Genomic DNA, 453,939 nt, shown 5'->3' on the forward strand with positions numbered 1-453,939 from the left:
TGCAGCACCCCGGTCGAGAGGTCGGCCTCGGCGTACGTGCAGGTGGCGAAGCGGTCGGTGTCCAGCTCGTGCAGGAAGACGGAGGCCCGGGCCATGACGGTGGCCGGCGAGTGTCCTTCGGCGGCGTAGGCGCGCAGCACGATCCGCAGCTGGCCCATGACCGCCGCGGCGTGCGTGTCGTGGCCCTGGACGTCGCCGATGACCGCGCCGACCCGGCCGCCGGGCAGCGGGATGACGTCGTACCAGTCGCCGCCGATGTCCTGGCCCATCTTGGCCGAGCGGTACCGCACGGCGATCTCGGCGCCCGGCACCGAGGGGATCCGGCGCGGCAGCATGGCCTGCTGGAGCCCTTCCGCCAGATCGTGCTCCTGCTCCAGGAGCATCGCCCGCTGGAGGCTCTGCGCGATGCTGCTGCCGAGCGCGACGAGCAGGTTGCGTTCCTCCTGGGTGAAGCCGTCCTTGTCCTGGTAGAGCAGGCCGATGGCGCCGATCGGGCGGGCCTGGGCGATCAGCGGCAGGTAGGCGGCCGCCGAGATGTGCATGGAGGAGATCTTCGCCCAGAGCCCGGGGTACCCGGCGGCGAACTCGGCGGCGGAGTCCAGGAACCGCGGCTGGAGCGAGCGCACCACCTCGCTCATCGGGTACTGCTCGTCGATGCGGGTGTAGCGGGTGCCGGGGACGAAACTGCCCGCGGGGCCTTCGGCGACGAGGTGGATCCGGCCGGCTTCGACCAGCCCCATCACCATGCCCATGGATCCGAGCCGTTCCAGGCCGTGGGCGTCGCCGAGCGCGTCGATGACGTCCTGGACGGTCCGGGCGTGCGCGAGTGCGGCGGTGGTGCTCTCGACCACGGACGTCTGGCGGCGCCGCTCCTCGTCGAGCCCGAGGCGCTCCGCCGAATGGCTGAGCTCCTCGGTGGCGTCGCGGACGATGCCGATGATCCGGTACGGGCGGCCGTCCGGGCCGCGCATGACGCGGCCCTGGGTGTGCGTCCAGCGCAGCGTGCCGTCGTGGCAGCGGATGCGGAAGTAGGCGCCGTAACTGTCGACCCCGCTCTTGAGGGCCGAGGAGACCAGGGCGTCGAGCCGGGCGCCCTCGGCGGGCGGGACGCGCGGCGAGAGGGAGCCGGGGCGGCCGTCGTACTCCTCGGGGCTCGTGTCGAACACCTCGAGGGCTGCCGAGTCCATGTGCATGAGACCGGTGACCAGGTCCCAGTCGAAACTGCCCATGCGGTTCAGCGAGAGCGACCGGTCCGGATGTGCGGGCCAGTCCTCCGGCAGTGATACGGCGGTCGGCACCGGTCCACCATGACACACGGGCCGGTCAGGCGCTCTCCAGGTACTGGCCGTCGTACGGGGCCGAGGGCTGCTGCTCGGGGACGGAGTAGGGGTCGGCGTACGGGTCCGCGTCGGGGTTCGCGTACGGGTCCGCGTACGGATCGGCGTACGGATCGCTCGGCTGCGGCGAGACCCCGTCGGGGCCCACCAGGGTCCCCGGGTCGCTCGGGGTCTGCCCGGGCAGGTCGGAGGGGATGTCGGTGGGCTGGTCGGTGCCCGGCGGCGGGGCCGTGGGCGGGCCGGAGGGGATGCCGGTCGACGGCCGGCCGGGGGCCGTCTGCGCGTTCGGGTCGCCCGGGGTGCTGGGAGCCGTCTGCGCGGAGCCCGGCGGGCAGTCGGCCGCGTTGGGGGCGGGGCTGCGGCGGGGGCTGGGCGGGCCCGTGGGCGGCTCGGTGCGGGCGAGGCTGTTGCTCTCCGGGGTCCGGCACGGGTCGGCCGGCGCCGTGCCGGGCGGGGTCGCGGGCCCGGTGGGGATCCCGTCGGCCGGGTCGTACGGGGGCGGCGTCCGCGGGGTGCGGTCCTGGGCTCCGTCGTCGCCGGCCGTGCGCTCGATCCAGGTGTTGTCGGCGATGTTGACGATGACCAGGTTGTTGATCACCTGCATGGTCGGCTCGATGACCACGACCTGGGCGGGCTGGTAGCCGCTCCAGGGCTCCCCCTTGAGCACCGGTGCGCCGGGGGCGGCGCGCGGAGCGAGCAGCGGGTTCCCGCAGGCGCAGCGGACGCGGGGCATTCCGTGGTCGTCCACGAGGACGGCGGTGCCGGCCTGGAGGACGGACTGGAAGGCGTTGGGGCCGCCTCCGACGAATCCGTGGTTGGTCACCCGGGTGTCGGCGCGCAGCACGACCGGGGTGAGGCCGCGCAGGAAGTCGGGGATCTTCTCCTGCTCCACCTGGGAGGCCTCGGCGAAGGCGCGCGCCTTGGCGTCGTCAGCGGTCAGCGACTGGACCTGCGCTTCCACGTCGCAGCTGCCGAGCCGCTGGGTTCCGCCGTACAGGCCGGGGGTGGCCGCGTTGACGGTGCGGATGCCCTGTCCGGTCGCGTTGGGCAGCGGCGGCTGGACGGGGGCGGATTCGGCGGTGGCGGAGGAGGAGGTGAAGGGGTCGGGGCCCGCCGAGGCCACGGGCTGGAGGTGGACGTCCTGGCTCTCGGCGGCGGGGCCCTTGGTCCGTCCCTCTTCGCCGGTGGCCCCGCAGGCCGCGGCGAGGAGTCCGAGGACGGTGAAGAGGGCCGCACGGGCCGGTGCGTGACGACGCGGCGCCTGACGGGGTGTCGGTGCGTACACGTTGCATCTCCCTTTTCGCCCCGGTTGCTCCCTCTTGTCTGCCGTATGTACGGGGTGCCCGCAACCGGAGATCACGCACCAGACGCTCTCTTGAACATGTTCAAGAGAGCGTCTAGGCTCACGACCGTGAGTTGAACGCGTTCAAGGCGTTCGTTCCCGGAGGGGGATCCGCGGTGACCGTGCTGGTGAATCTGATCGTCGCCCTGGGCATGCTCTACGTCGTCCCGGCCGGCCTGCGCCTGATCGATCCGGTCCGGTTCGGCCGGACGGCCCGGCTCTGGCCGCTGTTCGCGGCTCCCGGAGCGGTCTGTCTGTGGCTGCCCCGGGGAGCCCCGGCCACGGCGCTCGCCTCGGTCTACGCCGCGGCCACGCTGGCCCTGGCGCTACGGGCCGTGGTCCCGGCGGTACGGGCGGCGCCCCGGCGGATTCCCGGCCCCGCCGAGGTGGCGGTGCTCACCGCCCTGGTGGCGCCCTCGGTCGCCGGGACCGCCCTGGTCGCCGAACGCGCCGGGCACCGGCTCTTCGGCTTCGGCCTCGACATCCTGGCCCTGACCGTGCCGCACTTCCACTTCGCCGGTTTCGCCGCCGCCCTGATCGCCGGGCTGGTGTGCCGGGCCTCCGCCGCCGGAGCCCTCGCGCGCTGGGCGGCGTACAGCGTCCCGGCCGGGACCGCGCTCGTGCTCCTCGGCTACTTCATCGACGACTGGGCCGAGCTGGTCGGTGCGGTGACGCTGACCGGCGGCATGTGGGCGGTGGCCCTGCTGACCTGGCGGGACGTCCGCCCCGGGGCCCGCGGCCGGGACCGGGTCACCGGTGCGCTCCTCGCGGGCTCGGCGGTCGTCCTGGTGGCCACCATGCTGCTCGCCCTGTGGTGGGCGCTCGGCGAGGCCACCGGGATCGTGCACCCCACCCTGACCTGGATGGCCGCGACCCACGGCCTCGGCAACGCCCTCGGCTTCGGCCTGTGCTCACTGCTGGCCTGGCGGCGCCTGACCGCACCGGCCACTCCGCCTGCACCGGCCGCTCCGCCCGCACCCGCCGGCGCCGCACCCGCCGCCCTGCCCGACCGAACGGAGATCCCGGCATGACCCGCCTCATCAGCGAAGGCCGCAGCACCTTCAACTACCCCGACCGCGGCGCCCTCGCCCGGCGGCCGCTGCCCGCCGGGTACAACATCACCCACCACCGCACCCGGATCGGGCACGGGCAGGCAGCCCTGAACGCCGCCGGGGCCGCCCTCACCACCTTCCGCGCCCACCGCGCCTCGGGCATGCTCGTCACGGCCGGAGCGTTCCCCGTCCGGCCCGGCGACCGGGTCGTGGTCGGGATCGGCTTCGGCCCGGTGCGGATCGACGCCCCGTGCGAGGTGATCTGGACCGCGTACGAGCCCCGGCGGACCGGTTTCGCGTACGGGACGCTGACCGGGCACCCCGAGTGCGGCGAGGAGTCCTTCGTGGTGGACATGGAGCCGGACGGCTCGGTGTGGTTCGAGGTGACCGCCTTCAGCCGCCCGGGGAGCTGGTACACCCGGCTGGCGGGCCCGGTCGTCCCCTTCCTCCAGCAGGCCTACGCCCGGCGGCTCGGGCGGTACGTGCGGCGGCTCGCCACGGGCGACCGACCGGCCCGATACTGGAGGGGATGGACTGGTTCACGGCGCCCGGATACTGGCTGGGGCGGCTGATCTTCCAGCGGGCCCTGGCCGGTGTCTACCTCGTCGCCTTCGCCGGGGCCGCCCTGCAGTTCCGGGCACTGATCGGGGCGCACGGCATGCTGCCCGTACCGCGCCACCTGCGGTACGTGCCCTTCCGGCGCGCCCCCAGCCTGTTCCACCTGCACTACTCCGACCGGTTCTTCGCCGTCTGCGCCTGGACCGGGGCGGCCTTGGCGGCGGCGCTCGCCGCGGGGGCCGGGGACGCGGTGCCGCTGGGCGCGGCGATGGCGATGTGGGCGCTGCTGTGGCTGCTGTACCTGTCGATCGTGAACGTGGGGCAGACCTGGTACTCCTTCGGCTGGGAGTCGCTGCTGCTGGAGGTCGGCTTCCTGGCCGTCTTCCTCGGCAACGCGCGGGCCGGACCGCCGGTGCTGGTGCTGTGGCTGCTGCGCTGGGTGGTCTTCCGGGTGGAGTTCGGCGCGGGGCTCATCAAGATGCGGGGCGACCCCTGCTGGCGCCGGCTCACCTGCCTGTACTTCCATCACGAGACGCAGCCGATGCCCGGCCCGCTGAGCTGGTTCTTCCACCATCTGCCGAAGCCGCTGCACCGGGTGGAGTGCGCCGCCAACCACGTGACCCAACTGCTCGTGCCCGTCCTGCTGTTCACCCCGCAGCCGGTGGCCTCGTACGCCGCCGGGACCATCGTGGCGACCCAGCTGTGGCTGGTGCTGTCGGGGAACTTCGCCTGGCTGAACTGGATCACGATCACGGCGGCCCTGCCGGCCATCGACTTCGGCGCGCTCACGGGCGCCCCGCCGCCGGCCGCCTCCCGGCAGGGGCCGCTCTGGTACGTGGTGCTGGTGTGCGCCCTGACCGCGCTGGTGCTCGTGCTGAGCCGGCATCCGGTGGCCAACATGATCTCGCGCGGCCAGGTCATGAACCGGTCCTTCGACCCCCTCCACCTGGTCAACACCTACGGGGCGTTCGGCACGGTGGGCCGGATCCGCGAGGAAGTGGTGGTGGAGGGAACCGCGGACCGGCAACCCCGGGAGGACGGGGCTTGGCGGGAGTACGGCTTCAGGGGCAAGCCGGGCGACGTGCGCCGGATCCCGCGCCAGTTCGCCCCGTACCACCTGCGCCTCGACTGGCTCATGTGGTTCGCGGCGCTCTCCCCCGGCTACGCCCGCGACTGGTTCGGGCCGTTCGTGGAGCGGCTGCTGGCGGGCGACCGGGACACCCTGAAGCTGCTCCGGTACAACCCCTTCCCGGACGAGCCGCCGCGCTACGTGCGGGCGCGGCTGTACCGCTACCGGTTCACCACGTGGCGGGAGCTGCGCGAGACGGGCGCGTGGTGGCACCGCACGCTGGTGCGCGAGTACCTGCCGCCGACCCGGCTGGAGGACGCCTCGTGGAACCGCCGCTAAGAACCGGCGCGCCAGACCTTCACTTCCAACGAGCAGAAGGCGTCGAACGTGGAGCTCGCGCCCTTCGGGACGACGGCCGGAGCGGAGGGCGTGGCGGACGTCTGCGGTGACGTGCTGGGCTCCGCGGCCACGGGGCTCCCGGAGGGGGTGGCCGTCACCGTGACCGTCGCCCGGACGGTCTCCGTCATCCGGGTGGCGGTCGGCGAGTTCACCAGGGTGGGGAGCCCCAGGAATCCCAGCAGCAACCCTGCGAGACCGGTCAGGGCGGTGACCAGAGCCGCCCATTCGCCGAGTCTCAGCAGGGAGTTCGACGTGGTGGGCTGCGGCGGGTCGTCCGGGGATGCGGTGGGTGCGGACGCGGGTGGAACGGGCGCGGACGCGGCGGACCCGGGTGGAGCGGGCGCCGGTGGAGCGGGGCGTGCCCCCGGCTGGTCGCGCGGCGCCGTCGGCGCGGGCCTGGCCTCATCCCCCGGTGGTGTGTCGGTACCCATCTCTTCTCCCCCCCCCCGTTTCCGGGAAGGGCCGTTGCCCGAGCGGCCGTCGGGCCGGCTCGTCCGAGCGAGGTGGGCCGGTCAGAGCCCCAGGAGCGCCGCCTCCTGTTCCGCGGTCATGCCCGGGGAGGGCCGGTCGGGGCGCTGCGGTGCGACCCCGCCGAGCTCCTGGAGCCAGGTCCAGGTGTCGGCGACGGTCTCCTCGACCGGGCGGCACTTCAGGCCCGCCGCGAGCGCCTTGGTCACGTCCCCGCCGTACATGTAGTCGTGCATCTCGCCCTCCGGCATCCAGGCCGGCAGGTCGGTCCAGGGCTGTACGCCCGCCTCTTCTATCCGGGCGGGATCGGTCCAGCGGAGCTCGGCGCCGCCGCCGGTCACCTTCGCGCAGGCTTCCAGGAAGCTGCCCATCGTGGCGTGGCCGGTCGGGGAGACCAGGTTGTAGGGGCCGCCGTGTCCGGCTTCGGCGGCGTCCAGGGTCCAGTGCGCGAGATCGCGTACGTCCACGTACTGGAGCGGGAGGTCACGCGGCCCGGGGGCGGGCAGCGGGCCGCCGCGCGCCGCGCGGTTCAGCCACCAGGGCAGCCGGCCCACGTTCTCGTACGGGCCGAGGATGAGCCCGGCGCGCACCAGCAGGGCACGATCGCCGAAGGCGTCCACGGCGGCGATCTCGGCGCCGCGCTTGTCCTCGGCGTAGGCGACGGAGTCCGCGTCGGGCGAGCCGTCGACGAGCGGGCCGTCCTCACCCATGCCCGCCGGGGCGGGGTACGCGTGCACCGAGCGGCTGGATATGTACGCGTACCGGCCCACCCGGCCGGCCAGCAGGCGGGCACTGTCGCGCACGGCGGTGGGGGCGCCGCCCCAGGTGTCGACGACGAGGTCCCACTCCCCTTCGGCGAGGGCGTCCAGGCCTCCGGGGGCGGTGCGGTCCCCGTGCACGGCGGTGGTGCCGGGCGGGGGCGCGTGGTGCCCGCGGTGGAAGACGGTGACCTCCCAGCCGCGGTCGAGGGCGTCTTCGGTGATCGCGCGCCCGACGAATTCGGTTCCACCCAGCATCAGTAGCTTCATGCAGGTCAGCCTGCCCGGGGGCGGGGGTGCGTGGAACCCTTGATCGCCCACAGCGATGACGCCCACGGCGTACCGGTCGCGGGAACTTCCGGGCCCCCTCGGGCGTGGTCGAGAACCTCACGGGCGGCGACCGGCATCCTCGCCCTGCTGCAGTACCTGATCGAGCGCCGCAAGCACCGACCACCACATGCCGCCGCCCGCCGTCCCGGGGCAATGACCCCGGGACGACGGGCGGACCGGACCGGACCGTACGGGTCTAGTCGATGCCGGGCAGGATGTGCGGCTCCGCGAGGTCGTCCTCGTAGCCGGCGAGACGGATGGGGGCGGACCGGGCCCAGACCTCCAGGTTGCCGAGGGTCTCGGGGCGCTTGCTGCTCCGCGACCCCGTCCGTTCCCTTGGCGCCTGGTCTGTCGTCGTCAGTTCTGGTGTCACCGCGCACTCCTTTGTGTCGCGTAACCCGGCGGGCGAACCGCGCGCCGGTGCGGGAAGAGAAGGTTTCCGGACGCGGTGGCGCCTTGGTGGAGCGAGGGCCCGTGTGGGGCTCTCATGGCGATCAGAGTACACATATGAGCGCACCCCCGCTCGATGGAATAGTAAAATCCACTCCGGACAGCTTGTTTTCGCTACGAGTTCATCACCTCGCACGTCGGCGCGTCGCGTACGCCTGATCTGCTCGACGGCGCCATACGGGTGATACGCGGTCGGGCGACGGAAGGAACGACAGTGGCGAAGTCCGAGGTGCCGGTGGTCGTCGGAAGCGTCGGGGAGCTGATGGACCTGCTGCGGAACGGGCACGGCGACGGCCACGGGCTGCGGGTCGCCGCGCTGCTGCGCCGCTCGCACCCCTTCGACAAGGAACTGCAGGTCGCGGGGTTGCTGATCGGCCACCCCGCGGAGACGATCCGCCCCCTGCTGGGCGAGCGGGTGGCCCGGCTCCTACGGCTCCACCGGCCCGGCGCACCGGCCCCCGGGCCCGATCCCGACGCGGAGACCCTCGGCCACGCGGCCGAGGCGGGCCGGTCCGCGGGCCTGGACGCTGGTGTGCTGGAGGACTGGCGCCCGGTGCTGGAACTGGTCGCGGCGGGGGCCTACGGCCGCACCGCCTGAAACGCCGGGCGCCCCCGGTCCCTCCTGAGAGAGGGACCGGGGGCGCTCGGTTGACGCGGGCGACTCGACGTCGTGCGGCCTACCAGTTGGCGGGTGCGTAGTCCTTGAGGAAGACCCCGTACAGGTCCTCGCCGAGCTCGCCGCGGACGATCGGGTCGTAGACCCGGGCCGCGCCGTCGACCAGGTCGAGGGGGGCGTGGAAGCCCTCCTCGGCGAGGCGCAGCTTGTCGAAGTGCGGGCGCTCGTCCGTGATCCAGCCGGTGTCGACCGAGGTCATCAGGATCCGGTCGGTCTGGAACATCTCCTGGCCGCTGGTCCGGGTCACCATGTTCATCGCGGCCTTGGCGGCGTTGGTGTTCGGGTGCCCCGCACCCTTGTAACCGCGGCTGAAGACGCCCTCCATCGCCGAGACGTTCACGACGTACGCCCGCCCGCCCGAGGCCTTTCGCGCGGCCTCGGCCATGGCCGGCCGGAGCGCGCTGATCAGGATGAACGGCGACGTGTAGTTGCACAGCTGGGTCTCGAGCAGCTCCACCGGGGAGATCTGGTCGATGGTCTGCACCCAGGTGTTGCTGTCGACGACATCGGGCAGCAGGCCGCCCGCGTCGATGGCGGTACCGGCGAGGTGCCGCTCCAGGCTGGCGTTGCCCGCGACCAGGGCGAGGTCGGCGACCTTCTGCGCGTCGAGCCCGCTCACGCCGACGGGCAGCGCCGCCAGGCCGTCGACCGCGCCGGAGTTGAAGGCGCCGATGACGTGGTGGGCGGGGAGCTCGCCGGCCGGCAGCGGGGCGCTCTCCCCCTCGACCAGCGCCGCGTACGCGGACGGCAGGCGGCGCACGGTCTGCGTCGCGTTGTTGATCAGGATGTCGAGCGGACCACCCGCGGCCACCTGCTCGGCGAGCGCCACGGACTGGGCCGGGTCGCGCAGGTCGATGCCCACGACCTCCAGGCGGTGCATCCACTCCGCAGAGTCCTCCATCGCCTTGAAGCGGCGGATGGCGTCCTTGGGGAAGCGGGTGGTGATCGTGGTGTGCGCGCCGTCGCGCAGCAGCCGCAGCGCGATGTACATGCCGATCTTGGCCCGGCCGCCGGTGAGCAGCGCGCGCTTGCCGGTGAGGTCGGCACGGGCTTCCCGCCTGGTCCGGTTCTCGACGGCGCAGCTCGGGCAGAGCTGGTGGTAGAAGTAGTCGACCTCGACGTACCGCGTCTTGCAGACGTAGCAGGAGCGCGGGCGCTCGAGGATCCCGGCGATCCGGCCGGTCTCCGTGACCGAGGAGGGCAGCAGGCCCTCGGTCTCGTCGTCGATGCGTTCGGCGGAGCCGGTCGCGGTCGCCTCGGTGACGGCCTTGTCGTTGGCGGTCTTGGCGGCGCGGCGGTCCTGGCGGCGGCGCTGCTTGACCGTCCGGTACAGACCGGCGGTGGCGCGGCGCACGGTGATCGCGTCCGGGTGGTCGACGTCGATCTTGTCGAGCTCGTCGAGCACGCTCAGGCAGAGGGCCAGGCGGTCGGGGTCGATGCCGGGCCCGAAGGCGTGGCCCTGCTCCTGGCTGTCTTCGGTCACCGTCATACCGCTGTCGTTCCTTGATCAGTCGTCCGCGTCCGCCGGCTGCGGAAGTCCCCAAAAGGGCTAGTGTACGGATCCCCCGGGCGGGAAGACAAACGCGCTCCCGTGCTCCCGGCTACTGCGTTCGGAGTACGCCCCAGGACGTACTGGTCCCCGCCTCTAGGGGGAGGAATAGCTCTCCGGACTCGGGCATTGTGACTTTTATGAGTGCCCTAGCCTTTTCGGTCCTGCTGTGCCTGGTGTCCGCCGTGGCGTATGCGGCCGGAGCGATCGTCCAGGAGCGGGTCGCGTCCGGTGCCACGGGCGGGTCCTACGCCCCGGTGCGCCGTCCCGCCTGGTACGCCGCGATCGCGCTGAACGGCCTCGGGGCCCTGCTGCACGTGGTGGCGCTCGCCTACGGGCCGCTGAGCCTGGTGCAGCCGCTCGGGGCCCTCACCATCGTCTTCGCGCTCCCGATGGCGGCCGTGTTCGTACGGCGTCGGGCGGGAGCCGCGGCCTGGCGCGGGGCCGTGCTGGCCACGGCCGGGCTGGCCGGGCTGCTGGCCCTGACGGGCGGGGGCGGGCGGGCCGAGCAGTCCCTGTCGGGCGGGGAGCAGAGCCTGCTCCTGGCGGCGACCGGGGCCCTGGTGTCCGTGCTGTTCCTGGCCGCGCGCCGGGTGCGGCGGGCCACCGCGCACAGCGTGCTGCTGGCCACGGCGGCAGGGGCCACCTTCGGCATGGCATCGGTGTTCACGAAGTCGGTGGCGGAGAGCTTCGCCCCGGACGCGCTGGTCACCCTGTGGCCGGAGCTGACCGCGATCGCCGCGCTGGCCGCCAGCGGCCTGCTGCTGTCGCAGGCGGCCTACCGCGGCGCCGGGCTGACCGCCCCGCTGGCCACCGTGACGGTGGCCAACCCGGTGGTCGCGGCGGCGGTCGGCATCGCGCTGTTCGACGAGGGCTTCCGCTACGGGGCGGTCGGCGTCGCCGCGGCGCTGGTGAGCGCGACCGCGGCGGCGACCGGGCTCGTCCTGCTCACCCTCGCGCCCCGGGACGGGCGCCTGCCCGCACCGTCGGCGCCCGCGCCGGCACCGGCCGTGGCCGGGACCCCGACCGCGGCCGGGACCCTGGCTTCCGCCGCGGCCCCGGTTTCAGATGGCGACTCCGTGGGCCCGCAGGTACTTCAGCGGGTCGATGTCGGTGCCGTAGCCGGGTCCCGTGCGCATCTCGAAATGCAGGTGCGGACCGGTCACGTTGCCCGTCGAGCCGGAACGGCCGATCCGCTGCCCGCCGGAGACCGCCGCGCCGGCTTTGACCGAGAGCGCCGAGAGGTGCGCGTACTGGGAGTACCGGCCGTCGGAGTGCCGGATGACGACCTGGTACCCGTACGCACCGGCCCAGCCCGCTGAGACGACCTGCCCGCTGCTGACGGCCTTGACGGTGGTGCCGGTGGCCACCGGGAAGTCGATGCCCGTGTGGTAGCCGCTCGACCATGACGAGCCCGCGACGTGGTAGGCGGTGCCCAGGCCCGCGTCGACCGGGGCGCTGAAGGCTCCGGAGGGGGCCTGCGGCTTTTCCGCGGGCTTCTCGGCAGGTTTTTCGGCCGGTTTCTTGCCGGCCTGTTCGGCGGGCTTCGCCGGTGCCACGGGCTTCACGGGTTCGGCCGTGCGCGGCGGCTTCTCCGGACTCGGCGCGGGCGGCGCGGGCGGCGCTGCGGTGACGCGCAGGGTGAGCCGCTGCCCGGGGAAGATCAGGTCGGGATCGCCGCCCACGACGGCCCGGTTGGTCTCGTACAGGGACTGCCAGCCGCCCTCGACGTGCTGTTCCGTGGCGATCGCCGACAGCGAGTCCCCGGGGGCGACGACGTAGGGGTTGGGCAGGACGGAAGTCCCGGCCGGGCTGGGCGTCGTGCCCTGGGGAGCGGCCTTCGGAGTCGTCTTCGGCGCGACCGGCGCCACGACCTTCGGAGCCGTCGCCTTGCCCGGACCCGTCGCCTTGCCCTGGGCGCCGAGAGCGGGCGCGGGGCCGCTGCGGCTGAGTCCGGCCTGCTTCCCGCAGACCGGCCAGGCCTGCGGACCCTGGCCCTTCAGCACCTTCTCGGCCACGGCGATCTGCTGTTCCTTGGTGGCCAGATCGGCGCGAGCCGCGTACGCGGTCCCGCCGAAGGCCCGCCAGGTGCTCTGGCTGAACTGGAGCCCGCCGTAATAGCCGTTGCCGGTGTTGATGTGCCAGTTGCTCGTGGACTCGCAGGCGGCGACCTTGTTCCAGGTGTCCACCGAGGCGGCGTGTGCCGCTCCCGCCCCGATCAGCGGTAGCGCGATCCCGGCTCCGCCCGCGGTGACGACGAGCGAGGCGCGGTTGATGCTGCTCGGCTGATACCGGCGGTGCCGGCCCCGTACACCCATGGGAGCCCCCATCGAAGACATCAGGAACCTCGCAACCTAACGCCACGACCGGTCCATGACAAGGCGCACAACACAACGCGTTCGAGCGGAAGTTGATTTACCGCCGAATGTAAGACGCCGCTAAGGATCTCCGTCGGGGTAGCGTCGGTGTTCCTGCATTCCTCCGCACATCGAATGCACTGCCGACGCACTCAGGAGCGCACGCACATGACCAGCAGCACGGCCCAGATCGGAGTCACCGGACTCGCGGTGATGGGCAGCAACCTCGCCCGCAACTTCGCCCGCAACGGGTTCACCGTCGCCGTCCACAACCGCACCACCGCCAAGACCACGGCGCTCGTGGAGGAGTTCGGACACGAGGGATCCTTCGTGGCCGCCGGGAGCGCGAAGGAGTTCGTGGACGCGCTGGAGCGCCCGCGCCGCCTGATCATCATGGTGAAGGCCGGCGAGCCGACCGACGCGGTGATCCGCGAGTTCGCGCCGCTGCTGGAGCCGGGCGACGTGATCATCGACGGCGGGAACGCCCACTTCGAGGACACCCGCCGCCGCGAGAAGGAACTGCGCGAGCAGGGCCTGCACTTCGTGGGCGTCGGCATCTCGGGCGGCGAGGAGGGCGCGCTGCTCGGCCCCAGCATCATGCCCGGCGGATCCGAGGAGTCGTACGCCTCGCTCGGCCCGCTGCTGGAGAAGATCTCCGCCAAGGCGGCCGACGGCACGCCCTGCACCTCGCACGTGGGCCCCGACGGCGCCGGGCACTTCGTGAAGATGGTGCACAACGGCATCGAGTACGCCGACATGCAGCTGATCGCGGAGGCCTACCACCTGCTGCGCGAGGTGGCCGGCTACTCCCCCGCGAAGATCGCCGAGACCTTCCGCTCCTGGAACAAGGGCCGGCTGGACTCGTACCTGATCGAGATCACCGCCGAGGTGCTCGCGCACACGGACGCCGCGACCGGTCTGCCGTTCGTGGACGTGGTCGCCGACGCCGCCGAGCAGAAGGGCACCGGCCGCTGGACCGTGCAGATCGCCCTCGACCTGGGCGTGCCGGTGTCCGGGATCGCCGAGGCGGTCTTCGCCCGCGCGGTTTCGGGCCACGGCGAGCTGCGTACGGCCGCGCGGGGTCTCGCGGGGCCGCAGGCCGCGCCGCTGTCCGCCGGGGCGGCGGACGCCTTCGCGGCCCAGGTGGAGCAGGCCCTGTACGCCTCGAAGATCGTCTCCTACACGCAGGGCTTCCACCAGATCCAGGCCGGCAGCGAGGAGTACGGCTGGGGCGTGGACCCGGGCGCCGTGGCCTCGCTGTGGCGCGGCGGCTGCATCATCCGCGCCGCGTTCCTGGACCGGATCCGGGCCGCGTACGACGCCCGGCCGGAGCTGCCGAGCCTGCTGGCGGACGCCGGCTTCGCCGACGAGATCGGCGCCGCGCAGGAGGACTGGCGCGAGGTGCTGGTGGCGGCGGTCCGCCAGGGCATCCCGGTACCGGCCTTCGCGGCCTCGCTGGCGTACTACGACGCCCTGCGCTCGGAGCGGCTCCCGGCGGCCCTGACCCAGGGCCAGCGCGACTTCTTCGGGGCGCACACCTACCGGCGCACCGACCGCGCGGGCTCGTACCACACGCTGTGGAGCGCAGACCGCTCCGAAGTCCGTACGGACTGACGCCTACGGCCCGACACGTACGGAGGGGCCGGCGCGGCCGTCGCGTCGGCTCAGCGGGCCCGGCGGCTCCGCGCCGGCCGCTCCCGCGTCAGCTCAGCGGCTCCGGCGCGGGTTGCGGCGCGGGGCCGGGCGGCGGCGGGACCGGGTCGGGTTCGGGCACCGGACCCGGTGTCGGCGGCTCGGGCCGGGGCAGCGGCCCCGGATCGGGGAACGGGTTCGGCACCGGGGCCGGGTCGGGGACGGGAGGCTGTGTCATGCCTCCAGCCTCCCCCGGTCCCGGTCGCGGCGCCCGCCGGACTACTGCCCCAGGGCGGCCGCGAGGCCGGACGCGGGGCTGGACAGGACCGGCACGCCGGTGGTGACCAGGGCCTGCGAGCCCGCCATGGAGACCTGGGCGAGGACGATGACGTCCGTGTCGGCGGCGGAGACCGCGTCCGCCGCCTCGGCCACGAGCCGGTGGCAGCCGGCTTCGTCGCCCGCGGCGAAGCGGTCCCAGGCCCCGTCGACCACCCGGGTACGGACCGACACCGGCCGGCCCGCCCGCACGGCCTCCTCTTCCAGGAGATCCACCGTCGGGGCCAGCGTCGACTCCACGGTGGCCAGTACGAGGATCCGCGCCCCGGTACGGACCGCGGCGGCCGCCAGCGGGCGGTCGACGCGGAGCACCGGGACTCCGAGCTCCCCGGCCAGCGACTCGGCGACGGCCCCGATCGAGGAGCAGGTGCACAGGACGGGCCCCTCGGAGCCCGCCAGCAGCTCCCGCACGGCCGGAGCCTGCGAGGCGGGCCCCAGCGCACGGGCCCGTTCCAGCAGCTCCGGCACCACGAGGTGGTGCAGGACGGCGCCCGGGTGGTGCCGGTCGCGCAGGGCGTCGAAGACCGGCACGTGCACGGGCGAGGTGTGCAGCAGGATCAGGCCCGGCGCGGAGGGCGTCACCACAGGTCGGAGTCCGAGGCGAGCTGCGCCTTGGCCGCGGCCACCACCCCGGCGGGCGCCTCGGGCGCCTCCTCGGGGTGCTTGGCGGCCCAGGCGGCGGCATACGGGCAGAGCGGGACGACGGGCACGCCCTCGTCGGCCGCGATCCCGTAGAAGGTCTTCACCAGGTTCCCGGCGATCCCGTGGCCCTCGTGCCCGGGCTCGACGATGGTGTGGACCGCCACGAGGGCGTGGGGGTCCTCGGCGAGCACGAAGTAGGCGATGTGTCCCACCACCGCCCCGTCCTCGACGGCCAGCAGCCGCCCCGCGGCGCGGTCGTCCACGAGCTTGATCGCTTCACTCGACCCGGTCTGCGACATCGTCCCCACTCCCTCAGACAGCCACCGCGTGGGGGCTGCGCTCCTGGTCCGTTCCCGGAACCGGGGCGGAAGGATCCACACCCAGCTCGATGATGCGATTGTCCGCGTCGACGTGGACGACGCGCGGTTCGAACACGCGCGCCTCGGCGTCTTCCATCTGTCCGTAGCTGATGAGGATGACCAGGTCGCCGGGGTGCACGAGGTGCGCGGCGGCGCCGTTGATCCCGATGACCCCCGAGCCGCGCTCGCCCTTGATGACGTACGTCTCCAGCCGTGCCCCGTTGGTGATGTCCACGATGTGCACGAGCTCGCCGGGCAGCAGGTCCGCCGCGTCGAGGAGATCGGCGTCGATGGTCACGGACCCGACGTAGTGCAGGTCGGCCTGGGTGACGGTGGCCCGGTGGATCTTGGACTTGAACATGGTGCGAAGCATGCAAAACTCCCGATGTGTCTGCTCCCTGCCTGCTTCACGCAGGTCAAGGGCGGTCTGCGGAGCCTACAACGATTCGCATCTCCGGTCAGCTCCCCTTCCGGCCGTCGCGTCACTTGCTCCAGATGTCCAGCAGCTGGTTCGCCGCACGGAAATGATCGGGCGAAGCCACGTTGCACACGACGGAGACGGCGGTGTCGCGGTCCGGGTTGGATGCCATGCCGAAGACGGTCCGCGCGGTGATGGAGCGCCCGGTCGTCAGATCGGCTTTCCCCTTCCCCGCCACCGCTCCCGGCACGCCCCCGATCGGCTGCGTGCCGGACTGGTTCGCCTTCCTGTGGGCCGAGACCATCATCGCCCTCTGCCTGATCACCGTGGTCGTCACCGGTGTCCACACCGCCCTCCGGACAGACGAGGCGCAGCTTCCCTAGCGCGCCTCCCCTAGCGCACCTGCCTCGCCTGCCGTGGACGGACCGGTCGTGGCGTCACTCGACGCCCAGCAGGCGCCGCAGGTCCTCGGGGCGGGAGGCGAGTTCCGCGGTGGGTGCCTGGTGGACGATGACTCCCTTCTGCATGACCGCCACGTTGCGGGCCGCGGAGAGGGCGAGGCCCAGGTTCTGCTCGACGAGGACGACCGACATGCCCTGCGCGCACACTTCGCGGATCACCTCGCCCACTTGGGCGACGATCGCCGGCGCGAGGCCGTCGGACGGCTCGTCGAGGAGCAGCAGGCGCGGATTGCCCAGCAGGGCCCGGGCGATCGCGAGCATCTGCTGCTCCCCTCCGGACAGTTGGTCGCCCCGGTGCCCGAGCCGCTCCCCCAGCCGGGGCAGCAGGTCGAGGACGCGGGCCCTGGTCCAGGGGCCGCGCACCGGGCTCCGCGCGGCGATCGTCAGGTGTTCGTCCACGGTCAGCGGGGCGAACACCCTGCGCCCCTGGGGGACGACGCCGACCCCGGCCCGGGCGATCACGTCGACACGGGCTCCGGCCAGCTCCCGGCCGTCGAGCAGGACGCTGCCTTCGTAGGGGCGGACGAACCCCATGACGGTGGAGATGAGGGTGGTCTTCCCGACCCCGTTCCGCCCGAGGAGGGCGACGGTCCCGCCCTCCTCGAGGTCCAGGTCCACACCGCCGAGGACGACGCCCCCGGCGTAGCCGGAGCGCAGTCCGCGCATGCGCAGCAGCGGGTTCACGAGGCGACCTCCATGGTGCCCAGGTAGGCGGTCTGGACTTCGGCGGAGGCGCGCACCTCGTCCGGGGAGCCGGTCTTCAGGTGTCTGCCGAGGTGCATGACCGTCACCGTGTCGGCGAGTTCGAAGACCATGTCGAGGTCGTGTTCGATGAGCAGGACGGTGACCTCCCGGGGCAGGGCGGCGATCAGTTCGGTGAGCCGCGCCGTCTCCGCCGGCGACATGCCGGCGGCCGGTTCGTCGAGGAGCAGCAGCCTGGGTTCGGTCCCCAGGGCCACGGCGACCTCCAGCTGGCGCCGCTCGCCGTGCGAGAGTTCGGCGGCCGTGAGGTCGTGCCGGGTGGGCAGGCCCACCCGGTCGAGCAGTTCGTGCGCCCGCGCGATCGCCGCGTCCCGGGAGCCGGACCGCGAGCGGAACCGGGAACCGGACCGCGAACCGGACCGCGAACTCGCCCGGCGTACCACGGCGAGCAGCACGTTCTCCAGCACGGTCTCGCGCAGGAAGAGACTGGAGTGCTGGAAGGTGGCCGCGACGCCGAGCCCGACCCGGCGGTGCACGGGCAGCCGGGTCACGTCCCGTCCGTCGACGAGGATGGTTCCGGCGGTGGTCGGCAAGGTTCCCGAGATCAGGCCGAACAGCGTGGACTTGCCCGCGCCGTTCGGGCCGATGATCGCGTGCCGGGCGCCCGCCCGCACCGTCAGGTCGACCTCGTCCAGGGCCCGGAAGGAGCCGAAGTGCCGGGATGCCCGGCGCAGTTCCAGTAGATCGTGATCTGTCACGCCGTCCTCTTCCGGATGAGCCTGTGCGGGATGCGTACGCCGGCCAGTCCTCGGGGCAGCGTGTAGACGGCGATGACGAAGAGCAGTCCGAGCAGCAGCGGTCCGCGGCCGGCGACGGCTTCGAGGTTTCCGAGGTAGTCGCGGGTGAGCCAGACGAGCGCGGCGCCGGCGCAGGCCCCCCACATCGAGCCGGAGCCTCCGATGACGACGGCCAGCAGGGCCAGCGCGGCGATCTCGAAGCCGGCGTCGCCGGGCGAGACGAACCGCTGGACCGAGACCCACAGGGCTCCGGCGACTCCGGCCAGCGCCCCGGCGCCGCAGTAGACGGTCAGGGCGTACCGCTGGGTGGGGTAGCCGATGGCCCGCATGCGGGGCTCGTTGTCGCGGATGCCGCGCAGGGCGAGGGCGAACGTGGTCGAGCCCAGGCGGGAGACCGCCGCGAAGAGCAGCAGGAACACGGCCAGGACGTAGAAGTAGACCAGCCCGTCGAGCTCCAGGGCGGGCATGCCGGGCAGCGGTACGACGGGCGGGATGCCCGACATGCCGTCGGTGCCGTTCGTGACCGGCTTCCAGTTGACGGCGGCGCTGTAGACGATCTCGCCGATGGCCAGCGTGAGCATCAGGAACACCACGCCCCGGGCCCGCACGGCCAGCCATCCGGTCCCCGCCGCCACCAGCGCGGAGACGCCCGCGGCGATGAGGAGTTGGAGGGGGCCGATGTCGGTGATCCGCGTCGCCGTGATCGCCGCCGTGTAGGCGCCGACGCCGAAGTAGGCGGACTGGCCGAGGGTCGGCAGTCCGGTCAGCCCGGTGAGCAGGTTCACGCTCAGCACGAGGAGGGCGAACACCAGGATCCGCGACAGGGTGCCGACGGCGTACGGGCCCAGCACGAAGGGGGCCAGGGCGAGCGCGCCGGCCACGGCGGTCGCGGACAGCCGCCGCCGTGTCGCGGAGCGGGCGGTGGCGGTGGCGGTGGCGGTGGCGGTGGCTTCGGTGGCGACCGCGGTGGCGGTTTCGGTTGCGGACGGGCTCATGCGCGCACCGCCGAGGCGACGAGGCCGTGCGGGCGGACCACGAGGACGAGCAGCATGGTGCCGAAGAGGAGGAAGGGGGCGTACTCCGGGAGCAGCGCCACCCCGAGCGTCTGCACCTGGCCGATCAGGAGCGCTCCGGCGAGTGCGCCGCGCACCGATCCGAGGCCCCCGACGACCACGACGACGAGGGAGAGGACGAGCACGGTCTCGTCGACGCCCGGCCCGGGGCCGAGGATCGGCGCCCCGAGGACTCCGCCGACCGCCGCCAGGGCGGCGCCGGACGCGAAGACTCCGTAGAGCACCTTGCGGACGTCGACACCGAGCGCGCGGACCATGTCCCGGTCGGCGACGGTGGCCCGGACGAGGGCGCCGAGCGAACTGCGTTCGAAGACGAGGTACACGAGGAGGGCGAGGCCGGCCGCGACGGCGATGAACACCAGCCGGTAGACCGGGTAGGAGTGGCCGAGGAGGCCGACCGTCCCGCGCAGGGCCGTGGGCGGGTCCGTGGGCAGGACGTCTCCGCCGAAGGCCGCGGCGAGGAGGTCCGCCACGATGAAGCTGATGCCGAGCGTCAGCACGGCTTGGTCCAGGTGCCCGCGGCGGGCCAGGGGCTGGGTGAGGAAGGTGAGCGCGGCCCCGCCCGTGGTGCCCACCACGACGCCCGCCAGCAGCGCGAGGAGGAGCCCGGGAAGGGTCCCGTCGGACAGTGCGTAGGCGACGTAGGCCCCGGCCAGGTAGAGCGTGCCGTGTGCGAGGTTCAGCACGTCCATCATGCCGAAGACCAGGGAGAGTCCGACCGCGATCGTGAACAGCAGCAGACCGAAGGCAACCCCGTCGACGACGCTGACGAAGTTGCCGTCCAACCATCCGGACATGTCAGCCGCCCAGTCTGCCGAGCTCGGAACTGACGGTGTTGGCGCCCTGCTTGACCTCACGCAGGTACCAGGGCTGGACGGGCGTCCCGCCGCTGTTGAACCGCCAGGTGCCGCGCGGGCTGTCGATGTCCCCCACCCGGGCGATGGCCGCGTTGACCGATTCCGAAGTCACCGTGGAACCGGCCGCCTTGATCGCCTTGTCGAGGACCTGCGCCGCGTCCCACGAGGCCATCGCGTACGTGGTCGGGGCGGAGCCGTGGGCGGCCGTGTACGCCGGTGCGAACTGCTTGTTGGCGGCATTGTCCAGGTCGGCGCTGTAGTTGAGTGCCGTGAGGATGCCGTTGGCCGCGTCTCCCTGCCCCTTGAGGACGCCGCCTTCGGTGAGGAACCCGGGCGCGTAGAGCGGGATCTTGCCGGCCAGTCCGAAGTCCCGGTACTGCTTGACGAAGTCGACGGCCGCGCCGCCGGCGTAGAAGCAGAAGACGGCCTTCGCGCCGGACTTCTCGATCTGCGCGAGGTACGGCTGGAAGTTCTTGGTCCCCGGGAACGGCGTGTAGACCTCCTCGCCCGCGATCTTGCCGCCCGCCGGGAGGAAGGTGGACTTGAAACCCTCCACCTCGTCCTTGCCCGCCTGGTATCCCGCGGCGATCAGGAAGACCGGGCCGCCGGCCCGCTCGGCGACGTGCTTGCCGAGCGCCTTGCCCGGTTCGTCGTTGACGTAGGAGGTGCGCCAGATGTACTTGGTTCCGGTCAGCGTCGTGGGCGAGGCGTTCGAGCCGACGAGCGGGACCTTGCCGGTCTCGAACAGGTCCTTGACCCCGTTGATGGTGGCCGAGCTGACCACCCCGCTCACCGCGAGCACCCGGTCCTGCTTGACCAGCTTCTCGGCCGCGGCCTTGCCCGAGTCGGCGGTCTCCCCCTCGTCCGCGACCACGATCTCCACTTCGCGGCCGCCGAGCTTGCCGCCGTGCTGGGCGACGTAGAGCTCGAAGCCCTGCTTCATGTCGTCGCCCAGCGCTTTGTAGGTCCCGGACTGCGGGACGAGGAGCCCGATCTTCACGGGCCCGCCCTGCTTGTCCTCACCGGCCCCGAGGCTCGCACCACCGCATGCGGTGGTCAGCAAGAGCGCCGTCGATGCGGCGACCAGACCAACGGGACGAAACCGACCTGTCATGGGAACTCCGTACGTAGTCAACCGGCCCTGAAGGGCGGGATGTTGCTGATGAGGCCGCCGTGGGGAGTCCAGGCGCAGAAGATCCGGTGCTCAGGACGCGGCCTGGCCTCCGGTCGAAGTGACACGTGTCTATCGCGCTTTTACGACGCTCGTCAAGACTACGCAAGATAAGCGCCGGCGCCCGCCCTGGACCCCTTGACCCGCGCCCCACGCATGGCGCAATACTGACCCTCGTCAAATTCCCGCTATACGAATTCCGGCGACGGGCCCACGATCAGTCAGGGAGTGAAGCACCATGACCGACGATCCATCACGGCGCAAAGTCCTCAAGAACGGCGGGGTGCTGGCAGGCGCCACACTCCTCTCCGGGGTGGCGGGCGGGCACGCCGCGCAGGCCTCCCCGCGCACGGCGGCCGAGTCCTCACCCCCCGTCGTGACGCTGCCCTCGGGCCGACTGCGGGGGGCCACCGAAGGCGGTCTCGCCGTGTTCAAGGGCGTGCCCTACGCGGCGCCGCCGGTCGGCGCCCTCCGGTGGCGGCCGGCCCAGCCCCACCCGGGCTGGCAGGGCACGCGCGACGCGACCGCCTTCGGCCCGAGTGCCCCGCAGCCCTACCGGGAGGGCGGCGACCAGGTGCTCGGCACCCACGGCTCGCCCCCCTTCGACGAGGACTGCCTCACGCTCAACGTCTGGACGCCCGCAGCGGACGACGCCAAGCGGCCGGTCATGGTGTGGATCCACGGCGGCGGCTTCATCTCCGGGTCCGGCTCGATGCCGGGCTACTCCGGCGAAACCTTCTCGCGCAACGGCGACCTGGTCGTCGTGACCGTCAACTACCGCCTCGGGCCGCTTGGTTATCTCTACTTCGGCGAGGACGGCGCCGGGGGGAACTTCTGGCTCACCGACCAACTCGCCGCGCTGCGCTGGGTACGCGAGAACATCGCCGCGTTCGGCGGCGACCCCGACGACATCACCCTCGCCGGCCAGTCCGGCGGCGCACTGTCGGTCGCGGCGCTGGCCGGCGTCCGGCCCAAGGGCCGCCCGCTGTTCCGGCGCGCCATCCTGCAGAGCCCACCGCTCGGGCTGAAGATCCCCACCCGTACCGAATCCCTTGAGCGCACCGCCGCCTACCTGGACATCCTGGGGGCCAGGAACGTGACGGAACTGCGGGCCGTGCCCTGGCCGCGCCTGATCGCCGCCACCTTCGAGTTGTTCGGGCGCACCGGGCGGTGGGGCTACTGGTCGACCCCGTTCCTGCCGGTGCTCGACGGGGTCACGCTGGACCGCGACCCCGCCGACCTGCTGCTCGGCGGAGCCGGGGCGGACATCGACGTCCTGATCGGCTGGACCAGGGAGGAGGCCAACTTCGCCTTCGGGCTGAGCGAGCCGTACGCCGCCGCCACCAAGGAACAGGTCCTCGCCCGGGCGCGCGACACCTTCGGGAACCGGGCGGAGCAGGCGTACACCGCGTACGAAGAGGCCCGGCCGGGCGCCCGACCCGTGGACGTCCTGATGGACCTGATCACCGACGACCTGTTCCGCATGCCCGCCGTGGCGCTGGCCGAACGGCGAGCGGCCCGCGGGCGTCCGGTCTGGGCCTACCAGTTCAACCTTCCGACGCCCGCGCACGGCGGCCGGCTCGGGGCCGCACACTGCCTGGAGCTGCCGTTCGCGTTCAACAACTTCGACAAGTGGTCGCAGGCCCCCTTCCTCGCGGGGCTGAACCCCAGGGTGCGCGACGGCCTCTCCTCGACGATGCACGCGGCGTGGATCTCCTTCATCCGCACCGGCGACCCCAACCACCACCCCATGCCGCAATGGGGTCGCTACGGCCAGGACACCCGCACGACGATGGCCCTCGACTCGGTCACCACCGCCGTCGGGGACCTCGCGGGCTACTGGCGGCGCCTGCACCATCCGGCAGGGCGGTAACCGGTCATCCCCGGGGGTCACTTCGGTGAGCCGGGTGACCCCCGCGCACCTCGGGTCCGAGCGGCCGGCAGCAGGTCCAGCCGCCGCAAGGGCAGCTCCGCGCTTCGTAGCCCCGGGCAACGGAGCTGTCCAGCAGGTGAGTTACCGGCCGGAAGCCATAGGACGGTGCGCACCGTTCCGGTACCTTTCCGTCACGTCGCCGCCACACCCGGGGCACAGGGCCCCACGGGACTTGCGGCGCGAAGGACCCGACACCTGTTGACGACATTGACCGAAGTCTTCACAGTCCGGCCGTACACCCCGCACTGCCAGGTGATCCACACCGAAGGCGATCACGCTGTGATCGGCATCTCGCCGGGAAACAGCTACTTTTCCGCCCAGCGCGTCATCGACCTCGCTCAGTGGGGCATGCGCAACTTCGCACAGGTCGATCTCATCTACACCGACCTGCACGTGGCCGAGATGTACGAGGCCCTCGGCTACGACCCCGACGAAGCCCGGCGCAAGGCGGTCAAGAACCTGCGGGGCGTACGCGCCAAGGTCAACAACGCCGCAGCCGAGGCCGACCCCACCGGCGCCCGCTTACGCGCACGCCCCATGTCGGCCCTCACCGACATCCCCGCGTACCGCGCGCTCCACACCCACCTGTACGACCTGCTCGACACCGACCCGGAATTCCGCAGCACCTGCAATTCCCTGGTCGACGCGTTCCTCTCCTCCAAGGTGCTGGGCGGGAAGACCGCCACCACCCGCCAGCGCGACGTCTGCCTCCAGTACGTCTGCGCCGAGGCGCCGCTCTTCCTCGACACCCCGGCGATCCTCGGGGTGCCGTCCTCCCTGAACTGCTACCACCAGCTCCTGCCGATGGCGGAACTGCTCTACTCGCGCGGCTCCGGTCTGCGCGCCTCGCGCAACCAGGGCCACGCCGTCATCACCCCCGCCGAAGGAGCACCCGATGTCCACTGAGACCCTTCTCGACTTCCCGTTCTCCGCGCGCGGCGACCAGCTCCCCCACGAGGTCGAGGAGCTGCGTGGCGAGCCGGTCAAGCGGGTCCGCACGATCGCCGGGGACGAAGCCTGGCTCGTCTCCTCCTACGAACTGTGCAAGCAGGTCCTCGAGGATCCCAGATTCAGCCTGAAGGACACCTCGGCCCCCGGGGTGCCGCGCCAGTACGCGCTGACGATCCCTCCCGAGGTCGTCAACAACATGGGCAACATCACCGGGGCCGGTCTGCGCAAGGCCGTCCTCAAGGCGATCAACCCCAAGACCGACGGTCTCACGGACTGGATGCGCGCCGAGGCCTCCACCCTCGTCGACGGCCTCCTCGCCCACGGGGCGCCGGTCGACCTGCGCGGCCAGTTCACGAACCCGTACGCCGAGAACCTGCACTGCCGCATCCTCGGCATCCCGCAGGCCGACGCCCCGCGCCTGGCGTCCAGCCTCGACATCGCGTTCATGAACTCGGCCTGCCCCGTCACCGGTGCCAAGCTCAACTGGGACCGGGACATCGCCTACATGGTCGAGCGCCTCGACGACCCCTCCACCACGGGGCTCGTCTCCGAGCTGGCGGCCCTGCGCCCGGACCCCCAGTACGCCCACCTCACCGACGAGATGCTCGCGACGGTCGGGGTCACCCTGTTCGGCGCCGGCGTCATCTCCACCATGGGCTTCCTGACCATGGCGGTCTTCTCCCTCCTCCAGAACCCGGACGTGTGGGAGCAGTTGCGGAAGTCCCCGGAGAAGATCCCCGGCGCGGTGGACGAACTCCTGCGGGTCAACCTCTCGATCGGTGACGGGCTGCCCCGCCTCGCCCTCGAAGACGTCACCCTCGGGGACGTCGAGGTGAAGAAGGGGGAGCTCCTCCTCGTCCTGGTCGAGGCCGCCAACACCGACCCGGCCGTGTTCAGCGACCCCCACGTCGTCGACATCGACCGGGAGAACGCCGCCACCCACCTCTCCTTCGGCGGCGGCCAGCACTACTGCCCCGCCACCGCCCTCGGCAAGCGGCACACCGAGATCGCCCTCGAGGTGCTCCTGGAGAAGATGCCCCGCCTTCAGCTCGCCGTGCCGGTCGACCAGCTCGTCTGGCGCACCCGGTTCATGAAGCGCCTGCCCGAGCGGCTGCCCGTCCTCTGGTAGCAGCGCGGTGGGACGAGGGGCCACGGCCGGACCTTCCGGGCGGGGCCCCTCGTCCCGGCACACCGGCACACCGGCGGGTCAGTCCTCGGTGCGGCCCAGGTCGGGGCGATCGCGCAGCTCCACCGTGCGGGTGGCCGGGGCGTGCAGTTCGAGGACGGTGATCTCGTTGCTGCCCGCCCGCAGCACCGGGGCGGGAACGTACAGGGTGGACTGAGCGCCGCGGGACCAGTACCGGCCCAGGGCGAAGCCGTTGATCCAGACACTGCCCTTGGTCCAGCCGGGCAGGGCGAGGAAGCCGTCGGCCGGTTCCGCGATGTCGGCGTACCCGCGGTGGAAGGCGGGGCCCACCGGCGGCGCCGCAGGATCGAAGGCGCTGAAGGCGAGACCCGCGAGGCCGGCGGGGTCGTCCAGGGGCAGGGCCCGGCTGGTCCACCGGTCCGGGGCCAGGCCGTTGACCAGGACGCGGCCGAGAAGTCCCTTGCGGTCGTGGATGCCCGGCCCGTAGTTGACCCGGCCCTGGTTCTCCACGAGTACGGACAGCCGGGCTCCGGGGCGGGGGGCGGTGAAGGCGAGGGCGTGCTCGTGGCTTTCGCGTTCCAGTACTCCGACGGGCTGTCCGTCCACGAAGACCTGCGCACGGTCGCGGACCTCCTCGACGTACAGGACGGCCGGGCCGCGGGCCGCCAGCCGGGTTTCGTACAGGACGAAGCCGAAGTCCTGGCCGAGTTGCTCCATCGCGAGCGGCCGATCGCCCTCCATGGGTCGGCCGAGGAGGTCGGTGTACTCCAACAAGGGTGCGGTGTCGGTGAGTTCGACCGGTCCGTGGTCGAGCTTCGCGCCCGGCACGGGCACCGGACCGTCGGGGACGGGACCGTACTTGGCGAGGACCTCCCGGAAGGCCGTGTACTTGGCCGTGGGATCGCCGGCCTCGTCCAGGAGCGCGTCGTAGTCGTACGAGGTGACCGTGGGCCGGTAGGTCCCCTTGTCGTTCGCCCCGTTGGTGAAGCCGAAGTTCGTTCCGCCGTGGAACATGTAGATGTTCACGGAGGCTCCTGCGGCGAGCAGCCGGTCGAGGTCGGCCGCGGCGTCCTCGGCGCCGCGCACGGTATGGGGTCCGCCCCAGCGGTCGAACCAGCCGATCCAGAACTCCGAGCACATCAGGGGGCCTTCGGGGCGGTGCGCGCGCAGCTCCGCCAGCCCCGCCCCTACCTTGCTGCCGAGGTTGACGGTGCTCAGTACTCCGTCGAGGCTGCCGCGCGCCAGGTCGGCGGGCTGGTCGCAGGTGAACAGGGGGACGTCCACGCCGTGCCGGCGCAGCAGTCCGGCCAGTTCGGCGAGGTAGCCCGCGTCCTGGCCGTAGGCCCCGTACTCGTTCTCGAGCTGGACGGCGAGCACCGGGCCGCCCCGGCTGCCCAGCCGGGACAGCAGGGGCGGCAGGAGCGCGCCGAGGTACTCGTCCACGGCCCGCAGGAAGCGCGGGTCACGGCTGCGCAGGGCGATGTCCTCGTCGGCGAGGAGCCACGAGGGCAGGCCGCCCCCCTCCCATTCCGCGCAGATGTACGGGCCCGGGCGCAGCAGGACGTACAGGCCTTCGGCGGCGGCGAGGTCGAGGAACCGGGGCAGGTCGAGACCTCCGTCGAGCCGGAACTCCCCGCGCCGCGGGGCGTGCAGGTTCCACGGGACGTAGGTCTCGACCGTGTTGAGGCCCAGCAGGCGTGCCTTGTGGAGCCGGTCGGCCCACTGCTCCGGATGGACGCGGAAGTAGTGCAGTGCACCGGAGACGATGCGAAACGGCCGGTCGTCGAGACGGAAGCCGTCTGCGGCGATCTCCAGTCGGGGCATGCCGTGTGCTCCTCGGGACGGTACGGGTCGGGACGGGTCGGGAAGGGCGCGGATCAGTGCGGCGGGAGGGTCACTTCAGCGGCCGGCACAGCAGGGCGTCGGGCACCCCGCCGTGGTTCCACTGCCAGGTGTAGGCGACGCCCGCGAGGTACTCGGTGTCGGCGCACTGGCCCTTGTAGTAGCCGGGCGCCCAGTCGCTGGCGTTCGAGCCCCCGGTCGCGGGGCGGTTGTCCCCGTGGTCGAACCACAGCGTGCGGCCGGTGGTGGGCAGGGAGGCGGCGGCGGGAGCGCACAGCAGGGCGGACATGGCGTTGTTGCGGACGCTGTAGCCGACGGCGAAGGTCTGCTCGGGGCACTGGAGCTTGTTGTAGCCGCCCGCCCAGTCGCCCCTGGTGACGTAGCGCTCGTCCGTGACGACGGTCCAGGATCCGCCGGCCTTCGGCGGGCCGCCCGCGTCGGTGCACAGGCCCCTGCTGTCGCTGCGGCCGAGGCCGGTCAGCCGCTGGGAGTCGGGGCAGTTGCCCTTGCGGTTGCCCGGGGACCAGTCGGGCTTGGCGAGCATGGTGGCGGAGACGTCGTAGTCGGCGTGGTCGAGGTCGAGCATGTTCCAGCGGCTGACCCGGGCCACCGGACCGGTGCGGCCGGGGGTGGAGACCAGCCGGTTCCAGTCGTCGGCGCGCCAGTCCCCGCCGTCCCCGATGCTCTGGCGGACCCCGGTGGTCCCGTAGGACAGCAGCGCCCAGGTGTCCATCGGGGCTCCGGCGGCGTCGGTCCAGCCGACGAGCGGCCAGATCGCGAAGTCGGTGTCGTTGGCCACGAGGATGTCGGTGAAGCGGTGCAGCCAGGCCCGCTCCTTGGCGTTCTCGGGGCCGCGGCCGCCGGCGCCGAATTCGCTGATCCACACGGGGGCGGTGAAGTGCTGCCCCTCCTGGGTGACGAACAGTGCCTCGGAGTTCACCACTTGGGCGAGCTGCTCGGGGGTGAAGTCCTGGTAGCGGGGATCGTTGGTGGAGCCGGGGCCACTGCCTGCGCCGGTGTTGGCCGGGCCGGTGTAGGCGTAGAAGTGGGCGGCGTAGACGAGCTTGCCCGACTCGATGAGCGTGTGGGAGAGGTTGGCCACCGGTGTCAGCATGGGCCGTCCGTGCGGGAGTCCGGCGAGCGGGATGCCGTACCAGTTGATGCCCTCCATGACGACGAGCATGTCGGGGGCGGCCCGCAGGATCCGGTTCCCGGCTTCCTCGAAGGCGGCGTAGGCGTCGTGTTCGTCGTACCAGCCCCAGTTGGGATCGTCCCAGGTGTCGCGGCGCACCTCGTTGCGCAGGTCGGCGCCCACCACCCGCTTGTCCGCCTTGTAGCGGTTCACCATGAACACCCAGTCGTCCACCCACTGCTGGGTGCTCTGGCCGCTGTTCCAGCGTTCGTTGCCGTCCAGGCCGCAGCAGAAGCGGGCGGTGGTGGTGTGGTTGTTGAGGATGACGGCGAACCCGTCGGCGGTGAGCGCCGCGATGACCGCGTCGAGGACTTGCAGCGGGGTCTTGCCCTTCAGCTGCGGGTTGGCGGCGACGGCGGCGTCCGGGACGGGCGTCGCGTCGTGGACGAGGGCGTTGGAGAACGGCAGCCGGATGCTGTTGAGGCCCAGGCCGTGGAAGTCCGCCAGGATGGCGGCCATCGGGGCGCGGTCCAGGCCGAGTGGCATGTTGTTCGCCGAGATGCCGTGCATGTGGTTGGCGGGGTCGTTGATGTCCCCGCTTCCCGTCCATGTCCCCTGGGCACCCGCCCAGTTGCCGGCCTTGAGCTTGAAGCGGTTCCCCGCGGCGTCGACGATCCAGCGGCCCCGGGTGCTGAGCGGTGCGGTCCAGGAGGCGGCCAGTTCGGGGCCGGTGAGGACGGTGGGCGCCGCCGGGGCGGAGGCCGCGGCGGGGGCGGGGGCCGTCGTCGCGCCGGCCGCGGTGGTGGTGCCGAGGAGCAGCGCGGACAGCACGGCGAGTGCCGGGGCCGCGCGTCGGAGCAGTGGTGTGCCTGTCACGTTGGATCCTTCGGAGAGGGAGGATGTGCCGTGCCGTGCTGGGCGGTTCTGTGCGGTGCTGTGCTCTTGGTGCTCTTGGTGCTCTTGGTGCTCTTGGTGCTCAGCCCTTGAGGCCGCTGGTGGCGATGCCCGCGACGATGTAGCGCTGGGCGACCAGGAACATGACGACCAGGGGGACGATCGTCACGACGGCCCCGGCGAACAGGCCGGGCAGGTTGATGGTCTGCGAGGTGAGGAACGTCGACAGGGCGATCTGGGCCGTCCAGGCCGACGGGTCCTGTCCGATGACCAGGGGCCACAGGAAGGAGTTCCAGCTGTCGATGAACGCCAGCGCGCCGAGCGAGGCGAGCATCGCCCCCGAGTTGGGCAGGGCGATCCGGCGGTAGAGGCCGAACCAGCCGAGCCCGTCCAGCCGCCCGGCTTCTTCGATCTCGGCCGGGAACTGGAGGTAGAAGTTGCGGAACAGCAGGACGGCGAAGGGGTTGAACAGGCCGGGCGCGATGATGCCCCACAGCGTGTTCACGCCGCCCAGGGAGCCGACCACGACGAAGGTCGGCACGAAGGTCACCGAGCCGGGGATCATCAGGGTGGCGACCACCAGGCCGAGCAGGACGCCGCGTCCCGGTACGGGGATCCGGGCGAAGGCGTAGCCGGCGGCGGAGGCCAGGAGCGTGGAGACGGGCGCCGTGATGAGGGCGATCACGGTGGAGTTCCCCAGCGCCCGGCCCATGGACAGGGTCGGGTCGTCGAAGAGCGCGGAGAAGTTCTCGAAGTGCATCGTCGCCGGCCACCAGGCCCACTGCGGCGACGTGATGCCCCGGGCGTCCATCAGGGACCCCCGCAGCATCAGGTAGAAGGGCGTCAGGAAGGCCGTCGTCAGCAGGCCCACCAGCAGTCCGCGCGTACAGAGGCGCACCCCTGTGGTCAGTTTCGCCGCGGTCCTCATGGGCGGCTCACCCCTCGCTCCTGCCGAATCCGGTGAAGCGCCCCTGGATCAGGGTCACCCCGACGATGAGCGCGGTGAGTACGAAGGCTCCGGCCGATCCGAGTCCGTAGTCCTGACTGCCCATCGCGGTGTTGTACAGGTAGCCCAGCGGGGTCTGGACGGGGGCCGACCCGGTCCCGGAGAGACCGCTGTTGAAGAGGTTGTAGAACTCGTCGAAGGCCTGGAAGGCGGCGATGAAGAGCAGCATCAGCACGGCGACCGAGGTATTGCGCAGCATCGGCAGCGTGATCCGGCGCAGCAGCCGCAGGCCGGTCGCGCCGTCGAGGGCGGCGGCCTCGTAGAGCTCCTTGGGAATGCCCTGGAGTCCGGCCAGGAAGAGCACCATGTAGAAGCCGACCTGGAGCCAGAGCCGGAGGCTGACCAGCACGATCCAGTACAGCGGTGGTGAGGTGGTCTGCAGCCAGGGGACCGGGTCCATGCCGAACCAGCCGCCGAGGGTGTTGGCGATGCCGGAGGGGAGCCCGTTGAACAGGCACATCTTCCACAGGAGCGAGGCGGCGACGTAGGACACGGCCGCCGGGATGAGGAAGACGGTGCGCAGCACCGCCCGCCCGCGCCGGATCCGGTGGACCAGCAGGGCGAGCCCGAGGGAGGCGGCGAAGGTGACCGGCACGATGAAGGCGGTGAACAGCAGGATCTGGGTCAGTGAGCCGCGGAACGCCCCGTCGGAGAGCAGGGCCCGGTAGTTGTCCAGCCCCACCCACCGGCTGGGGACGATGGTGCCGCGCGCGTCGCTCAGGCTGAGCAGGAAGCTCCAGCCGATGGCGACGTACTTGAAGACGCCGAGGCCGATCAGCGTCGGAGCGGTGAGCAGCGCGAAGGCCAGCCAGCCGGAGCGGCCGGGGCGGGGGCGGCCCGTGCGGGGGCCGCCGGGGCGGGCCGCCCGCGCCGGGGACCGTCCGGGCGGTCCCGGCCGCCCGGACCGCCCTGTGGTTTCCGGTGCGGAGAGCATCAGCCGCGCTGCTTGTCGATGGCGCCCTGGGCCTGCCTCACCGCGTCCGCCAGGAGCTCGGCGGAGTTGCCCTGTCCGGCGGCTATCTTGGCGGCGGCCGCGCTGAAGGCGCTGCTCACCGCGGTGTCCCAGGTGCCCGGGTTGGACTTGCCGTACTTGGCGGCCAGTTCCACGGCCTCCTTGGCGGCTCCGTCGGCGAGCTTCGCGGCGCCCGCCGCCACGGACGTGCGGGGCGGGACGTGGAACCCGTAGCTCTCGGCCCAGTCCTTCTGCAGGTCCGTCTGCTGGATCCACAGCCACTGGACGAACTTCTTGGCGGCGTCCACGTTCTTGCCCTTGGCGTTGACGCAGCTGGTCCAGCCGCCGACGCGCACGACGGGGGTGCCCCCGGTCTTGAAGGCGGGCCAGGGCAGGACGCCGAAGTCCTCGCCCAGCGCGGTCTTGACGGCGGGCATGGCCCACAGGCCGCACCACTGCATGGGGACGACGTTCTGGTTGAGGGCGGACGGGTCCCACCAGTCGGTGGTGAAGCCGAGGAGCAGGGACTTGTCCTCGTGCAGCCGCCCCAGCCCGGTCAGGGCCTCCAGCGCCTGCGGGGAGCCGAAGGCCACCTTGCCGTCGGTCACCAGGTCGCCGCCGTTCGAGCGGACGGCGAGGATCGGGCTGTCGCCGAGCCCGTCGTTGCCGAGGAACAGGCCCTTGCCGGACTTGGTGGTGAGGGCCTTGGCCGCCGCGGCCAGCTCGTCGAAGGTGGTGGGCGGGGTGATTCCGGCCTGGGCCAGGACGCTCTTGCGGAAGTACAGCATCATGACGTCGTCGATCATCTTGACGCCGTAGAGCTTGCCGTCGACGCCCACACCGGCGATGGCGTTGTCGTTGAAGTCGGACTTGGCGCTGCCGTAGATCTCGTCGAGGGCGGCGATCTGGCCCCGGCGGGCCAGGCTCTCGCTGAAGTCGCCGATCTCGAAGACGTCGGGGGCGGCGTCGGTGAGCAGGGTCGCGTTGAGCTTGCTCGCGTAGTCGCCGGGGACCCAGGTGACCTTGACGGCGATGTCCGGGTGGGCCTTGGTGAAGGCGGTCGCGTAGCGCAGTGCGGCCTGCTGGGTGCCGGCCTCGCCGTACGCGTGGAACCAGACGTTCAGGGTGGTCTTCGCCTGGGTGGAGGACCCCGCGTTCGGGTCGGTGGTGCAGGCGGTGGTGACCACGGCTCCGGCGACGATCATCAGTGATCCGCCGAGAAAACGCCGTCGGCTAAGCTCGGTTCTGTGCGCGCTCATGTCGCATCCTTCCGTGAGGGTAGGCGGGATGTGGGTGTGTCCGGCCCCGGTCGGTGCCCTCCATCAGTGCTTGCCGGCAGTGAGGGGCACCGGCCGGGTGGGCCGGGTGCGGTACGGGTGCTGCGGTACGAGTGATGCCGTACGGGTGATGTCCGTACGAGTGGTGCTCCGCTACGGGAGTGCCGCGGCGGCCGTGCTCGGCGGGAACAGCGCCTGGACCGCCACCGCGGCGGCTCCGCGGGCCCACTCCTCCCAGGGGAGCGGGCGCAGGGACAGGGGGCACTTGACGGCGGCCCCGAAGGCGTGTGCCGCGTAGGCGTCCTTGATGTGCTGTCCGAACAGGTCGTAGGTACCGGCCCCCTCGCCGCTGACCACGACGCGTTCCGGGCCGACGAGGTTGACCAGGGTGGCGATGCCGACGCCGATCGCGCGGCCCGCCCGGGCGAAGGCCTCGCGGGCCACGGGGTCCCCGTCACGGGCCATGTCCACGGCCCGGTCGAAGCCGAGGTCGGCCACTCCGGTACCGCGGCGGACCGCTTCGAGGATCGCTCCGGTCGAGGCGATGGCCTCGACGCAGCCGACCGCGCCGCAGCGGCAGCGCGGACCGGCCGGGTCGACGGGGATGTGCCCCATCTCCCCGGCCACTCCGTAGGCGCCGGTCACCAGCTCTCCGTTGACGACGAGCGCGGAGCCGATGCCCGCGCCGATCGTGACCAGCGCGAAGTAGCCGGTGCCGACCCCCTCCCCGAACCAGTGCTCGGCGATGGTCAGTGCTTTGACGTCGTTCTCGACGGTGACCGTCAGACCGGTGGTGCCGGCCAGCGTCTCGGCGAGCGGTACGTCGCGCCAGCCGAGGCGGCCGGAGAAGCGGACCCGGCCGCCGCCACGGTCCACGTCCCCCGAGACCGCGATGCCGAGGTGCCGGGTGCGGTCCCGGAACGCGGTGTCGGTGTCGAGCAGTTCGTTGACCAGATCGGTCAACAACCCTGTCACAGCAGCGGGTTCATGGCTGCCGAGAGTCCGTTCGGCCGTGGCCCGGACCCGGGCCCGCAGGTCGCACACCACACCGAACAGCCGGTCGTCGCTGATCTTGACTCCGACGAAGAACTCCCGGTCCGGGGTGACGGCCAGCGGGTTGACCGGACGGCCGGCCCCGGGAGCGGTGCGCTCGGGCGGGAGTTCGTACAGGTACCCGTCGTCGATGAGCGGCCGCGCGGCCTTGGTGATGGCCGTCGAGGAGAGCCCGGTCCGGCGCGCGAGTTCCACCCGGCTGAGGGGGCCCTCGGCCAGGAGCAGGGCGAGGACCGCCGTTTCGGCCGGTGCGGAGACCAGGGGTGGCTGGGAGTGGTTTCGAAACACGGGTGCAACGTAGAGCAAATAAATAACTTCGTCCAGTATTGATTTTGACCCGGGGTCCGCCCTAGCCTCTGGCCAACTCCTTGCCCGTACACGGGCCTTCGACCTCAGGGGATCCCTTCGTGCCTGCCGCGCTCCCGCTCGCCACCTTCGACCCCGCTTCCGGCATCGCCGTGCTCCGCACTCCGAACAGCGCGTACGCCCTGCGCGTCGGCCCCGACGGCAGCCCGCGGCACCTGTATTGGGGCGCGCCGCTCGACACCGCCGCCCTGGCCCTGCTGCCGGAGGCCGCCTCCCCCGCCGCGAGCAGCTTCGAGGCCGGGGCCGCCGCGGACGAGCTGGCTCCGCAGACCGGGGCGCGGTTCGGACCGTCGGGCCTCCAGGTCCGCTTCGGCGACGGAACCACCGGCGCCCAGTGGGAGTTCGCCGGACACCGCATCGACGGCGGGGAACTGCGGCTGTTCCTCACGGACCGCCGCTACCCCCTGCGCACGGAGCTCTGCTATCGCGTCCGGCCGGGCAGTGACGTCGTCGAACGCTGGGTGGAGCTCACGCACACCGGAGCCGGAGCCGGAGCCGGATTCGAAGCCGGAGCCGGGACCGAAGCCGGAGCCGAGGCCGGTCCGATCACCGTCGACCGGCTGGACTCCGCCTCCTGGACGGCCCCGGCGCTCGCCGACTACCGGCTCAGCCACCTCACGGGCGGCTGGAACAGCGAGTTCCAGCTGCACCGCGACCGGCTTCCCGTCGCCGAGACCGTCCTGACCAGCCGGCGCGGGCTCACCGGCCACCACGCCAGCCCCTGGCTCGCCCTCGACGACGGCTCCGCGACCGAGGAGCAGGGCCAGGTGTGGAGCACCGCCCTCGCGTGGAGCGGCAGTTGGCGCATCACCCTGCACCGCGACGCGGTGGGCCGCACCACGTGGACGGGAGGCTTCGGCCACGAGGGACTGCGCTGGACCCTGGCACCGGGCGGGAGCCTGCACACCCCCGTGTTCGCCGGGCTCTACACCGGGCGCGGCTTCGGCGCGGCCAGCCGGGCCTGGCACGGCTACGTCGCGGACCACGTACTGCCGGATCCTGAGCGGGAGCGGCCCGTCCTCTACAACTCCTGGGAGGCCACCGGCTTCGACGTCGACCAGGCCGGCCAGATCAAGCTGGCCCACCTGGCCGCCGGACTCGGCGCCGAGCTGTTCGTCCTGGACGACGGCTGGTTCGGCGCACGGCGCGACGACCGGGCCGGGCTGGGCGACTGGACCCCGCGCCCCGAGGCCTTCCCCGACGGGCTGCGCCCCCTCGCCGACGAGGTCCACCGCCTCGGCATGACCTTCGGCCTGTGGGTGGAGCCCGAAATGGTCAACCGGGACAGCGCGTTGTACCGCACCCATCCGGACTGGGTCCTCCACTCCCCCACCCGGGAAGCGACCGAACTGCGCCATCAGCTGGTCCTGAACTTCGCCCGGCCCGAGGTCGAGGCCTGGGCCCACCGCACCCTGGACCGGCTCGTACGCGACCACGGGGTGGGCTGGCTCAAATGGGATGCCAACCGCCCCTTCACCGAGGCCGGCTGGGAGGGGAACCCCGATCCCGACCGGCTCTGGATCGACCACACCCGGGCCGTCTACCGCATCATGGACCGGCTGCGCGCGGACCACCCCGGCCTGCGCATCGAGGCGTGCGCGGGCGGTGGCGGGCGCGCCGACCTCGGCATCCTGGCCCGCACCGACCAGGCGTGGACCTCCGACAACACCGACCCCGTCGACCGGATCGCGATCCAGGACGGCTTCAGCCAGCTCTTCCCGGCCCGGACCATGGCCGCGTGGGTCACCGACAGCCCCAACCCGGCCACCGGCCGGCGCACTCCGCTCCGCTTCCGCTTCCACGTCGCCATGGCCGGTGCGCTCGGGCTCGGCGGGGACCTGACGGGCTGGTCCGCCGAGGAGCTCGACGAAGCCGCCGCGCTCGTGGCCCGGTACAAGCAGATCCGCCCCCTGGTCCAGTACGGGATCCAGCACCGCCTCCGGGGCGCGGGCGGGGTGACGGCCGTCCACTACGCCGCCGGGGACGGCGCCGAGCACGCCGTGCTCGTCTGGCGGCCGACGACCCGGTTCGGCCACCGGCCCGCCCCCCTCAAACTGCCCGCACTCGACACCGGCGCCCACTACCTGGACCCGGACCGGGACCAGGTGCACGGCGGCGCCGTCCTGGTCCACCGCGGCCTCGACCTCGAACTGCCCGCCGGGGACTACGCGAGCCGGCTGATCCGGCTGATCCGCATCACCCCCTGACCCTGCCGTACCGGCCACCGCGCCCGGACGCAGAGACCCGCACCCACCCACGGACACCTTGGACCGCACCATGCACACGCGACACGTTCTGGTCGTCGGCATCGACGGCGTACGGCTCGACCTGCTGCCGCAGCTCGACACCCCCCACCTCGACGAGATAGCCGAGGCGGGTTTCCTCGCTCCCGTCGAGATCGACGAGGCCACACCGACGATGTCCGGGCCGTGCTGGTCCACCATCGCCACCGGCGTCACCGTCGCCAAACACGGGGTGTGGGGCAACCGGCTCGACGGCAACCGGCTCGACGTCTTCCCCGACTTCACCACGCGGCTGGCACTCGAATGCGGGCGGCGGACCTTCGCGGCCGGCGGCTGGGCCCCCTTGTTCCTAGCCCAGCAGGGCGGCCCGCTCTTCACCGCCCCCAGCCGGCTGAGCTTCATCGCCCCGCGCGAGGACACGCCGGAGGCCTGGGAGGAGGCGGACGAGGCCGTGACCGCCGAAGCGGCGCACGTACTGGGCTCCGGGGAGGAGCTCCACGCCTCCTTCGTCTACCTCGGCGCCGTCGACGAGACCGCCCACTTCCTCGGCTGCGGCGAGGAGTACCGCCGGTCGATCGAGACGGCTGACCAGCGCCTGGGCCGCCTGGTCAAGGCCGTGCGCGACCGCCCGGGCCACCCCGGGGAGCAGTGGACGGTCATCGTGGTGACCGACCACGGGCACCGTGACGAGGGCGGCCACGGGGGACGCAGCGAGCTGGAGCGCACCGCCTGGGTGGCCGCGTGCGGGCCGGGGCTGGCCGCCGGCGTGGCTCCGCCGGCGGTCCGGCACACCGATGTCGCCGCCCACGTGTACGCGGCGCTGGGCATCGGCCCGGACGCCCACTGGACGCTGGACGGCATCCCCTTCACCGCCTGAAGGGGCGGGTGCCGGGCCCGGGGCCCGGGCAACGGACCAGGTCCGCGGCCCGGGCCCCGAGTTCGGCTTCGGGTCGGCTCCGGGCCCTTTCGGGCTCCGACTCCGACTCCGACTCCGGCTACAGCTACAGCTACAGCTCCAGCCGGCGGGCGCCCGCCGCCGGGGTGGCGGTGAGGAGACGCGGGAGCCGGTGGCCGGCCGCCGCGAAGGCGGCCGTGACGGAGCCGCCCACCGCGTCCTCGCGCCCCGCCTCCACCAGCGCGATGACGGAGCCGCCGAAGCCGCCTCCCGTCATCCGGGCACCGAGGGCCCCGGCGCCCAGCGCGGCCGTCACGGCGAGGTCGGTCTCCGGGCAGGAGACCCGGTAGTCGTCGCGGAGCGACGCGTGACCGGCCGTCAGGATCGGGCCGAGGGCGGCCGCGTCGCCCTCCCGGAGCCGGGCGACGGCCTCTTCGACCCGGTCGTTCTCGGTCACCACGTGACGCACCAGCGGTACGAGTTCCGCCGGGAGCTCGTCCAGCGCCCCCGCGAGGTCCCCGGCGGGCAGATCCCGCAGGGCCCGTAGCCCCAGCAGCCCGGCTGCCCGTTCACAGCCCGCGCGCAGGGCCGCGTACGCCCCGTCGCCCAGGTCGTGGGAGACCCGGGTGTCGATCACGAGCAGTCCGAGTCCCTGCCCCGGGAGGTCGAGGGGTACCTGCCGGTGGTGTTCCGGGGTGCGGGCGTCGAGGTGGAGGGCGGCCCCGGTGGTGCAGCACACGGAGGCCATCTGGTCCATGATCCCGCAGGGGACGCCCGCGAAGGCGTTCTCCGCCCGCTGGGCGATCCGGGCCAGTTCGGGCCCGGGCAGCCGCAGTCCGTACAGCCCGTCGTAGGCGACGGCCACCGCGCACTCCAGCGCGGCGGAGGAGGAGAGGCCCGCGCCGGTGGGCACCGTGCTGTCGAAGTGGAGGTCCGCGCCACCGACCGGGTGTCCCGCCTCGGCGAGGGCCCAGACCACTCCGGCCGGGTACGCGGCCCAGCCCGGCACGGCCCCGGGGGCCAGGTCCGCCACGGCCAGTTCGGTGATCCGGCCGTCGCCCTGCGCGCTGTGCAGCAGCAGCCGGCCGTCCGTACGGGCGCGGGCGGCCAGCAGGGTGGTCTGCGGGAGGGCGATGGGGAGGGCGAACCCGTCGTTGTAGTCGGTGTGTTCACCGATCAGGTTGACCCGGCCCGGCGCCGCCCAGACCCCGTCGGGAGAACCGCCGAGGAGCTTCGCGAAGGTGGCCGCGGCCTGCTCGGTCCGGCTCATGCCAGGGCCTCCCGCAGCCGTCGCGCGGCTGTCTCGGGGGCCACGTCGTTGATGAAGGCTTCCGTCCCGGACTCCGTCCCGGCGAGGAACTTGAGCTTGTCGGGAGTCCGCCGGATGGTGAACAGCTCCAGGTGCAGGGCCAGTTCCCCGCCGCGGGTACGGGGCGCCTGGTGCCATGCGGAGATGTACGGGGTGGGTGCAGGCCTTTCCGGCCGGCCCGTCTCCGCCTCCCTCTCCGTCTCCGTCTCCGTCTCCGTCTCCGTCTCCGGTACGGGGAACAGCCGGTCGAAGCGGCGCAGCAGGTCGAGGTAGACGGAGGGGAACTCGGCCCGCTCGGCTTCGGTGAGGCAGGTCAGGTCGCGGACCCGGCGGTGCGGATAGAGGTGGACCTCGTACGGCCAGCGGGCGGCGTACGGCACGAAGGCGGTCCAGTGTTCCCCGGCCGTGACCACCCGCTCGGTGGCGGCGCGGGCCCCGGAGAGGAGGTCCTCGAAGAGGTTGCGGCCGGTGGCGGCGCGGTGCGCCTCCGCGGCGGCCGTCATCTTGGCGGTGCGCGGCGTGACGAAGGGGAAGGCGTAGATCTGGCCGTGCGGGTGGGCGAGGGTCACCCCGATCTCGGCTCCCCGGTTCTCGAAGCAGTACACCTGCTCGACGCCGGGGAGCGCGGAGAGTTCGGCGGTGCGGTCGGTCCACGCGTCGAGGACCAGCCGGGCGGCGGCCGGGGTGAGGTCGGCGAAACCGGCGTCGTGGTCGGGGGTGAAGCAGACGACTTCGCAGCGTCCCGCCTCGCCCGCGAGGGAGGGGAAGCGGTTCTCGAAAACGGCCACCTCGTAGTCGGCGGCGGGGATCTCGCTGAGCCGCCCGTCCCGGGACGGGCAGAGCGGGCATTCGCCGGCGGGCGGGTGGTAGGTCCGGTTCTGGCGGTGGGAGGCGATGGTGATCCAGTCACCGGTGGCCTCGTCCCGGCGCAGTTCCGGCCGGCTGTCCACCGGATCCAGTGGGCGCAGGTCGGGCGCGTCGCGCACGGCACCTTCGTCGGTGTCGAAGTAGATCAGTTCGCGGCCGTCCGCGAGTTTCGCGAGGGTCTTCTTCACCTACCGAGAATAAACACTCTCGAACATTTTCCACCACCCCGTACCGAGGTTTCCCCCAGACTCAAACAACATGACCGTGTTATCTTGCTGCCTTCTGACCGGTTTCGCCGATTCCCGGGAGCGACCCGTGGCCGAGCAGGCTGCCCAACTGGCCCACCAGCGACGCGCTCTCATCCTTGACGCGGTCCGGCGCGAGGGCGCGGTACGGGTGGCGGACCTGGTCGGGCAGCTCGGTGTCTCGGACATGACCGTCCGCCGGGATCTGGACGCCCTCGCCCGGCGCGGCCTCGTCGAGAAGGTGCACGGCGGAGCCGTCGCCCCGGCCGGGGCGAGCGGGCACGAGCCCGGGTTCGAGGCCAAGTCGGACCTGGAGGGTGACGCCAAGGCCGCCATCGCGGACGCGGCCGCGACCCTGGTCGAACCGGGCAGCGTGGTCGCGGTCTCGGGCGGCACCACCGCGCACGCCGTCGCCACCCGGCTCCTCGGGGTCCCGCGGCTCACCATCGTCACCAACTCCCTCCCGGTGGCGGAACTGGTGTGGGCCGACGGCCGGGACCGCGGAGCCGGCGCCCCGGCCCTGCTGCTCACCGGCGGCTCCCCCACCCCCTCGGCCGCCCTGGTGGGGCCGCTCGCCGACCTGGCGATCGGCTCCCTCCACGTGGACCTGCTCTTCCTGGGCGCACACGGGGTGGCGCAGGGCGCCGGCCTGACCACCCCCAACCTCATGGAGGCCCAGACCAACCGCGCCCTGGTCGCCTCGGCGCGCCGGGTCGCCGTCGTGGCGGACCACAGCAAGTGGGGGGTGGTGGGGCTCAGTGGTTTCGCGGCGCTCCACCAGGCCGACTGGTTCATCACCGACGCCGGACTACCCGCTCCCGCCCGCGCCGCCCTCGCGGAGGAGGTGGGCGAACTCCTCGTCGCGGGCGCCGCGCAGGGCGAGGAGCCGCGCCGGGCGGCCGTCCGGGATGAAGCGAAGGAATGAAGGGCCTTCTCAGGACTTGCGCACCAGCAGGCCGATGGTCAGGCCGCTGACGGTTTCCGTGCCGAAGGGGGTGTACTTCGCGCGCAGCGCCGTCGCCTGGTCCTGGCGGACCTTCCCCAGCACGTCGGGGTTGTCGCCGGGCACCACCACCCAGATCCGGCTCTCTCCCCCGAGACACCGGACCGGCCGTGGACAGAGGGCCGGGAAGAGTTCGTTGTTCTCGGCTGCCGACGCGGCGAGGAACACCTCGCGCAGGTGCACCTTGGGCTTGAGGTAGTAGCGGACGCCCTGGTCCAGCATCCAGGGGGCGCCCCGCACGTAGACCACCGCATCCCCCGAGCGGTAGTACTTCTCGATGGTGCGCGCCGCTCCTGCGTAGTCCGCGGCATGCGGCACATCGTGTTCGAACGGGCTTCTGATCCTGCGCTGATCAGGCAGTACGAGCAGCGCGACCACGGTCAGGACCACGGAGACGGGCAGCCATGACCGGGTCGCTCCGGCGAGGCCCGCCCCCGCCAGCAGCGCCCAGGCCGGCACGGTGAACAGGGCGTACTGGTAGCGGAAGTAGGAGACGTCGCCGTGCGACGCCACCCACAGCACCAGCGGGGGCAGCACGGCGACGGTGGCGCAGAGCAGGACGTGGTCGAGCCGCTCCTGCCGAACGAGGGCTGCCAGGGTGACCACGACTCCGGCGCACAGACCGGAAGCGAACAGCTGGGGCCAGATCTCGACCAGGCCCCAGAGGTCCGGCTCCGGCAGCCAGAAGAGCTGGCGGGATGCCTGCGACCTGCCGAGCAGGACCACCGGCAGTACGCACACGGCGGCGGTCAGGACCGCGATGACGAAGGGCCACAGGACGCGGCCCTCACGGCGGGCCCGCAGGACCACCGCGGGAGCGTGACACAGCACGAGCGTGAGGGCGATCAGGTGCAGCAGCCCCAGGACGGCCGTGCACAGTGCGTACGCCGCCCACCGCGCCCATCTGCGGGACCCGTCCAGCGCCCTGAGCAGCAGCAGCGTCGCCAGGGTCGCGACGAGCATCACCAGGGCATAGCTGCGTGCCTCTTGGGCGAACCGGGTCGCCGCCGGAAGCAGCGCGAAGAGGAGGCCCGCGCACAGTCCGGCGCGCTGCCCGAAGAGCCGGCGTCCGATCAGGGTGACGAGGGCCGCCGTCGCGCTCACGGCCAGCACCGTGGGCATGCGCAGAGACACGTGCGAGTCCCCGAACACGGAGGTCCATCCGTGCATCAGGAAGTAGTAGGTGCCGTGTACCGCGTCCACGTTGTGCAGCAGGGCCAGGATCTGCCGTGGACTGCGCTTGCTCACGTCCCAGGTGACCAGCTCGTCGGTGCCCAGTTGCGTGCCGTCGATCCCGATGAGGGCCAGGAGCAACGCGGTCAGCGCGGGCCAGACCCACGCGGTGGCGGCCGTAGCTCCGGCGCCGCTCGGTGTTGTTCCCTCGGGCCGGGCCCCTTGTCGAGGGGGCCGCATAAGAATCGTCACGGACCACACGCATAGTCCCGGCGGCCCCCGCGCCGGCGCCTAGCCACGCCCGCGGTCGCGATCTTCACCCCGTTTGGGCCTGTGGTGAGGAGGCCACGGCTCTGGCGGAGGCGCTGAGCGGCCCCACCGGCACGCGGCCGGGGGCCGCCCCCGGCTCAGGCCCCGGGCTCCGCGGGGGCCGGTCCGGTGGTCGCCCGGATGACCAGCTCGGGGTCGAACAGCAGCTCCCCCGTGGGCACGTCCCGGTTGCTGACCAGCGCCAGTACGCTGCGCCCGACCTCCAGGGCCAGCCGGTCGGCGGGCTGGCGCACCGTGGTCAGGGGCGGGTCGGTGAACTCGGTGATGGACGAGCCGTCGTACCCCACGACCGATACGTCCCCGGGCACGGACCGTCCCTGCCTGCGGATGCCCCGGATCGCCCCGAGGGCCATGTAGTCGCTGGCGGCCACGATCGCGGTGGCGCCCAGGGCGAGGAGCGGGCCGACGGCGGCCTGGCCGCCCTCCACCGTGTAGGACTGCCGGATCACCCAGCGCTCCGGCTCCTCGATGCCCCGCTTGGCCATGGCCTCGAGGAAGCCGCGCACCCGGCGGTCCGCGGGCTGGTTGCCGGCCGGGCCGGAGGCCATCCCGATCCTGCGGTGGCCCAGCCGGTGGAGGTGGTCGACGGCCAGCTCCGCGGCGAGCGCGTCATCCGTCGAGAAGACCGGGGTCGCCACCCCGTCCGCGAACTCGCCGTTGATGCCCACGTACGGGACCCGGCGCTGGCGCAGCAGTTCGTACGTCTCGGTGTCGGCGCCCTCGACGGTGTTCGAGGCGGAGAGGAAGACGACGGCCGCGACGCCCTTGTCGACGAGCGCGGAGATGAAGTCGCGCTCCTGGACCCCGCCCGGGAAGGCCGGGCACAGGATGGTCTTGAGTCCGTGCGGGGCGAGCGCCGACTCGATGCGCTCGGCGACATCGGCGAAGAACGGATTGGACACGAACTCGGTGATCACCGCGACCAGTTGGCCCTGGGTCTGCCGTTCGTAGCCGACCTCCGCCATGGCCTGTTCGACCGCGTCCCGGGTCTTCTTCGACACGCCTTGGCGTCGGTTGATCACCCGGCTGACGGTCGCCTCGCTGACCTGGGCGCGAGCGGCGACCTCGGTGATCCCGACCTTCATCGCGGTCCTTCCGTGATCGTGAGCGATACCAGACCCCCGCGCGGCACCGCGAGCGAGCGTGCTCCCTCCGGCAGGTACGACGGCGGACCGTCCATGATACGGCCGTCCGGCCCGTGGACCACTCCCCGGACCGAGCCCCCGCCGCCCAGCACCTCCACCATCAACCGGTCCCGGTCCGAGCCGTTGACCAGGTCGAAGCGGCTGTACGCGGAGAAGTCCAGCGGGACGACCCGGTCCCCGTGCACGCTCAGCAGGCAGTGGTCCCCGGCGCTCGCCCGCACCAGCGGGTACAGCTCGTCGGGCCGGCCCGGCTCGACGTCCCCGTCCAGCAGCAGCTCCCGGTGCAGCCGCCACCGCCCCAGCCAGAACCCGACCGCCTCCCGGTGCGCCGTCGGCAGCCTGTCCAGGCGGACGGAGATCTGCGGCACCGCGTGCAGGGCCCCGATCAGCTGCCGGGCCACCACCGTCACGGGCGCCTCGGGCGACCACAGGAGCATGTCGGAGTGGACGGCCCCGCCGACGGCGAGCAGTGCGGTGTCCAGGGTGCGGACCCGGTTCGCGGTGGCGTCCGCGGGGCAGTCGAAGGAGCGCAACATGTTGCCGAAGGGGGCCATGCCGGGGCCGGTGTAGGGCTGGCGCAGTTCCAGCAGCACGCCGGGGCGTACGGATTCCAGGGCCGCGCGCAGTTCGGTCAGCAGGGTCACCATGGCGACTCCGACGTCGCCCGCGCCGTCGCCCGCGTACGCCATGGCCTGTTCGAGGAAGTCGAGCTTGAGTCCGTCGAGCCCGTACGCGCGGACCAGCCGGACGCAGAGCCCGACGACGTGCGCGCGCACCTCGGGCAGGCGGGGGTCGAGCACGTGCGCGCCGGGCACGCCGGACGGGGCGGGCGCGCAGGCGGCCCAGCGGTCGTGGCAGGCGGCTCCGGAGCCGAGCAGCAGGGGTGCGACCCAGGCGAGGTAGCTCAGCCCGTGGGCCCGGACCCGGGCCACGTGTCCGGCGAAGTCGGGGAACTTCGCCCGGTCCGGCTCCCAGTCCCCGCAGCCGGCATAGCCGCGTCCGTGGCCCCCTTCCTGCCAGCCGTCGTCGAGGATCAGTGCTCCGCAGCCGAGTCCGGCGGCGAGTTCGGCCTGGGTTTCGACGGCGGGGGCGCTGACGTCCTGGTTGAAGGCGTACCAGGTGGAGTAGACGGGGGTGCGGGCCGCGTCGGGCACCGGCGCCGGGGCGAGCTCGGCGGCGAACCAGGACCGCAGGGCCCGCATGGCCCGGGCCACGGAGGGTGCGCGGGGGGCGAGCAGGATCCGGTGGGCCTGCCGTGCGGCCGGCAGCCGGAGGTGGACGACGTGGGTGTCGTTCTCCTCGGAGACCCCGAAGCGGAGCTCCGCCTCGGGTACCGGGTCGGTCGCGGCGAAGGTGAGCAGGGTGGCGCCGCCGTGGTCGTAGAGGCAGCCGGCGGCGTGGCCGTCGACCAGCGAGACCCGGGAGCGGCCCTCCCAGTCGGCGAGGAGGGTGCGGCGCCAGCCGCCCTGCGGGTGCCAGTACCCGGCGGCGTCGCCGAGGGGCACGGAGAAGCGGATCTCGACGGGGGCGCCGTCGGCCCGTACCTCCAGCATCCGCAGCCCGCCGGGGAGTTCGGTCAGGGTCCAGGCCGGGTGGACGCCGGGGGCGTGGGCGAGGACGGCGAGCGAGACCCCGTCGAGCAGCGGTTCCTCGGGGGCGGGTGCGAGTCCCGCGGTGGTGACGGGATCGGCGGTGGTCACGGCGGCTGTCACGGCGCTGGTCGCGGCGCTGGTCACGGTCACTCCTTCACGGCGCCGGCGAGCAGGCCGGACACGAACTGGCGCTGGAGCGCGAGGAATACGAGGGCCATCGGGATCGCGGCGGCCGCGGTTCCGGCGAGGATCGCTCCGTAGTCGGTCTCGTCGAGGCCCTGGAGGGAGGCGAGGGCCACGGGGACGGTGAAGGTGGCGCTGTCGCGCAGGACGATCAGCGGCCAGACGAAGTCGTTCCACTGGTACAGGAAGAGGAAGATCGCCAGGGCGGCCAGCGCCGGTTTCATGGGCGGGAGCACCACCTTCCAGAACAGCCGCAGTTCGCCGCAGCCGTCCATGCGCCCCGAGTCGAGGAGTTCGTCGGGGAGCGCGGCCATCGACTGGCGCATCAGGAAGATGCCGAAGGGCAGGGCCAGGTTGGGCATGATCACGGCCTGGTACGTGCCCAGCCAGCGCAGTTCGGCCATCAGCTGGAAGAGCGGTACGAGGGTGACCTGGGCGGGGACCACGAGTCCGAGCATGAGCAGTCCGAACAGTGGTTCGCGGCCGCGGAAGCGGTACTTGGCGAAGCCGTAGCCGGCCAGCGTGCAGACGGCGCCCGCGCACAGGGTGTAGATCGCCGCGATGAGCAGGGAGTTGAGGAGCACCCGTCCGAACTGCGCGGTGTCCTGGAGGGTCTGGAGGTTCTCCGCCAGGTGGCCGCCGGGCAGCAGCGGGGGCGGGCTGTCGAAGATCTCCCCGGAGCTGTGCGTGGCGGCGACCACGAGCCAGTAGAAGGGGACCAGCACGGCGGCCAGGGCGATGGCCAGGCCGGAGGTGAGCAGGATGCTCCTGCCGCGGTGGCGGGCGGCGGTCATGACTTCTCCCCCAGGAAGCGGAACTGGATCACGCCGAGGATGCCGATGAGGACGGCGAGGGCGTAGGCGATGGCGGAGGCGTAGCCGAAGTCGAAGTATTTGAAGGCGTTCTGGTAGAGGTACACGCCGATGGTCAGCGTGGCGTTGTCCGGGCCGCCGCCGGTGAGCACGTACGGCTCGTCGAAGATCTGCAGGGTGCCGATGGTGGACAGCACCGTGGTGAGCAGGAGCGCGGGGCGCAGTCCCGGCAGGGTGACGTGGCGGAAGGAGTTCCAGGCGCCGGCCCCGTCCACGGACGCGGCGTCGTAGAGCTCGGCGGGCACGGACTGCAGGCGGGCGAGCAGGATCACCGCGTTGTAGCCGGTGTAGTGCCAGGTCAGCGCCAGGCCGAGGGAGACCTTCGCCCACAGGGGGTCGGTCAGCCACGGCGTCGGGTCCAGGCCGGCGAGCCCGGTGAGCCAGTTGACCAGGCCGTAGTCCTTGTTCAGCAGGACCGAGAAGACGATCCCGTAGGCGACGAGGCCGGTGACCATCGGCAGGAAGAACCCGAGCCGGAAGACGGCGCGGGCGCGCAGCGCGGTGGAGTCGAGGGCCACGGCGAGTCCGGTGGCGAGGGCCAGCATGGCCGGCACCTGGACGGCGAGGATCACCGCGGTGTTCTTCAGCGCGGTCCAGAACAGCGGATCGTGCAGCAGTCGCGTGTAGTTGTCCGCGCCGACGAACCGCTCGGTCCCGCCGACGGTCCGGTGGAGGCTGATCACGAAGGACCGGCCGATGGGGTAGAGCTTGAAGCCGGCGAAGAGGAGCAGCGCGGGCAGGACGAAGAGGTACGGGGCTGCGCGCCGGCGCGCCCGGGGGCGCCGGGCCCTCCCGCGCGCGGGGACGGCCCGGGCCTCGCGGCCGGTGAGCGCGGGGGAGGCGGCGGTCACCGGGAGACCTTGCGTCCGGTCTGCCGGCCGAGCTGGTCGGCGGCCTCCTTGAGGACCTTCGCCGGGTCGGCGCCGCTCAGCAGCACCTTGGACTGGGCGTCGGTGACCAGCTTGAGCGCCCGGGCGTAGTCGGCGGTGTAATTGAAGGCGGACGAGGGGGCCTTGAGTGCCTCCAGGAAGACCTCGCCCTTCTTCTGGCCGCCGAAGAAGGCGGACGGCTCGTGGAAGACGGCGTCCTCGTAGGCCTTCAGCAGGGCGGGGGCGATGCCCTTGCTCCGGTAGATCTTCACCTGGGAGGCCGGGCGGGTGAGGACGAACTCGACGAAGGACCAGGCGGCGGCCTGGTGCTTGCTGCTGCCCGCCACCGCGAGGTGGGTGGAGTTGACGGTGGCGGCGGTGGAGCCGCCGCGGCGCACGGCCGGGGGCAGCCTGACCTTCCACCGGCCCGCTTCCTGCGGCACCTGCTCCTCGATGATGCCGCCGAACCAGGTGGGCATCGGCAGGACGGCCGCGGTCCCCTGTTTCAGCGAGCTCATCAGGGCGTTCCAGCCGCCGGCGAGGTCGCTGACCAGGCCGGCGTCGTTCATCGTCTTGATGAGGGTCATGGCCTTCACGGCCTCCGGGGAGTCGAGCGTGATGTTCCCGGCGAGGTCGAAGTAGAAGGCGCCCTGGAGCTGGAGCAGCATCTGGAAGAAGTTGGCGGCGTCGGCCTGGGAGGCGGGCTTGTCGATGCCCAGCAGGTGGGCGCCGGTCTTCCCCTTGATCTCCTTGCCCGCCTCGATGGTCTCCTCCCAGGTCTGGAGGGCGCCGGCGTCGATCCCGGCCTTCTCGAAGAGGTCGGCCCGGTAGTAGAAGCCCGCCGAATTGGCCTCCCAGGGGAGGGCGTTGACCCGCTTGCCGTCGGGGGACACGGTCTGCCACATGCCCTGGGCGAACTCCTCCCGGTAGGCGTTCGCGCCGAGCGGGCCGAGGTCGGCGAGGCCGCCGGGGAACTTCTCCACGTAGCCGGGCAAGTAGTCGACGCCGATGTGCAGGACGTCGGCGAGCCCCTGCCCGCCGGCCGCGAGCCCGGTGGTGATCTTGTCCCAGATCGCCGGGTTGCCGATGTCCTCGACCGTCACCTCGATCCCGGGGTACTTCTTGTTGAACTCCGGTACGAGAGCCTTCATTTCGGCGGCGGGACCCTGCCAGGACCAGACGCTGATCCGGCCCTTCTCCTTCTCCCCCGTGGCCCCGCCCTGACCGCCGCCGCCTCCGGCGCCTTCCGCGCCCGTGCCCGAACAGGCGGCCAGGCCACCGAGCGATCCGGCCCCCGCGGCGACGGCCCCCATCGTCCGCAGCACTCTCCGACGTTCCAGTTCCATACCTGACCCACCCCTGCTCGCACCGTTGCGGAAGCCGACTGGCCAGGACTGTAGCCACGCCTTCTTCTCACTTGCAAGAGTTAGATGAAATCTTTCAGTTGGATCCCGCAACTGATTCTGGCAGGACCATTGCAAACTCTCAGAGCCGGTTGCTAGCGTGCCGCCCGCCCCGCCCTGCCCGTCCAGCCCGTCCAGCCCACACAAGGGAGACCCCGATGACGCGTTCCCGTGTGCCCCTCCTGTCCGCCCTCGCCCTGCTCCTCCCGCTCGCCCCGCTCACCTTCGGCGGCCCGGCCGCGGCGGCGGAGCCGGCGGCCGGCTCCGCACGCGCGTTCAGCCCCGCACCCGCTCCCGCACCGGCCTTGCTGACCGTCACGAACCCCGGCTTCGAACAGGGGCGTACCGGCTGGCGGTTCACCTCCGGAACCGGTGTCGCCACGAACTATCCGCACGGCGCGGCGCGGCTCGCGTACCTCGACGGCGGGGCGGGGAAGAAGGTGTCCCAGACCGTGACGGCCACGGGCCGGGGGACGTACGACATATCCGCCTGGATCGCGACGGGCGGGCCGAACGGCCGCTACACCGCCCGCGTGAACGGCGCGGTCGCCGCCGCGCTCACCCTGCCGAGCGCCTCGAACTACCGGCGCTACACGCTCAGTCGGATCTCCCTCGCCCCCGGCGACACCCTGGAGATCGCCTTCGAATCCGGGGACGCCTGGGTCAACGCCGACGACGTGATGCTCTCCCCGGCCTCCCCCGCGGACCCGCGGGTCAGCTCGTCCGACCCGAAGATCGTCGAGATGTTCGACTGGTCCAAGCGCAAGGCCAACAGCTGGGTCCACCTGCCGGGGACCCGGGGCCCGCTCAACGTGGACGAGAACCGCACCGCCGGCAGCGGCAACGGCACCTACGCCGCCTCCTACTGGGCCGGCTACGCCAACCGCAGCGGCTACTACTCGCGCGACATGGCCCACCAGCTGTCCGGGGCGGGCGTCCTCGCCCTGCACGCCGAGAACAAGTCGATGCTCCGCTCCTTCGCCGCGTCCGCAACCCCCGAGCACAAGTACTACCCGGCGTGGGCCTTCAACTTCGACACCTCGACCTACCTGTCGATCGACTACAAGAGCCCGACGAACTTCGTCCGCGAGGTGCCCGCCACCTTCGAGCTGGTGCAGAAGTCCGAGGAGGCGTACCGCTGGAGCGGGGACCGCGCCTACCTCGACGATCCGGCCCTGTGGGACTTCTACCGCCGCGCCACCGACGAGTTCGTCACCCTGCACGACGGACTCAAGGACAACGGCGCGGTCGAGGTGGCGGAAGGCACGGGCCAGGGCATCTTCCAGGGCACCGCCAGCTACAACGAGCAGAGCAGCGAGCCCCTCGCCGAGGCCGGCGACGCGATCGGCTCCCAGTACCAGGCGTACCTGGCGATGGCCTCGCTCGCCCGCTCCAAGGGGGACAGCGCCCTCGCCGACCGGTACGAGGCCAAGGCCCGGGACCTGAAGGCGTACTTCAACTCCACCTGGATCGGCTCCGGTTCGGGCTCGGCCATGGTGCGCGGCTACACCACGGACGGGCGCGCCCTGACCGGCTGGGGCAAGGAGAACAGCTGGTTCATGCCGATGAAGCAGATCATCGACCCCGGCCCCCGCCGGGAGGCCTACCTGGACTACATCGACCAGCAGGCCTCGGGTCCGGGCCGCCCCTCCAACATCGAGGCCCTCACCTACCTCCCCGACACGTTCTTCCGGAACAACCGCAACGACACCGGCTGGAAGTGGATGAAGGACGTCTACGACCACAAGGACGTCCAGCACGTGAACACCAAGCAGGGCACCAACGGGGACTATCCCGAGGTCTCCTTCACCCTGCTCGGCCAGACCGTCGAAGGCCTGCTGGGCGTCACCCCCGACGCCCCCTCACACACCCTGAGCACCCGGTCCCGGCTGCCCTCGGGCATGGAATGGCTGCGGATCGACGACCTCCGGATCGGTGACTCGACGTTCTCCCTGCGCCACGACGGGGCGGCGAAGTCCGCCCTCACGCACACGTCGGGCACCTCCCCCTACATCTGGGAGGCCCGCTTCCCCGGCACCTACGCCACCCTCACGGTCGACGGAGTGCCCCAGCCGGCGCGCACCAAGGTCCTGGACGGGGTGACGTACACCTACGCGACCCCGACCGTCACCCCGGGCAGCACGGTCACGGTCACCGTCCAGACCGGCTGACCCCGGACCGGCCTGCCGGCAGCCACCGTACGGCTACCGGCAGGCGGTCCGCGGTCGGCGGTCCGCGGTCGGTCAGCTCTGACGCAGGGGCGGCATCGGCAGCGGGATGGAGTAGGCGGTGGCGCCCGCACCCACCCCGCCCTCGCAGGTGTTCGGCGGCTGGGTGCCCGCACCCCGGGTCGAGGGCCTCTCGGCCGCCCAGAACATGTAGCCGAGCAGGCCGGCCGTGGTTCCCGCGCCGTGGGGAGCCGCGGTCTGGGTGAAGGAGCCGGTCGACTTCTGCAGGGAGTTCGCGAAGGCGGTGCACTCGGGCAGCGACTTCGTCTGGTCGCTGATGTAGAGCCCCGCGGTGAACTTGGCGGGCGCCAGCGGCAGGACGGGCGGCGAGTAGGTGGGCTTCCCGTCGAGGTGCTCCTGCCAGTTGGCGATCGCACTGGAGGCGGAGGGCTGACGGGCGGGGACCATCGCGTTGGCGTAGTCGAGCACCGGGGCGTCCGTACGCAGCCAGTCGGCGGTGGCCTTGCGGTTGATGCCGATCAGCCAGCGGTCACCGGCGGCGGTGTCGATGGTGAGCCGCGCGCGCTGGTCGGCTCCGGAGGCGTCGTACGGGTGGCGGGACCGGTAGGTGTCGATGAAGGTCTGCAGGCCGGCCAGGTCCGGGTCGGTGTTCTGCTCGTAGTCGATCTCGATGCCGACACCGAGCCGGGTCGCGGCGTCGGCGGCGTTCAGCCCGAGCTGCGCGGCGTTCTCGGCCAGCGCCGCGTCCCACTCGTCGGTGTAGGTGATGCCGCCGATCGAGAGCATCACGCGGATGCCGCGCGAGGTGAAGTACTGGACGATCTCCGGGGTGATCCCGCGCGGGAGACCGTCGACGGTGGTGGCGTCGTTCGTCCGGTGCAGCAGCTTGAGCGGTTCGACGAAGCTCAGGACGACCAGGTTGACGGAGGGGCGGCCGTCGCCGCGGTCGATGAGCCAGTGGTTCATCGAGTCGAACTCCGCGATGGTGCGGACGGTGCCCCAGGTGCACGCGTCGTTGCTGCAGTGCCAGGCACCGTAGACCTGCGGGCCGGTCGCCACGACGGCGGACGCCGCGGGGCCGGTCGCCGTCGCGGCGGGGACGGGGAGGAGCAGGGCGATGAGCAGGACGAGAACACCGAGCAGTCTGTGACGCATCAATGCCTCCGAGGAGGGAGCGGCCCGCGTGGGGGGTGGCGGCCGCCGCCAGGGTGTCAGGTACAGACCAACTCGACAAGAGCGGGAGCACCTCGCCGTTCGGGGTTCCTCCGGGGGGCGTTCGAGGTTCGTTCGACTGCGGAAACGCGGACGCGTTCGCCGAACGGTTGTGGCAACCGTTCGGCGAACGCCCTGCCGTGGCCGAGGGGTGTTGCCGGATGTCATCCGTCCCCAGTTCGGATGGCATCCGTCCCCTCTCAGGGGGGCAGCAGCAGGTGACACGTGCGCATGACCGGTTGGGTGGACCGTGTCAGGCGCGGACTACCACCAGACGCCGGCGCGGAGCTTGCTCCAGGTGTTGGTGCCGACCTGACCGTCGACCGAGATGCCGGCGTGGCTCTGCACGCTCTTCACGGCGTTGTAGGTGGCCGAACCGAACTGGCCGTCTTCGTCCAGCCACGTCGGGTAGCTGGTGTTCTGGTTGATCAGGCACTGCACCTGCTTGATGCGCTTCACCGCGTCCGCGCCGGTCTGCCCCGTCTTGGTGAGCGTGGTGCCGCTGTAGTAGTTGCAGGTGTGCGTGGCGCTCTGCTCCGAGGGGACCGGGGCCGCGCTGGCGACGCCGCCGAGGGCGAGTCCGCTTCCGAGGACGACCGTGGCCACCGTCACCGTGATCTGCTTGCGAAGGTTCATCTGCTGTGCCTCCCTTGTCGACCACCGGGCATCCGGCCCGGTGTTGGCAGCGACTCTCCTGCGCCAACATCGACGGCGTCCAGCAAGCCCGCAGACGGGGGTCATCGTGGGATGTCCCACGCTCTGACCTGCTGGGACATGGTGCTCCGGGACACTTTCGTGGGACGCCGGGACGAGAGGGGATCGGGCCAAAGCCTCCAGGGCACTGGCCAATCCGCGGGTGGCGGCCCGATGCTGTGCCCTGGATCGAGGGGGGAAGCCACAGTGGCTCGTTGGAAGGAACTGCCTGCCGGCCTGGACGGCCGGGAGCGTCGACTGTTGGCCGAGTTGCGGCGGCTGAAGGACCACAGCGGTCTGAGCCTGGCCGCCCTCGCCGCGAAGACCGGCTACAGCCGCTCTTCATGGGAGCGGTATCTCAACGGGAAGCAGTCCGTGCCCCGCGAGGCCGTCGAGGAACTGGCCCAGCTCTGCGGGGCGGACCCGACGCGGCTGGTGGTCCTGCACGATGTCGCCGTACAGGCCCGGCAGCATGCCCCGGCAACGGCAACGGCAACGGCCGCGACCGCGACCGCTGCAACGGACGGTGCGGTGCCACGGCCCGGGACCTCGGCCGGGCCGGGGGTGCGCGCCGTCCCGTTGCGCACCTTCCTCGCCGGGATCACGGCCGCCGTGGTCGTGGCTTTCGGCGCCGGGCTCCTGACCGGCGGTGCCTGGGCCGATGATGGGGCGGGTGGCGCGGATGCCGGTACGTCCGGCTACCGGCGCGGTGTCGCCTACGCCTGTGAGATCAGCCGGGAACAAGGTGCGTTGCACGCCGGGCACAGCACCAGCCGCGAGATCCTGCTCGACACGAACAGCACGGGCTTCGACGTCGTCGAGGTCCAGTGCCTGCTGCGTGAGCACGGCTTCGACCCGAAGAGCACGGACGGGCTGTACGGCCGGGACACCAAGGACGCCGCGATCCGGTTCCAGACGGCGCGCGCACTGGTCGCCGACGGGATCGTCGGTCCGAAGACCTGGGCGGAGCTGCGCAAGTGACCCTGCCGCCGGAGTGCGGCCACCTGGCCGCCGAGCTCAGGCGGCTTCGCCACCGGACCGGCCTGAGCCTCGCGGACCTCGGACGGCGCACCCCCTTCAGCAAATCCTCCTGGGAGCGCTATCTCAACGGCAAGCAGCCGCCGCCCCGGCAAGCGGTCGAGGCCATGTGCGCTCTCGCGCGCCAGCATCCCGGCGAATCGCTCGCGCTGTGGGAACTCGCGGACACCGCATGGAGCGGCCGGGCCGTTCTCGCATCCCGGACCGGCTCGACGGGGGTGATCGGGGCGATCGGGGCGACCGCATACCCCGCCGGACCCCTCACTGGACCCCTCACCGGGCCCGGCGGCCGGCTCCGACGGATGGTCCTGGCGGCCTCCGTGCTCGGCGGCGTCACCCTCATCGTGACCGCGAGCCTCCTCCTGCCCCGCGGGACCGGACCGCGGCACTCCGACGGCGCCGGGCCGACGGAGAAGCCGATACGCAATCCCGGCTGCTCGGCAGCGAGTTGCGCGGGCAAGGACCCGGTGCGCATGGGGTGCGGGGGCGCGGGCATGGTCACCAACCTCCGCACGGACACGGGGCCCGGCGCCCGTCAGCTCGAACTGCGGTACGGGGCCTTGTGCCAGGCCGTGTGGGTGCGCACCTCGGGTCTCCAACCCGGGGACCACGTCGAGCTGTTCGTCCCCGGTGTCCCGGAGCCGCAGGAACTGTGGGTGGGCGAGGCGGATCTCGGTCAGTACGCGGCGACTCCGATGGCCCCGCTGACCCAGGGGACCGCCGGCACCCGCTCGTGCCTGACGCCGGGCAACCCGGCCGACGGGGCCCGGGTCTGCTTCGGCTGAGCCACCCGGCACCGCCACCGGGCCCTGCCGGGCACCGACAGGGCCCGGCCGGGCCGGAAGACCGTGAAGGGGCGGTTGTGGATCAGTCCGGGGCGCCCGCCCGTCACCCCAGCAGGGCGTAGACCGTGGAGGCCTTCGCGGCCGGTTCGTCGGCGCCCTCGGGCGTCATGGTGATGTCGGCGAAGGCCATCCGCTTGCCGAGTTTGGTGACACGTACGTCGATCAGCACGTCGGCGCCGACCACCGGCCGCTGGAAGCTGGTGGACTGCTGGACGGTGGTCATCGGACCGTAGGCCCCGCGCGCGGCGGAGATCGCGATCACGGTGGCGGTGTCCGCGGCGGCCATCAGGGCCTGGCCGCTGAGGCCCCCGCCGTCCCGGGCGAGGGTGTCGGACCAGGGCAGCCGCAGTACGGCGTGCCGGTCGCCCGTCTCCTGGACGGTGAGCCCGAGGGCCAGCACCCAGGGGGCGAAGTTGTCGTGGAGGATCTTGTCCGCTTCGGCCGGTGTCAGCATCGTCACCGGGTGATTGTGGCGGCCCGGCCGCTGCCGCCACAACTCCCCGTGCGCCGACCGGTCCTCAGAGGGTGGCGGCCAGTTCCGTGCCCTGGCGGATGGCCCGCTTGGCGTCCAGTTCGGCGGCCACGTCGGCGCCGCCGATCAGGTGCGCCTCGACGCCGGCCGCGCGCAGGGCCTCGTAGAGGTCGCGGCGCGGTTCCTGGCCGGTGCACAGGACCACCGTGTCGGCGGGTACGAGGCGCTGCTCGCCCTCCACCGTGATGTGCAGGCCCTCGCCGTCGATCCGGTCGTACGCGGCCCCCGCGACGGAGACGACGCCGCGGTGCTTGAGCTCCGCCCGGTGGATCCACCCGGTGGTGGTGCCGAGCCCGGAGCCGACCTTGGTGGTCTTGCGCTGGAGCAGGTGGACCTGGCGCGGCGGGGCGGGGCGCTCGGGGGCGGTGAGGCCGCCGGGGCCGGTGTAGGCGGTGTCCACGCCCCAGTGGCGGAAGTAGACCTCGGGGTCCTGGGAGGCGCCTTCGCCGCTGTCGGTGAGGAACTCGGCGACGTCGAAGCCGATTCCGCCGGCGCCGAGGACGGCGACGCGCTGCCCGACGGGGACGCCGTCGCGCAGGACGTCGAGGTAGCTGACGACGTTGGGGCCGTCGACGCCCTCGATGTCGGGGGTGCGGGGGGTGACGCCGGTGGCGACGACGACCTCGTCGTAGCCGCGCAGGGTCTCGACGTCGGCGCGGGTGTTCAGCTTGACCTCGACCGCGTGCTCGGCGAGTTGGGTGCCGTAGTAGCGGATGGTCTCCTCGAACTCCTCCTTGCCGGGGATGCGGCGGGCGATGTCGAGCTGGCCGCCGATGTGGCCGGAGGCTTCGTAGAGGGTGACGGCGTGGCCGCGGCCGGCCGCGGAGACGGCGCAGGCCAGGCCGGCCGGGCCGGCTCCGACGACGGCGACGCGCTTCTTCAACTGCGTGGGAGACAGGATGAGTTCCGTCTCGTTGCAGGCGCGCGGGTTGACCAGGCAGGTGGTGAGCTTGCCGCTGAAGGTGTGGTCCAGGCAGGCCTGGTTGCAGCCGATGCAGGTGTTGATCGTCTCGGAGCGGCCGGCCGCGGCCTTGGCGACGAAGTCGGCGTCGGCGAGGAAGGGGCGGGCCAGGGACACCAGGTCGGCGCGGCCGTCCGCGAGCAACTCCTCGGCGATCTCCGGGGTGTTGATGCGGTTGCTGGTGACGAGGGGGACGGAGACCGCGCCCATCAGCCGCTTGGTGACCCAGGTGTAGGCGCCGCGCGGGACGGAGGTGGCGATGGTGGGGATGCGGGCCTCGTGCCAGCCGATGCCGGTGTTGATGATGGTGGCGCCGGCCGCCTCGACCTCCTTGGCGAGGTGGACGACCTCGTCGAGGGTGGAGCCGCCGGGGATCAGGTCGAGCATCGAGAGGCGGTAGACGAGGATGAACTCCTCGCCGACGGCCGCGCGGGTGCGCCGGACGATCTCCAGCGGGAAGCGCACGCGGTTCTCGTAGGCGCCGCCCCAGCGGTCGGTGCGCTTGTTGGTGGCGGCGGCGATGAACTCGTTGACCAGGTAGCCCTCGGAGCCCATGATCTCGACGCCGTCGTAACCGGCCAGCTTGGCGAGGCGGGCGGCGCGCACGAAGTCCTCGATGGTGCGCTCGACTTCGGCGTCGGTGAGCGCGTTCGGGACGAAGGGGCTGATGGGGGCCTGGAGGGCGCTGGGGGCGACCAGGTCCTTGTGGTAGGCGTAGCGGCCGAAGTGGAGGATCTGCATCGCGATCTTCCCGCCCTCGGCGTGCACCGCGTCGGTGATCACCCGGTGCTCGGCGGCCTCCTCCTCGGTGGTGAGGCGGGCACCCCCCTCGAAGGGGCGGCCGGCGTCGTTCGGGGCTATGCCGCCGGTGACGATCAGGCCGGCGCCGCCGCGGGCGCGCTCGGCGTAGAAGGCGGCGAGGCGTTCGAAGCCCCGCTCGTGCTCTTCGAGGCCGGTGTGCATGGAACCCATGATCACGCGGTTCGGCAGGGTGGTGAAGCCGAGGTCCAGGGGGCTCAGCAGGTGCGGGTACCGGCTCTGGGAACTCATGGAGGCGCCTCCTCGCGCGGGGGTGATGAGCCTGTTCTAGCTGAGCGGGCGCTTATTATGCAACTAGGTGCACAACCGAGTGTGGAACCCGGCGGCCCGGAGATCCGTGGATTCCCGGGACCAAGGGCCCTCACCGGCGGGACCTGTGGCGCAGTTCACGGCCCGGGTGATCGCAAAGGATGGGGGGATGCCCGCATCCCCCGCCCCCGAGGGCCGTGAGACCCGCGTGCGCCGCGGCGCCCCCGCACTCCGTGCCGCCCTGGCCGCCGCCGCGACGACGGTGCTGCTCGCCGGCTGCGGCGTCACCGAGTCCGACAGCGACCGGACCGGCCGCAAGGCCGCGGCGGGCGCCGCCGGCACGGCCGCTTCCCGGCCGCCCGCCGCGCCCGAGCCCGCGCCCTCCGCCGACCCCGACCCGACCCGCTCCCCCGCACCCGAGGCCCGGCTCCTGCGGAACCCGGCCCGCCAGGTGCGCCCGGCGATCGCCCCCGCCCACGGCACGACGGTCGGCATCGGCCAGCCCGTCTCACTGGTCTTCAAGGGCCAGAAGGTGGACCCGGAGCTCCGGGCCGGCATCGAGGGCCGGGTCGCGATCAAGACCTCCACCGGGGTCGTCGGCGCCTGGCACTGGGCGGAGGCCAAGGGGGACACCTACCTCCACTTCCGGCCGCGGGAGTACTGGCCGGCGGGCACCGAGGTGACCCTCGACGCCCGGCTCGCGGGAGTGCGGCTGGACGCCCGCACCGCTGCCGCCGGGGACCGGAAGTTGTCCTTCCGGGTGGGCCCCGCGATGGTCAGCAAGGTGGACCTCGCCGCGCACACGCTCACGCTGGTCAAGGACGGCACACCCCTGCGGACCATCCCGGTCAGCGGCGGCGAGGAGCGCTTCAAGACCCGTGAGGGCGTCAAGACGATCCTCAGCAAAGACGGCACGGTACTGATGGACTCCCGGACGATCGGCATCCCGCGCACCGGTCCGGACGGGTTCTACGGCCGGTACGAGTGGAGCATGCGCGAGACCGTCAGCGGCGAGTACGTCCACGCGGCGCCCGACAACGCGGAATCCTTCGGCAGGGCCAACGTCAGCCACGGCTGCATCGGCATGTCGGTGGCCGACGCGAAGTGGCTGTACGAACGCTCCGGCGTCGGCGACGTCATCGAGGTGACGGGCACGACCGGCAAGCCCATGGACCGCTTCGGCAACGGCTACGGCGACTGGAACCTGAGCTGGGACGAGTGGCTGCGGGGCAGCGCACTGGGCGCCTTCAAAGCCTGACCGTCCTTCCTGGACGCCCTCGGCCTGGACCGAGTGGACCTGGTGGGGCATTCGACGGGGGGCGTCGTCGCGTACCTGGCGGCAGCCGCGCGGCCGCACCGGTTCGGCCGCCTCGTCCCGGAGGACGCGCCCGCACCGCTCCCCCGCGAGGCCGCGGCACCCGTTCGCCCCGGGAGTTCACCGCGGCGGTCTCCGCCTTCCTCGCGGAATGATCCCGGCGGGCCCGTACCGGCGGCCGGGGACTCGCTCAAGCGGCCGACTGCAGGGCCGAGAGGCGGCGCACGAGGACCACGGCGGCCACCGCCGCCGCGGCGTAGACCAGGTCCGAGGCGACGCCGAGCAGGGCGGCCTCGCGCGCGGCGTCATCGCTCAGGACCCTGCCGGCGGACCAGTTCGCGACGCCGGACGCCAGCAGCGCCGCTCCGAACGTTCCGGCCCAGGCGAACACGGGGGCGGGTGAGGCCGGCGCGGCCTTGCCGGGCAGCCTCGACGCGCTGGCCTCCCACACCTTCAGGGCGATCAGGCAGGGCAGAACGGTCCAGCCGACGACCGGGACGAACCAGACTCCGATCGCCCAGCCGGCACCGCCACGGATGGCTCCGCGCGCGTACACGCCGGCGTTCACCCGGACCCGGTGGAACCAGACGATGAAGACCACCGCCGTGGAGATCATCGCCATCAAGACCAGGCTCATCGCGATGGAGAGCAGCGTCCCCGAGTGCCCCGGCCCCACGGGCTCGGTGTACTCGTCCAGCCGGAAGTACCGGTTGATCCCGGCGGCCACGGCGAGCAGGCGGGTCAGGGCGCACAGGCCGAGCAGCACGGTCAGTGCCGTGGCCAGTCCCTTCGGCGAGCGGAGCAGCGAGCGCGCCGGAGGCGCGCCGAGCGGAGACAGCCTTGCCGAACCAGAACCGGCGGACATGACGAGGGACCCCCCCACGGGTGCGTTGACATGCGAAAACCCGCCTGCCGGGGCGGGAAGGCAGAACATACGGCACCGATGGACCCGCGCCGCAGGGCGCCCCGGCACGGGGGCGCCCTGCGGTGGTGGTGTCAGGCCCGGTGGAGGCGGACCGTGACGATCTGGAACGGGCGCAGGGTGAGGGGGATCGTGCCGTCCGGGGTGGGGGCCGAGACCGCCGTGCCCTCCAGGGGGCGTTCCAGGAGGTCGCTCTCGATCGCCGCCGACCAGGGGAAGCCCGCCGCCAGGGTGGCCCGCGCGCGGCCGCCCCGGGATTCGTAGAGGCGGACGATCACGTCGCCGCTGCGGTCCTCGGCGAGTTTCACCGACTCGACGACCACCGCGTCCGTGTCGACCACGACGAGCGGGGCGACCGGGCCCGCACCCCGGAGCACGCGCTCCGGCAGGTTCAGGGCGTGGCCCTCGCGGACCGCGTCGCCGACGGCCGCGCCGGGCGCCAGCGAGAAGCGCAGGGTGTGCTCGCCCTGGTCGGTCTCGGGGTCGGGGTAGCGCGGGGCCCGCAGGAGGGAGAGGCGGACGGTGGTGGTCTGGCCGCCGTCGGGCCGCATGTCGCGGGTCACGTCGTGGCCGTACGTGGAGTCGTTGAGGACCGCGACCCCCCAGCCCGGCTCCTCCGCGTGGATCCAGCGGTGCGCGCAGATCTCGAACTTCGCGGCCTCCCAGGAGGTGTTGGTATGGGTGGCCCGGTAGACGTGCCCGAACTGCGTCTCGGAGGCGGAGCGTTCGGCCTTGACGTCCAGCGGGAAGGCGGCCTTGAGGAACTTCTCCGTCTCGTGCCAGTCCACGTCCGTGACGATGTCCACCGTCTTGGCCCCGGCCCGGAGGGTCACCGACTGGACCACGCGGGACAGGCCGAAGGAGCGGCTCACCCGTACGGTGGCCGAGGACGGTCCGGCCTCCGCGATCTCCAGCGCGTCCACGTCCACCAGGTCGGTGACCTTGTTGCGGTAGAACTCGTCGATGTCCCACGCGTCCCACATGTTCGGGAAGTCGGGGTGGATCTGGAGCAGGTTCGCGGCGGCCCCCGGCGCGACCGATTCCCGCCCGGCCTCCAGGTCGTACGCGGACACGATCAGGCCGCGGCCGTCGATCTCCACGAGGAGCCGTCCGTTGGCGAGGACGTGGCCGCCGCCGTGGCGCTCCTCCACCGTGACGGGCTGCCCGGCGGCCGCCGGCAGGCCCGCCCCGCCGGCCGGGACGCCGCGCCGGGCGTGTGGGGCGCAGTTGAAGACGAGCTCCTCCTCGCCTTCTCCGGCGAGGGCCGTCTGCGCGGCCACGGTGATGGCCGTCAGCTCCTCGCGCACCGTCGCGTAGGTCTCGCGGGCCTCGCGGTGCACCCAGGCGATGGAGGAGCCGGGGAGGATGTCGTGGAACTGGTGGAGCAGCACGGTCTTCCAGATCCGCTCCAGGTCCTCGTACGGGTACGCGTACCCGGGGACCTTCACCGCGGCCGTGGACGCCCACAACTCGGCCTCGCGCAGCAGTGATTCGCTGTGCCGGTTGCCCTGCTTGGTCTTGGCCTGCGAGGTGTAGGTGCCGCGGTGCAGTTCCAGGTAGAGCTCTCCGGCCCAGACGGGCGCGTCCTCGTACTCGGCGTGCGCCTTCTCGAAGAACGCGTCGGGGCGCTCGATCTCCACGCGCGGGGAACCTTCGAGGTCCCGCTGCCGCTTGGCGCGGCCGAGCTGCTCGCGGGTCGGTCCGCCGCCGCCGTCCCCCCAGCCGAAGGGGGCCAGCGAACGCGAACCGCGGCCCTTCTCCTGGTAGTTGCGGGCGGCGTGCGCCAGCTGGGCGCCGCCCAGGTCGGAGTTGTAGGTGTCGACGGGCGGGAAGTGCGTGAAGACGCGGGTGCCGTCGATGCCCTCCCACCAGAAGGTGTGGTGGGGGAACTTGTTGACCTGCGACCAGGAGATCTTCTGCGTGAGGAACCACTTCGAGCCGGAGAGCTTGACGATCTGCGGCATGGCGGCGGTGTAGCCGAAGGAGTCGGGCAGCCAGACGTTGTTCGTCTCGATGCCGAACTCGTCCATGAAGAACTTCTTGCCGTACAGGAACTGGCGGGCCATGGCCTCGCCGCCGACCATGTTGGTGTCGGACTCGACCCACATGCCGCCGACCGGCACGAACTGCCCGTCGGCGATCTTCTTCTTGACCCGCTCGAAGAGCTCGGGCCGGTAGGTCTTGATCCAGTCGAGCTGCTGCGCCTGGGACATGGCGAAGACGAACTCGGGGTGTTCCTCCATCAGGCCCAGCATGTTGGAGGTGGTCCGCGAGACCTTGCGCACGGTCTCGCGCAGCGGCCACAGCCACGCGGAGTCGATGTGGGCGTGCCCGATCGCGCTGATCCGGTGCGCGGAGGCGCTCGCGGGGGCGGCCAGGACGACGACGAGCCGGGCGCGGGCGGCGGCCGCGGTGCCGGGGACGTCGCCGAGGTCCACCGCGTCGAGGGCGGAATCGATGGCGCGCAGGATCTCGTACCGCCGCGCATCGCGCTCGTCGAGCTGCGTCATGAGGTCGTAGAGGACTTCGAGGTCCTGTACGAGTTCCCAGACCTCGGTCTCGAAGACGGCGAGGTCCATCCGGGCGAGGCGGTAGAGGGGCTGGTCGCCGCTGGTCCGCTTGTCGCCCTCGTAGGTGACGGCGTGGTCGACGAGGATCGGGTTGGAGGCGCCTTCGACGTACCACTCGATGCGCTCGCCGCCGTCCGCGCGGTCGGCGACGCGCACCCAGTCGTTGTACGGGTTGAGCGCCTTGACCTCCCCGCCGTCGGCGCGGTGGACCAGGCCCTCGCACTGGAAGCCGGGCATCATCCGGTCGAAGCCGAGGTCGAGTACGGCTTCCACCGTACGGCCGGCCCAGTCGGCGGGGACGGTGCCGGTGACCTTGAACCAGGTGGTGCCCCAGGCCGGGCCCCACAGGTCGCCGATGGCGCAGGGTGCGTAGGAGGCCGCCAGGCCCTCGGCCACGGGGACGGGTTCGCCGGGGGCCTCCCAGCGCTCCACGGTCAGCGGGACCGGGCGGGAGTGGACGGCGGGCTTGATGCGCTCCTTGAGGACACGGCGGAGGCGGTGTTCGGTGATGCTGCGGTCGTCGTGCATGACGGCTGCTCCAGGGTGGGGGTGGACTGCGATCCTGCGGTGGGGGCGGGCCTGCGGCCGGGCCCGGTCAGGTCTTGATGGCTCCCTCGCCGACGCCCTTGAAGAAGAAGCGCTGGAGGGCGAAGAAGAGCAGCATCATCGGGATCAGCGCGGCCATCGCACCGGCGGCGATGATCCGCTGGTCGCTGACGGTGGTGGCGCCGGCCAGGGTCTTCAGGCCGAGCTGGAGGGTGTAGTTGTCGCTGTTGGTCAGCACGAGCAGGGGCCAGAGGAAGTCGTCCCAGGCGCCCATGAAGCTGGTGATGCAGACGACGGCCAGGGCTCCCTTGGCGGCGGGGAGGAAGACCCGGGTGAAGCGGGTCCACTCGTTCGCGCCGTCCAGGACGGCGGCCTCCTCCACCTCCTTGGGGACGGAGAGGAAGGCCGAGCGCATGATCATGATGTTGAGGACGGAGACCGCGCCGGGGAGCCAGACACCGATGAGGGTGTCGACCAGGCCCATCTCGCGGACCGTGAGGAACATCGAGATCATCACGGACTCGAAGGGGAACATCAGCGTCGCCACCAGCACGGTGAAGACGATCTTGCGGCCCTTCCAGGCGGCCCGGGAGAGGGCGTAGCCGCCCATGGCCGCGAACAGCATGTTCGAGGTGATGGCGAGGACCGCCACCGTCAGGGTGTTGCCGACGTACTGGAACAGCGGGAACGACTCGGCGACCCGGAAGTAGTTGTCGAGGGTGGGCTGCGAGGGCAGCACCCCGTCGTACACGTTCTCGGTACGGCCGCGGATCGAGGTCAGGAACTGCCAGACGATCGGTCCGAGCATGATCACGAGCATCAGGAGGAGCGTGGCGTACCGGCCGGCGAGGCCGATCCAGTACCGCCGCGCGTCGGCTCCGACGCGCTTGCCCGCCTTGTTGCCGAGGGAAGCGAGGGTGCTCAACTTTCGTCTCCCTTCGAGAGACGGCGGCCCAGGAGGCTGAAGACCAGCGTCAGGAGGAACAAGAGGATGGAGATGGCGGCCGCGTAGCCGGTCTCGCCGGAGAAGCCGAGGCCGACCTGCCGGATGAGGAAGGGCAGGGTACGGGCGCCGCCGCCGGGACCGCCGCTCTCGCCGCCGAGGATGTAGATCTCGGTGAAGACGCGGAGCGCGGAGATCGCGGAGAGGGTGCCGACCAGCAGCATCATCGGCTTCACCTGGGGGACGGTGATGCTGAAGAAGCGGCGGACGGGGCCCGCGCCGTCGAGCGCGGCGGCCTCGTAGAGCGAGGTGGAGACGTTTCCGAGGGCCGCGAGGTAGAAGACCATGTAGTAGCCGAGGCCCTTCCACACGGTCACGATCATCGCGGAGACCAGCAGCATGGTGCTGTCGGTCAGGAACGGGATCGGTTCGGAGATGATGCTCAGCTTCTGGAACAGCGTGTTGACGAGGCCGTCGCTGCGCAGCACCCACTGCCAGATGAGGCCGACGACCACGGCCGAGGCGATCACCGGGGTGTAGAACGCCGAGCGGAAGAAGCCGATGCCGGGGACCTTCGTCTGTACGAGGACCGCGAGCGCCAGCGGCAGGAACACCAGACACGGGACGACGACCACGAGGTACAGCACGCTGTTGCCGGTGGCGACCCAGAAGTCGGGGTCGGCGAAGGCGCGGGTGTAGTTGTCGAAGCCGACGAACCCGCCGCCGCGCAGGATCTGCGCGTCGGTGAAGGAGAGGATCACGGTGTTGACGAACGGCCAGAGGCTGAACATCGTCACCATGATCAGGCCCGGGGCGAGGAAGAGGTACGGGGTCCACCACGTGCGGTGGCGCAGCCCGGTCTCGGCTTCCATGGCCTTCTTGGCCTGCTTCGCCTTCTTGGCCGTGGCCCTGCTCCGCGGGACCTTGCCACCGGGGTCCGTTGCGGCTTCGCCTTGGGGGTCCGCCGCCGCCGGGCCTCCGGTCTGCGACCGGGCCTGGACCTCGTCGAGGGTGGGGGCGGGGTCGGGCGCGTCCCGCGGCGGGCCTGCCTTTTCCCGCAGTTCCGGGCCTGAGGATGGACTCATGGCGTCTCCCTCTCCTTTCTCCGCTGCCGCCGTCACTGCTGGGCCGACTTGGCGAGCAGCTTGTTCGCCTCCTCCTGTGCCTTCTTCACCGCCGTCTTGGCGTCCTGCTCGCCCTTGATGGCCTTCTGCATCTCGCGCACGACCACGTCGCCGACCTGGTTGGTCCACTGGACGGGGGTGTTGGCGTCGAGTCCGGCGGTCTTCAGCTGTTCGGCGCCGACGGCGCGGGCCAGCGTCTCCGCGTCCTTGCCGTCGCCCTTGTCGGCGAAGAAGGGGTCGGCGAGGCCGGTGGCGTTGGAGGGGTAGATGGTGGCGTGCTTCGAGAACTCCACCTGGTTGGGGCCGTTGGTCAGCCACTTGGCGAACTCGGTCGCCGCGTCCATGTGCTTGGTGTCCTTCTTGATGCCGAGCGACTGGGCGTAGATGCCGATGTGGCCGAGCTGCCCGGTGACGGCGTTCGCGACCTGCGTGTTCGCGTAGATCTGCGGGGCGTTCTGCTTGATGTCCTTGACGAAGCCCGGGGAGCCGGGGCCGAAGACGATCTTGCCGCCGCCGTAGAGCTGGTTGATGTCGTCCTGCTTGAGCAGGGACTCCTTGGGCATGGCGCCCTTGGCGTACAGGTCCTTCATCCGCTCGACCCACGCGACGGCCTTGTCGGTGTCGAAGGTGAACCGGTCCTGCTTCTCGTTCAGGATCGGGACGCCCATCTTCTGCCAGTCCCCGGGCAGCCGGCCCTTGGGGTCGGCCATGAAGGCGGAGTACTTGCCCTCGGACGTGGCGGCGATCTGCTCGGCGTAGTCGAAGAACTGCTCGACGCTGGTCGGCGGCTCGGCCGGGTCGAGACCGGCCTTCTCGAAGAGGTCCTTGTTGTACGTGAGGATCTCCGGGGTCACGTACCAGGGGTACGCGAACACGCTGTCGCCCTTGCCGGGCAGCTTGAACTGCTCCCAGGCGCCGGGGACGTAGTCCTTGGCCACCTCGGGGTCGAGCTTGGCGACGTCCGCCAGCATGCCGCGGTCGCCGAGGAGCTGGAAGGAGTCGGTCGAGAGGTTGACGACGTCGGGGAGGGCCCCGGCCTGGGCGTCGGCGACGATCTTCTCGTTGTAGCCGTCGCCCGGCACGTCCTCCCATTTGACCTTCGCGTCGGGGTACTGCTTCTCGAACGCGTCGATGACCCCCTGGACGTACGACGTGAACATGGGCTTCAGCTGGAGCGTGCGGAACGTGATCTGACCGGCCACCTTGCCGGTCTTCTCCCCCTCCTTCACGTCCCCGGCGCCACCGCTCATTCCACACGCGGAGGTCGCGAAGAAAGTGCCGGCCACGAGCGTGGTGATGGTTATACGGGTCACGTTCTTACGGGTCATCGTCGCCGCCTTCAGGGGGAGTTCCGGCCTCGTCGCCGGATCACTGGGCCCAAACTCACCCGAAATCAAGATTCCGTCAATATGACCAAAGTCCCGAGGGGCAGGTACCCGTACGTCCCGAATTACGACAGCGAGGGGCCGAGCAGTCCGAATTCACTCCCCATACACCACTCTGACCTGCACTGATGCGCTTTAGTCCTGAGACCATTTGGCGCGATATCGATTCGATAACGAAGGTGATCAACCCGGGAAGGTTGACTTCTTATCGCCGGTTAACCAAAACTGGCACTAATGCGGTTTACCCCGCGTACCGCAATACAGCTCTGCCACCCCTGCCAACCCCACCCACACGGATCGTCCGGCACGTACCGCCGGTGAAAGAGGGATTGACAGCCATGGCTGAGATCACGTTCCACCAGACGAGCCTCACCTACCCGGGCTCCGACCGCCCGACGGTCGAATCGCTGGACCTCGACATCGCCGACGGCGAGTTCCTCGTCCTCGTCGGCCCCTCGGGCTGCGGCAAGTCCACCACCCTGCGGATGCTGGCCGGCCTCGAAGAGGTCACCTCCGGCTCGATCTCCATCGGCGGCCGCGATGTCACGCACCTGCCGCCCAAGGACCGGGACATCTCGATGGTGTTCCAGAACTACGCGCTCTACCCCCACATGACGGTCGCTCAGAACATGGGCTTCGCCCTGAAGATCGCCAAGGTGGACAAGGAGACCATCCGCAAGAAGGTCGAGGAGGCGGCGAAGATCCTCGACCTCACCGCGTACCTCGACCGCAAGCCCAAGGCCCTCTCCGGCGGCCAGCGCCAGCGCGTGGCCATGGGCCGCGCGATCGTCCGCGAACCGCAGGCCTTCCTGATGGACGAGCCGCTCTCCAACCTGGACGCCAAGCTCCGCGTCCAGACCCGCGCCGAGATCGCGAACCTCCAGCGCCGCCTGGGCACCACCACCGTCTACGTCACCCACGACCAGGTCGAGGCCATGACGATGGGCGACCGCGTCGCGGTCCTCGCGGACGGCATCCTCCAGCAGTGCGACTCCCCGCGCACGATGTACGACCGGCCGGCCAACAAGTTCGTGGCCGGGTTCATCGGCTCCCCCGCCATGAACCTGCTGACCCTGCCGCTGCGCGAGGACGGCATCCGCTTCGGCGGCTCCACGGTCAAGATCGGCCGCGCGGCCCGCGAGGCCGCCGGCGGCGACACCGTCACCCTGGGCATCCGCCCGGAGCACCTGGACTTCCACGCCGCACACAGCGACAAGGGCCTGCCCGTCACCTTCTACTCGGTGGAGGAACTCGGCTCGGACGGCTTCGCCTACGGCAACCTCGACCTCGGCGACGGCGAGACCCAGCCGCTGACCGTACGGACGTACGGCCGCGAGGAGGGCCTGCGCGGCAAGACCATCCGCGTCATCCCCCGCCAGGAGTCCCTCCACCTCTTCCACCCGGCCACGGGCGAACGCCTCCCCGACTGACCCGTACGCAGGGGTGGTCCGGCCGGTCCGTTCGGCGCAGCACCCCGCGCGCGGTCGCGCCCGCCGCTGAAGGATGCTGCTGAACGTTGCCGGAGCAGCCGGAAGCCCAGGTGGGAGCCGTCCATGTACGCCACGACCAAGACCCGTCAGCACCCGCCGAAGGACCGCCCGCCCCGGGCGCGGGACCGGTCACGTCCCCGGTGGGCCGTCCTGGGCCTCTGCCTGGTGCTGGGCGCCGTCGGGGCGAACGGAGCGGCCGCGGCCGGGCACCCCGGCGCGGCGCCCGCGCGCTGCGACCGGGTGCCGACCGGGGTCACGGCCGAGGACCACTGGCTGGACTTCACCGTGCCGCCCGGCCTGATGCCGGACCCGCAGTTCAACGGCCGCCCCGCCCGCATCCAGGTCCACCGCGTCCGGCCCTCGTACGCCAACGGCAAGTGCCCGGGCGGAGGACCCGTCAGAGCCGCCGTGCTGATCCACGGCCGCACGGTCCCCGGCCCGGCGCAGTTCGACCTGCAGCACCCCGCCCCCGACGGCGGCGCGCTGAGCGTTCAGACGGCCCTGGCACAGGAGGGGATCGACACCTTCGCCCCGAACCTGCTCGGCTACGGGCTCTCGACGCGCTTCGAGGACGGACTGGACGACGTCGGCAACGCGAGCCTGCGGGCGTTCGAGACGGACGGCAACTGCAGCCACCCCGAGGGCTGCGACCGCACCCACAACCCGACCGTGTTCCCCCTCGACCAACAGGGATCGCTGCTCGTGGCCAATCCACTCGGCGGCGAGCGCAGAGCGCACTCCAGCAGCACCCGGTTCGCCCGTACCGACGTGTGGGTCCGCGACATCCGCCAGGTCGTCGACGACGCCGTCGCCCGGGCCAGGCCCACGGGCGGCAGGCTGACCCTGATCGGCCACTCGCTCGGCGGGGTGCACGTCGCACGCGCGCTGTACCCCGGCAACACGGTGGTGCCCGGAGCCGCCGTCACCCTCCGCAAGGTGAACCGTGTGGTGTTCATGTCCTCGCCCTTCGGCTTCCCGACCGAAGAGGTGGCCCCGCCCGGCGGCTTCTCCACCTTCCCGCTCACGCTGAGCACGCGCGCCGGCCTCGGCCAGACTCCGGTGCCGGCGGCCCGTGACCTCGTGTGCACGGGACGCACCGTCCCGGGCGCCGCGGACGCGCTGCGGGACCAGGTGTTCGCCCAGGACCCGATCGGAAGCACGTGGGGAGGGACCGTGCCCGGGAACCCGACGGGCCTCAGCCGCACCCCCACCTTCTCCACGTACGGCTGGAACTCCGAGGTCGCGGGTCAGCTGGCCCCGCCCGCCCTGGTCATCCACGGTCTGGACGACACCCAGTCGGTGCCCGCCGACGCGAGCGCCATCTACGACGCCCTGCCGGCGACGATGACGAACAAGGCCCTGGTCCACGTGGGGTGCGCGAGCAACGGCATGATGCACGAGGCGTGCACCGGCGCGCGGTGCACGCCGCAGAGCGGAACCGTGTACGGCGGTCGCCCCGGGGAGCCCTGGGCCGGCCCGCACGCCACGGTCAAGACCGCCCTGACCGAGTGGATCCAGCGCGGCACCTTCAACGGCGCCGCCACCGGCCGCTTCCTCGTCGACGACAGCGGCGTCGCCAACCCGGCTTAGCCTCGTACGGGAACCACCGCCACCGGGCACAGGGCGTGCAGCAGTACCGCGTTGGAGACCGAACCCATCAGCAGGGAGTCGGCGCGCAGGCGGCGGCGGTGGCGGCCCACCACGATGAGGTCGGCGCGCTGGGAGGCGGTGACCAGGCGGCCGGCCGGGTCGCCCGGGGCGACCACCGCTTCGACGGTGACGTCGGGGTAGTGCCTGGTCAGGTACGGCTGGAGCCGGGTGCGCTGGTCCTCGGCGAGTTCCCGGGCCGTTTCGGTGGCCCCACCGCCGGCCGTGCCCGGCGGGTAGCCGCCGCCGCGCTCCGCGACGAGGGAGCCGACCAGGGTGAGCGAGGACAGCGGTACCAGGTGCGTGGAGACGACCTGGAGCACCGCGTCCCGGCGGCGGGCCTCCGCGAAGGCGAAGTCGACGACGTCCTCGGAGGTCTCGTCGGGTGCCAGGCCCAGGACGACCCGGCGTTCGCCGTCCTGGTCCCGCGCTCCGTGCTCTTGCGTGACGAGCCGCGCGCTGTGCGGGACGACCACGACCGGGCAGGGCGACTGCGCGGCGCACACCCGGCTGTTGGAGCCGAGCAGCAGGCTGGCGAAGCCGCCGAGTCCGCGCGAGCCCATGACCAGGAGCTGCGCTCCCGCCGCGAGTTCGGTCAGGGTGGCGGAGGGGGTTCCGTCACGGGAGACGTAGGTGACGGGCGGCAGGTCCTCCCGCCCGGCCAGCCGCGCCCGTACCGCCCCCAGCACCGGATCGGTGTCCCAGTCGGGCGGCGGTACGAGTGCTTCCCCGGCGGCGTGGACCCGCGGGGCGTCCGGCCGTACGTGGGCCACGTGGAGCGCCGCTCCGCGCGTGCGGGCGGTGTCGAGGGCCCAGTCCAGGGTCCTCAGGCTGTGTTCCGAGCCGTCCACCGCGGCCAGGACGGGCCTGGCGGGGGTGGAACCGGCCGAGTGCGTCTGCATGCCTCCACCCTCCGGCGGGACGGGCCCGGCGGGCAGGGACCGAAGGCCCTACTTCACGCGGTAGTCGGCCTTCTCGGCGAGCTTGCCGTCCTTGTAGCAGAAGCGCAGCACCGTATCGCCGTTCCCGGAGTCGGACAGGTACCAGGAGCACTGGCTGCCGGCGGGCACGGCGGGGCCGCCGTCCTTGAGGGCCGAGGTGACGAAGCTTTCGCCGGACGGCAGCTTGGCGCGGACCTCGGTCTCGGAGTCGCCGACGCTGACCGCCTCGTACACCTTCTGGTCGACGAGGGTCTTGTCGGCCACGTCGATGATCTTGCCCACCCCGAACAGCAGCGCCACGAGCAGTCCGATCCCCAACACCCCGGCCACCGCACAGCCGATCAGACATCCATTGCGTCGCGCCACGTCGAACTCCTCGTCATCCAGCGGACGGCTTCCGTCCGTGCTTACGACTCTCGCAAGCGCGGGCGGCCGCTGCTGTTCTCCAAAGTCTCGGTTCCGCGCAACGATCGTCGTTCGAGGTCGGACGGGGTGCGGCGTGTATACAGGGATGAGAACGATCATTCGGACGAAACGTGAGGAACCATCGTGAGCCAGAACACCGAGCCTCTGATCGTCGTCGGCGTGGACGGTTCGAACCACTCCAAGCAGGCCCTGCGCTGGGCCGTGGCCCAGGCGAAGGCCATCGGCGGCCGCGTGCACGCCGTGATGAGCTGGGAGTGGAACACCAACCCCTTCGGCGTCAGCCCGGCCGAGCAGACCGAGCTGGTCCACGCCGAGGACGCGGCCCGGCAGAAGCTCGCGGACACCGTGGCGGAGGCGGTCGGCACCTCGCCGGGCGTTCCGGTCTTCCGCCGGGTGGAACAGGGCTCGCCCGCGCAGGTGCTGGTGGAGGCCTCGAAGGAGGCGGCGCTGACGGTCGTCGGCACCCGCGGCTACGGCGGCATCAAGGGCGCCCTGCTGGGCTCGGTGAGCCAGCAGGTGGTGCAGTACGCGGCCAGCACGGTCGTCGTGGTCCGCGAGGACGGCACCGCCTGAGGGACGGAGGGACGGGGCGACGGGAGCGACACCGGGCCCCGGCCGCTGAGCCCCGGCGCCGCTCAGGACGGCGCGGCGCCGAGGTCCGCCGGGTCGGTGTTGGCCCCGCAGAGCACCACGGCGACCCGCTCGCCGAGCGGCCCGGGCGCGGTGCGTACGGCCGCCAGGGCGGTGGCCGCGCCCGCTTCGACCACGATGCGGTGCTCGTCCCAGAGCGCGCGCCGGGCGGCGGTGATCGCCGCGTCCGGGACCAGGACCGACGCGGCGTTCGGCTCCCGCACGGCGGCCAGCGCGTCCGCGGAGACCCGGGTGGCTCCGAGCGAGTCGGAGGCCACGGAGTCCACCGGGACGTCCACCAGCCGGCCGGCTTCGAGGGCCGCGTTCAGGGCCCGGCAGTTCTCCGGCTCGGCCGCGACGACCCGTACGCCGTGTTCCCGCGCGGCGGTCGCGATGCCCGCGAACAGCCCGCCTCCGCCGACCGCGACGACGACCGTGTCCAGGCCGGGCAGCGCGGTGCGGATCTCGTCGAGCAGGGTCCCGGCGCCCGCGGCGATCAGCGGGTGGTCGTACGCGTGGCTGCTCAGCGCCCCGCTCCCGGCGGCGAACTCCCGGCAGGCCGCGAGCGCTTGGGCGTACCGGTCACCGACGAGCCGTACGTCGGCCCCGTAGCCGCGCAGCCGCTCCACCTTCACGCGCGGGGCGGTGGCCGGCAGGAACACGGTGGCGGGTACGCCCTCGGCGCGGGCCGCCCAGGCGCAGGCGAGCCCGGCGTTGCCGCCGGAGGCGATGGTGACCCCGGCATCGGGGAGGGTCCCGGCGGCGCGGTGGGCGGCGAGGAAGTTGCGGGCGCCGCGCGCCTTGAAGGAGCCGGTGTGCTGGAGGTACTCCAGGGCGTACGAGATCCCGCCGCCCGCCGGTATCACCGTGACGGGCCGCACGGCCCCGGCGATCCGGCCGGCGGCGGCGCGCACGGCGGCGTAGTCGAGCGGCACCGCGTCGAGCGGCACCGTGTCGAGCGGCACCGTGTCGAGGGGCATAGCGTCGAGTCGCTGTTCCATGAACCCGTACTCCTGTCGTTCGAAACTCGTCTCAGGCTCCGGCGGGCCGGTTCGCCTCGATCAGCTGGCGCAGGGCGCCGTAGTACACCTCGTGGTCGGTCAGGGAGGGCAGTACGTCGGCCAGCCCGGCCGAGAGCACGGGGAACTCGGCGGGGTCCAGGGCGGCCAGCGCCGCGCGCGAGGCGGCGGTGGCGGCGGCCGGGTCCCGGTGGTCGACGAAGGCGGCGCTGCCCAGGGTCAGCAGGTACATCCGCCGGTACGCGGTCATCGCCTCGGCGGGGGTCATCCCGGCGGCCACGCTGTCGGCGAGCGCCGGTTCCACGAGCCGGGCGAGCAGCTGCCGGCCGAGCCAGGGGCGGCCGCCGCGCAGGATCATCAGTCCGGGGTGCGCCGCGAGCAGCCGGTAGAGGGCGCCGAACCGCTGCTCGGCGGCTTCGGCCCAGCCCACCGAGGCCGGGATCTCGGGCAGCTGGGCAGCGAGGTGTTCGGTGCAGAGGTCGAGCAGCCCGGCGAGGTCGGTGCACCGGCGCTGGACGGTGGCGTGCGAGACGTCGAGCTGCTCGGCGAGCGCGCGGAAGCTGAGCGCGGCGGGCCCCTGCTCGTCGAGGATCCGCAGGGCGGCGGCGGCGATGGCCGCGGGTGTGGCGCGGTCCAGGGCGGCTGATCTTCTCGGCATGAGATACACCGTATCAGCCATCGTCACAGACGCCGTCACAGACGCCGTCACAGACGCCGTCACGTACGACGTATCAGCCCTTTCGCACCTCCTCGACTACACCCATATTGCTGGTCATTGATCAATAACCCCCGACTTATGTTGACAGCGGGTAGTCACACCGCTGCACTGAGCCCTCGACAGCCCCCACGTCAAGGAGACTCCGTGCCGCCTCGCCTGCGTGCGTCGCTCCCCTGTCTGACCGCGGCCGCCCTGCTCGCCCTCGCACTCTGCCCCGCCCCGGCGACGGCCGAGCCCACCGCGACGTCGGACACCCCGCTCGCGCTCACCCCGCCCATGGGCTGGAACAACTGGGCTCACTACATGTGCGACATCGACGAGGCCAAGGTCGTGGCGAACGCGGACGCGCTCGTGGCCACCGGCCTGGCCGCCAAGGGCTACGACACCGTCACCATCGACGACTGCTGGATGACCAAGAGCCGCGACGCGGACGGCAATCTGGTCGTCGACACGGAGAAGTTCCCGCACGGCATGGCCTGGCTCGGCGCGTACCTGCACGCCAGGAAGCTGAAGTTCGGCATCTACCAGGACGCCGGCTCCCTCACCTGCGAGCGCTACCCCGGCAGCGGCTCCCCCGAGGGCGGCGGGCCCGACCACTACGCCCGCGACGCCCGGCAGTTCGCCTCCTGGAAGGTGGACTACGTCAAGATGGACGGCTGCAACCTCTGGGTGCCCGAGGGCAAGACCAAGGAGCAGGCCTACCGGGACGCCTACAACTCCGTCGCCCGGGCGCTGCGCGACAGCGGCCGGGACATGGTGCTGTCCGCCTCGGCGCCCGCCTACTTCCAGCAGGGCGAGTGGGGCGGCTCCGACTGGCACAAGGTGATCGACTGGGTCGGCGAGACCGGCCAGCTGTGGCGCGAGGGCCGGGACATCAAGGTCTTCAACCCGGCCGCCCCGGACACCTCGCGCTGGAGCTCGGTCATGGGCAACTACGGCTACAACCGCTGGCTCGGCCGGTTCGCCGGTCCCGGCAACTGGAACGACCCCGACTTCCTGATCGCGGGCGCCCCCGGGCTCACCGCGGCGGAGAACCGCAGCCAGGTCGGCCTGTGGGCCATGATGGCCGCGCCGTTCATCCTGTCCTCACAGGTCTCCGAGCTCACCCCGGACGGACTCGCCGCCCTGGGCAACACCGACCTGATCGCGCTGGACCAGGACCCGATGGGCCGCCAGGGTGCGGTGGTCTCCTCGAACGCCACCTTCGACATCCTGGTGCGGCCGCTGGCCAACGGGGACCGTGCGGTCGCCGTGCTCAACCGGTCCGGCGCCGCCCGCGACATCCGCGTACCGCTCGACGAGCTCGGGCTGGGATCCTGCACCGTCGAGGCGAAGGACCTGTGGAACGGTGAATCCCGCGAGCTGTCCGACACGTTGACCGGCAGGCTGGCCGCCCACGACACGGGCGTCTGGCGGCTCACCCCGCGCCCCGGCTGCGCCGAGGCCGTGCCCACCGGACAGATCGCCGGCCGGGGCTCCGGCACGAGCGCCGCCTGCGCCGACGGGGCGAACACCACCGGCGTCGGCGCCGTCGTGATGGCCGCCTGTACGGGCGCACCCGACCAGCGCTGGACCGTGGGCCGGGACGACAGCCTGCGGCTGGCCGGTGCGTGCCTGTCGGCGGGTGAGGAGGGCCTCGTGGAGCTGGCCGACTGCTCGGACGGCCGGCGGCGCCAGGCGGCGGGTCAGAGCTGGACCCCCCGCCGGGACGGGTCCCTGGTGGAGGCCGCGAGCGGGCTCTGCCTGACGGCGCCCGCCCCCGCGGCGGCCCCCGTCGAACCGGGCACCCCCGCCGAGCGGCTGCGGCTGACGCCCTGCGGCGACCACCAGGTCGACCAGGCGTGGGCCCTGCCGGTCTGACGGCCCGCCCCATGGGGAAGCAGACGAGGCACCAGACGAGGAAGCACCCACCCACCGAGCCGAGCGAGCCGGCCGCAGCGCCGGGGCCGACCGAGCCGACGAAAACGAGGACGACGCGCATGCCGGTCCCCCTCCCACCCCGCGGCCGGGCCGCCCGGCGGGTGCGCCGCCGGGTCACCCTGGCCGCGCTGCCCGCGGCCCTGCTCACCCTGACCGTCGCCGGGGCGGCCCCCGGAGCGGCCTCCCCCGCCGCGGGGGCGACGGCTCCCGCCGCCCAGCCCCCCGCGGCGGCCCACGCCCCGGCCCCCGCACGGGCCGGGGCGGCACACGGCGCGGCGGCGCCCCCGGCCCGGCCGCGGGCCTTCGACGCCGCCCCCGCGAGGGCCTCCCTGCAGCGGCTGCTGCCGCGCCACGCGGGGCAGTTCACGCTGGTGCCCGACGCGGGAGCCGGGCCCGACACCTTCACCGTGTCCGGCACGGCCGGCGCGATCACCGTCCGGGGCTCCACCGGCGCCACCCTGCTCACCGGGGTCGGCTGGTACCTCCAGCACGTCGCCGGGGCCGACATCGGCTGGCCCGGCGACAGCATCGGCCTGCTGCCCGCCGAGCTGCCGGCGGTGCCCGCCCCGGTCACCCGCAGCGCGCAGGTGGCGCACCGGTACGCGCTGAACGACACCGACGACGGGTACTCCGGCCCGTACCGCACCTTCGAGGAGCACCAGCGGCAGATCGACCTGCTCGCCCTGCACGGAATCAACGAGGTGTTCGTGCAGGTCGGTGCCGAGTACCCGTACTACCGGGCGCTCCAGCAGTTCGGCTACTCCGCCGAGGAGCTGCGGGAGTGGATCCCGGGCCCCGGTCACCAGAGCTGGTGGCTGCTGCAGAACCTGAGCGGCTTCGGCGGCCCGGTGTCCGAGGAACTGATGCGCGGGCGCGCCGAGGTGGGCGGAAAGATCGCCGAACAGCTGCGCGGCCTCGGCATGACCCCGGTGCTGCCGGGCTACTTCGGGACGGTGCCGCCGGCCTTCGCCGGGCACAACCCGGGCGCGGTGACGGTTCCGCAGGGCGACTGGGCGGGCTTCGAACGGCCCGACTGGCTGGACCCGATGTCGCCGCCCTTCGCCCGGCTGGCCGCCGCGTACTACGCGGAACAGCGCGCGGTGTTCGGGGACAGCACGATGTACCGGATGAGCCCGCTGCACGAGGGCGGCCAGACCGGTTCGGTGGACGTGAAGGCGGCCGCCGGGGCGGTGCAGCAGGCCCTGTGGGCGGCGCATCCCGGCGCGCTGTGGGCGGTGCTGGGCTGGCAGGACGATCCGACCAAGGAGCTGCTGGCCGGGGTGGACACCTCGAAGCTGCTGATCCTGGACGGGCTCTCCGACCGCTACAACCGGCTGGACCGCGAGACCCGTTGGGGCGGGACCTCGTACGCCATCGGCTCGATCTACAACTTCGGCGGGCACACGACGGTCGGCGCCAACACCTCGGTGTGGATCGACCGGTTCCAGGCCTGGCGCGCGAAGCCCGACAGCGCGCTGACCGGCATCGCCTACCTGCCCGAGGCCACCGGGACCAATCCGGCGGCCTTCGACCTGTTCACCGACCTGGCCTGGGAGCCCGGCCCCGTCGACCAGCGGAAGTGGTTCGCCGACTTCGCGAGCCGGCGCTACGGCGGCCCGGACGCCGAGGCCGCCGCGGCCTGGGAGGAGCTACGCAAGGGCCCGTACAGCACCTCCTCGGGGCTGTGGTCGGAGTCCCAGGACAGCCTGTTCAGCGCCCGGCCGAGCCTGACGGCGGCGGGATCGGCCTACTGGAGCCCCAAGGCGATGCGGTATCCGGCGGGTTCGGTGCGCCGGGCCCTGGACCACCTGCTCAAGGTGGACCCCGGGCTGCGCGGCTCCAGCGCCTACCGCTTCGACCTGGTGGACACCGCCCGGCAGGCCCTCGCCAACCACTCGCGAGTGCTGCTGCCCCGGATCAAGGCGGCGTACGAGGCCCAGGACCTGGCGCTGTTCCGCCAGTTGACCGCCGACTGGGCCCATCGGGAGAAGCAGTTGGACGCGCTCGTCGGCTCCGATCCGAACTTCCTGCTCGGCTCCTGGCTGTCGGCGGCCCGCGCGCACGGTGCGGACGCGGCCGAGCAGGACCGGTACGAGTACGACGCCCGCTCGATCCTCAGCGTGTGGGGGCGGCAGAGCACCAGCGAGGGCGGCTTCCTGCACGACTACGCGAACCGTGAATGGAGCGGCCTCATCAGCGAGTTGTACGCCCGGCGCTGGTCCTCGTACTTCGCCTCGCTGGAGGAGGCGCTGGTGCGGCGGGCCGCACCGAGGGCGATCGACTGGCACGCCTTCGAGGACGACTGGGCGAAGCTCACCACCCGCCACCCCTCACGCCCGAGCGGCGACCCGTACACCCTGGCGACCGGCATCGCCGCCACCCTTCCCGAGGTCAACTGACGTACACCACAAGGGAGGTGGGGATCCCCGGATGAAGCGCCGCTCACCCTCCGGGGGGAGGCTCCCCACCCGCCCGGGGGACAACCGGGCCGAGCGCCCGACGCTCTGGCGACGCACCGGGTTCACTGAAGGACACTGTCGGAAACGGATCAGGGGCGGTCGCCGGAGCCATCCGGCGACCGCCCTTTCCGACGCCGCCATCGCCGGAAGGACGCCCGCCATGTCCGAGACCGACCCGCACCGCACCTCCGCGACGCTGGAACTGCTGACGCTCCTCACCGGCGGGGCCGCGGCGCCCGCCACCCTGCCCGCCGGCCCGCCCGCCCCCGCGCCCGCCACCGGCCGGTTACGGCCGTCCGCGGACCGGGAGCAGCAGCTGAGGCACCGTTCCGATCTGCGGGAGCGGCTCACCGACGGGATCGTGGAACTGCGCAAGCGCCGGCAGATCGCCACCCACCGGGCGGCGGGCCCGGCGGGCCCGGCGAATCCGGCGGATCCGGAGACCCGCCTCGCGGCCATGGCCCGGCGGGCCGCGGAGCGGGCCGGCCACCCGCTCACCTGAGGCGCGGCCCCCCGGTTCGGAGGCACCCTGGTACCTGGGGGAGCCAATCCCACCGAGCGGGGCGGCGGTGACTCCGCATGATCCGTACGAAACCGGGGCCGGCCGGCCCCGACGGACCGGGCAGGCCCGGCCGGTACGCGCTCGGCGCCGTCAGCGGACTGCTCGCCGCCTTCGCCGGGCTCGCCGTGGCCCAGCTCGCCGCGGCGGGCGTCCGGCCCGAGGCCGTCCCGTTCACCGCCGTCGGCGGGGCCGTGGTCGACGCCACCCCGGCCGCCGTCAAGGAGTGGGCGATCCGCCGGTTCGGCACCGCCGACAAGCTGGTCCTGACCCTGGGCACCGGCGCCCTGCTGGCCGCCGTGGCGATCGTGGCCGGGCTGCTCGCCGTACGCCGCCCCCGCCGCTCCACGGCGGGCATCGCCCTCGCGGCCGCCTTCGGCGTGCTCGGCGCGGCGGCCGCGCTCAGCCGACCGGAGGCCTCCTGGCAGGACGCACTGCCTTCACTGGCGGGCGGGTTCACGGCCGCCGGAGTGCTGTACCTGCTGGTCAGAGCCCTCCCGCGGCCCCGTCCGCGGCCCTCCGGGGCCGGTCCGCCCGGAGCCGGTCCGCCCGGCGCCATGGACCGGCGCCGTTTCGGCCGCCTCGCCGTCGCCACCCTGGCCCTGTCGGCCGGAGCCGGGTACGCCGGGCGGCGGCTCGGCGCCTTCGGGGACGCGGGGGCCACGGCCTCGCGGGCCGCGCTCGTCCTTCCCCGGGCCGCAGCGCCCGCCCCGCCCGTACCGGCCGGGTCGGAGCTGCGGATCCCCGGGGTCACCCCGTTCATCACCCCCAACCGGGCGTTCTACCGGGTGGACACCGCGCTGGTCGTCCCGCGCGTGGACGCGGACACCTGGCGGCTGCACGTGCACGGGGACGGGGTCTCCAGGCCCCTCACCCTCGGGCTGCGGGAGCTGCTCGCCCGGCCCCTGGTCGAGCACGACGTCACCCTCACCTGCGTGTCGAACGAGGTCGGCGGCCCGTACGCGGGCACGGCCCGCTGGCTGGGCGTACGCCTCGCCGACCTGCTCCGCGAGGCGGGCGTGCGACCGCCTTCGCAGGGCGGCCGCGCCGACCAGCTCGTGGCGCGCTCGGTGGACGGGATGACGATCGGCACCCCCGTCGAGGCCGTGATGGACGGCCGGGAGGCGCTGCTGGCCGTGGGCATGAATGGCGAGCCGCTCCCCTTCCGGCACGGTTTCCCCGTCCGGATGATCGTGCCGGGCCTGTACGGGTACGTCTCCGCCTGCAAGTGGCTGCGCGAGCTGCGGCTCACCACCTTCGCCGCCTACGACGCGTACTGGGTGCGCCGTTCCTGGGCGCAGCAGGCCCCGGTCAAGACCCAGTCGCGCATCGACGTCCCGCGCCCCTTCGCCGCGGTCGCGGCGGGCCGGGTGGCGGTCGCCGGGGTGGCCTGGGCGCAGCACCGGGGCATCGAACGGGTCGAGGTACGGGTGGACGCGGGCCCGTGGCGGGAGGCCCGGCTCGGGGCGGCGGACGGCGACGACACCTGGCGCCAGTGGGTATGGCTCTGGGAGGCGGCCCCCGGCGGCCACACCCTGGAGGTCCGCGCCACGGACCGCACCGGCGCCGTACAGCCGGCGAAACGCACCGGCACCCTCCCCGACGGAGCCACGGGCCGGCACACGGTAACGGTCCGCGTCCGGGGCTAGCCAGCGCCTCAGCAAGCGGCGGGCGGGCCCTCCGACGGGCAGATCATGGTGGCCGGGCCGGCCAGGGCGCGGGCCTCGTGGAGGAGGCCGGGCGGGGTGGCGGGGCTGAGGGTCCACACGAGGGCGCCGCCGCCACCCGACGGCTCCGGGACGGCCGCGAAGCGGTCCCGCAGGTCGGCCTCGGCGGTCTCCGGGCACGGGAGGTGGAGCGTCTCGTAGCGCACCGGGGCCGTGTCCACCGGGAGGATCCCGATCCGGCGGCGGTCACCGCCGGGGCCCGGTTCGGGGCCCCGGTCAGGGGCGGGGTCCGGGTCGGCGGCGGCGGGGCCTTCGATCAGCAGCTCGGTGAAACCGCGGCCGCCCGCCTCTCCCGGTCCGCGGGCGTGCGTGTTGCCCGGGTAGGCGGCGAAGGCGCCGGCGCCGGGGACCAGGCGGTGGTGGACGTGGCCCAGCGCCCAGTAGTCGTACCCGGCGCGGGCCAGCGTCCGCGGGTCGGCCGGTGCGCAGATCCGGCGGCTCCAGGCCCCGTGCAGGCTGGTGTGCAGCAGCCCTATGTTGACGGCGCCGGGGGTCGCGGACGGGAAGCCGGCCGCGAGGTCGCGGCGCTCGTCGGGCTCCGCCACGGACTGGCCGTGGACGGTGACGCCGAGGTCGGGCCAGGTCACCGACTCGGGGGCGTCCGCGCCGAGCCAGCGCACCGAGGGCGGGAGGTGCAGTTTCTGCGGCAGCGGGGTCTCGGCGTCGTGGTTGCCCGAGACCACCACCGTGCGCAGGCCCGCTTCGTGGAAGGCGCCGAGCGCGTCCTGGCAGGCGGCCAGCGCCCGGGCGTCGCAGTGGCGGCGGTCGAAGACGTCCCCGGCGATGAGCACCGCGTCGTAGCCGCCCTCGACGATGCGGCGCACGGCCGCGCGCAGGGCCTCGTACGGGGCTTCGCGCCCGTCTATCGCGGGCGCCCCGGGGTAGTCCGCCAGCCCGCGCAGGGCGGAGCCTATGTGCAGGTCGGCCAAGTGGGCCACGCGTATCGGCGCGGCCGCGGAGGTGTTCACCGGCCGAGGATGAGGTCGGTCTTGAAGGCGTCCCGCTCCAGCAGCCAGCCCTCGGCGCGGAGCTTGCCCATCAGGTCGGAGCGCAGTTCGACCGCGTCCCGCAGGGTGCGCCCCTTGGCGGTGATCTCGGTGAACCAGGCCAGCTCGCCGGAGGCGGTCCGCAGCCGGCTGACTTGCGTCTCCATCGCGTGATCGAGCATCCGGCCAGGATAGTTGGCCTGTCTTACGGGACCGTGGAGTCGGGATGAAGCGGTGACCGACTCCGCCCAACCGGCAGGTTTCGCGGCCCACTTGGCGAGCTTTCCGGGGAGGCGGTCCAGGACCAGGGCGCGGGAGGCGTCCAGCCCCGGGAGTTCGCCGGGTGCGAGGCCCGGGACCGGCCGGCACTTCTTGTTGGTGAAGTCGAGGGTGGCGCGGGTGTGGCTGAGGTTGACCTGGACGGAGTAATTGCCGTCATCCGCACAGAAGTTGTGCACGGAGGCCTGGTCCATCACGCGCCGCACCGCGGCCGGGTCCGTGCCGTCGCCCTCGATGTCGAAGCGGGCCTTGTAGGCGAGGCGGATCCGGTTCTCGTCGTCGTGGCGCCGGATGCGGACGATCCAGCCCTGCCCGTTCAGGCTGCGCCCGGCGTCGTCCATGTACTGGGCGACCTCGAAGCGGCCGGGCGCGCCGAGGGACAGCGCGGCGGCCGCGGCGGCCGTGGGCAGGCCGTCGGCGCCGAGCACCCGGTCCGGGTCGACCAGCAGTTTGACCTGGTAGCCCGCGCGCGCCGGAGCGACCGGCGACATCCTGGTGCGCACCCCGGGACGAATCCGGCGGCTCGCCGTTTTCTGCGCCTTCTGTACTTTCTGCGGTTTACGCATATCCCCGTCGATCATGCCTCATATGGCACCAGCCCGCCCGAAAGCCCCGGAACCGTGCAGGTGAACAGGCGGTGAATCTACCCCAGGACCAAGGTCCTGACCTGTGAGGTCTCACGACCCCCCGGCTCGGGATCTTCGCCGCACGTTCACGCCGGATAAAGATCGTAGATTGTGAATGCATTCACAAGATCCCGGCAACGGACAAAGGTGCACGTCATGGCCACTCTGCTCACCCCTTCCCGCAAGACCACCACCCCCGGCCCCGCCGCCGGCGCCCCCGGGGGTGAGAGCGGCGGTGAGAGCGGCACCACACTCGCCCTGCCGGCCCGCGTCGCCCTCGCCGCCCTCCGCGTCCTGGTCGCCTGGACCTTCATCTGGCCCTTCCTGGACAAGCTGTTCGGGCTCGGCTTCAGCACCCCGTCGGCCAAGTCCGTCATCAACGGCGGCTCGCCGACCGAAGGGTTCCTGCTGCACGGGACGAAGGGCCCCTTCGCGCACACCTTCGACTCGGTAGCCGGCGCCGGCTGGCTTGACCTGATCTTCATGACGGGCCTGCTCGGCATCGGTCTGGCGTTCCTGCTCGGCATCGGCACGCGGATCGCCGCCGCGTCCTGCGCGATGATGATGGGCTTCATGTGGCTCGTCACGATGCTGCCCGCGACCAACCCCCTCACCGACGACCACTGGATCCTCGCGGTGGCCGGAGCCGTGGTGGCCACGACCGCCGCGGGCAACCACTTCGGGCTCGGCCGGGCCTGGCGCCGGACCGCACTGGTCCGCCGGTACCGCTTCCTCATCTGACACCGAGGCCGACACCGGCCCCCCACCCGGAACCACCGGGTCCGACACGATGCGCGCCGCCCGCTCCCCCGGGCGGTGCGCATCGCAGTATTGGCGTAATGTCCGGAATTCTCCATCATTCCGTCGTACGTCAGGAGCCGGCGCAGTGGAGCTGACCAGTACGTCGTTCCTCGTCACGCTGATCGTCGTCACCGCACTCGCGATGCTCGCCGCGCTGCTCCTGTGGAACCGGATCCCCGGCCCCGGCTGGGTCCGCTGGCCGGCCCGGCTGCTGATGATCGGCCTGTGCCAGCTCACCGCCATCTGCGTGGTGGCCACCTGGATCAACGGGAGCTACGGCCTCTACTCCTCGTGGGACGACCTGCTGGGCACCGAAGCCGGGCAGAACGACTCCGCGATGACCGGGCCGCCGCTCGGGCGGGCCAAGTTCACCCTCGGCGGCGACGGCACCCGCACCACGTACTTCCGCGGCTCCCACTCGAAGCTCGCCGGCCAGGTGATCGTCTGGACTCCCCCGGAGTACGACGCACCGGGCGCGGAGAAGACCCGGTTCCCGGTGCTGATGCTGCTGCACGGCTATCCGGGCTCGCCCCGCTCCTGGCTCGACATCGGCGACATGCCCGGCGCGCTGGAGCAGCTCGTCCAGCTCGGCGCGGCGCACCCCTTCATCCTGGTGATCCCCGACCTGTACCCCGGAGGCGTGAACACCGACTGCACGGACACCCCGCGGCGGAAGGTGGCGAGTTGGCTCGCGCAGGACGTGCCGGACCTGGTCGCCAAGAACTTCCGCACGCTCCCCGAGCCCAAGGGCTGGGGGCTGATGGGCATCTCCACCGGGGCCTTCTGCGCGGCCAAGCTTCCGCTCCAGTACCCGAAGGCGTTCCGGGCCGGCGCGGCCCTGGACCCGGATCCGCTGACCGGCGACCCGGACGTGCTGTCCGATCCGGTGCTGCGCGAGCGCAACAGCCCGATGTGGCTGGTCCAGCAGGCGAAGCACGACAAGAACACGGACGTCGGGCTGTTCCTCGCCACCTCCGCGCAGGACAAGGACAGCCCTCCGCAGCAGCTGACCGACTTCGCCGAGGCCGCTCAGAACTCCGGGGTCCGGGTCAAGACCCTGGTCCGCCCTCAGGGCGGGCACAACTTCCAGACCTGGATCGCCATGTACCCCGACGCGCTGGGGTGGCTGAGTACGGAGATCTCACCGCCGTCGGATGCCCCGTAGCCGGACCGGCAGCGACTCGACGCTGTTGCCTATGAAGCTGCGCTGGTGCGGGAGTTCGGCCTCGGGAACGGCCAGGTCCAGGTCCGGGAAGCGGGTGAAGAGGGCTTCCAGGGCGATGGTGGCTTCCAGCCGGGCGAGCGGGGCTCCGACGCAGTAGTGGGCGCCGTGTCCGAAGGACAGGTTGCGGGCGGCGGTGGCGCGGGTCAGGTCGAAGCGGTCGGCGTCCGGGCCGTGGAAGGCCTCGTCGCGGCCGGCCGCCGTGTAGCCGGCGAGGACCGGGGTGCCCCGCGGGATCACGGTCCCGTCGATGGTCAGATCGCGGGTCGGGTAGCGGAACGGGAACCAGCTGATCGGGCCGTCGAAGCGCAGGGTCTCGTCGACCACGTCCGACCACGTGGCCTTCCCGTCCAGGACCAGCGCGAGCTGGTCGCGGTGGGTGCACAGGGCGCGTACGGCATTGCTGATCAGGTTGAGCGTGGTCTCGTGGCCCGCGACCAGCATCAGCCGCATGGTGCCGGTGAGTTCGGCTTCGCTGAGCCGGTCGCCGTCGCCGTCCCGGGCGGCTATCAGCGCGCTCGTCAGGTCCTCGCCCGGATCGGCCCGGCGGGCGGCGGCGATGGCGGCGATCAGCTCGATGAGCTCGCGGACGGCGGCCATGACCTCGGCCGGGGTGGTGTCGGTGGCGATGACGGCGGTGTGGGTCAGCTCGTGCAGCCGCCCCCGGTGTTCGGGGTCCACGCCGAGGAGTTCGCAGATCACGCTCATCGGGAGCGGGAGCGCGACGTACGTGCGCAGGTCCGCCACCCCGTCCGGGGAGGCCTCCGCGGCGCGTTCCAGGTCGGCCAGCAGCCCGGCCGTCAGTTCCTCGATGCGGGGGCGCAGCCGCTCCACCTGCCGGACGGTGAAGGCGTTGCCCACCAGGGAGCGCAGCCGGCGGTGGTCGGCGTCGTCGGCGGTGTGCATGCCCTGGGCGTTGGCGAAGACGCGCAGCGGCCAGTCCGCGGGGATGCTGCCGTCGTGCAGGGCCGGGAAGTGCCGGGCGGCCTTGGCCACATCGGGGTGGGCGAGGAACTCCTTCAGCGCCTCGTGACCGAGGACGACCGCGCCGGGAACGCCGCCGGGAAGCACCACCTCGGCCACGGCGCCCCGGGCGCGCAGCCGGGCGTTGAGGGCGTGCGGGCAGCCACCCGCGGGGTCGATGACGTGCGGGGACGCGGCCGCGGACGGGAGCGGGGACGGGGGCGGGGGCGGGGGCGGGGGCGGGGGCGGGGGCGGGGACGGGGGCGGGGGCGGGAGCGGGGGCGTCGGATCGGATGCCTGCGCGGGGTCGGTGGACAAGCCTGTCTCCTGACAATACGAACGGATCTCCGCCAACAGTGCGGCCTCGGGGGGCGGTTGTTCAAGGCCGTACCCGCCCCGTCTCACGCTTCCGCAGGCGCGCCGCTCGGCCCCTGCCGCGCGCGGACGTCGTAGGGTCGCAGTCATGGCGCAGGCGGAGCGGACTCTCGAAGGCAAGGTGGCCCTGGTGGCCGGGGCGACCCGCGGCGCGGGCAGGGGCATCGCGGTCGCGCTGGGGGCCGAGGGTGCGACGGTGTACGTGAGCGGGCGCAGTACGCGCGGCAGACGCTCGGAGTACGACCGGCCCGAGACGATCGAGGAGACGGCGGAGCTGGTCACGGCGGCGGGCGGCCGGGGAGTCGCGGTGGTAGCAGACCACTTGGTGCCCGAACAGGTCGAGGCCCTGGTCGGGCGGATCGACGCCGAGCAGGGCCGGCTCGATGTGCTGGTGAACGACATCTGGGGCGGCGAGCGGCTCTTCGAGTGGGAGAGCACGGTCTGGGAACACGACCTGGACAAGGGGCTGCGGCTGCTCCGGCTGGCCGTGGAGACCCATGCGGTGACCAGCCACTACGCGCTCCCGCTGCTGCTGCGCGAGCCGGGCGGGCTGGTGGTGGAGATGACGGACGGCACGGCGGAGTACAACGCGAGCCGCTACCGGGTCTCCTTCTTCTACGACATCGCCAAGTCGGCAGTGCTGCGCATGGCGTTCGCACTCGGACACGAGGTGGGGCCGCGCGGAGCGACGGCGGTGGCCCTGACCCCGGGCTGGCTCCGGTCGGAGATGATGCTGGACAACTTCGGTGTCACCGAGGCGAATTGGCGCGACGCGCTGAAGACGGTCCCGCACTTCGGCATTTCGGAGACCCCGCTCTACGTCGGCCGCGCGGTCGCCGCCCTGGCCGCCGACCCGGAACTGTCCCGCTGGAACGGGCAGTCGCTCTCCAGCGGGCAGCTCGCCCGGGTCTACGGCTTCACGGACGTGGACGGCAGCAGGCCGGACGCCTGGCGGTACATGGTCGAGGTACAGGACCCGGACCTCCCCGCGGACCCCACCGGCTACCGGTAGGGCGCGCGTTTCGCATCAGGCCCGGTCAGCCCCGCTCCAGCAGCCGGGCGATCCCGTCCAGGACGCAGCGCAGACCGAAGTCCCACACGGTCTCGGGGCTGTACCCGCCGACCGTGCTGCCGACCCTCCCGGCGAGGGGGTAGCGCTCGGGATCCATGGCCCGTTCCAGCAGCGGGGCGCTGAGCTCCCACCACTCCTGGTCGCTCTGGCGGGCGTTGTGCGCGGCGGTGTCGGCGGCGGCCAGGGCCTGCGCGTGGACGAAGCCGAGGAGGTGGGTCAGGGCGGCGTCCATCTCCACGTCGGTGAGGCCGATGCCCTCGAAGGCCGCGAGCTCGCACTCGTACTTGCCGATCACCCCGGGGCCCAGCGGGGGCCGGGTGACGGACAGTTCGCCCATCCACGGGTGGCGCAGGTACAGCGCACGGTTGTCCTCGGCGACGCGGGCGACCTTCTCCCGCCAAGCCCCTTCCGGGCCCGGCGCGCCGCGCTCCATGGCCAGGTAGGCGGCGTCCAGCATCAGGTCGAGCAGCTCGGCCTTGCCGGGGACGTAGGTGTAGAGGGTCATGGGGGTGACCCCCAGCCGCTGGGCCAGTGCCCGCATCGTCAGCGCGGCCAGCCCGGACCCGCCCTCGCGCCCCGCCTCGTCGGCGAGCGCGATCGCGCCGTCGACGACGGCATCGACGGTCAGCCCCTGCCGGGGGCCGCGCCGCCCGCTGGGCGCCCCCTGCCCCGGCTCGCGCCACAGCAGCTCCAACGTGCGGACGGGGTCGCCCGCGCCGCTCCGGTCCGTGGTCACTCCCGGCCCCTCACCGCCGCCTTCCGGCGGCCTCGTCATTTAATCTTCTACGCCGTATAGAATACTGTGTATAATGAAACTCCGAGCCAGGATACCAGGAGGACCCATGCGGATCACCGACACCGCCGTCTGCCTCACCGTCGAGGACACCACCACCTCCTCCGACTTCCTGACCAGGCATTTCGGCTTCAAGGAAGCGATGGCCGCCGACGGCTTCGCCTCCCTCTCCCACCCCGACGGCCCGAACGTGATCTTCGTACGGCGCGGCCTGGAGGTGCTCCCCGAGGACCTCCGCGAACAGCACGCCGCCGGAGTGCTCCTCGCGTTCACCGTGGCCGACCTGCCCGCCGAGTACGAGCGTCTGCGCTCCGAGGGCGTCCCGATCGTCATGGAGCCCCGCGTCGAGCCCTGGGGCGAGCGGGTGTTCCTGGTGGCCGACCCCAATGGCGTGATCATCGAACTGGTCGACTGGGTGGAGCCCCCGACCGACCCGACCGCCGACACCACCACCGCCACCGCCTAGGACAGGAGCACGCTCCCGTGACCCTGCCCCGCGGGTGGGTTCACCCCTCGGCGATGCCGGGGTCGTCCCCGGTGAGTGGGGCGAAGAAGCGGGCGACGTCCTGGTCGGTGACCTCGCCGAGGGTGGCCGGGGACCAGCGTGGGCTGCGGTCCTTGTCTACGACCTGCGCCCGGATGCCCTCCACCAGGTCGGGGGAGGTCAGGGCATTGCAGGAGACGCGGAACTCCTGTTCCAGCACCGGCTCCAGCGCGCCGAGCGCGGCGGCGCGGCGTACGGCCTCCAGGGTCACCTTGAGGGCGGTCGGGGACTTGGCGAGGATCGTCTCGGCGGCCTGCTTGGCCTCCGGGTCCCCGTAGCCGAGCAGCCGGTCCACGATCTCCTCGACGGTGCCGGCGGCGTAGCAGTGGTCGATCCAGCCCCGCGCCTCGGCCAGCGCCGCCGGCCCGGGCTCGGCGGCGTACCGGCCCAGCACCTCCCGGGCCGGGGCCGCGGCGAGCTCGGCGGTCAGCGCCGGCAGCCGGTCGGCGGGTACGAAGTGGTCGGCGAGCCCGCACAGCAGCGCGTCGGCGGCGCCCACCGCGGTGCCGGTGAGGGCGAGATGGATACCGAGCAGGCCGGGGGCGCGGGCCAGCAGGTGGGTGCCGCCGACGTCCGGGACGAAGCCGATGCCGGTTTCGGGCATGGCGACGCGGGAACGCTCGGTGACCACGCGGACGCTGCCGTGGGCGGACACGCCGACCCCGCCGCCCATCACGATGCCGTCCATGAGGGCGACGTAGGGCTTGGGATAGCGGGCGATGTGCGCGTTGAGGCGGTACTCGTCGCGCCAGAAGGCGGCCGAAGCCCGCGTCCCTGCCTTCGCGTCGTCGTGGATGGCCCGGATGTCCCCGCCGGCGCACAGCCCCCGGTCTCCCGCGCCGCGGATGAGCACCTGTTCCACGCCCGGATCCCGCTCCCAGCCGGCCAGGGCCCCGGCGATGCGGAGCACCATGGGGTGGGTGAGGGCGTTGAGGGCCCTGGGGCGGTTGAGGGTGATCACCCCGGTGCGGCCTTCGACGGCGCACAGGACGGTGGCGGGCGTGTCGGGGGTGTCGGCCATGGCTGCGGTGTCGGCTTCGCTCTTCACGCCGTCCAGTATGGACGGCGCGTAGTCTGGTCCGTTATGGGAAAGATCATCCTGATGTCGCAGGTCTCCCTCGACGGCTACTACGAGGGTCCGGAGCGGCAGCTCGACTGGGGCCGTGTCGACGAAGAGCTGCACCAGCACATGAACGACGAAGTCCGGTCGGTCGACGGCATGCTGATGGGCCGGGTCACCTACGAGCAGATGGACGCCTACTGGTCCACCGCCGGCGCCGGGCCGGCCGCGACCGCGGTGGAGAGGGACTTCGCGGGCATCTGGCGCTCGGCGCGGAAGTACGTGTACTCGCGCACCCTGGCCGCCGAGCAGGCCGACCCGAAGGCCGCCGTGCTGCGGGAGGTCGTACCGGAGGAGGTCGCGGCCCTCAAGGCCGCCCCGGGCGGTGACCTGACCCTGAGCGGGGCGGACCTCGCCGCCGCGTTCCTGCGCCACGGCCTGGTGGACGAGTACCGGATCTACGTGCACCCCGTACGCATCGGCCGCGGCCACCCCCTCTTCCCGCCCTCCGACGGCCTGGTCCCGCTGCGGCTGGAGGAGACCCGCACGTTCGGCACCGGGGTGGTGCTGCTGCGCTACACCCCCGCCTAGGGCCTGTCGTCAGAACCCGTCGGGGCGGACAGCGAGGCGAGGTAGCCGGACAGGGCCGCCGCCGTGCCGGACAGCGGGAAGCGGGCGCCGAGGTATCCGTCCGGGCGTACGAGGAAGCCGGTCGGGCCGTCGGCGCCGTACAGCCGGGCGAACTCCCCTGCGGCGTCCCGGTATCCGGGGACGGGGAGGCCGGCGGACGCGTCGGGTGCGGCCTCGCGGGCGAGGACGGCCACGGTGCGCGGGCCGGCGGCATCGCGCCCGCCGCCCCCCTCCGCGCCGTCCCCGCCGCCCCCCTCCGCGCCGTCCCCGACGCCCTCCGCCAGCGCCGGGCCCGCGGCCCGGGCCTGCTCGGCGGCCTCGGCCAGGGCCGCGCCGTCGTCCCCGTACAGGAGCACCACATGGCCGGCCCGGCCGCGCAGGACGTCGAGCAGCCGTAACGGGTAGGCGGCGAGGGGCAGGGTCAACCCGCTGCAGTCCGGGGCCCGTTCACCGGACTGCGGTGCGTCCGCCGGGCCGAAGCCACTGCCCGCGAGCGGTCCGCCGGGGTAGCCGACGAGCAGTTGGGCCTCGCGGAGCAGCACGGTCCGCAGATCGTCCGGTTCGCTGTCGATGCCCCGGGTCGCGTGCCGCACGGTCCGGCCGACGACCTCCTCGCCCACGGGGCGGCGCTCGGCGTCGTAGCTCGCGAGCAGGGCGGGGCCGCCCGCTCCCCGGAGGGCGAGTGCCAGCTTCCAGGCCAGGTTGCAGGCGTCCTGGATCCCGGTGTTCATGCCCTGGGCGCCGGTGGGCGGGTGGATGTGGGCGGCGTCGCCCGCGACGAAGACGCGGCCGTCGCCGTAGCGGTCGACGATGCGGTGGTTGATGCGGAACACGGAGGACCAGCGCATGCCCGAGACCTCGGCCGGGGAAGGGGCGAGGCGGTCGACGACGGCCTGGATGTGGGAGAGCTCGGGGACCCGGCCCCCCTCCAGCCCGTGCCGCACGCCGTCGCCCGCTCCGGGGCCCCCTGCCGAGCCCCCCGCCGGTCCGCCGGCCGGCTGTGCGGAGAGTTCGGGCGGGACCAGCATCGACATGCGGTAGCGGCCCCGGCCGGGGAGCGGGATGCACACCAGCACGTCGTCGGTGGCCCCGTCGGCGCCCTGGTGCATGGACCGCAGGCCGTACCCGTCGGGCAGGTCCCAGTCGCTCACGACGTCGGCCAGCATGTACTCCTCGGCGAACGCCCCGCCCTCGTAGGAGAGTCCCAGACCCTTGCGCACGGTGCTGTGGGCTCCGTCGCAGCCGATGAGGTAGCGGGTGCGCAGCTCCTCCTCCCCGCCGGACGCGGTGCGCAGGAAGCTGGTGACGCCACCCGCGGGCCCGCCCCCGTCCCCGTCGTCCTGGGTGAACGACAGCAGCTCGGTGCCGCGTTCGATGGCGGTGCCCAGCGCCGCGAGGTGTTCTTCGAGGATCCGCTCGGTCTCGTACTGCGGCAACGCGGCGAAGCGGTACGGCACTTCAGGCGGCAGCATGAGCTCGATCCGGGCCTGCTCGGTGCCGTTGACGTAGATCAGCTGACCGCGCAGGGGCACGGCGGCCTCCAAGACGGTGCGGGCCAGGCCCACCCGGTCCCAGATCTCCAGCGTGCGCGGCTGGATGCCGACCGCCTTCGCGTACGGCAGACGGGCCGGCAGCCGGTCGACGAGGCGGCAGCTCGCGCCGTGCCGGCGCAGTTCCGCGGCCGCGCTGAGGCCGACCGGACCGGCGCCCACGATCAGTACGTCGGTCGTCGGGGAGTGCGCCATGGGTTCCTCCCGGTCGCCCGGCCCCGAACCGGTCTCTTCCCTCCATGCTGACCCGGTGCGGCGCGCACGGCCAGACGAACCGGTCAGCCTTTGGCGTGCGTGCCCGGGGTGTGCCCGAAGGCACGCCGGAACACGTCGATGAACGCGCTCGCCGAAGACCAGCCGCAGCGGTGCGCGACCGCGGTCACGGGCGTGTCCACCGCCAGCAGCCGCAGCGCGTGGTGCAGGCGCAGCTGGGTCCGCCACTGGGGGAAGGTCATGCCCAGCTCGGCGCGGAAGAGCCGGCTCAGGGTCCGCTCCCCCGCCCCGGCCCCGGCCTGTACGGAGAGTTCCGCCAGTCCGCGCGGATCGGCGGGATCGGCGTGCAGCAGCGCGCACACCGCGGCCAGCCGGGGATCGGAGGGCGCGGGCAGGTGCAGCGGTTGCAGCGGCGAGGCCCGCAGCTGGTCGAGCAGCACCGCCAGCATCCTGCGCCGCTCGGCGCTGCCCTCCTGCGGGGCCCGGGTGTAGGCCAGGATCAGCTCGCGCAGCAGGGGGCCGACGGCGAGCACGGCGGGGGCGGTGAGCGAGAGCGGGTTGAGGTGCGTGGGCAGGCCCACGCAGTGCAGGTCGACGCGGCCGAAGGCCCGGTGCTCGTGCACGGTCCCGGCGGGGATCCACAGGGCGCGGGTGGTCGGCGCCACCCAGGTACCGGCGTCGGTGGTGACGGACAGCACCCCGGAACCGGCGTAGCAGATCTGGTGGTCGTCGTGGCGGTGCGGATCGATGCCGTGGTGGGTGTCGAGCTCGCGGACGCTCGTGGCTGCGCGCGGGGTGTGGCGGATTTTCTGCATCACCCGGCAATTTATCGGAAGCGGGACGCCCCCGGCGCGAGCGATTCTCGACCGGTGACCTCCCTGAGACCGCCCCAGACCTCTGCTCCTGCTTCTGCTTCCGATCCTGCCTCTGCCTCTACTTCTGCCTCTACTTCTGCCTCCGCTTCCGCCCCCGCGCCCGGCCCGGCCCGGCTCCGTACGGCCGCCTTCTCCGCGGGCCACTCCTGCGTGGACGTCTACCAGGGCGCCGTCGCCGCGCTCGTGCCCTTCCTCGTCTCCGAGCGCTCGTACGGCTACGCCGCCGCCTCCGGCATCGTGCTGGCGGCCTCGCTGCTCTCCTCCGCGGTCCAGCCGCTGTTCGGTGCGCTCACCGACCGGTGGCCGATGCCCTGGCTGATCCCGCTGGCCACGGCCGCCGCGGGGCTGGGCGTAGCCCTGGTCGGACTCGACGCGGGGTACGCGGCCACCCTCGCCGCCGTCGCCCTGTCCGGGCTGGGCGTCGCCGCGTACCACCCGGCGGCGGCCCGGCTGGTCCGTACGGCGGGAGGCCCCGGGCACGGCGCGATGAGCTGGTTCGCGCTCGGCGGCAACATCGGCTTCGCGTGCGCCCCGCTGCTGGTGGTCGGCGCGCTGGCGCTGCCGGGCCCGGCGGGGTGGTGGCTGCTGGCCGCCCCGGCAGCGCTGGGCGTGTTCCTCAACAGGCCGCCGTCCGCGAAGCGTTCGGCCGCGGACCGGGCGGCCGCGATCCCGGCTCCGGCCCCGGCCCCGGCCCGGCGCCCCCGCGACGACCGGCGGGCCTTCCTGCGGCTCTCCCTGGTGGTCGTCGTGCGCTCGGTCGTCTTCACCGGCCTGAGCACCTTCATCGCGCTGTACGTCCGCGAGCGCGGCGGCGGCGAAACCGCCGGCGCCGTCGCCCTGTTCGCCCTCTTCGCCGGGAGCGTCGGCGGCACCCTCCTCGGCGGCCGGCTGGCCGCCCGCTGGGGCCGCGTCACCACCGTCCGCCGCGCCTACGCGGCCGTGGTGCCGGCCGTCGCGGGCATCCTCTTCCTGCCGCTGCCGCTGGTGTACGTCTGCTCGGCGCTGGCCGCCACCGCGCTGTACGTGCCGTTCTCCCTCCAGGTCACCCTGGGCCAGGACTACCTGCCGACCCGCATGGGCACGGCGAGCGGGGTCACCCTGGGCCTGACCGTCAGCGTCGGCGGTCTCGCGAGCCCCCTGATCGGCGCGGCGGCCGACGCGGCCTCCCTGCGGACGGCCCTGCTCCCGATGGCCGCGCTCCCCCTGCTGGCCTGGGCGCTGGCCCGGCGGCTGCCGGAGCCCGCGGAGCCGGAGCTCACTGCGGCCCGGGGGTGACGGCCGCCTCCCGGGGGCTGGAGCGGTGAACCCGCCAGGCGGCCAGGGCCTGCGGGCGGGTGCCATCGGGGTGGCGGGCGTGCCAGTCCCTGAGGAACCGGTTCAGTTCGAACTGGGCCCCGATCTCCTGGGGTTGCGCCGCTCGCTCCCGGGTGGCGTGCCAGTGGGCGACCGCCTCGGCGAGGGTGTGTCCCGCGCCCTGGGCGACGTAATCCCGCATGAAGGCGTCGAAGTGGAAGCCGGGCCCGATCTCCCGGAGGAAGTACTCCCGCAGCACCTGGCTGCACCGCTGCCCCGGCGGGATCACGCTGGCACCGCCCACGGGCGCGGCCAGCTGCCGACCCGCACCGCGGGCGGGCCGGCCGGAGGCCGGGGACGGTGCCGGCGCCGGGAGCCCGTCCAGGGCGGCGGCGATCCGGGCTGTGACCGCCGCCTTCCCGCCGGAGGTGGGAAGGCCCATCCGGCGCGCCAGCGCGGTGAGTTCGGCCAGCGTCCAGTACCAGCGGACCAGCTCCGCCCCGCTCAGCCCGGGACCGGGAGCGGGCCGCTCTTCACCTTCATTCGTACGCATGTTCCCATCCTAGACGCCTCGCCGCCCGCGCCCGCCCGCCCACGGTCAACGGGCCCCGGCGCTACGGCGTTCGCGGCCGCGCAGGACGTCGAGGGCGAAGAACCTCGTGACCGCCCCGCCCAGCCCGTCGGGGCCGGTGAACCCGCGGCGGGCCATCTCGACCTCCGGCGAGGTGCCGCGCCCCTGCCAGTGGCGCAGGAAGAGCTTGGCGCACATCGGCGGCGGCGGGACCACCAGCCTGGGCCTGGTCTCCTCCGCGGCCTCGTCGGCCCGGACGACGAGAGCGCACCACTCCTCCCAGTGCTCGGATTCCCGCAGCCGCGCCAGGACCGCCGGCCGCCAGTCCACCGACTGCCATACGGGCCACACCCGCACCATGAGCAGCCGGATCCGGTCGGCGACCGGGAGCCCGTCCCGTTCCCCTTCCGTGAACCAGCGGGCGAGGGAGTCCGGCAGCGGCGACCGGCCGTCGAGCCCGAGCTTGGCCCGTGCGTACGCTTCGAGCGTCATGCCCCGGGCGCCGGCGAGCTCCTCCAGCAGACCGGTCAGCACGTCCTCGTGGAGCACGGGGTAGCCCTCGTCGAACAGCCGGGCGGCGTCCAGTACGTCGAGGTCCGACATCCACCGGCCGGGAACGTGCTCCCTCCTGGTCCGGCGGACCAGCGACTGCGTCCGGCTGATACCTGTGAAGGGCACCTCGGGCGCGATCGGACCGGGGGGCACGGCGCCCCGGCTCGCGATCGCGCGCAGCGCCGCCATCGCGTCGAGCCGTTTGAGGTCCCAGACGCCCGAGGCGATCATCTCCTCCAGCGTTCCCAGGGACTCGTGGTCCTCGTCGTCCAGCGCCCGCTCGATGTCCTTCCAGCCGCGGTGGGTGAAGGGCAGCGCCGCGGCCGCGGCCACGATCCGCCGCCCGGCGTCGGGCGCGATCAGGTCGGTCTCGGCGCCCTCCTTGCAGCCGTAGCGGAGGTTCACCAGGGCCACGGTCTGCGCCGGGTACCCCATCTCGGCCGGGCCGTGCAGGACCCCCACCTCGTCGTCCCCGTCGATCTCGCCGGAGGCGTACATGGTGAAGACGGTGCCGAGTCCCCGCATGCCGCACGGGGCGAGTTCCGCGGCCCGCAGCGCGCCCATGCTCGCGGCGCCGATCACCTCCGCCCCCTCGGTGAGCACCTGGAGGATCTCCTTGTGGCCGACGGAGCGCCGCTCCCGGAAATAGCCGTCGACGACCACGAGCACGTCGCCCGGGTGCCACTGGTCGGCGAGGAGGTCGCCCCGGCCCGCGGGCGGGCGGACCTGCGCCTGCGGGAGCACCGCGTGGACGTCGGCGGCGGAGAGGGTCGGCCCCGCGTAGACGATCACCCTGGGCCCGCTCGCGCCGGACCCACTCGTGCCGGACCCGTTCACGCTAGCCCCATTCACGCCGGCCCCATTCACGCTGGCCCCACTCACTACAGCACCTCCGGGCATACGCGGCTCCCCGGAGCCACGACCTTGACGACCGGGACCCCGATCTCCTCGCGCGTCAGGTCGACGAGGAGGGGCGGATGGGAGAAGGCGGCGGCCGCCCGGCGCACCACGTGGGCGAGGGCGCCGGCCAGACTGTCGTGCGGGACGGGAGCCTCCACGAGGCCCTTGATGTCGGCGGCCGCCGGGCCGGACCGCGCGCTCCGCAGCCGGCCGGCGTCCACCTGCCCGAAGTCGTCCCGGAGGTCGTCCCGGGCCCCCGAGATGTAGGCGAGCCGGGCCTGGGCCGCTTCGGAGACGGCGCGGGTGAGCGCGATCTCCGGGCTGAGGTGGCAGCCGAAGCCGAACATCGGCGCCGGGTACTCCTCGCTCGCCACCCAGGACAGGAAGCACGGCAGCCCGGTGGGCGACGGGACGAGGCGGACCTCCAGGGTGACGTCGGCCCGTTCGATCAGCGTGCACAGTTCGTCGGCCACCGGCGACCCGAGGGAGCGCGGGTCGACCCGTACGCCCATCTCCCCGCCCCCGGTGACCGCGGCGGTCATCGCGTCGCGCTCGATGACCTCGCAGAGCGCGTGCAGAGCGGCTTCGATCCGGGTGTTTCCGCTGGCCAGGCCGTTCGTCGATTCGAAGAACACCGGCGGGTTCCAGTCGGTGTGCTCCTCCAGCGTCAGCCGGACGACGTTCACGGGGACGAGGGTGCGCGCTCCGTCGACCAGGGATCTGGCGGCCACCCAGTCCAGCGGCAGCCCGTCGTGCAGCAGACTCGGCACGGACGGCGCCAACGCGCCGACCTCGTAGCCCAGTTGCGTACGGAGCTTGCGGGGGGTGGCGGTCAGCGCGGGCAGGGCCGGCTGTTCCACGTGCCAGGTCTCGACCGATTCCATCACCGCCGAGAGCCTGGCCAGTTCGGGTGTCATCCCCTTGCCCTGGGAGACGGCGAGCGTTCGGGAGAGCGGCCGGATCGCCTGGAAGGTCGGGATGCCGATGGAGTCCAGCCGGGTGATGTCGGCGACCCGGGTGACGCCCACCTTGGCGGCCGCCCGGGTCGCCATCTCCCAGGTGGCCTTGGGCGGTTGGGCCCGGTCCGTGCCCGGGAGGCGGTGCACGGAGCGGTCGTGCGGCGTGGCCAGCCAGGCCAGGGGCGCATCGCCGGCCTGATCGGTGCCGCCGGCCTGCACGGTGTCGTCGGTCTGCACGGTGGCGAGCTCCTGCGGGTCAGAGGTTCCGGGTGCGCCGCAACAGCGCCCGGCCGGCGACGTAGTTGGCGACGATCGCGACGACGGCGAGCACCACCAGGGAGGGCCAGGCCCTGCCCAGGCCGAAGATCGCGGCGTCGCGCATCCCAGTGACGGCGTACGACACCGGGTTCACCGTCGAGATCCACCGCAGCACGGTGGGGAGCTGCTGCGAGGTGGACAGCGACGGCGCGGCGAAGACGAGGACGGGCACCGACACGCTGGTGAGGACCATGAAGGTGCGGTAGTCGCTGATCAGGACGGCCGCGGCGAGGTACAGCCCGTTGAACGCCACCGACGAGAGCACCAGCGCCAGCAGCAGCCAGATCCAGTGGGAGGCGTGGAACGGGTAGTCGAAGATGATCGCGGCGACGGCCAGGGCCAGCAGGCTCTGGGCCAGTACGAGCGAGACCCCTGCCAGCAGCTTGCCGGCCAGGAAGCGCGACCGGCGCAGCGGCCAGCTCCAGAGCTGGGTCGACACCCCGCTCATCTCCTCCTGGAACATCGCCATGCCCGTCGTCCCGGAGGCGCTGACCACCGACATGGCGAGCACCATGGGGAGGAGGAAGACGGCGAAGGGGAGGGTTTCGCCGCGGTAGGTGATGTTCCCGACGACGTTGCCCAGCGAGGTGTTCACCAGGAGCAGGTACACGAGCATGGGGGTCAGGCCGAGGATGAGGTTGACCCTGTTGCGGGCGAGGAGCGCGTACTCGCGGTAGAACACGGCGGTGAAGTCCGCCGGCTTGCCCGACGCGACCGGTGCGGTGGTCTTGAATCCCAGGTCGGCCACGGTGTCAGTCCTCGTTCCCGGTCATGCGCAGGAAGACCTGCTCCAGCGAGTCGGTGACGGTGGAGATTCCGGAGATGGCGACTCCGGAGTCGTGGCAGTGCCGGGACAGTTGTGGCAGCACGTCCCGGACCTGCGCGTTCTCGATGCGCACCTCGGCGTCCTGGGCCGTCGCGGCCAGTCCGGCCGCGGCCGCCCACTCCTTGACGACCTTGGCGCCGACCGCGTCGTCGACGCTGACCAGCAGGTGCGCCCCGCCGAACTCCCTGACCAGCTCGCTCGGTTGGGCGAAGCGGACCACCTTGCCCTGGTTGATGACCAGGACCCGCTGGGCGTTGCGCTCCAGCTCCTGGATGATGTGGCTGGTCCAGATCACGGTCATGCCGTACTCCTCGCGGAGCCACCGGACGAACCGCTCGATCTGGTGCCGGCCGGCCACGTCCAGCCCGGCCGAGGGCTCGTCGAGGATGAGGAGTTCGGGGATGCTCAGCAGGGCCCGTACGAGCTGCAGCCGCTGACGCTGTCCGCCGGACAGCTGGAAGACGAGCCGGGACAGGTGGTCCGCCAGGCCGAGGTACTCGGCCACCTCCATCGCCCAGGGGCGGGTGGTGCGCCAGGACAGGCCCTTGAAGCGGGTGGCGATCAGCAGGTTGTCCAGGGCCGAGAGCATCTCGTCGTAGGGGGCGGACTGGTGCATCGCGCCGATGCCGGTCTTGGCGGCGACCGGATCGCGGGCCGGGTCCACGCCGAACACCCGGATCCGCCCGGTGGTGGGAGGGGTGACGCCGCAGATCATCTTCATCAGGGTGGTCTTTCCGGCACCGTTGGGTCCCAGCAGCCCGATGGTCTCGCCTTTGGCGATGTCGAATGAAATACGGTCGACTGCCGGCGTCTCTTTCCCGCGATAACGCTTGGTCAGTTCCTCGGCGTTCACCACACCATTCGCCACGGTCCGCCCTCCACAATGTGATCGATGTTCCTCTTGGCGTTTCTCCGGTCGGCGTCTATTCGGCATGGCCGATCGACTTGCTGCGGCTGGACGTTACGCCCGCGGGACGACACGGGAGCGGCCCCCGCCCAAGCTGCCGGGGAACTGCCTCCGTTCTGCCGCCTCCCGCACGGCGCCGTTGGCTAGCATTCGCAGCATGAGCCGTTCAGGACAGACGGAAGACCGTGACGGCCAATCCGTTGTGGTTCTGGTGAATTGCGCGGGCGGCCGTGAATTGGAGGTCGTTCGCGATGCTTTGACGGGGCCTCTGGAAACTCCGGCGATACTGATCCGGCAGGACGAGCTCATGTCGACGCCCCTGGCTCTGGACGTGGACACCGGTCTGCTGGACGTCTCCGGGCGCCGGGTCCGACCGGCCGTGGTGTGGGTGCGGCACGGTTCGTCCTGCGCGCTGATGGCGCAGGCGAGGCCCGCCGGTTCGATGAATCCGCTCCGGGCCGAGTCCTGGTCCGGGTTCCTCCGGCAGGTGGCGGCCACGGCGGACGCCGCACTGCCCGGCGGCACCGTCGTCGGGCCGGGCCAGCTGGCACGGGCGCGCGGGCTGGGCGTGCGGACGCCCCGTACGGTCGTCACCAATGACGTGCCGGCGGGGGCGCGCGCGGTGGGGGCGCCGACCCTCCTGGTCAAGACTCCGGACTTCCGGCTGTTCGAACCGGACCGGGGCAACTGGAAGGCCTGCCTGCCCTCGGTCATGGGCCGGGAGGCGGTGGAACAGGGGCCCGGACCGGCGGCCCCGGGCGTCGCGGGAGAGCGCCCGGTCGTGGTCCAGGAGTACGTGGAGCACGCGCGCGAGCTGCGCGTCTATCACCTCGACGGCGGGATCTGCGCCTTCGAGGTCCGCAAGCCCGATCCGTCGAGCCCGATGACGGATCCCGACAGCGTCACCGTGACGCGCGTCGACTGCCCGCCCCGCGCGGCCGAGGCGGTACGCACCCTGTGCACCGCCTGGAACCTGCGCTACGGGGCGTTCGACCTGCTCGTGACCGACACCGGGGAGGCGGTGTTCCTGGAGGCCAACCCGGACGGGGACTGGCTCTGGTTCGAACGCAAGGCGCGCTGGCACGGCGTCTCGTTCATGGCCGCCGTCATGGTCCGCGAGTTGTTCGTCCGCAGTACGTCGTGAGGAGAGCGTCGTGAGGAGAGCGTCGTGAGGGGTGCGTCGTGAGGAGCTCTCGCCGGTGACGGCGATACGGGGTGCCGAGATCTCCAGCCGGGGCCTGGTGCTCGTGGCCCTGGTGGCGCGGGGCCATACGACCGACCGCGTGGCCCGCGCGCTGCGCCTGAGCAGGCACACGGTGGGCGAGGAGATCAGTGTCCTGCTCGACCGGTTCAACTGCAGGAACAGGGCCGAGCTGGTGGCCTACTGCTATGTCCACCGGCTCCTGCCGATCGATGTCTGGCCGCCGCCGTGCGGCCCCGTGAAAGGGGTGGGTGACGTGTTCGACCCTCTGATCGCTCTGCGCGAGGCCGGGCTTCCGGTCGACCAGTTGAGCACCGCACAGCGCGAGGTGCTGGCGAGCCTGACCGAGGAGGAGGCGTCCGTCCTCGTAGCGGTGCAACTGCGGCTGGCCGAGGCGGATGCCGATGCCGAGGTGTGGGCGCACGACCTGAAGCTGCTCTGAGCCCTCATGAGCCGGAGACTGGTGGTCGTCCTCTTCCTCGATCTGGTCGGGTGGACCCGGCTCGCCGAGCGCGTGGACCCGGAGCCGCTCCAGCAGCTGCTCGACGAGTACTACGAGATCTGCTCGGCCGCGGTGGAGGAACACGGCGGGGTCGTCGAGAAGTTCATCGGCGACGCCGTCATGGCGGTCTTCGGAGCCGACACCTCCCAGGAGGACGACGCCCCGCGGGCGCTGCGCGCGGCCCTGCGGATCCGCGCGGAGGTCCGTGACCTGCGCACGCCCGCCACCGATGCCGCTCCGGTCGAGGTCCATTGCGGGATCGCGGCCGGCGAGGCACTGGTGACGCGCTCGGCCCGGGCCGGCATCCGGGTCGTCGGCGACGTGGTCAACCTCGCCGCACGCCTCCAGTCCCTGGCGGTCGCCGGGGAGATCATCGTGAACGAGACCGTGGCGCACCTGGCCCGTCCGCACTACACGATGGTCCCGGTGCCCCCGGTGGCCCTGAAGGGCAAGGCCGAGCCGGTGCCCGTGCTGCTGGTCACCGGTGAGGCGGCCGCCGACGGGGCCGGCGAGGACTCCCTGATGGTGGACCGCGGCGCCGAACGCCACCGGCTGCGCCGGGCCTACCACCGGGTGGCCCGGGAGCGGCGCGCGGAACTGGTGACGGTGCTCGGGCCACCCGGCATCGGCAAGACCCGCCTGGTCCGGGAGGCCGTGGACGACCTCGTCGCGGCCGGGGCGAGGCCCGTCGCGGTGTTCGGCAACTGCCAGTCCTACGGAACGACCGGGAACTACGGGGCGCTCGTCGAAATGCTGGACGCGCTGGCCCGGCGGGCACCGTCCTGCGCGGAGCTGCTGCGGACGGACGCGCGGATCGCCGGAGTGCTCGCGGCGCTGCGCGACGCCTCCCTCCCCCGGCGGGCCGGTGCGGTCCCGGGCCCGGGCGTGGAGGAGGTGTCGTGGGCGACCCGCGAGCTGCTCGCCGCCGCGGCCCGCGGCCCGCTCGTCGTGGTGTGGGACAACCTCGCGTGTGCCGGGCAGTCGCTCCTGCGGCTCATCGATGAGCTGATGGACGGTCTGCGGGACCTCCCGCTCCTCATGGTCTGCGTGTCCAGAGCCGAGCTCGCGGGAGGCGAGGGGCCCTGGTCGCGGGAGGCGGACCTGATCGAGGTCGGGGCGCTGGTCCCGGCCGACAGTGCGCGGCTGGCGGTCTCGCTGGCCGCGCGCGGGAGCGGCGACGAGGTGGAACTGCACGGGCTCGACCTGGCCGGACAGGTGGACCGGGTCGCCCTGTACAGCGCGGGCAACCCGCTGTACATCCGGCTGATGATGGACTGGCTGCGGAACGGCCGGACCGTCGACGAGGTGCCGCCGAGCATCACGGCCATGGTGGGGGCGATGATCGACCGGCTGCCCGCGCCGGGCCGGCGGCTGCTGGGCGCGGCTTCGGTGATCGGCCCCTCGTTCACGTTGGAACAGCTCGCGCTGCTGGGCGAGCCGGCTCCGGAGGCGGCGGTGGCGGAGCTGGCCGGCCTGCGGCTGTTCCGGGCCACGGAGGAAGCGGGGGGCTACCGCTTCGTCCAGCAGCCGGTGCACGAAGTGGCGTACGGCAGGCTGGAGAAGGAGCAGCGCGTCTCCTGGCACCGGCGGCTGGCCGAGCACGGTTTCAGTCCCGGCTTCCACCTCGAAGCCGCCACCCGGCTCCTGGGAGGGCTGCGCCCGGACGACGCGGAGCTGCCGGAACTGGCGCGGCAGGCGGCCGGGGCCCTGCTCGGCGAGGGCACCGTGGCGCTGCGGCAGCGGGACGTGCCGACGGCGATCGGACTGCTCGGACGGGCGGTCGTACTGGCGCGGGGCGGGCCGGACCGGTGCCGGTCGGTCGCCGCCGTCCGGCTGAGCGACGCCCTGATGCTGTCCGGGGACACCCGGGGTGCGCTGGAGGTGGTGGAGGAGGGTGAGTGGCCGGCCGCCGCGTCCGGTCCGGCCCCCGGCCTGGTGCGGGTGCAGCGGCACCTGCTGGCGGCCCGGCTCGGGAAGGTCGCGGCGGCCGACGTGGAGGGGCTGCGGGCCGCGCTCGACGGCGAGGAGCCCGACCTGCCCGCCCGGTGCCGGTTCGAGCAGCTGCTGATGCTGATCCACCTGGACCACGGCCGGTTCGGGGCGGCCGAGGAGGCGGCCTGCGCCGCGCTCGACCACGCCCGGGCCGGCGGCGACGCGTACGAGGAGGACCGCCTGCTGGTGGCCCTGTGCGAGATCCGGCAGTGGTCGCCGAGCCCGATGGCGCAGAAGCTCGCGGGCTGCGCGGAGCTCCTGGAGCGGTTCGCCGCCGACCGGTTCCTGGCCCTGCCCGCGCTGGCCGCCCGCGCGCGCTGCCTGGCGCTGACCGGGGACCGGAGCGGTGCGCGCTCGGCGCTGACCGAGGCCGAGTCCGTCGTCCTGCAGCTCCGGCTGACCATGGGGCGGGTCCTGGTCGATCAGGTGGCCGCGCTGGCCGCCTCGCTGGACGGGGAGCACGCGGAGGCCGAGCGGCGCTACTGCCGCGCGGCGGACGCTCTCGAGCGGGCCGGCTACGTACCGGTGGCGCTGACCATGCGGGTGCAGGCGGCCCGCGAGTGCGCCCGCCGGGACCGGACGCAGGAGGCGGCCCGGCGGATCGCGGAGCTGCTCGGGCGGCGCGAGGAGATGGACGTCCGGGGGCGGATCCTGTGCCTGTCGGCCGCCGTACTGGGCGCTGCGGCCGAGGGCCGCGCGGAGCCGGTGCGTGCCGAGGTGCTGCGGCTGCTCCGGAACCTCGACGACCCGTGCCTGCGGGGCGAGGTCTGCTTCGACCTGGCCCGGGCCCACCGGTACCTGGGCGAGGGGGCCGAGGCGCGGGCGATGGGCGGGCTGGCCGCCGACAGCTACGCGGCCGTCGGCGCGGTGAAACCGCTGGGGGCGGTACGCGCATGGATGTGAACGGCGCGCCCTGGCGGCGCGAGCGGCGGCCGCACGCGTCGGGGATGCCCGCGTGGAGCATGCCGGCCGGCGGGGATCCCGGCGAGCCCCTGCCGACGGCCCTGTTCGAGGGGATCGGCCCCCGCTGGGCGTGGGAGGGCGCCAGCGGCGAGGGCGTACGGGTCTGCGTGCTCGACAGCGGTGTCCAGGCGGCGCATCCGCTGGTCGGCACGGTCGAGCGGGCCTGGCAGGTGGTGAGCGCCGAGGGCCGGGCTCCGCGCGTGGAGGAGTGCGAGCCGTTCGACAGCGCCGGGCACGGGACCGCCTGCGCGGGGATCATCCGCTCCATCGCGCCCCGGGTGTCGCTCAGTTCGCTCAAGGTGCTCGGCGACGGCAGGGCCGGCAGCGCCTCCGCGCTGATCGCCGGGCTCGCCTTCGCGATCGAGGAGGGGTTCGACGTCGTCAGCATGAGCCTGTCGACGACCCGGGTCGAATTCCGCGACCGGCTGGGCGAGTTGTGCGACCGCGCCTACTTCCGCCGGACCGCGGTGGTGGCGGCCGCGCACAACCTGCCCATCGAGAGCTTCCCCTGGAACTTCGCCTCGGTGATCTCCGTCGCCAGCCATGCCGAGCCCGACGGCATGCGCTTCTACTACAACGCCGCTCCCCCGGTCGAGTTCCGCGCCCGGGGGGTGCGCGTCCCGGTGGCGAGCCTGGGCGGCGGCACGGTCCGCAACACCGGCAACAGCTTCGCGGCGCCGCACATGGCCGGGATCGCGGCGCTCGTCCTGAGCAAGCACCCGTGGCTCACGCCGTTCCAGCTCAAGAGCGTCCTGTACCACTGCGCCGCGAACGTATCGGCCGACAACGCGGCGATCCACGAGACATCGGTCCAAGGAGAAGGAGGCGGAGAAGAATGAAACCCTGGCCACACGATCTGATGGCCACCGAACGTCAGCTCCTGCAGTCTGTCGTCACGGTGGCCCGGTACATCTACGGGGCCGCCGCGTCCTCGGTGTTCATGGTGAGCCCCGACACCGGTGAGCTGATCTTCGCGGCGGTGGCGGGCGAGGGCGAACAGGGCCTGGTGGGCAGGCGGTTCGAGCCCGGTACCGGCATCGCCGGCTGGGTGGCGGCCAGCGGGCAGCCGCTGATCACGGACGACGTGGACGCGACCGACCGGTTCGCCCGGGACGCCGCGGCCTCCACCGGGTACGTTCCCGCGAGCATCATGGCCGCCCCGCTCATCGCGGACGGGGAGTGCATCGGCGTGATCGAGGTGCTGGACCGCCACGCCCACGACGCGAACGCCCCGGGCCGGGAGCTCGACGACATCGAGCTGCTGGGTCTGCTCGCCACACAGGCCGCCCTGAGCCTCGCGCTGCTGCGGCGCAGCGAACAGGCCGCGGACGCGTCGCCGCGCATGGGAGAGCTGGTGGCCCGGCTGTCCCAGCACGCGGTCATGGACGCGTCCGACCCCTTGGCCGTCTCGCTGCTCACCCTCTCGCTGGACCTGCTGGACCGCGGTTCGCACCCCGGTTCGAAGGTGGTCTGACGGCCGACGGAGACGGAGCGCAGACGTGCCGGGGACGCCGCGGAGACGCGTACGGAACGGGCCCCTCCTACCCTCCTGGCCTATGGTCCACCGTGCCGAGGCCCAGGCTCCGTCGTTTCCCGAACTGCTCCGCTTCAAGCGGGTGCAGGCCGGGCTCACCCAGCGCACGCTGGCCGATCTGTCGACGATCAGCCCGCGGACGATCCGGGCCCTGGAGTCGGGCCGGGTGAACGCGCGGATGCAGACCGTCCGGCTGCTCGCCGAGGCCTTGGGGCTGGAGGGTCTGGCCCGGGAGCTGTTCGTCACCGCGGGCCTGGGCAGCGGGGGGCCGGCCCCGGTCGGAGCCGATCCGTGCCTGGCGGTCCCCCGGTCCGTCAACGCCCTCCTCGGGCGGGACGTCGAGGTCCGGGCGATGGTGGGCGCCCTGGAGTCGGATCACCGCCGGATGATCTCCCTCTCGGGGCTCGCGGGCGTGGGGAAGTCGCGGGTGGCCGCGGAGACGGCGGCGCGGCTGAGCTCCCGGCGCGGCTGGCCCGTGCTGTGGATCGGGGCCGGAACGGTGGCCCCCGACGGTCACGGCACGGCCTTCGGGCCCTTGCTGCGGTCCTTGCGCCTGCTCGTCGAATCGGGTGCGCAGGACGTGTCCGCGGTCTGCCGCCTCATCGGCCGGCACGAGGTGCTCGTCGTGCTCGACGGGGTCGCCGACGCCCGGGAGCCTTTCGGCGTGGAGGAGTTGCTGGCGTACTGTCCGGGCATCCGGGTGATCAGTACGTCACGGGCGCCGTGGAACGTGGCCGGCATCCAGGGGACGGTGCTCGCGCCGCTGGCCGTCCCCGGGCCGGACTGGGAGGCGGCCGGGGCCCCGGACGTCCTGACCGCCGCGGCGTCGGTGCGGCTGCTCGTGGACCGGCTCTCGGAGATCCGGCCGGGATTCGTGCTCGGCCGGGCGGACGCGGGGGCCGCGGTGCGGCTGTGCCGGACCCTGGACGGCCTGCCGGCCGCGCTGGAAGCGGCGGCCGCGGGGTGCGGGGTACTGAGCCTGCACCGGCTCGCGGACATGCCCGCGGCCCGGTTGCTCGAACTCCCGGCGGCCACCCGGCCCGCCGGTGTTCCCGGCACGATCGGCTGCCCGATCCGGTCCGGGATCGAGCGGCTCGACCTCGGATCCCGCACGCTCCTGGACGAACTGGCCTCGTTCGACAAGGCGTTGACCGTCTGCGAGGCGGCCGAGGCCCTGGGCCGGCCGTTGAGCCGGGTGGTGGACGGGCTGAGCGCGCTGACGGGCGGAGGGCTCGTCCGCGCCGCGCACGAGGAGGACGAGACCCGCCTGTACCTGCCGAACCTGGTGCGGGCGGCCCTGGCCTGACGCCGATTCAGCGCAGGTGTTCCGCGAGGAACCGCTCGACCGCCGCGTAATAGGCCTGCCGGTTGGCGGGCCTGGCCAGACCGTGGCCCTCGTCGGGGAACAGCAGGTATTCGTGCGGAAGTCCCTTGGCCGCCAGTGCCGCGACGATCTGCTCGGCCTCCGCCCGGGGCACGCGGACGTCGTTGGCGCCCTGGACGACCAGGACGGGGATGCGGATCGCGTCGACCCGTGACAGCGGAGAGCGTTCCCACAGCATGGCGCGGTCCGCTTCCGGGTCCCCCACGTGGGCGTGCATGAACGAGCGCAGCGCGGTGCGGTAGGGCGCCCCGGCCGCCAGCAGGGTCAGCAGGTTCGACGGACCGCAGAGGTCTATCGCGCACCTGAACACCTCCGGGGTGAACGCCGCGCCGACCAGCGCCGCGTACCCCCCGTACGAGCAGCCCATGATCGCGATGCGCGCGGGGTCGATGCCGCCGCCGTCGACGAGGTGGGCGACCGCGTCGAGCAGGTCGGTCTGCATCGCGGCGCCCCACTGTTTGGCGCCCAGGTTGCGGAACCGCTTGCCGTAGCCCGTCGAGCCGCGGAAGTTGACCTGGACGCAGGCGTAGCCGCGATTGGCCAGGAGCTGCGCCTCCTCGTCGAAGGCGAAGGTGTGACGGGCCCAGGGCCCGCCGTGGACGTTCACCACCGCGGGCAGGCCCACCCGTTCGGCGCCGGGCGGCCAGGTGACGTAGCCGTGCACGGTGACCCCGTCGCGCGCGGCGAACGCGAAGGGCTCCATCCTGGCCAGCGTGTACGCCTCCAGCTCCCGCTGGTGGCTGAAGAGGTGGCGCAGCGCCCCGGCCGGCCGGTCGTAGACGTAGTAGAGGACGGGGCCGGCTCCGGTCACCACCGAGACCGTCCACAGCCGGTCGGCGCGGTCGGTGCGGTCGACGTAGACCTCGCCGTCGACCGACAGGAGCGCGAGCTCGCCGTGGATCCGTCCGAGGTCCTTGGCGAACTCCTCGTCGAGGAAGACCCGTTCGTCGCGGTCCTTCGCGAACAGCACCGCTTGCGGCCGACGGCTCACCGGGTCGAACTCGACCTGTTTGACGTCGTACACCGGGTCCTCCGCGAGCAGCGTCCGACGGCCGCTCGCGAGGTCGACGGCGAACAGGCGAGTGGCGTTGGCCTCGATGGAGGACAGGAGGTGGCAGGTGGCGCCGTCGCGCGAGAAGCCGACGACGCGCGTCCCCATGGCGTCCTCGTAGGGCACGTCGAGCCAGGGCGGGGCGCCGTCCGGGGCTCCCGGGGCGCCCGGCCCCTGCGGCGGGTCGAGGAACACGGACAGGCCGCCGTCGGGCTTCATCACCGTGCCGCCGCGCACCCGCAGGTCGGTGTCGACGATCCAGCTCATGTACCCGGGATTCTCGGCGACCTTGGTGAGCCGGTCCGTCGTCAGATCGAGGGCGTAGACGTCGTGCAGTCCCGGCCGGTCCTTGTTCAGCCCGATCAGCAGGGTCGTCGGGTGCCACCGGTTGTGCGCCAGCACCCGTGCCTGGACCCCGTCGAAGGGCGTGGCGCAGCGCTCCCGGCCGGTGGCCAGGTCGACGAGGTGGATCCGCCAGCTCTCGTCTCCGTCCCGGTCGCGCAGGTAGAAGAGGGTCCGGTCGTCGTGGCACAGGCCGTACGTCCGGATGCCGCGGCCCCGGTCGTGCGTGACGGGCCTCGCCTCCTCGGGCCGGTCCACGGGCGCCGACCATACGTTCAGCACGCCCTCGTCCGGGGCCAGGTAGACGAGGCGGGTCCCGTCCGGGGAGATCTCGGGCACGAGGTGGGACGGGTTGCCGAACAGGACGGAGTGCGGGATCAGCGGTACGGCTTCGGTGGTCACGGTTCCCTTCCCGGGGTGGGTTGCTGGACGCCGCCGCGCTCCGAGAACCACCAGTCGCGGAGCCCGGGGAACTGCGCGACCGCCTCGTCGGTGTCGAGCGGCGGGGCCGCGGGGCGGCCGGCGGAGGGGCTCGGGTGAGCCGCCCGGGTGGGGACCAGCGTCTGCGCATTGAACAGCCGGGTCATCAACACCGGGTTGCCGAGCACCGCTTGGGACATCCGGGCCCGCATGCGCTGCCCGGCTGCGGACACCGAGCCCTCGGCGGATCGGGAGCCTTCGGCCGAGCCCGAGCCCTCGGCGGATCGGGAGCCCTCGGCGGAGCCGGAGCCCGCGGCGGGTGCGGAACCCTCCGCGAAGGCCCGTACCCGGTCCTGTTCGGTCGCCATCCTCCAGGACTCGGCGGCCACGTCCGCCAGCGCGGCCTGGACCGCGGGCAGCGCGGAGGGCCGGGCGCCGCGTTCCGCCAGCTCCCGGTCCAGCCGCACGGCGCCGAGCAGCGCGACGGACATCCCGTGCGAGTACACGGGGTTCACCGCCGCCAGCGCGTCACCGACGACCAGGAACCCGTCGGGCAGGGGCAGCCGCTCGAAGTACCTCCGGCGGTTGGCGGTGGCACGGAACGGCCGTACCCCGCCCAGGGGTTCGGCCGCCGCCAGCAGTTCCGCCACGATCGGCGAGCGCAGCGAGCGCGCGCCGTCCGTGAATCCCGGCTCGTCCACCGGCGGTCTGGCGGCGCGCGTGCCGGTCAGCGTGAAGATCCACCGGCCGTCCTCGATGGGGAACAGCGTGGCTCCGTACCCGGGACGGCCACTGGAAGGCCGCGGGTGCAGCATGATCGCCGGGAGGCCGGCGGCGAGGCCGGGGGGCGCCCGGTAGATCCTGGTGGAGTACGCCAGCCCCGGGTCGACCACCTCCTCCTCGACACCGGGTCCGCCGATCGCGGTCAGCCAGTGACCGGCCCGCGAGCGCCGGCCCGTCGCGTCCACCACGAGGTCGGCGCGGAGCGTCTCGGCGGAGCCGTCCTCGCCCGCGACCCGGACACCGGTCACGCGCGAGGCGTCCCCGACGAGTCCCAGGACCCGGGTGCTCTCCCGTACGGTGACCGCCCCGTCGGCCAGGGCTCGCTGCCGGATGACGTGGTCCATCAGCCAGCGGCTGCACGAGACCATGAAGGCCCCGGTCTCGTGGCGGCGGAACCAGCCGTCCGCGCTCAGGATCAGCGCGTCGTCCGGCAGGCCCCGGCGGTGCGCCCCCCGGGCGAGGAGCGCCTCCAGCGTTCCCGGGAGCAGCGCGTCCAGTGCCTCGGCGCCGGCGGTCACCAGCACGTGGCTGTGGAACGCCTGCGGGAGCCCCGTCCGGACGCCCGGGCCGGCCGGGTACCGGCCGCCCTCGACGACGGTGACCTCGTCGGTGTGCCGGGAGAGCACCTTGGCCACCAGCACCCCCGCGAAGCCCCCGCCGAGGACGACGGCCTGGGTCATGACCGCGCGGCCCGCTCGCTCCCTGCGGAGGCTTCCGGCCCGGCCTGTGTTCCGGCTTCCGTCTCCAGGATGAGTTCCGCTTCGACCATGGAGCTGATGAAGGCGTCCACTTCGGCGCGGATGCGGGCCGTCATCACGGGGTTGTGCCCGGCGAAGAGCAGGGACAGGTTCCTGATGACCGTCTCGCGGTCCCCGTCGCTCTCCACGAGCGCCCAGATCTGGGAGGCCGTCGCGTTCAGGGTGCGGAAGTCGCCGGACTCGCTGTGGTACAGCGAGATGCCGTCGCCGCTCTCCTGCCAGATCACCGCGTCACTGATGTGCAGGGACATCTCCCAGCCTCCTGTTCACCGGCATGATCGGAATCAGTTCGCCCACCTTGATCGCGGGCACGGGCGCCGGCGGGCGGACGTAGGTCTTCCACTGCTCGTGGGCCTCGTGCACCTCACCGGTGGCGACCAGCCGCGGAACGGTCATCTCGGCGCCGTCCAAGGCGAGTTCGGCGCGGGTCACGCCGGTCTCCTGCCACAGCTGTGTGGTGACTCCGTGCCGCAGGATCCGGCACAGGTGGCGGCTGTTGCGCCGCAGGTCCCCGGACTCCGACATGTGCGCGGCCCGGCAGCCGCCGCCGCAGTTCGCCTTGATGTAGCACTTCTCGCAGTCGGCGTGGAACTCCCCGCCGTACACGGTGCTCTTGCGCATCGAGGTCAGGACCGGGCTGGCGAAGATCTCCGACAGCCGCTGCTTCCTGATGTTCCCGGCGAACTCCCCCTTGCCCGTGACGAGTTTGCACGGGTACACGTCCCCGAGGGAGTTGACGTAGATCTCGTGCCCGCCCATGCCGCAGTTGCCCTTGACCGAGCACGCGGTGACCGGCCGCGGGCCGTCCGGCTTGAGCTTGCCGGCGACCGGTGAGGTCCAGACGAGCTGTTGCACGTCCAGGTGGTCCTGCCATCCGAAGTCGTAGGCGTCGTCCGCGCCCCGGCCCAGGTCGTTGTGGTTCATCAGGCGGACGCTGTGGATCTCGATCCCGTCGAGGAAGGAGGCGAAGTCCTCCAGCTCGTGGATGTTGTCCGAGGTGACGATGTGGTTGATGGCCGGCGCCACCCCGGCCTCGTTGAGGAGCTGGATCGCCCGGTGGGTCTTGGCGAACGCGCCCTTGCCTCGGGTGCGGTCGTGGGTCTCGGCCGTACCTCCGTCGAGGCTCACCGTGACCGCGTCGAAGAGCTCGGCGAACCGCCGGGCCTTCGCCTCGGTCCGGATCATCGTCGCGTTGGTGATGACGTTGGCCTTCAGGCCGCTGTTCTTGGCGTGCTCGACGATCTGGAACAGGTCCTTGCGGAGCATCGGCTCGCCGCCGGTGAAGATGATGGTCCCGGCGCCGAAGTCGGCGATCTGCGAGACCAGGTCCAGGGACTCGGCGGTGTCGAGCTCGCCCGGAAGGCATTTCTCGGAGGAGGCGTAGCAGTAGGGACAGCGGAGGTTGCAGCCGTCGGTGATGGCGTAGTACGCGACGCCCAGGGGCGGTTCGCCCAGCCTGACCTTGGGCTTGTTGCCGTTGAAGTACACGATCCAGTTCAGGATGAGCTTGGCGAGGACGCGTTCCGTCGCGTCGTCCTGCTCCAGCCCCGGCTGCTCTCCGCGGGCCCGGGCGGCCGCCAGGGCTTCGAGGATCCGGAACTCACGTCCGGACAGGACGCACCGGGCGGCCACCTCCGGGTTGACCACGAGGTGGTCCTCGCCGTGCACGAAGTACGTCAGGTCGTCGGGCACCTCGAACAACGACAGGTTTCGAACCAGATTTCCGCGCATCCCGCCTCCTCTCTGGACTGGCACAGGCGCGGCCCGACGCGAGTGGCCGCCGGACCCCGCCTGTGAAACGGTCAGTTCTCGGCCTGGCCCGATCCCGACCAGAGGCCGCAAGCACAGAGCATCGCGGCGTCGAAGCCCTCCTTCGTGGCCTCCGGGGAGGTCCAGTCCTGGGAGTGCGCCACCACGTCGGGCAGGATCGCCGCGAGGCGGGTCTTCGTCGAGATGAGGACCTTGGTCTCCTCGGGGGTCAGACTGGCGTAGAACTCTTCGAGAGCGGGCGCCATCGTGCCGCCGATGACGCCGGCCGCACGCAGGGACTCCAGGGCGTTGAAGGTCATGCTTCCACCTTTCGCTGTCGCGTTCGATCGGGGACGCAACCGAGACTGCGCGCGGCGGACCCGTGAAACAACCCCACGAATGTGGGTTGTGCGGGAGCGGCGAAGGGGACATACGCAGCGCGGGCGGGGCGTCTTCCGGCAGTGGACCGGAGCGGCCGGAACGCGCCGCGCACGGGTGTTGACGATCTCCAGACCTTGCCTCACGCTCATACCACAGCCGTTGTGAAGCTCATGTGAAGCGAACGTGGAAATCGGGATCAATGGAGCGCCCACCCGGCGGCCGGCGGCCCGTCGGACGACCCGAGAGGTGCGATGAATCCCACCGGCTTAGGCATCGTGCACATATCGCTGTTGCCAGGCTTCGTCTGCCGCACCGACCAGCGGGTCACCGACCTCAGCGACATCCAGCAACGGCTCGTCTCCGCCCTGGTGCTCGCCGACCGCCCGCTCCGGCGCGGCGAGCTGGCCGCCCGGCTGTGGCCCGATGCCCCGCCCGACCGGGCGGGTGCCCGGTTGCGCCAGACCTTGTGGCGGCTGAATCAGGCCACGGCCGGGGGCCTGTTGCGGGCCTCGCACACTACCGTCGCGCTCGCCGATCACGTCGAGGTGGACTACCGGGCGGCGGCCAGGCTGATCGCGGCGGTGTCCGGTGCGGGCGGGGCGGCGGTGGCGGGCGAGGACCGGCTGCCGCAGGCGTGGAGCGTACTGCGCCACCCGCTGCTGACCGACTGGGACGACGACTGGCTCGTACCGTTCCAGGAGAAGTGGAAGGTCCAGCGCGTCCAGACGCTGGAGCGCCTGGCCGAGAGGTTCCTCCAGCGCCGGCAGCACGCCGCGGTGCTCGAACTGGCCGACGCCGCCACCCAGGCCGACCCGCTGCGGGAAGGGCCCCGCCGGATCGCCGTGCAGTCGTGCCTGTTCGTCGGCGAGGTGGCCGACGCGCACCGCCGCTACCGCGGCTATCAGGAGCTGCTCTCCGCGGAACTGGGCGTGGCGCCGAGCGGCGCCATCCCGCAACTGCTCAGACAGGACCGCGAGCGGCAGCTCGCCCTGGCGGCGGAGTTCTGACCGGGCGCCGTCGTACCACCGCCGGTACGACGACACCCTCCCGACCCCGCGCCCTCCCGTTCCCACACCCTCTCGTTCCCACGCCCTCCCGTCCCTTCCTCAGCGCAGGTCGGCCCGTGCGGCGGTGTCGTCTATGAAGCCGCCCGACTGGTGCTGCCACAGCTTCGCGTAGGCGCCGTCCGTGGCGAGCAGTTGGTGGTGCGTGCCCTGTTCGACGATCCGCCCGCGGTCCAGGACGACGAGCTGGTCCATGGTGGCGACCGTGCTCAGCCGGTGCGCGACCACCAGCGCCGTCCGCCCGTCCATCAGCCGCCACAGCGCGTCCTGGACCAGGATCTCGCTCTCGGAGTCCAGGGCGCTGGTCGCCTCGTCGAGGAGCAGGATCGGCGCGTCGCGCAGGATCGCCCGGGCGAGGGCGACCCGCTGGCGCTGCCCGCCGGACAGCTTCACCCCGCGCTCGCCCACCATGGTGTCGAAGCCGTCCGCCAGGCCGTCGGCGAACTCCGTGACGTGCGCCGCCTCGGCCGCGCGGCGGATCTCCGCTTCGGTGGCGTCCGGGCGGGCGAAGGCGATGTTGTCGCGCAGCGTGCGGTGGAACATCGCCGGGTCCTGGGGGACGTAGGCGATCAGGCTGCGCAGGTCGGCCTGGCTCAGCCGACTGATGTCCTGCCCGCCGATCAGGATCCGGCCCGCGTCGATGTCCGTCATCCGCAGCAGCAGCCGGGTGAGCGTGGTCTTGCCCCCGCCGGACCGGCCGACGAGACCGAGCTTGGACCCTCCGGGCACCACCAGGTCCAGGCCGTCGAAGAGCTGCTTCCCGCCCTCGTGGCCGAAGGACACCCGGTCGAACCGGACGTCGGCGACAGCGGGACGCCGCAGCGGCTCGGGCTCCACCGGGTCGAGCACGGTCGGCGGGGTCAGCAGCAGTTCGGTGAACTGCGCGGCCTCCGTCATCGAGCTCTCCAGGCGGCGGTAGATCTGGTTGAACTCGAACATGATCCGCGTGGCGCTGGCGTAGTAGGTGAAGGCGACGATGACCGCCTCCACCCCGTGCGCTCCCCCGCCGAGCACGATCGCGAGCATCAGCCCCAGCACGTTGGTCGCCACGGACAGCGGTGCGACCAGCGTGTCGATGCGCAGGTTGCCGTAGTCCCACGAGCGCAGGGTGAGCTTCCTCGACTCCGCGACGCGGCTGCGGTGTTCGGCGGCCTCGCGCGATTCGGCGGCGAACGCCCGGACCGTGTCCATGTTCATCAGGCTGTCCGCCACGTGGCCGGACACCCGGGCGATCGCCTCCTCCCGCCGGGCGACGAGCACTTGGCGTCGGCGGATCAGGGGCGCCACGCAGAGCCCCGTGATCGTGATCATCACCAGAAGCCCGACGACGAGCAGCGGGTCGTACTGCCACAGCACCACCGAGGCGAACAGCAGCGGCACGAAGCTGCCCATGACCGAGAACGTCAGCGTGTCGACGAACTCCTCGAAGCGGGAGGCGAAGCTCAGGACCCGCTTCGTGAGGGATCCGGCGAAGTTGTCGTGGAAGAACGCGGTGTCCTTGGCGAACAGTTCGTCCATACCGGTGACGTAGAGCTGCTCGATCCCGCGGGCGTCGAGGCGGTTCAGGCAGTGCAGCCCGATGCGCCAGAACGCTTCCGAGAGCAGCAGGACCCCGGCGAAGCCGAGGACGTAGGGCATCGCCCAGCCGAGGGCGCCGCCGGCGGCTCCCGTCCCGCCCTCTCCTCCCGCGATCCGGCCGACGAGCTTCGCGACGACCAGCGGCGCGATGTAGTGGATGCCGATGTTGCCCAGCGCCGGGAACAGCATCGCGGGCGCCGTCAGCCATCGCAGGCGGACCAGCTCCCGCCCGTAGTAGCGAACTGCGAGGAGTACCGGACTCCTGCGCGGTGGACTCTCGTTCTCTGAACTTTCGTGCGATTCGGGCGATCCCATCCCAACCCTGCCTTCTCGGCCCGTCTGGCCAGAAAGCGGAGTGTCCCGCACGGGCGCCCACAGGGTCCAAGGCTTTTCTGTCGATAGGCCGAAACCGGCCGACCTGCGGGCCGAACCCGACCGCCGTTCGCCTGGTGTACGCACCGGCGTCACGCCAGGCTCCCTTACCGGAACCCCGGACGCGCTGTGCTGGGGTACTCAGTCACCCCTCAATGTGGAGGTCGTTCCCGCCATGGCAGAACTCAATCGTCGGCGTTTCCTGCAGCTCGCGGGCGGCACCACGGCCCTGACGATGCTGGGCGAGAGCATCGCCCGCGCCGCCGCCATCCCCGCGCAGGGGACCACCGGCTCCATCGCGGACGTCGAACACATCGTGGTGCTCATGCAGGAGAACCGCTCGTTCGACCACTACTTCGGCGCGCTGCGCGGTGTCCGCGGCTTCGGCGACCCGCGCCCGGTGACCCTGCCCAGCGGCAAGTCCGTCTGGCACCAGTCCGACGGCACCAAGGAGACGCTGCCCTTCCGGCCGCCGTCCGAGGACCTCGGGATGGAGTTCCTCCAGGGACTCAACCACGACTGGGCGGGCGGCCAGAGCGCTTTCAACAAGGGCAAGTACGACAACTGGGTGCCCGCCAAGACGGCCACCACGATGGCCCACCTGACCCGCCAGGACATCCCCTTCCACTACGCCCTGGCGGACGCGTTCACCATCTGCGACGCCTACCACTGCTCGTTCATCGGCTCCACCGACCCCAACCGCTACTACCTCTGGTCGGGCCACACCGGCAACGACGGCCAGGGCGGCGGCCCGGTCCTCAACAACGCCGAGGCCGGCTACGGCTGGACCACCTACCCGGAGCGCCTGGAGGCGGCCGGAGTCTCCTGGAAGGTCTACCAGGACATCGGCGACGGCCTCGACGCCGCCGGATCCTGGGGCTGGATCAACGACGCCTACCGGGGCAACTACGGCGACAACTCGCTGCTGTACTTCAACACTTACCGCAACTCCGAGCCCGGCAGCGCCCTCTACGAGAAGGCCCGTACGGGCACCAACGCCGCTGCGGGCGAAGGCTACTTCGAGAAGCTGCGCGCGGACGTCGTGGGCGGCACCCTTCCCCAGATCTCCTGGATAGCCGCCCCCGAAGCCTTCAGCGAGCACTCCAACTGGCCCTCCAACTACGGCGCCTGGTACATCTCGCAGGTCCTGGACGCGCTCACCGCCAACCCCGACGTGTGGGCCCGTACCGCACTGTTCATCACCTACGACGAGAACGACGGCTTCTTCGACCACGTCGTCCCGCCGTACGCCCCCGCCAGTGCCGCGCAGGGCCTGTCCACCACGCCCACCGCCCTGGACGTGTTCCCCGGCAAGGCCGGGTACGTGGCCGGACCCTACGGCCTGGGCCCGCGCGTGCCGATGCTCGTGGTCTCCCCCTGGAGCACCGGCGGTTACGCCTGCTCCGAAACCTTCGACCACACCTCGGTCATCCGCTTCATGGAGCAGCGCTTCGGCGTCCACGAGCCCAACATCTCGCCCTGGCGCCGCGCCGTCTGCGGCGACCTGACCTCCGCCTTCGACTTCGCCCGCAAGGACACCGCCCCGGCCCCGCTGCCGGACACCGACGGCTGGTACCCGCCGGACCGCGAGCGCCACCCCGACTTCCGGGCCACCCCGCCGGCACAGGGGGCCATGCCGCGCCAGGAGCGGGGCCTGCGCCCCACGCGCGCGCTCAAGTACGCCCCGTACGTGGACGGCGCCGCGCTCGTCTCCGAGGGCAGGTTCCGGCTGACGTTCAGCGGGGGCCCGGATCTGGGCGCGCAGTTCTACGTCACCTCCGGCAACCGCACGGACGCGCCCTGGACCTACACCACCGAGGCCGGCAAGTCGATCGCGGACACCTGGAACACCGCCTACTCGGCCGGGTCCACCGACCTGACCGTGCACGGCCCGAACGGCTTCCTGCGCGGCTTCCGCAACCCCGGCACCACCCCCGGCCCCGAGGTCACCGCCCGCCACAACGCCGCCACCGGGAACCTGGACCTCACCCTCACCAACGCCGGGGGCACCACCGCCACGGTGACGCTCACCAACGCCTACGGCGGCGGCCCCAAGCGCCTCACGGTCGCCAAGGGCGCCACCGTGAAGCACACCGTCTCCCTGAAGAACACCCGCCGCTGGTACGACGTCACGGTCACCGCGTCCGGCTCCCCGGCCTTCCTGCGCCGCTTCGCCGGCAAGGTGGAAACCGGCGCGGCGGGCCTCTCGGACCCGGCGACCCTGACGGAGCAGTCCTCCTGACGGAAGGCGCGGCGACCACGACATGAAGCGGCGCCGCCGGGTCCACCGGCGGCGCCGCATGTGCTGCTCAGGGCAGTTGGGATCAGAAGAGGTTGGTGACGCTGGTCGCCCAGCCGCTCGCGCCGACCGACTGGGGCTGCTTGAGGCCGGTGGGACCACCCGGACAGAAGAGCAGGCAGCCGGTGGGGCAGGTGGTGGAGGCCGCCTTGCCCGCGTTGTCGACGTAGTTCACCACACGCTCGGGGTCGGCCGACCGGACGGTCGGCGGACTGCCGGCCCCCGGTGGCGTAGGTGGTGCGGGGGGCCAGGCCGAACTTGCCGTCCGTACCGGTCTTTCCGGCGTAGAAGTACAGGTTCCCGTCGATCTTGTTGCGGGCCGGGTACATGCGCAGGACGGACTCGGCGGTCTGCGTGCTGTTGCCTGCCTTGCCAAAGGCCTTGACTTCCACGTTGTGCGTCGGCCAGAGCGCCAGGCTTCCACTTGTAGGCGCCGGTGGGCAGGTTCTCGGCGAGGACCAATCCGGTCGCCGTGCCGCCGCTGGACACGGCGGAAACGTTGGTAACCGGCACAGCCGCGCCCGCTGCGGTGGTGACCACGAATCCACCAGAGCAGGGCTTCACAAGGGGACGGACCGGGATCAGCCGCCGGTGGCGGCGGGGTGCAGCAGCAGGACGTTGCCCAGGTAGCGCGGGCCCGTCGCGTCCGAGGGGCGGTTGACGATGCCCGACCCGGCGGTGACCATCACGCTCGATCCGCCGCCGTCGAGGTTCAGCGCCTCCCGGGCGTGCAGGGCCTTCATCAGCTTCGCGGCGCCGGCCACGCCCAGGCCCGAACTCCACCCGGCCCTACGCCCGTCCACGACGACCAGCAGCAGCCTCCCCTGCTCATCGACGCCGAGCATGGTGCGCGGGTTCCCGCGGACAACCCAGTTGTAGGTGAAGGTCTGGTCGGCCCCCTGGCGGATGATGCCGTCGGCGGCGGCGTTCACCGCGATCTGTCCGTCGCGGATCAGCGTCGGGCCGACCTGGACGATCGTGGTGTCCGCGGTGAGCGGGACGGAGTGTCCGGCGCCGTCCAGAACGCGCTGGATGATGCGCAGCCGGGCTCCGGGGCGCGCGTGCGCGACCAGCCATTCGGCGCTCTCGCCGATGGCCTGGAGGGTGGAGCCGCCCGCCGGAGGCTTGGCCCCGCGCGTGCGGTGCACCGCCGTCACCCGGTCGTTGCGGTCCAGGACCACCTCGGCGCCCGCTCCGGCCGGCGGGGTGCTCCACTCGGGGGTGAAGCGGACGATCTCGCTCTCGTCGGTGCACTTGAGGTCGTGCTGCGGGTGCTGCGTGGGCCGGTCGCCGCCGACGCCCCCGCAGTTCCAGATCTCGCCGGGTATCCGGTTGATGCCGTCGACCTCCCGGATGGAGCCGCCCGCGCCGACCGTGATCCGCGTGGTGTACGTGCCCACGTCCACCTGTCGCCCGCCGTCCGTGATGCGGACCCCGCTGCGCCCCTGCGTGGCGGCACTCAGCAGCCGGCCGTCCTTCACGTACAGACCGAGCGACGCCTTGTCCGCGAACCACTGGGCGTTGACGCCCGCCAGTGCCCCGGCGGCGGCCGCCAGGTCGGGCAGTTTCTCGTGGACGTCGATGGTCGGCCCGAAGTCGCTGGCCAGGCGGCCGGTGAACCGCTTGAAGTCCACCCGCAGGACGAACACCCGCTGGAGGGCGCCGGCGTCCGTGCCGTCCTGCGCCGTGTACCGGGTGTCCCCCGCGAACCCGGCCGCCCGGACCTGGGCGAGCGCGGCCGTGGCCGCGCTCTGGTCGGCGTACCGCCCGATCCGCACGGTCCAGCCCAGCGTGCCGGCCGGGCGGTCGGCGAAGGCGGGGATGAGGACCCTTTCCACCCGGGGTTCGAACCCCTTGGCCCGCAGGGCCCCGGCCACCTGCTCGGCCCGCGCCTCGGGGCCGAGGGCCGCGGTCGCCCGGTTGTACGGGACGTCGTCGGTCAGGGACTGGTTCACGTGGACGGTCCATACGTCGTCGGCGTCGGTCCGGCCGAAGACGAAGGAGCTCTGGGTGACCCCGGGAGCGAGGACGACGGACTGCGCCGACGTGGCGTCCGGGAGCGTGAGCGGCTCGGGGGCGGCGGCCTCCGGAGCGTGCGGTGACGCGGACGGCCGTTCGGCGGCTCCGGTTGTCGGCGCCGTACCGAGAGCGGCGACCAGGCAGAAGGCGAGAACGGCGGCGGACGACGCGGCGACCTGCGGTGTCTTGCGCATACGACGCTCCCTGGAGGTGAGGTGGTACGTCCTCTCAGTGCAGGGGCGACATGTGGCGTGTGGCGCAACTCCGCTTGCTGCGCACGTGAATTCCTCGCAAGTGGTACGCGAAAACGACCGAGGGGCCGTTTCAGATTTCTCTGAAACGGCCCCTCGGTCTACGACTCTTTCGAGTCGGGACGACAGGATTTGAACCTGCGACCCCTTGACCCCCAGTCAAGTGCGCTACCAAGCTGCGCCACGTCCCGATGTGCTTCTGATCTGGGGTTTCCCCCGTCTCGGCGGCACATGCAGAACATTACCCCACACCGAGGGGTGTCCATGCACCGGTTATCGGCGGGAGGGGGGATGCGGGGAGGATGGAGGGGTGAACGCACGGGATCGGGACGGTGAGGGACGGGCGCGGAACGCCCGGCCCAGGGACGGGCTGGGACGGCCGCTGCCCTACGGGGCCCAAGGGGTGGAGCGGCAGCCCGAGGGAGTGGTGCGGTCGCCCGGGGAGACGGTGGCGCAGGCGCAGCGGCTGCTGGACGCCGGGATGCCCTTCCACGCGCACGAGGTGTTCGAGGACGCCTGGAAATCGGGGCCCGGGGCCGAGGCGCCGCTGTGGCGGGCGCTGGCGCAGCTGGCGGTCGGGCTGACGCACGCCGCGCGCGGGAACGCGGTGGGCGGGGCGCGGCTGCTGCGCCGCGGGGCGGATGCCCTGGCCCTGGCCGGGCGGGGCGCGGCCGGGAGCCCGGTCGTCCCCGAGGCCGCGGCCGGAGCCGGGGCGGCGCCCGGGACCCCGTACGGGATGGACCTGGCCGGGCTGGTCCGCTGGGCCCGGGAGCTGGCGGGGCGGGTGGAGGCCGGCGCGGTCGTGGACGCGGCGGCCGAGGCCCCGCACCTCACGGGCGGACCCGGCCGGGCCTGAGCCCGGGGCGGTGCCGGTGGCCGGGGCGGTGCCGGTGGCCGGGGCGGTGCCGGTGGCCGGGCGCCCCGGGCCGGCCCGGCCCGGGTGCTCCCCGGCCTGAGCCCGGCCGGGCCTACGCCGGCTGGAGGAGGTCCCAGCGGTTGCCGTAGAGGTCCTGGAAGACGGCGACCGAGCCGTACGCCTCGTGGCGCGGCTCCTCCAGGAAGCGGACGCCCTCGGCGGTCATCCGGGCGTGGTCGGCGGCGAAGTCGTCGGTGTAGAGGAAGAAGCCGACCCGGCCGCCCGTCTGGTCGCCGACGCGGGAACGCTGGGCGTCGTCCTTGGCGCGGGCCAGCAGGAGGGCGGATTCCGTGGCGCCCGGCGGGCGCACCACGACCCAGCGGGAGCCGTCCGGGCGCGCCGTGTCCTCGGCGAGGTCGAAGCCGAGGGCGCGGGTGTAGAAGTCGATGGCCTCGTCGTAGTCGTGGACCACGAGGGCGGTGAGGGCGAGGTGGGAGGACATGTCCTCATTGTGCGCCGAGGAGGACCACCTCCAGGGTGCGGGGGCCGTGCACGCCCTCCACCCGGTCCAGTTCGATGTCGCTGGTGGCGGAGGGTCCGGAGATCCAGGTCAGGGGCCTGGTGGGGTCCAGCAGGGGCAGGGCCCGCGGCACCGAGTCCACCACCTGGCCGGGGACCCGGACCACGCAGACGTGGTGGTCCGGGACGAGCGTGATCCGGCGCCGTCCCTGCCCGGGACCGCCGTCGAGGACGATCGTGCCGGTCTCGGCGATCGCCAGGGCGCAGCCCGTCACCACGCTGTCTACGGCGTCCAGTTGGTACGGGGTGGAGTCCGCCCGGTCGTCGATCCGGGCCGGGCCGGCCGCCGCGAGCCAGTGCGGCGGCAGCCCGGGCGGTACGAGCACCGAGGACGCCCCCCGTTCGGCGAGGAGGCGGGCCAGCAGCGCGGGGAGGCCGTCCTCGTCGACCCGGTGGACCTTGGCGCGGTACTCCGCGAGGTTCGCGGCGAGCAGGTCGACGGTCTCGGCCGGGGTGCGGGCGCCGTGGACCGCGAGGTAGTCCCGGGGGATCCCGGTGTCCGGGCGCGGCTCGGGCAGGGCCCGGCGGATGCGGGCCAGGATGACCTCTCTGGCGCTCACGGGCGTGCCTCCTTCTCGCGCGCCGCCCACCAGTCGCGGAACGAGCGCTCCGGGAGCTCCGGCAGCTCCCGGCTGTCGGTCCAGGCCCGCCCGGGCCCCGGCAGCCGGCGCGGGCGCAGCCGCCGGGCGCGCGCGAGCAGCCGCTCCCCCGCGCGCAGCGCGCCCGGGCGGTCGAGCAGGAGCCGGGCGGCCCGCATGGCGGCCCGTTCGGCGGTGTGGCCGTCGGCGGGGCGGATGCGCACGCGGATGCCGTCGCGGGTCACCGGGCCGCCCTGGACCACGCGTTCGCGCAGGTGGACCAGTACCTCCGGGATGTCGATGGCGACCGGGCAGACCTCGTAGCAGGCTCCGCACAGGGTGGAGGCGTAGGGCAGGGTGGCGTCGATCTCGCTCCCGGTGCCCCGGAGCTGGGGGCTGAGGATGGCGCCGATCGGGCCGGGGTAGACGGAGCCGTAGGCGTGGCCGCCGGCGCGCTCGTACACCGGGCAGACGTTGAGGCAGGCGGAGCAGCGGATGCAGCGCAGGGCCTGGCGGCCCACCTCGTCGGCGAGGGTGTCGGTGCGGCCGTTGTCGAGGAGGACGAGGTGGAAGACGGAGGGACCGTCGCCGTCGGTGACCCCGGTCCACATGGTCGTGTACGGGTTCATCCGCTCGGCCGTGGAGGAGCGGGGAAGCGTTTGCAGGAAGATCTCCAGGTCCCGGAAGGTGGGGACCAGCTTCTCGATCCCGACCACGGAGATCAGCGTCTCGGGCAGGGTCAGGCACATCCTGCCGTTGCCCTCGGACTCCAGGACGACCATCGTGCCGGTCTCGGCGACCATGAAGTTGGCGCCGGAGACAGCGACTTTGGCGCGCAGGAACTTCTCGCGCAGGTGCAGTCGGGCGGCTTCGGCGAGCTCGCGCGGGTCGTCGCCGAGTGGCTCGGGGGCCGGACGGCCCCAGCCGCCCATCTCCGCGGCGAAGATGTCGCGGATCTCGCCGCGGTTGCGGTGGATGGCCGGGACCAGGATGTGGGAGGGCCGGTCGTGGCCCAGCTGGACGATGAGCTCGGCGAGGTCGGTTTCGTACGCGGCGATCCCGGCCGCCTCCAGGGCCTCGTTCAGGCCGATCTCCTGGGTGGCCATGGACTTGACCTTGACGACTTCCCTTTCGCCGGTGGCCCGGACCAGTTCCGTCACGATGCGGTTGGCCTCGTCGGCGTCGGCCGCCCAGTGGACGGTGCCGCCCGCGGCGGTGACGGCGGCCTCCAGCTGGAGCAGGTACCGGTCGAGGTGCGCCAGCGTGTGGTCCTTGACCGCCTTGCCGGCCGCGCGCAGCAGGTCCCAGTCCTCCAGTTCGGCGACGGCCCGCGCCCGCTTGTCGCGGATCGTGTGCGTGGCGTGGCGGAGGTTGGCCCGCAGCACCTCGTCCCGTACGGCCTCGCGGGCCGCGTCGGGGAAGGCGGGCATGCCGAGGTACGTGCCCGTCATCGGAGCCTTCGAGTCAATCGGAGCCTTCGAGTCATACGAGTGGTTCCTCTTCCGTCGCGGCCAGGATCTCGGCGAGGTGCAGGGCCCGCAGCGGCGCGCCCCGGCGCCTCAGGATGCCGTCCAGGTGGGCGAGGCAGGAGTTGTCGGCCCCGCAGAGCACCTCGGCACCCGTGGACAGCGCGTGGTCGGTCTTGTCGGTGCCCATCGCGGCCGAGACGTCCGGGTTCTTGACGGCGAAGGTCCCGCCGAAGCCGCAGCACTCCTCGGCGCCGGGCAGCTCGCGCAGCTCCAGACCGCGTACGGCGGCCAGCAGCCGCCGGGGCCGGTCGCCGAGCCCGAGGCCCCGCAGGCCGTGGCAGGACGGGTGGTAGGTGACGGTGTGCGGGAAGTACGCGCCGACGTCCGTCACCCCGAGGACGTCGACGAGGAACTCGGTGAGCTCGTACACGCGCGGTACGAGGTCTTCGGCCAGCGCCGCCAGGGCGGGGCCCCGGCCCTCGGCCTCGGCCGCGCGCCCGATCCTGGGGTAGTGGGCGCGGATCATGGCCGCGCAGGAACCGGACGGGGTGACCACGTACGCGTACCCGGCGAAGGCCTCGGCGGTACGCCGGACCAGTGGCTCGGACTCGCGCCGGTAGCCGGTGTTGTACTGCGGCTGCCCGCAGCAGCTCTGCGCGGCGGGGAAGTCCACGGTGACCCCGAGCCGCTCCAGGAGGCGGACGACAGCGATACCCGTGCGCGGGTAGAGCGCATCGTTGACGCAGGTGACGAACAAGGCGACGCGCATGACGGGCAGAATAGCCCGGTGAAGAAGTTCTCAGTGATCGGCATAGGCGCGGGCGACCCGGACCACCTGACCCTCCAGGCGGTCAGGGCGATCGGCGCGGCGGACGCATTCCTCATCCTGGAGAAGGGCGAGGAGAAGGCGGATCTGACCGGGCTGCGGCGCGCGATGCTCGACGCGCACGCCCGCCCCGGACACCGGCTGGTGGAGGGCCGCGATCCCGACCGCGACCGGACGCCCTCCGACTACACCCCGACGGTGGACGGCTGGCGCAGTGCGCGGGCCGAGCTCTTCGAGCGGTTCATCGCCGAGGACCTCGCGGAGGGCGAGACGGGCGCGTTCCTGGTGTGGGGCGATCCCTCGCTCTACGACTCCACGCTCGCGATCCTCGACGAGGTGCTGGAGAAGGGCCGGGTCGCCTTCGAGCACGAGGTGGTGCCGGGCATCAGCAGCATCTCCTCGCTCCTGGCCCGCCACCGCACCACCCTCAACCGGGTGGGCCGCCCGGTCCAGATCACCACCGGGCGCCGGCTCGCGGAGGGCTGGCCGGACGGTGTGGACGACGTGGTGGTGATGCTGGACGCCCGGCACGCCTTCACCGCCCACCTCGACCAGGACCTGTACATCTACTGGGGTGCGTACATCGGCACCCCCGACGAGATCCTGGTCTCGGGAAAGCTGGCGGAGGTCGCCGGCCGCATCGAGGAGCTGCGCACCGAGGCCCGCGCCCGCAAGGGCTGGATCATGGACACGTACCTGCTCCGGCGCGACTAGGCCGTACCGCCCAGTGCGGCGGTGATGAAGCGTCCGGCGCGGTCCAGGGCCGCGCCGGCCTCGTCCAGCAGGCCTTCGAAGGCCTGGAAGACGTGGGGGACGCCCTCGGTGACGTCGAGCCGGACGTCGACCCCGGCCGCGGCCGCCCGGGCGGCGAACCGGGTGGAGTCGTCCACCAGGACCTCGTTGGCACCGGCCTGGAGCAGCAGCGGGGGCAGCCCGGTCGGGTCGGCGTACAGGGCCGGGCTCAGCAGCGGCTGGGCGGGATCCTGTCCGGCCAGGTGGTGGGCGAAGACCTTGGCCAGCTCGGCGCGGGTGAAGAGCGGGTCGGCGCCGTGCTTCGTGGTCATGCTCTCGCCCGAGAGGGTGGCGTCCAGGCCCGGGGAGAAGGCGACCGCGGCGGCCGGCATCGGCAGTCCGGCCTCGCGGGCGGCGAGCAGGGTGGTGATGCCGAGCCCGCCGCCGGCCGATTCCCCGGCCAGGACGATCCGCCCGGCCGGAACGCCCTGGCCCAGTAGCTCGCGGTAGGCGGCGAGGCCGTCCTCGACCGCGGCGGGGAAGGGGTGCTCGGGGGCGAGCCGGTAGTCGACCGAGACGGCGCGCACTCCGGTGCGGCGCACGAGTGCGGCGGTCAGGTTCAGGGCCGTGGCCGGTGAGCCGAAGACCCAGGCTCCGCCGTGGAAGTAGAGGATCGTCCCGGCGGCCGTCCCCGCCGTCGTCCCCGCGGCGGGTCCGCCCTCGGGTTCGACGGTCAGGGCAGGGCGCCCGCCGAGGACGGAGGGGGTGACGCTCACCCCGGCCGGGGCCGGGCCCGAGGCCATCTGGGCCTCGAAATCCTTGCGCATCCGCTCCGGCGGGAGGCTGCCGTCGAACGGGGCCTGCCGCATCAGGGCGTCGACGGTCGCGCGCTGCGCCTTGCTCATGGGATCCTCCTGATGGCGTGTTGTTCTTCACCAGGAACTACATTCCCAGGAATATCATTCCCGCGAATCTGGAGCAGTGTGTGACCGACCTCGCGCAGGTGTTCATGGACCTCGTCCGCTGCGAGATCAGGCTCTACAACGGGTTGGGCGAACGGCTGCGCGCCGAGCACGGCCTGACGATGGGCCAGTACGAGTTCCTGCGCATCATCGACGGCCGGGAGGGCTGCCGGGTCAACGACCTCGCCGAGGAGGCCGCGATCACCGTCGGGGCGACCAGCAAGGGCGTGGACCGCCTGGAGGCCGCCGGCTGGGTGGTCCGGCGGCCCAACCCCGGCAACCGCCGCTCGTCCCTCCTGGAACTGACCCCCGAGGGAGCCGAGCTGCTGGCCGCGTCGACACCCACCTTCGAGAACGGCCTGCGCTCCCTGCTCGCCGAACCCCTGACGGCCGCCTCACTGGAACAACTGGCCTCCACCGTCGCCCTGCTGCGCAGGACACTGGAGGGCTAGGGCGTCCAGGCCGTTTCCGGCGCCTCTTGCCGTCTTCTTTCTCCGAGCCGGTGCGGCGAGAGCCCCCGGGGGCTGTAATGGCACTGTTTGGCCCATCGGTTCACGGGAGAGTGAACCGGTGATCCGGGCTCGGGGAACACCCGGGCGCCGAGGAGGGGGAGGACGATGTCCGGTACGTACGGTGCGGATGGGCAGTGGATGGACCTCGCGGATGCGGTCACGCTGCTGAGGGAGCAGATCGCCGAGGCCCAGGGCCGGCTGGTGGACCCTGCGGAGGGCGGTGACAAGGGGGTGCTGTTCACGCTGGGGGAGATCACGGTGGAGCTCGGGCTGGAGCTGACCGGAACCAAGGGCGTCAACGGCGGGTTGAGGTGGAGCGTGATCAGCCTCGGCGGGAAGAAGGAAAGCGGCACGAGGGACACGCACAAGCTGACGGTGAAGCTGACTCCGCACCAGCCGGGCGGCGGAGACGTGGACATCAGCGACGAGGAGTAGCCCCTCCGGGCGCGGGAGGGACCGAGGGGAAGCGGGGGGAGCGGGGAAGCAGGGAAGCGGGGAAGCGGGGAAGCGGGGGGATTCTGGTGGAGTTCGACCGTCGGGTGCAGATCCGGGTGGACCGGCTGAAGGACGGGAAGAGGACCAGGGGGTTCGGGTCGGGGTATCTGGTCGCACCGCGTCTGGTGCTGACGGCCGCCCACGTCCTGGACCATCTGGATCCGGCCGCCGGGGAACCGGTGACAGTGAGCCTGCCCGACGCCGGAGAGCAGCGGTTCTCGGCGTTCACGTGCTGGCAGCGCATGGACGACACCGTCGACGCGGCGCTGCTCGAGATCACCGCCGGCCAGGACGGCTGGCAGGTGCCGCACTCCCTGCGTGACGTGCTCACCCGGCCTCCCCAGCGGTACGGCCTGGTCATCGGGAACCGCCCGCACCCGGTCACGGCGACCGGATTTCCGCGTATGCAGAAGGACTCGGACGACGGCCGGCGCCTGGACGAGCAGGTGACCGGCCGCATCGCCCCGGGCACCGGCGCCTTGGCCGACCGCTACGAGATCTCCGGCACGGAGCCCACTCCCGGTACCGGAGCGACCGGCGGAAGCCGCTGGTCGGGCATGTCGGGAGCCGGCGTGCTCACCGACGACGGCTTCGGCGGCGACCTGCTGTGCGGCGTCGTACGCCGCGACCGCCTCGCCGACGGCGGCACCCGCCTGACCGCCACCCCGGCCGCCGCCCTGCTCGCCGATGACGCGTTCCGCGCCCTCGTCACCCGGCACACCGGCTGGGAACCCGTTCTGGAGCCCATCGAGCCGGCAGCCCTGCTCACCCCCGCCGCGGTCGACCGCAACGTCCGCTCCCCCGCCGCACTGCTCCGCGCCGACACCGAGGCCGTCGCCTTCCACGGCCGCGAGAGCGAACTCGCCGCCCTGCGAGCGTGGTGCGAGAGCGGCCCACCCTCTCTTTCGGTACGGGTCATGACCGGGCCCGGCGGCCAGGGCAAGACCCGACTCGCCCGCCGCCTGACCGACACCCTCGGCTGGCACGGCTGGGTCACCGGGCACCTGCGCTCCGACCTCACCGACGACCCGGCCCTGGACCACACCCCGCCCGACTTCACCGCCCTGAACACAGCCCTGCCTCTGCTCCTGGTCATCGACTACGCCGAAACCCGGCCCCGCCTCCTGCGCCGCCTGATCACCCACCTGCACCGCTCCCGCCACCGGGTGAGACTGCTGCTGCTCGCGCGCTCCGACGGCGAATGGCGCACCGGCTCCCTCCAAGCGATTCCCGCCGTACGGGACCTCCTCGAAGATGCCCCCCGCTTCCCCCTCACCCCGCTCATTCCCACCAGCCGTCCCGCCCGGGACCGGCACGACGCCTTTCACCGCGCCGTCGGCGGCCTCGCCCGCCTCCTGCCGCTCGTCCCCACTCTGCCCGCACACGACTGGCTGTCCCTCGCCTCCGGGACCAGGCCCCCCACCGACCTCCACGACCAGCGCTACGACAACGTCCTCACCCTGCAGATGACAGCCCTGGTCACCCTCCTGCAGCACGGACCGCTACCCGTCGACACGACGCCCGGCACGCCGCCGGAGCGCACCCTCCTCAAACACGAGGACCGCTTCTGGGAGGCCAGCGCGAGAACGCCCGCCCACCGGCTCGACCTGGATGCCGCCACCCTGAGCGCCGGCGTCGCGATCGCCGCGTTGTGCGGGGCCGACACCCGGGACGAAGCGATCCGGGTGATCACCGCCCTTCCCGGTCTTCCAGGCCACCAGGTGGCATCCGCCACGGACTGGCTGGCTTCGCTGTATCCCGCCGACGGCAACCGCTACTGGGGCTCCCTCCAGCCCGATCGCGTCGCCGAGTACCACACCTCCCAGGTCCTCGAAACCGGTGCCATCGCGCTGCCCGCCCTCCTCGCAGCGGCCTCCCCCACGCAGCAGGCCCAGACCCTGACCGTCCTGGCCCGCGCCGCCATCGCCCACTACAACAGCGGCCGCACCACCCACAGCGACCGCGTCCTCCACACCCTCGACACGGCCTTGGACGCCGTCCCCCTCGCCTACGGGGCCGTCCAGAGCGCCGCCGTCGCGCTCCCGTACTTTTCCCGCGTGACGGCTCCCATCGCCCTGAAACTCACCGCCGCGCTCGCCGAGGCCGACCGGCACCAAGCCGGCCTCACCCCCGCCTCTTACGAGCCCTACCTCGCCCGCTCGCTGTCCAACCTCGGCGTCCGGCTGTCGGCTGCCGGGCACCGCGCGCAAGCCCTGGCCGCCACCGAGGAAGCGGTGGAGATCCAGCGCAGGCTGACCGCCGACAACCCCGCCGCCTACGAACCCGCCCTCGCCCGCTCGCTGTCCAACCTCGGCAGCCACCTGGCGGAGACGGGACGCCGGGACGAAGGCCTGGATGCCGAACGGGAGGCGGTACGGATCCGGCGCCGGCTGGCCGCCGACAACCCCGCCGCCCACGAACCCGACCTCGCCATGTCACTGTCCAGCCTCGGCGTCCGGCTGTCGGCTGCCGGGCACCGCGCGCAAGCCCTGGCCGCCACCGAGGAAGCGGTGGAGATCCAGCGCCGGCTGACCGCCGACTACCTGCCCTACTTCGCCACTTCGCTGTCCAACCTCGGCGTCCGGCTGTCGGATGCGGGACGCCACGCCGAGGCCCTGGCCGCCACTGAGGAAGGGCTCGAAATCCGGCGCCGGCTGGCCACCGAGAACCCCGCCACCCACGAACCCGACCTCGCCGCCTCGCTGTCCAACCTCGGCGTCCACCTGTCGGATGCGGGACGCAACGCCGAGGCCCTGACCGCCGCCGGGGAAGCGCTGGAGATCCGGCGCCGGCTGACCGCCGACAACCCCGCCGCCTACGAACCCGACCTCGCCGCCTCGCTGTCCAACCTCGGCAACTGGCTGCTGGATGCGGGACGCCACGCCGAGGCCTTGGCCGTCGGCGAGGAGGCGGTGGAGATCCGGCGCCGACTGGCCGCCGAGAATCCCGAGCACCCCGTCGTCTACCTACCGGATCTCGCCGCCGCGCTGTCCAACCTCGGCAGGTACTCGTCGGATGCGGGACGCAGCGCGGAGGCCGAGCAGCAGGCGGTGGAGATCCGGCGCCGGCTGGCCACCGAGAACCCCGCCGCCCACGAACCCGACCTCGCCACCTCGCTGTCCAACCTCGGCGTCCACCTGTCGGATGCGGGACGCAACGCCGAGGCCCTGACCGCCGCCGGGGAAGCGGTGGAGATCCGGCGCCGGCTGACCGCCGACAACCCCGCCACGTACGAACCCGCCCTCGCCCGCTCCCTGACCAACCTCGGCAACCGCCTGTCGGACGAGGGACGCGGCGCGGAAGCCCTGACCGTCGCCGGGGAAGCGGTGGAGATCCGGCGCCGGCTGACCGCCGGCAACCCCGCCGCCTACGAACCCGACCTCGCCACCTCGCTGGCGGTCCTGGCGCTGGCCACCGAGAGGGAGGGTGACCTTCCCGGGGCCTTGCGGACGGCGGCGGAGGCCGCGGAGCTCTACCAGCGCCGTATCGCCACGACGCCCACCCTGCTTCCGAGACTTCGTGCCGTATGGGAGTTGCAGGCATCGGTGCTGGACGCGCTCGGCCGTCCGGAGGAGGCAGAGACGGCGCGCCTCCGGCTCAGGGAACATCCGCTCCCGCCCGGGTAACTCCGCTCCGCGGCCTAGCGGAGGTAGGCGGGCAGGGCCTCGGCCAGGCGGTCGTATTCCTCGGACCGGTTGTAGATCTGACCGCTCACCCGGATCCCGCCGCCGCCCGGCCAGGGCCAGATCAGGACCCGGATCCGCTGCTCGGCCGCGATCCGCTCGCGCAGCTCGCGGGAGGCGTCCGGGGTCTCCGCCACGCCGGGCGGCAGCCGCAGCGTGCGCAGGGCGAGGCCCTCGGTGTACGGGAGCGGGGCGATTCCGGGGATCTCGGCGAGCCGGGCCGCGCCGTAGGCGGCCATCGCGCTGTTGTGGGCCCGTACCTTGGCCGCGTCGAGTTCCTCCAGCAGGTCGAGCCCGTCCGGGGCGGCGAGCCAGCCGGTGTAGTCGTAGGTGGCGCGGTTCTCCACGGAGCGCGGGTAGCCGTAGTGGTCCTCCCAGGAGGGCACCGGCGGGCGGACCCGGCCGCGGTGCTGCGGGGCGACGGACAGGATCGCGGTGCCGGACGGGGCGTAGGCCCATTTGTGGAGGTTGCCGAACCAGAAGTCGGCGCCCCCGCCCAGCGGGTCGGGGATCATCCCGGGGGCGTGGGCGCCGTCCACGATGGTGGTGACGCCCCGTTCGGCGAGTTCGGCGAGCAGCCGGGGCGAGGCGATGAGCCGGGCGGTGGGCGAGCTGATGTGGTCCAGTACGGCGACCCGGGTCCGCGGGGTGACCCCGGCCAGCACGGTTTCCCGTACGGCGTCCTCGTCGGGGAGGTCGGGCGCCAGGGCCACGGTGGTGAGCGGGGCGCGCCGTGCGGCGGCCGCGACGACCGTGCCGTAGCCGTGGTCGGTGACCAGGATCTCGTCGCCCGCGGCGAACTCCACGGCGTCGAGGGCCACGTTGGCGGCCTCGGTGGCGTTGGACACGAAGGCGAGCCCGTCCGGATCGGCGCCGAGCCGGGCGGCGATCCGGGACCGGGCCTCGACGAGCCGGTCGGGGGCGCCGATGAAGAAGGCGTCGGGGTCGGCGTGCGCCTGTGCCCGGAGGGCGGCCTGCGCCTCCTGGACGGGGACGGGCACCGCGCCGAACGACCCGTGGTTCAGGTGGCTGACCTCGGGAGAGAGCCGGAACAGCTCCCGCCCGCCCGGGAATTCGGCGGGACGGCGTATCGACCCGTTGCGTGAGGCGGCCCCGGCCCGCCCGGCGGCATCGGCGGGATCGACGCGGTCGGTGCGGTCGGTCGGCTCGGCGGGCTGGGTCACGTGGGACCTCCGTGGGTGCGGCGCGGCTGTCGGGCCGATCATGCCCCGCCGCCCGGCGGAGCGACAGCCCCTCCTCCGGCCATCGCGGGGGCGAAGGCGCGGCGGCACCGCAGGAGCAGCTCCCGTACGGCGGGACCGCGGGTATCGCGCCAGACGAGGGAGAGCAGGGCCGGGATCTCCACGTCCTCGATGGTCCGGGCGGTGAGCCGGTCGCCGTACGACGCGGCCATCGAGGCGCTCAGGACGGCGACCCCGAGGCCACGCGCGGCGAGGTCAGCCACGGCGTCGGAGGCGCCGGCCTCCAGGGCGATCGAGGGCTCCAGGCCCTGTCCGGCGCAGGCCCGGTCGAACACCGTGCGCAGGCCGGTGCCCGGCGGCATGCAGATGACCGGATGTCCGCGGAGGTCGCGGAGGGTCACCCGGTCAGCTCCGGCCAGCGGATGCCCGGGCGGGACCGCGACGACCAGGCGCTCGCTGACGAGGGTGAGGGCCTCCAGTCCGTCGGGGGTGGTGGCGGCGGTTCCCACGAGGGCCAGGTCGACGGCGCCGGTGCGCACGGCTTGCACCAGCCGGTCGGAGTTGTCCTCCAGCAGGGCGATCTCCACGCCGGGGTGGGCCCGGTGGAAGGCGGCGAGGGCGTCGAAGAGGGGGGTGAGGGTGCAGCCGACGACCATGCCTACGGTGAGGCGGCCGCGGATCAGGCCGGTCACCTCGCCCACCGCCTGGGCGAGGGCCGCGGTCGCGGCCAGGGCCGTGCGGGCGTGTTCGAGGGCGGCCCGGCCCGCGGCGGTGAGGGTGGCGGTGCGGCCGGACCGGTCGAAGAGCTCGGCCCCCAGCTCCTGTTCGAGGCGGCGGATCTGGGCGCTGACCCCGGACTGGCTGATGTGGACGCGCTCGGCCGCGCGGGTGAAGTTCTGCTCCTCGGCGACCGCGACGAAGTATTCGAGCTGCCTCAGTTCCATGACCAGGAATTCTAGCTTCCAGCAGAACCAGCTGTTGGACTTCTGATCATCGGGCGGTGAGGCTTGAACCAGACCCCGAGCACACCCCGGGAGACCCCTCGACCGCAGGAGGAAGCCGTGCCGGAGACCACTGACCACGCATCTGACCACGCATCGCAGCACGCATCGCACGACCCGTCGCCGTACGCGTCGTACGAGAAGGCCCTGCGCCCCGAGGACATCACCCGCCTGTTCGTCGAGCGGTCCAACGCCGGCGACGCGGCCGGGGTCGCCGCCCTCTACGAGGAGGACGCCGTGATGGCCTTCCCGCCCGGGGAGCTGACGGTGGGGCGGGAGGCCATCCGGGCCCTGTGGCAGCGGGTCCTGGAGCGGCGGCCCCGGTTCGAGCCCGAGCCGCCGCTGCCGACGCTGGTCAGCGACGGGATCGCGCTGACCTCGACTCCGCCGAGCGACGGCACGGGCGCCCGCGCCCAGGTGGTCCGCCGCCAGAGCGACGGCAGCTGGCTCCGGCTCCTGGACCAGCCGGAGTTCGCCCCCGCGCGGGCGGCCGGGCCGGAGCCGGCCGAGACCGCCTAGGCCGCCCGAGGGCGTACGGTCTGGCGGTGCGTCGGGGTTCCGCCCAGTTCGGCGAGCCAGGCGTCCAGGTCGGCCATGGCGGGCGGGTCCAGGAGGGCCGGGTCCACCGTGGTGCGGAGCTGGTGGGGCACCCCCGAGGCGAGCAGGAGGCGCAGGCTGCGCTCCGCCGAGGCGGCCGCGTGGCCGATGCCGGTGACCCGTTCGTAGCGGCCGGGCGGGGCCTTGACGTCGAAGCCGACCCAGTCCAGCAGGCCCGCGTCCAGCAGCCGGGCCAGGCGCCGGGGGAAGGCTCCCCCGGTGTGGAGGCCGACCTCCATGCCCAGCGCGCGGGCCTCCCGTACGGCTTGGGGCAGACCGCGCTGGAGCAGCGGTTCACCGCCCGAGAAGACGATCCCGTCGAGCAGCCCCGTCCGGCGGGCGAGGTGGCCGAGCACCTCGTCCCAGGAGACGGCGGCGGGGGCCCGGGCGGGCAGCAGGCCGGGGTTGTGGCAGTAACCGCACCGCCAGGGGCAGCCCTGGCAGAAGACGGTGGTGACCAGCCGGCCGGGCCAGTCGCAGGTGGACAGCCGGGACCAGCCGCCGATGCGGATGACCTCGCCGGGGGTGACCTCTCCGGGGGTGGCCGCGCCCGGCGCCGCGGTCGTCACACCGCCGCCTTGAAGTGGACGCGCTCGGCGTGTTCGCCCTTCTTGCCGATGTTGAAGGAGGACACCGGGCGGTGGTAGCCCATGACCCGGGTCCAGATCTCGCACGGCGCCCCGCACGTGGGGCAGTGGGGCCGCTCCCCCTCCAGGTAGCCGTGGTCCGCGCAGATGGAGAAGGTGGGGGTCACCGTCAGGTACGGGATCCGGAAGGTCTCCAGCGAGCGCCGGACCAGTTCGCGGCAGGCCTCCGCCGTCGGGATCCGCTCGGGGGTGTACAGGTGCAGGACGGTGCCGCCCGTGTACTTGCCCTGCAGTTCGTCCTGGCGCTCCAGCGCCTCGAAGGGGTCGTCGGTCCAGCCGACGGGCAGCTGGGAGGAGTTGGTGTAGTACGGGTTGGCGTCGGTGCCGGCCTGGAGGATGCCGGGGAAGCGGGCCCGGTCCTCCTTCGCGAAGCGGTACGTCGTGCCCTCGGCGGGGGTGGCCTCCAGGTTGTACAGGTGGCCGGTGCTCTCCTGGAAGTCCACCATCCGGGCCCGGACCCGGTCCAGGAGGCGGACCGCGAGGGCGTGGCCCTCGGGGGTGGTGATGTCGTGGGCGTCCGCGCTGAAGTTGCGGATCATCTCGTTGACGCCGTTGACCCCGATGGTGGAGAAGTGGTTGCGCAGGGTGCCCAAGTACCGCTTGGTGTACGGGAAGAGACCGCCGTCGATCAGGTCCTGGACGGTGATCCGCTTGAGTTCGAGGCTGTCCCGGGCGAGCTCGCACAGCCGGTCCATCCCGGCCAGCAGACCCGGCTCGTCGCCCGCGTAAAGGTGCCCGAGCCGGGCGCAGTTGAGGGTGACCACACCGAGGGAGCCGGTCTGCTCGGCGCTGCCGAAGAGGCCGTTGCCGCGCGCCCGCAGCTCGGTCAGATCGAGCTGGAGCCGGCAGCACATGGAGCGGATCATGTGGGGTTCGAGCTCGGAGTTGATGAAGTTCTGGAAGTACGGGAGCCCGTACTTGGCGGTCATCGCGAAGAGCCGCTCGGCGTTCTCGCTCTCCCAGGGGAAGTCGCGGGTGATGTTGTAGGTCGGGATGGGGAAGGTGAACACCCGCCCGGTGGCGTCGCCTTCCGTCATGACCTCGATGTACGCCCGGTTGATCATGTCCATCTCGGCCTGGAGCTCGCCGTAGGTGAAACCGGTCTCCTCCCCCGCGACCACGGGGATCTGTTCGCGCAGGTCCTCGGGGCAGGTCCAGTCGAAGGTGAGGTTGGTGAAGGGGGTCTGCGTGCCCCAGCGCGAGGGCACGTTGAGGTTGTGCACGAGCTCCTGGACGCACTGCCTGACCTGGTCGTACGTGAGCCTGTCGAGGCGGACGTACGGGGCGAGACAGGTGTCGAAGGAGGAGAAGGCCTGGGCGCCCGCCCATTCGTTCTGCAGGGTGCCGAGGAAGTTCACGATCTGGCCGACGGCCGAGGACAGGTGTTTGGGCGGGGCGGAGTCGATCTGGCCGGGGACCCCGTTGAAGCCCTCGGTGAGCAGGGTGCGCAGGGACCAGCCGGCGCAGTAGCCGGAGAGCATGTCCAGGTCGTGGATGTGGAGGTCGCCCTCGCGGTGGGCACGGGCCACGGCGGCGGGATAGACCTGTTCCAGCCAGTAGTTCGCGGTGACCTTGCCCGCGGCGTTGAGGATGAGTCCGCCGAGCGAATAGCCCTGGTTGGCGTTGGCGTTCACCCGCCAGTCCCGGCGGTCCAGGTATTCGGTCACGGTCTCTACGGCATTGATGACAGCAGTCACGGCAGCCCTCCCACGAGGCTCGGCACGGAAGAATGGCGGGCGCTCTTGAGGGCCCGTGCCGGCAGGTGTCGGACTCGTCCGCCGTGGCGGACTCACCGTTGCGGGGCAGTCCCGGATTCCCACCGGGTTCCCTGTTGCCTCGGTCGGGGGAAGGGAGCCCCGCCGAACCGGCAGAGCCAACACTACATATAGATGTGACAGCGGCATGCCACCACTACATATGGGGTGACAAAGGTCCCGGGGCAAGGGACTTCGGCCCCTGCGGACCCGCGCCGGCGCCCTGCGGACCTACGCCGGAGCCCTGCGGGCTCAGCTCCGGCCGCTGGTGGCGGCGTAGTACTGGAGGTCCTGCACCTCCACCGTGCGGTCCACCCGGTAGGGCAGTTCCACCCGGGCTCCGGCCTTGCCGCCCCGCACCACGGACGCCGAGCCGGCGCCCGGAGCCAGGGGCAGCAGCTCGGAGTGGACCCCGGCCGGGGCCGCGTGCGCGTCCTCGGCCGCCCCCACGGCCGTACGGATGCTCGCGGGCGCGGTCAGGAAGCTCAGCACCTCCACCGCGTCCCGGGCCGCGGCGCTGCCGCCCCGCAGCGACATCACGAGGGACTGGCCGCCGCTCGGGTCCGCGGCGGCGAACTGGGTGCGCGAGCTCAGGTACAGCGTGTCGCGGACGATCTTCGGCCAGCCGCCCGTCTTGAACCGGGTGAGGTAGTACGAGGAAAGGTCCAGGTAGGCATGGCCGTTGTGCAGCGAGGGCGCGAACTGGCTGCCCTCGCTGTAGTCGTTCCACGTGGTGAGCTGGACCCAGTCGGCCCCGTCCTCGATCGCGCGGTTCCATGTGGCGCGCAGGGTCGCGGTGTTGCCCGCCTCGTCGTAGATGCCCTGGTTGGGGCGGGCGTCCTGGACCGATACGGGCTGCATCCAGATCTTGCCCGCGGCGTGGGCGCGCCGGACGTCGCGCGTGGAGCTCTCCTGGCCGACGTAGCTGCGGCTGCCCCACTCGGAGAATCCGTGGCTGATGGGCTCGAACTCGGCGCTGTGCGCGCCGAAGTCGAGGAAGAGCGGGACGAAGGCGGTGCGGATGCCGTGCCGGTTCTTCAGGACGTCCATGACCCCGGTCCACCAGGCGACGCTCTTCTCCTCGGCCTTGAACGGCGAGACGACCAGCCGGCCGTCGGGGAGCCGGTGGGCGGCCGGGGCCTTGCCGAGCTCCGCGAGGAGGTCGGCGAGCACGGCCGGGTCGTCGGTGCCCAGGGAGGTCATGTCCGGCATCAGCATGACCTTGAAGCCCGGATCCACCGAACGGGCGGCCTCCATCAGGAGGTGGGAGCGTTCGCGGTTCTTCCCGGTCAGGGAGAGCAGGTCGAGGGTGAATCCGTCGATGCCCGCGGCGCGGGCCGTGCGGACCTCCTGCTGGAGGTTGGCGAGCTCCCAGTCCCCGGCTTTGGGCGGGACGGGCAGCGGGCGGTCGCGGAGCAGTCCGCCGTAGCGCTCGTGCTTGCCGTTCTCGCCGTCCGGCTTCAGGTAGTTGCGGGTGTAGTAGTCGGCGTCGGCGCCGACGTTGTCCAGGGAGAGCGGGTACGGGGTGAAGTAGTGGGCGAAGACCAGCTTCTTGCCGGCGGCGCCGGAGCGCAGCACGGCCGGCTGCGGCAGGTCGAAGGGCAGGGCTCCGGCGGGGCGGGGCGCGCCGTCCGCGGCGGACCCCTGGGCCTTCGGGTCCGGGGGCTGCCCGCCGGGGCTCTGCGGGGCGGTCGTGACCGGTCCGGTGGCGGCGGGGCCGGAGGCGGCGGGCGCGGGGCCGTCGCCGCCGGGAGCGGGCAGGAGGCCGCCCGGGCCCGGCGCCGGGCCGGCCTGCGCGTCGGCGACGGTGCGGGGGTCCCAGACGATGCCCGTCGCGGCGCAGACGCCCGCGAGGAGGAAGGCGGACAGGAGGAGGCTCAGCAGGGGTCTTCGGCGCCGGAATCCCGCACGGCGCCGGTGCGACGCGGGCCTCGCGCCCCGCCCTGACCGACCCCGGTCCGCACTCATCCTGGCCCCTCCCCCGAATATGCCCGCGCCATGCCCGAACACCGGGCCGCACAGCAGCAGTACAGCGGATTCCCGGCCCCCGGACAACCGTTCCCCCGGGTTGGACAAAGGTGTGTGACCTGTACAACTGCTGTGATCATCGGACGGCAGGGGCGTTTCACCGGAATAGGGAATTCCCCTGGCCTTTCGCGAAAAGTGGCGCATAATCGTCTTCATGCGGCTTGAAACAACCCTCTTGCCGCAGGTCACGCATGCAGGGGGGCATCGTGTCGATGAGGGATTCCAGAGGCGCCGGTACATTCCCGGCGACCTCCGCGGAGCTGTCCCGTCTTTTCACCGCCGTGCGGCGGGGCAAAGTGCTGACCGTCACCGGACGGTTCCGCGAGCCCCGGAGCCAATTGGTGCGGGAGATCGGGCAACGGCTCTCGTCCAATTTCTACGACGGCGTGGCCGTGGTGTCCATGGACCGCCGCTTCGGGGTCCGCGACCTGACGGCCGCGCTGGGCTGCGTACCGGGCATGCCGTTCCTGCCGTGCGGGACGTCCAACGCGGCGTCGTGGCTGGCGGAGCGCGACATGCTGCTCGTCCTCGACGGCTGCGAGCACCTCGCGGCCGAGGCCGTGGACTGGCTGCGCGAGCTGCTCGCCGTGGCTCCCGGGCTGCGGGTCCTGGCCGCCGGGAGCGACCCGCTGGCCTTCGCGCCGGATCGGGTGCACCGGCTCTGACCGGGCGCACGAACGGGTCCGCCCCGGCCGGCGATTGCCGGCCGGGGCGGACCCGTGGAAGCGGTGGAACCCGGCTCTGATCAGCCGAGGAGCGCGAGCGCCGCGTTCAGCGTCGCGGACGGCCGCATGATCGCCGAGGCCTTGGCGGCGTCGGGCTGGTAGTAGCCGCCGATGTCCGCCGGAGCGCCCTGCACGGCGATGAGCTCGCCGACGATCTTCTCCTCGGACTCGGCCAGCGTCTTGGCCAGCGGGTCGAAGGCCGCGGCCAGCTTCGGGTCCTCGGTCTGGCGCGACAGCTCCTGCGCCCAGTACAGGGCCAGGTAGAAGTGGCTGCCACGGTTGTCGATGCCGCCCAGCTTGCGGCTCGGCGACTTGTCCTCGTTGAGGAAGGTGCCGGTCGCCCGGTCCAGCGTGTCGGCCAGCACCTGGGCGCGGGCGTTGCCGGTGGTGGTGGCGAGGTGCTCGAAGGAGACGGCCAGCGCGAGGAACTCACCGAGGGAGTCCCAGCGCAGGTAGTTCTCCTTGACGAGCTGCTGGACGTGCTTCGGGGCGGAGCCGCCGGCGCCGGTCTCGAAGAGGCCGCCGCCGTTCATCAGCGGGACGACCGACAGCATCTTGGCGCTGGTGCCCAGTTCCAGGATCGGGAACAGGTCGGTCAGGTAGTCGCGCAGCACGTTGCCGGTCACCGAGATGGTGTCCTCGCCGCGGCGGATGCGCTCCAGGGAGTACGCGGTGGCCTCGACCGGCGACAGGATCTCGATGGTCAGACCGTCGGTGTCGTGGTCGGCGAGGTACGTCTTGACCTTGGCGATCAGCTGCGCGTCGTGCGCGCGGCCCTCGTCGAGCCAGAAGACGGCCGGGACGCCGGTGGCGCGGGCGCGGGTGACGGCGAGCTTGACCCAGTCCTGGATCGGCGCGTCCTTGGTCTGGCAGGCGCGGAAGATGTCGCCGGCGGCGACCTCCTGCTCCAGGACCGTGGCGCCCGAGGCGTCGACGACGCGGACGGTGCCGGCGGCCGTCAGCTCGAAGGTCTTGTCGTGGCTGCCGTACTCCTCGGCCTTCTGGGCCATGAGGCCGACGTTCGGCACCGAGCCCATCGTGGACGGGTTGTACGCGCCGTGCGTGCGGCAGTCGTCGATGACGACCTGGTAGACACCGGCGTAGCTGCTGTCCGGGAGGACGGCGAGCGTGTCGGCCTCGGCGCCGTCCGGGCCCCACATGTGGCCGGAGGTGCGGATCATGGCCGGCATCGAGGCGTCGACGATGACGTCGGACGGGACGTGCAGGTTGGTGATGCCCTTGTCGGAGTCGACCATCGCGAGGGCCGGGCCCTCGGCGATCTCGGCGTCGAAGGAGGCCTTGATCGCGTCGGCGTCGGGCAGCGCGCCCAGGCCGTTCAGGATGGTGCCGAGGCCGTCGTTCGGGGACAGGCCGGCGGCCGCCAGGGTCTCGCCGTAGCGGGCGAAGGTCTTCGGGAAGAAGGCGCGGACCACGTGGCCGAAGATGATCGGGTCGGAGACCTTCATCATCGTGGCCTTGAGGTGCACGGAGAACAGGACGTCCTCGGCCTTGGCGCGCTCGATCTGGTCGTTCAGGAAGGTGCGCAGCGCGTCGACGTGCAGGACGGACGCGTCCACGACCTCGCCCGCGAGGACCGGTACCGAGTCGCGCAGCACCGTGACGGCGCCGTCGGCGTCGGCGTGCTCGATGCGCAGCGTGCCGGCCTCGGCGATCACGGCGGACTTCTCGGTGGAGCAGAAGTCGTCGGCGCCCATGGTGGCGACGTTCGTCTTCGACTCGGAGACCCAGGCGCCCATGCGGTGCGGGTGCGCCTTGGCGTAGTTCTTGACCGAGGCGGGGGCGCGGCGGTCGGAGTTGCCCTCGCGCAGGACCGGGTTGACGGCGCTGCCCTTGATCTTGTCGTAGCGGGCGCGGTTCTCGCGCTCCTCGTCGCTCTTCGGGTCGTCCGGGTAGTCCGGAAGCGCGTAGCCCTGGCCCTGGAGCTCGGCGACCGCGGCCTTGAGCTGCGGGATCGACGCCGAGACGTTGGGCAGCTTGATGATGTTGGCGCCCGGGGTCTTCGCCAGTTCGCCGAGCTCGGCGAGGGCGTCCGCGATCCGCTGGCCCTCTTCCAGGTACTCGGGGAAGCTGGCGATGATCCGACCGGCCAGGGAGATGTCACGGGTCTCGACATTCACACCGGCCGTCGACGCGTACGCCTGGATGACAGGCAGGAACGAATACGTCGCGAGGGCCGGGGCCTCGTCAGTGTGCGTGTAGATGATGGTCGAGTCAGTCACCGGATGCTCCGCTCCACAGTCTGCGTCTCTCGTCTGCAACATTGCTCGACATCAAGATATCTCGTGATCGGGCCGGTCTGGACAGCCCCCCGGCGCAAGCCCGTGCGAGACGCGCGTCACTCTCGGTGGCCGGGAGGGCCCGGCGCTCCCGGAAACGGCGGAGCGCCGCCACCGGCTGTTTCCAGCCAGGGGCGGCGCTCCGGTACTACGACTGCCCGCCTGCTCAGGCGTGGACGGCCTTGGGGCTCGGGCCGTACTGGTTCGGGTTCGGCTGACCCTCGGTGGCGGTCAGGACCAGCAGCCAGATGCCGCCGACGAGCGGGACCAGAGCGATGAGGAGCCACCAGCCGGACTTGCCGAGGTCGTGCAGCCGGCGGATGGAGAGGCCGAGACCCGGAAGGAAGGTGGCCACCGCGTAGAGCAGGTAGATCCACGGGGAGGTGCCGAGGACACCGTCGATGACGGCGGCGATGATCAGAGCGGCGATGTCGAAGAGGACGAACATCCAGTACTCCTGGCGGCGCGCGCGGCCGGAGAAGACGGCGTACTTCTTCAGGACGTCGGTGTAGTAGTGCATGGGTCCCCCCAAGAGACGGTGTGCCGGCCGGTCCCCGATGGAGCGAGCCGGGGCAGAACTTATGCCCCGCTTACGTCGCGGTCAAGCCAGTTGGCAAGGCACCAAAAGGGTTACTTTTCGCCGCTCGGCCGCGCAAACACACCGGTACCGGACGCAACTTGGGACCCCCTGCCCCCATCTCCTCACCGCCCGTGACGAAATGAGCTGACGGAAGTCTTACGGCAAGGCGTGGTACACCCCACCGACCCCCGGAATTCCGTAGCGTCCCCGCCATGCGCGTACTCGTCACCGGCGGATCCGGGTTCATCGGCTCCCACATCGTTACCACTCTGCGTCTTCGCGGCCACGATCCCCTCGTCCTGGACCTCGTCCCCCCGGCGGACGGCGTCGCGTTCGTACGGGCCGACGTCCGGGACCCGGAGGCCGTACGGGCCGCCCTGCGCGGCGTGGACTCCGTCTGCCACCAGGCCGCGATGGTCGGCCTCGGCAAGGACTTCGCGGACGCCCCGGCGTACGTCTCCCACAACGACCTCGGCACGGCGGTGCTGCTGGCCGCGATGGCGGACGGCGGGGTCCGGGACCTGGTCCTCGCCGGCTCGATGGTGGTCTACGGGGAGGGCCGGTACGAGTGCCCGCGCCACGGGGTCGTGCGGCCAGGTCCGCGCCGCACCGCGGACCTGGCCGCCGGCCGCTTCGAACCGCACTGCCCCGTGTGCGGCTCGGAGCTGGCGCCCGGGCTGGTGGCCGAGGACGCCCCGACGGATCCGCGCAACGTGTACGCGACCACGAAGCTGGCCCAGGAGCACCTGGCGGCCTCCTGGGCTCGGTGCGTGGACGGCCGGGCGGTGTCGCTGCGCTACCACAACGTGTACGGGCCGGGGATGCCGCGCGACACCCCGTACGCGGGCGTGGCCTCCTTCTTCCGCTCCTCGCTGGCGCGGGGCGAGGCCCCGCAGGTGTACGAGGACGGCGGCCAGCGGCGGGACTTCGTCCACGTGACGGACGTCGCGGAGGCCAACGCCCTGGCCCTGGAGGCCGCGACCCCGCTCGGCGTGTGCACCGCCTACAACACCGGCAGCGGAACCCCGCACACGGTCGGCGAGATGGCCACCGCCCTGGCCACGGCCCACGGCGGCCCCGCCCCCGTCGTCACCGGCGAATTCCGCCTCGGCGACGTCCGCCACATCACGGCCGACTCCCACCGGCTGCGCGCGGACCTGGGCTGGCGCCCCGAAGTCGACTTCACGAAGGGAATGACGGACTTCGCGCACGCGTAAATCAGCCCCGTCGGCGTTTGAGGCGCGGGGGTCCGGGGGCTGGTCCCCGGCAACGGCGCCGCGCCCGCCCACGACGGGGAGCACCATCAAGCCGCTCCGCCCGGCCAGGGCTCAGGCCGGCACCGGCAGGGTCACCTCGAACCGGCACCCTCCGGGAACGTTCCGCACCGCCGCCCGCCCCGCGTGCGCCTCCACGATGCCCCGTACGATCGCCAGCCCCAGCCCCGCCCCCGCCGGAGGCGCCGGGACCGATGTCACCCCCGCGGGAGGCGTCCGCGCGGGAGTGCCCCGCCAGCCCGTGTCGAAGACCCGCGGCAGGTCCTCCGCGGGGATCCCGCCGCAGCCGTCGGTCACGGAGACGACCACCGCTCCGCCGTCCTCCCGTACCGAGGCCGCGATCGCCACCGTCCCGTCGGCCGGCGTGTGCCGGATCGCGTTGATCAGCAGGTTGGCCAGGACCCGGGTCATCTCCTTGCCGTCCACCTCCACGGGCACCCGGTCCACCGCTCCGCCGTCGAGCAGCACCCCGCGCTCCCGCGCCAGCGGATGCACCCCGGACAGCGCGTCGCCGACCAGGTCGTACACCGACATCCGGCTCGGGCTCAGCGCCAGCGCCCCCGCGTGGATGCGGGACAGTTCGAAGAGGTCCCCGACCATGGAGTTCAGCCGGTCCACCTCGGTGCGGATCTGCCGGTGGTACCGCGCCGGATCCTCCGCCATGCCGTCCTCCAGCGCCTCGGACATCGCCCGCAGACCCGCCAGCGGGGTCCGCAGATCGTGCGAGATCCAGGCCACCAGCTCCCGCCGGGAGGTCTCGAGCGCGCGCTCCCGTTCCCGGGACACCGCCAGCTTCTCGCTGGTCGCCGCCAACTCCCTTGACAGTGAAGCCAGCTCCGCCGTCGCCAGCCCCGGCGGCGCCGCGAAACTGCCGCCGTCGCCGAAGTCCCGTGCGGCTAGCGACAGTTCCCGACTGCGGGCCACCACCCACCGGCCCAGCAGCAGTGCCACGGCCAGCGAGACCACCGCCGCCATCGCCACCACCAGGGTGACCACCCCGAGGTCGTGCCGGGAGAGGAACATCGCCTGGGCCACGGCGAGCGTCCCGGCCAGCATCGCGGTGACCGTCACGGCGGCGATCACCGTCAGGGACACCGCGACCGACCGGTGCCGCACCAGCCTCAGCACGAGCGCGCCGAGCGCCCCCGCGCACACGGCCCCGCCGAACGCGAACAGCGCGATGAGCAGTATGTCCCTCATGCCGCGGCCACCCCGCCCGGTTCGAAGCGGTAGCCGACGCCCCACACCGTCTGGATCAGTTTCGGCCGCCCCGGGTCCTCCTCGACCTTGGCGCGCAGGCGGCGTACGTGCACCGTCACCGTCGACAGGTCGCCGAAGTCCCAGCCCCACACCTCGCGCATCAGCTCCTCCCGCCCGTGCGCCTGCCCGGGATGCCGGAGGAAGTGCGCGAGCAGGTCGAACTCCCGGACGGTGAGCGCCAGTTCGTGCCCGTCCTTCGCGGCCCGGTGGGTGGTCGGATCGAGGGTGATCCCGGCGGCCGTGAGCCGGACCCCTCCCCCGCCGGGCTCCGAGGCCGTCGCGGCTCCGGCCGCCGCCGCGCGCCGCAGCACCGAAGAGACCCGCAGGACCAGCTCCCGCGGGCTGAAGGGTTTCGTGACGTAGTCGTCGGCGCCCAGTTCCAGTCCCGCGATCCGGTCGTCCTCGTCGCCCCGCGCGGTCAGCATGATCACCGGCAAGGGGCCGGCCGCACGGAGCCTGCGGCACACCTCCAGCCCGTCCAGACCCGGCAGCATGAGGTCCAGTACGACCAGGTCCGGCCGGAACAGGCCGGCGCGGGCGAGCGCCGCCGGGCCGTCCGCGACGCTCTCCACCGTGTAGCCGGCGCGCCTCAGGTAGCCGGTGACGACCTCCGCCACCGTCGGGTCGTCGTCGACGACCAGGATCCGCGCGGGCGCGGGCACGGGCGCCGGCTCCGCACCGCCCCCGCCGCCGCCGCCACTGCTGCTGCTGCTGCTCCCGCCGTCACCGCTCATACCGTCCAGCCTCCCACCCGCGGGCGCCGGCCCGGACCCCGGAGCGCCTCCACGGGGGCGACGTCCGCGTTTCGTAAGGAGTCCACGGCCCTTTTGCGGGGCCGCGGTTCCTACGGTGAATCCGTGAGCGAAACCGTGACGGTAGACGTCGTACTTCCCTGTCTCAACGAGGCCGGGGCCCTGCCCTGGGTCCTCGCGCGCATCCCGGACGGCTGGCGGGCCCTGGTCGTGGACAACGGTTCCACCGACGGCTCCGCCGAGCTCGCGCGGTCCCTCGGCGCGACCGTGGTCACCGAGTCCCGGCGCGGTTTCGGCGCCGCCTGCCACGCCGGGCTGCTCGCCGCCGAGGCGGACGTCGTCTGCTTCTGCGACTGCGACGCCTCGCTGGACCCCGGGCTGCTGACCGGCTTCGTGGCGGCCGTCGCCGCGGGCGAGGCCGATCTGGTGCTCGGCCGCCGCCGTCCCCAGGGACGCGGCGCCTGGCCGGCGCACGCCCGGGCCGGGAACCTGGCGCTGGCCCGCCTGCTGCGGCGGCGGACCGGGCTGCGGCTGCGCGATCTGGGCCCGATGCGGGCCGCGCGCCGGGAGGGCCTGCTCGGGCTGGACCTCTCGGACCGGCGCTCCGGCTACCCGTTGCAGATGGTGGTCCGGGCCGCGGACGCGGGCTGGCGGATCCGGGAGGTGGACGTGCCGTACCTGCCGCGCTCGGGGAAGTCGAAGGTGACGGGCACCTGGCGGGGCACCTGGCAGGCGGTGCGCGACATGAGCCGGGTCCTGGCGCAGCCGGCCGACGGCCGCGCTACCGGCCGGGCCGGTGCGGGCGCGGGCGCGGCCTCCGGCGGTGCACCCTCCGGCCGCACGCCCTCCGGCGGTGCGCGATGAGCGTGACCACCCTGCTGGTGATCGCGAAGGAGCCGGTCCCGGGCCGGGTCAAGACGCGGCTCACCCCGCCGTTCACCCCGGCCGAGGCGGCCGCGCTGGCCGAGGCCGCGCTCGCCGACACCCTCGCCGCCGTGGCCGCGGCCCCCGCCCGGCGCCGGGTCCTGGTCCTGGAGGGGCGCCCCGGCCCGTGGCTGCCGCCGGGCTTCGAGGTGGTCCCGCAGTGCGCCGGGAGCCTGGATCTGCGGCTCGCCGCCGCGTTCGGGGCCTGTGACGGCCCGGCGCTGCTGATCGGCATGGACACCCCGCAGGTCACCCCGGAGCTGCTGGACGTCGACTGGTCGGCGTACGGGGCCTGGTTCGGGCCCGCCGCCGACGGCGGGTTCTGGGCGCTCGGACTGGCCGTCCCGGACCCCGCGCTGCTGCGCGGAGTACCGATGTCGGTCCCCGAGACGGGCGCGGTCCAGTACGAACGGCTGCGCGCGGCCGGGCTGCGCACCGGCCGGCTGCGCGTCCTGCGGGACGTCGACACCGCCGGGGACGCCCGCCTGGTCGCCGCCGAGGCCCCGGCGGGCGCCTTCGCCGCGCGGCTGGCGGACCTCACCCCGCGCCTCACCCGGCCGGTGCCGCGATGACCACGCTCACCTCGGGCGGGGCCCGGGCCGGCGGCCCGGTCACGGCCTGGTCGGCCGATCCGTACACGGTGGCCCTGCGCCGCGGCCGGGGGCCGCTCTACCTGCGGCGGGGCGACGGGTGGCTGCTCCCACTGGACGTGGAGCGCTGGTGCGAGGCTCCGGACGGCGCCGACCGGACGGTGCTGGGCCGCTGCCGGGGCGCCGTCCTCGACATCGGCTGCGGCCCCGGCCGGCTGGTCTCCGCGCTCGCCGCCCGCGGCCACCGGGCCCTGGGCATCGACGTCAGCCCGGAGGCGGTGGCCCGGACCGCCCGCTCGGGCGCCGCCGCCTTGCACCGGTCGGTCTTCGACACCCTTCCCGGCGAAGGCCGTTGGGACACGGCGCTGCTCATCGACGGGAACATCGGCATCGGCGGCGACCCCGCCGCGCTGCTGCGCCGGACGGCCGAGGTGCTCGCGGTGACCGGCTCACTGATCGTGGAGTGCGCGCAGACGGAGACCGGGGCCGACGTGGACGAACGCTGCGAGGTCCGGGTGGCCGACGGCCGCGGCGGCCTCGGGGCGCCGTTCCCCTGGGCCCGCGTCGGCCCGGCGGCCCTGGCCCGGCACGCGGCGGCCGCGGACTGGGTGCCGGCCGGCCGGTGGACGGCGTCGGGCCGGGCCTTCACCGTGCTGACGCGCGGGGCCGTGGCCCCGTAGCGGATCAGGGGGCGGTGGCCGGGCCCGGGCCGCCCCGCCGTCAGCGGAGTCCGCCGTACGCGGCCATGACGATCTCCATGCCGCGGTCGTCCGGCTGCCGCTCCCGGTCGAGCATCTGGTTCATGACGTAGGCCACCGTCATCCGTGCGTCGGGATCGCTCACGACGAGCGAGCCGCCCCAGCCGCCCCAGCCGAAGGTGTTGCCGAACTTCCCGAAGCCCGCCGTCCAGGACATCGGCGTCCCCAGCACGCGGTCCGGACCGCTGAACACCTCCTGCCACGCGGGCTCGCACCCCCGGGGGGACAGCAGCCGCACCCCGCCGGCCGTTCCCCGGTTCGCCAGGACCGACTGGACCAGGGCGACGGAGCGGGCGTTGCCGTAGCCGTTCACCGCGGGGATCTGCGCGCGGCGCCAGGCCGCGGCGTTGACGTCCCTGACCCGGACGGCGACGCCGGCGCTCTCCCGGGGTGCGCCGTCCGGTCCGGGCGGCGCGGCGGCGGCGTACGCGTCGGTCAGTGACGGCGGCGGGATCAGCGGTGCGACGCGGTGGTCGTGCTCCGCGGAGAGTCCGATGTGGAAATCCGCGCCCAGCGGCCCGGCCACCTCCTCCGCGAAGAACTCGCCGATACCGCGGCCGGTGACGCGGCGGACGATCTCGCCGATGAGGAAGCCGAAGGTGAGCGCGTGATAGCCGGCGGCCGTTCCCGGCTCCCATGCGGGCGCCTGCGCGGCGAGCCGCGCCGTCACGGCCTCCCAGTCGTAGAGCTCTCCGACCGCCCTCACCCCGGGCAGGTCCGCCAGCCCCGCCGTGTGCGACAGCACGTGCCGTACGAGCACGCCCTCCTTGCCCGCCGCGGCGAACTCGGGCCAGTAGGCGGCGACCGGAGCGGACAGGTCGAGGAGGCCCCGGTCGGCGAGGATCAGCGCGCACAGGGCCGTCATGTTCTTGGTCGTCGAGTTCACGCAGGTGAGGGTGGGGCTCTCCCAGCCGACGCGGCGGTCCGCGTCGGCGTACCCGCCCCAGAGGTCGGCCACGGGCTCGCCGTCGAGGTAGACGGCCGCCGAGGCGCCCACGTCCTCCTTGGCCAGCAGCCCCGCGAGTGCCTCGCGGACGGCGCCGAACCGCGGCTCGCAATATCCCTTAATGTCGTTCATGGACGTAAGCCTCGGGCAGCGCCACGTGGTGCCGCCCGACAATTCCCGCACGGGATGTGTCGGGTGGGAACGGAAGGACGGACAGCGTGCTGGAGCGGCTGAACCAGGCGTTGGAGCACCTGGAGTCCCGCCTCGACCAGGACATCGACATGGCCGAGGTGGCCCGGATCGCCGCGGTGTCGGAGTACCACTTCCGCCGGTTGTTCTCCGCGCTCGCCGGGATGCCGCTCCCGGTCTACGTACGGCGCCGGCGGATGACCCTCGCCGGGGCCGAGGTGCTGGCCGGGGAGCTGACGCTGCTCGACGTGGCGGTGCGGTACGGGTACGGCTCGGGCGAGGCGTTCGCCCGGGCGTTCCGCTCGGTGCACGGCATCGGACCGGGCGAGGCCCGGCGCACGGGCGCGGTGCTCACGGCGCAGCCGCGCATGTCCTTCCGGGTCGTCGTCGAGGGAAGCACGACGATGCGGTACCGGATCGTGGAGAAGGAGGCGTTCCGGGTCCTCGGCAGGAAGGCCCGGGTCCCCCTCGTGCACGACGGGACCAACGCGGCCGCCACGGCCCATGTGGAGAGCCTGGACGAGCGGGCGGTCGTACGGATGAAGGAACTGGCCGGCCTGGAGCCGGAGGGGGTCCTGTCTGCGGTGGTGCACCTGACCGACAGCCGGGAGGAGGGAGCCGAGGTGGACTACTGGGTCGGCGTGGTGACCGGACCCGGGACGACCGCCGAGGAGCTCGACGCCCTGGAGGTGCCGGCCGGGACCTGGGCGGTCTTCGACAACCACGGGCCCTATCCGAGCGCCCTCCAGGACCTGTGGCGCGACGTGTTCACCCAGTGGTTCCCGTCGAACCCGTACACGAGCCGGCCGGGTCCGGAGCTGCTGCGGACGCGGCCGGTGGAGGTCGGCGCGGAGACCGGCTCCCAGCTGTGGATCCCGGTCGAGCGGGGCGGCGGCTGACACCACGCCGGTTCGCCCGTCACCGCGCCGCCTCGTCACCTCGCGCGCCGGCTCCGGGGGAACGCGGCCGGGAGCGCCGCCACCGGCCGGTGGCCGCCGCGGCTCCGGCGGCCACCGCCACCGCGGCGAGCACCAGGAGCAGGTTCCGCCCGTACGGCAGCGGCAGGGCCGACGGGTTCGGCGGCGTCCCCGGTCGCAGCAGCAGGGGCAGGGTGACCAGGACGAGCACCCCCGCCGTGAGCAGGGCTCCCCGTACGAGGCCCCGTGCGGGCACCGCGGCGACCGCGAGGCCGGCCGCCAGGACGAGGGGCGCGATGATCCCGTCGTGCAGGACGACCGCCCCGCCCATCCACACGAGTACGTCGAAGGGGTCGGGCAGGTCCGCCAGCAGCCGGCCGCCGATGGCGATCAGCAGCAGCCCGGCCCCGCCCAGGAACAGGCGCACGCCCTTCACAGGACCTCCAGCAGGGTGACCCACTTGGTCTGCAGGACCCCGGGCCGGTTCGGCGCGATGACGCGCGCCGGGTAGCCGTGGTCGGCGGTCAGGGTCTGGCCGTTCAGTTCCAGCGCGAGCAGGGTCAGCGGGTCCTCGGCGTAGTCCCGGCCCATGTCCATCACCCGGTACGCGCCGCCCGTTTCCATCGAGGTGACCCTCAGCCCGGCCCCGGGCGGGGCGCCCGCCCGCGCCATCAGGTCGCGGATCCGCACTCCGCTCCAGCGCGCTTCCACGCTCCAGCCCTCCACGCACGCGATCGGCAGCCGCGCCTGCGCCCTTGGCAGGGACCGGAGTTGATCCAGCGTCAGGGTGTAGGGGGTGGGGCCCCGCACCTCCAGCCGCCAGTCCCGTACGGCCCGTTCGGTGACGCCGGCCGCCGCGGCCGTGCGGTTGACCGGGAGCCCCTGCGGTCCGTGGTCGGGGTGGCGGGGTGCGAGCAGGTCGAGGCGCTTCAGCGGGGTGAAGGACTGCCCGACGGTGGTGAGGGTGACGGCTCCGACGGCCGCGCCGACACCGAGCATCAGGGAGCGCCGGTCCGGGCCGTCCTGCGCGGGGAGTTGGAGCGTCCCTGGTGAACGGCGGCTCCAATGGGCTTTGATTTCCGGGGCCTTGACGGCCAGGTGGAGGAGCAGTGAGCCGGTCACCACCCAGGCGAGGGCGAAGTGCGTCTGGATGAAGCCGAACGGCCACGGGTACCACTCGGCGATGTTGAGGAGTCCGGTGAAGACCTGGAGGACGGCGGAGGCCACGAGCACCGCCACCGACAGGCGCTCCAGCCCGTGCCGGACACCGCGCACCGGGGGCCACACGAACAGCCTCGGGTACACCGCCCAGAGCTTGGCCAGCAGGAGCACGATCGCCGCGAGCCCGGTGGCGATGTGCAGGCCCTGGCTGAGCCGGTAGCCCCAGACCGGGCGGCTGGGCAGCGAGTCCGCGGCCCAGCCGGGCGGGTGCTGGAGGTAGTGGCTGATCAGGCCGGTCAGGAAGCAGACGGCGAAGGCCGCGCCGAGCCAGCGGCCCAGCGAGGTGGCGGTACGGGCGTCATGCAGGCGGCCGCCGAAGGAGGGCGGCCGGAACGGGAAGCGCGAGGCCGGTTCCGGCGGCGCAGGGGGCGGCGGCGGTGGCGACACCGGTGGAATCGGAGGTACGGGCGGAGTCATGCCCTCCATGAGAGCGCCGCCGGACCCCGCGCGGGCGGCCCGACACCTTACGAAACGCGGACGCCGGGCCCGGTCGCCCGCCCGGCGGCGTCCCGCGCTGCCAGGCTGGCCCGTATGGACCACCCCCGCGCCCGGACCCTCCTGACCGTGCTGCTGCTCGCCGCGCTGACCGCCGTCCTCGTCCCCGCCGTCCGCGAGGAGGGCTACTTCGCCGACCCGGCGCGGCTCACCTGGTGGTACGCGGCCGCCTGGACGCTGTTCGGCGCAGCCGCCTGGTCGCTGCGCCGGGTGCCGGAGCGGTACGTGGTCCCGCTCGTGCTGGCCGGCGCCCTGGCCGTCTGCGCGGCCGGGCTCGCCGGGCCGCCGCTGACCAGCACCGATTCCTTCCGCTACGCCTGGGACGGGCGGGTGCAGGCCGCCGGGATCTCCCCGTACGACCACGCCCCCGCCGATCCGGCGCTGCGCGCCCTGCGCGACGACTGGCTGTTCCCGCGCGGCGCGGCCGCCTGCGCCGGGCCCGACCGGGTGGGCATCGAGCCCGGGGTGTGTACCCGCATCAACCGGCCGTCCGTCCACACCGTCTACCCGCCCGCCGCGGAGGGGTACTTCGGGCTGGTCCACGCCCTGTCTCCGGCGGGCGTGCGGCACAAGGCCCTGCAGACCGGAGGGGCCCTGCTGGCGCTCGCCGTCACCGGGGCGCTGCTGCTGGTCCAGCGCCGCCGGGGCGCGCGGCTGCGTACCGCCGCGTACTGGGCCTGGTGTCCGGCGGTGGCGGTGGAGGCGGTGAACAACGCGCACGTCGATGTGCTCGCCGTCCTGCTGTCGGTGGCGGCGCTGGGGGTGGTGGTGCGCCGACGCGCCCTCGGCGGAGCCCTGTTCGGGCTGGCGATCGCGGCGAAGCTGCTGCCCGCGGTGCTGCTTCCGGGTGCGCTGGCCGGCGTACGGCGGTGGCGGGACGCGGCGGCGCTGCTGCTGCCCGCGGCCGCGGTGGTGGGCCTGGCGTACCTGCCGTACGTGCTGGTCTCCCGCGCATCGGTCTTCGGCTACCTGGGCGGCTACGCCGAGGAGGAGGGGTACGAGGACCCGGGCGCGGGCGGCCGCTACGCGCTGCTGCGCCTCGTGCTCCCGGACTCCTGGTCGGTGCCCGCGGTCGCGGTCGGGATGCTGGCGGTGACGGCGTACGTCTGGCGGCGCGGCGATCCCGAACAGCCTTGGAGCGCGGCGCTGTTGGTGACGGGTACGGCGTTCCTGCTGATGACGCCGGGGTACTCCTGGTACGCGCTGCTGCTGATCGCGCTGGTGGCGCTGGACGGCCGCGCCGAGTGGCTGGGGGTGGCGGTCGCCGGGGCGGCGGCGTACGTCTCGGTGCGCGCGCTGGGCGGGGCGACGATCCCGGTGGCGTACGGGCTGGCGGGCGCGGCCGTGCTCGTGGGGTGGTGGGTGCGGCGGCGGGCGGCGGCCCGGGGAGGGAGGGGAGTGCGCCCCGGACCGCCGCCTCGCGCTCCTCGGAGCGGTCAGCCGATGTGGAACGGGTCCCCGTAAACCTTCCAGTCCAGGGGGGTGTTGAGGTTCAGGTTGCCCTTCTTGACCCACACTCGCTGGGCGGTGTCGACGCGGCTGGTGTCGCTGTGCGCCTCCTCCTGCTTCATCGCCCAGACCCGGGCGTCGAGGAAGGCGTTGAGCCAGGTCTTCTCGTTGCCGCCCTGGGCCGGGGGCTTGGCCTTGGAGAGGGCGCGCTTGCGGATGTTGCGGAAGCTGGTGGAGTCGTCGCCGTCGCCGTGCATGACGATGGCGTCGTAGTAGATGAACTGGCCGAGCACGCCGACCCCGTCGGACTTGCCGCGGCTCACGGCCGGGTTGAAGTAGACCCGGTCGCGCTCGTGGTTCTGGGCCTTCTTGAAGTCGGAGTCGGAGGCCGCCTTCACCCAGTCCTTGGTGAAGTTGGGGTCGAGTCCGGCGTGCGAGTCGCTGCCGTCGACCTTCCGCAGGGCGGGGAGGTACTTGGCGAGCACGTTGCCCGGCTTGATCTGCGTGTAGTACTCGACGAGTTCGAGCATGTCGTGGGTGCCGGAACAGAAGCCGATGATGCCCGCCGTGTAGCCGCGGCCGTCGTCTATGTCCTCGATGTACTTGTACTGCGCCTTCCAGTTCAGCGAGGAGTTCTCGGCACTGGAGACGATCTGCATGGCGATGTCCTTCTTCACCGGATCGTCGAGTCCGACGGCGGCGGCCGACACCTGCGCGGAGGCCGGTGCCGCGGTGGGGGCGGCGGCGGTCGCGTGGGCGGTGACGGGCACGGCGAGAAGGGCGGCGCCGAGCAGGGTACTTACGGCCAGTCGCTTGCGGTGGGGGGTGAACACAGTGCCTCCATGAGGGAGTTGATGCTCGGGCGACTTCGTTAGGAAACTTTACTACCAGAAGTCGCACCACCTCAAGGCCCCGGTACGCCCCGCTCCGGGTGGACCTCCAGGCCTCCGCGTGGCGCCGCTGCGCTGCCGGGACGCGGCCAGGAAGGTCCAGCCGATCTCCACGGCCGGGTGCGGTCACGGCCGGGTGCGCGGTCAGAGCCGGGTGCGGTCAGAGCCAGCCGTTGCGCCGGAAGCCCCGGTGGATGACGAAGCACGCGACGGCCATCACGCCGAGCACGAAGGGATATCCGTAGGTCCACTTCAGTTCGGGCATGTGCTCGAAGTTCATGCCGTAGACCCCGCAGACCATCGTGGGGACGGCGATGATGGCCGCCCACGCGGTGATCTTGCGCATGTCCTCGTTCTGGGCGACGGTCACCTGCGCGAGATGGGCCTGCAGTATCGAGTCCAGGAGGGCGTCGTACGCGCCGATCTGGTCGGTGGCACGGGTCAGATGGTCGGCGACGTCCCGGAAGTAGGTGCGCATCTCCGGCGGGATGACGGGAATGGGCAGGGTGCTCAGCTGCTGGAGCGGCCGGCCCAGCGGGGCCACCGCCCTGCGCAGTTCCAGCAGTTCGCGCTTGAGCTGGTAGATCCGGCCGGCGTCCCCGCGGCCGCCGTGCTCGCTGAAGACCATGGTCTCGACGTCGTCTATGTCGTTCTGCACCGCGTCCGTGACGGCCACGTACTCGTCGACCACGTGGTCGGCCAGTGCGTGCAGGACCGCGACCGGCCCCTTGGCCAGGTGCTCGGGGAAGGCCTCCAGCTCCTCGCGGACCGACCCGAGGGTGCCGCGGCCGCCGTGCCGGATGGTGATGACGAAGTCGGCGCCCGCGAAGGCCATCAGTTCGCCGGTCTCCACCACCTCGCTGGTCGAGGTCAGCTCCTCGTGCTCCACGTACCGCACCGTCTTGAACACGGCGAAGAGGGTCTCGTCGTAGCGCTCGATCTTGGGCCGCTGGTGGGCCTGGACCGCGTCCCCGACGGCGAGCGGGTGCAGGCCGAGCAGCTCGGCGAGCCCGGCGAACTCCTCCTGCGAGGGCTCGTGCAGCCCGATCCAGACGAAGCCCTCGCCCGTCTTGCGGACGCGGCGCAGCGCCTCGCCCACGTCGGCGTGGCCGTGGCCGTCCTGGCGCACGCCGCCCCGGTAGACGATGCAGTTGACGACGGCGCTGCCGAGCGGGGAGCGGGCCGGGTGGCTGAGGTCGACGGCCCGCTTGTAGCTGCGGCGCACGGCCCGGCGCAGGTTGCTGAACATGGACAACGGACGTACTCCCCTTCGGCGGATCAGCGGCCAGTGTGCCACCGGCACGCGGACCGCATGAACGCCCCGCCCTCAGGCCCGGCGCTCAGGCAGCCCGGCCCTCAGGACCGGTCGATGAAGACGCTCGTGGACTTCACCCGCGCCGTCGCCCTCGCTCCGACCTCCAGGCCGAGTTCCTCCACGGCCTCCCGGGTCAGCAGCGACACGACGCGGTGCGGTCCGGCCTGGATCTCCACCTGCGCGTCGACCGTGCCCAGCTTCACGCCCGTCACGATGCCGGCGAAGGCGTTGCGCGCCGAGGTGTACGGGGCTTCCCCCTCGCCGTCCTCCTGCGCGACCTCCACGCAGAACGCGGCGAGGTCCGGCCCGTCGACCATCCGCCGGGTACCGTCCCGACGCGTCGGGAACCTTTCCGCGTCGGCCCACCGCCGGGCCGTGTCTACGCTGACGCCGAGCAGCCGCGCCGCCTGGCCGATCGTGTAGGACTCCATGCCCGCAGCCTAAGCCCTCCCCCGGCCGGTCCTCGCAGGCCAAGGGGTCCGGCCCCGCCGGGACACCCCCCAGCCAGGCCCCCTAGCCGAGCGCCCCCGCGGCCGCCCGCGCGACCGCCTCCGCCACCGTCGACAGCGCGGGCGAGTCCAGCTTCCACTGCTGCCAGTAGAGCGCGATGTCCAGGCTCCGCCCGGGTGCGATCACCACGAGCTCCCCCGCCTCCAGCAACGGGTCGGCCTGCACCATCGGCAGCATCGCCCAGCCCAGCCCGGCGACCGCCGCGTCGCAGAACCCCTCCGACGTCGGCACGTAGTGCCGTACCGCGGACGCCGTGGCCGCCGCGTCCCCCGTCAGCACCCGTACGAACTCGTCCTGGAGCAGGTCCAGCCGGTCGAACACGACGACCGGCGCCTCCCGGAGGTCCCGCTCCACCGCGTCCCGCAGATGCCGCGCCGCGAAGTCCGGGCTCGCGACGGGCAGGTACCGCACGAGCCCGAGCCTGCGCACCGTGCACCCCGCCACGGGCACCGGCTGCGAGGTGACCGCCGCCATCACGCGCCCGTCCCGCAGCAGTTCGGTCGCGTGCGCCTCGTCCTCCCGGTGCAGTTCGAAGCAGACCGGCGGGTCCTGCGGCACCCTCGTCAGCGCGGGCAGGAACCACGTGGCCAGCGAGTCCGCGTTGACCGCGATCGGCAGCCGCACCGGGCCCAGGCCCTCGGCCATGCCCAGCTCGGCCCGCGCGTCGCGCTCCAGCCGGACGAGCTGCCGGGCGAAGCGGACGAGGACCTCACCCGATTCGGTCGCCCGCACGGGCTTGGTCCGCATCAGCAGCACCCGTCCGGTCCGCTGCTCCAGCGCCTTGACGCGCTGGCTGACGGCGGAGGGGGTCACGTGCAGGGCGGCGGCCGCCGCGTCGAAGGTGCCCTCGTCGATCACCGCGAGCAGGGTCCGCACCTGGTCCACAGGCAGCTCATCCATCACAGCGGCTAATGGTAGGTAAGAATCTTTAGCTGTACTCCTCGCCGCGCCGCCACCTACGGTCGAAGACATGAACCACGGCATCATCCCGGCCGCCCTCGCGGGCTTCGGCACCGGACTTTCGCTCATCGTCGCCATCGGCGCCCAGAACGCCTTCGTCCTGCGCCAGGGCGTGCGCCGCCAGTCGGTCCTCGCCGTGGTCGCCATCTGTGCCCTCTCGGACGCGGCCCTGATCGCCCTCGGCGTGGCCGGCGTCGGCGCGTTCGTCACCGCCTGGCCGCCCGCCCTCACCCTCGTCGGACTCGTCGGCGGCGCCTTCCTGATCGGCTACGGAGCCCTGGCCGCCCGCCGGGTGCTGCGCCCCGACCCGGGCGCCGCCCTCACCGCGGACGCCACCGGCAGGGCCGCCGGCTCCGCCACCACCCGACGCGTGGTGCTGACCTGCCTGGCCATGACCTGGCTCAACCCGCACGTGTACCTCGACACCGTGCTGCTGCTCGGGTCCATCGCCGCCGGCCGCGGCGACCTGCGCTGGGCCTTCGGCGCCGGGGCCGTCCTGGCGAGCCTCGCCTGGTTCGGCGCGCTCGGCTACGGCGCCCGGCTGCTCAGCGGCCCGCTCGGCAAGCCCGCGGCCTGGCGCGCCCTGGACGGGCTCGTCGCGGCGACCATGGTCACGATGGGCGGCCTGCTCCTCGCCCGGGCCTGACCCCGCGCCGGCGTACGACGGGCACTCCCGCCGAGGTCCACCCCATGGACGCGCCCCGAGTGGGTACGGATCACCGTGCCCGCCGCCTCGTACCCCACCTCGTACGGCCCCCCGCATCACCAGGAGCCCCCGTGCCGGACCAGCCCCCGACTCCGACGCCAACCCCGCCCCCTACCCCTACCCCGCCGCCCTCCGCGTCCCCGTACACCGACTCGGTCCGCGCCCACTACGCCGCCCAGCCCTCGCCCCTCGTCGCCGCCACCGGGGTCGTGCTGGATCCGCGCGGTCGGGTCCTCGTCCTCACCACCTCGTACAAGGCGGAGCTCGAGCTCCCGGGCGGGGGCGTGAAGGACACCGAGACACCGGAAGAGGGGCTGGCCCGCGAGCTGAAGGAGGAGCTGGACCTGAGCGTGCCGGTCGGGCGGCTGCTCGCCGTGGACTCCCGCCCGCCGGGGCCGCTCGGCCGCTCCCTCGTCGTCCACGTCCACCTCGTCGGCCCGCTCACGCCCGAGGAGGCCTCCACCCTCTCCTTCCCGGACGGGGAGGTCACCGAGGCGCGCTGGCTCACCCCGGAGGAGGCCTACGAGGCCCTGGACACCCGGAAACGGTCCCGTCTGCGCGCCGCCCTGGCCGCCCTGCACTCCGGCTCCCTCGCGCACCTGATCGACGGGGTGCCGCAGCCCGGCTCCCCGGCCGGCCTCGACCCCGCGCGCCGGGCGGAGCTGGAACACGCGGGCGCCTACGACACCGCCGGCCACCGCGCCGCCCGCCCCAAGGCCCTGACGGCGGCGAGCGTGCTGTTCACCGACTCCGCGGGCGGGGTCCTGCTGGTGCGGCCCGCGTACGGTGATCCGGACCACTGGAACCTGCCCGGCGGCGGCATCGACAGCGACCTCGGCGAGATCCCGCGCGCCGCGGCCCGCCGGGAGGTCCTCGAAGAGCTCGGCCTCGACCTGCCCCCGGGCCCGCTGCTCGCCGTCAACTGGTCCCACCGGTCCGGCTATCCGGCCCGCGTCCGCTTCCTCTACGACGGCGGCACCCTGGACGCCACCACCCTGGCCCGGATCCGCCTGCCGAAGACGGAGCTCCTGGAATGGCGCACGGTCCCCCCGCCCGACCTGCGCCGCTTCACCAAACCGGCCCTCCGCCGCCAAATCGAAGCCTGCCTCACGTCCCGCACCACACCGGGCGGCCCCGTGGAACTCCACGCCGGCCGACTGGTGGACCAGGCCTAGGGGCCCCGGTCGCGCCGTCGGCGGGCGGCGCGACCGGGACGCGGCTCAGCTGATCGGGCCGAAGATCTCGGTGCGGTCGAAGTCGGCGTCCATGCCGTCCAGCACCGCTCCCAGTTGTTTCTCCTCGTACGTGAAGTGCGTCTCCATGACCGCCTCGATCCCGTCCAGATGGCGGTGCGCCACCTCCGGGTCGGTCGAGTCGGCCACCGCCTTCCGCAAGCCGCCGATGAGGTGCTCGATCATGTTGTGGTCCTGAGTCAGCTTCGCGATGACCGGGGCCAGGTCGGGTCGCGCCCGTACCAGTTCCGGGAACAGCGAACCGTCCTCGGCGCGATGGTGACCGGACAGGGCAGCGCAGAACCCGTGGCAGAACAACAGCAGGTCGGTGGCGGCGCCAGCGGGATCGCCGCCGTCCAGTCCCGCCCGCGCCAGCGCCAACGCAGTGCGCAGCTTGCCGTGCACCCGCTGCAGTTCCCCGCCCCAGGCGGTGACGCGGTCAGTCGACAAGGACGCCCTCCCGTCGCAGCCAGGCCGCGCACGCGGTCGTCCAGGACGCGGTGTGCGGCTCGCGCGCAATGAACTTGTGCGGCTCGCCGCCGTACTCCACGCCGTCGGCCAGGCCGATGCCGTGGCTGCCGCCCGGGTAGACGTGCAGCTCCACCGGTACCGCGGCCGCCGCCAGCGCCCGGGTCCACTCCAGGGCGTTGGGCAGGCCCGGCGGGTCCTGAGCGGTGGCCCATACGAAGGTCGGGCACACCGACGCGTCCACGTGCCTGGCCGGGGACAGCTCGTCCTTGATGGGCAGCAGTTCGCCGAGCAGGTTCTCGACCACCGCCGGCGGCAGCAGGTCGAGGTCGGCCAGCGCATAGGCCAGGATCGCGAAGTCCGGTCGGGGCGGGTCGGCGACGCCCTCCTCGATGGACAGGATCCGGCCGGTCATGAGCAGGCCGGCGAGTTGGCCGCCCGCGCTTGATCCGATGACACCGACCCGGCCGACGTCGAGGCCGTGGTCGCCGTTGCGGATGTGGTCCAACCCGGCCCGGGCGTCTTCGAGCGGGGCCGGGAACCGGTCCGGCAGCAGCCGGTAGGACAGGACGAAGGCGTGGATGCCGAGGCCGGACAGCCAGCGCGCGTAGCCTTCGCCCTCGTGCGGCGGAAGTTCCCGGAAGCCGCCGCCGGGCAGGACGAGGACGGCGGGTCGGGGGCCGAAGAACCGGTCCTCGGCGGGGTAAAGCGTGATCTTCTGTGAAATTGGGGTGGGAATGGCCGGAGCCACCTTTCGAGACGACGCCTCCATGCCTGACGATCGATCCGCCACCGGCACGCGACGCTGCCTGAAACTATAACCACCAAGGCCAGCTGGGCGGTTGCGTCGCACTGCCGCAACGGCGTCGCCCTCCCGCTCCGAGGCCCCGGGGCCGCCGGGGCCGCCGCCCGGAAGTAGCGGGGCGCCGGTCGGCTACTTCGGTTCGGTCGCGAGCTGGATCAGGTTGCCGCAGGTGTCGTCGAAGACGGCGGTGGTGACGGGGCCCATCTCCAGCGGTTCCTGGGTGAAGCGGACGCCGAGGGCGCGCAGGCGCTCGTACTCCGCAGTGACGTCGTCCACGGCGAACTGGGCGAGCGGGATGCCGTCCTCGACGAGCGCGTCCCGGTAGGTCTTGGCGGCCGGGTGGCCGGCGGGCTCCAGGAGGAGCTCGGTGCCTCCGGGCTCCTCGGGCGAGACCACGGTCAGCCACCGGTCCGGCCCGCCCAGCGGGACGTCGTGCTTCTTCACGAACCCGAGGATCTCGGTGTAGAAGTGCAGGGCCTTGGCCTGGTCGTCGACGAAGACGCTGGTCAGGTGGATCTTCACGGGGTGCTCTCTTCCGGTCCGGACGGGTCGGGCATGCGCCATCGCTCGGCGATCTGCCGCAGCGGGGCCGTGTTCAGGTCGTGGAACTTGTACCGGCCCTCCCGCCTGGTCTCGACGAGGCCGGCGGCCTCCAGCACGGCGAGGTGCTGGGAGACGCCCTGGCGCGAGATGCCGAGCCGGTGCTTCATCGTCAGCCGCGAGCAGATCTCGAACAGCGTCTGCCCGGACTTCTCCGCGAGCTCGTCGAGGATGGTGCGGCGGGTCGGGTCGGCCAAAGCTCTGAAGAGTTCGTCGGCCACCCCCACAGGATAGGCAAGCATTCACTTGCCTATCAACTCGGGACGCCCGGGACCGGGTGCGGACAGCCGTGCGCGCCCCCGCCGGTCAGTCCGGAATGGGCTCGAAGTCCCAGTAGGGGCGGACCCGCTCTCTCGCCGCGATGGTGCGGACGTGCTGGGCGCCGAGGGTGCTCGTGAGGCCCCGGATCCCCGCCTCCTCGTACGTGGCCGCCTCCTCGCGCACGCGTAGGGCGCGGAGGTCCGCGGCGAGGGCGATCTGCACGGTGAGCGTCATCGGGTGCTGCGACCCGAGCACCTGTTCCACGCCCCGCAGGGTCTCCCGGCCCAGCGAGAGCGCGTCCTCCTCACGTCCCATGAGGTGGAGGTGCCCCATGACGTTCAGCGCGCAGCCCAGTGTCCACGGATGCCGCTCCCCGACCGCGCCCCGCATTCCGGCCAGCGCCTGATCCGCCAGCGACAGCGCTACCTCGCGCTCGCCCCGTTCCCGCAGGATCAGGGCGAGGTTGCCCCTCGCGCCGCTGCTGTACGGGTGGGCGCTGCCCAGCTGCCCCTCGTACGCGCGGAGCACGTCCTCGGAGAGCCTGCGGGCCTCGACGAGGTCCCCGTACTCCCGGAGGTACGCGGCGTAGTCGCAGGCCACCGCGAGCGCCCCCGGGGAGTCGGCTCCGAAGAGGGCCGTGGCCCGCTCCCACACGGTCCGCAGCAGCCGCCCCGCGCCGGGGAGGTCTCCGGAGCCGCGCAGGCACAGTGCGAGGTTGTGCTCGGCGCGCAGGGTCATGGGGTGGGAGGGTCCCAGCACCTCCCCGACGAGCCTGACGCCTTGTTCCTGCCGGGTCTGCGCCTCCCGGTACTGACCCATCAGCCGCAGGTCCACTGCGTGGGAGATGCCGGAGGCGAGGGTGGCGGCATGCCGGTGCGGCAGGACGCGCTCAAGGCGGCGCAGGGTGTCCAGGTTGAGTGCGTAGGCTGCCGGGTAGCGGCCCAGCAACCGGTAGGCGGTGGCCAGGTCGTACTGGAAGTTCAAGGTGGCGGGGTCGTCCTCACCGAACAGATCCAGTGTGCCGTGCACTGCCGACACGATCCGCTCACAGGCTTCCTCGTACCGGCCGAGGGCCAGCAGGACGCGAGCGTGAGCGCCCTCCTCCCGCAGGGCTTGCGGATGCTCGCCCCCTCCCCGCCGCCCGCCGATCGCGAGGAGCTCGCGGGACAGCTCCTCGGCCCGGCGCAGCCGGCCGAGGTGGCACAGCACCGTGATGTGCTCGTACGCGAGCTCGCGCAGCGCGGGGTGGTCCGCGTGGAACATGGCCCGCCAGGACCGGTCGGTGTCCTCGCAGAGACTCAGGCAGGCCTGGTACTCGCCGGCGGCGACGAGGTAGCGCAGGCACTGCAGCAGGAACGCCTGGATGCGCGGGTCGCTGCTGCCGAGGACCCCCGAGGGTCCCAGGTGCGGGACGATTTCGGCGTACCGGGGCCAGAGCCGGGAGTCGGTGGGCCGGCCGGGGTCGGCCCAGACGAGTACCTGCTGAACGGCGCGGGCGAGCGGTTCGGCCTCGTCCTCGGAGAGGCTCTCGCGGACGAGGCGGTGCACCGTGCCGTGGATCTGTGCGGTGTCCGGCCCGCCGCCTTCTCCCGCGGGCCGGCCCGAGTGCTCCAGGCGCACGACGGAGAACTGGACCAGCTTGTCGAGGGCCTCGGTCCACCGGACGAGGTCGCCCGTCATCCCGGCGACCCGTTCCGGCACCTCGTCGGCGGGGACACCGCGCAGCAGCCGCAGCGGTACCGGGCCGGGGGCGAAGAAGACCAGCCGCCGGAGCAGGGCGAAGGCTTCGGGGAAGTTCGCCCGCAGGTTGTTGAGGAGGATGGCCAGCGCGGTGGGGAAGGCCATCGGGTAGTCGTCCGAGAGGGTGACGGCCTCGCGGGAGTCCGGGCCCTGCTCCAGCAGGGCGAGGTAGTCGCCCACTCCGAGCGAGGAGTCGGCGAGCCGGCCGGCGGCCTGTTCGAGCGCGAGCGGGTGGTCCTCCAGGGCCTCGGCGAGCCGGTCGGCCTCGGCAGCGGTGAGGTGCACCGCCCGGCGGCGGACGAAGGCGACGGACTCGGAGCGGTCGTAGAGCGGGACTTCGACGAGGCTGGTGTGCCGGGAGGGCCACGCACGGTTGTGGGAGGTGATGATGACGTCGCCGGGACCGGAGGGCAGCAGGTCCGTGAGATCGTCCGGGGTGTCGCAGCCGTCGAAGACGATCAGCCACCGGGCGTACGGAGTTCCCCGCCGCAGTGCTTCGTGCACGGCCCGGATCCGCTCGCCGTATTCCCTCGAGACGTGCGTCAGCCCGAGGGCGCCGGCCAGGGCGGCAAGGTGTTCGCGCAGGGTGGCCCGGTCCCCGGCGGGGACCCACCACACCACGTCGTACTCGGAGGCGAAGCGGTAGGCGTACTCGGTGGCGATCTGGGTCTTGCCGATGCCCGGGAGACCGACGAGGGTGACGGCGGAGACCTCGCGCGGGGCTTCGACCAGGGTCGTGCGCAGGTGGGTGATGAGCTCCTCGCGGCCGGTGAAGCGGGGGTTGCGGCGCGGGACGGGGCCCCAGACCTCGGGCGGGTCGTTCGGGAAGCGCGGGCCGCTCCGGTCGCGCCCGGTGCCGATCCGGTCGGTGGGCAGGTCCAGACGGCGCAGCACCCGGTACTCCGCCTCGTTCGCGTCCACGCCCCACAGGGTCACGGGCTCCAGCAGCGTCGCGGGCAGCGTCTCCTCGGTCAAGGCGGCAGCGGCGAACCGCTCCAGCTCCGACGGGTCGAGGCCCTGCCACGCGGTGTTCCACTCCCGGTCGGTGCGATCGCCCGTGGCGAAGAGGCGTTGGCTGAGCACCATCAGCACCGAGCCCCGGCGCGGCAACAGCCCGCGCAGTTCGTCCTCCAGCGGCTGCCCGGCGGCCGGCTCCCAGCGGCGCAGCTGGGTGCCCAGTCCGTGGGCACCCAGCCGGTGGGCCAGCCAGACCGCCCAGGGCCTGTTGAAACCGTTGTAGACCACGACGATGTTCCGGGGGCGGCTGCTCTCGTCGGTGTGCGTCGGAGCCTCGGCCCGCGCTCGGTCCCGCGCCAGGTCCCGCTCCCGCGCCTGCTCCGCGGCCCGCTCGCGTTCCTCCGCCCGAGCTCGATCGTCGGCCCGTACCTGCTCCTCGATCCGCAGGCGTTCCTCGGCCCGCGCCCGCTCCCGCAGGCGTTCCTCAGCGCGCGCCCGCTCCTCGGCCAAGGCGCGCTCCTCGGTCCGTACCCGCTCCTCGGCGATCCGCACCTGCTCCGCGGCCCGCACCCGCTCCTCGGCGCGTACCCGTTCCTCGATCCGCACGCGTTCCTCGGCCCGGTCGTCCAGCGCGGCCCGCACCTGCTCCGCGGCCCGCATCCGCTCCTCGGCCCGTACCTCCTCCACCGCCCGAGCCCGCTCCTGGGCCCGGGTCCGCTCCTCCGCTTGCGCCGCCCGCACCGCTTCCCGGCCGGTCGCGGCCTGGGCGTAGCGACGGGCCACCAGCGCGGAGACTTCGGCGAAGGCCTGCGGGGCGAGCAGTTCGCCCTCGTCGTCGGGCCGCTCCTCGCCGGTGAGGTACGCACGGGCGAGGGCGGGGAAGTTGTGGGCGCGCCGCCCGAAGTGGCGCTCCACGTACTCCCCGCAGTACCTGAGTACGAGGAGGGCTTCGCCCAGGGGCAGCGCCCGCAGCAGCGCCTCGCGCACTCCGGGCACGAACTCGTACCACCCGTCGGGCTCGGCCCGCCGCAGGAGTCCGCTGAGCAGGACCTCCGCGAGGACGGACGGTCCCGTACCGGGGGCCGTACTGCGCTGCACCAGCTGCATCACGGGGAGGCTGAGGGGGACGGCCGAGAGGGCCACGGCCAGTTGCAGGGCGGGGCGCGAGGCGGTCCGGCGGAACGACCCGATCAGTTCGGCGGGGGGCGGCGTACGGTCCACGGCGACGGGGAGGGCCGGTGCGTGGTCGGGGCCCACCCAGCCCGCCGCCGCCGGCAGCGCGATGCCCGTCGACGTCGACAGGAGGCGTGCCCACGCTCCCAGCCCCGCGCCGGTCGGCGCGAGCACGGGCACGGGGACCCGCCCCGCCGCGGTACCGCCTTCGAGCGGGAGGAACGCGAGCCGGCTCGCCAGCCCCTCGGGGCGCCGCAGCGTTCCCGGCAGCGCCGGCAGATGGGTGCGCCGCCACATGCGCTGGGGCAGCGGCTGGACCAGGGCTACGGGTGCCACCGCGCTCCAGCGGTGGAGCAGCCGCTGCATCCGTCCCGCGCGCCACAGCGGTCCGGCGCAGTCGCTGAGCACCAGCGTCAGCTGCCGGCCGGAGGGATCCCGCAGCTGCTCCGCTCCCCAGAACGGGCGGCTCCCGTCCCGGGCGGGGCCGATCAGCAGCCGTCCGTCCCCGGCCTCGCGCACGTGGTGGACCAGGATCTCGCGGAACGCTCCGGTCCCGGCGAGGATCTCGCTCAGTTCCCCCAGGGTCCGCTGCCACACCGGGGTCGAGGTCGACACGTCCATGACGAGACGGATCCGGGCCTCGCGCCGGGCGGAGGAACGGCTGACGGGCAGCAACAGGCCCGTCTGCGCCGCCCGCTCCGCGGTGGCCTGTTCGTCGAGCTGGTCCCGCACCGGGCGCGTGGGTGCCCGGTAGCGCTGGAGCGGGCGCAGGGCTCGCACGAGGGTCAGGGACTGCGGCAGGGTGGTGGCCATGGGGACCCGGACCCGTTCGAGGCCGTCGGCGGGGCCTTCGCCCCGGGCGCGGCGGTGGGGGTGGTCGGCGTACAGCCGGGTGCGCTCCGGCGGTCCGGCCGGGCCTCCGGCGGCTGCGGGGCCCCCTTCGGCGGCGCCGGCCGGGCCCGGTACGTCCCCGGCCGGGTCGCGGGCGTCCCCGGCAGGGCCCTGCGCGTCCCCGGCCGGAGCACGGGCGAAGGGCGGTTCGGCCGGTGCCGGGAGCGAGGGCGCGGCCGGGTCCACGTGCCGGGCCAGCCAGAGCGCCTCGGCGAGCTCGCGGGCCGTCGGCTCCGCGCCCGCGGACAGCAGCCTGCGCACCAGCTCCGCGAGCGGAGCGGGTCCGGCGGGCACACCGGCCGGCGCACCCGTCGGCACACCGCCCGGCGCGGAAGGCAGCGGGGGTCCGGGCGGCGACGGGGGCGCGGGCGGCTGCGGCGTGGCGGGCTCGGGGGGCGTGGCGGGCTCGGGGGCCATCAGTTCGGCCCGGGCTCACCGTGGTCGAGGGGTCGCATCAGCAGTTCGGCCAGCCGCTGCCGGTCGGACTCGTCGCCGGGCACCGTCTCCCGTGTCAGGTAGATGGCGTTGAGGAGCTGGTCCGCCGTGCGCAGGGCGCCGGGCCGGCTCTGGAGGAACTGCTGGATCAGGGCGTCGTTGGCCTCGGCGTCGGCTTCACCGAAGTGGGCGCGGACCATGGACCGGAGGCGGCCGGTGCCCCATTCGTCGTCCTTGGGCGACGACAGTTCCAGACGCAGGCAGCGGCGCAGCAGCGGGACGGGGAAGTCCCGTTCGCCGTTGCTGGTCATCACGACCACGGGAAAGGCCCGGCAGCGGATCTTGCCCTTGGTGACCTCGGCCTGGGTGTCGTCGTCGGTATCGACCTCGACGGCCTCCTGGACCGCCTGGAGGCGCTGGAGTTCGGGGATGGTGAACTCCCCTTCCTCCAGTGCGTTCAGCAGGTCGTTGGGCAGGTCGATGTCGCTCTTGTCGAGCTCGTCGACGAGCAGCACGCGCGGTTTGTCGTACGGCAGCAGCGCGGTGCCGAGCGGGCCGAGGCGGAGGTAGCGGCCGATGTCCCGGGTGTGGTCCTCGCCTCCCTCGCGGGCCAGCTGCATGTCCTGGAGCCGGGCGATGGCGTCGTACGAGTACAGCCCCTCGCGCAGCGTCGTACGGCTGACGACCGGCCAGTGCAGTACGCGGCCCAGGCCCAGTTCGTGGGCGAGGGCGTGCGCGAGCGTCGACTTCCCCGAGCCCGGCTCCCCGGTCACGAGCAGGGGGCGCCGCAGGTACAGGGCGGCGTTGATCATCTCCAGTTCGGCCGGGCGCCAGGCGAGGCCCGCGGATCCCATGGCCGCGTCGGAGCCCAGCCGCCGGGTGGTCTCCGCGCCCAGGGGCGGGGGCCCCGCGACCACCGGGGAGCCGTCGAAGTCGCGCCAGGGGGGCGGCTGCGGCAGCCGGTCGACACCGTCGTGCGGTTCGCCGGCGCCCCGGAAGACGAACCAGTCGGGGGTGGTCATGACGTGCTCCTCGGATAGCGGTCGCGGTGGGGCCGACGGCCGGCGGGGTCAGGGCGAGTTCAGCAGGCCCGCCGGCTCGGGGAGCGGACGGTCCGGGTCGTCGTAGAGCAGGGCCAGCGGTTCGGCCCAGTCCGCATCGGCGTCCGCCCTGCTGATGCGCTCGCGCAGCATCCGCAGTTCCTCGGGCAGGGCCACGGCCTGCCGGGCCCGGCGCAGCAGCCGTGCCACCCGGTCCTCCAGGTCCCCGCAGGGCGTGCCGCAGCCAGCCCGGTGCGGGTCGCCGCGGCGCCACAGGGCGACGGCGTATCCCGCTCTGATCACCTCGCGCAGCGGCTCGGCGCCGTCCCCCGCCGTTCTGCACACCAGCGGTACGGCGCCGGCCGGCGCCGCCTCCAGTACCTCGCTCCCCGCTTCGGGCCATCTGAGGGGCAGTGTTTCCAGGTCCCCCTCGGCCACGCCCAGCCAGCGCTCCCTGTGGAGCTCCCCGGGGGTCGCGGCCCTTTCCAGCGGGCGCAGCACCACCTGCCGGTGGACGCCGAAGGGCCGGTCGGCGGGGTCCGGCCGGATGCTCCGCGCGACGAGGCGGGAGCGCCACAGGTGCACGTCCTCGTCGAAGCACTCGACGGGCAGAGCGAATTCGAGCCGTGCGGGCCTGTCCTCGGTGTCGGTCCGGCCGAAGATCTCGTGCAGCGGCTCGCTCAGGAGGTACGGCAGTTCGGCGAGCGAGGCACCCTCCGCCCCGTCCCCCTCGGCCCAGGCGTGGAAGCAGCCCGCCTCCTCGGCCCAGGTCCAGATCCGCCAGTGGAAGCGGTCCTGCGGCCGGTAGGCGTCGGGGCGGAGTTCGACCGCGATCACCGGGCCGCCCGCCTCCGTGCCCGCGGCTCGCGCGGCGACCCAGGCGGCGATCCTGGGCGTCTTCAGCAGTGCCCGGTAGTGGACGGGCAGTTGTCCGGCGCGTTCCTGTACCCAGCGCTCCAGTTCGGCGGCCGGCCCGGGCCGTTCCGCGGCGCAGGTCCGGGCCACGAGGAGGAGGTAGTGCAGGAAGGCGATGTCGTCGCCGTCGGCCGTCTCGTAGAGCCAGCCGTGTCCGTCGCGCCAGTCGCGGGCCGCCACCACCCCCGGCCACAGGGGCTCCTCGCCCACCGCCACCTCGATGAGCGCTTCGAGTTCCCGCGTGGAGACGGGCGGGGGCAGTTCGGCCAGCAGGGCGGACGCCGCCGCACTGTCCCTCGGGGTCCAGACCCGCTCGCCCGAGGGGACGACCCCTTCCTGCGCGGCCACCCAGGACTTCGCGGCCGAGCCGGGCTCCTCCCGCATGCGGTGGTGCCACTGGTCGTGGGCGCGGATGAGCTCCCGGTACGGTTCGCTCCCCAGCCCGTGCTCACCGCCGACGGGCACGGCCCGTGCGAACCCGCGCAGTGCCGTGGCGGCGATGGCCAGCCCGCCGTCCTTGCCGCGCCTGCGCGCCTTGACCACACCGAGGACGACGCCGCGGTCCCGGTCCAGCACCGGGCCGCCCGAGGCCCCGTGGGGGATCTCGGTCTCGGGACCGAGGGTGAGTCCGCTCGGTCCGTCGCTGCCGTTGATGACGCAGTGCCCGCTCCACCTCTGGGGCGCGGAGCCCTCGGCCGCGCGCCACCCGTAGACCGTCACCCGCGAGGGTGCGTCGCTCCGGTCGCCGAGCCGTACGCACGCGTGCCGGACCGAGTCGTCCGCCAGCCGGATCAGCACGAGGTCCTGTTCGGGGTCGAACCCCCCGCCCAGCCAGTACCCGAGCCGTGCCGGAGCGGTGCCGTGCAGTCCGTGCACCAGGAAGGTGCCCACCGCCTCCGGCCGCTCCACTCCGGGGATCACGTGGGCGCAGCTGAGCACCCAGCCGGGAGCGACGAAGAACCCGGTGCCCCAGAGCCTGTCCGGGTCTCCTTCGGGCCCGATCCGCACCGTGGCGCGGCGTGTGAGCTCTTCGAGTTTCGCCGCCGTCATCCGCTTGCGTCGTCCGGGCCCGGGCCCACCCTGCCTTCGGCTTCTCGGCGGCTCCAGGTGAGGGTGACCGAGATCGCGGCCTTGGCCTCGCCGTCCGCCAGCATGGCGACGGCCTTGCCCGGTTTCACGGCCAGCTCGATCCCGAAGGTGGCGCTGACCTCATCGGGGCGGGCGGCCCGCGCGGATTCGAGTACGGCTGATCCGATGCCGCTGACCAGCTCGTTCAACTGGTCCACCCGGGCGGTCAGGTGGTCGAGCGCGCCCACGTCGTCGTACGCGAACTCGTCCGATCCGCGGGGAGCGTCCTCGGGGCGCATCACGCTGACGCGCGCCAGTACGGTCTCCCCGTTGGGCAGTTCGATCTCCTGGATCTGCCGTTCCATAGCCTCTCCCCCAGCCACCGGACAACTGGGCTTCATGTGAGCCACGTTGACCTTGCCGGAGGCCATTGTGCAGGGTCGTGTCCGGATCGTGCAGGGAGATGACCCGACTCGGAACGTTCGGCTGAATCCTTTTCGGATCTCCGCGCCTCTTGTCCTCGTACCGGCCGAACGGGCCGGCGGAACTCAGGAGGAACCACCCATGATGATCACCGGACTCGTAGTGATCGGAGCCCCCATGTACGCAGGTTCGCCCTCTCGCTCTGCGCCTCGCCCCAGGACGCGGAGGACGCGGCGCAGGAGGCGCTGATCATCCTCTACCGGAAGATCGGCACCTTGCGGGCCACCGGCGCCCTCGCCTCGTGGATGTTCCGGATCGTGCGCAACGAGTGCCTGCGGCAGGTACGGCTGCTCCTGGCGCGGAGCGACGAGGCGCCGGCCCGGCCGGAGCCGGCGGACCCGTCCGCCGAGGACGCGGTGCTGCGCCGGCTGGAGGCGGAGCGGATCGCGGCCGCGGTCAGCACCCTTCCCCGTGACCAGCGCCAGGTCCTGATCCTGCGGGACGTCCAGGGCCTGCCCGGCAAGGCCGTCGCCGATGCGCTCGGCCTGAGCACTGCGGCGATGAAATCGCGGCTGCACCGCGGACGCGCGGCGCTGCGCGACCAATTGACGGCGATCGACCCACCAGTAGTCGAAGGAGAACCACGACGGTGAACACCACGAACACCGTGAAGCCCGCACGATCCACGCCGCCCGCGACACCCGGGGCGCCCGCGACGCCCGCGACGCCCACGCCGAACTTCGCCAGCAGCTCCATCCCGCGCCATCTGGCGCGCGGCGCCCTCGGTTTCGGGCTGGTCATCGGCTCGATCGCCCTGGTGCCGACCGCCGGCCCGGTCGCCCTGCTGGCGGCCCCCTTGGCCCTCGTCGCCTTCCGCGGCTGCCCCACGTGCTGGATGGTCGGCCTGGCGCAGACCATCTCGCGCGGCCGCCTGGAGCGCCGGTGCACGGACGGCGTCTGCGCCCTCACCAGGACACACCCTGCGGCGAAGCCCTACGATGCGCCTGCCCGGGCGGGAGTCCGGGCCACAACTGAACCGCGGCGTGACGGGGGGAAGCCGGTGGGAATCCGGCGCTGACCTGCAACCGTGTGCGGCGCCCGGCGCCGCGAGTCGGAGTGCCAGCCGCGCCGCACGTACCGCTCGCCCGATGTACGGCTCGTACGCTTCGTCTTCGCCCCCCACCGTGGCGCCCGCCGCTGCGCTAGGGCTTGATGTTCTGGTTCAGGTGGAAGAGGTTGTCCGGGTCGTACGCGCCCTTGACCTGGACCAGGCGGTCGTAATTGCCCTTGTAGTTGGCGCGGATGCGGTCCTGGTCGTCGTCCGCCATGAAGTTGACGTAGCCGCCCTCCTCCGAGTGCGGGGCGGTGGCCTCGTAGTAGTCGCGGACCCAGGCGGTGTTGGCCTCGTTGTCGGCGGGGTCCGGCCACATGCCCGCGATGACGGTGGCGAAGGAGGCGTCCCGGTAGGCGAAGGCCGTCGCGTCCGGGGCCACGCGGTGGCAGGCGCCGTTGATCGGGTAGATGTGGACCGTCGAGTTCACGGCGGGTACGCGGGGGCCGTGCACCAGGTGCGCCTCGATCGCTTCGTCGCTGAGCTCCGTCACGAAGTTGGCCTTCCAGTAGTGCTGGAGACCGGGCGGCACCAGCGCGTCGAAGGCGCTGTTCAGCGCGGGATACGGCATCACGCCGACGTGCTCCGCGACCACCGGGGCGAAGTCGTGGAAGGGCTGGAGGGCCCGCTCGCCCTCCTCCGTCGGGCCCGCCCAGCAGGACACGATCAGGATGAAGGTGTCGCCGTGCCGGTCCTGCGGGATGAACGGCAGTGGCGGGGCGATCTGGAAGGCCGGGAACCCGCCCAGCTGCTCCGGCGCGTCGGCGATGAAGTCCCGGAAGGCGCGCAGCACGGCGCCGGCGCTGTCCAGTTCGTAGAGGATCGGCCCGCCGTAGATGTTCTCGACCGGGCTGAGCCGGAATTCGAGGGAGGTCACCGCGCCGAAATTGCCGCCACCGCCGCGCAGCGCCCAGAAGAGGTCCTCGTGCTCCTGCTCGCTCGCCACGACGAGCTGTCCGTCGGCCGTCACCACATCGGCCGAGACCAGGTTGTCGCAGCTCAGGCCCAGTCCTCGGTCGAGGTAGCCGATGCCTCCGCCGAGGGTGAGGCCGCCGACGCCGGTGGTGGAGATGATCCCGCCGGTCGTCGCCAGACCGAAGGCGTGGGTGGCCGCGTTGAAGTCGCCCCAGGTCGCGCCGCCCTCGGCGCGCGCCGTCCGCCGTACGGGGTCGACGCGGACGCCGTGCATCGCGGACAGGTCGGCGACCACGCCGTCGTCGCAGGTGCCGAAGCCGGGCACGCTGTGCCCGCCGCCCCGGACCGCCAGGTCGAGCCCGTTCTCCCGGGCGAAGTCGACGGCCGCCATGACGTCGCCGGCGTTGACGCAGCGCACGACGACGGCCGGCCGTCTGTCGATCATGGCGTTGTAGACCGTGCGGGCTTCGTCGTAGGCCTCGTCCCCCGGAGTGACGACGGTGCCGCGCACCCTTTCGCTCAGCTGGTCCAGAGTGAGGTTGCCCATGGCCGTCGCTCCTCTTGCCCCGGCTCGGGACGGTGTGACCTCCGGCGAGCTCCGGGCTGTCCGCCAGTGGATGGCCCCTCGATTCACGCTACGCCGAATGGGTGGAGCGGCAATCCGAACCGCTCAGCCCTCGGCCGGGGCGCTCCAGCTCGCCCGCCGAAGGACCTCGGCCAGCTCCCGGGGGTCGGGGGCGGCGTCCGCGGGATCGTCGGGCCACTGCTCGACGATGGCGGTCGCCCACTCCGCCCAGGTGGCGACGAGCCGGTAGTAGTCCGTGAGGAAGCGGCCCACGAGCAGGGTCTGGGCGGCACGTTCCGGGAACGGCGCCTCGCCGGCGAGATGGGCGCGCGCGGTCGCGGCGTTGCCCTCGTTGCGCTCTTCGGCCCAGGCCCGGGCGTCACGGAGGGTGGCCAGGGTGTCGGCGCTGGTGCCGGAGTCCGCGAAGAACACCTTCAGGAGCTGTTCGGACTCCAGGACCGGCCCGGCGCTCGGCTCGGGCAGCCAGTCGGCCAGCGCGCGCCGTCCCTCGGCGGTGATGCTGTAGACGGTGCGCGGCCGCCGTCCGACCGCTTCTCGCGCCGCCTCGGCCAGGCCGCGGCGGACGAGCTTCTTCGGCTCCTCGTACAGCTTGCTCTGGGCCCGGGGCCAGATGCGGCCCAGGCTCCGGTCCATCTGCCGGGCGAGCTCGTACGTACTCCAGGGCCGGACGGAGAGCAGGCCGAGGATCGCGTACGACGTGGTGGTGAGCGCCGGGTCCATTGACATCGCCAGCCTCGAGGCGTATTCCGGAAATAGTCCCTTTGGGACTATTTGCCAGCATAGGCGGTGATGGTCATGATCAGCACGCTCCGGGTCGATCCCGCCAACGCCGAGCAGGCCCGTGCCTGGGACGGCCAGGAGGGCGCCTACTGGGCGGAACACGCCGATCGGTACGACCGGGCGATCCGCGCCCACCACCCGCACCTCCTCGCCGCGGCCGGCCTGGCCGCCGCCGACCGGGTGCTGGACATCGGCTGCGGCACCGGCGAGACCACCCGCGACGCCGCGCGACGGGCGAGCGGCGGCCGGGCCCTGGGCGTGGACCTGTCGGCGGCGATGCTGCGGGTGGCACGGCAGCGTACGGCCGCCGGAGGACCGCACAACGCCGACTTCGTCCAGGCCGATGCCCAGGTCCACCCCTTCCCCGCCGCGGCGTTCGACGTGGCCGTCAGCCGCACCGGGACGATGTTCTTCGCCGACCCGGTCGCCGCCTTCCGCAACATCGCCGGCGCGCTGCGACCCGGCGGACGCCTCGTACAACTGGTCTGGCAGGCGGCGGTGGAGAACGAGTGGTTCCTCTCGTTCACCCGGGCCCTGGCCGCCGGACGCCCGCTGCCCACGCCCGCGTCCGGCGCTCCCGGACCGTTCGGGCTCGCGGACCCGGAGCGGGTCCGGACCGTGCTCGGGGCCGCCGGCTTCACCGGGATCCGGCTGGAACCCCACAGCGAGGCGATGTGGTTCGGCGAGGACTCCGCCGACGCGGAGCGGTTCATCCTCGGCATGCTCGGCTGGATGCTCGACGGACTCGACGACGCGGGCCGGCGGCGCGCGGTCGACGACCTGAGAGCCACCCTCACCGCCCACGAGACCGCCGACGGCGTCCTCTACGCCTCGGCGACCTGGACCATCCACGCGACGCGCCCGGCCTGACGGCCACCGGCCACCGGCTACCGGCTGAGCGACTTGAGGGCGGCCGCGTCGTACGGCTTCAGCTCGTCGAAGCGGTTGCCGAGGACCTTCGCCGCCCACTGCGGGTCCTGGAGCAGCGCCCGGCCGACGGCGACCATGTCGAACTCCTCGCGTTCCATGCGGTCCAGGAGGTTGTCGATGTCGCCGAGCGCCGCGCCTTCGCCGGCGAAGGCGCGCAGGAAGTCGCCGTCGAGGCCGACCGAGCCGACGGTGATGGTGGGCCGGCCGGTGAGCCGCTTGGTCCAGCCCGCCAGGTTCAGGTCCGAGCCCTCGAACTCCGGGATCCAGTAGCGCCGGGTGGAGGCGTGGAACGCGTCGACGCCGGCCGCCGCCAGCGGGGCCAGGACGGCCTCCAGTTCCGCGGGGGTCTGCGCGAGCCGCCCGTCGTAGGCCTCCTGCTTCCACTGGGAGTAGCGGAAGATCACCGGGAAGTCGGCCGGGACGCGCTCGCGGACCGCGGCCACGATCTCCGCGGCGAACTTCGTACGGGCCACCGCGTCGCCGCCGTAGGCGTCGGTGCGGCGGTTGGTCCGCTCCCACAGGAACTGGTCGATCAGGTAGCCGTGCGCGCCGTGCAGTTCGACACCGTCGAAGCCGATCCGCGCGGCCTGCGCCGCGGCGTCGGCGAACGCGCCGATGACCTCGTCGAGGTCGGCGCGGGTCATCGCCTTGCCGGTCCCCTCGGTGCCGTCGACGCGGATGCCGGAGGGGCCCACGGCGGGGGCATCGGGGTACGGCGCCTCGCCCTGCTTGCGCACCATGCCTATGTGCCACAGCTGGGGCACGATCGTGCCGCCCGACTCGTGCACGGCCGCGGCGACCTTCGCCCACCCCGCCAGCTGCTCCTCACCGTGGAACCGCGGCACCCGGTCGCTCTGCCCGGCGGACTCGTGACCGACGTAGGTGCCCTCGGTGACGATCAGACCCACACCCGCGGCGGCCCGGCTGGCGTAGTACGCCCGCACGTCCTCGCCGGGCACGCCGTCGGGGGAGAACATCCGGGTCATCGGCGCCATCGCGATGCGGTTGGGGACGGTCAGGCCGTTCAGCCGGACGGGCCGGGAGAGGATCTCGGCCGCGCGGGAGGCGGTGGACGTGGTGACGGTCATGCGGGTCCTCCGGGTTGAGCTGTGGCTCGCCGGGTGACGACGAGAAGTGCATAGTACACACGCTATGTATCATGCATATTGCAGAGGTCCGCAACAATGGGGCGGTCCGAAGGAACGGAGAGGCGCAGTGCTGGAGAAACTGGAGCGGGAGCTGATGCTCCTCGCGCGACACCAGGTGCTGGCCCGGCGCGAGCGCGACCCCGAACGCCTGGAGCGGTCGGCCTACCTACTGCTCTGCCGGATCGACACCCAAGGCCCCATGTCCATCGGGCAGTTGTCGGAGGCCTTCGCACTCGACACCTCGACCGTGAACCGCCAGACGGCCGCGCTGCTGCGCTGCGGACTGGCCGAGCGCGTCCCCGACCCGGACGGCGGCATGGCCCGCAAGCTGCGCATCACGGACGAAGGCGGACGCCGCCTCACCGAAGACCGCGAGGTCAACCGGTCCTGCCTGGCCCGGGTGGTCGCCGACTGGTCCCCCGAGGAAGTCCGGCAGCTCGAGGAGGCCCTGATCCGCCTCAACCGCAGCGCCGAGTCCCTCGAAGGACGACACTGGCCGCGCACGGAGGAAGACGGCACCCCGCAGCCGTAGCAGCGACCGCACACCGGTCCGCGCCCGCCACTACGCCGCTACGCCGCTAGCCGGACCTGGCCTCAAGCGGCCGGCCGAACGCATCCCGGCGCGTACCGGCCCGCCTCAGCCGGCGCCGTCCCGCAGCGGATAGTGAATGATGACCGCGCCGCCGGTGGCGTAGTGGGCGACATCGGCGGCCAGTCGCCGGCCGTGCGGCGACGCCAGCGCCGCGTCCATGGCGGCGGCGTCGGCGAACTCGGCTTCGAAGACCGCGAAATACGGCGCTTCCCCCTCGAGCCCCGCCACGTCGAAGCTGTAGCGCCGCGCAAGCGGGCCGGGCCAATTCATGACCAGCGGAAGGTGCTTGGTCACGTAGTAGTCGCGGAAGTGGTCAGGGTCGGCGGGCTCGGGATACAGGACGACGAGTTTATGCATGACGACCTCCGTCCAGAGACGTCAGCCGGCTGCCCCACTCGCCGTACGACGGTTCCCGCAGGGCGGCCGTCGGTGGGCACTGCGCATCCTCTGGGAACTGCGCGCGGGGCCGCTCGGCGCCCGCGCGCTGCTGGCACGGTGCGAAGGGCTGTCATCCAGCGTCCTCCACCAGCGGCTCCGCGAGCTCACATCGAACAGACTTAATTGGGGTGCGAGTTGTGCACAGGAGGCTCGATCGTGCGCCATCGCGCACACCGTGTGGTCCCCAACTGGTCCCCAGACAGCAGACTCTGCCCTGCCATCAGGCACCCGGCAGCGAGGCCTGCAGTACGCCCCAACCGGACTGCGGCCGAGCGATCGCCTCATGGGCGGTGCGCAATCTCCGCCCGGCCGCGACTGCCCTCCCCGGAGGCGCTCAATGCAAGGCAGGCGGCCACAACAGAGAGCGAGGCGAGGGCCGCGAAGAAGTGGGGGTAGCCGCCGAGTGGGCCCGCGAGGGCCGCGCCGGCCCAGGGGGCCAGGGCTCCCGCGATGTGGGCCGGGGCGCCGAGGAGTCCTGAGAGGCGGCCGTAGTGGGTGGTGCCCCAGCGGTCGGTGACCGCGGTGGCCTGGAGCAGGGTCAGGTTGCCGCGTACGACACCTGCCAGGACCGCGAGGGCGATCAGCAGGGGCATCGGGCCAGGGACGAGGGCGAAGGCCGCGGTCGTCGCGCCGCCCAGGGCGATCAGGACGACGGTGCGGGTGGTGACCGAGGTGCGGGCGGACAGGCCGGTGTACAAGGTGCGGCCGAGGGTCTGGCCGACGCCGCCGAGTCCCAGTGCCCAGGCGGCGGTTGTCGCGCTGGCGCCGCGTTCGGTGAGGAGCGGGATGATGCCCATGACGACGGCGTACATCGCGAAGCCGGAGAGGGTGAAGGCGACGGCCAAGAGCAGGAAGGGGCGGCTACGGGCGACCGGGGTGTGGTCGGTTGACGCCCTGGCGGGCAGGGCCGGGGGCCAGGGAGCGCGTAGGGCGAGGGCGTGGGCGGGGATGGTGATGGCGGCAAGGATCACGGCAAGGACGACGTAGGTGGCTCGCCAGCTGAGGTGTTCCGCCAGGGCCGCGGTCAGCGGAGCGAAGACCGTGGAGGCCAGCCCGCCTGCGAGGGTGACGATCGTCAGGGCCCGGACCCGGTCGGCCCCCCACCAGCGGGTGAGGGCGGCGAAGGCCGGTGGGTAGAAGGTGGCGGCCATGGCCATGCCCGCGAGGATCCAACCGCAGGTGAAGACGGGCAGGTTCGGGGCGGCTGCGATGAGGAGGATGGCCAGGGTGCCGATCACGGATCCGGTGGTCATCACGGCGCGAGGTCCGCAGCGGTCGAGTATCCGGCCGATGGGGATGCCGGCGACGGCCGAGACGACGAGGGCGAGGGAGAACGCGGCGGTCGCGGCGTTGGTGGACCACCCGGTGTCGGCCGTCACGCGTGGGAGCAGGACGGGGAAGGCGTAGTAGACGACGCCCCAGCTCGTGATCTGGGTGGCGCAGAGGGCTGGGAGGACGCCGCGTGGCCGCGACTGGACCCCCGTCCCGGTCGCGGCCACGTCGGCCTGAGTGTTGGTCACCTCGGTCAGCAGCCGCCGGAGACGGTGGCGGGGGCGCCGATGGTGAGGGTGGCCGGGGCGGCGCAGCAGCCTCCGCCGCTGGTCTCCTCGGCTGCCGCGGGCTGGTCGAAGAGGCCGGCGCCGCCGCAGACTCCGGTCTCGGGGAGGGTCAGTTCGACTCGCTCTGCGGCTTCGTGGTCGCCCGCGAGGGCGGCGGCGATGGAGCGGACCTGCTCGTAGCCGGTCATGGCCAGGAAGGTGGGGGCGCGGCCGTAGGACTTCATGCCGGCGAGGTAGACGTCCTGCTCCGGGTGGGAGAGCTCGGCGGCGCCGTGCGGGTAGACGGTGCCGCAGGAGTGCTGGTTGGGGTCGATCAGCGGGGCCAGCTCGGTCGGGGCCTGGAGGCGTTCGTCCAGGCCGAGGCGGAGTTCGCCGAGGAAGGTGAGGTCGGGGCGGAAGCCCGTGAGGACGATGAGCTCGTCGACGGGGTCGAGGCGGCGTCCGTCCTCGCCGACGAGGACCAGGCGGCCGTCGGAGTCGCGCTCGATGGTCTCGGTGCGGAAGCCGGTGACCGCGTCGGCGTATCCGCCGTCGATGGCGGCCTTCGCGGCGAGGCCGAGGGCGCCGCGGGCGGGCAGCTGGTCGGCTTCGCCGCCGCCGAAGGTCGACCCGGAGATGCCGCGGCGCAGGATCCACACCCCGTGCGTCCCGGCGCCGCCGTCCGCCTGGGCGAGGCCGGCGAGGTAGGCCAGGGCGGTGAAGGCGGAGGCGCCGGAGCCGATGACGGCGGTGCGCTTCCCGGCGTAACGGGCGCGGACAGCGGGGTCCTTCAGGTCCGGGACGCGGTACGCGATGCGGTCGGCCGCGACCTTCTCGCCGAGGGCGGGCAGGCCGCTGCCGCCGGCCGGGCTGGGGGTGGACCACGTACCGGAGGCGTCGATGACGGCGCGGGCGAAGACGCGGGCCTCGGTGCCGTCGGCGGCGGTGTAGTGGATGACGAAGGGCTGGTCCGCGCGGTCGGCGTCGACGATGCGGTCGCGGCCGGTGCGGGAGACGCCGGTGACGGTCGCGTCGTAGCGGACGCGCGCGCCGAGGACGTCGGCGAGGGGCTGGAGGTAGAGGTTGGCCCAGTCGCCGCCGGAGGGGTAGGTGTCGGCGTCGGGCTTGGTCCAGCCGGTGGGGGCGAGGAGCTTCTCGGCGGCCGGGTCGACGACCTCGCCCCAGGTGGAGAAGAGGCGTACGTGGGCCCATGCGCGGACCGCGGAGGCCGCGGCGGGGCCCGCCTCCAGTACGAGGGGCTCGATGTCCCGCTCGACGAGCCGGGCCGCGGCCGCGAGGCCGATCGGACCGGCTCCGATCACGACGACGGGCAGGGCTTCGGTGGATGCGTTCACGACGGGCTCCCCTGACTACTTCACTGCTTCGACGTTTGTCGATGTCCTGACGGCTCCAGACTGACACCTCACATCGACGTTCGTCAACATAGACATCCATCTAATTTCTCGGGATGATGGAGGCATGTCGACCACGAAGGTGTTGCCCCTGCTGGAGCCGGACGCCGTCGCGGCGTGCTGCCCGCCGCTGACGGAGCGCCCGCTGACGGCCGAGGAGGCCGAGCGGACTGCGCTGATGTTCAAGGCCCTGGGCGATCCCGTGCGCCTGCGGCTCTTCTCCGCCGTCGCCTCGCACGAGGGCGGCGAGGCGTGCGTGTGCGACATCTCGGATGTGGGCGTCTCCCAGCCGACCGTTTCCCACCACCTGAAGAAGCTGAAGGACGCCGGCCTGCTCTCTTCCGAGCGGCGCGGCACCTGGGTCTACTACCGCGTGGAGCCCGCAGTGCTCACCGCCATGGGCGCCATCCTCACCCGGGCCGGAACCGTATGAGCCTGCGCATCGAGCCGCTGACCTGGGCACACGCGGACCCGGCCCTGGCGATCTACCAATCCGGGATCGACGAGGGCAACGCCACCTTCGAGACCGAGGCCCCCACCTGGGCAGCTTTCGACACGGCAAAGCTGTCGGAGCATCGCTTCGCCGCAGTCGACCCGGGCGGGAAGCTGCTCGGCTGGGTGGCGGCGTCGAGGGTCTCCGACCGCTGCGCGTACGCGGGCGTGGTCGAGCACTCCGTCTACGTCCACCCCGGCGCCCGGGGCCGCGGCGTCGCCCGCGCCCTGCTGGACACGCTGATCGCCTCGACCGAGGCGGCGGGCATCTGGACGATCCAGTCCGGGATCTTCCCCGAGAACACCCCGAGCCTGGCCCTGCACCAGCGGGCCGGCTTCCGCGTCATCGGCACCCGCGAGCGCATCGGCCTCCATCACGGGGTGTGGCGCGACGTCGTCCTGCTGGAGCGCCGCAGCCCGGCGATCAGCTGACCGTGCTCCCGCCGTCGAGGGTGAGCTGGCGGTGGTGGAAGTCGAAGTGCCGGGTCGGGTAGCGGTAGATGTCCGCGAGGGTCATGCAGTCCTTGAAGAACGGGTCCCACCGGACGGGGTAGTGCATACCGCGTGCCAGGCCCGCTTCCGGCTCCGCGTCGAGATGACGTAGCAGCGAGTCGGTGACCCGGTCGAATGCGGCGCCCATGCGACGCGGCCCGTACACCTTCACCGCCCCGCACGGACCCAGGTAGTTGACCAGGTCGAAGGGCGCGGTGCCCGCGTTCAGTGCCCGCGCGAACCCCCTGCCGAGTTTGCGGGGGAGCCGCCCGAGGACGCGCACCAGGACGAGCAGTGCCCGGACGACCATGAAGCCGAAGAGCATGTGCCACAGCAGCTGTTCGTTGGTCCACTTGGTGCCGCTGGAGGGCCTGGCGAGCTCGTCCCGCGACGCGGTGTCGAGGAGGCGGTGGAAGGTCTGGCGGGCGCGCTCGTAGTCGTCGTACACGGCCTGCCGGTCCATCGGGGTCGGATTCGCCATGACCTGCCGGCTCTCGGTCGGGGTCCGGGGCTCCGCCCCGGGCTTTGATGATGCCCGCTCCAGGGCTGCCTCTCACCGGCGCCGGGTGCGTCAATCGTCCTGGAGGAGCGGGCCGAAGGTCTGCTCTGCGATCTCGACGGCCCGGTCCTGGCCGACGGCCTGGCCGTGGACCTCGGGGTGCTCTTGCCGCCACTGCTCGGCCGAGGCGCGTCCGGTGAAGAAGTTCAGCGCGTCGCAGCACACCGTGGCGGCAGGGCCACCGCCCGCGCGGCGGCCGACGAACACGACGGCGTCCGCCGGCTCCCATCGGGCGGTGCCGCCGGTGAAGGCGACGGTGACCGGCTCGCCGTTGACGGGGTCCGAGGAGGAGATCCGTACGTCCTGGCCGCCGAGCATGGCGGAGATGCCGAGCGCGTCGACGGCGCACATCGACCACACCTCCACTCCTCCGGGCAGCCGCACGCGATGCCGGGTCCGGACCGCGGAGAACGGGTATGCCGCCCGGATCCGCCCCGCCTCGTCGAGGGCCAGGAAGTCCTCCCGGTCCAGTTCGGCCAGCACGCCGGCGGCGGTCCGGCCGGCGAGGGCGGCGACGGCCTCCAGCACGGACGCCTCCGGCGCCGCGCCCTCGGTGGTGAAGTGCCGCAGCACCGCCTGGTGGACGACGCGCAGACCACGCTCGTCCGGGGCTCGCCGGCCCCGGCCGGCCCGCCCGATCGGATCGAGCAAGTCCGCCTCGCAGCACTCCTGGCCCCCGGCGGGCTCCCGGGCGAGAGCCGCACCGGACAACACCTGGCGCAGGTCCTCCACGCTCGGCGCCCCGTCCACCCGGCCGTCCGCGTCCCGGTAGAGGCGGCAGGACACGCTCGGCGGAGCACCGGCCACCGCGAACGGGTCGGCCCCGTCGAGCAGCACGGTAGGCGAGCCGGTCATGCCCCAGCGGGCGGCCTCTTCCTGCTCGCGTACTTCGACGACCTCCACCTCGGCGCTCCGGGCGCCGAGCGCGGCGGTGATCCGCTCCCGGACCACGGGAGCGTTCGGGCAGTCCGGCACCGTCAGGATCGTGATCCGCATTTCCGCTGCGCTCCCCATTCGTGGCTTGTCGCCCGACCGTAGACCTTCCAGTGCGCTGGAAGGTCAAGGCGTAGCGTGGAGGGATGCGCATCGGTGACCTCGCGGCGGCCGGCCATGTGACGGCCAAGACCATCCGCTTCTACGAGCAGGCCGGACTCCTGTCCGCCCCGCCCCGCACGGCGGCCGGGTACCGCGACTACGCGCCGGAGGCCGTGAACCGGCTGGCGTTCATCCGCGACGCACAGGGCGCCGGCCTCACCCTCGCCGAGATCCGCTCGGTCCTCGAACTCCGCGACAGCGGCGAGGCCCCGTGCGGCCACGTCGCCCGCCTCATCAGTTCGCACCTCGACCAGATCGAGCAGCGCATGGCGGACCTCCGCAAGACCCGCGCCCTGCTGACCGGCCTGGGCCGCCGAGCAGCCGCGACGGATCCGGAGTCCTGCCCGGAAGGCGACATCTGCACCATCCTCCGGCAGCCCTGACATCCGGATGGCGAAGCGCGGCGGCGAGGCGAGCGGGGAATACCCCACTGGGCCATTCAGGGCTGATGTCAGGCTCCAATGGCATCAGGTTCAACTGATGTGAGAGCATCAGCGTGAGCTGACATCAGTTGATGCTGATGTGATCGGTTCCATCCGATCGACTTCGCAGGGCGCCCCCTGCCGACTGCGGCTCCTCGACGACGCGGCGCATCGCGCCGCGCGTTCGCCTCTCACCGCACAGAACCGAAAGCGAGTCCCCTCCATGACCGCGACCGAACCCGGCCCGACCGTGCAGCCGCCGGGCGCCGAGAACTCCTCGATCGTGCGCAAGCTGTCCACACTGGACCGCTTCCTGGCGGTGTGGATCCTGCTGGCGATGGGTGTCGGCCTGGGACTCGGGCGGCTCGTCCCCGGCCTGAATGACGCGCTCGCCAAGGTCGAGGTCGGCGGGATCTCGCTGCCCATCGGCATCGGGCTGCTGGTCATGATGTATCCGGTGCTGGCCAAGGTCCGGTACGACAAGCTCGACGCGGTGACCGGCGACCGGAAGCTGATGGTGTCCTCGCTGGTCATCAACTGGATCGTCGGCCCGGCGCTGATGTTCGCGCTGGCATGGACCTTCCTGCCGGACCTGCCCGAGTACCGCACCGGCCTGATCATCGTCGGCTTGGCCCGCTGCATCGCCATGGTCGTCATCTGGAACGACCTCGCCTGCGGCGACCGCGAGGCCGCCGCTGTCCTGGTCGCCCTCAACTCCGTCTTCCAGGTCATCACCTTCGGTGCGCTGGGCTGGTTCTACCTCGATCTGCTGCCCCGCCGGCTCGGACTCGGAGACGGCCAGGGCCTGGACGTGCCGGTCTGGCACATCGCCCTGAACGTGATCGTGTTCCTCGGCATCCCGCTCCTCGCGGGCTTCCTCACCCGCCGCATCGGCGAGAAGAAGCTCGGGCGCGACGCGTACGAGGCGAAGTTCCTGCCGAAGATCGGCCCCTGGGCCCTGTACGGCCTGCTCTTCACGATCGTCATCCTCTTCGCCCTCCAGGGGAGGACCATCACCTCGCAGCCCCTGGACGTCGCCCGCATCGCGCTCCCGCTCCTCGTCTACTTCGCGGTGATGTGGTGCGGCACCTTCGCCCTCGGCAAGGCCATCGGCCTCGCGTACGACCGCACCGCCACCCTCGCGTTCACGGCCGCCGGCAACAACTTCGAGCTGGCCATCGCCGTCGCCATCGCCACCTTCGGCGTCACCAGCGGCCAGGCCCTCTCCGGAGTCGTCGGCCCCCTCATCGAGGTCCCCGTCCTGATCGGCCTGGTCTACGTATCCCTGGCCTGGCGCAAGAGGTTCACGACGGAGCGGGCAGCGACCCCCAACGAGGGCGCGCGCTGATGCACTGCCTCGACTGCCACACCCAAGGGACCGCAACCCCGGCCGTCGGCATCTGCCGAGGCTGCGGCGCCGCCGTCTGCACCAACCACGCACGCGTGGTCGCGTACGAGGTCCGCAGGCGGCCCCTCCTGGCGCCGCCCAGCGAGACCCCGGCCCGGAGCGTGCGCTGCTTCCCCTGCGCACAGGCCGACAACCGCTGACCAGCCCGAACGCACGGACCGACTCGGCCCCGCCTCCTGGCCCCCAAGCTCCGCGCCCTGGGAGACGAGACCCGCCTGACCCTGATGCTCCTGATCGCCGAGCGCCCGCGCACGGTCAAGGAGCTCCAGAAGGCCACCGGGCTGAGTCAGACCCTGGTCAGCCACCACCTGGCCCCCCTGCGCGAGCAGGAGCTGCTTCCTCGTCACCCTGCTGATGCGCAGAACCGGACCCGAGAAGCTCGCCCAATGGCTCGGCGGAAGCCACCTCAAGGGCATGGTCAAAGGCACCGCCTTCGGCGCACTGACCCCCTTCTGCTCGTGCTCGACGATCCCGGTCCTCGCCGGCATCCTCCGTGCCGGAGTGCCGTTCTCCACCGCCGTGGCCTTCCTGATCGCCTCGCCGATCCTGGACCCGTTCGTGTTCGTCGCCGTCGGCGCCCTGTTCGGCTGGAAGATGGCCGTCAGCTTCACTGCCGTCGCCGCCGTCGGGACCCTGCTCATCGCGCACGGCATGCACCGCTTCGGTTTCTCCTCGCAGGTCAAGCGCGTACGGGTCACCGGTGGCCAGGAGAAGGAGTACGCGCCCTGGCGCGGCCTGCGCGCCGAACTCCCCGGCGCCCGGCGCGAGGCCGTGATCGAGCTGAAGCCCATGGTCAAGCCGATGCTGATCGGCGTATCGATCGGCGCGCTCATCTACGGGGCCGTGCCCACCGACCTCATGGCCGCCGTGGCCGGAGACGGCAAGTGGTACGCCATCCCGCTCGCCGCGCTGATCGCGATCCCCCTCTACATGCGGGCCGAGACCGCGCTGCCCATTGGCTTCGCCCTGATGGAACGCGGCATGAACCTCGGCGCCGTCTTCGCCTTCGTCATTGCGGCGGCCACCATCAGCCCGCCCGAACTGACCCTCCTGACGAAGCTGTTCAAGCCCAGGTTGCTGACCACCTTCGCCACCTCGGTCTTCGCCCTCGCACTGGCCGGCGGATTCCTCGTCCCCCTGCTCGCCTGACCATCCCGCTTCCTCAAGCCACCCAGGAGATGCAGCTCATGAGCACCAAGACCGGCCTCTTCGCCAAGCTCTTCGGCAAGAACGACAATGCGCCCGCCTCCGACTGCTGCGACGTCCAGATCATCGAAGAGGACGAGACCGACCCTCAGCAGCAGGCCGATGCCCGCGGCGGCTCTGACAGCTGAACCGCACGCGGACCACCCGTACGGCAAGGGCGCCCCGTCGCAGCGGTGATCGAGCGTTCGCACCCGAGGCCGGCGCATCCTCATCCCGGTCCTGGTCGTTCCCCCGTCATGAAGAAGATCATGCTCGCGGTACTGCCCGCGCTCGCTCTGTCCCTCGCAGCTCCCGTGGCCCACGCCGACAACGACTCCAACTTCGGGGGTGGCGTGAACGCGGCGAACAACTGGAACTTCACGGCCGCCGCCGTCTGCATGCAGGAGGTCGCCGTCGTACCGGTCCTAGGCGACTGGGTCGGCGACCACGCAAACAACTGCTCCAACGGCAACGTGATCGACCACTCCGGCACGTGACGGGCCTACACGAAGGCAGGACGCCCCGACCCGCGCACCGGTCGGGGCGTCCTGCCCTCTGCCGTGCCACGCGTCAGCGGCGGCCCAGCAGCTGTGCGATCTCGCGGGCCGCGTCGCGGGCGGGGCGGCCGACGCCGATGAGGGTGGCCGAGGCCGGGCCGGTCCAGTCGCCGTAGCCGAGCAGGTGCAGCCGCGGCTCGTCGACGGCCCGGGTGCCGACGGTGGTGATGTGACCGTGGGCGCCACGCAGCCGCATCGACGCGAAGTGGGCGAGTGCGGGGCGGAAGCCGGTGCACCAGATGACCGCGTCCGCTTCGGCGAAGGTGCCCTCGGCCCACTCGGCGCCGGTGGCGGTGAGCCGGGTGAACATCGGCTTCGCGTGCAGGAGTCCGGCATCGCGAGCAGCGCGTACGGGCGGTACGGCCACGATGTCGCCGAGGGTGGCGACCCCGCCGGTGTCGGTGCTGCCCGCGTCCAGCGCCTTGCGACGGGCGGTGGCGGCATCGAAGAGTGCCCGGCCGTCGATGTCGTCGGCGAGGTAACGGGGCGGGCGCTGCGTGACCCAGGTCAACTGCGTGCTGGGCGCGAGGTCGGCGGCGATCTGGGCTCCGGAGTTGCCTCCGCCCACCACGATGACGCGCTGCCCGGCGAACTCGGCCGGGCTGCGGTACTGCACGGTGTGGAGCTGGCGGCCTCGGAACTCCCGCCGGCCCGCAACGGCAGGCAGGAAGGGGCGGGTCCAGGTCCCGGTGGCGCTGACGACCGCGCGGGCTCCCCAGTCGCCGGAGTCGGTCTCCACGCGCAGGCGGTCGCCGTCCCGGTGGACGGCCGAGACCCACGCGCCCCGCTGGACGGGGAGCTCGTACCGCTTCTCGTAGTCGGCGAGGTACGAGACCACGTGCGCCGCGTCGGGATAGACCTCGCCGTCCTGGCCGGGCATGAAGCGGCCCGGCAGCGAGGAGTACGCGGCCGGCGAGAACAGCCGCAGCGAGTCCCAGGTGTGCTGCCAGGCCCCGCCCGGTGCCGCCTGGGCGTCGAGGATGACGTGCTCGATGCCTAGGCGGCGCAGGTGGTAGCCGGCGGCGAGCCCGGACTGGCCGCCACCGATCACCACCACATCCGTGTGCTGCGTCATGCCGCGGGCGACCCGCCCTCGGTCTTCCCGCGCATGAAGATGACCGCGACCAAGGCCAGACCCACAACCGCGCCCACGAGCTGCACACCCACGAACGCAGGCACAGAGGCGGGGGCGATGCCCGCGAAGGTGTCGGTGAAGGCGCGGCCGATCGTGACGGCCGGGTTCGCGAAGGAGGTGGAGGAAGTGAACCAGTACGCGGCGCCGATGTACGAGGCGACGGCCACGGGCGCGAAGCGCAGGCGGTCGGTCCGCGCCAGGCCGAAGATCAGCATGATCAGGCCGGCGGTGGCCACGACCTCGCTGAGCAGCAAGTTCCCGGCGGAGCGGTCGTGGGTGGCCCACTTGACCAGGGGCTCGCCGAACATCGCGTCGGCCAGGATCGCGCCCGCGATGGCGCCGGCGATCTGCGCGGGCACGTAGACGGCCAGCTCGCGGGCGGTGACGCCCGCTCCGCTGCGTCGGCCGGTCCACCACTCGGCGAGGCTGACGACCGGGTTGAAGTGGGCTCCGGAGACCGGGCCGAGGAGGGCGATCAGGACGCCGAGGCCGAAGACCGTGGCGGTGGAGTTGGCCAGCAGCTGGAGGGCCACGTCCTGGGTGAGCTTCGTGGCCTGGATGCCGGACCCGACGACGACCGCGACGAGCGCGGCCGTCCCGACGAGTTCGGCGGCGGCGCGAGCTACCAGCGGGATGGCGGGCGCGCTCGCGCCGGCTACGGGCTGGGGCACGTCGACGGGTATCGCGGCATCCACTGCGGGGGCGGCGGCGACGGGCTCGGTGACGGACAAGGCAGGTTCTCCTCGGGCAGGTGAGGGGGAAACCAAGCGGGCTATGGGCAGGACCGCTTGATGTTCGCCTCGGAAGTGGCACGCGCGGCCTGCGCGAGGCCGGCGAACTGACCGGCGATGGCCTCGATGACTTCCGGGCGGAGTCTGTAGTAGATGAAGCGGCCGCACGGTTCCGTCTCCACGACCCCGGCCTCTCTGAGCACCTTCAGGTGGTTGGAGAGGTTGGTCTGCTTGGCACCGGTCTCCTCCACGAGGTGCGTGGTGCACAGCGTCTCGCGGGAGAGCAGGGTCACGATCTGAAGCCTGAGGGGGTCTGCCAGGACTCGGATCAGTTCAGTGTCGACTGACGTCATCATGGGCTGATACTGTCACATCAGTTGGGGCTGACACCAGCCCGAGCTGACCCTATTGGCTCCTTTGAACGGGATCGCCATGCCCACGCCCTCCTCGCCCCTCCTGCCGGACGAACGCCTGGCCACAGGGGCGGCCCGTCTCGCCACCCGGTACGCCGGCCACTTCGCGCCGGAAACCGTCCTCGGCCTGCTCGCCGACTCCTACATCCGGCTCGCCGAGCACGCCCGGATCCGTACGCACCTGGTCGTGCTGGCGGAGCGGCTGACCGCCGAGCGCCTGGACGCCCTCGCCCACACCCAGGGACTGACGAGCGGCGGCCGGACGCGGGTCCTGTTCGTGTGCAGCCAGAACGCGGGCCGCTCCCAGATGGCCGCAGCCCTCCTCGCCCACCGGGCGGGCGAGCGCGTCGCCGTCTCCTCGGCAGGCACCCACCCCGCCGACGAGGTCGAGCCGCACATCGCCCAGGCCCTCACCGAGGCGGGCGCGGACCTCACCGACGCCTACCCCAAGCCGCTGACCTCGGAAGTCGTCGAGGCGGCCGACATCGTGATCACGATGGGCTGCGGCGACGCCTGCCCCGTCGTGCCCGGCCGCCGCTACCTCGACTGGCCCGTCGCCGACCCCGACGGAGCGCCGATCGCCATCGTCCGCGACATCCGCGACGCCATCGACGCCCAGATCAGCGAGCTCCTCACCCAGCTCGCACCGTAAAGCTCGTCCCGCATCCCCACCGCAGTCGCCTCACCCCAAGGAAGAACAGATGTCCTCCGCTCCTGCCGCCTCCGTCCTGTTCGTCTGCATCCACAACGCGGGCCGTTCCCAGATGGCCGCCGGGTTCCTCCGCCACCTGGCCGGCGACCGCGTCGAGGTCCGCTCCGCCGGATCCGTGCCCGGCGAGCAGATCAACCCTTCCGCCGTCGCCGCCATGGCCGAGCTGGGCATCGACATCTCCGACCAGAAGCCGAAGGTCCTCACCCCCGAGGCCGCGCAGGCATCGGACTACATCATCACCATGGGCTGCGGCGACGCCTGCCCGTACTTCCCCGGCAAGACCTACCTCGACTGGCAGCTCGAAGACCCGGCCGGCCAGGGCGTCGAGGCCGTACGCCCCATCCGCGACGAGATCAAGGGCCTCATCGAGGGTCTCATCGCCGAGATCGACGCCAAGAAGCAGGCCTGACCCCGTGACCGACGCGACCACCACCGGCGCTGACGACGGCATACGCGACGTCATCATCATCGGCTCCGGCCCCGCCGGATACACCGCAGCCCTCTACACGGCCCGCGCCCAGCTGAAGCCCCTGCTGTTCGGCAGCTCGATCTTCGTCGGTGGCTCCCTCACCACGACCACCGAGGTCGAGAACTTCCCCGGCTTCCCGGACGGCGTCGACGGCCCGGACCTCATGACCAACATGCGGGCCCAGGCCGAGAAGTTCGGCGCCGAGATGATCGACGACGACATCGTCTCCGTCGACCTGACCGGCACCATCAAGGAAGTCACCGACTCCGAGGGCGCCGTCCACCGCGCGAAGGCGGTGATCATCGCGACGGGCTCCGGCTACCGCAAGCTCAGCCTCCCGAAGGAGGAAGAACTGTCCGGCCGCGGGGTGTCCTGGTGCGCCACCTGTGACGGGTTCTTCTTCCGCGACCGCGACATCGTCGTGGTCGGCGGCGGCGACACCGCCATGGAAGAAGCCACCTTCCTCACCCGCTTCGCCCGCTCCGTCACCATCGTCCACCGCCGCTCCACCCTGCGCGCCTCCCAGGTGATGCAGAACCGAGCCTTCTCGGACGACAAGATCTCCTTCCTCTTCGACAGCGAGATCACCGAACTGGACGACAAGGACGGCATGCTCTCCGGCCTCACCGTCCGCAACGTGATCACCGAAGAGACCCAACACCTCGACGTGACGGGCCTCTTCATCGCCATCGGTCACGACCCGCGCACCGAGCTCTTCACCGAACAGCTCGACCTGGACGCCGAGGGCTACCTCAAGGTCCACTCCCCGTCCACGCGCACCAGCCTTCCCGGCGTCTTCGCCGCGGGCGACGTCGTCGACCACACCTACCGCCAGGCCATCACCGCCGCCGGCACCGGCTGCGCCGCCGCCCTCGACGCAGAGCGGTACCTCGCCGCCCTCGCCGACGCACGCTAACCACCACACAAGAGAGGAGGCCGCACCATGGCCCTCAAGAGCGTGACCGACGCATCCTTCATCGAGGACGTCCTCCAGAGCGACAAGCCCGTACTCGTCGACTTCTGGGCAGCCTGGTGCGGCCCCTGCCGCCAGCTCACCCCGTCACTCGAAGCCATCGCCGCCGAACACGGCAACCGGATCAAAATCGTCAAGCTGAACATCGACGAGAACCCGGAAACGGCCGCCGCGTACGGAGTCATGTCCATCCCCACGATGAACGTCTTCATCGGAGGCCGGGTCACCAAAACCATCGTCGGCGCCAAGCCCAAGACTGCCATCGAGCGCGAATTGCGCGACCTGCTCAAGGCCTGATCCGGCACCGTTGGCCGAACGGGCAATTGGTGCCCAGCACACGATGGTCACCACTTGCCCGTTCGGGCGTGCTGAGACCTGCGTCGTCCTTGCGGGCGGGCCAGGGGGTCGATACGGGCGCAGAGACACGACCTGCGGCTCGGTCCCGGCAACCTCTGGGAAGCAGCGCGGCACACCGCCCGGCGTAGCGCGCACCGCCACCGCCGTCGGCGGATCAGTGGGCAGCTCAACCGGCACAGTGACGGGGTGGTCGTCATGCGTCGTGGCATGCCCGGTCTCCTTGCCGTCGACGAGAACCTCCACCACGACCGTGTGACCCGTCTGGACGGTGGCGCTGACCGAGTGCCCGGCATGATCACTGGGACGACGTCCACCTGCCCGAACAGGTTCTGTACGTCCGCTGCACCCTCTCCGCAATCGACAACAACCGCCTCGTCATCACCACGCCCAAGACACGTTCCAGCCGGAACTGGGTCGCCGTCTCACCCCGCGTCGCCACCGCACTCGAGCACCGGGCCCGGTCAAGGGCCCGCCGCCACAGCGACCCCAGCGATCCATTCACCGGACTCGTCTTCTGCACACCCGACGGCCAACCCCTGCGACCCCACACCGTCCTCGACCGGTTCCGGCAACTCTCCAAAGCGGCTGGCGTACCGCGGGTGACCGTTCACGACCTGCGGCACCTGGCCGCCACGATCACCATCACCGCCGGAGTCCCGCTCACCGTGGTCTCCAAGACGCTGCGGCACTCCACCCCCTCGACCACCGCGAACCTCTACAGCACCTCACCCAACAGGCCGCCCGCGAAGCCGTCGACACCATCGACCACACACTCACCGAAGCCGAGAGGACCGGCCGCCGGACGGACCGGCCAGCGTGGCTGCGACCACCAGGCGACCACGTCCAGCGCCTCCGCGAAGCCTTCCACCGGTTCCGCTCCCCCGCCCCGCCCATGTTCAGCACCATGGCGGACCAGCCCCGAAGCTGGCGTGCGACCACACTGCGACCACCAGCATTCCGGGCATGGAAAAGGCCGTCCTCTCGTGGATGAGAGAACGGCCTCCGACCTGCGTTTCCGCAATGGTCGGGACGACAGGATTTGAACCTGCGACCCCTTGACCCCCAGTGGGCCGGAGGAAAAATCAGGACATACAGCACAATCTCAAGGCGCGCAGCGTGCGCATACGTACATGCTGTGCGCCCATCGACGTGGGCGCTGGTCCCCAACTGGCCCCCAGGGGGCGCCACCTGGCCCTCGGGCCCGCTTCCGTTCGGCTCGACGCCCCAGGTCGCTGTCGTTCTCACGCCAACGCCAGGAGTCGCCCCAGGCGCTCTATGGTCGCCAGGCCCTCCGCCTCGACTGACGGGAGTGCCCTCCGCCGACCCGGCCGTTCGCTCGGGAACCGGACTGGGCCAGGGCGTTGACCGCCAAGTCGGCCTCTTTGTCGTTGCCGGTCTTCTGCGCGGCGAGGCTCTGGGTTCGCCAGCCCGGTGCTGCTGATCCATGGGGGGTGGCAGGATGCCCGGTCATGGCAACGAGAGATGGCAGCGATGAGGCGTACGTCGTTGGGTTGTGCGAGCGGATCCTCAGGGAGAACGCCCTGACGCAGCACAGGTTCGAGTGGCTGCTCGGAGATCCGGGATCAGGCGGCCGTCGAGTCCAACTGCCGGTCGACGCCTTCTGGCCGGGCCATCAGCTGGTGGTCGAGTACCGCGAACTGCAGCACGACCAGCCGATGCCTCACTTTGACAAGCCGAACCGCCTCACCGTCAGCGGTGTCCACCGCGGCGAGCAGCGCGCCCTGTACGACGCCCGGCGCGATGAGCAGATCCCCGCGCACGGGCTGCGCCTGGTCCTCATCCGCCCCGCCGACCTGGATGCGGACGGCCGCGGACGACTGCGCCGCAACGAAGCGGCCGACCTGGCGGCACTGAAGAAGATCCTGGCCCGCGCCAGTGACGAGGACCGGGTCACCGACACCTTCCGCACCTGGCTGCTGGCCAAAGGCTGGACACCCATCGATCCCACGGACCGGTGGACCGACCTGGAAGCCGTACGCGGCCGGGAACGGCTGATCTGCGAGGCCAAGGGCCGCACCAGTGAGAAAGGCATCGACGCCGACATCGCCTATGGCCAACTGCTGCGCCGCATGACGAGCCAGGACCCGCACACGCGCTACGCCCTCGTCGTGCCGTCCTCCTCCCTCAAGGCCGCCGCACGCGTGCCGGCCCACACCCGACAACTCCTGCACATCGACGTCTACGAGGTGACGGACGACGACCGGGTGTGCCGGCTGACCGACTGACGGGTGCCGGGGTACCGCGTCGGTTTCGGCTTCACCACCAAGGTGTCCTCCGAAGCCCACGCGCCATACGCTGCCACCTCGCTGCACGAACCGGACACCAGGCGTTGCGGCGCGGAATTGCCGTCCAGGCCAGTGAAGTCGACATCCGCCGGCGTGCTGGAGATCGCACCCCGCCTGCCCTGCCTGAATGCGGCTCTTAGACCGTGTCCTATGTGGTGAGGCGGGCGAGCCGCTTGAAGCAGCAGATGGCGGCGGCAAGTCCGAGAAAGGCCAGGTAGTTGCGGGGATCGCGTTCGTAGCGGTGGTTGAGCCGGCGGTAGCCGGTCAGCCAGGACATCGTCCGCTCGATCACCCATCTGCGGCGGCCAAGCCGTTCCGATGACTCGATGCCCTTGCGTGCGATACGGACTCCGATCCGTTTGCCGCGTAACCATTTTCGCGGGTGGGGGACGTCGTACGCCTTGTCGGCGTGGAGGCGTTGGGGTTTGAAGTGGCGGCCGCGGTAGGGGTCGTGTCTCGTTTGGTGGCCCATGACCATGGGCTTCAGGGCAAGGCTGTCGTGGGTGTTGGCCGCGGTGACGCCGACGATGAGGGGCAGTCCGTTCGCGTCCGAGATGATCGCCGCGAACAGCGTCTCATCAGGGGTGTCCTGCGTCCCGCCGCCCTGCGGGCGCACCTTCGACGGTGGGATCAGCGGCTCCGCGATCTCCCACAGCCCGTCCGGAACAATCCAACTCCAAGTACCCCGCCCCATACCGACATCAACGACGCCTCACCACATAGGACACGGTCTTATTGATCCGGAAGAATTGGGGTTCTGAGTCGTTGCTCCCTGCGTGAGTGAACTGGTGGGGACGCGGCAGTTGTCGCCTTTGGCGCAGGAGGCCCTTGGAAACCTGTTATGACTCACGGGAGTTCCTGGCATCCCCGTGGCCCGGCAGTTCATGGCCACGCCGGTCCGACGGGGCTGCTGGGCCGTTGGCGGTGACCGGCTGATTACCTCGGAGGTCATTGATGCCCTTCCGTGGGCCCGCCTACCTTCGGCACCGATCAGCGGCCCCACCGAGAGGCCGCTTCCGATCAGGGCAACGCCCTGATGTACGAGAGGAAGACGACAGTGGCTTCGACGCAGTACGACCGGGTTGCCTCATCCGCAAGGGCGACAGGATCCGACGGTTTCGCGAGGCTGGCGCTCAGGCTGGACGCCGTGGTCACCGGTCTCAACGGCATCGCCTACCTGGCGCTCGCCACGGTCCTCGAATCCTTCTTCGGCGTCCCGACGGCGGTCCAATACCCGGTCGGGGTGTTCCTGCTCCTCTACTCGCTGGGAGTGCTGGCCCTCGGGACGCGGAAGGAGATCAACCGCACGGGACTGACGGCGGTCATCGTGGCGAACCTGTTGTGGGTCGTGCTCAGCCTGGTGGCGGTGGGCTCCGGCCTGCTGTCCCCGACCGGCGTCGGCGCGGTCTGGACCGTGCTGCAGAGCCTGGTGGTCGGTGGCTTCGCCGCCCTCCAGTACGTCGGACTCAAGCGGCTGTGACCTCGTCCGGGCCCGGCCCGGGAGGGCCGCGGCGAGCAGCACGGCGCTCGGCGCCGGGAACACCCGCGAAGCAGCGCCACGTCATCGAGACGTCAGGGGTGCCCGGCAGGCGTTCGAGCAGGCGGACCCGTGCGTGGACGGGTGGACGGTAGGAGGCCCGGCCGCCGGGCGGCCGGGCCTCCTACTGGTTTTCTGCTCAGACCGCTGTGGCGCTCATCGCTGCGACGAGGCTCTTGGGGCGCATGTCCGTCCAGTGCTCGTTGATGTGGCCGAGGCAGACGTCCCTGTCCGCAGGGCCGCGGACGACTGTCCAGCCTGCGGGCACCTCGGCGAATGCGGGCCACAGGGAGAACTGGCCTTCGTCGTTGACCAGTGCCAGGTAGGAGTAGTTCTCGTTCTCGAACGGGTTCGTCATGACGTCCTCAATTCCTTTGGTGTGTGGAGTGGGGGGGTGTGGAGTGTGGGGTGGGGTTCGGCTCTTGGGTGGCGGAGCGGGCGTCTCACTCGTCCCAGGTCGCCTCGAACTCCTCCAGCTCCTCGGCGCTGAGTGAGATCAGCGGAGCGGTTGCCGGTACCGGCGTCGGCGTTCCCGCCGCCGGAATCTCGATCACGGTGGCGATGCGGGCGATGCCAGCCACCGTCTTCGCTTCGAAGACGTCGCGCGGGGCCAGCCCGAGGCCGACCTTGCGTGCCCGTGCCACCAGTTGGATCGAAGCGATGGAGTCCCCGCCCAGCGTGAAGAAGTCGTCGTCGATGCCGGCCCTCGCGATGCCGAGCACGTCGGCGAACAGGTCGCACAGCAGTTCCTCGTGCGGGGTGCGGGGCGCCCTGCTGTCCGGTGCACCGGCGAACTCCGGCTCCGGCAGGGCCCGGTGGTCGAGCTTTCCGGTCACGGTCACCGGCAGCGTGTCCAGGGCGACGAAGGCGGACGGCACCATGTAGGCGGGCAGGCTCGACTCGACCCGTCGGCGCAGTGCGTCGAGGTCCAGCCGGTCCACCGGGCCCGCCGCCGGGACCACGTACGCGATCAGGCGCTTGGTACCGGGCTGGTCCTCGCGGGCGACCACTGCCGCCCCTGCGACCTCGGGGTGGGACCGCAGGGCCGACTCGACCTCGCCGAGCTCGATCCGGAAGCCGCGGATCTTGACCTGGTCGTCGGCGCGTCCGACGAACTCCAGTTCACCGTCCGCCGTCCAGCGCACGACGTCACCCGTGCGGTACATCCGGGCACCCGGTGCGCCGAACGGGCAGGCCACGAACCGCTCGGCGGTCAGAGCGGATTGGCCGACGTACCCCCGGGCCAGTCCGGCGCCCGCCACGTACAGCTCACCCGCGGTGCCGGGAGCAACCGGCCGCAGCATCGCGTCGAGGACGTACACCTCGGTGTTGACGAGCGGGCGGCCGATCGGCGGCGTTTTCCCCGCGAGCAGCGGCCGGGAGATCGTCGCGCAGATGGTCGACTCGGTCGGACCGTAGGCGTTGTGCATCTGCCGCCCCGGGGCCCATCGGTCCACCATTTCCTGCGGCAGTGCCTCACCGGCGACGACCAGGGAGGAGATCGACGGTACGGACTCCGCGTCGATCGCCGCCAGCACCGAGGGGACGACGACGGCGTGCGTGACGCCCTGGGCGGCGATCAGGTCGACCAGCTGGTCGCCTGGCAGACGTGACTCGCCGGGGGCGAGCACCAGCCGGGCCCCTGTGAGGAGCGACATGCACAGCTCGAACACGATGGCATCGAAGCCGGGCGAGGAGAACTGGAGCACCACGCTCCGGGGGGTCAGCCCGGTGGCGGCCACCTGGGCCCGTACCAGGCTCGCGATGCCCTGATGGGTGACCTCGACGCCCTTCGGCACGCCGGTCGAGCCGGAGGTGTAGATCACGTACGCCGCGTTCTGCGGACGGGCGGCGGCCGGTCGTTCGGCCGGGCCGAGTCCGGCGGCCGACCGCCTGGCCACGGAGTCGCGGAAGGCCGCGTCGTCGGCGAGGATCCGGTGTCCGGCGAAGGGTTCCCCGGCCCAGACCGACCCTGCCGAGGTGATCAGGCAGAACGGTGCGGCGTCGGCCAGGACGTGCCGTACCCGCTCCGGCGGGTACGCCAGGTCCACCGGCGCGAACACACCGCCGGCCTTGAGCACCGCCAGTACCGCGGTCACCCAGTCCATGCCGCGGGGCAGGGCGACGACCACCCGGGTCTCGGGGCCGACCCCGGCGGCGAGCAGCTCGCGGGCCCACTGGTTGGCGCGGCCGTCGAGCTCGGCGTACGACCACCGGGTGCCCTCGCACACCACGGCCACCGCGCCACCGTCGCGTGCCACGTGCCCCTCGAACAGTTCCGCCATCGTCGCGGCCTCGACCGGGCTGTGGGTGTCGTTCCACTCCTTCACCACCAGCGACCGTTCCCGCTCGGACAGCGCGTCCAGCCGTCCGACGAGCCGCCCGGGGGCCTTCGCCGCCGTCACGAGGAAGCTCTTCAGCCGCTCCAGCAGCTGCCGCCCCTGCGCCGCGCCGTAGAGGTCGGGCCGGTAGTTCACCTCCAGCCGGAGCCGCGCGCCCGGGTAGACCGTCAGGCTCAACGGGTAGTGGATGACCGGGGTGTCCTCCTCGGTGAGGGGGCCGACCTCCAGGCCAGGGGCGCGCAGGGTGTCGGCGTCCCACGGGACGTTCTGGAACGCCGTGGAGGTGTCGAAGAGTTCGCCGAGTCCCAGGTGGCGCTGGATGTCGGTCAGTCCGAGGTGGTGGTACGGGGTGAGGTCGGCCTGCTGCCGCTGGATCTCGGACAGGAGCCCTTCCAGGGGCTGGGCGGGGTCGATGCGGACGCGCACCGGGACGGTGTTGATGAGCAGGCCGACGATGTCGTCCATGCCGGGGATCTCGGGCGGGCGGCCGGAGACGGTGGCGCCGAAGACCACGTCCTGCTGCCCGGTGAGGCCCGCCAGCAGGAGCGCCCAGACGCCCTGCACGACCGTGTTCATGGTCAGTCCGCGGCTACGGGCGACGGCGGTCAGCCGCCGGGTGGTCTCCTCGTCGAGGTGGTCGAGGGTACGCACGGGGAGCACGGTCAGCGACGTCTCGGCCCCGGGGGCGACGAGCGTAGGTTCCTCCAGCCCGTCGAGGGCCTGGCTCCACGCGCCGCGGGCCTTCTCACCGTCCTGGGCCGAGAGCCAGGCCAGGTAGTCCCGGAAGGAGACCGCCGCGGGCAGTGCGCCGTCGTCGCCCCGGGTCTCGTAGAGGTCGAAGACGTCGGCCAGCGCCCGGGTCATCGACCAGCCGTCCCAGATGAGGTGGTGGCTGGTGAGGACCAGCGCGTGCCGCTCGGCGCCGAGACGGACGAGCAGGACCCGCAGCAGTGGCGGTACGGCCGGGTCGAACCGGTCGAGCCGGTCCTCGCGCAGCAGTTGCTCGATATGCGTCCGCTGCTCGGCCTCCGGCAGGTCGCTGAGGTCGAGTTCCCGCCAGGGCACCGTCAGTGCTTCCGGTACGACCTGGACGGCGTCACCGGAGCGGCGCACCAGGAAACCGGCGCGCAGGCTCGCGTGGCGTCGTACCAGTCCCTGGAAGGCCGCCCGGAGCGCGGTGACGTCCAGTGCACCGGTCAGGACCATCGGCGCCTGCATCACATAGGGGTCGGCCTTCTGGTCGTCGTAGTGGGCGTGGAAGAGGAGGCCTTCCTGGAGGGGGGTGAGCGGCCAGATGTCGTGGAGCGGACCCGAGGGCGCGAACGCTGTCTCGATCTCGGCGCGTTCGTCGGTGCTCAGCGTCACCAGCGGCCCGTCCACGGGGGCGAATCCGGTGGTGGGCGCCGCCTCGTCGGAGATCTCCGCCAGGGCTGCGACGGTCCTCGCGGTGAACAGGTCGCGAGGGGTGAGGTGGAGTCCGGTGTTGCGGGCGCGGGCGGCGAACTGGATGGAGGCGATGGAGTCGCCGCCGAGTTCGAAGAAGCTGTCGTCGATGCCGACGCCGCTCACGCCGAGGATTTCGGCGAACAGCTCGCACAGGATCGCTTCGCGCGGGGTGCGCGGGGCGCGGCTGTCGGCTGCTCCGGTGAACTCCGGCTCGGGCAGGGCCCGGCGGTCCAGCTTGCCGATGGGCGTCAGCGGCAGCGCGTCCAGGGCCATCACCGCGGCGGGCACCATGTAGTCGGGAAGGCGCGCGGCGACCGCCTCGCGCAGTGCGTCGGTGTCGAGGCCCTCGGGAGTGCCGGTCGCGGGCACCACGTAGGCGACCAGACGCTTCACCCCTGGCTGGCCCTCACGTGCGAGCACCACCACCTGGCCCACCGGTGCCTGGGCTCCCAGCACCGCTTCGATCTCCCCGAGTTCGATGCGGAAGCCGCGGATCTTGACCTGGTGGTCGGTGCGTCCGACGAACTCCAGCTCACCGTCCGCCGTCCAGCGCACCACGTCCCCGGTGCGGTACATCCGGGTGCCGCTCTCACCGAACGGGCAGGCCACGAACCGTTCCGCCGTCAGGCCCGCTCTGCCGAAGTAGCCACGGGCCAGTCCCGCGCCGGCGATGTACAGCTCGCCCGGGACCCCCGGCGGCACCAGGCGCAGCGCCGCGTCGAGGACGTACACCCGGGTGTTCTCCAGGGGGCGGCCGATGCGGGCCCGGGTACCGCCGATCACGCGGCCGTACGTCGAGTCCACGGCGCATTCGCTCGGTCCGTAGAGGTTGTAGGTGGCCACGCCGCTCGCGCCGAGCTCGCTCCACAGCGACTCGTCGACCGCCTCGCCGCCGAGCGAGATCAGCCGCGGCCGGTATCCGGGGGTGCGCAGCAGGCCGGCGGACAGCAGTTGCCTGGCATGCAGCGGAGTGAGGTTGAGCGAGTCCACCCCGTGCCGTGCGCAGTAGTCGACCAGGCCCTGCGCGTCCCGGCGCAGTTCGTCCCCGATCAGGTGCAGTTCGTGGCCCGAGACCATCCGCAGCAGGTCGGCCCATGCCGCGTCGAAGCCCAGGGCGGCCACCAGCGCGACCTTGAGCCTGCGGGACCCGGTGCCGGATTCGGCGGGCAGGGAGGCGCTGATCTGGGCGTGGTGCAGGTTGACGAGGTTGCGGTGGGTGATGGCGACCCCCTTGGGGCGGCCCGTCGACCCCGAGGTGTGGATCACGTAGGCGAGGTGCGAGGGCAGCAGCGGCCGGACGCGTTCCGTGTCCCGCGGGTCGTGGGACGGGGAGCCGGTGCCCGGTGTGTCGACGAGCAGGAACGGTGAGCCGTTGTCCGCGGGAACCTTGTGGGCGGCGTCGGTCACGGTCAGCACCGCGGCCGGGCGCACCTCGGCGAGGAGCGAGGCGATGCGATCGGCCGGCCAGGACAGCTCGACCGGCAGGTGGACGCAGCCGGCCTTCATCGTTCCCAGCACCGCGACGACCGCGTCGACGGAGCGGGGCACCATGACTGCCACCGGCTCGTCCGGTCCTGCGGCCAGGGCGATCAGCCGGTGGGCGAGTCGGTTGGCACGACGGTTGAGTTCGCGGTACGTCACCTGCTCGTCGCCGAACACCACGGCGACGTCGTCGGGGGTCGCGGCGGCCTGGGCCTCGAACAGCTCCGGCACGGTCAGTTCCGGCACGGGAACCTGCGTACCGCTGCCCGCGTCGAGCAGCGGGAGGCGCTCCTGCGGGGTGAGGGTGTCGACCCTTCCGACGAGGCGTGCGGGGTCGTTCGCGAAGACGGTGAGGAGTCCCTCGACCCGCTCCGCGACCCGCTCGGCCTCCGGGGCGGTGAACACGTCGGGCCGGTAGCTGACTTCGATGCGCAGCTCGTTCCCGGGGAAGACGTCGATGCTGAGCGGGAAGTGCGTGAACCCCTGGGTCTCGTCGTCGAACGGGCTGACCTCCAGGCCCGCGGTGCACAGCACGTCGTCGTCCCACGGGATGTTCTGGAACACGGTCGAGGTGTCGAAGAGTTCGCCGAGTCCCAGGTGGCGCTGGATGTCGGTCAGTCCGAGGTGGTGGTACGGGGTGAGGTCGGCCTGCTGCCGCTGGATCCCGGACAGGAGCCCTTCCAGGGGCTGGGCGGGATCGATGCGGACGCGAACGGGGACCGTGTTGATGAGCAGGCCGACGATGTCGTCCATGCCGGGGATCTCGGGCGGGCGGCCGGAGACGGTCGAGCCGAAGACCACGTCCTGCTGACCGGTGAGCCCCGCCAGCAGGAGCGCCCAGACGCCCTGCACGACCGTGTTCATCGTCAGTCCGCGACTGCGGGCGACGGCGGTCAGCCGCCGGGTGGTCTCCTCGTCGAGGTGACCGAGGCAACGGGTGGGCAGGGCCGCCGCGGTGCTGTCGGCACCGGGGGCGGCCAGGGTGGGTTCCGCCAGGCCCTCCAGGGCCGAGGCCCACGCGGTGAGTGCTTCGTCCTGGTCCTGGACCGACAGCCAGGCCAGGTAGTCCCGGAACGGCACCACGTCGGGCAGCTCCGCGCACCCGTCCTGGGCCTCGTACAGGCCGAAGACGTCACCCATCGCACGCGACATCGACCAGCCGTCCCAGAGGATGTGATGCCCCGTCAGTACGAGGACGTGGCGCTCGGGTGCGAGCCGGACGAGCAGGGCGCGCAGCAACGGCGGGGCGGTCAGGTCGAACCGGACGTGGCGGTCCTTCCGGAGGAGGTCGCGCAGGCGTGCCTCGCGCTCCGGTTCCGGGACGACGGTCAGGTCGATCTCCCGCCAGGGGATCGTCGCCCCCGCGGGGATCACCTGCACGGGCCGGCCGGCCCGGCGCACCAGGAAACCGGCACGCAGATTCGCGTGGCGCTCCACCAGCCCCTGGAGCGCACCGCGCAGCGCACTCGGGTTCACCCTTCCCGACAGGACCAACGGCATCTGGGTGAGGTAGGCGTCCGGCGGCCCGGCGGAATCCCGGTCCGTCCCGACGCCGTGTCCTGCGCCCTGCCCGTCGTACAGGGCGTGGAAGAGAAGGCCTTCCTGGAGGGGGGTGAGCGGCCAGATGTCCTGGACCGGGCCCGCCGCCGCGAACGCGGCCTCGATCTCGGTGCGCTCCTCGTCCTCCAGGGCCACCAGGGGGCCCTGGACCGGTACGAAGGCGGGGGCGTGCGTCGTGAGGGCGGCAGCGGTCTCGGCGAGCGCGGCCACGGTCAGGCGGGCGAAGACGTCGCGTGGTGTGAGGTTCAGTCCGGCGCTGTGGGCGCGGGCGGCGAGCTGGATGGAGGTGATGGAGTCACCGCCCAGCTCGAAGAAGCTGTCGTCGATGCCGACCGTCGCCACGCCGAGGACCTCGCAGAACAGCTCGCACAGCAGCACCTCGCGCGGGGTGCGCGGGGTGCGGCTGTCGGCGGCTGCGGTGAACTCGGGTTCCGGCAGGGCCCGGCGGTCCAGCTTGCCCGTCGCGGCGACCGGGAAGCTCTCCAGCACGACGAAGACCGCGGGCACCATGTAGTCGGGGAGGCGCGCGGCGACCGCCTCGCGGAGGGCGTCGGTGTCCAGTGCGGCGGGAGTGCCGGTCGCGGGTACCACGTAGGCGACCAGACGCTTGGTGCCCCGTTCGTCCTCACGGGCCATCACCACCACCTGCCCGACCTCGGGCACAGTGCTGAGCACGGCCTCGACCTCACCCGGTTCGATGCGGAAGCCGCGGATCTTGACCTGGTGGTCTGTGCGTCCGACGAACTCCAGCTGGCCGTCCGCCGTCCAGCGGACCACGTCCCCGGTGCGGTACATCCGGGTGCCGCTCTCGCCGAACGGGCAGGCCACGAAGCGTTCCGCGGTCAGGTCCGGACGGTTCAGATAGCCCCTGGCCAGCCCCGCACCTGCGATGTACAGCTCGCCCGAGACGCCCGGGGCCACCGGCCGCAGGGCGGGGTCGAGGACGTAGGTCCGCATTCCGTCCAGCGGGCGCCCGATGGGCATCGACGCGGGCAGGCCGTCCGAGGGGGCCAGGGCGAAGGCGGTGGCGAAGGCGGTCGTCTCCGTCGGCCCGTACACGTCCACGACCACGAGGCCGGGGCAGGCCTCGCGCACCCGTCGCACCGCTTCCGCGCGCACGGCCTCGCCGCCGGTCCACAGTTCGCGCAGTCCGGCCAGGCAGCCGGGGTCGTCCTGGGCGAACGAGTGGAACAGCGCCGTCGTCAGGAACATCCCGGTGACGCGGTGCCGCTCGGTCAGTTCCCGTACGAGCAGGGCGGTCAGGGGTTCGGCGGGCGCGAGCACGACCCGGCCGCCGGAGAGCAGGGGCACCCACAGCTCGTAGGTGGAGCCGTCGAAGGTGAGTGCCGAGTGGGCCAGTACGACCTCGTGCCCCTCGGAGAACCGGCTGTCCCGTGCCAGCGCCACCACGTCGGCATGGGTCGCCTCGACGCCCTTGGGCACACCGGTCGACCCCGACGTGAACATCACGTACGCGGCACTGCTGGGGAACAGTCCGCCCGCGCGCTCCGCCTCGGTGAGGTCGGCCGGGGAGCGGCCGGCGACGGCGGTCCTGGTCGCCTCCTCGTCGAGGAGCACGTGGGTTCCCGCGAAGGGCTCCCGGGACCACGGGGAGTCACCCGAGGTGACCAGCAGTGCGGGGGCGGCGTCCGTGAGGACGGCCCGGGACCGCTCGTTCGGGGAGGCGGGGCCCACCGGTACGAACGAGCCGCCCGCCTTGAGCACCGCCAGCACGGCGGTCATCCAGTCCATGCCGCGGGGCACCGCCACGGCGACGCGCGCTTCGGGGCCCATGCCCGCGGCGATGAGTTCGCGGGCCAGCCGGTTCGCCCGGTCGTTCAGCTGCCGGTAGGACCACTGGTCGTCACCGTGGGCCAGGGCGATCGTGTCGGGGTCGCGGGCGACCTGTGCCTCGAACGCGGCGACGATCGTCGAGGTGGCGCCCTCGCGCACGGCTCCGGCACCGCTCCACTCCTTCAGTACCAGCGACCGCTCCTGTCCGGAGAGCAGGTCGATCCGGCCGACGGGGAGGCCGGGGTTGGCGGCGAGGAAGGTGAGCAGCCTGCACAGCCGCTCCACCAGGGCTTCGGCGAACGCGGTGTCGAACAGGTCGCCGCGGTAACTGACCTCGAAGTTCAGGCCCTTGCCCGGGAACACCGCGAGGCTCAGCGGGTAGTGGGCGAATCCCGGCGAGTGGCTCTCCTCGGACGACAGCAGGTCCATGTCCTGGCCGCGGAGGAATCCGGCGTCCCAGGAGTCGTCGTGGGCCGTTTCCCTGGAGAAGTTCTCGAACGCGGTGGAGGTGTCGAAGAGTTCGCCGATTCCCTGGTGGCGCTGGATGCTCTGGAGGCCGAGGTAGTGGTACGCCGTGAGCGCCGACTGCTGCTCCTGGATGCGGGCCAGCAGCGCGTCCACCGGCTCCTGCGGTTCCAGACGGACCCGGACGGGGACGGTGTTGATGAGCAGGCCCACGATCTCCTCGACGCCAGGTACCTGCGGCGGGCGGCCCGAGACGGTGGAACCGAAGACCACGTCCTGCTGTCCGGTCAGACCGGACAGCAGGAGCGCCCAGGCGCCCTGCACCACCGTGTTCATGGTCAGCCCGCGGGTCCGTGCGACCGATTCCAGCCGGGCGAAGGCTGCCTCGTCCAGGCGGCCGACGGTCCTGGCGGGCAGCGAGGGCAGCGAACCGTCGACGCCGGGGGCGACCAGGGTGGGCTCTTCGAGTCCCTCCAGGGCCGCGGCCCACGCGGTGAGCGCCTCGTCCTGGTCCTGGACCGACAGCCAGGCCAGGTAGTCGCGGAACGGCACGACCTCCGGAAGTCCGGCGCTCCCCTCCCCCAGCCCGCGGCCGAAGACCTCGCCCAGCGCCCGCGACATCGACCAGCCGTCCCACAGGATGTGATGGCTCGTCAGTACCAGGACGTGCCGCTCCGCCGACAGGCGGACCAGCTTCGCGCGCATCAAGGGCGGTGCCACCGGGTCGAACCTGTCCAGCCGGTCCTGTGCCAGCAGTCGGCCGAGCCGTGCCGGGTGCTCCGCTTCGTCGACGCCGCTGAGGTCGACCTCGCACCACGGGAGCTCGACCCCGGCCGGCACCACCTGCACCGGCGTACCGGTACGACGTACCAGGAAGCCCGCGCGCAGGCTCGCATGCCGGTCCAGCAACTCCGCGAACGCCGCCCGCAGCCGCCCGGTGTCCACCTCTCCCGACAGCACCAGCGGTGCCTGGACCAGATAGGGGTCGGCCTTGTCCTGGTCGTACAGGGCGTGGAAGAGCAGGCCCTCCTGGAGCGGGGTGAGCGGCCACACCTCCTGCACCGGGCCCGACGAGGCGAACGCGGCCTCCACGTCCGCCTGCTCGTCGGCGTCGAGCGGCACCAGCGGCCCCTGGGCAGGTACGAAGTCCGACCCCGCCACGACCTCCGTGGCGGCCTCGGCCAGCGCCGCGACCGTCTCGCCCTCGAAGATGTCGCGGTACTCCAGGGCGAGGCCCGCCGCGCGGGCCCGGGTGACCAGTTCGATCGAGGCGATGGAGTCGCCGCCCAGTTCGAAGAAGCTGTCGTCGATGCCGACGTCCGTCGCCCCGAGGATCTCTTCGAACAGGGTGCTCAGCAGATCCTGGCGGTGCGTTCGGTGTGTTCGCGGCGTGCGGGAGTCCGCCGTGCTGATGGCCTCCGGCGCCTGCGCGGTCTGCACGGCGGGCTGGTTCATGTCTCTTCTTTCCCTTTGCTGATCGGCGAATGGGCGGGGCGGCGTGTGCCGGTGTGGCGGGGCGGCGTGTCCCGGTGTGGCGGGCGAACGCCGGTGTGGCGTGCGTCCGGGAGGGCTACAGGGGCTACGGGGGCTACAGCAGGACCCGGCTCAGGGGCCGGACGCCGTCGGTGGACAGGTCGCGGCTGACGACGATCTTGCGGAGCCAGCGGTCGGTGCCGTCGTAGCGCGCCTGGAAGGACTCGCGGGCGTGCACGACACTGCGGTTGTCGAGGATCAGGAGCGTTCCGCGGGCCGCGACCAGTGGCCGTCGCACCCGTTCCAGCTCGTCGAGCAGGGCGCGCAGCGCCCGTTCGGCCGCCGGGTCGTCATCGACGCAGCGCATGAACGGCACGTCCAGCCGGACGTGGGGGTTGCGCGGATCGTCGAAGAGAACGGAGACCGGCTCCGGGCGGTCGCGCATCTCGACGGCACGCCGGAGCGCGGGATCGCCGGGCGCCCTCAGCGCCAGCTGCCGTATGTGCTCGTCGTCGGGAAGGATGTGGAAGCGCTTCTCGGACAGCAGGGCACGGTCCTCGTCACGGAGGACGACGTCCTGCACGGCCGCCACGTACGTCGGGACGACGTCGGGGTTGCGCACGCCGAAGAGCAGCAGGTAGTCGCAGGAGTCGGGGCGGAACGCGTCGTCGGTGTGGAAGTTCAGATACGCGTCGCTGCCGTGCCCGCTCTCGCGCCGCTCGTCGCCCCTGATCGGGAAGACGTCCTGCACCATGCGTCCGTACTGGAGCGTCGCCCAGGCGAACGGGTCGCCCAGCGCCGAGCCGCACATGGCCAGGTAGATGTCCGACTCGACGGTGGACCCGTACCCCTCGGGCCGCTCCCAGTGTTCCGGGGTCGGCCCCGCGGCGGCGTCGTCGACGGGGAATCCGTGAACCTGGCAGACGGCCGATGCCGGGTCGTCACGGAATTTCTCCAGGAATCTCCGCAGGCCGACCGGAAGGATTTCCTGAAAGTCCTGGTACTTGTCGTAGAACTCCGGTTCGACCGGCGAGAGGCCGCCTTCTCTCAATTCGCTCACGGATTTCATGAGGCCATCGACCTCGTCGCCGCTCAGTGTGTAGTCAATTGAATTTCTCATGACGTCTCCCCTCGGATGGTGCGTTACCGGGAACGGATTTCGATTCGGTCCGTCTCGGCCGTCGCGCAATGCGCCGTACCGAAGTCGGAAGTCGTGGAACCGGTGATCTCCCCGCCGTCGATGACGAGTTCCTGGCCGGTCATGAAGCCGGCCTCGGGCGAAGCGAGGTAGTGGAAGGCCGCCGCGATCTCCGCAGGATCTGCGTGCCGGCCCGCGGGAATCCGGGCGTTCACCTCCGCCAGCATCCGCGGTGTGTACTCCGCCAGCTGCATGGGCGTCAGCACCGCGCCGGGCGAGACGCAGGCCACCCGGACCACGGGGCTCAGCTCCATCGCGAAGGTCCTGCACAGTGCCGCCACACCGGCTTTGGTGGCGTTGTAGTCCGCGTAGTGGGGGAACCCTCTATGACCGTTCACCGAGGCGGTGGCCAGCAGGATTCCCTCGCCCCTGGCCACCATCCGGCGCGCTGCCGCCCGCCAGGTGCCCAGCACGCCGAGCAGGTTGACGTCGACGACCCGGCGCGCCTGCTCCTCGGTGATGTCCAGTACGCCGTGCCGGATGCTGATGCCCGCGTTCGCGATCACCACGTCGAGGCGGCCGTGCTCGTCGTGAATGCGGCCGAGCGTGCTGTCGACGGCGTCCCAGCCGGCGACGTCCGTCTCGCACCACGTCACGCCCTCGTGCCGGGCCAGGGGCCGCTGCGTGTCCAGGTTGTAGACCCGGTCGCCGCCCTCGGCGAAACGTGCCGCCGTCGCAAGCCCTATTCCACTTGAGGCACCGGTTATCGCGATGATCCGCACGGCCGAGCTCCTTGCTGCTGAGGTTCGTTGCTTTTTTATGGTGGCAAAGTGCGGATTCCCGGAACAGGCAGCGGCCCGGCAATTCTCATGAGGTGTGGCGCACTCCGGAAATACCGGTTCCCTGCCGTGCCAGTACTGCCGCCATTCCGGCAGGTGTGCGGCCGCGGAATACGACAGAGACATCGACAGGAGCGCCGAACACCTCGCGCATACGTCCGGCCAGTCGCAATGCCCGCAAGGAATCGCCGCCGAGCGCAAAGAAGTCGGCGTCCGCGGAGAGCTCCTGCCTGCCCAGTACCGCCCCGGCCAGGGCGCACAGTTCCGCCACCGCGCGGGGTGCCCCCCGCGTGACGGGGGCGGGCGCGGCGGGGCCCGTGGTCACGGGAGCGACGGGCTCAGACGCGGGCCGCAGCAGGCCGTCGACCCGCACGGACGGGTCGGCGGCGAATTCCGTCAGCAGCGTCCGCAGGCGCCCGAGGGCCTCCTCGGCCTGTGCGGCGGTGACGAGTTCGGGACGGTGGCTGACCTCCAGGTACAGCCGGTCACCGGGAACGGCCATGAGCTTGAGCGGGTAGTGGTACGCGTCGCGGCCCGAGAATCCGGCGATCCGCAGGCCCGTACCCGGCAGCTCGGGATGATCGGCGGTACGCGGGAAGTTCTCGAACACCATGGAGGTGTCGTACAGCGGCCCCAGCCCGGCCACGCGTTGTACCGCCGCCGGGCCCAGGTGCGCGTGCGGGGCCAGCGCGACCTGCTCCGTCTGCACCCGGTCGAGGAGAGCCGCCAGTGTCTCGGCGGGGTCCAGCCGGACCCGTACGGGCACCGTGCTGATCAGCAGCCCGACCATTTCCTCGACGCCGGGCAGCTCCGGCGGGCGCACCGACACCGTCGCCCCGTACACCACGTCCCGTTGGCCGGTGAGGTGGTGGAGCACCAGCGCCCACGCCCCCTGCACCACGGTGTTGAGCGTCAGCCCGCAGGAGCGTGCCCGGGCGGCCACTTCGGCCGTGAGGTCCTCGGGGAGTTCGACGCCGGAGCTCAGCGGCAGCGACGGCAGGGAACCGGTGTCCGCGGCCACCGCGAGCAGGGTGGGGCCACTCAGGCCGTCCAGCGCCGCCCGCCAGGCGCACTCCGCGGCGGCCGTGTCCTGCGCGGCCAGCCACTCGTAGTAGCGGCGTACCGGAACCGGGGGTGTCCGGCCGACGTCCTGGGCGTCCGGCGACCAGAGCGCGAAGAGGTCCCGCAGCATCAGGGAGACCGACCAGCCGTCGGCGAGCAGGTGGTGGCTGGTGAAGACCAGCGCGTGGCGCTCCTCGCCCAGCCGCAGCAGGGTGAAGCGAAGCAACGGGGCACGGGACGGGTCGAACCTGCGGATCCGGTCCTCGGTGAGGAACGCGTCCAGCCGTTCTCGTGCACGGCCGTCCTCGGTCGGCCCGTCGCCCTGCGGTCCGTCGCCCCTCCGTCCGTCGTCCGCCGGTCCGTTGCCCGTCCGTCCGTCGCCCCGCAGGTCGTCCTCGTGCCACGGCACCGGCACGCTGCCGGGGATCAGCTGCACCGGGGTGCCGGAAGCCGTCTGGGTGAAGGCCGCGCGCAGCGCGGGGTGCCGGTCGGTCAAGGCCTGGCACACGGCACGCAGTCCCTCCGCGTCGAGTGCGCCCTCCAGCTCGACGACCAGCTGTACGTGGTACACGTCCGGTGCCTGCCTGTCGTAGCAGGCGTGAAAGAGCAGCCCCTCCTGTACGGGGGTCAGCGGCAGGACGTCCTGAAGTCCGCGGTCCGCCCACGCCGACTCCAGAAGTTCCAGCTCCCGCTGTCCCACCACGGCCGGCAGCACGTCCGTGGGGGTGAGCCCGCCGGAACCCTGCCGGGAGGTGTGCGCGACCAGCGCACGGAGCGCGGCCAGCCAGGCCTCCCCCAGCCGTCGCACATCGTCCTCGGCCAGCAGCGCGCCGGGCCAGGTGAACGAGGCGACCAGCTGCGGGCCGGTCGGCAGGTCCTCGGTCACCGCGTTGATGTCGAGCACGTGCGGCAGGGACAGCCCGGCGTCCGCCGCCGGACCCGTGGCGTCCGACTCGGCCGCGGGCTGCCAGTGTCCGCCGTCGGAACCCGCGAAACGGCCCAGGTAGTTGAAGCCCAGCTGCGGGACGGGCAGCGCGCCGAGCACGGCGGCCGTCTGCGGATTGAGGTGGCGCAGCATTCCGTAGCCGATGCCGTGGTCGGGAATCGCGCGCAGCTGCTCCTTGACCCGCTTGAGGGCCGTGCCCAGCAGGGGTCCTACCCCGTCCGCCTCCTCCCAGTCCCGCACGCCGGGATCGAGGCGTACGGGATAGAGACTGGTGAACCAGCCCACGGTGCGCGACAGGTCGAGCTCCGCCGCGATCTCCTCGCGGCCGTGCCCCTCCAGGTTCACCAGCACCCCGGTGCCCTCGCCCAGGCCGCGCTCCCGCCGCCACGATGCGACCGCCAGTGCGAGCGCCGTCAGCAGGACGTCGTCGATTCCCGCGCGGTAGGCGGCAGGCACCGTGGTGAGCAGGGGCTCGGTGTGTTCGGCGGTCAGTCGCAGGGTCAGCGACCGGGCGGTGCCGTGCACGTCACGTGTGTGGTCCAACGGGCTCGCCGCCAGCGCGGGATCGTCTCCGGCACGCAACATGCCCTCCCACAGCGGGAGTTCGGCGGTCCTGGCCGGATCGGCGGCCGCTTCGGACAGCCGGTGCGCCCAGGTACGCAGCGAGGTCGGGACGGGGGCGAGGTCGGGTGTTCCGCCGCCCTCGACCGCCTCCCACGCCGCCCGCAGATCAGGCAGCAGGATCCGCCAGGAAACGCCGTCCACGACGAGGTGGTGGGCCACCACGAGCAGCCGTCCCGCGTCCCGGGGACCGGCGTCGAACCAGACGAAGCGCACCATCCGCCGCTCGTCGGGGGCGAGTTCGGCGACCGCGCGGGCCGACTCCGTGGTGATACGGGCCCGCAGAGCGGCGGCGTCCAGCCCCTCGACTCCGACGCGGCGCACGCAGTCCTCGGCCCGTACGGCCGCGGCCGGTGCGATGTCCAGCTCCCACGTGGGGCCCGCGTCCCGCGCCGTGCACCGCATCCGCAGGGCGTCGTGTCTGTCCAGCACCGCCTGTACGGAGGCGGTGAGCAGGTCCGTGCGGGCGAGCGGGGGCACCTGGAGCAGGGTCGCCTGGTGGAAGCCGTCGCTCGGCCCCTTGCGCTCGCTCAGCCAGTGCGTGATCGGGGTCGCGGGCATCTCTCCGACGCCGGCCCCGGGCGCCTCCTGCACGGCGTCCCGCGCCGGGCGCGCCACCAGGGCGAGCGCGGCGACGGTGCGGTGGGTGAACACGTCCTTGGGGGTGAGCGCCAGTCCGGCCCGGCGGGCCCGCGCGACGAGCTGGATCGAGACGATCGAGTCGCCGCCCAGGTCGAAGAAGCTGTCCTCCGCTCCCACCTCCGGCACGGCGAGCACCGCCGCGAACAGCTCCGCGAGCTGCTTCTCGACGGCGCCGTGCGCCGCTCTGCCGCCGACGGCGCGAACGAGCGCGGGAGCCGGCAGCGCCTTGCGGTCGAGCTTGCCGTTGGGCGTCAGGGGCAGCTCGGCCACCTGTACGAGCGCCGCGGGCACCATGTAGTCGGGCAGCGCGGCCGCCGCCAGGTCCAGCAGCTCCTGCGGGTCAGCGGCAGGTCCGGCCGGCACGGTGTAGGCGACCAGGCGCTGCACGCCCGGCTGGTCCTCCCGCACCACGACCGCGACCTGGGCGACGGCTTCGTGCCGGGCCAGTACCGCCTCGATCTCGCCGAGCTCCACGCGCAGGCCGCGGATCTTCACCTGGTCGTCCGACCGCCCGAGGTATTCGAGGTCACCGTCGGGGGTGCGGCGCACCACGTCCCCCGTGCGGTACATCCGCTTTCCCTCGGGGGCGAACGGGTTGGCGACGAACCGTTCGGCTGTCAGCCCCGGCCGGTCCACGTATCCCGAGGCGAGCTGCCGCCCTGCCAGGTACAGCTCGCCGGGTACGCCCGGGGCGACCGGACGCAGGGCCGGATCCAGCACGTACACCTGGGTGTTCCACACCGGCCTGCCGATCGGGACGGACGTACTGGCCGTGTGCTCCTCGTCGGGGCGGCAGTCCCAGTGGGTGACGTCGACGGCCGCCTCCGTGGGTCCGTAGAGGTTGTGCAGGCTCGCGCCGAGGCGCTCGAAGAAACGGTTCTGGGTTTCCGAGGACAGCGCCTCCCCGCTGGAGAAGACCTGCCGCAGGCTGGTGCAGCCGTCGGCGGTCGGCTCCTGGAGGAAGACCTGGAGCATCGAAGGGACGAAGTGGGCGACGGTCACCGACTCGCGCCGGATCAGGGCGGCCAGATAGGCGGCGTCCTTGTGTCCGCCCGGTGCGGCGACCACCAGCGCCGCACCGGTCTGCAGCGGCCAGAAGAACTCCCACACCGATACGTCGAACCCCGACGGGGTCTTCTGCAGTACCCGGTCGCCCGGCTCCAGCGGGTAGCGGTCCTGCATCCACAGAAGCCGGTTGACGATCGCGGAGTGCGGCACCACGACGCCCTTGGGGCGCCCCGTGGAGCCGGAGGTGAAGATCACGTAGGCCGGGTCGGCGCCGACCGGCCGCCGGGCCGGGGCGGCCGGGGCGGCCGGGGCGGCCGACGGCAGCGGCTGGTCGAGGAGGAGCCGGGGCACCGGGCACGGCGGCAGGAGCGCCGCGACCGCGGCGGTGGTCAGCAGCAGCCGGGGGGCCGAGTCCTCAAGGATCCAGCCGATCCGCTGCGCCGGGTAGTCGGGGTCCACAGGGACGTAGGCGGCCCCGGCGGCCAGTACCGCGTGCAGCGCCACCACCAGTTCCACCGAGCGGGGCACCGCCACCGCCACGAAGTCCCCGCCGCCCACTCCGCGCGCCCGCAGCACATCCGCGAGCTCCGCCACCCGGCGGGCGAAGGCCCCGTAGGACAGCGAGCGGTCCTCGAACACCAGGGCCGTGGCCTCGGGCGTGCGGGCGGTCTGTGCCGCGAACAGGGCGGGCAGAGTCGTGTCCGGCACCGGCTGCCGGGTGTCGTTCCCCTGGTGCACGGCCCGCGCCCGCTCCTCCTGCGTGAACAGCTCGATGCGGCCGACCAAGGTGCGGGGGGCATCCAGATACGTGCTGAGCAGCATGCGCAGCCGGGTCATGAGCCGGTCGGCGGCAGGTCCTTCGAAGAGGTCGCCGTCGTAGCTGAGTGCCAGTCGCAGGGTCCGGCCCGGCTGGGCGGACAGGTTGAGCGGATAGTGGGTCCAGCCCTCGGGCTGCTCCTGGGCCGCGTCCTCCGCAAGAGTGACCCGCAGGTCGCGGTAGGTCGGTACGGCATCCCAGTCCAGCGGTGCGCTGGCGAACGCGACGGCGGTGTCGTACAGGTCGCCCAGACCGGCGCCGCGCTGTATCTCGGCCAGACCCAGGTGGTGGAACGGCTCCAGATCGGCCTGCTCGCGCTGTACGCGGGCGAGGAGCGCCGCCAGCGGCTCGGCCGGGTCGAGCCTTACCCGTACGGGAGCGGCATTGATGAACAGGCCGACCATGCCCTCGACGCCGTCCAGCTCGGCGGGCCGTCCCGACACCGTCTGGCCGAACACCACGTCCTGGCGTCCCGTCAGACCGCTGAGCGTCAGCGCCCAGATGCCCTGGAGCACGGTGTTGAGGGTCAGCCCTGCGGCGCGTACGGCTTCCGTCAGGTCGGCGGTCAGCTCCGGGGAGAGCTCGGTGGAGGCCAGCCTCGGCAGCGTCGCCGGTCCCCGTGCGGGGCGGCCGGCGGCGATGAGGGTCCCTTCCTCCAGCCCGTCCAGGGCGGCGGCCCAGGCGTCCTGCGCGGCCTGCCGGTCCTGGGCGGCCAGCCAGGCCAGGTACCCCTCGAAGGGCACGACGCGGACGAGACCGGCCGGGTCGGCGTCCTGGGCGTACAGCGTGAACAGGTCGTCCAGCACGATCTGGAAGGACCATGCGTCGAGGAGGATGTGGTGGTACGTCATCACCAGGACGTGACGCCGGTCGGCCAGGCGCACCAGTGTCAGCCGGATCAGTGGCGGACGTGCCATGTCGAAGCCCTCGGCCCGGTCCGCGGCCCGGTAGCGGTTCAGCCGCCGTTGCTGCTCGTCCGGCAGCAGGCCGCGGAGGTCCAGCTCGGACCATGGGACGCGGACGTCGCGGCGGACGAGCTGGACCGGCAGGCCGGACTTGCGGAGCTGGAAGCCGGCGCGCAGTGCCGCGTGCCTGCCGAGCACCTCGTCCGCGGCCGCCCGCAGCGCGTCCGCCGACAGCGGCCCGTCCAGCGCGAGCGCGACCTGGATCGCGTAGACGTCGATCGCCTCGTCGTCGTACAGCGCGTGGAAGAGCATTCCCTCCTGGAGCGGAGTCAGCGGCAGTGCCGCCTCCAGGGACGACCGCGCGGGAGGCGGGCTCTCCTGCGTCCTTGTGCTGGTGGGCATCGCGGCTCCTTCGTCCGGCTCACGGGCTTACCCTCGGATCTTGCCGACCGGCCGCCCGCCGACTCCAGGCAGCGGAAGGGCAGTTGCGCGGTGAAGCGCGGCGGCCCGCCCCTGCCGGTTGTCTGCCTGCTTGCCGGTGCGCGCACGCGGAAGCGGTGAAGGGTCCCCACGGATGCCTGGTGCGTTCCGTGGAAGCCCTCCACCACCTGGGGGCCGCGCGTGGTCTCAGACCGGCAGCGGCTCGGACACGGCGTGGACGAGACCGGCAATCGCGTCGAGCACCGCCTGGCTGGTGTCGGTGTCGAGGAGGAAGAAGTGCCCGCCGGGGAAGACCTCGACCGTGCATCCGCCGGTGGTCAGCTCCGCCCACTCGCCCAGTTCGCTCACGTCGATGTCCGGGTCCTCGCTGCCGCCCAGGACCAGGAGCCGCTCCCGCAGGACGCCTCCGGCGATGACCTCCGCGGTCCGCAGGTCGAGTGCGGCGTCGCTCCGGAACAGCTGGAGCAGCCGATCGCGCCAGAACGCGTCGCGGACCAGCTCGGGACGGGTGTTGCCGACCCTGGCGAGGAAGGAGACGATCTCCTCGTCGCTGAACCCCTGCAGGGCGGAGCGCCCGGCGGAGCGCGGCGGACGCCCGCTGAGGACCAGCCCCTCGCAGGATCCGGGATGTGCCAGGGCGAAGGCCACGGCCAGTCCGGCACCCATGCTGTGGCCGAAGAGATACGTGGGCAGTTCCTCCCGTGCCGCCAGTCCTTCGGCGACGCCGCTCACGATCTCGGCGACCGTGGTGGCCGGTGGTTCCCCGAAGCGGCGCTCGCGCCCCGGCAGGGCGGCGCCCAGCACCTCCACCGTCTCGGGCAGCCGGTTGAGCAGGGGGCGCAGGGACGTCGGGCCCGAGGCCCCGTAGGGGAAGACGACCAGCCGCGAGGTGGGGCTCCCGGTCGGTTTGCGCAGGGGGAATATCCAGTCCGGTGCCTTGGTCATGGGAATCTGGACCCTTCTATGGAGGAGGTCCGCAGCGCGACGAGCACCGGCACGACGGATCCGGTGCCTCGTGCGGCCAGGGCGGACAGCAGTTGCTGTGCGTGGGCGGTTCCGGACGAGAGCAGGCTCTGCCTGTCCAGCCGTCGGTCCTGGAGCTGGCGTTCGGTGACCCGGAGGTACGGGGAGTCGACCTCTTGGACCGTCACATCGGCGGCGTGGGTGCCGGTCAGCCAGCCCTCGACGACCTCGCGGGCCGACCCGGCCGACCGGGGCACCTCGACGACGGTCAGTACGTGCGCGGTGCCGCCGGGGCGCAGGACGTACGGGGCGACGGCCGCGGTCCGCCGGAGCACCTGCCGTGCCGTGCTCTGGCCGAACTCGCCGGCATCGCTCTCGATCCGCGGCATGGTCGGACTGTTGAAGACGAGGCTGCCGAACCTGCCGGTGTCGCCCAGCTCTGCGCGGCCGAGCGCGGTCGGGTCGGTGAAGTCCGCGACCGTGAAGCGGACGTCGCGTCCGTTGAGGAGGGCGTTGGCCCTGGAGAAGCGGACGCTGCGCGGGTTGAGGTCGAATCCCGCGACCCGGCCGCATCCCGGGCCGGCGTTCAGCGCCAGGAATCCGCTGCCGCACCCCACATCGAGGAACGACCCGTCGATCCGGTCGACCGCGTCGAGTGCCAGCAGGCTGGACGCGTGCGGCGGCATGGCGAGTTCGGCCGCGTCCCTCGTCACCACCTGCTGCGGAGCCGGGTTGTCGAAGAGCCGGTCGGACAGGAAGAACCGGGAGCGGTAGGGGGTCAGGGAGGCGGTGCCCAGGTAGTGGTCGCCGGACCTGGTAAGGAGGGCGAGTTCCTGGAGCAGGTCGGTCAGTTCGGGCTTGAGCGCGGCGTGCACCCACAGGTCGGGCACCGCGCGGTTGAGGAGGAACAGGGACGTCAGGACGCTCGGCGGCGCGTCCGCCGGGGCGGGGCGCGTGTGGTCACTGAAGAAGGCGTACCGGGCGGGATTGCTCAGCAGATGCCCGGAGCTTGGCGCCCGGAGCAGCCCGGCTGCCCGTTCTTCGCCGTACTCCGCCTCCCGGAGGAGGGCGGCGACCGAGCGCAGGGCTTCCCCCGCCTCCCGCGAGGTGAACACCGGGCCGTCGGCGAGGCTCGTCGCAGCGGTCATCGGCGATCACCCCGCCTGCGGGGTCGCGAGCTGGTTCTCGGCGATGAGCCCGGCGATCTCCCGCAGCACGGGGTGGTCGTAGAAGGCGTCCAGGGGCAGGACTCCTTCGCCGAAGGCGTCCTCGACCGAGGCGATCAGCCGCATGGCCGCCAGCGAGGTGCCGCCGCACGAGAAGAAGTCGACGTCCGCGTCGTCCACCCGCAGGCCCAGGCCGCGGCAGGTGGCGACGACCCATCGTTCGATGTCATCGGCGGTGTGCGTGTCACGTGTATCCATGTCCGGTCTCTTCTCAGGTCGAAAGGGCGTGGTCGTCGGCGCGGAGCAGCGCGGCCAGTTCGTTGATGGTGGAGAAGGCGTAGAGATCGGCGACCGTGAGGCGCCGGTCCGGCAGCGCGTTGTCGAGGATCGTGTGCACGCGCACCAGGCTGAGCGAATCGCCGCCCACGTCGAGGAACCAGTCGTCGGGTCCGAAGTCCCGGTGCCCGAGCACCTCGTGCCAGGCCTGGGCGATGATGTCCTCCATCGAGGCGACACCCGTGCAGGGCAGCTCCTGCGCCTGCGCCTGCTGCTGGTCCTTCTCTTCCAGTACGCGGCCGGGGTGCGCCGCCTGTTCCGGCGGGGTGGCGGCGGTGCCGACGGGGGCGGCTCCCGCCGTCAGCGCGGCGATGTCGATCTTGCCGTTCTTCGTCATGGGGAGCTCGTCGACCACCGTCCACAGATGCGGGACCGAATAGGCGGGCAGCGTGCGGGAGACGAAGGCCCTCAGCGCGGCGGCCTGCGGGGGCACGCCCTGCGGGGTCACGGCGGCGAGGATCTGCTTGTCGCCGTTGCCCACGGAGACCACGACGACGGTGGCGTCGTGCACCTCCGGGTGTTGACGCAGGAGCCGGGCCACACTGTCGGGTTCGATCCGGAAGCCGCGGACCTTCACCTGGCTGTCGCGGCGTCCGTGGAAGCGCAGGTTACCGTCGGCGTCCCAGCGCGCGAGGTCGCCGGTGCGGTAGAAGAGACGTCCGTCGTCGTCGGTGCCGAACGCGCGAGCGGTCTCGTCCGGCATGCCCACGTACCCGAGGGCCACTCCTTCGCCGAACGCGACCAGTTCGCCGATTCCGCCCGGTGGCACGGGGCGCCCCGTACCGTCGAGGATCTTGATGCCGGTACCCAGGATCGGCCGCCCGATCGGCAGGGCGCCGCCGGTGACGCCGGTGAGGTCGTCGATGTGGTGGGCGGCGGTGATGGTGGTGTTCTCGGTGGGCCCGTAGCCGTTCGTCACCCGGATTCCCGGACAGGCGCGCACGATGGCCGCCACGTGCGGAGGAGAGATGACGTCGCCGCCGGTCATCAGCTGGACGAGACCGCGGAAGGCGTCCGGACGGAAGTCCGCCACCAGCCGGAAGAGACCGGACGTGAGGAACATCCCGGTGACCTCGCGCCGCTCCAGGAAGGTCGCCAGTGCGTTGGGGGTCACATGGGCGTCGGGGTGGACCTCGATCGTTCCGCCCGCCAGCAGCGGGTAGAAGATCTCGATGGTGGAGGCGTCGAACGCCAACGGGGCCAGGCGGACGTAGCGTTCGTACGCCCTCGCAGGGAACAGCTCCGTGTCCAGGGCGAGTCTGACGACGCCGCGGCAGGGAACCATCGCGCCCTTCGGGACCCCGGTCGTACCGGAGGTGAAGGCCACGTACGCGGCGCGTTCGGGGTCCGCCGGTGCGGCGGCGGGCGCCAGTCCCGTCCGCGGCGGGTCCGCGGGATCGACGACCGCCATCGCGATACGGCCTTCCGTGGCCGGACCCAGCGCCGCGAGCCCGTCGGCTGTGCCGAGGATCACCCGTACCCCGGCCCGTTCCAGGATCGACGAGGTCGTCCTGGCGGGGCTGCCGGAGTCGATGCCGACATAGGCCGCACCCGTCCGGAGAATCGCCAGGACGGCGATGATCTCCTCGATGGAACGGGGGGCGACGAGGGCCACCCGGTCGCCCTCACGGACGCCCGCCTCGCTCAGCAGGGCCGACTGGGCGGTGACGGCGGCCATCAGCCGACGGTAGGTCACCCTGCGGTCCGGGTCGCCGTCCCGGACGGCGACGGTGTCCGGACGGCGCTCCGCCGCTGCCTCGATCAGCTGCCACAGTCCCTCGGTGGGCTCGGTACCTGTGCCCTGCTCCCACTGGTCCAGCAGTCGGCGCTGGGCGCCGGTCACGGTGGTGATCGCGGCCAGCGGGCCTTCCGGGTCGGCGGCCATGTCGACGAGCGCGCGGTCGAAGCCACCGGCCAGCGAGGTGGCCTCGCCCGGCGTCAGTACGGTGGTCGCGTATTCGAGTTCGAGCGCGGCAACCGGATCCCAGGACATCACGTGCAGCATCGCGTCGTACATCGTGCCGCCGGTGTGGCCGATGCGGATGCTGAAGCGCACGTCGCCCGCGGTCAGCGTCGCGGGCAGTACGTCGTTCTGCGCGGCGAAGACGATCTGCGCCAGGGGGTTGCGGGCCGGGTCCGCGCCCGTCGAGAGTGCCGTGGCGATGTCCTCGAAGGGGACGTCACCGTGCCGGAAGGTGTCCCGCAGCGCCCGGGCCGTCAGCCGTACGTAGTCCGCGACGCTCGCCTCCGCCGGTGTTTCGCAGGCGATCGGGGTGAGACCGGTGGCACCGCCGATGACCTGCATGGTGGTGCGGGAAGTCCGGCCGTTCGTCGGCACGCCGACCACCAGCCGGTTCTGTCCGGCGCGGCGGGCGACCGTCAGGGCCCAGGCCGCCAGGAGGACGACATTGCGGCTCACCTTCAGGGTGCTCGCCAGCTCGACGCATCCCGTCCGGGCCGCCTCGGTGAGCAGGAAGGGAACCCTGGCCCCCGTGAAGGCACGGGTCTGCGGACGCTCCAGATCACCCGGCAGTTCGACGACGGTCGGCCAGCCTTCGAGCAGGGCCGCGCGGGCGGCGACGGCTTCGGGAGCAACCCCGGTCCGCTCCGCCGCGACGAACACCTCCATGCCCGGCGCCTCGGCGTCTGCGGGGTCCCCGTCGGCGTATCCCTCGGCGATCTGCTCCCACAGCAGGCCGTAGCTCCAGCCGTCCAGCAGCACGTGGTGGGCGAGGACGGACAGCACCGTGCGCTCCGGTCCGGCGGCGGTGAGTACGAAGACCAGGGGCGGTTCGGCGTACGGTCGCAGCAGCTGCGGCGCCAGCGGGGAGATCAGCCTTTCGGCCAGGCCGACCACGTCCGTGCCCGGCGGCTGCGGCGGCAGTTCCTGCTCGATGACCTTCGGGCCCCGGGAGCGGGCCACCCGGCGGCCGACCATGCCCGTGTCGGCGTCGCGTGTGAAGACGGTGCGCAGCGCGGAGTTGCGCCGCACGACCCGGGCCAGCGCGACGGTGAGCCGTCCGGTGTCGAGCGGACCGGTGATCTCGGCGCTGGTGAGCACGTGGAAGGGGGAGGGTCTGCCGGTCAGGGTGCCCTCGACGGAGAGCATTCCCTCCTGCACACGGGTCGCCCTGGTGTGTACGTCGTGTGACTCATCGGGAAGCACGGTGGCTGGCCTCAACTCTCTCGTGGGCCGACGGAACGGACAGGGTGTCGAGTCCCCTCTCGTCCGGCGTGAAGTGGACGGGCAGGGAACTGAGCCCGGTCAGGAAGTTCGAGTGGAAGTGCTGGACCTCTCCGGTGACCTCGATCTCCGCGACACAGGTCCGCAGCGCGTCGAGCAACGCGGTCACCTCCACCCGCGCCAGATGGGCGCCGAGGCAGAAGTGGGGTCCGTAACCGAAGGTGAGGTGCTTGTTCGGGGTACGCCCCAGGTCGAAGGTGTCGGGGGCGGCGAAGACGCTCTCGTCGCGGTTGGCCGAGGAGTGCCACACGGTGACGATGTCGCCTGCCTGGATCTCCTGGCCTGCCAGCACGACGCGGTTCAGTGCGGTTCGGCCGAAGTGCATGGTGGGTGAGGCCCAGCGCAGGGCCTCTTCGGCGGCCGAGTCGAGGGTGACACTGCCCTCCCGCAGGCGCCGCCACTGCCCGGCGTCACCGGCCAGCATGTGGACCACGTCGTTCATGGTGAGCCGGCTGGTCTCCTCGCCGCCGAGGATCAGGCTGTAGCAGTTGAGCACCACCTCGTCCCGGGTCAGCGGCTTGCCGTCCACGAGGCTGTTGGTGAGGACGGTGATCACGTCGTCGGTCGCGTGGCCCCTCCGCTGTTCCATGAGGTCGGCGAAGTACAGCAGGATGTCGCTGCGTGCGGCCCAGGCCTCCGGTACGGACTGGCCGGCCGTGTCGGAGCTGAGGGCGGCCCGGGTCCGCGACAGCAGGAACTCCCTGTCGCTGTGCGGGACTCCGAGCAGGTCGGAGATGGTGGAGATCGGGATGTTCTCCGAGATCTCGGTGGCGAAGTCGCACTCGCCCCGGCGTACCGCGTCGGCGACCAGCCGCCGGGTGTTGGCCCGCACGCGGCGGGTCACGCCTTCCATGGCCCGTGGCGAGAACGCCTTGAGCAGCGCGTTGCGCATCTGGCGGTGCCGGGCGCCGTCGGTGACCGCGCACATGCGGCCTGCCGCCGAATCGCCTCCGGCCAACAGCGTGACGAGTACGTTGCCCTTCTCCGACGTGTAGTTCCGGGTGTCGCGGTACACCGTCATCACGTCCTGGTACCGGCTGACGACCCAGAAGCCCGGGCGGCCCTCGGCCCCGGGGTGCCGGTGGACGGGGCGCTCCCGGCGCAGCGTTCTCCAGTAGCCGCTCAGATCGGTTCCCGCGAACGTCTCGGGGTCCGTCAGGTCGACGGCGTCGAGGGACTCGTCGGGCCAGGTGGTTCCAGAAGCCTCGGCATGCACGAAGCGACCTCCGGTGCGTGGCATGCAGGGCGCATGCGGAAGGGAATCGCCGCCGGAATTCCGGTGGCTCGAAAGGGATGCGTCGATTGGAGTCCAGGGCCTGCCACCGCCGCCAGGCAGCGGACCGGCAGATTCGCGGCCGGTGAATTGCCCACGACCTTGCCCGCGCCGTGCCTGGCCGTGAACCGGTGCACTGCACAAGGCTCCTGGCGGAGCATCGTCAGCAGAAGGAGACCCCTCGATGGACCGGCCCGATGACAGAGCGCCCGATGACAAAGAAGTCGATGGCAGAGGAGCCGACGGCAAGGCCCCCGTCGTTTCGCTGTGGCGGAACACGGACTACCTCGGATGGTGGACGGGCAATACGCTCTCCGCGGTGGGGACGAGCGTCTCGTCCATCGCCTATCCGCTGCTGGCCCTGTCCCTCACCGGGTCGGTGACGAAAGCCGGGTTCATCGGTTCGGCGAATCTCATCGGGGTGCTCGTCACCACGCTGTGGGGCGGCGCGCTGGCGGACCGGGTGTCGCGCCGCGCCATCCTGGTGGCCGGGCCGCTCGTACAGGCGGCGGTCCTGACCGCGGTCGGCCTGTCCGTGCACAACGGTCGCATCAGCATCCCGCTGCTGGCCGTCACCGCGCTGGTGAGCGGACTGTGCTCAGGGGTCATCCTCGGTGCCAGTACGCCGTCGCTCCGGCGGATCGTTTCCAAGGAGCAGTTGGCCACCGCCAACGGGCAGGCGATGAGCCGCGACATGGCCGCGCAGCTGGTGGGACCGCCCCTGGGCGGTGTCCTGTTCGGGCTCGGCCGCAGCATTCCCTTCTTCGCCGACGCGCTCTCCTTCGTCTTCGCCGCGCTGGGGGCGCTCAACATCCGGCGTCCGCTCGGGCCCGACCGGGCGCCGGACGGGCCGCGCACCACGATGCTCCAGGACGTCGGCCAGGGGATCGGGTTCGTCCGGCGGCATCCTTTCCTGCGGTTCGTCGTGGTCATGGCGTCCCTGCTCAACATGATCGACCAGGCGTTCCTTCTGCTGCTCATCGCCGTGGTCGCGCACCGAGGCGGCGGCCCGACCGAGATCGGCCTGGTCAGCGGTGCCGCGGTGGCCGGGGCGCTGGTCGGCGCGGTCTTCGCCTCCTCCGTCATGAAGCGGGTGTCCGCACGCCCTCTGCTGTGCGTGTCGGTCTGGCTGCTGACGGGTTCCTTCGCGCTCACGGCAGTGGTGCCCGAGGTGTGGCAGATCGGCGTGGTCGTCTGCCTGGCGGGGCTGACCGCGGTCCCCGTCAACGTCATCCTGCAGACGTACGTCATGCAGCTCGTCCCCGACGAACTGCTGGGCCGGGTGGCGGCGGTGAACCGGTTCGGGGCGTACTCGCTGGAGTGGGCCGGCCCGATGCTGGCCGGCGGTCTGGTCTTCGTGTTCGGAGTGGCGGGAGGCGTCCTGGCGCTTCTCGTCCTGCTGGTTCCGCTCGGTGTCACGGTCACGGCTTCCCGGTCGCTCGACATCCTCGCCACCCCGGTCAACGAGGTGAACGAGGCGACCGCAGAGCGGCCGTCCCTCCAGCCCGCGGCCTGACCGCGTGGCTCGTACCACCCGGTGGCCCGGTCGGGACAGGACGCTCGGGCGGTGGCCCGGTCGGGGCAGGAGCCTCGGGGCGGGCGCGAACAACCCCGTGGAGGTGCCTCCCTGTCGGGAGGCACCTCCACGGGGCCATGGTGCTGCGGGGGCTCACCCGCTCAGCGCCAGGGCCTGTTCCTCCGCGACGGATCTGAGGGGCTCCGCGGCCGGCGCTGCCGCCAGGAAGGCGTGGACGTGCCGCAGCATGCGGTACTCGTACCGGCTCCCCCGGTCCACCTGAAGGAGGGAGGAGTCGACCAGCTCGGAGAGCATGTCGATCGCTGCCGTGTCCCAGGCCTCCTTGCCTGCGGCCCCCCGGCCGTCCGCGGCGAGGACCTGGGCCGCGGGGAGCCGGGCCAGACCGGCCAGGAAGTCCCGCTGACGTTCGTCCAGCAGGTTCAGGCTCCAGCGGACGCTGGCCTCGACCGACTGCTGGTGGGGCAGCATCGAGTGGTCCGCCGAGCCGAGCAGCCTCCGCGCACGGCTGTCGGAGCGCAGCGTGGGCAGCGACACCATCCGCAGCCGCTGGGCCGCGAACTCGACCAGCCGGGGCAGCAGATCCAGGTCCTGGCACAGCTCGCCGAGCTGTGCGCGTTCACCGGACAGGTCCAGCGTCGGGCAGACCCTCTTCAGTCTTTCCAGCAGCAGTTCCACCGCCGCCTCCACCGTCAGCGACGGGATCTCCCAGAGGGTGACCCCGCTCCACCGCGGAGGGCGGCGGGAGGTGATGAGTATGCGCAGCTGTGGATGGCCGGCGGTCAACCGGTCCACCAGCCGGTCCGTGGTTCTCGGCAGGTGCTCGGTGTTGTCGAGTACCAGCAGCAGGCGCCGTCCGGTGTCCGGCGTCCCGTCGTCGAGCAGCCCCTCGACGGCTCCCCACGCCAGCTCCATGACCGAGTCGAGGTCCAGGTCCTGTTCCGAGGGGATTCGGCCCATCTCGGCGACGGCCACGCCGTCGGCGAACAGGCGGCAGACCTTTTCGGCGACCGCCTGGGCCACCCGCGACTTGCCGACTCCGCCGGGTCCGGTCAGCACGGTCACCTGATTTCCAGTCACCAGTTCCGCTATCTGCCGCACTTCGCTCTCCCGCCCGATCATCGGTGTGCGCGGCGGTTTCGGCCCTCGCCAGACGTCCTTGCCGGGGCTGACCATGTGCATCCATTCGGCGACGGCGGAGGAGGAGGACGAGTCCGCGCCGTCGGCGGGCAACGCATGCAATTCCTGGCGCAGGCCGGGGTCGAGAACGGCGAGGAGCATGTCGACGGAGCTGCGGCGCGGCTTGACGATCTGCCCGCGTTCCAGATTCCTGATGGTCCGGACACTGATTCCCGACAGCTCGGAGAGTTCCTCCTGCGTGTATCCGCGCATCAGACGCAAACGGACCAGTGCGTTGTTGGACATGTCAGTTCCCCCAGTTCCCTTCGTGCGGCGTTGCCGCAGGCTTCCGGCAGCGGGACGCACCAGCGGGTGCGTCGGCAAGGGGAGTATCCGTCCGACCGTTCCCGTTCGCCTCCCGCGGGGATACCGAAAGGGGCCATTCGGGGAATGGCCCCTCGCCGCGCCGCGGGGAACACCCTGCGACGCGGCGTGCGACTGCTTCGTCCGGCCGCTTCAGCTGTGTGCTCAGCTGTGTGCGGGCTGCTCCCTCCCGGGCCGGACTGCCGCCGGGCCGGTGGGAAGCAGTCGGCCGATCGCGGCCATCATCGCCCCGGGATCGGCGTACGGATATCCGTGGTCGCCCGGAAGCGTCGTGACGGTGAACTCCCCGGCGGCGCAACGCTCCCAGTGCGGCAGGGCATCGGGCGGCGTGACCAGGTCGTCGGCCCCGCCGAAGGCGTACAGCGGAGTGTCGATCCGCGTCGGTTGCGGCACGAGGTAGGACTCCGCGTAGCCGAGGTCCATCCGTACGGCCCGGGTGACCTCCGTCAGGAACGCAGGGTAGTCCAGCAACTCGGCCGGCAGCCCTCCGTTGTCGGACAGCCAGGTGAGCAGGGTCCGTTCGTCGCTGTGGGCGAGCCTGCGACGCGGCGGCACCTGGGGAGCCCGGGTGCCGGAGATCAGGGCGGCCAGTGGGGCGCGCACGTGGTCCCGTTCGGCCCGTACGGCAACCTCGTAGGCGAGCATTCCGCCGAAGCTGTGCCCGAACAGCAGGTACGGCATGTCGAGTTCGGGGCGCAGCCCCTCGTAGAGCGCGTCGGCCAGGGCGCCCATGCCCACCGGCATTCGTTCGCGGGCCCGGGTGCCCCGCTCCGGGAGTTCGACCGGAGCCAGTTCGACACCGTCCGGGAGGTGCGCGCGCCAGCTGGAGAACGCACCGGCTCCACCACCGGACTGCGGTATGCAGATCAGCCGTACCCGCGGCGTTCCGGCGCGGCACCTGCCGGTGATCCAGCGACTCTGGGGCTCAGGTCTCATGCTTTCGGCTCCCTGTTCCTTCTCCTGCTCGGGACGACCGCACCGTCGGTCCGGGACAGGAGCCTCCCAGTGCGGGACGGCGGGCCGCCAGGACAGAGAGAGGCAACTCAACGGCAAATGGCGGCTGTTGTCGGCGAGGTAACGCCGAGGGAGAGGAACGGTATGGCGTGCGGAGATCCTTCCACCCGGAAAAACGTTCACGGAGGAGTACCACATGACACATCCCACGCCCCCTCGCGATGACGGGCTGGTGGAGATCGAACTGAGCGATGTCCTAAGGGAATTCGCGGCGACGGAGCGATGCTCCCGGAGCTCCGCGGCCTTTCGTAGGGCCGAAGGCGCCGAGCCTGGAAGGAGATTCACCATCGAGACCATGACCACGGACGGCATGCACCGCGTTGTCGCACTCCGGTCCGAGGACTGTGTGCCTGTGACCGGGGAGGACCGGGCCGTGCTGCGGTCCACGGTCACGGCTCTGCTCGATCTCACCGACCATCAGGAAGGAGCGGCACGGACCGAGGTGACCCTGTCGGCGCACGGCCCCCGCATCGCGGCGTGCTTCCTCGAAGGCGGTCACAAGACCCCCTGAATCTCCGGGGGAACGGGGGCGGGAACCGCACAGGAACCGTTCGGGAAGCCCTTCGGCGAATGTCTGTCTCGTCAGCAGGACACCAAGCGGGGGGAAGCGGAATCATGGGACGCAATCTGACGGGACTCATCGCGGTGGCCATGATGGTACTGGTTCTCGGCACGGCGGCCGCGGTGGAGTCCGGTGCGTCGGACGGACCGGGGAAGGGATACCACGTCATCGCCGAGGACAAGGGACCCACCGCTGTCAGGGTGTGAACTCCGCCCGAGGTCCGCACTCCGCCGCACCCTGCTCCGGTGCGGTCAGCTCCTGCGGCAGGACCCGGGAATCCCTAGTTCCGCGAACAACTCCTCGGCGGACCCGCGATGTTCGTCGGCGGTGCGTCCGTCGCCCAGTGCCCCGGCCGCCTCGGCCATGCCCGCCAGCGCGTACGCCTCCTCGGCCCGGTAGCCGACCGAGGAGGCGAGTTCGTACGCGCGGCGGTGCACGGTCAGCGCCTCGTCGTACTGGTGGTTCCTGCGGAGCAGGCGCGCGACCAGGTTCTCCACCTTGGCCCTGCGGAGCGGGGAAAGGCTCTGCCGGACAAGGGCCCGGGCCTGCTCCGTGAACTCGGACTCCTGCCGGGAGCGGCCGAGCCGGTGGGCACTCTCGGCCGACAGGGCCAGGACCAGGGCCACCTGCCCCGGCTCCCGCGTGGCGTCGCACAGCTCCCGCGCACGCGCCAGCCGTACCTCGGCCTCGGCGTACTCTTCGAGGCCGAAGTGGGCGAAGGCCAGATCGGTGAGCGCCACCAGTTCGTTCTCGTGCTGCTCCAGCCGCCCCGTGAGTTCGACGGCCCGCAGGGCCGCTTCGAGGGCCTCGCGGTAACGGCCCCACTGCTCGTACAACGCGCTCAGAATGGTGAGGCTCTCGGCCTCGGCCCGGACGGAGCCCAGCTCCCTTTCCGTCGCGATCGCCTCCTGGAGGTCGGCGAGCGCCTCGGGGAAGCGTCCGAGGAGACTCTTGTACAGACCCAGTGTGCTTCCGCAGTGGGCTTCCGTGTGCCGGTCTCCGAGAAGCTGGGCCACCTTGCGCCCCTCCTCGGCCACCTCGATGCCCTCCACGAAGCGGCCGAGCTTCCAGCAGGCGACGCCCAGGTTGGACAGGGCCACACCCAAGAGAGCCAGGTCGTTGAGGCGACGGGCCGCGGCGACCGCGGTCCGGCTCAGATCCGCGAACTCCTCAAGATAGCCACTTGCGTTGAGCTGGAACGACAGATTGCGTGCCAGGCAGGCCGCATGCCGGTCGTACCCGCGTGCCTCGGCCAGGTCGACGGTGGCGAGCAAAGTGGTGTGCTCCCGCACGAACCACGCCCCGGCCTGGGCGGCACTGTGGATGTCGGGCAGTTCGGTGGGAGCCTCGGACACCCCGGTGGGCCGCCGCCGACGGCCGGGGAAGAGGAACTCGCACGACACCTCGGTCGCCGCGAGGTAGTAGTCAAGGAGCCGCCCGACCGATGTGGCGTCCTCCTCCGCGGTCGTCCCGCAGAGCAGGCCCCGGGCGAAGGCGCGCACCAGATCGTGCAGGCTGTAGAGGCCCATCTCCGGTTGCTGCAGCAGGTGGACGTCCAACAGGAACTCCAGGACGTCCTCGGCCTCCCGGGTGGCCAGACCCAGCAGCGCCGCTGCCGAGCAGAGGTCGATGTCGCCCCCCGGGTGCAGCGCGAGGACCCGGAAGGCGGTACGGCACTCCTCGTTCAGCGCCTGGTAGGAGAGTCGCAGGGTGGCGGCGACGCTGCGCTCGCCGAGACTCAGCTCGTCCAGCCTGCGGGTCTCGTCACGAAGCCGGTCGGTCAGGTACTGCACGGTCCAACGGGGCCGGTTGTGCAGCCGGGCGGCCGCGATGCGCAGGGCCAGCGGCAGGTGCCCGCAGAGCTGGGCGAGTTCCCTGGCGGCCTCGGGTTCCGCGGCGACCCGGTGTGCGCCCACCGTCTCGGCGACCAGGGCGGCGCTCTCGTCCGGGGCCAGCACGTCGACGGATATCCACTTCGCTCCGTCCAGGTCGACCAGCCGCGCACGGCTGGTCACGATGGCCAGGCAGCCGGGCGACGTGGGCAGCAGGGGGACGACGCCGGCGGCGTCCGGTGCGTTGTCGAGCAGGAGCAGCACCCGCTTTCCCGCAAGAGTGGACCGCCACAGCGCTGTGCGGCCCGGCACGTCCTCCGGGATGCTCCCTCCCGGCACATCCAGTGACCGCAGCAGGATGTCGAGTGCGGTGCCCACGGTGACGGGCAGCTCTCCGGGGGTGTGGCCGCGCAGGTCGATGTGCAGCTGTCCGTCCGGGTGGGCGGCTGCGAGCCGGTAGGCGGCTCGTACGGCCAAGGAGGTCTTGCCGCTGCCGCCCATGCCGTCGATCGCCACGATCCGGCTGCGGTCGTCCGCCTCGTGCGCGCACGCCAGCAGTTCTCTCAGCTCCCGCTCGCGCCCGGTGAAGTCCGCCAGGTCGTACGGCAGGTCGCAGGGCACCCGGTGCGCGGTGGGAGGGGTGACGGCCGGAGTCACTGCCGGAGGGGAGACGGGAGCGGCAAGTTCCGGGCTCTCCCGGAGGATGCCCTCATGGAGCCGGGTCAGTTCCGGTCCGGGGTCGATGCCGAGCTCCTCGGCCAGTAACTCGCGGACGGCGCCGTACTCCCCCAGCGCCTCGGCCTGCCTGCCCGACCGGTACAGCGCGAGCATGAGCTGTCCCCGGAAGGCTTCCCGCAGCGGATGGCTGGTGACCAGCTCCCGCAGTTCGACCACCAGCATCGATGCCTCGCCCAGGCGCAGCCGGAGATCGAAGTACCTCTCCGCCGCGGCCAGCCGCCCCTCTTCGAGTGCTACCGCCGAGGCGTCGACAACAGGGCCGCCCTGCCCGGAGAGCACCGGGCCCCTCCACAGCGCGAGGGCCGCGTTCAGTGCCTCGACCGCGTCGGCGGGCGCTCCCGCCGCCGACGCCAGCCTGGCGTCGTGGACCCGCGCCTCGAACTCGCACAGGTCCAGTTGGGGCACCGACACCACGGCGCGGTAGCCCGGCCCGTCGGTGACCAGCACACTGCTGCCTTGAGGAATCCGCCGGCGCAGGTCGGCGACGGCCTTACGCACCTGATGCGCGGCGGTCGCCGGAGGCTCCTCGTCCCAGACACCGGCCACCAGACGGGAGACGGGCAGTACTTTGCCGTGCTCCAGGAGCAGCATGACGAGCACGCGCTCCTGAATCGCTCCGCCGAGCCGCAGCCGGTTCCCGTCCGTCCACACCTCCAACGGCCCGCAGATGTTGAAGCGCAACTGTCTCTCGTCCGGTTCGGTCCCTGTGGATTCCGATTCCGTCATCCGTAGCCCCCCACGTACCCCCTGGTTAGCTGGATGATAGACGCCGCGATCACGCTTGGATACGCAACGTGAGATCGGAGTCGCGCAGGCCTCTGGCAGGACTACCTCCCCTCGTCGAGTGCACGGCCCGGAGGAGATGTCACCGGCTCCAAAGGCGCTGACAGACCGCTGTTTGATGCCTCTGTACGCACCGGGGCCGCGGCCTTACGAGGGGTCTGGCGGGGAGCTGTCCGGCTGCCCCGGGGGGGGGCCGGCGCACGCGACCTCATCGCGTGGGCCCCTGAGTCCCGCTCCCCCGTCCTCACCTGCAAGCGAGGCTCGATGTGTCGCGCCCCAAGGAGTTCGCAGGGGAAACTCAGTCGGCGTCAGTCGGCGTCACCAGGGTGTACATCACCGACCGCTGCTGCTTGTGGCGCTGGATGCGGCCCTTGGACACCAGGAACTCAAGGGCGTTCCTCACCACTTGCGGGGTCGGATAGCGGCTCGGGTGCTTCTCCAGGAGTTCATCCCTTAGACCGTGTCCTATGTGGTGAGGCGTCGTTGATGTCGGTATGGGGCGGGGTACTTGGAGTTGGATTGTTCCGGACGGGCTGTGGGAGATCGCGGAGCCGCTGATCCCACCGTCGAAGGTGCGGCCGCAGGGCGGCGGGACGCAGGACACCCCTGATGAGACGCTGTTCGCAGCGATCATCTACGTCCTGGTCAGCGGATGCGCCTGGCGGTCACTGCCTCCCTGTTTCGGGATATCGAAGTCCACGGCCCACCGCAGGTTTCTAATCTGGTCCCGGGCCGGAGTGTGGGGCCGGCTACACGAAGAGATTTTGCACCGCCTCGACGACGCCGGCCTGCTCGACCTGTCGCGCGCCGTCCTGGACTCCGCCCACGTTCGAGCTAAAAAGGGGGCGAACTCACAGGTCCGAGCCCCGTGGGCCGAGGCAAGTCGGGCTCCAAGATGCACGTCCTGTCGGACGCGAACGGACTGCCCCTCATCGTCGGCGTCACCGCGGCCAACACCCACGACAGCCTTGCCCTGAAGCCCATGGTCATGGGCCACCAAACGAGACACGACCCCTACCGCGGCCGCCACTTCAAACCCCAACGCCTCCACGCCGACAAGGCGTACGACGTCCCCCACCCGCGAAAATGGTTACGCGGCAAACGGATCGGAGTCCGTATCGCACGCAAGGGCATCGAGTCATCGGAACGGCTTGGCCGCCGCAGATGGGTGATCGAGCGGACGATGTCCTGGCTGACCGGCTACCGCCGGCTCAACCACCGCTACGAACGCGATCCCCGCAACTACCTGGCCTTTCTCGGACTTGCCGCCGCCATCTGCTGCTTCAAGCGGCTCGCCGCTCGCTTCCAGGACCTGCAGCAGCCCGACGGGCCCCGCGTTGCGGTTCGCGTGAATGGCGTTCGCTGGGCCGCCAGGACGTCGGCTCTCCCATACGAAGGGCACCTCGCCATCCAAGGGCGGTGTGTTGGGGCCCAGTTGCGCAGCATAGGCGAAGAGGTCGTCGCTGAGGTGCTCAACGGTTTCCCAGCAGTCCCATTCCAGCGAACCGGCCTTGCCTTCCCACGCGGCTGGGGGCGCCTCGCGAAGAACTGCCACAGCGAGTTGCACGGCAAGGTCGAGGTCGTCCGCGGTGACGGGGGGCTGGGAGAGGCCAATATCGGCTGATCGGGACATGGCAGGACCGTACCGCGACCGGAGGGATCCACCCCTCCTCTTTTGATCACCGGCCCAGCAACCCGGCGAAGGTTCGCGGTCACAGCACTTAGCCGCCGCCCTTGGCGCACAAACAACGGGAAAGCACAGGTCACAGGGGCGCATGGACCGTGGTGGTCGCGGGTGGTCGCACGAGACTGGAGGTGTCGACCCTTCCTCCGCCTCCTGGAGGCGATCCTCATGCGTACCATCGGCGACCGCGGCCGCATCTACCGTAGGTGTGGCTGCCGGGACACCCACCGTCACCAGCTCGGAGCGCACTGCCCACACCTGCTCACCGACGGTGACCACGGGACGTGGACCTTCGCCGTCGACGTCCCGGCACCGCGCCGCCGCCGGACGACCGTCCGCCGTGGCGGATTCGTCAGCCACGACGCCGCCGAGGGGGCGCTGCGTAGGTTCCTGGAGGGCGAGGCCGGCGGGTTCAACGCCGACCCGAACCAGAGCGTCGCCGACTACCTGACCTCCTGGCTCGCCGCCAAGGCCCTCGTGCTCAAGCCGACCACCATGGCGCGATACCGGGACTACGTCCACAACGACCTCGTCCCCGCCTTCGGCACCCTCAAGCTGGACGAGCTCGGACACCGTCACATCGCCGCATTCGTCACCAGCGAGCTCGCCGCCGGTCGCGGCCAGACAACCCTCTACCGATGCCTGGCCACCCTCTCCAGCGCCCTCGGCGACGCCTTCCGCCAACACCGCCTCCCCCACAACCCCGCCAGTCCCCCGGCTCTTCACCGTCCACCGTCGCCGGAACGGAGGATCTGGACCGCGGACGAGGCCGTCCGCTTCCTCCAGCACTGCCATCAGGCCGACCCCGAGATGGCCGACCTGTTCGAGTTCCTCATCGGCACCGGCATGCGCAAGGGCGAAGCCCTCGGCCTGCACTGGGACGACGTCCACCTCGCCGAAGGCGTCCTCTACGTGCGCTGCACTCTCTCCGCCATCGACAACAACCATCTCGTCCTCACCACGCCGAAAACCCAATCCAGCCGCGGCTGGGTGGCGATCTCTCCCCGCGTCGCCACCGCCCTCCGACACCGGGAACGATCAGCACCCCGAACCCGCGGAGACCCCAACAACCCATTCGCCGGGCTCGTCTTCTGCCGGGCCGACGGCCTCCCCCTCGAGCCACACGTGGTGCTCGACCGACTCCACCAGCTCTCTGAGGAGGCCGGCGTCCCCCGGATCACGGTTCACGACCTGCGACACCTGGCCGCCACGATCACGATCACCGCGGGCGTGCCGCTGACCGTGGTCTCCAAGACGCTGCGGCACTCCACCCTGTCGACCACCGCGAACATCTACAGCCACCTCACCCAGCAGGCCGCCCGCGAAGCCGTCGACACCATCGACCACACACTCACCGAAGCCGAGAGGACCGGCCGCCGGACGGACCGGCCAGCGTGGCTGCGACCACCAGGCGACCACGTCCAGCGCCTCCGCGAAGCCTTCCACCGGTTCCGCTCCCCCGCCCCGCCCATGTTCAGCACCATGGCGGACCAGCCCCGAAGCTCGCGTGCGACCACACTGCGACCACCAGCATTCCGGGCATGGAAAAGGCCGTCCTCTCGTGGATGAGAGAACGGCCTCCGACCTGCGTTTCCGCATGGTCGGGACGACAGGATTTGAACCTGCGACCCCTTGACCCCCAGTCAAGTGCGCTACCAAGCTGCGCCACGTCCCGATGCCCGTTGACCTGGGGTTTCCCCTGGTTGAACGCGCAGGAGAACGATACCGCACTTCGGGAGGTGCTCGCGCGCACCTTTGGCGCGAGGGCGGGGCGAAGGGCCGCCGGGTGGCTGTTTGACCTCAAGCGGACTTGAGGTTGCACGATCGGTCCATGACACGGACAGCAGCCGCGGATGCCACGTTCCGCTACGAAGACCTGGGCGCGCTCATGGCGCTCATGACCGGGGCCGAGAAGCACGGCCCCGCCGCCACCTCCACGCTCGACGCGCTGTGGGTGCTCTACGACCGGGTCCTGCGGGTCGGGCCCGACAGCGCCGGGGATCCGGAGCGGGACAGGTTCCTGCTGTCGAAGGGGCACGGGCCGATGGCGTACTACGCCGTCCTCGCCGCCAAGGGGTTCTTCCCGGTCGGCTGGCTCGACGGGTTCGGCGCGTACGACTCGCCCCTCGGGCACCACCCGGACCGCACCTTGATCCCCGGAGTGGAGATCGGCAGCGGTTCGCTCGGGCACGGGCTGCCGCTCGCCGTCGGCAGCGCCCTCGGGCTGCGGGCCCAGGGGCTCGCCGACCCGGCCGTGTGGGTGCTGATCGGGGACGCCGAGCTGGACGAGGGGAGCAACCACGAGGCGATCGCGTACGCCGGCTCGGCCGGTCTGGAGCGGTTGCACACGATCGTGATCGACAACGACTCCGCGACCCACGGCTGGCGGGGCGGCATCGCCTCCCGCTTCGAGGCCGCCGGCTGGTCGGCGGTCACCGTGGACGGCCGGGACCACGCGGCGCTGCACACGGCGTACACCACACCTCATCCGGGCCGACCGCACGCCGTGGTCGCCCGGGTCGAGAAGAAGCATTGAACAGGCACTGCACCAGCAGTGCCCACGCACTAGCCGCCTCCGAGGGGGAGACATGGACACCATGCGCGAACGGTTCATCTCGGTCACATCGCGTGCACTCGACGAGGATCCCCGGCTGGCCGTCGTGCTGGCCGAGATCACCATGGACGGCTTCCGGCCCGCCCAGGACCGCCATCCGGACCGGGTGATCAACGTGGGCATCCGCGAGCAGCTGCTGGTCAGCGTGGGCGGCGGCCTGGCCCTCACGGGGCTGCGCCCGGTGGTGCACACCTTCGCCAGCTTCCTCGTGGAGCGGCCCTTCGAACAGGTCAAGCTCGACTTCGGACACCAGGGCACGGGCGGGGTGCTCGTCAGCGCGAGCGCGAGCTACGACTGGCCGGCCGGCGGGTTCACCCACATGGCGCCGGGCGACGTGGCCCTGCTGGACACCCTGGACGGCTGGACCGTGCACGTCCCGGGCCACCCGGACGAGGCCGAGGAGCTGCTGCGCCACGCCTACGCCGCCGGGGACGACAAGGTCTACGTCCGGCTCTCCGCGCAGTCGAACGCGGCGGCCCGCCCCGTGGCGGGCCTGGGCTTCCAGACCGTACGGGAGGGGCGCGCGGGCGTCGTCGTCGCCGTCGGGCCCCTGCTGGACAACGTGCTCGCCGCGACCGAGGGCATGGACGTGAGCGTGCTGTACGCGCCGACCGTACGGCCCTTCGACGACGCGGCGCTGCGCTCCGCCGTCGGGCACGGCGCGGCCGACGTGGTGCTGGTCGAGCCCTACCTCGCCGGGACCTCCACGGCTGCCGCGAGCCGGGCGCTCGAAGCGGTCCCGCACCGGGTGCTCGGCCTCGGGGTCGGCCGGGCCGAGCTGCGCCGCTACGGCACGATGGACGAGCACACGGCGGCCCACGGACTCGACCCGGCCGCGCTGCGCGCGCGGATCACGGCCTTCACCCGGCGGTGACGGGCCCCTTCGGCCCGGGGCGGTCCAGTTCCGGATGGGCCGCCGCCAGGCGCTTGGGGGCCGCCTGGCGCCAGGAGTCGGTCAGGATCGAGCGCAGCTCAGCCGCGTCCTCCACCGCCGCCAGCCGGACCCGGAGCCACGCGTAGTTGTCGTCGTGGCCGGGCCGTATGAAGAACTTCTCCGGCTCCGCCGCGATGAGCTCCTCGCGGTCCTCCCGGGGGCACTTCACCCCGATCGAGGTGTCGTCGTCGGCGAGTGCGGCGAAGATCTTCCCGCTCTTCCCGTTCGCTCCGCCACCCACCCTGAAGGTGGGCATGCCCCAGGCGAGCTTCTCGCTGCTGTCCGGGAGCGACAGTGCGATCTTCCGGGCGTCCTCCGCCGTCGTGGCCATCCCCCGACTCCTCTCCGGTCCGTTACGGTGCCGACCCTCGTCTCCGACCGTAGACCCGGGCACTGACATTCACCCCCGGGCCGCGAGGTCCTCCCGGTCGTGGACCAGCTCCACCAGCTCCGCCGCCAGCGCCTTCACCTTCGCGAGCCCCGCCAGTCCCCACCGCCTCGGCACCACGTCCACCGCGCACACCGTCCCCAGGACGATCCCGCGCCGGTCGGTGAGCGGCGCGCCCGCGTAGGACCGCACCCCGCTCTCGTCCACGACGGCGTTGCCCGCGAAGCGCGCGAAGTCCCGTACGTCCTCCAGCACCAGCGCGCGCCTCCGGACCACCACGTGGGGGCAGTACCCGTGGTCCCGGGGGAGCGCCCGCGCCGGATAGCCGCTCGCCGCCGCGTCGGGCGCGTGGTGCAGGCCGGCGAAGAACTGCCGTTCCTCGCTGATGAAGTTGACGCCGGCGTACGGTGCGTCGAGTTCGTCCGCGACCCGCCGCGCGAAGGCGTCCAGTTCTCCGTCCACCCGCTCCCCCAGCCCCAGTTCACGCAGCCTCAGCACGCGCGCGGGCGCCTCCCGGTCCACCGGTGTCAGCAGCAGGTGTCCGGTCGATTCGTAGTACGTCATGGTGTCTCCCCCACATCACGTCACTCCGCGCGCCGCGCGGACCTCGTGGACTGTATGGATTGCACGGAGTGCATGGACTGCACGGATTGCACGGACTGCGTGGCCCTCATGGGCATGGCCTGCTCCGGGTACGTCGCGCGGTTCGGATGGAGCAAGTGGTGGACCAGGGTGGCCAGCACCCCCGTTCCGGAGCTCGGCAGGCGTGCGTCGCAGCGCACGACGGGCACGTCCGGGCCGAGCCCCATGGCGTCCCGGACCTCGTCGGGGGCGTAGCGGTGCCCGCCGGCGAACTCGTTGACGGCGACGACGAAGCGGATCCCGCGCCGCTCGAAGAAGTCCACGGCGGGGAAGCAGTCGGCGAGGCGCCGCGTGTCGGCGAGCACCACCGCGCCCAGCGCGCCCGCGCACAGCTCCTCCCAGAGGAACCAGAAGCGCTGCTGGCCGGGGGTGCCGAAGAGGTAGAGCACGTGCCGCTCGTCCAGGGTGATCCGGCCGAAGTCCAGCGCCACGGTCGTGGTCGTCTTCGCCTCGACCCCGTCGAGCGGGTCGGCGGCCTCGCTCAGCCCGCTCAGCAGCTCCTCCGTGCTCAGCGGCTCGATCTCGCTCACCGCGCCCACGAAGGTGGTCTTGCCCGCCCCGAACCCGCCCGCGACCAGGACCTTCAAGGTCGCGGAGGATCCGCGGGCGGCCGGCTCAGAGCCGTTTGCGCAGGCCATCGAGCACCGCCCGGAGCAGGGACTGGTCGTCGTCGGCGAAGGAGCCGCCGGTGGGGAAGCACGGCGCGCGCACCGTCACGGCCCCGTGTTCCATCAGGTCGCCGAGGACGACCTTGACCACCACCGCCGGCAGCCGCAGGTGTCCCGCCACCTCGGCTACGGTGACCGCGGCGGAGCCGGCGCACAGCCGGAGCGCGAGGGCGTGTTCGGCGCCGAGCGGGGCGCGCGGGCGCACTCCGGTCGCCGTCACCAGCGACAGCAGGTCGAGGGCGACGGACGGACGTGTCCGCCCGCCGCTCGCGGTGTACGGGCGGATGACCCGGCCCGCCGAATCGTCCAGCCACGGCGCATCGCGCGGTCCCCCCGGTGCCGTTGCCCCCCTCGCTCGGGCCCTCATCGCTCCGCGTCGGCGGCGGGCCGCCTCGGCGGGGCCGCCAGGTACGGGCGGACGCTCTTGACCAGCATGGCCATCTCGTAGCCGAGCACGCCCGCGTCGGCCTCCCGGTCGGCCAGTACGGCCAGGCAGGTGCCGGATCCGGCCGCCGAGACGAAGACCAGGGCGCTGTCGAGCTCGACCACCACCTGCCGGACCTCGGCGCCCTCCGCGAACCGGGACCCGGCGCTGCGGCCCAGCGCGTACAGCCCGGAGGCGAGGGCCGCCAGGTGGTCGGCGCTGTCGGCGTCGAGTCCGTGCACGCAGGTGACGAGCCCGTCGGCGGTCAGCAGGACCGCGCTGCGCGTGTACGGCACGCGCTGGACCAGACCGCTGAGCAGCCAGTCGAGGTCCGAGAGCCGACTGGTCGTGGTCGCCACTTCGCCGCCCATGGGGGTGCGCTCCTTAGCTGTCGGGTGAGAGGCCGGGGTCACGTCTGGTGCTCCGACTGGGCGAGGCCGAAGCCCCGTTGGAAGGCGGCCATCAGGCCGGGGTCGTGCACGGGCCGCTCCGCGCCTTCGGCGCCGCCCGGGCGGGGTACGGGGGCCTCGCGCAGCTGGGGCGCGAGGTGCTCCTGGGCCCGCCGTCGGGGCAGCGGCGGCCGCTCCGCGCCGTCCCGGGCGGCCGGTACGGCGGAGAGCGGCGGCGCGACCGGCGCCGCGACGGTCGTCACCGGTACCGCGACGGCGGGTACCACGACCGTGACCGCGGGCGCCGCCACCGCGGGCGCCGCCACCGTGACCGCAGGCGCCGCCACCCTGACCGGCGACGCCGTCACCACCGGCGGGGCGCCGGAGGGATCCGGCCCGGGCAGGGGCATCCGTACCGGCTCCAGCCGTGGCGCGCCCGCGCCCTCGCCGGTCCCCCACGAGGTGGCCCGGGAGCCGCCCAGGACGTCGGCCGCGCTCGGCGCCTCGGCCCCCAACAGCTCCTGGGGCAGGACCAGTACGGCGAGCACGCCGCCGTAGATGTTCGACTTGAGCTCGACGGCGATCCCGTGCCTGCGGGCCAGCGCCGAGACGACGAACAGGCCGATCCGCCCGTCGGCGAGCAGGTGCCGGACGCTGATCTGGTCGGGGTCGCCGAGCAGGGCGTTCATCCGGTGCGCTTCCTCGGGCGGCATGCCGAGGCCGCGGTCCTCCACCTCGACCGCGATCCCGGCCGTGACCCGCTCCGCGCGCACCACGACATCGGTGTCGGGCGCGGAGAACACGGTGGCGTTCTCGACGAGTTCGGCCAGCAGGTGCACGACGTCGGCGACGGCGTGGCCGCGTACGGAACCACCCGCGGGGGGCACCACCTTGACCCGAGTGTACTGCTCGACCTCCGCGACCGAGGAGCGCAGTACCTCGCTCAGGTCGACGGGCCGGGTCCACTGGCGGCGCGAGGCGGCTCCGCCGAGCACCGCGAGGTTCTCCGCGTGGCGCCGGATCCGGGTGGCGAGGTGGTCGACGTGGAAGAGCTCCTTGAGCAGGTCCGGGTCCTCGACCGTGTCTTCCAGATCGTCCAGCAGCGAGATCTCGCGGTGCACGAGGGACTGGAGGCGGCGCGCGAGGTTGACGAAGACCTCGACCTTGCGGTCGCTGTCGGAGGGCGTGACGGGCCCGCCGAGGCGGACCAGGGTCGCGTGGGCCTGTTCGCGGGCGCCGCGCAGCTCCTGTGCGAGCAGCCAGAACTCGTCGATTCCCGCCGTCTCGGGGCCGAAGGACGGCGCGGCCGGGCCGGCGCGCACCGGGCGGGCGGGCAGCTCGCCGCGCTCCAGCCGGTCGGCGGCGGTGTGCAGCTCCTGGCGTCCGCGGACGCTGGAGCGGCGCAGCGCCTCGCAGCGGTCGCGCACGGTCTTGGCCGCGCGCTGGGCCCCGAGCAGGGCGGCCGCGAGCGCTCCCGCGAAGAGCAGGGCGCAGCCGCTGAGCACCGGCCACAGTCGGGGGTCGCGGGCGCCCGCGCCGCCGCCGAGCTGCAGCGCGAAGATCACCGCGGCGGCGCCGCTGAGCCCGGCGGCGAGCGTGGGCAGCAGGGCGGCGCGGATCAACTGGGGCCGTATCTGCCGACCGGGACCGGTGACGGCATGTCTCGACGGGGAGTGGCGGGCGGCGCGGAGTCCGGACATCGTCGTCCTCGGTATGTGGGGCCCGGCCCCCGGGCTTCCCGGGATCCGGTGTTGATCACCGGATACCCACGCTAGACCGCACGCTCGGCCCCAGGACGGCGAGTTGGGGAACTTCGCCCGGGTGCTTCCCGCTCCCGATGGAGCGCTCGCACGACAGCCCGAATGCGCCGGGAGCGCGCACTCCCCGGCGTCCTGCGGGCACGCGCCGCCTCCCGGAGCCCCGCCCGCACCTCGCTCCCCTCCCGCCGACTCCCGCCGCACTGGCCCCGGCCGTCACGGCGACCTGCCCGGCCAACACCCACGTGCTCGGCGGCGGCGCCCGCACCACCCCGGCCGGCGTCGGCAGCCTCAAGCCGATCGCGAGCTTCCCCAGCGACGCCGCCGGAACCCCGGTCGGCGACGGGAGCTCGGACCCGTCGTACCGGACGGCCGCCACCCACAGCGGCGGTTCGCCCTCCCCGGGCAGCTACTCCGACGTCTGGGCGCTGTGCCTGGACGTGCGGCACGGGCACAAGCCGTAGCTTCCCTCCGGGGCAGCACCGCGACACCCGCGGCACACCGGAGCGGGCCCTCCCGCGTCAGGAGGGCCCGCTCCGGCTCCGCTCCGGCTCCGTTCCGGGCCGACGGGTCTACGACCCCACCGCCTCCGGCTCCTCACGGGTCACCGCTGCCGGTCTCCCGGCCACCGCGGGCCGGGCCGCCGCGACCGGCGGGGGCGAGCCCGCGGCCACGAAGGGACGCCACCACGGCGCGCTCGGCGCGTCCGGCGCACCGGGCTCGAAGGGCTGCCCGGGCACCGGCAGGGCGATCGCCGCCCCGGCCCGCTCGGCGGCGGTCACCGTGCCCTCGCCCGGCTCGTCCCACGGGTGGGGCGCCAGGTTGAAGGTGCCCCAGTGGATCGGCAGCATCGTGCCGCGCGCGGCGCCGCCCTGGAGGTCGAGGTGGGCGCGGATGCCCTCCTCGGGCGTCATGTGGATGTCGGTCCAGAACTCCGAGTACGCCCCGATCTGGATCATCGTCGCGTCGAAGGGCCCGTGCGCCGCGCCGATCTCCTTGAAGCCGGGGAAGTAGCCGGTGTCCCCGCTGTGGTAGATCCGGTGCTCGTCGCCCGCGACGACCCAGGAGGCCCACAGGGTGAACTGCTGGTTGCGCAGGCCGCGGCCGCAGAAGTGCTGGGCCGGGGTGGCGGTGAGCGAAAGCCCGGCGACCTTGGTGGTCTCGTTCCAGTCGAGCTCGCGCAGCCGGTCGGCCGGGACGCCCCAGCGCTCCAGGTGCGCACCGACGCCCAGCGGGACGGCGAAGACCGTGTCCGTGCCGGCCAGGGCCTTGATCGTCGGCAGGTCGAGGTGGTCGTAGTGGTCGTGCGAGATCACCACCACGTCCACCTCGCCCAGCGAGGCCAGCGGTACGGGTACCGGGTGCAGGCGCTTGGGCCCGGCGAAGGGGAAGGGGGAGCAGCGCTCGCCCCAGACCGGGTCGAAGAGGACCCGGCGCCCGTCGATCTCGGCGAGCACGCTCGAGTGCCCCATCCAGGTCAGCCGCAGGCCGCTGACCGGGGGCTTCGAGAGCTCCGCGAGGGTCGTCGGGTAGACCGGGATGGGGGCGCCGGGGCTACGCCGGAGCCGCTGCTCCTTGTGGAAGTAGATCTTGGCGAACTCCGCCATGGACCCGGAGGGCCTGGTCCGGGTCCCGGCCGGGTTCTGGAAGATTCCGTCGGCGAAGTTCGGCGAACGCCGGATCCGCTCCAGCCGGGCACCGGACGGGTCCGCGCCGAAGGCTTCGGGCCGCAGTGCGCGCAGCCGTGGACGCAAGGGACGGGAGCCGGTCAAGGCGCCTCCAGTGTGGGGGGTGTGGGCAGGGCGTTCTCATGGTTACCACCATCCCAACGCGTGATACCCCCCAAGGATTCCGTTACGCGCCCGCGAACGCGCCCCGGCCTCGCTCCCGCCCGCCCCCGCACCACCTCTACAGCGGCAGCAGGTCCGGCCGCTTCGCTTCCACGTGGTCCCCGGAGGACTCCCCGCGCAGCCTGCGGCCGATCCACGGCACGAGGTGCTCGCGCGCCCAGTGGATGTTGTCGCGGGTGGTGTCCACCGACCCGCGCGGCCGCATCGGGGGCCAGGGCTGGTCGGGATCGGCCGGCGTGTCGAGGCCCAGCACCTGGGCGGCGCGCAGGGCGACCCTGGTGTGCCCCTCGGGCGAGAGGTGGAGCCGGTCGTCGTCCCAGGCCCGCCGGTCCTGTACGGATTTCAGCGACCAGAGGTCGAGCACGGGGCACTCGTACCGGTCGGCGATCGAGCGGACGTGCGCGCTGAACGTCGCGATCTTGCCCCGCATGTGCTTGAGGACGGGCACGTCGCGCGTGTCGAAGCCGGTGGTGATCACGACCAGGCCGACGGATCCGGTGAGGTCGCGCACGGCCGCCTCGTACCGTTCGGCCACGTCGTCCGGATCGCTGCCGGGCCGGATGATGTCGTTGCCGCCCGCGCAGAAGGTCACCAGGTCCGGCGCGAGCTCCTTGGCCCGGGGGACCTGCTCGGCCACGATCTGGTCCAGCAGCCGGCCCCGTACGGCCAGGTTCGCGTAGCGGAACCCCGCGTCGTCACCGGAGTGCTCGTGCTGCTCCTCGCGCCGGTCGGCCAGCAGGACGGCCAGCCGGTCCGCCCAGCCGAGGAAGGTGTCCCCCGGTCCCGGGTCCCCCACGCCCTCGGTGAAACTGTCCCCGAGCGCCGCGTACGAGCCAATGGTCTTGGTCTTGGATGTCGTCGTCGCTGCCACGGGAGCCCATACTTCACCGCGGATCATGACCTACGCGACCGTAGCCAGGGCCTTACGGACCGTGATCTTCGCCACCCCGTGCCCGGGGAATAACACGGGTCGCTTCGCGCACATCAGCCCCACGCGCCTCCACTGGTACGCACCTCGTCCGCCGCGCACCCGCCGGTAGGGCCCGCATAATGGATGGAACGGCGCGCGGAAGGGGACGTCTCGTGCCATCGGCTCCGCCGGGGGGCGAGGAGGCTCACGGCCCGTTCTGGTCCGAGCCGGGGGCGATGCTGGAGCACGTGCCGGTGGCCGTCTTCGGTCTCGATGACGGCGACCTCGTCTGTTACTGGGGGCCCGGTGCGCGGGACCTCTTCGGGTACGACTCCACCGCCGTCCTGTCCGGGCCCGGCGCCGCTCTCTTCGCCGACGGGCCCCGGAGCGCCGCCGACGCGTGCGCCCGGCTCGCGGAGCGGGGCCGGACCCTCGGGTACTGGAGGGGCCGGCTGACGGCACGGCACCGTGACGCCACGCTCTTCGAGTGCGGGTTCCGGGCCTTCTCCATGAGGGGAGCCGCAGGACGTTCGCTGGTGATGGTCCTGGCGAGCCGCAGCGACGAGCTCGATCGGGTCAAGACCAACCTCGCCTTCCTCGACGCCCTCTTCGAGACCTGCCCCATCGGTCTGGTCATGCTCGACCCGGACCTCCGGTACGTCCACCTCAACCAGGCGCTCGCCGACATGGACGGCCTCCCGATCGCGTCGCACCTCGGGCGGCCCATGGACGAGATCATGATCATGTCCGACGGTGGCGAGTACGGGCGCATGCTCCGGGCCGTCGCCCTGGGCGGGCCGCCGGTCGTGGGGATGCTGGTGGGCACGCGCCCGCGCGGCCATCCGGACCGCGACCAGGTGCGGTCGGTGAGCTTCTTCCCCCTGACCCAGGCCGTCGGCTCGCGCCCCGGAGTGGGCGGGCTGATGGTGGACGTGACCGACCGGGAACGGGCCATCCTGGAAGCCACCGCCGGCCGTCGAAGGCTGGCCCTGCTCGACGGGGCCTCCACGCGCATCGGGACCACCCTGGACGTGAACCTCACGGCCCAGGAGCTGGTCGACGCGTCGATGCCGGACTTCTGCGACGGCGCCGTGGTCGAAGTCGTGGAGTGGATGGACGAGGCGGCGGAGTTTGATCCGGCGCGGCCGCTGATCACGCGCCGGATCGCATCCGGGACGATCCTGCCCCCTCCGGCCACCGAGCTCGTGAGCGGGCTGGAGACGGTGCGGTATCCGCCCGGCTCCGTCATCCACGACATGCTGCGGACCGGCCGGGCCATCTCCGCCGTGGTGAACGAGGAGTTCCTCACCCGGACCGTCCTCATCGAGTCACGCGCACGGCTCCTGGCCGAGAGCGGGTTGGCCTGCATCCTGGTCGCCCCGCTCATCGCCAGGGGCACCGTCCAGGGGATCGCCATGTTCGGCCGGTCCGCCGACCGGCCGGCCTTCACCAAGGACGACGTCAGCCTCGCCGGTGAACTCGCCTCACGCGCCGCGATCTGCCTGGACAACGCCCGCCTGTACGGCCGCGTCCAGAACATCGCGCTCACCCTGCAACGGGCCCTGCTGCCCAGCGCGTTGGCGACCAGCCCCTACGTGGACGTGGCCCACCGGTACATACCCGGCAGCCGGATCACCGAGGTCGGCGGCGACTGGTACGACGTGATCGGCCTGCCCGACGGCCGGGTCGCCCTCGTGGTGGGCGACGTGATGGGGCACGGCGTGTCGGCCGCGGCCTCCATGGGCCGCCTCCGCATCACCACGAAAGCCCTGGCCAGGCACGGCAGCAACCCCGCCGACCTGCTCACCGAACTCGACGCGTGCGCCCAGGAGGCGGGCATCGAGCTGGCGACGTGCCTGTACCTCGTCTACGACCCGAAGAGCGGTCGCGCCCGCATCGCCAGCGCCGGCCATCCCCCACCGCTGATGCTCCGGCCGGACGGCACGGTGGAGACGATCGGCGAGGTCCTGGGAGTTCCCCTGGGCGTCGGTGGCCACCCTTTCCGGACGACCGAAGTCGAACTCCCCGGGAACACGACCCTCGCCCTGTACACCGACGGCCTCATCGAGGCGCGCGGCCGGGACATCGACGCCGGCCTGGAAGCCCTGCGCACCGAACTGCAAAGGTCCCCGAGCCCGTTGGAACCCATGGCGGACCACATCCTCACACGCCTGCTGCCCACCCCACCGACCGACGACACGGTTCTCGTCCTCGCCCGCGTCCACCGGGGAGTGCCCCCGGTCAGGGTGTGATCGGGTGACGGGTCAGGAACCCGGCCAGGGCTTCGGCGACCGGTCGGGACCGTTCGATGTGGAGCAGATGGCCCACGCCGTCGACGACGCACTCCTCGACGTCAGGCACGTACGCGCGGAGGAATTCGGCGACCTCGACCCACAGCGGTTGGGTGTTGCCGCCCAGCACGGACAGCACCGGTTGGCGGATCGCCGCGGCGTCGTCGGGGCCGAACCGCCACTCGGCCAGGGCGGGGAGTTCGATCCCGAAGAGCGTGTCGGCGTCCTTGACTCCTTGTGCGACGCTGCCGGGCACGCGCTCCTCGAGCAGGGTTCGGCAGCGTTCCCAGTCCATCCCGCCGGCGAGGGACAGGAACAGCTGGAAGGCGCGTTCGGGATCGCCGTCGGCGTACGCCTCGAAGGCCGGCGCGGCCTGCGCGAAGAACGCCTCGCCCGCGGGTACCGACAAGAGGGAGAGCTCCAGCAGGGCGACCGTGGCGATCCGGCCGGGGTGGTCCTGGGCGAGCTGGGCGGCGACCGCCCCGCCCGTCGAGTGCCCTGCCACGTGGACCCGGTCGATGCCGAGGTGGTCGAGCAGTCCGATGGCATCCGCGACGTGATCGGCTACGCCGACCGGCCCGGGGGTATGGGTGCTGCCGCTCCAGCCCCGCTTGTGATAGGTGATGAGCTGGTAACGCTCAGTGAGCGCCGGTTCGGTGACCAGCGGGAGGAACCCGTCGGGGAGGACCGGTCCGATCAGCAGGACCGGCTCCCCGGTTCCCCGGATCTCGTGTTCCAGCCGGATGTCGTTGAGCGTGACGGTGTCCATTTCGTCCTCCACTGGGGTTGTGGCTCACCATGGAGGCGTAAGCACGGCTCTTACCGCTGTAACCCACTCGCCCCGGGACGGAAGGAAGACGTCCGTGGCCCACACCTCCGGCGCAGCGATCGCCCTGGGGCGGGCGCGGAACGCCGCGGCCCGGGGAGCATGGGCGGACGCCTACGCCGGCTACCAGGAGGCCCGGGAGGCGGGCGGGCTCGGCCCGGCGGAGCTCACGGAGTTCGCCGCCGTCGCGTATGCCGCTGGACACCTCGACGTCGCGATCGAGACCTGGGAGCGGCTCCACGAGGAGCTGTCCCGGCTCGGCGAGGACAACGGCGCGGCCGGAGCCGCCGTTCGGGTCGCCATGCACCTGCTGTTCGACACCGCGCTCATGGCTCCGGTACGCGGGTGGCTGCATCGCGCGGAACGCCTCCTCGACCCTGCGACGGCGACACCCGTTCACGCGTGGTTCGCCGCGGTGCGCGCCTTCGAGCGGCTCCTCAGCGGTGACCTGGGCGCGGCACGGGTCTGGGCGGACCGTGCGATCGAGACCGGCTCGCACACCGACCCGGCGGCAGCGGCGATCGGGCGCGTGGCCCAGGCCCGGCTGGCGATTCTCGACGGCGACGTCGAAAGGGGCCTGGAGCTCCTCGACGAAGCCGGCACGGCGGTGATGGCCGGAGATCTCGACGCGCTGTCGACCGGAGTCGTGTACTGCGAACTGGTCTGCGCGCTACAGGGCCTGGCCCAGTACGACCTGGCCGAGCAGTGGACCGAAGCGATGGAGCGGTGGGCGCGCACGAACGCGATCGGCAGCCTGCACGGCCGGTGCCGGGTGCACCGGGCGGAGATCCTCCGCCTGCGGGGCCAGTGCGCGAACGCCGAGCGGCAGGTGCTGCTGGCGTGCGACGAGCTCCGTCCCTACGTGCGGCGCGAGCTGGGCTGGCCGCTGACGGAACTGGGCCGGATCCGGCTGCACCGCGGCGACCTTCCCGGCGCCGAGGAGGCGCTGATCGCCGCCCGTCGCCTCGGGTGGGATCCCGAACCCGGTCTCTCGCTCGTCCGGCTCGCCGGCGGCGACGCCGACACGGCGGCCACCGCGATCGGTGAGGCGCTGGCCCGTCCCCTGCCGGTGCCGTCGAAGGAGCTGCCCCCCACCTCCGAGCTGCGCCGGGCACCGCTGCTGGACGCGCAGGTCAGGATCGCCGTCGCCCGCGGCGACCTGGAGACGGCGCGGGCCGCCGTCCGCGAGCTCGAAGAGGTCGCCGTCCGCTTCGGAAGCACCGCGCTCGCCGCATCGGCAGGGCGAGCTCGGGGCGAGCTCCTGCTCGCCGAGGGTGATGCGGCCCGGGCGTCGGCGCTGTTCGCCGATGCCGTTCGTGCCTGGAGCGAGGTCGGCGCCCCCTACGAGACGGCCGAGTGCCGGCTTCGGCTCGCGGACGCTCAGCGCGCCCTGGGCAACCTCCGGGCCGAGACCGTCGAACGGGCGGCGGCGGGTACCGAGCTCGAACGGATCGCCCGGGCGCCCGCGACCGACGAGCCCCGGGCGGAAGCGGCGGAGCCGGACACGTTCGTCCGGGAGGGCGACTACTGGAGGGTCGTCTTCGACGGTCGGCGCATGTCCGTCCGCGACAGCAAGGGCATGCACCACCTCGCCCGGCTCTTCGCCGCGCCGGGCCGGGAGTTCCACGTTCTCGACCTGGCCGCCGCCGACAGCGATGATCCCAGCGCTGCCGGCAGGCTTTCCCGCGCCGGCGACGCCGGTCCCCTCCTGGACGACCGCGCCAAGCGGATGTACCGGCGGCGGCTGGCCGACATCGAGGAGGACATCGAAGACGCCCGCGCCGACAACGACATCGCCAGGCAGGAACAAGCCGGCCTCGAACGTGAATTCCTGGTCGCCGAGCTCACCCGGGCCGTCGGACTCGGCGGGCGGGACCGGCATGCCGGCGCGGCCTCCGAACGGGCCCGGGCCGCCGTCACCCAGGCCGTGCGCAAGGCCATCGGCCGCCTCCGCGACGGCAGTCCGGCGCTCGGTGACCACCTCGACCACACGGTCAGCACCGGGACCTACTGCGCCTACGCCCCGGACCCGCGCCTTCCTTCCGGCTGGTCCACTTGACGGGTGGACCCGGACGGCCTTGCCCGTGGTCCCGCGAGCGGCAAGATCACGATGCGGCCGGGCGGCTTCGGAGAGTGCGTAGCCCGTGGGACCGGGACCCCCCTCCGGTCCCGGCCCCACGGCTCAGACGAGCAACCGGGTTTCGGCGCTCGGCAGCTTGTTCCACCAGTGGCCGTACCGCCGGTAGACCTCCGGTTCGCGGTCGGCCAGGAAGGCCGTCAGCGCCCGGGCCTCGCCGGCGAGCTCCTCCCAGACCTCCTCCGGCAGCGGGTGGAAGGCGGTCGCCTCGATCCCGGAGCCGGCCGGACGCCACACCCCGGCGACACGGCCGTCGACCAGCAGGGTCGCCAGGGTGTCGCCGTTCATCCGGGCGACGAGCTTGCGGTACTGCGGCGGGACGACGCGGCTCCGGTCGGCGTAGGCCAGCAGCACGCTGTCCCACATGGCCATCAGCCGGGGCGGCGCGGGCGTGTCCTCCTCGGGACGCGGTGCGCCCGGGACGTCGAAGAGCTCCTCGCCCTCCGGCCCCACCAGCCGGTCGAGCCGTCCGGAGAGTTCCAGCGCGCGCAGCGCCTGGCGGACCCTGGCCCGCTGGACCAGGGAGAACTGCGCCACGTCCGCCGCCGACGCCGGCCCGAAACCCTCCAGGTAGCGCAGGACGAGCGTCCGCAGGGACTCCTCCGAGGCCTCCGGGTCCGCCGGCACCGTGCGCGGCCGGCTCGGGGGCGCGACGTACGACGGCCGCTCCCCGAAGGACCACGGCGCGGCGGTGGGCGCGTGCAGCAGCGGAGCGTACTGCCGCAGCCCCCACCAGGCTCCGGGCCGGGGCGCCGCTCCCAGCCGCTGTCCGAGCCAGGCCTCGCACTCGGCCGTCGTACGGGGCCGGTCGGCGAAGTCCAGCAGCTGCGGCACGAGGACGTCGGCGTCCTCGGCCGTCAGCCCCGAGTCCGTGAAGCGGGTCCCGAGCCGGGCGGCCCGTACGGACGGCTGCACGGCCTCCCGGAAGGCCGGGTAGTCCTGCGCGTGCACGGCGTGCAGGGTCAGCCGCATGAGCGTCGACTTGACGACCTCGCGCCCCGTGAAGGCGGCGTCGAGGCCGGCCGGGTCGAAACCGGCGAGCCGGTTCCACAGCGCGAGGTAGGGCGAGGCCGCGTGCTGCGCCTGGAGGGCGACCACCCGGCGGACCCCGTCACCGACGCTCATCTCCTCGCGCCGCAGCAGCAACTGCCGTGCGAGGGTGGAGCGGTTGAGCTCCCTTGCGCTGACCTTCATGCCACGACCGTCCCGTCCCCTGTCGAAACGTGCAGCCTAACCGGCACCTCCGACAGCGCCCCGGATTCAGATGCTGACGCCCTTCGAGCGGAGGTAGGCCAGCGGGTCGATGTCCGAGCCGTACGAGGGCCCGGTGCGGATCTCGAAGTGCAGGTGCGGGCCGGTCGAGTTGCCCGTGGAACCGGAGAGGCCGATGCTCTGGCCGCCGGTGACGCTCTGACCGGACGAGACGGACAGCTGGGAGAGGTGCGCGTACTGGCTGTACTTGCCGTCGGCGTGCCGGATGACCACCTCGTTGCCGTACGAGCCGCTCCACCCGGCGGAGACGACGGTGCCGGCGCCGACCGCCCTGACGGTGGTTCCGGAGCTCGCGCTGAAGTCGACACCGGTGTGGTAGCCGCTGGACCACATGGCGCCGGAGACCCTGTACGCGGTCGACATGCCGCCGCCGACCGGGGCGACCCAGCCGGTCGAGGCCGAGCCGCTCTGCTGCTTGGCGGGCGCCTTCGGGGCGGGCGCGGCGACCGCGTCGGAGGAATCCGACGAATCACCAGAAGTGGAAGAACCGGAAGGATCGGAAGAATCCGAGGAACCGGAGGAAGCGGACTTCTTGGCCGGCTTCGGCGTTTCGGCCGGCGCGGACTTCGACGGCGCGGACTTCGCCGCCGCGGCCGGAGCCGCGCCCTTGGCGCCGAGCGTGAGCTTGAGGCCCGGGTGGATCAGCGACGGGTCGGCGCCGACGGCCTCGCGGTTGTCCGCGTAGAGCTGCTCCCAGCCACCGGTGAGGTGCCGGCTTTCGGCGATCTTGGAGAGGTGGTCGCCCGGCACCACGGTGTAGACGGTGGGGGCGCCCTGCGCGGCGGCCGGCGCGGCCTGGAGCGCGGCGGCGGCCTGCGGGGCCACGGCCTGCGGGGCCTGGACCGGAGCGGCGGCGGGCGCCGCGGCCGGGACGCCCGCGGCGTGGGCGCCGGTGGCGCCGAGCAGCGGAAGCGCGAGGGCCGCGCCACCGGTGCCCGCGACGGCGAACCCGCGGGATATCGAGCGGGACTTGGGACGGCGGTGCTTACCCGTTCCGGACATGTCGAATTCCTCTCCGACGCCTGCGAGGTGAGCTGTCGGGTTCGGACTGGAGATGTCCGGCCGCCCCCGTGCCGGTGAACGGCACATGTACGGCTTCACCCCGAGCTGTCCCGTTGTAAAGATCTCAACCGGAGATCCGGAACAGCGGCTTACCTGGTTCCCCCGCTCCTGCCACGCGCGTGAATAGTCGGGTGCGGTTTCCGGTCGGCGGCAGGATTAGGCGGTCCGTCCGGATCGATCGCGAACGTAATCGAGTCCGGCCGTGCGGAACAAGTCATGAATTCCCCAACGGAATCTTGAAGATGACGGGCCGCCGGAATTCCGGTCACCCTCCGTCCATTCCTCCCCTTCAACAACCGCCCCAGCAAGGCAATTCGCCATTCGTGATCAGCCACTCACGGTCACCGTATGATCTGGCTCACGGGGGTGTGTCCGATCTCGCCTCTCGCTATGGCAAGTTGCCCAGAAGTAGCGTAATTCGGACACCATCAACGACGACGACACGGAGGAGCCCGGTGACCCAGCCGATACCCCAGAGCCCCCACACCGATCTGGCGCCGCAGGAGCCGGCGCTGACCGGAGTGCGCAACTTCCGCGACGTGGGCGGATTGCCGACCACGGACGGTCGACGGGTCAAGTCGGGACGACTGTTCCGAAGCGGACATCTGGCGCATGCCACCGAAAGCGACGCGGAATTCCTCGCGTCGCTCGGACTGCACACCGTCTTCGACTTCCGCAACGGAGCCGACCACGCGCTGGAGGGTCCGGACGTGGAGCTGCCCGGTGTGCGCAACGTCGGCATTCCGCTGTCGGATCCGGCCGACGGCCGGGAGTTCTGGAAGATGGTCCGCGACGGGGACCTGGCGCAGCTCCGCGAGCTCCTGGGCGAGGGCAAGGCCGCCGCTCGGATGTCCCGTTCGTACCGGACGATGATCCGGACCCGTACCGCCGAGCACAGCCGGGTGGTGCACGCGCTCGCCGAGGACAGCGTCCCGGCCCTCATGCACTGCGCCGCCGGGAAGGACCGGGCCGGCCTGTCGATCGCCGTCACCCTGCTCGCGCTGGGCGTCGAACGGGAGGCGATCGTCGCGGACTACCTGGAGTCGAACGCCCCGCACAACCGCTACCGGGTCCGCCGGGGCAGCGATGCGCCCGAGGCCCGCGCCCCCGAGGTGATGGAGCTGCTCGCCCCGCTCTTCGACGCCCGCGCCCCGTATCTGACCACGGCCTTCGACGCCATCGACGAAGAGTGGGGCGGCGTGCAGCGTTACCTCGCCGAGGGCCTCGGGCTCGCGCCCGAGACCCTCGGCAGGCTCCGCGACCGGCTGCTGGACTGACGCCCCACGAGGTGGGCCGTCGCCCGCCGAGCCGCCGGCCCGGCGATTGACTCAGCGGTTGGCGACGGCCTGCCTCACCAGCGTCCTGCCGAAGTCCCACATCAGCGCGCCGCCGCCGTGGGCCTCGTCCATGACCGCGCGGAAGGCGCCGACGAACCGGTCGACGTCCGCCTCGTCCACGATCAGCGGCGGGATCAGCTTGATCACTTCCAGATGGTCCCCGGAGACCTGCGTGAGGATCCGGTGCTTCTGCAGCAGCGGCACCACGACCATCTGCGCGAACAGCCCCTTGCGCGCCGCCTGCAGCATGCTCCAGCGGCTCCGCAGGCCCAGCGAGGACGGCCGGCCGAACTCGATGCCGATCATCAGCCCGCGTCCCCGTACCTCGTGGAGCAGCTCGTACTCGTCCACGAGCGCGGCGAGCCGCCCGCGCAGCAGGTCTCCCATCACGCGGGCATGGGCCACCACCTGCTCGTCCTCCATGACGGAGAGGACGGCGAGCCCGGCCGCCATCGCCTGCGCGTTGGAGCCGAAGCTGGCGGAGTGGACGAGCACCCGGTCCATGGAGGAGTAGACCTTCTTGAAGATCCAGTCCTTGCCCAGGGTCGCGCCGACGGGCACGTAGCCGCCGGAGAGGGCCTTGGCCACACAGACCAGGTCCGGTTCGACCCCGGCCTCGTGCTGGTAGGCGTAGAAGTCGCCGGTCCGTCCGAGGCCGGTCTGCACCTCGTCCGCGATCAGCAGCGCCCCGTGCCGGTGCAGCAGCTCCTGTGCGGCGAGCAGGAACCCGGGCGGGGCGGCGAGCACCCCCTTGCCCTGGATCGGCTCGACGACGAAGGCCGCCACGTCCCCCTTCTTCAGCTCCCGCTCCAGCGCGGCCAGGTCCCCGAGCACGATCCGGGTGTCCGGCAGCAGCGGCGCGAACCCGTCGCGGAAGCCGGCCTCGCCGTTGACCGACAGCGAGCCCGTCGTGAGCCCGTGGAAGGCGTGGTCGCAGTAGAGGACCCTGGGCCGCCCGGTGGCGTACCGGGCGAACTTCAGGGCGGTCTCCACCGCCTCGGTGCCGCTGTTGCCGAAGAAGACCCGGTCCAGGTGCGGACTGTGGGAGAGCAGCTTCTCGGCCAGCAGCCCGGGCAGCGGCTGGCAGTCGAAGCGGGTGAGGTCGGCGAGCTGGGCGTCCAGCACGTCGTGCAGGGCCTGCCTGACCACCGGGTGGTGGCGGCCCAGGCCCATCACCCCGAAGCCGGCCAGCATGTCGAGGTGGTCGTTGCCCTCGGCATCCCAGAAGTGGGCTCCCTCGGCCCGCACGTAGACCTTGTCGAACCCGATGGTGTGCAGCATCCGCGGCAGCTGGTGGTTGAGGTGGCGGGCGTGCAGCTCGTACCGCTCGCCACCCCGCTCGGCCAGCAGGGCGCCGAGGTCGAAGCCGGTCATGCCGACTTGTCCCTGCTCCCGCCCCCCACGGTCTCGCGGACCGCCCGCAGCGACTCCTTCAGCGAACCCATCGTGGCCAGGACGGCCGTGGGCTCGTACCCGCAGTGGGCCATGCAGTTCGCGCAGCGCGGGTCCTTCCCGCGGCCGTACTTGCTCCAGTCGGTTTCCTCGATCAGTTCCCGGTACGAGGGCACGTACCCGTCGCTCATCAGATAGCAGGGGCGCTGCCAGCCGAAGAGCGAGTAATTCGGAATGGCCCAGGCGGTGCAGGGGAAATCGGCTTTGCCTTCCAGGAAGTCCAGGAAGAGCGGGGAGTGGTTGAGCCGCCAGCGCCGCCGGTTGCCTCCGGCGAAAGCCTTCTTGAAGAGTTCGCGTGTCTGTTCGACGCCGAGGAAGTGCTCCTGGTCGGGAGCCTTTTCGTAGGCGTAGGCCGGCGAGATCATCATCTCGTCCACCTGGAGATCGTCATTGAGGTAGTTGAGGACCTCGATGATGGTCTGCGGGGTGTCGGTGTTGAAGAACGTGGAGTTCGTCGTCACCCGGAATCCGCGGCGCTTCGCCTCCTTGATGGCCGCGACCGCCTCGTCGAAGACCCCTTCCTTGGCCACCGACTCGTCGTGGCGCTCGCGCAGTCCGTCGATGTGCACGGCGAAGGCGAAGTACGGGGAGGGCGTGAACTTCTCGATCTTCTTGCGGAGCAGCATCGCGTTGGTGCAGAGGAAGACGTACTTCCGCTTGGCCACCAACTGGCGCACGATCTCGTCGATCTGCGGGTGCATCAAGGGCTCGCCGCCCGCGATGGACACCATCGGCGCGCCCGATTCCAGCACGGCGCCCACCGCCTGGGCCACGGGCATGCGCTGCTTGAGCACCCCGGCCGGGTGCTGGATCTTCCCGCACCCCTCGCAGGCCAGGTTGCAGGCGTAGAGCGGTTCCAGCTCGACGATCAGCGGGAACTTCTCACGCTTGCGGAGCTTCTGTTCGAGCAGGTACGTCCCGACCCTGATGGTCTGTCGCAGTGGCATGGCCATCTGGCTCACCTCCTGGGGAGCAGCAAAGAACGGTGCCATTCATAAAACGCGGGCAGTACGGCACGCAGTACGCGAAAGGCCGATATTCCCCCGCGAACGGTGCCGATGCGGACGAGCTCATGCTCCGGAGCGTCCACGATCACCCGGACGGCCGCAACCGGACGCTCCGCGCCCCCCGGGACGCTCCCGCCCCGGGTCGCGGCCCACAGGGTGGCGGCCGATTCCATGTCGACCCCGATGGAGCCGGTGGCGCGCAGCTGGGCGCGTTCCTGGCCCCGGACGACGTGGTCGGATCCGGTCAGTGCGCCGAGGTGTACGGTCCGGCCGGGTACCGCCCGGGCCAGCGCCTCGGCGAGCAGGGCGGTACCGGCGCAGGCGACCGTGCCGCGCGGGTCCCGGGTCTCCTCGGCGACGATCAGGTCGCCGGGGCTCATGCCGGGCAGCAGCCCGGCGCAGAAGCCGGTGGCGAGCACGGCGGCGCCGTGCAGCTCCGGCTCGGCCAGCTTGCGGCCGACGGCGCGCTCGGCCGCGCGCGGGCCCATGCCGGTGCGCAGGACCTCGTACCGCTCGGGCGCGCCCCGCTCGCGGCCGCCCCGGTACGAGGTGCTGCGCAGGGCGGTCCGCTCGATGCGCAGGGCGCAGGCGATCAGCAGCGGCGGCGGGGCGGCCACCGCGGGGCCGGCGGCCATCAGGACTCCCCGGGCAGCGGGGCGGCGTGCGGGAGGGCGGCCGGATCCGCGTACCGGCCGCCCGGGCCGAACGGTTCTCCGTAGAGGTAGCGGCCGAGGGCGGTGAGCGGGAAGACCTGGCGGTACAGGTGGTAGTTGATGGAGAAGTCCCAGGGGAACCCGGTGCCGGTGAAGTACGGCTCGTCCCAGGTGCCGTCGGGGCGCTGGGTGGAGACGAGGTAGCCGATCCCCCGCCGCACGGACGGCGCGTCGCGCTCCCCCGCCGACAGCAGGGCCATCAGCGCCCACGCCGTCTGCGAGGCGGTCGAGGCGCCCTTCCCGGCCCAGGACGGGTCCCGGTAGGAGCGCTGGTCCTCGCCCCATCCCCCGTCCTCGTTCTGTACGGACTCCAGCCAGTCCACGGCCCGCCGGATCGCGGGGTGCGAGGGGGCGAAGCCCGCTGCGGTCAGCGCCGGTACCACCGAGCCGGTGCCGTAGACGTAGTTGGTGCCCCAGCGGCCGAACCAGCCGCCGTTCGGGTCCTGTTCGGCGAGGAGCCAGGCGATGCCGCGCCGGGTGCGCGCATCGCCCGCCCGGCCCTCGACGGCGAGCATCTCCACGACGTGGGCGGTGACGTCGGCCGAGGGCGGGTCGATGACCTCGCCGAAGTCGCAGAAGGGCAGCTTGTTGGGGTAGGGGCTGGTGTTGTCGGCGTCGAAGGCGCCCCAGGCGCCGTTCTTCGACTGCATGCCGAGGTTCCAGGAGACTCCCCGGGCGATGGCCCCCTCCACCCGCTCCGGTTCGGGGTGCTTGACGCGGCGCAGCGCCAGGACGACCTCGGCGGTGTCGTCGATGTCGGGGTAGTTGTCGTTGTGGAACTCGAACGCCCAGCCGCCCGGGGCCAGTCCGGGCCTGCGCACGGCCCAGTCCCCGCTGCGCACGATCTCCTCGCCGAGCATCCAGTCGGCGGCCTTGACCAGGGCGGGGTGGTCCGGACGCAAGCCCGCGTCGGCCAGGGCGATGGCCGCCAGGCAGGTGTCCCACACCGGGGACTGGCAGGCCTCGATCATGCGGCCGCCGTCCGCGCGCCAGACGGCGAAGCGGTCCAGGGACTCCAGTCCGGCGCGCATGACCGGGTGCCGCAGGTCGTAGCCGAGCAGGTGCAGGGCGATGACGGAGTACACGGCGGGCGGCTGGATGCCGCCCCAGCAGCCGTCGTTCTCCTGCCGCTCCACGATCCAGCGGCCGGCGCTCGCCATGGCGGCCCCGCGCAGCCGGCGCGGGGCGAACCGGCGGTAGACGTGCAGGGCCTTGTCCATCCGCTGGAAGGCGCCGTCCCAACTGGCGAGCGGCGCGAGCTTCTTGACGGGGTACGGGGTCCGCGCGTCGGTGTGCAGCTCGTCCAGGGCGAAGGGGGCCGGGCGGACCGGGCGCAGGGCGGAGACCACGGTGAGGGGGACGATCGTCTGCCGGGCCCAGCAGCCGAAGTCGTAGATGTTCAGCGGCACCCAGGGCGGCAGGAACAGCAGTTCGGGCGGGAGTTCGGGCAAGTGGTCCCAGCTCCACCAGCCGAACAGCGCCAGCCAGATGCGGGTGAAGACGCGGGCGCCCGCGATGCCCCCGTGGGCCCGGATCCAGGCCGAGGCGCGGGCCATGTGCGGGGCGTCGGGTGCGTCTCCGGCGAGGCGCAGGGCCACGTAGGCCTCGATGGTCGCGGAGAGGTCGCAGGGGCCGCCGTGGAAGGTGGCCCAGGTGCCGTCGTCCTGCTGCTCTCCGCGGATGAACAGGGCCGCGGCCCGGGTGGTGGCCTCGTCCCGGATCCCCAGGAACTGGCGCAGCAGCAGGTCCTCGGCGTCCATGGTGACGTTGGTCTCCAGGTCGCCCTTCCACCAGCCGGCCTCGTCCTGCCGCTCCAGCAGGTCCCGGACCGCCCGCTCGGTGGCCTCGCGGACCCCGTGCAGCCCTGCGGGGCCGGGGTCCGGTCCGGGGCCCGGTACCGGGCCCGGCGGCCCGGCGGACCCGGTGTCGTTCGGGTCGGCGCCGCAGGCATGGGCGCCGCCGTTGGTCGTCGCAGTCATGGCTTCCCCTTTGCGCGCAGTGTCCTCTGCTGTCATCCGCTGTACTGGGGGCCGCCGTCGGACGGTACTACCGGCAGGCAGTACCGTCCGGCGACTGACGATTCATATGCGCGTACGGGTGGCGATCACCTCTTGCGCACGACGACGAAGTCGGCGAGCGCCACGAGCTGGTCGCGCACGCGCTGGTCCATGTCCACGTCGTCGAGGGCCTTGATGGCGATCTCGTACTGGCGGCGCGCCTCGTCGGCGGTCCACCGGCGGCCGCCGGCGGCCTCGATGAGCGCGGCGCGGGCCGCGAACTCCTCCTCGGAGAAGTTCTCGAAGTCGTTGCTCTTGGCGTCGGCGGCGAGCAGCTCGGTGAGCTCCTCACTGGCCGGTCCGCCGGCGGCGAGGGCGGCGACGACGGGGAGCGACTTCTTGCGCTGGCGCAGGTCGCTCCAGGTCTGCTTGCCGGTGGACTCCGGGTCGCCCCAGATGCCGAGGAGGTCGTCGACGGCCTGGAAGGCGAGGCCGAGGTGGTAGCCGTACTCCTCCAGCTTGTCGGCCGTACGGTCGTCCGCGCCGCCGAGCACGGCGCCGATGGAGACCGCGCAGGCGAGCAGGGCGCCGGTCTTGTTGCCCTCCATCTCCAGGCACTCTTCGACGGTGACGCTCTCGCGGTGCTCGTAGGAGATGTCCTGGGCCTGGCCGTCGATGAGCTTGCGGCTCGCGGTGGTCAGGCGGCGGGCCGCGCGGCCGGCCTCGACCGTGCCGAGCTCCAGCAGCACCTCGTTGGCCAGGGCGAACAGGGCGTCGCCGACCAGGATCGCGAGGGCGGGTCCGTGGACCTTCCACACCGTGTCGCGGTGGCGGCGCTGCTCGTCGCCGTCCATCAGGTCGTCGTGCAGCAGCGAGAAGTTGTGGACGAGTTCGACCGCGACGGCGCCGGGGATGCCGACCTCGGCGGCGGCGCCGGCGGCCTCCGCCGAGAGCAGGGCGAGGGCGGGGCGGACGGCTTTGCCGCCGTCGCCGTCCGCCGGGTTGCCGTAGGCGTCGATCCAGCCGAAGTGGTAGGCGGCGACGGTGTCCATGGGCGCGGCGAGCCGGTCCACGGCGGCGCGGAGCACGGGCGTCGAGAGCGTACGGCCTCGTTCGAGGAGGGCGAGCGTGTCCGCCTTCTCCCCGCCGGCCGGGCCCGCACTGGCGTCCGTGTTCTCGACGGCCGGATTCCCCGGGTTCACTGGCTCTCCTCTGGTTCCTGTACGTACTGCGGTGCTTGGTGCTGCGGTGGTGCCGGTGGTGCCGGTACCGATGGCGCCGACGGTGCCGGTGGTGGTCATACCGCCTCCTGCAAGGGGTGTTCGCGGTGGCGGCCCAGCGGGACCAGCGCGGCATGGGCCGCGTTCAGTCCGCTGCGGACGGCGCTCTCCATGGTCGCGGGCCAACCCGTCGCGGTCCACGCACCGGCGAGGAACAGCCCCGGCGTGTCGGTCCGGGTTCCCGGCCGCAGCCGTCCGACACCGGGGGTGGGGGCGAAGGTCGCGGTGCGTTCCCGGGTGACGAAGAAGTCGCGCACCTTGGCTCCGCGCGCGGCGGGCAGCAGCCGTTCCAGCTCGGGCAGGTACTTCGCGCGCAGGACCGAGACGGGCTCGTCGATGTCCTCGTGGGCCACCGACTGGGACAGCGCCAGGTACTGGCCGCCGTCGGGGAGTCCCGAGGAGTCGGTGCGGTCGAAGACCCACTGCACCGGGGAGCCGAGGGCCGCGAAGAAGGGCTGCTTGAGGACCTTGCGGTCGTACACGACGTGCACGTTGAGGATCGGCGCGGTGCCGATGTCGAGCAGCTTGTCGGGGTCGGCGAGCGCTCCGGCGGGCAGCAGTCCGTGCGCCTCGCGCTGCGGGACGGCGAGGACGACGGTGCCGGCGTCGAACGAGCCGCTTTCGGTGGCCACCCGCCAGCCGTCCTCCGGGGTGCGGGAGATGTCCGTGACCCGGGTGCGCAGCTCGGTGCGCACCCCGGCGGCGTCCAGGGCCTTGCGGGCGAGGGTGTCGTGCAGGTCGCCGAGCGGTACGCGGGCCCAGCCGATGTCGGCCGCGCCGTTCTCGGAGAGCAGGCCGGTCTTGAAGACCATGGCGGCCAGGCCCAGCGAGGACTGCCCGGCGGTCGCGTTGAGCGTGGCGATGCCGACGAGGTCCCACAGGGCCTCGATGGTGCGCGGGGACTGGCCGTACCGGCCGAGCCAGGTGGCGAAGTCCACGCCGTCGAGCGCCGGGTCGGCCGGGTCGAGGCGGCGCAGCGCGAGGGCGGCGCGCCCGACGGAGGCCCGCTCGGCCAGCGAGAGGTGCGGGTAGCGGGCCAGCGAGGCGGCCAGGTGCAGCGGTACGGGCAGGGCGCTGCGGCGCAGCCGTCCGAGCCGGGGGCCGCCGGGGTGGGCGACGTCGAGGACGGGTACGTCGAGCCGGTCCTGCAGGGGTGCCAGGTCCGCGCCGTCGATGCGGTCGAGGAACCACCGGTAGGCGGTGCAGCAGCGCAGGTAGACGTGTTGGCCGTTGTCCACGGTCAGTTCGCCGCGCTTGAAGGAGAACGCCAGGCCGCCGAGGCGGGGCCGGCCCTCCAGCAGGGTCACCCGCAGGCCCGCGTCGGCGAGTTCCAGCGCGGTGGTGACGCCGGCGAGCCCGCCGCCGACGACCACGGCGTGCTGCGCGCTCATGCGTCCTCCTCCGTCGCTCCCACAGACGCCGCCGGGCGCCGCGGGGTTGCTCCCGTCCGCCCCGCCGGCACGGCTCGCCGGCCCGCCGTCATCAGAGCCGCCTCCTGGCGCTCTGGCGCGCGATGGTCCGCGCGTCCAGGCCGGAGAGGCCGCGGACGGCCACGTACGCCTTCTCGTGCGGCGGCAGCGAGACCCGGCCGCGGAGCACGGCTTCCGGCTCGCGCTCGATGCGGTCGAGCAGGCGCCGGTAGATGCCGGCCATGGCCGCTACGCAGGCGCCGCTGCGCCGGTCGAGCAGGGGCAGCAGCCGGTAGCCCTCCACGAACAGGGCGCGGGCGCGCCGGACTTCGTGGTGGACGAGGCCGGCGAAGTCGGCGTCGCGGGGCATCCGCTCGCTGCGGAAGCCGTCGGAGCAGCCGAACTTGGCGAGGTCCTCGGCGGGGAGGTAGGTGCGTCCGTTGTGGGCGTCCTCGCGAACGTCCCGCAGGATGTTGGTGAGTTGCAGGGCGAGGCCGAGGGTGTCGGCGTACTCGCCGGCCCGTGCCGCGTCGTGCGCGCCGGTCGCACCGGAGCTCGCGGTGCCGAACACGCCGAGCGAGAGCCGGCCGATGGCTCCGGCCACGCAGCGGCAGTAGACCTTGAGGTCGTCCCAGGTCTCGTACGTCTCGCCGCGGACGTCCATGAGGACGCCGTCGATGAGTTCGTCGAGCCCTTCGAGCGGGATCGGGAAGCGGCGCGAGGCGTGCGCGAGGGCGACCGCGACCGGGTCGGTGTCGTCCTCGTCGATCTCCTCGGCGCGGATCCGGCCGAGCAGGGTGCGGGTCTCCTCCAGCCGGGTCAGCTTGACCTCGGGCGGCAGCGTGCCGTCGCCGATGTCGTCGACCCGCCGGGAGAAGGCGTACAGCGCGGACATGGCTTGGCGCTTGTCCGCGGGCAGCAGCCGGATGCCGTAGGCGAAGTTGCGCGCCTGCGAGCCGGTGACGGCCTCGCAGTAGCTGTAGGCAGCCGAAATCGGTGCGGACATCGCTGTCGGCACGGACGGCGCGCCCGGTGCGGAAGCGTGTGTGGGGCCCTCCACGGTCGGGCTCACCCCTTTCTCGGCGCTGTGCGCAGGACGGCGGCCACCTCGCGGAGCAGGCCGCTCTTGGTGGCCTTGGGCGGGCCGGGAAGGACGTCGAACCCGGCGGCGGTGACGGCTCGCAGGGCGGCGCGTCCTCCTCCCACGAAGCCCGCGAGCAGCAGCCGGAGCCTTCCGTGGACGCTGCCCACGAGCGGCGTGCCTTCGTCGAGGAGCTCCCGCGCCCGTTCGGTTTCGAAGGCGACGAGGGCGCGTACGGACGCGCCCGCGGACGGGGCCTTCAGGTCGGTCTCGGTCACGTGGAAGCGGCGCATGTCCTCGCCCGGGAGGTAGACCCGGTCCCGGGCGAGGTCCTCGGCGACGTCCTGGAGGTGTTCGGCGATCTGCAGGGCGGTGCAGACGGCGTCGGAGCGGCGGATCCGCTCGGGGGTGCTGGTGCCGGTGAGGTCGAGCACGAGCCGGCCCACCGGGTTCGCGGAGAGCTCGCAGTAGCCGACGAGGTCGCCGTACGTCGCGTAGCGCGCGACCCGCTGGTCCTGGCGGTTGGCTTCGATGAGCCCGAGAAACGATTCGGGGGTGAGCCCGTGGGCGCGCACGACGGGCTGCAGGGCCAGCATCAGGGGGTGGCGCGGGGGCCCGTCGGTGCCGCCGAAGACCCGGCCCAGGTCGGCTTCGAGGGCGTCGAGCATGGCGGTCCGGTCGTCCACGGCGGCGGGGTCGAGGCCCAGCAGCACGGCGTCGCGGCCGCCCGGGGCGAGGTCGCCGTCACCGATGTCGTCGACCAGGCGGGCGTACCCGTAGACCGCCATCAGGCCCTCGCGCCAGGCGCGGGGCAGGAAGGCGGGGGCGACGGGGAAGTTCTCGGAGCGCGCCTTGTCGAGGGTGGCGGCGCCGGGGCGGGCGGGGAAGGAGCCGGAGGCATCGGGCAGCTCGTGCGGCCGGGGGCTGGTGCCGTGCCCCGGGGTCACCGCCAGCCGCCCGCGGCGGGGACGGCCGTCGTGCCTGGGGGCCGGAGAATTCCCGTAGCCATTGCCGTCACATCTCCCGTTCTACACTGCCAACCCAAAACATCCTATTTCGGACACGCCGCCGCGTTTTCCCCGGGGCGTCCTGGGCTATTCACCTATGGGGGGAATCGCCCCCTCTTGCCCTCGATTGAGCCTGGCCCAGCTTACGCTGTACAACGCCGCCGGGCCTCGACGGGTATTCGCTCCGCACACAATGTCGCCCGCACGCCACCCGCCAATGTCCGCACGTCACCCGCGGGAAAAGCGGCCCGTCCCGTGCGTCCGGCGCCCTTACGGCATGCGACGGCCCCCGCCGCCGGACGCGGTGGGGGCCGTCGGTGGCGGCCGTGGACGGGGAACCGTCAGCCGGTCGCCTTCTCGTATGCCGAGACGACTTCCTCGGTGGGGCCGTCCATCAGGAGTTCGCCCCGCTCCAGCCACAGCACCCGGTCACAGGTATCGCGGATGGAGTTGTTGTTGTGGCTCACCAGGAAAACGGTGCCGGCCTTCTTGCGCAGTTCGCGGATGCGCGCCTCGGAACGCACCTGGAACTTCCGGTCACCGGTGGCCAGCGCCTCGTCGATCATCAGGACGTCGTGGTCCTTCGCCGCGGCGATGGAGAAACGCAGGCGCGCCGCCATGCCCGAGGAGTACGTGCGCATCGGAAGGGAGATGAAGTCGCCCTTCTCGTTGATCCCCGAGAAGTCGACGATGTCCTGGTAGCGCTCCCGGATCTGCTCGCGGGTCATGCCCATCGCGAGACCGCCGAGGACCACGTTGCGCTCGCCGGTGAGGTCGTTCATCAGCGCCGCGTTGACACCCAGCAGCGAGGGCTGGCCGTCGGTGTAGACCTTGCCGGACTCGCAGGGCAGCAGACCCGCGATGGCACGCAGCAGGGTGGACTTGCCGGAGCCGTTGGAGCCGATGACACCGATGGCCTCGCCCCGGTACGCCGTGAAGGTGACCCCGCGCACGGCGTGGACCCGGCGGACACCCGGTGCGTCGCCGCCCCGGCGGACTATCTTGCTGAGCGCCGCCGTGGCGCTGCCCTTGCCGGAGCTGCCGGTGTTGACCCGGTAGACGATGTGCACGTCGTCGGCGATGACGGTGGGGACGTGCCCCTGGTTGTTCTCAGCCACGGCCGTAACGCTCCTCAGCCTTCCAGAAGTACACGAATCCGCCGACGCCGATCAGGACGGCCCAGCCGACCGCGAATGCCCAGACGTGCGGCGGCAGGTTCTCCCGGCCGTACCCGTCGATGAGCGCGAAGCGGATCAGGTCCATGTAGATGGCGGCCGGATTCCACTGCAGGGCGTCCGCGATCCACGCGGGCTTGCCCTTGAGCATCTCGCTGATCGAGAACATGACGCCCGAGGCGTACATCCACGTACGCGTGACGAACGGCATGAGCTGCGCGAGGTCGGGGGTCTTGGAACCCATCCGCGCGAAGATCAGGGCGAGACCGGTGTTGAAGGCGAACTGGAGGACCAGCGCCGGAAGCACCAGCAGCCAGGACAGGCTCGGGTAGTTGCCGAAGCCGATCGTGACCACGAACACGACGATCATCGAGAACATCAGCTGCTGGAGCTGCTGCAGCGAGAACGAGATCGGCAGCGAGGCGCGCGGGAAGTGCAGGGCGCGGACCAGCCCGATGTTGGACGGGATGGCTCTGACACCCGCCATCAGCGAGCTCTGCGTGAAGGTGAAGACGAAGACGCCGATCACCAGGAAGGGAATGTAGTCGTTCTTCTCGATGCCCCGGCCGGCATTGAGGATCAGGCCGAAGATCAAGTAGTAGACCAGCGCGTTCAGCAGCGGGGTCGCCACCTGCCAGATCTGGCCGAGCTTCGCCTGGCTGTACTGGGCCATGAGCTTGGCCCGGGAGAACGCGATGATGAAGTGGCGGCGGTCCCAGAGCTGGCGCACGTAGGCAACCAGGCCCGGCCGGGCTCCGCTGACGGACAGGCCGTACTTCCTGGCGAGCTCCGAGGGGCTCAGCCCGGCGTCATCGGACGGCCGCTTGCTCGTGGCAAGGGCTCCGTCCTGGGTTGTGTCACTCACAAGATGAAACTTTCCGTCTTCATGATGCGGCAGAAGGTGGCATCGGGCCTGAGTCGATCGGTTCGTGATCGCGCCATGGTCTCAGACCCGGACGTGTCAGATGACAGGCGGTCGGCCCAGCCGGGTCAGCCGCCAGACCGTACGCCATTTCATGGGGCGCCGTGGACCACAGGAGGTCGTCCAGCCCTCCTTGAACCCGCCGAACCAGGCCTTGAGCGCGGGACCCGAAGGCTTGCGCAGGAGCGTCAGCAGGAGCCAGACGCCCACGTAGACCGGGACCAGCGGGGCGGGCAGGTTGCGGCGTGCGAGCCACACCCGGTTGCGAGCCACCATACGGTGGTAGACCGCGTGCCGGGAGGGGGCCGTGGCGGGGTGCAGGAGCACCATGTCCGCCCGGTAGTCGATCAGCCACCCGGCGTCGAGCGCCCGCCAGGCCAGATCGGTCTCCTCGTGCGCGTAGAAGAACTGCCCGGGGAGGTCTCCGACCTGTTCGAACACCTTCGTGCGGACGGCGTTGGCGCCGCCCAGGAAGGTGGTGACGCGCGAGGAGCGCATCGGGTCGGAGGCCCGCAGCCGGGGGACGTGCCGCCGCTGGGTCTCGCCGGTTTCCGGATCGGCGATCCGGAAGGTGACGATGCCCAGCTCGGGGTCCTCGGTGAAGGCCTGCCGGCACAGCTCGGCGGTGTCGGTGCGCTCCAGCAGACCGTCGTCGTCCAGGAAGAGCAGGACGTCCGCGTCGAACCCGTCCGAGCCGGTGCCGCCCGCGGTGCGGAAGGCCTCGATGCCGACGTTGCGGCCGCCCGGGATGCCCAGGTTCTCGGGCAGCTCGACGGTGCGCACACCGGCCGCCGGGTCCGCCAGGCCGGTGAGCCGTACGCCCTGGCCCACGACGACCACCTCGACCGGGGCCCCGTCCTGCCGGGCCACCGAGTCGAGGAGCGCCTTGAGCTCGTCCGGGCGGTTGCCCATGGTGATGATGACGGCGCCCAGCCGCAGGGGGGCCGTCACTTGAGCCTGCTGGAGGCCAGGACCGACACCAGGTGCAGCACCGTCTGGAGCATGGCGATGCCGGCGAGCACCGCGACGCCGAGGCGGGAGAAGTACAGGTCGCCGCGGACCTGGTCCAGGACGGCCAGCAGCAGGATGAGCAGCGAGGCCTCGATGCCGAGGACCAGGCGGTGGAACTTGAGCGCGGCGGCGGCCCGGCGGGCGAGCGCCATGCCGGACGAGCGCGGCGTGGCCGCCGCGTCCTGGACCACGGGCTTGCCGGCCTGGTGGCGGGCTACGCCGACCAGGTCGGTCTCGGCCTTGATCAGGATCGCGCCGAGCGCCGCGAGGGTGCCCAGGAAGGCCCACAGCCAGTCGATGCGCCCGGTGCCCCACAGGTCGGAGGCGCGCAGGCCGAAGCCGACGAGCACCGCCGCGTCGCACAGGTAGGCGCCGACCCGGTCCAGGTAGACGCCGGACAGCGAGAACTGCTTCTTCCAGCGGGCGACCTCGCCGTCGACGCAGTCGAGCAGCAGGTACATCTGGACCGCCACCACGCCGAGGACGGCGCCCCAGACGCCCGGCACGAGCAGGGCCGGGGCGGCGAGGACTCCGGCGAGGGTCATCACGTAGGTCAGCTGGTTCGGCGTGACCTTGGTGGTGACCAGGAGGCGGGTGATGCGCAGGGAGATCTCGCGCATGTAGAGGCGCCCGCCCCAGTGCTCGCCGCTGACCCTGTCCTTGACGCCCGCCGGGTGAACGACGGGGCGGAGTTCAGCTACGGATGGTCTTGGCATAGTCGGCGTAAGCGTCCCTGATCTCGGCTGCGGACAGGTTGAGGTGTTCCAGGATCGTGAAGCGTCCCGGACGGGTCTGGGGGGCGTACTCGACGGCCGCGACGAACTCGTCCACGCTGAACCCGATCTCCTCGGGCAGCACGGGCAGGCCGTGACCGCGCAGCACCCGGACGAAGAGCTCGGACTGCTCCTTGGCGCCCCGCAGGTGCATGGCGAAGGCGGCACCGATGCCGACCTGCTCGCCGTGGAGCGCGGAGCGTCCCGGGTAGAGCAGGTCGAAGGCGTGGCTGATCTCGTGGCAGGCGCCGGACGCCGGGCGGGTGTCCCCGCTGATCGACATGGCGATGCCGGTGAGGACCAGCGCCTCGGAGAGCACCGTGAGGAACTCGTCGTCGCCGCAGCCGCCGGGGTGGCGCAGTACGGACTCTCCCGCGGTACGGGCCATGGCCGCGGCCAGACCGTCCACCGGCTCGCCCGTGATCTTGTGCGAGAGCTCCCAGTCGGCGATCGCCGAGATGTTGGAGAGGCAGTCGCCGATCCCGGAGCGGACGAACCGCACCGGGGCGTCGCGGATCACGTCGAGGTCGATCACCATGGCGATCGGCGTCGGGACTCCGTAGGAGCCCCGGCCGTTGTCGTTGTCCAGGGTGGCGACCGGCGAGCAGATCCCGTCGTGCGCCAGGTTGGTGGCGACGGCCACCATGGGCAGGCCGACCCGCGCCGCGGCGTACTTCGCCACGTCGAGGATCTTGCCGCCGCCCAGGCCCACGACCGCGTCGTAGCGGTTCCCCTTTATGTCGTCGGCGAGCTTGACCGCGGAGTCGATGGTCCCGTCGACGACGGAGTACCAGTCGGCGTGCGGCAGCACGGGCTCCAGCTTGGCGCGCAGCACCGCGCCGGAGCCACCGCTGATGGCGATCGCGAGCTTGCCGGACGACGAGATCCGCTGGTCGGCCAGGAGGCCGGCCAGGTCGTCCATCGCGCCGCGGCTGATGTCGACGACGAGGGGCGAGGGGATGAGCCTCGTCAGTACTGGCATGCGATCGTCCGGCCCTTGGCGAGGTCGTCGTGGTTGTCGATCTCGACCCACTTGACGTCGCCGATGGGGGCCACGTCGATGGTGAAGCCGTCGTTGACGAGCTGCTGGTAGCCGTCCTCGTAGTAGAGGTCGGGGTCGCGCTCGAAGGTGGTCTTCAGGGCCTCGGCCAGGGCCTCGGCGGCCTCCGGCTCGATGAGGGTGACGCCGATGTACTCGCCGGTCGCGGTGGACGGGTCCATCAGCTTGGTGATCCGCTGAACGCCCTTCTCACCGTCGGTGATGACCTTCATCTCCTCGTCGGCCAGGCTCTTGACCGTGTCGAGGGCGAGGATGATCTTCTGGCCCTTGCCGCGGGCGGCGAGCAGGGTCTTCTCGACGGAGACCGGGTGGACGGTGTCGCCGTTGGCGAGGATCACGCCCTGCTTGAGGACGTCACGGGCGCACCACAGGGAGTAGGCGTTGTTCCACTCCTCGGCCTTGTCGTTGTCGATCAGCGTGATCTTGACCCCGTACTTGGCCTCCAGGGCCTCCCGGCGCTCGTACACGGCTTCCTTGCGGTAGCCGACGACGATGGCGACCTCGGTCAGGCCGACCTCGGCGAAGTTGCCGAGGGTCAGGTCGAGGACCGTGATGCTCTCCTCGGCGCCTTCGGGTCCGACGGGCACGAGGGCCTTGGGCAGGGTGTCGGTGTAGGGACGCAGGCGGCGTCCGGCTCCGGCAGCGAGGACGAGGCCGATCATGCTGGTTCTCCTTCGTCATGTACGGCGGGTGCCCCGGAGGAAACCCAGAAGCGGATGCTCTCCACGAGCACCACGAGTGCCACGAACACGGCGAGGGCCGTGAGCGCGACGGGGAAGTCCACGGCGCGCGACGCCAGGACGGAGGCCAGGACCGTGATCAACAGAACCCGGCCTTCGTGCCCGCCGATCGTCCGCACCAGCCAGTGCGGGGGCGCGCCGGTGCCACCGCGGATGCGGTAGACCGTGTCGTAGTGATGGTAGGCGACCGCCGCGACCAGTCCGAATGCCGCGGGAAGGGCCCCGGGAACGTCCGCCTTGGCGGCGAGGATCAGGACGGTGGTGTATTCGGCGGCCCGGAAGACGGGCGGCAGCAGCCAGTCCAGCGGGGCCTTGAGCGGCTGCGCGACGGCGGCTCCGGCGGTGAACACGTACAGCCCGGCGAAGAGGATCGGCAGGGAGCTGCCGAAGGACGACTCCCGTGCGGCGATCAGCAGCATGACCGCCGATCCCACCCCGCTCACCATGAAGGCGGGCGCGGTGTAGTGCGGCAGCCTGCTCAGGCCGCGGGCGATCAGCTCGCCCAGCGGGCCGGTGTCCGTCAGGTCGCCCAGCGCCCGGGCGGCGCGGTCGGTCCGCTGCGCCTTGCGGGTCAGCGAGCGCAGGACCCGGCCGGCGGTGGTGTAGAGCGCGCCGAAGGCGCAGCCGACCAGCAGGGCGTAGAAGACGATCCGCGGGGTGGTGAAGGCGATGAGGACCGCGATCATGGCCCAGCGCTCGCCGATCGGCAGGATGATCATGCGCCGGACCCAGACCGTCCAGCCGACGCTGTCGAGCTTGTCGGACAGGGCCGCGGTGGGGCTCGTATTGGCGGTGGCGTCGTGGTTGGCCTCGTTGAAGGCGAAGTCCACGACGTGCCGACAGGTCATGAGGATCATGGCGCCCAGGGCCAGGGCCCAGACGTCGTCGCCGTTCCTGGCCGCGCCGAGCGCGAGGCCCGCGTAGAAGGAGTACTCCTTCGCGCGGTCGAAGGTGGCGTCGAGCCAGGCGCCCATCGTCGAGTACTGGAGCGAGTAGCGGGCGAGCTGCCCGTCCGTGCAGTCCAGGACGAAGGAGACGAGCAGCAGCACGCCGGAGGCCACGTAGCCCCAGCGGTCGCCGGTGGCGGCGCAGCCGGCCGCGATCAGCGCGGTGATCAGCGAGGCGGTCGTGACCTGGTTGGGGGTCAGTCCGCGGCGCGCGCACCAGCGGGCGATGTAGCGCGAGTACGGGCTGATGAAGAAGGTGGTGAAGAACCCGTCGCGGGACTTCACGGCGGTGCGCAGCCGGACGGCCTCGTCGTCGACGGCGGCCACGGCGGCGGTCGCCGTCGCGCGCTCGGCGGTGGTGGCGGGCACGGCGGCGACGAGGGTGCCCAGCTCGGGGCGGTGCACGGGGGTGCCGGCGGCCTCGACGGCGGCGGCGAGCCGGTCGGGGTACGGGCCGTCGCCCACCGGGGCGTACGCATCGAGCGCGGCGGCCCGGTCCAGGGCCGCGCGGGCGCCGGGCTGGACGGCGAGGGCCCCGGTGACGGCGCAGGCGTCGAACCGCGGGTCGGTCAGCGCGAGCCGCAGTGCGTGCACGTGGCCGACGAACTCCCCGTCCACGACGGCCACCCGCTGGTCGGCGGGTACGAGCGCCAGCGCGGCGGCGGTGTCGGACGGGGTGGCCGCGGGGTGGACCTCGAAGCCGAGTGAGCGCAGCTCGCCGGCGAGCGCTGATCCGGGCACCGGCAGGCCGGTAAGGATGACGGTCGGCAGACGAACTCACTCCTTGCACGCACACGGGTTAACGGGCGCCGGGTGGGCCGGCGGCACGTCGGCAGAGGCTATCGGATGAACGGAAGCGGGGGTTCACCGCCTGTTTACGCTCCGATAAGCCGAAAATCACGGGCTTGTCGGCCCTGTGGCGATCATCATTGACGATCGGAAGCGGCGATCACAAACCGCCGCCGGCACCTCGGCTGTTAAGCTGGCCGCAGACGCGTACGAGTTTCGCAAATGCGTCGCAATCGCCCGAATGTCACATGAGACGTGAGAAAAGAAAGAGGTGGGGTTGATGACCGTCGCAGGCGTCGCCGCCCAGCGCAGCGCACTCCGGTACATCCCCCTCTCCTTCCGGGCGTCCGGCCGGGTCTGATCACACCGATCACCCCCGTCGGCCGGAGCCCCCTTTCAAGGGTTCACGTTGACCGACAACACCGGTAACACCAACAACTCCCACACCACCGATTTCAGCACGCAGGGCGACCTCTTCTTCGAGGCCTTCTTCGCGCTGCACCGCGGGCTGCCCCGGCAGTCCCCCGGCTCCGAGGCGACCACCCGCCACCTGCTGTCCCTGTGCGGACCGCTGCCCGAGCGGCCGCGCGCCCTGGACCTGGGCTGCGGTCCCGGCCCCAGCGCCCTGCTGCTCGCCGCCGAGGCGGGCGGCCTCGGGGCCGACGTCACCGCCGTCGACCTCCACGACGGCTTCCTCGACGAGCTCCGCGCCGCCGCCGCGGCCCGCGGGCTCACCGACCGCGTCCGCGCCGTCAAGGCGGACATCGGCGACCTCGCGTCTTACCCGGACGGAACCTTCGACCTCGTCTGGGCCGAAGGCTCCGCCTACAACATCGGCTTCGCCACCGCGCTCGCCCGGTGGAAGCGACTGCTCGCCCCCGGCGGCACCCTGGTGCTGAGCGAGTGCGAATGGACCGTCGGGGAACCCTCCGCCGGGGTCCGCGCCTTCTGGGACCCGCACTACGCGCTGCGCTCCACCGCCCGCAACCTGGCCGCGATCCAGGCCGCCGGCTACCAGGTGCTCGGAGTCCACCGGCAGCCCGACTCCGACTGGGCCGCCTACTACGGTCCGCTCGGCGAGCGGACCGCCGCGGCCGCGGAACCCTCGGGTCCCGAAGCCGCCGCCGCGCTGGGCTTCGTACGCGAGGAGATCGACGTACGGGAGCGGTACGGGCACGAGTACGGGTACACCGCCTACGTCCTGCGGCCGGTGACGGCCGGGGACGGCGGCGGCTGGCCCGTCCGCCCCGAAGCGGCCGGGGACGCGGCCGCCGTGCACGCGGTGAACTCGGCCGCCTTCGAGACCCCGGCCGAGGCCGACCTCGTGGACGCGCTGCGCGCCGACGGCTCCTGGCTGCCCGGCCTCTCCTACGTGGCCGGGGCCCCGGACGGGTCGGTCGCGGCGCACGCCCTGCTGACCCGGTGCACGGTCGACGGGGTGGCCGCGCTCGCGCTCGCCCCGGTGGCCGCGGCTCCCGCGCTCCAGCGCTCGGGCGCCGGCAGCGCGGTCGTACGGGCACTGCTCGCGGCGGCCGCGGAGCGCGGGGAGAACCTCGTCCTCGTCCTCGGGCATCCCGAGTACTACGGGCGCTTCGGGTTCGTGCCGGCTTCGCGCTTCGGGATCAAGGCGCCCTTCGAGGTGCCCGACGAGGCCATGATGGCGCTGGTGCTCGACGATTCGGTGCCGGTTCCCACGGGCACGATCAAGTACCCGGCCCCGTTCGGAGTTTGATGCCGGGTCCGGCCCCCGGCCGGATGAACTGACCGATCCGCACGCTCCGCCCCCCGCCGCATATCACGCGGCGGGGGGCGGACATGCGCGGATCACCGAAGTGGGGGCAATCCCCATTTGTACGGCAGACTGAAAGCCGAAGTCCGAAGCGAAGGATGGGTATGCCGACCACACCAGCCACCGCCGCGAACAGTGCGACCACCGGCACCGGCGCTCAAGAACCGATCATGCTCGAACTGGTCGACGAGTCCGGCAACACCATCGGTACGGCGGAGAAGCTCGCCGCTCACCAGGCGCCCGGTCAGCTGCACCGGGCGTTCTCGGTGTTCCTCTTCGACGAGCAGGGCCGGATGCTGCTCCAGCAGCGCGCCCTCGGGAAGTACCACTCCCCCGGCGTCTGGTCGAACACGTGCTGCGGTCACCCCTACCCCGGGGAGTCGCCGTTCGCGGCCGCGGCCCGGCGGACCCACGAGGAGCTGGGGCTGTCGCCCTCGCTGCTCGCGGAGGCGGGGACGGTCCGCTACAACCATCCGGACCCGGCGTCGGGGCTGGTGGAGCAGGAGTACAACCACCTGTTCGTGGGACTCGCGCAGCGGTCGGTGCGGCCGGATCCGGAGGAGATCGCGGACACCGCCTTCGTGACCGCGGAGGAACTCGCGAAGCGGCACGCCGAGGTCCCGTTCTCGGCCTGGTTCATGACCGTGCTGGACGCGGCCCGGCCCGCGATCCGCGAGCTGACGGGCGACGCGGCGGGCTGGTAGCAGCCGGCCCCGGGGTTCAGACCGCCGAGGTCGGAGTGGCCGCGGGTGAGGCGAGGGCCGTGGTGAGCGGCAGCGCCGCCCAGATCACCTTGCCGCCCGTGGAGGTGTGCTCCACGTCGCAGACCCCGCCGGCCTCCAGCGTGATCTCCCGGACCAGGAGGAGGCCCCGGCCGCCGGTCTGGCCGAAATCGGCCTCCAGCGCCTTGGGGCGGTACGGGTGGTTGTCCTCGACGGCCACCCGTACCCACTCCCGGCCGATGGCGACCTCCACCGCTACCTCCGGCGAGAGCACGGCCGCGTGCCGGACCGAGTTCGTCACCAGTTCGGAGACGATCAGCAGCAGGGAGTAGACCAGGTCCCGGTCGGCCGGCACCTCCTGCCGGCCGAGCAGGTCACGGACCGCGCGGCGGGCCTGCGGAACGGATTCTTCTACTGCGGGCGCCGTGAATCGCCACACCCCTTCGTACGCGAGGGGGCTGGCCGCGACCTCCGGCTCCTCCCCCTTGACTGGCGGGACGCTCCCGCTCACATCCATCTCCCGGCCCCCGTCTTCACGCTCGATCGTCTGCACACGTCAAGAGTGGGGACCGGACCGCTCCGCGCCGGACCACTGACCAGAAGTCAGCATCAATCGGACACTTTCTGACCACTGGCGTATGACAGAGTCAGTTGTTCGACCGTTCCTGATCTTCTGGGGGCCGCATCTCGGCCGCCTCGTGCGCCTCGGGCGCTGCCACTCCCGCCCCTCCAGGCGTCACCGGAACCTCGTCGTCCCTGACCAAGCCCAGGATGCGGCGGGCTCCCATGCCCACGGCGATCAGACTCAGGCCGTCGAACAGCAGCGCGAGGGAGAAGAACGCTCCGATCACGTACAGGCTGCTGCCCGGCCAGTTGGCGAGGATCAGGAGGCCCAGCAGGATGCCGAAGGCGCCCTGGACCAGGGTCAGCCCCAGGTGCGCGCCGCGCACCACGACGGCCCCGGCCAGCCGGAACACCCCGCCGGTGAGGAACAGCAGCGCGGCGAACATGGTGAGCGCCTCCGCGCTCGCTTCCGGGCGGCGCAGGATCACGAAACCCGCCGCGATGTTGATCGCGGCGACGATGACGGCGAGCCAGAAGTAGTTGCTCTTGCGGGACTGGATCGCCTGGAGCAGGCCCACCACACCGCCGGCCAGCAGCAGCCAGCCGAAGAGGAACATCGTGGTCAGGGTGGCGACGCCGGTGTAGACGAGGCCCACCAGACCGGCCACCACCAGGAGCGCCCCGAGCAGGGCCATCCACGCGAAGCTGCGGCTGACCTTCTTCTTGTCGGCCTTGCCGTCCTGTGGACCCGTACGGTCCGTACCCTCGGCACGGTCTGCGCCCATGGACGCCACCTCCTCGCTGCCCCCGACGGACCCTCGGACCCCGTGACTGCCTGCCGGTCCACCGAGCTGCCGGTGACCGGTCTCTTGATCATAGGATCGACCGTCCGGGATAGCATCCGGCGCATGGACGCCGCCCTGCTCTCCTCCGTCGCCGACGGGGTCGCCACCGTCGTGATCTCGCACCCCGCCAAGCGCAACGCCATGACGGCCGCGATGTGGCGCGGGCTGCCCGAGCTGCTGGCCGGGCTCGCGGCGGATCCCGCCGTACGGGTCCTGGTCCTGACGGGGGCCGGCGAGACCTTCTGCGCGGGCGCCGACATCTCCTCGCTGACCGGGGACGAGGACCCGCAGGCCCTGGCCGTGGCGGCGGAGGAGGCGCTCGCCGCCTTCCCCAAGCCCACGCTGGCCGCGATCCGCGGGTTCTGCGTGGGAGGCGGCAGCCAGCTGGCCGCCGCCTGCGATCTGCGCTTCGCCGAGGAGGGGGCCTCCTTCGGGGTGACGCCGGCGAGGCTGGGCATCGTGTACCCGGCCTCGTCCACCCGGCGCCTCGCGTCCCTGGTGGGCCCGTCGGTCGCCAAGTACCTCCTCTTCTCCGCCGAGTTGATCGACGCGGAGCGGGCGCTGCGCACCGGGCTGCTGGACGAACTGCTGCCGGCGGGTCAACTGGCCAAGCGTGTAGCGGAGTTCGCCCGGATCCTGGCCACGCGTTCGCAGCTCACGCAGAGTTCGGCGAAGGAGTTCGCGGACGGCCGCACGGACCGGGACGCCTACTGGGCGGCGCAGGCCGCCGCGAGCGGCGACATCGCGGAGGGGGTCGCCGCGTTCCTGGAACGGCGCGCGCCCGCCTTCACCTGGACTCCGCCGGCGCAGTGAGCCCGCGCAGCCGCGCGACGATGTCGGCGGGCGCCCTCTCGGGGGAGCCCGCGTCGTAGGGCGGCCGCGGATCGTACTCGGTCATGAGCTGCACGGTCTGCGCGTACGCGTCCCCCGCGATGCGGCCGAGGAGCGCGAGCCCCATGTCGATGCCCGCGGACACCCCGGCCGCCGTCACGTACTTCCCGTCGAAGACGACCCGCTCCCCGGTGGGCTGCGCCCCGAACGGGGGCAGCCGGTCCAGGTACAGCCAGTGGCTGGTGGCCCTGCGCCCGTCGAGGAGGCCCGCGGCGGCGAGCAGGGTCGAGCCGGTGCAGACCGAGGTGGTCCAGGTGGTGGTGGCGTCGACGGTCCGCAGCCAGTCGAGGACGGCGGGGTTCTTCATCTCCCCGTCGGTGGCCGGCCCGCCGGGCACCAGGACGATGTCCGGCCGCGTCACCTCGTCGAGGCCCTTCGCGGCGACGAGGGCCAGCGAGCTCTGGTCGGCCCGTACGGGCCCGGGCCGCTCGGCCACGAACACGGTCTCGGCGCCCGGGAGGCGGCCGAGGGTGTCGAAGGGACCGATGGCGTCGAGGGCGGTGAACCCGTCGAAGAGCAGGACGGCGATCTGCATGGCTCCTCCGGAGCGGTGGTCGGGGTGGGGCGGTTGCACGGCCCGGGGTGCGGCCGGGGCGTGGTCGGGGCGTGTCGGGCTCGGTTCCTGGGGTCAGGGGTCAGGGGTCAGGGTGGGCAGGGGTCAGGCGTCAGGGCCCGGCTGCGGTGGGGTGCCGAAGCGGCGGCGGTATTCGGCCGGGGGCTGGCCCAGGGTCTTCACGAAGGCGCGGCGCAGCGCTTCCGGATTGCCGTATCCGCAGGCCCGGGAGATCTGGGCGACGCCCTCGCCGCCCTCCTCCAGCAGCCGCCGCGCGTGCTCGACCCGGACCCGCTCCACGTACCGCCCCGGCGTCACCCCCGTCTCCGCCTGGAAGGACCGCGCGAAGTGCCGGGGCGACAGCGCGGCCCGCGCGGCGAGGGCTTCCACGCTCAGGTCCTCCCCCGGGTGCTCCGTGATCCAGTGCTGCACCTCCCGCAGCGGTTCCCGCTGCGCCGTCTGCGCCGCGAGCTGCGCGCTGAACTGCGCCTGGTTGCCGGGCCGGCGCAGGAAGACGACCAGGTGCCGCGCGATGGACAGCGCCAGTTCCCGCCCGTGGTCCTCCTCCACCAGGGCCAGGGCCAGGTCGATGCCCGCCGTGACCCCGGCCGAGGTGGACACCGGCCCGTCGCGGACGTAGATCGGGTCGGGTTCCACGGTGACGGCCGGGTAGTCCCGGGCCATCCGCTCGCACGCGTACCAGTGGGTCGTCGCGCGCCGTCCGTCCAGCAGCCCGGCCTCGGCCAGCAGCAGGCCGCCGGTGCACACCGACACCAGCCGCTCCGCGGAGCGGCCGTACGCGCGGAGCCAGTGCGTGATCCCCGGCGCGAAGTCCCCCGTGTACCGGCCTCCCGGCACCAGCAGGGTGGTGCCGGCGCCCGGGCGCTCGCTCTCCAGCTCCCCGTCCGGGACCAGCCGCAGTCCGCTGCTCGTGCGGACCGGGGCGCCGCCCGGTGAGACGGTGCGGAGCGCGTACCGCGCCGGTCCGGGGTGGTGGTCGGCGCCGGAGAACACCTCCATCGGCCCCGTGACATCCAGGCTCTGCACGCCGTCGTAGAGGACGACGAGCACGTTTCGCGACGACATGACTCCATCATGTGGCACCCCGCGCGAGGGCCGCAATGACGTGGACCCCACCTATCCGGCCATACGGGTGCCGATGCGATCCTGTCCTGTCCCCGCCGCCCCCCCTTCTCCCCCTCGCTCCGGAGCCCGTCCTGTACCCCGTCGCCGCCGCGTGCCTGTCCGCCGCCCTCCTGCTCGGGGTGCTGGCCTTCGCCGTCCTGCGCCCGCGCGGGCTGCCGGAGGCCGCGGCCGCCGTGCCCGCCGCCGGGCTGCTCGTCGTCCTGGGCGTCGTACCGCCGGCCGACGCGTGGGCGCAGACCCGTGAGCTGCTGCCGGTGGTCGGGTTCCTCGCGGTGATCCTGGCGCTGGCCCGGCTGTGCGCCGACGAGGGGCTGTTCAAGGCCGCCGGCGCCGCGGTGGCCCGGCGGGCGGCCGGGCGGGGGCCGGTGGCGCTGCTCGGCGGAGTGTTCGCCGTCGCCTCGGTGGTCACCGCCGCGCTGAGCCTGGACGCGACCGTGGTGCTGCTGACCCCGGTGGTGCTCGCGACCGCCTCCCGGCTGGGGGCCCGGCCGCGCCCGCACGTCTACGCGACCGCGCACCTGGCGAACTCCGCCTCGCTCCTCCTGCCGGTCTCCAACCTCACCAATCTGCTCGCCTTCGCCGCCAGCGGGCTCTCCTTCACCCGGTTCGCCGCGCTCATGACCCTGCCCTGGCTGGCGGCGATCGGCGTGGAGTACGCGGTGTTCCGGCGCTTCTTCCGCAGCGACCTGGCGGCGCCCCCGGAGCACGTACCGCAGGCCGGGGAGCGGGCGCCGCTGCCCCGGTTCGCGGCCGGGGTGCTCGCGCTGACCCTGGCCGGCTTCGCGCTCGCCTCCTTCGCGGGGGCGAGCCCCGCCTGGGCGGCGCTGGCGGGCACGCTCGCCCTGGCCGTACGGGCGCTGCGGCGCCGGGAGACCACCCCGGCGGCGATCCTGGGCTCCACGGCACCGGCCTTCTGCCTGTTCGTGCTGGCACTGGGGGTGGTGGTGCGGGCGGTCGTGGACCACGGGCTCGGGGACGCGCTGGAGTGGGTGGCCCCGGCCGGGGATTCGCTGCCGGCGCTGCTCGGAGTGGCGGCGGTGGCCGCCGTACTGGCCAACCTGATCAACAACCTGCCCGCGGTACTGGCCCTGCTCCCGGTGGCCTCGGCGGGCGGCGCGGGGCCGGTGCTGGCGGTGCTGATCGGGGTGAACATCGGGCCGAACCTGACCTACGCGGGCTCCCTGGCCACGCTGCTGTGGCGGCGGATCCTGCACGCGGACGGGTACGACGGCGTCACCCTCGGGGCCTTCACCCGGCTCGGCCTGCTGACCACCGTGCCGGCCCTCGCCGCCGCGGTGACGGCCCTGTGGGCGGGCCTTCGGCTCCTCGGCACGTGACCCGCCGGCGGGCCGCGGCCACGTCCCGGCCCCGGGATCCGGACGCGCGGGGCGCGGATAGGATCGGGGCATCATGACTGCAACCCTCGTCGCCAAGAAGCTCACCGCCGCGCACGGTGAGCGCACGCTCTTCGCCGATCTCGACCTCGTCGTCGCACCCGGCGACGTCATCGGCCTCGTCGGCGTCAACGGCGCCGGGAAGTCCACCCTGCTGCGGATGCTCGCCGGGATGGACGCCCCCGAGACCGGTGAGCTGCGCCTCTCCCCGCCCAGCGCGGCCGTCGGCCACCTGCCGCAGGAGCCCGAGCGGCGCCCCGGCGAGTCGATCCGCGAGTTCCTGGCCCGCCGTACCGGTGTGGCCGCGGCGCAGGCCGAGCTCGACGCGGCGACGCAGGGCCTCGTGGACGGCACCCCGGGCTCGGACGACGCGTACGCGGACGCCCTCGACCGGTGGCTGAACCTCGGCGGGGCCGACCTCGACGAGCGGGCCCTGCAGGTCGCCGACGACCTCGGGCTGTCGGTCGGTCTCGACCTGCCGATGACCGCGCTGTCCGGCGGCCAGGCGGCCCGCGCCGGACTGGCCTCGCTGCTGCTGTCCCGCTACGACGTCTTCCTGCTCGACGAGCCCACCAACGACCTCGACCTCGACGGTCTGGAGCGCCTGGAGCAGTTCGTGAAGGGGCTGCGCGCCGGCACGGTCGTGATCAGCCACGACCGCGAGTTCCTCACGCGCACCGTCACCAAGGTCCTCGAACTCGACCTGGCCCAGCAGCAGATCAACCTCTACGGCGGCGGCTACGACGCCTACCTGGAGGAGCGCGAGCGGGCCCGCAACCACGCCCGCGAGCAGTACGACGAGTACTCCGACAAGCGCTCCGCGCTGGAGGACCGGGCCGCGATGCAGCGCGGCTGGAGCGACAAGGGCGTCAAGAACTCCAAGCGCAAGGCCACCGACAACGACAAGTCCGCCAGGAAGGCCGCCGCCGACGCGAGCGAGAAGCAGGCCTCGAAGGCCCGCCAGACGCAGCGCGCGATCGAGCGGCTCGATGTGGTCGACGAGCCGCGCAAGGAGTGGGAGCTGCGCATGGAGATCGCGGCGGCCCCGCGCTCCGGCTCGGTGGTCGCCACCCTGCGCGAAGTCGCGGTCCGGCGCGGGGACTTCGCCTTCGGACCGGCGAGCCTGCAGATCGACTGGGCGGACCGGGTCGCCATCACCGGCGCCAACGGCGCCGGAAAGTCGACGCTGCTCGCCGTGCTCCTGGGCCGGCTGGCGCCGGACTCCGGCTCCGCGAACCTCGGCTCGGGCGTCCTGGTCGGCGAAGTGGACCAGGCCCGCGGCCTGTTCCTCGGGGACGAGCCGCTCATCGAGGCCTTCTGCGCCGCCGTGCCCGACACCGAACCGGCCGAAGTGCGCACCCTGCTGGCCAAGTTCGGCCTGAAGGCGGCGCACGTGACCCGCCCGGCGGCCACCCTCTCCCCCGGCGAGCGCACCCGTGCGGCCCTGGCGCTGCTCCAGGGGCGCGGGGTGAACCTGCTGGTGCTGGACGAGCCGACGAACCACCTCGACCTGCCGGCGATCGAGCAGCTGGAATCTGCGCTCGAGGCCTACGAGGGCACCCTGCTGCTGGTCACCCACGACCGCAGGATGCTCGACGCGGTCCAGGTGACCCGCCGGCTGCACGTCGCGGACGGCAAGGTCACCGAGCTCTAGACCGGAGCCCGCCCAAGATGCCGGGCGGCGTGAGCGCGACTAGCCTTTGTGGGTGAGAGCCGCAACCGCGGAGCACGTCCCCATGGCCGGCCGTTCCACGGCGCCAGGGTCGGCGGACCTGTGCTTCCGCATCTTCGGCGGCCCTGCATCCGATCCCGGACCGCGCCCACGCGTACGCGGCCCGCGGTTCCGTCCTCCACGCCTCGCAGAGGTTCGAGGAGGGCGGAAGGAAAGGGAAAATTCTCATGTTTGCAACGAGAGCGAAGCGCCTCTTCGTGGTCTCCACCGCCGGTCTCCTGATGGCCGGCGGGGCCGCGCTCGGCACGGCGGGTACCGCTTCGGCGGCGACCCCGGCCCAGCACGTCAGTTACGTCGCCGGTGGCTGGGACCACGACGACGACAACGGCTGGCACCACGGCGGCTGGTGGGACGACGATGACGACTACGGCTACGGCGGCTACGGAGGCTACAACCACGGCGACTGCTGACTGCTGACCCGTCCGCCAACCCAGACGTGCGCGGCCCTGCCACAGGGCCGCGCACCGGGCTGCCGCGACGCCCGCGTCAGCTCCCGTCCGGCCGGTCCGCCGGGGCCCGCCGGGTGCGGGCCATCTTCCGGGCCACGAAGGCCCGCGGGAGGTGGCGGACGGCCAGGGCGTACGCCCGGTAGTGCCGGCCGGTGATGCTCACCGGGCGGCGCAGGGCCAGGTCCTTCAGGGCCTGGTCCACCACCTCGTGCGGCTCCAGCCACACCGCGTCGCGCAGGGCGGTGACGTCCATCCCGGCGCGCTCCTGGAACTCGGTGCGGGTGAATCCCGGCACCACCGCCAGCACCCGGACCCCGTACGGCTCCATGTCCACGCGCAGCGACTCGCTGAAGGCCGTGATCCAGGCCTTCGCGGCGCCGTAGGTCCCGGTCGGCAGCAGTCCGGCCACCGAGGAGACGTTGAGCACCGCGCCGCGGCGGCGCTCGCGCAGGCCCGGCAGCACCGCGTGGGTGAGCCGGAGCGGCACCTTGACCAGCAGGTCGAGCATCCGCTCCTCGTCCTCGACCGGGTTGTACGGGAACGGCGCGGGGAGTCCGAAGCCGGCGTTGTTGACCAGGATGTCGACGGGCCGGGCCCGGTCGGCGAGCCGCGCGGTGACGGCTGCGAGAGCGCCCGCGTCGAGCAGGTCGGCGGGGAGCACCTCGCAGACGGAGCCGAACTCCCGGGCGAGGTCCGCGGCGACCTCTTCGAGGCGGTCCTTGTCGCGGGCGACGAGGACGAGGTCGCAGCCCTTCGCGGCGAAGCCGCGGGCGAAGGCCGCGCCCAGTCCGGCGCTGGCCCCTGTGATCAGTACGGTGGTGGTCAAGAGACGTTCGCTTCCTGGCAGTCGGGCGTCTTGCGTGTCACGCGGTGAAACCGGCCGTGGCCGGCGAGGCGTAGGCCTGGGCCACGTCCACGAGGAAGCGGGCCTCGCCTTCCAGGTCCCCTCCCTCGGCCGAGGTCTGGAGGGCCGCGGGCAGCTCCAAGGCGTTCTCGTCGGACCGCTGTTGCGGGATCCCGGCCAGCTTCGCCTGCCGTGCTTCCTTCAGTACGCAGGCCAGCGCGGCCGCGCTGGCCCGCTGTTCGGGCACTCCGCTGCCGGCCACGTGGCTGCGCGCGAGCTCGGGCACGCCGGGGGCGACGTACTCCCCCAGGATCAGGATGGCGTCGCGGGTCTCGATGACCTTGCGGTAGACGAGCAGGTTGCGCGGGACCGGCGGCCACAGCAGTTCCAGCACCCGGCCGGCGCGCGGCTCGTTGAGGGCGACGTGCGGGACGGCGTGTACCAGGTCGCGCCAGAGCGGCCACAGCCGCCAGGCGGTGGCGGTGTCGGCGGCCGTGCGGCGGAAGGTGAACAGCGTCGGGACCAGGATCGCGGCGGCGCGGAGCAGTCCGTGCACGTTCATCAGCAGCGGGTTGGCGGGGATCGCCCAGGTGAAGCCGAACAGTGCCTTGAGCAGGTACACGAACCAGAACACCCCGGCGAGCGCGGTGCCGAGGCCGAACAGCAGCAGTCCGGCGGCGAGGCCCCGGCTCTCGGCACGGCGGCTGTAGCGCCAGCAGACGGATACGCAGACGGTGTTGGCGATCAGGTGGGCGGAGATCAGCACCAGCCAGTACGCGAGGGAGGGCACCGGGTCGCCGACGGGCGGGATGGTGTGCGTGCCGTGCTCGGGCGCGGCCGCGTCCAGGACGACGAGGACGGTCAGCCAGAGGACCGTACCGGCGCCGGAGGCGATCTGGAGCCGGCGGCCCCGGGTGGCGGCGGCCACGAAGTAGAGGACGGCGCCGGCCGAGAGGACGCCGATGAGGTTGCGCACGAGCCCGATGGTGTGCGCGTAGGCCGGGTCGCGGCCCATGGCGTAGGCGACGACGTCGGGGAGGTTCAGGGTCATCGCGGCCGCGGCGGTGGCGACGGCGAGCCACAGGCCCCGCTGGTGCGGGGCGCGCAGGGCGCCGGGCGCGCGGAGCAGGACGGCGATCCAGAGGCACACGACGCCGGGGACGGCGAGCGCGTCGCCGAAGGCGATCAGATCAGAAGCCACGGTGGACGGGCCCCCGTCCGCGCCGCTCGTAGCCCATCGCCGACTCCAGCCGGGCGAGCGTGTCACGGCCCGCGGCGCCCTGGCCGAGGTGCGGGCCGCGGGTTCCGGTGCGGATGCGGATCATGCTGGCGAGCATCTCCGCCTCCCGCTCCTGGCGGGTGGTGTAGTTGGTGCGCCCGAGCACGGTGGGGACGTATCCGTCCGGCCCGCCGGCGCCCGGGGAGTCCTCGGCCGGGGCTTCCAGCGAGTGGTGCCCGAAGAGGATGTGGCCGATCTCGTGGAGCACGATGTGCTCCCGGTGCAGCGGGGTGGTCTGGGCCTCGTAGAAGACGTAGTCCACGTCGGCGGTGCCGACCCACAGGCCGCACACACCGGACTCCGCCGCCTCCTTGGGCAGCGGGTGGAGCCGGATGGGGCGGCCCCGTTGCTCGGCTATCCGCTCGCACAGTCCGTCGAGCGAGAAGGGGTGTCTCAGGTCAAGACGGCCGAGAATCGCCTCGCACCGTTTGCGCAGACTGGGTTGAGGGTGGCGCATGTGTTCCCTCTTCGGACCCTTTCTCGGGCAACGATGATAGGCGTGCGTGGGCTGGGGCATGACGTCCTTAGCCTTCAAGGCGACCTCGGGAGTGCGGTCCTGAGGGGAAAAAACGGAAGCCCGCTCGCCGAAAGACGAACGGGCGTTCCGTCATCCCTACAGATCATCCGGATGAGTTGGCAAGGTATGTCCCCATGTCGGGTGCCTATTCAGCCAATCCGGCACGCACTGCCACGAACGGCTAGCGCTTGCGGCCGCCCCGCTCGTCGGGGCCGCTGAGCCCCGCGCGGCGCAGGGCGTCGGCCATCGCGCTGTTGGCGGGGGCCGGAGCGCCGCCGCCCTGACGCTGGCCGCCGCCGCCCTGACCGCTCTGGCCGCCCTGACCGCCTTGGCGGCGGCCCTTGCCGCCGTCGCGGGAGCCTCCCTGGCCGCCCTGACCGCCCTGACCGCGCTCGCCGCCGCCCTGACCGCCCGGGACGCGCTGCTGCGGGGGCCGGCCGCCGCCGCGCCGCTCGCCCCGCTCCTCGCGCTGCCGCGGAGCACCGCCGTCGGCGCCGCCGCCGCGCTCCGTCTCGTCCTCCAGCCGCAGCGTCAGCGAGATCCGCTTGCGCGGGATGTCCACGTCCATGACCTTGACCCGGACGATGTCGCCCGGCTTCACCACGTCGCGCGGGTCCTTGACGAAGTTCTTCGACAGCGCCGAAACGTGCGCCAGCCCGTCCTGGTGGACGCCGATGTCGATGAAGGCGCCGAAGGCGGCCACATTGGTGACCACACCCTCCAGGATCATCCCGGGGGCCAGGTCGCCGATCTTCTCGACGCCCTCCTTGAAGGTCGCCGTCTTGAACGCGGGCCGCGGGTCCCGGCCCGGCTTCTCCAGCTCGCGCAGGATGTCCGTGACCGTCGGCAGGCCGAAGGCCTCGGTGACGAACTGCTCCGGCCGCAGCGAGCGCAGCACACCGGTGTTGCCGATCAGGGCCGCCACCTCGCTGCCCGCCGTCTTGCCCATGGTGCGGACCACCGGATAGGCCTCGGGGTGCACGCTGGAGGAGTCCAGCGGGTCGTCCCCGTCGCGGATCCGCAGGAAGCCCGCGCACTGCTCGTATGCCTTCGGGCCCAGCCGGGCCACGTCCTTGAGCCCCTTGCGGTTGCGGAAGGGGCCGTTGGCGTCGCGGTGCGCCACGATGTTCTCGGCGAGTCCGCCGCTGATGCCCGACACGCGCGAAAGCAGCGGCGCGGAGGCGGTGTTGACGTCGACGCCGACACCGTTCACACAGTCCTCGACCACGGCGTCGAGCGAACGCGAGAGCTTCACCTCGGACAGGTCGTGCTGGTACTGGCCGACGCCGATCGACTTCGGGTCGATCTTCACCAGTTCGGCGAGCGGGTCCTGCAGGCGCCGGGCGATGGAGACGGCGCCTCGCAACGACACGTCCATGTCCGGGAGTTCGGCCGAGGCGAAGGCCGACGCCGAGTACACGGAGGCGCCGGCCTCCGAGACCATCACCTTGGTGAGCTTCAGCTCGGGGTTGCGGGTGATGAGGTCCGCGGCGAGCTTGTCGGTCTCCCGGGAGGCGGTGCCGTTGCCGATGGCGACGAGCTCGACCGCGTGCTCCTTGGCCAGCCGGGCCAGCTTGGCGAGCGCGTCGTCCCACTTGTTGGCGGGCACGTGCGGGTAGATCACCTCGGTGGCGACCACCTTGCCGGTGGCGTCCACCACGGCCACCTTCACGCCGGTGCGGAAGCCCGGGTCCAGCCCGAGCGTGGCCCGGGTGCCGGCGGGTGCGGCGAGCAGCAGGTCGCGCAGGTTCGACGCGAAGACCCGTACCGCCTCGTCCTCGGCGGCGGCGCGCAGCCGGGAGCGCAGGTCGATGCCGAGGTGCACCTGGATCTTCGTACGCCAGGCCCAGCGGACGGTGTCGGCGAGCCACTTGTCGCCGGGGCGGCCGCGATCGTTGATGCCGAAGCGCCGCGCGACCATGCCCTCGTATGTGGAGGGCCCGGGCGTCTCGCTCGGCTCCTCCGGCTCCAGGGTGAGGTCGAGCACGTCCTCCTTCTCCCCGCGGAGCATGGCGAGCACGCGGTGCGAGGGGAGGGCGGTGAAGGGCTCGGTGAAGTCGAAGTAGTCGGCGAACTTGGCGCCCGCCTCCTCCTTGCCCTCGCGGACCTTCGCGGCGAGCCGGCCGCGGCCCCACATGCGCTCGCGCAGTTCGCCGATGAGGTCGGCGTCCTCGCCGAACTTCTCGGTGAGGATGGAGCGGGCGCCCTCCAGGGCGGCGGCCGCGTCGGCCACGCCCTTGTCGGCGTCCACGAACGCGGCGGCCGCCACGGCCGGTTCCACGGACGGGTCGGCCAGCAGCCCTTCGGCGAGCGGCGCGAGGCCGGCCTCGCGGGCGATCTGCGCCTTGGTGCGGCGCTTGGTCTTGAAGGGGAGGTAGATGTCCTCCAGCCGTGCCTTGGTGTCGGCCGCGTTGATCCGGGCCTCCAGCTCGGCGTCGAGCTTGCCCTGCTCCCGGACGGAGTCGAGGATCGCCGCGCGCCGGTCCTCCAGCTCGCGCAGGTAGCGCAGCCGTTCCTCCAGGGTGCGCAGCTGGGCGTCGTCGAGCATCTCGGTCGCTTCCTTGCGGTAGCGCGCGATGAACGGCACGGTCGAGCCGCCGTCGAGCAGCTCGACGGCGGACTTGACCTGCCGCTCCCGTACGCCGAGCTCCTCGGCGATCCTGCCTTCGATGGACATCGTCACTGTGCGGTCCCGCCTGCCTTCGTACGTGTTCGTGCTGCTGGTCCGTGCTGCGTACTGCGTGCAGCGTGCTGCGTCGGAAGGCTGCCAATTGTGGCAGGTGGCGGCGGCGGACGTCGGGAGCCGGGCCCGGTCCGGTCTCAGGCCTTGCCCATGAGGTCCCCGGGGAAGGCTCCGGCGACGAAGGCCTGCACGGTGAGACCACCGCCGATCTCCGCGAGCCGGGCGACTCCGGCCGCGCCGAGGTGCTCGTACGGAGCCTCGTCCAGGCGGTCGGTCTCCGTCTCCAGCGCTTCGCGCAACGCCGCGCCCTCGGGCGTGAGCTCACCGTCGGAGTCGAGCAGTCCGCGCTCGCGCAGCCGGTCCGCGGCCGCGTCCAGGTCGGACTGCTCCCAGCCGCGGATGTACTTGAGGTACTTCGGCGTCATGCCGTGGCCGCTGGCCGTGTGGCTGACCAGGGCCTCGACCGGGTCCAGACCGACGGTGAGCAGGGCGACCAGGTGTCCGTCGCCGCGGTGCTCGCGCAGCAGGGTGGTGGCGTGCCACAGCTTGAGGTGCGGTTCCTCGGGTACGGGCAGGTCCGCGTGGGCCGAGTAGAGCGTACGGGCGTGCCGGGTGCAGGCTTCGGACGCGCGCATCGCCAGCCCGGCGGCCTCGGCGATCTCGGGGGACGCGATGGTCTCGTCGCCGAGGAGCCGGCGCAGCGTGGTGTCCACGGCCCGCAGCCGGGCGGCGAGGACCTGCGCGGGGGTGGCGGTGTCCCAGACGGCGGGCAGGTGCCGGGCGACGAGGTCGTGGCGGTAGTTGTAGAAGGTGGCCGTCACCGTGCCCGCGCCGACCGCGCCCATGGCCGCGGAGCGGGAGGAGAGGTTGACGGCGTTGCGGTCGGTGATCCCGAGGGCGGCGAACTCCTTGCCGAGGTCGGGCGAGAAGTAGACCGTGGAGTGGAGCGGGTTGATCGCCCCGTGCCAGCAGCTGCGTGCGGCGTGCGCCGGAAGAGTCATGCGGGCAGGCTAACGACTGCTTGGTATGGAGAGAAGTGCGGTGCCCCCTCTCCTGCAGGGCTCTGCCGGAGAGGGGGCGGTGCGGCGCTACTTCAGTTCGGCTCCGGTGGCGACGACCACGCCGTAGAGCTCGGTGACCGTGGCGAGGGCCGCCTGGTGGATCTGCTGCGCCGTCAGGGCGCCCGCCGGGCTTTCCAGCGCGCGCGTCGCCGAGGCGTCGGCGACGACCGTGGGAGCGTAGCCGTGCAGGAAGGCGCCCTCGGTGGTGAACAGGGTGCACATGTTGGTCATGAACCCGGCGATGATCAGGTTCTTCCGGCCGGTGGCTTCGATGATCTCGTGGAGGTCGGTCCGGTGGAAGCCGTTCGGGACGGACTTGGTGACGACGGCCTCGCCCGCCCGGGGGGCCACGGACGCGTGGAGGCCGCCCTGCTCGGTGTCGATGCCGTAGCCGCCGTCACGGATGTGGACGACGGGGGTGCCGGCCTCGCGGGCCCGGGTGAGGAGCCGGGAGGCGGAGGCCAGCGCGGGCTCCCAGCCGTCGAGTTCCATGACGCCGCCGGTGTAGGTGTTCTGGTAGTCGACCAGGACCAGGACCGCGTTCTCGAAGGTCGCGGGGGTCTCGTCGAAGCCGTTGAGCTGACGCAGCGTGGTGGTAGCCATAAGGGTGCCGTTCTCACGAGGGTGGGGTGGCGGCCGTCGCGGGGCCACAACGGCAACGCTAGGAGGCCGCGCACGTCCGGGCAATGACGGCTGAACCGCAGATCCGGACATCGATCCGCGCAGGCCGGGGGCGGTGCGCGGGGTCTCGCCGCCGCCCGGACGGACGTGTTCCGCACGGGCGTTTTTCAGACGCGTGGCGATCGTGTGACAGGAGGGGCCATGGACATGACGTGGGGTCCCGCGCGTGAATACGGTCGAACGGAAGCCACTCCCCTACCACTTGGAGTTCAAGGTGCACCGCAAAGTCATCGCCCCGAGCGTGCTCGCAGCCTCCCTTCTGCTGGTGATCCCGGCGTCGGCGGCGAGTTCCGTTCCGGGCGCACCGGGTATCGGCGATCCCTACTACCCGGCCAGCGGCAACGGCGGGTACGAGGTGTCCCATTACGACCTTCGCCTCCAGTACCAGCCGAAGACCGACCTGCTGGAGGGCACCGCCACCCTGCTCACCACCGCCAAGCAGGACCTGTCCCGCTTCAACCTCGACTTCGGTCTGGACGTCAGCGAGATCCGGGTCAACGGGGTCAAGGCGAAGTTCGCCAAGTCGGGCGTCTCGGAGCTGGAGGTCACCCCGGCCTCCCCGCTCCAGCGGGGCCGGCAGTCGAGCGTGGTCGTCAAGTACGCGGGCAAGCCCTCGGAGTTCAAGGTCGACGGTTGGTCGGCCTGGCAGCGCACCCCGGACGGCGGCGTCGCCGCACAGGAACCCGATTCGGCCGTCTGGTGGTTCCCGAGCAACGACCACCCGCTCGACAAGGCCACCTTCGACGTGTCGGTGAACGTGCCCGACGGCACCCAGGCCATCAGCAACGGCGTCCTCCAGTCGCAGAGTTCGCGCCTGGGCTGGACCCGGTACAACTGGCGCTCGAACAAGCCGCAGGCCACGTACCTCGCCACCCTGGCCATCGGCAAGTTCGACATCACCACGGACAAGACGGCGAGCGGGCTGCCGATCCTGAACGCCTACAGCCAGGACCTCGGCGACAACGCGGGCGCGGCGCGCGCCAGCGTGGAGCGGACGGGCGAGGTCGCCGAGTGGCTGGAGGGGGTCTTCGGGCCGTACCCCTTCAACGCGCTCGGCGGGTACGTGCCGAACGTGCCCAGCGGGTTCGCGCTGGAGACGCAGACCCGGCCGTTCTACAGCCCCCGGCAGTTCGCGAACGGCGCGAACGTGTCCGTGGTCGTGCACGAGATCGCCCACCAGTGGTACGGGGACAGCGTGTCCGTCGACGGCTGGAAGGACATCTGGGTCAACGAGGGCTTCGCCCGCTACAGCCAGTGGCTGTGGTCGGAGAAGGAGGGCGAGGGCACCGCGCAGGAGCTCGCCGACTGGGCGTACGGGCTGCGGGCGGCCGAGGACCCGTTCTGGCAGGTCAAGCCGGGTGACCCGGGTCCGGAGAACCAGTTCCACGGTGCCGTCTACGACCGCGGGGCGATCGCCCTCCAGGCGCTGCGCAACCAGATCGGCGACGAGAAGTTCTTCCGGATCCTGAAGGGGTGGCCGACCGAGCGGGCCTACGGCAACGCCAAGGTCGGGGACTTCGTCCGCTACGCGGAGAAGGTCTCGAACCAGCCGCTCGCGCAGCTCTTCGAGACCTGGCTGTACACCCCGGGCAAGCCGGCCGCCTCGGCGCTGAACACGACGAGGACGCTGCCGGCGGCGGCTCCGGGCACCGGCACCCTGCGGTCCCCGGCCGCGAAGCCGGCGGCCGAGCCGAAGTCCTGGAAGAAGATCGCCGAGACCAACACGGTCCACGAGGGCCACTGATCCACGGCCGACCGGCCCACGACCGACCGGTCCCCGGCCGTACGCGGCTCCGCGCGCCGCCGCCCCTCAGGAGGCGGCGGCGCGTTGCCGCGCGCGGGCGGCGCGGGCGATCGGGAGGTAGCGCAGGCGCTCCGGCAGCAGGGGTACCAGCAGCCGCAGGGCCGTGCTGAAACGGCGCAGGCGGCGCTCCTGGGCCGGGCTCCATTCCAGGCCGATGGCGGCGCGTGCCTCGGGCGGCATGTAGCCGGCGGTGACGAAGGCCCGGAAGCGCAGGAAGGCGGCCCGCAGGACGGGCCAGGTCAGGCGCAGCAGGAGCCGGACCGGCAGCGGGCCTCCGGCGGGGCGGGGCAGGGGCGCGTCGGTGGCGAGGAGTTCGCGGGCGACCTTGGTGGGCTCGATCTCCTCGGCCAGCATCCGGTGGTAGTACGGCCAGTACTCCTCGATGCTCTGCGGCATGTCCCGGTCGTGCAGACCGAGGATGCGGCCGACCTGGAGCCACTCGCGGTAGAGCTGGCGTTCCTGGGCCGGGGTGAAGCGGCGCAGCAGGTAGCGCCCGGCGTAGAGGTAGACCGGGAAGCCGGTGGCGTGCACCCAGGCGTAGCAGGCCGGGTCGAGGGAGTGGTAGGGGCGCCCCCGGGTGTCGGTGCCCTGGATCTCCTTGTGCAGGCGGCGCACCCGGCGCCCTTCGGCCGCGGCGTCGGCTCCGCCGTACACCCAGAGCTGGACGGAGCGCAGGGAGCGCTCGCCGCGGCCCCAGGGGTCGGTGCGGAAGACGGAGTGCTCGTCGACCCCGGCGCCGATGGCGGGGTGGGCGACCTGCATGGTGAAGGCGGCGGGCAGCATGAGCAGCGCGCGGACGTCTCCGGCGATGGTCCAGAGCACGCCTCCGGGCGGCGGGGGCTCGGGGTCGTTCCGCTTCGTGTCCATTCGTGTGCCCCCAGGGTGTCGACCAGCCGTTCTCCCAGTATGCAGGGGGTCCGGCGGCTTCCGCCGAAGCCTGTGGACAGTGCATGCTGCGGCCATGAACCTGTCCCCCTGGGCCTTGCTGCAGGACCTGGCCCCCTGGATGCTCGCCGGTGCGGCCGTGACGCTGGCCCTGGTCCTCGCGGTGCTCGTCGCACTGTTCGGGGTGCCGTACTTCCTCCTGCGGCTGCGCCGTCACGGGGAGAACGCCTCCGAGCCGGACGGTATCGGCGGCTTCACCTGGACCTCCGCGCACGACTCCGCGCCGGACGACGACCGGCGGGCCGGCTGAGGCCGGCCGCGGAAACACCGAAGAAGTAGCACTGCGTCCAGAAACCCGTGTCACAGGTGTTACCGCGAAGTAACCCTGGCTGCTTGGATGGCGGAGCCGATCTTCCCCCACAGGAACGAGGGAGACCTCCATGCCCCAGATCCAGCCCCGCAGGGTCCGTGCCGCCGCCGCGGCCGTCGCCGCCGTCGCCGTCGGATCGCTCGTGGCGACCACGGCTCCGGCCGCCACCGCCGCGGAGAGCGCCACGCCGCGGCTCAGCGTCCTGTCGTACAACGCGTTCCTGATGAGCAAGAGCCTGTACCCCAACTGGGGCCAGGACCACCGGGCCGCGGAGATCCCCAAGACCTCCTGGTACCAGGGGCACGACGTGGTCGTGCTCCAGGAGGCCTTCGACAACGCCGCCTCCGACGCGCTGAAGGCCAACTCGGCCGCGCAGTACCCGTACCAGACCCCCGTCGTGGGCCGCAGCAAGAGCGGCTGGGACGCCACGGGCGGCGCCTACTCCTCCACCACCCCGGAGGACGGCGGCGTCACGATCCTCAGCAAGTGGCCGATCGTGCGCAAGGAGCAGGTGGTCTACAAGGACGCCTGCGGCGCCGACTGGTGGTCCAACAAGGGCTTCGCCTACGTCGTGCTGAACGTGAACGGCACCAAGGTGCACGTGGTCGGCACGCACGCCCAGTCCACCGACCCCGGCTGCGGCGCGGGCGAGGCGGCGGAGATGCGCGCCCGCCAGTTCCGGAACATCGACGCGTTCCTGGACGGCAAGAACATCCCGGCGAGCGAGCAGGTCATCGTGGCGGGCGACCTGAACGTCGACTCGCGCACCCCGGAGCTCGCCACCATGCTGGCCAACGCCGACCTGGTGGACTCCGACACCCGCACGGGGCACACGTACTCCTTCGACACCGCGCTGAACTCGATAGCGAAGTACCGCTACCCGACCGACCCGCGCGAGGACCTGGACTACGTGCTCTACCGCAAGGGCAACGCCCGCCCGGCGAACTGGGAGAACAACGTGGTCCTGGAGCAGTCGGCGCCCTGGACGGTCTCCAGCTGGGGCACCTCCTACACCTACACCAACCTCTCCGACCACTACCCGCTGATCGGCCGCTGACCCGCCGCTGATCCGCCACGGCGAAGGGGGGCGCCCGCCGCGATCCGGCGGGCGCCCCCCTTCCCCGTTCTCGTCGTTCCCGGGCCGCGGCCGTCAGCCGTTGGCCTTCGCCCGCTCCCACTCGCTCGCGTAGTCGTTGAAGATCGCCCGCAGGTGGTGGCCGATCTTCAGGTAGTCCAGGTCGTCGAGGTTGGCCAGCGAGACGCGCACCGACCACTGGGGGCCGTCGAAGCCGCCGCCGTTGAGGAGGACCACCGAGGTCTGCTCGGCGAGCCGGAACAGCGGGTCGACGGGCTCGTAGTTCTTCTCCAGGAAGTCCGCGAAGTCCTTGCCGTGGACCCGTTCCGCCTCGGCGAGCAGGTCGAGCTCGATGTAGTACCCGGCCCGCTTGTCGTCCTCGGAGATCTTCATCTGGGCACCCTCCAGCAGCAGGTCGAGCCTGCGGTGGACGATCTGCCGGATGCGCTCCTTGTACGCCTGGCCCTCGTCCAGCATGTCGAAGAGCGAGAAGAGCACCATCATCGTCTGCTGCGGCAGCGAGAGGCCGGCCGTGTGGTTGAGGGCCACCGACCGGGAGTCCGCGACGAGCCGGTCGATGAAGCGGATCTTCTCCGGCTCCAGGCTGAGGGTGCCGTACCGCTTGGCCAGCCGGTCCTTCTGGTCCTGGGGGAAGCCCGCGACCATCTCGTCGATGACGTTGTCGTCGTGCAGGCCGATGACGCCGAGGCGCCAGCCGGTGCAGCCGTAGTGCTTCGAGTACGAGTACACGAGCAGGGTGTTGCGGGGCAGGTCGGCGGCGATCGAGCGGAAGCCGGGCACGAAGGTGCCGTACACGTCGTCCGTCACGATCAGCAGGTTCGGGTTGCTGGTGGCGACGATGTCCTTGATCTGGTTCGCCACGCGGTCGCTCAGCGCGAGCGAGGGCGGGTTGGACGGGTTGACCAGGCAGACGAGCTTCACGGAGGGGTCGGCCAGCTTGGCGACCTCCTCCTCCGGGTAGCGCCACTGGCGCACGCCGGTCTCGGCGAAGAGGCTCGCGGAGACGTTGACCACCTCGAACTCGAAGGTGTCGAGCTCGGGGATCTCGATGTAAGGGGTGAACACCGGGGTCATCAGGGCGATCTTGTCGCCCTTCTTCAGGATCCCGTTCTTCATCAGCGAGTCGAAGATGTAGCACATGGCGGCGGTGCCGCCCTCGGTCGCGAACAGCGACAGGTTGTTGCCCGCCGGCGGCTTCTTGCCGAACATCTCGTCGGCGACGTAGCCGCGCACGATGTGCTCCGCGTGGGTCAGCATCCGGTCCGGGACCGGGTAGTTGTCGCCCGTGATGGAGTCGGTCAGCTCGTGCACGAAGGCGTCCTTGTCGAACGGCCAGCGCTTCAGGGCGTACTGGACGCAGGCGGACAGCATCTCCACGCCCGGCAGGTCCGGGTGGCGCCGGGCCCAGGAGTCGAACCGCTCCCCGATGCCCTTCTTCTCCGGCATCCCGCCGAGGTTGTCGGCGGTCCACACCCGGCGGGACTCCTCCAGTGCGAAGTAGCCCAGTGCGTAGAAGGCCTCGCGCGGCCCGGTGGCGATCCAGTTCGGGTTGCCGCGGCCCGCGTTGAGCATGGCGCGGGCGGTGGTGTCCTTCTGGCCCGGCTTGTCGGCCTGGGCGGCCGTGGCGAGCTGGATGAACTTGTCCTTCAGCTCGAACGGGCTGAGCTGCGCGAAGGACTGGATCTCCTCGCGGCTGAAGGTGGTCTTCGGCACGGTGACTTCCTTTGGTTCGAGGGGGCTCTGTGGCGAGGGGCTCTGTGGCGAGGGTCGTTCAGTGGTTGAGGATGACGATGACGGCGCCCCAGATGGTCAGCAGCACGTTGCTGATCGCGTAGGGGATCGTGTAACCGAGCGTCGGCACCTGCGATTTGGACTGTTCGTTGACCGCGCCGATCGCCGCCGTGGTGGTCTGGCCGCCCGCGAGGACGCCCATCAGGATCGGGAAGCGGATCTTCTGGACGTGGTGTCCGACGAGGAAGCCGACCAGGAGCGGGATCAGCGTGGCGATGGCGCCGAAGAGCAGCAGTCCCCAGCCGGCGGTGGCCAGCCCGCTGGTGAAGCTGGGCCCGGCGTTGATGCCGACGACCGCGACGAACAGGCAGAGCCCGAGGGTGTCCATGAACCACTGCGCGCCGGGCGGGACGTTGCCGTACGTCGGGTACTTGCCGCGGATCCAGCCGAAGACCAGGCCCATGATCAGCGCGCCGCCCGAGGTGGACAGCGAGATCGGGACCCCGCCCGCGGTGAGCGCCGGGATGCCCAGGCAGCCGCCGAGGAAGATGCCCAGGCCCACCCAGATCATGTCGGTGGCGAAGCTGGTGGGCACCGGCTTGCCGATGGCCTTGCCGGCCGGGTCGACCAGCCGCTTCGGGCCGGACAGGATCAGGGTGTCGCCGCGCTCCAGCTGGGTGGCGAGCCGATAGGGGAACTCGGTGCCGGAGCGGTAGAGCTTGTCGATGTAGACCCCGACCATGAAGGGCTCGGCGCGCAGTTCCGCGATGGTCTTGCCGAGCTGTTCCTTCTCCGAGGCGACCACGTGCAGCGTCTCGGTCTGGTAGCCGAGGAGTTCGACGTCGTCGGTCTCGGGGCCGATGTGGGTGCGGGCGTCGAAGTCGACCAGGGACCCGCGCAGGGCGCTCACGGCGACGATGTCGCCTTCGAGCAGCGTGGTCTGCTGGGTGTGGTCGATGATCGTCCCGTCCCGGCGGACCCGGGTGAGGTAGATGCGGTGGCCCAGTGCCTTCTGCTGGTTCTCGAAGTCGTCGATGGTCCGTCCGACGAGATCGGGCCGCTGGATGGTGTAGGCCCGCAGGACGATCTCGTAGTACCCCTCGTGCAGGTCGGGGTTGTCGCTGGGAGCGTCCATCTCCTGGGCGATCTGGGCGCTCTCGGCCGCCAGGTTGCGCCGGTAGAGCCGGGGCAGCACGTTGGCCAGGAGCATCGCGCAGAGGATGGTGCCGAGCGGGTAGGTGACCGCGTAGCCGACGGCGACGAAGTCCTGCTGCTCCTTGATCTGGTCGGCCGAGAGGCCCGGCAGGTTTCCGATGGCGTCCTGGGCCACGCCGATGACGGCGGACTGGGTGAGCGCGCCGCCCAGCAGACCGGCGCTGAGCCCCGGTCCGTAGCCGAGCATGACGGCGAACCCCCAGGAGACCAGCAGGCCCGTGACGCAGACGATGACCGCGTTGACGACCTGCGGGAGGCCGTCCTTCTTCAGGCCGCGGAAGAACTGCGGCCCGACCTTGTAGCCGAGGGCGAAGAGGAACATCGTGAAGAAGAGGTTCTTCACGGTCCCGTCGATGGTGATCTTGAACTGGGCACCGAAGACGAGTCCGACGATGAGGCAGCCGGTGACGGCGCCCAGCCCGATGGCCTTCCAGCGCAGCTTCCCGACGAGGAAGCCGAGTGCGACGGTGATGAAGACCAGGAGTTCCGGGTGTGGCTGGAAGATGTTCCGGTTCAGGAAGTCGATCATGTGGGCGCCGTCCGGGTGGGGTGGGTGACGTGGAGGGGCGTCGTCAGGCGCCCAGGATCCCGACGAGGATCGGTCCGGTGAGTGGGAGCAGGAAGTTGGACAGCGCGTAGGTGATCGTGTAGCCGAGCATCGGCACCGAGCTCTGCGCCACCTGCGTGACCGAGGTGATGGCCGGGGTGGAGCACTGCTGTCCGGCGATGGCGCCGATCAGCAGCGGCTTCTCGATCTTCAGCAGCTTGCGCCCGACGACCAGCGAGATCGTGGCCGGTACGAGGACCATGGCGATCCCGGCGAACGGCAGCAGGGCCCCGTACTCCTTGAGCAGCGGCCAGGCCTGCGGGCCCGAGGTCAGACCGGTGCAGGCGATGAAGACCGCGAGCCCCATGTCCTTGATGGTGGTGGCGGCTTGCGGCGGGAAGGCGCCGAAGGTCTGCCGGCGGGAGCGGAACCAGCCGAAGAGCAGACCCGAGATCAGGCAGCCGCCGCCGGTGCCGAGCGAGAGCGGGACCCCGCCGAGGCGGACCACGAGCTGGCCGATGAGCGAGCCGAGCGCGATGCCGAGACCGAGGTAGATGAAGTCGGTGGAGTCGTTCTTGGCCACCGTGCCGATCTTCTCCACGATCCGGTTCAGGCCCGAGCGGGCGCCGACGAGGGTGACGACGTCACCGCGCTCGACGACGGTGTCCGGGTTGGCGGGCAGGTGCTGCTCGCCGCGGAGCACGTCGGTGACGTACACGCCGCTGCGGCCGAACTCCTTGTGAGTGGTCCGGATCTCTTCCAGGGACTTGCCGGCGACCGACTTGTCGGTCATGGCGACCTGCCGGGTGGCCAGCGGGGTGTCCACCCCCGGGATGCCGGGGGTCTCCGGGCCGATGGCCCGGCCCGCCGCGATGGCCTCGGAGCGCCGTCCGACGACGAGGACGAGGTCGGAGAGCACGAGTTCGAGCTCCGGGGTGGGGGCGAGGTCCTTGGAGCCGCGCCGGACGGCCTCCACGGTGACCCCGCCGCCGAAGGCCTCTTCGAGGTTCCCGACGGTGCGGCCGTCGGCGAGGGTGACCAGGTGGGTACGCCCGACCAGGCCGGGCATGGCCTCCTGCTCGTCGCTCTCCAGGCCGCCGGAGCCGCCGCCGCGCATCTTCTCCCACAGCTCGCGCGAGGCGTCCGCCAGGTTGACCCGGAGCAGCATCGGCATGATCTGGCTGGTGTAGATGACGATGGTGACCAGGCCGAAGAGGTAGCAGACCGTGTACGCGGTGGCCACGTGACCCTGGTACGTGGAGATCTGCTCCGCGGTCAGGTCGGGCAGTTTGCCGATCGCCTCGGTGGCGGTGCCGACCACGGCGGATTCGGTGGCCGCGCCGGCGAGGATGCCGGAGGCGGTGCCGACGTCGAGGTCGAAGGCCTTGGCCAGCAGGTAGGCGAGGCCGAGCACGCTGACGAGCTCGATGAAGCAGAGCGCGAAGAAGCGCATGCTCTTGCGGTTGAGGTTGGCGAAGAACTGCGGTCCGGCCATGTAGCCGAGGGCGAAGATGAAGAGCGCGAAGAAGATCGTCTTCACGTCGGCGTCGATCTCGATCTTGGCCCAGGCGCCGAGCAGCAGCGACACGATCAGCGTGCCGCAGATGCCGCCGAGGGTGATCGGGCCGACGCGCACCTTGCCGAGGAGGTATCCGGCCGCAAGGCAGAGGAACAGGGCGAGTTCGGGGTGGTCTTGCAGCACACCCATGGGCGATCAGCCGCCCTTGCCGGGCGGCGTGGCGAATTCAGGGCATATGCACATTCCCTCACCCTTGCCCGGTGAGCTTCCATCCGCTCACCGGGCAGGGCCGTTCGTGTGACGGACCTTGCTACGAAGCCTCGTGCGGGCCCTCGGACGGCGCTGCGGACGCCTCCTCATACGGCTCCGCGTACAGCCCCTCGATCAGCTCCGCGTACTTCTCCCGGACCACCCGGCGGCGCAGTTTCAGGGACGGGGTCAGCTCCCCCGACTCCGGACCCCACTCCCCGGTCAGCACCCGGTAGCGCTTGATCTGCTCGGTGCGGTTCAGCCGGGCGTTGGCGGCGGCCACGGCCCGGGCGATCTCCTCCCGTACGGCCGGATGCGCGGCGAGCTCCGCGGGCGTGGCGGCCTCGATGCCGCGGGCCTGTGCCCAGGCCGGGCCGAGTTCGGGGTCCAGGACCAGGAGGGCGACGAGGTAGGAGCGGCCGTCGCCGTGCACCAGGGCCTGCCCGATCAGCGGGTGCTCCTTGACGGTGTTCTCCACGAGGGCGGGCGAGACGTTCTTCCCGTTCGAGGTGATGATCAGTTCCTTCTTGCGGTCGGTCAGCCAGAGGAACCCCGCCTCGTCGAGCCGCCCGATGTCCCCCGTCGGGAACCAGCCCGCCTCGTCGCAGGCGCTCTCCACCGAGCCGTCCGGGAGGAGGTATCCGCCGAAGACCGTCTCCCCGCGCGTGAAGATCTCCCCGTCCTCCGCGATCCGCAGCTCCAGCCCCTGGATCGGGCGGCCCACGGAGCCCAGCCGGAAGCCGTCCGGGCTGTTGACCGTGCAGACGCCGGAGGTCTCGGTGAGCCCCCACGCGTCCATGATGGTGATCCCCCAGCCCGCCCAGAAGCGGACCACGTCGATCGGCATCGGCGCGGTGGCGCTGGCCGTCCAGACCAGGCGGTCCAGCCCGGCCAGCGTCAGCAGCGGGTCCAGCACCCGCTCCTTGGCCGCGGCGTACGAGGCTTCGAGCCCGGCCGGGACCTCCTCGCCGCGCTCCCGGTGGCCCGCCCGCTCCCGCGCCAGGTCGTTGGCGGCTTCGATGGCGCGGCGCTGCTCCTCGGGCAGCCGCCCGAGCACCGCCCGTACGGAGGCGGCCAGCTTCTCCCACACCCGGGGCACGCCGAAGAACTGCACCGGGTGCAGCTCGCGCACCGCGACCGATACGGCGGCCGGGTCGGCGCACAGCCGGACGTGGGCGGCCCGCAGGAGCGGGAGGTAGATGCCGAGGATCCGCTCGGCTATGTGCGCGAAGGGCAGGTAGCAGAGGTGCTCGGCGTGCTCGGGCAGCTCGATGTGCCCGTCGAGGCGGACGGACTGGAGCACGATGTTGCGGTGGGTCAGGCGCACCCCCTTGGGGTCGCCGGTGGTGCCCGAGGTGTAGACCACGGTCAGCGGGTCCTCGGAGCGGGACTCCCGCCAGGCCTTCTCGAAGGCCTCGGAGCGGTGCAGCCGGGCGCCCCCGGCGTACACCGACCCGTAGGTCGAGTGCGGGCCGGCTTCGGCGGCCTCGGCCACGACGAGCCGTTCCAGCGGGGTCCCGGGGTCGCTCAGCAGCGGCTCCCACCGGGCCAGCTCCCGGGCGCCCTCGACGACGGCGAGCCGGGCCCGGCTGTGGCGGGCTATGTGGGCGATCTGCTCGGGCGCGGAGGTCCCGTACACGGTGACGGGGACGGCACCGAGGTGGACCAGGGCGAGGTCGGTGAGCCAGTGCTCGGGGCGGTTCCCCATCATCAGCAGGACGTGCTCGCCGCGTTCGACGCCCAGGGAGGCGTAGCCGGCGGCGAGGACGGCCACCTTGCGGCGGACGTCCGACCAGCTGAGGGTGGTCCAGGCCGTGCCGTCGGGGCCTTCGCGCCACGAGAGGGCGGGCAGGTCGCCGTGCTCGGCGGCGTTGCGCGCCAGCAGGGCGGGCAGGGTGAGCTCGTCGGGAGGTGCGGGCAGTCGCAGTTTCGTGGGCATGGGCAGCTCCTGGCCGTTTCACATCGTTGGTGCGACAGCAATACTGTTGAACACGAACCGTGTCGATCGAAGCCGTGCCGAATAGAACCGTGCCGAACAGAGACGCGCTGATCAGAGAGCAAGGCGGAGAGCCCATGACCACCCAGGCACCGGAGCCGGCGTCGCTGACCGTCGACGAACTGGCGGCCAGGGCGGGTGTGACCGTCCGCACCGTACGGTTCTACAGCACCCGCGGGCTTTTGCCCCCTCCCGTGATCGGACCCCGTCGGGTGGGCCACTACGGGCCGGAGCACCTGTCCCGCCTCGCGCTCATCGAGGAGTTGCAGCACCAGGGCATGACCCTCTCCGCCATCGAGCGCTACCTCGACGCCTTGCCCGACGACCTGAGCGCGCACGATCTGGCCATCCACCGCGCGCTGGTGGCGACCTGGGCCCCGGACGCGGCGCTGGACTCCTCGCGCGCGGAGCTGGAGAAGCGGGCGGGGCGGACGCTGACGGAGACCGACATCCGGCGGCTGACGGCCATGAACGTGCTGACGCGGACCCCGGAGGGCTTCCGGGTCGACGTGGGACTGCTGCGGCTCGGGGTGGCGCTGCTCGACGTACCGATCGCCCACGAGACGATCCTGGTCGCGCGCGAGGTGCTGCTCGGGCACGCGCGGACGGCGGCGCACCAGCTGACCGCGCTGTTCCGGGACGAGGTGTGGGGGCCGTTCACGGAGGGCGAGAGCGACCCGGAGCGGGTGGAGTCGATGAAGGCGCTCTCCGCCCATATGCAGCCCATGGTGGTGCAGGCCCTGGTGACCGCGTTCCAGCGCTCGCTGAAGGAGGAATTGCGGGCTGCCTTCGTGTCCGAGCCGGTAGGTTCAGGCCATGGCGATGATCTACAAGACCACCATGAAGCCCGGTAAGACGGAGCTTCTCACTGCCTGGCTTCCGACGCGGCCGTGGTACGCGTCCACGGGACACGCCCCCGAGCTCGACCGCTCGGGCGGGTTCCGGCTCGACGACCCGGAGGGTGAGGTCGGCATCGAGTTCATGGTGCTCACCGACCACTCGGGCGGCCGGGAAACCTCCTACCTCGTGCCGCTGACCTACCGCGGCGCCCCGCTCGACGGTGCCGGAGCCGCCCTGGTGGGCACCTCCGAGCACGGGGTGCTCGGCACCCGCTGGATCTACGACGGCGCCCACGACCCGGTGCTCGTGGGCCAGTTGCTCGCACTGATCCAGGGCCGGGCCGTGGCGCAGGACCAGTGCGACAGCGGGGTGAGCGACCCCTCGGTCACCGCCTGGTACGAGGGATCCGGGCTCCCGGCGGCCCTGCGGGGGCGGCCGGAAGTCACCGACACCGCGCGGGGCACGGACATCGGCCTGCCGGGCGCCCCGGAATCCGGCGCGGCGCCCGCCCTGACGCTCGGCCTGACGCGCGTCCTGCGGCCCGGGGAGCACGGGCCGCAGGACGGATCGGGGGCCGTCGGCCGGCTCACCGCCGGCTGGACCACGCTGGACGGGGCGGCGTACCGGGGCCCGTTCGCGGAACTGCGCACCGCCGGCCACGCCGCCTCCTGATCCCGCCCCTCGGTCCCCTCAGCCGGCTCAGTCGGCGTACGTCTCTCCCCGCTCGGCCTTCTCCACCAGGGAGGCGGGCGGGGTGAAGCGCTCGCCGTACTTCTCGGCCAGCTCGCGGGCACGGGCCACGAACCCGGCCGGTCCGCCCTCGTAGCCGTTGATGTACTGGATCACCCCACCGGTCCAGGCCGGGAAGCCGATGCCCATGATGGAGCCGATGTTGGCGTCGGCGTACGAGGTCAGGACCCCCTCGTCGAAGCAGCGGACGGTGTCCAGCGCCTCGGAGAAGAGCATCCGCTCCTTCATGTCTTCGAAGGGGATCTCGACGCCTCCGCCCCCGGGGGCCTTGGCGAAGTGCTCGCGCAGCCCCGGCCAGATCCCGGCGCGCTTGCCCGCCTCGTCGTACACGTAGAACCCGCCGCCGCCGCTGCGCCCGGGGCGCCCGAACTCGTCGACCATCCGGTCGATGACGGTGTCGGCCGGGTGCTCCGCCCAGTCCCGGCCCTCGGCCTCGAAGGCCTTGCGGGTCTCGTTGCGGATCTTGCGGGGCAGCGTGAGGGTCAGCTCGTCCATCAGGGAGAGCACCTTGGCCGGGTACCCGGCCTGGGCCGCGGCCTGTTCGACGGAGGCGGGCTCGATGCCCTCGCCGACCATGGCGACGCCCTCGTTGATGAACTGGCCGATGACCCGCGAGGTGAAGAACCCGCGCGAGTCGTTGACCACGATCGGGGTCTTGTTGATCTGCCGTACGAGGTCGAAGGCGCGGGCGATGGCCTCGTCGCCGGTGCGCTCGCCCTTGATGATCTCGACCAGCGGCATCTTGTCCACGGGCGAGAAGAAGTGCAGTCCGATGAAGTCGGCGGGCCGCGAAACCCCTTCCGCGAGGCCCGTGATGGGCAGCGTGGAGGTGTTGGAGCAGAGCAGCGCGTCGGGGGTCAGGTACTCCTGGATCTCCTGGAACACCTTGTGCTTCAGGGCGGTGTCCTCGAAGACGGCCTCGATGACGGCGTCGCAGCCCGCCACGTCGGCGGGGTCCGCGGTCGGGGTGATCCGGGCGAGCAGCTCGGCGCGCTTGGCCTCGGTGGTGCGGCCCCGGGAGAGGGCCTTGTCGAGCAGCTTCTCGGAGTACGCCTTGCCCTTGGCGGCGGCCTCGGGGGTGACGTCCTTCAGCACCACCTCGATGCCCGCGCGGGCACAGGAGTAGGCGATGCCGGCGCCCATCATGCCGGCGCCGAGCACGGCCACCTTGGCGACCTTGCGGGGCGCCACGCCCTGCGGACGGCTGCGGCCGGCGTTGACGGCCTGGAGGTCGAAGAAGAACGCCTGGATCATGTTCTTGGCGGTCTGCCCGGTGACCAGCTCGGTGAAGTAGCGGGCCTCGATGGTCAGCGCGGTCTCGAAGTCCACCTGGGCGCCTTCGACGGCGCAGGCCAGGATGTTGCGCGGGGCCGGGTACGGGGCTCCGTTGAGCTGCTTCTTCAAGTTGGCCGGGAAGGCCGGGAGGTTGGCGGCGAACCGCGGGTTGGACGGCGTACCGCCCGGGATCTTGTAGCCGGGGACGTCCCACGGCTGCTTGGACTCCGGGTTCGCGTCGATGAAGGCGTGCGCCTTGGCGAGCATCTCCTCGGGCGTGGCGGCCAGTTCGTGCACCAGGCCGTTGTCCAGGGCGCGCTGGGGGCTGTACTGGGTCCCCTGGAGCAGCACCTTGAGGAGCGCGTCGGCGATGCCCATCAGGCGGACGGTCCGGGTGACACCGCCGCCGGCCGGGAGCAGGCCGAGGGTGACCTCGGGCAGGCCGATCTTGGAGCCGGGCGCGTCGAGGGCCACCCGGTGGTGGGAGGCCAGGCAGATCTCGTAACCGCCGCCGAGGGCCGCGCCGTTGATGGCGGCGACGACGGGCTTGCCGAGGGTCTCGATGCGGCGCAGCGAGGCCTTGATGGCGGTGCCGGTGTCGAAGGCCAGCTGCGCGTGCTCGGGGCCGAGCCGGACCATGTCCTTGAGGTCGCCACCCGCGAAGAAGGTCTTCTTGGCGGAGGTGAAGATGATGCCGCGGATGGAGTCCTTCTCGGTCTCGGCGCGGTCGGCGATCGCCGCGATGGAGTCCTTGAAGGCCTGGTTCATCGTGTTGGCGGACTGGTCGGGGTCGTCGAGGACCAGGGTGACGACGCCGGTCTCGTCCTGTTCCCAGCGGATCGTGGTGGACTCGCTCATGTTCGCAACTTCCGTGTCAGGGGTGGGATCAGGGATCAGGGGGATCAGGACGGGTCAGAGGCGTTCGACGATGGTGGCGACGCCCATGCCGCCGCCGACGCAGAGGGTGACGAGGCCGTAGCGCTTGTCCTGGCGCTCCAGTTCGTCGACGACGGTGCCGAGGATCATCGCGCCGGTGGCGCCGAGCGGGTGGCCGAGCGCGATGGCGCCGCCGTTGACGTTGACCTTGTCCAGGGAGACGCCCATGTCCTTGACGAAGCGCAGCACGACGCCGGCGAAGGCCTCGTTGATCTCGATCAGGTCGATGTCGTCGATGGTCAGGCCGGCCTTTGCAAGGGCCTTGCGGGTGGCCGGGGCGGGGCCGGTGAGCATGATGGTGGGCTCGGAGCCGGAGACGGCGGCCGAGACGATCCGGGCGCGAGGCGTCAGGCCGTTGCGCTCCCCCGCCTCGCGGGAGCCGATCGCGACGAGGGAGGCGCCGTCGACGATGCCGGAGGAGTTGCCCGCGTGGTGGACGTGGTCGATCTTCTCGACCCAGTGGTACTTCTGCAGGGCGACGGCGTCGAAGCCGCCGAGTTCGCCGATGTCCGCGAAGGAGGGCTTCAGCCGGGCGAGGGTGTCGGCGGTGGTGCCGGGGCGGACGAACTCGTCGTGGTCCAGGACCACCAGGCCGTTGCGGTCGGTGACCGGGACGATCGACTTGGCGAAGCGGCCGTCCTTGATGGCGGCGGCGGCCCGCTCCTGGGACAGGGAGGCGTACTCGTCCACGTCGCGCCGGGAGAATCCCTCGATCGTGGCGATCAGGTCGGCGCCGATGCCCTGCGGGACGAAGTCGGTGTCCCAGCCCGTCATCGGGTCGTTGAACCAGGCTCCGCCGTCCGAGGCCATCGGGACGCGGGACATCGACTCCACGCCGCCCGCGAGGACCAGGTCCTCCCAGCCGGAACGGACCTTCGCGGCGGCCATGTTGACGGCTTCGAGGCCCGAGGCGCAGAAGCGGTTCTCCTGTACGCCCGCCACGGTGTCCGGCAGCCCGGCGGCGATCGCCGCGATCCGGGCGATGTCGGAGCCCTGGTCGCCGACCGGGCTGACGACGCCGAGCACGATGTCGTCGATGGTGCCGGGGTCCAGGCCGGGGTTGCGCTCGCGCAGGGCGTGGATGAGGCCGACGACCAGGTCGATCGGCTTGGTGCCGTGCAGGGAGCCATTGGCCTTGCCCCGTCCGCGCGGCGTGCGGATCGCGTCGTATACGTACGCTTCGGTGCTCACTGGTCAAGCCTTTCGGGGGTGCGGAGGCGTGGGGAGGGTCAGGAGGGGCAGGGGGAGGTCAGGCCAGCAGGGAACGGCCGATGATCTCCTTCATGATCTCGGTCGTACCGCCGTAGATGGTCTGGATGCGGCCGTCGGTGAAGGCCCGGGCGACCCGGTATTCGGTCATGTATCCGTATCCGCCGTGCAGTTGCAGACAGCGGTCGGCGACCCGCTTCTGGAGTTCGGTGGCCCACCACTTCGCCATCGAGGCGTGGACGTGGTCCAGTTCCCCGTTGGAGTGGTCGGTGATGCAGCGGTCGAGGAAGGTGCGGGTGACCGCGCACTCGGTGGCCATCTCCGCGATCTCGAAGCGGACGTGCTGGAGCTTGGAGAGCGGCCGCCCGAAGGCCTCGCGCTCCTTCACGTACTGCGTGGTGATCTCCAGCAGGTACTCGGCGGCGGCGATGCCGGCCATCGCGATGCCCATCCGCTCCTGCGCGAGGTTGGTCATCAGGTGGACGAAGGCGCCGTTCAGCTCGCCGAGCAGGTTCTCCTTGGGGACGCGCACGTCGTTGAAGAACAGCTCGGCGGTGTCCTGCGCCTTCTGGCCGATCTTGTCGAGGTTGCGGCCGCGCTCGAAGCCCTCCGTACCGCGTTCCACGACCAGCAGCGACATCCCGTGCGCCCCGCCCTCGGGGGTGGTCTTCGCGACCACGATCACCAGGTCGGCGAGGATGCCGTTGGAGATGAAGGTCTTGGAGCCGTTGAGCACCCAGTGGTCGCCCGCGTCCTCGGCGGTGGTCCGGATGCCCTGGAGGTCGGATCCCGCGCCCGGCTCGGTCATCGCGATGGCGGTGATGATCTCGCCGGAGCAGAATCCGGGCAGCCAGCGGCGCTTCTGCTCCTCGGTGGCCAGCGAGGTCAGGTACGGCCCGATGATGTCGTTGTGCAGGCCGATGGCGAGCCCGGCGGCGCCCGCCCGGGTGAACTCCTCGGCGATCACCGCCGCGTACCGGAAGTCGGTGTTCCCGCCGCCCCCGTACTCCTCGGGGACGGCCAGGCCGAGCAGCCCCTGCCGGCCGGCGGCCCGCCAGGCCTCGCGGCTGACGATCCCGTCCTTCTCCCACTGCTCGTAGTGCGGCAGCACCTCCTTGGTGAGGAAGGTGCGGACGGTCTCGCGGAACGCCTCGTGGTCGGCGTCGAAGAGCTGGCGCTTCATCAGACGGCTCCTTACAGCCAGTTCTTCACGGTTTCGATGAGCCGGGCCGGCTCGGTGCCCACGGGCGTGACGTTGAGCATGGTCACCCCGGCGGCCCGGAAGGCCTCGACGCGCTCGCGCACGTAACCCTCGGGTCCGCACAGCGTGGTGAGCTCGCACAGTTCGTCCGGTACGGCGGCAGCCGCATCGCGCTTGCGCCCGGAGAGGTAGAGCTCCTGGATCTTCCGGGCTTCCTCCCCGTACCCGTAGGCGACGGCCAGGTCGTTGTAGAAGTTCTTGCCGACCGCGCCCATGCCGCCGACGTACAGGGCGATCTGCGGGCGTGCGAGGTCCCGCAGCGCCGCGGCGTCCTCGCCGATGGCGAGCAGTCCGCCCGCCGCGACCCGGAGCGGGCCGAGCTCGGGCGCACGCCGGGCCGCGCCTTCGGCGAGGGCTCTCCCCCACACCGCATCGGCCTTCTCCGGCACGAAGAGGGTGGGCAGCCAGCCGTCGGCGATCTCGGCGGTCATCCGCACGTTGGCCGGTCCCAGCGAGGCCACGTAGACGGGGATGTCCGCGCGGACCGGGCGGGTCAGCATCTTCAGCGGCTTGCCGTGCCGGCCGCCCTTCTCCGGCGGCAGCGGCATGTCGGTGATGCCGTGGTGGTCGATGGTCTCGCGGCGCCAGATGCGCCGGCACAGCTCGACCGTCTCGCGGGTCCGGCCGATCGGCTTGTCGTACGGCTTTCCGTGCCAGCCCTCGACCACCTGCGGGCCCGAGGCCCCCAGGCCGAGCATCGCCCGGCCGCCGGACATCGCGTCCAGGCCCGCCGCGGTCTGGGCGATGAGGGCGGGGGTCCGCGAGTAGACGTTGAGGATGGCCGAGCCTATCTTCATCCGCTCGGTCCGGGCTGCCAGGTAGCCCATGATCGTCGGGGCGTCGAAGCCCCAGGCCTCGGCCACCCAGACGGCGTCGAGCCCGGCCGTCTCCAGCTCGGCGGCCGCGTCGGCGGCGCGGCGCGGGTCCGCGGCGTAGTCGAGCATCATCGAGAGTTCCATCAGGCGTCGGGCTCCTTCCCCAGCAGCCCCGGTACGCCCCAGTCGGCCGCCACGGACTCCGTGTGCGCGCCCGGCAGCGCGGGGCCGCCCACGACGGCGGCCGGGGTCGCGGAGAAGCGGGGCGCGGGGGCGGGCTGGGTGATCCCGGCGGCCTCGACGAAGGTGCCGCGGGCGGCCAGGTGCGGATGGTGCGGGGCCTCGCGCAGCGAGAGCACGGGCGCCACGCAGGCGTCGGTGCCCGCGAAGACGGCCGTCCACTCCTCGCGGGTACGGGTCTTGAAGCGCGCGGCGACGGCCTCGCGGAGCTCGCCCCAGCGGGCCAGGTCCTTGCGGGCGGGGGCCTCGTCCTTGATGCCGAGGAGCTCCACGAAGCTGTCGTAGAACTGCTGCTCCAGCGCGCCGACGGCCATGTAGCCGCCGTCGGAGGTCTCGTAGCTGCCGTAGAAGGGGCAGCCGCCGTCGAGGAGGTTGGCCCCGCGCCGGTCCTGCCAGCCGCCGGCCGCCATCATCCCGTGGATCATCGCGGTGAGGTGCGCGGTGCCGTCGACGATGGCCGCGTCGACGACCTGGCCGGTGCCGCCGGGGGTGCGGGCGTGCTGGAGGGCGGCGAGGACGCCGATGACGAGGTAGAGCGAGCCGCCCGCGTAGTCGCCGACCAGGTTGGCGGGGACGGCCGGGGGTTCGCCCGGGTTGCCGATCATGCCGAGGGCGCCGGTGACGGCGATGTACGCGATGTCGTGCCCGGCGGTGTGGGCGAGCGGGCCGTCCTGGCCCCAGCCGGTCATCCGGCCGTAGACGAGCCGGGGATTGCGGGCATGGCAGTCGGCCGGGCCCACGCCGAGCCGTTCGGCGACCCCGGGGCGGAAGCCCTCGATGAGCACGTCGGCGCGCTCGACCAGGTCCAGCACGCGGGCCGGGCCGTCGGCGGACTTCAGGTCGACGAGGACGGAGCGCTTGTTGCGGTTGGTGATGTCGTAGGCCGGGTTCACGGCCAGCCCGCCGCCGCCGGGCCGGTCCACCCGCACCACGTCGGCTCCCAGGTCGGCGAGGAGCATCGCGGCGAACGGGCCGGGCCCGATGCCCGCCAGCTCGACGACGCGCACGCCCGCGAGCGGGCCCCCGCCGCTCCCGGGCACGCTCCCCGTCACGTTCCCTGTCACTGCCATCGAGCCCCCAGCATCCGGTGGCACCACTGCCGCCACTGTGTGACACAACTGATGTAACACCAGTGATGCTAGGAACCTGTTCCACGGAGCACAAGAGCAAGCGCTTAGCCGGTTGGCCCGTTTCCCGCGGCGGCGGACCCCGCTCCCCGCGCGTCGAGCTCCTTGAGGTCTCGCTTGAGCGCGACGGTCCGGTAGCTCTCCTCCACCCACTCGCACAGCACCTCGGCCGAGGGCGCCCCCTTCTCCCCCAGCGGCACGGAGACCCAGCCGGCCTTCCCCAGTCCGTATCCGGTCGGCTCCGCGCCGGGCGCGGTCATGGCGTGACCGTGCAGCGCCTCGTCCTTGAGCTTCACGGAGATCCCGGGCGAGGGCCCGTCGGCGTTCCCGAGGAAGACGAAGATCTTCTTGTTGACCTTCACCACGCAGTCCTCAGGACCCCAGGGGAACTCCTCCCGCGCCTGCGGCAACCCCAGGGCGAACTCCCGGACCGCTTCCCACTTGCGCACCCCAGCCTTCACTCGAACCTCCACTCACCGCGGGCCTCACCCGCTCGCACGGACCGTCCCCTCCTCACGCTAGACCGGCCGGTCGCGACGAGCCCGGAGGAATCGGACCACAGTCCCCAATCAGTGCAAACGCAAACAGATAAACCCGCGTGATCCGCGGGCCGGGGATTATGTAGTCTGAGCGGGCTTTCGGCCCTGTTCCAGGGCTCACAGACATTTGGGGGGGCTCGGTGTCTCATCGCCGACTCGTAGCATCCGCGACCATCCTCGCGGCGGGTATTTCGCTCATACCGGGGCTGGCGAACGCCGCCGACTCCGCGCCGGGCAAGGTGCAGGGGGTATCCACGCCCGATCTGGACTCGGCCATCGAGGCCAAGACCACCACGTTCGACAGCCCGGCCGACCGCTCGGTCAAGGTCCCGGCCGCCGGCAAGGGCAAGGCGGCCGGCACGCTGGCGGCCTCCGAAGGGAACCCGGACCTCGCGGTGGCCCTGCACGGCACCACGTTCAACGCGCACTCGCTCGAACTGAGCATGGGCGTCACGAGCGCGGACGTCGACGTCGAGCTCACCATCGACTGGGGCGACGGCACCACCGGCACGGCGAGCGCCCACGGCACCGAAGCGGCGCACGTGGAGCACGTGTACCGCGAGGTCGGCACGTACACGGTCAAGGTCAAGGTGACCGACGCCGTCAACAACGTCTCCGCCGAGAACTCCGTCAGCGTCACCACCGAGGGCTCGGACTTCACCCCGTACACCCCGACCCGTCTGCTGGACACCCGTGTCGCCAAGGACCCGGTCCTCGGTTACAAGTCCGCGCGGGTCAAGGTCGCCGGCTACGGCACCATCCCGGCCGGTGTGACCGCGGTGGCCCTGAACGTCACCGTCACCAACACCTTCAGCCCCGGCCACATCACCGCCTTCGCCTCGGGCACCGAGCGTCCGACCACCTCGAACCTCAACTTCGAGCCCGGCCAGACGGTCCCCAACCAGGTCATCGTCCCGGTCGGCGCCGACGGCTACGTCGAGCTCTACAACGGCACCTGGTTGGGAGTCGACCTGATCGCCGACATCACCGGCTACTTCACCCAGTCCGCCGCCAGCGGCTACACCGCGCTCGCCCCGGAGCGCCACGTCGACACCCGGGAGGGTCTCGGCACCCGCAAGGGCCAGATCCCCGGCTACGGGACCATCACCACCAAGATCGCGGGCAACCGCGGCGTCCCCGCCGGGGCCAAGGCCGTGGCGCTCAACGTCACGGTCACCAACCCGCGGAGCGACGGCCACCTGACCGTCTTCCCCGCCGGGAAGGCCGCGCCGAACGCGTCCAACCTGAACTTCACCACGGGCCAGACCATCGCCAACTCGGTGATCGTCCCGGTCGGCACCGACGGCAAGATCAGCATCCGCAACGGCGGCTGGAACCCGGCCGACGTGATCGTCGACGTCGTCGGCTACTACAGCCCCGACAGCGTCAGCGCGTACCTCCCCTTCAACCCGGAGCGCGTGAAGGACACCCGCGAGAACAACAAGCCGCTGCCCGGCCGCCACTACAGCGCGCTCGGACTCGGCGACGGGTACCCGAACACCACGGCCTTCGTGCTGAACACCACGGTGACCAACACCAAGGGTGCCGGCTTCCTCGCGGTCGCTCCGGACCCGAACACCATCGCGGACTACAAGAACGGGACCAACGTCGAGGTGCCGATCCCGACCTCGTCGAACCTGAACTTCACCGCGAACAAGACCGTCCCGAACCTGGTGCAGGCGGGCCGCGGCAACACCGGCGTCATCGACTTCTTCAACTGGAGCGACGCCAACATCGACCTCATCGTCGACATCTTCGGCATCTACATGGACAACTGATCCACCCGTGGTGCACGGGGTGCGGCCCGACACGGCCGCACCCCGTGCACCACGGTGGATCACGGTGCCCCGCGGGCACGGCCGTCCAGGCCGCCCCCGGGGCACCATCGCCGTACGCCTGGCCAGGGAGGGCCCGCGTACGGCCACCCGCGGGCCAGGGAGGCCCTGCGGGTTCTCCGGCCCCGTTCGCGGACCGGCAGACACACGACATTGGGGGGGCTCGGTGTCTCATCGCCGACTCGTAGCATCCGCGACCATCCTCGCGGCAGGCATGTCACTCATTCCGGGTCTGGCCCACGCGGCCGACCCGGCACCGGCACCGGGCAAGGCCCACGGGGTCGCGCTGCCCGACCAGGACCTGAGCGAGGTGCGGCCCACCAAGACCTTCACCAGCCCGGCCGAGCGCAGCACCAAGTCCGTGGCCCCGGCCGCCGGCACGCCCAAGGCCGCCGGCACTCCGCAGGCACAGACCGCGGCCGACCCGACCTACAAGGTCGGGCTGACGGCCGCGCACACCAGCGCCCACGGGATCGAGCTGGCGGCCAAGCTCACGGCCGAGGCCGACCAGTCCCTCTACGTCGCCATCAACTGGGGCGACGGCGGGGCGCCGGACTACTACTACACCACCGGTTCCGGGCTGGAGAAGCGACAGCACACCTACGCCGAGGTCGGCAACTACGTCATCACCGTCACGGTCGAGGAGGTCGGGACCAGCACCTCGGTCACGAACACGGTCGCGGTCACGACGATGGGCTCCGAGTTCACCCCGCACGCCCCGACCCGGCTGCTCGACACCCGTGACGGCACGGGCGCCCCGAAGGGCAAGGTCGGCGGGAACAGCTCCACGCGCGTGAAGGTCGCGGGCGTCGGCAAGATCCCCGCCGGTGCGACCACGGCGGTCCTCAACGTCACCCTCACCAACGCCACCGCGGCCGGCCACATCACCGCCTTCGCCTCGGGCACCGCCCGCCCGACGACCTCGAACATCAACTTCGAGCCCGGCCAGACGGTCCCGAACCTGGTCGTCGTGCCGATCGGCGCCGACGGCTACGTGGAGCTCTACAACAGCGGCCTGGGGACGGTCGACCTGATCGCCGACGTCACCGGCTACTTCACCCAGTCCGCCGCCAGCGGCTACACCGCGATCACCCCGGAGCGCTTCGTCGACACCCGTATCGGGCTCGGCACCCGCAAGGGACAGGTCGAGGGCTTCAAGGGCTTCGGCACCGCGATCTCGGGTGTCCGCAGCGTCCCCGCCGGGGCCACCGCCGTCGCCCTCAACGTGACCGTCACCAACCCGAAGGACGACGGCCACCTGACCGTCTACCCGGGTGGCACGAAGGCTCCGACCGCCTCCAACCTGAACTTCCGCGGCGGCCAGACCGTCGCCAACTCGGTGATCGTCCCCATCGGCGCCGACGGCAAGATCAGCATCCGCAACGGCGGCTGGAAGGGCACCGACGTCATCGTCGACGTCGTCGGCTACTACAGCCCCGACAGCCAGGCCGCGTACGTGGCGTACCAGCCGTTCCGCTGGCTCGACACCCGCGAATGGAAGTGGGGCCCGCTGCCGGGCCGCTACTACATCCCCATGAGGCTCAGCACGAAGTACCCGGGCACCAAGGCCTTCGTCATGAACACCACGGTGACCAACCCCAAGGGCGTGGGCTTCCTCGCCGTCGCACCGGACCCGAACTCGAAGGAGGCGTACGACGGCAACTACGACAGCCCGCCGGACACGCCCAGCTCCTCGACCCTGAACTTCACGCCGGGCAAGACCGTCCCGAACCTGGTCCAGGCGAGCACCGGCTACCACGGCATCATCGACGTCTTCAACCAGAGCGACGCCGACATCGACGTCGTCGTGGACATCTTCGGCGACTACGAGGTCGACTGATCCACCGGTGAGCGGTGAATGCGGCTGAACCCAGCCACCGCACACAGCGCCCCGGGAACGGCCGTCCAGGCCGCTCCCGGGGCGCTTTCCGGCGCCCTCCCGGCAACGAACGTCCAGGTGAAGGCAACAGGACGGCAACGGGACGGCAACGGAAAGACCCCCGTCTCGGGCCGGCCCGCGGGCTCTGTAGCCTGAGCGCCCTTTCAGCCCTGATCAGGGCTCACTGACATTTCGGAGGCTCGGTGTCATATCGCCGACTCGCTGCATCCGCAGCCGTTTTCGCAGCGGGCATTTCCCTCGTACCGGGCATGGCTCAGGCAGCCGGGCCGGCCAACGGCAGCGTCCAGGGCATCAGCACTCCGGACCTGGTCCAGGACGTCCTGGAGGACGCGCCCAAGTCCACCAGCCCCGCCGGACAGTCGAGCCTGCGGACCGCCCCGGCCACCAAGAGCGCGCCGACGGCCACGACGCTGTCCGCGACCGCCGAGGGCAACCCGGACCTCAAGGTGGGACTGACCGCGACCCCCCTCAGCGCGCACGCGATCGAGCTCCAGAGCGAGATCACCAGCGCGGCCACGCCGCTCACCGTCGTCATCGACTACGGCGACACGCACTCGACGGTCACCCACGCCTCTGGCAGCCAGACCCTGACCGAGCAGCACACCTACACCGAGCTCGGCACGTACACGGTCAAGGTGACCGTGACGGACAGCACCAACAACGTGGTGGCCTCCAACCAGCTGTCCGTCACGACCCATGGCTCGGACTACACCCCGTACGGCCCGAAGCGACTGCTGGACACCCGTAACGGCACCGGTGCGGTCGCGGGCAAGGTCGCCCGGTACACCTCCGCACGGGTGAAGATCGGCGGCAACGGCACCATTCCCACCGGCGTGACCGCCGTGGTCCTCAACGTCACCGTCACGAACACCACGAGCGGCGGCCACGTCACGGCCTTCGCCGGCGGCACCACGCGTCCGACCACGTCGAACGTCAACTTCGCACCCGGCCAGACCGTCCCGAACCTGGTCATCGTGCCCGTCGGCGCCGACGGCTACGTCGACCTCTACAACGGCGGCTGGGAATCGGTCGACCTGATCGCCGACGTCACCGGCTACTTCACCCGGTCCGCCTCCAGCGGCTACACCCCGCTGGACCCGGCCCGCTTCGTCGACACCCGCACAGCCCTCGGCGCCCCCAAGGGCCAGGTCCCCGGCTACGGGATCTTCAGCACCCAGATCACCGGCCTCCGCCAGGTGCCCGCCTCCGGGGTCACCGCCGTGGCCCTCAACGTCACGGTCACCAACCCGAGGAGCGACGGCCACCTGACCGTCTTCCCGAGCGGGCAGCAGGTGCCGACCGCGTCCAACGTGAACTTCACGACGGGCCAGACCATAGCCAACTCGGTGATCGTCCCGGTCGGCCCCGACGGCAGGATCAGCATCCGCAACGGCGGCTGGAACCCGGCCGACGTCATCGTCGACGTCGTCGGCTACTACAGCCCGCAGAGCAAGGGCTCCTACCTGCCCTTCGAACAGCCTGCGCGTTTCGTCGACACCCGTGACCCCAATGACGACGTGTACGGCCCTCTGCCCGGCCGCGACTACATCCACGCGCCGCTGTCCGCACCGGGTTACGGCATCACGGGCTTCGTGCTGAACGCCACGGTGACCAACCCCAAGGACAGCGGCTTCCTCGCGGTCGGCCCCGAGCCGAGCACGGGTGAGCCCGTGGCGCCCACCTCCTCGACCCTGAACTGGACGCCCGGCAAGACCGTCCCGAACCTGGTCCAGACGAGCACCGGCGAGACCGGCATCGTCAACTTCTGGAACCAGAGCGACGGAGACATCGACCTCGTCCTCGACGTCTTCGGCATGTACCAGGAGGACTGATCCACGAGGCCGAGCACCCGCCCGGCCGCCCGTACGGCGCCCCGGGGAACGGCCGTCGCAGGCCGCACCCGGGGCGCCGTCCGCCGTACTGCGGCCACGCGCTAGCCTCAGCCACCACCGACACCGTCTGGGAGGCTCCCGATGAACGCAGCTGGCCGGCACGAACCGCGCACCGCGGAACGGGAGTACGACCTCGTGCTCTTCGGAGCGACCGGGTTCGTGGGGGCGCTGACCGCCGAGTACCTCGCGGCGCACGCCCCCGCGGACTGCCGCTGGGCCCTCGCGGGGCGCGACCTCGCGAAGCTGGAGCGGCTGCGCGAGCGGCTGACCGCCCTCGACCCGCGCTGTGCGGACCTGCCGCTGCTGCGCGCGGACGCCCGGGACGCCGCCGCGACGCGCGAACTGGCCGCCTCCACCCGGGTGCTGGCCACGACCGTGGGGCCGTACGTCTGGTACGGGGCCCCGCTGGTGGCCGCCTGCGCGGCGGCGGGCACCGACTACCTGGACCTGACCGGCGAGCCGGAGTTCGTGGACCGGATGTACGTCGAGCACGACGCGCGGGCGCGCGAGACCGGCGCCCGGATCGTGCACGCCTGCGGCTTCGACTCCATCCCGGCCGACCTCGGGGCGTACTTCACGGTCGGACAGCTGCCGGCCGGGGTGCCGCTGACCGTGGACGCCTTCCTGCGCTCCAACGCCCTGTTCTCGGGCGGCACCTTCACCACGGTGCTCACCGCGCTGGGCCGCGGACCACAGAACCTGGCCGCCGCCCGTGCCCGCCGGATGCACGAGCCCCGGCTGCTGGGCCGGCGGGTACGGGTGCCCCTGGGCGCACCGCGCTTCAGCCGGGAGACCGGCACCTGGGCCGTGCCGCTGCCCGTCCTGGACGTCCAGGTCGTGGCCCGGTCGGCGGCCGCGCTGGAGCGGTACGGCCCGGACTTCCGCTACCGCCACTACGCTTCCGTACGGCACCTGCCCGTCGCCGTGGGCGGTACGGCGGCGGTCGGCGGGGTGGCCGCCCTCGCGCAGATCCCGCCGGTGCGCCAGTGGCTGGCGGACCGCTGGGAGCCGGGCCAGGGCCCGGACGCGGAGCGGCGGGCGCGGAGCTGGTTCAGCGTGCGGTTCGTGGGCGAGGGCGGCGGCCGCCGGGTCTTCACCGAGGTCTCGGGCGGCGACCCGGGGTACGGGGAGACCGCGAAGATGTTCGCGGAGTCCGCGCTCTGCCTCGCCTACGACGCCCTGCCCGAGCTGTCCGGCCAGTTGACCACCGCCGTCGCGATGGGCGACGCCCTGCTGGACCGGCTCCGACACGCGGGCATCCGCTTCCGGGTGGCGGCCTCCGACTGAGGCGCGGCGCGGGCGGGCGGGCTCGGGCGGCCTTACGCGGTGGCTTCGCGCAGGGCCCGCCGGCACAGCGAGTCGGCGTGCCGGGTGGTCTCCGGGATCCGGAAGCGGGGGCTCAGCGCCAGGGCGTGCGCGCAGGCGTTGTCCAGGGACATCCGGTGGCCCACCGAGACGTACACGGGCTTGATCCCGTCCTGGGTGCGCAGCGCCCGCCCGACGACCTCGCCGTCGGGTGCGCGGAGCGGGGAGAGGTCCCCGCGCCGGGCGCCCGGTTCCTCGTAGGTGAAGGTGAACGGGTTCTTCGCGACGCCGATGGCGGGCAGTCCGGTGACCACCCCGAGGTGGCAGGCGAGCCCGAAGCGGCGCGGGTGGGCCAGCCCGTAGCCGTCGCAGACGACCAGACCGGGCGTGACGGTCAGCGCCTCCAGTGCGGCGAGCACGGTCGGCAGTTCGCGGAAGGCGAGCAGTCCGGGTACGTAGGGGAAGCTGACGCGGCCGACGGAGGTGGCCTCCTCGACGACCCGCAGGGTGGCGGCGTCCAGGACGACGGCCGCGGCGGCCACCAGGTCGCGCTCGTCGTCGTAGGCCACGTCCACCCCCGCGATCAGCCCTTCGCCGGGCGGGGGTCCCGTCTCGTCCAGGACGACCCGGTCGCGCAGTTCGTCCTGTATCGCCTTGGCCCCGGCCTCGTCGGCGGGGGTATTCGCACGTGTCATAGTGGTGCGAGAGTAGCCTGGCGATCATGTTCGTCATGGAGCTCACCTACACCGCGCCCGTCGAAGCCGTCGAAGAGGAGATGGACGCGCACATCGCCTGGCTGGACGGCTACTACGCCGCCGGCATCTTCCTCGCCTCGGGCCGCAAGGTCCCGCGCGACGGCGGCATGATCCTGGCCGGCGGGGTGTCCCGCGCGGAGATCGAGAAGATCGCGGCCGGGGACCCCTTCACGGTGGCGGGCGTCTGCGCCTACCGCATCACCGAGTTCATCGCGACGAAGACCTCGGCGGACCTGGCGACGGTGCGGGAGAGCCCGGTGGTCTAGCGGGGAGGCTCCGGACGGTCCGCTCAAGGCGGTCCGGAGCCTGCCTTGGGCCTGTGGAGTGAGCGGGAACCAGCCGTACTGCGGCCGGTTCGGGGCCTGCCGACGGACCCCGGATGCCCGCGCCACCCGTCACCCTGTGCGATCACACAGGCATGTTCCGGCCATTCGGTGACACAGCTCACTCCAGGTCGCGTGCACGGATTCGCCACTTCACGCGTCTATCCCGTTGCCGGACCCCCACCCCGGGGCCCGGCACGAGATCCGCCGCAAGGGAGCGAGCCTTGATCACTGTCATCGAGCAGGCCGTGCAGGCCCGACTGGTCGCCACCGCACCGAAGGTCGACACCGTACCCGTCACGCTCTGCTACGACCGGTCGGATCCCTTCGCCGTCCGGATGGCCTTCCCCGCGCCCGCGACCCTGGAGGGCGTCGAGGTCTCGTGGACGTTCTCGCGGGAGCTGCTGGAGTACGGGCTGAACCGCCCGTCCGGCTGCGGGGACGTGCGCGTGCGCCCGTACGACGCCGACCGGACCACCGTGGAGTTCCACGCCCCCGAGGGGGTCGCGATCGTGCTGATGGTGACCGCGGAGCTGCACCGCTTCCTGGAGCGGGCCTCGACGATCGTGCCGCCCGGCCTGGAGCACCTGTACCTCGACATGGACCAGAGCCTCGCCGAGCTGATGCGCGACTCCTGCTGACGCTCCGCCCGCCGCGTTTAATTCGCTTGCCCGCCGCTCCGGCCGCCCCGTAGCTTCGTAGACGCCCCATCGCCGTCGAAACGGAGCAGGACGTTGCTTCTCTGAGGTCCGAGACACCGACCACCGCCCTCATCCGCGGTCTCCTGTGTCTCCCCCGCGTTGCACTCACCACTCACGCAACCTGGAGGCCTCCATGAGTCCTGCTCCCACGTTCATCACCTGCTCCGACCTGTCCTTCGACTGGCCCGACGGAACCCCCGTCTTCGACGGGTTCCAGCTGGCCGTCGGCCCCGGCCGTACCGGCCTGATCGGTCGCAACGGCTGCGGGAAGTCCACCCTGCTGAAGCTCATCGCCGGGGAACTGACCCCGACCGACGGCCAGTTGACCGTGGCCGGCACCGTCGGCCAGCTGCCGCAGACCGTCACCTTCGACACCTCCCTACGGGTGGACGAGGCGCTCGGCGTCCACACCACCCGGGCCGCCCTGCACGCCATCGAGGCGGGCGAGGCGACCGAGGCCAACTTCGCGGCCGTCGGCGACGACTGGGACGTGGAGGAACGGGCCCTCGCCACGCTCGACCAGCTCGGGCTGGGCCGGATCGGACTGGACCGCACCACCGGCGAACTGTCCGGCGGGGAATGCGTACTGCTCCGGCTGGCCGCCCTGCTGCTGGGCCGTCCGGACGTCCTGCTGCTGGACGAGCCCACCAACAACCTCGACCTGCGGGCCCGGCGCCGGCTGTACTCGGCCGTCGAATCCTGGTCCGGGGTGATGCTCCTGGTCAGCCACGACCGGGAACTGCTGGACCGGGTCGACCAGATCGCGGACCTGCGCGACGGCGAACTCCGCTGGTACGGCGGCAACTTCACGGACTACGAGGAGATGCTCGCGGCCGAGCAGGAGGCGGCCGAGCGGATGGTCCGGGTCGCGGAGGGCGACGTACAGCGCCAGAAGCGCGAACTGGCGCAGGCGCACGCCAAACTGGCCCGGCGCAAGCGGTACGGCCAGAAGATGTTCGAGAACAAGCGCGAGCCGAAGATCGTCATGGGTGCCCGCAAGCGCGCGGCGCAGGAATCGGCGGGCAAGCACCGCATCATGCACACCGAGAAGCTGGCCGAGGCCGAGGAACGCCTCGACCAGGCGGAGCTGGCGGTGCGCGACGACGCCGAGATCCGGATCAAACTGCCCGCCACCCAGGTCCCGCCGGGCCGCCGCGTGCTCACCCTGAGCGCGCTGCACCCGGTCCACGGCTCCGCGATCGCGGGCGAGTGGGAGCTGCGCGGTCCGGAGCGGATCGCACTGGTGGGGGCCAACGGCTCGGGCAAGACCACACTGCTGCGCACGATCGCGGGGGAAATGGCCCCGCTGTCGGGCGAGTCGGTGACCCACGTCCCGGCCCGGTTCCTGCCGCAGCGGCTGGACGTACTGGACGACGAGCGCTCGGTCGTGGAGAACGTGGCGCGGTTCGCCCCGCACGCGACGAACAACCTGATCCGGGCGCGGCTCGCGCACTTCCTGTTCCGGGGTGCGCGGGCGGACCGGCCGGCCGGCACCCTGTCGGGCGGCGAGCGGTTCCGGGCGACGCTGGCGGCGCTGCTGCTCGCGGAGCCGGCCCCTCAGCTGCTCATGCTGGACGAGCCGACGAACAACCTGGACCTGGCGAGCGTAAGGCAGTTGACCGATGCGCTGGATTCCTACGAAGGGGCGCTCGTGGTGGCGAGCCACGACGTGCCGTTCCTGAAGTCGATCGGCATCACGCGGTGGCTGCTGCTCGACGACGGGCTGCGGCCGACGACGGCCGAGGAGGTCCACCGCTCGCTGTGGCACGGCTAACGCGGCAAGGGCAGTAAGGCCCAGGACTTGGTGCCGCCCATCGGGGTGAGCACCGGGGTCAGACCCCAGTCCCCGCCGCAGGCCTCGACCACCGCCGACAGCAGCCACATCCCGCGGCTGCGCCGGCGCCGGCACTCCTCGCTCGCCTCGGGCGAGGAGTGGGCCGGGTGTTGGTCGAAGACGACGATCCGCAGCGCGTCGAACTGCCAGCGGACCTTGAGCACCATCTCCTTGTCGGGCGTGAACCGGTAGGCGCAGGCCACGAGTTCGGAGGCGGCCAGGGCCGCGTTGTCGCACAGGTCGGGCAGTCCGTGCCGGTCGAGCAGGGACCGCAGGGCGCCCCGGGCGCTGCCCGCACAGTGGGCGCCGCCCGGCAGGCCTATGGAGTAGCTCAGTTTCTCCGCCCCTGGCGGTGCCTGCCGGAACTCGTGGACCGAGCGCAGGCCACGGAGAGTGCCCGTCATCGTGCTGCTCCAAGGTTCTGAGGTGCTGAATGCGCTGATGGCCGTGTGGTCGTACAAGAGCTGGAGGTCGCCCCGTGTGAGACTTGCGCTACCGACCGTAGCGCAACGTGGTGCACAGTGCTACTACTTGTACGACGACTTGATGTTTTCTCATGGCATTTCCGGACTCGTGAGGGCACTCCTGCATGCCCCGGCCGGAGGAGAGGGGACCCGTGCCACCGAGGAGTACGCCGACCGCGCGCCAGCAGCGCCTGGGCTCCGAGCTGCGCAAACTCCGCGAGCAGTCGGGCATGTCGGTACAGCAGGCGGCCGCGCTCATGGGGGTGGACCGCACCAGGATCCCCAACATCGAATCCGGCCGGATCGCGATCGGCGCCGAGCGTGTCCGCACCCTCGCCTTCAACTACGACTGCCCCGACACGGGGCTGGTCGACCTGCTCGCCTCCATGGCCCAGGAGCGCGAGAAGGGATGGTGGGAGCAGCACCGGGGGATGCTGCCGCCCGCACTCCTGGACATCTGCGAACTGGAGCACCACTCCGTCGCATTGCACACCGCCGTGACCACGCACATACCCGGGCTGTTGCAGACCGAGGCGCACGCGCGGGCCGTGTTCGACACCGCAGACCCGCCGCTGCCCGAGCCCGACCTGCAGGCGCGGCTCGCCCTGCGGATGCACCGCCAGCAAGTGTTCGCGCGCGAGGCACCGCCGTTGTACGAGGCGGTCGTGCACGAGGCCGCGCTGCGCATGCAGTTCGGCGGTCCGAAGGTGGCCAGGGCGCAGCTCGAACACATACTGGAACAGTCGGAGCGGGCGCGTACGACCGTCCGCGTGATTCCGTTCACCGCCGGCGGGTTCCCCGGCGCAGGCCAGTCCTTCACGTATGCGGCCGCCACGATCAGCGAGCTGGACACCGTGCAGCTGGACAGTTCGCACGGCTCGATGTTGCTGGATTCGCAGATGAAGCTGCTCCGCTACCGGGGCCTGCTGGAGCGGCTGCGCTCCCTGGCACTGCCGGCCCGCGACTCCCGCGATTTCATCCGCGCCATCGCGCAAACCCTCTGACCGGGCCGACCGGCCGACCGGCTGACTGACCACCGAGCCGGATCCGACGAGGAGACGAGAGAACGACATGGGCACGACGACCACGACCGCGACCACCCCAGCGACCCCGTCCGCGACGGCCGGCATCGCCTGGGACGAGGCTTTCTGCAGCGAGGGGGCGAACTGTTTCCGCTTCGGGCGGGACGCCGAGGGGAAGGCGTACATCGGAACCACCGACTCCGCCGCCTACGTCACCGACTCGATCGATGCGCTCCGTGCGCTGATCTCGGCCGTCAAGGCGGGAGCAGCGGACCACCTTCTGGCATGACTTTGGTCCCTTCAGGCCACTGCACACCCCCCTCAAACTGCACAGATAACGGGACGTAACCAGACAGAGGTCCCCTTGGGGCTTGGCTGGTCTTGATGTCGCGCTTAACCTACGACTCCGTAGGCTACGGAACCGTAGGTAAGTCTCTTTGCACTCAGGAGTACCCGTGACGATCACCTCTCCCCACCTCGGCAGCTCGGAGGCGTGGACGGACGCCAAGCTGCTGTTCGCGCTGGAAGAGGTGGTCGAGAAGGAACTCAACCGCCATCTGAAGGTCACCAAGGACTGGATGCCCCACGAGTACGTCCCGTGGAGCGACGGCCGGAACTTCCCCGGCTTCTTCGAGGACGGCGAAGCCTGGGACCCGCAGCAGTCCAAGGTCACCGAGATCGGCAAGATCGCGCTCGTCGTGAACCTGCTGACGGAGGACAACCTCCCCAGCTACCACCACGAGATCGCCTCGCTTTTCGGCCGCAACGGCGCCTGGGGCACCTGGGTGCACCGCTGGACCGCCGAGGAAGGCCGTCACGGCATCGTCATGCGCGACTACCTGCTGGCCTCGCGCGCCGTGGACCCGGACAAGCTCGAAGCATTCCGGATGCAGCACATGTCGGAGGGGTTCGAGTCGGACAACCGCCACTCGATGCTCCACTCCGTGGCGTACGTGGCCTTCCAGGAGCTCGCGACCCGCATCTCGCACCGCAACACCGGCCACCAGTCCGGTGACCCGGTCTGCGACCGCATGCTGGCCCGCATCGCGCAGGACGAGAACCTGCACATGGTCTTCTACCGCAACCTGCTGGGCGCGGCCTTCGAGCTCGCCCCGGACCTGACGATGCAGGCCGTACGGGACGTCGTGGTCGACTTCCGGATGCCCGGACACGGGATGCCCGGCTTCGAGCGGATGGCCGCGCAGATGGCGATCGGCGGGGTCTACAACCTGCGGATCCACCACGACGACGTGCTGAGCCCCGTGATCCGCTTCCTGAAGATCATGGACATCGACGGCCTCGGCCCCGACGGGCAGAAGGCCCAGGAGGAGCTGGGTCTGTTCATGGACGGCCTGGACTCCGAGGCCCGCAAGTTCGACGAGCGGCTGGCCGCCCGCGCGGCGCGCATCGCGGCCCGCAAGGCCTGATCGCACCGCTCGATCGCACCGCCTGGTCGCACCCTCTGATCGCACCGCGTGATCGCACCGAGGCCGCCGACCTGACCGGTTTCCGCTCGCTCGGGCGGGTGACGACGATTGCCCTGGCAGAGCCCCGCTCTGCCAGGGTTTCGCGTCATGACCGCCATGACGCCGCTCCACGTCGAGATCGACCAGCTGGCCCGCCTCGCCAACGCCCTGGACACCTCGCTGGCCGCGCTCCGCGAGGCCCGGCGGGAGCTGGACCACGTACGGGCCGACCAGCTGGGCACGGCGGACCTCGACGCGGCGTGCGACGGCTTCCAGGAGAGATGGGGCCACGGCACCAAGGAGCTCGCCGGGCGGATCAAGACCGTGCGCGAGGGCGTGCGTCGCAGCGCCGCCGATTACGCGGAGCTCGACGAGGCCATCCGCGCGGCCTTCCGGCAGGCGGCGTCCGCCCGTGACTGACTCCTCCGCGGCCGGCTCCCGCTCGGCCGGCGCCTCCTCGGCCGGTCTCTCCGCGCTCGGCTTCGATCCGGCTCCGGGGAGCCCCGACGCGGTACGGGCCCTGGCGAAGAAGCTCGGCTCCTCCGCGGACCGCCTCGCGGAGACCTCCCGCGTCGTCGACGCCCTGGTCTCCCACAGCTCGGCCTGGCAGGGCGAGGCCGCCACCGCCTTCCGCGCCTCGCTGTCGCAGGAGCTCCCCCGCCACCTCCACGCGGCCCACACCTCCCTGGCGGAGGCGTCGCGCAAGCTGGCCGGCTGGCACGACACCCTGGCCGCCCACCGCACCCTGGCCGCCCGCTACGCCTCCCTGGCCGCCGCGGCCACCACCGTGGAGGCCCTCACCGACGCCCGCCGGCTGGCCCGCGAACTGGCCTCGGAGCACGCGGCGGCGGCCCGCAGGGTGGCGGACACGCTGACCGCGACGGCGGAGCGGCTGGCGCCGAAGGAACCCGGGGTGCTGGAGTCGGTCTGGAACAAGATCGTCGACGATCCGGCCGACGCCCTCTCGAACGCCGCGGCCATCCTGGGAGCCGCCGGAGCGGGCATCGCCCTCTTCTTCCCGCCGGCCGGGATGGCGGTCATGCTGGTCGCGGGCGGGCTCTCGCTGGCCGCCCTGACCGCGCACCTGGCGGACCCCGGCTTCCGCAAGCCGCTCGCCGAGGGTTTCACCCGGGGCAAGTTCGACGCAGCGTTCTGGAAGAACGGCGTGACCCTGCTCGGCGACGGCCTCGGCGCCGTACCGGGCGTGGCCGCCGTCGCCTCGGGCGCGAGGGCCGGTACGGTCGCGGCCCGCGCGGCCATGGCCGTCCCCGAGGCCGGCGCCCTGGCGGGTGTCTCGCCGGGCGCGGGTGCCTTCGCCCGCACGACGTGGAACACCGCGGACGAGCTGCGCAAGGTGGAGAGCCCGCTCGCCGCGTGGGCGCTGCGGTCGTCGACGCCCGAGGTCCGGGAGCGGGTGGGGGTGGCCGTGGCCACCACCGGAGCGGCCACGGCCGCCGCCGACTACACCGGCGACGACGCCGCCGTGGACCGCGGCTCCACAGCCGTGGACGGCACCCGGCTCGCGGTGGAGGACGGTCCGTCCACGGTCGCGAAATCGGCCCGCCTCTGGACGCTGGTGCAGCCGTGACGAGCCGGTACGTCCCACCCGTCTGGTTCCGGCTGCCTCCCGGGTTCCACGACATCGGCCCCGAGGACCGGGGCGCCCTGGAGGAGGTCGCCGGGGTTCTGGGGGCCCTGGGCGGCTTCGGTGACTCCGGCGGCTTCGGCGGCTCCGGCGGCTTCGGCGGCTCGGGCGGCTCCGGCGACGGCACGGGTGCCGCTCCCGGAACCGGTGCGGGGGCCCAGCTCGGCCGGCTGATGGACCGCCTCGACGAACTCGCCGGTCAGCCCGGCCTGCACCTGGTCCACACTGCGGTCGGCCTCCACCCCGAGGGCCCGGAGGCCGTCTCCACCTCGCTGTTCTCCCTCTCCGTCCGGCCCGCCGACGAGTTCGGGCCAGGGGCCGGGTCCGGGGCCGGTGTGGCGCGTACGGCCCTGGCCCTCGCCCGGTCCGCCTCCGGGAGCGACTCGACGCGCAGGTTCGTCGACCTGGCATCGGGCCTCCCGTGCGCCCTGGTCTGCGGGACCGTCCCCGCCTCCGGCACCGCCCGGGAGCTGTTCCAGGCCAGGGCCGTCACGGCGCATCCGGAGGGCCGCCACCTGTTCCTGCTCGACCTCACCAGCGCGGCCACCGAGCACGCAGGTGCGTACACCGCCATCCTGGAGGCGGTCGCGCACACGATCGCCTTCGCCGATCCGGCGCCCCGGACGCCCGGGGCGCCGGGCGGCGCCGGGACCTCGCGGATCCTGGAACTGCTGGGGTGACGCCGCCGCCCGTCGGGGGCCTTGCGGCCGGGGCCCGTCGTTCGGGTCAGGGCCGGCGGCGCAGGGCCTGGCGCTCGGATTCGGACAGGCCGCCCCAGACGCCGAAGCGTTCGTCGTTGGTCAGGGCGTAGTCCAGGCAGGCCTTGCGGCCCTCGCAGGCCCCGCACAGCCGCTTCGCGTCGCGCAGCGAGGAGCCGGGTTCCGGGAAGAAGAAGCCCGGGCCCGTCTGGGCGCAGAGGGCGAGCTCGTACCAGGCCGGGGCGGCGGTGGCGGTATCGGTGGCGGTGGTGTTCATCGACATGCCGCAGAGCCTGTCCGCCGGTGATGGACGTCCGATCAACGCCTGATCAACAGCACAGAGTGAACGACCGTGCGTGCGATGACTTCGGTACCATGGCGGTATGACAGACGGACGCGTGGAGCGCGGGAACCAGACGCGGCGGACCGTCCTGGAGCGGACGATGGGCATCGCCTCGGTGGACGGCCTGGAAGGACTGTCCCTGGGGAAGATCGCCACGGATCTGGGGCTGAGCAAGAGCGGCGTGTTCGCCCTCTTCGGCTCCAAGGAGGAGCTGCAGCTCGCCACCGTGCAGGCCGCCCGGGCCGTCTTCGTCGAGCAGGTCGTACGGCCCGTACGGGACGAGCCCGCCGGACTCGCCAAGGTGTGGCGGCTGTGCGAGAGCTGGCTCGGCTACTCCGGCCGCCGCGTCTTCCCCGGCGGCTGCTTCTTCTACTCCGCCTCCGCCGAGTTCGATTCGCGTCCCGGGCCCGTCCACGACGAGATCGCCAAGATCCGCGGCGACTGGACCCGGTACATCGAGCGGCTGCTCGACGAGGCCCGGCTGGCGGGCGGGTTCCGCGGGGCCGCCGCGGACGTGGACGTGGAGCAGCTCGCCTTCGAGATCATGGCGATGATGGAGCTGGCCAACGCGCATTCCGTGCTGCACGAGGACACCACGGCCTACGACCGGGCCGCGCGCGGCATCCTCTCCCGGCTGCGCGCGGCGACGGCCGCCCCGGAGGAACTCCCGGAGCGGCCGCCCGTGCTCGCGTTCCCGGTCGCCGGCTTCTCCGCCGTCGACGCACCGGCCGTCAGCCTCCCGGCCGCGACCGCTCCGGGCGCGACCGGCCGCTGAGCCGCATCGCGGCGCCCGCGACCGCCGCGGCGAGCGCGGAGAGCGCGATCAGCAGGAAGATCCCGCGCCAGTGTTCGCCGGCCCCGCCCCCGGTGAGGAGGGCAGCCGTACCGGCGACTCCGAGCGCCCCGCCGAGCTGGCGGGCCGTCATCAGCAGGCCGGTACCGGCCGCGAAGCGCTGCGGCGGGAGTCCGGCCGAGGCCGTGGTCGAGAGAGCGGTCAGCACGGCTCCGATGCCGAGACCGCCGAGGAGTGCGGCGGGCAGGAAGATCTGGGCGTACGAGGTGGACTCCCCGACCCAGCCCCACAGCAGCAGGGCGTTGGCGGCGAAGAGCAGCGAGCCGACGGTGACGGCGGCCCATTGGAGGCCGGCGGGGACCCGGCGGCCGACGAAGAGCGAGCCGGCCATGGCGAGGACGGCGCCCGGTGTGACGCCGACGCCTGCTTGCAGGACCGAATAGTCCCAGCGCTCGACGAGGTAGGACGGGCCCATCAGCAGCCACGCGTACATGGCGATGCCGAAGAGCAGGGCGCCGATGTTGGCGCGGGCGAACAGCGGGTCGCGCCACAGGTCCCGGTCGACGGCCGGCGCGGGATGACTGCGCGAGCGGCGCAGCGCGAGGGTGCCCGCCAGGGCCCCGCCGATGACCAGGACGAGCACCTTGGGGTCGGTCCAGCCCCACTCCGCGCCCTGGGACAGCCCGGCCACCACTCCCCCGATGCCGAGGGCGAGGGCCGTCGTACCGACGGGGTCGGGGAGGCGGCGTGCGGTGCGCGGCTCCCCGGGGATCGCGCGGGCGGCCGCCCAGGCGACGGCCAGTCCGAGCGGGACGTTGACGAGGAAGATCGCGCGCCAGTCCCACCACTCGACGAGCAGTCCGCCGATGCTCGGGCCGACGGCGGCGGCCAGTCCGCCCGCGGCCGACCAGGCGCCGAGGGCGGCGGCCCGGCGGGCGGGCGGCGTGTGGGCGAGTACGAGGCCCAGCGCGGCGGGGATCATCCCGGCGGCGGCCGCTCCCTGGAGGGCGCGGGCCACGATGAGCAGGTCGGCGGTGGGGGCCGCGCTGGCGGCGAGCGAGGTCAGGGTGAAGGCGAGGGTCGAGCCGAGGAAGAGGGCCCGGCGGCCCAGGGTGTCCGCGAGCCGGCCGGCCGCGGCGAGCAGCGCGGCGAACAGGACGGCGTAGGCGCTGACGACCCAGGTCAGGCGGGCGGGCGACACCTCGGGGAAGGCCCTGCGCAGGTCGGGGAAGGCGACGTTGACGACGGTGGCGTCGAGGAAGGCGAGGAAGGTGACGGCGCTGGCCAGCGCGAGCACCCGCCCGCCGCCGGGGCCGCCTTCGACCCCGTGCCACCCGGAATCGGGCGTGGCGGCGGAGCCGGCGGCGGACGCGGGCGCGTCGGGTTCGGGGCGGGTGGAGGTCATCGGGTGGCTCCCGCGGTCTCGGCCGGGCTCGCCGCACGGGTCTGCGACGGGGGTGCGGTCAGGAACTCGACGGCGGCGGCAATGACGCCCTTGTCGAGGAGGACGCGGCGGTGGCCGAGGCCGCTGGTCTCGATCAGGCGGGCCCGCTCCCCGTAGGCCGTGGCGATGGCGCGGGACTGGGCGGGGGCCGCGGTGTCATCGTCCGCGTCGTGCACGAGCAGGATCTCCGAGGGGACCTCCTCGGGGTGGTGACAGGCGCCGAGGCGGGGCCAGATGTCGGGCTCGGTCGGGAAGAGCCGGCGCTGTACGTGGCGCCGCATGGCGTCCTCGACGGCCTGGTTCACGCCCAGCATCGCGCGGAACCGCGCGGCGAGGAAGTCGAAGTCGGCGATGGCGCCGATGCCGACGATCCGGTCGGCACGGATCCCGTCGCGCAGCGCGAAGAAGGTGGAGACCACCCCGAAGGAGTGGGCCAGGACGGCGGAGAACTCCCCGTGCCGCGCCCGCAGTCGGCGGATGATCTCGCGCTGCCGGAGGATGGTGGTGGCCCGGCCTCCGGACGCTCCGTGACCGGGTGCGTCGAAGGAGACCACGGTCCGGCCCTCGGCCAGCAGCGCCTCGACGAACCCGGCGAAGCGCGAGGCACGCGAGGTCCAGCCGTGCACGATGAGGACCGGCCGGTCGCCGTCGCCCCAGCGGTACGTGGTCACGGGTATCCCGTCCACGACGAGCCGCCCGGTCACGGCCCGGGCCATGACCCCGGCTTCGCCCGGCTTCACCTTCGGCCGGCCGAGCGGCCGCACGAACAGCGCGAACGCCACCCGCCCGACCGGGCCCGGGGCGACCCGGGCGGTGATGTTGAGGGTGGTGCTCAGGAGTGAAGCCATGGGGTGCATGCCCGGTTCTCCGGATCTCCTCAGAGTGGCCGGCGGTGCCGGCGGGTCAGGATGATGGCAAAATATTAGCACGATCGTTCGTGTTGTTATAAATGGATGGCACGAGCAGGCTTCCTCGCAGGACCGCCCCCGCCAACGAAGGTAGACGACGCCGATCCGCAAACCAGGACGAACTGCCTTCCGTATCAAGGAATGTGATGACCACCCCCGCCGGACCCCCGGGCGCGCCCGGGGGGGGTACCCCCACCTGGGCCGGGTGGGCCGCCGGATGTCCTCGGCCCCCGTCCGCCCCGGATCCTGGTCCGAGTCAAGGGAGACGTCGGCGAACGGGGACAGCACGATGACCGGTACGGGCACAAGCACGGGCACAAGCACGGGCACTCGCTCACGCAAAGGCATGCGGCACCGGCGGGCGGCCGCGGCCGCGGTGCTCCTCGCCCTCGCGGTCACCACCGCGGGTCCCGCCGCGGCCGCCACCGCCACCTCGGGCCACCCACCCACCGGCCCGGTCGGACCGGTCGGACCGGTCGGGATCTGGCGGCTCGACGGCTACGGCACCGTGCTCCGCGTGGAGGCCGGACGGCTCCAGGAGTACCAGGTCACCGGGATCAGCTGCCTGCCCGGCGCGAGCGCACGGCGGGTACCGGGCAGCGGCGGCTCGGCAGCCTTCCGCTACGCCACCGAGGACGACGAGGTGCTCACCGTGCGCCCCGGATCGGTGCACGTCGAAGGCTCGGTCGGCGACCGCGCGACCCGGCGCCTCACCTCCCTGCCCGAGCGCTGCCGCGAGGCCCAGGAGCCCGGCCCCGCCTCGGACCCGGTCGCCACCTTCGACGTGTTCTGGCAGACCTTCGCCGAGAACTACCCCTTCTTCGCCGCCAAGGGCGTCGACTGGAACGCCGTACGCGAGAGCCACCGCCCCCGGGTGCACGCCGGCACCACCGAGGACGAACTCTTCGCCGTCTTCGAGGAGATGCTCGCCCCGCTGCACGACGCGCACGTCCACCTCTCGGACGGCGGCGACCGGTTCTTCGGCAAGGTACGCCCGGGCACCGTGATGCCGACCCTCGAACTCGAGACCCGCGTCAAGGCGTACATCCAGGAGGTGGACCTCGACGGCCGGGCCCCGCAGGAGTTCGCCCAGGGACGCATCTCCTACGCCGACCTGCCCGACGGCCGCGGCTACCTACGCCTCTCCGGCTTCGGCGGATACACCGCGAGCGGTGACTTCGCCTCCGAGAGCGCCGAGCTCGACCGCGCCCTGGAGAGCGTCTTCACCACCGAGCGCACCGCCCGCCTGCGCGGACTGGTCATCGATCTGCGCATCAACGGCGGCGGCTCCGACGAGCTCGGCCTGCGCCTGGCGGCCCGGCTCACGGACCGCCCGTACTTCGCCTACGCCAAGCGCGTACGCGACGACCCCGCCGACGCGAGCCGGTTCACCCGCCCGCAACCCCTGTACGTCCAGCCCGCGCGGGGCCCCCGCTACACCGGACCGGTCGCCGTGCTCACCGGCGGCTCCACCCTGAGTGCGGGCGAGACCTTCACCCAGGCCCTGCTGGAGCGCCCCGGCCGGACGGAGCGCATCGGCGAGCCGACCCAGGGCGTCTTCTCCGACGTCCTCGGCCGCACCCTCCCCAACGGCTGGGAACTCGGCCTGCCCAACGAGCAGTTCCTGACCCGTACCGGGAAGACCTTCGACGGTCCGGGCATCCCGGTCGACGTCACCACCCCGGTCTTCACCGAGGCGGAGTTCGACGCCCGCCGCGACTCCGCCTTCACCACCGCCCTGCGCCGCCTCCCCCGGGCCTAGGGCGCGCCTTGCCGATCAGTCCTCGTGCTTCGCGCGGCTCGGCTGGACGCGCTTGGGCTCGCCCGGCATCTTCGGATAGTCCGGGGGGTACGGCATGTCTCCCAGGCCGTGGTCGTGTTCGTGGCGGTCGGCCAGTTCCAGCGCGGCGTCCAGGGCGAAGGCGTGCTCGTCCATGTCCGCGTGCAGGTCGCCCAGTTCCGCGAAGCGGGCCGGCATCGTCACGATGTCGAAGTCGCGCGGCTCCGCCTCGTCCAGCTCGTCCCAGCGCAGCGGCGCGGAGACGGGGGCGTGCGGGCGCGGGCGGATGGAGTACGCGGAGGCGATGGTGCGGTCGCGCGCCGTCTGGTTGTAGTCGACGAAGATCCGCTCGCCGCGCTCCTCCTTCCACCAGGCGGTGGTGACCTTGCCCGGCATCCGGCGCTCCAGGTCCCGGCCGATCGCGATGGCGCACCTGCGGACCTCCGTGAAGGTCCAGCGCGGTGCGATCGGCACGAACACGTGCAGCCCGCGGCCGCCCGAGGTCTTGGGCCAGCCGCGCAGGCCCAACTCCTCCAGCAGTACGCGCAGTTCGTGGGCGACCGCGACCGCGTGGTGGTAGTCGGTGCCCGGCTGCGGGTCCAGGTCGATGCGCAGTTCGTCGGGACGGTCCGTATCGTCCCGACGGACCGGCCAGGGGTGGAAGGTGAGGCAGCCCAGGTTGGCGGCCCACAGGACGGCGGCCGGCTCGGTCGGGCAGATCTCGTCGGCGGTGCGTCCGCTCGGGAAGGCGATGTGGGCGGTGGGGATCCAGTCGGGCAGGTTCTTCGGGGCCCGCTTCTGGAAGAAGGACTCTCCCTCCACCCCGTCCGGGAACCGCTCCAGGGTCGTGGGCCGGTTGCGCAGGGCGCGGGTGATCCCGTCCGCGACCGCGAGGTAGTAGGCGGCCACGTCCCCCTTGGTGAGGCCGCGCTCGGGGAAGTACACCTTGTCCGGACTGGACAGCCGGACGGCCCGGCCGCCCGCCTCCAGCTCGATCGCTTTGCCCGCTGCACCCATGTGCGCCACGGTAGGCGGACCCGCGCGGACCCGCACACCGAGCGGGCGCGGGCGTACCACCCCAGAATCGGAGACATGGATCTGCCGGTCATGCCACCCGTGAAGCCGATGCTCGCCAAATCCGTGTCCGCGATCCCCCCGGGCATGCAGTACGAGGCCAAGTGGGACGGCTTCCGTGCGATCGTCCACCGGGACGGGGACGAGATCGAGATCGGCAGCCGCACGGGCAAGAGCCTGACCAGATACTTTCCCGAACTGGCGGCGGCGCTGAAGGAGAATCTGCCCGACCGCTGCGTCGTCGACGGCGAGATCGTCGTCATCCAGGGCGCCCGGCTCGATTTCGACCGGCTCAGCGAGCGGATCCATCCCGCCGCCTCCCGGGTGAAACTGCTCGCCGAGACGACCCCGGCCTCGTTCGTGGCCTTCGATCTGCTCGCGCTGGGCGACGAGGCCCTCCTCGACGCACCGCTCGCCGTCCGTCGTGCCGCCCTGACCAGCATGCTCTCCACCGCCCGGCCCCCCGTCCACCTCGCGCCCGCGACCACCGACCCCGCGCTCGCACGGGAGTGGTTCGAACGATTCGAAGGCGCCGGGCTCGACGGGGTCGTCGCCAAACCCCTCGATCTCCCCTACCGGCCCGATGCCCGCCTCATGTTCAAGATCAAGCACGAGCGTACGGCCGACACCGTGATCGCGGGTTTCCGTTTCCACAAGAGCGGTCCGATTGTCGGATCGCTGCTCCTGGGGCTGTACGACGCCCACGGCACCCTCCAGCACGTGGGCGTCTGCGCCGCCTTCCCGATGAAGCGCCGCGCCGAGCTGATCGACGAGCTCGACCCGCTCCGGATGCCCGACCCGGCGGGGCACCCCTGGGCCGCCTGGGCCGAGGAGACCGCCCACGAGAGCGCCCGGCTGCCCGGCGCGCAGAGCCGCTGGACCGGAAAGAAGGACCTGTCCTGGGTACCGCTGCGCCCCGAGTGGGTCTGCGAGGTGGCCTACGACCACATGGAGGGCGACCGGTTCCGGCACACCGCGCAGTTCCGCCGGATGCGGCCGGACCGGGAGCCGCGGAGCTGTACGTACGCCCAGTTGGAGGAGGTCGTCGGCTACGACCTCGCCGAGGTCCTGAGCACGAAGGCGACCTGAGGCCCGCTGCACGGCCGGGCGGCACGGGAGCCGCGCGGCCCTGCTCACCGAGGGCCGCGGACCCCGGCCCTCAGCGCGCCGTCAGTTTCTCCCACTCCGCCCGGCTCGGGCCGGCGGTGTTCGGTGCGTAGTCGGGCCGCGCCGCCAGCCAGCGCGCCACCCGCGCCCGGATCTCCGGGTCGGCGTACGTCCGCTCCGGCGGATCGGCCAGGTGGCGGACCCGGGCGCGGGCCCGCATCACCTCCGGGTCCTCCAGCGCACAGTCGAACAGCGCGGCCATCTCGCGGGCCGTCCCCGCGCGCCCGGCGCGGGCCCGGAACCGCTCCCCGATGGCCCCGTCCGCGACCACCTGGAAGTCGAACCAGGGCTTGAGGGTGCGCACCGCCCACGCGTGGTACTCGGCGGCGAACCGCACCGATCCCGGGTCCTGGTGGGCCGTACGGGCCACCCTGCGCGCGGCCCACAAGGTGAGCGAAGCGCCCTGCCCGAGCGTCGGGTTGGTATGGGTGACGGCGTCTCCGACCGGCACGAAGCCGCTGACCACCGGGCCCCGCTCGTCGGCCAGGGCGCTCCAGCGGTTGTCCAGCCCGCCCGAGGCCAGTACCCCGGACAGCGGTTCGGCGCCCAGCCCCAGCCAGGCCGCGCCGGGCGGGAAGGCCCGCGCGGCGGCCTCGAACACGGCCGGATCGCGCAGCGCGGACCGCGTGGCGTCCCCGGTGTGCACGAACAGCGTCACGGCGAACAGCCGGTTGTCGGCCGGGAAGACCGCGCATCCGGCGAAGCTGCCGCCCGCCACCGCCCAGGGGCGCCGCGGCCCCTCCTCGCGGCCCTCGGGCGGCCGGTACCAGCGGCAGAAGTAGGCGAGGCCCGTGCGGTGCCGCTCGCTCCACGACGCCGGGCCGGCAGCCGATCGCCGCCAGCCACCGATCGGAGCCGCCGCGCCGGCCGCCCGCGTCCACGACGAGGTCTCCCTCGTAGACCCCCGCCTCCGTGGTCACTCCCGTCACCCTCACCCTGGAAGCAACAGCCCCGGCCGCGCTCCCTGCCACTCCCCCGTCCGCACCCCCACCCGCCTCCGCGATCAGCCCGCTCACCGGCTCCCCGTACCGCGCGACCACCCCCGGCTCGGCCCGTACCGCCGTGGCGAGCGGTCGACCGGTGAGTCGATGAACCGACGCGCCGTACGACGATCGGACCGCGGGAAGCCTGCGCGGGCCGCGCCCGGCCGAAACCCGCACGGCCGGCTTGGACGTAGGGTCACAGCCGGGCCGCTCCGCGCACCGCCCCGGCACACCGATCCACCGAACCACCGAAGGACGGCCCATGAGCACAGCACCCGGCGAACCCACCGCACGCGCGGTCCCCCGACCCCACGCCGTCGTCGGAGTCGGCGTGGTCGTGGTCGGCGACGACGGCCGGGTGCTGCTCGGCCGGGCGCACGACGGGCGCTGGGAACTGCCCGGCGGCAAGGTCGACCCCGGGGAGGGCTTCGAGCAGGCGGCCGCCCGCGAACTGGCCGAGGAGACCGCGCTGCGGGCCGCCCCCGAGCAGATCCGGATCGTCTCCATCCTGCTCGACGCCGGCTCCGGCCTGACCCGGCTGACGGCTGCGGCCGTCACCTCGGCGGCCGAGGGCACTGCCACGGTCACCGAGCCCCACAAGATCGCCCGCTGGTCCTGGTTCGCCCCGGCCGAACTCCCGGCGGCCCTCTACGCCCCGTCCGCGGCCGTCCTGCGCGCCTGGCGGCCCGAACTCACCCGGACCCTCCCGCACGTGGCCTCGTACGACTACCCCACGCAGACGCCTTAGCGCCCGGCGGCCCTGGGCCGGGTCCTAGCCCGCCGCCGTCGCCGCGGTGGCCGCCGTCGTGGCCACCGTGATCGCGGCCATCGCCAGCTGCATGTCGCGGATCGCGGTGCGGATGCTCTCGGCGGCCCACTCGCCGTCGGCCATCGCCGCCGTGCGTGCGGTGATCTCCTTGCGCGGGATTCCCGGGAAGGCCAGGCCGTGCAGGCCGGCGGCGTGGATCACCGCGATGAGGCTCGCGGTGCGCTCGTCCGGTTCCGCGCCCTTGGAGACCGCGGCGGCGAGCCGCTCGCGCAGTTCGCGCTCGACCGCCCCGTCGGCCTCCGGATAGCGGCGTACCGGGAACAGCCCGAGGGCCTTGCGCCGCTCCTCCACGACCACCCCGCGCCCGCACAGCCGCTCCACGACCGGGCCGACGGCCTTGGCCTGGTCCTTCGTCAGCCATTCGGTCACCCGGCGCCTGGCGCGGCCGCGCATCCAGGCCCGTATCGACTCGATCCGGCCGTCGAGGAGTTCCTCCCCCGTGGGCGGGGCGTCCACGAGCTCCATGTACTTGCCCGAGACCCGTACCCGCTCCGCGAGGACCAGGTCGAGCAGGAGCGCACCCGCCACGGCCCAGCCCACCGACTGCCGCTGTTTGACCGACCCGGACTCGTCGTCCAGCGACAGCAGCATGATCTCTTCTGCCAGTGTGATCCGCATCCCGGCACCCCCGTACCCGTAGAACCTGTAGAGCCTGTAGAACCCGTTTCCCCACCAGACGTCCGGACCCGCCGGGAAGTTCCCCGGATCCGGGCTACGGCCGCCCCGCCATCGAGCGCGGGGCGAAGTTCCCGTCCCCGAGGTCCTCCGCGAGCAGGCGCTTGGCGATCGCGTCCGCCGCGGCCCGCAGCTCCGCGCTGCGCGGTCGGCCCCGGTCCTTCTCCAGCTGGTCGCCGAGCCACTTGGCCCACGCGTCCGAGATGACGCCCGCTTCCCGCTCCCCCGCCGGGGTCTGCGTGTAGAAGCCGTTCTGCCGCGTCATGTAGCCCTCGTCCACCATCCGTTCGAAGACCGGCAGCAGGACCTCCGGGGGCAGGTGCCGGCGCGACGCGATGAGTCCCAGGCTCGCGTAGCCGACGGTGCGGGTCAGCAGGTCCACCTGCATCACCGCCCACGCGCCCGCCATGTCCAGCCGGGTGTCGGAGGAGTTCACGATCCCGCGCGCCGTCTCCGGCCCCATGCTCCGCACCAGCTTGCCGACCGCCAGTTCCAGCAGCTTCGCCGAGTCCCCGGAGGCCGTGGCCGGCGAGCCGAAGCCGTCGCCCATGTCCGTGGAACCGGCCCGTGCGCTGTCGCGCAGTTTGACCTGCTTGAGGAACAGCGCGACGACGAATCCGACCACCGCCACCGGCACGGTCCACAGGAACACCGTGTGCAGGGTCTCCGCGTACGCGTTGATGACCGGCCCGGCCGCCGCCGGATCCATGCCTTGCACGCCCTGCGGGCTCTGCGCCGCGGCGCCCAGCTGCTGCGGGTCCTGTCCGGTGGCGCGCGCGGCCTCCTCCACGCCCTTCGCCAGCGCGGGCTTCAGGGTGTTGGCGTAGATCGTGCCGAAGACGGCGGTCCCGAAGGCGCTGCCGAGCGTACGGAAGAAGGTGACGCCCGAGGTCGCGGTGCCGAGGTCGGCGTAGTCCACGGTGTTCTGCACGGCGATGGTCAGCACCTGCATGCACAGGCCGATGCCGGTTCCGAGGACGAACATGTACAGGGATTCCAGCCAGGCGCCGGACTGCGGTCCCATCCGGGAGAGGAGGTAGAGCCCGAGGCCCATCACGGCGCAGCCGACGATCGGGAAGATCCGGTAGTGACCGGTCTTGCTCGTGACGTTGCCGCTGAAGACCGACGCGATCAGCAGGCCGATGACCAGCGGCAGCGTCCGTACGCCCGAGACGGTGGCCGAGTCCCCGTCCACGTACTGCAGGTACGTGGGCAGGAAGGTCATCGCGCCGAGCATCGCGAAGCCGACGACGAAGCTGAGGACGGAGCAGACCGAGAAGACCGGGTTGCGGAACAGCCGCATCGGCAGCATCGGCTGCGCGGCGCGCACCTCCACCAGGCAGAACAGCGCCAGCGCCACGACACCGCCGACGAAGAGCCCGACGATGAGCGGCGAGCTCCAGGCGTACTCGTTCCCGCCCAGGCTCGTGGCCAGGATCAGCGCGCTCGCGCCGATCGCGACCATGGCGATGCCCAGGTAGTCGATGACCGGCTTGCCGACGGCGCGTACGGACGGGATCGTCTTCGCGGCCGCCACCACGACCAGGATCGCGATCGGCACGTTGACGTAGAACGCCCAGCGCCAGGTCAGGTGGTCGGTGAAGAGTCCGCCGAGCAGCGGCCCGATCACCGTCGCGACGCCGAAGACGGCGCCGATCGCGCCCTGGTACTTTCCGCGTTCGCGCAGGGGGACCACATCGGCGATGAGCGCCATCGCGGTGACCATCAGCCCGCCGGCGCCGATGCCCTGGATGCCGCGCCACACGATGAGCAGGGTCATGTTGCTCGCGAGGCCGCACAGGAACGAACCGGTGATGAAGACGATGGCGGAGACCTGGAAGACCAGTTTCCGGCCGAAGAGGTCGCCGAACTTGCCGACGAGCACGGTCGCGACCGTCTCGGTGAGCAGGTAGGCGGTCACCACCCAGGACATGTGGTCGCCGCCGCCGAGGTCCGCCACGATCGTGGGCAGCGCCGTGCCCACGATCGTCTGGTCGAGGGCCGCCAGCAGCACGCCGAGCATGATCGTGCCGAACACGATGTTGCGCGAGCGCCGGTCGAGGACCGGGGGTGCCGCGGCGGATATGGCAGGAGCTGCACCTTCGGCTGTGGTCACACCTCGCACTCTCACAGCGCCCCCGCCCGGCCGCATGCGGCGTTAGCCCATCCGGGGTGGGGCGCGAGGGCCGTCCGCGCAGGTGGACGGGGTGCTCGGCGCAGGCATACGGAGTGTCAGGCGCACCTGGCCGGAGTGTCCGGCACACCTGGCCGGAGCGTCCGGTACACCTGGCCGGAGCGTCCGGCACACCCGGACGCCCCGTCAGCGCAGGTAGCCCAGCCCCGGGTGCTCCGCCGCGTACCCGGACACCAGCCGCCGGGCCACCCCGACCGAGTCCACCAGCGGATGCAGCGCGAAGGCCTTGACCGCGTCCGCCCGCGATCCGCTCGCGGCCGCGGCGAGGACCTCCCGTTCGGCGGCCTTGACCGAGGTCACCAGGCCCACCGCGTGCAGCGGCAGCGGATCGACGGCGACCGGGTGGGCCCCGTTGGCGTCGACCAGGCAGGGCACCTCGATGACGGCCTCGGCGTCGAGCACCGACAGGGTCCCGCGATTGCGGACGTTCAGGATCAGGGTGGCGCGCTCGTCCCGGGCGATGGCGCGCATCAGGGCGAGGGCCACCTTCTCGTACCCGCCCGACTCCAGGTCGCTCTCCTCGCGCTCGCCGACCCCCGCGACCTCGCGGTTCTCGGCCATGTACGTGGCTTCGCGCTCGGCCCTGGTCCGGTCCCAGGCGGCCAGCGCCGCCCCGGGCGCGGGATCCGGCCGCCCCGCCTCGGCGTAGAACCCCCGCTGCTGGTCGCGCAGGAACGCCCCGCGCGTCTGCTTGGCCTCCTGGTAGGCCCGTACCGTGTCACGGTTGAAGTAGTAGTAGTGCAGGTACTCGTTCGGGATCGCGCCTAGCGAGCGCAGCCACTCGGCCCCGAACAGCCGGCCCTCCTCGAAGGATTCCAGCGCCCGCGCGTCGGCCAGCAGCCGCGGCAGTTCGTCGCGCCCGCCGATCCGCAGTCCGCGCACCCAGCCCAGGTGGTTGAGGCCGACGTAGTCGATCCAGGCGTCCTCGGGCCGGGCCCCGAGCAGCCGGGCGATCCGCCGCCCGAGCCCGACCGGCGAATCGCAGATGCCGATGACCCGGTCCCCGAGCTCCTCGGCCATGGCCTCGGTGACCACCCCGGCGGGATTGGTGAAGTTGATCACCCATGCGTCGGGGGCGGTACGGGCCACCCTGCGCGCGATCTCGCGGGCCACCGGCACCGTCCGCAGGCCGTAGGCGATACCGCCCGCGCCCACCGTCTCCTGGCCCAGCACTCCCTCGGCCAGGGCGATCCGCTCGTCGGCGGCCCGCCCCTCCAGCCCTCCGACGCGAATGGCCGAAAACACGAAGTCGGCGCCGCGCAGGGCCTCGTCGAGATCGGTGGTGGCCGTGACGGCCGGGGCGTCCGCGATCCCGGCGGCCTGGTCCGCGAGCACCCGTGCCATGGCACGGAGCCGGCCGGAGTCCTCGTCGTACAGGGTCACGTGCGACACCCTGCCCTCGGCGTGGTCGCCGAGCAGGGCTCCGTAGACGAGCGGTACCCGGAATCCGCCTCCGCCGAGGATCGTCAGCCGCACGCCCTTACCGCCTTTCGCAGTGCTCCGGTGCCAGGGTGTCGTGGCACCAGTCTCCCCCGCCGGATCAGTCCACCGGCGACGGCACGGCCCGCAACCGCGGCTGCTGGTGCTGCTGCGCGCCCGGACCGCCCGGCAGCGGGCCCGTCGCCGCGCCCTGCGGCGTGGAGAGGACCAGCGTCATCCGGGTCAGCCCCATGCCGTCGAGCATCGGGCCGGATTCCGCCACCATCCGGCAGCGCACCAGGCCCCAGCCCGGGTCCGGGTGGCGCACGGTGCGTACGGCGCCGTCCTGTTCGGCGGCCTCGGTCCCGTGGGTCGTCAGCCAGTGCGGCACTCCGTACCGGTAGGCGGCCTCCATGAACGGGTCGCGGGCCACCTCCTGGCGGATGCTGCGCAGCCCCTCGTCGTCGGGGGCGGCGGCCAGCGCGGTCGCGAACCGGGCCAGCAGTGGTACGCACCAGGCCGGTTCGTGGTCCTCCAGCACGGCCGCGGCGTCCGGGTGGAACAGCACGAAGCGCAGGAAGTTGTCGTCCGGCAGGGCGGTCGGATGCGGGCGCACCGACTGGAAGAGCCGGTCGAACGCCGAGTTGGTCAGGGCCACGTCCCAGCGGTGGTCCACGAGGAAACTCGGGTAGGGCACGGCCTCCATGAGGGCCGCGTAGTCGCACAGGTAGTCGCGCTGCGCCGGATCGTCCGGCAGCCGGTTGTCCTCGGCCGCACGCCAGGTGGGCGGCGGGTCACGGTCGACCATGATGCGGAAGAGCCAGAAGCACTGCCGCTCGCTCATTTCCAGGGCCTCGGCCAGGGCGAGCAGCTTGCGGTCCGTCCACTCCTTGACCAGGCCGCGCTCCCAGTTTCCGTACGCGCGCACGCTGATGCGCAACCGCGCCGCCAGGTCTTCCTGGCTCAGCCCCAGTTCCTCCCGGCGCTGGCGCAAAATCTCCTTGCGTCGCTCCGACCGCACGGCGCCGCGTGCGGACTCCTCGCCCGCGAGGCGCTCCCCACCGATGTGGGCGAGGCCATCGGACGGGCCCACCGCTGCGAGATGTGGCACCGAGAGCTCCCCCCTCTTCCTTACGGTCTGGATCTTCATTTCCGTGTGGCGATCCTGCTACCGACTTCATTCGAGTGTCAACTATTGTGGCAATTCCAGCCTCTGGGGAGCTCGTTCCCGCCACAGATGTGGCACGTTCTAGCCGTACGGACCGAGACCGGATAGATTCCAGAAGCCGACCACGTGCCCGTACCCCGACCTCGCGCGATCTAGGAGAACCACTGGTGACAGACGGCTTCCCGGCTCCCGTCGCGGTGGCCAACACGCTCCTGGCAGCCACCGTCACGCGAGTCGCAGAACTCGCGGGCAAGCTGGGCCGCGACCGGAACCAGGTCTTCGACCTGCGCCGCCTCTCCGAGGCCTCGGGCGTCCCGGCCGACGTGGTGCGGAGCCTGCTGGACGGCCGGCCCGCCGGCGAGCCCGATCTCCAGACCCGGTTCCTCCAGCGCCTCGACCTCCTGCGCCGCACCCGCGTCAAGCCCAACGGCCGCCGCTACACGCAGCAGGAGATCGCCGACGGCGCCGCCATGTCGCGCCAGCAGGCCGGGGCCCTGATCAACGGCGACCGGCGGCCGACCATGGAACACTGTGACGCGATCCAGCGCTTCTTCGGGGTGCACGCCGGATTCCTCACCGCCCATGACGCGGACGCCCTCACGGACGCCCTCCAGCGCACCGAGCAACAGCTGCTCCAGGACTTCGCGGGCCGCGCCAGAGAAACCGCACCCGCTCCGGCCGCTTCGGCGGGCGATCCGCTGGCAAGACTTCTCCAGAACCACGGCGTACGGGGCATCGCCTGGAGAGCCGCCCAACTGCCCAGCGACAAGCACCGGGACAAGGTGACCGAATGGCTGGACATGCTCCTCGAAAGCGTAAAACCGAACGAATCCTGACCCAGTCGAAAGTCTGGGTCTGATCCTTGAGTCCTGATCCGGATCCGCGCCGACGGGGAGAACGGTGAGCATAGGCAGAGAGCAGCGGCGGTTGTGCGGGGAGCTGGTGGCAGGCATCAACCTGACCGCGCCCGTGGAGCCCGTGGACCTCTACGCCGCCCTCTGCGAGGGCATGAGCAAGCACCGCGGCCGCCGGGTGGACTTCCGGATGGCCTCGTTCCCGCCGGGAACGGCCAGCGGTCTGTGGCTCGACATGGCGGACCGCGATCTGGTGGTCATCGAGGAACGCACCGCACCCGACCACCAACTGGTGATCCTCGGGCACGAGCTGTGGCACATGAAGGCCGGCCACTGCAGCCACCACGTCGACGGCGCCGCCGTCGCCGCCCGGCTGCTGACGGACGAGGCAGACATCGGCGAGACCGTGCGGCGCGTCGCCGCGCGCACCCGCGCCGACGTCCAGGAGGAGACCGAAGCGGAAACCTTCGGTTTACTTCTGGGCAGCCGGTGCAGGACCTGGCTCGCCGGATCGGCGAGCCACCGGGCACCGGCGCAACGAGACCAACTGGCGGGCCGCATCGAGGCCGCGCTCGGATACCGGGGGCACAGGAACGACCATTGAAAGGCCAGGACTACTACACGCCGGCAGCCGCGATGGCGATCGCACTCGCCTTCAAACTGCCGACGCTACGCAAAAACTGGCGCGATCCGCTCCTCCGGTCCGTCTGCTCCCTGCTCACCCTGGCCGGCGCCGTCTTCACCTTCGCCGCCCCGCCCACGATCGCGGCGGTCAACCGCTGGACCGGCATACCCAACTTCTCCGCCCCGTTCGTCTACTGCCTGATCACCGCCTTCAGCGCCGCCTGCCTCGTGCTCATCGTCAACTGGCGCGGCGGCCCCCCGGAGGAGACCCGGCGCGTCTCGCGCGCCTGGATCCTCGGCTACTCCGTCGTGATCGTGGCACTGATGGTGCTGTTCGTCCTCGGTGACAGCCCGGTCGAGCGGCTGCGGGACTTCGACACCTACTACGCCAACACCCCCTTCACCCGGGAGATGATCGCCCTCTACCTGGTGGCCCACAACGTGGCCGCCATCGTGATGGTCGCGATGTGCTGGCGCTGGTCCCTGCAGGTGCGCGGCTGGCTCCGCGTCGGCCTCGTGATCATCGTCATCGGGTACGTCTTCAACCTCTGCTACGACGCCACCAAGATGACCGCCGTCGTCGCCCGCTGGACCGGCCACGACCTGGACTGGCTGAGCACCTCGGTGGCACCGCCCGTCGCCTCCATCGGAGCCAACGTCAGCGCCATCGGCTTCGTCCTCCCCCTGGTGTTCCAGCGGCTGTCCGACAGCTGGCAGTACTGGTCCACGTACCGGCGGCTGGGCACGCTCTGGCGCGAGCTGCGCATCTGCGGCCCCAAGGGCGCCCCCAGCGTACGGATGGCCTGGTGGTCCGCCGTGGAGCTGCGCATGATCCAGCGCGAGTCGGACATCCACGACGGCTTCCTGCACCTCGGCCCGTACTTCGACCAGTCCCACCGGGACGACGCCCTCGCGCGGGCCTTCGCCGCCGGCGCCGACGAGGAGACCGCGCGGGCCGTCGCCGACGCCGCCATGGTCGCGGCCGCGGTGCGCGCCCGGGCGGCCGACCCCGAGGGGCGGGTCATCGGGGCCAGTGACGAGGGGGCCCCGCCGCCCGCCGACGGTCCCCGCGACCTCGTGCGGATCTCGCACGCGCTGCGCAACTCCCGCGTGGTGGCCGAATGCCGCCGGCAGTCGTCCCTGTCGGGGAGCTGAGCCGAACCCCGGGGGGCTGCTCCCCGGGGCCGGCTCCCGGTGATCAGCTCCCGGCGGCCAGGGTCAGCGACGGGAACAGGTCCTGGAACGGCGCCGCCGAGTCGATCCCGTCCCGGCCGAAGGGCGCGTCGAAGCTCCACACCATGAACAGCAGGAACACGATCAGCGCGCTGAACAGCCCCGCGAGCAGCAGCTCCCGCCCCGAACGCCGGATCTGCAGGGTGAAGATCAGCCCGACGGTGACCAGCCCGCCCGCGACCAGCCCCAGCCAGACCACCCCCGGCAGGGTGGACTCGTCGCTCTGCGTCCGCTCGTGGCGGGCGTCGTCGGCGGCCGCGATGTGGTCCAGCAGCGGCTGGTAGGCCTGGGCCTGCAGCTCGTTGCCCGGGCTCTGGTGGGTGACGTCGCTGCGCAGTTTGCCGAGCAGTTCGCCGCCCTCCGCGGACACCGGGGCCCCGGAGGTCAGCCGCGGCCAGTCCACGCTGACGGTGTGGGACACGTACGCGTTGACCTCGCCGCGGATCCGGTCGCGCACGGCGGCCGGGTAGACGTCGGCCCGCTGGGTGACCTCGTACAGGGACTGGGCCTCGCGGCGCACGCTGTCCTCGGCGGCGCCGCGCGCCTCCCAGACGCCCGCGATGGCCAGGCCGAGGACGATCGCGTAGACCACGCCGACCATCATCACCATGTACTCGAGGACGTCGGGGGTTTCGCTGGTGTCCTCGTCGTCGGCGACCCGGCGGTGCCGGATCGCGGTGAAGGCGAGGACGAGGGCGCAGACGAGCGCCATGGCGATGGCCAGGACCAGCCATTCGGACACGAGGGTTCTCCGTAGGTCGAAACGAGCGGACTGAGCGGACTGGGGGTGGGGGCGTGGCTAGCCGCGGCTCCTGGAACGGGGCCGCAGCGCGACGGCCGCGAGCACCGCCGGGGTCGTGACGACGACCATGAGCATCAGGGTGGACATACCGTCCGGGCCGCGCCGCGCCAGGGCCGCCGAGTGGTACGGGCGCACGTGGAAGCGCCCCGCCGCCCCGGCCCCCGCTGCGACCCGGTGCGGAGCCACCGCTCCGCCCGGAGCGGCCTCCAGGACCCCGGCCTGCTCCGCCGCGGCCGCCCGCGGCTGCGCCACCGGAGGCCTTGCCTGCGCCGTCGACCCCGGCCCCGGCCGCGCCCCCGCGCCGGCCGGAGCGGGGGCGAGCGGCCCCAGCCCCGGGTGGCGCACCGTCGGCGCGGCCGGGCCGGGCAGCGGCAAGCGGACGGTCGGCCGGACGGCCGGAGCCGACGCCGAGGGCGGCAGTGGCGGCACGGGCGGCCTCGGCCGCGCCCCGGCGGGAACACACAGGTCGACCCGGGCTCCACGATCGTGGCCGTCTCCGGCGACCGCCACGTGACCGTGCAGCGGGCAGAGCGCCGCCACCAGGCCGGCCCCGGCGAAGTACTGCCAAGCGGTCACCGCGCGTTCTCCCGATTCCGCAGCAGGGATGAGGACTACGCCTGAAGAAACGATCACGGCGGTGCTTCGATACGCGGCAGACAGGTCAAGATCGGCCCTCGGCAGCCCACTTCAGGCCACCGCGGGTCCGGCCGGCGCCCGGCCCGTCCCGTCCCCGCACCGAAAGGCGTGCCCGTGTTCACCACCCCGGTGCGCCCTCGCGCGCCCCCGACCCGCGGCCGGTGTTCACCCGTCCGGACCACTCCGTCACGGCGCGGCCCGCTCCTCCCGCCGATGATCGGAGAACCCGATCCCGCAGCTCAGCGGGGTCGCCCCGGGGAGCACAGGGACGGTGGCAGGTGGACGCGGACGGCTCGCAGACCCTCGAAGCACAGGTCGACGCCCTGATGGACGGCCTCCGGGCCGACCTGGAACGGCTCGCGTCGATCCCCTCGGTCGCCTTCCCCGGATACCCGCCGGAGCCGGTCCTGGAGGCGCACGACCTGATCGTCTCCCTGCTGCGCGAGGCGGGCGTCCCCACCATCGAGCGGATCGACCTCCCCGACACCGCCCCGGTCGTCTATGGCGAGATCCCGCCCCCGCACCCGGACGCCCCGACCGTCCTGCTGTACGGGCACTACGACGTCCAGCCCGCCGGCAACCCGACCCTGTGGCTCTCCCCGCCCTTCGAGCCGACCCCCGTCCCCGGCGTCCCCGGCGCCCTGCGGGCGCGCGGGATCGCCGACGACAAGTCGAACGTGATCGCGCACCTGGGCATGCTCCGGGTCTACGGCGGCCGGCCGCCCGTCGGGATCAAGCTGGTGATCGAGGGTCAGGAGGAGTACGGCAGCCCCTTCGACGACTACCCGCCCACCGATCCGGAGCGGTTCGCCTGCGACGCGATGGTCATCGCCGACCTCGGCAACCTGCGGCCCGGCACCCCGACCCTGACCACCGGTCTGCGCGGGGCCTGCGAGGTCGTGGTGGAGGTGCGCACCCTCGCGGAGGCCCGGCACAGCGGGGAGTTCGGCGGAGCCGCCCCCGACGCGCTGCTGGTCCTGCTCCGGGCGCTGGCCTCTCTGCACGACGAGCACGGGGACGTGGCGGTGCCCGGGCTGCGCCGCGATCCCTGGGAGGGAACGACCTACACCGAGAAGGAGTTCCGCGAGCTGGCCTCCGTCCGGGACGGGCTGCCGCTGATCGGCACCGGATCGCTCGGCGAACGGCTCTGGAGCGGTCCCGCCGTCACCGTCATCGGGCTGGACGCCCCGGACGTGGCGGGCGCCGCCTCCGCCGTGGTGCCGTACGCGCGGGCCAAGCTGAACCTGCGCTTCCATCCGCTCCAGGACGCGAAGGAGGCCCGGTCCGCGCTCGTGAAGCACCTGCGCGCGCAGCGCCCCTTCGGCATCCCGCTCACCGTCACCCCGGGCGACACCGGCCCCGGCTTCGAGGCGCGGACGGGCGGGCCGGCGTACCGGGCGGCGCTGACCGCGCTGAAGGAGGCCTGGGGCACGGAGGCCTCGTACGTGGCCACGGGCGGCTCCATCCCGCTGGTGAACGGCCTCGCGAGGGCGGCTCCGGGCGCGGAGGTGCTGCTGTTCGGCGCGCAGGACAGCATGTGCAATCTGCACGCGCCGAACGAGCGGGTGCTGCTGTCGGAGGTGCGCAACACGGTGGTGGCGATGGCCGCCTTCGTCCGGGAGTACGCGGCGGACTTCGGCGCGGCCGGTCCGGGCGCCTCCGCCCAGGACCCGTCCGGAGGCGCCCGGTGACCACCGCGACCCCGCCGCCCTCGCCCCCGGCCCCGCCTCCGCCGCCCGCCGCGCCGGCTCCGCCCGAGGGGCCGGCGCCCGCACGGAAGTTCTCCTTCCCCAGCGCGCTGACCATCCTGGCCATCGTGACCGTCGGGATCTGGCTGCTGGCCTTCCTCGTCCCGGCCGGCGAGTACGACCGCAACGACAGCGGTGCGCCCGTCTCCGGCACCTACCACCGGGTCGACGGCACCCAGAGCTTCACCGATCGCCTGAACGACCTGTTCCTCTCCCCCGTCAACGGGCTCTACGGCCTCCAGGACCCCAAGACCGGCCAGGTCGGGCCCACCTTCAGCGGTGATCTGTACGGCAGCGCGGGCGTGTTCCTCTTCGTGCTGGCGATCGGCGCCTTCATCACCGTCGTGTTCGCCACCGGGGCCCTCGACCGCGGCATCGCCCGCCTCGCCCACCGGCTGCGCGACCGCGGGGCGCTGCTGATCGCCGCCGTGATGGTGGTCTTCTCGATCCTGGGCACCGTGGAGGGCTTCGCCGAGGAGACCCTCGGGTTCTACGGCCTGCTGGTTCCGATGATGCTGGCCCTCGGCTACGACCGGCTGGTCGCCGTCGGCGCCGCCATCCTCGGGGCGGGCGTCGGCGTGCTCTGCTCCACGGTGAACCCGTTCGCGACCGGTGTGGCCTCCTCGGCGGCCGGCATCTCGCTCGGCGACGGGATCGGGCTGCGCTTCCTCATGTGGATCGTGCTGACCACCGTGACCGTGCTCTATGTGATCCGGTACGCGCGGCGGGTCCAGAAGGACCCCTCCAAGTCGATCTGCGGGTTCCTGCCCGGGGACCGGGAGCAGAAGGCCACCGGCGCCGAGGAGGAGGAACCGGAGCTGACCCGGCTGCACAAGACCGTGCTGGTCCTGCTGGTCCTCGTCTTCGCCTTCATGATCTTCTCGGTGGTGCCCTGGTCGAGCGCGCTCACCGGCGACGCGGACGCCACCCCGTACGCCTGGGAACTGGACTGGTCCTTCGCCCAGTTGGCGGCGCTGTTCATCTGTGCGGCCGTACTGATCGGCCTGGTCGCCCGGATGGGCGAGGCCAAGCTCAGCTCCACGGTCATCCAGGGGGCCGCCGACTTCATCTCGCCGGCCCTGGTCATCATGCTGGCGCGCGGGGTCACGGTCATCATGAACAACTCGCAGATCACGGACACCGTGCTGCACTCCATCGAGGGCGTGGTGAAGGGGACTTCGTCCGGGGTCTTCGCGATCATCGTCTTCCTCGTGAACCTCCCGCTCGCCTTCCTGATCCCCTCCACCTCCGGGCACGCCACGCTCACCATGCCGATCCTGGCCCCGCTCGCCGACTTCGCGGGCGTCTCCCGCGCGCTGATGGTGACGGCCTGGCAGTCGGCGAGCGGCTGGATGAACCTCTGGGTCCCCACCACCGCCGTCACCATCGGCGGTGTCGCGCTGGCCAAGGTCGGCTACGACAAGTACCTGCGCTTCGTCTGGCCGTTGCTCGGCATCCTCTTCGTGCTGATCTGCGGGTTCCTGGCGCTGGGCGCCGCGATGTGACGCGTCAGTGCCGCCGGACGACGACGAAGTCGGCGAGGGCGGTGAGCTGTGCGGCCGTGAGGAAAGCGCGCAGGGGCGCGACTCCGAAGAGTCGCGCCCCTGCGTGAGTTGCCGCCTGGAAGGCCGGTGGGCCTAGGCCTCCGGGTTGCCGCCGAAGCGCTCGCGGTACGACTCAAGGTCCTCTTCGGTGACCCGCGGGAAGAGCACCGCCGGAACCGTGAACGGCGTGCCCGCCGGCACCGCGTCGAGCGAGGCGGCCTGCTCCGGGGTGACCCAGGTGGCCGTGTCGTCGGCGAGGTCGAACGCGGAGCGCATGGCGCGCGCCGAGGCCGGGATGAACGGCTCGGAGACCACCGAGTAGAGGTGGATGAGGTTCATCGCCGTGCGCAGGGTGAGCGCCGCGCCCTCCAGATCGGTCTTGACCTCGGTCCAGGGGGCCTTCTCGTCGAGGTAGGCGTTTCCGGCGGACCACAGGGCGCGCAGCGCGGCCGCGGCCTTGCGGTACTGGAGGGCGTCCATGTGGCCCTCGTACTCGGCCAGCAGTTCGGCGATCTGCGCGCCCAGCTTGGCCTCGACCTCGCCCGCGGGGCTGCCGGCGGGGACCTCGTCGCCGAACTTCTTGCGGGAGAAGGTCAGTACGCGGTTGACGAAGTTGCCCAGCGTGCCGCCGAGGTCCTTGTTCACCGTGGCGGCGAAGTGCTCCCACGTGAAGGAGGAGTCGTCGGACTCGGGCGCGTTGGCGATGAGGAAGTAGCGCCAGAAGTCGGCCGGGAGGATCTCCAGCGCCTGGTCGGTGAAGACGCCGCGCTTCTGCGAGGTGGAGAACTTGCCGCCATAGTACGTCAGCCAGTTGAAGGCCTTGACGTAGTCGACCATCTTCCAGGGCTCGCGGACGCCGAGCTCGGTGGCGGGGAACATCACCGTGTGGAACGGGACGTTGTCCTTGGCCATGAACTGGGTGTAGCGGACGTCCTCGGCCTCGTACCACCAGGACTTGTAGTCGCGGTTCGCCGGGTCGGCGTCCGCCCACTCCTTGGTCGAGGCGATGTACTCGATCGGGGCGTCGAACCAGACGTAGAACACCTTGCCGTCGGCGGCCAGTTCGGGCCACGTGTCGGCGGGGACCGGGACGCCCCAGTCGAGGTCGCGCGTGATGGCGCGGTCGTGCAGGCCCTCGGTCAGCCACTTGCGGGCGATGGAGGAAGCGAGCTGCGGCCACTCCTCCTCGTGCTCCGCGACCCAGGCCTCGACCTCGACCTGGAGCTTGGACTGGAGGAGGAAGAGGTGCTTGGTCTCGCGGACCTCCAGCTCGGTGGAGCCGGAGATGGCCGAGCGGGGCTCGATCAGGTCCGTGGGGTCCAGGACGCGGGTGCAGTTCTCGCACTGGTCACCGCGGGCCTTGTCGTAGCCGCAGTGCGGGCAGGTGCCCTCGACGTAGCGGTCCGGCAGGAAGCGGCCGTCGACCGGCGAGTAGACCTGCCGGATCGCACGCTCCTCGATGAAGCCGTTCTTCTCGAGCTGGCGCGCGAAGTGCTGGGTGATCTCGCGGTTCTGCTCCGAGGAGCTGCGGCCGAAGTAGTCGAAGGACAGCTCGAAGCCGTCGTAGACCGCCTTCTGGGCGTCGTGGGCCTGCGCGCAGAACTCGGCGACCGAGAGGCCGGCCGCCTTCGCGGCGAGCTCGGCGGGGGTGCCGTGCTCGTCGGTGGCGCAGATGTAGAGGACGTCGTGGCCGCGCTGGCGGAGGTACCGGGAGTACACATCCGCCGGAAGCATCGACCCGACCATGTTGCCCAGGTGCTTGATCCCGTTGATATAGGGAAGCGCGCTGGTGATCAGGTGTCGAGCCATCCTCGGATGCTCCATTTCATATATGCCGGTACGACGTGACGTGCGGTTCATCGTATCGAACCGCCGAAACGCCACGCGCCCGCATTTCTTCGGGGTGGACTGGGGGGTACAGCGCAAAACTGACGGGTGCAACGCAAAAGCGAGGACTGTGACCTCTCCGTCACGGCCCTCGCGCTGCGGCCATGGTACAGCGGGCCGGGCAGCCGCCGAACCGCCGTCCGCCCCGGTGGGACACCGTCCGCGGCGGCCGCGGACGGTGCCGCCGCGGACGGTGCCGCGGACCGCGGACCGCGCCGCGGAGGGTGGCCCCGGCGGCGGGCGGTCAGTCGCGGCCGCCCCGGGCGCCGTCGATCGCGGTGATCCGGACTCCGCTCGCGAGTCTGGCCGTCAGGGTGGCCGCGGGGCCCTGCGGACCAGCGACGGGGACGGTCAGGGTCCGGCCCGCTGCCTCCGCGCGGACGGCGCCGGCCGCCGTGATGCCCGCGACCTCGCGGCTGCCCGCCGCCAGCAGGTACCAGCGGCCGGCCGGCGACCTCCACCGGGTGCCCGCGAGCAGGTGCTGTCCGAACCGTCCGCACGCGGCGGTCGCGCGGGACCGCGCCACGTCCTGCGGAGCTCCGGCGGGCAGGCGGAGCTGGACCAGGACGTCGCCCGGGCCGGCCCAGCCGGAGGCCCGGGTGCAGGTCCAGACGGCCCGGCCCGCGCCGTCGGGGAGTGCGGAGTCGGCGAAGTCCCAGATGTTGACGGCCCGTACCCCGCCGGCGCCGTACTCCCGCAGCCGGCAGGCGACCGGAGCCCAGGCCGCCCGCGCGGCCGGGCCGGTGGCCTCGCGCGGCTGGCGGGCCGCCACCGCGCCCGGACCGTCGGGCAGCGGCGTGTAGGTCAGGTGTACGGGGGTCAGCGCGCCCAGGTCGGCGAGGACGAAGGCGTGCTTCTCCACGATGCGGGCGGAGGAGGTCAGCTCCAGTACGGGCCAGGCCGCGCAGGCGCCGCCTTCCGTACGGGGCACCGCGGCCTCCTCGGTGACCCCGTCGGCGGAGACCGCCAACGGCTTGGCCCCCTCCTCCGTCCGGAGCAGGTCGCGGGTGCCGGCCCGGGCGATCCACGGCGCGAGCAGGTACCTGGCCCGGCCCCCGTCCGTGTTGTCGTTCCCGGTGCCGGTGCCGGTGCCGGGATCTGGACCGGTCCCGGTCCCCTTCCCCGGGGAGCGGCTCAGGGTCAGCGCGGCCGCGGTGGTCACGTTCGCCTCGTCGGTACGGGCGAAGGCGAGCTCCCGGCCGCGCGGCCCGTCGGCTGCTTCGCCGTAACGCACGACCCGGTCCCCGTCGAGCAGCAGCACGACCGCCCGCCCGTCGACGTCCCCCGCGTACAGCAGCTGCGGCGCGTGCAGCGGTGCGTCGGTGGCCGTCCCCGGCGCGGCCGTCACCGCCACCTCCCGGGGCCGGGCGGCCCAGGCCGCCAGGGCGCGGGCGAGCAGGCCCCGGTCGGCGGTGCGGGCGCCGCGCGCGGGCCAGGCGGTGAAGTCGACGCGGGCGGTGTCCGCCCAGGCCTCGGCGGGAACACGGACCAGCCGGGCGGGGTCCAGCGCCCCGGCGACGGCCGGTCCGGCGAGGGGCGAGGCCTCGGGGCGGGGCGGCGACCCGTCGGCCGCGAGGATCCCGGCGGCCAGGGCCAGGGCGGCCGCGGCGGTCCAGCCGGCCCGGGTACGGCGCCGCCGGCGCAGCAGGTCGGTCGGGCGGGCACTGACCACGGCGGCATCGAACTCGACGCCGCCCGGCCCCCGCAGGAGCGTTTCCCCAGCGGTGTTCCCGCCTGCGCCCCCACCGCCGTGACCACCGGCATGCCCGGCAGCGCCGTGGAAGCCGCCACGGCCCGTCGCCCCCGCCACGGGCCCGGCCCACGCTCCGCGGCCCGGCGACAGGGCACCTCCGCGCACCGTTCCCGGATCCGTCGCGGACCGCGCCTCCCACGCCCACGGCCCGGCGCCCGGGCCCACTTCCGAGCGCCCGGGAGCGCCGCCCGCCCACTCCCCCCAAGCGGCCAGCGCCTCCCGCACGGCGTCCGCCGGGTCGGCGACCCCGGCCGCGCCGAGGAGCCGGGCCACCGCCTCCTCGGGCAGGCCGTCCATGCCGTGCAGGACGAACGCCGCCCGGACCGGCCCCGGCGCCGCGCCCAGCACCCGGGCCGGCTCGTCGATCCCGCCCGCCGGGGGCCACAGCCGCAGCCCCCAGACGAAGGGCGGCACCGGCGGCCACCCGAGCCCGGCCGCGGCGAGGCGGGCCCGGCCGGTCGGAGCGAGGCTCGCGCGCAGGACCCGTACGCGCACCTGGGTCAGGGGGCCGCCCGGCCCGTCGGGACCGGCCGGGGCCTCCTGTGCGCTGCCGAGCCCGCCGCGCGGGAGTGCCCGCTGGACCGCCTTGTGCGCGAGGAGGACCCGGGTATGGCGGCCGAGGGTGACCGGGAGCGTCACGTAGGCGAGCCGTACCAGTTGGGGGTAGTGCTCGACGAGGACGGCCTCGGCCTGCTCCACGGCGGTGGAGCCGAATCGCTGTGTTGTGCCCACTCTCCGACAAACGAGTGAATCTTGGGATGGTCACACGCCGTGCTCCCCGACGGGGCACGAAACGGGCGCACAGGAGAACGGCATATGCGTTTGCGCTGGTTGAGCGCGCGTGCGATCGACATCGATCAGCACGTGATCATCACCTAACGTAATTCTTCCAGCTTTCGTCTCTGCGCCCTCCGAGTGCGCCCGCGCTGATTTCCTTGCCCCGCACACGGGATGGGGTGGAGCGGTGAGCGATGGCAGCGGTCTTCCGGAGGAGTCCGGTGGCGGGGCCGTGGGTCTGCCGAGCCGGCGACGGCGGCCGGCGCCCATGAGCCAGTGGAACGCGACGGCACGCCTGTCGTACTGGGCCTTCCACGCCGACCGGCGCCCGGCCTACATGCGGTTCGCGTACCTGCAACTGGGCTCGGACGCGGCGGCCGAGGAAGCGGTGGACGCCGCCTTCGACTCGATCATGTGCGAATGGCTGCGGATGCTGCACATGGACCGGCTCGACGCCTACGCGTGGACCGTCCTCAAACAGCGGCTCATCGACCGCCAGTTCCGCCGCAGCCCCTGGCCGGAACCGATGGACACCAGTGCCTTCGAGGCGGCGCTCAAGGAGGCCCACGCGGAAGCCGACCAGTACGAGGTGCTCACCGACACCATCCGCTTCTACTCCGCCGTCTCCCGGCTCGCCGAACGGCAGCGCGACGCCGTGCTGTTGCGGTACGGGCTCCAGTGCACCCCCGGCGAAGCCGCCGCGATCATGGGTGTGGACGAGGCCACGGTCCGCTCGCAGCTCGGCCAGGCCCAGCGGCGGCTCGCCCGGCTGCTCGACACGTCCGCCGAGTCATGAACCGCAACACGAGCCGCGGAACCCGTCGCGAGGACGGCGGACTCCCGCGTTCCCTGGAGCAGTTCCTGGCCCGGGCGAGCGTGCGCGACCGCTATCCGCACTACGACCTGGGCGCGGCGGAGGCCCGGCTGCTGCGCGGCGCCGACTCCACCGCCGCGGGACCGAAGCCGCTGCCCGCTCCGGCTCCCCGGCGCGGCGGAACCCACGCCCGGCGCCGCACGCTGGGCTGGAGCGACCCCCTGCGCGACCTGCCGCTGGACTCCGAACGGGCCGGACGCGACCTCAAGGCCGCCTGCCTGGCCTCCGTGTGCGCCACGGGGGCCCCGGAGCGGCTCGACGCCTTCGAGAGCGGCGGCCACGCCGACCTGCCCGGAGCCGTGGTCTTCGGCTGTCTGCTGCACCTGGCCGGGCTGCGCGAAGGGGCCCGGTTCTGGTGGCAGTTCGCCGCCGGCTCCGGGCGCAGCCGCACCACGCACGCCGCGTACTGCCTCTTCCTCGACCACTCCCGGCGCGGCGAGCACCACGACGCCCGGGTCTGGGCCCGGGAGCTGGGCCGGCGCCGCTTCCGGCCGAGCGGGCGCCGGGATCTCCGCGAGGTACGGCTCTGCGCGCAGGCCGCCGTCCTGCGCTACGTCGACCAGCTCGACGACCCCGACCTGGGCCCGGTACCGCTGCCCAGGCCCGGGGTGTCCCGGGCACTGGACGCGTTCCGGCCGCCGGCCGCTCCGGCGCGGCCGCCCCGGACGGGGGCGGGCCGGCTGGGTTCGGGCCCGCTGCGCCACCCCGCGCTGACGGCGGCGGCCCGCGGGACCGTGGTCCAGCCCGGCGGGGGCGAGGCCCTGACGGCCGCCCGGCGCGCCCTGGCCGTCGTACGGGTCCTGCAGCGGCGGCCGCTCGGCGTACGGGCCGGGCGGCTCGGGCGGGAGGCCGGTCTGACCGAGGCGGAGCTCGGGCCGCTGCTGTCGATGCTCTGCGAGGAGGGGTACGCGTACCGCTCCGGCGTCGGGGTCTACGCGCCCGGGCCGGCCCTCGACCGGCTCGCGGCCCCCGGCGGCCGGGGCCTGGCGGCCCAGTTGCAGCGCACGCTGGCCCTGGCGCGGGACAGCGCGGGTGCGGCCGTGTACCTGAGCCGGTACGCGGAGGGGGAGGTCCGGATCACCCAGATGGCGGACGGGCCCGGCGCCCCGCCGGTACAGGAGTGGGTGGACTTCCGGGACGCCGCGCACGCCAGTGCGGTGGGCAAGTGCCTGCTGAGCCAGCTCGACCACGACGGCCGCGCCGACCACGTGGCCCGGCACCGGCCCGCCCGGCTCACCGAGCGGACCATCACCGACAGCCGGGCCCTGTTCAGCGCGCTCGACGCGGTGGCCCCGGGGGCCCCCGTCTTCGACCTGCGCGAGTACGCCCCCGGCGTGGTGTGCGCGGCGGTCCCCCTGGCGCTCGGCGACGCGGCGGGCAGCCTCGCCCTGTCGCTGCCCGGCGGGCACGCGCACCGGCTGGGCCGGGCCACCGAGGCGCTCCGGCTGAAGGCGGTTCCGGTGCTCCTGGCGCTGCTGCTGGCGGGGGCGATCCCGCCGGACGCCGCGGACTCCCCGGAGGAGGAGGCGGCAGCGGAGGGGGCGTCGGGCGCGGCCGGGGCGGCCGGGCCGGAGCTCCGGGCGCAGCCGGAACCGCGGCCGATGCCGCTACCGGTCACGGCGGAGACCCTGCGCCAGCTGCGCCGGGTCTTCCGGACCCCGCTGACCCGGGCCACCGGCGGGGCGGACGGGCCGCACCTGGTCAGCGACAGCGCCTCGGAGGCGGCGTACCTCTTCGACGCCCCTCAGGGCGACGGAGCCCCCGGGCTGGCGCTCCCGCGCACCTTCGCCCCGCTGGTCCCGGGCAGCCTGCGGACGGCCGACGGGCAGGACGGGCTGGTGGTGCTGCGCACCTGACGGGGACCCGAGGCCCGGAACACGGGGCGTGGCGGGTTCAGGGGGCGACGGAGCCGGGTGCGCCGGGGACGAAGGTGGCCACGGCGGTGTCGAAGTGCCGCTTGGCGGCGGCGAGTTCGTCTACCGGTGCGGAGACCCAAATGTCGTACATCCGGCCGTTCTGGTCCCAGCAGAGGTCGTAGGTGTGCCGGGGGCCCTCGGCCGGATCGAAGCCGTTCCAGGTGAACTCCCAGAGCGCCGCCGGAAGTTCGTGGTGGGTCGTGGAGACGACGGTGCCGCCGCGGTAGCCGGGGTTGGTGTCCGGGCCCTTGGCGTGGGCCTGCCGCATCACGCCGAGCGGACCGCCGGGCACCGGCATCTTCACCCGGATCCCGACGCGGAAGGCCCCGTCCGGGGAGACGTAGAAGACCCGTTGGTCGTCGGTGGCCCGCTGGTACCCCTCGGGCACGGCGATGGCGAAGCCCTGCGGGTCGGCGAAGGTCCGGTACCCGGAGGGCGGCGGCCCGCCCGGGGCCACCCCCACCGGACTCGGGCTGGAACCGGCCCCGCTCGGGCCCGCGGGCGGGCTCGCGGAGCCTCCGGGAGCCGCCGGCGCGCTCCGTGATGCCTGCGCCTCGTCCCCCTCCCCCTCCCCCGCTCCGAACAGCGAGCGCAGCGGGTCGACGCCCACCACCACCCCGCCCGCCACCAGGACGACGACGGCCGCGGCCGCCGCGAAGCCCAGGCCCCGCCGGGTGGCGACGCGCTGCCTGGCCGTCGGGCGCGGAGCCACGGCCGGGGCCGTCAGCCCCTCGGACTGCGACACCGACGCCGGCGCGGGTCCGGCGGCGGGGGCGGAGCCGTCGGCGGGCACGGGCACCCGGGCGGCCGGTACGGACATGTGCTCGGCGGGTACGGGCACCCGGTCCGCGGCTACGGTCATCCGCTCGGCCGGACCGGCCGGGCCGCCTCCGGCCGGGCCGCCGCCCGCCAGGTACGCCGACAACAGCCGGTCCGCCTCGGCCGCCGCCATCCTGCGCTCCGGGTCGCGTTCCAGCAGGCCCCGGATGACCGGCAGGAGCGGCCCGGCCTGGGCGGGCGGCCGGATCTCCGCGGAGACGACGGCGTGCAGGACGCCGCCCAGCGAATCGCGGCGGAAGGGAGATTCCCCGGTCAGCGCGGTGCACATGAGCGTGCCGAGCGACCACAGGTCGGCGGCCGGACCGGCTTCGGCTCCCCGCATCCGCTCGGGAGCGGTGTACTCGGGGGAGCCGACGAAGGCACCCGTCTCGCTGATGGTGGTGGCTCCGGAGAACCGGGCGATGCCGAAGTCGGTGAGCACCACGCGGCCGGTCCCCGACTCCATGAGGACGTTGGCCGGCTTCACGTCCCGGTGGAGGACGCCGCGGCCGTGCGCCGCGGTCAGGGCGCCGAGCAGGGCGAGTGCGGTCCTGGCCGTCTCGACCGGGGTGAGGGTCTTCCCGCGGGAAATCAGGTCGGCGAGGGACCCGCCGTCGACGAGTTCCATCACGATGCAGGGGCGCCCGTCGTGTTCGACGACGTCGTGGACCACGACGACATGGGGGTGGCGCACGTGCGCCACGGCCCGCGCCTCGCGCAGCGCCCCCGCGGCCACGCCGTCCCCGTCGCCCTCGCCGACGTGCAGTTCCTTGACGGCGACCGGACGCCCGAGCAGTTCGTCGGTGGCCCGCCAGACGGTGCCCATCCCGCCCCGGCCCAACCGGTCTTCCAGGCGGTACCGCCCGGCCACCACGACACTGCCGCGCACCTCGTCCTGTGCCACCGCGCTCCCCCTCAACCGGTCCCGGAGCCATGATGCCGTAGCCCGCTCCACCAGCGGCCTGAGCACGGCGCACTCTAGAATCGCGTCGCGCGGCACCGGCACAGCTCTACGGGGGGGGCACACGTGGAACCCACAGCCATCGGGCTCAAGTTGGCGACGGCCGTGATCGGCCCGCTCGTCAGGAAGTTCTTCGTCGCCGACGCCCCCGGGGCGGGGCTGGTCGACAAGCCGGTCCGGCTCTCCGGGTACGTCTCGTTCAGGGGCGAGAAGCGCACGCTCACCGAGTCCGACGTGCGCACCCTGGCCGCCACCCTCGTCCAGCAGGCCCTGAGCACGGGCGAACGCCGGATCCCGGCGGACGAGGAGAACGCCGTCACCGACGCCCTCGCCACGACCCTGTACGCACTGGGCGACCTCACGATCACGGACGTCGACGCCGTCCGCCTCGGCCCGGAGGCCTTCGCCCGCGAACTGCGCCGCGCCGCCGACCGCCCGGAGCGCCACCTCTCCGCCGACGCCACGTACTTCTACGAGGCCCTGCTCGGCGCCGCCTCCCTGCACATCCTGGAGTTCTTCACCCAGCGCAAGACCTTCACGGCCCGCGCACTGGTCGGCCAGACCCGGGCGGTCGCCGAACTGACGTCGAAGACGGATGAGTTGATCCGACGCACCCCGCTCCCCGACGCGGCGGACGCCGCGTTCGAGGCGATGTACCTGCCGTACGTCGCGAAGAAGCACTCCAAGCTCACCATCTACGGCATCGACCTCAGCAACTCGCCGGCGCGCTGGCCTCTGGACGTGGCCTACCTCAGCCTGGAGGCGGCGCCGCTGGGGCGCACGGAGATCTCCTGGGACGCCTACGAGACCGCGGAGGATTTCCTCGCGGTGCAGCGGACCCTGGAACCCCAGCCCGCGGACCAGGCACTGGCCCGCACCCCCCGCGTCCTCCTGCGGGGCGAGGCCGGCTCGGGCAAGACCACCCTCGTCCAGTGGCTGGCGGTCACCGCCGCACAGCAGGACCGCCCGGACTGGCCGGAATACCTCCGCGACCGGATCCCCTTCGTACTCCCGCTCCGTACCCTCACCCGCCACGGCGAACGGCTCCCCGCCCCCAAGGACTTCCTCGCCTCGATCGGCTGCCCCCTCGCCGGCTCCCAGCCCGCCGGATGGGAACACCGGGTGCTCACCGCCGGGCGGGGACTGGTCCTGATCGACGGCATCGACGAGATTCCGGAACCCGAACGCGAGCGGACCCGCCGCTGGCTGCGGGACCTCATCGACACGTACGCCGGCAACAACAACCGCTGGCTGGTCACCTCGCGCCCGTCGGCCGTGGGCCAGGACTGGCTGACCGAGGAAGGGTTCGGCGAACTGGCGCTGTCCGCCATGGGCCGCGCCGACACCGCCACCTTCATCAAGCGCTGGCACACAGCCGCCCGCGGCGGGTCCGAGTCCGCGGCAGAACTCAACGGGTACGAGGCCCAGCTCCTCACCGCAATCCGCACGAAGTCCGACCTCGGCAGGCTGGCCACCAACCCCCTGATGTGCGGCCTGATCTGCGCACTCCACCGTGACCGGCGGGGCTATCTCCCGCACGGCCGCAAGGACTTGTACGAAGCCGCGCTGTCGATGCTGATCAGTCGCCGCGATCGCGAACGGGACGTCAACGTCCCCGACCTTCGGGAAGAGCCACAGCTCGAACTCCTCCAACGGCTCGCGTACTGGCTCATCAAGAACGGCCGCACGGAGATGGACCGCTCCCAGGCCGAGGACATCATCGGCCGCGCCCTCCCCGCCGTCCCGGAGGCGGCGGCGCTGGGCAGGGCATCAGCCGTCTTCGACCACTTCCTCCAGCGCAGCGGCCTGCTCCGCGAACCGACCCCGGGGACGGTGGACTTCATCCACCGCACCTTCCAGGACTTCCTGGGCGCACGGGCCGCGGTGGAGGAGGGCGATTTCGGCCTGCTCGCCGCGCACGCGGCCGACGACCAGTGGGAGGACGTCATCCGCATGGCGGTCGCCCTGGCCCGACCCCGCGAGCGGGTGACCCTCTTCGAGGACATGCTGAGCCTCGGAGACGGCACCGAGGACCAGCGCGTCCGCTTCCGCGTCTACCTCCTCGCCGCGGCCTGCCTGGAGCACGCCACGACGCTGGAACCGGCCGTCCGCGCGGCGGTGGAGGAACGCACCGCCAGACTGATCCCGCCGAGCGACGACGACGAGGCCCGCGCACTCGCACGAGTGGGTCCCCTGATCCTGGACCTGCTCCCCGGCCCGGACGCCGTCGATTCCCCGGACGCGCGCCACGTGGTCGTCGCGGCCTCCCACGTCGTGTCCGACGCCGCCGTTCCCTTCCTCGCCCGGTACGCCGCCGAATGGGACTCGCCCCTCGAGATCCGCCGTCAGCTCGTGTGGGCCTGGTCGCGCTTCGACACCGTGCGGTACGCGGAAGAGATCATCGCGCAGCTGAACCCGGAGGGGCTGGACTACACCGTCACTTCCGATGAACAGATACACCTCCTGGAGCGACTGGGGGTGTCCCCGGAATCCCTGGACGTCAGGAGCGATCCATCCGTGGAGGTGCTCACCTCATACCTCTCCCGGCATGCACTGACGGGCTTGCAGTTCTTGAACTCCACCCTGCCGGACCTGTCCTTCCTGGCCGGCCAGACGCGGCTCGAGTCGTTCACGGCTCGCGAGGGCGACCCGATCGCCGACCTCTCCCCGTTCGTCGGGCTTCCCGTCCGGCACCTGAACATCGACCTCGATGCGAACGTGGACCTCCGTCCCCTGGGGCAGCTGCCGGACCTCTGCAGCCTCTCCGTCTCCAGCGCGGAACTCCGGGGATGGGCGCCCGCCGACTTCCATCCGGATGCCCCCCTCCAACACCTCGACATGTTCAGCCACTTTCCTCACGAGGCGGAAATCAGGGGAATCAGCCGCTTCCCCCTGCTCGAATCCCTCGGATTCTCCGGCGCCGCGACGGCCGCAGACTGGCAGGAACTCTCCTCCCTTCGGTCGCTCTCCCGGCTCTTCCTGGACGCGGTCTCGTTCGACGTCCTTCCGTCCGACACCGTCCTGGCGGAACTCACCCATCTCGACGTGAGCGGCCTCGACGACACCGTCACCGGACAGAAGATCATCGGCAGCCTGCCACGCGCCTTCCCTCGCCTCATTCAGTGCAGGCTCTGGGGCAAGGTGGCTCTGACCGGCATCGTCGACGTCTCCCCCCTGGCAGGTGCGCACGCCTTGGAGGAGCTCCGCATCAGCTTGTCTGCGACCCAGCTGTACGGCCTCTCCACGCTGCCCTCCCGGATCCTCGTCCACAACGACTTCTGACTGGACATTCCGTCACCTTGCCCGGGCGATCGACGGGAGCCTGCGGGTAAGGTGTCGAACCGTGGCTGATCGTCGAACGGCAATCATGGAAGGCGCCGCGCGGGTCATCGCCCGGCGCGGCGTCCGCGGCCTGCGCGTGGAGGAGCTCGCCGCCGAGGCGGGCGTGTCCACGGCCTTGATCTACTACCACTTCAAGGACCGCGCGGGGATCCTCCGCGCCACCCTGGAGTTCATCAACGACCGCGCCGGCCGGTACACCACGGAGCGCGACCCCGCCGATCCGCCGCTCGACGCCCTGGGCGAGCTGGAGCAGACGCTCCTGCTGGAGTTCCAGGACGACCCCGCGGTACGGGAGAACAGCACGGCCTGGGGAGAGCTGCGCGCCAGCGCGGTGTTCGACCCCGACCTGCGGGAAGACCTCGCCGGCGCCACCCGCGTGTGGATCCAGGAGGTGGGCGACCTGCTCGGGCAGGTCCATCCCATGGCCCCCGCCGCCACCCTCTCCGGCGCCGCCGAGCGGCTGACCGCCCTGGTGGAGGGGCTGAGCTCGCGCTGGCTCAGCGGCAGCCTGCCCCTGGCGCACGCCCGCGAGCTGATGGTGTCCTCCATCGCCGCCGAGCTGGACCGCCTCTCCCGCACCGCCTGAGCCGCGGGCGCAGGTCTCGTAAGACACCCCTCCCTCCATGGGGATCACGCACGTCCCGCGCCTTGACTGAATTTTCAGTCAGTGACAGAGTTCTGGCCATGGCCGCTCTCGGCCCGCACCCCCACGTGATCCGGAGGCTCCTCGATGCACGACTCCCCCGACGACAGCCGCTCCCTCTTCGGCCGGTTCTTCGGCTCCGCCCCCTCCCGCAGGCGCGTCCTCGGGGCCGCCGGACTCGGAGCGGCGGGGGTCGCGCTCGGTACCGCGGCCGCCGCGGCGCCGGGGGCGCTCCGGGCGCCGAGCGCGGCGGTGCAGCGCTGGCGGGTGGACCTCGACGACGTTCCCCACGCCCGCACCTGGATGTCCTGGCCCTCGCGCTCCTCGATCTGGGGCGGCCGCGCGCTGACCGGGGTCCAGGAGGACATCGCGCTGATCGCGAAGACGATCGCGCGCTACGAGCCCGTCGTGATGTGCGCACCGGACTCCTCGACGGCCGCCACCGCCCGTTCCTGGTGCGGCCCGGGCGTGACCGTGACCACCGCCATCGGCACCGACGACCTCTGGATGCGCGATATCGCACCGGTCTTCCGCCGGGACGGCCGCGGCGGGCTCGACGCGATCGGCCTGAACTTCAACGGCTGGGGCAACAAGCAGGCCCACTCCTACGACGCCCACGTCGCGGAGAGCATCGCCTACGAGTCCCATCTCCCCTTCAGCAAGACGGACTTCGTCGGCGAGGGCGGGGCGATCGAGACCGACGGCGACGGGACCGTGATGGCCACGGAGAGCAGCCTCGTCAACAAGAACCGCAACCGGGGCTGGAGCCGGGCCGAGGTCGAGGACGCCGTTCTGCACGCGTACGGCGCCGACAAGATGATCTGGGTGCCCGGCATCAAGGGCAAGGACATCACCGACGACCACATCGACGTGACCTCGCGCTTCATCCGACCCGGTGTGGTCATGGTCCAGGTGCCGCCGGCGGGCCGCGACGACGTGTGGGCGCGCGATGCCCGCGAGCAGTTCTCCATCCTCTCCGCGGCCACGGACGCCCGGGGCCGGCGACTGACCGTCATCAAGGTCGACGGTCCCGACACCACGCGCTCGAAGAACCCCGAGTTCGTCGACTCGTACATGAACTTCCACGTGGTCAACGGGGCCGTCATCACGGCCCAGTTCGGGGACTCCGCGAAGGATGCGGCGGCGAAGCGGGCCCTGGCGGCCGCCTTCCCCGGCCGGACCGTGGTGCAGCTCGACGTCGACCGGCTGATGGCCGGGGGCGGCGGCATCCACTGCTCCACGATGGCCGAACCGCGCCCGTAGAACCCGCCGGTGCCGGTACCGCGAGTACCGGCACCGGCCGTACACCGGGGCGGCCCGCCCTTCCCTTCACAGATGAGGCCGTATGCGACTGACACCGACCGAGCGGGACCGGCTGCTGATCTTCACGGCGGCGGAGCTGGCCCGCGCCCGCCGCGCGCGCGGCGTGAAGCTCAACGTCCCCGAGGCCACCGCCCTGATCACCGACACGGTGTGCGAGGCGGCGCGGGACGGCCGCAGGCTGGCCGAGGCCATCGAGGCGGGCCGCCTCGTGCTCCGTGCCGACGAGGTGCTGCCCGGGGTCCCCGACGTGGTCACCTCGATCCAGGTCGAGGCCGTCTTCGACGACGGTACGAGGCTCTGCGTCATCGACGACCCCTTCCGGCAGGAGGGTTCGCTGGGGGCCGACGCCCCGGGCGCCGGCCTGCCCGGGGACGGTGCGGGCTACGGCCGCGCCGCGCCGACGGTGCGGCTGGCCGTGCGGAACACGTCGAGCGTGCCCATCAGCGTCACCTCGCACTTCCACTTCTTCGAGTCGAACCCGCGGCTCGCCTTCGACCGCGCCGCCGCCTACGGCACCCGGCTCGCCGTACCAGCGGGCTCCTCGGTCCGCTTCGACGTCGGAGCCACCGTGATGGTGGAGCTGCTTCCCATCGGCGGGGCGCGCGTGGCCATCGGTTTCGCCGGTCTCGTCGACGGCCCCCTGGACGCGCCCGGTGCGCGCGAGGCCGCCCTGGCCAAGGCCCGGGCCACGGGCTACCTCACCTCGTACGAGGGCAGCGCGACTTCGCACAAGGACCAGGCACAAGGACAGGAGCAGGCATGAGCGGCAGCGTCTTCGACTCCGCGGGCTGCCACGGCCGCCCGGGCGCGGCCCCGGCGGACGGCACCGACCCGCACGACTACATGACCGTCCACGGCCCCCGGGCGGGCGACCGCATCCGGCTCGGCGACTCCGGGCTCATCGTCCGCGTGGAGTCCGATTCGCAGAAGCCCGGGGACGAGTTCCTGGCCGGTTTCGGCAAGACGGCCCGCGACGGGCTGCACCTGAAGGCCGCCGCCGTCCGCGACACCTGCGACATCGTCATCAGCAACGCCCTGGTCATCGACGCCGTCCTCGGCATCCGCAAGACCAGCATCGGCATCCGCGAAGGACGCATCCACGCCATAGGCCGGGCCGGCAACCCCGACACCCTCGACGGGGTCGACGTCGTGGTCGGCACGGGGACGACCATCGTCTCCGGCGAGGGCATGATCGTCACGGCCGGAGCCATCGACACCCATGTCCACCTGCTCTCCCCGCGGATCATGGAGGCTTCCCTGGCGTCCGGGGTCACCACGATCATCGGGCAGGAGTTCGGCCCCGTCTGGGCGGTCGGCGTCAACTCGCCGTGGGCGCTGAAGCACGCCTTCAACGCCTTCGACGCCTGGCCCGTCAACATCGGCTTCCTGGCCCGGGGTTCCTCCTCGGACGCGGCCCCGCTGATCGAGGCCCTCGCCGAAGGCGGCGCGTCCGGCTTCAAGGTCCACGAGGACATGGGCGCGCACACCCGCGCCCTGGACACCGCCCTGCGCGTGGCCGAGGAGCACGACGTACAAGTCGCGCTGCACACGGACGGGTTGAACGAGTGCCTGTCCGTCGAGGACACCCTGCGGGTACTGGACGGCCGGACCATCCACGCCTTCCACATCGAGGGCTGCGGCGGCGGCCACGTCCCCAACGTCCTGAAGATGGCGGGCGTCGAGAACGTCATCGGCTCCTCGACGAACCCCACCCTGCCCTTCGGCCGCGACGCCCTGGGCGAGCACTTCGGCATGATCGTCTCGGCGCACGACCTGAAGGTCGACCTGCCCGGCGACGCAGCCATGGCCCGCGACCGGATCCGCGCCGGGACGATGGGCGCCGAGGACCTCCTGCACGACCTCGGGGTCATCGGCATCACCTCCTCCGACGCCCAGGGCATGGGCCGCGCGGGCGAGACCGTACGCCGCACCTTCGCCATGGCCGGGAAGATGAAGGCCGAGCTCGGCCCGCTGGACGGCGAGGGCTCCTACGGCACGGCGGAGAGCGGCGACGACAACGAACGCGTACTGCGCTACATGGCGAAGCTGACCATCAACCCGGCGATCGCCCACGGCCTGGCGCACGAGGTCGGCTCCATCGAGGTCGGCAAGCTCGCGGACCTGGTGATGTGGTGGCCCGAGTACTTCGGCGCCAAGCCCCAACTGGTCCTGAAGGGCGGCTTCCCGGCGTACGGAGTCACCGGCGACCCGAACGCGTCGACCGACCGGTGCGAACCGCTGGTCCTCGGCCCGCAGTTCGGTGCGTACGGGGCCACCGCGGCCGACATCTCCGTGGCGTTCGTCGCGGAAGCGGCCGTCCAGAACGGGGACATGATGCCCACCCGGCGCCGCCGCGTGGCGGTCCGCGGGACCCGGGGCATCGGGCCGAAGCACATGCTCCGCAACAGCCGTACCGGCAGCGTCGACGTCCATCCCGGCACGGGCCTGGTGTCGCTCGACGGGGAGCCGCTGGTCTCCGAGCCGGCCGACTCCATCTCCCTCGGGCGGCTCTACTTCCTCTAGGCCGCGTCCCCCGCGGCGTCCGGGCGGAGGTCCAGCATGCAGAACACCTTGTCGTAGCGGCGTTCGCCGACGGCGACGAAGCGTGGCAGCCGCCCGTACTCGGTGAAGCCGAGGGAGGCGTAGAGCCGCAGGGCCCGGGTGTTGTCGTCCCGCGCATCCAGCGTGAGGACCTCGATCCCGGCCCTGCGGGCGTCTTCGACGAGCGCGGCTGTCAGCGCCCGGCCGAGCCCGAGTCCATGGGCCCCGGCGGCGACGGCGAGCTTCTCCAGGTCCGCGTGCGGCCGGTGGGTGGGGCGGGCGTAGCGCTGCCAGTACCCGAGCCCGACGAGCCGGTCTCCGAGGTGGGCCGCGCGCAGGGCCGCGTCCCCGGTCCGTACGGCGGCCACGACGCCGTCGAGGAGCCGCGCCACTTCCTCCGGCCCGGGCGGGTCGACCCAGCCCAGCGCGGCGCCCCCGGCGACCAGCTCGGCCAGGATCCGGTGCGCCGCCCCGGCGAACCGGGCCGCCCGTTCCGGGTCGGACACCAGCTCCAGGGCATCGACGATCACCGCTCCCGCGGCCGCGCCGCCCGTCTCCCGATCCATGACCGGCAGCCTATGCGGCCAGTTCCCCGTCGATCGCGTCGGCGAGGAGCCGGCGGGCGTGCTCCAGGGGCAGCGAGCCGCTCAGCCACCGGACGCTGAGGCCTTCGAGGAGGGCCGTGAGGCGCTCGGCGGCGGCCGCGTGCTCGGGGGCCGTGCCGGCGGGGCGGGCCTGGGCGAGGAGGTAGGAGATCTCGTGGACCCAGCTGTGCGTGGCCTTGGCCACGTCCTCGCGCAGGTCGGGATCGAATACGGCGCTGGCCCTCAGCTCGCCCCAGGCGGTGCTGTTCTCCCGCACCTCCGGGGTCTCCTGGAGTTCGAGGAGCAGGGTCCGCTTGAGCTCGTCGCGGGGACTTTCCGGGTCGTCCGAGCCGTCCTCGCGTTCGGCCGTGTAGCGGTCGGCGCGGTCGCTGATGAACTCCAGCGTGCGGCGCAGGATCCCGGCGCGGTCGGTGAAGTGGTAGTAGATCAGCGAGGTGGACACGCCCGCTTCGGCGGCGAGCTCCCCCACCCGGAGCCCGCGCACGCCGCGTCGCGCGATCACTCGCGTGGCGGCTCTGAGTATTTCCGTTCGACGGTCTGACACGAAGGGTCACTCTACCCGTCGACTCCGTCACCTGGGGCTTTTCCTGACCGTAACATCAGGCACCCGTTTCCACGGGTAAAGCCGTGATCATGCCGGTTCGGGGGCCCTTCCCCACCCCGCCCCCTACGCGGTGTGACCGATTCCGCATCAGCTTGGCCAGAACCATTGACTGAATTTTCAGTTTGGTGGACGATGCGGGCACCCCTTACAAACACTGACTGAATTTTCAAACAGGAGTGGATCATGACGAGTTTCCGCATGCCGGCCGAGTGGACGGACCACGAGGGCTGTCTCATGGCGTGGCCGACCCGGCAGGAGCTGTGGGGCGACGTCTTCGACGAGGTCAAGGCCGAGTACGCCCAGGTCGCCACCGCGATCGCCGCCTTCGAGCCGGTCACCATGGTCGCGCTGCCCGGCAGCGGCGACGAGGCCCGCGCGCTGTGCGGTGAGGGCGTCGAGGTGATCGAGCTCCCGCTCGACGACTCCTGGTTCCGGGACTCCGGACCGATCTTCGTGCTCGGGCAGGACGGCCGGCGGGCGGGCGTGGACTTCCGCTTCAACGCCTGGGGCGGCAAGCACTTCCCCTACGACACCGACGACAAGATCGCCGCGGCCCTGCTGGCGCACCTGGGCGTGGACCGCGTCGACTCCCGGATGATCCTCGAAGGCGGCGCGATCACGGTCGACGGCGAGGGCACGCTGATCACCACCGAGCAGTGCCTGCTGCACCCGAACCGCAACCCGGACATGACCAAGGAGCAGATCGAGGCCGAGCTGATCGCCCGCCTCGGCGTCACCAAGGTGATCTGGCTGCCGTACGGCGGTCTGCTGGACACCGAGACCGACGGACACGTGGACGGCGTCTGCGCCTTCGTCGCCCCCGCCACCGTCGTCGTCCAGCTCCCGAGCGACCCCGCGCACCCCGACTACGAGCGCATGCGCGTCAACCGCGCCGTCCTGGAGGGGTCCACCGACGCCGCCGGCCGCCCCTTCACGATCATCGACCTGCCGCAGAGCAACCTCGTCGAGGTCGACGGCAAGGAGACCGAGGTCGGCTACCTGAACTTCTACATCGCCAACGGCGGGGTCGTCGTCCCGGTCGCCGGCACCGACGAGGACGAGGGCGCCCTCGCCGTCATCGCGTCCGCCCTGCCCGGCCGCAAGGTCGTCGGAGTCCGCTCGCGCGTGATCGCGTACGGCGGTGGCGGCGTGCACTGCATCACCCAGCAGATCCCCTCCGCCGGCCGCACCGCCTGACCGGCTCGCCCCCTTCGCCGTGCCCGGGCCGGCGGCCCGCCCCCGAGCCTCCCCTCCTCGACCCGCTCGCCGCCTGCCCGTACCTCCCCGCCCCGCATGGAAGAGAGAGCACCGATGCCCAGATCCCTTCCCTGGTCCAGAGCCGCCAGGTCCGCCGGCACCGCCGTCCCCGGCACCGCCGCCACCGGTGGCGCCTCCACCGCCCGCGGGTACGTCACCCGCCGCTCCGCCGCCCGCCGCTCCGCGCTGCCCGTCGCCGCGCTGACCGCCCTCGGCCTGGTCGCCGCCTGCTCCGGCCCGCCCAAGGGCGACGGAAGCGCGAAGGACGCGGCCTTCAAGCTGTCCGCCGGCACCCCCGCCGCCGCGGGCGAGCTCGACTCCTTCACCTGGGCCGTGTACGCGGAACCGCCGACGCTGGACTACATCTCGGCCTTCGACTACCCGGCGAACACGATCCTGTCGAACGTCTGCGAGAGCCTGATGCGGTGGACCCCGGAGCTCACCATGGCTCCGGGCCTGGCCGAGAAGGCCACCAACCCCAATGACCTGACCTGGGTCTACGACCTGCGCCCGGGCGTGCGCTTCCACGACGGCGGCACGATGAGCGCCGACGACGTGGTCTACAGCCTGGGCCGTCAGATGGACCCGGCGAACGGGGCCGCCTGGAACAGCAACTTCTCCAACGTCGAGGCCGTCACCAAGACCGGCCCGCTCCAGGTGACCGTCAAGCTGAAGCAGCCCGACTCGCAGTTCCCCCAGTACATGGCGACCGCCGCCGGTGTCGTGGCCTCCAGGGCCGGGGTGGAGAAGGCGGGCGAGGACTACGGCACCACCGGCAGCCTGGACTGCACCGGCCCCTTCAAGCTGGGCACCTGGAACAAGGGCCAGTCGATCGAGCTCCAGCGCTTCGACGGCTACTGGGGCACCAAGGCCAAGTCGGCGAAGGCCGTCTTCACCTTCCTCACCGACCCCAACGCCCGTACGAACGCCCTGCTCAGCGGCGAGGCCGACGGCGGCTACCTGATCCCGACCGAGAGCTACGACCGGCTGCGCGCGAGCGGCGCCGGCACCCTCTACTTCGGCGAGGGCCTCAGCACCGTCAACGTCAACGTGACGAGCATGAAGGGCGCGCTCGGCGACGTCCGCGTCCGCCGGGCCCTGTCCCTGGCCCTGGACCGCCGCGGCTTCGTCAAGGCGGGCCTGGGCGGCGCGGGCACCGTCACCAGCTCGCTCACCACCAAGGCGATCTGGGCCGGCGCGCCCGCCGCCATCCGCGCCTCCGCCTTCGACACCCTGCCCTCCCCCGACCAGAACGTCGAGGCGGCCAAGCGGATGATCGAGGAGGCCGGCGCCACCGGCAAGACGCTGACCATAGCGACCAGTTCGATCGGCCAGGACGTCTCGGTGCTGGCCACCGCGGTGCAGGACGCCGGTACCCGGATCGGTCTGAAGATCGAGCTGAAGACCATCGCCCCCAACGCCTTCACCTCGCTGTTCACCGACCCCGCCGCGCGCGAGGGCATCGACATGTTCCCGGAGACGTACTACGACTCCATCACCGACCCGATGGACATGCTCAGCAACTTCCAGACCGGGGCCTACCAGAACTACGCCGGCTACAGCGACGAGTCCTACGACGCGCTGACCGACAAGGCCCGGGCCGAGTCCGACCCGGCCAAGCGCTTCTCGGCGGCCGCCGAACTCCAGAAGAAGGCCTCCGACCAGGTGCTGTGGATCCCGGTCGCCGAATGGCCGACCGCGGTCTTCCTGAACAAGCGCATCACCGGCGCCCCGACCACCATCTCCTACCTCTACTCCCCGTGGGCCGCCGGCGTCGGGGCGGCCGCGCGATGAGTTTCCTGCGCTTCGCCGCACGGCGGCTGGCCGAAATGGCCGCCACCCTGCTCGGCGCCTCCTTCGTGATCTTCGGCGCGCTGTACCTGGCTCCGGGCAATCCGGCGAGCTTCCTCCTGGGCGGCCGCTCGGCCTCCCCGGAGGCACTGCAGGCGATCAACGAGCACTACCACTTGGACGACCCCTTCGCCGTGCGGTACCTGAACTGGCTCGGCCAGGTGGTACAGGGCGACTTCGGCCGCTCGATCACGTACCGCACGGACGTGTCGCGGCTCCTCGCGGACCGGCTGCCCAACACCCTGATGCTGATCTCGATGGCCCTCGTACTGGTCCTCGTGTTCGGGCTGCTCCTGGGCTGGATCGGCGCCGTCCGCGGCGGGGCCGCCGACTCCGCGATCCTGGTGACGACCACCGTCGCCATCGGCACCCCTTCGTTCGTCGCGGCGGTCCTGCTCCAGGGCCTGTTCGCGGTGAAGCTGGGCTGGTTCCCCACCGGCGGGGCCGGCGACGGGTTCGGGCAGATGCTGTGGCACCTGACCCTGCCCGCCATCGCCCTGGCGCTCTACCTGATCGGCATGCTCGCCCGGGTCACCCGGGCCGCGATGCTCGAGGTCCTCGGCCAGGAGCACGTCACCGTCGCCCGCAGCCGGGGCGTGTCCGCGAGCCAGGTCGTCCGCCGGCACGTGTTCCGCAACGCGCTGGGCACCGTGCTCACCACCGGCGGGCTCATCGTCTCCACCCTGCTGGTCTGCACCGTCCTGGTGGAGACCGCCTTCAGCGTGGGCGGCATCGGCCAGCTCCTCGAACTCTCCACCACCACCAAGGACTTCCCCACCGTGCAGGCCATCTCCCTCATCATGGTCGCGCTGTTCATGACGGTGAACCTCGTCGTCGACCTGCTCCATCCGCTGGTCGATCCCCGGGTCACCCTCGGCCCCGCGAAGAAGGCCTCGTGAGCTCCGTCCTGGTGCGCCGGCCGGGCCTCGCCCGGCTCCGGACCTCCCGCGCCCCCCTCTCCCTGTTCTGTACGGGCTTCGTCGCCCTCGTCGTCCTCGTCGCGGTGCTCGCCCCCTGGATAGCGCCCTACGATCCCAACTCCGTCGACCTCGCGAACGCCCTGGCGGGCCCCTCCGCCGATCACCTCCTCGGCGTCGACGCCTCCGGGCGCGACACCTTCTCCCGGCTGGTCCTCGGCGCCCGTACCTCGCTCCTCGGCCCGCTCGGCGTGGTCGCCTTCTCCACCGCGGCCGGCGTGGCGATCGGCACCGCCGCCGCCTGGCGCGGCGGCTGGCTGGACTCGGTGCTCTCCCGCAGCACCGAGCTGGTCTTCGCCTTCCCCGGCATGCTGCTGGCCATCCTGATCGTCTCGGTCTACGGCGAGGGCCTGCTCGCCCCCGTCCTCGCCCTGGCCATCGCCTACCTGCCCTACGTCAGCCGGCTGACCCGCTCCCTCGTGCTCGCCGAGCGGGCCCGCCCGTACGTGGAGGCGTATCGCGTGCAAGGACACTCGGGGGCGCAGATCTGCCTGCGCCACGTGGTCCCCGCCGTCATGCCCGTCGTCCTCGCGCAGTCCGCGATCAACTTCGGCTACGCCCTGATCGACCTGGCCGGCCTCGCCTTCCTCGGGCTGGGCGTACCGGCCCTGACCCCCGACTGGGGCCGCATGGTCTTCGACGGCAACGCCGCCATCCAGGCCGGCTATCCGCTCTCCGCGATCGTGCCGTGCGTGGCCATCGTGCTGACCGTGGTCGCCTTCAACGTCGTCGGCGAGGCCTGGGCCGACAAGGTAGCCAGGAGGGCCCGATGAACGCGCCGACACCGCGTGCCGCACTGAACACCCTGGAGATCGAGGGCCTGCGGCTGCACCTGCCGGGGGCCGTCCGGCCCGTCCTGGACGGCGTCGGGCTCACCGTCGGCCCCCGGGAGACCGTGGCCCTGGTCGGCGAGTCCGGCTCGGGCAAGAGCCTGACCTCGCGCAGCGTGCTGCGGCTGCTGCCCGAAGGGGCCCGCACGGAGGGCGAGGTGCGGGTGGCCGGGGACGACGTGCTGACCATGTCACCGGGCCGGTTGCGGGTGCTGCGCACCAGCACGGCGGCGATGATCTTCCAGGACCCGCGGGCCGCGGTCAATCCGATGCGCCGTGTCGGGGACTTCCTCACCGAGAGCCTGCGGCTGAACGCCAAGGCGACCAAGGCGGTCGCCGAGCACCGGGCGGTGGCCATGCTGGAGGCCGTCGGCCTCACGGCGGACGCGCTGCGCAAGTACCCCGGACAGCTGTCCGGCGGCATGCTGCAACGGGTCGTGATCGCGGCCGCGCTGATGGGCGATCCGGCCCTGATCCTCGCCGACGAACCGACCACGGCACTGGACGTCACCACCCAGGCCGAGGTGATCGGCCTCCTCGGCGAGCTGCGCGACCGCTTCGGAACGGGGCTGCTGTTCGTCACGCACGACCTCGGCCTCGCCGCCGCGATCAGCGACCGGGTGTACGTGATGTACGCGGGCCGGATCGTGGAAACGGGCCCGGCCGCCGAGCTGTTCGCCCGCCCCCGCCACCCGTACACGGCGGCCCTGCTGAACTCCACCCCCCGGCTGGACGCGCCCCGCGGACGGCTCGCCGCGATCGAGGGACGGCCGCCGAGCCTGCGGGAGGAGCTGACCGGTTGCCCCTTCGCCGCACGCTGCGTGCTCGCGACCGACGTGTGCACCCGGGAGGCCCCGGCCCTGCTCCCGGTCGCCGGGGATCCCGGCCGGCTCGCCTCCTGCCACCACGGCGAGCTGATCGCCGAGCAGGAACGCGAACGGGAACGGGCCGGGACCCAACGGACGGGGACACAGCGGAAGGAACTCCACCCATGACGACCGCTACTGGCACGAGCGCCGCCACCACGGCGGGCACGACGAAGACCGTCCTGGAGGTCCTGGGCCTGCACCGGACCTACGGGAGCGTCCGGGCCGTGGACGACGTGTCGTTCCGGCTGGCCGAGGGCGGCTCGCTGGGCATCGTCGGCGAGTCCGGTTCGGGCAAGACGACCACGGCCCGCATCGTGGTGGGCCTGGAACGCGCGGACGAGGGCCGGGTGCTGATCCAGGGCCGCGACCGGGGCGAGCTCGGGCGCGGCAAGGCGCGCCGGCTCGCCCGGGCCCGCGAGGTCCAGATGGTCTTCCAGGACCCCTTCTTGTCCCTGGACCCGCGCACCACGGTGGGCGCGGCCCTGCGGGAGACGCTCGCCCTGCACTTCCCCGGCGCCGACCACACGCGCCGGATCACCGAACTGCTCGACCAGGTCGGCCTCGGCTCCCGCGAGGCGGACGCGCTGCCCCGGCAGCTGTCGGGAGGACAGCGCCAGCGCGTGGCGGTAGCCCGTGCGCTGGCGGTCGAGCCGGCCGTCCTCGTCCTCGACGAGGCGGTGGCCGCCCTGGACGTCTCGGTGCAGGCGCAGATCCTGAACCTGCTCTTCGACATCCGCGAACAGACCGGCATCGGCTACCTGTTCATCACCCATGACCTCGGCGTCGTGCGCTGTGTGACGGACGACGTGATCGTCATGCGGAACGGCCGGATCGTCGAGTCGGGTCCGACGCAGCAGGTGCTCGCCGACCCCCAGCACCCTTATACGCGCCTGCTCCTGGAGTCCGTACCCCGCCCGGGGTGGGATCCGCGGAGCATCGCCGCCGCGCGCCGCGCGCTGTAAGGGGGCCGTGGGTGCGGCGGCTCCCACGGCCCGGCGGTTCATCACCCATCCAGGTAAGAACTGATCGGAGATCAGAGATGAACGAGCACGTCGCACGGAGGCTGGACAGACGAGGGTTCCTGACGGCAGCGGGCGCGACCGCGGCCGGCGCCGCGCTGGCGGCGGTCGGCGGGCAGGCCTTCGCGGCCGCCCGTCCCGCGGCGGCGAACGCCGCCGCGGGCTTCGCCGTACCGATCGACACCGTCCGCCACACCCGGACCTGGATGGCGTGGCCCGACAGCTCCGCGATCTGGGGCCGCCGGCTGGCCGGCGTGCAGGCGAACATCGCGCTCATCGCGAAGACCATCGCGAGGTACGAGCCGGTGGTCATGTGCGCCAACTCGGCGAGCGTCTCGAAGGCCAAGAGCGCCTGCGGTTCGGCGGTCACGGTGATCGGCTCGATCCCGGTGGACGACTGCTGGATGCGCGACAGCGGCCCGGTGTTCCGTACCAACGGGGCGGGCGGTCTGGACGCGGTCGGCCTGAACTTCAACGGCTGGGGCAACCAGCAGACCCACGCCAGGGACTCCCTGGTCGCCGGCCGGGTCGCCGCCTACGCCGGAGTGCCGTTCAGCACCGCGGCGTTCACCGGCGAGGGCGGCGCGGTGGAGGCGGACGGCGCCGGCACCCTGATGGCCACCCGCAGCTCCCTCATCAACCCGGACCGCAATCCCAACAAGACCCAGGCCCAGCTGGAGGCCGCCATGTGCGCCGCCTACGGCGCCTCCAAGGTCATCTGGTTCAAGGGCGTCCTCGGCCGGGACATCACCGACGACCACGTCGACGCCACGTCCCGGTTCCTCGCGGAGGGGCAGGGGATGGTGCAGATGCCGCTCGCGAGCGACACCGACGCCTGGTCGAACGACGCGCGCCAGCAGTACCAGATCCTGTCCACCAGCACGAACGCCCTGGGCCACCCGATATCGGTCACCAAGCTCCAGGGCCCCGACTACGACCGGATCCGCTCCACCAGCCCCGACTTCGTCGCCTCGTACGTCAACTTCTACGTGTGCAACGGCGCCGTCATCTCCTCGCAGTTCGGGCACGCCACCGCGGACGCCGCGGCCAAGGCCACCCTCCAGCGGGCCTTCCCGGGCCGGGTGATCGAGCAGCTCAACACCGACAGCCTCGGCGCGGGCGGCGGCGGCATCCACTGCGTGACCCAGCAGCAGCCGGTCGCGTAACCGCTCCCCCGCACGTCCGGCCCCCCGCTGTCGGCGGGGGGCCGGATCGCTCTACGGGCCTACGGGGCTGCGTCCCCACGGCTCCACCGCCCTACGGGGCGACGTCGTCCCAGGCCATCGCGCTCATCCGCCAGCCGTCGGGCGTCCGGACGTACTGGGTGGTCTTGTGCCCGGAGCCCTCGAACCACGTTCCGTCGAGGTATCCGGACTTGCGGTACTCGCTGAAGCGGTGCGCGATCGAGCCGAAGACCTCGGTCCGCTCGGCGACCTCCCATTCGCGGAACTCGGTCAGCGTCCCGTCGGTGAGGATCTTCTCCCGCGGCTCGATGAAACCGTCGAGGTCGTAGATCACGGGGTCGGCCCCGATGTTCTTGATGATCATCCCCTGGGGGATGAACACCTCGCGGACGGCGCCCAGATCCGGCCGCCCGCCGTCGGCGTTGGTGAAGGCGCCGAGGAAGACGCTCATCAACCGGTCCAGCTCGGCCTTGACTTCGGACACGCATACCCTCCCGAGGGCGAAGATTCCCGGCCGATCTTCGCCTACCCCCGGCAGGAGGGCAATGGCCCGGGCACGCCCGCCACCGGCCCGGTCCGCACACCCCTCCGCGTGCCGGACCGGTCCCGGACACGAGGGCGCGTTCTACTGGCAGGCGCGGACACCCCGCCCCTCACCAGGAGGCCCCATGAGCAGCGCCCCCGACCATCCGCCGCCCGCCCCCACCGGGTCCTACGCGCCGACCGAGCGGACGATCCCCGGCAGGATGCGGCAGTGGGCGTCCTACGACCGGAACCTGGTCCACTCGATCCTCGACGAGGCCTTCGTGTGCCACCTGGGCTTCGTCAGGGACGGCAGGCCCGTGGTCCTGCCCACCCTCTACGCCCGGGTCGGCGAGCACCTCTACCTGCACGGCTCGGTGGACTCCCGCCCCGTGCGCCTGGCCGGGGCCGGCGCGGACCGGCCGGAGGGGGACGGCGGCGGGGGCCTGGACGTCTGCGTGACCGTCACCCACCTGGACGGGCTGATCCTGGGCCGGTCCGCCTTCCGGCACTCCGTGAACTACCGCTCCGTCGTGGCCCACGGCGTCGCGCACCGGGTCGACGGTCCCGAGGAGCGGGGCAGGGCGCTGAGGGCGATCGTGGAGCACGTGGTCCCCGGCCGGTCGTCGGACACCCGCCCGCCGAACGCGGAGGAACTCGCCGACGTCGCCGTGCTGCGCCTCGACCTGAACGAGGTCTCCGCAAAGTCCCGCGTCGGCGGCCCCAACGACGAACCCCGGGACGACGGCCTCCCCCACTGGTCGGGACAGGTCCCGCTGCTGCGCACCTACGGCGCGCCCGTCCCCGCCGAGGACATCACCCCCGGCGTGGAGCTGCCCGAGTACCTGAGGCTCCTGGTCCACCCCGCGGGCCCCACCACCGGCTGAGCGGTCCCGGGTACGACGAAAGAGCCGGCCAAAGCGACGTGTTGTCACTTTGACCGGCTCTGTCTGGTCTTTCGACCTCTTGTGTCCGAGGGGGGACTTGAACCCCCACGCCCGATAAAGGGCACTAGCACCTCAAGCTAGCGCGTCTGCCATTCCGCCACCCGGACTAGGTGGTCGGCCCCGGTTTCCCGCGGCGACATGGACAACAATAGCAAAGGTTCGGCGGGGTTCCGACCAGGTATTTCGTCCGGGCCGAGTCCGACGCGCCGCGCTGACCTGCGGGCATGTCCGGGGGGTGGGTCCGCCGGTCGAGCGAGACGCCGTGTCTCGCCGCACTAGGACTCCCGGTTCGCGCGCTCTCCCGCCACCAGGTCCTCATGGTGCTGCCAGGCGTAGAGGGTGTCCCCGTCCATGTAGCCGAAGTACGTGGCGCAGCGCAGGCCCGCCTTGCCCCGGGAGTCCTCCGGGAACCAGTCCGCCCGGAGCTGGATCTCCTTGGCCTCGGACGCGGGGACCGGAGTGCACCGGGCCGGCGGCTTGCCGCCCGGGAGGGACGCCTTCAGGAGGCGTTCCCCGCCCGTGGTCTTCATCGAGTACCGGACCGACCGCGCCTCGTCGGGCAGCCAGCGCGGGACGGAGGGACGCTTCGACTTCGCCTCGGCCCCGGTCGCGTACGCGCTGGCCTCCTGGTGCCGGTTCGAGAGCCAGTCGTTCGCCGCCGACACGGCTATCGCGGCGGCGACCCCGAGGGTGACGACGACTCCGGCGGTGATCAGGGCGACCTTTTTGTGGATCATGGTGCGTTTGCTCCCGTTGCTGTCCGTTTGCGTGGTTCCATCCTCCGGCGGTCCACCCGCGGATCCCTCAGCCCGCCGGGCGGGATCGGCGTACCCCTCAGGTCGCACGGCGGGCGCCGTGCGGGCTCCCGGATGCTGATACCGGCTGGACACGGCCGGGCCGAGACGATCGGATGGGCGCCGCACGTTCGAGTCCAGGGGGGAATCACATATGGAATCCGAGCATCGCGTCAGCACGCTGGAGCTCTTCTTCGACCTCGTCTTCGTCTTCACCATCACCCAGCTGACGGTGCTGCTCGCGGACGACCTCACCCTGCGCGGCGCCGGCCGGGTGCTGCTGATCTTCACGGTGCTGTTCTGGATGTACGGCGGCTACGCGTACCTGACCAATCAGGTACCGCCCGACCGGCCCGTGCGCCGCTTGCTGATCCTGCTCGCCATGGGGGCGTTCCTGGTGTGCGCCCTGGCCGTGCCGACGGCCTTCGGTGACGGCGGGGTCGCCTTCGGGCTCGGCTACCTGGTCGTCGTGATCATGCACAGCGCGCTGTACAGCCAGGCCCACGGGCGCGGGGTGCTGTGGTTCGCGCTGCCGAACGCACTGTCCGCGCTGTCGGTGACGGCCGCCGGGCTGTTCGACGGGGTGGCGGCCCTGGGCCTGTGGGCCCTGGCGCTGCTGTTCCAGTTCGTCACGCCCGCCATCTCGCGGCGGGCGGCGGCCACCGGGGCGGACGCCGTCGAAGGCAAGACCATCGAGGATCAGCTCGGCGGGATCGGAGCCGCGCACTTCGTGGAACGGCACGGGCTGCTGCTGATCATCGTCTTCGGCGAGTCGATCATCGCGGTCGGCATCGGCGTCGGCTCCATGCCGCTGACCTCGGGAATCATCGTCGGCGCGTTCCTGACGCTGGCCGTCGGGGCCGCACTGTGGTGGATGTACTTCGTGCGCGACGAGGGGCGTGCCGAGCACGTCTTCGCGGGCTGCCCGCCGGACCGGCGCTTCAAGCTGGCGCTGCGCGCCTACTACTACTGCTTCATCCCGATGCTGCTGGGCATCGCCGCCTTCTCGGCGGGCGTCAAGAAGAGCATCGGGCACCTGGGCGAGCAGCTTCCGGCCGGGCCCGCCCTCGCGCTCGCGGGCGGGGTCGCCTGCTATCTGGCCGGGGACGTCGCCTTCCGGATGGTGCTGGGGATCCGGCCGGTACGGTTCCGGGCGCTCGCGGTGGTGCCCGTACTGGCGACCGCCGCGGCGGGCATGCGGATCGGCGCGGTCTGGCAGCTGACCGCGCTGGTCCTGGTGCTCGTGGCCGCGCTGGCGGCGGAGTCCCGCGGCCCGGGCCCCGACCCCGCAGTCGACCCGCAGGCGGCCGAGCCCGCGACGGGCACGGCCGCGGGCCCCGGGCCGGGTGTCACGGGCAGCTGATGACCTGGCCGGCGTAGGAGAGGTTGCCGCCGAAGCCGAAGAGGAGGACGGGCGACCCGGAGGGGATCTCGCCGCGCTCGACCAGCTTGGACAGGGCCATCGGGATGGAGGCGGCCGAGGTGTTGCCGGAGTCGACGACATCGCGGGCGACGACGGCGTTGACGGCGCCGATCTTCGCGGCGAGCGGCTCGATGATCCGCAGGTTCGCCTGGTGGAGGACGACCGCGGCCAGGTCCTCCGGGGTGATCCCGGCCTTCTCGCAGACCTTGCGGGCGAGCGGGGGGAGCTGGCTGGTGGTCCAGCGGTAGACGGACTGGCCCTCCTGGGCGAAGACCGGCGGCGAGCCCTCGATGCGGACCGCGTTGCCCATCGAGGGCACCGAGCCCCACAGGACCGGGCCGATGCCGGGCTCCTCGCAGGCCTCGACCACGGCCGCGCCGGCGCCGTCGCCGGTCAGGACGCAGGTGGTGCGGTCGCTCCAGTCGGTGATCTCGGTCATCTTGTCCGCCCCGATGACCAGGGCCCGGGTGGCGGCGCCGGCCCGGATCGCGTGGTCGGCGGTGGCCAGGGCGTGGGTGAAGCCCGAGCAGACGACGTTGATGTCCATCACGGCGGGGCTGGAGCCCATCCCGAGCTTGGCCGCGACGCGGGCGGCCATGTTCGGGGAACGGTCGATCGCGGTGGAGGTGGCGACGAGGACGAGGTCGATGTCGTCCGGGGTCAGACCGGCGCTCGCGAGCGCCTTGCCCGCGGCCTGGTAGGCCAGCTCGTCCACCGGCTCGTCGGGTCCGGCCATGTGCCGGGTCTTGATCCCGACGCGGGACCGAATCCACTCGTCGTTGGTGTCCACCATGGCGGCGAGGTCCTCGTTGGTGATCACCTTCGAGGGTTGGTAGTGCCCTAGCGCCACCACGCGTGAACCGGTCATGGGTGGGGTCCCCCCTTGTAAGGCAGTCAGGATGTACCAGCTTCGCCTGCTACTGGTGGGTACAAGGGCGCGTGACCCGACAGGATTCAGTGCCCGGAATTTGGAGCTTCCCGAGGGGCTTCCAGCCGGGGAAGGTGCCCGGAGCGGATCCGGGAGAATGGGTGCTTCCAGGCGTGGGACAAGCCGGTCAACGACAGAACAGGTGGACTGATCACATGGGACGGGTCACCGAACGCCGTCGCGTCGTCCGGATCCGGAACGGCGTGGCGGGGGCCCGGGCGGACACCCTGGTGGCCGAAGAGCCGCTGGAGATACGGCTGAACGGCAAGCCGCTGGCCATCACGATGCGCACCCCGGGCGACGATTTCGCGCTGGCCGTGGGCTTCCTCGCCAGCGAGGGCGTGCTCGCCTCGGCGTCGGACGTCCGGGCCGTGACCTACTGCGAGGGCGCCGCCGAGGACGGAACGAACACCTACAACGTGGTGAACGTGCAGCTCGCCGCCGGAGTTCCGGTGCCCGACATCACGCTGGAGCGGAACGTCTACACCACCTCCTCGTGCGGCCTGTGCGGGAAGGCCAGCCTGGACGCGGTGCGCACCGCGACCCGGTTCCCGGGGCTCGCGGACGATCCCGTACGGGTGGGCGCGCGGCTCCTCGGGGAGCTGCCGGACCGGCTGCGCGCGGAGCAGAAGGTCTTCGAGCGCACCGGGGCCCTGCACGGCGCCGGGCTGTTCTCGGCGGGGGGCGAGCTGATCGACGTACGGGAGGACGTGGGCCGGCACAACGCGGTGGACAAGATCGTCGGGCGGGCGCTGCAGGCCGGGCGGCTGCCGCTGGCGGGCTCGGTCCTGCTGGTGTCGGGGCGGGCTTCCTTCGAACTGGCGCAGAAGGCCGTGATGGCGGGCATCCCCGTACTGGCGGCCGTATCCGCTCCGTCCTCGCTCGCGGTGGACCTGGCGCTGGAGTCGGGGCTGACGCTGGTCGGGTTCCTGCGGGGCGGGGACATGAACATCTACGCGGGCGAGGAGCGGATCGACCTGACGGCGTGAACCGCGGCCCGGCGTGCGACCCGCGGTCGGCGTGACCCGTGCCCCGTGACCCGTGACCCGTGACCCGTGGCCAGGCGCCGCGCCGACGGGCGGCGGGGCGGCGGGGGCCGTCGTGCGGCCCCCGCGCCCGCTCCGCACGGGCTACTTGTCGGCCAGGTGCCCCGCGCCGGTGTGCTCGGTGCCCGCCGGGGCCTCGATGGTCCGGCTGTACGGGTTGTCCTTGGACGCGGGCTCGATCTTCTTCGCGGCCACGTGCGGGGTGCCGGCCGGTGCCTCGACCGTGCGGCTGTGGGAGGCACCGTCCTTGGCGGTGCCTCCGCCGTTGTCCGCGGCGTTGGCGGCTCCGCCGAGGGCGAGCGTGGCGAGCAGGGCGGCGGCGGAGACGGCGACGATGCGCTTGCTGAGCTTCATGAGGGGCTCCCTGGTGGTTCGGGGTTTCTTGCTGACACCCAGAACCTAGAAGAACCGGACATTTCCTTGCTCTAACGCTTTCCGGCCCTGCACCCCCTGCCTCCTTACGGCGCCCCGATCAGCGCTTGCGGCGGCCGCGGCGGGAAGCGGGCTCGGCCGGCTTCGGCTCCGGGGGGTCGATGCGGTGGAGGTCGAGGGTCGCCGGGAGCGGGGTGGCGCCGGGGCCGCCCGCTTCGGCCCAGGCGATGATCTCGTCGGTGGCGGTGTCGTCCAGGGCCCAGCCGAACCAGACCGCACGGGCGCCCCGGCGGCGGGCCTCGGTGGTGGGCTGGACCACGATGACGTTGGCCTGCGCGCAGGGGCCGAGGCAGTCGGTCGTACGGACGGCCAGGCGCCCGCCGGAGGCGTCGGCAGCCTCGCGCAGCCGGGCCAACTGCCCCTCGTGGTCGGTGCCGGGGTTCTTGCGGGGGTCGCCACAGCAGCAGCCCCTGCAGACCACCAGGGTGCAGGGGCGCGGGGCATGGGCGGAGAGCGGGCGTATCCAGGTCACCGCCGCACGTTACCGGGCCTGCGGGACCGGGTGTTGAGGGCTGTGCGAGACCTCCGCCACATGCCCGGCGGCGCGTTCGGGCCGCTCAGTGGCCTGCGGGGCCCGGGCGGCCTGCGTGCCCTGCGGGGCGGGATCGCCCTGTGGGGCCTGCGGGTCCCGTGCGCGACGGCGGGCCAGTACCGCGCAGACCATCAGCTGCATCTGGTGGAAGAGCATCAGCGGCAGCACGGCGAGGCTCGCCTGCGCTCCGAACAGCACGCTGGCCATGGGGAGTCCGGCGGCCAGGCTCTTCTTCGACCCCGCGAACTGGATGGCGATCCGGTCCTCGCGGGTGAATCCGAGGCGCTTGGCGCCGTACCAGGTGGCCGCCAGCATGACGGCGAGGATGACCGCCTCCACCGCCATCAGCCCGCCCAGGCGCGGGAGGCTGACCTGGTGCCAGATCCCCGCGACCATGCCCGCGCTGAAGGCGGTGTAGACGACGAGCAGGATCGAGCCGCGGTCGACGTAGCCGAGGACCTTCTTGTTGCGGACGAGGAAGCCGCCGACCCAGGGGCGCAGGGCCTGGCCGAGGAGGAAGGGCAGGAGCAGCTGGAGGACGATCTTCACCAGCGAGTCGAGGGAGAAGCCGCCCGCGCTGTTGCCGAGGAGGCCGGCGGCGAGGAGCGGGGTCAGGAAGATCCCGATGAGGCTGGAGAAGGAGCCCGCGCAGATCGCGGCGGGGACGTTGCCCCGGGCGATCGAGGTGAAGGCGATGGAGGACTGGATGGTGGAGGGGACCAGGCAGAGGAAGAGCAGGCCGCTGTAGAGGGGCGGCGTGAGCACGGTGGGGACCAGGGCGTGCGCGGCGAGGCCCAGGAGGGGGAAGAGGAGGAAGGTGGAGGCGAGCACGGTGAGGTGGAGCCGCCAGTGGCGCATGCCGTCGAGGGCCTCGCGGGTGGAGAGCCGGGCGCCGTAGAGGAAGAAGAGCAGGGCCACCGCCGCGGTGGAGGCGGCCTCGGCCACGGAGGCGGCCGCGCCGCGGGCGGGCAGCAGGGCGGCGAGGCCGACGGTGGCGAGCAGACCCATGATGAACGGGTCCACGGGGAGCCAGGCGGGGAGGTGCGGGCGGCGCATGGGGATGCTCACTTGCTGAGGTCGGCGGGGGGCGGGGAAAGGCGGAACGGGACTCGACGGCTTCCCTTTCCTTCACTTTCATTCTCGGGGGCGGGGTGGTGATCGGGAAACCCGTACACCGCTCTCACTGTCATCACGGAACATGATGAGCGGGCGTAGGGTGGGTGGTGTGTACGACCCCGTTCAGCTGCGCACCTTCCTGACCGTCGCCCAGACCCTGAGCTTCACGCAGGCCGCCGCCCGGCTCGGCGTCCGCCAGTCCACGGTCAGCCAGCACGTGCGCCGGCTGGAGGAGGCCACGGGCCGGCCCCTCTTCCTGCGCGACACGCACAGCGTGGAACTCACGGAGGACGGCGAGGCCCTGCTCGGTTTCGCCCGCTCGATCCTGGAGGCGCACGAGCGCGCGGCGGCCTTCTTCGCGGGGACCCGGATCCGGGGCCGGCTGCGCTTCGGCGCCTCGGAGGACTTCGTGCTGACCCGGCTGCCGGAGATCCTGGAGGCCTTCCGGCACGAGCACCCCGAGGTGGAGCTGGAGCTGTCCGTGGAGCTTTCGGGGACCCTGCACGAGCGGTTGGACGCGGGGCGGCTGGACCTCGTACTCGCCAAGCGGCGCGGGGACGGCGACGAGCGGGGCCGGCTGGTGTGGCGGGACCGGATGGTGTGGATCGGCGCGGAGGGGCTGCGGGTGGACCCGGACCGGCCCGTTCCGCTGATCGTCTTCCCGCCGCCGGGCATCACGCGGGCGCGGGCGCTGGACGTGTTGCAGGCGGACGGGCGGCCGTGGCGGATCGCCTGTACGAGCGGCAGCCTGAGCGGTCTGATCGCGGCGGCCCGGGCGGGGCTGGGCGTGATGGCCCACACCCGGGGGCTGATCCCGCCGGGGCTGGTCCGGGTGAGCGGCCTGCCGGACCTCGGAACGGTGGAGTTCGCCCTGCTGCGGGGCCCCCGAAGCTCCGCCGCCGCGGAGGCCCTGGCCGCGGCAATCCTGTCGGGAGCCGACCGCCTGACGCGGGCGGCCTGACCCGCGCCGCGTAGGCCGCGGCTCCCCTGACCTGGGAGTCAGGGCGGGCCGGATGTGCTGCCGTTCGCGGAGCCGTGCGTTTAGGGTCTGCGTACGCCAACCGGTCGCGGTGCGGCGGGAATTCGTAGGCGACGGACAGAACGAGCAGGGGGACGCACGTGAAGATCGCGGTGCTGGGAACGGGTGAGGTCGGGCAGCGGCTGGCGGGGAAGCTCGTGGAGGTCGGGCACGAGGTCACGATGGGGTCCCGTACGGCGGACAACACCGATGCCGCGCGGTGGGCGGCCGGGACGGGCGGTGGGCACGGGACCTTCGCCGATGCCGCCGCCTCGGCCGAGCTCGTCGTCAACGCGACCGGCGGGCTGGTCTCGCTCGCCGTACTGGAGGCCGCCGGGGCCGGCAACCTCCGGGGCAAGACCGTCGTGGACGTCTCCAACGCGCTGGACTTCTCGGAGGGGTTCCCGCCCAAGGTGGTCACCCCCGACGGCCACAGTGTCGCCGAGCAGCTCCAGAAGGCGTTTCCCGAGGCGCGGATCGTCAAGACGCTCAACACCATGAACAATGCCGTCATGGTCGAGCCGGGCCGGGTGCCGGGCCACCACACCGTGTTCGTGAGCGGCGACGACGCCGACGCCAAGGCCGAGACCAGCGCGCTCCTGCGCTCCTTCGGCTGGGCGCCCGAGCAGATCACCGATCTCGGCGACCTGTCGAGCGCCCGCGCCACCGAGGCCCTGATGGCGCTCTGGCTGCGCCTCTACGGGGTGCTCGGCCCGGTGGACTTCAACCTCTCCGTGGTCACGGCCCCCGGCACGTCCTGAACGCACCGCCTGGACGCACTGGCTGGACGCACCGCCTGAACGCACCGCTGAGGAGGTCTTGTGGAGGTCTTCCTTCCGTGATCACTGGCGGGTAGGCGTGGGATAGCGTCGCCGCGCCGTACGGAGAGGAGCGGGCCTTGCACGAGATCACCGTCCCACCGGTCGTCACGGGCTCACCCGTCGGCGGCCTCGCCGACGCCGTCTTCCTGCACGCCCGCGAGGACCCCGGCCGGGTCGTGCTCGGCCGCAAGTCGGACGGGGTCTGGGGGGACGTGACCTCGGGCGAGCTGGCCGCCGAGGTGCTCGGGCTCGCCAAGGGGTTGCTGGCGCAGGGCATCCGCTTCGGGGACCGGGTCGCGATCATGTCCCGTACCCGGTACGAGTGGACGCTCTTCGACTTCGCCCTGTGGGCGATCGGCGCCCAGCCGGTCCCCGTCTATCCCTCGTCCTCCGCCGAGCAGGTGCACTGGATCCTGTACGACTCCGAGTGCACGGCCTGCGTGGTGGAGGACGAGGACCAGGCCATGACCGTCGGGTCGGTGATCGAGCGGCTGCCGCGGCTGCTGCGGCTGTGGCAGCTGGACGCGGGCGCCGTGGACGGGCTCGTCCAGGACGGGCTCCAGGTCGCCGAGGACGTGGTGCACCGCCACCGGAGCGCGGTGACGCCCGACGCGACGGCCACCGTCATCTACACCTCGGGGACCACCGGCCGCCCCAAGGGCTGTGTGCTGACCCACGGCAACTTCATGTTCGAGGCCGACACGATGGTGACCCGCTGGGAGTCCGTCTTCCAGGCCCGGCCCGGAGAGCAGCCGTCCACCCTGCTGTTCCTGCCGCTCGCCCACGTCTTCGGGCGGATGGTGGAGGTGGCGGCCGTCCGCGCCCGGGTCAAGCTCGGGCACCAGCCGGTGCTGGCGGCGGCCGAACTGCTGCCGGACCTGGCCGCGTTCCGGCCCACCTTCGTGCTCGGGGTGCCGTACGTCTTCGAGAAGGTCTTCGCCGCCGCCCGCCGCAAGGCCGAGACGGAGGGCCGGACGGGGCCCTTCGACCGGGCGGTGGACACGGCCGTACGGTACGCGGAGGCGCGCGAGCAGAAGGCGTTCGGCATCGGGCCCGGGCCCTCGGCGAAACTGCGCGTGGAGCACCAGCTCTTCGAGAAGCTGGTGTACGGGAAGGTCCGCGAGGCGCTGGGCGGCAGGGTGCGGTACGCCATGTCGGGCGGCTCGGCGATGTCGCGCCGGCTGGGGCTGTTCTTCGACGGCGCCGGGGTCACGGTCTTCGAGGGCTACGGGCTGACGGAGTCCTGCGCGGCGGCCACGGCGAACCCGCCCGGGGCCATCAAGTACGGCACCGTCGGGCGGCCGATCCCCGGCGGCACGGTGCACATCGCCGAGGACGGGGAGATCTGGCTGTACGGAGCCCATGTCTTCTCCGGGTATCTCAACGACCCGCACGCCACGGAGGCCGTCCTGCGGGACGGCTGGCTGGCGACGGGGGACCTGGGGCGTCTCGACGCGGACGGGTACCTCACGATCACGGGGCGCAAGAAGGAGATCCTGGTGACCTCCAACGGCAAGAGCGTCGCGCCGGCCGCCCTGGAGGAGCGGGTCCGCTCGCATCCGCTCGTCTCCCAGTGCGTCCTGGTGGGCAACGACCGTCCGTACATCGCGGCCCTGCTCACCCTGGACATGGAGGGGGTCGCGCACTGGATGGCGATGCGCGGCCGCCCCCGGCTGCCGGCGGCGGAGCTGGTGCTCGACCCCGACCTGACGGCGGAGGTCCGCCGGTCGGTGGTGGCGGCCAACACCCTGGTCTCCCAGGCCGAGTCGATCCGCACGTTCCGCGTGCTGGCCGAGCAGTTCACCGAGGAGCGGGGGCTGCTGACGCCCTCGCTGAAGCTGAAGCGGCGAGCCATAGAGAAGGCCTATGCCATGGAGGTGGCGGCCCTCTACCCGTCCTGACGGGCGCCACCGGCACGGCGCAGCGCGATCACGCCATCGGTCCGAACCGTTACCTGACGGGCCGTCACTTTACTTGTCGTTGATATTGACGATGCGTCAGGTCGCACACAGAATGCGGGGATTCCGACCGGAGGGGATCCACACATGTTGCGACCGATCCGCACCCTGGCCGCCGCGGCAGCGGCGCTCGCGCTCGTCTCCGCCTGCAACTCCGCCTCCAACAGCGCTTCTCCGGACAAGCCGGGAGCCGCCGGCAACTCCCGCGGGGTGACCGCCGACTCGATCAAGGTCGGCGGCCTCGTGTCGATGACCAGCGCCAGCGGCTACAGCAAGAAGGCCACCGACCTCGGGGCGAAGGCCCGCTACGCGAGAGCCAACACCGAGGGCGGGATCAACGGCCGCAAGATCGACTACATCGGGGCCGAGGACGACGGACAGGACCCCGCCAAGAACCTGGCGGCGGCCCGCAAACTCGTCCAGCAGGACAAGGTCTTCGCCGTCTCCCCCATGAGCTCGGTCACCTTCTCCGGCGCCGACTTCCTGGAGCAGGAGAAGGTACCCACCTTCGGCTGGGGCACGCTGCCCTCCTTCTGCGGCCCCAAGTACATCTACGGGTTCAACGGCTGCCTCGTCCCCACCCCCGGCGGCACCATCAACCAGACCTGGCCCGAGGGCATCGGCCAGGTCCTCGGCGGCGCCGCGGGCAAGTCGGTCGCGATCATCGCCAACGACAGCGACGCCGGGAAGTTCGGTGTGCGCACCTTCCAGCAGGGCTTCACCAGCGCCGGGTTCAAGGTCTCCTACGCCAAGGCCTCGGTGCCCGGCACCGCCGTGCCGAGCGACTGGTCGGCGTACGTCAAGGAGATCCTCGAGAGCAACGACGGCAAGGCTCCGGACGCGGTGGTCTCCGTCATGCAGACCCCCAACAACATCGGGCTGTTCACCTCGCTCAAGCGCAGCGGGTACAAGGGGCTGCTCTCCGACCCGACCGACTACGACCCGGGTCTGCTCGCCCAGGACGCCACCAAGCAGGCCCTCGACGGCGTGCACGTGCTGCTGCAGTTCGAGCCGTTCGAGTCGACGAACCCGAAGATGGCCCAGTTCAAGGCCGACATCAAGGCCGCGTCGGGCGGGCTGGAGGTGCCGCTCAACATGCACATGCTGACCGGGTACATGTCGGCCGACCTGTTCGTGTCGATCGCGCAGAAGGCCGGCAAGAACCTGACCGTCGAGTCCTTCCAGGCCGCCGCGCAGGGCTTCTCCGACACCGACACCCTCGTCGGCAACCGCGCGGAGCCCAAGGGCCAGAAGGACAGCTTCGGCTGCGGGGCGCTCGTCCAGCTGAAGAACGGCGCGTACGAGGTCTCCGTACCGTTCAAGTGCTACGAGCCCATCCCCTTCAAGTAGGGGTACGGGAAACGGAATGGGAGATCTGCTCGCCTTCGTACTGAGCGGTCTGGTGTCCGGCGCCCTGTACGCACTGCTGGCCACCGGGCTGGTGCTGTCGTACTCGGCGTCCGGGCTGTTCAACTTCGCGCACGGGGCCACCGCCTACCTGTGCGCGCTCGCCTTCTACGAACTGCACTCCGGGCTCGGCTGGCCGGCCGTCCCGGCGGCGCTGCTGGTGGTCCTCGTCCTGGCACCCGGGCTCGGGTGGGCGCTGGACCGGCTGATGTTCCGGCGGCTCGCGCAAGTCGGCGAGACGGCCCAGATCGTGGCCACCATCGGACTGCTGGTGGCCCTGCCGGCGGCCGGGCTGTGGACGGTGGAACTCCTGACCGCCGCGGGAGCGCCGCTCAAGCCGGCGGAGAACCAGTTCGGGCTGCCGGGGGTGGGGCCGAGCCCCGCCACGTCCTGGCAGCTCACCACGGACGTGGGCATCGACTCCGACCAGCTGATCACCTGGGTGGCCACCGCCCTGGTGGCGGTCGCCCTGTGGGTGCTGATGCGGCACACCCGGCTCGGGCTGCGGCTGCGGGCCGCCGTCGACAACCGCTCGCTCACCGAGCTGCGCGGGATCGACGCCGACCGGCTGTCCTCGGTGGCGTGGATGATCGCCTCGGGGCTGGCCGGGCTGGCGGGGGTCCTGGCGACTCCGCTGCTGGGGCTGTCCGCGCACGATTTCACGCTGTTCCTGTTCGTGTCGGCCACGGCGGCCGTCATCGGACGGTTCGCCTCCGTCCCGCTCGCCTTCGCGGGCGGGCTGGGGCTCGGCGTCCTGCAGAACCTGGTCGTCGGCTACGCGTCCTTCGCCGACTCCATCACCGGCTTCAGGACGGCCGTGCCCTTCCTGATCCTGTTCGGGGGGCTGCTGGTCCTCACCCGGCGGGCCCGGGCCGCCGGGACCGCCGCCGTGGACGTGGCCTCGCCCGACCATCTGGCCGGGGCCCCGTGGGTGCGGCGGTGGGAGGTGTGGGCCGCGGGCGCCGTCCTGCTGGCCACGGCCTTCTACACCGTGACCACCCCGTTCTGGAGCGGGCTCCTCGCCCAGGGGCTCGCGCTGGCCCTGGTGTTCATGTCCTTCACCGTGGTCACCGGGCTCGGGGCGATGGTGTCCCTGGCCCAGGGCACCTTCGTGACCGGGGCCGCGCTGGTGGCCGGGCTGCTGATGAGCCGCGGGTGGCCCTTCATCGCGGCCCTGGCCGTCGGCACGTGCGTGGCCGCCGTCCTGGGCGCGCTGGTCGCGCTGCCCGCGCTGAGGCTCGGCGGGCGCTCCCTGGCACTGGCGACGCTGGCCCTGGCCTTCCTGGCGGACCAGGTGCTCTTCCAGATGCGGTGGCTGCGCAACGGGGACTCCGGGTGGTCGATCCCGCGCCCCGTCATCGGGCCCGTGGACCTGTCCGACGACCGGGCACTGGGCGTGGCCCTGCTCGTCCTGGTCGCGGCGGTCGCCGCCGGGCTGAGCGCGCTGCGGGGCTCCCCCTCGGGCCGGGCCATGCTCGCCGTACGGTCGGCCCCCGCGGCCGCGATGGCCTCCGGGGTGTCCGTGCTGCGGACGAAGCTGCTGCTGTTCACGCTGTCGGCGGGGCTGGCCGGGTTCGGAGGCGTCATGTACGCCTCGTACAACACCCGCATCACCGCTACGGACTTCACGGCGATGACCGGGCTGGTGTGGCTGGCGGTGGTCGTCGCGGCGGGTGTGCGCAGGCCGCAGTACGCGGTGGTGGCGGGGCTGGTCTTCGCCGTCGCGCCGCGGATCATGGCGGACTACGTGACGGAGTCGGCGCATCTGCCGGTGATCCTGTTCGGACTGGCGGGGTTGGCCCTGGCCAACGATCCCGACGGCTACTGCGCGGCGCTCCCGGTCCGCCTGGCCCGCCGCCGGGCAGCTTCCGCGACCGGTCCCGCCGCCTTGGCCTCCGCCGGGGCCGGGGCCCTGACCTCTGCCGGAGCCGGAGCCGGAGCCGAGGCCTTGGCCGGAGCCGGAGCCGAGGCCTTGGCCGGAGCCGGGGCCGGGGCCCAGGCCGGAGCCGGAGCCGTTCCCGCGGCTCGGGTCGGTGGCGGAGCCGGGGTGGGCCCTGCGGGGCTTTCCCCCACCCCGCCCCTTCCCGAAACCGGGCTCCGCCCGGACCCTTCGGGGGCTCCGCCCCCGGACCCCCGCTCCTCAAACGCCGGAGGGGCTGAGATTCGCTCTGCGAATCCAGCCCGCGCGGCGTTTGAGCGCACCGGGGAACTGCCGCACGCAGGGCAAGCACCCGCAGTCGGGCTCACCTCCGCACGACCGGCGGAGCCACCCGCCGAACCGCCGTCGCTGGAGCTGCGCGGCGTCACCGCCGGGTACGACGGGGGGCTCGTGCTGCACGGGGTGGACCTCGTCGTGCGGCGCGGCGAGATCCTCGCCGTGCTCGGGCCCAACGGGGCCGGGAAGAGCACCGCCTGCCGGGTGGCGGCCGGAGCGCTGGCCGTCGTCGGCGGGACCGTGCTCGTCGACGGGCGGGACGCCACCCGTGACGGCGCCGTGGGCCGCTCCCGGGCCGGGGTGCTGCTGGCCCCCGAGGGGCGGGGGATCTTCCCCTCGCTCAGCATCGAGGAGAACCTCTCCCTCTACCTGAGGGACCCTGCCGAACGCGCCGCCGTCTACGACCGGTTCCCCCGGCTCCGCGAGCGCCGCACGGTCACCGCCGGGTCGTTGTCCGGCGGGGAACAGCAAATGCTGGCCCTGGCACCGCTGTTGCAGCGGCCGCCCGGGGTGCTGATCGCGGACGAGCCGTCCCTCGGGCTCGCCCCGCGCGTGGTGGACGAGGTGTACGGGCTGCTCATGGAGCTCCGCGCCGCCGGCACCGCGCTGCTGCTGGTGGAGGAGAAGGCGGCCGAGATCCTCGGGATCGCCGACACCGTCGCCTACCTCGCGCAGGGCCGGGTCTCCTGGTGCGGCCCGCGCTCCGAGGTGGAGGCGGACCGGCTGACCGAGGCCTACCTGGGGATGGCGACATGAGAGAGGACCCCTATGTGCTGGAGGCCCGCGGCGTCAGTGTCCGGTTCGGCGGGGTCAGGGCGCTGACGGGCGTGGACCTCGGGATCCGGGCCGGCGAGGTGTGCGGGCTGATCGGGCCGAACGGGGCCGGGAAGACCACCCTGTTCGACGTCCTGTCCGGGATCCGGCGGCCCGACCAGGGCCGGATGCTGCTCGACGGGGTGGACGTCACCCGGCGCTCCCCCGTCTGGCGGGCCCGGCACGGAATGCGCCGGACCTTCCAGCGCCAGCAGCTGTTCGGGCAGCTCAGCGTCGCCGACAACGTCCTGGTCGCCCAGGAGTGGCGGGGCGGGGGCGGCGGCCTCGCCGCCGATCTGGTCGCCTCGCCCACCCGGCGGCGCCGGGAGCGGGAGCGGCGGGAGCGGGCCGCGCGGGTGCTGGCCGACTGCGGCATCGGCGCGCTCGGGGACGCGTACGCCGGCGGTCTGCCGGTGGGGCGGGCCCGGATGGTCGAGCTGGCCCGCGCCGTGGCCGATCCGCCCCGGGTGCTGCTCCTGGACGAGCCCGCGTCGGGCATGTCCGCGCCCGAACGCGAGCAGCTGGCGGCGGTCGTGCGCCGGCTCGCCGAGGAGGAGGGCTGCGCGGTGCTGCTGGTCGAGCACAACGTCGCCTTCGTGATGGACCTCTGCACCCGGGTGGTCGTCCTGGACCTGGGCACCGTCCTCGCCGAGGGCACGGCCGCCGAAGTACGGGCCAACGCGCTGGTCCGCGAGGCGTACCTGGGGGCGTAGGGCGTGACCTGTCCTGTTCCCGCCGTACGAATTCACCCGTACGGCGGGAATAGGCCACGCCGGGGCCCGGTTGTCGCCGGTCGTACGGGCCTGCGCGCCAGCGTCCGTACCGACCGTCAGCACCCGCACCAGCGACGACCAGAGGGAACGACCCACGTGAACCAGGTCCCCGGCATCAAGCTCAACAACGGCACGCTCATGCCCCAGCTCGGCTACGGCGTCTGGCAGGTTCCGGACGCCGAGGCGGAGCAGGCCGTCCGTACCGCGCTGGAGGCGGGCTACCGCAGCATCGACACGGCCGCCATCTACGGCAACGAGGAGGGCACCGGCAAGGCCATCGCCTCCGCCGGGGTGCCGCGCGAGGAGCTCTTCGTCACCACCAAGCTGTGGAACGGGAAGTCCGAGACCTGGGGCCGGGACAACGTGCTGCGCGAGTTCGACGCCTCGCTCGCCAAGCTGGGCCTCGACGAGATCGACCTGTACCTGATCCACTGGCCGCGCCCGATGCGCGACGACTTCCTCGCCATCTGGAAGACCTTCGAGGAGATCGCGCGGAGCGGCCGCGCCAAGGCCGTCGGCGTGTCCAACTTCCGCCCCGCCGACCTGGAACGGCTCGGCGCCGAGAGCTCCCTGGTCCCGGCCGTGAACCAGATCGAGCTGCATCCGCTGCTCCCCCAGACCGAGCTGCGCGCCCTGCACGCACGTCTGGGCATCGCCACCGAGGCCTGGTCCCCGCTCGGCCAGGGCAAGGACCTGCTGACCCTGCCCGCCGTCACGGCGATCGCCGCCAAGCACGGCCGCTCGGCCGCCCAGGTGGTCCTGCGCTGGCACCTCCAGCTGGGCAACGTCGTGATCCCGAAGTCCGTGACCCCGGCGCGGATCCGGGAGAACCTCGACGTCTTCGGCTTCGAGCTGGACGCCGAGGACGTGGCCGCGCTGGACGCGCTCGGTGCGGGTGGGGCGGGCCGCCGGATCGGTCCCGACCCGGCCGAGTTCGACTACTGAGCCGCCGGTGAGCGAGCCGACGAGAGGGACCAAGGCGCCCGACGGCGTCTACCGGATCCGCAATGCCGCGAGCGGGCTGCTGCTCCAGGTGGAGAGCGGCAACCGGGTCTGGGTCGGGCCGGACGGCGAGCCGGCCGAGGCCCGGCAGTGGGAGATCACTCCGGTGCACAGCGGCGGCGGGATCTTCCACCTGGTCAGCGTCCACAACGGCAAGCGGCTCGACGTCGCGAACGCCTCGACCGAGAGCGGCACCCGGGTCCAGGTGTGGAAGGCGAACGCCTTCGGGGCGCAGGAGTGGGTCGTGGAGGAGCACCTCGACGACCCCGGCGTGGTCTCACTGATCGCCGCCATCAGCGGCCTGCCGCTGGAGGCCGACGAGGAGGGACGGGCCCGGCAGTGCGAGGACACCGACTCCCCGGCGCAGTGGTGGCGCCTGGAGCCCGCCTGACGGCGGCGGGGCGGGGGCCGGGGCAAGGCGGCCGGGGCAAGGCGGCCGGGCAAGAGCCGCCCGGTCGCTCCTGCCCGCGCCCTCGTGTCCGTGCCCTCGCCCCCGCGCCCTCGTCCCCGCCGGTCAGGCCCGTACGAAGCCGTGCAGCCGGTACGTCGGCTCCGCGCGCGGGGTGTCCGGGCCGGGCAGGAGTTCCAGCCGGTCCGCGAGCTCGCGCGGGGTGATCCCGCGCGGGTGGACCCGGGAGGCGTACCGCCCGGCGAGCAGCGCTTCCGCGGCCCCGCGCGGGGTGCGGCCCTGGCCGTGGCCGGTGAAGAGGGTTTCGCCGGCGGGGTGCAGGCCCACCGCGGCCGCGTGGCCGGTGACGGCCTGGGCGGAGTCGGCGGGGGTCGCGGTGAGGTGCTCGGCGAGCACCGCGTCGATGTCGCTGCCCACGTCGTGGGCGGCGTCCTTGTCGACGGTGGTGACGAACACCCCGCCGGGCCGCAGCACCCGCCCGGCCTCCGCGATCACGGCGGCCACCAGGCCCGGTGAGCGCAGCAGGTGCAGCAGCCAGACCGCGCTGACCGCGTCGAGCGAGCCCGTGCGGAACGGGAGCCGGGTCCCGGAGGCGAGGACCACCGGGATCCCCCGGGAGCGCGCCATGGCGGCCATCCCGTACGAGGTGTCCGCGCCGAGGGCGCGCAGGCCCGGGCGGGCGGCGGCGATGCGGGTGCTGACGATGCCCGTGCCGCAGCCGAGGTCGAGCAGGGTGACGGTGTCCGGCGGGAGCAGGCCGAGGACCGCCGCGGCGGCGGCCTCGGCGCGCGGGACCCCGCCGCGGGTGGCGTCGTAGGCCCCGGCCTCGGCGTCGTAGTCGAGGAGCGGTCTCAGCGAGGGCATGGGCATGGGCATGGGTGGTGCTTCCGGCATCAGGCGGCGCCGTGGGCGGGGGCCAGGGATTCGACGCGCTCGGCGAGGGCGAAGTCGGCGTCGGTGACGGAGTCCCCGGCGTCGTGCGTGTTCACGGAGAGGCGGACCGTGTTGTAGCCGAGGGTGAGGTCGGAGTGGTGGTTCAACTCCTGCTGCACGCTGGCGATATGGCTGACCAGCGCGCTCGCCGCGAAGTGGCTGCCCAGGCGGTAGGTCCGGACGATCCGGTCGTCCTCGAAGGCCCAGCCGGGGAGTTCCCTCAGCCGGTCCTCGATCTCCTTCTGCGAAAGCGGCTCTCTCGACATCCGCAGGCTCCTTCCCCGTACACGACATCCACGACGTACCCGACGTACGCGTCTGCCCGATTGACCTGACGTGGAGTCAAGGTTCCCACAGCCCGGACCGGAGGGAAGGTTTCGCGCCATAGTGCGTGCGGGTACTTCCGCGCCTTCCGTGACCAGCGCGCCGCCCCTATGCTCCTGCGCCGGACGTGACTGTTACCGCCGGTAATACTGCCCGCCGGTCAGAGCGCCCGCCGGCATGGCGCCGGACGTCGACGGCATCGAGGGAGCATCAACGTGACGCGCACAGGAAACTCCAGGCGCACCTTCATCGCGGGGGCCGCCGCCACCGCGGGCGCGTTATCGGCCGCCGGGAGCCTCCCGGCCACGGCCGAGGCCGCCACCGGGACCACCGCCGGAGCCGCCGCCGCGGGACCCGCCGCGGCCGGGCAGGGACACCGCGTGGCCGTCCTCGGCGGCGGGGTCGCCGGCCTCACCGCCGCGCACGAACTGGCCGAACGCGGCTACGCCGTCACCGTGTACGAGCGCCGGGCGCTCGGCGGCAAGGCCCGCAGCATGGACGTCCCCGGCAGTGCCCGGGGCGGGCGCCGCCCGCTCCCCGCCGAGCACGGATTCCGTTTCATCCCGGGGATCTACCACAACCTGCCGGACACGATGCGGCGCATCCCCTTCCCCGGCAACGCCAACGGGGTCTGGGACAATCTGGTCGCCCCGCGCGAGATGATGTTCGCCCGGGCGGCCGGCCGCGAGGACCTGCGCGCGCCCATCCCCTGGCCGGACCACTCCCCCGCCGAGCTGACCCCCGACGAGCTGCGCCGGGCCCTCACCGGCATCCTCCAGTCGCTGGTCCGCCTCCCGCTCCACGAGACGGCGTACTTCGTCGACCGTGCGCTGGTCTTCCTCACCAGCTGCGACGAACGGCGCAACGAGCAGTGGGAGCGCACCCCGTGGTGGGAGTTCACCCGGGCCGCGCGGATGTCGAGCGAGTACCAGCGGATCCTCGCCATCGGCGTCACCCGCAACATCGTGGCCACCAAGGCCGAGGAGGCCTCGACCCGTACCGTCGGCACGCTCGGCGAGGCCTTCGTCTTCAACCTGCTGGGCCGCGGCGCCGACGGCCCGCCGGACCGGATCCTGAACCTGCCCACCAACGAGGCGTGGATCGACCCGTGGGAGGCCCATCTGCGCGCGCTGGGCGTGGAGTTCAACATCGGCTGGACGGTGCGCGAGGTCCGGTACGCGAACGGCCGCGCGAGCGGGGTCATCGTCGAGGATCCGGCCGGAGCCGTCCGGACCGTCACCGCGGACCACTACGTCAGCGCGCTGCCCGTCGAACACGCCCGCCGCACCTGGAGCGCGGCGCTGCGCGCGGCCGACCCGATGCTCGGGCGGTGCGACCTGCTGCGGACCGACTGGATGACGGGCATCCAGTTCTACCTCACCGAGCGCGCACCCCTCGTCCACGGTCACCTCAACTGCATCGACTCGCCCTGGTCGTTGACGGCGATCCAGCAGGCCGAGCACTGGCCGGCGCGGAACTTCCCCGCCGACTACGGGGACGGTACGGCCGTGGACTGCCTGTCGGTGGACATCTCGGAGTGGGACAAGCCCGGGATCCTCTACGGGAAGACGGCCAAGCAGTGCACCCGCGAGGAGGTCGCCCGCGAGGTGTGGGCGCAGCTGAAGGCCTCGCTCAACGACACCGGGAAGACCCTGTTGTCGGACGGAAAGCTGCACTCGTGGTTCCTGGACCCGGGGGTGGACGGGATCGGCACCCCCCACCCGACCAACCAGGACGAGCTGCTGATCCACCCGGCCGGGACCTTCCACAACCGGCCGAGCGCGGGCACCCGGATCCCGAACTTCTTCCTCAGCGGGGACTACGTGTCCGTCGACATCGACCTGGCGACGATGGAAGGGGCCAACGCCTCGGCCCGGGCGGCGGTCAACTCCCTTCTGGACAGGGATGGTTCAGCGGCTCCCCGGTGCACGGTCCGGCCGCTGTACCGGGCCCCCGAGGTGGAGTCCGCCAAGCGGCACGACCTGTGGCGCTACCGTCTCGGTCTGCGGAACGTCTTCGACGTGGGGTGAACGGGCCGCGGTCGCGCGGCTGGGCTACCGTCGCGGTATGACGACTGCTGCGCCCCTGACGGTCGGCGCCCTGCTGCGCACCTGGCGGGAGCGGCGCGGGCTCAGCCAGCTGGAGCTGGCGGGCCGCGCCGACTCCTCCTCCCGGCACATCAGCTTCGTGGAGACGGGCCGGTCCCGGCCGAGCGAGGAGATGGTGCTGCGGCTCGCCGACCGGCTGGACGTCCCGGTGCGGGACCGCAACGCCCTTCTGGTGGCGGCGGGTTACGCGCCCCGGTACGCGCACACCCCGCTGGACGACCCCTCGATGGAGGTGCTGCGCGAGGGGCTGGAGCGGCTGCTGACCGGCTACGAGCCGTATCCGGCGCTGGTGGTGAACGCCACGTACGACGTGGTGGCCGCCAACCGGGGCATCCTGATGCTGATGGAGGGGATGCCGGAGCACCTGCTGGCCGGCCCCCTCAACGCGATGCGGCTGACCCTGCACCCGGAGGGCCTCGCCTCCCGGATCCGCAACCTGCGCGAGTGGCGGGGGCATCTGCTGGCCCAGATGGAGCGGCAGATCGCACTGGCCCGTTCGGCGCCGCTGCGCGCGCTGTACGAGGAGGTGTCGGCCTATCCGCCGCCCGCCTCTGCGGTGGGGCCCGGCGAGGACGGGCCGCACGAGGACGGGCCGCACCAGGACTGGCCGCACCAGGACGGCCCGGTGGAGGCCGTCGCGTACCTCGCGCTCCCCCTGCGGATCGAGCACGACGGGCACCTGCTCTCCTTCGTGTCCTCCATCTCCACCTTCAACACCCCGATGGACGTGACGGTCGCCGAGCTGGCCATCGAGACCCTCCTGCCGGCCGACCCGGCGACGGTGAAGTACCTGCGATCACTGTCGCCCTGAGCCCGCGCGCAGCGCGAGCTGCTGGAGGAGGGCGAAGGAGGCGACGATGAGCGCCTGCGCCGGGATCCACACCGCCCCGGCGGTGGTGGGCGTGAACCAGACGACGAGGGCGACGAGGCTGAGCGCGGCCCAGGCCCAGTTGCCTTCGATGACGAGCTTGACGGGGAAGGCCGGGGGCTGCCGGCGCGAGGCCAGCAGGCCGACGCCCGCCCCGTAGAACAGCATGAACACCCCGAGTCCCAGCAGCAGCCCCTGGTCGAGGCCGAGCAGTCGGCCGAGGGGCGCGGAGAAGGCGACGTAGGCGAGCCCGTTGCCGCCGCTGACGACGGCGTCGAGGGCGAGGAACCGGCGCAGCGCGGTCTGCGGGACGGTGGTGCGGGCTACGGCGGTGAACAGGGTTGCGGACATGGCGGATCAGCCTCCGTCGAGGGTCGATTGCGCTGGTGGAGTACGGACGACCCGGGCCCCGGAGCCGAGTGCGCGGCCCCGGAACCCGATGCCTCCACTGTGGCGCCGCGGCCCCCGCCGGGTCGATTACCTCCGGAGTAATGGGCGCCCTCCGATGCGTGGGGGCCCCACCTTTTTTGAGGCGGACGGAAAGAAAGGTGGGGGGTACTCCTGTTCGGCCACGAAGTGGGGGGATAGGCTTCACGCAGAGCAACCACATCGAACCCCCTCTCTGCTGACGGAGAAACGCCTGGTGCGAGCCGCCGACCGGCCTGACCTCACCGCGGCCTGGGCCCGTGTCGTGGCGTCGGCGGAGCGACACGGCCAGGACCCGGCACGGGTGCTCGCCGCGGAGCGGCTCAGCCACCTGTCCGGGGTCGCCCCGGACCGCGTTCCCGCGGTGCTGGCGGGCACCGCCCCCGAGCTGCCGCTCTGCGACCGGGTGCACCAGCGCTTCCTGCGGCTGCGCGCCACCCGGCGCGACAAACACGGCAGGGAGTGGTCGCTCGCCGCGATCGCCGAGGACTTCGACGCCCCCGGCGCCTCCCTCGGCCCGCTCAACGCGGGCACCGGACTTCCCCGGCTCGGCCACGCGGCGGGCGTACAGCGGTTCTTCGGGGTCTACCCCGGATTCCTGCTCGCCGACAGCAAGAGCGCGGTGGAGCGCGCCCTGGCCACGGCCGGGCCCGGGGGCCGGGCGGAGGGCGCCACGGGCGACCTCGAACACCTCTCCTACCTCACCGGCATCACCCCGCAGGACATCCGGCTCACTCTCGACGGCAGACCGCCCCGGCTCCCGCTCAAGGAGCAGGTGCGCAGCCGCTTCGAGCACCTGCGCCGCACCCGCCCCCGGGACGACGGACAGGCCCACTCCCTCTCCGCCATCGCCGGCTCCTTCTGCGCCTCGGGCCAGTCGCTGACCCGCCTCACCCAGGGCGAGGGGCTCCCGAACCTCGCGGCGGCCGCCGGAATCCAGCGCTTCTACGGGGTCGAGAGCGGCTTCCTGATGGCCGGGGACGCCGAGGCGCTGGCCGCCTGCCTCGCCGGGATCGAGCGCGAACTGGAATCCGCGCAACGGCCCGCCGAGAACCCGATGCTCGCCGTGATGCGGGCGCACGACGTGCGCAGCATCGTGACCCGGGCGGGCCGGCTCTCACCGGACGGCTGGAAGTCGCTGGCGGACCACCTGGACGATCTGCTCGCCCGGGAAGGGCAGTTGGGCCGCCCGGCCGTACCGCCCGCACCGGCCGCACCGCCCGCGCCGGGCGGCGCCGACGACATCGACCGCAGTTCCGAAGAGGGAGCGCGATGAAGACCACACGGGCCATGCGGAAGCTCGGCGACGACCTGCTGGCGACGGCCTGCCTGACCCCTCCCGCCGGGGCGGCCGAGATCATCGGGAGCCTCTGCACCGCCTACGGGCGCGTCCGCGACGGGCGCCGGGTCGAGTTCCGGTTCGCCCCCTTCCCGCCCGACACCGCCAGCGGGCTGTGGCTCGGGATGGAGGACCGCGACCTCCTCGTCATCGAGGAGCGCACCCGGCCCGAGCACCAGCTCGTCATCGCCTGCCACGAGCTGTGGCACGTGGACGAGGGCACCTGCGGCCGCCACGGCCCCGGCATGGCGGTGGCCGCCCGGCTGACGGGCCCCCACGGCAGCCTCTCCGACATGCTGGGCTCCGACCGCGGGCTGGGCTCGGTCGTCCGGCAGACGGCCGCCCGTGCCGACCAGGAGGATCCGGCGGAGATCCGCGCGGAGACCTTCGGGCTGCACCTCGGCAAGATCCTCCAGGCATTCCTCCCGCCACCGCGGGAAGAGCAGGTCCCCGAAGCCGTCGAACGGATCAAGAGCTCGTTCGGCTGGGGGCGTTGAGCGCGGCCCCGACGACCACACCCGGCGGCCGCCACCGCCTCCCCGCCGACGTTCTTCCTCCGCCGCTGCGCCTTCGCACGGCCCTGACAGAGAGCACCACACGATGACTCACTCCTCCCCGCCTTCCGCCCCGCCGCGACACGCCGTCATCATCGGCGGCAGCCTGGCCGGCATGCTCGCCGCCGCCGTCCTCGCCGAGCACGCGACGGTCACGATCATCGAGGCGGACACCCTGCCGGACGGTCCCGAGCCCCGCCGCGGACTCCCGCAGGCCCGCCACACCCATCTGCTGTGGTCGGGCGGTGCACGCGCCATCGAGGAGATCCTGCCGGGCATCACCGACGACTGGACGGCAGCCGGCGCCTTCCGCCGCAGCCTCCCCACCGACCTGGTCTCCAAGACCGCCCAGGGCTGGCTGCCGCGCCACGAAGAGATGCAGTTCAACATCTCCTGCAGCCGTGACCTCCTCGACTCGGTGGTCCGCTCCCGCGTCATCGGGCTGCCCGGGGTCACCACCCTGCAGCAGAGCCGGGTCCGCGGCCTGGAGGGCACCGCGGCCCGGATCACCGGGGTCCGGGCGGACACCCCCGACGAGGAGAACCGCCTGATCGCCGCCGATCTCGTGGTCGACGCGAGCGGCCGCGGCTCCCGGGCCCGCAGCTGGCTGGAGGCGCTCGGCGTCAGCGGCCTGAAGGAAGCCGAGGTCGATTCCGGACTCGTCTACGCGACCCGCATCTTCGAAGCCCCCGAGGGAGCCCACGCCCTGGGCTTCCCCATCATCAACGTCCAGTCCGACCCCCGGGTGCCCGTACCCGGCCAGACCGCGACGATCGTCCCCATCGAGAACGGCCGCTGGCAAGCCACCCTGTCCGGCACCCGCGGCGGCCAGCCCACCGCCGACCCGGAGTCCTTCATCCCGTTCGCCAAGGGGGTCCGCGACCCCATCGTCGGTGAACTCCTCGAAGGCAAGAAGCCGCTCACCGACGTCTCCGTCACCCAGGGCACCGCCAACCGCCGGATCTTCTTCGAGAAGGCCGACCTCCCCGACGGCTTCTTCGCCGTCGGGGACTCGGTCGCCACCTTCAACCCGCTCTACGGCCAGGGCATGACGGTCGCGGCCCAGGGCATCCTGGCCGTCCGTACGCTGCTGCGCGCGAAGGGCCTCTCCCACGCGGGCATCGGCCGCGCGGCGCAGCGGGCCATCGCCCCGCAGGTGGCCGTCGCCTGGGACCTCGCCACCTCGCAGGACATCCTGTACCCGGGCGCCACGGGCATGAATCCGCGCCCCGGTGCCGGGCTGCTCAACGGGTACGTCGAGCGGCTGATGACCGGCGCCACCACCAGGGCCTCCCTCACCGCCGCCCTGCTCCAGGTCATCACCATGAACCGGGCGCCCACCTACTGGATCCGCCCCGGGGTGGTCTGGGAGGTGCTGCGCACATCGGACCGGGGCGCGCTGAAGGCCGCTCCGCTGACCTCCGCCGAGCGGACCGTGGCGGGTCTGGACCAGGACGGGCCGGCCGGCACCGGCGGCCCCCTCGGACCGGTCGACCCCGCCGGCCAGGCACGATGACCGAAAGCCTCGTCCTCTACGTCCCGGGTGCGGTGATCGCCACGGCGCTGATCGTCAAGGCGCCGACGTTGAGACGGGGTTGGGAGCAGCCCCTGCTGCGGGCCGTGTGCACCCTCCTCGTCGGGGGTTCGCTCGCGGTCTTCCTCTCGGCGCCGCCGACCATCGTGGCCGTCAACCGGCTGACCGGCGTCGTCAACTTCTCGGCTCCCCTGGTGTACAGCCTGCTCACGGCCTTCTCGGGCGCCTGTGTCGTGGTGATCCTGCACTGGAGCGGGACCCCGGCCACCGTCGTGCGCCGGGCCACCCGGCTGACGGTGGCCGCGTACGGCGCGGTGGTGGTGGCGATCGTGACCCTGTTCGCCCTGGGCGAGGCTCCCGTCGAGCGGCTGCGGGACATGGACACGTACTACGCCGACACGCCCTTCCTGCGCGAGATGATCATCTGCTATCTGACGGCGCACACCGTGGGCAGCACCGCGCTCACGGTGCTGTGCCGCAAGTGGCTGCGGCGCCTGTCCCCCTCGATGCTGCCGCTGCGCCCGCTCCGTACGGGACTTGCCCTGCTGATGCTGGGAGGCGCTTTCGACCTGGTCTTCCTCGCGGCGAAGTGGACGGCGATGGCAGCGCGCTGGAGCGGCCGGGACCTGGACTTCCTGTCCACCACCGTGGCCCCGCCGCTGGCCGCGGCGGCGGCCCTGCTGGTGGGCGCCGGTTTCCTGGTGCCGCTGGTCGGGGGTTCGGCGCCCTGGAAGGACTACTGCCGCTACCGGCGGCTGCGGCCGCTCTGGGCGGCGTTGCGCGGGTTCTCCCCGGGCGGGCTGCGGCCCGTACCGCTGACCTGGTGGTCACCGGTCGGAATCCGGCTGGTCCACCGCGAATCGGTGATCGACGACGGCATCCTGGCACTCGCCGGCTGGTTCGACCCCGCCGTGCGCGAGGAGGCGTACGGGGCCGCGCGCGCTCAGGGCCGGTCCGAGGAGGAGGCCGCCCTGGTGTCGGACGCGGCCATGCTGGCGGCGGCCTGCTGCCGCCGTGCGGAGGCAGACCGGGCGGGGGCGGAACGGGCGGGTGCGGAACGGGCAGCGGCAGAACGCGCGGAGGCCGGCCCGGAGACCGCCCCCGCGGCCGGGCCCCACCCCGGTTTCCCGGTCCCGTACCGCCTGGACTCCCGCCCGCTGACCGAGCTGGCCCACGCGTTCCAGACCTCCCCGATCGTGGCCGGGGCCCGCGACCGGGCCGCGCGCTCCTGACTGCGGGCCGCCTGCGCCGGCCCGGTCAGGTCGTGGCCGCCAGCGCTTCGCGGGCCGCGGCCGCCTCGCCCGTCAGGACCTTGAGCCGCTTGGTGAAGAAGACCATCACCGCGCCGGCCGCGATCACCATGGCGCCCTGCCACAGGAAGTTCCAGCTCTGTCCGATGACCGCGTCGAGCCGGGGCAGCTGGGCGCCGATCGCGTCTCCGGTGGCGGCGGCGAGGAACCAGACGCCCATCATCTGGTTGGTGAAGGCCCGCGGGGCGAGCTTCGTGGTGACCGAGAGGCCCACCGGGCTCAGGCACATCTCGCCCATCACCTGGATCACGTACACGCCCACCAGCCACATCAGCGAGACCTTGACCCCGCTGGAGGCGATGGCCGCGGCGCCCGACATGACCACGAAGGAGGCGCCGGTCAGCAGCAGGGCCAGGCCGAACTTGAACGGGGTGCTCATGTGCTTGCCCCGGCGCACCCAGAAGGCGGCGAAGACGGGCGCCAGGATGATCACGAACAGCGAGGGCAGCGCCTGGGTCCAGCTGGCCGGGATGTGCCAGCCGAGGAGGGACAGGTCGGTCTTCTGGGCGGCGAACAGGTTCAGCTCGTTGCCCATCTGGTCGTAGACCAGCCAGAACAGCGTGGCGGCCAGGAAGAGCCACACGTAGGCCCGCAGCCGGGTCTTCTCGACCCGGTCGATCTTGGGGCTGCGGTACATCGAGAGCAGCACGCCCGCCGGGACCACCACGGCGACGACCGTCAGCACGAAGGTGATGTTGTCGATGCTCAGCGCGTGCGAGGCGGCCAGCAGGGTGACCAGCACGGCCGTGAAGACCAGGCCGTACGAGGAGGACTTGCGCACCTTGGCCCGCTCGGCGGGGGTGAGCCGGACCACGGGCTCCGGGCGCAGCTGCTGCGAGAGCTTGCGGCCGCCGATGACGTACTGCACCAGGCCCAGCGCCATGCCGACGGCGGCGGCGCCGAAGCCGAGGTGCCAGTTGACCTCCTCGCCGAGGTAGCCGACGACGAGCGGGGCGATGACGGCGCCGAGGTTGATGCCCATGTAGAAGATCGAGTAGCCGGCGTCGCGCCGCTGGTCGTCGTCGGCGGCGTACAGCCGGCCGACCAGTGCGGAGATGTTCGGCTTGAGCAGGCCGGTGCCGATGACGATGAGGACCAGGCCGGGCCAGACGAAGACCGGGTTCGGGACGGCCATCAGGACGTGACCGGCCATGATGACCACGCCGCCCCACAGGACGGCCCGCCGGGCGCCGAGGAAGCGGTCGGCGATCCAGCCGCCGGGCAGCGCCAGCAGCGAGATCATGGCCATGTAGACGCCTTCCACGGCCTCCGCGGTGCCCTCGTGGAGGCCCATGCCCCCGTGGCCGCGGGAGGCCGCCAGGAAGTGCACGAGGATGGCGACCATGCCGTAGAGGCTGAAACGCTCCCACAGCTCGGCGAGGACGAGGGTGGCGAGCCCGCGCGGGTGGCGCTTCCCGCCCACCGCCGCCGCGTCCGGTGCTGCGTCCGACGCCGGGTGCTTCTGCATATCCATCGAAGGCTTCACATATTCAGTGGAGCCCTCCCGCGCCGGACCGGGATCCTCCTTTCGGCCCGTTACCGGGGGAAACGCAACGCCCCGGACCGAAGGGCCCGGGGCGTTCGCCGTACGGCGGGGGGTGCGGGACGGGTCAGAGGTCCGCGAGGGCCAGGCCGGCCTGCGCGGCGGCGGCCTGGACGGTCTGCTCCAGCAGCACCGCGATGGTCATCGGGCCGACGCCGCCCGGAACCGGGGTGATCAGCGAGGCGCGGGCGGCGGCCGACTCGAAGTGGACGTCGCCGACGTTGCCCTCGTTGTAGCCGGCGTCCAGCACCACGGCGCCCGGCTTGATGTCCTCGCCGCGGATGAACTCGGCCTTGCCGACGGCGGCGACCAGCACGTCCGCCTGGCGGACGATGGACGGCAGGTCCACGGTGCGGGAGTGGCAGTAGGTGACGGTGGCGTTCTGCTCCAGCAGCAGCATCCCGGCGGGCTTGCCCAGGATCGCGCTGCGGCCGACGACCACGGCGTGCTTGCCGGTCAGGTCCACGTCGTAGGCCTCCAGCAGCCGCATGATGCCGCCGGGGGTGCAGGAGACGAAGCCCGGCAGTCCGAAGCCCATGGCGGCGAAGGAGTGCATGGTGACCCCGTCGACGTCCTTGCCCGGGGCGATGGCCTCGAAGGCGGCGCGCTCGTCGATGTGGTGCGGGACCGGGTGCTGGAGCAGGATGCCGCTGATCTCCGGGTCCTCGGAGAGCGCGGTCAGGGTGGCGACGAGTTCCTCGGTGGTCGTCGCGGCCGGCAGCTCCACGTGGCGGGAGGTGATCCCGGCCTTGGCGCAGCGGTTCTGCTTCATGCGGACGTAGGTGACGGAGGCGGGGTCCTCGCCGACCAGCACGGTCGCAAGACAGGGCGCGGTACCGGTGCGCTCGGTGATCTTCGCCGCGTACTCGGCGGTCTGCTCCGAGATGCGGCGGGCGAGGGCGGTGCCGTCCATCAGGGTGGCGGTCCGGGCCTGCTGGGCGGTCGTCTGAGGTGTCATCGGGGCTCCTGGGCGTCGCTGCGGGATCGCGGTTCGCCCAGGCGCGCGGCAGTCGGCGTACGGGATGCGGGTGTACGCCGGGCCGCTCCCCGGTGGTGATCCACCCGAACGCCAGTCACGGCCCGCCGCCCAGTGTAGGCGACCGCCTCCCGACAAGTCCGCGGGGTCCGGCGTGGGCACCGGCCCGGCAATCCGGTGGATGGACGGCGCCGGACCTGGGACGATCGAGACATGACGCGCACTTTCGACCATCTCGTCGCGGAAGCGGAATCCGTCTCCGTGGACGGCTGGGACTTCTCCTGGCTCGACGGCCGCGCCACCGAGCAGCGCCCCTCCTGGGGCTACCAGCGCCTCCTGGCCCGGCACCTGGCGCAGGTCGGCTCCGCCCTGGACATCCAGACCGGCGGCGGAGAGGTACTCGCCGGAGCCGGGCCCCTGCCCGGCCTGACGGTGGCCACCGAATCGTGGCCGCCGAACGTCCACAAGGCGACACAGCTGCTGCACCCGCTCGGCGCGGTGGTGGTCGCGGACACCGACGAGCCGCCGCTGCCGTTCGGCGACGGGGCCTTCGAGTTCGTCGCCAGCCGGCATCCGGTGACGATCTGGTGGGAGGAGATCGCGCGGGTGCTGAAGCCCGGCGGCACGTACCTCTCCCAGCAGGTCGGCCCGGCGAGCGTCTTCGAGCTCGTGGAGTACTTCCTGGGGCCGCAGCCGGAGCAGGTCCGGCGGGCCCGGCACCCCGACGGCGCGGTCGCCGGGGCCACCGAAGCGGGACTGGAGGTGGTCGATCTGCGCTCCGAACGACTGCGGACGGAGTTCCACGACATCGGAGCCGTGATCTACTTTCTGAGGAAGGTGATCTGGATGGTGCCCGGCTTCACGGTCGGACAGCATCGGGACCGGTTGCGCGAGCTGCACGAACAGATCGAGCACGAAGGCCCGTTCGTCGCACACACCGCCCGTTTTCTCATCGAGGCCCGCAAAACGGGCTGACAAAACGGGCGGACGCGACCACCCGCGACCGGCTCCCCGGTCACGGCGTGGCGCAGGTCACTCAATTCAGCGCGTAACGAATCTACTCGGGCATGCGATGAACCGACAGGTGTCCTCGTGCGGCCCGGAATACAGACCCCCCTCGGGTCTGTTTCCCGAGTTCGCGCGATGATGTCCCGCCACCCCTTTATTTGTTCGCAACGAGAGGCTCCTTGTGTCGCTCAGCCCGTCCCGTACGTTCCCCACGGAGATCGCCGAATCCGAGGCCCTGGTCGCGCTTGTCGAGCGTGGCCGCGAGCAGGGTCACATCAACGGTGATGACGTGCGCCAGGCCTTCGAGGCCGGCCGCATCCCGGTGGACCAGTGGAAGCGGGTCCTGCGCAGCCTGAACCAGGTCCTGGACGAGGAGGGCGTCGCGCTGCACGTCAGCGCCGCCCCCGCCACGAAGGCTCCCGCCAAGAAGGCGCGCAAGGCGGCCGCCGCCCCGGCGCGCACCGTCGCCAAGAAGGCTGCCGCCCCGCCGCGCCTCATCGGTGCGCGCAAGACGGCCGCCACCACCCCCGCCGCGGCGATATCCGACCCGTCGGCCTCCGGGACCGAGGAGGAGGTGGCGGCAGATGCCGCCGCCGCGCCGAAGAAGCGTGCGGTCAAGAAGACCGCCGTGAAGAAGACCGCCGTGAAGAAGACGGCCGCCACGAAGAAGACCGCCAAGGACGGCGACGAGGGCGACGCCCCCGTGGCCGAGGGCGAGGACTGGGCCGCCGAGGACCTGGACGAGGGCGACGAGAAGGAGACGCCCAAGACGGGCGGCAGCGCCGGCTTCGTCCTGTCCGACGACGACGAGGACGACGCCCCGGCCCAGACCGTCATGGTCGCCGGTGCCACCGCCGACCCCGTCAAGGACTACCTCAAGCTCATCGGCAAGGTGCCGCTGCTCAACGCCGAGCAGGAGGTGGAGCTGGCCAAGCGCATCGAGGCCGGTCTCTTCTCCGAGTACAAGCTCGAAGAGGAGGAGGACCACAAGCCCGCGTTCAAGCGCGAGCTGGAGATCCTCGTCGAGGACGGCCGCCGGGCCAAGAACCACCTGCTGGAGGCCAACCTCCGCCTCGTGGTCTCCCTCGCCAAGCGCTACACCGGCCGCGGCATGCTCTTCCTGGACCTGATCCAGGAGGGCAACGTCGGTCTGATCCGCGCCGTGGAGAAGTTCGACTACACCAAGGGCTTCAAGTTCTCCACGTACGCCACCTGGTGGATCCGGCAGGCGATCACCCGCGCCATGGCCGACCAGTCGCGCACCATCCGCATCCCCGTCCACATGGTCGAGATCATCAACAAGCTGGCCCGTGTCCAGCGCCAGATGCTCCAGGACCTCGGCCGGGAGCCCACTCCGGAGGAGCTGGGCAAGGAACTCGACATGACCCCCGAGAAGGTCATCGAGGTCCAGAAGTACGGCCGCGAGCCGATCTCCCTGCACACCCCGCTGGGTGAGGAGGGCGACAGCGAGTTCGGTGACCTCATCGAGGACTCCGAGGCGGTCGTGCCGGCCGACGCGGTCTCCTTCACCTTCCTCCAGGAGCAGCTCCAGTCCATCCTGGGCACGCTCTCGGAGCGCGAGGCCGGCGTGGTCTCCATGCGCTACGGCCTCAACGACGGCCAGCCGAAGACCCTCGACGAGATCGGTCGCGTGTACGGGGTCACCCGTGAGCGCATCCGCCAGATCGAGTCGAAGACCATGTCGAAGCTCCGCCACCCGTCGCGCTCGCAGGTGCTGCGCGACTACCTCGACTAAAAAGTCGGGTCACGCCCCTCAGGCCAGTCGGAAGACCGGCCCGCGGGGCGTGAACGGCAGGGAGGCACCCTGCGGGATCAGATAGGCGTGCTCGCGCCGGATCCGCAGGGTGTCGCACTCGCCGTCCGTGATCACGAGGACCGGGGCGCCGGGCGGGAAGTCCTCCGCCCGGTGCAGCAGGTCGATGCCCGGTTGCAGGACCGTTCCGCCCCGGCCGCGGACCCGGACCCGCCCGGCGATCTCGGTCGGTGGCAGATAGCCCGCGTCGTACGGCGCCGCGTCGCAGAACACGACGCGTGCCGCCGGTACGTCGCGGGCTTCCGCGTACGAGGCGATCGCGCCCAGCGCCTTGCCGAGCAGGGCGGCGTTCATCGACCCCGAGGTGTCGAGGACCACGCCGAAGGTGCAGCGGGCGGTCTCCTCGACCGGGAAGTACCGGCCCGCGCGCGGGATGTCCGGCGTGGCGGCCTGCCGGCGGGCCGGGCGGGCGTAGGACCGTACGGCCACGGGCCGCGGCACGTACGCGTCGAACCAGCGGGCGAGCGCCGCGTCCCACGGCACCGGCGGGTGGGCCAGCGCCCGGATCTCCTGGATCAGCCCGGCGGGCAGCAGTCCGCGCTCCCCGTAAGCGTGCAGGTCGAAGCCCTGGACCAGGCCGCGCCGGTAGAAGTCGTCCAGGTCCGTGTACGGACAGCTGGCCGGGTGCGGCAGCGGCTCGCCCAGGATGTCCCCGCGGCCCTTGCCGCGCAGGGTGGCGAGGCGGCGCATGCGGCGCAGGTCGGACGTGATCCGGTCGTAGACCTCCTCGACGGAGAGGTCTTTGAGCGCCGGGTCGTGGAGCAGCCCTTCGGGCATCTCGCCGACGTCCATCTCCACGAGCCAGCCGTTGACCACGTAGTCGGCGGCCACGTTGTGCAGGTACGGGTCGCGGGCGCCGCGGCGCTCCCCGTGGCGCAGGGCGGCGTGCAGCATCTCGTGGGCCAGGATGAACCGCCATTCCCCGTCGGTGAAACTGCGCAGCGGGTTGACGTAGATCTCCCCGGCGCTCGCGCTGACGGCGGCGATGTCGATGCCCTGGGCGCGGGCCAGCTCGGCGTCGGCGACGATCTTCAGTCCGGCGGCGAGGCCCCCGAGCAGCGGGTACGAGGAGACGAACCAGTTCAGGGCCCGGTCCCACGGGTGGAGGCGGACCCGCTCACCGGTGACCCGGTCGCGGCGGCCGCCGGCCACGTCCATGGCGGCCGAGACGCTGCGGGTCAGGGCGTGCGCGAAAGCGGCCTCCCAGTCGGGGACGGCTGAGTTCCACGCCCGCCACGCCACCAGGACCTGGTCGGGGTGGTCCCCGGCGGTGCCGCAGTTCTCGTGGGCGGCGGGGATTCCGTCGCGGCGCCAGCGGGCGGCGAGCAGGTCCTCGTCGCCGCCGGGGTGCTCGGCGGGCAGGCGGTCCGGGGTCCAGCCGGGTGCGAAGCTCGCCAGGAAGCGGTTGACGACGGCGCAGCGGGCGGCCAGGTCGAAGCGGTCGGGCTGGGGGCGGTCCTCGTCCTTGGCGGCGGGCACGTGTCCGAAGCCGAGGTGGAGCAGCGCGTGGGAGAGCGTCCAGGCCCATGCCTCGGGTGTGGCGCGCCGGGTGGGGTGGACGTGGACGGTGCCGTTGGAGTCGACGGCCGCCAGTCCCCCGGCGGGGGTGGCCGCGCACTTGGCCTGGCGGCAGACGGTGGCGGAGACGGCGGCGAGGGCCGGGTTCCGCTTGACCAGGGCGAGGCCCTCGGCGAAGGCCTGGGCGGCCGGGTCGGGCTTGGCGTCGGCGGAGTTCTTGCGGGTGGTGCGGCTCACCGGCGGGCCTCGACCAGGCGCGGCATGTCGCGGGCCGCTTCGACGAGGAACCAGGCGGGCAGCACGGGCAGGCCGTCGGCATCGTCGGCGATGACGGTCTGGGCGACCTCGACGGAGATCTCGGCGAGCTGGACGAGGAGGGACTTGGCCCGGTGGGCGGCCTGCCGGACGGCGGGCGAGACGTGTTCGCGCCGTGCGGGCAGCTCCTTGACCAGTCGGCCGCGGAAGGCGTCGGCCAGGTAGTAGAGCAGGTCGCGGTCGGCGGGGCGGGTGGGCCAGTTCGCGTCGCCCTTCATGATCGCCTCGATGCCGAAGGAGTGGCGGACGATCTTCGCGTAGCCGCAGAAGGAGACGGCGTGTGCCGGGGTGAGGGTGCCGTGGGCGATCACCTTCAGGGTCGTCTCGTCCAGGTCCGGGCCGAAGGAGTGCAGGGCGTCCGAGAGCATGTGCCAGGAACGCGGCGTGGAGAACGGCTCCTCCGTCTTCGGCGGCTGCGACCACAGGTGGTCGGGCCGGTCGGTGAGGTAGTCGGTGACCCACGGGTGGATGCCGTGCTCGCCGGCCCAGACCAGCCAGTCCCCGGCGGAGGAGTTCAGGTGGACGTGGGTGAGGCGGTTGACCAGCGCGGAGGCGATGGGGCGGGCCAGGGCGTTGTCGGTGGCCCGGTTGCCCGCGCCGATGACGATGGAGCCCGCGGGCAGCTCGTAGGAGCCGATCCGCCGGTCGAGGATGAGGGAGTAGAAGGCCTTCTGCACGTCGGGGCCCGCGGCGTTGAGCTCGTCGAGGAACAGGCAGTACGGCTCCTCGCGGGCGATGGCCTCGGGCGGGCAGAACACGGAACGCCCGTCACGGATCTGCGGTACGCCGATCAGGTCCTCGGGCGCGAGCTGGGTACCGAGCAGGCTCACGCACTCCAGCCCCAGCGAGTCGGCGAACTTCCGCACGAGCGAGGACTTGCCGATGCCGGGCGCTCCCCAGAGGAACACGGGCCGCACGGTGGCGAGGCCGAGGAGCAGTTCGGGGAGCTGGGCGGGGGTGACGGTGACGGCAGCCTGCACGGGCGGGGATGTCCTTAGGGGTACGGGGTACCCGGACCGGGTCCGGGTGCGCGGTGCGCGGTGCGCCCAGTGTGGGCGCACCGCGTGTCCCGGAGCATCCGGTTTTTCCCGGGGCGTCCCCGCGGAGCTCAGGCCGCGGAGTGCTCCAGCAGGTGCTTGAGCTTCTCCTCGCTGCGCGGCATCTCCTTGCGGACCATGGGCCTGACCGCGAGCGGGACGAACGCCCTGCCCATGCCGTGGGCCTCGAAGTCGACGGCGAGGGTCACGCGCGAGCGGGTGCCGCCGTCGAGGGGTTCTATGTGGCCCCGCACGTCCGGCCGGACCGGCCCGTCGAGGCCGTGGAAGTGCCAGCTCCTCGGCGGGTCGAGTTCCATGACCTGCATGGTCGTGGGGATCCTCCGCTTGCCGATCTGCCGGGTGATGACGACCTTCGAACCTACGTGGACGGGGAGGTCCCCCATCGGCACGGCCGACACGGCACTGTCCTGCCACTCCGGCAGGTGCGTGGGGTCCGTGATGTACGAGTAGACGTCCTCGGGACTGCGGTCAATGTCGATGCTGTTGCTGATCGCGGACATGGCGACCCCTTGGAGCCCCCCTGATGGACTCTGCTTCCACCGTACGCCCCGGGCGGGCCGGCGCGCGATGCCTTCAGCCGGAGGCCTGGGTCGTGTCCGCAATGTCATTGCGGGAGCCAGAGCCGTAGGCAGGCGAGGGTGAGGAGGGCTGTGTAGTGGCGGGCTCCTTTGTCGGGTGCGGCTCCTGGCGGGTGCGCAACCGGTCGGCCGGCAACGTGCCCGCCATCGCGATCAGACCGCCGCCGAGCGTGGCGACCGGCGTTCCCCACTCCATGCCCTGTCCACCAGGCGGTGTTCCGGAAGGGGTCCGCCCTCCGTCGTCGTGTCCCGCAGATCGTGCCCGTCGGCATCGCGGGCGTGCGGCGGGCGGTGGAGGTGAAGGCGCCCGCCTCGGGCACGGGTCCGAGGCGGGCGCATTCTGGGCTATCTACGTGGGTCCGCTCCGGATGGCCCCAGGAGGGAGCCGGGAGCCGCTCGGGTCGTCGGGCCGGGGCAGGCTGGCCGGCCTCAGAGGAGGGATACCTTGTACTTGGCGAGGGCCTCGGGCACCGGCTGGTAGAACGTCGTGCCGCCGACCGAGCAGTTGCCGCTGCCGCCGGAGGTGATGCCGAGCGCCTTCGTGCCGTCGTACAGCGCGCCGCCCGAATCGCCCGGCTCCGCGCACACGTTGGTCTGGATCATGCCGCGGACCGTGCCGCCGCCGCTGTAGTGGACGGTGGCGTTCAGAGCGGTGACCGTTCCGCTCTTCGTGCCGGTGGTGGAGCCGCTCCGCTTGACGGACTCACCCACGTAGGCGTTGGCGGCGGTGAAGCCGCCGGGGTGGCTGAGCGAGGTGTTGGCGTAGCGGACCAGCGCGTAGTCGTTGCCGGGGAAGCTCGAACCGACGGTGGGGCCGATCAGCGTGCTCTGGGCGGAGTTGGTGTACCAGGTACCGACCACGTTGCCGCAGTGACCGGCGGTGAGGAAGGAGTACGTGCTGCCGCTGACGACGTTGAAGGCGACCGAACAGCGGTAACCGCCGCCGTAGATGGCATCGCCCGGGCCCAGCAAGCGGGTGAACGCCCCGGCGGTGCGCTCGATTCGTAGCGCACCCGCCTCGGCCCCCGCCGCCTTTCTGATCTTCGTGAGGTCGGCGGCGGACACCGTGCTGTCGGCCGTCACGACGACCCGGCCGCTCGCCTGGTCCACGTACCACGCGGTGCCCGCGACATCGGCCCCCAGAACAGCCTGGTCGACCTTGGCCAGCTGCGTTGCGCCGAAGGACTGCGGGGTGGCTGCCCGGGCGGTGGGGATGGCGAGTGCGGTGGCCGTCAGCAGGCCTGCGGCGACGACGGCGAGAGCGGCTCGCCTCGCGGTGCCGGCGGGGGAACTGGTGCGCGTGATCCTCACTGATCTCCTCCTCGGAGCGTCGGGGCCCATGGGGTCGGGGCCCTGTGAGGCGCATTTCAGGGCATGGCGTGTCCCTGACAAGCGCTCGGGCGAGTATGCGGAAGGCATGGCGCCGCGCACAAGACCGCGGACCCCGGCCCGCTCCGTCAAACGCTCACGGGTGGCCCCCGTGGTCGCGCGCAGGGTTGCGGCAGCCCGTCACGGCCCTTCCGTACCCCGTCGCCCACCCCGGTTGTCGCCGGTGCCACCCGGGGCCGGCGAGGGCCCCAAAAGTCGGTGAGGTCCGAGGGGTTCTCAGTGCAATTTCACATTGCTATGTTACGCGTCACTGCCGCATCCACCCCTGCCCACCTGTCAGGAGACCTCCTTGCCCGCTTCGAGATCCGTGCGCGCTTCCCTGCTCACCGCCGCGATAGCCGCGGCGCTCGCACTGTCCGCGTTCCCCTCCGCCCAGGCCGCCGCGTCCGCCCCGGGTTCCGGGGCCGCGTCCGCGTCCGTATCCGCGTCCGGGTCCGCGGCGAAGGCGGGGCCCGCGCACACCAACAACGGTCGCGACAAGGGCGACCGCGTGGAGCGGGCCGCCACTTCCGCGTCCGCCACCCAGGCCGCCGGCGGGGGCAGCTGTCACTCGCCGAAGTGCAAGGCCGAGCTGGAAGCCCGGCTCTTCCCGTACACGTACACCTACGACAAGGGCGCGATCAAGGTCCGCACCGCGCTCGACCGGGCCACCGTCGACCAGCTCTACTACGCGAGCAAGCAGGTCAAGACGCAGTTCCACCGCGTGCTCGGCACCGATCAGCCACTCGCGGGCGACACCAACGCCACCCTCACCGTCGTGCTCTACGCCTCGCGCGCCGACTACGTGGCGTACCAACCGGTCCTCACCGGTCTGAGCACCGAGAACGGCGGTATGTACATCGAGTCCACGGCTACCTTCTACACGTACCAGCGGCGTGTTCCCCAGGACTCCTCGCTGACCCTGGAGGAGCTGTTCCGGCACGAGTACACCCACTACCTCAACGGCCGCTTCGCCGTTCCGGGCACCTTCGGTTCCGGATCCTGGTACAGCGGTGACCGGACCACGGCGATGGACGAGGGGACGGCGGAGTTCTTCGACGGAGCCACCCGCGACGACGGGGTCGCGGTGCGCAAGTCCCTGATCCAGGGGGTCATCGACGACACGGCGGCCGGCGACCCGCGGATGACCGTCGACCAGCTCCTGCACGCGACCTACGCCGGGGACGGCTTCCGGTTCTACGACTACGCGGGCACCTTCTACGAGTACCTGTGGCGCGACAAGCCCTCCGAACTCCAGGCCATGTACCGGCTCCTGCGGCCCAATGACGTCACCGGATTCGACGCCTGGCGCAACCGTCTCGGTGCCGACGCGGCCGTCCAGCGCGGCTACGACACCTTCCTCGACGTACAGATCGCCAAGGTCGGCGACCTGTACGTTCCGAACACGGCGTTCCAGCCCACCGGGACCCTGACCCACGACACCGCGGCCCAGGTACAGTCGGCCCTCGCCGCTGTCAGCGGGACCACGCCGCAGTGCGCGGACACGGGCGCCACCGGCACCAACCGGCGCTTCGTGTGCACGGGGCAGCTCACGGCCACGCTGAGCAGCGCGACCAACCCTGACCTGGTCTTCAAGGACATGTCGGCTGCCACCGACAGCCGGCTGATCGAGCGCGCGCTCGGCAGCGGCACCAACTTCCAGGACACCAACTGCTGGTTCGGCCCGGCCGCGATCGCGGGAAGCGCCGGAACCTCGTCGTACACCTGCGAGGGTCCGCTGCGGGGCTGACGTCCGCGTCGCGGCCCGATGGGCGCCCACAATCGGTTGCGGAAGTGGGCCACCTGGCCGCCGACAACCGCTGCCGGCCCCTGGCCTTCGTCATCACACCCGGCCTAGGCCGGGTCCGCGCCCGGGGCGACGGAGGCCTCCGGGGGGACCGGAACCTGGGGGCCGTCCGCCTCGGTGAGCCAGCGGCGCAGGACCTGGTGGACCGCCTCCGCGCCCACCAGCTCGCCGTCCGGCCGGTACACCGGCTCGGACAGCTCCACCGGCCACATCAGGAACGGGTGGCCCTGCTCCCCGCCCAGGCCGCCGTGCGAGCCGATCTGCTCCTCGAAGGCGTGCACCGAGCCCGTCTCCGGGTCGTAGGCCGAGTTCACCATCACGTCGGCCACGTGCGGGAAGGTGTCGGTCCGCCGGACCGCCGCCGCCGCGCCCGGGCCGAAGGGGGCCAGCAGTTCCTCCGCCGCGCCCGGCTCGTCCAGCCTGGCTTCGGCCCCGCCGGCCGCCAGGACGGTCCCGTCGACGAGCAGGAACCCGACGCCGGGATGGTTCGCCAGGGTGGAGAGCAGCGCCGGGTGGGCGCGCTCGATGCGTTCCCTGGACGCCCGCCCGGGCAGGTCCGGGAAGGAGATCAGCCCGAGGTTGCCGGAGGCCAGTACCACCGGGTCCGGGCCCGCCCCGGGACGCACCTCCTCGTCCGTCTCCTCCACGGGCCGGTGCAGGGCGGCCCGTACGGCGGCCCGTGCCTCGGCCCCGCTGTGCGTACGGCCGGCCTTCCGGGACACCGGGAGCCCGCAGCCCGCGCGGACCAGGTCCTTCAGGGTGAGCCCGTACCGGGCCAGGAAGGTCTCCCCCGGGCTCTGGCCGTGGTCCGAGAGCAGCACGATCCGGTACTCCCGGGGTGCGTGCTCGGCGACCCGGGCGATGAGCGCGAGGCTGCGGTCGAGCCGGGCGAGCACCTGCTCGGTGTCCCGGGAGCGCGGGCCCGAGTGGTGGGCGACCTCGTCGTAGGCGACCAGGTCGGCGTAGACCGCGGCGCGCCCGGCCAGCATGTCGCCGATCACCGCGGCGACCACCACGTCGCGCTCCACCACCGTCGCGAAGGCGCGGATCAGCGGGTACAGCCCGCCGCGCGCGACCCGTGGCCGCTCCCCGCGCAGGCGGCCGCGTACCGACTGGGTGATCTCGCGGGCCACCTCGGCGACGAAGGAGAGCGCCGTGCGGACCGCGTTGGCCGGGTCGGAGAAGTACGCGAAGTACCCCGCGCGGGACCGGTTCTGCGGGCCCCGCCGGGCGGAGACGGACAGGACGAGCGCCAGTTGGCCGGCGCCGCCGCTGAAGAGGTTGCCGCGGCTGGCCCCGTCGAGGGTGAGCAGGCCCCCGTCCCCGGTGCGTTCGACGGCCCGCCGCTGGAGCTCGGCGGCGCTGGTGGGCCGGTTGCAGACGACGACCTCGCCGGTGTCCTTCTCGTACCAGCGGAAGGCCGGGACGTCGAAGTTGGAGCCGTGCAGGATGCCGAGCTGGCTGGCGCCGGTCTGGCTGGACCAGTCGGTGCGCCAGGAGGTGATGCGGTGGCTGCGGTCGAGCCAGTCGGCCACCGTCGGCATCAGCCCGCTGCCGGCCGCGCGGCGCAGCACCTCGTACCCGACCCCGTCGAGCTGCAGGAACACCAGGGCGGGGGCCCGTTCGTCGGCCCCGGGCACGCCCTCGCGGTGCTGGCGGCGCCGGCGGCGGTCGGCGAGCCGGTAGAGCCGGCGCCGGTAGGCCTCGTCGTCCCGGACGGCGAGGGCGGTGGAGGTCGCGGACGCGACCGCGGACATCACGGCGGCGACCACCACGGCCGTCTCGGGATCCGCCGCGCCGCGGCCGGCCGGGATCAGGCTGAGCGCCAGGAGCAGCAGCGAGCCGTTGAGGAAGAAGACGAGCAGCCCGAGCACCAGGGCCGGCACGAGCAGCAGGGCGCGTACGAGAACCGGCCACACCAGGGCGCTCAGCAGACCGAACGCGCCGGCTCCGATGGCGGCCGTCAGACCTATCTGCGTGATGCTGTCCTCGTCGCCGCCCGCACCCGCCTGGAGCCGGAAGTCGGGGAGGATTCCGGCCAGGGCGAGCATGGTGAGGGTGGACACCGCCCAGACGATGACCACCCGCATCAGGGCGCCGCCCGTACTCCGCCACCGGCCTCGCAACACGCCGAACCCGCCTCACCACCGTGGCCCGCACCGCGCCGACGGGCCCCCGTCCCCACGGTGTCCAGGCTCGCACAACGGCGCCCGACCGGCCGGGTGACACGGGCGGCGGATGTGCGTACGGGGGCGGCCGCTCGCTCGGCGCCCGAGGCCGCGCGGTTCCGCCCGCGCCTACGTGCCGTCGTATCCGGCGGTCGGCATCGAGAGCCGGCGGTGCACCTCGGCCTTCATCGCGGAGGTGTAGCGCGGTTCGTCCAGACCGGCGGTTTCCAGCCGTACGCCGCGCCGTGCGCACTCGGCGGTGAACTCCCCCACGGAACGCAGCGCACGGGTCAGCACCCGGTGGTTGGCGGTCACGAACAGGTCGACGCGGCCGGCGTCGATGTCGTTCCACAGGCCGCAGTGGTCGGCGCGCAGCCCGTAGACGAACAGTTGGCGGGTCACGACGTAGCCCCGGTCGGCCGCCCAGCGGGCGCACATGGCGTGCTGGCTCCGGGTGTCGACGGCGAAGGGATCCGTGTCCAGATCCTCCAGCGGGGCCAGGCTGGCGATCGCGGCCACGCGCAGCTCATCCATGCCGCCCGACCCTACTCCGATCCGCCGCCGGGGAGGAGGGGGCGGGGAGGCCCGGTTCCACGGTTCCGGTGCCCCGGTTCCGGGCGGTTCGGGCGGGCAGCCTTTAGGCTCGGACGGGACCCGGTGGCAAACGGGACGAGGGGAGGGGATCAGGGGCCTGTGGAGATCACCTGGTGGGGCCACGCCACGTGCACGGTCGAGGACTCAGGTGTCCGGCTGCTCACGGACCCGCTCTTCGCACGCCGTCTGGCGCACCTGCGGCGCCGCCGCGGGGCGGTGCCCCCGCCGGAGGCGGCGGTAGCCGACGCGGTACTCGTCTCGCACCTGCACGCCGACCACCTGCACCTGCCCTCGCTGGCGCGCCTCGCGCGCGGGACCCGGCTGCTGGTGCCGCGCGGGGCGCCCGGCGCGGTGCCGGGGCTGGCGCGGATGGCCGGGGTGCGGGGGCTGGCGCTCACGGAACTGGAGCCGGGCGACACGGTGGCGGTGGGGGACGGCGTACGGGGCGGCGGCGTACGGGTCCGGGCGGTCAGCGCGCGGCACGACGGGCGGCGGCTGCCGTTCGGCCCGCGGCTCGCTCCCGCGCTCGGGTACGTGATCGAAGGCTCCGCGCGGACCTACTTCGCCGGGGACACCGGCCTGTTCGACTCGATGGCCGACGAGGTCGGACCGGTGGACGTGGCCCTGCTGCCGGTCGGCGGCTGGGGGCCCAACCTGGGCCCCGGCCACCTGGACGCGGCGGGTGCGGCGCGGGCGCTGGCCCTGCTGGCGCCCGCGGCTGCGGTCCCGGTGCACTGGGGTACGTACTGGCCGATCGGGATGGACGCGGTGCGGCCCCACGAGTTCCACGCGCCGGGCGAGGAGTTCGCGCGGTGTGCGCGCAGGGAGGCACCGAAGGTGACGGTCCGGCTGCCCGCGCACGGCGAACGGGTGCGGCTGCCGTGAGGGGTCTGTGGCAGCTCGCGGAGTCGGCCGCGCAGGTCCCGCCGGAATCCACCCAGCAGGCGATCGGCTATCCGACCCTCTTCGTCCTGGTGGCGCTGGGCGCGCTGGTCCCGGTGATTCCGACGGGCGCGCTGGTCAGCACGGCGGCGGTGGTGGCGTTCCACCAGGACTCCCTGCCCTTCGGGCTGTTGCTGGTGTTCGGAGTGTCCTCGCTGGCCGCGTTCACGGGGGACATGGCGCTGTACTGGCTGGGCCGGCGCGGGGTGCGGTCGAAGAACGGATCGCGCTGGCTGGAAGCGCTGCGCCGGCGGGCCACCCCCGAACGCCTCGCCCAGGCGCAGCGCAAGCTCGACGAGAACGGCGTCCTGGTCCTGGTGGTCTCGCGCCTCCTGCCGGGCGGCCGCATCCCGGTGATGCTGGCCTGTCTCCTCGCGGAGCTCCCCCTGCGCCGGTTCGCCCGCGGGGACGGCCCCGCCTGCCTGGCCTGGGCGGCGACCTACGGCCTGATCGGCATCGTGGGCGGCTCCCTCTTCGCGGAACCCTGGAAGGGCGTGGCCCTGGCGGTGGCCCTCACGATCCTCATCAGCACGGCCCCGGCCTTGTGGCGCCGTATCCGTCCGCACGGCTGACCTCGCCGGTCCAGGAACCCGCCCTACGCGCGGCACCGCTCCCGGGGGCCAGCCCCCGGACCCCCGCTCCTCAAACGCCGGAGGGGCTGGATTTTCGCCGGCGTCAGCCGAAATCCAGCCCCTCCGGCGTTTGAGGAGCGGGGGTCCGGGGCGGAAGCCCCAGGGGGTCCGGGGCACAGCCCCGGGGAACGGGCGAAGGGCGGGTAGGGGAAATCCGCCCCGCGCAGCGGGGGCTGCGCCCCGCAACCGCACGCCCGCAGCCGGCCGCGGCTAGAACGCCCGAGACGCCCCGACCGGGAGGTCCCAGAGATGCTCCCGGGGCAGCCCGGTACGGGCCCACGCGGCCCGCACCCGCTCCAGCGGCTCCATCACCGGCTCCGACGAGAGCACGAAGGTCCCCCAGTGCATGGGAGCCATCCGCCGCGCCCCCACGTCCAGACAGGCCTGCACGGCCTCCTCCGGGTCCGCGTGGACGTCCCGCAGCCACCACCGCGGGGCGTACGCCCCGATCGGGAGCAGCGCGAGGTCGATGCCGGGGTGCCGCCGCCCGATCTCGCCGAACCAGTGCCCGTAGCCCGTGTCACCGGCGAAGTAGACCTTCTTCACCGACCCGGTTGCCCCTGCCCGCCCGTCGGAGGAACTGAGCATCCAGCCGCCCCACAACGTCCGGCACGCGTCCATCAGCGACCGCTTCGACCAGTGGTGCGCCGGCACGAACTCGAACCGTACGCCGCCCAGTTCGGCCGACTCCCACCAGTCGAGTTCGGTGACCCTGGTGAACCCGCGCCGCCGGCACCAGCGCGCGAGACCTGCCGGGACGAAGAGCGGCGTCGTGCGCGGGAGGCGCTTGAGGGTGGGGGCGTCGAGGTGGTCGTAGTGGTTGTGGCTGATCACCACGGCGTCGACCGGCGGCAGTTCCTCCCAGCGCACCCCGACGGGGGTCATCCGGGCCGGGGTGCCGAGGATCCGCCGGGACCAGACGGGGTCGGTCAGCACGGTCAGTCCGCCGATCCGCAGGACCCAGCTGGCGTGCCCGGCCCAGGTGGCGGACACCGCCCCGGCGGCCACGGCGGGCAGCGGGGCGGGCGCGTACGGCAGGTCCGGGATGCCGCGCAGCCCCTCGGGGCCGGGCCGGAAGGCGCCCTCGCGGGCGAGCCGGGCGAACGCGCGCATCCCCGGCAGCGGGGTGGTCAGCCGGTCCGCGAACGAGCGCGGCCACAGCCGGTGTTCGCCCGGCTGACGCGGCCGCGCGTGCCGGACGCCGGCACCCGGACCGGGACCGGCACCGGGACCGGCACCGGCACCGGGGTTGGCACCCGCGCCGCCCCCGGCGCCGCCCCGGGTCGCCGCCGGGGGGACGTCCGGGCTCGCCCCGGCCAGGGAAGCCGAGGGGGCGTCCGTCTGATCCCTCATCGAGAAGTCTCCGTTCACCGGCGGCAGTCGGGGGTTCCAGGGCGGGGGTTCCAGGGCGGCGGGGGCCAGGGCGGGGTCAGTCGGACAGCCCGGCCAGGACCGACCGGAGCCGGGCCAGGGAGTCCCGTACGTGGGGCAGGGCGAGCGGGTCGGTCGCGGTGAGCGCCGCGAGCCGCTCCTCCGGGGTGGCGCCGAGCAGCGGTCCGGTCGACAGCCGGACCCGCGGGGCGACGGGCTCGTCCGCGAACCGCTGCCCGCCGGGCGTGGCCGCGCCGAGCCGTCCGCCCAGCCAGTCCTCCAGTTCCATCGCGTCGCCGACCCCCTGGCGGGCGAGCCCCGAGCGCAGCGGCGTCAGATCGGCGTAGAGGTGGCGGCCGGCCTGCGGGGGCCGGGCCAGCGCGCCGGCGGCGAGCAGTTCCCGGTGCGCCGCCCGGGCCACCGCGCCGTGCAGGGCGGCGGCTGCGGCGGCCCGGCCCGCGACGGCGGGGGGCTCGTCGAGGGCGTGCGCGGCCGCCCCGGCGACGGGGCCCGCGACGAACCCGCCGGTGGCGGTGAGCACGTCCAGGGTCCGGGCCCGGAGCCAGGTGCCGCGCGGTGTGCCGGGGAACCGGATGACGGCGGCGGGCCAGCCCGCGGGCAGCAGGGCGCCGGAGAGGTCCAGGAGCACCGCGGTGTCGTCCGGCAGCATCTCGGCGGGGCTGAGCACGACGAGCCTGTCGTGGGAGCCCGGTTGCCCGCCGGGGCCGTCCGCGCCCGGCCCGCCGAGGCGTCCGTGGGCCGGCCGGTGGACGGTGTCGCGCCAGGTCTCGTCGCTGACGACGAACAGCCCGGCGGCCTCGGCGGCCTCGCACGCCTCGCGGAGCAGCTCGGGCGGCGGGACGGTCGCGGTCGGGTCGTCGGCGACGGACAGCAGCAGCACCCGCGGGTCGCCGCCCTCGGCGCGCACCCGGCGCACCGTCTCCAGCAGGGCGTACGGATCGGGTACGCCGCCGCACTCGGCCGGGGTCGGCACGTGGTAGGCCCGCCGTCCCAGCAGCCGGACCTGCGGCGTCCACCAGGCGGGACAGGGCCGGGGCAGCATGACGTCGCCCCCGTACGCGCCGAGCAGCGCCAGCAGCAGGGCGGGCGCGCCGGGTCCGGCGGCCACGTGGTCGGGGTCGGTGGGGAGCCCGCGCCGCCCCCAGTGCCGGGCGGCGGCGGCCCGTACGGGCACTCCCCCGCCGGGCGGCTCGGGGGCCGAACGCCAGGCGGCCGCCGCGAGGACGGCCGTGAGCTCGGGCAGCACCGGCAGGCCGGGCTGGGGTGCGGGCGGACCGTAGCGGACCTGGCCCCGGCCCTCGGCCGTCGTGCGCTGGATCCCCGACACCGCGCGCCACCTCTCCCTGCCGTCCCCGCGCTCCCGACCATGCCTTTATACGGTTATTCAGCCGGTATCGCCCGTTGTGGCCATCAGGAGCAGCGCTCCGCGTCAGCCGCTCCGACCCACCATGGCGAGCAGCCGGGTCTGGGCGTTCGCCCCGGCCGGCACCTCCGGCGGAGCGTCGTACATGCCGCTCGCGGCCAGCCCGTCGGCGTAGGGCATGACCTCCTTGATGGAGAACTCGACGAGGCCGTCCGGCAGCCGGTCGTCGGCGCCGATGCCCCGCGCGAGGTCCCAGGTGTGGACCACGCAGTCGGCGGTCAGCTCCGAGCAGTACGCCGACCCGAGCGCGGGCCCGTACGAGAGCCGGACGGTGCGCTCCAGGGCCCCGGGGATCTCGAAGGCGGCGTGCGCGGCGGCCGAGGCCTCGTCCCAGGCGGCGGCCGGGTCGGTGCCGAGGACATCGCCGTTGAAGGTGCTGCCGATGTCCTCGACGGTGCGGCCGTCGGTGACCAGGGGCGGTATCCACAGCTGTTCGGCGGTGACGTGGTTGACCAGGTCGCGCACGCTCCATTCGCTGCAGGGCGTCGGCGCGTCCCACTGCGCGTCCGAGACCGCGTGGACGTACTGGCCGAAGAGCCGCAGCGCCTCGGCGTGCCGCTCGAGCAGCGGGTCCGGCATGGATCTCACCGTCCTTCGTTCCCCCGGATTCACTGTCCTCGCCCCCACCACACTCTGCCACCCGCTCACCCAATCCCCTTGATACACAGGGATGCTGTCCACATGTCAAAACGCATATCTCAGATGTCGAACTGATCCCTTACCGTGAATCCAACGCCTCGACAGCACTTCGACGACGAAGGAGCCATGTCCCATGAACGCCATGGATGCCACGGATGCCACGGATGCCACTCACACGGCGACGGCCACGGAGCCCCCGCACGAGACCGCGGTCTACACCCACGGACACCACGAGTCGGTGCTGCGCTCGCACCGCTGGCGCACCGCCGAGAACTCGGCCGGCTACCTGATCGGCGCGCTGCGCCCGGGGATGGCCGTCCTGGACGTGGGCTGCGGCCCGGGCACGATCACGGCGGACCTGGCGGAGCTGGTGGGGCCCGAGGGCCGGGTCACGGCGGTGGACGCGGCGCGGGACGTGGTCGACCAGGCCGCCGCGTACGCGAAGGAGCGGGGCCTGACCGGCATCGAGTTCGCCACCGCCGACGTCCACGCGCTGGACTTCCCCGACGACTCCTTCGACGTGGTCCACGCCCACCAGGTGCTGCAGCACGTGGGCGATCCCGTCCAGGCGCTGCGCGAGATGCGCCGGGTGTGCCGGCCGGGCGGGATCGTCGCGGCGCGGGACGCGGACTACGCGGCGATGACCTGGTACCCCGCGACTCCCGGGCTGGAGGAGTGGCTGGACCTGTACCGGCGGGTGGCGCGCGCCAACGGTGGCGAACCGGACGCCGGACGCCGCCTGCGCGCGTGGGCGCGGGCGGCGGGCTTCACGGACGTGACCTGCACGGCGACCTCGTGGTGCTACGCGACCGGGGAGGAGGCGGCCTGGTGGTCCTCGCTGTGGGCGGACCGCACGACGGCCTCGGCCTACGCCGGGATCGCGACCGGCGGCGGACACGCGACGCAGCAGGAGCTGTCGGCCGTCGCCGAGGCCTGGCACACCTGGGGCGCGGACCCGGACGCCTGGTTCTCGGTCCTGAACGGCGAGATCATCTGCCGCGCCTGACCCCGGCGGCGCGACCACGGCGGTCACGACCCCGGCGGGCCCGATCCCGGCGGGCCTGTCGTTCAGGCCGCCAGGCGTACGGGGAGCAGCTCGGGCCGCTTGGCCGTGCGGCCGTCTCCGGAGGAACGCCCGCGCAGCCGCCGCCCGATCCAGGGCCCGGCGAAGCCCACGGCCCACCGCAGCTCCCCGGCGACGCCCCGCAGGCCCGCCGGGGCGGCGGGCGGCGGGCCGGGCAGCGGGCGGGTCCAGCCCTCGTCGCTGCCGGGCAGCCCCAGGGCGTGCGCGACACCGGCGGCGATCATCGCGTGGCCGGACGGCGCGGCGTGCAGCCGGTCCGCGCTCCACATCCGCGGGTCGGTGGAGGCCTCGTGGCGGGCGAAGTCCGCGACGGCCACCCCGTGCCGCTCCGCCGCCCGCCGTATCCGCTCGTTCAGCGCGGTGACGCGCGGGGCCGCCCCCTTGGCGAGCGGGACGAGCTTGGCGATGTCGGGGAAGGTGACGGTGGCGACGCGGGCGCCCTGCGCGGTGAGCGCGGCGAACATCGCCTCCAGGTGCCCGGCGACCTCGTCGGCGTCGAACCGGGGCCGCAGCACGTCGTTGACCCCGGCGACCACGGTGGCCAGGTCGGGGCGGAGCGCGAGGGCCGGCCCGAGCTGCCCCTCGCGAACCCCTGCCGCCAGGCGGCCCCGGACGGCCAGGTTGGCGTAGAGGACGTCGGGCTCGTGCACCGCGATCATCTCGGCCAGCCGGTCGGCGCACCCGCGCAGCCCCGTACGGTCGTCCCCGTCGCCCACCCCCTCGCTCTGGCTGTCGCCGAGAGCCACGTACCGGGTCGGCCGTCGCTGTTCACTGCTCTCCACGGGATGCCCGCCTCTCGCTCAGAATGATCGTGGTGCGCTCGTACCAGGCCCGGTTGGCCCGCTCGAACTCCAAGCCGCGCAGACAGGTGAGGTAGGGGCCGATCCGTGCGCCGTGGCGCAGGAACTCCTCCTCCGTGCGCTCGCCGCGCATCGAGCTCAGCAGCTTCTCGAACAGCTCCGCCTTGGCCGTCGCGAAGGCGGTCCGCTCCGCGAGCTGCGCGATGAGCCCCTCCGTGTCGACGTGCTCGGCCGCCTGGACCTTCACGAGCAGGTCGTCGCGGATGACGCACGGCTTGGTCTCGGCAGCGGTGAAGCGCTCCAGCTCGGCCAGTCCGGCGTCGGTGACCCGGAACAGCCGCTTGTTCGGCCGGGTGTCCTGGACCACCTCGCGGCCCGCGATGAAGCCTTCCCGCTCCAGCCTGGCCAGCTCGGTGTAGAGCTGCTGGGGCAGGGCGTGCCAGAAGTTGGCCACGCCCGTGCCGAACGCCTTGGCCAGCTGGTAGCCGCTCAGCTCCTCGTCGAGCAGCGCCGCCAGTACGGCGTGGCGCAAAGCCATCGGTCGGTCTCCTCGGGATCGTGCGCGGCAGCGTCTTCTCAGGGACGCCCGGATCATGATAGTCAAGAAAGTGAGTAATCACATCGGTGACTATCAAGGAGTCCTCATGAGCACCGTCACCAGCACGGCCGACCGCTTCCGCGCCGCCGTCGCCGGCCATGACCTCGCCGCGCTGGACGCGCTGTTCACCGACGACGTCCGGCTCAACAGCCCGGTGAAGTCGAAGCCGTTCGAGGGCAAGCCGGCGGTACTGGCCCTCTTCCGCGTCCTGCTGCGCACGTTCGAGGGCTTCCACTACGTCGGCCACTTCGACGGCAGCGTCCAGTCCGCGGGCGTCCCGTTCGGGGCGGAGGGGGCCGAGGGGCCGGCGACCGTGCTGCCGTTCCGGACCACCGTGAGCGACCGGCAGGTGCACGGCATCGACATGCTGCACCTCACGCCCGAGGGCCTGATCGACGAGATCACCGTGATGATCCGCCCGCAGACGGCGGTCGTGGCGGTCGGCGAGGCGGTTCTCGCCGGCCTGATCGCCGAAGGCGCGGTTTCCGGCTGACCTGCTGGCCCGCCGACCCTCCGACCCGCTGACCGGCCGGCCCGCTGACCGCCTGACCGGACCTCGGACGGCGGCCCAGTAGACTCGGTGCCCGTGGCGGATACCCAGTACGAAGACCTGTTGAAGCTGGTGCTCACCTCCGGGACGGCCAAGGCCGACCGGACGGGCACCGGCACCCGGAGTGTCTTCGGGCACCAACTGCGTTACGACCTCTCGCAGGGGTTCCCCCTGGTCACCACCAAAAAGGTGCACCTCAAGTCGATCGTGTACGAGCTGCTGTGGTTCCTGCGCGGCGAGTCCAACGTCGGCTGGCTGCGGGAGCACGGCGTGACGATCTGGGACGAGTGGGCCGACGAGAACGGCGACCTCGGGCCGGTCTACGGCGCCCAGTGGCGCTCCTGGCCCGCCCCGGACGGCCGGCACATCGACCAGATCACCGAGGTCCTGGACACGCTGCGCCGCGACCCGGACTCCCGCCGGATGATCGTCTCCGCCTGGAACGTCTCCGAGCTGTCCAAGATGGCGCTCGCGCCGTGCCACGCCTTCTTCCAGTTCTACGTGGCCGACGGCAAGCTCTCCTGCCAGCTGTACCAGCGCAGCGCGGACCTGTTCCTCGGCGTGCCGTTCAACATCGCCAGCTACGCCCTGCTCACCCACATGGTGGCGCAGCAGGCAGGCCTGGAGCCGGGTGACTTCATCTGGACCGGCGGCGACTGCCACATCTACGACAACCACGTCGAGCAGGTCACCGAGCAGATCGCGCGGACCCCGTTCGAGTTCCCCGAGCTGAAGCTGCACCGGGCCGACTCCCTCTTCGACTACGCCTACGGCGACGTGAAGATGGCCGGCTACCAGCACCACCCGGCCATCAAGGCCCCGGTCGCGGTATGAACCTCGACACCAACACCAACACCGACCCCGACACCGGCATGAACGTCGGGCTGATCTGGGCGCAGAGCTCCGACGGCGTGATCGGCGCGGACAACGGGATTCCCTGGCGGCTGCCCGAGGACATGGCCCACTTCAAGGCCACCACCCTCGGGCATCCGGTGGTCATGGGCCGCAAGACCTGGGATTCGCTGCCGGCGCGGTTCCGTCCGCTGTCGGGGCGGCGCAACATCGTGGTGACGCGCGATCCCGCATGGGCCGCGGAGGGTGCGGAGCGTGCCGGGTCCATCGACGAGGCCCTGGAGATCGCGGCCGGGCAGACCGGACAGTCCGGGCAGCCGCAGGCGGCCGTCCCCGCCGCCGCGTGCTGGGTGATCGGCGGCGGAGAGGTCTACCGTGCCGCGCTGGCCCGCGCCGTCATGCTCTCGGTGACCGAGGTCGACACGCAGGTGGTCGGCGACACCCACGCCCCGGAGCTGGACCCGGCGTGGACCGTCGCCGAGGACGGCGGCTGGCAGTCCTCGGTGACCGGCCTGCGCTACCGCATCCGCACCTACGACCGCTAAGGACCGGCCGGCCGGCAGGCGAGATCCGAACGAGCCGGCCTAGTCGGTGGCGACCGCGCGCAGGATGTCCAGACGCGCCGCCCGCCGCGCCGGGCGCCAGCCCGCGAGGACACCCGCCGCCACGCCGACCAGGGCGACCAGGGTGAGCTGCAGCGGCGGGACGGAGAAGGCGAACGCACTGTCGCTCGCCCCTTCCGAGGCCTTCACCAGGACCCATCCGAGGACGCCGCCCAGCGCCAGACCGCCTGCCGTGCCGAACGCGGCGACCAGGACCGACTCCCAGCGGACCATCGCCCGCAGCTGGCCCCGGGTCTGGCCGACGGCCCGGAGCAGTCCCAGTTCGCGGGTGCGCTCGTGGACCGCGCGGGTCAGCGTGTTGGCGATGCCCAGCAGGGCGATCAGCACGGCGAGGGCGAGCAGCGCGTAGACGAGGGTGAGCATCATGTCGATGCCGCCCGCCGACGACTGCGCGTACGCTTCGCGCGTCTGTACCTCGGGGCCGCCGTACAGCGCGGCCGTCCGCTCGACCGCCGCCGCGCCGGCCTCGGCCGACACTCCGTCCTCGAAGGTGACGCTCACCAGCGAGTCCGTGTCCTGCGCCCGGTGCGGCGCCCAAGCCGCCCTCGTGATGACGTAGTCGCCGGCCAGCTCGGAGCACTCGTACACCGCGCGGATCGTGAAGGGCTGCTTCTGCCCGTCGGTGAAGGCGAGTTCGGCCGTGCTGCCGAGCCGCCAGCCGTGCCGCGCGGCCTCCTTCGCGGACACCGCGATGCCGTCCGTTCCCAGTGCGTCGAACCTTCCCGACACCGCGCCCAGGTCGAGGCCGGATGCGAGCGCGACGGGGTCGGTGACGGTCACCGCCCGCCCGGAGCCGTCGACCTCCGCGACCCCCTTGCCCAGGCCCACCGCGCCCGCCACCTCGGGCAGCGCCGCGACGGCCGGTGCCAGCTTCGGGCGCAGTCCGCTGCCGCCCGCGCCGAAGGACGGGGCGCTGATGGCCACGTCATCGGCGAAGGAACGCGACACGGTCCGGTCCATGGTGGCCTTCAGGGACGCGCCGAAGACGGTGAACAGGGAGGCGACGGCGACGCCGATCATCAGCGCGGTCGCCGTGGACGCCGTCCGCCGGGGACTGCGCCGCGCGTTGCGCGTCGCGAGGGCGCCGGTCACCCCGCGCAGCCGCTCCAGCGGCCGGCCGAGCATCCGGACGGCGGACAAGAAGGCCACCGGACCCAGGACGACGAACGCGGCCGTCGCCAGCGCCGCGCCCGCCCCGGACAGCCACAGCGACGGTACGGCGAGCACCCCGGTCAGGAGCAGGCCGACGGCGGCCGCGCCCAGCGCCGCGCCGGTGACCGTACGGGACCGGGAGGCCTCCGAGCGGTCCACCGCGCTGTCGAGCAGCGCGGCCAGCGGCGCCGTGCGTCCGGCCCGTACGGCCGGCAGCACGGCCGAGCCGAGGCAGACCAGGACCCCTACGAGGAGGGGAAGGGCCATCGACAGGCCGCTGATCACCAAGTTCCCTTCGGGGAAGGGGAATCCGATGGCCGGGAAGAGGGCCTGGAGCCCTGCGGCGAAGCCGATGCCGGCGAGCAGCCCGGGCGCCGAGGCGACGAACGCGACGACGGCGGCCCCGGCCGGCGTGCCGCCGACGACCTGGCGCCGGGAGGCACCGAGCGCCCGCAGCAGGGCGTTCTCGCGGGTGCGCTGGGCGACGACGATCGCGAAGGTGTTGTGGATGCTGAAGGTGGCCACGAGCAGCGCGATGCCCGAGAAGACGAGCAGCATGAGGGTGAAGAGGTCCAGGAACCGACCGGAGATCATGTCGGTGTTCTCCTGGGCCGATTCCTCTCCGGTGATCACCTCGACGCCCTGCGGCAGCATCGCGGTGAGCGTCTCCACCAGCTCGCCCTGGCTGGTTCCCGGACCGGCTCGCACCTGCCCGGCCCTCCGCGAGCCGGTACGGGTTGAGCTCCGGGTCCGCGATCCAGTTCCCGGCGAGCGTGGGCGGCCCCTGGCCACCGATCGGTTCGCCGTCGGAGCCGACGAGCTGTCCCGCGCCCTGGACGGCGGGGCCGCGGCGGCCACGCCCGGGGTGCGCCGGATCTCCTCCACGAGTGCGGTCGGTACGGGCTGCCGGGCGCCCTGGGCCTCGCCCGGGACGGTCACCACGCGGGAACTGCGGACCACGGCGTCGGTACCGCTGGTCGCACCGGCGAACATGCTGTCGAAGCTCGCGCGGAGGGTGTCTCCCATGACGAGCGTCGCGGCGAGGAAGGCGACGCCGAGCAGCACGGCCGTGAAGGTCCCGGCGAACCGCCGCTTGTGGGCGCGCAGCGAGGCCGTGCTCAGCCGCAGCACGGTGCGGGCACCGTTCGTGCTCATGACGCCTCCCCCGGGGCGGCCGCCGCCGACGGGCGGGTGTCGGTCGGCGGGCGGGTGTCGGCGGGCGGGTGTCGAACGACTTCAGCCGGTCCAGGACGCGGTCCGCGGTGGGACCCGCCATCCGGTCGACCAGCCGCCCGTCGGCGAGGAAGACCACCTCGTCGGCGTGGGCGGCGGCCACCGGGTCGTGGGTGACCATGACGACCGTACGGCCCATGTCGCACACCGCCCGGCCCAGCAGCCCGAGCACTTCCTCGCCCGAACGGGAGTCGAGGTTGCCGGTGGGCTCGTCGGCGAAGACGACATCGGGGCTGCCGGCGAGCGCGCGGGCCACAGCGACGCCTCCCCTCCCTTCGCTGGGGATACCCCATGCTGCTGGCCGCCGGAGAGTTCGGCGGGCCGGTGGTGCAGCCGGTCGCGCAGTCCGACGACGTCGATGAGGCTGTCGAGCCAGGCACCGTCCGCGCGGCTGCCCGCGAGGTCCTGCGGGAGGGTGATGTTCTCGGCGACGGTGAGGGTGGGAATCAGGTTGAAGGCCTGGAAGACGAAGCCGACGCGCTCGCGGCGCAGCAGGGTGAGCCCGCGGTCGTCGAGTGCGCCGAGCTGCGTACCGCCGATGGAGGCGGATCCGGAGGTGAGGGTGTCGAGACCGGCGGCGCAGTGCATCAGGGTGGACTTGCCGGAACCGGACGGTGACGGCGCCGAGCACCACGGCCGCCCAGATCAGCGGGAAGAACAGGATCCACGGGCCGGGCCCGTCGTACGCGAGGGTGGTGAGGGTGTTCATCTCGGTTCGGCTCCTCGGAAGTGTGGGCGTGTGCGTCACACTCCGAGACTGGCTCCGGGAGGGGGTCCGGGTCGTCGTACGGCCGGCTGCACCGCGCGTACCACCAGGGGAGTACGGGGCCTGGCGGGCGGGAATCAGCCGAGCCGGCCGGGCCGGACCAGCCCCGACTCGTAGGCCAGGACGACCAGTTGGGCGCGGTCGCGGGCGCCGAGCTTCACCATCGTCCGGCTGACGTGGGTCTTCGCGGTGAGCGGGCTGACGACCAGCCGGCGGGCGATCTCCTCGTTGGGCAGGCCGAGGCCCACCAGGGCCATCACCTCGCGCTCCCGCTCGGTGAGCCGGTCCAGGCCCAGGCCCGCGTCGTCGGCGGCGGGCTGCTTGGAGCGGGCCGCGAACTCCTCGATCAGGCGGCGCGTGACGCCCGGGGACAGCAGTGCGTCGCCGTCCACCACCGCCCGGACCGCCCGCAGCGGTTCCTCCGGTTCGGTGTCCTTGACCAGAAAGCCCGAGGCTCCGGACCGGAGCGCCTCGAAGACGTACTCGTCGAGCTCGAAGGTGGTGAGCATGACCACCCTGACGTCGGCCGGTGCCGCGTCCCCGGTGATCCGCCGGGTGGCGGCGAGCCCGTCGCACACCGGCATCCGGATGTCCATGAGGACGACGGCCGGGCGCAGCTCGCGCACCAGGCGGACGGCCTCGTCGCCGTCGGCGGCCTCGCCCACCACCTCGACGTCCGGCTGCGCGTCGAGCAGGGCCCGGAACCCCGCCCGGACGAGGAGCTGGTCGTCGGCGAGCAGAACACGGATCACGGATCCTCCTGGAACGGGACGGCCTTCGGTGCGGCCGCCGGGTCGGCCTTCAGCGGGAGCCGGGCGATCACGCGGAAGCCGCCGTCGGGGCGCGGGCCGGCCTCGATGGTGCCGCCGAGGGCCGCGGCCCGCTCGCGCATGCCCACCAGGCCGTTGCCGCTGCCGCCCGCCGGACCGCCCGTGGCCGGGCCGTCGTCGTCCACCCGCAGCTCCAGGACGCGGGGCTGCCAGGAGAGGCGGACCCGGGCGGTGCGCGAACCGGAATGCCGCACCACGTTGGTCAGCGCCTCCTGGAGGATGCGGAAGGCGGCGAGGTCCGCCCCGGGCGCCAGCGCCCGGGCGTCCCCGTCCGTCGCGATGTCCACGCTCAGCCCGGCCGCGGCGGCCTGCTCGGCGAGCTCGGGGAGCCGGTCGAGACCGGGGGCGGGCGCGCGCGGTGCGTCGCCGGGCGTGCGCAGGGTGTCGAGGACCTGGCGGACCTCGCCCAATGCCTCCTTGCTGGCCGCCTTGATGGTGGTCAGCGCCGAACGGGCCTGCTCGGGATCGGCGTCGAGCAGGGCCAGCCCCACTCCCGCCTGGACGTTGATCACCGAGATGCTGTGGGCGAGGACGTCGTGCAGCTCGCGGGCGATGCGCAGCCGCTCCTCGTTCACCCGGCGCTTCTCGGCCGCCGCCCGCTCGGCGCGGGCGAGGGCCCACTGTTCCCGGCGTATGAGGACGAGCTCGGAGACGGTGAGGATGGCGAGCACCCACGCGGTGACGCCCAGTTCCTGCGTCCAGGGCGCCGGGCCGTCCCCGGCGGGCGGGAGCAGGCGGTAGAGCCAGTGGCCGATGAGCAGGTGGCCGGCCCAGAGCAGCCCGACGGCCCCCCAGGCGGCTCTGCGGTGTCCGGCGACGACGGCTGCGAAGCAGGCCAGGGCCAGGCTGACGAACACCGGGCCGTAGGGGAACCCGGCGCCGATGTACACCAGGGTGACGGCGCTGACCCCGTACGCCACGGCCACCGGGTACCGGTGGCGCCACACGAGCAGCAGCGGTCCGAGCAGCAGCAGGAGCCGGGCGAAGCCGTCCAGGGCCACGCGCCCGCTCTGCTGCTGCGCGGCCCATCCCGAGCCGACCTGCGCGAAGACGGCCACGAGCAGCGAGGAGCGCCAGGCCGGGCCCCGCCCGGTCCGCTCCACCCATCGCTGCCACGGAGGAACCCCCGGGCGCTCGCGCTGCTCGTCCATACCGCCCACGCTAGGCCGTGCCCGGCCGGGCAGGCGTCACTCCGGCGTAGCGTTTCCGGCGTACTCCCCAGGTAGTACAGGGAGGAGACGGCGCAGCCGGCCGGGCCCGGCCTGATCGGCAAGACCCCGGTCCAGGGCATGTCGTCACACTCCCGCCTGCCGCCCGGCCGACCTTCGGACGACGGCGGGAGTTTGCCAACAGGTCCTAGTCCCCCGGCGGGCGCATCCGGAAGTTGTACGCGGCCGGCAGCGGGCGGTCCGTGAGGGTGGACCAGACCTCCGAGAGGGTCTCCTCGCCCTCGCGGAGGTCGGGCAGTTCGAAGCCCTCCTCGAAGACCCGGCGGGCCGCGCCCACATGGCCCTCCGCCGCGAGCAGCCGGGCCGCCGCCAGCCGGAAGCGGCCCTCCTCCCGCAGGGCGGGGCGCAGCCGGTCCCACACCGAGCGGGCCTGCGGCAGCAGGCCCGCCGCCAGCAGGGACGCCAGGGCCTCCCGGCCCAGCGCCGATTCGGCGGCCTGCCAGCTCGCGCCGCCCCGGCTCTCCTGGGCCAGGTCCTCGAAGGCCTCGGCGTACCAGCGGGCCGCCCGGGCCGGGTCGCCGGCCAGGTCGTCGGCGACCGCCAGGCACCGCAGCAGCGGCCACCGCGAGGGGGCCAGCGCCAGCCCGCGCTCCCAGCTCCGTACCGCCTGGGCGATGTCCCCGGCGTGCCACTGGGCGACCCCGAGGTGGTACTCGGTCAGCGGGTCCGCCGGGGCCGTCTCCAGCATGTCCCGCCAGTGCGGGGCGACCAGGCTCGGGCCGGGCGGGGTCACGCGGCGCGGGGCGGGGAAGACCCCGGTGCGCCACAGCTCCAGCCAGGGGGCCTGGTCCTCGTCGAGGGTGTCCTCGCCGAAGGGGGTGCCGGGCAGTTTGTGGCCCCCGCACAGCACCTCGAGGGCGCCCCAGCCGGAGCCGGCCGACAGCCGCTCCCCCGGTTCGGTGTCGGCGCACCCGCGCCACGCCTCGTACGCCGCGTCCACGGCCGGAGCGGGCAGCGCGGACTCCAGCGCCGTGCCCGCCGCGGCGCGGGCCGCCGCCCAGTCGTCCCCGTGCACGGCGACGGGGTCCGCGGACAGGGCTCCGTAGGCCTCCAGCCAGCTGAACTCCGCCCCCGCCTCCAGCCGCACGTGCTCCAGCTGGGTCCGGGCGAGCCCGGCCTGGATCTCCGCGTACCCGCCCGTGCCGGGCTCGGTCAGCCACTCCTGCCAGCGCCGGCCGCCCTCGCCCGCGCCCCAGACGAAGAGCTTGCGGCCGCGCAGCCGGGCCGTCGAGGTCTGGACGAGTCCCCGCCCCTCCGCGTCGAGGGAGGCGATCCAGGGCCGGGTCCCGGCTTCGACCTCGTAGAAGAAGTCGGCGGGGTACGTGCTGCGCAGCGGGTACGTGCGGTCCGTGCCCTCCCATCCGGGTACGGGGACGCGGCGCAGGGAGCGTTCGTACCCGAAGTGCCAGGCCTCGTCGGCCGGGGCCAGGACGCGGGTGGCGGCCTCCTCGGGCACGGCGATGTTGGACCACCAGTAGACGGGTGCGGGCCGCTCGTGCGGGTTGCGCACGCGGACGCCGACGTAGAGGAACTCCGAGTCCTCGGGCAGCCACAGGTCCACTTGGAACGGCAGGTCGCGCAGCCGCTCCCACTCCCAGAGCCGCACCATGACTCCCCCGTCGGGCGCCGGGACGAGCGCGGCGTGCAACGGGGCGCAGGACAGGGTGGTGTGGCCGGTGGCGCCGAGGTTCCACTCGATGCCGCCGGAGAACCAGGCGCCGTTCAGCGCGAAGTTGGCGGGCTGGAACACCGGATTGCGGTAGAGCAGTTCGCGTCCGGTGGGGAGATGGACGAGCGAATGGATCCGGCCGCCGAGACCGGGCAGGACGGTGGCGCGCAGGTGCGCGTTCTCGATGACGATCGTCTCGAAGTCCCGCTCGGTGCGCTGCCGTTGATAGCCGTCCCGGATCCGTGCGGGGAGCAGCGAGCGCAGTGGTTCGTACCCGATCTGGCGTGCCATGTCGCGTGGGAGGCCCTCGCGCGAGCGCTCGTCCAGCGTGTGCACCCCGCCGGAGTCGCGGAGGGCGGGCAGGGGGTTCTCGGGACCCAACGGGGCCGCGGGGAGGGTCAGTACGGAGCGGCGGACGGTGGTGGCCATGAGGGAAATGGAACACGCCACGGCCGCCGGTGCACAGGGATTCGGCGCATCACCACCGGTCAGGATTACGCAAAGCCTTCTCTCGCGCGGGCCGGTGTCCGATCCTGAAGGGCATGAGCGACGTGATCAGAAGAGGTCAGCTCTTCGACGGGGAAGAGTCCGAGAGCCGGTTCACGGGACCGACGACGGGCGACGAACGACGGATGCTCGTGGACATGCTGGGGGCTCAGCGCGCCACGCTCAGGCTCAAGTGCGCGGATCTGGGGCCGGAGTTGGCCGAGCGGTCGGTGGAGCCCTCCACGCTCTCACTGCTGGGCCTGGTCCGCCACCTCGCGGACGTGGAGCGGCGCTGGTTCCGGCAGGTGCTGGCCGGGCAGGAGGTTCCGCTCCTGTTCTGGTCCGCGGCGGCCCCCGACGGGGACTTCGACGGCGCGACACCGACGCCCGAGGTGATCCGGGAAGCCTGGCAGGCGTGGCGGGCGGAGGTGGGGTTCGCGCAGGCGTTCACGGAGCGGGCGCCGGACCTGGAGGTGTCCGGGAAGGACGCGTGGCGGGGCGAGGTCTCGCTGCGGTGGGTGCTGATCCACATGATCGAGGAGTACGCGCGGCACAACGGCCACGCGGACCTGCTGCGCGAGCGCATCGACGGCGCGATCGGGGTCTGAGCACGGCAGACCGGCACCCGACGGCGGGCCGGGCGGGGGCGGGCCGGGCTGCACCGGCCCGGCCCGGCCGGTCTGCGCGATCTACGCGATCTACGCGATCTACGCGAAGGCTCCCGCCACCAGGTCCGCGAGCAGGGCTCCGGCCCGCCCGTCCGGGTCCAGGTCCGGGTCGTAGATGGTGACGTTGAGCCCGACGCAGCGCGGGGAGCTGATCAACACCCCGAGCAGTTCGGCGAGTTCGTCGGGGATCAGGCCGCCGGGGTCCGGGCTGTCGACGGCCGGCATCACGGACGGGTCCAGGACGTCGGCGTCCAGGTGGACCCAGAACCCGGCGGTGGCCGGGGGCTGCAGTCCCGTCAGCGCGGTACGGGCCACCGGACCGGCGCCGCGGTCGCGGATCGCCCCGACCGTGGCGGCGAAGATCCCGGCGGCGCGCAGCTCGGGGAGGTCCGGGTCCCCGTCGCGCAGCCCGAACAGCCGGACGTCCTCGTCGCGCACATAGGGCCCGAGGCCCTCCAGGTCGGCGAGGTCCGCCTGGCCGCGCCCGGTGGCGAGCGCCAGTTCCTCGCCGCCGGCCGCTCCGACGGGCCCGTTGACGTCCTCGTTGCCGGGGTGACGGAAGTCGGCGGAGCCGTCGATCGCGGCGATGCCGTACCGCCCGAGGCGCCGCATGGCCAGGGAGGCGCCGAGCTGGATGGAGCAGTCGCCGCCGAGGACGACGGGGAACTCCCCGGAGCGCAGGTGGTCCTCGATCCGGTCGGCGAGGGCGACGGTGTACTCGGCGAGGGGGCCGGCGTGGAACACCCCGTCCCCCTCCTTCCAGTCGCCCCGGTCGTAGCGCGGCGGGACGACGACCCCGCCCTCGCGTGCGCCGAGGCGGGCCAGCAGGCCCTGTTCCCGCAGGGCCCCGGCCAGTTTGTACACGCCGGGAACGGCCCCCGGGGCCGGGGGGCGGAGCCCGAGATTGGACGGTGCGTCGAGGAGCACGAGGGTTCGCATGCACTCATCCTGTGCGATGCCGTACCCCGGGAGGAGGCATTTCGGCCGTGATCGCCCGGGCGTTCGCGGTCAGGACGGGTCGAGCGACCGTTCCGGGGCCCTGTAGACGCCGAGGCGCTGGCCCGCGGTGCCCTCCAGGTCCACCGACTGGGCGGTGAGGGTGATCCTGCCGACGCGGGGGTGCTGGAAGACCTTGTCCGCCGCCTTGCGGCCGGTCACGTCGTAGCGTTCCCAGAGTTTGGCGAAGTCGGGGCTCTTCAGGAGGAGTTCGCCGACGAGCCGGGTCAGGTCCGGGGCGTCGGGGGCGATGCCCGCGACGGCGCGCAGCCGGGCGACGCAGCCGGTGATCTGGCGGTCCCGGTCCGGGAACAGCTCGCGGGCGGCGGGGTGGAGGAAGAGGCAGCGGGCGAGGTTGCGGTGCTTGGCGGGCCAGTCGTCCAGCCCGGCGTACAGGGCGAGACCACCGGGGTTCCAGGCCAGCATGTCCATGCTGCGGCCGACGATGTAGGCGGGGTTCGGGCGCAGGGAGTCCAGCAGCGGTTCCGAGGTGGGGGCGCACGGTGCGGCCGTGCACCGGCGGGGGCTGGGGCGGGTCTCCTTGCCGCGTTCCATGCGCACGTAGTAGTCGATGCCGATCCCGGCGGGGGTGGCCAGTTCCTCGCGGCGCAGCCCCGGGGTGCGGCGCGGCCCGGTGCCGACGGTGAGGCCGGCCTGCTGGGGGCTGGTCCGCGTGCGGCGGGCGCGCAGGAAGGTGCCGAGCTCCGCGCCCTCGCTGTTCGTCCGGTGGGTCGGGGTGACCTCGGATGCCATGACTTCAGTGTCACACCGCGCCGCCCTGGCCGGCGGTGCGGTGGGGGGCCCTGGCGTTACCCCTGAACGGCCCGCCCTGCCTGCGGGCGCGGAAAGGCGCGAGGGTGGGTACACGAGAACCGTCCACCGTCCGTCCGCCGCCCGTCCGCCGGTGACCGCGCGTCGCGCGCAGCGGGCAGGGGCCGGGCGGGTGAGGGTGGACACCGCCGGAGAAGACGACGGAGCGGAGAGTGCCGATGCGGTACGTCAAGCTGCGTGATCTGGAGGCCGGACACGCCCGTCGAGGAGACGGCCGGTGCGGTCGCCGGGCTGGTGGCCGCGGGCAAGGTTCGCGCGTTCGGCCCGCCCGAGGCGGGACCGGACACCGTCCGGCGCGCCCACGCCGTCCACCCGGTCACCGCGGTGCAGTCGGAGTACTCGCCGTGGACCCGGGGCGTGGAGGAGCGGGTGCTGCCGGTGCCGCGCGAGCCGAACATCGGCCTGGTTCCCTTCTCCCCGCTCGGACGCGGCTTCCTGACCGGCACGATCCGCTCCACCGGCCGTGGCCGCCGATGACCGTGCGGCCGCCCCGATGACCCCGTACGTCCGAGCGACAAGGAAGACCCCCATGCAGCGCGTCACCCTGAACAACGGCGTCGAGATGCCGATCCTCGGCTTCGGCGTCTACCAGATCCCGGCGGAGCGGACCGAGCGGGCCGTCTCCGACGCCCTCGCCGCCGGCTACCGGCTGCTCGACACCGCGGCCGCCTACGGCAACGAGGAGGCGGTCGGCCGTGCCGTCAGGGCCTCCGGCATCCCGCGCGGGGACCTGTTCGTCACCACCAAGCTGTGGGTGCAGGACGCCCCCGCCCAGGACAACGCCCGGCGTGCCTTCGAGACCTCGCTGAAGAAGCTGGGCCTGGACCACGTCGACCTGTACCTGATGCACCAGCCCTTCGGCGACGTGTACGGCCAGTGGCGCGCCATGGAGGCCGTCAACCGCGAGGGCCTGGCCAAGGCCATCGGCGTCGCCAACTTCTACCCGGACCGGCTGCTGGACCTGACCTTGAACAACGAGGTCACCCCGGCGGTCAACCAGATCGAGACCCACCCCTTCTTCCAGCGCGGCGCCGACCACGAGCTCATGCGCGAGCACGGCGTGCAGCACCAGTCCTGGGGCGGATTCGCCGAAGGCAAGAACGACCTGTTCACCCACCCCGTCCTCACCGGGATCGGCGCGGCGCACGAGAAGTCCGCGGCGCAGATCGTGCTCCGCTGGCTCGTCCAGCGCGGCATCGTCACGATCCCGAAGTCGGTCGACCCCGGGCGGATGGCGCAGAACTTCGACGTCTTCGACTTCGAGCTCACCGACGACCAGATGGCCCGGATCGCCGCCCTCGACACCGGCTCCACCCTGTTCTTCGACCACCGCGACCCGGAGATGGTCGCCTGGCTCGGCAAGCGCCGCCTGGACAACTGACGCTGTGGCAGGATCCCGATGTGATCATCACCCCGAACACCGAACAGCTCCTCCTCGCGGCCGCGTACAACAACGCCGCGTGGTGCGCCGCCGTCTGCCGCGGCGGCGGCTTCACCGCCCAGGCCTGGAGCAGCCCGCGTCCGACCCCGCTCTACTACCCGGACGCCGTGACCCTGACCCGGGACACCGATACGGCCGCCCTGCTCGCCGGGATCGACACCGTCGCGCCGCGCGCCTCGGTCAAGGACAGCTTCGCCGTCCTCGACCTGGCTCCGGCCGGCTTCGAGGTCCTCTTCGGCGCCGAGTGGATCCACCGCCCGGCGTCCGCTCCATCCGCCGCCCCGGCCTTGGAGTGGAGCCGGATCTCCGGCCCCGTGGAGCTGGAGGCGTGGGAGACGGCCTGGGACGGCGAGGAGAGCTCCGGCCTGTTCCACCCGGGGCTGCTCATGGAGGAGGCCGGGGAGATCGCCTTCCTCGCGGGGCGGGACGCCGAGGGCCGGATCCTCGCCGGGGCCGCCGCCAACCGCACCGGCGAGGTGGTCGGCATCTCCAACGTGTTCACCGCCGACGGCACCCCGGACGACGAGGCCTGGGCGGGCGCGCTCGCCCTGACGGCCTCGCTCTGGCCCGGCCTGGCGCTCGTCGGCTACGAGTCGGGGGACGACCTCGACACGGCGCTGCGCCACGGTTTCACGGCCATCGGCCCGCTCCGGGTGTGGGTCCACTCGGGCTGACCGCCCGTCCCGGTCCCCTGAGTCGGAGCGGCTACGGACCGGCTGCGGGAGCTACGAGGCCTGCGGGGACCGCTACTTGCGCCGCCGGGCGAAGTAGGCCCCGCACAGTCCGCCCAGCACCGCCGCGATCAGCAGGGCGACGTAGAGCGGCATCGTCACCTGGGGGATCAGCAGCCGGATCTTGGTGGGGCGGGTGTTCTCGAAGATGAACACCAGGGTGAGCACCGCGAGCGCTGCGATGCCCGCGCGGCCCGGGGTGATCTGCCCGCGGCCCTTGCCGCGGCTCTTGGACGTGTGGGAGCTCATGGTCCCATCGTCCGGCCGCGGCGTCCCGGGGGCTCAGTCGGACAGGGCCAAACGGGGGATGTCCGCCCGCTCGAACCCGAACACCTGCGCGTACAGCGACAGCTCCGCCTCCAGCGCCCGGACCATCGTGTCCGCGCGCCGGAAGCCGTGCCCCTCGCCCTCGAAGGCCACGTACGCGTGGGGCACCGCACGCCCGCGCATCGCGGCCAGCAGCCGCTCCGCCTGCGCGGGCGGGCAGACCGGGTCGTCCAGGCCCTGGAGCAGGACGAACGGCGCGGTGATCCGGTCGGCGCGGGCCACCGGGGAGCGCTCGCGGCTGCGCAGGGCCAGGGTCTGCGGGGGTCCGGCGAGGCCGTCGATGTAGCGGGACTCCAGGTCGTGGGTCTCGGCGGCGAAGCCGGTCAGGTCCAGGACCGGGTAGATGATCGCCGCGCACGCGTACAGGTCGGTGGACGCCAGCGAGGCCGCGGCCGTCCAGCCGCCCGCGCTGCCGCCCCGGATCGCGAGCCGGTCCGGATCGGCGGTGCCCTCGGCGGCCAGGGACCGCGCCACGGCGGCGCAGTCCTCGACGTCGACGACGCCCCACTGTTCGCGCAGCCGTTCCCGGTAGGCGCGGCCGTAGCCCGTGGAGCCCCCGTAGTTGACCTCGACGACGCCGATGCCCCGCGAGGTGAAGTAGGCGATGTGCAGGTCGAGTACGGGTGGCACGTGGTCGGTGGGGCCGCCGTGCGCCCACACCACGTACGGGGGCAGCTCGTCGGCCCGCGCCCGCAGTACGGGATGGTGCGGCGGGTAGACGTGGGCGTGGATCTCCCGTCCGCCCCGGCCGAAGAAGGTCCTGCTCTGCGGCTCCGGGTAGTACGCGGGGTCCGCCCGGTCAGCGGGTCCCGGTCCGCCGGAGCCGACGGAGCCGACGGAGCCGATGGCCCCAACGGCCGTGCCCGCCGCGCCTGTCGGGGCCTTCGGGACCGTCCCGCCCGTCGGGCTTGTCGGGTCCGTCCCGTCCGCCCCCGGGAAGCCGCGGCCGCCCACCGCCCGGGCGTGCCCGGTGGCCGTGTCCAGCTCCACCACCTCGTACGCGCTGCGCGGGCTGGCCGCGACCCCGTAGACCCGGCTGCCGCTGACGGCGAGCGTGGGCTGCCAGGCCGTCCACGGCCCGGCCGCGTCGACCAGGTCCCCGCTCTCCGGGTCGAGCACGCCGAGCACCGAGGAGCCCCGGCCGTGCAGGACGGCGACGAGCCCGTCGGGGAGCGCGGCGATCCAGCGCAGCCCGGACTTCCACAGCGGCCCGCCGAACTCCTCTTCCCGGGGGCACAGGTTGACGGCCCCGCCCGTCTCCGGGTCCACCCGGTACGGGTTCCACCAGCCGCCCCGGTCGCTCACCGCGAGGAGCCTTCCGCCGGTGGTCCACTCGACCTGGGCGACGGCCTCCTCGGGTCCGCCCAGCACCGTACGGGCCTTCGCGAGCCGGCCGTCCGGGGTGACCTCGGCGAGCCTGAGCTCGGTACCGTCCCAGGGCATCCGCGGGTGGTCCCACACCAGCCAGGCCGCCTGCCGCCCATCGGGGGAGAGCCGGGGCCCGGTGCTGAACCGGTACCGGTCGTCGGTCAACTCCCGCACCAGGGAGCGGTCTTCCGCGGCGGACCCGTCCAGCGGTACGGCCGCCAGTACGCGGCGCACATCGGTCGGCGCGGTTCCGGTGAACTCCTCCAGCACGCACCAGACTTCGCCGTCGCGCAGCACCGGGTCGGCCCAGCGCAGCCCGCCGCCGACCGCCGAGACGGGGGTCAGGGCCCGCGGCGCGGGGCTGCCGGGCGCATCGGGCTCGTACGCGTACAGCCGCTGATCGGCGAAGTGGACGAAGACCACCAGCGGTCCGCCCAGGGGGCGTTCGGCGCCCGCCCAGGGCAGGCCGCCGTACTCGGTGACCCGGCTGCGCACGTTCCACGGCGCGGGCAGCGCGCAGACCGCGGGCCCGCCGTCCGCGGGGCGGCGGACCAGGGCGCGACGGCCGCCTTCGGTCGGCCGGGGCGCCGTCCACCACACCTCGGCGCCGACCGCGGCGACGTACTCCGGCCTCCCGTCGAGGGAGGCGGCGAGCGCGGCGCCGATCGGCGAGGGCCAGCTGCCGTAGGGGGCGGTGCCGTCGCCGCGCGCGGTCATCACAGGGTGCGCAGGGCGCGGTCGAGGACACGGACCCCGAAGTGCAGGGCGTCGACGGGCACCCGCTCGTCGACTCCGTGGAAGAGGGACCAGTAGTCGAAGCCGGGCGGCAGCTTGAGCGGGGAGAAGCCGTAGCCGGTGATGCCGAGCCGGGAGAACTGCTTGGCGTCGGTGCCACCCGCCATGCAGAAGGGCACCACGTGGCCCTCGGGGTCGAAGGTCTCCACGGACTCGCGCAGGATCCCGTACGTCCGCCCGTCCACGGGGGCTTCGAGGGCCACCTCCCGGTGGTGGAACTCCCAGCGCACGTCGGGGCCGGTGAGCTCGTCGAGGGTGGCGGCGAACTCGGCCTCGCCGCCGGGCAGCATCCGGCCGTCCACGTACGCGGTGGCGGTGCCGGGGATGACGTTGAGCTTGTAACCGGCGCTGAGCATGGTCGGGTTGGCGCTGTTGCGGACGGTCGCTTCGACGAGCGCGCCGGCCGGGCCGAGCTTGTTGAGGATCTGGTCGAGCTGGAATCCGGGGGCCCTCGGGTCCACCGACATCCCTTGCAGGGCGGCGAGTTCGGTGAGGCAGGCGGTGACGGTGTCGGTGAGGCGGACCGGCCACTCGTGCTCGCCGATGCGGGCGACGGCGGCGGCGAGCCTGCTGACCGCGTTGGCCCGGTTGGGCTTGGAGCCGTGTCCGGCGGTGCCGGTCGCGGTCAGCTTCAGCCAGGCGGTGCCGCGTTCGCCGGCGGCGATCGGGTAGAGGGCCTGTCCGGGCGCGGTGTGCACGGTGAAGGCACCGGATTCGCTGATGCCCTCGGTGCAGCCTTCGAAGAGCTCGGGGTGGTGGTCGGCGAGGAAGCCCGAGCCGTCGATCGCACTGTCCTCCTCGTCGGCGGTGTAGGCGATCACGATGTCCCGCCGGGGTCTCACGCCGGCCCGCGCCCAGGCCCGTACGACGGCCAGCACCATCGCGTCCATGTTCTTCATGTCGACGGCGCCGCGGCCCCAGACCACCCCGTCGCGGACCTCGCCCGAGAAGGGGTCCACGCTCCAGTCGTCGGCCTCGGCCGGGACCACGTCGAGGTGGCCGTGGACCAGGAGGGCGGGGGCGGTGGGGTCGGTGCCGGCGATCCGGGCCACCACGTTGGTGCGGCCCGCGGTGCGCTCCAGCAGTGCGGGCTCCAGACCGATGTCCGCCAGCCGCTCGGCGACGTACTCGGCGGCCGGGCGCTCCCGGCAGTCACCGCCGCCGCGGTTGGTGGTGTCGATGCGGATCAGGCCGGAGGTGAACTCGACGGCCTCGTCGAGCGCCACCCGGTCGACGGGGGTGTTCCCGGGCACCACGGTCTCCGGACCGGACATGTCAGCCATACTGCTCCTCCACCGCTGCCGAGACGATCGTGGTGACCGCCTTGAAGGTCCGGATCCCCTCGTACATCGTCCCGCTGGTGTACCCGACCCTACGCTCACCCGATCGCTCGACTCCGGGCACCACCGTGGCGGCCATCGCCAGGTGCTCGGCGTCGAACTCGACCTCCACCGCGAACGGCCCGCCCCGCACCGGTTCGTACCGGACGGCGAGGGCGGCGGCCTCCTTGGCGGCGGCCCGGATGTCGGCGGCCGTACGGGCCGGGGTGCGGCAGACGGCGGCGTAGCGCGAGACGTGGTCCTTGACGGCGACCGTCACCGCGTCCGGGGCGTAGCCGGCGGCGTCGGCGCAGGTCAGGTCGTCTCCGGTGACGAGGATGACCGGGACGCCGTACTCGGCGACCACGTGGGCGTTGAGCAGGCCCTCGCTGGCGCGGGTCCCGTTGACCCAGACTCCGGTGATGGAGTTGGCGAGGTAGGTGTGGGCGAGCACGCCCTCCTCGCCGGCGCCCGTGTGGTAGCCGACGAAGGCGATGCCGTCGACGTCCCCGTGCTGGACGCCCTCGACCATGGAGAGGGATTTGTGGCGGCCGGTCAGCATCTCGACGCGGGCGTCGAGCCGCTCCAGCAGCAGGTTGCGCATGGTCCAGTGGGCCTCGTTGACGAGGACCCGCTCCGCCCCGGCGTCGTAGAACCCGAGGACGGCGGCGTTCACGTCGGAGGTGAACAGGGTCCGGCAGCGTTCCCACTGCGGGGTCCCGGGCAGCACGTCGGCGGGCCAGGTGACGCCGGTGGCGCCTTCCATGTCGGCGGAGATGAGGATCTTCATCGGGCCCCCGGGCGGTCGGTAGCGCTCAGGGCCCCACCCTAGCCTTCCGACCCCCGCCGGACCCCGGGGCCACGCCCATGCCGCGCCCGGTCGCGGGCGGCTTCATTTCACCCGATCCGGTGAGGCCGTGTTCCGGGCCCCACCGGCAACGGCCTTGCTCAGCCCTCGACTTCGGTGGCCAGGTTGGCGAGGAGGGTGTCGTAGATGCGGGCCAGTCCCTTGGGCGCGAAGGTGCGCTCGAAGAAGCCGCCGATGCCGCCGGCGCCGTTCCACACGGTGATGACGACGGCCTTGGACTTGCCCTCGCCCGCCGGGGTGACCGTCCAGGTGGTGACCATGGAGGAGTTGCGGTCCTTCTCCACGAGCTGGCCGTCGGTGGGCTCGGTGACCTCCAGCAGGCAGTCGCGGACCCGCTTGCTCGTGGCCTGGAGCTTCCAGTGGACGAGGGTGCCCTCGCCGTCGCCGCCCTCGCGCACCTCGTACTCGCTGAAGTGCTCGGGCAGCACCTTGCCCCGGGTCCCGGTGTAGTCGGCCAGCGCGTCGAACACGGTCTCCGCGTCCGCCCCGATGATGCGTTCCGTGGTGGCCTCGACCTGCGCCATGGCGTTCCTCCAGCAGTTGTGTTCGCTCGTCACCGCGAAGCCAACCACCTCCGGGGCGGGCGCCCAAATCCGGGTCAGAGGTGGCAGCGCACACGGACGAGGAGGGTGTCTCCGGGCAGGGCCTCCAGGTAGCGCGCGGCGCCGTACCGGTGCGGCTCCACTATCGGCGCGGGGTGCGGGCAGGACGCCGGACCGCCGCAGGCCCCGTGGACCGGTCCCTCCTCTCCGCACCACCAGCCGTCGAGGGTGAGTACGTAGGGGAAGTAGGGCAGGCACGCGGTCTCCTCGTCCACGAACTCCTGCTTCCCGAGGCGCGAGACGGAGTGCGCGGAGCCTCCGTGGAGGATGCCGGTGAGGTCGTGGCCGCGGTGCGCGGCCTGTAGGGCCGCCATGCCCTCGCGGTAGGCGAGGACCAGCGGCTGGGCGTCGAAGGCGACCCGGGCTTCCGACTGCGCTCGCATCTCGATCCGGAACTCCTCGGGGTTCGACCAGTTCCGCTGCGAGACCTCGCGCTCCGGCACGAACGGCGGGTGGAGCGGGACCAGCTCCTGCCACAGGTCCCAGGCCGCAGCGGCCTGGGCGGCCCCCTCCGCCCGGATCTCGGCGAGAGCCAGCGCCTCCCGCGGGCCGCCGGCGCACCGGCCGGGCAGGCTGGGCCCCGGGTCCTCGTGCACGAGCCGCGGGTCGTCCTCGCAGCCCGGCAGCAGCTCGAAGCCGCCTCCGCGGACGCCGCCCGAGATCCACCACCCGTCCCAGATGTCGAACGCCTCGTCCCCGCTGTAATCCAGCTCGAACGGGGCCATCGCCTCTGCCACTGCCTCTTCGAGCCTGCCCCGGGCCTCACCCGGAAGGCAGACCACGATCCCCATGCGCGCCATCAGGCGAACCTCTCACGCGGCCCTGCCGCGATCAAGCGGGTATGGACCCCGCACGATCATGGGAACGTTTGTTCTATTCTCGGACCGAGAGCCGAGAGCCGAACCACCGAGGGAGGCGCACCATGCGCTGGGACAACCTGACCGCGGGCGCCACGGGCCCGGCTGCGCTCTTCGGCGCCGACTCCGTCGTGACCCGCACCTTCGACACCCCCGAGTTCCGCGGGATCACCTTCCACGAGGTCCGGGCCCGGTCGATCGTCAACCGGGTCCCCGGCGCCTCCCGGATGCCGTTCGAATGGACCGTGAACCCGTACCGGGGATGCAGTCACGCCTGCGTGTACTGCTTCGCCCGCAAGACGCACGGCTATCTCGACCTCGACACGGGCATCGGCTTCGACTCCCAGATCGTCGTCAAGACCAACGCCCCCGAGCTGGTGCGCCGCGAGCTCGCCTCGCCCCGCTGGACCGGCGCGCACATCGCGATGGGCACCAACGTGGACTGCTACCAGCGCGCCGAGGGCCGCTACCGCCTGATGCCCGGGATCATCGAGGCGCTGCGGGAGCGGGCCAATCCGTTCTCGATCCTCACCAAGGGCACGCTGATCCTGCGCGACCTCCCCCTCATCCAGGAGGCCGCGGCCGTCGCCGACGTCGGGATCTCCGTCTCCGTCGGCTTCACCGACACCGCCCTGTGGCGCACGGTCGAGCCCGGCACCCCCTCCCCCACCGCCCGGCTGCAGGCCGTCCGCACCCTCACCGACGCCGGCATCGAGTGCGGGGTGCTGATGGCCCCGGTGATCCCCTTCCTCGGCGACTCCCCGGAGCAGCTGCGGGCCACCGTCCGGGCCGTCGCGGAGTCGGGCGCGTCCTCCGTGACACCCCTGGTACTCCATCTGCGCCCCGGGGCGCGCGAGTGGTTCACGGCCTGGCTGGGCGAGCACCACCCCCACCTGGTCGGGCGGTACGAGCGGATGTACGCGGGCGGCTCGTACGCGCCCACCTGGTACCAGCGGATGATCACCCGTCAAGTCCACGAGCTCGCCGCCGAATTCGGCATCGGCCCCGGCGGCCCGCGACCGGCCCGGCGGATCGTCCTACCGGAGCGGCCGGACGGGCCCGCACCCGCGCCCGGGCCGACCCAGCTCAGCCTGCTCTGAGCACCCGTACGACCGTACGACCGACTGAAGGGTCATCACATCGGGCCAATCGGGGCCCCAATCCCCCCTTCCGGGCGCAGGTTCCGGGACGATTCCGCCCAGAACCCTCGGCTGGGAGGCCCCATGCTGCACCCGATGCTGCACCCCGTGAAGAACAAGCCCGGTCCCGCTCTGAGGCGCGCCGCCGTCCTGCTGGCCGTGTCCACCCTCGCCGCCGCCCTGGCGAGCCCGGTCACGGCCGCGGCCACGGCTCCGGCGGCCCCGGCCCCGGCCGCCGAGGCCCTGAAGTGGTCCAACTGCGCGACCTCCCGCTACCCGACGCTCCAGTGCGCCTCCCTCAAGGTTCCCCTCGACCACGACAGCCCGGCCGGCCGGCAGATCTCCCTCGCGCTGACCCGGGTCCCCCACACGGCCGCCCGCTCCCAGGGCCCGCTGCTGGTCAACCCCGGCGGTCCCGGCGGCAGCGGCCGCACCCTGGCCGGGTTCATCGCCTCCGCACTACCCAAGGACGTGGCGGCCCAGTACGACGTGATCGGCTTCGACCCCCGTGGCGTCGGCAAGAGCGAGCCCGCCCTGGACTGCGGCGCGGGCCACTTCACCCCCGTACGGCCCGACTCGGTGCCGCTGGACGAGGAGACCGAGCGGGCCAACCTGGAGCGGGTGAAGTCCTTCGCCGAGTCCTGCCAGACCAAGCACGCCGACGTCCTCCCGTACATCGGCACCGTGTCGGCGGCCCGTGACCTCGAAGTGCTCCGTACCGCCCTGCGCGCGGACAAGCTGAGCTACTTCGGCTACTCCTACGGCACCTACCTGGGCGCGGTGTACGCCAAGCTCCACCCCGACCGCGTGCACCGCCTGGTCCTGGACTCGGTCGTCGACCCGGCCGGGGTCTGGTACGAGGACAACCTCGCCCAGGACCAGGCCTTCGACTCCCGCCACAAGGCCTTCATGGCCTGGGTGGCCCGGTACGACTCCACGTACCACCTGGGCACCGACCCGGCCGAGGTCGAGGCCCGCTGGTACGCGATGCGGAGCGCGCTGCGCACGGCCCCGGCGGGCGCCAAGGTGGGTCCGGCGGAGCTGGAGGACACCTTCATGCCGGGCGGTTACTTCAACGGCTACTGGCCCCACCTCGCGACGGCCTTCGCCGCGTTCGCGGTGGAGGGCGACCCGAAGCCGCTGGTCTCCGCCTACGAGAAGTTCGGCGCGGTGGAGCCCTCGGCGGGCAACAGCTACAGCGTGTACACGGCCGTGCAGTGCCGGGACTCGGCCTGGCCCCGGAACTGGAACCAGTGGCGGGCCGACATGTGGCGCACGCACGCCAAGGCGCCCTTCATGACCTGGAACAACGCCTGGTACAACGCCCCCTGCGCGTTCTGGCCGGGCGAGCCGCTGGAGGCCCCGGACGTCACCAACTCGGCGCTCCCGCAGGCGCTCCTCTTCCAGGCGACCGAGGACGCGGCGACCCCGTACGAGGGCGCGGTGAGCATGCGGCGCAAGCTCGCGGGCTCGGCGCTGGTGGTCGAGGAGGGCGGCGGCAACCACGGCATCGCCCTGAGCGGCAACAAGTGCCTCGACGAGAAGCTGGCCGCGTACCTGCGGACGGGCAAGGCCGCGGACGCCGTCTGCCCCGCCCAGGCGGCCCCCACCCCGACCCCGGCGACCCGCGCGGTCCCGCCGTCCGCGGGCGGCGCGGCGCTGCACGGACTGCTGGGCTTCCGGGGCTAGACCACCTCTTTCGGATCTTGCCGTTCAGGCCCGCCCCACAGAGGGCAAGATCGTGTCCATGACCACCTCACAGGACAACCACCTCACCCGCATCGCCGCGCCCGAGGGCGTGGCCCCCGGCACCGGCTACAGCCACGTCGTCTGGGGTACCGGCCGCTTCGTCGCCGTGTCCGGGCAGTGCGCCTTCGACGAGAAGGGCGAGCTGGTCGGAGAGGGCGACGCCGCCGCCCAGGCCCGGCAGGTGTTCGAGAACCTGAGCCGGTGCCTGGCGGCCGCCGGGGCCACCTTCGACGACGTGGTGAAGCTGACGTACTTCGTCACGGACGTCGCCCACCTCCCGGCGGTACGGGAGGCCCGTGACGAGGTGATCGCCCCGGACCGCCTCCCGGCCTCCTCGGCGGTCCAGGTGTCGGCGCTGTTCCGGCCCGAACTGCTGCTGGAGGTCGAGGCCTTCGCGGTCGTCCCGGAGCCGGCCGGGACCGGGTCGCGCTCCGGGACCGAGACCGAGACCGGGTTCCGGACCGGTCCCGGGGCCGGTTTCGGGACCGGGTTCAAGACCGGCTTCGCTCGCTGAGGTCCAGCCCCCGCAGGGCCGCCGTCGCCGCCACGGCCAGCCGGGGGTGGGACTGGGCCCGGGTCAGGACCTCCCGGGCCCGCTGGTCGGCCAGCGCGCCCAGCCCCTCCACACAGGCCAGGGCCACCCGCCAGTACGGGTCGTGCGGCGCGAGCAGCCGCGACAGGGTGCGGATCAGCGCCGGGGCGGACTCCGGGGCGCGCAGCGCCGCCAGCAGCCGGACCGGGTGCAGGGCGTAGGCCGTGCGCAGTTCGTTGGTGGCCAGCGCCGCCGCCGCGCGGGCGGTGCGCGGGTCCCCGAGGACGGCCAGCGCCTGCGCGGCGGCCTCGCAGCGCGGCGGGTCCCGGTGGTTCAGCAGCAGCACCAGGGATTCGAAGGCGCGCCGGTCGCCGGCCAGCCCCAGCCGGTACGCCGCCAGTTCGCGGGCCCACAGCGGCAGCCCGGCGGAGGTCAGGGAGACCGCCAGGGCGTCGGCGTCCGCCGCGAGCAGCGCCTCGTACTCCGGTGCCTGCGCGGCTTCCGCCCGCAGGCGCTCCAACACGTCGTTCACCCGCCCACCCTAGGGGGCCGCGACGGTCGCCGTGCCGGGTTCCGGGACTTGTGCGGGCCCTGCGGGCGACCGTTTGATCGATGATCGATGATCGGTACATTTGGGCGGTACAGGTCACATCTCCCCGCTCTGGCGGAGCAGTTGCCGGCGGGTTACTGTCCCTACAACACGTACGAGGACGGCCTGGTGACGCAGCCACCTCGTACCAGTCGGTTCTGCACGACCCGTACGGCTTCCGTACGACCTCACGGTGTGACCCCGGGACAGGGCTCCGCCGCTTCCGCCCCTCCGAGCCGCTTCCCTCCGGGCACCCTCCTTCCGGGATCCCGCGGCCTGGGCTTCTCCGCACGGCTCTTCCGTACGGCATCCGCGCGCGCCGTGCGCCGCGCGCCCCCTCAGTCGTCACCCTCTTCCACTGGAGTCCCGCGATGGACCTTCCGTCCACGTCCAGTCAGTCCTCCTCCTCCTCTTCCCGCCCCGCCCTGCAGACCATCGCCGTCGTCGGTCTCGGCACGATGGGCTCCGGCATCGCCGAGGTCCTCGCCCGGGCCGGCCGCGAGGTCATCGGCATCGACGTGAGCGAGGCCGCCGCCCGCCGGGCCACCGCGGCCCTCGCGGCGGCCACCGCCCGCTCCGTCGTCAAGGAGCAGCTCACCGAGCAGGAGCGCGAGGCGGTGCTCGCCCGCTTCCGCACCTTCTCCGAGCTGGGCGCCGCCGCCGAGGCCGACCTCGTCATCGAGGTGGTCCCCGAGTCCTACGAGCTCAAGCAGCGCATCTTCCGCGAGCTCGACGCGATCGTCCGGCCCACCGCGATCCTGGCCACCGGCACCAACGCCCTGTCGGTGACGCGGATGGCCGCCGAGTCCCAGCGCCCGGAGCGCGTGGTCGGCCTGCACTTCTTCAACCCGGTCCCGGCGATGAAGCTGGTCGAGGTCGTCTCCAGCGTCCTGACGGCCCCGCCGGCCGTCGAGGCGGTCACCACGCTGGCCCGCGAGCTCGGCAAGGAGCCCGTCGCGGTCGGCGACCGCCCGGGCTTCGTCGCCGACGGCCTGCTGTTCGGCTACCTCAACCAGGCCGCCGCCATGTACGAGGCGAAGTACGCCTCCCGCGAGGACATCGACGCGGCGATGAAGCTGGGCTGCGGCCTGCCGATGGGCCCGCTCGCGCTGCTCGACCTGATCGGCGTGGACACCGCCCGCACCGTCCTGGAGGCCATGTACACCTCCTCGGGCGACCGGCTGCACGCCCCGGCCCCGATCCTGGGCCACCTCGCCGAGGCGGGCCTGACCGGGCAGAAGTCCGGGCGCGGCTTCTACACGTACGAGGCCCCGGGCAGCCAGGTCGTCGTCCGTGACCTGCAGACCCCGCCGGACGGGGAGCTGGTCCGGGCGAGCCGTCCGGTGAACTCGGTGGGCGTGGCCGGTTCGGGCACGATGGCGAGCGGGATCGCGCAGGTCTTCGCGCAGGCCGGCTTCCCCGTGGTGCTGGCGGCCCGCAGCCAGGAGAAGGCGGACGCCGCGAAGGCGGCGATCGGCAAGTCGCTGGCCCGCGCCGTGGACCGCGGCCGGCTGACGGCGGAGGCCGCCGCCGCCACCGTGGGCCGGATCACGGCGGCGGGCTCGCTGGACGCCTTCGCCGACGTGGACCTGGCCGTGGAGGCCGTCGCCGAGGACCTGGAGGTGAAGCAGGAGCTGTTCCGGGCGCTGGACAAGGCCTGCAAGCCCGGTGCGGTGCTCGCCACCACCACCTCCTCGCTCCCGGTGATCGCGATCGCCCGTGCGACCTCGCGGCCCGAGGACGTGATCGGGATGCACTTCTTCAACCCGGCTCCGGCGATGAAGCTGGTCGAGGTGGTCCGGACCGTCCTGACCGCCGACGACGTGCACGCGACGGTCCGCGGGATCTGCGGTCAGGTGCGCAAGCACGCGGTGGACTGCGGGGACCGGGCCGGCTTCATCGTGAACGCGCTGCTGTTCCCGTACCTCAACAACGCGATCAAGATGGTCGAGCAGCACTACGCCGGCATCGACGACATCGACGCGGCCATGAAGCTGGGCGGCGGCTACCCGATGGGGCCCTTCGAGCTCCTCGACGTGGTCGGCCTGGACGTCTCGCTGGCCATCGAGCAGGTCCTGCACAAGGAGTTCCGCGACCCGGGCCTGGCCCCGTCCCCGCTCCTGGAGCACCTGGTCGCCGCGGGCTGCCTGGGCCGGAAGACCGGCCGCGGATTCCGTGAGTACGCCCCCCGCCGGTAACCCGCGGCAGGCCCAGGGGGCCCAAGAGCAGGATGCGTGGGGAGGGCTGCTCGGGTCCGCCGGACCCTCACGGCGGACACACCCTCCCGAGGAGCACTGTGTGCCCAGTGCCGGCCCTCCCCCGCATCCCATCCCGTCCCACCCCCCTCGGGAGCGCTCTCCCGCACGAATGAAGTACTTTCGCTCTATGTCCCAGCCCGCCAAGACCTCACCCCGCGCCTCCGCGGTCTCCGACGCTCCGGAGACCCCGGCCGGCACCAAGGCGGCCGCACAGCGGCTCAAGATGCGCCGCGAGCTCGCGGCGGCCGCCATGGAGCTCTTCGCGAACAAGGGGTACGAGGCCACGACGGTCGACGAGATCGCCTCGGTGGCCGGGGTCGCGCGCCGGACCTTCTTCCGGCACTTCCGGTCCAAGGAAGAGGCGATCTTCCCGGACCACGACGACACCCTGACCCGCGCCGAGGCCGTCCTCGACGTGGCCCCGGCGCACGAGCACCCGCTCGACACGGTGTGCCGCGGGATCAAGGAAGTCATGAAGATGTACGCCGCCTCGCCCGCGGTGTCGGTGGAGCGCTACCGGCTCACCCGCGAGGTGCCGGCGCTGCGGGAGCGGGAGATCGCCTCGGTGGCCCGGTACGAGCGGCTGTTCACCCGGTACCTGCTGGCCCATTTCGACGAGACCGACCACCACGACGGCAACGACGACCCGCTGCTGGCGGAGGTCGCCGCCTCGGCGGTGGTCACGGCCCACAACCACGTGCTGCGGCGCTGGCTGCGGGCGGGCGGGCAGGGCGACGTGGAGGCACAGCTGGACCACGCCTTCTCGATCGTGCGCAAGACCTTCGGTTCCGGGATCGGCGCGGGGCGCACGCTCAGCGCGGCGCCCGCGCCGGAGCCCGCCGCCGCACCGGCCACGGTGCGCACGCAGGGCGAGGTCCTGGTGGCGGTGGCCCGTACGGACGCCCCGCTGGACGAGGTCATGCGGACCATCGAAGAGGCGCTCAGAAACAAGTAGGCGACACGCCTGCGCGACACACGTCACAGCGGCCGCTCCCGTTTTGGGGGCGGCCGCTTTCGTTTGTCCGAGTTGCCCCTACTCGCGGGTAACTCTGATCGATCATCGCTCATCCGTGCAGGTCAATCGGCAAATGAGAGAAAGTTTTGGCACGCGGTGCCTTGCTGAGTGACACGGGGTGCCATACGTTGAATCTCGTCCGGATGTCCCCGCGGTCCAGCCCACTCGGCACGGAACGCGCCCCGGATGCCTGCGTCACCAGGCCCCCGCACCGCCCCACCACAGGCAACGCGCAGCTCCACCCCAGCCGAATCGACGGCGCCCACACACATCGCTATGCCGCTCAACGCACCCCGTTTCCCTCAGCGCACCCTCATCAGCGCACGGCCGGAGGCAACACCGTGAAGGACATCCTGGACGCGATCCAGTCGCAGGCCGCGACGGCCGCCGACTTCGCTGCACTGCCGCTCCCCGACTCGTACCGCGCGATCACCGTGCACAAGGACGAGGCGGAGATGTTCGCCGGGCTCACCACCCGCGAGAAGGACCCCCGCAAGTCCCTGCACCTCGACGAGGTCCCGCTCCCCGAGCTGGGCCCGGGCGAGGCCCTGGTCGCCGTCATGGCCTCCTCGGTCAACTACAACTCCGTGTGGACCTCGATCTTCGAGCCGGTCTCCACCTTCAGCTTCCTGGAGCGCTACGGGCGCCTCTCGGAGCTCACCAAGCGCCACGACCTGCCGTACCACATCATCGGCTCCGACCTCGCGGGCGTCGTCCTGCGCACCGGTCCCGGCGTGAACGCCTGGAAGCCGGGCGACGAGGTCGTCGCGCACTGCCTCTCGGTCGAGCTGGAGTCCTCCGACGGCCACAACGACACGATGCTCGACCCCGAGCAGCGCATCTGGGGCTTCGAGACCAACTTCGGCGGCCTGGCGGAGATCGCGCTGGTCAAGTCGAACCAGCTGATGCCCAAGCCCGACCACCTCAGCTGGGAGGAGGCCGCCTCCCCCGGCCTGGTCAACTCCACCGCGTACCGCCAGCTGGTCTCCCGCAACGGCGCCGGCATGAAGCAGGGCGACAACGTCCTGATCTGGGGCGCCAGCGGCGGGCTCGGCTCGTACGCCACCCAGTTCGCGCTGGCCGGCGGCGCCAACCCGATCTGCGTGGTCTCCTCCCCGGAGAAGGCCGACATCTGCCGGGCGATGGGCGCCACCGCGGTCATCGACCGCAACGCCGAGGGCTACAAGTTCTGGAAGGACGAGCACACCCAGGACCCGAAGGAGTGGAAGCGCTTCGGCAAGCGCATCCGCGAGCTCACCGGCGGCGAGGACATCGACATCGTCTTCGAGCACCCGGGCCGCGAGACCTTCGGCGCGAGCGTCTACGTCACCCGCAAGGGCGGCACCATCACCACCTGCGCCTCGACCTCGGGCTACATGCACGAGTACGACAACCGCTACCTGTGGATGTCCCTGAAGAAGATCATCGGCTCGCACTTCGCGAACTACCGCGAGGCCTGGGAGGCCAACCGCCTGATCTCGAAGGGCAAGATCCACCCCACCCTGTCGCGGGTCTACTCCCTGGAGGAGACCGGCCAGGCCGCCTACGACGTCCACCGCAACCTCCACCAGGGCAAGGTCGGCGTGCTCTGCCTGGCCCCCGAAGAGGGCCTGGGCGTGCGGGACCACGAGATGCGCGCCACGCACCTCGACTCCATCAACCGCTTCCGCAACATCTGAGACCCCTCAAAGGCCAAAGGGACAGCCTGAGATGACAGAGCGCCAGAAGGACCGTCCGTGGCTCATGCGGACGTACGCCGGCCACTCCACGGCCGAGGCGTCCAACGAGCTGTACCGCCGCAACCTCGCCAAGGGCCAGACCGGCCTGTCGGTCGCGTTCGACCTGCCGACGCAGACCGGATACGACCCCGACCACATCCTCGCCCGCGGCGAGGTCGGCCGGGTCGGGGTCCCGGTCTCCCACCTGGGCGACATGCGGCGGCTGTTCCAGGACATCCCCCTGGAACAGATGAACACCTCGATGACGATCAACGCCACCGCCATGTGGCTGCTGGCGCTCTACCAGGTGGCCGCCGAGGAGCAGGGCGCGGACATCGCCCAGCTCCAGGGCACCACCCAGAACGACATCGTCAAGGAGTACCTCTCGCGCGGGACGCACGTCTTCCCGCCCGGGCCCTCGCTCCGCCTGACGACGGACATGATCGCGTACACGGTCAACCACATCCCCAAGTGGAACCCGATCAACATCTGCAGCTACCACCTGCAGGAGGCCGGGGCCACCCCGGTCCAGGAGATCTCGTACGCGATGTCCACGGCCATCGCGGTCCTGGACTCCGTGCGCGACTCGGGCCAGGTCCCGCCGGAGCGGTTCGGCGAGGTCGTCGCCCGGATCTCCTTCTTCGTGAACGCGGGCGTCCGCTTCATCGAGGAGATGTGCAAGATGCGCGCCTTCGGCCGCATCTGGGACAAGGTCACCCGCGAGCGCTACGGCATCGAGAACGACAAGCAGCGCCGCTTCCGCTACGGGGTCCAGGTCAACTCCCTGGGCCTGACCGAGGCGCAGCCGGAGAACAACGTCCAGCGCATCGTGCTGGAGATGCTCGCGGTCACCCTCTCCAAGGACGCCCGCGCCCGCGCCGTGCAGCTGCCGGCCTGGAACGAGGCGCTGGGCCTGCCCCGGCCCTGGGACCAGCAGTGGTCGCTGCGCATCCAGCAGGTCCTGGCCCACGAGAGCGACCTGCTGGAGTACGAGGACATCTTCGCCGGCTCGCACGTGATCGAGGCCAAGGTCGAGTCCCTGGTGACCGAGTGCCTGGCCGAGATCGACCGGATCCAGGAGATGGGCGGCGCGATGGCGGCCGTCGAGTCCGGCTACCTCAAGGGCGAGCTGGTCTCCTCGCACGCCGCGCGGCGGGCCCGGATCGAGGACGGCCAGGACAAGATCGTCGGCGTCAACTGCTTCCAGCAGACCGAGGAGAACCCCCTCACCGCCGACCTGGACGGCGCCATCATGACGGTGGACGGGGCCCTGGAGGCCCAGACCGTCGAGCGCATCGGCCGCTGGAAGGCCGAGCGCCAGGAGTCCTCGGACCGGCAGGGCGGCGGCGACCCGTTCGTCTTCCCCACGGTGATGCAGGCCCTGGACCGGCTGAAGGAGGCCGCCGCCGGGGACGAGAACCTGATGGAGGCCACCCTGGAGTGCGCCCGCGCCGGTGTCACCACCGGCGAGTGGTCGAGCGCGCTGCGCGAGGTGTTCGGGGAGTTCCGGGCGCCGACCGGGGTCTCCTCGGCCCCGGTGGCCGTGACCGCCGAGGAGGGAACCCCCATGGCCCTCGTCCGCGCGAAGGTCTCCCGTACGGCCGACGAGCTGGGCTCCGGCCGGCTGCGCCTGCTGGTCGGCAAGCCCGGCCTGGACGGGCACTCCAACGGCGCCGAGCAGATCGCCGTACGGGCCCGCGACGCCGGCTTCGAGGTGGTCTACCAGGGCATCCGGCTGACTCCCGAGGAGATTTCCTCGGCGGCCCTGGCCGAGGACGTGCACTGCGTGGGACTGTCCATCCTGTCGGGCTCGCACAGCGCGCTCGTCCCGGACGTACTGGAACGCCTGCGCGCGGCGGGGGCGGGTGACATCCCCGTCGTGCTCGGCGGCATCATTCCGAATGCCGACGCCGTGGCGCTCAAGGAGGCCGGGGTGGCGGCGGTCTTCACCCCGAAGGACTTCGGCATCACGGAGATCATCGGCAAAATCGTCGATGAGATCCGCAGGGCCAACAAGCTCCACCCGCTCGGCGACGCCGACGAGATCATCGACACTGACACCCTTGCAAGCACGGAGGTCCCCGCATGACCACGCCCTCTTCCCCGGTCAACCGGCTGCGGCCGCGCCGCTCCTGCCTCGCGGTGCCGGGTTCCAACCCCCGGTTCCTGGAGAAGGCCCAGGGCCTGCCCGCCGACCAGGTCTTCCTGGACCTGGAGGACGCCTGCGCCCCGCTCGCCAAGGAAGGCGCCCGCCACACGATCGTGGACGCGCTGAACCAGGGCGACTGGACCGGCAAGACCCGCGTGGTGCGCGTCAACGACTGGACCACGCACTGGACGTACCGCGATGTGATCACGGTCGTCGAGGGCGCCGGCCAGAACCTCGACTGCATCATGCTGCCGAAGGTCCAGGACGCCCAGCAGGTCGTGGCGCTCGACCTCCTGCTGACGCAGATCGAGAAGACGATGGGCTTCGAGGTCGGCAAGATCGGCATCGAGGCACAGATCGAGAACGCCAAGGGCCTGGTGAACGTCGACGCGATCGCCGCCGCCTCGCCGCGGCTGGAGACGATCATCTTCGGGCCGGCCGACTTCATGGCCTCGATCAACATGAAGTCCCTGGTCGTGGGCATGCAGCCGCCCGGCTACGGCGCGGACGCCTACCACTACATCCTGATGCGGATCCTGATGGCGGCCCGCATGCACGACCTCCAGGCGATCGACGGCCCCTTCCTCCAGATCAAGAACGTCGACGGCTACCGCGAGGTCGCCGGGCGCGCGGCGGCCCTGGGCTTCGACGGCAAGTGGGTGCTGCACCCCGGCCAGGTCGACGCGGCCAACGAGGTCTTCTCCCCCTCCCAGGAGGACTACGACCACGCCGAGCTGATCCTCGACGCGTACGACTGGTGCACCTCCGAGGCGGGCGGCAAGAAGGGCTCGGCGATGCTCGGCGACGAGATGATCGACGAGGCCAGCCGCAAGATGGCGCTGGTCATCTCGGGCAAGGGCCGCGCCGCCGGCATGCAGCGCACCACCAAGTTCGAGATCCCGGAGGGCTAGGCACCATGCAGTTCGGACGCACCTACGAAGAGTTCGAGATCGGCGCGGTCTACAAGCACTGGCCCGGAAAGACGGTCACCGAGTACGACGACCACCTCTTCTGCCTGCTGACCATGAACCACCACCCGCTCCACATGGACAGCAACTACGCGGAGAACACGACCGACTTCGGCAAGAACGTCGTCGTGGGCAACTACATCTACTCGCTGCTGCTGGGCATGTCGGTGCCGGACGTCTCCGGCAAGGCGATCGCCAACCTGGAGATCGAATCGCTGCGGCACGTGGCGCCGACCTTCCACGGCGACACGATCTACGGCGAGACCACGGTCCTCGACAAGACCCCGTCGAAGTCGAAGAACGACCGCGGCATCGTCTACGTGGAGACCAAGGGCTACAAGCAGGACGGCACCCTCGTCTGCGTCTTCCGGCGCAAGGTGATGGTCCCGACCGAGACGTACATCAAGGAGCGCGGCGGCGAGCAGCCCGGCCGCCCCACGCTGAAGGAACAGGGGAAGTAGAACCATGAGCCGACTTGCCCAGACCGCCGGCCTGACGGACGACCAGAGGGACATCCTCAAGACCGTCCGGGAGTTCGTCGACAAGGAGATCATCCCGGTCGCGACCGAGCTGGAGCACCGGGACGAGTACCCGCAGCAGATCGTCGACGGCCTCAAGGAACTCGGCCTCTTCGGCCTGATGATCCCGGAGGAGTACGGCGGCCTGGGTGAGTCGCTCCTCACCTACGCGCTGTGCGTCGAGGAGATCGCGCGCGGCTGGATGTCCGTCTCGGGCATCATCAACACGCACTTCATCGTGGCGTACATGCTCAAGCAGCACGGCACCCAGGAGCAGAAGGAGTACTTCCTTCCGCGGATGGCGCTGGGCGAGGTGCGCGGCGCGTTCTCGATGTCCGAGCCGGGGCTCGGCTCCGATGTGTCGGCCATCACCTCCAAGGCGGTGAAGGACGGCGACGAGTACGTCCTGAACGGCCAGAAGATGTGGCTGACGAACGGCGGCACGTCCACGCTGGTGGCCGTTCTGGTGCGCAGTGACGAAGGACACCCGGAGGGCACCGCGCCCCACAAGTCGATGACGACCTTCCTCGTGGAGAAGGAGGCCGGCTTCGGTGAGGTGCGTCCCGGCCTGACCATCCCCGGCAAGATCGACAAGATGGGCTACAAGGGCGTCGACACGACCGAGCTCATCATGGACGGACTGCGCATTCCGGCCAATCGGGTCCTCGGCGGCCAGACCGGCCGAGGGTTTTACCAAATGATGGACGGGGTCGAGGTCGGCCGCGTCAACGTGGCGGCCCGTGGTTGCGGCGTCGCGCAGCGTGCGTTCGAGCTGGGTGTCTCGTATGCCCAGCAACGTCACACTTTCGGCAAGGCCATCGCCGAGCACCAGGCGATCCAGTTCAAGCTGGCCGAGATGGCTACCAAGGTCGAAGCCGCCCATGCGATGATGGTCAATGCAGCACGCAAAAAGGACTCCGGGGAACGAAACGACCTCGAAGCAGGGATGGCGAAGTACCTCGCCTCCGAGTACTGCAAGGAGGTGGTGGAGGACGCGTTCCGTATCCACGGTGGCTACGGCTTCTCGAAGGAGTACGAGATCGAGCGCCTCTACCGAGAGGCACCCATGCTGCTCATCGGTGAAGGTACCGCCGAGATCCAGAAAATGATCATCGGGCGACGCCTGCTCGAGGAGTACCGGCTCCAGGGCTGAAAGTCCCTTTTGCGGTAAATCATCCAGTGGTTTTCCGTAAAAGGGTCACTAGCAGTCACTGGCTCACGGCCATCGACTCGGCTTCTGGCTTGCCCAGTTGTTGCGCGCAACCGATAGCATTCCAGTAAAGCCGCCGTCCCGTCCCCCCGTTTGCGGCGCGGCATCACCCGCTACGAAGGTCATCCATGCCCCACAGCCAAACCTCTGCACCTCGCGTCGGCCTCCTCGGTGGACGCCTCGCGCGCGGAGCATCGCCGTGGCTTCTGCCGACCGTCGCCACCGCCGCCGTCAGCCTCGTCCGGGCCCGCAAGTCCGGGCGCTGGGCGGCAGTGGCCGTGCCCACCACCGCGCTCGCGGCGGGCATGCTGTGGTTCTTCCGCGACCCCGAGCGTGAGATCACGCAGGGCCGGGTCATCTCCCCCGCCGACGGTGTGGTGCAGAGCATCATGCCGTGGAAGGACGGACGGACCCGCGTCGCGATCTTCATGAGCCCCCTGAACGTCCACGTCAACCGGGCGCCCCTCGCGGGCACGGTGACGTCCGTGGAGCACATCCCCGGTGGATTCGTTCCGGCGTTCAACAAGGAGAGCGAGAACAACGAGCGCGTCGTCTGGCACTTCGACACCGAACTCGGCGACATCGAGATGGTGCAGATCGCCGGCGCCGTCGCCCGTCGCATCGTCCCGTACCTGCCGGCCGGCACCAAGGTGGAGCAGGGCGAACGCATCGGTCTGATCCGCTTCGGCTCCCGCGTCGACATCTACCTCCCCGAGGGCGTCGAGGTCGCGGTCGAGGTCGGACAGGCCACCACCGCGGGGGTGACCCGAATTGACCGTGACTGAACCTGAAACTCCGGCGAACCTGTCGACGCCGGCGACCGGCTGGGTTCCCGAGGCCTCCGAGGAGGAGTCCACCGAGGACGACATGCCGCTGTCACTGCGGCTGTCGATAGCGGACACCCTGACCCTCGGCAACGCGACCTGCGGATTCATGGCGGTGTACTTCACCACCACCGGGATCCTCATCCCGCACCTCACCGGCAGCGGTGAGTCGGGCATGGCCCGCAGCAGCGCGGCCACGGCCGTGATACTGATGCTGCTCGCCGCGGTCTTCGACCTCTTCGACGGCATCGTGGCCCGCAAGCTGCGCAGCTCGCCGATGGGCGCGGAGCTGGACAACCTGTCCGACCTGATCAGCTTCGGGCTGGCTCCGGCGTACTTCGTGCTCGTCTACGGCATGGTCGCCGACGACGCGGTGCAGAAGATGTCGGCGCTGGCGGCGATCGTCGTCCTGCTGGCCGTCGTCCTGCGCCTCGCGAGATTCAGCTGCGTGGCGATGAAGGACGGCATGTTCCAGGGCATGCCGAGCCCCTTCGGCGCGCTCACGGTCGTCTCGATCGTGCTGCTGGAGCTGCCGTTCATCCCGACCCTGCTGGCGATCGTCGGCGTGGCCTGGCTGATGGTGAGCCGGGTCGAGTACCCCAAGCCGCGGGGTGTCCTCGCGGTGGCGATGCTGAGCTGGATCGTCGCGGCGATGGGCCTGCTGGCCGCGTGGGCGTTCGACGCGCCGGGCGGCGGGCTGCTGCTCCAGACCGGCTGCGCGCTGCAGATCGCTCTGGCGGCGACCATCCCGCTGTTCGCGACGACCCGTCGCGCGAACACGTTCCGCCACAACCGCCGCGAGGCGAGGGCCACCCAGGCCCCGTAGCCACGGCTGTACGCGTACGAGAGGGCCCCCGACCGCCACCAGGCAGCCGGGGGCCCTTCCGCATGCCCGGGGCGGTTAGGGGGCGCGGTGACGCGGCTGCGGGGATGACCGCGTGCAGCGGCGATCCGGTGCCGGACCGGAGGCAAGGCGCGGATCGCGCATAGCCTTGGTGTCGGAAAACCGCCAGCCCGGGGGGCGGACGGCCGGGAGGATGGGAGCCATGTACACCGATACGGAGCGTTGCGTTCGGGCCGTCCAGTCGAAGGACGCGCGGTTCGACGGCTGGTTCTTCACCGCCGTGCGGACCACCGGCATCTACTGCCGCCCCAGCTGCCCCGCCGTACCGCCCAAGGTCGAGAACATGACCTTCCTGCCCAGCGCCGCCGCCTGCCAGCAGAGCGGGTACCGGGCCTGCAAGCGGTGCCGGCCCGACACCTCGCCCGGCTCCCCCGAGTGGAACGCCCGCGCCGACACCGTCGCCCGGGCCATGCGCCTCATCCAGGACGGCGTGGTCGACCGTGAGGGCGTCCCGGGGCTGGCCACCCGGCTGGGGTACTCCGCCCGCCAGGTGGAGCGCCAGCTGGGCGCCGAGCTCGGCGCCGGGCCGCTCGCCCTGGCCAGGGCCCAGCGCGCGCAGACCGCCCGGCTGCTGATCGAGACCTCCGGGCTCCCGATGGGCGACATCGCCTTCGCCGCCGGGTTCTCCTCGATCCGGACCTTCAACGACACCGTCCGCGAGGTCTTCGCCCTGGCCCCGAGCGAGCTGCGGTCCAAGGCGGCCGGCCGGGGCGCCGTCCCGGGTGCCGGACCCGGCCGGGTGCCCGGGACCATCAGCCTGCGGCTCCCCTTCCGGGCCCCGCTCACCCCCGACAACCTCTTCGGCCACCTCGCCGCGACCGCCGTCCCCGGGATCGAGGAGTGGCGGGCGGGCGCCTACCGCCGCACGCTCCGGCTCCCGTACGGCACCGGCGTCGTCGCCCTCACCCCGCGACCCGACCACATCGGCTGCCGGCTCGCCCTGACCGACCTGCGCGACCTCACCATCGCCATCAGCCGCTGCCGCCGGCTCCTGGACCTCGACGCGGACCCCGAGGCCGTGGACGAGCAGCTGCGCGCCGACCCGCTGCTGGCCCCGCTCGTGGCCAAGGCTCCCGGCCGCCGGGTGCCGCGTACCGTCGACGCGGAGGAGTTCGCCGTACGGGCCGTGCTCGGCCAGCAGGTGTCCACCGCCGCGGCCCGTACGCACGCGGCCCGCCTGGTACGCGCCCTCGGCGAGCCGGTGTCCGATCCCGACCCCGAGGGCGGGCTGACCCACCTGTTCCCCACCTCGCAGGCGCTGGCCGGGCTGGACCCGGAGTCGCTGGCCCTGCCGCGCAGCCGGCGGACCACCTTCACCACGCTCGTCTCGGCCCTCGCCGACGGCTCGCTCCCGCTCGGCATCGACAGCGACTGGGAGGCGGCCCGTGCCCGGCTGGGCGCGCTGCCCGGCTTCGGGCCGTGGACCACCGAGATCATCGCGATGCGGGCCCTGGGCGACCCGGACGCCTTCATTCCGGCCGACCTGGGGATCCGGCGGGCCGCGAAGGGGCTCGGGCTGCCCTCCACGCCCGCGGCGCTGACGGCCCGCGCGGCGCACTGGCGGCCCTGGCGCGCGTACGCCGTGCAGTACCTGTGGGCCACCGAGGACCACGCGATCAACGTCCTGCCGGCCTGACCGTCCGGCCGCCGACCCCACCGACTTCCGAGGAGTACGAACCGTCATGAGCAGCAGCACGAGCAGCACCAAGCAGCACACCGTCGTGGACAGCCCCTACGGGCCGCTCACCCTCGTCGCCGCCGACGGGGTCCTCTGCGGCCTCTACATGACCGGGCAGCGCCACCGCCCGGCCGAGGAGGCCTTCGGGGAGCGCGTCGCGGCCGGTGAGGCCCCCTTCCCGGAGGTGGTGCGGCAGCTGACCGCGTACTTCGCCGGGGAACGCACCTCGTTCGACCTGCCGGTCCGGCTGGAGGGCACCGAGTTCCAGCGCAGCGTGTGGGAGCAGCTCGTACGGATCCCCTACGGGCAGACCTGGTCCTACGGGGAGCTGGCCGCCAAGCTCGGCAAGCCGAACGCCTCGCGCGCGGTGGGCCTGGCCAACGGGAAGAACCCGGTCGGCATCATCGTGCCGTGCCACCGCGTGATCGGGGCGTCCGGCTCCATGACCGGCTACGGCGGCGGCATCGACCGCAAGGTGCGCCTGCTGGCCTTCGAGTCCGGAGCCGAGCAGCTCTAGACGATCATTTCCAACCGGTACTCCTGAGGGGGACACGGCATGCCCAGCAACCGTCTCATGCGCATCCAGAGCACCGAGTTCCAGGACATGGCCGAGCGGGTCCTGCGCGTCACCGGGCTCACCTCCCGCCTGAACGTCCTGCCCTTCGAGGACGAAGCGGGCAAGGCGGAGCTGTTCGAGCAGATCCTCGGCAAGCCGCTGCCGCCGCGGGTCACGATCTACCCGCCCTTCTACACGGACCACGGCCTGCGCCTCGAACTCGCCGAGCGTGTGTTCATCAACCAGAACTGCACGTTCCTGGACTACGCCGGCATCCGGCTCGGCGAGCGCGTGATGGTCGGGCCGAAGGTCACCTTCATCACCAGCGGCCACCCGGTCGACCCCGGGGAGCGGCGGCTGTACCTCACGGGCGCGCCCATCGACGTGGCGGAGAACGTGTGGATCGGTGCCGGTGCCACGATTCTGCCCGGCGTCAGCATCGGCCGTGACGCCGTGATCGCCGCCGGCACCGTCGTGGCCGACGACGTTCCGCCGGCGAGCCTGGTAACCGGCGCCAAGGGCACCGTGCACCGCCAGTGGTGACGGCCGCTCCGGGGCCGCGCCCGGGCCGCGGTCCGGCTCAGGCCGGCGGTGCGACCGCTTCGAGGCCGGCGACGGTGCCGGACATGACGGCACGGACGTGCCGGGTGAGGTGCTCCACGGGCCAGTCCCACCAGGCCAGGGCGAGCAGGCGGGCGATCTCCCCGTCGGTGTGGCGGGTGCGGATGAGGGCGGCCGGGTTGCCGCCGACGATCCCGTAGTCGGGGACGTCGTCCACGACCACGGCGCCGGCGGCGATGATCGCGCCGTGCCCGATGCGCACCCCGGGCATGACCATCGCGCCGTAGCCGAACCAGACGTCGTTGCCGACGACGGTGTCGCCCCGGCCGGGCAGGCCGGCGAGCAGGTCGAAGTGGTCGGCCCAGGACCCGCCCATGATCGGGAAGGGGAAGGTGGAGGGGCCGTCCATGCGGTGGTTGGCGCCGTTCATGAGGAACCGGACCCCGGTGCCCAGCGCGCAGAACTTCCCGATGACCAGCTTCTCCGGCCCGTAGTGGTAGAGCACGTTGCGGGTCTCGAAGGCGGTGGGGTCGTCCGGGTCGTCGTAGTAGGAGTACTCCCCCACCTCGATCAGCGGCGAGGTCACCAGCGGCTTCAGCAGGACCACGCGCGGCTGGTCCGGAAACGGGTGGAGCACCGTCGGGTCCGCGGGCAGGGAGGTCACGGCTAGATGACCACCAAGGGGACCAGCAGCGCGAAGGCGGCGCCGGCCTCGACCGCGTAGGCGTACAGGGACGGGTGCTGGACGGGGGCCGCGAGCAGGACCACGCTCTGCTGGACGGCGGCCGCGCCGACCCATTCGGCGTCGGCTCCGAGGCCGCCCTGGTACCAGCCCTCGCAGGCGCCGGGGCCGGTGACGGCGAGGACGTCGTCCTCGCGGCGGTAGAAGGCCTGCCAGCCCTCGGCCGGCACGGACCAGGCTTCGAAGTCGGTGAACTGGGCCCAGCCGCCGTCACGGATCGCGGTGTCGAACATCCAGACGGGCACCCCGTCGGGGGTGACCTCGCCGCTCTCCTGCTGGTCGGTGGTGAAGTGGACCATGGGCAGGGCGTCGGGCCCGTCGGCGGTGCTGGGCCAGGCGTACATCGTGATCATTTGCTGAATTCTGTCCTGCTCGGTGTAGGCACGGAATAACG

388 protein-coding genes, 3 tRNA genes, 11 pseudogenes and 3 riboswitches (1 of these 405 running past the window's edge) are annotated in these 453,939 nt (G+C 72.4%); of the genes and pseudogenes, 177 read left to right on the plus strand and 225 right to left on the minus strand.

Annotated elements, in window-relative coordinates; genetic code table 11:
- Positions 1-1,316 carry the 5' portion of a SpoIIE family protein phosphatase gene (locus AC3IX6_RS03690; protein ID WP_489368769.1) on the minus strand. It extends 748 nt beyond the left edge of the window, so the window shows 1,316 of its 2,064 coding nt (coding positions 1-1,316); its start codon is at positions 1,314-1,316; the stop codon falls past the left edge of the window.
- Positions 1,317-1,323: 7 nt separating this feature from the next.
- Positions 1,324-2,622, minus strand: coding sequence for a DUF6777 domain-containing protein (locus AC3IX6_RS03695; RefSeq protein WP_489368770.1), 1,299 nt, complete (start codon positions 2,620-2,622; stop codon positions 1,324-1,326).
- A 173-nt stretch (positions 2,623-2,795) separates the two neighbouring features.
- Between AC3IX6_RS03695 and AC3IX6_RS03700 the strand changes: the two genes are divergently transcribed.
- From AC3IX6_RS03700 to AC3IX6_RS03710, 3 genes are read left to right on the plus strand one after another with little or no spacing between them, the layout of a single operon-like run.
- Positions 2,796-3,710, plus strand: a complete 915-nt coding sequence (locus tag AC3IX6_RS03700; RefSeq protein WP_489368771.1) for a YndJ family protein — start codon at positions 2,796-2,798, stop codon at positions 3,708-3,710.
- A complete protein-coding gene (locus tag AC3IX6_RS03705) occupies positions 3,707-4,303 on the plus strand; it encodes a DUF1990 domain-containing protein (RefSeq protein ID WP_489368772.1) in 597 nt (198 codons plus the stop codon). The genes AC3IX6_RS03700 and AC3IX6_RS03705 overlap by 4 nt, the downstream gene beginning before the upstream one ends.
- Positions 4,261-5,697, plus strand: coding sequence for a lipase maturation factor family protein (locus tag AC3IX6_RS03710; RefSeq protein WP_489368774.1), 1,437 nt, complete (start codon positions 4,261-4,263; stop codon positions 5,695-5,697). The genes AC3IX6_RS03705 and AC3IX6_RS03710 overlap by 43 nt, the downstream gene beginning before the upstream one ends.
- On the opposite strand, the gene AC3IX6_RS03715 is transcribed toward AC3IX6_RS03710, so the two are convergent.
- The 3 genes from AC3IX6_RS03715 to AC3IX6_RS03725 form a co-directional block, all read right to left on the minus strand.
- Positions 5,694-6,188 carry a hypothetical protein gene (locus AC3IX6_RS03715; RefSeq protein ID WP_489368775.1) on the minus strand — a complete coding sequence of 165 codons (495 nt, stop codon included), beginning with the start codon at positions 6,186-6,188 and terminating at the stop codon, positions 5,694-5,696. The genes AC3IX6_RS03710 and AC3IX6_RS03715 overlap by 4 nt on opposite strands.
- 81 nt (positions 6,189-6,269) lie before the next feature.
- Entirely contained in the window at positions 6,270-7,253 is a 984-nt protein-coding gene (locus tag AC3IX6_RS03720; RefSeq protein WP_489368777.1) for an NAD-dependent epimerase/dehydratase family protein, read from the minus strand.
- A gap of 256 nt (positions 7,254-7,509) precedes the next feature.
- Positions 7,510-7,686 (minus strand): hypothetical protein, encoded by a 177-nt coding sequence (locus tag AC3IX6_RS03725; protein ID WP_250741880.1) that lies wholly within the window; start codon positions 7,684-7,686, stop codon positions 7,510-7,512.
- 312 nt (positions 7,687-7,998) lie between these two features.
- Here AC3IX6_RS03725 and AC3IX6_RS03730 point away from each other — a divergent pair, with 312 nt between their 5' ends.
- On the plus strand, positions 7,999-8,361 hold the full coding sequence (locus AC3IX6_RS03730) for a hypothetical protein (RefSeq protein WP_489371721.1): 363 nt from the start codon (positions 7,999-8,001) through the stop codon (positions 8,359-8,361).
- Between the two features lie 79 nt (positions 8,362-8,440).
- Here AC3IX6_RS03730 and AC3IX6_RS03735 read toward each other — a convergent pair whose 3' ends face one another.
- Positions 8,441-9,928 (minus strand): SDR family NAD(P)-dependent oxidoreductase, encoded by a 1,488-nt coding sequence (locus AC3IX6_RS03735; protein ID WP_489368778.1) that lies wholly within the window; start codon positions 9,926-9,928, stop codon positions 8,441-8,443.
- 200 nt (positions 9,929-10,128) lie between these two features.
- On the opposite strand from AC3IX6_RS03735, the pseudogene AC3IX6_RS03740 reads away from it, so the two are divergent.
- Positions 10,129-10,899: pseudogene (locus tag AC3IX6_RS03740) on the plus strand (DMT family transporter); the annotation flags it as partial.
- Between the two features lie 153 nt (positions 10,900-11,052).
- Here AC3IX6_RS03740 and AC3IX6_RS03745 read toward each other — a convergent pair.
- On the minus strand, positions 11,053-12,306 hold the full coding sequence (locus tag AC3IX6_RS03745; RefSeq protein WP_489368779.1) for a transglycosylase family protein: 1,254 nt from the start codon (positions 12,304-12,306) through the stop codon (positions 11,053-11,055).
- Between the two features lie 207 nt (positions 12,307-12,513).
- Here AC3IX6_RS03745 and gndA point away from each other — a divergent pair, with 207 nt between their 5' ends.
- On the plus strand, positions 12,514-13,959 hold the full coding sequence (gndA, locus tag AC3IX6_RS03750) for an NADP-dependent phosphogluconate dehydrogenase (protein WP_489368780.1): 1,446 nt from the start codon (positions 12,514-12,516) through the stop codon (positions 13,957-13,959).
- An 88-nt stretch (positions 13,960-14,047) separates the two neighbouring features.
- Here the strand turns inward: gndA and AC3IX6_RS03755 are convergent, their stop codons facing one another.
- The 4 genes from AC3IX6_RS03755 to panD are packed head-to-tail and all read right to left on the minus strand — an operon-like array spanning position 14,048 to position 15,687.
- Positions 14,048-14,215 carry a hypothetical protein gene (locus AC3IX6_RS03755; protein ID WP_489368781.1) on the minus strand — a complete coding sequence of 56 codons (168 nt, stop codon included), beginning with the start codon at positions 14,213-14,215 and terminating at the stop codon, positions 14,048-14,050.
- Between the two features lie 41 nt (positions 14,216-14,256).
- Positions 14,257-14,898 (minus strand): aspartate/glutamate racemase family protein, encoded by a 642-nt coding sequence (locus AC3IX6_RS03760; protein WP_489368782.1) that lies wholly within the window; start codon positions 14,896-14,898, stop codon positions 14,257-14,259.
- A complete protein-coding gene (locus AC3IX6_RS03765) occupies positions 14,892-15,254 on the minus strand; it encodes a GNAT family N-acetyltransferase (RefSeq protein ID WP_489368783.1) in 363 nt (120 codons plus the stop codon). The genes AC3IX6_RS03760 and AC3IX6_RS03765 overlap by 7 nt, the downstream gene beginning before the upstream one ends.
- A gap of 13 nt (positions 15,255-15,267) precedes the next feature.
- Positions 15,268-15,687, minus strand: a complete 420-nt coding sequence (gene panD, locus AC3IX6_RS03770; RefSeq protein WP_489368784.1) for an aspartate 1-decarboxylase — start codon at positions 15,685-15,687, stop codon at positions 15,268-15,270.
- 215 nt (positions 15,688-15,902) lie between these two features.
- Here panD and AC3IX6_RS03775 point away from each other — a divergent pair, with 215 nt between their 5' ends.
- Positions 15,903-16,115, plus strand: a complete 213-nt coding sequence (locus tag AC3IX6_RS03775; RefSeq protein WP_489368785.1) for a DUF8686 domain-containing protein — start codon at positions 15,903-15,905, stop codon at positions 16,113-16,115.
- Between the two features lie 54 nt (positions 16,116-16,169).
- Here AC3IX6_RS03775 and AC3IX6_RS03780 read toward each other — a convergent pair whose 3' ends face one another.
- Genes AC3IX6_RS03780 through AC3IX6_RS03800 form a run of 5 tightly spaced genes read right to left on the minus strand, consistent with a single transcriptional unit; the run spans position 16,170 to position 20,736 of the window.
- Entirely contained in the window at positions 16,170-16,877 is a 708-nt protein-coding gene (locus tag AC3IX6_RS03780; RefSeq protein ID WP_489368786.1) for an ABC transporter ATP-binding protein, read from the minus strand.
- Entirely contained in the window at positions 16,874-17,653 is a 780-nt protein-coding gene (locus tag AC3IX6_RS03785; RefSeq protein WP_489368787.1) for an ABC transporter ATP-binding protein, read from the minus strand. Before AC3IX6_RS03785 ends, AC3IX6_RS03780 begins: the two co-directional genes overlap by 4 nt.
- Positions 17,650-18,687, minus strand: coding sequence for a branched-chain amino acid ABC transporter permease (locus AC3IX6_RS03790; protein WP_489368788.1), 1,038 nt, complete (start codon positions 18,685-18,687; stop codon positions 17,650-17,652). Before AC3IX6_RS03790 ends, AC3IX6_RS03785 begins: the two co-directional genes overlap by 4 nt.
- Positions 18,684-19,562, minus strand: coding sequence for a branched-chain amino acid ABC transporter permease (locus AC3IX6_RS03795; RefSeq protein WP_489368790.1), 879 nt, complete (start codon positions 19,560-19,562; stop codon positions 18,684-18,686). The genes AC3IX6_RS03790 and AC3IX6_RS03795 overlap by 4 nt, the downstream gene beginning before the upstream one ends.
- 1 nt (position 19,563) lies before the next feature.
- On the minus strand, positions 19,564-20,736 hold the full coding sequence (locus AC3IX6_RS03800) for an ABC transporter substrate-binding protein (RefSeq protein ID WP_489368791.1): 1,173 nt from the start codon (positions 20,734-20,736) through the stop codon (positions 19,564-19,566).
- A 295-nt stretch (positions 20,737-21,031) separates the two neighbouring features.
- Between AC3IX6_RS03800 and AC3IX6_RS03805 the strand changes: the two genes are divergently transcribed.
- From AC3IX6_RS03805 to AC3IX6_RS03815, 3 genes are all read left to right on the plus strand, one after another.
- Positions 21,032-22,666, plus strand: a complete 1,635-nt coding sequence (locus AC3IX6_RS03805; protein WP_489368792.1) for a carboxylesterase/lipase family protein — start codon at positions 21,032-21,034, stop codon at positions 22,664-22,666.
- A 258-nt stretch (positions 22,667-22,924) separates the two neighbouring features.
- Positions 22,925-23,632 (plus strand): cyclodityrosine synthase, encoded by a 708-nt coding sequence (locus tag AC3IX6_RS03810; RefSeq protein ID WP_489368793.1) that lies wholly within the window; start codon positions 22,925-22,927, stop codon positions 23,630-23,632.
- Positions 23,622-24,806, plus strand: a complete 1,185-nt coding sequence (locus AC3IX6_RS03815) for a cytochrome P450 (protein WP_489368794.1) — start codon at positions 23,622-23,624, stop codon at positions 24,804-24,806. The genes AC3IX6_RS03810 and AC3IX6_RS03815 overlap by 11 nt, the downstream gene beginning before the upstream one ends.
- 78 nt (positions 24,807-24,884) lie before the next feature.
- On the opposite strand, the gene AC3IX6_RS03820 is transcribed toward AC3IX6_RS03815, so the two are convergent.
- From AC3IX6_RS03820 to AC3IX6_RS03845, 6 genes are all read right to left on the minus strand, one after another.
- Positions 24,885-26,648: a glycoside hydrolase family 35 protein gene (locus AC3IX6_RS03820; RefSeq protein ID WP_489368795.1), complete on the minus strand. Its 1,764-nt coding sequence runs from the start codon at positions 26,646-26,648 to the stop codon at positions 24,885-24,887.
- A gap of 70 nt (positions 26,649-26,718) precedes the next feature.
- The gene (locus tag AC3IX6_RS03825) at positions 26,719-28,674 is read right to left on the minus strand and encodes a glycoside hydrolase family 5 protein (RefSeq protein ID WP_489368796.1); all 1,956 of its coding nucleotides are present in this window, start codon (positions 28,672-28,674) and stop codon (positions 26,719-26,721) included.
- 100 nt (positions 28,675-28,774) lie between these two features.
- Positions 28,775-29,620: a carbohydrate ABC transporter permease gene (locus tag AC3IX6_RS03830; RefSeq protein WP_489368797.1), complete on the minus strand. Its 846-nt coding sequence runs from the start codon at positions 29,618-29,620 to the stop codon at positions 28,775-28,777.
- A gap of 7 nt (positions 29,621-29,627) precedes the next feature.
- Positions 29,628-30,632: a carbohydrate ABC transporter permease gene (locus AC3IX6_RS03835; protein ID WP_489368798.1), complete on the minus strand. Its 1,005-nt coding sequence runs from the start codon at positions 30,630-30,632 to the stop codon at positions 29,628-29,630.
- Positions 30,632-31,909: an ABC transporter substrate-binding protein gene (locus AC3IX6_RS03840; protein WP_489368799.1), complete on the minus strand. Its 1,278-nt coding sequence runs from the start codon at positions 31,907-31,909 to the stop codon at positions 30,632-30,634. Before AC3IX6_RS03840 ends, AC3IX6_RS03835 begins: the two co-directional genes overlap by 1 nt.
- Before the next feature lie 171 nt (positions 31,910-32,080).
- Positions 32,081-33,268: an ROK family protein gene (locus AC3IX6_RS03845; protein WP_489368800.1), complete on the minus strand. Its 1,188-nt coding sequence runs from the start codon at positions 33,266-33,268 to the stop codon at positions 32,081-32,083.
- Between the two features lie 119 nt (positions 33,269-33,387).
- On the opposite strand from AC3IX6_RS03845, the gene AC3IX6_RS03850 reads away from it, so the two are divergent.
- Both AC3IX6_RS03850 and AC3IX6_RS03855 read left to right on the plus strand, forming a co-directional pair.
- Positions 33,388-35,553 (plus strand): alpha-galactosidase, encoded by a 2,166-nt coding sequence (locus AC3IX6_RS03850; RefSeq protein ID WP_489368802.1) that lies wholly within the window; start codon positions 33,388-33,390, stop codon positions 35,551-35,553.
- 70 nt (positions 35,554-35,623) lie between these two features.
- Complete coding sequence (locus AC3IX6_RS03855) at positions 35,624-36,466, plus strand: alkaline phosphatase family protein (RefSeq protein WP_489368803.1); 843 nt, start codon at positions 35,624-35,626, stop codon at positions 36,464-36,466.
- Positions 36,467-36,596: 130 nt separating this feature from the next.
- Here AC3IX6_RS03855 and galK read toward each other — a convergent pair whose 3' ends face one another.
- Complete coding sequence (gene galK / locus AC3IX6_RS03860; protein WP_489368804.1) at positions 36,597-37,754, minus strand: galactokinase; 1,158 nt, start codon at positions 37,752-37,754, stop codon at positions 36,597-36,599.
- A complete protein-coding gene (gene galT / locus AC3IX6_RS03865) occupies positions 37,751-38,848 on the minus strand; it encodes a galactose-1-phosphate uridylyltransferase (protein ID WP_489368805.1) in 1,098 nt (365 codons plus the stop codon). Before galT ends, galK begins: the two co-directional genes overlap by 4 nt.
- Before the next feature lie 127 nt (positions 38,849-38,975).
- On the opposite strand from galT, the gene AC3IX6_RS03870 reads away from it, so the two are divergent.
- The gene (locus AC3IX6_RS03870) at positions 38,976-39,830 is read left to right on the plus strand and encodes a DeoR/GlpR family DNA-binding transcription regulator (RefSeq protein WP_489368806.1); all 855 of its coding nucleotides are present in this window, start codon (positions 38,976-38,978) and stop codon (positions 39,828-39,830) included.
- Between the two features lie 9 nt (positions 39,831-39,839).
- On the opposite strand, the gene AC3IX6_RS03875 is transcribed toward AC3IX6_RS03870, so the two are convergent.
- The 6 genes from AC3IX6_RS03875 to AC3IX6_RS03900 all read right to left on the minus strand — a co-directional run bounded on the left by AC3IX6_RS03875 (position 39,840) and on the right by AC3IX6_RS03900 (position 47,418).
- The gene (locus AC3IX6_RS03875; RefSeq protein WP_489368807.1) at positions 39,840-41,222 is read right to left on the minus strand and encodes a glycosyltransferase family 39 protein; all 1,383 of its coding nucleotides are present in this window, start codon (positions 41,220-41,222) and stop codon (positions 39,840-39,842) included.
- Between the two features lie 266 nt (positions 41,223-41,488).
- Entirely contained in the window at positions 41,489-42,496 is a 1,008-nt protein-coding gene (locus AC3IX6_RS03880; protein WP_489368808.1) for a LacI family DNA-binding transcriptional regulator, read from the minus strand.
- Positions 42,493-44,292, minus strand: coding sequence for a glycoside hydrolase family 36 protein (locus AC3IX6_RS03885; protein ID WP_489368809.1), 1,800 nt, complete (start codon positions 44,290-44,292; stop codon positions 42,493-42,495). Before AC3IX6_RS03885 ends, AC3IX6_RS03880 begins: the two co-directional genes overlap by 4 nt.
- 2 nt (positions 44,293-44,294) lie before the next feature.
- Positions 44,295-45,125, minus strand: a complete 831-nt coding sequence (locus AC3IX6_RS03890) for a carbohydrate ABC transporter permease (protein ID WP_489368810.1) — start codon at positions 45,123-45,125, stop codon at positions 44,295-44,297.
- Complete coding sequence (locus tag AC3IX6_RS03895) at positions 45,122-46,054, minus strand: carbohydrate ABC transporter permease (protein WP_489368811.1); 933 nt, start codon at positions 46,052-46,054, stop codon at positions 45,122-45,124. Before AC3IX6_RS03895 ends, AC3IX6_RS03890 begins: the two co-directional genes overlap by 4 nt.
- On the minus strand, positions 46,051-47,418 hold the full coding sequence (locus tag AC3IX6_RS03900) for an ABC transporter substrate-binding protein (RefSeq protein ID WP_489368812.1): 1,368 nt from the start codon (positions 47,416-47,418) through the stop codon (positions 46,051-46,053). The genes AC3IX6_RS03895 and AC3IX6_RS03900 overlap by 4 nt, the downstream gene beginning before the upstream one ends.
- A 215-nt stretch (positions 47,419-47,633) precedes the next feature.
- Here AC3IX6_RS03900 and AC3IX6_RS03905 point away from each other — a divergent pair, with 215 nt between their 5' ends.
- Positions 47,634-49,646, plus strand: coding sequence for a carbohydrate-binding protein (locus AC3IX6_RS03905; RefSeq protein ID WP_489368813.1), 2,013 nt, complete (start codon positions 47,634-47,636; stop codon positions 49,644-49,646).
- A 72-nt stretch (positions 49,647-49,718) separates the two neighbouring features.
- Here AC3IX6_RS03905 and AC3IX6_RS03910 read toward each other — a convergent pair whose 3' ends face one another.
- On the minus strand, positions 49,719-50,819 hold the full coding sequence (locus AC3IX6_RS03910) for a glycoside hydrolase family 18 protein (RefSeq protein WP_489368815.1): 1,101 nt from the start codon (positions 50,817-50,819) through the stop codon (positions 49,719-49,721).
- A 321-nt stretch (positions 50,820-51,140) separates the two neighbouring features.
- The gene (locus tag AC3IX6_RS03915; protein WP_489368816.1) at positions 51,141-51,512 is read right to left on the minus strand and encodes a peptidoglycan-binding domain-containing protein; all 372 of its coding nucleotides are present in this window, start codon (positions 51,510-51,512) and stop codon (positions 51,141-51,143) included.
- Between the two features lie 264 nt (positions 51,513-51,776).
- On the opposite strand from AC3IX6_RS03915, the gene AC3IX6_RS03920 reads away from it, so the two are divergent.
- On the plus strand, positions 51,777-52,550 hold the full coding sequence (locus tag AC3IX6_RS03920) for a helix-turn-helix domain-containing protein (protein ID WP_489368817.1): 774 nt from the start codon (positions 51,777-51,779) through the stop codon (positions 52,548-52,550).
- Positions 52,547-53,392, plus strand: a complete 846-nt coding sequence (locus tag AC3IX6_RS03925) for a helix-turn-helix domain-containing protein (protein ID WP_489368818.1) — start codon at positions 52,547-52,549, stop codon at positions 53,390-53,392. The genes AC3IX6_RS03920 and AC3IX6_RS03925 overlap by 4 nt, the downstream gene beginning before the upstream one ends.
- A 103-nt stretch (positions 53,393-53,495) precedes the next feature.
- Here the strand turns inward: AC3IX6_RS03925 and AC3IX6_RS03930 are convergent, their stop codons facing one another.
- Both AC3IX6_RS03930 and AC3IX6_RS03935 read right to left on the minus strand, forming a co-directional pair.
- A complete protein-coding gene (locus AC3IX6_RS03930; RefSeq protein ID WP_489371722.1) occupies positions 53,496-53,906 on the minus strand; it encodes a PaaI family thioesterase in 411 nt (136 codons plus the stop codon).
- 64 nt (positions 53,907-53,970) lie between these two features.
- A complete protein-coding gene (locus tag AC3IX6_RS03935; protein WP_489368819.1) occupies positions 53,971-55,995 on the minus strand; it encodes an NADPH-dependent 2,4-dienoyl-CoA reductase in 2,025 nt (674 codons plus the stop codon).
- A gap of 187 nt (positions 55,996-56,182) precedes the next feature.
- Between AC3IX6_RS03935 and AC3IX6_RS03940 the strand changes: the two genes are divergently transcribed.
- Positions 56,183-57,271 carry a L,D-transpeptidase gene (locus tag AC3IX6_RS03940; RefSeq protein WP_489368820.1) on the plus strand — a complete coding sequence of 363 codons (1,089 nt, stop codon included), beginning with the start codon at positions 56,183-56,185 and terminating at the stop codon, positions 57,269-57,271.
- Between the two features lie 247 nt (positions 57,272-57,518).
- On the opposite strand, the gene AC3IX6_RS03945 is transcribed toward AC3IX6_RS03940, so the two are convergent.
- The 5 genes from AC3IX6_RS03945 to AC3IX6_RS03965 form a co-directional block, all read right to left on the minus strand.
- Positions 57,519-58,193 carry a DUF4328 domain-containing protein gene (locus AC3IX6_RS03945; RefSeq protein WP_489368821.1) on the minus strand — a complete coding sequence of 225 codons (675 nt, stop codon included), beginning with the start codon at positions 58,191-58,193 and terminating at the stop codon, positions 57,519-57,521.
- A gap of 131 nt (positions 58,194-58,324) precedes the next feature.
- Positions 58,325-61,348: an alpha-mannosidase gene (locus AC3IX6_RS03950; RefSeq protein WP_489368822.1), complete on the minus strand. Its 3,024-nt coding sequence runs from the start codon at positions 61,346-61,348 to the stop codon at positions 58,325-58,327.
- 67 nt (positions 61,349-61,415) lie between these two features.
- Positions 61,416-62,291, minus strand: coding sequence for a carbohydrate ABC transporter permease (locus AC3IX6_RS03955; protein WP_489368823.1), 876 nt, complete (start codon positions 62,289-62,291; stop codon positions 61,416-61,418).
- Positions 62,288-63,394, minus strand: a complete 1,107-nt coding sequence (locus tag AC3IX6_RS03960; RefSeq protein WP_489368825.1) for a carbohydrate ABC transporter permease — start codon at positions 63,392-63,394, stop codon at positions 62,288-62,290. The genes AC3IX6_RS03955 and AC3IX6_RS03960 overlap by 4 nt, the downstream gene beginning before the upstream one ends.
- Before the next feature lie 32 nt (positions 63,395-63,426).
- The gene (locus tag AC3IX6_RS03965) at positions 63,427-64,761 is read right to left on the minus strand and encodes an ABC transporter substrate-binding protein (protein WP_489368827.1); all 1,335 of its coding nucleotides are present in this window, start codon (positions 64,759-64,761) and stop codon (positions 63,427-63,429) included.
- 395 nt (positions 64,762-65,156) lie between these two features.
- On the opposite strand from AC3IX6_RS03965, the gene AC3IX6_RS03970 reads away from it, so the two are divergent.
- Together AC3IX6_RS03970 and AC3IX6_RS03975 are read left to right on the plus strand one after the other, a co-directional pair.
- The gene (locus AC3IX6_RS03970) at positions 65,157-66,248 is read left to right on the plus strand and encodes an ABC transporter ATP-binding protein (protein WP_489368828.1); all 1,092 of its coding nucleotides are present in this window, start codon (positions 65,157-65,159) and stop codon (positions 66,246-66,248) included.
- A gap of 123 nt (positions 66,249-66,371) precedes the next feature.
- Positions 66,372-67,898, plus strand: a complete 1,527-nt coding sequence (locus AC3IX6_RS03975; protein ID WP_489368829.1) for an alpha/beta fold hydrolase — start codon at positions 66,372-66,374, stop codon at positions 67,896-67,898.
- Here AC3IX6_RS03975 and AC3IX6_RS03980 read toward each other — a convergent pair.
- Together AC3IX6_RS03980 and AC3IX6_RS03985 are read right to left on the minus strand one after the other, a co-directional pair.
- Entirely contained in the window at positions 67,895-68,857 is a 963-nt protein-coding gene (locus tag AC3IX6_RS03980; protein WP_489368830.1) for a universal stress protein, read from the minus strand. The genes AC3IX6_RS03975 and AC3IX6_RS03980 overlap by 4 nt on opposite strands.
- 48 nt (positions 68,858-68,905) lie before the next feature.
- Positions 68,906-69,262: a hypothetical protein gene (locus tag AC3IX6_RS03985; protein WP_489368832.1), complete on the minus strand. Its 357-nt coding sequence runs from the start codon at positions 69,260-69,262 to the stop codon at positions 68,906-68,908.
- Positions 69,263-69,445: 183 nt separating this feature from the next.
- Here AC3IX6_RS03985 and AC3IX6_RS03990 point away from each other — a divergent pair, with 183 nt between their 5' ends.
- On the plus strand, positions 69,446-69,895 hold the full coding sequence (locus AC3IX6_RS03990) for a universal stress protein (protein WP_489368833.1): 450 nt from the start codon (positions 69,446-69,448) through the stop codon (positions 69,893-69,895).
- Between the two features lie 62 nt (positions 69,896-69,957).
- Here AC3IX6_RS03990 and AC3IX6_RS03995 read toward each other — a convergent pair whose 3' ends face one another.
- Both AC3IX6_RS03995 and AC3IX6_RS04000 read right to left on the minus strand, forming a co-directional pair.
- A complete protein-coding gene (locus AC3IX6_RS03995; RefSeq protein ID WP_489371723.1) occupies positions 69,958-70,932 on the minus strand; it encodes a serine/threonine dehydratase in 975 nt (324 codons plus the stop codon).
- A gap of 52 nt (positions 70,933-70,984) precedes the next feature.
- Entirely contained in the window at positions 70,985-71,629 is a 645-nt protein-coding gene (locus AC3IX6_RS04000) for a TetR/AcrR family transcriptional regulator C-terminal domain-containing protein (RefSeq protein WP_489368834.1), read from the minus strand.
- Positions 71,630-71,833: 204 nt separating this feature from the next.
- Here AC3IX6_RS04000 and AC3IX6_RS04005 point away from each other — a divergent pair, with 204 nt between their 5' ends.
- The 4 genes from AC3IX6_RS04005 (at position 71,834) to AC3IX6_RS04020 (ending at position 78,276) form a co-directional block, all read left to right on the plus strand.
- Entirely contained in the window at positions 71,834-73,549 is a 1,716-nt protein-coding gene (locus AC3IX6_RS04005; protein WP_489368835.1) for a ricin-type beta-trefoil lectin domain protein, read from the plus strand.
- Positions 73,550-73,668: 119 nt separating this feature from the next.
- On the plus strand, positions 73,669-76,008 hold the full coding sequence (locus AC3IX6_RS04010) for an alpha-N-acetylglucosaminidase (RefSeq protein WP_489368836.1): 2,340 nt from the start codon (positions 73,669-73,671) through the stop codon (positions 76,006-76,008).
- A 220-nt stretch (positions 76,009-76,228) separates the two neighbouring features.
- Entirely contained in the window at positions 76,229-76,570 is a 342-nt protein-coding gene (locus AC3IX6_RS04015) for a hypothetical protein (protein WP_489368837.1), read from the plus strand.
- A 77-nt stretch (positions 76,571-76,647) separates the two neighbouring features.
- Entirely contained in the window at positions 76,648-78,276 is a 1,629-nt protein-coding gene (locus tag AC3IX6_RS04020) for a molybdopterin-dependent oxidoreductase (protein ID WP_489368838.1), read from the plus strand.
- Between the two features lie 8 nt (positions 78,277-78,284).
- On the opposite strand, the gene AC3IX6_RS04025 is transcribed toward AC3IX6_RS04020, so the two are convergent.
- Positions 78,285-79,322 carry a metallophosphoesterase family protein gene (locus AC3IX6_RS04025; protein ID WP_489368839.1) on the minus strand — a complete coding sequence of 346 codons (1,038 nt, stop codon included), beginning with the start codon at positions 79,320-79,322 and terminating at the stop codon, positions 78,285-78,287.
- The gene (locus tag AC3IX6_RS04030; protein ID WP_489368841.1) at positions 79,319-80,122 is read right to left on the minus strand and encodes a hypothetical protein; all 804 of its coding nucleotides are present in this window, start codon (positions 80,120-80,122) and stop codon (positions 79,319-79,321) included. The genes AC3IX6_RS04025 and AC3IX6_RS04030 overlap by 4 nt, the downstream gene beginning before the upstream one ends.
- 279 nt (positions 80,123-80,401) lie before the next feature.
- Between AC3IX6_RS04030 and AC3IX6_RS04035 the strand changes: the two genes are divergently transcribed.
- Both AC3IX6_RS04035 and AC3IX6_RS04040 read left to right on the plus strand, forming a co-directional pair.
- On the plus strand, positions 80,402-80,986 hold the full coding sequence (locus AC3IX6_RS04035) for a DoxX family membrane protein (RefSeq protein WP_489368842.1): 585 nt from the start codon (positions 80,402-80,404) through the stop codon (positions 80,984-80,986).
- A gap of 145 nt (positions 80,987-81,131) precedes the next feature.
- Positions 81,132-82,211: an alpha/beta hydrolase gene (locus tag AC3IX6_RS04040; RefSeq protein WP_489368843.1), complete on the plus strand. Its 1,080-nt coding sequence runs from the start codon at positions 81,132-81,134 to the stop codon at positions 82,209-82,211.
- Here the strand turns inward: AC3IX6_RS04040 and AC3IX6_RS04045 are convergent.
- On the minus strand, positions 82,188-83,411 hold the full coding sequence (locus AC3IX6_RS04045) for a cytochrome P450 family protein (protein WP_489371724.1): 1,224 nt from the start codon (positions 83,409-83,411) through the stop codon (positions 82,188-82,190). The genes AC3IX6_RS04040 and AC3IX6_RS04045 overlap by 24 nt on opposite strands.
- Before the next feature lie 283 nt (positions 83,412-83,694).
- Here AC3IX6_RS04045 and AC3IX6_RS04050 point away from each other — a divergent pair, with 283 nt between their 5' ends.
- On the plus strand, positions 83,695-84,618 hold the full coding sequence (locus AC3IX6_RS04050) for an SDR family oxidoreductase (RefSeq protein WP_489368844.1): 924 nt from the start codon (positions 83,695-83,697) through the stop codon (positions 84,616-84,618).
- 25 nt (positions 84,619-84,643) lie between these two features.
- Here AC3IX6_RS04050 and AC3IX6_RS04055 read toward each other — a convergent pair whose 3' ends face one another.
- The gene (locus tag AC3IX6_RS04055) at positions 84,644-85,414 is read right to left on the minus strand and encodes a TetR/AcrR family transcriptional regulator (protein WP_489368845.1); all 771 of its coding nucleotides are present in this window, start codon (positions 85,412-85,414) and stop codon (positions 84,644-84,646) included.
- Between the two features lie 106 nt (positions 85,415-85,520).
- Between AC3IX6_RS04055 and AC3IX6_RS04060 the strand changes: the two genes are divergently transcribed.
- A complete protein-coding gene (locus tag AC3IX6_RS04060; RefSeq protein WP_489368846.1) occupies positions 85,521-85,937 on the plus strand; it encodes a VOC family protein in 417 nt (138 codons plus the stop codon).
- 40 nt (positions 85,938-85,977) lie between these two features.
- Here the strand turns inward: AC3IX6_RS04060 and AC3IX6_RS04065 are convergent, their stop codons facing one another.
- Positions 85,978-87,036, minus strand: coding sequence for an enoyl-CoA hydratase/isomerase family protein (locus tag AC3IX6_RS04065; RefSeq protein ID WP_489371725.1), 1,059 nt, complete (start codon positions 87,034-87,036; stop codon positions 85,978-85,980).
- A 63-nt stretch (positions 87,037-87,099) separates the two neighbouring features.
- Between AC3IX6_RS04065 and AC3IX6_RS04070 the strand changes: the two genes are divergently transcribed.
- The gene (locus tag AC3IX6_RS04070; RefSeq protein WP_489368847.1) at positions 87,100-87,666 is read left to right on the plus strand and encodes a dihydrofolate reductase family protein; all 567 of its coding nucleotides are present in this window, start codon (positions 87,100-87,102) and stop codon (positions 87,664-87,666) included.
- Here AC3IX6_RS04070 and AC3IX6_RS04075 read toward each other — a convergent pair.
- Positions 87,663-89,450, minus strand: coding sequence for an FAD-dependent monooxygenase (locus AC3IX6_RS04075; RefSeq protein ID WP_489368848.1), 1,788 nt, complete (start codon positions 89,448-89,450; stop codon positions 87,663-87,665). The two genes, AC3IX6_RS04070 and AC3IX6_RS04075, sit on opposite strands and share 4 nt — an antisense overlap.
- A gap of 83 nt (positions 89,451-89,533) precedes the next feature.
- Positions 89,534-90,283, minus strand: a complete 750-nt coding sequence (locus AC3IX6_RS04080; protein ID WP_489368849.1) for an AraC family transcriptional regulator — start codon at positions 90,281-90,283, stop codon at positions 89,534-89,536.
- A gap of 210 nt (positions 90,284-90,493) precedes the next feature.
- On the opposite strand from AC3IX6_RS04080, the gene AC3IX6_RS04085 reads away from it, so the two are divergent.
- Positions 90,494-91,618, plus strand: coding sequence for an MFS transporter (locus AC3IX6_RS04085; RefSeq protein ID WP_489368851.1), 1,125 nt, complete (start codon positions 90,494-90,496; stop codon positions 91,616-91,618).
- Here AC3IX6_RS04085 and AC3IX6_RS04090 read toward each other — a convergent pair.
- The 5 genes from AC3IX6_RS04090 to AC3IX6_RS04110 are packed head-to-tail and all read right to left on the minus strand — an operon-like array spanning position 91,599 to position 96,630.
- Positions 91,599-92,189, minus strand: a complete 591-nt coding sequence (locus AC3IX6_RS04090; protein ID WP_489368852.1) for a DUF6434 domain-containing protein — start codon at positions 92,187-92,189, stop codon at positions 91,599-91,601. The two genes, AC3IX6_RS04085 and AC3IX6_RS04090, sit on opposite strands and share 20 nt — an antisense overlap.
- A 45-nt stretch (positions 92,190-92,234) precedes the next feature.
- Entirely contained in the window at positions 92,235-93,596 is a 1,362-nt protein-coding gene (locus AC3IX6_RS04095; RefSeq protein WP_489368853.1) for a TfuA-like protein, read from the minus strand.
- 44 nt (positions 93,597-93,640) lie between these two features.
- A complete protein-coding gene (locus AC3IX6_RS04100) occupies positions 93,641-94,855 on the minus strand; it encodes a YcaO-like family protein (protein WP_489368854.1) in 1,215 nt (404 codons plus the stop codon).
- A gap of 19 nt (positions 94,856-94,874) precedes the next feature.
- Positions 94,875-95,684, minus strand: a complete 810-nt coding sequence (locus AC3IX6_RS04105) for an ABC transporter permease (RefSeq protein ID WP_489368855.1) — start codon at positions 95,682-95,684, stop codon at positions 94,875-94,877.
- 4 nt (positions 95,685-95,688) lie between these two features.
- A complete protein-coding gene (locus AC3IX6_RS04110; protein WP_489368856.1) occupies positions 95,689-96,630 on the minus strand; it encodes an ABC transporter ATP-binding protein in 942 nt (313 codons plus the stop codon).
- 346 nt (positions 96,631-96,976) lie between these two features.
- On the opposite strand from AC3IX6_RS04110, the gene AC3IX6_RS04115 reads away from it, so the two are divergent.
- From AC3IX6_RS04115 to AC3IX6_RS04140, 6 genes are all read left to right on the plus strand, one after another.
- Positions 96,977-97,813 (plus strand): MvdC/MvdD family ATP grasp protein, encoded by an 837-nt coding sequence (locus AC3IX6_RS04115; protein WP_489368857.1) that lies wholly within the window; start codon positions 96,977-96,979, stop codon positions 97,811-97,813.
- A gap of 55 nt (positions 97,814-97,868) precedes the next feature.
- Positions 97,869-98,312, plus strand: a complete 444-nt coding sequence (locus AC3IX6_RS04120; protein WP_489368859.1) for an aroma-sacti cluster domain-containing protein — start codon at positions 97,869-97,871, stop codon at positions 98,310-98,312.
- 6 nt (positions 98,313-98,318) lie between these two features.
- On the plus strand, positions 98,319-101,267 hold the full coding sequence (locus AC3IX6_RS04125; RefSeq protein WP_489368860.1) for an adenylate/guanylate cyclase domain-containing protein: 2,949 nt from the start codon (positions 98,319-98,321) through the stop codon (positions 101,265-101,267).
- Complete coding sequence (locus AC3IX6_RS04130) at positions 101,258-102,166, plus strand: S8 family serine peptidase (RefSeq protein ID WP_489368861.1); 909 nt, start codon at positions 101,258-101,260, stop codon at positions 102,164-102,166. Before AC3IX6_RS04125 ends, AC3IX6_RS04130 begins: the two co-directional genes overlap by 10 nt.
- Positions 102,163-102,801, plus strand: a complete 639-nt coding sequence (locus tag AC3IX6_RS04135; protein ID WP_489368862.1) for a GAF domain-containing protein — start codon at positions 102,163-102,165, stop codon at positions 102,799-102,801. The genes AC3IX6_RS04130 and AC3IX6_RS04135 overlap by 4 nt, the downstream gene beginning before the upstream one ends.
- 82 nt (positions 102,802-102,883) lie before the next feature.
- Positions 102,884-104,167: a helix-turn-helix domain-containing protein gene (locus AC3IX6_RS04140; RefSeq protein ID WP_489368863.1), complete on the plus strand. Its 1,284-nt coding sequence runs from the start codon at positions 102,884-102,886 to the stop codon at positions 104,165-104,167.
- Between the two features lie 7 nt (positions 104,168-104,174).
- Here AC3IX6_RS04140 and AC3IX6_RS04145 read toward each other — a convergent pair whose 3' ends face one another.
- The 5 genes from AC3IX6_RS04145 to AC3IX6_RS04165 form a co-directional block, all read right to left on the minus strand.
- Positions 104,175-106,040, minus strand: a complete 1,866-nt coding sequence (locus tag AC3IX6_RS04145; RefSeq protein ID WP_489368864.1) for a S9 family peptidase — start codon at positions 106,038-106,040, stop codon at positions 104,175-104,177.
- On the minus strand, positions 106,037-107,521 hold the full coding sequence (locus AC3IX6_RS04150; RefSeq protein WP_489368865.1) for an NAD(P)/FAD-dependent oxidoreductase: 1,485 nt from the start codon (positions 107,519-107,521) through the stop codon (positions 106,037-106,039). The genes AC3IX6_RS04145 and AC3IX6_RS04150 overlap by 4 nt, the downstream gene beginning before the upstream one ends.
- On the minus strand, positions 107,518-107,850 hold the full coding sequence (locus AC3IX6_RS04155) for a PqqD family protein (protein WP_489368866.1): 333 nt from the start codon (positions 107,848-107,850) through the stop codon (positions 107,518-107,520). Before AC3IX6_RS04155 ends, AC3IX6_RS04150 begins: the two co-directional genes overlap by 4 nt.
- Complete coding sequence (gene stsB, locus AC3IX6_RS04160) at positions 107,831-109,330, minus strand: StsB family radical SAM/SPASM domain sactipeptide maturase (protein ID WP_489368868.1); 1,500 nt, start codon at positions 109,328-109,330, stop codon at positions 107,831-107,833. The genes AC3IX6_RS04155 and stsB overlap by 20 nt, the downstream gene beginning before the upstream one ends.
- Before the next feature lie 71 nt (positions 109,331-109,401).
- Positions 109,402-109,668: a StsA-related sactipeptide RiPP gene (locus tag AC3IX6_RS04165; RefSeq protein WP_250741964.1), complete on the minus strand. Its 267-nt coding sequence runs from the start codon at positions 109,666-109,668 to the stop codon at positions 109,402-109,404.
- 312 nt (positions 109,669-109,980) lie between these two features.
- Between AC3IX6_RS04165 and AC3IX6_RS04170 the strand changes: the two genes are divergently transcribed.
- A complete protein-coding gene (locus tag AC3IX6_RS04170; protein WP_489368870.1) occupies positions 109,981-110,736 on the plus strand; it encodes an AfsR/SARP family transcriptional regulator in 756 nt (251 codons plus the stop codon).
- Between the two features lie 99 nt (positions 110,737-110,835).
- On the opposite strand, the gene AC3IX6_RS04175 is transcribed toward AC3IX6_RS04170, so the two are convergent.
- Positions 110,836-112,686, minus strand: coding sequence for an ABC transporter ATP-binding protein (locus tag AC3IX6_RS04175; protein WP_489368871.1), 1,851 nt, complete (start codon positions 112,684-112,686; stop codon positions 110,836-110,838).
- A 232-nt stretch (positions 112,687-112,918) separates the two neighbouring features.
- On the opposite strand from AC3IX6_RS04175, the gene AC3IX6_RS04180 reads away from it, so the two are divergent.
- The gene (locus AC3IX6_RS04180) at positions 112,919-114,985 is read left to right on the plus strand and encodes a phosphocholine-specific phospholipase C (protein WP_489368872.1); all 2,067 of its coding nucleotides are present in this window, start codon (positions 112,919-112,921) and stop codon (positions 114,983-114,985) included.
- Between the two features lie 82 nt (positions 114,986-115,067).
- Here the strand turns inward: AC3IX6_RS04180 and AC3IX6_RS04185 are convergent, their stop codons facing one another.
- The 3 genes from AC3IX6_RS04185 to AC3IX6_RS04195 form a co-directional block, all read right to left on the minus strand.
- Entirely contained in the window at positions 115,068-115,220 is a 153-nt protein-coding gene (locus AC3IX6_RS04185; RefSeq protein WP_489368874.1) for a hypothetical protein, read from the minus strand.
- A gap of 403 nt (positions 115,221-115,623) precedes the next feature.
- A complete protein-coding gene (locus tag AC3IX6_RS04190; protein WP_489368875.1) occupies positions 115,624-117,255 on the minus strand; it encodes a phosphodiester glycosidase family protein in 1,632 nt (543 codons plus the stop codon).
- A gap of 174 nt (positions 117,256-117,429) precedes the next feature.
- Positions 117,430-117,503: transfer RNA gene (locus AC3IX6_RS04195), tRNA-Pro, on the minus strand.
- Between the two features lie 119 nt (positions 117,504-117,622).
- On the opposite strand from AC3IX6_RS04195, the gene AC3IX6_RS04200 reads away from it, so the two are divergent.
- Positions 117,623-118,168, plus strand: coding sequence for a DUF309 domain-containing protein (locus tag AC3IX6_RS04200; protein ID WP_489368876.1), 546 nt, complete (start codon positions 117,623-117,625; stop codon positions 118,166-118,168).
- A 112-nt stretch (positions 118,169-118,280) separates the two neighbouring features.
- Here the strand turns inward: AC3IX6_RS04200 and AC3IX6_RS04205 are convergent, their stop codons facing one another.
- The 4 genes from AC3IX6_RS04205 to AC3IX6_RS04220 are packed head-to-tail and all read right to left on the minus strand — an operon-like array spanning position 118,281 to position 121,563.
- Positions 118,281-118,670, minus strand: a complete 390-nt coding sequence (locus AC3IX6_RS04205) for a VOC family protein (RefSeq protein ID WP_489368877.1) — start codon at positions 118,668-118,670, stop codon at positions 118,281-118,283.
- A gap of 4 nt (positions 118,671-118,674) precedes the next feature.
- The gene (locus tag AC3IX6_RS04210) at positions 118,675-119,307 is read right to left on the minus strand and encodes a LutC/YkgG family protein (RefSeq protein WP_489368878.1); all 633 of its coding nucleotides are present in this window, start codon (positions 119,305-119,307) and stop codon (positions 118,675-118,677) included.
- Positions 119,304-120,776 (minus strand): lactate utilization protein B, encoded by a 1,473-nt coding sequence (locus tag AC3IX6_RS04215; RefSeq protein ID WP_489368879.1) that lies wholly within the window; start codon positions 120,774-120,776, stop codon positions 119,304-119,306. Before AC3IX6_RS04215 ends, AC3IX6_RS04210 begins: the two co-directional genes overlap by 4 nt.
- A 31-nt stretch (positions 120,777-120,807) precedes the next feature.
- A complete protein-coding gene (locus tag AC3IX6_RS04220) occupies positions 120,808-121,563 on the minus strand; it encodes a (Fe-S)-binding protein (protein ID WP_489368880.1) in 756 nt (251 codons plus the stop codon).
- A gap of 18 nt (positions 121,564-121,581) precedes the next feature.
- Between AC3IX6_RS04220 and cobF the strand changes: the two genes are divergently transcribed.
- A complete protein-coding gene (cobF, locus tag AC3IX6_RS04225) occupies positions 121,582-122,334 on the plus strand; it encodes a precorrin-6A synthase (deacetylating) (RefSeq protein WP_489368881.1) in 753 nt (250 codons plus the stop codon).
- Here cobF and AC3IX6_RS04230 read toward each other — a convergent pair.
- On the minus strand, positions 122,331-123,257 hold the full coding sequence (locus tag AC3IX6_RS04230) for an alpha/beta hydrolase (RefSeq protein ID WP_489368883.1): 927 nt from the start codon (positions 123,255-123,257) through the stop codon (positions 122,331-122,333). The two genes, cobF and AC3IX6_RS04230, sit on opposite strands and share 4 nt — an antisense overlap.
- An 80-nt stretch (positions 123,258-123,337) precedes the next feature.
- On the opposite strand from AC3IX6_RS04230, the gene AC3IX6_RS04235 reads away from it, so the two are divergent.
- From AC3IX6_RS04235 to AC3IX6_RS04245, 3 genes are all read left to right on the plus strand, one after another.
- On the plus strand, positions 123,338-123,766 hold the full coding sequence (locus AC3IX6_RS04235; protein WP_489368884.1) for a MarR family winged helix-turn-helix transcriptional regulator: 429 nt from the start codon (positions 123,338-123,340) through the stop codon (positions 123,764-123,766).
- 165 nt (positions 123,767-123,931) lie between these two features.
- The gene (locus AC3IX6_RS04240; protein ID WP_489368886.1) at positions 123,932-124,261 is read left to right on the plus strand and encodes a trypco2 family protein; all 330 of its coding nucleotides are present in this window, start codon (positions 123,932-123,934) and stop codon (positions 124,259-124,261) included.
- An 86-nt stretch (positions 124,262-124,347) separates the two neighbouring features.
- Positions 124,348-127,947 (plus strand): tetratricopeptide repeat protein, encoded by a 3,600-nt coding sequence (locus AC3IX6_RS04245; protein WP_489368887.1) that lies wholly within the window; start codon positions 124,348-124,350, stop codon positions 127,945-127,947.
- A 14-nt stretch (positions 127,948-127,961) separates the two neighbouring features.
- On the opposite strand, the gene AC3IX6_RS04250 is transcribed toward AC3IX6_RS04245, so the two are convergent.
- Positions 127,962-129,188 (minus strand): aminotransferase class V-fold PLP-dependent enzyme, encoded by a 1,227-nt coding sequence (locus tag AC3IX6_RS04250; RefSeq protein ID WP_489368888.1) that lies wholly within the window; start codon positions 129,186-129,188, stop codon positions 127,962-127,964.
- 38 nt (positions 129,189-129,226) lie between these two features.
- Positions 129,227-130,150 (minus strand): LysR family transcriptional regulator, encoded by a 924-nt coding sequence (locus AC3IX6_RS04255; protein WP_489368889.1) that lies wholly within the window; start codon positions 130,148-130,150, stop codon positions 129,227-129,229.
- Positions 130,151-130,354: 204 nt separating this feature from the next.
- On the opposite strand from AC3IX6_RS04255, the gene AC3IX6_RS04260 reads away from it, so the two are divergent.
- Complete coding sequence (locus AC3IX6_RS04260; RefSeq protein ID WP_489371726.1) at positions 130,355-130,726, plus strand: YybH family protein; 372 nt, start codon at positions 130,355-130,357, stop codon at positions 130,724-130,726.
- Here AC3IX6_RS04260 and AC3IX6_RS04265 read toward each other — a convergent pair.
- From AC3IX6_RS04265 to AC3IX6_RS04275, 3 genes are all read right to left on the minus strand, one after another.
- Complete coding sequence (locus AC3IX6_RS04265) at positions 130,723-131,373, minus strand: anaerobic ribonucleoside-triphosphate reductase activating protein (RefSeq protein ID WP_489368891.1); 651 nt, start codon at positions 131,371-131,373, stop codon at positions 130,723-130,725. The two genes, AC3IX6_RS04260 and AC3IX6_RS04265, sit on opposite strands and share 4 nt — an antisense overlap.
- Entirely contained in the window at positions 131,370-133,148 is a 1,779-nt protein-coding gene (locus AC3IX6_RS04270; RefSeq protein WP_489368892.1) for a ribonucleoside triphosphate reductase, read from the minus strand. Before AC3IX6_RS04270 ends, AC3IX6_RS04265 begins: the two co-directional genes overlap by 4 nt.
- 43 nt (positions 133,149-133,191) lie before the next feature.
- A riboswitch (cobalamin riboswitch) is annotated at positions 133,192-133,335 on the minus strand.
- A gap of 122 nt (positions 133,336-133,457) precedes the next feature.
- Positions 133,458-135,173: a glycoside hydrolase family 71 protein gene (locus tag AC3IX6_RS04275; RefSeq protein ID WP_489368893.1), complete on the minus strand. Its 1,716-nt coding sequence runs from the start codon at positions 135,171-135,173 to the stop codon at positions 133,458-133,460.
- A gap of 272 nt (positions 135,174-135,445) precedes the next feature.
- Here AC3IX6_RS04275 and AC3IX6_RS04280 point away from each other — a divergent pair, with 272 nt between their 5' ends.
- A complete protein-coding gene (locus AC3IX6_RS04280; protein WP_489368895.1) occupies positions 135,446-135,898 on the plus strand; it encodes a hypothetical protein in 453 nt (150 codons plus the stop codon).
- 80 nt (positions 135,899-135,978) lie between these two features.
- On the opposite strand, the gene AC3IX6_RS04285 is transcribed toward AC3IX6_RS04280, so the two are convergent.
- Both AC3IX6_RS04285 and AC3IX6_RS04290 read right to left on the minus strand, forming a co-directional pair.
- Positions 135,979-138,198 carry an NADP-dependent isocitrate dehydrogenase gene (locus AC3IX6_RS04285; protein ID WP_489368896.1) on the minus strand — a complete coding sequence of 740 codons (2,220 nt, stop codon included), beginning with the start codon at positions 138,196-138,198 and terminating at the stop codon, positions 135,979-135,981.
- 223 nt (positions 138,199-138,421) lie between these two features.
- The gene (locus AC3IX6_RS04290; RefSeq protein ID WP_489368898.1) at positions 138,422-138,775 is read right to left on the minus strand and encodes a DUF805 domain-containing protein; all 354 of its coding nucleotides are present in this window, start codon (positions 138,773-138,775) and stop codon (positions 138,422-138,424) included.
- A 272-nt stretch (positions 138,776-139,047) separates the two neighbouring features.
- On the opposite strand from AC3IX6_RS04290, the gene AC3IX6_RS04295 reads away from it, so the two are divergent.
- Positions 139,048-140,052: an NAD-dependent epimerase/dehydratase family protein gene (locus AC3IX6_RS04295; RefSeq protein WP_489368899.1), complete on the plus strand. Its 1,005-nt coding sequence runs from the start codon at positions 139,048-139,050 to the stop codon at positions 140,050-140,052.
- A gap of 111 nt (positions 140,053-140,163) precedes the next feature.
- Here AC3IX6_RS04295 and AC3IX6_RS04300 read toward each other — a convergent pair whose 3' ends face one another.
- Positions 140,164-141,309, minus strand: coding sequence for a sensor histidine kinase (locus AC3IX6_RS04300; protein ID WP_489368901.1), 1,146 nt, complete (start codon positions 141,307-141,309; stop codon positions 140,164-140,166).
- Positions 141,306-142,103, minus strand: coding sequence for a response regulator (locus tag AC3IX6_RS04305; RefSeq protein WP_489368902.1), 798 nt, complete (start codon positions 142,101-142,103; stop codon positions 141,306-141,308). The genes AC3IX6_RS04300 and AC3IX6_RS04305 overlap by 4 nt, the downstream gene beginning before the upstream one ends.
- A gap of 123 nt (positions 142,104-142,226) precedes the next feature.
- Between AC3IX6_RS04305 and AC3IX6_RS04310 the strand changes: the two genes are divergently transcribed.
- Genes AC3IX6_RS04310 through AC3IX6_RS04320 form a run of 3 tightly spaced genes read left to right on the plus strand, consistent with a single transcriptional unit; the run spans position 142,227 to position 144,315 of the window.
- On the plus strand, positions 142,227-142,985 hold the full coding sequence (locus tag AC3IX6_RS04310; RefSeq protein WP_489368903.1) for a glycosyltransferase family 2 protein: 759 nt from the start codon (positions 142,227-142,229) through the stop codon (positions 142,983-142,985).
- A gap of 2 nt (positions 142,986-142,987) precedes the next feature.
- Positions 142,988-143,617, plus strand: a complete 630-nt coding sequence (locus tag AC3IX6_RS04315) for a TIGR04282 family arsenosugar biosynthesis glycosyltransferase (RefSeq protein ID WP_489371330.1) — start codon at positions 142,988-142,990, stop codon at positions 143,615-143,617.
- Complete coding sequence (locus tag AC3IX6_RS04320) at positions 143,614-144,315, plus strand: class I SAM-dependent methyltransferase (RefSeq protein ID WP_489368904.1); 702 nt, start codon at positions 143,614-143,616, stop codon at positions 144,313-144,315. Before AC3IX6_RS04315 ends, AC3IX6_RS04320 begins: the two co-directional genes overlap by 4 nt.
- Positions 144,316-144,355: 40 nt before the next feature.
- On the opposite strand, the gene AC3IX6_RS04325 is transcribed toward AC3IX6_RS04320, so the two are convergent.
- Complete coding sequence (locus AC3IX6_RS04325) at positions 144,356-145,471, minus strand: serine hydrolase domain-containing protein (protein ID WP_489368905.1); 1,116 nt, start codon at positions 145,469-145,471, stop codon at positions 144,356-144,358.
- 86 nt (positions 145,472-145,557) lie between these two features.
- Here AC3IX6_RS04325 and AC3IX6_RS04330 point away from each other — a divergent pair, with 86 nt between their 5' ends.
- Entirely contained in the window at positions 145,558-146,427 is an 870-nt protein-coding gene (locus AC3IX6_RS04330; protein WP_489368907.1) for an AraC family transcriptional regulator, read from the plus strand.
- A 19-nt stretch (positions 146,428-146,446) separates the two neighbouring features.
- On the opposite strand, the gene AC3IX6_RS04335 is transcribed toward AC3IX6_RS04330, so the two are convergent.
- Positions 146,447-146,881, minus strand: a complete 435-nt coding sequence (locus AC3IX6_RS04335) for a hypothetical protein (RefSeq protein WP_489368908.1) — start codon at positions 146,879-146,881, stop codon at positions 146,447-146,449.
- Positions 146,878-148,053 carry a molybdopterin-dependent oxidoreductase gene (locus tag AC3IX6_RS04340; RefSeq protein ID WP_489368909.1) on the minus strand — a complete coding sequence of 392 codons (1,176 nt, stop codon included), beginning with the start codon at positions 148,051-148,053 and terminating at the stop codon, positions 146,878-146,880. The genes AC3IX6_RS04335 and AC3IX6_RS04340 overlap by 4 nt, the downstream gene beginning before the upstream one ends.
- 144 nt (positions 148,054-148,197) lie before the next feature.
- On the opposite strand from AC3IX6_RS04340, the gene AC3IX6_RS04345 reads away from it, so the two are divergent.
- The gene (locus tag AC3IX6_RS04345; protein ID WP_489368910.1) at positions 148,198-149,625 is read left to right on the plus strand and encodes a glycosyltransferase family 87 protein; all 1,428 of its coding nucleotides are present in this window, start codon (positions 148,198-148,200) and stop codon (positions 149,623-149,625) included.
- On the opposite strand, the gene AC3IX6_RS04350 is transcribed toward AC3IX6_RS04345, so the two are convergent.
- From AC3IX6_RS04350 to AC3IX6_RS04365, 4 genes are all read right to left on the minus strand, one after another.
- The gene (locus AC3IX6_RS04350) at positions 149,598-150,443 is read right to left on the minus strand and encodes a chitosanase (RefSeq protein WP_489368911.1); all 846 of its coding nucleotides are present in this window, start codon (positions 150,441-150,443) and stop codon (positions 149,598-149,600) included. The genes AC3IX6_RS04345 and AC3IX6_RS04350 overlap by 28 nt on opposite strands.
- A gap of 217 nt (positions 150,444-150,660) precedes the next feature.
- Entirely contained in the window at positions 150,661-151,749 is a 1,089-nt protein-coding gene (locus tag AC3IX6_RS04355) for a magnesium and cobalt transport protein CorA (protein WP_489368913.1), read from the minus strand.
- Positions 151,750-151,856: 107 nt separating this feature from the next.
- A complete protein-coding gene (locus AC3IX6_RS04360; RefSeq protein ID WP_489368914.1) occupies positions 151,857-152,246 on the minus strand; it encodes a TOBE domain-containing protein in 390 nt (129 codons plus the stop codon).
- 82 nt (positions 152,247-152,328) lie between these two features.
- Entirely contained in the window at positions 152,329-153,225 is an 897-nt protein-coding gene (locus tag AC3IX6_RS04365; protein WP_489368915.1) for a LysR family transcriptional regulator ArgP, read from the minus strand.
- A 70-nt stretch (positions 153,226-153,295) separates the two neighbouring features.
- On the opposite strand from AC3IX6_RS04365, the gene AC3IX6_RS04370 reads away from it, so the two are divergent.
- A complete protein-coding gene (locus AC3IX6_RS04370; RefSeq protein ID WP_489368916.1) occupies positions 153,296-153,931 on the plus strand; it encodes a LysE/ArgO family amino acid transporter in 636 nt (211 codons plus the stop codon).
- 131 nt (positions 153,932-154,062) lie between these two features.
- The gene (locus AC3IX6_RS04375; RefSeq protein ID WP_489368917.1) at positions 154,063-155,166 is read left to right on the plus strand and encodes an NUDIX domain-containing protein; all 1,104 of its coding nucleotides are present in this window, start codon (positions 154,063-154,065) and stop codon (positions 155,164-155,166) included.
- A 45-nt stretch (positions 155,167-155,211) separates the two neighbouring features.
- Here AC3IX6_RS04375 and AC3IX6_RS04380 read toward each other — a convergent pair whose 3' ends face one another.
- The 8 genes from AC3IX6_RS04380 to AC3IX6_RS04415 all read right to left on the minus strand — a co-directional run bounded on the left by AC3IX6_RS04380 (position 155,212) and on the right by AC3IX6_RS04415 (position 165,941).
- Complete coding sequence (locus tag AC3IX6_RS04380; RefSeq protein ID WP_489368918.1) at positions 155,212-155,673, minus strand: hemerythrin domain-containing protein; 462 nt, start codon at positions 155,671-155,673, stop codon at positions 155,212-155,214.
- Positions 155,663-156,442, minus strand: a complete 780-nt coding sequence (locus tag AC3IX6_RS04385; protein WP_489368919.1) for an alpha/beta hydrolase — start codon at positions 156,440-156,442, stop codon at positions 155,663-155,665. Before AC3IX6_RS04385 ends, AC3IX6_RS04380 begins: the two co-directional genes overlap by 11 nt.
- Positions 156,443-156,625: 183 nt before the next feature.
- Entirely contained in the window at positions 156,626-157,018 is a 393-nt protein-coding gene (locus tag AC3IX6_RS04390) for a VOC family protein (RefSeq protein ID WP_489368920.1), read from the minus strand.
- Complete coding sequence (locus AC3IX6_RS04395; RefSeq protein ID WP_385383530.1) at positions 157,015-157,317, minus strand: ArsR/SmtB family transcription factor; 303 nt, start codon at positions 157,315-157,317, stop codon at positions 157,015-157,017. Before AC3IX6_RS04395 ends, AC3IX6_RS04390 begins: the two co-directional genes overlap by 4 nt.
- A gap of 85 nt (positions 157,318-157,402) precedes the next feature.
- Positions 157,403-162,412: an FxSxx-COOH system tetratricopeptide repeat protein gene (gene fxsT, locus AC3IX6_RS04400; protein WP_489368922.1), complete on the minus strand. Its 5,010-nt coding sequence runs from the start codon at positions 162,410-162,412 to the stop codon at positions 157,403-157,405.
- A 122-nt stretch (positions 162,413-162,534) separates the two neighbouring features.
- Positions 162,535-163,575, minus strand: a complete 1,041-nt coding sequence (locus tag AC3IX6_RS04405) for an AAA family ATPase (protein ID WP_489368923.1) — start codon at positions 163,573-163,575, stop codon at positions 162,535-162,537.
- A gap of 48 nt (positions 163,576-163,623) precedes the next feature.
- The gene (locus tag AC3IX6_RS04410) at positions 163,624-165,558 is read right to left on the minus strand and encodes a VMAP-C domain-containing protein (RefSeq protein WP_489368924.1); all 1,935 of its coding nucleotides are present in this window, start codon (positions 165,556-165,558) and stop codon (positions 163,624-163,626) included.
- On the minus strand, positions 165,555-165,941 hold the full coding sequence (locus AC3IX6_RS04415) for a CU044_2847 family protein (protein WP_274550490.1): 387 nt from the start codon (positions 165,939-165,941) through the stop codon (positions 165,555-165,557). The genes AC3IX6_RS04410 and AC3IX6_RS04415 overlap by 4 nt, the downstream gene beginning before the upstream one ends.
- A 222-nt stretch (positions 165,942-166,163) precedes the next feature.
- Between AC3IX6_RS04415 and AC3IX6_RS04420 the strand changes: the two are divergent.
- Positions 166,164-166,652, plus strand: a pseudogene (locus tag AC3IX6_RS04420) (RNA polymerase sigma factor); the annotation flags it as partial.
- Positions 166,649-167,077 carry a hypothetical protein gene (locus AC3IX6_RS04425; protein ID WP_489368926.1) on the plus strand — a complete coding sequence of 143 codons (429 nt, stop codon included), beginning with the start codon at positions 166,649-166,651 and terminating at the stop codon, positions 167,075-167,077. The pseudogene AC3IX6_RS04420 and the gene AC3IX6_RS04425, both read left to right, overlap by 4 nt.
- A gap of 124 nt (positions 167,078-167,201) precedes the next feature.
- On the opposite strand, the gene AC3IX6_RS04430 is transcribed toward AC3IX6_RS04425, so the two are convergent.
- Positions 167,202-168,572, minus strand: coding sequence for an FAD-binding oxidoreductase (locus AC3IX6_RS04430; protein ID WP_489368927.1), 1,371 nt, complete (start codon positions 168,570-168,572; stop codon positions 167,202-167,204).
- 123 nt (positions 168,573-168,695) lie between these two features.
- Positions 168,696-169,337 carry a PadR family transcriptional regulator gene (locus tag AC3IX6_RS04435; protein WP_489368928.1) on the minus strand — a complete coding sequence of 214 codons (642 nt, stop codon included), beginning with the start codon at positions 169,335-169,337 and terminating at the stop codon, positions 168,696-168,698.
- 69 nt (positions 169,338-169,406) lie between these two features.
- Between AC3IX6_RS04435 and AC3IX6_RS04440 the strand changes: the two genes are divergently transcribed.
- Complete coding sequence (locus tag AC3IX6_RS04440; RefSeq protein ID WP_489368929.1) at positions 169,407-170,261, plus strand: class I SAM-dependent methyltransferase; 855 nt, start codon at positions 169,407-169,409, stop codon at positions 170,259-170,261.
- A gap of 17 nt (positions 170,262-170,278) precedes the next feature.
- On the opposite strand, the gene AC3IX6_RS04445 is transcribed toward AC3IX6_RS04440, so the two are convergent.
- Positions 170,279-171,409 (minus strand): NADH:flavin oxidoreductase, encoded by a 1,131-nt coding sequence (locus tag AC3IX6_RS04445; RefSeq protein WP_489368931.1) that lies wholly within the window; start codon positions 171,407-171,409, stop codon positions 170,279-170,281.
- Between the two features lie 154 nt (positions 171,410-171,563).
- Between AC3IX6_RS04445 and AC3IX6_RS04450 the strand changes: the two genes are divergently transcribed.
- Complete coding sequence (locus tag AC3IX6_RS04450) at positions 171,564-172,001, plus strand: MarR family winged helix-turn-helix transcriptional regulator (RefSeq protein WP_489371331.1); 438 nt, start codon at positions 171,564-171,566, stop codon at positions 171,999-172,001.
- Between the two features lie 105 nt (positions 172,002-172,106).
- Here AC3IX6_RS04450 and AC3IX6_RS04455 read toward each other — a convergent pair whose 3' ends face one another.
- Positions 172,107-172,418, minus strand: a complete 312-nt coding sequence (locus tag AC3IX6_RS04455; RefSeq protein ID WP_489368932.1) for an EthD family reductase — start codon at positions 172,416-172,418, stop codon at positions 172,107-172,109.
- A gap of 64 nt (positions 172,419-172,482) precedes the next feature.
- Here AC3IX6_RS04455 and AC3IX6_RS04460 point away from each other — a divergent pair.
- A pseudogene (locus AC3IX6_RS04460) lies at positions 172,483-172,614 on the plus strand (winged helix-turn-helix transcriptional regulator); the annotation flags it as partial.
- A gap of 166 nt (positions 172,615-172,780) precedes the next feature.
- Here the strand turns inward: AC3IX6_RS04460 and AC3IX6_RS04465 are convergent.
- Together AC3IX6_RS04465 and AC3IX6_RS04470 are read right to left on the minus strand one after the other, a co-directional pair.
- Positions 172,781-174,019, minus strand: a complete 1,239-nt coding sequence (locus AC3IX6_RS04465) for an MFS transporter (protein ID WP_489368934.1) — start codon at positions 174,017-174,019, stop codon at positions 172,781-172,783.
- A gap of 5 nt (positions 174,020-174,024) precedes the next feature.
- Positions 174,025-175,392 carry an NAD(P)-binding domain-containing protein gene (locus AC3IX6_RS04470; RefSeq protein ID WP_489368935.1) on the minus strand — a complete coding sequence of 456 codons (1,368 nt, stop codon included), beginning with the start codon at positions 175,390-175,392 and terminating at the stop codon, positions 174,025-174,027.
- A 124-nt stretch (positions 175,393-175,516) separates the two neighbouring features.
- On the opposite strand from AC3IX6_RS04470, the gene AC3IX6_RS04475 reads away from it, so the two are divergent.
- The gene (locus AC3IX6_RS04475) at positions 175,517-175,882 is read left to right on the plus strand and encodes an ArsR/SmtB family transcription factor (RefSeq protein WP_327278991.1); all 366 of its coding nucleotides are present in this window, start codon (positions 175,517-175,519) and stop codon (positions 175,880-175,882) included.
- Positions 175,879-176,373, plus strand: a complete 495-nt coding sequence (locus tag AC3IX6_RS04480; RefSeq protein WP_489368937.1) for a GNAT family N-acetyltransferase — start codon at positions 175,879-175,881, stop codon at positions 176,371-176,373. The genes AC3IX6_RS04475 and AC3IX6_RS04480 overlap by 4 nt, the downstream gene beginning before the upstream one ends.
- On the opposite strand, the gene AC3IX6_RS04485 is transcribed toward AC3IX6_RS04480, so the two are convergent.
- Positions 176,366-176,914, minus strand: a complete 549-nt coding sequence (locus tag AC3IX6_RS04485) for a DinB family protein (protein ID WP_489368938.1) — start codon at positions 176,912-176,914, stop codon at positions 176,366-176,368. The genes AC3IX6_RS04480 and AC3IX6_RS04485 overlap by 8 nt on opposite strands.
- Before the next feature lie 90 nt (positions 176,915-177,004).
- Positions 177,005-177,988 (minus strand): alkylmercury lyase family protein, encoded by a 984-nt coding sequence (locus AC3IX6_RS04490; RefSeq protein WP_489368939.1) that lies wholly within the window; start codon positions 177,986-177,988, stop codon positions 177,005-177,007.
- An 83-nt stretch (positions 177,989-178,071) separates the two neighbouring features.
- Between AC3IX6_RS04490 and AC3IX6_RS04495 the strand changes: the two genes are divergently transcribed.
- From AC3IX6_RS04495 to AC3IX6_RS04525, 7 genes and pseudogenes are all read left to right on the plus strand, one after another.
- Positions 178,072-178,470: a heavy metal-responsive transcriptional regulator gene (locus tag AC3IX6_RS04495; protein ID WP_489368941.1), complete on the plus strand. Its 399-nt coding sequence runs from the start codon at positions 178,072-178,074 to the stop codon at positions 178,468-178,470.
- Between the two features lie 262 nt (positions 178,471-178,732).
- Positions 178,733-179,857, plus strand: coding sequence for an ACR3 family arsenite efflux transporter (gene arsB, locus AC3IX6_RS04500; protein WP_489368942.1), 1,125 nt, complete (start codon positions 178,733-178,735; stop codon positions 179,855-179,857).
- Positions 179,857-180,057 carry a DUF2180 family protein gene (locus AC3IX6_RS04505; RefSeq protein ID WP_489368943.1) on the plus strand — a complete coding sequence of 67 codons (201 nt, stop codon included), beginning with the start codon at positions 179,857-179,859 and terminating at the stop codon, positions 180,055-180,057. Before arsB ends, AC3IX6_RS04505 begins: the two co-directional genes overlap by 1 nt.
- 75 nt (positions 180,058-180,132) lie before the next feature.
- Positions 180,133-180,240, plus strand: a pseudogene (locus AC3IX6_RS04510) (ArsR family transcriptional regulator); the annotation flags it as partial.
- A 31-nt stretch (positions 180,241-180,271) separates the two neighbouring features.
- Entirely contained in the window at positions 180,272-181,066 is a 795-nt protein-coding gene (locus tag AC3IX6_RS04515; protein WP_489368944.1) for a permease, read from the plus strand.
- A 38-nt stretch (positions 181,067-181,104) separates the two neighbouring features.
- Positions 181,105-181,251 (plus strand): hypothetical protein, encoded by a 147-nt coding sequence (locus AC3IX6_RS04520; RefSeq protein ID WP_489368945.1) that lies wholly within the window; start codon positions 181,105-181,107, stop codon positions 181,249-181,251.
- 108 nt (positions 181,252-181,359) lie between these two features.
- Positions 181,360-181,599, plus strand: a complete 240-nt coding sequence (locus tag AC3IX6_RS04525; protein ID WP_489368946.1) for a hypothetical protein — start codon at positions 181,360-181,362, stop codon at positions 181,597-181,599.
- 73 nt (positions 181,600-181,672) lie between these two features.
- Here the strand turns inward: AC3IX6_RS04525 and AC3IX6_RS04530 are convergent, their stop codons facing one another.
- The 3 genes from AC3IX6_RS04530 to AC3IX6_RS04540 are packed head-to-tail and all read right to left on the minus strand — an operon-like array spanning position 181,673 to position 183,881.
- Entirely contained in the window at positions 181,673-182,734 is a 1,062-nt protein-coding gene (locus AC3IX6_RS04530; RefSeq protein ID WP_489368947.1) for an ArsO family NAD(P)H-dependent flavin-containing monooxygenase, read from the minus strand.
- On the minus strand, positions 182,731-183,525 hold the full coding sequence (locus AC3IX6_RS04535) for an aquaporin (protein WP_489368949.1): 795 nt from the start codon (positions 183,523-183,525) through the stop codon (positions 182,731-182,733). The genes AC3IX6_RS04530 and AC3IX6_RS04535 overlap by 4 nt, the downstream gene beginning before the upstream one ends.
- A 41-nt stretch (positions 183,526-183,566) precedes the next feature.
- Positions 183,567-183,881 (minus strand): ArsR/SmtB family transcription factor, encoded by a 315-nt coding sequence (locus AC3IX6_RS04540; protein WP_330296862.1) that lies wholly within the window; start codon positions 183,879-183,881, stop codon positions 183,567-183,569.
- Between the two features lie 76 nt (positions 183,882-183,957).
- On the opposite strand from AC3IX6_RS04540, the gene AC3IX6_RS04545 reads away from it, so the two are divergent.
- The 5 genes and pseudogenes from AC3IX6_RS04545 to AC3IX6_RS04565 form a co-directional block, all read left to right on the plus strand.
- On the plus strand, positions 183,958-184,590 hold the full coding sequence (locus tag AC3IX6_RS04545; protein ID WP_489368951.1) for an arsenate-mycothiol transferase ArsC: 633 nt from the start codon (positions 183,958-183,960) through the stop codon (positions 184,588-184,590).
- 49 nt (positions 184,591-184,639) lie between these two features.
- Positions 184,640-185,059 carry an arsenate reductase ArsC gene (locus tag AC3IX6_RS04550; RefSeq protein WP_112449157.1) on the plus strand — a complete coding sequence of 140 codons (420 nt, stop codon included), beginning with the start codon at positions 184,640-184,642 and terminating at the stop codon, positions 185,057-185,059.
- Between the two features lie 4 nt (positions 185,060-185,063).
- A complete protein-coding gene (gene trxB, locus AC3IX6_RS04555; RefSeq protein ID WP_489368952.1) occupies positions 185,064-186,035 on the plus strand; it encodes a thioredoxin-disulfide reductase in 972 nt (323 codons plus the stop codon).
- A 27-nt stretch (positions 186,036-186,062) separates the two neighbouring features.
- Complete coding sequence (trxA, locus tag AC3IX6_RS04560) at positions 186,063-186,389, plus strand: thioredoxin (RefSeq protein ID WP_489368954.1); 327 nt, start codon at positions 186,063-186,065, stop codon at positions 186,387-186,389.
- Between the two features lie 437 nt (positions 186,390-186,826).
- A pseudogene (locus tag AC3IX6_RS04565) lies at positions 186,827-187,114 on the plus strand (tyrosine-type recombinase/integrase); the annotation flags it as partial.
- 50 nt (positions 187,115-187,164) lie between these two features.
- Here the strand turns inward: AC3IX6_RS04565 and AC3IX6_RS04570 are convergent.
- Entirely contained in the window at positions 187,165-187,317 is a 153-nt protein-coding gene (locus AC3IX6_RS04570; protein WP_489368955.1) for a hypothetical protein, read from the minus strand.
- Between the two features lie 601 nt (positions 187,318-187,918).
- Between AC3IX6_RS04570 and AC3IX6_RS04575 the strand changes: the two genes are divergently transcribed.
- Entirely contained in the window at positions 187,919-188,695 is a 777-nt protein-coding gene (locus AC3IX6_RS04575) for a hypothetical protein (RefSeq protein ID WP_489368956.1), read from the plus strand.
- Positions 188,696-188,903: 208 nt separating this feature from the next.
- Here the strand turns inward: AC3IX6_RS04575 and AC3IX6_RS04580 are convergent, their stop codons facing one another.
- Positions 188,904-189,449, minus strand: coding sequence for a transposase (locus AC3IX6_RS04580; protein ID WP_489368957.1), 546 nt, complete (start codon positions 189,447-189,449; stop codon positions 188,904-188,906).
- A gap of 453 nt (positions 189,450-189,902) precedes the next feature.
- Between AC3IX6_RS04580 and AC3IX6_RS04585 the strand changes: the two genes are divergently transcribed.
- The gene (locus AC3IX6_RS04585; RefSeq protein ID WP_489368958.1) at positions 189,903-190,235 is read left to right on the plus strand and encodes a hypothetical protein; all 333 of its coding nucleotides are present in this window, start codon (positions 189,903-189,905) and stop codon (positions 190,233-190,235) included.
- A 196-nt stretch (positions 190,236-190,431) separates the two neighbouring features.
- Here the strand turns inward: AC3IX6_RS04585 and AC3IX6_RS04590 are convergent, their stop codons facing one another.
- From AC3IX6_RS04590 to AC3IX6_RS04635, 10 genes are all read right to left on the minus strand, one after another.
- On the minus strand, positions 190,432-190,650 hold the full coding sequence (locus AC3IX6_RS04590; protein WP_365781151.1) for an MbtH family protein: 219 nt from the start codon (positions 190,648-190,650) through the stop codon (positions 190,432-190,434).
- Positions 190,651-190,735: 85 nt separating this feature from the next.
- Positions 190,736-200,836 (minus strand): amino acid adenylation domain-containing protein, encoded by a 10,101-nt coding sequence (locus AC3IX6_RS04595; RefSeq protein WP_489368959.1) that lies wholly within the window; start codon positions 200,834-200,836, stop codon positions 190,736-190,738.
- 133 nt (positions 200,837-200,969) lie between these two features.
- On the minus strand, positions 200,970-201,974 hold the full coding sequence (locus AC3IX6_RS04600; RefSeq protein ID WP_489368961.1) for a TauD/TfdA family dioxygenase: 1,005 nt from the start codon (positions 201,972-201,974) through the stop codon (positions 200,970-200,972).
- Between the two features lie 23 nt (positions 201,975-201,997).
- Entirely contained in the window at positions 201,998-202,774 is a 777-nt protein-coding gene (locus AC3IX6_RS04605) for an SDR family NAD(P)-dependent oxidoreductase (RefSeq protein ID WP_376396287.1), read from the minus strand.
- Positions 202,775-202,859: 85 nt separating this feature from the next.
- Positions 202,860-209,234 (minus strand): amino acid adenylation domain-containing protein, encoded by a 6,375-nt coding sequence (locus AC3IX6_RS04610; protein ID WP_489368962.1) that lies wholly within the window; start codon positions 209,232-209,234, stop codon positions 202,860-202,862.
- A gap of 225 nt (positions 209,235-209,459) precedes the next feature.
- Positions 209,460-210,218, minus strand: a complete 759-nt coding sequence (locus tag AC3IX6_RS04615) for a thioesterase II family protein (RefSeq protein ID WP_376396293.1) — start codon at positions 210,216-210,218, stop codon at positions 209,460-209,462.
- Positions 210,215-211,384, minus strand: coding sequence for a 50S ribosomal protein L11 methyltransferase (locus tag AC3IX6_RS04620; protein WP_489368964.1), 1,170 nt, complete (start codon positions 211,382-211,384; stop codon positions 210,215-210,217). Before AC3IX6_RS04620 ends, AC3IX6_RS04615 begins: the two co-directional genes overlap by 4 nt.
- A gap of 6 nt (positions 211,385-211,390) precedes the next feature.
- The gene (locus tag AC3IX6_RS04625; RefSeq protein ID WP_489368966.1) at positions 211,391-211,660 is read right to left on the minus strand and encodes a phosphopantetheine-binding protein; all 270 of its coding nucleotides are present in this window, start codon (positions 211,658-211,660) and stop codon (positions 211,391-211,393) included.
- 13 nt (positions 211,661-211,673) lie between these two features.
- The gene (locus AC3IX6_RS04630) at positions 211,674-214,904 is read right to left on the minus strand and encodes a non-ribosomal peptide synthetase (protein WP_489368967.1); all 3,231 of its coding nucleotides are present in this window, start codon (positions 214,902-214,904) and stop codon (positions 211,674-211,676) included.
- Positions 214,891-216,222 carry a cytochrome P450 gene (locus AC3IX6_RS04635; RefSeq protein WP_489368969.1) on the minus strand — a complete coding sequence of 444 codons (1,332 nt, stop codon included), beginning with the start codon at positions 216,220-216,222 and terminating at the stop codon, positions 214,891-214,893. Before AC3IX6_RS04635 ends, AC3IX6_RS04630 begins: the two co-directional genes overlap by 14 nt.
- A gap of 217 nt (positions 216,223-216,439) precedes the next feature.
- On the opposite strand from AC3IX6_RS04635, the gene AC3IX6_RS04640 reads away from it, so the two are divergent.
- Positions 216,440-217,771 (plus strand): MFS transporter, encoded by a 1,332-nt coding sequence (locus tag AC3IX6_RS04640; RefSeq protein ID WP_489368971.1) that lies wholly within the window; start codon positions 216,440-216,442, stop codon positions 217,769-217,771.
- 153 nt (positions 217,772-217,924) lie between these two features.
- Here AC3IX6_RS04640 and AC3IX6_RS04645 read toward each other — a convergent pair whose 3' ends face one another.
- A complete protein-coding gene (locus AC3IX6_RS04645; protein ID WP_489368972.1) occupies positions 217,925-219,214 on the minus strand; it encodes a helix-turn-helix domain-containing protein in 1,290 nt (429 codons plus the stop codon).
- Positions 219,215-219,436: 222 nt separating this feature from the next.
- A complete protein-coding gene (locus AC3IX6_RS04650; RefSeq protein WP_489368973.1) occupies positions 219,437-220,228 on the minus strand; it encodes a thioesterase II family protein in 792 nt (263 codons plus the stop codon).
- A 373-nt stretch (positions 220,229-220,601) separates the two neighbouring features.
- On the opposite strand from AC3IX6_RS04650, the gene AC3IX6_RS04655 reads away from it, so the two are divergent.
- Both AC3IX6_RS04655 and AC3IX6_RS04660 read left to right on the plus strand, forming a co-directional pair.
- The gene (locus tag AC3IX6_RS04655; RefSeq protein WP_365781137.1) at positions 220,602-220,817 is read left to right on the plus strand and encodes a hypothetical protein; all 216 of its coding nucleotides are present in this window, start codon (positions 220,602-220,604) and stop codon (positions 220,815-220,817) included.
- Positions 220,818-220,921: 104 nt separating this feature from the next.
- On the plus strand, positions 220,922-221,074 hold the full coding sequence (locus AC3IX6_RS04660) for a hypothetical protein (protein WP_489368974.1): 153 nt from the start codon (positions 220,922-220,924) through the stop codon (positions 221,072-221,074).
- Positions 221,075-221,119: 45 nt separating this feature from the next.
- Here the strand turns inward: AC3IX6_RS04660 and AC3IX6_RS04665 are convergent, their stop codons facing one another.
- Positions 221,120-224,164: an AfsR/SARP family transcriptional regulator gene (locus tag AC3IX6_RS04665; RefSeq protein ID WP_489368975.1), complete on the minus strand. Its 3,045-nt coding sequence runs from the start codon at positions 224,162-224,164 to the stop codon at positions 221,120-221,122.
- Positions 224,165-224,715: 551 nt separating this feature from the next.
- Between AC3IX6_RS04665 and AC3IX6_RS04670 the strand changes: the two are divergent.
- Positions 224,716-225,515 (plus strand): annotated as a pseudogene (locus tag AC3IX6_RS04670) (IS5 family transposase); the annotation flags it as partial.
- On the opposite strand, the pseudogene AC3IX6_RS04675 reads toward AC3IX6_RS04670, so the two are convergent.
- A pseudogene (locus AC3IX6_RS04675) lies at positions 225,501-225,854 on the minus strand (hypothetical protein); the annotation flags it as partial. The pseudogenes AC3IX6_RS04670 and AC3IX6_RS04675 sit on opposite strands and share 15 nt — an antisense overlap.
- Before the next feature lie 219 nt (positions 225,855-226,073).
- Between AC3IX6_RS04675 and AC3IX6_RS04680 the strand changes: the two are divergent.
- A complete protein-coding gene (locus AC3IX6_RS04680) occupies positions 226,074-227,474 on the plus strand; it encodes a tyrosine-type recombinase/integrase (protein WP_489368976.1) in 1,401 nt (466 codons plus the stop codon).
- 29 nt (positions 227,475-227,503) lie between these two features.
- Here AC3IX6_RS04680 and AC3IX6_RS04685 read toward each other — a convergent pair.
- Positions 227,504-227,580 (minus strand) — tRNA-Pro (locus AC3IX6_RS04685).
- A 156-nt stretch (positions 227,581-227,736) separates the two neighbouring features.
- Here AC3IX6_RS04685 and AC3IX6_RS04690 point away from each other — a divergent pair.
- On the plus strand, positions 227,737-228,441 hold the full coding sequence (locus AC3IX6_RS04690; protein ID WP_489368978.1) for a transketolase: 705 nt from the start codon (positions 227,737-227,739) through the stop codon (positions 228,439-228,441).
- 52 nt (positions 228,442-228,493) lie between these two features.
- Positions 228,494-229,393: a transketolase family protein gene (locus AC3IX6_RS04695; protein WP_489368979.1), complete on the plus strand. Its 900-nt coding sequence runs from the start codon at positions 228,494-228,496 to the stop codon at positions 229,391-229,393.
- Here AC3IX6_RS04695 and AC3IX6_RS04700 read toward each other — a convergent pair.
- The 6 genes from AC3IX6_RS04700 to AC3IX6_RS04725 all read right to left on the minus strand — a co-directional run bounded on the left by AC3IX6_RS04700 (position 229,380) and on the right by AC3IX6_RS04725 (position 233,664).
- Positions 229,380-229,784, minus strand: a complete 405-nt coding sequence (locus AC3IX6_RS04700) for an MmcQ/YjbR family DNA-binding protein (protein ID WP_489368981.1) — start codon at positions 229,782-229,784, stop codon at positions 229,380-229,382. The genes AC3IX6_RS04695 and AC3IX6_RS04700 overlap by 14 nt on opposite strands.
- A 69-nt stretch (positions 229,785-229,853) precedes the next feature.
- Complete coding sequence (locus tag AC3IX6_RS04705; RefSeq protein ID WP_489368983.1) at positions 229,854-230,405, minus strand: GAF domain-containing protein; 552 nt, start codon at positions 230,403-230,405, stop codon at positions 229,854-229,856.
- Positions 230,406-230,425: 20 nt separating this feature from the next.
- Entirely contained in the window at positions 230,426-231,121 is a 696-nt protein-coding gene (locus AC3IX6_RS04710) for a GTP-binding protein (RefSeq protein WP_489368984.1), read from the minus strand.
- Positions 231,099-231,518, minus strand: coding sequence for a DUF742 domain-containing protein (locus AC3IX6_RS04715; protein ID WP_243339028.1), 420 nt, complete (start codon positions 231,516-231,518; stop codon positions 231,099-231,101). Before AC3IX6_RS04715 ends, AC3IX6_RS04710 begins: the two co-directional genes overlap by 23 nt.
- Positions 231,515-231,946, minus strand: coding sequence for a roadblock/LC7 domain-containing protein (locus AC3IX6_RS04720; protein ID WP_489368985.1), 432 nt, complete (start codon positions 231,944-231,946; stop codon positions 231,515-231,517). Before AC3IX6_RS04720 ends, AC3IX6_RS04715 begins: the two co-directional genes overlap by 4 nt.
- A 38-nt stretch (positions 231,947-231,984) precedes the next feature.
- The gene (locus tag AC3IX6_RS04725; protein ID WP_489368986.1) at positions 231,985-233,664 is read right to left on the minus strand and encodes a sensor histidine kinase; all 1,680 of its coding nucleotides are present in this window, start codon (positions 233,662-233,664) and stop codon (positions 231,985-231,987) included.
- Positions 233,665-233,801: 137 nt separating this feature from the next.
- Here AC3IX6_RS04725 and AC3IX6_RS04730 point away from each other — a divergent pair, with 137 nt between their 5' ends.
- Complete coding sequence (locus tag AC3IX6_RS04730) at positions 233,802-234,185, plus strand: hypothetical protein (protein ID WP_489368988.1); 384 nt, start codon at positions 233,802-233,804, stop codon at positions 234,183-234,185.
- Positions 234,186-234,293: 108 nt separating this feature from the next.
- On the opposite strand, the gene AC3IX6_RS04735 is transcribed toward AC3IX6_RS04730, so the two are convergent.
- Together AC3IX6_RS04735 and AC3IX6_RS04740 are read right to left on the minus strand one after the other, a co-directional pair.
- Positions 234,294-235,493: an MBL fold metallo-hydrolase gene (locus tag AC3IX6_RS04735; RefSeq protein ID WP_489368989.1), complete on the minus strand. Its 1,200-nt coding sequence runs from the start codon at positions 235,491-235,493 to the stop codon at positions 234,294-234,296.
- Between the two features lie 136 nt (positions 235,494-235,629).
- Positions 235,630-236,469: an SGNH/GDSL hydrolase family protein gene (locus AC3IX6_RS04740; protein ID WP_489368990.1), complete on the minus strand. Its 840-nt coding sequence runs from the start codon at positions 236,467-236,469 to the stop codon at positions 235,630-235,632.
- A 185-nt stretch (positions 236,470-236,654) separates the two neighbouring features.
- Between AC3IX6_RS04740 and AC3IX6_RS04745 the strand changes: the two genes are divergently transcribed.
- A complete protein-coding gene (locus AC3IX6_RS04745) occupies positions 236,655-238,733 on the plus strand; it encodes a SpoIIE family protein phosphatase (RefSeq protein ID WP_489368991.1) in 2,079 nt (692 codons plus the stop codon).
- On the opposite strand, the gene AC3IX6_RS04750 is transcribed toward AC3IX6_RS04745, so the two are convergent.
- Positions 238,723-239,541: an alpha/beta fold hydrolase gene (locus AC3IX6_RS04750; RefSeq protein ID WP_489368992.1), complete on the minus strand. Its 819-nt coding sequence runs from the start codon at positions 239,539-239,541 to the stop codon at positions 238,723-238,725. The two genes, AC3IX6_RS04745 and AC3IX6_RS04750, sit on opposite strands and share 11 nt — an antisense overlap.
- 94 nt (positions 239,542-239,635) lie before the next feature.
- On the opposite strand from AC3IX6_RS04750, the gene AC3IX6_RS04755 reads away from it, so the two are divergent.
- The gene (locus AC3IX6_RS04755; RefSeq protein WP_489368993.1) at positions 239,636-241,657 is read left to right on the plus strand and encodes a transcriptional regulator; all 2,022 of its coding nucleotides are present in this window, start codon (positions 239,636-239,638) and stop codon (positions 241,655-241,657) included.
- A gap of 123 nt (positions 241,658-241,780) precedes the next feature.
- Here AC3IX6_RS04755 and AC3IX6_RS04760 read toward each other — a convergent pair whose 3' ends face one another.
- On the minus strand, positions 241,781-242,929 hold the full coding sequence (locus AC3IX6_RS04760; protein ID WP_489368995.1) for a winged helix DNA-binding domain-containing protein: 1,149 nt from the start codon (positions 242,927-242,929) through the stop codon (positions 241,781-241,783).
- 66 nt (positions 242,930-242,995) lie between these two features.
- Positions 242,996-244,009, minus strand: a complete 1,014-nt coding sequence (locus tag AC3IX6_RS04765) for a M23 family metallopeptidase (protein WP_489368997.1) — start codon at positions 244,007-244,009, stop codon at positions 242,996-242,998.
- Positions 244,010-244,011: 2 nt separating this feature from the next.
- Positions 244,012-244,209: riboswitch (cyclic di-AMP (ydaO/yuaA leader) on the minus strand.
- 315 nt (positions 244,210-244,524) lie between these two features.
- Between AC3IX6_RS04765 and AC3IX6_RS04770 the strand changes: the two genes are divergently transcribed.
- A complete protein-coding gene (locus AC3IX6_RS04770) occupies positions 244,525-245,346 on the plus strand; it encodes a tyrosine-protein phosphatase (RefSeq protein WP_489368998.1) in 822 nt (273 codons plus the stop codon).
- 51 nt (positions 245,347-245,397) lie between these two features.
- Here AC3IX6_RS04770 and AC3IX6_RS04775 read toward each other — a convergent pair whose 3' ends face one another.
- The 15 genes from AC3IX6_RS04775 to AC3IX6_RS04845 all read right to left on the minus strand — a co-directional run bounded on the left by AC3IX6_RS04775 (position 245,398) and on the right by AC3IX6_RS04845 (position 262,751).
- Positions 245,398-246,780, minus strand: coding sequence for an aspartate aminotransferase family protein (locus tag AC3IX6_RS04775; protein ID WP_489369000.1), 1,383 nt, complete (start codon positions 246,778-246,780; stop codon positions 245,398-245,400).
- Entirely contained in the window at positions 246,777-247,811 is a 1,035-nt protein-coding gene (gene hpnH / locus AC3IX6_RS04780) for an adenosyl-hopene transferase HpnH (RefSeq protein ID WP_489369002.1), read from the minus strand. Before hpnH ends, AC3IX6_RS04775 begins: the two co-directional genes overlap by 4 nt.
- Before the next feature lie 5 nt (positions 247,812-247,816).
- Complete coding sequence (locus tag AC3IX6_RS04785) at positions 247,817-248,500, minus strand: phosphorylase family protein (RefSeq protein WP_489369003.1); 684 nt, start codon at positions 248,498-248,500, stop codon at positions 247,817-247,819.
- Positions 248,500-250,557, minus strand: coding sequence for a squalene--hopene cyclase (shc, locus tag AC3IX6_RS04790; protein WP_489369004.1), 2,058 nt, complete (start codon positions 250,555-250,557; stop codon positions 248,500-248,502). The genes AC3IX6_RS04785 and shc overlap by 1 nt, the downstream gene beginning before the upstream one ends.
- A 125-nt stretch (positions 250,558-250,682) precedes the next feature.
- On the minus strand, positions 250,683-251,777 hold the full coding sequence (locus AC3IX6_RS04795) for a polyprenyl synthetase family protein (protein ID WP_274551904.1): 1,095 nt from the start codon (positions 251,775-251,777) through the stop codon (positions 250,683-250,685).
- 95 nt (positions 251,778-251,872) lie between these two features.
- The gene (hpnE, locus tag AC3IX6_RS04800) at positions 251,873-253,246 is read right to left on the minus strand and encodes a hydroxysqualene dehydroxylase HpnE (protein WP_489369005.1); all 1,374 of its coding nucleotides are present in this window, start codon (positions 253,244-253,246) and stop codon (positions 251,873-251,875) included.
- Between the two features lie 91 nt (positions 253,247-253,337).
- Positions 253,338-254,336, minus strand: a complete 999-nt coding sequence (gene hpnD, locus AC3IX6_RS04805; protein WP_489369006.1) for a presqualene diphosphate synthase HpnD — start codon at positions 254,334-254,336, stop codon at positions 253,338-253,340.
- Positions 254,333-255,253, minus strand: a complete 921-nt coding sequence (gene hpnC / locus AC3IX6_RS04810; RefSeq protein ID WP_489371332.1) for a squalene synthase HpnC — start codon at positions 255,251-255,253, stop codon at positions 254,333-254,335. The genes hpnD and hpnC overlap by 4 nt, the downstream gene beginning before the upstream one ends.
- A 440-nt stretch (positions 255,254-255,693) precedes the next feature.
- Positions 255,694-256,470, minus strand: a complete 777-nt coding sequence (locus AC3IX6_RS04815) for an ABC transporter ATP-binding protein (RefSeq protein WP_489369007.1) — start codon at positions 256,468-256,470, stop codon at positions 255,694-255,696.
- Positions 256,463-257,392 carry an ABC transporter permease gene (locus AC3IX6_RS04820; RefSeq protein ID WP_489369008.1) on the minus strand — a complete coding sequence of 310 codons (930 nt, stop codon included), beginning with the start codon at positions 257,390-257,392 and terminating at the stop codon, positions 256,463-256,465. The genes AC3IX6_RS04815 and AC3IX6_RS04820 overlap by 8 nt, the downstream gene beginning before the upstream one ends.
- A 96-nt stretch (positions 257,393-257,488) precedes the next feature.
- Complete coding sequence (locus AC3IX6_RS04825) at positions 257,489-258,361, minus strand: glycosyltransferase family 2 protein (protein WP_489371333.1); 873 nt, start codon at positions 258,359-258,361, stop codon at positions 257,489-257,491.
- Between the two features lie 35 nt (positions 258,362-258,396).
- Positions 258,397-259,176 (minus strand): CDP-alcohol phosphatidyltransferase family protein, encoded by a 780-nt coding sequence (locus AC3IX6_RS04830; RefSeq protein ID WP_389686711.1) that lies wholly within the window; start codon positions 259,174-259,176, stop codon positions 258,397-258,399.
- The gene (locus AC3IX6_RS04835; protein WP_489369009.1) at positions 259,154-260,215 is read right to left on the minus strand and encodes an iron-containing alcohol dehydrogenase family protein; all 1,062 of its coding nucleotides are present in this window, start codon (positions 260,213-260,215) and stop codon (positions 259,154-259,156) included. Before AC3IX6_RS04835 ends, AC3IX6_RS04830 begins: the two co-directional genes overlap by 23 nt.
- The gene (locus AC3IX6_RS04840; RefSeq protein WP_489369010.1) at positions 260,203-260,955 is read right to left on the minus strand and encodes a phosphocholine cytidylyltransferase family protein; all 753 of its coding nucleotides are present in this window, start codon (positions 260,953-260,955) and stop codon (positions 260,203-260,205) included. The genes AC3IX6_RS04835 and AC3IX6_RS04840 overlap by 13 nt, the downstream gene beginning before the upstream one ends.
- Complete coding sequence (locus tag AC3IX6_RS04845) at positions 260,952-262,751, minus strand: DUF5941 domain-containing protein (protein WP_489371334.1); 1,800 nt, start codon at positions 262,749-262,751, stop codon at positions 260,952-260,954. Before AC3IX6_RS04845 ends, AC3IX6_RS04840 begins: the two co-directional genes overlap by 4 nt.
- 514 nt (positions 262,752-263,265) lie before the next feature.
- Here AC3IX6_RS04845 and AC3IX6_RS04850 point away from each other — a divergent pair.
- Complete coding sequence (locus AC3IX6_RS04850) at positions 263,266-264,501, plus strand: GNAT family N-acetyltransferase (RefSeq protein ID WP_489371335.1); 1,236 nt, start codon at positions 263,266-263,268, stop codon at positions 264,499-264,501.
- A 161-nt stretch (positions 264,502-264,662) separates the two neighbouring features.
- A complete protein-coding gene (idi, locus tag AC3IX6_RS04855) occupies positions 264,663-265,262 on the plus strand; it encodes an isopentenyl-diphosphate Delta-isomerase (RefSeq protein ID WP_375950621.1) in 600 nt (199 codons plus the stop codon).
- A gap of 16 nt (positions 265,263-265,278) precedes the next feature.
- Here idi and AC3IX6_RS04860 read toward each other — a convergent pair whose 3' ends face one another.
- Complete coding sequence (locus AC3IX6_RS04860) at positions 265,279-265,833, minus strand: ATP-binding protein (protein ID WP_489369011.1); 555 nt, start codon at positions 265,831-265,833, stop codon at positions 265,279-265,281.
- A gap of 94 nt (positions 265,834-265,927) precedes the next feature.
- Positions 265,928-266,629 carry an HdeD family acid-resistance protein gene (locus AC3IX6_RS04865; RefSeq protein ID WP_489369012.1) on the minus strand — a complete coding sequence of 234 codons (702 nt, stop codon included), beginning with the start codon at positions 266,627-266,629 and terminating at the stop codon, positions 265,928-265,930.
- 123 nt (positions 266,630-266,752) lie between these two features.
- On the opposite strand from AC3IX6_RS04865, the gene AC3IX6_RS04870 reads away from it, so the two are divergent.
- Complete coding sequence (locus tag AC3IX6_RS04870; protein WP_489369013.1) at positions 266,753-267,502, plus strand: enoyl-CoA hydratase/isomerase family protein; 750 nt, start codon at positions 266,753-266,755, stop codon at positions 267,500-267,502.
- On the opposite strand, the gene AC3IX6_RS04875 is transcribed toward AC3IX6_RS04870, so the two are convergent.
- Both AC3IX6_RS04875 and AC3IX6_RS04880 read right to left on the minus strand, forming a co-directional pair.
- Positions 267,477-268,115, minus strand: a complete 639-nt coding sequence (locus tag AC3IX6_RS04875) for a DJ-1/PfpI family protein (protein WP_489369014.1) — start codon at positions 268,113-268,115, stop codon at positions 267,477-267,479. The genes AC3IX6_RS04870 and AC3IX6_RS04875 overlap by 26 nt on opposite strands.
- 123 nt (positions 268,116-268,238) lie before the next feature.
- Positions 268,239-269,219: a GlxA family transcriptional regulator gene (locus AC3IX6_RS04880; RefSeq protein ID WP_489369015.1), complete on the minus strand. Its 981-nt coding sequence runs from the start codon at positions 269,217-269,219 to the stop codon at positions 268,239-268,241.
- A 155-nt stretch (positions 269,220-269,374) separates the two neighbouring features.
- Here AC3IX6_RS04880 and AC3IX6_RS04885 point away from each other — a divergent pair, with 155 nt between their 5' ends.
- From AC3IX6_RS04885 to AC3IX6_RS04895, 3 genes are all read left to right on the plus strand, one after another.
- Complete coding sequence (locus AC3IX6_RS04885; protein WP_489371336.1) at positions 269,375-270,616, plus strand: SLC13 family permease; 1,242 nt, start codon at positions 269,375-269,377, stop codon at positions 270,614-270,616.
- 73 nt (positions 270,617-270,689) lie between these two features.
- Positions 270,690-272,327: an ABC-F family ATP-binding cassette domain-containing protein gene (locus AC3IX6_RS04890; RefSeq protein WP_489369016.1), complete on the plus strand. Its 1,638-nt coding sequence runs from the start codon at positions 270,690-270,692 to the stop codon at positions 272,325-272,327.
- 245 nt (positions 272,328-272,572) lie between these two features.
- The gene (locus AC3IX6_RS04895; RefSeq protein ID WP_489369017.1) at positions 272,573-272,815 is read left to right on the plus strand and encodes a hypothetical protein; all 243 of its coding nucleotides are present in this window, start codon (positions 272,573-272,575) and stop codon (positions 272,813-272,815) included.
- 76 nt (positions 272,816-272,891) lie between these two features.
- Here AC3IX6_RS04895 and AC3IX6_RS04900 read toward each other — a convergent pair whose 3' ends face one another.
- From AC3IX6_RS04900 to AC3IX6_RS04925, 6 genes are all read right to left on the minus strand, one after another.
- Positions 272,892-273,680, minus strand: a complete 789-nt coding sequence (locus tag AC3IX6_RS04900) for an SDR family NAD(P)-dependent oxidoreductase (protein ID WP_489369018.1) — start codon at positions 273,678-273,680, stop codon at positions 272,892-272,894.
- Positions 273,681-273,717: 37 nt separating this feature from the next.
- Complete coding sequence (locus AC3IX6_RS04905) at positions 273,718-274,899, minus strand: MAB_1171c family putative transporter (protein WP_489369019.1); 1,182 nt, start codon at positions 274,897-274,899, stop codon at positions 273,718-273,720.
- Complete coding sequence (locus tag AC3IX6_RS04910; RefSeq protein ID WP_489369020.1) at positions 274,889-275,434, minus strand: hypothetical protein; 546 nt, start codon at positions 275,432-275,434, stop codon at positions 274,889-274,891. The genes AC3IX6_RS04905 and AC3IX6_RS04910 overlap by 11 nt, the downstream gene beginning before the upstream one ends.
- Positions 275,435-275,675: 241 nt before the next feature.
- The gene (locus AC3IX6_RS04915) at positions 275,676-278,177 is read right to left on the minus strand and encodes a Tex family protein (protein ID WP_489369021.1); all 2,502 of its coding nucleotides are present in this window, start codon (positions 278,175-278,177) and stop codon (positions 275,676-275,678) included.
- 137 nt (positions 278,178-278,314) lie between these two features.
- Positions 278,315-279,178, minus strand: coding sequence for an SCO6745 family protein (locus AC3IX6_RS04920; RefSeq protein ID WP_489369022.1), 864 nt, complete (start codon positions 279,176-279,178; stop codon positions 278,315-278,317).
- 87 nt (positions 279,179-279,265) lie between these two features.
- Positions 279,266-279,841 (minus strand): cysteine hydrolase family protein, encoded by a 576-nt coding sequence (locus AC3IX6_RS04925; RefSeq protein ID WP_489369023.1) that lies wholly within the window; start codon positions 279,839-279,841, stop codon positions 279,266-279,268.
- Between the two features lie 292 nt (positions 279,842-280,133).
- Here AC3IX6_RS04925 and AC3IX6_RS04930 point away from each other — a divergent pair, with 292 nt between their 5' ends.
- Positions 280,134-281,663, plus strand: coding sequence for a M1 family metallopeptidase (locus AC3IX6_RS04930; protein ID WP_489369024.1), 1,530 nt, complete (start codon positions 280,134-280,136; stop codon positions 281,661-281,663).
- Positions 281,664-281,729: 66 nt separating this feature from the next.
- Here the strand turns inward: AC3IX6_RS04930 and AC3IX6_RS04935 are convergent, their stop codons facing one another.
- Positions 281,730-282,590, minus strand: coding sequence for an oxygenase MpaB family protein (locus AC3IX6_RS04935; protein WP_489369025.1), 861 nt, complete (start codon positions 282,588-282,590; stop codon positions 281,730-281,732).
- 94 nt (positions 282,591-282,684) lie between these two features.
- On the opposite strand from AC3IX6_RS04935, the gene AC3IX6_RS04940 reads away from it, so the two are divergent.
- Both AC3IX6_RS04940 and sph read left to right on the plus strand, forming a co-directional pair.
- Complete coding sequence (locus AC3IX6_RS04940; RefSeq protein ID WP_489369026.1) at positions 282,685-282,918, plus strand: hypothetical protein; 234 nt, start codon at positions 282,685-282,687, stop codon at positions 282,916-282,918.
- Between the two features lie 130 nt (positions 282,919-283,048).
- A complete protein-coding gene (sph, locus tag AC3IX6_RS04945) occupies positions 283,049-284,035 on the plus strand; it encodes a sphingomyelin phosphodiesterase (RefSeq protein WP_489369027.1) in 987 nt (328 codons plus the stop codon).
- A 93-nt stretch (positions 284,036-284,128) separates the two neighbouring features.
- Here sph and AC3IX6_RS04950 read toward each other — a convergent pair whose 3' ends face one another.
- The 4 genes from AC3IX6_RS04950 to AC3IX6_RS04965 form a co-directional block, all read right to left on the minus strand.
- Positions 284,129-285,787, minus strand: coding sequence for a bifunctional aspartate transaminase/aspartate 4-decarboxylase (locus AC3IX6_RS04950; protein WP_489369028.1), 1,659 nt, complete (start codon positions 285,785-285,787; stop codon positions 284,129-284,131).
- 58 nt (positions 285,788-285,845) lie between these two features.
- Entirely contained in the window at positions 285,846-287,549 is a 1,704-nt protein-coding gene (aspT, locus tag AC3IX6_RS04955; RefSeq protein ID WP_489369029.1) for an aspartate-alanine antiporter, read from the minus strand.
- A 43-nt stretch (positions 287,550-287,592) separates the two neighbouring features.
- On the minus strand, positions 287,593-289,275 hold the full coding sequence (aspT, locus tag AC3IX6_RS04960; RefSeq protein ID WP_489369030.1) for an aspartate-alanine antiporter: 1,683 nt from the start codon (positions 289,273-289,275) through the stop codon (positions 287,593-287,595).
- Between the two features lie 121 nt (positions 289,276-289,396).
- A complete protein-coding gene (locus AC3IX6_RS04965) occupies positions 289,397-291,274 on the minus strand; it encodes an AMP-dependent synthetase/ligase (protein ID WP_489369031.1) in 1,878 nt (625 codons plus the stop codon).
- A gap of 134 nt (positions 291,275-291,408) precedes the next feature.
- Here AC3IX6_RS04965 and AC3IX6_RS04970 point away from each other — a divergent pair, with 134 nt between their 5' ends.
- Positions 291,409-292,185 (plus strand): MerR family transcriptional regulator, encoded by a 777-nt coding sequence (locus AC3IX6_RS04970; RefSeq protein WP_489369032.1) that lies wholly within the window; start codon positions 291,409-291,411, stop codon positions 292,183-292,185.
- A complete protein-coding gene (locus AC3IX6_RS04975) occupies positions 292,148-292,843 on the plus strand; it encodes a maltokinase N-terminal cap-like domain-containing protein (protein ID WP_489369033.1) in 696 nt (231 codons plus the stop codon). The genes AC3IX6_RS04970 and AC3IX6_RS04975 overlap by 38 nt, the downstream gene beginning before the upstream one ends.
- A gap of 27 nt (positions 292,844-292,870) precedes the next feature.
- On the opposite strand, the gene AC3IX6_RS04980 is transcribed toward AC3IX6_RS04975, so the two are convergent.
- From AC3IX6_RS04980 to AC3IX6_RS05005, 6 genes are all read right to left on the minus strand, one after another.
- On the minus strand, positions 292,871-295,054 hold the full coding sequence (locus AC3IX6_RS04980) for a 3-hydroxyacyl-CoA dehydrogenase NAD-binding domain-containing protein (RefSeq protein ID WP_489369034.1): 2,184 nt from the start codon (positions 295,052-295,054) through the stop codon (positions 292,871-292,873).
- Positions 295,055-295,108: 54 nt separating this feature from the next.
- Entirely contained in the window at positions 295,109-296,323 is a 1,215-nt protein-coding gene (locus AC3IX6_RS04985) for an acetyl-CoA C-acetyltransferase (protein WP_274550410.1), read from the minus strand.
- A gap of 58 nt (positions 296,324-296,381) precedes the next feature.
- Positions 296,382-297,524 (minus strand): acyl-CoA dehydrogenase family protein, encoded by a 1,143-nt coding sequence (locus AC3IX6_RS04990; RefSeq protein WP_266903184.1) that lies wholly within the window; start codon positions 297,522-297,524, stop codon positions 296,382-296,384.
- 11 nt (positions 297,525-297,535) lie between these two features.
- Entirely contained in the window at positions 297,536-298,561 is a 1,026-nt protein-coding gene (locus AC3IX6_RS04995) for an LLM class F420-dependent oxidoreductase (protein ID WP_489369035.1), read from the minus strand.
- Positions 298,561-299,727 carry a CaiB/BaiF CoA transferase family protein gene (locus AC3IX6_RS05000; RefSeq protein ID WP_489369036.1) on the minus strand — a complete coding sequence of 389 codons (1,167 nt, stop codon included), beginning with the start codon at positions 299,725-299,727 and terminating at the stop codon, positions 298,561-298,563. Before AC3IX6_RS05000 ends, AC3IX6_RS04995 begins: the two co-directional genes overlap by 1 nt.
- Positions 299,728-299,831: 104 nt before the next feature.
- Positions 299,832-300,257 carry an MmcQ/YjbR family DNA-binding protein gene (locus tag AC3IX6_RS05005; protein WP_489369037.1) on the minus strand — a complete coding sequence of 142 codons (426 nt, stop codon included), beginning with the start codon at positions 300,255-300,257 and terminating at the stop codon, positions 299,832-299,834.
- A gap of 206 nt (positions 300,258-300,463) precedes the next feature.
- Here AC3IX6_RS05005 and AC3IX6_RS05010 point away from each other — a divergent pair, with 206 nt between their 5' ends.
- The 4 genes from AC3IX6_RS05010 (at position 300,464) to AC3IX6_RS05025 (ending at position 307,237) form a co-directional block, all read left to right on the plus strand.
- Positions 300,464-302,101 carry a PKD domain-containing protein gene (locus tag AC3IX6_RS05010; protein WP_489369038.1) on the plus strand — a complete coding sequence of 546 codons (1,638 nt, stop codon included), beginning with the start codon at positions 300,464-300,466 and terminating at the stop codon, positions 302,099-302,101.
- A 271-nt stretch (positions 302,102-302,372) separates the two neighbouring features.
- Positions 302,373-303,998, plus strand: coding sequence for a hypothetical protein (locus tag AC3IX6_RS05015; protein ID WP_489369039.1), 1,626 nt, complete (start codon positions 302,373-302,375; stop codon positions 303,996-303,998).
- Between the two features lie 308 nt (positions 303,999-304,306).
- The gene (locus tag AC3IX6_RS05020) at positions 304,307-305,890 is read left to right on the plus strand and encodes a hypothetical protein (RefSeq protein WP_489369040.1); all 1,584 of its coding nucleotides are present in this window, start codon (positions 304,307-304,309) and stop codon (positions 305,888-305,890) included.
- A 141-nt stretch (positions 305,891-306,031) separates the two neighbouring features.
- The gene (locus AC3IX6_RS05025) at positions 306,032-307,237 is read left to right on the plus strand and encodes a saccharopine dehydrogenase family protein (RefSeq protein ID WP_489369041.1); all 1,206 of its coding nucleotides are present in this window, start codon (positions 306,032-306,034) and stop codon (positions 307,235-307,237) included.
- Between the two features lie 32 nt (positions 307,238-307,269).
- Here the strand turns inward: AC3IX6_RS05025 and AC3IX6_RS05030 are convergent, their stop codons facing one another.
- A complete protein-coding gene (locus AC3IX6_RS05030) occupies positions 307,270-307,950 on the minus strand; it encodes an endonuclease V (protein ID WP_489369042.1) in 681 nt (226 codons plus the stop codon).
- Positions 307,951-307,976: 26 nt separating this feature from the next.
- On the opposite strand from AC3IX6_RS05030, the gene AC3IX6_RS05035 reads away from it, so the two are divergent.
- From AC3IX6_RS05035 to AC3IX6_RS05045, 3 genes are all read left to right on the plus strand, one after another.
- On the plus strand, positions 307,977-308,276 hold the full coding sequence (locus AC3IX6_RS05035; protein ID WP_489369043.1) for a YciI family protein: 300 nt from the start codon (positions 307,977-307,979) through the stop codon (positions 308,274-308,276).
- Positions 308,277-308,557: 281 nt separating this feature from the next.
- Entirely contained in the window at positions 308,558-308,974 is a 417-nt protein-coding gene (gene ssgD, locus AC3IX6_RS05040) for a spore wall synthesis regulator SsgD (protein WP_489369044.1), read from the plus strand.
- Between the two features lie 193 nt (positions 308,975-309,167).
- On the plus strand, positions 309,168-310,808 hold the full coding sequence (locus AC3IX6_RS05045) for an ABC-F family ATP-binding cassette domain-containing protein (protein WP_489369045.1): 1,641 nt from the start codon (positions 309,168-309,170) through the stop codon (positions 310,806-310,808).
- Here AC3IX6_RS05045 and AC3IX6_RS05050 read toward each other — a convergent pair.
- Positions 310,805-311,272: an ATP-binding protein gene (locus tag AC3IX6_RS05050; protein WP_274550398.1), complete on the minus strand. Its 468-nt coding sequence runs from the start codon at positions 311,270-311,272 to the stop codon at positions 310,805-310,807. The two genes, AC3IX6_RS05045 and AC3IX6_RS05050, sit on opposite strands and share 4 nt — an antisense overlap.
- Positions 311,273-311,484: 212 nt before the next feature.
- Here AC3IX6_RS05050 and AC3IX6_RS05055 point away from each other — a divergent pair, with 212 nt between their 5' ends.
- From AC3IX6_RS05055 to AC3IX6_RS05080, 6 genes are all read left to right on the plus strand, one after another.
- Positions 311,485-312,336 (plus strand): helix-turn-helix domain-containing protein, encoded by an 852-nt coding sequence (locus AC3IX6_RS05055; protein WP_489369046.1) that lies wholly within the window; start codon positions 311,485-311,487, stop codon positions 312,334-312,336.
- A 67-nt stretch (positions 312,337-312,403) separates the two neighbouring features.
- The gene (locus AC3IX6_RS05060) at positions 312,404-312,643 is read left to right on the plus strand and encodes a hypothetical protein (RefSeq protein ID WP_375947700.1); all 240 of its coding nucleotides are present in this window, start codon (positions 312,404-312,406) and stop codon (positions 312,641-312,643) included.
- A 166-nt stretch (positions 312,644-312,809) separates the two neighbouring features.
- Complete coding sequence (locus AC3IX6_RS05065; RefSeq protein ID WP_327303295.1) at positions 312,810-313,781, plus strand: acyl-ACP desaturase; 972 nt, start codon at positions 312,810-312,812, stop codon at positions 313,779-313,781.
- A 147-nt stretch (positions 313,782-313,928) separates the two neighbouring features.
- On the plus strand, positions 313,929-314,240 hold the full coding sequence (locus AC3IX6_RS05070; protein ID WP_489369047.1) for a DUF6317 family protein: 312 nt from the start codon (positions 313,929-313,931) through the stop codon (positions 314,238-314,240).
- Positions 314,233-315,408, plus strand: a complete 1,176-nt coding sequence (locus tag AC3IX6_RS05075) for a hypothetical protein (RefSeq protein ID WP_489369048.1) — start codon at positions 314,233-314,235, stop codon at positions 315,406-315,408. Before AC3IX6_RS05070 ends, AC3IX6_RS05075 begins: the two co-directional genes overlap by 8 nt.
- Positions 315,405-316,145, plus strand: coding sequence for a hypothetical protein (locus tag AC3IX6_RS05080; RefSeq protein ID WP_489369049.1), 741 nt, complete (start codon positions 315,405-315,407; stop codon positions 316,143-316,145). The genes AC3IX6_RS05075 and AC3IX6_RS05080 overlap by 4 nt, the downstream gene beginning before the upstream one ends.
- A gap of 46 nt (positions 316,146-316,191) precedes the next feature.
- On the opposite strand, the gene AC3IX6_RS05085 is transcribed toward AC3IX6_RS05080, so the two are convergent.
- Positions 316,192-316,446 carry a WhiB family transcriptional regulator gene (locus AC3IX6_RS05085; protein WP_382973104.1) on the minus strand — a complete coding sequence of 85 codons (255 nt, stop codon included), beginning with the start codon at positions 316,444-316,446 and terminating at the stop codon, positions 316,192-316,194.
- Between the two features lie 100 nt (positions 316,447-316,546).
- On the opposite strand from AC3IX6_RS05085, the gene AC3IX6_RS05090 reads away from it, so the two are divergent.
- Positions 316,547-317,281 (plus strand): TetR/AcrR family transcriptional regulator, encoded by a 735-nt coding sequence (locus AC3IX6_RS05090; protein ID WP_489369050.1) that lies wholly within the window; start codon positions 316,547-316,549, stop codon positions 317,279-317,281.
- On the opposite strand, the gene AC3IX6_RS05095 is transcribed toward AC3IX6_RS05090, so the two are convergent.
- The gene (locus AC3IX6_RS05095) at positions 317,238-318,704 is read right to left on the minus strand and encodes a DHA2 family efflux MFS transporter permease subunit (RefSeq protein ID WP_489369051.1); all 1,467 of its coding nucleotides are present in this window, start codon (positions 318,702-318,704) and stop codon (positions 317,238-317,240) included. The genes AC3IX6_RS05090 and AC3IX6_RS05095 overlap by 44 nt on opposite strands.
- Positions 318,701-319,591 (minus strand): alpha/beta fold hydrolase, encoded by an 891-nt coding sequence (locus AC3IX6_RS05100; protein WP_489369052.1) that lies wholly within the window; start codon positions 319,589-319,591, stop codon positions 318,701-318,703. The genes AC3IX6_RS05095 and AC3IX6_RS05100 overlap by 4 nt, the downstream gene beginning before the upstream one ends.
- A 406-nt stretch (positions 319,592-319,997) precedes the next feature.
- Here AC3IX6_RS05100 and AC3IX6_RS05105 point away from each other — a divergent pair, with 406 nt between their 5' ends.
- The gene (locus AC3IX6_RS05105) at positions 319,998-321,413 is read left to right on the plus strand and encodes a S41 family peptidase (protein WP_489369053.1); all 1,416 of its coding nucleotides are present in this window, start codon (positions 319,998-320,000) and stop codon (positions 321,411-321,413) included.
- A 15-nt stretch (positions 321,414-321,428) separates the two neighbouring features.
- Here the strand turns inward: AC3IX6_RS05105 and ligD are convergent, their stop codons facing one another.
- On the minus strand, positions 321,429-322,448 hold the full coding sequence (ligD, locus tag AC3IX6_RS05110; RefSeq protein WP_489369054.1) for a non-homologous end-joining DNA ligase: 1,020 nt from the start codon (positions 322,446-322,448) through the stop codon (positions 321,429-321,431).
- 75 nt (positions 322,449-322,523) lie between these two features.
- Here ligD and AC3IX6_RS05115 point away from each other — a divergent pair, with 75 nt between their 5' ends.
- Positions 322,524-323,594 (plus strand): ATP-dependent DNA ligase, encoded by a 1,071-nt coding sequence (locus AC3IX6_RS05115; protein ID WP_489369055.1) that lies wholly within the window; start codon positions 322,524-322,526, stop codon positions 323,592-323,594.
- Between the two features lie 70 nt (positions 323,595-323,664).
- On the opposite strand, the gene AC3IX6_RS05120 is transcribed toward AC3IX6_RS05115, so the two are convergent.
- A complete protein-coding gene (locus tag AC3IX6_RS05120) occupies positions 323,665-324,390 on the minus strand; it encodes a hypothetical protein (protein WP_489369056.1) in 726 nt (241 codons plus the stop codon).
- A gap of 527 nt (positions 324,391-324,917) precedes the next feature.
- On the opposite strand from AC3IX6_RS05120, the gene AC3IX6_RS05125 reads away from it, so the two are divergent.
- Positions 324,918-325,403, plus strand: a complete 486-nt coding sequence (locus tag AC3IX6_RS05125) for a nucleotide triphosphate diphosphatase NUDT15 (protein ID WP_489369057.1) — start codon at positions 324,918-324,920, stop codon at positions 325,401-325,403.
- 24 nt (positions 325,404-325,427) lie between these two features.
- Here AC3IX6_RS05125 and AC3IX6_RS05130 read toward each other — a convergent pair whose 3' ends face one another.
- The 4 genes from AC3IX6_RS05130 to AC3IX6_RS05145 form a co-directional block, all read right to left on the minus strand.
- The gene (locus AC3IX6_RS05130) at positions 325,428-326,102 is read right to left on the minus strand and encodes a GOLPH3/VPS74 family protein (RefSeq protein ID WP_489369058.1); all 675 of its coding nucleotides are present in this window, start codon (positions 326,100-326,102) and stop codon (positions 325,428-325,430) included.
- Between the two features lie 94 nt (positions 326,103-326,196).
- Entirely contained in the window at positions 326,197-328,275 is a 2,079-nt protein-coding gene (locus AC3IX6_RS05135) for an MDR family MFS transporter (RefSeq protein WP_489369059.1), read from the minus strand.
- A gap of 204 nt (positions 328,276-328,479) precedes the next feature.
- Positions 328,480-329,829, minus strand: coding sequence for a 6-phospho-beta-glucosidase (locus tag AC3IX6_RS05140; RefSeq protein WP_489369060.1), 1,350 nt, complete (start codon positions 329,827-329,829; stop codon positions 328,480-328,482).
- Positions 329,830-329,893: 64 nt separating this feature from the next.
- Entirely contained in the window at positions 329,894-330,883 is a 990-nt protein-coding gene (locus tag AC3IX6_RS05145) for a helix-turn-helix domain-containing protein (RefSeq protein WP_489369061.1), read from the minus strand.
- 224 nt (positions 330,884-331,107) lie between these two features.
- Here AC3IX6_RS05145 and AC3IX6_RS05150 point away from each other — a divergent pair, with 224 nt between their 5' ends.
- The 3 genes from AC3IX6_RS05150 to AC3IX6_RS05160 all read left to right on the plus strand — a co-directional run bounded on the left by AC3IX6_RS05150 (position 331,108) and on the right by AC3IX6_RS05160 (position 333,573).
- Positions 331,108-331,776 carry a helix-turn-helix domain-containing protein gene (locus tag AC3IX6_RS05150; protein WP_274550379.1) on the plus strand — a complete coding sequence of 223 codons (669 nt, stop codon included), beginning with the start codon at positions 331,108-331,110 and terminating at the stop codon, positions 331,774-331,776.
- A 64-nt stretch (positions 331,777-331,840) separates the two neighbouring features.
- The gene (locus AC3IX6_RS05155) at positions 331,841-332,398 is read left to right on the plus strand and encodes a toxin-antitoxin system, toxin component (RefSeq protein WP_274550378.1); all 558 of its coding nucleotides are present in this window, start codon (positions 331,841-331,843) and stop codon (positions 332,396-332,398) included.
- The gene (locus AC3IX6_RS05160; RefSeq protein ID WP_489369062.1) at positions 332,395-333,573 is read left to right on the plus strand and encodes an MAB_1171c family putative transporter; all 1,179 of its coding nucleotides are present in this window, start codon (positions 332,395-332,397) and stop codon (positions 333,571-333,573) included. Before AC3IX6_RS05155 ends, AC3IX6_RS05160 begins: the two co-directional genes overlap by 4 nt.
- A gap of 43 nt (positions 333,574-333,616) precedes the next feature.
- Here the strand turns inward: AC3IX6_RS05160 and AC3IX6_RS05165 are convergent, their stop codons facing one another.
- Positions 333,617-334,393: a bestrophin-like domain gene (locus AC3IX6_RS05165; protein ID WP_351371832.1), complete on the minus strand. Its 777-nt coding sequence runs from the start codon at positions 334,391-334,393 to the stop codon at positions 333,617-333,619.
- Between the two features lie 57 nt (positions 334,394-334,450).
- Positions 334,451-335,029: a hypothetical protein gene (locus AC3IX6_RS05170; RefSeq protein ID WP_489369063.1), complete on the minus strand. Its 579-nt coding sequence runs from the start codon at positions 335,027-335,029 to the stop codon at positions 334,451-334,453.
- Positions 335,030-335,367: 338 nt separating this feature from the next.
- On the opposite strand from AC3IX6_RS05170, the gene AC3IX6_RS05175 reads away from it, so the two are divergent.
- Positions 335,368-336,780: a M20/M25/M40 family metallo-hydrolase gene (locus tag AC3IX6_RS05175; RefSeq protein ID WP_489369064.1), complete on the plus strand. Its 1,413-nt coding sequence runs from the start codon at positions 335,368-335,370 to the stop codon at positions 336,778-336,780.
- Complete coding sequence (locus tag AC3IX6_RS05180; protein ID WP_489369065.1) at positions 336,777-338,342, plus strand: YfcC family protein; 1,566 nt, start codon at positions 336,777-336,779, stop codon at positions 338,340-338,342. Before AC3IX6_RS05175 ends, AC3IX6_RS05180 begins: the two co-directional genes overlap by 4 nt.
- A gap of 132 nt (positions 338,343-338,474) precedes the next feature.
- Here AC3IX6_RS05180 and metG read toward each other — a convergent pair whose 3' ends face one another.
- Positions 338,475-340,190, minus strand: a complete 1,716-nt coding sequence (gene metG / locus AC3IX6_RS05185; protein ID WP_489369066.1) for a methionine--tRNA ligase — start codon at positions 340,188-340,190, stop codon at positions 338,475-338,477.
- Between the two features lie 322 nt (positions 340,191-340,512).
- The gene (locus AC3IX6_RS05190; RefSeq protein WP_489369067.1) at positions 340,513-342,753 is read right to left on the minus strand and encodes a hypothetical protein; all 2,241 of its coding nucleotides are present in this window, start codon (positions 342,751-342,753) and stop codon (positions 340,513-340,515) included.
- 232 nt (positions 342,754-342,985) lie between these two features.
- Here AC3IX6_RS05190 and AC3IX6_RS05195 point away from each other — a divergent pair, with 232 nt between their 5' ends.
- Both AC3IX6_RS05195 and AC3IX6_RS05200 read left to right on the plus strand, forming a co-directional pair.
- Positions 342,986-343,594: an RNA polymerase sigma factor gene (locus AC3IX6_RS05195; protein ID WP_489369068.1), complete on the plus strand. Its 609-nt coding sequence runs from the start codon at positions 342,986-342,988 to the stop codon at positions 343,592-343,594.
- 812 nt (positions 343,595-344,406) lie between these two features.
- Positions 344,407-345,153: pseudogene (locus tag AC3IX6_RS05200) on the plus strand (IclR family transcriptional regulator domain-containing protein); the annotation flags it as partial.
- A gap of 412 nt (positions 345,154-345,565) precedes the next feature.
- Here the strand turns inward: AC3IX6_RS05200 and AC3IX6_RS05205 are convergent.
- The gene (locus tag AC3IX6_RS05205) at positions 345,566-347,311 is read right to left on the minus strand and encodes a serine/threonine-protein kinase (RefSeq protein ID WP_489369069.1); all 1,746 of its coding nucleotides are present in this window, start codon (positions 347,309-347,311) and stop codon (positions 345,566-345,568) included.
- A 123-nt stretch (positions 347,312-347,434) separates the two neighbouring features.
- On the opposite strand from AC3IX6_RS05205, the gene AC3IX6_RS05210 reads away from it, so the two are divergent.
- The 5 genes from AC3IX6_RS05210 to AC3IX6_RS05230 all read left to right on the plus strand — a co-directional run bounded on the left by AC3IX6_RS05210 (position 347,435) and on the right by AC3IX6_RS05230 (position 355,199).
- Entirely contained in the window at positions 347,435-350,650 is a 3,216-nt protein-coding gene (locus AC3IX6_RS05210) for an NACHT domain-containing protein (RefSeq protein WP_489369070.1), read from the plus strand.
- Between the two features lie 61 nt (positions 350,651-350,711).
- Complete coding sequence (locus AC3IX6_RS05215) at positions 350,712-351,296, plus strand: TetR/AcrR family transcriptional regulator (RefSeq protein WP_489369071.1); 585 nt, start codon at positions 350,712-350,714, stop codon at positions 351,294-351,296.
- 144 nt (positions 351,297-351,440) lie between these two features.
- Entirely contained in the window at positions 351,441-352,616 is a 1,176-nt protein-coding gene (locus AC3IX6_RS05220) for an agmatine deiminase family protein (protein ID WP_489369072.1), read from the plus strand.
- An 82-nt stretch (positions 352,617-352,698) separates the two neighbouring features.
- On the plus strand, positions 352,699-353,439 hold the full coding sequence (locus AC3IX6_RS05225) for an urease subunit gamma (protein ID WP_489369073.1): 741 nt from the start codon (positions 352,699-352,701) through the stop codon (positions 353,437-353,439).
- An 80-nt stretch (positions 353,440-353,519) separates the two neighbouring features.
- Entirely contained in the window at positions 353,520-355,199 is a 1,680-nt protein-coding gene (locus tag AC3IX6_RS05230) for an urease subunit alpha (RefSeq protein ID WP_489371337.1), read from the plus strand.
- On the opposite strand, the gene AC3IX6_RS05235 is transcribed toward AC3IX6_RS05230, so the two are convergent.
- Together AC3IX6_RS05235 and AC3IX6_RS05240 are read right to left on the minus strand one after the other, a co-directional pair.
- A complete protein-coding gene (locus AC3IX6_RS05235) occupies positions 355,196-355,783 on the minus strand; it encodes a GNAT family N-acetyltransferase (RefSeq protein ID WP_489369074.1) in 588 nt (195 codons plus the stop codon). The two genes, AC3IX6_RS05230 and AC3IX6_RS05235, sit on opposite strands and share 4 nt — an antisense overlap.
- A 10-nt stretch (positions 355,784-355,793) precedes the next feature.
- On the minus strand, positions 355,794-356,366 hold the full coding sequence (locus tag AC3IX6_RS05240) for a TetR/AcrR family transcriptional regulator (protein WP_489369075.1): 573 nt from the start codon (positions 356,364-356,366) through the stop codon (positions 355,794-355,796).
- Positions 356,367-356,609: 243 nt separating this feature from the next.
- On the opposite strand from AC3IX6_RS05240, the gene AC3IX6_RS05245 reads away from it, so the two are divergent.
- The 7 genes from AC3IX6_RS05245 to AC3IX6_RS05275 all read left to right on the plus strand — a co-directional run bounded on the left by AC3IX6_RS05245 (position 356,610) and on the right by AC3IX6_RS05275 (position 364,395).
- On the plus strand, positions 356,610-357,623 hold the full coding sequence (locus tag AC3IX6_RS05245; RefSeq protein ID WP_489369076.1) for an agmatine deiminase family protein: 1,014 nt from the start codon (positions 356,610-356,612) through the stop codon (positions 357,621-357,623).
- 114 nt (positions 357,624-357,737) lie between these two features.
- A complete protein-coding gene (locus tag AC3IX6_RS05250) occupies positions 357,738-359,477 on the plus strand; it encodes an ABC transporter substrate-binding protein (RefSeq protein ID WP_489369077.1) in 1,740 nt (579 codons plus the stop codon).
- Entirely contained in the window at positions 359,474-360,433 is a 960-nt protein-coding gene (locus tag AC3IX6_RS05255; protein WP_489369078.1) for an ABC transporter permease, read from the plus strand. Before AC3IX6_RS05250 ends, AC3IX6_RS05255 begins: the two co-directional genes overlap by 4 nt.
- A complete protein-coding gene (locus AC3IX6_RS05260; RefSeq protein WP_489369079.1) occupies positions 360,430-361,284 on the plus strand; it encodes an ABC transporter permease in 855 nt (284 codons plus the stop codon). Before AC3IX6_RS05255 ends, AC3IX6_RS05260 begins: the two co-directional genes overlap by 4 nt.
- Positions 361,281-362,336, plus strand: a complete 1,056-nt coding sequence (locus AC3IX6_RS05265; protein WP_489369080.1) for an ABC transporter ATP-binding protein — start codon at positions 361,281-361,283, stop codon at positions 362,334-362,336. Before AC3IX6_RS05260 ends, AC3IX6_RS05265 begins: the two co-directional genes overlap by 4 nt.
- Positions 362,333-363,172: an ABC transporter ATP-binding protein gene (locus tag AC3IX6_RS05270; RefSeq protein WP_489369081.1), complete on the plus strand. Its 840-nt coding sequence runs from the start codon at positions 362,333-362,335 to the stop codon at positions 363,170-363,172. Before AC3IX6_RS05265 ends, AC3IX6_RS05270 begins: the two co-directional genes overlap by 4 nt.
- Before the next feature lie 77 nt (positions 363,173-363,249).
- On the plus strand, positions 363,250-364,395 hold the full coding sequence (locus AC3IX6_RS05275; protein ID WP_489369082.1) for an agmatine deiminase family protein: 1,146 nt from the start codon (positions 363,250-363,252) through the stop codon (positions 364,393-364,395).
- A 91-nt stretch (positions 364,396-364,486) separates the two neighbouring features.
- On the opposite strand, the gene AC3IX6_RS05280 is transcribed toward AC3IX6_RS05275, so the two are convergent.
- Positions 364,487-364,864: a DUF4440 domain-containing protein gene (locus AC3IX6_RS05280; protein ID WP_489371338.1), complete on the minus strand. Its 378-nt coding sequence runs from the start codon at positions 364,862-364,864 to the stop codon at positions 364,487-364,489.
- 217 nt (positions 364,865-365,081) lie between these two features.
- On the opposite strand from AC3IX6_RS05280, the gene AC3IX6_RS05285 reads away from it, so the two are divergent.
- On the plus strand, positions 365,082-365,822 hold the full coding sequence (locus AC3IX6_RS05285) for a pyridoxamine 5'-phosphate oxidase family protein (RefSeq protein ID WP_489369083.1): 741 nt from the start codon (positions 365,082-365,084) through the stop codon (positions 365,820-365,822).
- An 82-nt stretch (positions 365,823-365,904) separates the two neighbouring features.
- Here the strand turns inward: AC3IX6_RS05285 and AC3IX6_RS05290 are convergent.
- Positions 365,905-365,989: transfer RNA gene (locus tag AC3IX6_RS05290), tRNA-Leu, on the minus strand.
- A gap of 168 nt (positions 365,990-366,157) precedes the next feature.
- The gene (locus AC3IX6_RS05295; RefSeq protein ID WP_489369084.1) at positions 366,158-366,619 is read right to left on the minus strand and encodes a hypothetical protein; all 462 of its coding nucleotides are present in this window, start codon (positions 366,617-366,619) and stop codon (positions 366,158-366,160) included.
- 211 nt (positions 366,620-366,830) lie between these two features.
- Between AC3IX6_RS05295 and AC3IX6_RS05300 the strand changes: the two genes are divergently transcribed.
- The gene (locus AC3IX6_RS05300) at positions 366,831-368,039 is read left to right on the plus strand and encodes a low temperature requirement protein A (protein ID WP_489369085.1); all 1,209 of its coding nucleotides are present in this window, start codon (positions 366,831-366,833) and stop codon (positions 368,037-368,039) included.
- Here the strand turns inward: AC3IX6_RS05300 and AC3IX6_RS05305 are convergent.
- Entirely contained in the window at positions 368,026-368,967 is a 942-nt protein-coding gene (locus AC3IX6_RS05305; protein WP_489369086.1) for a beta-ketoacyl-ACP synthase III, read from the minus strand. The two genes, AC3IX6_RS05300 and AC3IX6_RS05305, sit on opposite strands and share 14 nt — an antisense overlap.
- A gap of 215 nt (positions 368,968-369,182) precedes the next feature.
- Here AC3IX6_RS05305 and fdhD point away from each other — a divergent pair, with 215 nt between their 5' ends.
- Positions 369,183-370,016 carry a formate dehydrogenase accessory sulfurtransferase FdhD gene (fdhD, locus tag AC3IX6_RS05310; protein WP_489369087.1) on the plus strand — a complete coding sequence of 278 codons (834 nt, stop codon included), beginning with the start codon at positions 369,183-369,185 and terminating at the stop codon, positions 370,014-370,016.
- Between the two features lie 141 nt (positions 370,017-370,157).
- Here fdhD and AC3IX6_RS05315 read toward each other — a convergent pair whose 3' ends face one another.
- The 3 genes from AC3IX6_RS05315 to AC3IX6_RS05325 all read right to left on the minus strand — a co-directional run bounded on the left by AC3IX6_RS05315 (position 370,158) and on the right by AC3IX6_RS05325 (position 372,093).
- Positions 370,158-370,427 (minus strand): hypothetical protein, encoded by a 270-nt coding sequence (locus AC3IX6_RS05315; protein WP_489369088.1) that lies wholly within the window; start codon positions 370,425-370,427, stop codon positions 370,158-370,160.
- 118 nt (positions 370,428-370,545) lie between these two features.
- Positions 370,546-370,977, minus strand: a complete 432-nt coding sequence (locus AC3IX6_RS05320) for a (2Fe-2S) ferredoxin domain-containing protein (protein WP_489369089.1) — start codon at positions 370,975-370,977, stop codon at positions 370,546-370,548.
- Positions 370,978-370,986: 9 nt separating this feature from the next.
- Positions 370,987-372,093 (minus strand): bile acid:sodium symporter family protein, encoded by a 1,107-nt coding sequence (locus AC3IX6_RS05325; RefSeq protein WP_489371339.1) that lies wholly within the window; start codon positions 372,091-372,093, stop codon positions 370,987-370,989.
- Positions 372,094-372,262: 169 nt separating this feature from the next.
- Between AC3IX6_RS05325 and AC3IX6_RS05330 the strand changes: the two genes are divergently transcribed.
- The 8 genes from AC3IX6_RS05330 to AC3IX6_RS05365 all read left to right on the plus strand — a co-directional run bounded on the left by AC3IX6_RS05330 (position 372,263) and on the right by AC3IX6_RS05365 (position 382,551).
- Positions 372,263-373,114 (plus strand): LysR substrate-binding domain-containing protein, encoded by an 852-nt coding sequence (locus AC3IX6_RS05330; protein WP_489369090.1) that lies wholly within the window; start codon positions 372,263-372,265, stop codon positions 373,112-373,114.
- A gap of 158 nt (positions 373,115-373,272) precedes the next feature.
- Positions 373,273-373,932 (plus strand): NADPH-dependent F420 reductase, encoded by a 660-nt coding sequence (locus tag AC3IX6_RS05335; RefSeq protein WP_489369091.1) that lies wholly within the window; start codon positions 373,273-373,275, stop codon positions 373,930-373,932.
- A 137-nt stretch (positions 373,933-374,069) separates the two neighbouring features.
- Positions 374,070-375,893, plus strand: a complete 1,824-nt coding sequence (locus tag AC3IX6_RS05340) for an AMP-dependent synthetase/ligase (RefSeq protein ID WP_489369092.1) — start codon at positions 374,070-374,072, stop codon at positions 375,891-375,893.
- Between the two features lie 144 nt (positions 375,894-376,037).
- On the plus strand, positions 376,038-377,300 hold the full coding sequence (locus AC3IX6_RS05345; protein WP_489369093.1) for an ABC transporter substrate-binding protein: 1,263 nt from the start codon (positions 376,038-376,040) through the stop codon (positions 377,298-377,300).
- 16 nt (positions 377,301-377,316) lie between these two features.
- On the plus strand, positions 377,317-380,328 hold the full coding sequence (locus AC3IX6_RS05350) for an ABC transporter permease subunit (protein ID WP_489369094.1): 3,012 nt from the start codon (positions 377,317-377,319) through the stop codon (positions 380,326-380,328).
- Positions 380,325-381,098 (plus strand): ABC transporter ATP-binding protein, encoded by a 774-nt coding sequence (locus AC3IX6_RS05355; RefSeq protein WP_489369095.1) that lies wholly within the window; start codon positions 380,325-380,327, stop codon positions 381,096-381,098. Before AC3IX6_RS05350 ends, AC3IX6_RS05355 begins: the two co-directional genes overlap by 4 nt.
- Before the next feature lie 156 nt (positions 381,099-381,254).
- Positions 381,255-382,103 (plus strand): aldo/keto reductase, encoded by an 849-nt coding sequence (locus AC3IX6_RS05360; protein WP_489369096.1) that lies wholly within the window; start codon positions 381,255-381,257, stop codon positions 382,101-382,103.
- Positions 382,104-382,110: 7 nt separating this feature from the next.
- Entirely contained in the window at positions 382,111-382,551 is a 441-nt protein-coding gene (locus AC3IX6_RS05365) for an RICIN domain-containing protein (protein WP_489369097.1), read from the plus strand.
- Positions 382,552-382,674: 123 nt separating this feature from the next.
- Here AC3IX6_RS05365 and AC3IX6_RS05370 read toward each other — a convergent pair whose 3' ends face one another.
- Positions 382,675-383,433, minus strand: coding sequence for a class I SAM-dependent methyltransferase (locus AC3IX6_RS05370; protein WP_489369098.1), 759 nt, complete (start codon positions 383,431-383,433; stop codon positions 382,675-382,677).
- 29 nt (positions 383,434-383,462) lie between these two features.
- Complete coding sequence (locus AC3IX6_RS05375; protein ID WP_489369099.1) at positions 383,463-383,768, minus strand: 4a-hydroxytetrahydrobiopterin dehydratase; 306 nt, start codon at positions 383,766-383,768, stop codon at positions 383,463-383,465.
- 273 nt (positions 383,769-384,041) lie between these two features.
- Here AC3IX6_RS05375 and AC3IX6_RS05380 point away from each other — a divergent pair, with 273 nt between their 5' ends.
- Positions 384,042-385,856: a hydroxysqualene dehydroxylase gene (locus AC3IX6_RS05380; RefSeq protein ID WP_489369100.1), complete on the plus strand. Its 1,815-nt coding sequence runs from the start codon at positions 384,042-384,044 to the stop codon at positions 385,854-385,856.
- Between the two features lie 37 nt (positions 385,857-385,893).
- Positions 385,894-386,745, plus strand: coding sequence for a helix-turn-helix domain-containing protein (locus AC3IX6_RS05385; protein ID WP_489369101.1), 852 nt, complete (start codon positions 385,894-385,896; stop codon positions 386,743-386,745).
- On the opposite strand, the gene AC3IX6_RS05390 is transcribed toward AC3IX6_RS05385, so the two are convergent.
- Complete coding sequence (locus tag AC3IX6_RS05390; protein ID WP_489369102.1) at positions 386,731-387,153, minus strand: hypothetical protein; 423 nt, start codon at positions 387,151-387,153, stop codon at positions 386,731-386,733. The genes AC3IX6_RS05385 and AC3IX6_RS05390 overlap by 15 nt on opposite strands.
- Before the next feature lie 292 nt (positions 387,154-387,445).
- Here AC3IX6_RS05390 and AC3IX6_RS05395 point away from each other — a divergent pair, with 292 nt between their 5' ends.
- The 4 genes from AC3IX6_RS05395 (at position 387,446) to AC3IX6_RS05410 (ending at position 391,887) form a co-directional block, all read left to right on the plus strand.
- Positions 387,446-388,504: a hypothetical protein gene (locus tag AC3IX6_RS05395; protein WP_489369103.1), complete on the plus strand. Its 1,059-nt coding sequence runs from the start codon at positions 387,446-387,448 to the stop codon at positions 388,502-388,504.
- Positions 388,501-389,064, plus strand: a complete 564-nt coding sequence (locus tag AC3IX6_RS05400) for a toxin-antitoxin system, toxin component (RefSeq protein ID WP_489369104.1) — start codon at positions 388,501-388,503, stop codon at positions 389,062-389,064. Before AC3IX6_RS05395 ends, AC3IX6_RS05400 begins: the two co-directional genes overlap by 4 nt.
- A 103-nt stretch (positions 389,065-389,167) precedes the next feature.
- Complete coding sequence (locus tag AC3IX6_RS05405; RefSeq protein ID WP_489369105.1) at positions 389,168-390,637, plus strand: NAD(P)/FAD-dependent oxidoreductase; 1,470 nt, start codon at positions 389,168-389,170, stop codon at positions 390,635-390,637.
- Positions 390,634-391,887, plus strand: a complete 1,254-nt coding sequence (locus tag AC3IX6_RS05410; protein WP_489369106.1) for an MAB_1171c family putative transporter — start codon at positions 390,634-390,636, stop codon at positions 391,885-391,887. The genes AC3IX6_RS05405 and AC3IX6_RS05410 overlap by 4 nt, the downstream gene beginning before the upstream one ends.
- Positions 391,888-391,912: 25 nt before the next feature.
- Here the strand turns inward: AC3IX6_RS05410 and AC3IX6_RS05415 are convergent, their stop codons facing one another.
- Positions 391,913-393,439, minus strand: coding sequence for a peptide MFS transporter (locus AC3IX6_RS05415; protein ID WP_489369107.1), 1,527 nt, complete (start codon positions 393,437-393,439; stop codon positions 391,913-391,915).
- 136 nt (positions 393,440-393,575) lie between these two features.
- The gene (locus tag AC3IX6_RS05420) at positions 393,576-394,466 is read right to left on the minus strand and encodes a bifunctional 5,10-methylenetetrahydrofolate dehydrogenase/5,10-methenyltetrahydrofolate cyclohydrolase (RefSeq protein WP_489369108.1); all 891 of its coding nucleotides are present in this window, start codon (positions 394,464-394,466) and stop codon (positions 393,576-393,578) included.
- A 28-nt stretch (positions 394,467-394,494) separates the two neighbouring features.
- Positions 394,495-394,595: riboswitch (ZMP/ZTP riboswitch) on the minus strand.
- Positions 394,596-394,697: 102 nt separating this feature from the next.
- On the opposite strand from AC3IX6_RS05420, the gene AC3IX6_RS05425 reads away from it, so the two are divergent.
- Positions 394,698-395,459, plus strand: coding sequence for a methyltransferase domain-containing protein (locus tag AC3IX6_RS05425; protein WP_489369109.1), 762 nt, complete (start codon positions 394,698-394,700; stop codon positions 395,457-395,459).
- Between the two features lie 214 nt (positions 395,460-395,673).
- Positions 395,674-397,248 (plus strand): RNA polymerase sigma factor, encoded by a 1,575-nt coding sequence (locus tag AC3IX6_RS05430; protein WP_489369110.1) that lies wholly within the window; start codon positions 395,674-395,676, stop codon positions 397,246-397,248.
- Positions 397,249-397,266: 18 nt separating this feature from the next.
- On the opposite strand, the gene AC3IX6_RS05435 is transcribed toward AC3IX6_RS05430, so the two are convergent.
- The 4 genes from AC3IX6_RS05435 to AC3IX6_RS05450 form a co-directional block, all read right to left on the minus strand.
- Complete coding sequence (locus AC3IX6_RS05435) at positions 397,267-399,081, minus strand: vWA domain-containing protein (protein ID WP_489369111.1); 1,815 nt, start codon at positions 399,079-399,081, stop codon at positions 397,267-397,269.
- Positions 399,078-400,139, minus strand: a complete 1,062-nt coding sequence (locus AC3IX6_RS05440; protein WP_489369112.1) for an ATP-binding protein — start codon at positions 400,137-400,139, stop codon at positions 399,078-399,080. Before AC3IX6_RS05440 ends, AC3IX6_RS05435 begins: the two co-directional genes overlap by 4 nt.
- A 128-nt stretch (positions 400,140-400,267) precedes the next feature.
- Positions 400,268-400,717, minus strand: a complete 450-nt coding sequence (locus AC3IX6_RS05445) for an SRPBCC family protein (protein WP_489369113.1) — start codon at positions 400,715-400,717, stop codon at positions 400,268-400,270.
- Between the two features lie 507 nt (positions 400,718-401,224).
- Positions 401,225-402,106: a S1 family peptidase gene (locus AC3IX6_RS05450; RefSeq protein WP_489369114.1), complete on the minus strand. Its 882-nt coding sequence runs from the start codon at positions 402,104-402,106 to the stop codon at positions 401,225-401,227.
- Between the two features lie 637 nt (positions 402,107-402,743).
- Between AC3IX6_RS05450 and AC3IX6_RS05455 the strand changes: the two are divergent.
- Positions 402,744-403,913 (plus strand): annotated as a pseudogene (locus AC3IX6_RS05455) (collagenase); the annotation flags it as partial.
- A 104-nt stretch (positions 403,914-404,017) separates the two neighbouring features.
- Here the strand turns inward: AC3IX6_RS05455 and AC3IX6_RS05460 are convergent.
- Together AC3IX6_RS05460 and AC3IX6_RS05465 are read right to left on the minus strand one after the other, a co-directional pair.
- Complete coding sequence (locus tag AC3IX6_RS05460; RefSeq protein WP_489371340.1) at positions 404,018-406,060, minus strand: phage holin family protein; 2,043 nt, start codon at positions 406,058-406,060, stop codon at positions 404,018-404,020.
- 207 nt (positions 406,061-406,267) lie between these two features.
- Positions 406,268-406,672, minus strand: a complete 405-nt coding sequence (locus AC3IX6_RS05465) for a hypothetical protein (RefSeq protein WP_356517910.1) — start codon at positions 406,670-406,672, stop codon at positions 406,268-406,270.
- 159 nt (positions 406,673-406,831) lie between these two features.
- Here AC3IX6_RS05465 and AC3IX6_RS05470 point away from each other — a divergent pair, with 159 nt between their 5' ends.
- Positions 406,832-407,617 (plus strand): MBL fold metallo-hydrolase, encoded by a 786-nt coding sequence (locus tag AC3IX6_RS05470; protein ID WP_489369115.1) that lies wholly within the window; start codon positions 406,832-406,834, stop codon positions 407,615-407,617.
- 5 nt (positions 407,618-407,622) lie between these two features.
- Entirely contained in the window at positions 407,623-408,246 is a 624-nt protein-coding gene (locus tag AC3IX6_RS05475) for a DedA family protein (protein WP_489371341.1), read from the plus strand.
- Between the two features lie 270 nt (positions 408,247-408,516).
- On the opposite strand, the gene AC3IX6_RS05480 is transcribed toward AC3IX6_RS05475, so the two are convergent.
- The 3 genes from AC3IX6_RS05480 to AC3IX6_RS05490 all read right to left on the minus strand — a co-directional run bounded on the left by AC3IX6_RS05480 (position 408,517) and on the right by AC3IX6_RS05490 (position 411,700).
- Entirely contained in the window at positions 408,517-409,659 is a 1,143-nt protein-coding gene (locus AC3IX6_RS05480; RefSeq protein WP_489369116.1) for an MBL fold metallo-hydrolase, read from the minus strand.
- 76 nt (positions 409,660-409,735) lie between these two features.
- Positions 409,736-411,016: an aminotransferase class I/II-fold pyridoxal phosphate-dependent enzyme gene (locus AC3IX6_RS05485; protein ID WP_489371342.1), complete on the minus strand. Its 1,281-nt coding sequence runs from the start codon at positions 411,014-411,016 to the stop codon at positions 409,736-409,738.
- A 111-nt stretch (positions 411,017-411,127) separates the two neighbouring features.
- Positions 411,128-411,700 (minus strand): TIGR03086 family metal-binding protein, encoded by a 573-nt coding sequence (locus tag AC3IX6_RS05490; RefSeq protein ID WP_489369117.1) that lies wholly within the window; start codon positions 411,698-411,700, stop codon positions 411,128-411,130.
- A gap of 202 nt (positions 411,701-411,902) precedes the next feature.
- On the opposite strand from AC3IX6_RS05490, the gene AC3IX6_RS05495 reads away from it, so the two are divergent.
- The gene (locus AC3IX6_RS05495) at positions 411,903-412,766 is read left to right on the plus strand and encodes a class I SAM-dependent methyltransferase (RefSeq protein ID WP_489371343.1); all 864 of its coding nucleotides are present in this window, start codon (positions 411,903-411,905) and stop codon (positions 412,764-412,766) included.
- A 62-nt stretch (positions 412,767-412,828) separates the two neighbouring features.
- On the opposite strand, the gene AC3IX6_RS05500 is transcribed toward AC3IX6_RS05495, so the two are convergent.
- On the minus strand, positions 412,829-413,626 hold the full coding sequence (locus AC3IX6_RS05500) for an SGNH/GDSL hydrolase family protein (RefSeq protein ID WP_489369118.1): 798 nt from the start codon (positions 413,624-413,626) through the stop codon (positions 412,829-412,831).
- On the minus strand, positions 413,613-414,182 hold the full coding sequence (locus tag AC3IX6_RS05505; protein ID WP_489369119.1) for a PadR family transcriptional regulator: 570 nt from the start codon (positions 414,180-414,182) through the stop codon (positions 413,613-413,615). The genes AC3IX6_RS05500 and AC3IX6_RS05505 overlap by 14 nt, the downstream gene beginning before the upstream one ends.
- 106 nt (positions 414,183-414,288) lie before the next feature.
- On the opposite strand from AC3IX6_RS05505, the gene AC3IX6_RS05510 reads away from it, so the two are divergent.
- From AC3IX6_RS05510 to AC3IX6_RS05520, 3 genes are all read left to right on the plus strand, one after another.
- Positions 414,289-414,735 carry a nuclear transport factor 2 family protein gene (locus tag AC3IX6_RS05510; RefSeq protein ID WP_489369120.1) on the plus strand — a complete coding sequence of 149 codons (447 nt, stop codon included), beginning with the start codon at positions 414,289-414,291 and terminating at the stop codon, positions 414,733-414,735.
- 93 nt (positions 414,736-414,828) lie between these two features.
- Complete coding sequence (locus AC3IX6_RS05515; protein WP_489369121.1) at positions 414,829-415,626, plus strand: thymidylate synthase; 798 nt, start codon at positions 414,829-414,831, stop codon at positions 415,624-415,626.
- A 38-nt stretch (positions 415,627-415,664) separates the two neighbouring features.
- The gene (locus AC3IX6_RS05520) at positions 415,665-416,189 is read left to right on the plus strand and encodes a dihydrofolate reductase (RefSeq protein ID WP_489371344.1); all 525 of its coding nucleotides are present in this window, start codon (positions 415,665-415,667) and stop codon (positions 416,187-416,189) included.
- Between the two features lie 39 nt (positions 416,190-416,228).
- On the opposite strand, the gene AC3IX6_RS05525 is transcribed toward AC3IX6_RS05520, so the two are convergent.
- The 5 genes and pseudogenes from AC3IX6_RS05525 to AC3IX6_RS05545 form a co-directional block, all read right to left on the minus strand.
- Complete coding sequence (locus AC3IX6_RS05525; protein WP_489369122.1) at positions 416,229-418,574, minus strand: FtsX-like permease family protein; 2,346 nt, start codon at positions 418,572-418,574, stop codon at positions 416,229-416,231.
- Between the two features lie 64 nt (positions 418,575-418,638).
- Positions 418,639-419,267, minus strand: a pseudogene (locus tag AC3IX6_RS05530) (ABC transporter ATP-binding protein); the annotation flags it as partial.
- A gap of 228 nt (positions 419,268-419,495) precedes the next feature.
- On the minus strand, positions 419,496-420,170 hold the full coding sequence (locus AC3IX6_RS05535; protein ID WP_489369123.1) for a response regulator transcription factor: 675 nt from the start codon (positions 420,168-420,170) through the stop codon (positions 419,496-419,498).
- A complete protein-coding gene (locus AC3IX6_RS05540; RefSeq protein WP_489369124.1) occupies positions 420,167-421,399 on the minus strand; it encodes a sensor histidine kinase in 1,233 nt (410 codons plus the stop codon). The genes AC3IX6_RS05535 and AC3IX6_RS05540 overlap by 4 nt, the downstream gene beginning before the upstream one ends.
- 205 nt (positions 421,400-421,604) lie before the next feature.
- Positions 421,605-423,575 (minus strand): DUF5107 domain-containing protein, encoded by a 1,971-nt coding sequence (locus AC3IX6_RS05545; protein ID WP_489369125.1) that lies wholly within the window; start codon positions 423,573-423,575, stop codon positions 421,605-421,607.
- A gap of 113 nt (positions 423,576-423,688) precedes the next feature.
- Here AC3IX6_RS05545 and AC3IX6_RS05550 point away from each other — a divergent pair, with 113 nt between their 5' ends.
- Positions 423,689-424,240, plus strand: coding sequence for a DinB family protein (locus tag AC3IX6_RS05550; protein ID WP_489369126.1), 552 nt, complete (start codon positions 423,689-423,691; stop codon positions 424,238-424,240).
- A gap of 99 nt (positions 424,241-424,339) precedes the next feature.
- Here AC3IX6_RS05550 and AC3IX6_RS05555 read toward each other — a convergent pair whose 3' ends face one another.
- On the minus strand, positions 424,340-425,239 hold the full coding sequence (locus AC3IX6_RS05555; protein WP_489369127.1) for an arginase family protein: 900 nt from the start codon (positions 425,237-425,239) through the stop codon (positions 424,340-424,342).
- 69 nt (positions 425,240-425,308) lie between these two features.
- A complete protein-coding gene (locus tag AC3IX6_RS05560) occupies positions 425,309-426,049 on the minus strand; it encodes a helix-turn-helix transcriptional regulator (RefSeq protein WP_489369128.1) in 741 nt (246 codons plus the stop codon).
- A 267-nt stretch (positions 426,050-426,316) separates the two neighbouring features.
- On the opposite strand from AC3IX6_RS05560, the pseudogene AC3IX6_RS05565 reads away from it, so the two are divergent.
- From AC3IX6_RS05565 to AC3IX6_RS05575, 3 genes and pseudogenes are all read left to right on the plus strand, one after another.
- A pseudogene (locus tag AC3IX6_RS05565) lies at positions 426,317-426,586 on the plus strand (aldo/keto reductase); the annotation flags it as partial.
- Positions 426,587-426,656: 70 nt separating this feature from the next.
- On the plus strand, positions 426,657-427,508 hold the full coding sequence (locus tag AC3IX6_RS05570) for an aldo/keto reductase (protein WP_489369129.1): 852 nt from the start codon (positions 426,657-426,659) through the stop codon (positions 427,506-427,508).
- 26 nt (positions 427,509-427,534) lie between these two features.
- Positions 427,535-428,242, plus strand: a complete 708-nt coding sequence (locus tag AC3IX6_RS05575; protein ID WP_489371345.1) for a hypothetical protein — start codon at positions 427,535-427,537, stop codon at positions 428,240-428,242.
- Positions 428,243-428,314: 72 nt separating this feature from the next.
- Here the strand turns inward: AC3IX6_RS05575 and AC3IX6_RS05580 are convergent, their stop codons facing one another.
- The 6 genes from AC3IX6_RS05580 to AC3IX6_RS05605 all read right to left on the minus strand — a co-directional run bounded on the left by AC3IX6_RS05580 (position 428,315) and on the right by AC3IX6_RS05605 (position 434,378).
- Positions 428,315-428,548 (minus strand): LapA family protein, encoded by a 234-nt coding sequence (locus AC3IX6_RS05580; protein WP_383952930.1) that lies wholly within the window; start codon positions 428,546-428,548, stop codon positions 428,315-428,317.
- A 33-nt stretch (positions 428,549-428,581) separates the two neighbouring features.
- Complete coding sequence (locus AC3IX6_RS05585) at positions 428,582-430,711, minus strand: S9 family peptidase (RefSeq protein WP_489369130.1); 2,130 nt, start codon at positions 430,709-430,711, stop codon at positions 428,582-428,584.
- Positions 430,711-432,072 (minus strand): M20/M25/M40 family metallo-hydrolase, encoded by a 1,362-nt coding sequence (locus AC3IX6_RS05590; protein ID WP_489369131.1) that lies wholly within the window; start codon positions 432,070-432,072, stop codon positions 430,711-430,713. The genes AC3IX6_RS05585 and AC3IX6_RS05590 overlap by 1 nt, the downstream gene beginning before the upstream one ends.
- Positions 432,065-432,898, minus strand: a complete 834-nt coding sequence (locus tag AC3IX6_RS05595) for a M55 family metallopeptidase (RefSeq protein ID WP_489369132.1) — start codon at positions 432,896-432,898, stop codon at positions 432,065-432,067. Before AC3IX6_RS05595 ends, AC3IX6_RS05590 begins: the two co-directional genes overlap by 8 nt.
- A 158-nt stretch (positions 432,899-433,056) precedes the next feature.
- Positions 433,057-433,500, minus strand: coding sequence for an SRPBCC family protein (locus AC3IX6_RS05600; RefSeq protein ID WP_489371346.1), 444 nt, complete (start codon positions 433,498-433,500; stop codon positions 433,057-433,059).
- Between the two features lie 74 nt (positions 433,501-433,574).
- Positions 433,575-434,378, minus strand: coding sequence for a hypothetical protein (locus AC3IX6_RS05605; RefSeq protein ID WP_489369133.1), 804 nt, complete (start codon positions 434,376-434,378; stop codon positions 433,575-433,577).
- 122 nt (positions 434,379-434,500) lie between these two features.
- Here AC3IX6_RS05605 and AC3IX6_RS05610 point away from each other — a divergent pair, with 122 nt between their 5' ends.
- The 3 genes from AC3IX6_RS05610 to AC3IX6_RS05620 all read left to right on the plus strand — a co-directional run bounded on the left by AC3IX6_RS05610 (position 434,501) and on the right by AC3IX6_RS05620 (position 437,837).
- Positions 434,501-435,535, plus strand: coding sequence for an Rv2578c family radical SAM protein (locus AC3IX6_RS05610; RefSeq protein WP_489369134.1), 1,035 nt, complete (start codon positions 434,501-434,503; stop codon positions 435,533-435,535).
- 123 nt (positions 435,536-435,658) lie between these two features.
- Positions 435,659-437,263 carry an alpha/beta hydrolase gene (locus AC3IX6_RS05615; RefSeq protein WP_489369135.1) on the plus strand — a complete coding sequence of 535 codons (1,605 nt, stop codon included), beginning with the start codon at positions 435,659-435,661 and terminating at the stop codon, positions 437,261-437,263.
- A gap of 58 nt (positions 437,264-437,321) precedes the next feature.
- Positions 437,322-437,837 carry a RidA family protein gene (locus AC3IX6_RS05620; RefSeq protein WP_489369136.1) on the plus strand — a complete coding sequence of 172 codons (516 nt, stop codon included), beginning with the start codon at positions 437,322-437,324 and terminating at the stop codon, positions 437,835-437,837.
- Here AC3IX6_RS05620 and AC3IX6_RS05625 read toward each other — a convergent pair.
- Positions 437,815-438,387 carry a HEAT repeat domain-containing protein gene (locus AC3IX6_RS05625; RefSeq protein ID WP_489369137.1) on the minus strand — a complete coding sequence of 191 codons (573 nt, stop codon included), beginning with the start codon at positions 438,385-438,387 and terminating at the stop codon, positions 437,815-437,817. The two genes, AC3IX6_RS05620 and AC3IX6_RS05625, sit on opposite strands and share 23 nt — an antisense overlap.
- Before the next feature lie 428 nt (positions 438,388-438,815).
- On the opposite strand from AC3IX6_RS05625, the gene AC3IX6_RS05630 reads away from it, so the two are divergent.
- From AC3IX6_RS05630 to AC3IX6_RS05685, 12 genes are all read left to right on the plus strand, one after another.
- Positions 438,816-440,642, plus strand: coding sequence for a 3-hydroxyacyl-CoA dehydrogenase family protein (locus AC3IX6_RS05630; RefSeq protein ID WP_489369138.1), 1,827 nt, complete (start codon positions 438,816-438,818; stop codon positions 440,640-440,642).
- Positions 440,643-440,829: 187 nt separating this feature from the next.
- Positions 440,830-441,657, plus strand: coding sequence for a TetR family transcriptional regulator (locus AC3IX6_RS05635; RefSeq protein ID WP_489369139.1), 828 nt, complete (start codon positions 440,830-440,832; stop codon positions 441,655-441,657).
- A gap of 401 nt (positions 441,658-442,058) precedes the next feature.
- The gene (gene ccrA, locus AC3IX6_RS05640) at positions 442,059-443,396 is read left to right on the plus strand and encodes a crotonyl-CoA carboxylase/reductase (protein WP_389433219.1); all 1,338 of its coding nucleotides are present in this window, start codon (positions 442,059-442,061) and stop codon (positions 443,394-443,396) included.
- Positions 443,397-443,460: 64 nt separating this feature from the next.
- The gene (locus tag AC3IX6_RS05645; protein WP_489371347.1) at positions 443,461-445,524 is read left to right on the plus strand and encodes a protein meaA; all 2,064 of its coding nucleotides are present in this window, start codon (positions 443,461-443,463) and stop codon (positions 445,522-445,524) included.
- Positions 445,521-446,495, plus strand: coding sequence for an HpcH/HpaI aldolase/citrate lyase family protein (locus AC3IX6_RS05650; RefSeq protein WP_489369140.1), 975 nt, complete (start codon positions 445,521-445,523; stop codon positions 446,493-446,495). Before AC3IX6_RS05645 ends, AC3IX6_RS05650 begins: the two co-directional genes overlap by 4 nt.
- Positions 446,496-446,500: 5 nt before the next feature.
- Positions 446,501-447,013, plus strand: a complete 513-nt coding sequence (locus tag AC3IX6_RS05655; RefSeq protein WP_053681718.1) for a MaoC family dehydratase — start codon at positions 446,501-446,503, stop codon at positions 447,011-447,013.
- 4 nt (positions 447,014-447,017) lie between these two features.
- Positions 447,018-448,223 (plus strand): acyl-CoA dehydrogenase family protein, encoded by a 1,206-nt coding sequence (locus tag AC3IX6_RS05660; protein ID WP_254381044.1) that lies wholly within the window; start codon positions 447,018-447,020, stop codon positions 448,221-448,223.
- Positions 448,224-448,408: 185 nt separating this feature from the next.
- Entirely contained in the window at positions 448,409-449,065 is a 657-nt protein-coding gene (locus tag AC3IX6_RS05665) for a phosphatidylserine decarboxylase (RefSeq protein WP_254381045.1), read from the plus strand.
- 82 nt (positions 449,066-449,147) lie between these two features.
- A complete protein-coding gene (gene pssA, locus AC3IX6_RS05670; protein ID WP_266912559.1) occupies positions 449,148-449,930 on the plus strand; it encodes a CDP-diacylglycerol--serine O-phosphatidyltransferase in 783 nt (260 codons plus the stop codon).
- A gap of 220 nt (positions 449,931-450,150) precedes the next feature.
- Positions 450,151-451,644: an AlkA N-terminal domain-containing protein gene (locus tag AC3IX6_RS05675; RefSeq protein WP_489369141.1), complete on the plus strand. Its 1,494-nt coding sequence runs from the start codon at positions 450,151-450,153 to the stop codon at positions 451,642-451,644.
- 46 nt (positions 451,645-451,690) lie between these two features.
- Positions 451,691-452,203 (plus strand): methylated-DNA--[protein]-cysteine S-methyltransferase, encoded by a 513-nt coding sequence (locus tag AC3IX6_RS05680; protein WP_489369142.1) that lies wholly within the window; start codon positions 451,691-451,693, stop codon positions 452,201-452,203.
- A 39-nt stretch (positions 452,204-452,242) separates the two neighbouring features.
- Entirely contained in the window at positions 452,243-452,785 is a 543-nt protein-coding gene (locus AC3IX6_RS05685) for a sugar O-acetyltransferase (RefSeq protein WP_489369143.1), read from the plus strand.
- A gap of 37 nt (positions 452,786-452,822) precedes the next feature.
- Here AC3IX6_RS05685 and AC3IX6_RS05690 read toward each other — a convergent pair whose 3' ends face one another.
- The gene (locus tag AC3IX6_RS05690; RefSeq protein ID WP_489369144.1) at positions 452,823-453,467 is read right to left on the minus strand and encodes a CatB-related O-acetyltransferase; all 645 of its coding nucleotides are present in this window, start codon (positions 453,465-453,467) and stop codon (positions 452,823-452,825) included.
- A gap of 2 nt (positions 453,468-453,469) precedes the next feature.
- Positions 453,470-453,898, minus strand: a complete 429-nt coding sequence (locus AC3IX6_RS05695; protein WP_489369145.1) for a hypothetical protein — start codon at positions 453,896-453,898, stop codon at positions 453,470-453,472.
- Positions 453,899-453,939 lie beyond the last annotated feature (41 nt).

The sequence above is a fragment of the Streptomyces sp. GL_141 genome, from assembly GCF_057834385.1.

Bases quoted from the DNA above. Each gene is read 5' to 3' on its own strand.
- AC3IX6_RS03705 (WP_489368772.1), top strand. From the start codon at position 3,707: ATGACCCGCCTCATCAGCGAAGGCCGCAGCACCTTCAACTACCCCGAC.
- AC3IX6_RS03710 (WP_489368774.1), top strand. From the start codon at position 4,261: ATGGACTGGTTCACGGCGCCCGGATACTGGCTGGGGCGGCTGATCTTC.
- AC3IX6_RS03715 (WP_489368775.1), bottom strand. From the start codon at position 6,188: ATGGGTACCGACACACCACCGGGGGATGAGGCCAGGCCCGCGCCGACG.
- AC3IX6_RS03720 (WP_489368777.1), bottom strand. From the start codon at position 7,253: ATGAAGCTACTGATGCTGGGTGGAACCGAATTCGTCGGGCGCGCGATC.
- AC3IX6_RS03735 (WP_489368778.1), bottom strand. From the start codon at position 9,928: ATGACGGTGACCGAAGACAGCCAGGAGCAGGGCCACGCCTTCGGGCCC.
- AC3IX6_RS03745 (WP_489368779.1), bottom strand. From the start codon at position 12,306: ATGGGTGTACGGGGCCGGCACCGCCGGTATCAGCCGAGCAGCATCAAC.
- gndA (WP_489368780.1), top strand. From the start codon at position 12,514: ATGACCAGCAGCACGGCCCAGATCGGAGTCACCGGACTCGCGGTGATG.
- AC3IX6_RS03755 (WP_489368781.1), bottom strand. From the start codon at position 14,215: ATGACACAGCCTCCCGTCCCCGACCCGGCCCCGGTGCCGAACCCGTTC.
- AC3IX6_RS03765 (WP_489368783.1), bottom strand. From the start codon at position 15,254: ATGTCGCAGACCGGGTCGAGTGAAGCGATCAAGCTCGTGGACGACCGC.
- panD (WP_489368784.1), bottom strand. From the start codon at position 15,687: ATGCTTCGCACCATGTTCAAGTCCAAGATCCACCGGGCCACCGTCACC.
- AC3IX6_RS03775 (WP_489368785.1), top strand. From the start codon at position 15,903: ATGCCGAAGACGGTCCGCGCGGTGATGGAGCGCCCGGTCGTCAGATCG.
- AC3IX6_RS03790 (WP_489368788.1), bottom strand. From the start codon at position 18,687: ATGAGCCCGTCCGCAACCGAAACCGCCACCGCGGTCGCCACCGAAGCC.
- AC3IX6_RS03795 (WP_489368790.1), bottom strand. From the start codon at position 19,562: ATGTCCGGATGGTTGGACGGCAACTTCGTCAGCGTCGTCGACGGGGTT.
- AC3IX6_RS03800 (WP_489368791.1), bottom strand. From the start codon at position 20,736: ATGACAGGTCGGTTTCGTCCCGTTGGTCTGGTCGCCGCATCGACGGCG.
- AC3IX6_RS03805 (WP_489368792.1), top strand. From the start codon at position 21,032: ATGACCGACGATCCATCACGGCGCAAAGTCCTCAAGAACGGCGGGGTG.
- AC3IX6_RS03815 (WP_489368794.1), top strand. From the start codon at position 23,622: ATGTCCACTGAGACCCTTCTCGACTTCCCGTTCTCCGCGCGCGGCGAC.
- AC3IX6_RS03820 (WP_489368795.1), bottom strand. From the start codon at position 26,648: ATGCCCCGACTGGAGATCGCCGCAGACGGCTTCCGTCTCGACGACCGG.
- AC3IX6_RS03830 (WP_489368797.1), bottom strand. From the start codon at position 29,620: ATGAGGACCGCGGCGAAACTGACCACAGGGGTGCGCCTCTGTACGCGC.
- AC3IX6_RS03835 (WP_489368798.1), bottom strand. From the start codon at position 30,632: ATGCTCTCCGCACCGGAAACCACAGGGCGGTCCGGGCGGCCGGGACCG.
- AC3IX6_RS03840 (WP_489368799.1), bottom strand. From the start codon at position 31,909: ATGAGCGCGCACAGAACCGAGCTTAGCCGACGGCGTTTTCTCGGCGGA.
- AC3IX6_RS03855 (WP_489368803.1), top strand. From the start codon at position 35,624: ATGCACACGCGACACGTTCTGGTCGTCGGCATCGACGGCGTACGGCTC.
- galK (WP_489368804.1), bottom strand. From the start codon at position 37,754: ATGAGCCGGACCGAGCAGGCCGCGGCCACCTTCGCGAAGCTCCTCGGC.
- AC3IX6_RS03880 (WP_489368808.1), bottom strand. From the start codon at position 42,496: ATGAAGGTCGGGATCACCGAGGTCGCCGCTCGCGCCCAGGTCAGCGAG.
- AC3IX6_RS03890 (WP_489368810.1), bottom strand. From the start codon at position 45,125: ATGACCGCCGCCCGCCACCGCGGCAGGAGCATCCTGCTCACCTCCGGC.
- AC3IX6_RS03900 (WP_489368812.1), bottom strand. From the start codon at position 47,418: ATGGAACTGGAACGTCGGAGAGTGCTGCGGACGATGGGGGCCGTCGCC.
- AC3IX6_RS03905 (WP_489368813.1), top strand. From the start codon at position 47,634: ATGACGCGTTCCCGTGTGCCCCTCCTGTCCGCCCTCGCCCTGCTCCTC.
- AC3IX6_RS03910 (WP_489368815.1), bottom strand. From the start codon at position 50,819: ATGCGTCACAGACTGCTCGGTGTTCTCGTCCTGCTCATCGCCCTGCTC.
- AC3IX6_RS03915 (WP_489368816.1), bottom strand. From the start codon at position 51,512: ATGAACCTTCGCAAGCAGATCACGGTGACGGTGGCCACGGTCGTCCTC.
- AC3IX6_RS03930 (WP_489371722.1), bottom strand. From the start codon at position 53,906: ATGCTGACACCGGCCGAAGCGGACAAGATCCTCCACGACAACTTCGCC.
- AC3IX6_RS03935 (WP_489368819.1), bottom strand. From the start codon at position 55,995: ATGAGTTCCCAGAGCCGGTACCCGCACCTGCTGAGCCCCCTGGACCTC.
- AC3IX6_RS03940 (WP_489368820.1), top strand. From the start codon at position 56,183: ATGCCCGCATCCCCCGCCCCCGAGGGCCGTGAGACCCGCGTGCGCCGC.
- AC3IX6_RS03945 (WP_489368821.1), bottom strand. From the start codon at position 58,193: ATGTCCGCCGGTTCTGGTTCGGCAAGGCTGTCTCCGCTCGGCGCGCCT.
- AC3IX6_RS03950 (WP_489368822.1), bottom strand. From the start codon at position 61,348: ATGCACGACGACCGCAGCATCACCGAACACCGCCTCCGCCGTGTCCTC.
- AC3IX6_RS03960 (WP_489368825.1), bottom strand. From the start codon at position 63,394: ATGAGTCCATCCTCAGGCCCGGAACTGCGGGAAAAGGCAGGCCCGCCG.
- AC3IX6_RS03965 (WP_489368827.1), bottom strand. From the start codon at position 64,761: ATGACCCGTAAGAACGTGACCCGTATAACCATCACCACGCTCGTGGCC.
- AC3IX6_RS03970 (WP_489368828.1), top strand. From the start codon at position 65,157: ATGGCTGAGATCACGTTCCACCAGACGAGCCTCACCTACCCGGGCTCC.
- AC3IX6_RS03975 (WP_489368829.1), top strand. From the start codon at position 66,372: ATGTACGCCACGACCAAGACCCGTCAGCACCCGCCGAAGGACCGCCCG.
- AC3IX6_RS03980 (WP_489368830.1), bottom strand. From the start codon at position 68,857: ATGCAGACGCACTCGGCCGGTTCCACCCCCGCCAGGCCCGTCCTGGCC.
- AC3IX6_RS03995 (WP_489371723.1), bottom strand. From the start codon at position 70,932: ATGCCCCTCGACACGGTGCCGCTCGACACGGTGCCGCTCGACGCGGTG.
- AC3IX6_RS04000 (WP_489368834.1), bottom strand. From the start codon at position 71,629: ATGCCGAGAAGATCAGCCGCCCTGGACCGCGCCACACCCGCGGCCATC.
- AC3IX6_RS04010 (WP_489368836.1), top strand. From the start codon at position 73,669: ATGCCGGTCCCCCTCCCACCCCGCGGCCGGGCCGCCCGGCGGGTGCGC.
- AC3IX6_RS04015 (WP_489368837.1), top strand. From the start codon at position 76,229: ATGTCCGAGACCGACCCGCACCGCACCTCCGCGACGCTGGAACTGCTG.
- AC3IX6_RS04020 (WP_489368838.1), top strand. From the start codon at position 76,648: ATGATCCGTACGAAACCGGGGCCGGCCGGCCCCGACGGACCGGGCAGG.
- AC3IX6_RS04035 (WP_489368842.1), top strand. From the start codon at position 80,402: ATGGCCACTCTGCTCACCCCTTCCCGCAAGACCACCACCCCCGGCCCC.
- AC3IX6_RS04050 (WP_489368844.1), top strand. From the start codon at position 83,695: ATGGCGCAGGCGGAGCGGACTCTCGAAGGCAAGGTGGCCCTGGTGGCC.
- AC3IX6_RS04060 (WP_489368846.1), top strand. From the start codon at position 85,521: ATGCGGATCACCGACACCGCCGTCTGCCTCACCGTCGAGGACACCACC.
- AC3IX6_RS04065 (WP_489371725.1), bottom strand. From the start codon at position 87,036: ATGGCCGACACCCCCGACACGCCCGCCACCGTCCTGTGCGCCGTCGAA.
- AC3IX6_RS04070 (WP_489368847.1), top strand. From the start codon at position 87,100: ATGGGAAAGATCATCCTGATGTCGCAGGTCTCCCTCGACGGCTACTAC.
- AC3IX6_RS04075 (WP_489368848.1), bottom strand. From the start codon at position 89,450: ATGGCGCACTCCCCGACGACCGACGTACTGATCGTGGGCGCCGGTCCG.
- AC3IX6_RS04080 (WP_489368849.1), bottom strand. From the start codon at position 90,283: ATGCAGAAAATCCGCCACACCCCGCGCGCAGCCACGAGCGTCCGCGAG.
- AC3IX6_RS04090 (WP_489368852.1), bottom strand. From the start codon at position 92,189: ATGCGTACGAATGAAGGTGAAGAGCGGCCCGCTCCCGGTCCCGGGCTG.
- AC3IX6_RS04115 (WP_489368857.1), top strand. From the start codon at position 96,977: ATGTCGACGCCCCTGGCTCTGGACGTGGACACCGGTCTGCTGGACGTC.
- AC3IX6_RS04125 (WP_489368860.1), top strand. From the start codon at position 98,319: ATGAGCCGGAGACTGGTGGTCGTCCTCTTCCTCGATCTGGTCGGGTGG.
- AC3IX6_RS04130 (WP_489368861.1), top strand. From the start codon at position 101,258: ATGGATGTGAACGGCGCGCCCTGGCGGCGCGAGCGGCGGCCGCACGCG.
- AC3IX6_RS04135 (WP_489368862.1), top strand. From the start codon at position 102,163: ATGAAACCCTGGCCACACGATCTGATGGCCACCGAACGTCAGCTCCTG.
- AC3IX6_RS04140 (WP_489368863.1), top strand. From the start codon at position 102,884: ATGGTCCACCGTGCCGAGGCCCAGGCTCCGTCGTTTCCCGAACTGCTC.
- AC3IX6_RS04150 (WP_489368865.1), bottom strand. From the start codon at position 107,521: ATGACCCAGGCCGTCGTCCTCGGCGGGGGCTTCGCGGGGGTGCTGGTG.
- AC3IX6_RS04155 (WP_489368866.1), bottom strand. From the start codon at position 107,850: ATGTCCCTGCACATCAGTGACGCGGTGATCTGGCAGGAGAGCGGCGAC.
- stsB (WP_489368868.1), bottom strand. From the start codon at position 109,330: ATGCGCGGAAATCTGGTTCGAAACCTGTCGTTGTTCGAGGTGCCCGAC.
- AC3IX6_RS04165 (WP_250741964.1), bottom strand. From the start codon at position 109,668: ATGACCTTCAACGCCCTGGAGTCCCTGCGTGCGGCCGGCGTCATCGGC.
- AC3IX6_RS04170 (WP_489368870.1), top strand. From the start codon at position 109,981: ATGAATCCCACCGGCTTAGGCATCGTGCACATATCGCTGTTGCCAGGC.
- AC3IX6_RS04175 (WP_489368871.1), bottom strand. From the start codon at position 112,686: ATGGGATCGCCCGAATCGCACGAAAGTTCAGAGAACGAGAGTCCACCG.
- AC3IX6_RS04180 (WP_489368872.1), top strand. From the start codon at position 112,919: ATGGCAGAACTCAATCGTCGGCGTTTCCTGCAGCTCGCGGGCGGCACC.
- AC3IX6_RS04190 (WP_489368875.1), bottom strand. From the start codon at position 117,255: ATGCGCAAGACACCGCAGGTCGCCGCGTCGTCCGCCGCCGTTCTCGCC.
- AC3IX6_RS04205 (WP_489368877.1), bottom strand. From the start codon at position 118,670: ATGTCCTCCCACCTCGCCCTCACCGCCCTCGTGGTCCACGACTACGAC.
- AC3IX6_RS04215 (WP_489368879.1), bottom strand. From the start codon at position 120,776: ATGACGGGCACGTACCTCGGCATGCCCGCCTTCCCCGACGCGGCCCGC.
- AC3IX6_RS04220 (WP_489368880.1), bottom strand. From the start codon at position 121,563: ATGCGCGTCGCCTTGTTCGTCACCTGCGTCAACGATGCGCTCTACCCG.
- AC3IX6_RS04230 (WP_489368883.1), bottom strand. From the start codon at position 123,257: ATGAGCAAGGCGCAGCGCGCGACCGTCGACGCCCTGATGCGGCAGGCC.
- AC3IX6_RS04240 (WP_489368886.1), top strand. From the start codon at position 123,932: ATGTCCGGTACGTACGGTGCGGATGGGCAGTGGATGGACCTCGCGGAT.
- AC3IX6_RS04255 (WP_489368889.1), bottom strand. From the start codon at position 130,150: ATGGAACTGAGGCAGCTCGAATACTTCGTCGCGGTCGCCGAGGAGCAG.
- AC3IX6_RS04275 (WP_489368893.1), bottom strand. From the start codon at position 135,173: ATGAGTGCGGACCGGGGTCGGTCAGGGCGGGGCGCGAGGCCCGCGTCG.
- AC3IX6_RS04280 (WP_489368895.1), top strand. From the start codon at position 135,446: ATGAGGGATTCCAGAGGCGCCGGTACATTCCCGGCGACCTCCGCGGAG.
- AC3IX6_RS04290 (WP_489368898.1), bottom strand. From the start codon at position 138,775: ATGCACTACTACACCGACGTCCTGAAGAAGTACGCCGTCTTCTCCGGC.
- AC3IX6_RS04295 (WP_489368899.1), top strand. From the start codon at position 139,048: ATGCGCGTACTCGTCACCGGCGGATCCGGGTTCATCGGCTCCCACATC.
- AC3IX6_RS04300 (WP_489368901.1), bottom strand. From the start codon at position 141,309: ATGAGGGACATACTGCTCATCGCGCTGTTCGCGTTCGGCGGGGCCGTG.
- AC3IX6_RS04305 (WP_489368902.1), bottom strand. From the start codon at position 142,103: ATGAGCGGTGACGGCGGGAGCAGCAGCAGCAGCAGTGGCGGCGGCGGC.
- AC3IX6_RS04320 (WP_489368904.1), top strand. From the start codon at position 143,614: ATGACCACGCTCACCTCGGGCGGGGCCCGGGCCGGCGGCCCGGTCACG.
- AC3IX6_RS04325 (WP_489368905.1), bottom strand. From the start codon at position 145,471: ATGAACGACATTAAGGGATATTGCGAGCCGCGGTTCGGCGCCGTCCGC.
- AC3IX6_RS04345 (WP_489368910.1), top strand. From the start codon at position 148,198: ATGGACCACCCCCGCGCCCGGACCCTCCTGACCGTGCTGCTGCTCGCC.
- AC3IX6_RS04355 (WP_489368913.1), bottom strand. From the start codon at position 151,749: ATGTTCAGCAACCTGCGCCGGGCCGTGCGCCGCAGCTACAAGCGGGCC.
- AC3IX6_RS04360 (WP_489368914.1), bottom strand. From the start codon at position 152,246: ATGGAGTCCTACACGATCGGCCAGGCGGCGCGGCTGCTCGGCGTCAGC.
- AC3IX6_RS04365 (WP_489368915.1), bottom strand. From the start codon at position 153,225: ATGGATGAGCTGCCTGTGGACCAGGTGCGGACCCTGCTCGCGGTGATC.
- AC3IX6_RS04370 (WP_489368916.1), top strand. From the start codon at position 153,296: ATGAACCACGGCATCATCCCGGCCGCCCTCGCGGGCTTCGGCACCGGA.
- AC3IX6_RS04405 (WP_489368923.1), bottom strand. From the start codon at position 163,575: ATGACCACCCCCGACTGGTTCGTCTTCCGGGGCGCCGGCGAACCGCAC.
- AC3IX6_RS04410 (WP_489368924.1), bottom strand. From the start codon at position 165,558: ATGACGGCGGCGAAACTCGAAGAGCTCACACGCCGCGCCACGGTGCGG.
- AC3IX6_RS04415 (WP_274550490.1), bottom strand. From the start codon at position 165,941: ATGGAACGGCAGATCCAGGAGATCGAACTGCCCAACGGGGAGACCGTA.
- AC3IX6_RS04430 (WP_489368927.1), bottom strand. From the start codon at position 168,572: ATGGGCAACCTCACTCTGGACCAGCTGAGCGAAAGGGTGCGCGGCACC.
- AC3IX6_RS04435 (WP_489368928.1), bottom strand. From the start codon at position 169,337: ATGTCAATGGACCCGGCGCTCACCACCACGTCGTACGCGATCCTCGGC.
- AC3IX6_RS04440 (WP_489368929.1), top strand. From the start codon at position 169,407: ATGATCAGCACGCTCCGGGTCGATCCCGCCAACGCCGAGCAGGCCCGT.
- AC3IX6_RS04445 (WP_489368931.1), bottom strand. From the start codon at position 171,409: ATGACCGTCACCACGTCCACCGCCTCCCGCGCGGCCGAGATCCTCTCC.
- AC3IX6_RS04450 (WP_489371331.1), top strand. From the start codon at position 171,564: ATGCTCCTCGCGCGACACCAGGTGCTGGCCCGGCGCGAGCGCGACCCC.
- AC3IX6_RS04455 (WP_489368932.1), bottom strand. From the start codon at position 172,418: ATGCATAAACTCGTCGTCCTGTATCCCGAGCCCGCCGACCCTGACCAC.
- AC3IX6_RS04475 (WP_327278991.1), top strand. From the start codon at position 175,517: ATGTCGACCACGAAGGTGTTGCCCCTGCTGGAGCCGGACGCCGTCGCG.
- AC3IX6_RS04480 (WP_489368937.1), top strand. From the start codon at position 175,879: ATGAGCCTGCGCATCGAGCCGCTGACCTGGGCACACGCGGACCCGGCC.
- AC3IX6_RS04485 (WP_489368938.1), bottom strand. From the start codon at position 176,914: ATGGCGAATCCGACCCCGATGGACCGGCAGGCCGTGTACGACGACTAC.
- AC3IX6_RS04490 (WP_489368939.1), bottom strand. From the start codon at position 177,988: ATGCGGATCACGATCCTGACGGTGCCGGACTGCCCGAACGCTCCCGTG.
- AC3IX6_RS04495 (WP_489368941.1), top strand. From the start codon at position 178,072: ATGCGCATCGGTGACCTCGCGGCGGCCGGCCATGTGACGGCCAAGACC.
- arsB (WP_489368942.1), top strand. From the start codon at position 178,733: ATGACCGCGACCGAACCCGGCCCGACCGTGCAGCCGCCGGGCGCCGAG.
- AC3IX6_RS04505 (WP_489368943.1), top strand. From the start codon at position 179,857: ATGCACTGCCTCGACTGCCACACCCAAGGGACCGCAACCCCGGCCGTC.
- AC3IX6_RS04515 (WP_489368944.1), top strand. From the start codon at position 180,272: ATGCGCAGAACCGGACCCGAGAAGCTCGCCCAATGGCTCGGCGGAAGC.
- AC3IX6_RS04520 (WP_489368945.1), top strand. From the start codon at position 181,105: ATGAGCACCAAGACCGGCCTCTTCGCCAAGCTCTTCGGCAAGAACGAC.
- AC3IX6_RS04525 (WP_489368946.1), top strand. From the start codon at position 181,360: ATGAAGAAGATCATGCTCGCGGTACTGCCCGCGCTCGCTCTGTCCCTC.
- AC3IX6_RS04530 (WP_489368947.1), bottom strand. From the start codon at position 182,734: ATGACGCAGCACACGGATGTGGTGGTGATCGGTGGCGGCCAGTCCGGG.
- AC3IX6_RS04540 (WP_330296862.1), bottom strand. From the start codon at position 183,881: ATGATGACGTCAGTCGACACTGAACTGATCCGAGTCCTGGCAGACCCC.
- AC3IX6_RS04545 (WP_489368951.1), top strand. From the start codon at position 183,958: ATGCCCACGCCCTCCTCGCCCCTCCTGCCGGACGAACGCCTGGCCACA.
- AC3IX6_RS04550 (WP_112449157.1), top strand. From the start codon at position 184,640: ATGTCCTCCGCTCCTGCCGCCTCCGTCCTGTTCGTCTGCATCCACAAC.
- trxA (WP_489368954.1), top strand. From the start codon at position 186,063: ATGGCCCTCAAGAGCGTGACCGACGCATCCTTCATCGAGGACGTCCTC.
- AC3IX6_RS04575 (WP_489368956.1), top strand. From the start codon at position 187,919: ATGGCAACGAGAGATGGCAGCGATGAGGCGTACGTCGTTGGGTTGTGC.
- AC3IX6_RS04580 (WP_489368957.1), bottom strand. From the start codon at position 189,449: ATGGGGCGGGGTACTTGGAGTTGGATTGTTCCGGACGGGCTGTGGGAG.
- AC3IX6_RS04590 (WP_365781151.1), bottom strand. From the start codon at position 190,650: ATGACGAACCCGTTCGAGAACGAGAACTACTCCTACCTGGCACTGGTC.
- AC3IX6_RS04595 (WP_489368959.1), bottom strand. From the start codon at position 200,836: ATGAACCAGCCCGCCGTGCAGACCGCGCAGGCGCCGGAGGCCATCAGC.
- AC3IX6_RS04600 (WP_489368961.1), bottom strand. From the start codon at position 201,974: ATGAGAAATTCAATTGACTACACACTGAGCGGCGACGAGGTCGATGGC.
- AC3IX6_RS04610 (WP_489368962.1), bottom strand. From the start codon at position 209,234: ATGCCCACCAGCACAAGGACGCAGGAGAGCCCGCCTCCCGCGCGGTCG.
- AC3IX6_RS04615 (WP_376396293.1), bottom strand. From the start codon at position 210,218: ATGACCAAGGCACCGGACTGGATATTCCCCCTGCGCAAACCGACCGGG.
- AC3IX6_RS04620 (WP_489368964.1), bottom strand. From the start codon at position 211,384: ATGACCGCTGCGACGAGCCTCGCCGACGGCCCGGTGTTCACCTCGCGG.
- AC3IX6_RS04625 (WP_489368966.1), bottom strand. From the start codon at position 211,660: ATGGATACACGTGACACGCACACCGCCGATGACATCGAACGATGGGTC.
- AC3IX6_RS04635 (WP_489368969.1), bottom strand. From the start codon at position 216,222: ATGCCACGCACCGGAGGTCGCTTCGTGCATGCCGAGGCTTCTGGAACC.
- AC3IX6_RS04640 (WP_489368971.1), top strand. From the start codon at position 216,440: ATGGACCGGCCCGATGACAGAGCGCCCGATGACAAAGAAGTCGATGGC.
- AC3IX6_RS04645 (WP_489368972.1), bottom strand. From the start codon at position 219,214: ATGTCCAACAACGCACTGGTCCGTTTGCGTCTGATGCGCGGATACACG.
- AC3IX6_RS04650 (WP_489368973.1), bottom strand. From the start codon at position 220,228: ATGAGACCTGAGCCCCAGAGTCGCTGGATCACCGGCAGGTGCCGCGCC.
- AC3IX6_RS04655 (WP_365781137.1), top strand. From the start codon at position 220,602: ATGACCACGGACGGCATGCACCGCGTTGTCGCACTCCGGTCCGAGGAC.
- AC3IX6_RS04660 (WP_489368974.1), top strand. From the start codon at position 220,922: ATGGGACGCAATCTGACGGGACTCATCGCGGTGGCCATGATGGTACTG.
- AC3IX6_RS04665 (WP_489368975.1), bottom strand. From the start codon at position 224,164: ATGACGGAATCGGAATCCACAGGGACCGAACCGGACGAGAGACAGTTG.
- AC3IX6_RS04680 (WP_489368976.1), top strand. From the start codon at position 226,074: ATGCGTACCATCGGCGACCGCGGCCGCATCTACCGTAGGTGTGGCTGC.
- AC3IX6_RS04690 (WP_489368978.1), top strand. From the start codon at position 227,737: ATGACACGGACAGCAGCCGCGGATGCCACGTTCCGCTACGAAGACCTG.
- AC3IX6_RS04695 (WP_489368979.1), top strand. From the start codon at position 228,494: ATGGACACCATGCGCGAACGGTTCATCTCGGTCACATCGCGTGCACTC.
- AC3IX6_RS04700 (WP_489368981.1), bottom strand. From the start codon at position 229,784: ATGGCCACGACGGCGGAGGACGCCCGGAAGATCGCACTGTCGCTCCCG.
- AC3IX6_RS04705 (WP_489368983.1), bottom strand. From the start codon at position 230,405: ATGACGTACTACGAATCGACCGGACACCTGCTGCTGACACCGGTGGAC.
- AC3IX6_RS04710 (WP_489368984.1), bottom strand. From the start codon at position 231,121: ATGGCCTGCGCAAACGGCTCTGAGCCGGCCGCCCGCGGATCCTCCGCG.
- AC3IX6_RS04715 (WP_243339028.1), bottom strand. From the start codon at position 231,518: ATGAGGGCCCGAGCGAGGGGGGCAACGGCACCGGGGGGACCGCGCGAT.
- AC3IX6_RS04720 (WP_489368985.1), bottom strand. From the start codon at position 231,946: ATGGGCGGCGAAGTGGCGACCACGACCAGTCGGCTCTCGGACCTCGAC.
- AC3IX6_RS04725 (WP_489368986.1), bottom strand. From the start codon at position 233,664: ATGTCCGGACTCCGCGCCGCCCGCCACTCCCCGTCGAGACATGCCGTC.
- AC3IX6_RS04730 (WP_489368988.1), top strand. From the start codon at position 233,802: ATGGAGCGCTCGCACGACAGCCCGAATGCGCCGGGAGCGCGCACTCCC.
- AC3IX6_RS04740 (WP_489368990.1), bottom strand. From the start codon at position 236,469: ATGATCCGCGGTGAAGTATGGGCTCCCGTGGCAGCGACGACGACATCC.
- AC3IX6_RS04750 (WP_489368992.1), bottom strand. From the start codon at position 239,541: ATGGACACCGTCACGCTCAACGACATCCGGCTGGAACACGAGATCCGG.
- AC3IX6_RS04760 (WP_489368995.1), bottom strand. From the start codon at position 242,929: ATGAAGGTCAGCGCAAGGGAGCTCAACCGCTCCACCCTCGCACGGCAG.
- AC3IX6_RS04765 (WP_489368997.1), bottom strand. From the start codon at position 244,009: ATGTCCGGAACGGGTAAGCACCGCCGTCCCAAGTCCCGCTCGATATCC.
- AC3IX6_RS04775 (WP_489369000.1), bottom strand. From the start codon at position 246,780: ATGACCGGCTTCGACCTCGGCGCCCTGCTGGCCGAGCGGGGTGGCGAG.
- hpnH (WP_489369002.1), bottom strand. From the start codon at position 247,811: ATGGCCATGCCACTGCGACAGACCATCAGGGTCGGGACGTACCTGCTC.
- AC3IX6_RS04785 (WP_489369003.1), bottom strand. From the start codon at position 248,500: ATGGCCGCCGGCCCCGCGGTGGCCGCCCCGCCGCCGCTGCTGATCGCC.
- shc (WP_489369004.1), bottom strand. From the start codon at position 250,557: ATGACTGCGACGACCAACGGCGGCGCCCATGCCTGCGGCGCCGACCCG.
- hpnE (WP_489369005.1), bottom strand. From the start codon at position 253,246: ATGAGCGCGCAGCACGCCGTGGTCGTCGGCGGCGGGCTCGCCGGCGTC.
- AC3IX6_RS04825 (WP_489371333.1), bottom strand. From the start codon at position 258,361: ATGGGCAACCGCCCGGACGAGCTCAAGGCGCTCCTCGACTCGGTGGCC.
- AC3IX6_RS04830 (WP_389686711.1), bottom strand. From the start codon at position 259,176: ATGCCAAGACCATCCGTAGCTGAACTCCGCCCCGTCGTTCACCCGGCG.
- AC3IX6_RS04835 (WP_489369009.1), bottom strand. From the start codon at position 260,215: ATGCCAGTACTGACGAGGCTCATCCCCTCGCCCCTCGTCGTCGACATC.
- AC3IX6_RS04840 (WP_489369010.1), bottom strand. From the start codon at position 260,955: ATGATCGGCCTCGTCCTCGCTGCCGGAGCCGGACGCCGCCTGCGTCCC.
- idi (WP_375950621.1), top strand. From the start codon at position 264,663: ATGCCGACCACACCAGCCACCGCCGCGAACAGTGCGACCACCGGCACC.
- AC3IX6_RS04865 (WP_489369012.1), bottom strand. From the start codon at position 266,629: ATGGGCGCAGACCGTGCCGAGGGTACGGACCGTACGGGTCCACAGGAC.
- AC3IX6_RS04870 (WP_489369013.1), top strand. From the start codon at position 266,753: ATGGACGCCGCCCTGCTCTCCTCCGTCGCCGACGGGGTCGCCACCGTC.
- AC3IX6_RS04875 (WP_489369014.1), bottom strand. From the start codon at position 268,115: ATGCAGATCGCCGTCCTGCTCTTCGACGGGTTCACCGCCCTCGACGCC.
- AC3IX6_RS04880 (WP_489369015.1), bottom strand. From the start codon at position 269,219: ATGTCGTCGCGAAACGTGCTCGTCGTCCTCTACGACGGCGTGCAGAGC.
- AC3IX6_RS04890 (WP_489369016.1), top strand. From the start codon at position 270,690: ATGACTGCAACCCTCGTCGCCAAGAAGCTCACCGCCGCGCACGGTGAG.
- AC3IX6_RS04895 (WP_489369017.1), top strand. From the start codon at position 272,573: ATGTTTGCAACGAGAGCGAAGCGCCTCTTCGTGGTCTCCACCGCCGGT.
- AC3IX6_RS04910 (WP_489369020.1), bottom strand. From the start codon at position 275,434: ATGCGCCACCCTCAACCCAGTCTGCGCAAACGGTGCGAGGCGATTCTC.
- AC3IX6_RS04920 (WP_489369022.1), bottom strand. From the start codon at position 279,178: ATGACTCTTCCGGCGCACGCCGCACGCAGCTGCTGGCACGGGGCGATC.
- AC3IX6_RS04925 (WP_489369023.1), bottom strand. From the start codon at position 279,841: ATGGCTACCACCACGCTGCGTCAGCTCAACGGCTTCGACGAGACCCCC.
- AC3IX6_RS04935 (WP_489369025.1), bottom strand. From the start codon at position 282,590: ATGGACACGAAGCGGAACGACCCCGAGCCCCCGCCGCCCGGAGGCGTG.
- AC3IX6_RS04940 (WP_489369026.1), top strand. From the start codon at position 282,685: ATGAACCTGTCCCCCTGGGCCTTGCTGCAGGACCTGGCCCCCTGGATG.
- sph (WP_489369027.1), top strand. From the start codon at position 283,049: ATGCCCCAGATCCAGCCCCGCAGGGTCCGTGCCGCCGCCGCGGCCGTC.
- aspT (WP_489369029.1), bottom strand. From the start codon at position 287,549: ATGATCGACTTCCTGAACCGGAACATCTTCCAGCCACACCCGGAACTC.
- aspT (WP_489369030.1), bottom strand. From the start codon at position 289,275: ATGGGTGTGCTGCAAGACCACCCCGAACTCGCCCTGTTCCTCTGCCTT.
- AC3IX6_RS04965 (WP_489369031.1), bottom strand. From the start codon at position 291,274: ATGCCCACGAAACTGCGACTGCCCGCACCTCCCGACGAGCTCACCCTG.
- AC3IX6_RS04970 (WP_489369032.1), top strand. From the start codon at position 291,409: ATGACCACCCAGGCACCGGAGCCGGCGTCGCTGACCGTCGACGAACTG.
- AC3IX6_RS04975 (WP_489369033.1), top strand. From the start codon at position 292,148: ATGGCGATGATCTACAAGACCACCATGAAGCCCGGTAAGACGGAGCTT.
- AC3IX6_RS04980 (WP_489369034.1), bottom strand. From the start codon at position 295,054: ATGAGCGAGTCCACCACGATCCGCTGGGAACAGGACGAGACCGGCGTC.
- AC3IX6_RS04990 (WP_266903184.1), bottom strand. From the start codon at position 297,524: ATGAAGCGCCAGCTCTTCGACGCCGACCACGAGGCGTTCCGCGAGACC.
- AC3IX6_RS04995 (WP_489369035.1), bottom strand. From the start codon at position 298,561: ATGGAACTCTCGATGATGCTCGACTACGCCGCGGACCCGCGCCGCGCC.
- AC3IX6_RS05000 (WP_489369036.1), bottom strand. From the start codon at position 299,727: ATGGCAGTGACAGGGAACGTGACGGGGAGCGTGCCCGGGAGCGGCGGG.
- AC3IX6_RS05015 (WP_489369039.1), top strand. From the start codon at position 302,373: ATGTCACTCATTCCGGGTCTGGCCCACGCGGCCGACCCGGCACCGGCA.
- AC3IX6_RS05020 (WP_489369040.1), top strand. From the start codon at position 304,307: ATGGCTCAGGCAGCCGGGCCGGCCAACGGCAGCGTCCAGGGCATCAGC.
- AC3IX6_RS05025 (WP_489369041.1), top strand. From the start codon at position 306,032: ATGAACGCAGCTGGCCGGCACGAACCGCGCACCGCGGAACGGGAGTAC.
- AC3IX6_RS05030 (WP_489369042.1), bottom strand. From the start codon at position 307,950: ATGACACGTGCGAATACCCCCGCCGACGAGGCCGGGGCCAAGGCGATA.
- AC3IX6_RS05035 (WP_489369043.1), top strand. From the start codon at position 307,977: ATGTTCGTCATGGAGCTCACCTACACCGCGCCCGTCGAAGCCGTCGAA.
- AC3IX6_RS05045 (WP_489369045.1), top strand. From the start codon at position 309,168: ATGAGTCCTGCTCCCACGTTCATCACCTGCTCCGACCTGTCCTTCGAC.
- AC3IX6_RS05050 (WP_274550398.1), bottom strand. From the start codon at position 311,272: ATGACGGGCACTCTCCGTGGCCTGCGCTCGGTCCACGAGTTCCGGCAG.
- AC3IX6_RS05060 (WP_375947700.1), top strand. From the start codon at position 312,404: ATGGGCACGACGACCACGACCGCGACCACCCCAGCGACCCCGTCCGCG.
- AC3IX6_RS05070 (WP_489369047.1), top strand. From the start codon at position 313,929: ATGACCGCCATGACGCCGCTCCACGTCGAGATCGACCAGCTGGCCCGC.
- AC3IX6_RS05085 (WP_382973104.1), bottom strand. From the start codon at position 316,446: ATGTCGATGAACACCACCGCCACCGATACCGCCACCGCCGCCCCGGCC.
- AC3IX6_RS05090 (WP_489369050.1), top strand. From the start codon at position 316,547: ATGACAGACGGACGCGTGGAGCGCGGGAACCAGACGCGGCGGACCGTC.
- AC3IX6_RS05095 (WP_489369051.1), bottom strand. From the start codon at position 318,704: ATGACCTCCACCCGCCCCGAACCCGACGCGCCCGCGTCCGCCGCCGGC.
- AC3IX6_RS05100 (WP_489369052.1), bottom strand. From the start codon at position 319,591: ATGGCTTCACTCCTGAGCACCACCCTCAACATCACCGCCCGGGTCGCC.
- AC3IX6_RS05105 (WP_489369053.1), top strand. From the start codon at position 319,998: ATGCGGCACCGGCGGGCGGCCGCGGCCGCGGTGCTCCTCGCCCTCGCG.
- ligD (WP_489369054.1), bottom strand. From the start codon at position 322,448: ATGGGTGCAGCGGGCAAAGCGATCGAGCTGGAGGCGGGCGGCCGGGCC.
- AC3IX6_RS05115 (WP_489369055.1), top strand. From the start codon at position 322,524: ATGGATCTGCCGGTCATGCCACCCGTGAAGCCGATGCTCGCCAAATCC.
- AC3IX6_RS05125 (WP_489369057.1), top strand. From the start codon at position 324,918: ATGAGCACAGCACCCGGCGAACCCACCGCACGCGCGGTCCCCCGACCC.
- AC3IX6_RS05130 (WP_489369058.1), bottom strand. From the start codon at position 326,102: ATGCGGATCACACTGGCAGAAGAGATCATGCTGCTGTCGCTGGACGAC.
- metG (WP_489369066.1), bottom strand. From the start codon at position 340,190: ATGGCTCGACACCTGATCACCAGCGCGCTTCCCTATATCAACGGGATC.
- AC3IX6_RS05220 (WP_489369072.1), top strand. From the start codon at position 351,441: ATGCACGACTCCCCCGACGACAGCCGCTCCCTCTTCGGCCGGTTCTTC.
- AC3IX6_RS05225 (WP_489369073.1), top strand. From the start codon at position 352,699: ATGCGACTGACACCGACCGAGCGGGACCGGCTGCTGATCTTCACGGCG.
- AC3IX6_RS05230 (WP_489371337.1), top strand. From the start codon at position 353,520: ATGACCGTCCACGGCCCCCGGGCGGGCGACCGCATCCGGCTCGGCGAC.
- AC3IX6_RS05235 (WP_489369074.1), bottom strand. From the start codon at position 355,783: ATGGATCGGGAGACGGGCGGCGCGGCCGCGGGAGCGGTGATCGTCGAT.
- AC3IX6_RS05245 (WP_489369076.1), top strand. From the start codon at position 356,610: ATGACGAGTTTCCGCATGCCGGCCGAGTGGACGGACCACGAGGGCTGT.
- AC3IX6_RS05250 (WP_489369077.1), top strand. From the start codon at position 357,738: ATGCCCAGATCCCTTCCCTGGTCCAGAGCCGCCAGGTCCGCCGGCACC.
- AC3IX6_RS05255 (WP_489369078.1), top strand. From the start codon at position 359,474: ATGAGTTTCCTGCGCTTCGCCGCACGGCGGCTGGCCGAAATGGCCGCC.
- AC3IX6_RS05265 (WP_489369080.1), top strand. From the start codon at position 361,281: ATGAACGCGCCGACACCGCGTGCCGCACTGAACACCCTGGAGATCGAG.
- AC3IX6_RS05270 (WP_489369081.1), top strand. From the start codon at position 362,333: ATGACGACCGCTACTGGCACGAGCGCCGCCACCACGGCGGGCACGACG.
- AC3IX6_RS05275 (WP_489369082.1), top strand. From the start codon at position 363,250: ATGAACGAGCACGTCGCACGGAGGCTGGACAGACGAGGGTTCCTGACG.
- AC3IX6_RS05280 (WP_489371338.1), bottom strand. From the start codon at position 364,864: ATGAGCGTCTTCCTCGGCGCCTTCACCAACGCCGACGGCGGGCGGCCG.
- AC3IX6_RS05285 (WP_489369083.1), top strand. From the start codon at position 365,082: ATGAGCAGCGCCCCCGACCATCCGCCGCCCGCCCCCACCGGGTCCTAC.
- AC3IX6_RS05295 (WP_489369084.1), bottom strand. From the start codon at position 366,619: ATGATCCACAAAAAGGTCGCCCTGATCACCGCCGGAGTCGTCGTCACC.
- AC3IX6_RS05300 (WP_489369085.1), top strand. From the start codon at position 366,831: ATGGAATCCGAGCATCGCGTCAGCACGCTGGAGCTCTTCTTCGACCTC.
- AC3IX6_RS05305 (WP_489369086.1), bottom strand. From the start codon at position 368,967: ATGACCGGTTCACGCGTGGTGGCGCTAGGGCACTACCAACCCTCGAAG.
- fdhD (WP_489369087.1), top strand. From the start codon at position 369,183: ATGGGACGGGTCACCGAACGCCGTCGCGTCGTCCGGATCCGGAACGGC.
- AC3IX6_RS05315 (WP_489369088.1), bottom strand. From the start codon at position 370,427: ATGAAGCTCAGCAAGCGCATCGTCGCCGTCTCCGCCGCCGCCCTGCTC.
- AC3IX6_RS05325 (WP_489371339.1), bottom strand. From the start codon at position 372,093: ATGCGCCGCCCGCACCTCCCCGCCTGGCTCCCCGTGGACCCGTTCATC.
- AC3IX6_RS05345 (WP_489369093.1), top strand. From the start codon at position 376,038: ATGTTGCGACCGATCCGCACCCTGGCCGCCGCGGCAGCGGCGCTCGCG.
- AC3IX6_RS05350 (WP_489369094.1), top strand. From the start codon at position 377,317: ATGGGAGATCTGCTCGCCTTCGTACTGAGCGGTCTGGTGTCCGGCGCC.
- AC3IX6_RS05355 (WP_489369095.1), top strand. From the start codon at position 380,325: ATGAGAGAGGACCCCTATGTGCTGGAGGCCCGCGGCGTCAGTGTCCGG.
- AC3IX6_RS05370 (WP_489369098.1), bottom strand. From the start codon at position 383,433: ATGCCCTCGCTGAGACCGCTCCTCGACTACGACGCCGAGGCCGGGGCC.
- AC3IX6_RS05375 (WP_489369099.1), bottom strand. From the start codon at position 383,768: ATGTCGAGAGAGCCGCTTTCGCAGAAGGAGATCGAGGACCGGCTGAGG.
- AC3IX6_RS05385 (WP_489369101.1), top strand. From the start codon at position 385,894: ATGACGACTGCTGCGCCCCTGACGGTCGGCGCCCTGCTGCGCACCTGG.
- AC3IX6_RS05390 (WP_489369102.1), bottom strand. From the start codon at position 387,153: ATGTCCGCAACCCTGTTCACCGCCGTAGCCCGCACCACCGTCCCGCAG.
- AC3IX6_RS05400 (WP_489369104.1), top strand. From the start codon at position 388,501: ATGAAGACCACACGGGCCATGCGGAAGCTCGGCGACGACCTGCTGGCG.
- AC3IX6_RS05405 (WP_489369105.1), top strand. From the start codon at position 389,168: ATGACTCACTCCTCCCCGCCTTCCGCCCCGCCGCGACACGCCGTCATC.
- AC3IX6_RS05410 (WP_489369106.1), top strand. From the start codon at position 390,634: ATGACCGAAAGCCTCGTCCTCTACGTCCCGGGTGCGGTGATCGCCACG.
- AC3IX6_RS05415 (WP_489369107.1), bottom strand. From the start codon at position 393,439: ATGGATATGCAGAAGCACCCGGCGTCGGACGCAGCACCGGACGCGGCG.
- AC3IX6_RS05420 (WP_489369108.1), bottom strand. From the start codon at position 394,466: ATGACACCTCAGACGACCGCCCAGCAGGCCCGGACCGCCACCCTGATG.
- AC3IX6_RS05425 (WP_489369109.1), top strand. From the start codon at position 394,698: ATGACGCGCACTTTCGACCATCTCGTCGCGGAAGCGGAATCCGTCTCC.
- AC3IX6_RS05445 (WP_489369113.1), bottom strand. From the start codon at position 400,717: ATGTCCGCGATCAGCAACAGCATCGACATTGACCGCAGTCCCGAGGAC.
- AC3IX6_RS05460 (WP_489371340.1), bottom strand. From the start codon at position 406,060: ATGCGGGTGGTCATCGTCTGGGCGGTGTCCACCCTCACCATGCTCGCC.
- AC3IX6_RS05465 (WP_356517910.1), bottom strand. From the start codon at position 406,672: ATGGATGAGCTGCGCGTGGCCGCGATCGCCAGCCTGGCCCCGCTGGAG.
- AC3IX6_RS05480 (WP_489369116.1), bottom strand. From the start codon at position 409,659: ATGAGGGATCAGACGGACGCCCCCTCGGCTTCCCTGGCCGGGGCGAGC.
- AC3IX6_RS05490 (WP_489369117.1), bottom strand. From the start codon at position 411,700: ATGCCGGACCCGCTGCTCGAGCGGCACGCCGAGGCGCTGCGGCTCTTC.
- AC3IX6_RS05495 (WP_489371343.1), top strand. From the start codon at position 411,903: ATGGATGCCACGGATGCCACGGATGCCACTCACACGGCGACGGCCACG.
- AC3IX6_RS05505 (WP_489369119.1), bottom strand. From the start codon at position 414,182: ATGGCTTTGCGCCACGCCGTACTGGCGGCGCTGCTCGACGAGGAGCTG.
- AC3IX6_RS05510 (WP_489369120.1), top strand. From the start codon at position 414,289: ATGAGCACCGTCACCAGCACGGCCGACCGCTTCCGCGCCGCCGTCGCC.
- AC3IX6_RS05520 (WP_489371344.1), top strand. From the start codon at position 415,665: ATGAACGTCGGGCTGATCTGGGCGCAGAGCTCCGACGGCGTGATCGGC.
- AC3IX6_RS05525 (WP_489369122.1), bottom strand. From the start codon at position 418,574: ATGAGCACGAACGGTGCCCGCACCGTGCTGCGGCTGAGCACGGCCTCG.
- AC3IX6_RS05540 (WP_489369124.1), bottom strand. From the start codon at position 421,399: ATGGACGAGCAGCGCGAGCGCCCGGGGGTTCCTCCGTGGCAGCGATGG.
- AC3IX6_RS05545 (WP_489369125.1), bottom strand. From the start codon at position 423,575: ATGGCCACCACCGTCCGCCGCTCCGTACTGACCCTCCCCGCGGCCCCG.
- AC3IX6_RS05550 (WP_489369126.1), top strand. From the start codon at position 423,689: ATGAGCGACGTGATCAGAAGAGGTCAGCTCTTCGACGGGGAAGAGTCC.
- AC3IX6_RS05555 (WP_489369127.1), bottom strand. From the start codon at position 425,239: ATGCGAACCCTCGTGCTCCTCGACGCACCGTCCAATCTCGGGCTCCGC.
- AC3IX6_RS05560 (WP_489369128.1), bottom strand. From the start codon at position 426,049: ATGGCATCCGAGGTCACCCCGACCCACCGGACGAACAGCGAGGGCGCG.
- AC3IX6_RS05570 (WP_489369129.1), top strand. From the start codon at position 426,657: ATGCAGCGCGTCACCCTGAACAACGGCGTCGAGATGCCGATCCTCGGC.
- AC3IX6_RS05580 (WP_383952930.1), bottom strand. From the start codon at position 428,548: ATGAGCTCCCACACGTCCAAGAGCCGCGGCAAGGGCCGCGGGCAGATC.
- AC3IX6_RS05585 (WP_489369130.1), bottom strand. From the start codon at position 430,711: ATGACCGCGCGCGGCGACGGCACCGCCCCCTACGGCAGCTGGCCCTCG.
- AC3IX6_RS05590 (WP_489369131.1), bottom strand. From the start codon at position 432,072: ATGGCTGACATGTCCGGTCCGGAGACCGTGGTGCCCGGGAACACCCCC.
- AC3IX6_RS05595 (WP_489369132.1), bottom strand. From the start codon at position 432,898: ATGAAGATCCTCATCTCCGCCGACATGGAAGGCGCCACCGGCGTCACC.
- AC3IX6_RS05600 (WP_489371346.1), bottom strand. From the start codon at position 433,500: ATGGCGCAGGTCGAGGCCACCACGGAACGCATCATCGGGGCGGACGCG.
- AC3IX6_RS05605 (WP_489369133.1), bottom strand. From the start codon at position 434,378: ATGGCGCGCATGGGGATCGTGGTCTGCCTTCCGGGTGAGGCCCGGGGC.
- AC3IX6_RS05610 (WP_489369134.1), top strand. From the start codon at position 434,501: ATGCGCTGGGACAACCTGACCGCGGGCGCCACGGGCCCGGCTGCGCTC.
- AC3IX6_RS05615 (WP_489369135.1), top strand. From the start codon at position 435,659: ATGCTGCACCCGATGCTGCACCCCGTGAAGAACAAGCCCGGTCCCGCT.
- AC3IX6_RS05620 (WP_489369136.1), top strand. From the start codon at position 437,322: ATGACCACCTCACAGGACAACCACCTCACCCGCATCGCCGCGCCCGAG.
- AC3IX6_RS05630 (WP_489369138.1), top strand. From the start codon at position 438,816: ATGGACCTTCCGTCCACGTCCAGTCAGTCCTCCTCCTCCTCTTCCCGC.
- AC3IX6_RS05635 (WP_489369139.1), top strand. From the start codon at position 440,830: ATGTCCCAGCCCGCCAAGACCTCACCCCGCGCCTCCGCGGTCTCCGAC.
- AC3IX6_RS05645 (WP_489371347.1), top strand. From the start codon at position 443,461: ATGCGGACGTACGCCGGCCACTCCACGGCCGAGGCGTCCAACGAGCTG.
- AC3IX6_RS05650 (WP_489369140.1), top strand. From the start codon at position 445,521: ATGACCACGCCCTCTTCCCCGGTCAACCGGCTGCGGCCGCGCCGCTCC.
- AC3IX6_RS05655 (WP_053681718.1), top strand. From the start codon at position 446,501: ATGCAGTTCGGACGCACCTACGAAGAGTTCGAGATCGGCGCGGTCTAC.
- AC3IX6_RS05660 (WP_254381044.1), top strand. From the start codon at position 447,018: ATGAGCCGACTTGCCCAGACCGCCGGCCTGACGGACGACCAGAGGGAC.
- AC3IX6_RS05665 (WP_254381045.1), top strand. From the start codon at position 448,409: ATGCCCCACAGCCAAACCTCTGCACCTCGCGTCGGCCTCCTCGGTGGA.
- pssA (WP_266912559.1), top strand. From the start codon at position 449,148: ATGCCGCTGTCACTGCGGCTGTCGATAGCGGACACCCTGACCCTCGGC.
- AC3IX6_RS05675 (WP_489369141.1), top strand. From the start codon at position 450,151: ATGTACACCGATACGGAGCGTTGCGTTCGGGCCGTCCAGTCGAAGGAC.
- AC3IX6_RS05680 (WP_489369142.1), top strand. From the start codon at position 451,691: ATGAGCAGCAGCACGAGCAGCACCAAGCAGCACACCGTCGTGGACAGC.
- AC3IX6_RS05685 (WP_489369143.1), top strand. From the start codon at position 452,243: ATGCCCAGCAACCGTCTCATGCGCATCCAGAGCACCGAGTTCCAGGAC.
- AC3IX6_RS05695 (WP_489369145.1), bottom strand. From the start codon at position 453,898: ATGATCACGATGTACGCCTGGCCCAGCACCGCCGACGGGCCCGACGCC.